The following is a 415,611-nucleotide window of genomic DNA, read 5'->3' on the forward strand; positions in this document are numbered from 1 at the left end:
AGGCCCCTTCTAGCGTCGACGACATGCAGAACGAGACGCACGAGACGGCCCGGACTCGCGAGACGCCCCAAACGCCCCAGACGCCCCGGACGCCCCAGACCCCGAGCCCCCGGCAGGCGTCGGCGGCTCGGCCCGAGACGCACGAGACCACCCACCGGGCCTCCGCGGCCCCCACGAAGATCGCCTTCCTCGGCCTCGGCTCCATGGGTCTCCCCATGGCCCGCCGACTCCTCGACGCCGGCCACCCGCTCACCGTCTGGAACCGCACCGCCGCCAAGGCCGACGAGCTCGTCGCGGCCGGAGCCGGGCGGGCCGCGACGCCCGCCGAGGCCGTCGCCGACGCCGAGGTCGTCGTCACCATGCTGGCCGACCCGGCCGCCGCGCTCGCCGTCGCCGACGCGATGGTCCCCGCGCTGCGCCCCGGCACCCACTGGATCGACACCTCCACCGTCGGCCCCGACACGGTCCGCGCCCTGGCCGCGCGGCTTCCTGCGGGCGTCACCCTCGTCGACGCGCCCGTCATGGGCAGCGTCGACCGGGCGGCCGCGGGCGAACTGATCGTGCTGGCCGGCGGCGACACCGCGCCCGTCGCCCATGTGCTGGACCGCTTCGGCGCCGTCACCGCGTGCGGTGCGCCCGGCGACGGCGCCGCCCTCAAGCTCGTCCTCATCAACGCCGTCATCGGCGGTGTCGCCCTGGTCGGCGAGACCCTGACCCTGGCCGAGTCCCTGGGCCTGCCCCGTGAACTCGCCCTGCGCACCCTCGCCGCCGGCCCCCTCGCGGGCGCCGTCGGCCGCGCCACCGCGACCGGCTCCCACTTCCCGGTCGCGCTCGCCGCGAAGGACGTGGCCCTGGCCACCGCGACCGCGAAGCTCCCCGTCCTGGAGGCCGTCCACGCCGCCCTCACCCGCGACCCGGCCCTGGCGGGCGCGGATCTCGCCGCCGTGGCGCGCTAGGTCCTGTCGTCGAACTCCCGTCGTTGCCCGGAGGGCGGGGCAGACGGTCGACGACGGGGCCTGGCGCGGTGGGCGGGGCGCCGAACGAGTGGACTCGCCGGAACGCGGCCCACGGGCGGCGGTCCGGCGCGGGGTCCGGTGGTGATCGTGGCGGTCCGACCCCGTGTCCGACCGCGTGAACCTGGAAGAGGCGCCCCCCGATGAGACGTACCTCCCCCCGCCGGCTGCTCGCCGCGACCCTGCTCGCGGCGTCCGTGCTGACGCCGATCGCGACGTCGCCGGCCACGCCGGTCCACGCCGCGCCCGCCCCGACCGCGGGCCCGCACCACGGCGAGGACTGCTCGCGGGACGGTCTCGGCCCCGAGCTGACCGCCAAGCTGGACCGGACCGTCGAGGACGCCCGCGAGCAGGCCCGCGTCCCCGGGCTCGTCGTCGGCCTGTGGATGCACGGGAAGGGCTGCTACGTCCGCGCGACCGGCGTCGCCGACAAGGCCACCGGGCAGCCGATGTTCGCGGACACCTACGTCCGGATCGGCAGCGAGACCAAGACCTTCACGGTCACCGCGCTGCTCGAACTCGTCGACGAGGGCCGGGTGAAGCTGGACGACCCCATCGACAGGTACATCCGCGGCGTACCGAACGGCCGGAACATCACCCTGCGCCACCTCGCCGAGATGCGCAGCGGCCTCTTCCCGTACACCTCCGACCCCGACTTCATCCACGACCTGTACAGCCGGCCGAAGCGGGCCTTCAATCCCTGGGAGGTCCTCTCCTACGGCTACCGGCACAAGAACATCGCCAAGCCGGGGGAGACGTTCCAGTACTGCAACTCCAACCTCGTCCTGCTCGGCCTGGTGATCGAGAAGGTGACCGGCCGGCCGCTCGCCGACGTCATCCACGACCGTGTGGTCCGCCCCGCCGGCCTGCGCCACACCTTCCTCCCGGAGGGCGCCGAGTTCCCGGAGCCGCACGCGCACGGCTACAGCGACCAGACGCTGACCGGGGCCACCGCGGACACCACGGACTGGAACCCCAGCTGGGCCTGGGCGGCCGGCGGAATGATCTCGAACCTCCGGGACCTGCGCCGCTGGGCCCCGGTCCTCGCCACCGGGGAACTGCTCAGCCCCGAGACCCAGGCCCAGCGGCTGAGGACGCTGCCGACCGGCTTCCCCGGCACCACCTACGGCCTCGGCATCCTCAAGACCAACGGCTGGATCGGCCACAACGGCTCCCTGCCCGGGTACGAGACGGTGACCGTCTACCTGCCCGAGCGCAAGGCGACCCTGGTCCTCATCCTGACCACGGACTCCCTCGTCGGGGGCCAGGAGCCGTCGACCCTCGTGGCCCGGGCGATCACCCGTCTCGTCACCCCGGACCACGTGTACGCCGGCGGGATCACCCCCCGCCAGGGCGCGTCCGGGAAGTAGCGTCGTCTGCCCGGAGGGCAGGGCTCGCGTGCGTGCCGGGCGTCGCGAGCCAGGCGAGACCTTACGGACGCGTCCCAGGACCCGAGGCCCCCGCGGCGACGGCCACGATCGCTCGCACCTGGGCGATGATGTCGAGCCGGTTCCGGACGAACTCGGGATCGGTGACCGTGCCCGTCGCCGGGTCCGTGTTCCCGGCGCCGAACTGCAGGACCGGGGTGTGCACATGACCGCCCGGCAGGTCCTTCAGGCCGAGGCGGTCGCGCAGCAGGGTCGCCCGGTAGGCGATCTCGTTGGACAGGTAGTTCCCGCCGCCGCCCGCCCGGGCGGCGGATCCGGGGGTCGGACCGTCGGGGCGGACCACCGGACTGTCGGCGCCGGCCGGGAGCTCGGTCACGGACGTGTTGTCGTACACGGGGAAGCGGCCGGTCGCCGCCGCCGTGATCACCCCGTACGGGAGGGTGGTCGACGTCCACTGCGGCTGGGTGGCCGGGTCGGCGACGGGCACGGTCTCCGTCCGGGAGAGGTTCTCGTTGTCGGGGAAGCCGCCGCGCCAGGCCCCGTTGGTGCGCTCGATGTCGAAACGGCCCGGCCGGCCCTGGCTCACCGTGGTGAAGAGGTCCAGCTCCGGCAGGTGCGGAGCCAGCGTCCGCTCGACCGTGCCGTCCGCGAAGTCCTGCCAGCGCACCGGGAAGACGGCCGTCTCGACCCGGGCGAGCGAGCCGTCGGCGGTGCGCAGCCAGGTGCCGTCCAGGGCGAGCGCGGTGGCGCCGGAGGGATTGCTGATCCGGGTGTCCCGGTCGAGCGTGAACGGGTCGAAGCCGGTCAGCAGGATCCGCTTCACGCCCTTGCCGGCCGGGAAGTGGAGGGTGTCCTGGCCGCGCGAGGACCGTTCGAGCCGGTCGAGCAATCGCGCCCGGCCCTCCTCGGTGACCCCGAACCCCGGTCGCCAGGAGCGCAGTTCACGGGTGAGTGCCAACCGCGACCAGTACAGCGGGCGGTCGTCGTCCCGGCTGATGTCGCCGCCCGCCGGGCCCCGCCCCTGTGCCCGGTCCACCGCCCGCCGCCAGAGCTGGGCGCCGTACCGCGCGACCGTCCGCTCGGCCTGCGGGAAGGTCCGGGCGTGACCGAGTGCGGCGGTGAACTCCGGTGTGAGCGCGTCGAATCCACTGCGCCGCAGGATCTCCTGGGGGGCCGCCCGGTCGAGCCGGGCCTCCTCGGCCGTGACGGCCGGGGCGTCGGTCGCCGAGGCCGGCGGGGCGCCCAGCGCGAGGGAGAGGGAGGCGGCGGCGAGCGCGAGGGCGAGCGTGCTGCGTATCGGGCGTATCGGGGGCACAGGGGTCCTTCCGTACGGCGGTGACGGGCCGTCGGAAGTATTCCGTCGCGTGGTCGGCCGCCGCTACGGTGCCCTTCGGGCCACCGGGGTCCCGCCGGCGCCGTGGCGTCGCTCCGCTCCGACGCCTCCGGGCGCTACGGCGCCCTGACCCGCCCCTCCTGGAGCAGCGCCAGGAAGTCCCGGAACGAGGCCGGCATGTCGACCGCCTCCGGGTCGAGCAGCCACTGGAACTGCAGGCCGTCCATCACGGCCGTGAGCAGCGGGGCCACCTGCTCCGGACCGAGGCCGCCGGGCAGTTCGTCGCCGAACTCGGCGCGCAGGACGTCGGCCATGTTCGTCCGCACCTGGGCGTAGCGCTCGGTGAAGAACGCGCGGGCCGGGTGGTCCTCCGTGACGCTCTCGCCGAGCAGGGCGGAGAAGGTCTGCACGATGCCCGGGCGCATCGCGTTGTACTCGACGAGCGACTCCATGAGGTCGAGCCGCCACTTGCCCGGGTCCCGGGCGCCGCTGGTGTCCCAGCGGTCGCGCTCCTCCAGCACCGCGACGAGCAGTGCCTCCTTGGTCGGGAAGTAGTGCAGCAGGCCCTGCTGGGTCAGGCCCACCCGTTCGGCCACGGCGCCGAGGGACGCGCCGCGGTAGCCGCGCTCGGCGATCACCTCCAGGGCGGCCCGGACGATCTCCGTGCGCCGCTCCTCGCTCCTGGCCCGTGCCATCGCCCCGTCCCCCTTCCGAAGGTCCCTGTCGAGAAGGACCGTACGCCATGATTTGATAACGAAATCCTAACGTAACCTACCGATCTACAGGTAGGGCCGTCACCATGGGCCGCACAAGCTCACTCCGAGGAGGTACGGCCGTGGCAGACGTGGCAGACGTGGCAGACGTGGTGGCAGACACGAACGCGGTGCGCGAACAGGCCGTCGAGGCGGCCCTGGCCAAGCTCGACCTGGACGCCAAGACCCGGCTGCTGGCCGGGCAGGACATGTGGTCCCTGCCGGCGCTGCCCGAGATCGGCCTGGCCTCGCTGGTCATGTCCGACGGGCCGATCGGGGTCCGCGGCGTCCGCTGGACCGCCGACGACCCGTCCGTCGCCCTGCCGTCCCCGACCGCGCTGGCCGCCGCCTGGGACCCGGCCCTGGCCCGCCGGGCCGGCCGGCTGCTCGCGCAGGAGGCCCGCCGCAAGGGCGTCCACGTCCTCCTCGCCCCCACCGTCAATCTGCACCGCACCCCGCTCGGAGGCCGCCACTTCGAGGCCTACAGCGAGGACCCGTACCTCACCGGCGCCATCGGCACCGGCTACGTGCGGGGCGTCCAGGACGGCGGCGTCGGCACCACGGTCAAGCACTTCGTCGGCAACGACGCCGAGACCGACCGCTTCACCGTCGACAACAGGATCGCCCCCCGCCCGCTCCGCGAGCTCTACCTCGCCCCCTTCGAGGCCATCGTCAAGAACGCCCACCCCTGGGGCATCATGACCGCCTACAACCAGGTCAACGGCACCACGATGACCGAGCACCGCCACCTCGTGAACGAGGTCCTGCGCGGGGAATGGGGCTTCGACGGCTACAACGTCTCCGACTGGATGGCCGCCCGCTCCACCAAGGGCGCCATCGAGGGCGGCCTCGACGTCGCCATGCCCGGCCCGCGGACCGTCTACGGCGAGGCCCTCGCCGCCGCCGTCCGGGCGGGCGAGGTCGACGAGACCGCCGTCGACGCCGCCGTGCGCAACGTGCTCCGGCTCGCCGCCCGCGTCGGCGCCCTCGAAGGCTCCCCGCCGGCCGTCGCCGCCGACGCCCCCTCCCACGCGGAGATCGACGGCGACGCCCTCGCCCGCGAGATCGCCCGCCGCGGCTTCGTCCTGGTACGCAACGAGGGCCGGGCGCTCCCCCTCAGGCCGGGGACCGTCGCCCTGTCCGGCGCCGCCGCCCGTGACGCCCGCGTCCTCGGCGGCGGATCCGCCCAGGTCTTCCCCGACCACACCGTCTCCCCGCTCGACGGCCTCACCGCGGCCCTCCCCGCCGGGGCCCTCACCTTCACCGTCGGCGCCGACCCCAGCGACGAACTGTCCCCCGCCGACCAGGGTTTCACCCTGCGGGCGGTGTGCCGCGACGCCGCCGGCCAGGTCCTCGGCGAGGGCAGCCTGCCGAACGGCCAGGTCCAGTGGATCGGCGACGACCTCCCGGCCGGTGTCACCCACGAGACCCTCGCCTCCGTCGAGGTGGTCGGCACCTTCACCCCGCGCGAGAGCGGTGAGCACGCCTTCGGCACCCGCGGCCTCGGCGCCTACACGCTGACCGTCGGGGGACGCGTCCTCTTCGAGGGCGTGCAGGCCATGGGCGCCGAGACCGACCCCTTCGAGGCCTTCTTCGGCTCGCCGGTCGAGCGCGGCAAGGTCGCCCTCACGGCCGGCGAGACCGTCGAGGTCTCCCTGCTCCACACCCTGGACAAGGAGTTCGCGGCCCCGCTGCCCGCCGTCATGTTCTCCTTCGTCCACCTCGGTCCGCGCCGGGACCCCGACGAACTGATCGCCGAAGCCGTCGAGGCCGCCCGAGCCGCCGACACCGCCGTCGTGGTGGTCGCCACCACCGAGCGCGTCGAGTCCGAGGGCTTCGACCGCAAGGACCTCACCCTGCCCGGCCGCCAGGACGACCTCGTCCGCGCCGTCGCCGCCGCCAACCCGAACACCGTGGTCGTCGTCAACGCCGGCTCCCCGGTCGAGCTGCCCTGGCGCGAGGACGTGGCCGCGATCCTGCTCACCTGGTTCCCCGGCCAGGAGGGCGGTGCCGCGCTCGCCGACGTCCTCACCGGTGCCGAGGAGCCCGGCGGCCGCCTCCCCACCACCTGGCCGGCCGCCCTCGCCGACGTCCCCGTCACCGAGGTCACCCCCACCGGGGGCGAACTCGACTACGCGGAGGGCGTGTTCATCGGCTACCGGGCCTGGGACAAGGCCGGCGCCGTCCCCGCGTACCCCTTCGGGCACGGCCTCGGCTACACCACCTGGGCGTACGAGTCCCTCGTGGTCACCGCGGAGGCCGCCACCGTCCGGCTCACCAACACCGGCGAGCGCCCCGGCCGCGAGGTCGTCCAGATCTATCTCGCGCCCGTCGCCGACGGTGTGGAGCGGCCGGCCCGCTGGCTGGCCGGCTTCGCGAGCGTCGGGGCCGGCGCGGGAGAGAACGTCGAGGTCACGGTCGAACTGCCGCGCCGCGCCTTCGAGATCTGGGACGAAGCCGCGAACGACTGGACCTTCGTGTCCGGCGGCTACGAGGTCCTCGCCGCCCACTCCCTCGCCGACGCCCGGCTGACCGCGCGCCTGGACGTCTGACATCCGGCGCACGCCCCCTGGAGACCGGCCCCGGGGCGGACCTGACGCCCGCTCCGGGGCCCCAGGGCGCCCGGCCCTACTCCCGGGTGACCTGGCGGTACGCGATCTCCGCGAGCCGCGCCTGGCCGTCCCTGCTCGGATGGAAGAAGTCCCACGGGCTCAGCTGGGCGCCCTCGAAGGCGAAGTCGAACACCGCCCCCTCGTCGTAACGGCAGCGCGGGTCCTTCCCGCACACCTCCCGCAGCACCCGGTTGTACGCGACCACCCGGTCCCGCACCCGCGCCCGGCGCTCCACGGCGGCGGGTCCCAGGTCCTCCGCGTCCGCCAGCATCGCCCCGCAGATGCCGAGCTTCCACACCTGACGGCTCATCGGACTGACCCGCCCGGTCTCCCACAGCCGTTGCAGATCCGGCAGGCTCGACACGTACACCTGCGCCTTCGGCGCCCCGGCCCGCAGGCGGCCGAGCGCCGCCGTGAAGGAGGAGCGGAACTCCTCGACCGGGGTCATCTGCTCCGGCCGGTCCCGGCAGGCGTCGTTCGCGCCCATCATGACCGTCACCAACTCCGGCCGCTCGGCCGCCGCCGCGGCCATCTGCGCGGGCAGCTCCGCCATCCGCGCCCCGCTGCGCGCCAGGTTCCAGCTCTTCCCGGCCACCCCCCCGGGGCCGAGCAGACGCAGCGCGAGGCTGTTGACCGTGGTGTCCGTGCCCGTCGCCCAGGAGACCTCCGGGCAGTCCGCCAGGACCGTACAGGCGTCGAAGGCGCGGGTGATGGAGTCCCCGACGGCGGCGACGGAGGCGGGGGCGGCGTTCCACACGGGCGTCGGCCGGGGCCGCGGGGCGGGGGCCGCCGCGTCGGGGCCGGCCGCGGAACACCCGGCCACCGCCGCCGCGCACAGCAGTGCCGTCGCGACGGCGGTGGTCCGGAAACGTCGTCGCCCGCGCATCCCTGGGGCCCCTCCTCGGCGTCCTCGCGAGTGAAAGCTTGGTATCCACCCGCCCCCGACCGACCGTACGTCACCCCGATGTGGGCGCGGCACGGTAGCTTTTCCCCCGTCGAACCTGAGGCGCCCCTTGCCGATCGGCTCCGGTAAATTACATCACGTCACATGCTGTCCCCTTTTTGGGGGTTTGCGAAGCTCATTCTTCGTGATGTTGTTTACTGAGGCCGCTGGGAAGGCGAACCTCGTCCCCACACTGGAGGTCCCGGTGACGACACGTGGAGTCCTGTACGTACACTCCGCACCGCGTGCGCTGTGCCCGCACGTCGAATGGGCGGTCGCGGGCGTCCTCGGTGCGAGGGTCCAGCTCGACTGGATCCGCCAGCCGGCGTCCCCCGGGACCTGGAGAGCCGAGTTCTCCTGGCAGGGGGAGACCGGCACCGCCTCCAAACTCGCCTCCGCCCTGCGCGGCTGGCAGATGCTCCGCTTCGAAGTCACCGCCGAGCCCTGTGCCACCGCCGAGGGCGAGCGCTACAGCGCCACCCCCGAGCTCGGCATCTTCCACGCGGTCACCGGCATCCACGGCGACATCCTGATCCCCGAGGACCGGCTGCGCGCCGCCCTGGCCCGCGCGGCCCAGGGCGAAACGGTCCTGGAGGCCGAGATCGCCAAGCTCCTCGGCAAGCCCTGGGACGACGAACTGGAGCCCTTCCGCTACGCGGGCGAGGGCGCCCCGGTGCGCTGGCTCCACCAGGTGGTCTGAGCCCCGCCCCTCGCGCGGCGTCACCGGCTTCGGGACGCCGGGCCGGACTCCGCCCGGCGGTTCGGCCGTTCCCCGGTCGGGTCGTCGGGAGATGCCGAAGGCCCCCTGCCGGGACGTTCCGGCAGGGGGCCTTCGGTGAGGTGTGACGGTGGATCAGACCGTGCGGAAGGCGAGCACCACGTTGTGGCCGCCGAAGCCGAACGAGTTGTTGATCGCGGCGATCGTGCCCTGCGGCAGCTCGCGCGGCTCGCCGCGGACGATGTCGGCGTCGACCTCCGGGTCCAGGTCGTCGACGTTGATGGTCGGCGGGGCCAGGCGGTTGTGGAGGGCGAGGACCGTCGCGACGGTCTCGATGCCGCCCGCGCCGCCCAGGAGGTGACCCGTCATCGACTTCGTCGCGGAGACCGCGACATGGTCCAGGTCGTCGCCCAGGATCTTGCGCAGCGCCTTGATCTCGGCGACGTCGCCCTGCGGCGTCGACGTGGCGTGGGCGTTGAGGTGGACGACCTCGGACGGCTTCAGGTCGGTCGCGTCGAGCAGGCTCTGCAGCGCCGCGGCGATGCCCCGGCCGGTCGGCTCGGGCTGCGCGATGTGGTGGCTGTCGGCCGACAGGCCCTGGCCCAGCACCTCGCAGTAGATCTTCGCGCCGCGCGCCTTCGCGTGCTCCTCGGACTCGATCACGATCACGCCCGCGCCCTCGCCCAGGACGAAGCCGTCACGGGCCTTGTCGTAGGGGCGCGAGGCCTTCTCGGGCTCGTCGTTGCTCTTGGACATCGCCATCATGTTGGCGAAGGCCGCGATCGGCAGCGGGTGGATCGCCGCCTCGGTGCCGCCCGCGACGACCACGTCGGCACGGCCGGTACGGATCATCTCGACGGCGTAGCCGATCGCCTCGGCACCCGACGCGCACGCGGAGACGGGGGTGTGCACGCCCGCCCGGGCGTTCACCTCCAGACCCACGTTGGCGGAGGGGCTGTTGGGCATCAGCATCGGAACGGTGTGCGGGGAGACGCGGCGGACGCCGGACTCCTTCAGCACGTCGTACTGGTCGAGCAGGGTGGTGACACCGCCGATGCCGGAGGCGATGACGGAGCCGAGCCGCTCGGGCACGACCTTCTCGTCCTCGCCGGCCGGGGCGGTGAAGCCCGCGTCGGCCCACGCCTCACGGGCCGCGATCAGCGCGAACTGCGCCGAGCGGTCCAGCTTGCGGGCCAGCGGACGGGGCAGCACCTCGGACGGGTCCACCGCGGCCCGCGCGGCGATGCGAACGGGCAGCTCAGCGAAACGCTCGCCCTCGAGGGGCTTGACGCCGGAGCGACCCGCGAGCAGGCCCTCCCACGTGGAAGCGGAGTCGCCACCCAGCGGAGTGGTTGCGCCGATACCGGTGACGACCACGGTGCGATTGGTCGAGCTCACAGGAAATCTTTCTCCATGTGTGTGAAGTTCGGAAAACGGCGCCACCGCTGGGTGGCGGACCGGGTCAGCAGAGGCCGAATCAGGCCTGGTGCTTCAGGATGTAGTCGGTCGCGTCACCGACGGTCTTGAGGTTCTTGACGTCCTCGTCCGGGATCTTGACGTCGAAGCGCTCTTCGGCGGCCACGACGACCTCGACCATGGACAGGGAGTCGACGTCCAGGTCGTCGGTGAAGGACTTGTCGAGCTCCACGTCCTCGACCGGAATGCCGGCGATCTCGTTCACGATCTCGGCGAGACCCTTGACGATCTCTTCCTGGGTGGCGGCCATGCTGGCGCTCCTTCTTGTGTGTGCTGAGGTAAGAGGCTTCCGGAAGATCCGGAGTGCCTAGGGGAGAGTAACGACCGTCGCGGCGAAGACGAGACCCGCCCCGAAGCCGATGATGAGCGCCGTGTCGCCACTCTTCGCCTTGCCGGTCGCCAGGAGCCGCTCCATAGCGAGCGGGATCGAGGCGGCCGAGGTGTTGCCGGTGGTCTCCACGTCACGGGCGACCGTCACGTGCTCCGGCAGCTTGAGCGTCTTCACCATCGAGTCGATGATCCGCATGTTGGCCTGGTGCGGGATGAAGACGTCGAGGTCGTCCGCCGAGATGCCGGCGGCGTCCAGTGCCTGCTGGGCGACCTTCGCCATCTCGAAGACGGCCCAGCGGAACACCGCCTGGCCCTCCTGCGTGATGGCCGGGAACTTGATCTCGCCCTTCTCGTTGAGGGGCAGCTTCGACACGTCGCCGACCTGGAACTCGTTCCACGGCACGGTCTGCTTGATCGTCTCGGACTTGTCGCCCTCCGAACCCCACACGGTGGGGCCGATGTGCGGCTCGTCCGAGGGGCCGACGACCACGGCGCCGGCGCCGTCGCCGAACAGGAAGGCCGTCGCGCGGTCCTCCAGATCCGTCAGGTCGCTGAGCCGCTCCACGCCGATGACGAGGACGTACTCGGCGGAACCCTCGACGATCATGCCCTTGGCGAGCGTCAGGCCGTAGCCGAAGCCCGCGCAGCCGGCGGAGATGTCGAACGCGGCCGGCTTGCCGGCGCCGATCTTGTCGGCGATCTCGGTGGCCACGGCCGGGGTCTGCTTGAAGTGCGACACCGTCGAGACGATGACCGCGCCGATCTGCTCGGGGTCGATGCCGGCGTCGGCGATCGCCTTGCCCGAGGCCTCCACCGACATCGCGGTGACGGTCTCCTCGGGGGACGCCCAGTGCCGGGTCGCGATGCCGGAGCGGGACCGGATCCACTCGTCGGACGAGTCGATCTTCTCCAGGATCACCTCGTTCGGCACCACGCGGGTCGGGCGGTAGCCGCCGACACCGATGATGCGCGCGTACGGGGCACCCTTGCTGGGCTTGATCTTGGCCATGCTTCTCGACACTCCTTGTCAGGCCGTGGCGGTCGTCTCGGCGACGAGCGTGCGGGCCGCGTCGAGGTCGTCGGGGGTCTTCAGGGCCACGGTGCGCACACCGGGCAGCGCCCGCTTGGCCAGACCGGTCAGGGTGCCGCCGGGGCACACCTCGATCAGGCCGGTCACGCCGAGCTCCTGGAAGGTCTCCATGCACAGGTCCCAGCGGACCGGGTTGGCGACCTGGCCGACGAGGCGGGAGATGACCTCCGCGCCGGTCGTCACGACCTGGCCGTCCTTGTTGGAGACGTACGCGGTGGCGGGGTCGGCCGGGGACAGCTCACGGGCCGCCTCCTCCAGCTTCGCGACCGCCGGGGCCATGTGGTGCGTGTGGAACGCGCCGGCGACCTTCAGCGCCACGACGCGGCGGACACCCTCGGGCTTGTCCGCCTCCAGGGCGGCCAGCTGCTCCGCGGTGCCGGCGGCCACGATCTGGCCGGCGCCGTTCACGTTCGCCGGGGTGAGCCCCAGCTTCTCCAGGTGCGGGACGACCACCTCGGGTTCGCCGCCGAGCAGCGCCGACATACCGGTCTGCGTGATCGCGGCGGCCTCGGCCATCGCCAGACCGCGGGTGCGTACGAGACGCAGCGCGGCGGTCGGGTCGAGGACGCCCGCGAACGCGGCCGCGGTGATCTCGCCGACGCTGTGACCGGCGACGGCGCCGGGGGAGACGTCGCCGAGGGCGGCGGCGGACAGCAGGCCGGCCGCGACGAGCAGCGGCTGGGCCACGGCGGTGTCGCGGATCTCTTCCGCGTCCGCCTTCGTGCCGTAGTGGGCAAGGTCGAGCCCGATGGCGTCGGACCAGGCCGCGACGCTGTCGGCGGCACCGGGGAGTTCGAGCCAGGGGGTCAGGAAGCCGGGCGTCTGGGCGCCTTGGCCGGGAGCGACGAGTACGAGCACCCTCACACTCTCTCTTGGGGACGGTCCCGCACGCCCGTGGGGACTAGGACGAAGAACCGCCGGGGGAATTGTTGGCGTTCGACAAAAGTCTAGGACTGCGTCTCCGCGTCGGCCAAGCGCCCGAGGATCAGCGCGATACGCAAGGTGAAGGCGGAGCGGACGTCGGAGGGTGACCAACCGGTGACGTCGGTCACACGTCGAAGCCGGTAGCGCACGGTGTTGGGGTGGACGAAGAGCATCCGGGCCGCGCCCTCCAGGCTGCTGGCCTGCTCCAGATAGACGCTCAGGGTCTCCAGCAGCGCCGAGCCCGCTTCCTCCAGCGGTCTGTAGATCTCCTCCACCAGCTGCTCACGCGCCGAAGGGTCGGAGGCGATGGCGCGCTCCGGGAGGAGATCGTCCGCCAGAACCGGGCGCGGGGCGTCCTGCCAGGCCGAGCAGGCCTTGAGGCCGGCCGCCGCCGCCTGCGCGGACCGGGTCGCCGCGAGCAAGTCGGGCACCACGGGCCCGGCGACGACGGGCCCGGCCGCGTACGGCCCGATCAGCGCCTTCGCGACGGCCAGCGGGTTGTCGTTGCCGCCGGCGATGACGACGAGCCGGTCGCCGAGGACGCCGGTCAGCACCTGCAGCTTGGCGTGCCGGGCGGCGCGCCGGATCGCCTCGACGGTCAGCTCGCTGTCCCCGTCGGGCGCGGTGCCCAGCACGACGCACACGTTGTCGGGCGAGTTCCAGCCGAGGGCGGCGGCCCGCGAGACGGCTCCCTCGTCGGCCTCCCCGGACAGCACCGCGTTGACGACGAGCGACTCCAGCCGGGCGTCCCAGGCGCCGCGGGCCTCGGCGGCCTGCGCGTACACCTGGGCGGTGGCGAAGGCGATCTCGCGCGCGTAGACGAGCAGCGCCTCGCGCAGCACGCTCTCGTCACCGGGCGCGGCGACCTCGTCGATCGCCGACTCCATGACCTCGATGGTGGTCCGCACCATCTCCACGGTCTGGCGCAGCGTGATCGCCCGGGTCAGCTCGCGGGGCGCCGTGCCGAAGACGTCCGTGGAGATCGCCTGCGGGGTCTCCGGGTGCCGGAACCACTCCGTGAACGCGGCGATACCGGCCTGCGCGACGAGACCGATCCACGACCGGTTCTCGGGCGGCATCGCCCGGTACCACGGCAGCGTCTCGTCCATGCGTGCGATGGCGCTGGCGGCGAGCCGCCCCGAGGACTGTTCGAGGCGCTTCAGGGTCGCGGCATGGCGGTGGGCGGCGTTCACGGGTTCAGACACGGGGACAAGACTGCCTTATCGGGACGGCGGCATGCGGGGTCGGGGCGGTTTCGCCGCCGTCGCGGCGGCGGCCCCGGCTACCGTGATTCCCGTGATACGCATCCAGCGCGGCGGCGAGCGGTACCCGGGCGGCGACCCGGGGACCGGCATCGACACCCGGCACGCCTTCTCCTTCGGCCGGTTCTACGACCCCGAGAACCTCCGCTTCGGCGCGCTGCTCGCCTGCAACGAGGAACGCCTGGCCCCCGGTGCCGGCTTCGACGAGCACCCGCACAGCCACACCGAGATCGTCACGTGGGTCGTCGAGGGTGAGCTCACCCACCGCGACTCGGCCGGCCACGCGACCGTCGTCCGCCCCGGCGACCTGCAGCACCTGAGCGCGGCGGCCGGCGTCCGCCACGTGGAGCGCAACGACGGCCCGGACCCCCTGGTCTTCGTGCAGATGTGGCTCGCCCCCCTGACCCCGGGCGGCGACCCCTCGTACGAGATCGTCCGCGGCATCGCCGACTCCACCCCGTACGCCCTCCCGGCGGCCGGCGCCATGCTCCACGTCCGCCGCCTGGAACTCGGCGAACGCAGCGCCGTCCCGGACGCGGACCTGCTGTACGTGCACGTGGCCCGCGGCACGGTCCGCCTCGCGGGCGAGGAACTGGCGGCGGGGGACGCGGCCCGGGTGGAGGCGGAGAGGGATCTGGCGCTGCTGGCCACCGCCGACGCGGAGGTGCTGGTGTGGGAGCTCCGGGGCACCTGACCGCCGCGGAGCTCCGGGGCGCCTGACCGCCGCCCGGCCCCGCCCCCGGTCAGCCCCGCCGGCGTCAGCGCAGGGCGCTCTTCGCCTGCCAGGCGGTCCAGCTCAGGTTCCACGCGCCGTAGCCGTTCCCCGGGGCGACGACGCCCTTCGTGTCCTCGCCCTTGATCTCGAACGGGTCGCCGGGGCGGACCAGGGCGTAGAAGGCGGCGGCCTGTTCGGTGCTCATGCCGATGCAGCCGGAGCTCTTGTTGGCGTTGCCGAAGTAGGCGGCGTTCCACGGGGCCGCGTGGGCGTACATGCCGGACCAGGTGAGGCGCATCGAGTAGTCGACGTCCTTGTTGTAGGCGTCGCCGAGGCCGACCGTCTCGGAGTTCATGTTGATCGTGCCCTCCTTCGCCATGAGGACGGCCGTGCCCCGCCAGGAACGCTTGTCGCCGCCGGGGGTGCCGCCGGAGACGGGGATCGTGCGGACCGCGCGGCCGTCCCGCAGCAGGGTGAGCTTCTTGCGGTCCAGGTCGACCTTCACGATCCGGGCCGCGGAGTCGACGGTGAAGCCGGTGCGGTAGTCGCGGACGAACCAGCCGCCGCCCGAGTCCGTGCCGTTCAGGGTCGCCTCCAGGGTGACCTTGGTGCCGGGCTTCCAGTACTCCTTGGGGCGCCAGTCGACGCGGTCCTTGCCCGAGTAGTCGGTCAGCCAGCCCCAGGAGCCCTCCGTGGGGTTGGAGGTCGTGACCTTCAACTGGCGCTCCACGTCGGCCTTGTTCGTCACCGGGCGGTCGAAGACGATCGACAGGGGCTGGGCGATGCCCACGGTCGTGTTCTTGCCGGGGGTCAGGGTCAGCTTGTTGACCTTGTCCGCCTCGGGCGTGGAGAAGGTCGACCTCGACGTCGTCTCCTTGCCGCCGGCCGTGCGGGAGGTCACCTCCACCGTGTACGAGGTGCCGGGCGCGGCCTTGCGGTCCGACACCCACGAGCCGCCGCCCGCGTCCGTGCGGCCGGCGAGCGCGGTGCCGTCCGCGTCGACCACCCGCACCCGGGCCAGCGTGCCGCCGGTCGCCTTCACGGTGACCTGCCGGCCCGCCGCCGGGGGCACCACGGTCACATTCGCCGGGGTGTCGTCCCCGCCGGCGGCCTTCGGTCCGGCCGGCTCGTTCGCCGTCGCCGCCGAACAGGCGGTGAGCGCCACCGCCGTGAGGAGGAACAGGGGTATGCGGATACGGGCGACAGGCAGCACGGGACGGACCTCCGCGGAAGCGTGAGAGGAGTGGAAGAGGTGGGATGTCCCGGACTCTAGGACGCCGCCGGCCGCCCACGCCGCCCACCGGGCCCATGTGACAGGCCCTGCAGAGAAACGGTCATCGTCCGGTCACATTCCTCGCGCGGAGTGGTCAAGACCGGCTGTGAGCCTGCTGTGCGCCCCACCACCGAACGGGGCGGAACAAGGAGGCTCCCGTTGTGTCAGCGCTGCTCGTGACGGCCGCACCCACCGACCGCCGCGCCCCGGCCGGTCCGCTGTGGCTCGGACCCGTGACCCCCGAGGCGTACCGCGCGTTCCTCGCCGCCCGCTCCACCGGCCCCGACGGACCCAGCTTCCTCCAACTTCCCGCCTGGGCCGAGGTGAAGGAGGGCTGGACCCATCAACTCGTCGGCTGGGGGCGCCGCTCCGGGGAGCTCGACGGTGTCGCGCTCGTCCTGCTGCGGGCCTTCCCCCGCACCCGGAAGTACCTCGCCTACCTTCCCGAAGGACCCGTCGCCGACTGGGCCGACCCCGATCTCGACGGCTGGCTCGAACCCCTGCTGCAGCATCTGCGCGGCCTCGGCGCCTTCGCCGTACGCATCGGCCCCGGGCCCGCGTACCGGCGCTGGAACGCCGCCACGCTCAAGGCGCACACCGGGACCGGGCGGCGCCTCTCCGACGTCCTCGCCACCGAGGTCGACCCGCTGGGGTCCGCCGTCGCCGAACGCCTGCGGGCGCGGGGCTGGCGCCGCTGCGGCGGGGACAGCGAGGACGGGGCCGACGCCCAGCCCCGGCACGTCTACCAGGTGCCGCTCACCGGCCGCAGCTCCGACGACCTGTGGCAGGGGCTCAACCAGGAATGGCGGCGCAACATACGCAAGGCCCGGAAGGCGGGCGTCGAGGTCGTCGTCGGCTCGGCCGCCGACCTCCCCGAGTTCTACCGGCTGCTGCGGATCACCGAGGAGCGCGACGGCTTCCGGCTGGGGCGCACGCTCGCGTACTACGAGCGCCAGTACGCCGTCCTCAACGCGGAGCACCCCGGCCGCATGAAGCTCTATCTCGCCCGCCACGAGGGCGAGGTGCTCGCCGCCCACACGATGATCACCGTCGGCCGCCGGGTCTGGTACCAGACCGGGGCGTCGGCGGACCACCGCCGCGAGGTCCGGCCCTCCAACGCGCTGCAGTGGCGCATGATGCTGGACGCGCACGCCGTCGGAGCCGATGTCTACGACCTGCGCGGGGTACCCTCCACCCTTGATCCGGACGACCGCGCCCACGGCCTGCTTCGTTGGAAGCTCGGCACCGGCGGACACGTCGTCGAGACCTTGGGGGAGTGGGAGATTCCGTTGCCCGGCACGACCAACCACACGCTGTACCGCGCCTTCCAGGCGTATCTGGCCCGGCGGTGACGGCCACCGTCACGGAGAGCAGGGCGGCGGCGCCGTCCGTCCTGCGCAGCGGCGCCCTCATGGCCGCCGGTTCGCTGGTCTCGCGCGCCACCGGGTTCGTCCGCTCCGCCGTCGTCGCCGCGGCCATCGGCACCGGGCTCGTCGCCGACGGCTACGCGGTGGGCAACTCCGTTCCCACGATCGTGTACATGCTGCTGCTCGGCGGCGCCCTCAACGCCGTCTTCGTGCCCGAACTCGTGAAGGCGGCCAAGGAGCACGAGGACGGCGGCGTCGCCTACACCGACCGGCTGCTCACCGTCTGCGTGCTCGCCCTCGCGGCGCTGACCGCCGTCGCCGTGCTGGCGGCCCCGGCGATCGTCGACGGCTACACCGACTACACCGGCGCGCAGCGGGACATGACCATCGCCTTCGCCCGCTACTGCCTGCCGCAGATCTTCTTCCTGGGCCTGTTCACGCTGCTCGGACAGGTGCTCAACGCCCGCGGCCGGTTCGGCGCGATGATGTGGACGCCGGTCCTCAACAACGTCGTCGTCATCGCGGTGTTCGGGCTCTTCCTCGCTGTGTCCGACGGCGGCCGGCTCACGGCCGGCGAGACCGCGCTCCTCGGCTGGGGCACCACCGGCGGCATCGCCCTCCAGGCCCTCGCCCTGCTGCCCTCCCTGCGGGCGGCCGGCTTCCGCTGGCGGCCCCGCTTCGACTGGCGCGGCAGCGGACTCACCGCGCCCCTGCGGGCGGCCGGCTGGCTGGTGCTGCTGGTCCTCACCAACCAGGCCGCGTACTGGGTCACGACGAAGGTCGCGACGGCGGCCGGCCAGCGGGCCGAGGGCGCCGGGCTCAGCGCGTACAACAACGCCTACCAGCTGTGGATGGTCCCGCACGGCATCATCACCGTCGCCCTCGTCACCGCCCTCATGCCGCGCATGAGCGGGGCCGCGGCCGAGGGCGACCTCGCGGGCGTGCGGCGCGACGTCGGCTACGCCCAGCGCACCAGCGCCGCGGCCGTCGTGCCCGCCGCCTGCGCCCTGTTCGCGCTCGCGGTGCCGGTGATGGGCACCGTCTACCAGTACGGCCGCACCGACGCGGACGCCGTACGGTCGATGGCCTGGATCCTGATGGCCCTCGCACCCGGACTCGTCGCCCTGTCCGGCCAGTACGTGTGCACGCGCGCCTTCTACGCACTGCGCGACACCCGCACCCCCTTCTTCCTCAACTTGGTCATCGCCGGGCTGAACGCGCTCCTCGCGGTCTGCGCGTACGCCGCGCTGCCGGCCCGGTGGGCGGTCGCGGGCATGGCCGCGGGCTACTCGCTGGCCCTGTGGGCGGGCTGGGGCCTCACGGCGTACGTGCTGGGGCGGCGGCTCAGGAACACCCGGGGCGCGGGTGCGCACCCGGGTGCCGGCGGCGCGGCGGGCGCCGCGGGCGTGGCCGGCGTGGGCCCGGGCGGCCCGGAGGGTGTGGCGGGCGCGGCGGGCGGTCAGGGCCCGGCCGGTGTCGAGGCCGCCGCGGGCCCGGCCGGCACCGGCGCGGGCGGTGCGCTGCTGCGGCTGCTCGCCGCCGCCGTTCCCGCCGCCGGGCTCGCCCTGCTCACCGCCGACCTGACCGCCCCGGCCGGCCCGGTGCCGTCCGGGCTCGCGGGCGCGGCCGTGATCCTCGCCGTCTTCGCCCTCCTGGCCGGTCCCCTCCGCCTCACGGAGGTGCGGGCCCTGCTGAAGGGCGCCACCGGCCGCCTCGTACGACGGGCCTGACCGGGCCCGCCGTCCGTCCACACCCCCCCCGCCGGGCCCCCTCCCCGGCGGGGCCCACCACCGAGTTGGGATACTCCGCAGATGCCACGCGTGCTGTTGATCGAAGACGACCCCTCCGTCCGCGAGGGCGTCGAGCTCGGGCTCCGGCGCCGCGGGCACGAGGTGCGGACCGCCGCCACCGGGGAGGCGGGGCTGGCCGCGCTCAAGGAGTTCCCGCCCGATCTGCTGCTGCTCGACCTGATGCTGCCGGGCATGAACGGCGTCCAGGTCTGCCGCAACGTGCGCGAGACCAGCCAGCTGCCGATCATCATGCTCACCGCCCGCGGTGACGACTTCGACGTGGTCGTCGGCCTGGAGGCCGGCGCCGACGACTACATCGTCAAGCCCGCCCGTACCGAGGTCATCGAGGCCCGCATCCGGGCCGTGCTCCGCCGCATCGAGGAGCCGGGCGGCGGCCGGCCCGCCGTCGAGTTCCACGGCGAGCTCGCCATCGACCGGGCCGGACTCACCGTCGCCAAGAACGGCGAGCGGCTCGCCCTCGCCCCCTCCGAGCTCAAGCTGCTGCTCCACCTGACCGCCGCCCCCGAGCAGGTCTTCAGCCGCCAGCAGCTCCTCGAACACGTCTGGGAGCACAGCTTCCACGGCGACGCCCGGCTCGTCGACGCCTGCGTCCGGCGCCTGCGCACCAAGATCGAGGACCCCGGAGAGCCCCGCTACATACAGACCCTGCGCGGCTTCGGCTACCGCTTCGGCCCGCTCCGGTGAAGGCCCACGTCCCCGGCGACGCCGACGCCGACCGGCCCCCGAGACGCCGCCGGCCGCGCCCCTTCGGCCTGCGCACCCGGCTCGTCCTCGCCTTCCTCCTGGTCGCCGCCGTCGGCTGCGGCACCACCGCCGCCCTGACCTACCGGGCCGCCCGCAACGCCATCCTGGAACAGACCCAGGACACCGCCGTCACCGCCTTCCGGCAGCAGGTGGAGAGCCTGAACACCATGCTGCCGGTCCGTGCCGACGGGCTGCGCAACGAGCTGCAGCGCATCGCCCGGCTGGGCAAGCCGCGGCCCTGGCGGGTCTACGCGGAGTACGGCACCCTGCGCCTGTCGTCCACCGACCGGCCCGAGTCGACCGTCCTCACCGCGGAACTGCGCCGCCGCGCCACCGCGCCCGGCGCCACCCACGGCAGCTTCCAGCGGGTCGTCAAGAACGGCACCCCCTACCTCACCGTCGCGGTCCCCGTCGTCTTCAGCGGCCGCGGCGGCTATCCGGCGGGCAGCCCCACCGGGCTCGTCCTGTACGCGGTGATGGACCTCGGCGAGGAGGAGGCCGACATCGAGGCGATGGTGCTGGCCGCCCGTGACGGCGCCCTGCCCGCGCTGCTCGTCGCCCTGATCCCCGCGCTGGTCGCCGCCCGGGGCGTGCTGCGCCCGGTGCGGGAGCTGCGCCGCGCCGCCCACAGCATGGGCCGGGGCCGCCTGGACACCCGTATCCACGCCAAGGGCAGCGACGAACTCGCCGACCTCGCCCGGACCTTCAACGAGTCCGCAGCCGAGCTGGAACGTTCCGTCGCCGAGCTGCGGCGGGCCGAGGCCCGCGCCCGGCGCTTCGCCTCCGACGTCTCGCACGAACTGCGCACCCCGCTCGCCGGGATGCTCGCGGTCACCGAGGTGCTCGACGAGGACGCCGCCGCCCTCGACTCCGACACCGCCCGCGCGGTCCGCCTGATCAGCGCCGAGACCGGCAAACTGGCCGTCCTCGTCGAGGACCTGATGGAGATCTCCCGTTTCGACGCCCGCGCCGCCGAACTCCACACCGACGAGGTCGACGCCGCCGAGACGGTCCGCAGGACCCTCCTCAGCCGGCACTGGACCGACCCCGCCCAGGTCGTCACCGACCTCACCGACGGCATCCGCGTCCGCATCGACCCCCGCCGCTTCGACGTCGTCGTCGCCAACCTGGTCGGCAACGCGCTGCGGCACGGCCGCCCGCCGGTCACGGTCCGGGTGTACGCGGACGGGGACCGGTGCGTGACGGAGGTCGCCGACCGGGGGCCGGGGATCCCCGACGACGTCCTGCCGCACGTCTTCGACCGCTTCTACAAGGCCGACGCGGCGCGCACCCGTTCGGCGGGCAGCGGCCTCGGCCTCGCCATCACCCTGGAGAACGTGCGGCTGCACGGCGGCACGGTCGTCGCCGCCAACCGCCCCGACGGCGGTGCCGTCTTCACCGTCAGGATCCCGCTGTGACCCGCACGCCGTGGCGGCGCCTGGCCGCCGCCCTGCTCAGTCTGGTCCCGCTCGTCGGCTGCGGCATCCAGGAGAGCGACGTCGTGGAGGCCGGCGGCGCGGCCACGGTCGCCGTGCACCCGACCGGCGGCGTGAAGCTGCTGCTCTTCCTCGTCGGTCCGAACGGCAACCTGATGCCGGTCGCCCGCGACCTCGGCCTGTCCTACGGCCCCGACGGGCAGGCCTCCGTCGTCGAGGGGTCCGATCCCGGCCGGATCATGCCCACCCGCCCCTCGCACGACGGTTACCGCGTCGCCACCGACAAGGTGCTCGGCCTCCTGCTGGAGGGGCCCGACGAGCGGGAACGCGCCGCCGGCCTCACGACCCGGCTCACCCTCCACGGCGCCGGCGCCCCGCACGCCGAGCCCCAGCCCGGCCAGGACGGCGGCCCCCCGGTCCTCGGTCTGCGCCTCGCGGCCCGCGTCCGGGACCTGGAGCCCGTGGCCGTACGCCAGTTGGTCTGCACGGCCGCCTTCGCCGAGGACCTCGGCAGCGCGGTCCCGGTCGTCATCAGCGGAACGGACGGCAGCCTGCCGGCCACGAGCTGCGAGCTCGACTAGCGGTACGCGCGTCCGGGGCGGCCGTACGACGGGGGAATTCCTGTCCGGTCCGGCGGTCGAGGGGCCGGTGGTCGAGGGGCCGGTGGGCCGAGGAGCCGGTGCGCCGAGGGGCTTGGCCGGCCGAGCGGGGGCTGTTGGTGTCTAGGGGCCGGTGGGGCCGGTGGGGCCGGAGAGGTCCGTGGCGCCGGCGGCGGCGGCCTCGGGGGTGCCGAGCAGCAGTGCCACCAGGCGTCGCATCGCGGGGCGGGGGTCGGGGGCGCCCGGCCAGGTGGTCATCAGCAGGTGGTGCGCGGTGCCGACGAGGGCGAGCGCCGCCGTGTCGGGGTCGACGCCGGACCCGACCCGGCCGAGTTCCCGCTCGGCCGCCAGATAGCCGGCCACGGAGTCCTGGATCGCGGCGAAGCCCTCCGCGCCGGCCTCCAGCGCCTCGCGGATGCGCAGCGCGGCAACCGGCCTGGTCAGGGCGAGGCCGGCGATCCCGGGGCCCACCGTGTCGAACAGGGCGAGGGCGACGGCGTCGAGGTGGTCCGCGACGGTGCCCTGCCCCGCGAGCCCGGCCAGCGCCCGCGCCTTCGTCGCCGTCCGCGCGAACCGGTCGAGGCAGAGCTCGGCCACGAACTCGTCGAGCCCCGCGAAGTGCGTGTGCAGCAGCCCCTTGGCGCAGCCCGCCTCGGTGGTGACGGCCCGGCTGGTGAGCGCGCCCGGCCCGTCCCTCTCGACGACGCGCTCGGCGGCCGCGAACAGCCGCTCGCGCACGTCCGGCGTCGCCACTCCACGCGGTGACATGGGCCTCGCTCCCTCTCGTCTCTCCGGCGGCGCGCCCGACGGCGCGCGACCCCTGGATGGTACGGGGATTGCAGGTATGGGCGCTTGCCCATACTGTTTGGGCGAACGCCCATTCTTTCTCGTACCGACGGAGGCAGCCGTGCCCGACATCGTCAACACGCAGCAGGCCCAGGCCTGGAACGGTTCCGAAGGCGCCCACTGGGCCCGCCACCAGGACCGCTGGAACGCCGTGAACGAGGGCTTCGACGAGCCGCTGCTCGACGCCGCCGGCGTCACCACGGCGCACCGCACCCTCGACATCGGCTGCGGTTCCGGCCAGACCACCCGCCGCGCCGCCCTCCGCGCCCCCGCGGGCGGCGCGCACGGCCTCGACCTGTCGGGCCCGATGCTCGCCGAGGCGCGCGCCCGCGCGGCGGACGAGGGGATCGCCAACGTCTCCTTCACCCAGGGCGACGCCCAGACCCACGCCTTCGAGCCGGGCGCCTTCGACGCGGCGATCAGCCGCTACGGCGTGATGTTCTTCGCCGACCCCGAGGCGGCCTTCGGCAACATCGGCCGCGCCCTGCGACCCGGCGGGCGCCTGGCCTTCGTGTGCCCGGCCGAGCCCTCCCTCAACGACTGGGTGGTGGCCATGACCTCACTGCGCGACCAACTGCCGGTGGGCGACTTCGGCACGCCGGGGCTGCCCGGCATGTTCTCCTTGTCCGACCTGGACCACGTCCGCGCCGTCCTCACCGCGGCCGGGTTCACCCGCGTCGCCGTCGACCGGGCCGACTTCCACGGGGCGTGGGGTCACGGGGCCGAGGACGCCGCCGCGTTCCTGCTCGCGACCGGCCCTGGCCGCCATGCGATGGACCAGGTCGACCCGGCCGCGCGGGACCGCGCCCGCCGCGCGCTCACGGACCGCCTGCGCGCCCATGAGACGGCGGACGGCACGGTACGGCTGCGCAGCGCGTCGTGGCTGGTCACGGCGGACCGCCCGTAGGGGACGGGCGCCTCGCCGACTCGGTGAAGCCGCGCCTCTGTGACCCCCGGCGCCGCTGTGACGCGCGCCTCGCCGACGTCCCGCCGCTGTGACTCGGCGCCTGGGTGGCGCGCCGCTTCGCTGACCCGCCGCCTCAGCGACGTGCCGCCTCAGCGACGTGCCGCCTCAGCGACGTGCCGCCTCAGCGACGTGCCGCCTCAGCGGTCGGCGCCGCCGGCGCGGAGCTCCGTGAGGACTCCGTCCGTGAACGGCGGCCACGCCTCGATCGCCCACGGCCCGAAGGGCCGGTCCGTCAGCGCCACGCACGCCGCGCGTGCGTCGGGGTCGATCCACAGGAACGTTCCGGCCTGGCCGAAGTGCCCGAAGGTGCGCGGCGAGGACGTCGCGCCGGTCCAGTGCGGCGCCTTGCCGTCGCGGATCTCGAAGCCCAGGCCCCAGTCGTTCGGCCGCTGATGCCCGTAACCGGGCAGGATGCCGGTGACACCGGGGTAGGTGACCGTCATCGCGTCCAGGACGGTCCGCGCGTCGAGCAGTCGCGGCGCCTGCACCTCGGCGGCGAAGCGCACCAGGTCGTCGACGGTCGACACGCCGTCCTTCGCGGGCGATCCCTCCAGGCTCGTCGAGGACATGCCGAGCGGCTCCAGGACGGCCTGGTGCAGATACTCGGCGAAGGGGATGTCGGTGGCCTTGGCGACATGGTCGCCGAGCACCTCGAAGCCCGTGTTGGAGTAGATCCGGCGGGTGCCGGGCGCGGCCATGACCCGGTTCTCGTCGAAGGCCAGCCCGGAGGTGTGGGCCAGCAGATGCCGCACGGTCGCGCCCTCGGGACCGGCCGGCTCGTCGAGGTCGATCGCCCCCTCCTCGTACGCGACGAGGACCGCGTACGCCGCGAGCGGCTTGGTCACGGAGGCCAGCGCGAAGCGCCGCCCCGTGGGGCCGTACGCTCCGGCCAGGGTGCCGTCCGCGCGGACGACGGCGGCGGCCGCGGTGGGGACGGGCCAGTTCTCGATCGACGCCAGGCTCTGCATGGAGCCGAGCCTACTTGCTTCGAGTGCACTCCAACTCTCTAGCGTGGGGGTCATGAGCGTGATCGAGAGCACGACCGGGCCTGTCGTCAAGGACCGCTACACCATCAGTGAGGTGGCCGCGCTGACCGGACTCAGCGCGCACACCCTGCGCTGGTACGAGCGGATCGGCCTCATGCCGCACGTCGACCGCTCGCACACCGGCCAGCGCCGCTTCACCGAGCGCGACCTGGGCTGGCTGGCGTTCGTCGGCAAGCTGCGGCTCACCGGCATGGCGGTGGCCGACATGGTCCGCTACGCCGAGCTGGTGCGGGAGGGCGAGCACACCCACGACGCGCGGCGGGCGATCCTCGAGGCCACCCGGACCGACGTCGTCGCCCGGATCGCCGAGCTGCAGGACGCCCTCTCCGTGCTCGACCGCAAGATCGATCACTACGCCACCGTCTGCGGAGGAACGACTTCATGAACAGGATCGACACCGTACGCCTCGGCGGCCCGGACGGCCCCGAGACCGGCGTCCAGGGCTTCGGCGCCATGGGCATCAGCGAGTTCTACGGCGACACCGACGAGGCCGCCGCCCGCGACACCCTCGCGGCGGCCCTGGAGGCCGGCGTCACCCTGATCGACACGGCCGACTCCTACGCCTTCGGCGCGAACGAGGAGTTCCTGGCCCCGTTCGTCGCGGCGCACCGGGACGAGATCGTCCTCGCCACCAAGTTCGGCATCGAGCGGCGGGCCGACGACCCCTCGTTCCGCGGCGTCAACAACGACCCCGCGTACATCCGGTCCTGCGTCGAGGCCAGCCTGCGCCGCCTCGGCGTGGAGACCATCGACCTCTACTACATGCACCGGGCCGACCCGGCCGTGCCGTTCGCGGAGTCGGTCGGCACCCTGGCCGAGCTCGTGAAGGAGGGCAAGATCCGGCAGATCGGGCTGAGCGAGGTCACCGGCCCCGAGCTGCGCGAGGCGTACGCGGTGCACCCGATCGCTGCCCTGCAGTCGGAGTGGTCGCTCTTCTCCCGCGACGTGGAGCGCAGCGCGGTCGGCGCGGCGGCCGAGCTCGGCGTGACCTTCGTGCCGTACTCGCCGCTCGGCCGCGGCTTCCTCACCGGCGCCTTCGCGGACGCCTCGAAGGAGTTCGGGGCGGACGACTTCCGCCGCCGCCAGCCGCGCTTCACCGGCGAGAACGCCGAGCGGAACGGGGCCCTCCTCGCACCGCTCCACGCGATCGCCGCCGAGCGCGGCGCGACCTCGGCGCAGATCGCCCTGGCCTGGGTCCAGCAGCGGGCCGCCGTGCACGGCCTGACGGTGATCCCCATCCCCGGCACGCGCAAGCGTTCCCGCCTCCTGGAGAACGCGGCGGCCACCCGGATCACCCTCACCGAGCCGGAGCTCGCCGCCCTGGAGCCGATCGCCGCCCAGGTCACCGGCGACCGCTACCCGGACATGACCTTCACCTCGGCGGCCCGCGAGGCGTAGCGGGGCCTGCCTCGCCGTGCCGGCCAGGCTCGCCTCGCCGGGGCGGCCTCCCTCCCCCGGATGGGCATCGCCCCCCAGGGCGGGACGGGTGGGCACACGGGACGTCAGCCCCAGCAGGGCCCGGGCTCCCCGCCCCGAACGCCGGCGATCACCGCGCTCCGCCGGACGTGGTTCCGGGCCTTCCGTCGGGGCCCTCACGCCAGCCCCAGCGCGAAGACCGCGAACCCCGCCGCCAGGACCCCCGCCAGTCCCCGCCGCACCGCGCCGGCCCGCGTCCACGGCGACTCGAACCCCCGCGCGTACCGTCCGATCAGGACGAGCAGCCCGGCGAACAGCGGCATCCAGGCGAGCCGCGCCAGGATCCAGCCGACCGAGTCCGGCGCCCCGACCAGGCCCGGAACCGCGCCGGAGGCCCCGCCCAGGTACGAGGCGGGGATCGCGGCGGCCAGCATGGCCGTCTGGTGCCAGCACAGGACGGTCATCGCGGACAGGTTGATCACGACCACCGGCGCCCACAGTGCCGGCCGCCTCAGCAGCCGCCCGAGCCGGTCCCGCAGCAGGATCGCGGCACCGCTCTGCGCGGCGGCGAGGGCCGGCACGAGCAGCGAGGGCGGGTGCGAGTTGGTACGGGTCTCACCGGGGACGCCGACCATGGACATCGGGTAGCCGCACCACACCAGCAGGGCGGCGAAGAGCGCGGCGCCGCCGATCAGCAGCCCCCAGGCGTGCCGGCGGTTCAGCCGGCCCTCGCCCCAGGAGACGCCCACCTGGTACGCGAAGAGCCAGCCGGGCAGGATGTTCAGGACGCTCAGCCAGGACGGCATCGCGTCGGCGTACGGCCCGTACCGCAGGAAGTCGACGACCGCGACCGAGCCGAGCAGCGGGGCCGCCGCCCACACCCCGAGCCGCCGGGCGGCGCGGACACAGAGCGGGGTGAGCGCGGTGACGACGGTGTAGACGCCGACGAACCAGAGCGGCTGGATCACCAGCGTCGACGCGGTCCGCAGCGTGTCGCCCGGCACCCCGAAGCCGTGGTGGAGCAGCGGCAGCAGCGCCGCCCACACGGCGGTCACCCCGAGCACCGGCCGGCCGAGCCGGGCCAGCCGGCCCTTGAGCCAGGCACCCGTCGAGCCCTCGTGGCGGCGGAAGGAGAGGACGGAGGCGTAGCCGCCGACCAGGAAGAAGATCCCCAGCATCTGGAGGAACCAGCTGACGGGCGCGAGACCGCCGAACGCGGACAGCGGGCTGGCGTTGTGGATCGCGCCGTCGGCGGAGCGGGTGAACCCGCCGAGCAGCCAGTGCCCGGTGGGCACCGCGAGCAGGGCGAGGGCGCGCAGCCCGTCGATCGCGCGGTCACGGTGGGCGGGGGTACGGGCCTCGATCCTCCGGACCAGCGCTCGCACCGGCGTCGAGGTCTTCATCGGACCTCCCCCTCCGCGATCGCCGCGAAGGCGCGCAGCGACTCGGTGCCGGGCGCGAAGTAGCCGTCGTGGCCCTGCGCGTCGGCGGCGGGCACGCGACGGGCGCCGAACTCCGGCGCGGCGGGGTCGGCGCCGTGGCCGAGGCCGGCGACCTCCACGTACGGGACCCGGTCGATCCAGTCGGTCCGGTTCTTCGCCGCCCACACGCGGGCGGAGGTGCCGAGGGCGGCCACGTCGTCGGCGCGCATCCCGGGGGAGGCGATGGCCACCAGGTCCTTGGCCTTGAGCCGGTGCGCGGCGAGCCCGCAGACCACCGACCCGTAGCTGTGGCAGAACAGCGAGGGCTCGGGGGCGCCGACGGCCCGCAGGCCCTCCGTGAAGCGGGTGAGCCGGGCCGCCCCGGCCTCGGCGAGATCGCCGGTGGCCGCGTCGAGGCCGACCCCCACGGGGGTGGTGTAGCCGGCCCAGGCCACGACGGCCGTCCGGTCGCCGGTGGCGGAGCGCAGGGCGGCGGCCTTACGGGCCAGCGGCGCGAAGTTCCCCGCGTCGACGTCGGATCCGGGCACGATCACCGCCACGTGCGCGGCCTTCGCGAGGTCCCCGTAGACGAGGACGGCCTGGCCGCGCCCCCGGGGGTCGTACGCGAGGACCTGCTGCCCGGCGAACCGGGCGCCCGCGGTACGGGCGTTGGCGGCGTAGCGCAGGGCGAGCGGCGCGCCGTCGAGGTTGCCGACGACGCTCGCGTGCTCGCGCAGCAGCCCCGCGCGCCGCTCCCCGCTCAACCCGCCGAAGTAGGCGGCCACCTGAACGGGCGTCATGCGCTCCGGGTCGGGCAGCCCGTCGGCCCGCCAGGCCGCCGTGCCGACCGGCGCCCCGGTCACGGCCTGCTGGGTCGTCCCGGACGCCCAACCGGCGGTCCCCGCCACCACGGTGGCGGTGAGCGCGGCGGCCACCAGGGTCCTCGTGAACCGGCGCATGCGGTCCTCCGTTCCTGTCTCTCTCGGGCGATCTCGTCGCTGGCGGGAGGAAGGTAGGAACGGAACGGGTGACGACACGTCACACCGGGGCGCCAACCGCGAGGTGATACCGGGGTAGGGGCCGGACGAGCAGCCACCCCGAGGGCGGGGGTGGGGTTTTCCCCAGGGGGGCGGCACCCGGGCGGACCTTGGCGGGGTGGTCCTGCCCGGCGGGGGTGGTCCTGCCCGGTGGGGGAGGGGTGGTCGCGCCCGGTGGGGGGCGGGGTGGTCGTGCCCGGCGGGGGCGGGGGTCGCGCCCGGCGGAGGCGGGGAGTCGTGCCTGGCGGGGGGCGAAAGGCCGTCGCCTCTGTCGCCGGGGACCGGGGCGCCTCCGGTGCTGAGCGGTGCGTGGGCTTCCCGGCGGGGTGGTGTTGCCGCTCGCCAGGCGGGGCCGGGGCGGGCCTGGCGGGGTGGCGTGGCCGCTCGCCAGGCGGGCCCGGCCGCCCGGTGCGGCTTCCGCCGCCCGGCGGAAGCAGTCGCCCCAGCCCGGGTGCCGGTGTGGGCCTCCGGTGTGACCGAGTGGCCCGGCCTCAGGTGCCGGCTTCGCCGCCCGGTGTGACCGAGCGGCCCGGCCACCCGGGGCTAGCGCCCGCCGCCCGGTGTGACCAGGCCCGACTCGTACGCGAAGACCACCGCCTGTGCCCGGTCGCGCAGGTCGAGCTTGGCGAGGACGCGGCCGATGTGGGTCTTCACGGTCTGCTCCGCCAGCACCAGGTGGTCGGCGATCTCCTGGTTCGACAGCCCCCGGGCGATCAGCTCCAGGACCTCCGTCTCGCGCGGGGTGAGGCCGTTGAGCCGCAGGGCCGCGCGGTCGGCGCGCGGCGCCGGCCGCGCGGCGGCGAAGTCGGCGATCAGACGCTTGGTCACGGAGGGCGCGAGCAGCGCCTCGCCGGCCGCCACCACCCGTACCGCGGCGATCAGATCGGCCGGCGGCGCGTCCTTCAGCAGGAAGCCCGAGGCCCCGGCGCGCAGCGCCTCGTACACGTAGTCGTCCACGTCGAAGGTGGTGAGCATCAGGACCTTCGGCCGGTGCACCACGCCCGGCGGCGGATCGAGGATCTCCCGCGCCGCCGCGAGCCCGTCCATCTCCGGCATCCGCACGTCCATGAGCACCACGTCCGGGTGCGCGGCGCGGGCCACGTCCACGCCCTGCCGCCCGTCCGGCGCCTCGCCCACCACGTCGATGTCGGGCTGCGCCGAGAGCAGGGCGGCGAAACCGGCCCGCACCATGGCCTGGTCGTCGACGATGATCACGCGGATGGTCACAGGGCGCCCTTCGTCAGGCTCTTGGACAGGTCAGGCCAGGCCAGGTCAGGCCAGGCCAGGTCAGGTCAGCGGCAGCCGGGCGGCGACCCTGAAGCCCCCGTCCGGCAGCGGCCCGGTGTCGAGCGAGCCACCGGTCAACCGTACGCGCTCACGCATGCCGACAAGCCCGTGCCCGGTGCCCGAGCCGCTCTCCAGCGGCGAAGTCCGCGCCTCGACGGGCCCGTTGACGACCAGCACGTTCAACCAGCCGTCCCCGTCACCCCGGACGGACACCCGGGTGGCGGCGCCGGGCGCGTGCCGTACGACGTTGGCCAGCGCCTCCTGCACGATCCGGTAGGCCGAGAGGTCCACCGCCTGCGGTACGTCGCCCAGGTCGGCCGCCATCGACAACTCGGCCGGGACGCCCGCCCGTACCGTCGCCTCGACCAGCTGCTGCAGCCGGTCCAGACCCGGCTGCGGCGCCCGCTCGCCCTCCGACCCGTCGCTGCGCAGCACCGCGAGCAGCCGCCGCATCTCGGCGAGCGACTCGCGCGCGCCGGACGCGATCGAGGTGAACTCCTCACGGGCCGCCTCCGGCAGGTCCGGGATCCGGTACGGGGCGGAGTCCGCCTGCACCGTGATCACCGACATGTGGTGGGCGACCACGTCGTGCAGCTCGCGGGCGATCCTGGCGCGCTCCTCCAGGAGCGTGCGGCGGGCCCGTTCGGCCTCGCTGATGGTCTCCTGCTCGACGAGCCGCCGCTCGGCCTCGCCGCGCCCGCGCAGGGTCGCGGTGAGCATCAGCACGACACCGCTGAGCACGAAGAGGAGCACGACGACCCCGTCACCGGGCCGGTTCGGCGCGGCCATCGAGAAGACGGCTCCCGCGGCACCGGTGACCAGCCACACCCCGAGCAGGGCGCGCCGGGACTCACGAAGGCCCAGGGCGAGCATGAGGAAGAGATAGCCGATCACGACCATGGGCGTCCACGGCCACGGCAGCTCGTCGGCCCGGCCGGCGGCGAGCACCACGACTCCGCCGACGACGTCCGCCGTGAAGACCATCCACCAGGCCTGGAGGGGCCGGGTGACGGCGAGCAGCAACGGCGCGGCCTGCGCGGTGCCGAGGGCGCCGGCGAGGGCGCCGTTGACGTGGTAGTCCTGCGTGAGCACGGTGATCGTGACGGGCAGCAGGGCCGCGACGAGGGCGAGGGCGACCCCGTAGGGCAGCAGCCGCACCCAGCGCGAGGACGCCCGCCCGAGCAGCGCCTCACCGGGGCCGGTGGGCGTGGCGAGCGCGGTCCCGATGCTTCGCACGAGCGCCTGCGCCCGTGCCCCGACCTGTGGCATACGCGGCAGCCGCCGCTGTTCGTCCTTCATGGCCCGCTCAGCGTAGGCAGGGCGGGGGCGACGGGACGTCATACCGGGGTTTCGGCCTGGGGGTCATACCGGGGTACGGGGTCGCCCCCGCGCGACGAGTCGGCGGCCCGACTGCCGGCGGCGCCTTGCCCGTCCCTCGCCCCCGTGGGTTCTGGCGACGCCTCGCCTGTCCCTTGCCCCGTGGGTTCCGGCGGCGCCTCGCCTGTCCCTCGCCCCGTGGGTTCCGGCGGCGCCTTGTCCGTCCCTTGCCCCGTGGGTTCCGGCGACGCCTCGCCTGTCCCTCGCCCCCGTGGGTCCCGGCGGCGCCTCGCCCGTCCCTTGCCCCCGCAGGTCCCGGCGGCGCCTCGCCCGTCCCTCGCCCCCGCGGGTCCCGGTGCCGCCTCGATCCCTCCCGCCTCCGGCGACCCCTCGCCGCTACAGCTCCGCGAGCAGTTCCGCCTTCTTCGTGGAGAACTCCTCGTCCGTCACGAGCCCGGCACTGTGCAGCTCGCCGAGGTGGCGGATCCTTTCTGCGACTCCTGCCGGGTCCTGGCGCGCCACCGACACCCCCGCGGCGGGGACGGCGGCGGGCACCCGTACGGACGCGCCGCGCACCGCCGCCAGGACCGCCGCGGCGAACGGCAGGGACTCGTGGACCAGTCCGTAGCCCAGGCCGAAGACGACCGACGCGGGGTCGTGGTCCGGCTGTTCGGGCCGGGTGGCGTGCCCGTCCCGCGGCACCAGTCGCAGATAGCCGTCCAGGATCTCCGGCGAGCGCCACTCGACGCCGCTCAGCTCGCCCACCCGGAAGGTCTGGTCGCCGGCCTTCCACTTCTCCGAGGACGCCCCCGTCCAGAACCAGCGGAAGGCCACCTCGCCCTTCCCGTCGAAGCTCGCCTTCCCGTCGTACGCCTTGAAGGACTGCGGCCCCTCGGGCGCCGCCACCAGGAAGCGGTCCGCGGGCTCGGAGGCCTCGTACGGCCTGAGGACCGAGCGCAGCTCGTCGCGGTAGTACTCGGCGAGCGTCTCGCGATCGGCGGGCAGCACGAGTCGGTACGGGTCGGACCCGTCCTTCAGCTGCCCGGCCGCCGCCTCCATCAGGGGATCGGCGCCCGCCCTCGGCTCGGCGTGCAGCACGACGGTGCCCCGCTTGCCCGGGGCGAGCGTCACCGACGCCAGCGCCTCGTACGGCACGCGTCGTTCGCGCAGCGCCTGGAACAGCCTCGGTGTGCGGATCCCCCGTTCGAAGCGGATGACGACGGCGTCGCTCTCGAACTCCCAGGTGGCATGAATTCCGGCCAGCACATCACCCATACGCCTCATCGTATGCGGCGTATGCCCCGACGTCGCCCCTCCGCGACCACCGTAAATTCGCCGTCGTCTACGCGCGTGGGACAGCTCACGCGCCGGAGATTCCACGGAGGCAAGCGCTGTCCGTGCTCGCACAGGTCAGATCGGCGTAGGCGCCGACCCCTATCGCGGCGAAGTTCTCCACGCTCATGGTGCCCGGCTCGAAATAGCCGGTATGTCCGACCGCGCCGGCCGCCGAGAGCAGTCGCGCCCCGAACTCCGGGGCCACCGGGTCGGTTCCGTGCCCGAGCCCGCCGACCTCCAGGTGGGGCACGTCCGCGATCCAGTCGTCGGCGTCCCGCATGGCCCAGATCCGGGCCGAGGTCCCCAGGTCGGCGGCGCTCTCGGCGCGCATGCCCGGGCTGCCGGCCACGACCACGTCGGTGACCCGCGCGGGCAGCCGCGGCGCCGCGACCCCGCACAGTACGGAGCCGTAGCTGTGGCAGAAGAGGCTCACGCGCGCGTCGCCGGGCAGGGCGGCGGTCAGGTCGACGAGCCGGACGGCGCCGCTCTCGGCCAGCCGCCCGATGGCCGCCTCGATGCCGACGCCGACGGGCGCGGTGTAGTCCGCCCAGGCGATGACGGCGGTACGGGCCCCGGGATCGGCCCGGTGCTGCGCGGCGTAGAGGGACGTGGCCATCCCGGCGGGCGCCGAATAACGGCGGGCCGTCTTCTGGAAGGTCAGCAGATTGGTGTCGACCCCCGGAACGATCACCGACACCCGCCGCGCCCGGTCCAGGTCGCCCAGGACCTCCGCCGTCCGGCCGGTGCCGTTGGGGTCGAAGGCCAGGATCTGGCGTTCGGGGCTCATCAGGCTGGTGAAGCGGTGCACCCGGCGCAGCGCCTCGTGGCGGCCGTCCGCGGTGAGCCGCGGGTCGTGCACCCGGCCGCGCTCGGCGGCGAGGGCGCGGGACAGGGATTCCCGGTTGGCGCGGTAGCGCAACGTCACCGGGACACCGTTGAGGTTGCCGACGACGAGCGGGTGGGCGTCGGCCAGCCGGGCGCCCTGCGCGGGCCCGATGGCGGCGAAGAAGGCGGCGACCTTGTCGGCCGGGGCCGTCGGGGCGGGCAGCGCGCGGCCGCCTGCCCGGTCGTGCGCCCAGGCGGCCAGCGCCTGCTCCCGCGTCTGCCCTGGCGTGCGCTGATGCCGGATCGTGGTCCACCCGGTGGTCGTGAGGAGGACGAACACCACGCCGAGGGCGAGCAGTATGCGCCAGGCGGAGAGGGTGGGGGAGGAGTCGATGGAAGGCATTGGCCGCCACCCTAGGGGGCGCCGCCGCACGCCCGGACCGCGAGTGACGCGGATCACTCAGGGGAGGAGGCGTGTGGTGACGGTGCGTACGCGCGGTCGTACGCGGAGCTCACGCCGTACCGCGCCGGCTCACCCGCAGCCACCGGCTCCCGCCCTGTCGGCAAGGGGAGTTCACTCGTACGCCGGTCCTCCTCGTACGGCTTCCGCCCTTGCAGCAAGGGGAGTTCACCCGTAGGCCGGTCCTGCTCGTACGGCTTCCGCCCTTTCGGCAAGGGGAGTTCACCCGTACGCCGGTCCCGCTCGTACGGCTCAGGCCCGCCAGTGCGGTTCCAGGGCCGGTGCCAAGTGGTCCAGGTAGTGCTCGGTGAGTGCGCGGATGGCCTCCAGGGTGGGGTCCTCGCTGCGGCCCCAGAGCTGCCCGGTCACCCGCATGACCCCGCTGAACGCGGCGACCGCGATCCGGGGCCGCGGGTCCTCGTCCACGTCGAGCCCCTCGCGGTCGGCGATCAGGCGGGCGATGGCCTCCTCCATCTCCGTGGAGCGGCGCAGGTGGACGGCGAGGAGGGCGGGCGTCGACTCGATGACCTGGAAGGTACGGACGTACAGCTCGACGGGCACGACCTCGGCGATCGCCTCGCCGATGGTGTCCCAGGCGCTGAGGACCGCGTTGCGCATCGCGGCGAGCGGGCCCTCCTCGGGCGGCCGTCCGGCCAGCGCGCGCACGAACCGTTCCTCCACCATCTGCTGGACGGCGAAGGCCACGTCCTCCTTGGTGGCGAAGTAGCGGAAGAAGGTGCGCTGGGAGACGTCGACGGCGTCGACGATCTCGTCGACGGTGGTCCGCTCGTACCCCTGGGTGGTGAAGAGCTCCAGGGCGACCCGGATCAGTGCGTCGCGGGTGCGCTGCTTCTTGCGCTCGCGCAGACCGGGAACGGTCACGTGTCGATCCCCATTTCCGCGATGTCCCGCCAGTTCTTCCGGGCCAGGCTACCTGTGAGGTACGTGACAGTTACCGCCGTGTGAAACGCTTTGTCAATTGTCAGTCGCTGTCATTAGCCTGCTCGCATGACTAGTCAGACCACCGTGGAAAAGGCCCCGCAGGGTCAGGGGGGTGACCGGGCGCCCGTGACGGCCCCGGCGAAGGGACTGCGCGGTCACCCGTGGCTGACGCTCTTCAGCGTTGCCGTGGGCGTCATGATGGTCGCGCTCGACGGCACGATCGTCGCCATCGCCAACCCCGCCATCAAGGACGACCTCGAGGCCTCGCTGGCCCAGGTCCAGTGGATAACCAACGGCTATCTCCTCGCCCTCGCCGTCGCGCTGATCACCGCCGGCAAGCTCGGTGACCGCTTCGGGCACCGGCAGACCTTCCTCATCGGCATCGCCGGCTTCGCCGCCGCGTCCGGCGCGATCGGCCTGTCGAACTCGATCGCCCTCGTCATCGCTTTCCGGGTGCTCCAGGGCCTCTTCGGCGCCCTGCTGATGCCGGCCGCCCTCGGCCTGCTGCGCGCCACCTTCCCGGCCGAGAAGCTCAACATGGCCATCGGCATCTGGGGCATGGTGATCGGCGCCTCGACCGCGGGCGGTCCCATCGTCGGCGGCCTGCTCGTCGAGAAGGTCAGCTGGCAGTCCGTCTTCTTCATCAACGTGCCGGTCGGCGTCCTCGCGCTCGTCCTCGGCCTGGTGATCCTCAAGGACCACCGCGCCGAGAACGCCCCGCGCTCCTTCGACGTCCTCGGCATCCTGCTGCTCTCCGCCGCGATGGCCTCCCTCATCTGGGGCATCATCAAGGCCGGCGAGTCCTGGGGCTGGGGCAGCGGGAAGACCTGGGGCTGCCTGATCGGCGCGGTGGTCCTCTTCGGCGTCTTCGCCCTGTGGGAGACGAAGGTCAAGGAACCGCTCATACCGCTGAAGATGTTCCGCTCCGTGCCGCTGTCGGCCGGTGTGGTCCTCATGGTCCTCATGGCCTTCGCCTTCATGGGCGGCCTGTTCTTCGTGACCTTCTACCTCCAGGGCGTGAAGGGCCTGAGCCCGGTCGACAGCGGTCTGGCGCTGCTGCCGCTGACCGGCATGATGATCGTCTCCTCGCCGCTGGCCGGCGCGCTGATCACCAAGTTCGGCCCGCGGGTGCCGCTGGTCGGCGGCATGGTCTGCACGGCCGCCGCCATGTTCGGCATGCTCTCGCTCACGCCCGACACGGGCGCGCTCGCGATGTCCCTCTGGTTCGCGCTCCTGGGTCTGGGCCTCGCCCCGGTCATGGTCGGTGCCACCGAGGTCATCGTCGGCAACGCGCCGCTCGAGCTCTCGGGCGTGGCCGGCGGTCTGCAGCAGGCCGCGATGCAGGTCGGCGGCGCGCTGGGTACGGCGGTGCTCGGCGCGGTCATGTCGTCCAAGGTGTCGAGCGCCTTCGCCGAGAACTGGAAGGACGCCGGCATCCCGGTGCCGGCCGACCCGCGCCTGGAGCAGGCGGCGGAGTTCGGCATGGTGCCGGAGGAGCTGGGCAAGGCGCCGGGCATGACCCCCGAGCTCACCGCGACGATCGGCAAGGTCATCCACGACACGTTCATGGAGGGCATGGGCCTGGCCTTCACCGTCGCCGGTGTCGTCGCCGTGGGCGCGGCCCTGGTCGCCACGCTCACCAAGCGCGGCGAGAACGCGGAGGCGGGCGCGGGCGCGGCCCACATCTAGGGGCGGGCAGGTTCGCCGTCCTCGCGGGCTCGCGGGGCCCGACCGACTCGGCGGGCCTCGCGGTGCGCTCAGGGTTCCCGTAGGGGGTCGTCACCCGTTCGCGTGAACGGGGGCGGCCCCCCTTCCGTTCGGCGGGTGACGTCCGCCATGCTCTCGATTACAGAGAGTGACGAAACGGGGGTTCACCAGCATGTATACGAAGACCGTCCTGGCCGTCGGAGCCGTCCTGACAGCCCTTCTCGCGGCGCCCGCGAGCGCCGCGCCCAGCGGCACCGCCCTCGGCGCCTGCGGGCCCGGGCAGCTGTGCCTGTGGCCCAAGGCCGACTTCAAGGGGCGCGCGCAGAACCAGGAGCTGGCCTCGGTGGACATCGAGAGCTGTATTGCCCTGCCGGCGGGCACGAGCGCTCAGTCCCTGGCCAACCGCACCGGACGCCCGGTCACCACGTACCAGTCGGCGGTGTGCGCGGAGACCGGCGAGTTCGAGACCTATCCGGGCAGAGGCGTGTGGGTACCCCAGACGCCCTACCAGGTCCGGGCCTTCAAGATCTGGGAGAGGTAGGGGAGGGGACCTCGGGTCCGTCCGGGGTGCCGGACGGCGGGGCCGAGAGGCGCGCGACCTCGGCCCGCAGCTCCCGCACCTCCAGGGTCAGCGCCTCCAGGAGCTCGGTCTGTCGGCGCTCGACCTCGTCGTCCCGCTCGAAACGGGAGATGAACCAGGCGGCGATATTCGCCGTGACCACACCCAGCAGGGCGATCCCGGACAGCATCAGACCCACCGCGAGCACCCGGCCCAGGCCCGTCGTCGGGGCGTGGTCGCCGTAACCGACGGTGGTCATCGTGGTGAAGGACCACCAGACCGCGTCACCCAGCGTCTTGATGTTGCCGTTCGGCGCGTCCCGCTCCACGTGCAGCACCGCGAGCGAGCCGAACATCATCAGCCCGATCACCGCGCCCCCCACGTACATGGTGAGCGTTATCTGCGGGGCCATCCGGGCCCGCCGGCCCACGAGGAGGAGAGTGGCGACCACCCTGAGCAGCCGCAGCGGCTGCACCATCGGCAGTATCACCGCGAGCAGATCCAGCGGATGCCCGCGCACGAAGGTCCAGCGGGACGGCGCGAGCCCCAGCCGTACGAGATAGTCCAGGGCGAACGCCGCCCACACCGCCCACTCCACATGGGTGCACAGCCGGTGCACCCAGGGGGCGGCGTCCGGTGCCACGATGGGCACGGCATAGGCGATCCCGAACGCCACCGCCAGCACCAGCAGCGGCGTCTGGGTGCGCTCTTCCCAGCGATCCTTCATGACCGCATCGTAGGGAACGCGGAAGGGCGGCAGGGCCACGGCCCCACCGCCCTCACCAGCGGATATGCGCTACGCGTCGCCGCCCGCGGCGCCCGGGTCGGCGGCCGAGACGTCGAGCAGCTGGTAGCGGTCCACGGCCTGCTTCAGGGCCGAGCGGTCCACCCTGCCCTCGCGGGCCAGCTCCGTGAGGACCGCGAGCACAATCGACTGCGCGTCGATGTGGAAGTAGCGACGGGCCGCACCCCGGGTGTCCGCGAAGCCGAAGCCGTCCGCGCCCAGCGAGGTGTAGGGACCCGGCACCCAGCGGGAGATCTGGTCCGGCACCGAGCGCATCCAGTCGGAGACCGCCACGAACGGGCCCTGGGCGCCCTGGAGCTTGCGGGTCACGTACGGCACGCGCTGCTCCTCGTCCGGGTGGAGCAGGTTGTGCTCCTCGACGGACACGGCCTCGCGGCGCAGCTCGTTCCAGGACGTGGCGGACCAGACGTCGGCGCGGACGTTCCACTCGTCGGCGAGGATCCGCTGGGCCTCCAGGGCCCACGGCACGCCGACGCCGGAGGCCATGATCTGCGCGGGGATCGCTCCGGCCTCGCCGCGCCGGTAGAGGTGGATGCCCTTGAGGATGCCTTCGACGTCCACGTTCTCCGGCTCGGCCGGGTGCTGGATCGGCTCGTTGTAGACCGTCAGGTAGTAGAAGACGTCCTCGGCCTCGGGGCCGTACATGCGGCGCAGACCGTCCTGGACGATGTGCGCGATCTCGAAGCCGAAGGCCGGGTCGTAGGCGACGCAGGCCGGGTTGGTCGAGGCGAGCAGGTGAGAGTGGCCGTCGGCGTGCTGGAGGCCCTCGCCGGTCAGGGTGGTGCGGCCGGCGGTGGCGCCGAGCACGAAGCCGCGGGCGAGCTGGTCCGCCATCTGCCAGAACTGGTCGCCGGTGCGCTGGAAACCGAACATCGAGTAGAAGACGTAGACCGGGATGAGCGGTTCGCCGTGCGTGGCGTACGCCGAGCCGGCGGCGATCAGCGAGGCGGTGCAGCCCGCCTCGGAGATGCCGTCGTGCAGCATCTGGCCGGTCGGGGACTCCTTGTAGGCGAGGAGCAGTTCGCGGTCCACCGCCTCGTACTGCTGGCCGAGCGGGTTGTAGATCTTGGCGCTCGGGAAGAACGAGTCCATGCCGAAGGTGCGGTACTCGTCGGGCGCGATCAGCACGAAGCGCTTGCCGATCTCCTTGTCCCGCATCAGGTCCTTCAGGAGCCGGACGAAGGCCATCGTCGTGGCGATCGACTGCTGGCCCGAGCCCTTCTTCACCGCGGCGTAGGTCTTGTCGTCGGGCAGGACCAGCGGCTTGGCGCGCACCACGCGGGTCGGCACGTACCCGCCGAGCGCCTTGCGGCGGTCGTGCATGTACTGGATCTCCTCGGAGTTCCGCCCCGGGTGGTAGTACGGCGGCAGGCCCTCCTCCAGCTGCTTGTCCGTGATCGGGATGTGCAGCCGGTCGCGGAAGCCCTTGAGGTCGTCGACCGTCAGCTTCTTCATCTGGTGGGTCGCGTTGCGGCCCTCGAAGTTGGGGCCGAGGGTCCAGCCCTTGACGGTCTTGGCGAGGATCACGGTCGGCTGGCCCTTGTGGGCCTTGGCCGCCGAGAACGCCGCGAAGATCTTCCTGTGGTCGTGACCGCCGCGGCCCAGGTGCAGGATCTGGTCGTCGGTCATGTTCTGCACCATGGCGCGCAGCCGCTGGTCGTCGCCGAAGAAGTGGTCCCGGATGTAGGCGCCGGTCTCCGTCGCGTACGTCTGGAACTGCCCGTCCGGCGTCGTGTTCATCTTGTTGACGAGGATGCCGTCGCGGTCCTGGGCGAGCAGCGGGTCCCAGGAGCGGTCCCAGATCAGCTTGATGACGTTCCAGCCGGCGCCGCGGAAGACCGACTCCAGCTCCTGGATGACCTTGCCGTTGCCGCGCACCGGGCCGTCGAGCCGCTGCAGGTTGCAGTTGACGACGAAGGTCAGGTTGTCGAGGTTCTCGCGGGCCGCGAGGGTCAGCTGGCCGAGCGACTCCGGCTCGTCCATCTCGCCGTCGCCGAGGAAGGCCCACACGTGCGACCGGGAGGTGTCGGCGATGCCGCGCGCCTCCATGTAGCGGTTCATCCGGGCCTGGTAGATCGCGCCGAGCGGGCCGAGGCCCATCGACACGGTCGGGAACTCCCAGAAGTCCGGCATGAGCCGCGGGTGCGGATAGGAGGACAGGCCGTCGGGGTACTTCGACTTCTCCTGGCGGAAGGCGTCGAGCTGCCTCTCGTTCAGCCGGTCCAGGAGGAAGGCGCGGGCGTAGATGCCGGGGGAGGCGTGCCCCTGGAAGAAGATCTGGTCGCCGCCGTCACCCTCGTCCTTGCCGCGGAAGAAGTGGTTGAAGCCGACGTCGTACAGAGAGGCGGAGGAGGCGAAGGTCGCGATGTGGCCGCCGACGCCGATCCCCGGGCGCTGGGCGCGCGAGACCATCACGGCCGCGTTCCAGCGGGTGGCGTTGAGGACCTTGCGCTCGATCTCCTCGTTGCCGGGGAAGAAGGGCTCGTCCCTGGTGGCGATGGTGTTCACGTAGTCCGTGCTGCGCATCTCGGGCACCGCGACGCGCTTCTCGCGGGCCCGCTCGATCAGCCGCAGCATGAGGTAGCGGGCGCGCTCCCGGCCCCGCTCGTCGACGGCGGCGTCGAGGGAGTCGAGCCATTCCCGGGTCTCTTCGGGATCGAAGTCCGGGACCTGGCTGGGAAGGCCGCCAATGATGATCGGGTTGCGATCGGATGCGGAAGCCACGCTGTTCCTTCGCTGGTCGGTGGAGCCCGCGGGGGACCGGAGCCCCGTTGAGGCCGGGATGTTCATCGTGTACCCCGCCGACGCCAAACGTCATCTTTACCGAGGGGTAACCCCCGCGGGGTGCCTTGTTCGGTCAAATCGCAACCTTACGCCCATCCCGCGCATGCGTTTCGGCAGCATGTTCGGCAGACTGAAGCCTCAGAGACCCACAATGTGGGGCGAAGAGTGCAGGATTGGTCACGGAGCGCGACGGGTCTTCGCCGGAAGTTGCGGCGAGACGGCCCCAAACGTCACCGTTTCGGCGGTCTCATCGGCCGGGTACTTGCGCGATCAGCCCCGGCACGTGTGGACTACGGCCAGCGCCGCGCGTACGCGCGCGGACCAAGCATTTTCCGATACATGATCAGGAGGCAAGCCGTGAGCGCGACCGCGGACCACGCGGAGGAGCGGACCAACCCGGCAGCGAGGCTGGGGTTCGAGCCCGGACAGGTGGTCCAGGAGATCGGCTACGACGACGACGTCGACCAGGATCTCCGTGAGGGCATCGAGTCCATCATTGGCCAGGATCTCGTGGACGAGGACTACGACGACGTCGCCGACGTCGTGCTGCTGTGGTTCCGTGACGAGGACGGTGACCTCACCGACGCCCTGGTGGACGCCATCGGTCTTCTGGAGGACGGCGGCAACATCTGGCTGCTGACGCCGAAGACCGGCCGCGACGGCTACATCGAGCCGAGCGACATCCAGGATGCCGCGCAGACCGCTGGTCTCTCCCAGACCAAGAGCATCAGCGTCGCCAAGGACTGGGTCGGCACCCGCCTGGCCGCTCCCAAGCGCTGATCCCCCAACGCCGCACGGAGCCCCCGCCGGTCACGCCGGCGGGGGCTCCGCTCTGCCCGCACACCGCGGGTCCCCTCGCCCCTTAGGGTGGGTTTCACCGATACGGCCCAAAGGCTGGGCCGTAGGCGAAGGGATGCGTACGCGATGGCGATCGAGATCGGCGCCGAGGCCCCGGACTTCGAGCTGAAGGACAACCACGGCCGCACCGTGCGGCTCTCCGCGTTCCGGGGCGCCAAGAACGTGGTGCTGTTCTTCTACCCCTTCGCCTTCACGAGTGTGTGCACGGGCGAACTGCGCGCACTGCGCGACCACCTCGACACCTTCGTGAACGACGACACCCAGCTGCTCGCCGTCTCCAACGACTCCATCCACACCCTGCGCGTCTTCGCCGAGCAGGAGGACCTGGAGTTCCCGCTGCTCTCCGACTTCTGGCCGCACGGCGAGGTCTCCCGCGCCTACGGCGTCCTCGACGAGGACAAGGGCTGCGCCGTGCGCGGCACCTTCGTCATCGACACGGCGGGCGTGGTCCGCTGGTCGGTCGTCAACGCCCTGCCGGACGCCCGTGACGTCGACGCGTACGCGAAGGCGCTGGCGGCGCTCTGAGAACCCGCGGGCCCCTTCCCGCGTCCTCCAGGGCGATCGCCCGCCAACACTCGGGCGAAACGTCTGTTTCGACTGGGAACCCGTCACTAGGATCCAGACGTTGATCCGATGCCAACGCACGACTGGGGGCGCTGCCCCTGGAAACCAATGGAGGGACTCGTGGGAGTCAGCCTCAGCAAGGGCGGCAACGTCTCGCTGACCAAGGAGGCCCCTGGCCTGACCGCCGTCACCGTCGGTCTGGGCTGGGACGTCCGCACCACCACCGGTACGGACTTCGACCTCGACGCCAGCGCCATCCTGGTGAACGCGGAGGGCAAGGTCCGCAGCGACGGGGACTTCGTCTTCTTCAACAACCTGAAGAGCGCCGACGGCTCCGTCGAGCACACCGGCGACAACCTGACGGGCGAGGGCGAGGGCGACGACGAGCAGGTCAAGGTCAACCTGGCCACCGTCCCCGCCGACGTCGCCAAGATCGTCTTCCCGGTGTCGATCTACGACGCCGACAACCGCCAGCAGTCCTTCGGCCAGGTCCGCAACGCGTTCATCCGCGTCGTGAACCAGGCCGGCGGCGCCGAGATCGCGCGGTACGACCTGTCCGAGGACGCCTCGACCGAGACCGCCATGGTCTTCGGCGAGCTGTACCGCAACGGCGCGGAGTGGAAGTTCCGCGCGGTCGGTCAGGGCTACGCCTCGGGCCTGCGCGGCATCGCGCAGGACTTCGGCGTCAACGTCTGAGCCGACACACCGCATCCCGTCCGGCGCCGCACCTCCGTGCGGCGCCGGACGTGCCTCGTCGCGCGATCGCCTCACCGAGCCGTCGCCGCGCCGCACATCCGCAGAACCCTCGGGGAGGAACCACCGTCATGGGCGTCACGCTCGCCAAGGGAGGCAATGTCTCCCTCTCCAAGGCCGCACCCAACCTCACCCAGGTGCTCGTGGGACTCGGCTGGGACGCGCGCTCCACCACCGGAGCCCCCTTCGACCTCGATGCCAGCGCCCTGCTGTGCCAGTCGGGCCGGGTGCTCGGCGACGAGTACTTCGTCTTCTACAACAACCTCACGAGCCCCGAGGGCTCCGTCGAACACACCGGGGACAACCTCACCGGTGAGGGTGACGGCGACGACGAGTCGCTCATCGTGGACCTCACCCGGGTGCCGGAGCGGTGCGACAAGATCATCTTCCCGGTCTCGATCCACGAGGCCGACAACCGCGGTCAGACCTTCGGCCAGGTCAGCAATGCCTTCATCCGCGTGGTGAACCAGGCGGACGGCCAGGAACTCGCCCGTTACGACCTCTCCGAGGACGCCTCCACCGAGACCGCCATGATCTTCGGTGAGCTCTATCGCTACAACGGCGAATGGAAGTTCCGGGCGGTGGGACAGGGGTACGCGTCCGGCCTTCGGGGCATCGCTCTAGACTTCGGGGTCAACGTTTCGTAAAGCCGCGTAAATATCACGATGGGGTAGACAGTGGTTCTGAAAACCTTCGGCTGGTCGTTCGCGATCACCGCCCTCGGCCTGGTCGCCGCGGTGCTCTACGGGGGGTGGGAGGCTTTCGGGGTCGTCGCCATCCTCTGCATCCTCGAGATCTCGCTCTCCTTCGACAACGCGGTGGTCAACGCCGGAATCCTGAAGAAGATGAATGCCTTCTGGCAGAAGATCTTCCTCACGGTCGGTGTGCTCATCGCGGTCTTCGGCATGCGGCTCGTCTTCCCCGTCGTGATCGTCGCGATCAGTGCCAAGATCGGCCCGATCGACGCCGTCGACCTGGCGTTCAACAACCCTGACAAGTACGAGGAACTGGTCACCGACGCGCACCCGTCGATCGCCGCCTTCGGTGGCATGTTCCTGCTGATGATCTTCCTCGACTTCATCTTCGAGGACCGTGACATCCAGTGGCTGCGCTGGATCGAGCGCCCGCTGGCCAAGCTCGGCAAGGTCGACATGCTGTCGGTCTGCATCGCGCTGGTCGTCCTGCTGATCACCGCGATGACCTTCGCGACCCACGCCCACCAGCACGGCGGCGTCCACGTCGACAAGGCGCAGACGGTGCTGATCTCCGGCATCGCCGGCCTCATCACGTACCTCGTCGTCGGCGGTCTCTCCGGCTACTTCGAGAACAAGCTGGAGGAGGAAGAGGAGCGCGAGCACGAGGCCGAGGAAGAGGCCAAGCGCACCGGCAAGAAGGTTTCGGCAGTCCAGCTCGCCGGCAAGGCCGCCTTCTTCATGTTCCTCTACCTCGAGGTCCTCGACGCCTCCTTCTCCTTCGACGGCGTCATCGGCGCCTTCGCCATCACCAACGACATCGTCCTGATGGCCCTCGGCCTCGGCGTCGGCGCCATGTACGTGCGGTCGCTGACCGTCTACCTGGTCCGCCAGGGCACCCTCGACGACTACGTCTACCTGGAGCACGGCGCCCACTACGCCATCGGCGCCCTGGCCGTGGTCCTCATGATCACCATCCAGTACGAGATCCCCGAGATCGTCACCGGCGGCATCGGCGTGGCCCTCATCGCCTGGTCCTTCTGGTCCTCCGTCCGCCGCAACAAGGCCCTCGCGGCGGCCGAGGGAAAAGCTGACGCCTCGGGCGACAAGGCCGAGGTCACGTCCGGAGTGTGATCCGGGGGTGTGACAGCACCGACAATGAGGAACGCTTCACTGCGGGGCGGCCGGAGCACCCGGCCGCCCCGCGGCGCGTGACAGGGGGAAGCGCCCGCGACGCGCGGTGACGGTGGGGACAAGTGGGGGGTGCGAAGCCATGGGCTTCCTGGACAATCTCTTTCCGGGCAGGGGAGAGCCGTTCGACTCGGGAAGTGCCGCGTCGAACTCGATCGACCTGACGAAACGCCGGCCCAGCGTCTCCCTGTCCAAACAGGGCGCCGCCACCGGAAACCTCCGGGTCAACCTCTCCTGGCGGATGCGGACCTCCGACATCGAGGGCCCCCGCCGGTCCACCAGCCTGCTGCGCCACCCCCTCAAGCTCTTCAAGCCCGAGGAGGTCCAGGCCCACACCCAGGGCGTGGTCAACGTCGACCTCGACCTCGGCTGCCTCTACGAGCTGGCCGACGGCAGCAAGGGCGTGGTGCAGCCGCTCGGCGGCTTCTTCGGCGAGCTGAACGAGCCCCCGTACGTACGCCTCAGCGGCGACGACCGGTTCGGCGCGCCCTCCGGCGAGACGATCTTCGTCAACCTGGACCACCGGGACGAGATCAAGCGCCTGCTGTTCTTCGTCTACATCTACGACCAGACCCCGGCCTTCGACCGCACGCACGCCAAGGTCACCCTCTACCCGAGCAACGGCCCGCGGATCGAGATCGAGCTGGACGAGCGCGCACCGCAGGCCCGCTCCTGCGCGGTCTTCACCGTCGAGAACGTCAGGAACGAGCTCGTCGTCCGCCGCGAGGTGCGCTTCGTGTACGGCTTCCAGGCCGAGCTGGACCGGCTGTACGGCTGGGGGCTGCAGTGGGGCCGCGGCTACAAGTCCAAGACCTGACCGGGCGCCGCGTCAGCGCCCGAGGAACTGCGGCCCCATCGGCGGCATCCGGAACTCGGGCGCCGCGTGCGGATAGCCGTACGCGGGAGCGCGCACGGGGGCCCCGGCCGGCTGCGGGTAGCCGTACGCCGGCGCGGGGGCGGACGTGGGCTGCGGCGGCACGTTCGGCGGCGGCGTGGCGGGCGCCGTGGGCACCCCGGAGGCCGGGGACGGCGTCGGCTCGGCCGACGGCGCGGGCGGCTGCGGATGGACCATCGTCGCGTCCGGGTCGTGCGCGGGCGCCGCGGAAGCCCCCTCGGAGCCGCCCTCCGCCGCCGCGTCGTCCACGGACACGCCGAAGTCGGTGGCGAGCCCGACCAGACCGGTCGGATAGCCCTGGCCCACCGCCCGGAACTTCCAGCCCTCCCCGCGCCGGTACAGCTCGCCGCAGATGATCGCCGTCTCCTCGCCGGTCTCCGCCGACACGTCGAAGACCGCCAGCGGCTCCCGGTCCGCCGCGCCCGCGGCCGCGTCGTACAGCAGGATTCGCAGGTCGGAGACGGAACGGAAGGTGCCGCCGTCCGAGGAGGCGGCGATCACCACCTGGTCGACCGCGGCGTCGAGCCGGCCCAGGTCGGCCTCGACCGTGTCCGTCAGACCCTCCGGGCCGCGCTGCTTCGCCAGATGGCGGACCAGCCCCGAGGGGTGCCGCGGCTGGTTGTAGAAGACGAAGTCCTCGTCGGACCGCACGCGCCCGTCCGGGCCGACCAGCAGGGCCGAGGCGTCCACGTCGGGCACCCCGGTTCCCGGCGTCCAGCGGAGCACGGCCCGTACGGCCGCGGTGTCGAGAGGGACGTTGGAGCCCTTCAGCATCGCGTGCGTCATGCCGGTCATCTTCCCTGCCCGGGCGCCTTCCGGACAACGCGGGGGGTCGGAAGCGGACGAGTTACCTGAACTTCACGTACGCGGGGAACTACGGACACCCTCACCTACGTACTATTACCGGCCACATGTCGTCAGGGTCGTCCAGGCCAGTCGGGGGAGATACATGCGTCATTTCGGGCACATCCCGTCCGCGGTGCGGAACGGGCTGTTCCACCAGGAGCCGGCCGCGTTCACGGCCGACTCCGACTCGCGCACGCTCGCCGTGGCCCTCGGGGCCACGCTCTACAGCCCGGCCACCCGGCCACGGCTCGCCGACGCCGTGCGCAAGCAGGCCGCGCGCGGAGTCGTCTCCATGGTGCTCTGCCTGGAGGACTCCATCAGCGACGCCGAGGTGGAGGCGGGCGAGGCCAACCTGGTCCATCAGTTCGCCGACCTCGCCGCGCAGGCGCCCGGCGACGCTGCCGCCGACCTGCCCCTGCTCTTCATCCGGGTCCGCGAACCGCACCAGATCACCGACCTTGTCGCCCGGCTCGGCGAAACGGTCCGGCTGCTGTCCGGATTCGTACTGCCGAAGTTCACCGAGACCCGCGGCCGCCCCTTCCTCGAAGCCCTGACGCTCGCCGAGCAGGCCTGCGGCCGCCGGCTCTTCGCCATGCCCGTCCTGGAGTCCCCCGAGCTGCTCCACCTGGAGAGCCGGGCCGAGACCCTGGCCGGCATCGCCTCCCTCACCGGCAAGTACCGCGAGCGCATCCTCGCCGTCCGCCTCGGCGTCACCGACTTCTGCTCCAACTACGGGCTGCGCCGCTCGCCCGACATGACCGCCTACGACGTCCAGATCGTCGCCGCCGTCATCGGCGACGTCGTCAACGTCCTCGGCCGCTCCGACGGCAGCGGCTTCACCATCACCGGACCCGTCTGGGAGTACTTCCGGCCCGGCGAGCGCATGTTCAAGCCCCAGCTGCGCCGCAGCCCCTTCCTGGAGGGCCGCGCCGAGGACCTGCGCACGGCCCTCATCGAGCACGACCTCGACGGGCTGCTCCGCGAGATCGAGCTCGACCGCGCCAACGGACTCCTCGGCAAGACCTGCATCCACCCCACCCACGTCCTGCCCGTGCACGCGCTCTCCGTGGTCAGCCACGAGGAGTTCAGCGACGCCCAGGACATCCTGCGGCCGGAACGCGGTGGTGGCGGCGTGCTCCGATCCGCCTATACGAACAAGATGAACGAGGTGAAGCCGCACCGCGCGTGGGCCGAACGAACCCTGCGGCGCGCCGAGGTCTTCGGCGTCGCCCGCGAGGACGTCGGCTTCGTGGAGCTGCTCACCACCGGCCTCGCCGCCCTCACGGCCGGCCGGCCCGACAGCTGACGAAGGGACGACAACGACGTGGTGTGGACCGGAACCTGGGTCGCGGAGCGACTGGGCGTCGAACTGATCGGCGACGAGGCGCTGCCCGACCTGCTGGGCCTCGCACTGCGTCGCAACCCCAAGCGCGCCCATCTGCTCGTCTCCAACGTGCTCGGCAAGCACGTGCCGCAGCGCCCCTCGGTGGTGCGGGACGCGGGCCACGACCTGGGGGCACGGGTACGGAAGCTGCTCGGCGACGAGGAGGCGGCCCGGGCCGTCGTCCTCGGCTACGCCGAGACCGCCACCGGGCTCGGCCACAGCGTCGCCGACGGCCTGGCGCTCGCCCCCTACCTCCACTCCACCCGGCGCCCGGTCGCCGGCGTCGCCGCCGCGGGCGGCTTCGAGGAGTCCCACTCCCACGCCACCTCCCACCTCCTGCTCCCCGAGGACCCGAAGCTGCTCGCCGGCGACGGCCCGCTCGTCCTCGTCGACGACGAGTTCTCCACCGGCAACACCGTCCTCAACACCATCCGCGACCTCCACGAACGCCACCCGCGCGAGCGGTACGTGGTCGTCGCCCTGGTCGACATGCGCGGCCCCGCCGACCGCGCCCGCCTCTCCGCCTTCGCCGCCGAGCTCGGCGCCCGCGTCGACCTCGTCACCCTGGCGGCCGGCACGGTCGGCCTGCCGGACGGCGTCCTCGCCAGGGGCCGGGAACTGGTCGCCCGACACGAGGCGGCCGCCGTCCCCGGCCCGCGCCCGCCGCGCCGGGCCCCCGTGCGCGTCGAGCTCCCGTGGCCGGCCGGTGTGCCCGACGGCGGGCGGCACGGCTTCACCCCCGACCACCGCGCCCGTCTGGAGGCAGCGCTCCCCACCCTGGGGAGGCGCCTCGCCGAGGCCCTCGGCCACCCTCACGCCCCGGCCCGCGAGACCGGTGCCGCGGCCCACCATCCCGCGCCGGCCCGTGACACCGGCGCCCTGGCCCCCCAGCCCGACGCTGCCGCATGCGCCACCGGGCAGCCCGCCCCGCGGACGCCCCGCCCCGCCGACGGGCCGGCCGCCGACGGGCCGGCCGCCGACGGGCCGGCCGCCGACGGGCCGGCCGCCGACGGGCCGGCCGCCGACGGGCCGGCCGCCGACGGCGTCGCCCGCCCCCGCCCCCGCGTCCTCGTCCTCGGCTTCGAGGAGCTCATGTACGCCCCGCTGCGGCTCGCCGAAGAGCTGGAGCGCGCCGGGGCCGACGTCCGGTACTCCACCACCACCCGCTCGCCCGTCCTCGCCGTCGACGACCCCGGCTACGCCATAAGGACCCGGCTCGTCTTCCCCGCCCACGACGCCCCCGCCGACGGCCCCGGCGAGCGGTACGCCTACAACGTCGCCGGCGGCGGCTTCGACGCGGTCGTCGCCGTCGTCGACTCCGTCGCCGACACCCCCGAGCTGCACGCGCCGGACGGACTGCTCGCCCAGCTCGCCGCGCACATACCGCACGTCGTGCTCGCCGTCGTCCCCTCGTACGTACCCCAGGCCCCCGGAGCTCCCGAAGCGCCCCAGGCCCCCGAAGCTCCCGAAAGGAGCTCCATGCTGCCCGAGCCCCTCCGCGGCCCCGCCTTCTCCTCGTACGCACCCGAGGAGGTCGGCTGGCTACTCCAGGACCTCTCGGACGTCGAGCTCGAAGCGCCGACCGAGGAGCGCGAAGAGGCCATCCAGAGCGGCGGCGCCCACTACGCCGAGTCGCTGCCGGTCGAGTACCAGCCCGACGCGCGCTACCAGGAGCTGTTCCACACCGCCCTGGACGCCTCCGCCGCCCGGATCGCCCGCGCCGTCGGCACCGTCACCGAGACCGTGCTCGCCGAGCGGTCCCCGCGGCCCGTCCTGGTGTCGCTGGCCCGCGCCGGCACCCCCGTCGGCGTGCTGATGCGCCGCTGGGCGCGGCACCGGCACGGCCTGGAGCTCCCGCACTACGCCGTCTCCATCGTCCGCGGCCGCGGCATCGACGCCAACGCGCTGCGCTGGCTCGCCGCGCACCACGACCCCGCCGACGTCGTCTTCGTCGACGGCTGGACCGGCAAGGGCGCCATCACCCGCGAGCTCACCGAGGCCCTCAGGGACTTCCCCGGCTTCCACCCGGAGATCGCCGTCCTCGCCGACCCCGGCTCCTGCGTCCGCACCTACGGCACCCGCGAGGACTTCCTCATCCCCTCCGCCTGCCTCAACTCCACCGTCTCGGGCCTGATCTCGCGCACCGTCCTGCGCTCCGACCTGGTCGGCCCGCACGACTTCCACGGCGCCAAGTTCTACCGGGAGCTGGCCGGCGCCGACGTGTCCGGCGCGTTCCTCGACGCCGTCGCCACCCGCTTCGACGAGGTCACCGGCGCCGTCGACGCCGACGTCAAGGAGCTCCTCGCCGCCGACCGCACCCCCACCTGGGAGGGCTGGGCGGCCGTCGAACGGATCAGCACCGCGTACGGCATCAACGACGTCAACCTGGTGAAGCCCGGCGTCGGCGAGACCACCCGGGTGCTGCTCCGCCGCGTGCCGTGGAAGATCCTGGCCCAGCGGGGCGCGGGCGCCGACCTGGCGCACGTACGGCTGCTCGCCGAGCAGCGCGGCGTACCGGTGGAGGAGGTCGACGACCTGCCGTACAGCTGCGTCGGGTTGATCCACCCCCAGTACACGCGCGGGGCGACCGGCGCCGACGGCCGGGCGGTGGTGTCCCGATGACCGCCGACCGCAGCGTCCTCGTCGCCAGCGACCTCGACCGCACCCTCATCTACTCCACCGCCGCGCTCGCGCTCGGCATGCCCGACCCGCAGGCACCCCGGCTGCTGTGCGTCGAGGTCCACGAGTCCAAGCCGCTCTCGTACCTGACCGAGGACGCTGCGGCCCAGCTGCGCGAACTCGCCGCCGAGACCGTCTTCGTGCCGACCACCACCCGCACCCGCAAGCAGTACCAGCGCATCCGGCTGCTCGGCGACACCACCCCCGCGTACGCGATCTGCGCCAACGGCGGGCACCTCCTCGTCGACGGCGTCACCGACCTCGACTGGCACGACGGCGTACGCCGCCGGGTCGCGGACGCGTGCGCCCCGCTCGCCGAGATCCGCGCCTACTTCACCGCCACCACCGACCTGTCCTGGGTGCGCAAGCACCGGGTCGCCGAGGACCTGTTCGCCTATCTCGTCATCGAGCGCGAGCGGATGCCGCGGGACTGGCTGGAGCGGTTCACCGAGTGGGCGGGGGAGCGCGGCTGGACGGTGTCGCTGCAGGGCCGCAAGGTGTACGCCGTGCCGAAGCCGCTCACCAAGAGCGCGGCCGTGCGCGAGGTCGCCCGCCGCACCGGCGCCACCCTCACCCTGGCCGCCGGCGACTCGCTCCTCGACGCCGACCTGCTGCTCGCCGCCGACCGGGGCTGGCGCCCGGGCCACGGCGAGCTCGCCGACACCGCCTGGACCGCGCCGCACGTCGAGGCGCTGACCGAGCGGGGCGTGGCCGCGGGCGAGGAGATCGTGCGCCGCTTCCGGGCGACGGCCGCGGCCCACACGGCACCGCGGATCAACGCCCCGCGGATCAACGGCGAGCCCGCCGCCCTCCCGGACCCCGCCTGACCGCCCGTACGAGCCGGAGGGCCACGAGACCCGCGGCCGCCGCGAGCGCTGTGACGAGCACCGCCTTCGAGTAGACCGACACGTAGTCGGTGACCTGCGCCCAGTTCTCGCCGAGCACATGGCCGGCGAGGACGAAGGCGGTGTTCCACAGCGCGCTGCCGAGGGTCGTCAGGGCGAGGAAGACCGGCAGCGGCATCCGCTCGACCCCGGCCGGCACCGAGATCAGGCTGCGGAAGATCGGCACCATCCGGCCGAACAGCACCGCCTTCGTGCCGTGCCGCGCGAACCACGCCTCCGTACGCTCGATGTCCGCCACCTTCACCAGCGGCAGCCGCGCGGCGATCGCCAGCACCCGCTCCCGCCCGAACAGCGCCCCCACCCCGTACAGGGCCAGCGCGCCGATCACCGACCCGGCGGTCGTCCACAGCAGCACGGCGAGCAGGTTCATCCGCCCCGTGGAGGCGGCGAAGCCCGCCAGCGGCAGGATCACCTCGCTCGGGATGGGCGGGAAGAGGTTCTCCAGGGCGACGGCGAGGCCCGCGCCGGGCGCGCCGAGGGTGTCCATGAGGCTGTTGATCCAGGTCTCCATGGCGTCGACGCTAGAAACCCACGGCTCGCGGGGGACTGCTGCCGGCCGTAGGGATGGGTGTGGAAATCCGCAGGGTGCGCGCGGCCGCGGCGGGCTAGCGTGGACGATCATGAAGCACTTCGCCCGGGCGACCCGTCCGGCCGGGACGGTGGCCGCCCTCGCCCTCGGCGCCGTCCTCGCGCTCCTGGAGGCGGTGGCCGGACTCCTGCTGCTCCCCCTCCTGGCGTGGCCGCGCGGCCGGCGCGCGGCCACCGGCGCCGCGGAGCGGCTGGTACGGCTGGAACGGTGGCGCCTCGACCGCCTGCTGGGCGTCCGGCTGCCCCCGTACGGGCAGCGGCGCACCCTCGCCTACCTGACGGCGCGCTGGCCGCTCGGCCTGCTGGGCGGGGTGGTGCTGAGCTGTGCGCTCATCGGCACCGGGTATCTGCTCTTCGCCCTCGCCGGCTGGCTGTTCGTCGACCTGCGGCAGCCGTTGACGGTGGTGCTGGGCGGCCTGGGCGGCCTGCTGCTCCTCTTCCTCTCCGCGCAAGGGACCGGCCAGGTCGCGCGGATGGAATCGGAACTGGCCACGCGCCTGCTGGGCCCCAGCCAGTCCGACGCGCTGGAGGCCCGGATCGCCGAACTCGCCGCGAGCCGCGCCGAGATCATGGACGTCGTCCACGAGGAACGCCGCCGCATCGAGCGCGACCTGCACGACGGCGTCCAGCAACGACTCGTCGCCCTCGGCATGCTGATCGGCCGCGCCCGCCGCGGCCAGGACCCCGGGCGCACCGCCGAACTGCTGCGCCAGGCCCACGAGGAGAGCCGCCGAGCCCTGGCCGAACTCCGCGAGGTGGCCTGGCGGGTGCACCCCGCGATCCTCGACCAGGCCGGCCTGCGCCCGGCCCTGGAGGCGGTGGCGGAGCGGAGTCCGCTACCGCTCCGCCTGACCTTCGCCGTACCCCGCCCCCTGCCCAGGTCGGTCGAGACGGCCGCCTACTTCCTCGTCGCGGAGGCCGTGACGAACGTCGTGAAGCACGCGGGGGCGAGCGGAGTGGACGTACAAGTGATCTGGGAGGACGGCGTGTTGGACGTACGGGTACGGGACGACGGCGCGGGCGGCGCGAACGCCGCGACGGGCAGCGGCCTGGCCGGACTGGCGAGCCGGGTGGCCGCGCTCGACGGACGGTTCGCGGTCGACAGCCCGGCGGGCGGCCCGACGGTGATCGGGGCGGAGCTGCCGTGCGTGTGATGCTCGCCGAGGACTCGACCCTGCTGCGCGAGGGACTCGTACGGCTGCTCGCCGAGGAGGGCCACGAGATACGGGCCGCCGTCGGCACGGCCGTCGAACTCCTCGCCGCCGTCGAGGCCGACCCGCCGGACGTGGTCGTCGCCGACGTCCGCATGCCGCCCACCCACACCGACGAGGGCCTGCGCGCCGCCCTGGACATCCGCGCCAGGCTGCCCCAGGTGGGCGTCCTGGTGCTCTCGCAGTACGTGGAGAAGCGCTACGCGACGGAGCTGCTGACCGACGGCACCGGGGGCGGCGTCGGCTACCTCCTGAAGGACCGCGTGGCCCAGGTCGACGACTTCCTGGACGCCCTGGACCGGGTCGGCCAGGGCCGCACCGCCTTCGACCCGGAGGTCGTCCGCCGCCTCCTGGCCCGCTCCACCCACACCGACCCCCTGGCCCGCCTGACCCCCCGCGAGACGGAGGTCCTCGCGGCGATGGCCCAGGGCCACACGAACGCGTCGGTGGCGGAACGGCTGCACGTGTCGCGGAGCGCGGTGGAGAAACACATCAACGCGATCTTCGACAAACTGCAACTGACGGGCAGCAGCGAGGGATACAGCAGGAGGGTCCTGGCGGTACTGAGATACCTGGACAGCTAGAGTCCCGTACCCGCTGCCCGCTGCCCGCTGCCCCCCCTGCCACCGGCCTGGCCGGGCGTGGCCGCCCGGAAGATCACGCGCTTGTCCTCAAGCGCACTTGAGGTCCTAGCGTCTCCGTAGGGCCCGCACGGGGTGCGGGTCCGGGTATCCGAAGCGCCAGGAGGGGACAACACATGCCGACCCAGCAGATCTCCGACGCCGGCCTCGCCGGACAGCCCGCCGCCTATTGGACGGGTCTCGCCTACGAGGCGCTCATCGCGTACACCCGGGCCCAGTTGGTCGAGAAGGGCTACTCACAGCCCCAGTTCTGGCTGCAACCTGTCGAAGAACGACATCTCGCCCGACGGCGAGGGGATGACCGTGCCCGAGCTGCGGGAGGCCATGGCCTCCTACATCCGACCGGAGGACGACCTGTCGGCGGAGGCGGAGGTGCTCCTGGAGCGCGGCTGGGTGACCAGGGACGCGGAGGACCGGCTGTGGCTCACCGCGGAGGGGGAACAGGCCCGCGTCGACATCGCACGCAACGCCCCCGCGATCCGCGCCGCCCTGCACGAGGGGATCGACGACAAGGACTACGTCACCACGCTGAAGGTGCTCCAGCGCCTGATCCGCAACGCGGGCGGAACGGCCCCGTGAGGGACGGCCGCCTCAGGGCCGAGCGCCCCTGACGGGACGGCTTCCTGGCGGCCCGAGTGCCCGAGCGGGGACGCCCGACGCCCGCGGGCACCGCAGTAGTGCCAAGCCCCGCCCTAGCCGCAGCAGCCCCCGCCGCAGCAACCCCCGCCACCGGCGGGCGGGCCGCTCTGCGCGGCGGTGCCGCCGACGGCGACGGCGGAGAGCATCTTGACGGTGTCGTCGTGCCCGGCGGGGCAGGAGGCGGGGTCGCCGGACTCGGCCATGGGCCGGCTGAGCTCGAAGGTGTCGTCGCAGGTCCGGCAGCGGTACTCGTAACGAGGCATGGGCACAGGTTACGGCTTGCCGCGCTCCTCACGAATCCGTTCGACGACCTGGCCGGCGGTCGCGCGGATGGCCTCCAGCTCGGTGAGGAAGGCCCAGTAGTCGGGGTGGCGGCCGCTGTCGAGGGTGCCGACGGCACGGTCGAGCCGGGCCACGGCCTCGTCGAGGGGGCGCGCGTGCCGGGGGTCGGGGGTGGTGCGGCCGGCCATCGCGAGCCGCTGGGCGTCGCGTACGACGAAGCGGGTGCGGTCGATCTCGGCCTGGGGGTCCTTGGCGACGGCATTGAGCCGGCGGAGCCGCTCGCCGGCGGCGGAGACGCCCTCGTCGGCGGTGTTGAGCAGGGCGCGGGTGGTGGCGAGCAGGGCGGTGGCGTCGGGCCAGCGCTGCTCGGCGCGCGCCTTCGCGGCCTCGGCGAGCCGCTCCTCGGCCTGGTGGGCGGCGGTGGCGGCCTGCTCGGGCACGTGCTGGAGGTCCTGCCAGCAGGCGGCCGAGAAGCGACGGCGCAGTTCGGAGAGGACGGGCTCGACGCCCTCGGCACGGGTGGCGAGGGCCTGGGCGCGGGTACGGAGGGAGACGAGGCGCTTGTCGATCTCGGCGGCCCGCTCGGGCAGCCGGGCGGCCTCGGCCCGCACGCCCTCGGCCTCCCGCACGACCGTGTCGGCGCGCTGCAGCGTCTCGCTCACGCCATGCCGCCCGGCCCCTTCGTTGAGCTTGGTCAGCTCGGGGCCGAGGGCGGCGAGGCGCCCGGCGAGATCGTCGGCGCGCAGGCCGGCCTCGCGGGTGGCGTCGAGAGCACCGCTCGCGGCTCGGAGCGCCTGTCGCGCCCGCTCGACGGCGGGGGCGAGCCGGGCCAGCTGGGTCTCGGCCCGGCCGAGCAGCGGCGCGAGCCCCTGCTCGAAACGGTCGAGCTCCCCCTTGACGCGTACGAGCTCGTCCTTGGCCCGCTCCAGCTCGGTACGGGCGCGGCCGGCGGTGGCGGCGTCCAGCTCGACGCGGTCGAGGTCGTGGGCGTCGACGGCGGTGATGTAGGTGTGGCTGACCTCGTCGATCCGCCGGCCGAGCGCCGCGAAGCCCTCGACGGCGCGGCGGGCGTCCGCGGAGTCGTCCACGGCGGTGATCGTCTCGATGGAGATGACCAGCCCGCGCTGGGCGGTGTCGAGCTCGTAGAACGCGGCCGCGGCGGCGTCCTTGGCGGCCTGCGCCTCGGCCCGCCGGCTCTCGTCCCGCCCCCCGAACCACCGCCGCGTCCCCCCGCTGGCGAAGGCCTGCGGCAACAGCGCGCCGACCAGCAGCGGCAAGGCGAGCGCCAACCGCAGCGTGCCGGTGATCCCGGGCGCCGTCCCACCCCTGTCCTCGGTCGCCGCCACGATCCCTCTCCCGTGCTGTGTCCGCCGCCGTGCCCGGTCCGCTTCATTCTCCCACCAGCTATGGACGAAGACACGGCCCGATCAGTTCACCCCGCACCCGACCCACTACACCCCGGTATCGGTTTGCGGGACCCACCCGTCGGCCATGTACGCTGTTGCCTTATTCCACGGGTGCGTAGCTCAGGGGTAGAGCGCTGCTCTTACAAAGCAGATGTCGGCGGTTCGAAACCGTCCGCGCCCACCAGGACAAAGGCCCCCGCAGCATCGCGCTGCGGGGGCCTTTGACGGTAACAACCGACGGCAGTAGCTCACTCAGGACTGCGCCGGGCCAGCGCCGCAGCGGCCGGTTCAGGTGCTCCATCGGCTCCCTCCGGTGATCGTCGGAGACGTGGGTGTGGTGTCGATGTTCACCGTGACGGCGATCTGCGAGTGGCCCAGGATCTCCGTCATGAGCCGCGCTGCACACCGGCGGCGGACAGGAGCGTGGTGCACCCGTGCCGGGCGGCTTGCGGGCGGATGCGGGGAGTCGCCCCCTCCGAGATGGGGGAGGACGAGCGGGTGAGGCTCGGCTGTACGGTCACCGTGTGGACGAAGAACCAGTGATCATCAAACTCACGCGTGACCAGGCATTCGTCCTGTCCGACTGGCTTTATGAAGTCATGATGCAGTCCGACAAGCTGGACGCCATCGTGTCGGACCGAGCGGTCTGGTCGGGGATCTACGCGATTTCCGGAACGTTGGAGACGACCCTGCCCGAGGTGTTCATGCCTGACTACGCCAGTCGCCTGGAGCGGGCGAGGCAGCGTTTGTTGGAGGCCGTAGGCAGCGACGATGACGGCGAAGCGGGGGCGGCGGTTACTCCGTGACAATGACACCGTGACGTTGACGATCTGGGTCGATGACTGGCAGATGCAGTGCTGCGGAGAGAGCTTCTCGCCAGGGGACGTCGTCTCGTGGACGCTGTTGGATGTCGATCCGGAGGACTACGCCGACGTCGTCGGTGGCGAACGTGCGGCCGAGATCGACTTTCGGGAAGAGCACCACGGCCAGGAGGAGGGGCACGTGCCCACCTCGGTGGAGGTGGTGTCGATCGTCGAGGTGCACTGCCGTTACGGGGTACCCCCGGGCGCCACGGACAAGGCGAACTACCCCGTTCCGGGCACGACCGTACAGGTTCCGGTCGAGAAGGCGGACGGGTGGGCGAAGGCCAGGCCGGACGTGAGCTTCGCGGGCTACCTGGTGACCGCCCGGCGTGTCGCCGACCTGCCGGAAGGTGCGGCTGCTCGCGGCCAATGAGGGAGCCGGCGGATGCGTGCCGGGCACGGGCCAGATCGGGATGCCGGCGGTTCGTAACCGTCCGCGCCCGCCGGTTGTCGAAGGCCTCCAGTTGATCAGGATTGGGGGGGCTTCGGCGTTCACGTGCGTTGGTGGGGGACGGGCAGGGGGGGGCGGGGTCGGGCGGGCTTGGGTAGTTCCGGGGATTACCGGGGTGGTGTGGGGGAGGGGCGGACGCCGAGCCATTGTTCTGCGTCGTATTCCTCGAAGCGTTCGACCTCGGTGAAGCCCAGCTTTGTCGCGAGGCGCATCGCGCGGGCGTTGGCGGTCTGGGTGGAGAGGATCACCGGCTCGTCGGGGAGCGCGGTGGTGAACCAGTCGAGGACCGCCGTGCACGCCTCCGCGGCGTAGCCGTGGCCCCAGGCCGCCGGCAGGAACATGTAGCCGAGCTCGGCCTCTCCGGCCTCCGGGCGGACGTGGCCCGGGCGCTCGGCGGCGCGGCGGTCGAGGGTGATCATGCCGATCATCGACCCGTCGAGAGTGACCACGAAAAGGCCGGGGCGCCGGCCGGGCACGTCGGGCATCGCGCGATCGAGCTCCTCGCGCGGGCGGGCGCCGCCGACGTAGGTGCCGACCTCCGGTGAGGCGAACAGCTCGATGAACGCCGTACGGTCCCGGGCCTCGGACGCGCGGAGCTCGAGCCGTTCGGTGCGTATCGGCGCGGGAGGCCAGGCGGCGGAGCCGAGTTCAGTCATGTCGGCAACCTATCGCATGGTCATGTGGGGTGAACTGGGGTGAAGTTGATTGCACGTCAGTAGTCGGTCACCTGGGACGTGTCTGCGTTCAAGCGGGGCGGATACGACTTCGGGGCGCTTTGGGATTGTTCCTGCGGGACGGTTGAGACGCGTTTTTGGTGTGATTTGAACGCGTTTTTGGGGTGTTTTGGGTCAGGTGATAGCGGTCGGTTCGGAAAGGCGGAGGTCGAGTTATCAGGGTGTCGTCAATTCGGCGTCAGGTGATCGGTATTTTCTCGGTCTCCGGGGCTTGGTCGGCCTAGCGTTCAGCTGCTCGTCACAACATCCTGGCGACGGCGGACAATTTCCGGCATTTTCGGGCCCTTCGTCGCCCTCAAGCGAAAGAGGGAACACATGGGCAGGTCCAGGTTCGCTCACATGGCCATGGTCGCCGCGGTCGCCGCCGCCGTCGTCGTCACTTCGGCGGGGCCGGCCTCCGCCGTGTCCGACAAGACCATCTATCTTCCCGACGGTCGTGGCTACATGAAGTTCATCGACGACGGTGACGTCTTCGAGATCTGTGACACCAAGGCCGACGGTCACGGCGTCAAGGGTGTGCTGAAGAAGCAGTACCTCACCGGGAACATCTCCACGATATTCACCGAGGAGGACGGCGGCGACGCGGGCTGCGACAAGCACCCTTACAACATCGGGAACGACGGCTGGTACCAGATGGAGCTCACGTGGAACGGCGGCGGCGGTCTCGTCGAGTCCGGGTGGTTCAACGAGTAGAGCGGAATTCCCCGCCGGCTCGTTTCTCCCGGGAGCCCCTCGCCGTGCGGCGAGGGGCTGCCGCGGTCGGCGTCAGTCCAGCCAGACGATCAGGGCGTCGCCTGCCGCAGCCGCCGCGCCCACGTACTCCCGCAGGTCCTCGAACCAGTCCCGGCCCCACTCCAACGACGCCCGGTCCTCCCAGCCGAGCGGATAGATCTCGGCCGCCGTCAGCTCCTCCGGCTCGACCCCGTCGAGGAGTCGGCTGTACGTCAGCCGGGTCAGCGCCTCCGCCGCGACGCCGACGCGGAAGGCGGGGATGTGGCGGGGCGGGCCGTAGCCCCAGTCGTCGGCTTCGCCGAGGGCCTCCTCGCCGTGGACGACGTCCACCGGGAAGTCCGCGCGCCGCAGCAGGAAGTCCAGCAGGTGCCACGACTGGTACGTCGAGAAGTGCCGGGCCTCGGCCGGTGACGGCTCGCGATCCGCCTCGGCGTCCTGCGTCTCCGCGATGTGGTCGAGTGCCCAGTTCGGATCCGCGATCGCGCGCTCCAGTTCCGCCGCCGTCACACGGAAGTACTCACCGATCATGCTCATGGGGGGATGGTAGGGAGCAGGTCTGACAGGTGGGTCTGACAGGCAAGGCTGACAGGCAGGGCTGACAGGCAGGGCTGACAGGTGGGAATGAGCAGGGCTGACAGGTGGGGATGAGCGTGGCGCCGGCCGTGGGCGTCGGCCGTCGAGTTCGGTGGGAGGGGCTGGTCGGGGGCCTGGTCTGGCCTCGGGCGGGGGTGCCGGCGCCCGGTTTCGGTTCTGGTGGTGGGTCGCCTTGACGTGCTCGCGTCGTGGGGGATGTACTCCAGCGCATGGAAGACCTGGGGGACGCGCCCGAAGTCGGGGCGAGCAAGGGGCGGATGACGCCCGAGACGTACATCGACGGGCGGCTCGCGCAGTACCAGGAGTGGTACGACCGCAAGGCCACCAAGATGAAGGCCATGCATCTGCGGATGCGGACCGTGTCGGTGGTCGGTGGTGCGCTCGTGCCCGTGCTCGTGAACCTCGACATGGGGTTCGCGCGGATCACCGCGACCGTGCTCAGTCTCGTCGTGGTCGCCTCCGTGTCGCTCGAGAGCGTCTACCGCTATCGCGAGCAGTGGAAGAACTACCGGTCCACCGAGCAGTTGCTCGGGCACGAGCGGGTCTACTTCGCCGCCCGCGTCGGGCCGTACCACGGTCTCTCCGACCGGGACTCGTTCACGACGCTCGTTGCGCGCGTGGAGAAGGCCATCGCCAGCGAGAACTCCGCGACGCTCAACGTCATGACCCTCGGCGGGCAGGTCAGCGCCGAACTGCAGCAGTACGGGCTGCCCTCGCAGCGGACGGGGGACGCCGACGCTGCCTCCCCCGGCGCGGCGGCGCAGGTGGCGGCGGCCGTGGACGTGGAGGTGACCGCGGACGTGGAGGGAGCGGCCCGGGGCAAGGCCGTGTCCTCCTAGACTCTCCGCATGGGCAGTTCGCTTCGCCTCACCGTGCTCGGCTCCGCCACCCCGTATCCCGCCGCCGGCAATCCCTGCTCCGGGTACCTCCTCGAGGGCGGAGGCGTCCGCGTGTGGATCGACGCCGGCAGCGGCACGCTCGGGGAGTTGCGGCGGTACGTGGGGCTCGGCGAGCTCGACGCCGTGTGGGTCTCGCATCTCCACGCGGATCATTCCGCCGATCTGCTCACCGCCTACTACGGGCTGCTCTACGCCGATGTCCGGCGCGACGCGCCGCTTCCGCTGTTCGGGCCGCCCGGGATCGCCGACCGGCTCGCCGGATTCCTCACCAACGGGGCCACGCGCAGTCCCGTCGAGCGCGCCTTCGAAATCGACGAGCTGCATGACGGGCACGTCGTGCGGCTCGGTGGGCTGACGCTCGTCAGCCGCCGTGTCGAGCACGGCGGGCTGGACGCGTTCGGGGTGCGGGTCGAGGGGTCCGACGGCGCCGTGCTCGCCTACTCCGGGGACAGTGAGCCGTGTCCTTCGCTCGTGGAACTCGCCCGGGACAGCGGGCTGTTCCTGTGTGAGGCCGATGGCGAGGGCGAGGGGCACCACTCGCCCGAGGAGGCCGGGCGCAGCGCCGCCGAGGCCGGGGTCGAGCGGCTGCTCGTGACCCACGTCGGGCCCTCGATCACTCCCGAGGCGGCCGTCCGCCGGGCCGCCGCGGAGTTCGGCGGGCCCGTCGAGTACGCGGGCCCCGGGCGGTCGTTCACGGTCACGCGTCGAAGCCGTACTCCAGGACGTACGACGACGAGTCCAGCGTCATCTCGTTGAGCTCGACCGGAACTCCGGCCTCTGTGAAGGCCGTTCGGGCGATCAGGATCACCGGTGTGCCGAACCCCAGGTCCAGGCGGGTGGACTCCTCCGCCGTCGGCATCCGGCAGCGGATCTCCTCGCGGAAGTGCACCGGCCGGTGGCCCAGCTCCGTGAGCCGGGCGTAGGTGCCGCCGGGGCCGGTGTCCGGCTCCGTGATGGCGGTGCCCTCGGCGAGCCGGGCCGGCAGGTACGAGACCGAGAGCAGCACCGGCTTCTCGTCCAGCACGAAGCGCCGGCTGCGGACGCAGACCGGGTCGTCCGCCGTCGCCAGGTCCAGCACCCGGGCCACCCGCGGCCCCGCCGGCGCGGCCGGGGTCACCTCGATCTGGTCCACCACGAGGGCACGGTCCTCGATGTCCGCCGACCAGACCGAGCGCCCGTTGCCCCAGTGGTCCCGGGCGAGCCTCGGGATGCCGCGACGGCGCAGCGGCCGGAACGAGCGGACGAAAACCCCGGCTCCCTTACGGGCCTCGGCGAGGCCCTCGTTGCGCAGGACGGACAGGGCCTGGCGGGCGGTCATCCTGGCCACGTCGTACGTGGACATCAGATCGTTCTCGCCGGGGAGCCGGTCCCCCGGCGCGAAGTCGCCCGCCTGGATCGCGGTTCTCAACTCGTCGGCGATGCGCTGGTACTTGGGCCGACGACCGCTTTCCTGGTCAGTCATGGGTGGACCACTCCCTTCCGTGTGCGGGACACCCTACGGCGCACTTCTCGGCCGCCGTGCACACGTGTGCGCCGTCCTGCGTCGCCGATCCGTCCTTCGGGGGACATCTCTAGAGATGCGTTGACAGAGGGGGGTCTCAGGGCTTCTCTGGGTGTATCTATCTGATCTCTGTGAAAACGGAACGGAGGGATACGTGCAGCCATTGCCCGAGGTCGGTGACCTCGTCCATGACGCCGCCACGGGGCGGGTCGGCTTCTACGTCGACAGCGTCGCCGGCCGCTTCCTGATCCGGCCCGTCCACGGCGGCCGCGAGTGGGAGGCCGATCCCGCCGACGTCCAGCTCGCCACGCCCATGCGGGAGCTGCGCGCCCGCGCCGCCGAGATCAACGCCCGGAGCCGGCGAAGTCTCGGGCCCTGAGGACCTCAGGGACGTCGCGTCTCCGCACGCCGGCGTTCGACAGTTGGCTGGGGCTGGGGCTGGGGCTGGGGCTGGGGCTGGGGCTGGGGCTGGGGCTGGGGGCTGGGTGGCTGTGGCTGGGTGGCTGTGGCCGGGGCTGCGACGGCTGAGGCGACGGCGGTGGCGTTGTCAGTGGGGCGCGTCACACTGGAGGCATGTGCCGCAGCATCAAGACACTCCGACCGCCCGCCCTGCCCCACGAGGCCACCGAGGACGACGTGCACGCCGCCGCGCTGCAGTTCGTCCGCAAGGTCTCCGGTTTCCGCGCGCCCGCCGCGCACAACCGGGAGGTGTTCGACCGGGCCGTGGAGGAGATCGCGGAGGCCACCGCCCGGCTCCTCGGAGGGCTCGAGATCCGCGGGGCCCATCCGGTCAGGACGCCGGAGCGGGAGCCGCAGCCGGACGCCGTATGACATAGGCCGCCAGTGTGCCCGCCAGGAAGAGCGCGAGGACGGGTACGCAGGCGCCGAGCCAGGTCGCGCCCAGCCAGCGGCCGCCGAGCCAGCCGAGGCCCACGCCGTACGTCGCCCAGATCACGGCCGCCAGGGCCGACCAGGGCAGGAAGTCGCGCAGCCGGCGCCCGGTCGCGCCCGCGCCCAGGGAGACCACCGAGCGGCCGGCGGGGGCGAAGCGGGCCAGCACGACGAGCAGGCCGCCGCCGCGCGCCAGGGTCTCGCCGAGACGTTCCTGCGCCGCCGTCAGGCGGCGGGAGCGGGCCACGAGCCGGGCGATCCGGCTGCCGCCGCGCCGGGCCACCCGGTACGCGGCGAGGTCGCCGAGCATCGAGGCCGTGGCCGCGCAGAGGAGGAGCGGGAGCAGGGAGGGGGCGTACGCGGCAGCCGTGCCGGCCGCGTCCGCCGAGGCCGCGGTCGTGGCAGAGGCCGTGCCCGCGGCCGAAAGGGAGGTGGTCGCCGCGGAGGCCGCCGTCGCGGCCGTGACGACCAGGATGCCGCTCGGCAGCACCGGCAGGAAGACGTCGAGAAGGATCGACGTCGTCACCGCCGCGTAGATCCACGGGCCCGCGGTCAGCGACTGCAGTGACCACCCCGTGCTGTCGAGCACGTTCACAGCGCCAGAGCCTACGCGGGGACCTGCGCCGGAACGCCGACCGGGGCCGGAAACCGCTGTTCGGCGGTTCCCGGCCCCGGCCCTGTTCCAGTCCTGTTCCTGACTCAGGGGGCGTGGTCAGGCGGTGACCGTCGAGGGCTTCTCGCCCGACCGCTCGCCGGAGCCGGAGGCCGCCGTGCCGCGCGTGCCGAAGAGGCCGTCGAGCCCGAGCGCGCCCGAACCGGTGAAGACCAGCAGCAGGAAGGCCCAGCAGAACATGGCCGCCGCCTCACCGCTGTTCTGGAGCGGGAAGAGGGCCTGCGGCTGGTGGACGTCGAAGTACGCGTACGCCATCGAGCCGGAGGCCACGAACGCCGCGCCGCGCGTGCCCAGGCCCACCAGGACCAGGCCGCCCGCGACGAGCTGGATGACCGCCGCGTACCAGCCGGGCCAGGTGCCGCTCGGGAGGGTGGCGCCGCTGCCACCGGCGCCGCCGAGTACTCCGAAGAGGGAGGCGGCGCCGTGGCAGAGGAAGAGCAGACCGATCACGATCCGGAAGAGGCCGAGCGCGTAGGGCTGGGCCTGGTTCAGGCGGCTCGTAAGCGAATTCATGAGGGGGAGGACTCCTTCGGTCTGGCCGGGCGGAACGCTCGACCGTGGGGACGGGAACCGACGAGGTCCACAGGTTAGGCATCCCTCACTAGTGCTTGCAAGTTCAACATTCGGCTCTTTCGTACCGCCGGTTTTCAGCCGCCTGTTTCCGGCTGGGCCGGCGACGCGCCTCAGCAGCCGTTGAGGATGGACTGGAGGGCGCTCTTCTCCGCCGAGTCGACGCTGAGGGCGTAGTAGTACTTGACCTGCACCCACATCCGGGCGTACGTGCAGCGGTACGAGGTGACCGAGGGCAGCCACTCCGCCGGGTCCTGGTCGCCCTTGGCCTGGTTTACGTTGTCGGTGACCGCTATGAGCTGTGGGCGGGTCAGGTCGTTGGCGAAGGCCTGGCGTCGGCTGGTCGTCCACGCGTTGGCGCCCGAGCGCCAGGCCTCGGCCAGCGGGACGACGTGGTCGATGTCCAGGTCGGAGGCGGCGGTCCAGGTGGCGCCGTCGTACGCCGAGTACCAACTGCCGCTCACCGAGGCGCAGCTGGAGTCGGTCACGACGTTCACGCCGTCGCGCTTGAGGACCACCTCGCGGGTGTTGCAGGTGCCGGACTGGGTGATCCAGTGGGGGAAGAGGTCGCGGCTGTAGCCGGTGGAGGAGCCTTCCGCCTTCACGGTCAGGGCGGCGAGGTACGTGCGGGCGGTGGCGGCGCTCACCGGGGTGGGCGGGGCGGCCTCCGCGGCCGGTGCCGTGGTGAGGAGGCCGGCGACGGTCAGGGCGACGGAGGCGGCGAGGGTGGCGGTTCGACGCGCGTAGACACCTGCGACGGACATCTGAACTCCCTTGATGTGGGGGGACCTTGACCGTTGCCGGCGCACGGGGGCGTGGCCCCGGGTGCCGGGCGGCCCGGCCATCGTGGTGGCGCCAGGTTTCTGTGGGGGGTGCGCCAGGTAACAGAGTGGCGACATGGACACGTCACATCAAGGGTGGGGAGGGGGAGGAGTCTGTGAAGGGTGAAGGGTGGAGGGTCGTGCGGAGGGGGGAGGAGTCCGTGAAGGGCGGAGGGGTCCGTGCGGAGGGGGACTCGGTGAGGGGGTGGCTCGGTGCGGAGGGGGGCTCCGTGAAGGGGGCGGCTCGGTGCGGAGGGGGCTCCGTGAAGGGCGCGCCTCGGTCCGGAGGAGCCCGAGCGGGGTGACGGTGCGGCAGGGACGGGGCCCCCGTGCGGCCTTGGGCCTCGCGCGAGGGGGCAGGACCTAGGGTTGGCGCGTGCTTCTGGACGTGAACGCGACCTTCGGGGCGGTGCTCGCCGTTCTGCTCGCCCTCGCGGCCGGAGTCGTCGCGCTCGCCCGTCTGGGCCGGGCGCGCGACACGCTGGTCGCCGGAGCCCGCGCGGCCGTCCAGCTCGTCGTCGTCTCCCTCGTCATCGGCTGGGTCGTCCGCGCGCTGCCGCTGCTGCTCTGCTTCCTGCTGCTGATGTACGCCGTGGCCGTACGGACCGCGGGCCGGCGGGTCGTCCCCGCGCCCGGTCGCGCCTGGCCCTGGGTCGCCGTCCCGATCGCCGCGGGGGTCGTCCCCGTCGTCGCGGCGCTGCTGCTCACCGGCCTCGTGCCGTTGCACGGCGTCACGCTCATCCCGGTCACCGGCATCCTCATCGGCGGCGCGCTCACCGCCACCGTCCTCGGTGGGCGGCGCGCGCTCGACGAGCTCGCGACCCGCAAGGGCGAGGTGGAGGCGGGGCTCGCCCTCGGCCTCCTCGAACGGGACGCGCGCCTGGAGGTGGCGCGCGAGGCCGCGTCCGACGCCCTGCTGCCCGGTATGGACCAGACCCGGACCGTGGGGCTCGTCACCCTCCCGGGCGCCTTCGTCGGCATGCTCCTCGGTGGCGCGTCACCTCTGCGCGCGGGTGCGGTCCAGCTCTTCGTGCTGGTCGCGCTGCTGCTCGTACAGGCGACGGCGGTCGCCGTCACCCTGGAGCTGGTCGCCCGCGGGCGTCTCGTCCGGGCGGAGCGGGGGGAGGGGCTGCGGGGTGAGGGTGTGCGGGGTGAGCGCGTACGTGGAGAGGGTGTACGCGGAGAGGGCGTACAGGGAGACGGGGCTACGCCTCCGAGGGGGCGGCGAACGTGGCTGCGGTGGCGGCGAAGGTCAGAGTGACCGTGCCGTCCGCGCCCGGCTCGACCCTCAGCCCCGTCAGGTCCCGCACATGGACGTCGGGGTCGAACGCGGCCGCCCGCGGACCCACGCCCACGACGCGCATGCCGGCCGCGCGGCCCGCCTGGATCCCGGCCTCGGAGTCCTCGAAGACGACGCAGTCGGCGGGCGCGAAGCCCAGTTCGGCCGCGCCCTTCAGGAAGCCCTCCGGGTCCGGCTTGCTCGCGCTCACGCCCTCCGCGGTGACGCGCGACTCAGGCACCGGAAGCCCCGCCGCCCCCATCCGCGCCTGCGCCAGGGCCTCGTCGGCCGAGGTCACCAGGGCGTGCGGCAGCCGCGCGAGCGAGGCGAGGAACGCGGGCGCGCCCGGCACCGGCACGACGCCGTCGAGGTCGGCGGTCTCCTCGGCGAGCATGACCCGGTTGTCGGCGTAGTTCTCCTCCATCGGGCGGTCCGGCAGGAGGACGGCCATCGTGGCGTACCCCTGGCGTCCGTGCACCACCTTCAGGACCTCGGCCGGGTCGAGACCCTGCCGCTCCGCCCAGCGGCGCCAGCAGCGCTCCACCACGGCGTCCGAGTTCACGAGGGTGCCGTCCATGTCGAGCAGGAGGGCGCGGGTGGTGAGCGACGCCGGGGTGGTGGCGGTCATCAGGGATCTCCAGGAGGGGTGTCGGAGATGAGGGAAGTGCCGGGGTGAGGGAGGGGGTGGTGACGGGTACGAAGCGGTCCCGCTCGCCGGTCAGGGGGTGCGAGCGGGGCCACTTTGTTCCTCCACGATACAAAACGATCGGCGCCCCGCCAAACCTGGTCCGCATCGCGGGCGCCGCCGTCACGTTCCCGCCGGTCAGGAGCCCTTCCCCCGAGTCCGCCTCCGCCCGTGCCCTTGCCCCTGTCTCAGCCCCTGCCCCTGCTGACGCTCTAGTTGCCGCCGTCGCCCGTGCCGTCCGTCTCCGCCTCCAGGGCCTGCCGCGTGTACGGGCCGTAGACGCCCTGCGGGTCGTCGTCGATGTACTTGTACGACTGGTAGACCTCCACGGCGTGCTCGACCTTCCGCGAGTACGAGCCGTTGATCGGGCCGTTGTAGAGCCAGAGCTCCCGCAGGCGGCGCTGCAGCTCCTCCACCTCCGGGCCCGACGAGCCGAGGCTCAGGGTCGGCCCCGCAGGGGGGCGCGTGCTTCCGGTCGACGCACTCGCCCCCGGTCTCGTCGTTCCGGTACCCGACCCGCGGGTGGGAGCCGGGGCGCTCGCCGAGGAGCGCGCGCGGGTGCCCGCCGGGGACGGCGAGGCGGATCTCGGGGTCTGCGACGGAGTCGCCGAGGTCGAAGGTGACGCGGAAGGGGTGGTGGTCGGCGCCTCGGAGACGGCGACGTTCTCGGAGGCACTGGTGGTGACCTCGGGGACGCCGGCCCGGTCCTCGGTGTCGTCGCCGCCGATCAGCGCGGCGGCGAGGGCCGCGGTGCCGATGACGGCCGCCGCGACGACGCCCGCGATCACGGCCCCGCGGCCACGGCCACGCCCGCGCTCCCGCCCCTCGGGGGCGTACGCGATCGTGTGCGCGAGTTCGTCGCCGTACGGTTCGCCGAGCCCGCCCGCGTAACCGTCCGCCTCGTACGCGGCCCCGGCCCCGTATCCGGCCCCCGCCCCGGCCCCGTATCCGGCCCCCGCCCCGTATCCGGCCCCCGCCCCGGCCCCGTATCCGGCCCCCGCCCCGGCCACGGCCCCGTATCCGGCCCCCGCCGCGTACGCGGCCCCAGCCCCGTACGCGGTGCCCGTTCCCGGCGCGTTTCCGGCTGCCCCGTACGCGCTTCCCTCCCCGTACGCCGTCGCCGGATCCGTGCCACGCGGCAGCAGCGGCGTCGTCGCCGGTCCCCCGTCCGGAGCAGCCGCCCAAGCGTCACCCGCCTGGGGGCCCGCCGCCTGACCCCCCGTCCGCGGATCCCCGGCCGGCGCCCCAGGCCCCGGCGCCTGCCCCTGCCCGACCGCATCCGGCACCCGCGTCGGCGCCTCGGGCGGCAGCGGCCCCGCGGGCGGCAGTGGCCCCGCGGGCGACAGCGGGCCCGCCGGCGGCCCCGCCACGGGCGGCAGCACGGCCGTCTCCTCCGCCGCGCCCGGCCCCGCGCCCGGCCCTGCGCCCAGTCCGGAGCCCGCGCCCGACCCCGCGCCCGGCCCGGAGGTCGCGCCCGGCCCCGCGCCCGGCCCGGAGGCCGCGCCCGGCTCCATGACCGTCCCCGCTCCCGCGTCCTCCGGCGCGTTCAGCGTCACGTACGGCCGGATGCGCAGCGGATCGAAGTCCTCGGCCGCGGCCTGCTGTGCGGCCTGCGCCGCCGCTCGCTCGCAGGCGCAGCCGGGTCTGTGTACGCCGCATTCAAGACAGACGTGTCCGGACATCGCTGGGTCCCCTCCCCATTTCAACTGCGAGCGATTATGCAGTCCGCTCGCGGCCGCAGGGTGAACAGCTGTGCCGGCTCCGCAGGCCAGAACGGGCCAAACACCCCAGGATGGACTCCAGAACGGACCCTGGTCGGAGGACGAGGAGGCCCTATGGCCCAGGAGACACGCGTGCCGCAGGCAGGCGGCGGCCCCGTGCCGGGGGAGGGGCAGAGCCACCGCACCGTCGTCGTCGCCATCGGCGCGCTGCTGCTCGGCATGCTCCTCGCGGCACTCGACCAGACCATCGTCTCCACCGCCCTGCCGACCATCGTCAGCGAACTCGGCGGCATGGAGCACCTGTCCTGGGTCGTCACCGCCTACATGCTGGCCTCGACCGCCGCCACGCCCCTCTGGGGCAAGCTCGGCGACCAGTACGGACGCAAGAAGCTGTTCCAGGGCGCCATCGTCCTGTTCCTCATCGGCTCCGCGCTCTGCGGCATCGCCCAGAACATGCCCCAGCTCATCGCCTTCCGGGCGGTCCAGGGCCTCGGCGGCGGCGGGCTGATCGTGCTGTCGATGGCGATCGTGGGCGACCTCGTGTCGCCCCGCGAACGCGGCCGTTACCAGGGCCTCTTCGGCGCCGTGTTCGGCACCACCAGCGTCCTCGGCCCGCTGCTCGGCGGTCTGTTCACCGAACACCTCTCCTGGCGCTGGGTCTTCTACATCAACCTGCCCATCGGCGTGGTCGCCCTCTTCGTCATCGCCGCCGTGCTGCACATCCCGGTCGGCACCAGACGGCACACCATCGACTACCTCGGCACCCTCCTCATCGCCTCGGTCGCCACCTGCCTCGTCCTGGTCGCCTCCCTCGGCGGCACCACCTGGGCGTGGGACTCGCCGCAGATCATCGGGCTCGCCGTCCTCGGAGCCGTCCTCCTCGTCTGGTTCGTCCAGGTCGAGCGGCGGGCGGCCGAACCGGTGCTCCCCCTCAAGCTGTTCCGGATCAGGACCTTCACCCTCGTCTCCGTCATCAGCTTCGTCGTCGGCTTCGCCATGTTCGGCGCGATGACCTACCTCCCGACCTTCCTGCAGATCGTGCAGGGCGTCAGCCCGACCATGTCCGGCGTGCACATGCTGCCGATGGTCGTGGGCATGTTCCTCATGTCGACCGCCTCCGGGCAGATCGTCTCCCGTACGGGCCGGTGGAAGGTCTTCCCGATGGCCGGCACCGCCGTCACCGCCATCGGTCTGCTGCTCCTGCACCGGCTGACCGAGACCAGCTCGACCTGGGAGATGAGCGTCTACTTCTTCGTCTTCGGCGCCGGGCTCGGGCTCGTCATCCAGGTCCTCGTCCTCGTCGTGCAGAACGCGGTCTCCTACCGTGACCTCGGCGTCGCCACCTCCGGGGCCACCTTCTTCCGTTCCATCGGCGCCTCCTTCGGTGTCGCCGTCTTCGGCACGATCTTCACCAACGGCCTCACCGAGAAACTGGCGGACGCCCTCGCCGGGGAGGCGCTGCCGCCGGGCGCCGGAGCCGCGGAGCTCGCCGCCGACCCGCGGGCCCTCGCCGACCTCCCGCCCGACCTGCGCCCCGCCGTCCTCCACGCCTACGCCACGTCCATCACCGACGTGTTCCTCTACGCGGCGCCCGTGGTGCTCGTCGCCTTCGTCGTCGCCTGCTTCCTCAAGGAGGACCGGCTGCGGGGCTCCGTCACGGCGCCCGACACCAGCCAGACCGTGGCCTCCAACCCCGTCCAGCGCTCCTCGTACGACGAATGCGCCCGTGCGCTGTCCGTCCTCGGCTCGCGCGAGGGCCGCAAGAGGATCTACGAGAAGATCACCGCCCGCGCCGGGCTCGACCTGCTGCCCGCCGCGAGCTGGCTGCTGCTGCGGGTCCGCCGCGACGGGGCCGTCGAGCCCGCGCGGCTCGCCGAGGCCACCCCCGTACCCCTACGGGCGATCACCGAGGGCGGCCGGCAGCTGGAGGAGCGGCGCCTCGTGGCCCGGGAAGGGGTCCAGCTGGTGCTCACCGAGGAGGGGGCCATGACGGCCGTACGGCTCGCCAAGGCGCGCGAGGACTCGCTGTCCGAGCTCCTCGGCGACTGGTGGGGACCGGACCGGCCCACCGACCTCGTCCGCCTCGTGGAGGAGCTCACCGCCGAACTCGGCGGCTCGGACGCGGAACGCCCCGGCTCCCCGGAACCGCCCCGCGACCACCACGCGTAGCCCCTCGGGGCCGGTGCGCACCCCGGCCGGCCCACACCCCCAGAGCTCCTACAGCTCCTTGCCGTACCAGATCTCCATGTACGGCCCCGAGCAGTACGCCGGGATCTCCGCGTAGCCGTGCCGCGTGTACAGCGCCCGTGCCTCCACCAGGTCCAGGCGGGTGTTCAGCACCATCCGGCGGGCGCCGAGCTCGCGGGCCGCGTCCTCCAGGTGTCCGAGCAGCGCGCCCGCGCCGCCCTTGCCGCGGAAGTCGTGGCGCAGGAACACCCGGGTCAGCTCGGCGCGCTCCCCGTCCAGCATCAGCACCCCGCCGCACCCGGCCGCCCGGCCGTCGTGGCGCGCCACGAAGAACTGTCCGGTCGGCGGCGTCAGGAGCTCGGCGCCGTCGTCCGTCAGACCCTCGTCTATCTCCGCCTCGGTCGCGGGGCGCTTCCAGTAGCGGCCGGCGACGTCGCCGTAGTAGTCGCGGCGGAGGGCGGTGGCGTCCGGGGTGTCGACGCGCTCGGGGGAGAAGATCCAGGTCATGGGCGCCATTCTCGGCGCGCGAGGGCCCGCGGCGCCCCCGAATTACCTCGGGGGCCGCCGGGTGGCGCCCGCTACTTGGGGGACGCCTGCTGGACGACCTCGAACGACCACAGCGTCGACCCCGTCGCGGCGGGCTTGGGCCGCTCTCCGCCCTCGCCGCCCTCGCCGCCGGAGGTGCCCTGGTGGGCGGCCTGCATGGAGCCCTTCATCCAGTTCTGGAAGTCCTCCTCGCTGCGCCAGCGGGTGTACACCAGGTACTGGTCGGTGCCCTCCAGCGGGCGCAGCAGCTCGAACCACTCGAAGCCGTCCGAACCCTCGACGGAGCCTGCGCGGGACGCGAAGCGCTGCTCCAGGACCTCCCGCTGCTCGGCCGGGACGGTCAGTACGTTGATCTTCACCACACTGGGCACATGACACCTCTCAGGAAGCACAGGCCGGGCACCGCACCTGGCCTTGATCACCTTGTGTGCAGTCTCCTACATCCGCCGGTCAAGGCGACGTGAGGACGACTCGCAGGCGTCGCCCGGGCGGGGCGGCCACGTGGCGGCTGCTGCCGACACCGTGGGGCTACCGCTGCGCCCACCACGTTCCCACGGCCCCGCCGGCGGTGGTGACCAGGGCGATGAGCCATCCAGGGATGCGCTGAATGGTCAAGTGAAGCCCGCCGGAGCGTAGTTCCAGAGCTGGGGGTGGTGTGGCGTCCGCGCTGTGGTTCATGTCGGCGTCCTCACGGGTGGATTTGCTCGGCTTGGGCTGCATGTCCTGTGGCTCCTGTCGCGCGCCGTTGCGTGACGTGGGTGAAGGAAGGAAGGGCACTGCGCCACGACGCGGGGTCACCGGTCGAGGCCGACGTCATGCGTGGATCAGAGATGTCCCGGCCGATGTCGGCCACTTCGCCGTCCCAGACGGCGGGTTCGACATGCGGATCAGTGGCGACACGGGCCTGGAGGTGCTCCGAGCGCAGGTCAGGGGCTTCGTCGTCCCCACGGCATATCGCGCTGTTCGCGGGTCCAGGCTATCTCCCCGTACCCCCGGCCCGTCACTGTCCGTATGTGTACAAAACAAGGGGTGCCACTTTGACACTCTGGACACCGACACGACGGAGTGGACTCTTGGCAGTCTCGATTCAGCGCGGTATCGGTGCGTCTGACGTGCGGTTGAAAGGTCGTCGCCGCCGCACGTCCGGCCCTGCCGGTGTGCAGGTCGTAGCGCTGGAGTCTGTGCAGGGTCAGGGGTGCGTACACGCGCATGCCGCGCGGCAGACGACGGTCGAACTCCGCGACGGGGCGGATGTGTCCGGTGGGCAAGGGGCTTCGGTGCCCCTCCGGACCATCGCGCTGATCACGTCGTCGCGGACGAGGACCTGCGGGTGGACCAGGAGGTGGATTCCGCGCCCGTGGCGCGACGGCTCGATCGTCACAGAGGTCACCAGGAACGGCATGTCGTCGGTGACCTCCTCGACGACGGAGTGGCTGGAGGTCCAGCCGTGTTCCCCTCCGGGAGAGGGGCCGGGCGGCAGCCGGCTACCGCTGTCGCGGTGCCGAGCGGGCCGCCCGGCCGTCTCGGGCTAGCTCACGACGCGCGCGATCAGCAGCCCGTCGTAGCCCTTCGTGCCGACGACCTGGAAGGCCGTGGCGTCCAACCGGGGCTCGCGGGCGACCAGTTCGAACATCTCGCGGGTGCCGGTGATCGACGGGTCGTCCGGGTGCTCCGTGGCCACCTTGCCCGCGCGTCCGACGTTGTCGACCACGATGAGGCTGCCGGGCCGGGAGAGCTTCAGCGCCCAGGAGACGTAGTGCGGGTTGTTGACCTTGTCCGCGTCGATGAAGACGAAGTCGAACGGGCCCGCCCCCTCCTGTTCCAGGAGCTGCAGGGTGTCCAGGGCCGCGCCCGTACGGACCTCGACGATCTTGTCGAGGCCGGCGCGCGCGATGTTGCCGCGCGCCACGTCCGCGTGCTTCGGGTCGTACTCCAGGGTGACGAGCCGGCCGTCGGCGGGCAGTGCGCGGGCCAGCCAGATGGTGCTGTAGCCGCCGAGGGTGCCGATCTCCAGGACGTTCTTCGCGCCCTGTGCCGCGACGAGCAGGTGGAGCAGCTTGCCCTGGTTGGGAGCGACGGCGATCTCGGGCAGTCCGGCCGCCGTGGAGTCGGCGAGCGCGGCGGCGAGCGCGTCGTCGGCCGGGACGAGCAGGTCGGTGAAGTAGCGGTCGACGGTGGTCCATTGGGCTTGGTCGTTGCTCATGGGGCCGAACGTACACCGGCCCGCGCGTGCCGTGTCCGAGCCGCGGCGAAGCCGCCCGCCGTCAGGAGCAGCAGTGCGCCGGCCACGGTGAGGAGCCAGACCGGGACCTCGCCGACCGTCCACAGGCGGTCGTGCCAGACGATCTCGCGGTACGGGGTGTCGGCGGACGCCCGGACGAGTTCGTGATCGCCGTCGATGCGGGACGGCTCGGGGAAGGACTGGTCGACGGCGGTGAGGAACACCGGGCCCGTGCCGGTGAGTTCGGCGAGGGCGCCCTCCGGCCTGTCGACGGTGCCCGCGAAGAGCACCTCGGGCCGGTCGCCGCCGATGCGGTCGCGCGGCTCCATCCGGTGTGCGGACAGCACGAAGAGCCCGAGGGACTGCGGGGTGGTGGCCAGTCGGGAGAGCCGCATCGGGTAGACGGGCCGGTCGTTGGCGAAGCTGATGCGCAGCGGGTCGAGGGCGCCGTACAGCTTCTCGCCGGACCGCTCGGGGGCGAGGCGGACGGCGACGTACTCCCACTTCCGCTCGACGTAGGGGCGCAGCGCGGTGGAGAGCCGGTCGGAGAGTTCGAAGCCGTTGCGGTGCAGCCAGGTGCTCAGGGCCGTCGGGTCGGTGGCGGTGAGGCGGGCCACGTCGAAGGGGCCGAGCCGTTCGCGGCCGACGACGCCGACGCCGGAGCCGGCCTTCCCGGGAGGCGCCGCGGCGCCGGCCGTGTCCCCGGTGGCGAAGGGCCAGTCGTCGCCGCGCGGCCAGAAGTAGTCGCGGTCCCGGTGCTCGGGCGCGGTGAGCCGGTCGAGTTCGTCGAAGAGCCCCGGGTCGCCGAGGGTGACGTCGGCCCGGTGCGGCACCGGCATGATCCAGGCGGCCCGGTCGGCGTCGCCGTGGACGGTGAAGCGCATGACGATCTGTTCGGTGCCGGTCCGCTCGTCCCAGCGCACGGCCGAGGTCTCCCGGTCGACGCCGATCCGCGCCATCTGGTTGGTGACCATGGCGCCGCAGCCGCAGGCGTAGGCCGGCGCGACGAGCGAGCCGAGCTGGAGCGCGAGCAGCGCGACGATCATCGTGAGAAGTCTGTGTGTCCCCCGCATGCCTGCTCCGACGCGTAAGGGGAGCGCCCGGTTCCACCCACCTGCCGGCGCCCGTGGTCCCCGCGGCGGGAGGCAGGGCGGGTGGCGCGGCGGGAGGCAGGGCGGGTGGCGCGGCGGGAGGCGGGGCGGGTGGCGCGGCGGGAGGCGGGGCGGTTGCCCGGAGGCAGGGGCGCCCCGCCCCCGGGTCAGGCCACTCTGACCTGGAGCTCCTTGATGCCGTTGAGCCAGGCCGCCCGCAGGCGTCGCGGGTCGCCGGCGAGGGTGAGGTCGGGCAGTTCGTCGGCGAGCGCCTCGAAGATCAGCTCGATCTCCTTGATGGCGAGGGACTTGCCGAGGCAGAAGTGCGGGCCGCCGCCCCCGAAGCCGAGGTGCGGGTTGGGGTCGCGGGTGATGTCGAAGGTCTCGGGGTTCTCGAAGACCTCGGGGTCGTTGTTGGCGGAGGAGTAGAAGAGGCCGATCCGGTCGCCCTTGCGGATCTTCTGGCCGCCGAGTTCGGTGTCCTGGGTGGCGGTCCGCTGGAAGGAGACCACGGGGGTGGCCCAGCGCACGATCTCCTCGGCGGCGGTCGCGGGGCGCTCCCGTTTGTAGAGCTCCCACTGGTCGGGGTGCGTCAGGAAGGCGTGCATGCCGTGGCTGATGGCGTTGCGGGTGGTCTCGTTGCCGGCGACGGCGAGCAGCAGGACGAAGAAGCCGAACTCGTCGGAGGACAGGTTGCCCTGGCCCTCGGCGGCGACCAGCTGGGACACGATGTCCTGGGCGGGGCACTCCTTGCGGGTGGCGGCGAGGTTCATGGAGTAGCCGATGAGCTCCATGGCGGCCTCGGCGCCGATCTCCTCGGTGATCGCGTACTCGGGGTCGTCGTACGCGACCATCTTGTTCGACCAGTCGAAGATGCGGGCGCGGTCCTGCTGGGGGACGCCGATGAGTTCGGCGATGGCCTGGAGGGGCAGTTCGACGGCGACCTTGGTGACGAAGTCGAAGGCGCCGTCCCGGCCCGCGGCCTCCTTGGCCTCCGCGACGATGGCGCGGGCGCGGTCGCGCAGCGCGGTCTCCAGGCCGCGGATCGCGCGCGGGGTGAAGCCGCGCTGCACGATCTGGCGGACCCGGCTGTGCTCGGGCGGGTCCATGTTGAGCATGATCAGCTTCTGGACCTCGATCTGGTCCCGGGTGATGTGCTCGTTGAAGCGGATGACGGCGGTGTTCTCGTTGGAGGAGAACAGCTCGGGGTGGGTGGAGACGTACTTGACGTCGGCGTGGCGGGTCACCGCCCAGTAGCCCTCGTCGGCGAAGCCGGTGACGCCGGGGGGCTGGGCGCACCACCAGACGGGTGCCGTCTGCCGCAGCCGCGTGAACTCCGGGTGGGGGACGCGGCTCTGCAGCAGATCGGGGTCGGTGGCGTCGAACCCTTCGGAGAGATGGGGGCAGCGCATCGGCAACACACTCCATATCTGATGGACCATCAGAAGTTGCCGGGAAAGGTAGTAACGAGTTCTACAAGTAGCAAGGCGCGCGGCGGGAACTGTTGCGTCCCGGACCCTTGCGTACCGGCGGTAGCAGTCATAAGACTGCACTCAGAACTAGAACGCGTACTAGTTCCACGTGACGTCGACCGGGAAGGGTGCCGGGACACCCCCGCCGGGCGAGGAGAGGACGAGCTCATGGCCGCGGAACCCGTCATCGTCGAAGCCGTACGCACGCCCATCGGCAGGCGCGGAGGCGCGCTCGCCAACCTCCACCCCGCCTACCTGCTCGGCGAGACCTACCGTGAACTCCTCGGCCGCACCGGCATCCACGCCGACTGCGTCGAGCAGATCGTCGGCGGCACCGTCACCCACGCCGGCGAGCAGTCCATGAACCCCGCCCGCACCGCCTGGCTCGCCATGGGGCTCCCCTACGAGACCGCCGCCACCACCGTCGACTGCCAGTGCGGATCCTCGCAGCAGGCGAGCCACATGGTGGCCAACATGGTCGCCGCCGGCGTCATCGACATCGGCATCTCCTGCGGCGTCGAGGCCATGTCCCGGGTGCCGCTCGGCTCGGGCTCGAAGCACGGCCCGGGCAAGCCGTTCCCCGACGAGTGGAACGTCGACCTGCCCAACCAGTTCGAGGCCGCCGAGCGCATCGCCCGCAACCGCGGCCTCACGCGTGAACGCGTCGACTCCCTCGGCCTGCTCTCCCAGGAACGCGCCGCCGCGGCCTGGTCCGAGGAGCGCTTCAAGCGCGAGACCTTCGCCGTCCAGGTCCCGACGACCGAGGAGGAGCAGCACGCCGGGCAGGGCATGTGGCGGCTCGTCGACCGCGACGAGGGACTGCGCGACACCAGCATGGAGGCCCTGGCAAGGCTCAAGCCGGTCATGCCGACCGCGATCCACACCGCCGGGAACTCCTCGCAGATCTCCGACGGCGCCTCCGCCCTCATGTGGGCCTCCAAGCGCATGGCCCGCGCCCTGAAGCTGCGGCCGAGGGCCCGGATCGTCGCCCAGGCCCTGGTCGGCGCCGACCCGCACTACCACCTCGACGGTCCCGTCGACGCGACCCGCGCGGTGCTCGGCAAGGCCGGCATGTCGCTCAAGGACATCGACCTCGTCGAGATCAACGAGGCCTTCGCGTCGGTGGTGCTGAGCTGGGCGCAGGTCTTCGACCAGGACCTGGAGAGGGTCAACGTCAACGGCGGCGCCATCGCCCTCGGCCACCCCGTCGGCGCCACCGGCGCCCGGCTGATCACCACCGCGCTGCACGAGCTCGAACGCACGGACAAGGAGTTCGCGCTGATCACGATGTGCGCGGGCGGCGCGCTGGCGACCGGGACGATCATCCAGCGGCTGTAGCCGGAGCCGGGCCGGCGGGGCCGGCGCCCCGCCCGTCCGCGTCCGCCGCGAGCGCCGCCAGGAACTCCGCCGCCGCCACGCCGGGCCGGCTGAGCCCCGCCGCCTGGCCGGCCCACAGGTTCAGGTACTCCGGGCGCTCCTGCTCCGCCGCGGCCCGCCGGATGGGCCGCATCAGCACGTTCTGCAGCGGATACGGCGGTACGTGCTCCTCGTGGGCCGCCATCTCCCGTACGAAGCGATTGGGGATGCCCCGCGCCGTGCGGCCGGAGAACAGCCTGGTCAACACCGTCGTACGGGCCTCCGGGGTGCCGAGCGCGCGGCGGTGCGCGGGGCTCGCGCCCGACTCGCGGGCGGCCAGGAAGCCGGTGCCGATCTGGACCGCGTCGGCACCGAGGGCGAGGGCGGCGGCGACCCCCCGCCCGTCGGCGATGCCGCCCGCCGCGACGACCGGCACCGCGACCGCGTCCACCACCTGCGGGACCAGCGAGAAGGTGCCGACCAGGGACTCCCGTACGGGTCGCAGGAACGCGCCCCGGTGGCCTCCGGCGTCACTGCCGGAGGCGACCACCGCGTCCACCCCGGCCGCTTCGAGGGCGACGGCCTCCGCCACCGTGGTCGCCGTACCGATCAGGACGATCCCGCGCCGCCGCGCCTCCGTCACCAGACGGACCGGCGGCAGCCCCATGACCAGGCTGACGGCGGGCGGGGCGGCGGCGAGGAGTGCGTCGAGCTGGGCGTCGAAGTCCGGCCACGCGGCGTGCTCGGCGGCGGTCGGCGCGGTGACGCCGAGCTCCGCGTAGTACGGGCGGAGCCGTTCGGTGTGAGCCGCGAGGTCGAGGGGGCCGGCGCCCTCGCCCTCCTGCGGCACCCACAGGTTCACCGCGAAGGGCCGGTCCGTGGCCGCCTTCAGCCGGGCGACCAGGGTGCTGATCCCCTCCGGCGCCAGGACATGGGCCCCGTACGAGCCGAGCCCGCCGCCCTCCGAGACCGCGACGGTCAGCTCCACCGAGGACAGTCCGCCGCCGAACGGGCCTTGCACGATCGGCAGGTCGAGGGGGAGCAGCTCGCCGAGCCGCCCGGGCCTCACGCCGCCACCTCCGCCGAAGCGATCGGCCCCGCCGCCCGCCGGGTGCCGCCGTCGCCGTCCGGGACGGCGACGGCGCGGATCGGGGCGGCGGCGCGGGTGGGGACAACGGCGCCGGTCGGGGCGGTGGCGCCGATCGGGGGGAACGCGGATGCAGCCATGGGACGGGCCTCCTGGTTCGCGGCGGGCTCGGGCGCCCGCCGACGAGCAGGAACACTAGACGACCGGTCAACTAAAATTCCACCCCGGCCGTCACGCATAGTTGACCGCTCGTATAGTGAGCGCATGGGACGCACCAGCACGGCGAAGGAACGGCTCGTCGACGTCACCGGCGAGCTCCTGCGCGGCCGCGGCTACGGCAGCCTCGGCGTCGCCGAGATCTGCGCCCGCGCCGACGTGAAGAAGGGCAGCTTCTACTACTTCTTCGAGTCGAAGCAGGCCCTGACCGTCGAGGTCCTGGACGCCTACTGGCGCGAGGAGCGGGCGGCCTGGACGGCCGGCCTGACCGCCTCCGCCCCCGCCCTGGACCGGCTGCGGACCCTGCTCGAACGGGCCTCCGCCCTGCAGCGGCGGGGCAAGGAGGAGACCGGCACCGTCGACGGCTGCCTCCTCGGCAACCTGGCCCTGGAGCTCAGCACTCAGGAGCCGGACGTGCGGGACCGCCTCGACGCGATCTTCGACGAGCAGATCGAGCTGATCGCCGGCGTGCTGGCGGAGGCGGCCGAGGAGGGCGCGATCCCGGCCGACCGCGCCGGGACGCCGCTCGCCCGGGCGATCGTCGCCCAGCTCGAAGGACTCGTGCTGCTCGCCAAGCTCAAGAACGACCCGGCGGTCCTCGACGGGCTGTGGCCGCAGGTCAGGATGCTGCTCGGCGCGTGAGAACGCCGCAGGCCCCGCCCCTCCGTGAGGAGGGCGGGGCCTTGCGACGTCTGCCTGTGCGCGGTGCGCGGTCCGGCCCGGCGGCCAGGTTCGGCTTAGTACCAGCCGTGGGTCTGCCAGAAGGCCCAGGCGGCGTTCGGGGAGCCGTAGCGCTCGTTCATGTACTTGAGACCCCACTTGATCTGCGTGGCGGGGTTCGTCTTCCAGTCGGCACCGGCCGAAGCCATCTTCGAGCCCGGGAGGGCCTGGACGAGGCCGTAGGCGCCGCTGGAGGAGTTGGTGGCGGTGTGGTTCCAGCCGGACTCGTGCTCGACGATCTTGCTGAAGGCCGCGAACTGCGACGGCGGGACGATCTGGCGGGCGATCTCCTGCTCCGTGGCGGCCGAGGCCGTACCCGTCGTGCCGAGCACCGCGCCGGACGCGCCGAGGAGGACGGCGGCGGAGACGGCGAAGGTCTTCTTGCGGGAGTTGACACGAGTGGCGATCGAGCGGAACAAAACGTCATACCTAACGTCGGGGACTGGGGTCGCGCCGGGCGTTTTCGGCATGCCGGAACCAGGGCCCGGGAGTCCCGGGAACTGGGGGGAACCGGCCTGCCGTGGTGCTTCGCTGAGCACCGGCTGCCTGGCGACGTCCACCAGAGAAACAGGCCCGGACCGGCGATGCAACGACCCCCTGTACGAGGAGGCTTCGGACACCGGCCGGAGGTCCCGGCCCCGGTCCCGCCCCCTTTTCCGCAGGTCAAGTCGGTGTATGGGGTGATTTGACCGGCTTGCCGGGTCTCCTATTTCCCTTCGTACGTGACGTGGGTCCTATGAGGGGCCTCACCCTGGAGGGCCCTCTCGGAGGCCTGGAATGTGACCTGGGCCTCGAAGTTCGCGCGTCGGGTGGCCCGCCGGAGCGCCTTCAGGAGGGCGCCGCCGACGGTCAGGGTGAGGACGACGGTGAGGACGGCGCGGCCCAGGTCCCAGCCGAGGGAGGTGGCGGCCACGAAGGCCAGGAAGCGGACCAGGTTCTCGTGCGCCGGCTCACCCGGCCGGAAGGAGATCCCCTGTCCGATGCCACCGACGGTGACCCAGCCGTAGAGGTTGGTGACCGTGCCGTACGCGAACGCCGCCACGAAGCCGTACGCGGACAGCATCAGCCGCTCGGCCCGGCCCCGGACGCCCGCCGGCAGGAGGCCGGCGCCCATCGCGAACCAGCCCATCGCCAGCATCTGCGTAGGCATCCACGGCCCCACCCCGCCGGTGAGCAGGGCGGACGCGAACATCGTCACCGCGCCGAGCACGAAGCCGAAGCCCGGTCCGAGCACCCGCCCGCTCAGCACCATCAGGAAGAACATCGGCTCCAGGCCGGCCGTCCCGGCCCCCAGCGGCCGCAGGGCCGCCCCCACGGCGGCCAGCACCCCCAGCATCGCGACCGCCTTCGCGTCCATGCCGCAGTCGGCGATCGTCGCCACGACGACGGCGATGAGGAGGGGCAGGAGGAGGGCGAAGAACCACGGCGCGTCGGCGGCGTGGTCGGTCAGCGCGGAACCGGCGTCGGCGAACAGCGGCCAGCCGATGGCGACCAGCCCGACGACGGAGACGAGGACGAGCGCGGCGACGGAGCGCGGCCCGAGCCGGATCGGCCTGCCGACCGCCGTCACGACGCACCCCCTTCCGCCGCCGTCTCCGCCGCCTTCCCCACTGCCTTCTCCACCTGCTCGACGGTGAGCCAGGGCTCCGGGGCGAGGACCTTCGCCACCTGAGGGGAGAACGCCGGGGAGGACACGACCACCTCGGCCGTCGGACCGTCCGCGACGACCTCACCCCCCGCGACGATCACCACACGGTGCGCGAGCTCCGCCGCCAGCTCCACGTCGTGCGTGGCGAGCACGACGGCGTGCCCGTCGGCGGCGAGCCCGCGCAGGTGGGCGACCAGGCGGGCCTTCGCCGCGTAGTCGAGACCGCGGGTCGGCTCGTCGAGCAGCAGCAGCGGCGGGCGGGCGGTCAGGACCACGGCGAGCGCGAGGGTGAGCCGCTGTCCCTCGGACAGGTCGCGGGGATGCGTCCCGTCCGCGACCCCCGGCAGCAGCTCCGACACCAGCGCCCGGCAGCTCCCCGGCTCGGCCCCGGCGTCCGCGTCCGCCGCGGCGCACTCGGCCGCCACGGTGTCCGCGTACAGCAGGTCCCGCGGCTCCTGCGGCACGAGCCCGACCTGCCGGATGAGCATCCGCGGATCCGTGTCGTGCGGGACCAGTCCCGCGACGCGCACGGTGCCGGCCGTCGGCGGGATCATGCCGACCAGCGTGCCGAGCAGCGTCGACTTGCCGGCCCCGTTCCGCCCCATGAGCGCGACCGTCTCCCCGGCCTCGACGCGCAGGTCGACGCCCCGCAGCGCCTCCACGCGGCCACGCCGGACGGCGAGACGGTCGGCGTGGACGAGGGGTGCGGTGGCGGACGAGGCCCTCTCGCCGCCACGCCGCCCCCGGAAGAGGAACCTCCCCTTGCCCCGCTCCTTCGGATCGGTCCGTCCGGCGTCGGAGGGGACGGCCGCGGGCGCCGTGGGCCGGTCGAGGTCAGAGGCGGAGTCCCCGCGCGGTGCCCGGCCGGCCGACCCCGCCAGTCGCTCCTTCAGCGGGCCCGCCGCGCGGCGGGCGTCGCGGACGGTCAGGGGAAGGGGGTGCCAGCCCGCCAGTCGGCCGAGGGCGACGACCGGGGGGTGCACGGGGGAGGCGGCCATCATGTCGGCGGGCGGGCCCATCGTCGCCTCCGGCAGGAGGAGGACCTGGTCCGCGTACTGGACCACCCGCTCCAGGCGGTGCTCCGCCATGAGGACCGTCGTGCCGAGGTCGTGGACCAGACGCTGCAGGACGGCCAGGACGTCCTCCGCGGCCGAGGGGTCGAGCGCCGACGTGGGCTCGTCCAGGACGAGGACCCTGGGGTGCGGCGTGAGCACCGAGCCGATCGCGACGCGCTGCTGCTGGCCGCCGGAGAGCGTCGCGATCGGACGGTCGCGCAGTTCGGCGAGGCCGAGGAGGTCCAGCGTCTCCTCGACCCGGCGGCGCATCACGGACGGCGCGAGCCCCAGCGACTCCATGCCGTAGGCGAGCTCGTCCTCGACCGTGTCCGTGACGAAGTGGGCCGCCGGGTCCTGGCCCACCGTGCCGACGACGTCGGCGAGTTCGCGCGGCGGGTGGCTGCGCGTGTCCCGCCCGTCGACCGTGACCCGGCCCCGCAGGGTGCCGCCGGTGAAGTGCGGGACCAGCCCGGACACGGCACCGAGCAGGGTCGACTTGCCGACCCCGGACGGCCCGACGAGCAGCACCAGCTCGCCCTCGGGCACGGTCAGGTCGACGTCCTTCAGCGTGGGCTCGGCCTCGCCGTCGTAGGTCACCGACACGTTCTCGAAGCGGATCACGGGCGCGGACTCTCCTCGGGTACGGGGGCCACGAAGGCCGGCAGCAGGCCCAGCAGCACGGACACCGCCGGCCACACCGGCAGCGCGGGCGCCTCCAGGGGGACGACTCCGGGGTGCATCACCCCCGGTACGGACGCGCCCGTCAGGATCACCAGGACGGCCACCGCGACACCCGAAGCGGCGACCAGCCAGGCCCGTACCCCCCACCGGTCGGGCCGGTAGCGGGTACGGACCGTGCGCCGGCCGCCGAGCCGCAGCCCGGCGACGGCCGCGAGAAGCCCGGCCGCCAGCAGCGGGAGCCCGTAGCCCGCGCCCTCCGCGGCGAGCAGCCCGTACGAGCCGGCGCACACACCGAGCAGCCCTCCGAGCGTCAGGACGTTCGTCGTCCGCCGTACCGCGGGCGGCACCTGTGCCGTGCGGCCGTAACCGCGCGCGTCCATCGACGCCGCCACCGCCACCGAACGCTCCAGCGCTCCCTCCAGCACCGGCAGGCCGATCTGCAGCAGCGCGCGCACCCCGCCCGTGGGACGCCCGCGGAGCCGGCGGGCGGTGCGCAGGCGCACCACGTCGGCGACCAGGTTCGGCGCGAAGGTCATCGCGACGACGACCGCCACCCCCGCCTCGTACAGCGCGCCCGGCAGCGACTTGAGCAGCCGGGCCGGGTTGGCGAGCGCGTTCGCCGCGCCCACGCAGATGAGGAGCGCGGCCAGCTTCAGTCCGTCGTAGAGGGCGAAGACCAGCTGCTCGGCGCTGACCCGGCCGCCGATCCGGACGCCCTGCATCCAGTCGGGCAGGGGCACTTCGGGCAGCGTGAAGAGCACGTGGAAGCCGGGGATCGGCGAGCCGAGGAGCAGGGAGAACACCATGCGCAGCGCGACGACGAACAGCCCGAGCTTCACGAAGGCGCCGTACGAGCGGGCCCAGGGCGCATCCGTCCGGCGGGCCGCGACGACGTAGCCCGCGACGCCCACGATCAGGCCGAGGAGCAGCGGATTGGTGGTCCGGGAAGCGGCCACGGCCAGGCCCAGCGCCCAGAGCCACCAGGCTCCCGGGTGCAGGGCGTTGGAACGGCTCGCTTCGGGCGCGCGAAGGCGGGAGAGGGGGCGAACGGGCCCCGGGGACACGGCGGGGCGAGCGGGGTCCGGGGACTCGCCGGGGCGACCGGCCCTCGGGGACGTGATGCGGCGGGACGGCTCCGGGGTCGGTCGGTCCTCCGGGGTAGCCCGGTGGTCCGTGGCCGACCGGTGTTCCGCGGTCGCTCGGTCCTCCGCGGCCGGTCGGTCCGGGGTCGGTCGGGCCTCCGGTGTCATCCGCGACGGCGGCGGGCCCGCACGACGCCCGCCGTGCCGAGGAGGAGCACCGCGGCGCCGCCCGCGACGAGGCCCACGGACGGGCCGCCCGAACCGGAGCCGGAGTTCGAGCCGGAGTCGGACGCGGTCCCGGCCACGGTTCCGGTTCCCTTGCCCGTCCCGGTCTCCGACCCCGTGGGCGTACCGGAAGCGGTCGCCGACGGCCGCGCCGTACCGCTCGGCTGCTCCGCCGGCAGGGCGACCTGCTCGCCGCAGCCCTTCGCCGGGTAGCCCGCGATCCCGCACAGCAGCGCGTTGCTGTCGTAGCGCAGCGGCTTGGCGACCGCCGCCAGGGCCTCCGCGGCGGTGGCGTCCTCGCGGACCTCGGGGCAGCCGACCTCGAGGACCGGCTTCGGCGGGGTCTCGCCGGGCGGGGCGTCGGCCGGGACGCCGAAGTCGACGACGACCGCGACCCGCTTCCGCCCGTCCTTCTTCGCCACGCCCGAGCAGACCGTCGCGAAGTCCGGTGCCGCGGACGGTTGGCTCGCGTCGCCGGAGTCCTTGCTGACCGAGAAGCGGAAGCCGATGACGTCGCCGTCGGCGGGCCGGGCGGTCGCCGGGCCCTGGGTGGCGTACCCCCACTCCTTGCCCTGGTTCTCCCAGAAGGACCAGTACCGATAGCCGGCTGCCTCGGCCGGCGCCGCCACGGCGAGCGTCAGGAACGCGGCGCCCACGCCCGCGACGAGCCTGCCCGGCGTGCGCCTGCCCTGAGCGCGCCCGCCCGGCGTGCGCCCGTCCGGACCGCGCCCGCCCGGCGCCGGCTTGCGCAGCGGGTTCACTTCTTGCGGCCGCTCAGGAGGAAGCCGATGCCGACGCCGACGACCATGCCGATGCCGATGATCCACCACACGTCGAAGCCGGACTCGTCGTCGGCGCCGGCGGAGGCCTGCGAGTTGTCGGGGGCCTTGGGGGCGGGGCCGGTGGCGTTCAGCTGCTCCAGGAGGTCGGCCTTGCCGAAGCTGCGGGGGTCGGTGTCCATGGCGTGCGCGGCGAACACCAGCTGCGCGTAGGCGGCCGGGCCGCTCGTCTTCGCCCAGGTGGCGGAGTTGTTCTCCAGCCAGGTGAGCGCCCCGGTGGCCTCCTTCTTCGCCCCGGCGGCGGCCAGCGCCACGACCGCGTCGGCGGTGTTGCCGTAGTCGGGCAGCTCGGCGGTCTCGGTGGAGCCCGGCATCGGGGGGACGTTCAGGTGACCGGTCCTGGCGAGCTGCGCCGCGAGGTAGGAGGCGCCGTTGAGGGCGGCCCGCTCGGCGGTCGGCCTGGGCAGGTCGGTGCAGACCGGCGGCTGCTCGGGCTGCGCGCCGCGGGCGGTGATGCCCTTGCCGAGCCCGGCGAGGGTCGCGGCGGCGGTGGCGTCGGCGTTCGCGAGGAGCTTGCCGGTCTTGTCGGGCTGGTAGGCGAAGGCGCCGGCGCCGCCGTCCTTGACGGTGGGTCCGGTGCAGGGCAGGGCGAAGGTGAGCAGGGCGTCGTACGGCGTCTTGCCGCCGGCGGACGTCACGGTGCCGGGCCGGACGCCGGCGGAGGCGAAGGAGCCGACCACGATCGAGGTGGAGTTCGCGTCGCTGGGGCCGCCGGGGACGTAGCTCCAGCCGCCGTCCTTGTTCTGGACGCTCTTCAGCCAGTCGGCGCCCGCCTTGGCGGCCTTCTCGGTCCGGGCCGGGTCGGCGGACTGGCGCTTCACCGCGATGAGCGCCTGCACGGCGACGGCGGTGGCGTTGCTGTCGAGCATCGTCCTGGCGTCACAGGCCTTGGCCGGGTCGGGGCGGTACGAGGCGAAGGCGCCGTTCGCGCACTGCTGACCGAGCAGCCAGTCGACGGCCTGGTCGGCGGGCTGGATGCCGGAGCCGCGCTGGGCGAGGAAGGCCATCGACTGGCGCCAGACGCCGTCGTACGTCGGGTCGGTGGTGCCGTAGAGCCCGGCCGGGATCTTGACGGGCGAGGGGGTCGGCGAGGGCGCGGCGGCGGCCACTCCGGCGGCGGTGGTGCTGAGCACGGCACCGGCCGCGAGTGCGGCGGCGGCGCGGCGAACGCTGATCATGGGTCCCTCTCCTGCGGGCACCGGACACCGGCACCCCGGGGGGCCAGCCTCCGGCGCCGTATTCCTCGACGGTGCCGGCGCTCACGTCCCGTACCGGGCATTCCGGCTCCATGCCCGCGGGCATGTCACGGCTGCGGGTCAGCGCCGGAATTCCACCGGCTTCCCCCTGTACGGGCATGACGACGACCGCCGAGTCTACCGGCCGGTCTTCCGCCGCTCCCGGAGCCGTACGTCACACCGCGAGGGCGTCGGCGCGGGGCGGTCCGGCGGGAGGCGGGGTCAGACCGCCACGTACGCCACCGGCTCCGTCCCCGCCACCGGCTCCGCGCGGCCCAGCTTCACCAGGCGGCGGACGTGCGCCTCCGCCTCGCTGACGGCGATGTTGCGGGAGCCGTGCGGGATGCGGTCCCAGGGGCGGTTCCACTCCATCCGTTCGGCGAGCTGCCACGGGGTGAGCGGGTTCGCGAGGAGCGCGAGGAGGCCGGCGAGGCGCTCCTCGTGGTGGGCCAGGAGCTCGCGGACCCGGCCGGCCGCGTCCGCGAAGGCGTGCTGGTGGGCGGGGAGGACCTCGGCGACGCCGAGCCGGCCGATGCGTTCGAGGGAGTCGAGGTAGTCGCCGAGCGGGTCGGCGGCGGATGGGGGTCCCCCCTGCTCGAACGGAGTGGAGAGCTCGGGGGAGTCGTCGGGGTCCTCGTACAGGCCGATGTGGGGGCTGATCCCGGGCAGCAGGTGGTCGCCGGAGAAGAGCCGGCCGTGGCCGGGCAGCCCGGCCGGGTGGGCCTCCTCCAGGTGGAGGCAGACGTGGCCGGGGGTGTGACCGGGGGTCCATACGGCGCGCAGGCGGCGGCCGGCCAGGTCGAGGAGCTCGCCGGGGACGATCTCGCGGTCGGGCAGCGCGGAGCGCAGTCCGGGCAGGGTCCGCATCCGCCCGCCGGCGGCGCGGGCGGCGAGCAGCGGGGCGGTGTGCTCCTCGGGGGCGCCGACGGCGGCGAGTTTGCGGGCCAGGTAGTCGAGCCAGGTGCCGGGCTCGGCGTCACGGGTGCGGCGGACGACGGCGATGTCGGCGGCGTGCATGGCGATCCAGGCGCCGGACTCCTCCCGGACCCGGCCGGAGAGACCGTGGTGGTCGGGGTGGTGGTGGGTGACGACGACGCCGTGGACGTCCCGTACGCCGATGCCCAACACGTCGAGCCCGCCCACGAGTTCCGTCCAGGACTCGGGATCGTCCCAGCCGGTGTCGACGAGCACGGGGCCGCGGTCGGTGTCGACGACGTGGACCAGGGTGTGGCCGAGGGGGTTGTCCGGGATGGGCACCCTCAGGGACCAGACGCCTCCGCCGTGGTCGGTCACCGTGTCGGTCAGCTGCGCCATGAGCGTCCTCATCCCTGCGTACCGGTACGGCCGTCGCCCACTATAACGAGAACTGACGATCCGTCAGAGAGTCTGGTCACCCGTCACCGGGAGTGATGCTCTCCGCGCCCGAATGTCGTAATTTGCGCATAATCGCTTACGTGGCGTGACATGAATGTCGTGCGGCCGCTCCCATCGGGTGCGTCGCCGCATCCCTGTCCGTTGCACCCGTTCACACCAGCGGAGATTTCATGCGTCGTGCTTTCGCCACCGCGCTCATGACGGCGGCGGTCACCGTCGCCGGCATGTCGACGGCCGTGGCTCAAAGCCCTCACTTCATCGGCGAGGTCACCTGTACCAAGTCCCTCACCGCCGGCCTCAGCTGCAGCGGCAAGGCGGCCGGCCTGGGCAACAGTCCGACCGGCGCCTTCCTCACGGCGGACTCGGTCGACGCCGAGTACGTGTGCGTCAACCGGGGTGGCAACGTCGCGCCCGGTCAGGGCACCGAGACCCAGAACGTGGTGGGTCCGACCAGGACGATCCAGCCCCGTAACGGCCAGATCACCTTCACCGGCGTGTCGCTCCCGCCGCCCGACACCCCGTCGGCCAGGGAGGTGTGCCCCAACGGCAACTGGCGGGTGCACCTGCTCCACCTGACGTACACCAACGTCGTCCTGCACATCCAGCAGAACGGCGAGGACATCCTGACCCGGGAGCTCGGCACCCTGGACCCGTGATCCTCCGGTGACGCGCCGGAAGGCCTCCCCGTTCGGGGAGGCCTTCCGGCCGTTCCGGCCCTGGCGCCCCGGAACTAGAACTGGTATCAGTTCTGTCAGTTCTGAAACACAGTCAGATGCTGCGTGGTTCCGGGAGGCAGTCGGTCATGACCGAGCTTGTGGAGCACGGAAAACTGTTCATCGGCGGCACGTTGACCGACCCGCTCGGCAGCGGCGTCATCGAGGTGGTCTCCCCGCACACCGAGGAGGTCATCGGCCGGGTCCCGCACGCCGCCGAGGGCGACGTCGACCGGGCCGTCGCCGCCGCCCGGCGGGCCTTCGACGAGGGTCCCTGGCCGCGCATGACGCTGGAGCAGCGGATCGAGGTCGTCGGCCGGATCAAGGACGCCGTCGCCGTCCGGCACGAGGAGATCGCCCGTTCCATCAGCTCCCAGAACGGCTCGCCCTACTCCTGGTCGGTCCTCGCCCAGGCGCTCGGCGCGATGATGGTCTGGGACGCGGCGATCACCGTCGCCCGGGAGTACGCGTACGAGGAGCGGCGCCAGGGCGTGCTCGGCCCGCTGCTCGTGCGGCGCGAGCCGGTCGGGGTCGTGGCGGCCGTCGTGCCGTGGAACGTGCCGCAGTTCACCGCCGCCGCCAAGCTCGGACCCGCGCTGCTGGCCGGCTGCACGGTGATCCTCAAGCCCTCGCCGGAGTCGCCGCTCGACTCGTACATCCTCGGCGAGATCGCGGCCGAGGCCGGGCTGCCGGAGGGTGTGCTGTCGATCCTGCCCGCCGACCGGGAGGTCAGCGAGTACCTGGTCGGGCACCCCGGGGTCGACAAGGTCTCCTTCACCGGCTCGGTCGGCGCCGGCAAGCGCGTCATGGAGGTCGCGTCCCGCAACCTCACCCGGGTCACCCTCGAACTCGGCGGCAAGTCCGCCGCCGTGATCCTGCCCGACGCCGACCTGGACGCGACCGTCGCCGGGATCGTCCCCGCCGCCTGGATGAACAACGGGCAGGCCTGCGTCGCCCAGACCCGCATCCTCGCGCCGCGCTCCCGTTACGAGGAGATCGCCGAGGCCTTCGCGGCGGCGGCCGGCGCGCTCGTGGTCGGCGACCCGCTCGACCCGGCCACCCAGGTCGGCCCGCTGGTCGCCCGGCGCCAGCAGCAGCGCTCCCTCGACTACATCGGCATCGGCCAGGCCGAGGGTGCCAAGGTCCTCACCGGCGGCGGCCGCCCGGCGGGCCTGGACCGCGGCTGGTACGTCGAGCCGACCCTCTTCGGCGGTGTCGACAACTCGATGCGGATAGCCCAGGAGGAGATCTTCGGCCCGGTCATCTGCCTCCTCCCGTACGGGGACGAGGCCGAGGCCCTGCGGATCGCCAACGACTCCGACTACGGCCTCTCCGGCAGCGTCTGGACCGGCGACGTCGAGCACGGCGTCGACTTCGCCCGCGGCGTGCGCACCGGCACCTTCAACGTCAACACCTTCAGTCTCGACATGCTCGGCCCCTTCGGCGGCTACAAGAACTCCGGCGTGGGACGGGAGTTCGGACCCGAGGGCCTCTCCGAGTACCTGGAGCACAAGATGATCCACCTGCCGGCCGGTTACGAGGGGCCGGGGGGCCGGTGATGGGGGACCGCTGGCACGTGGAGGTCGACCGGAGCGTCTGCATCGGCTCCGGCATGTGCGTGAACCACGCCCCCGACGGCTTCCGCCTGGACACGGCCCGTCAGTCCCATCCGCGCGAAGCCGAGTCGGACGCCAACGAGCGCGTCCTCGCGGCGGCGGAGGGCTGCCCGGTGGAGGCGATCTCGATCGCCCTGGCGGCGGGCGGCGAGCCGGTGTTTCCTCCCGAGGACCCGTGACGGGGTGAGACGGTCCTTCCTTGGTCACGGGGGGTGATCCGACTCCCCGTGCCAGGAGGGGGATCGCTGTGCGCGAGGCCGCCGCACCGAGCGGCCGTGTACGGAGGCTTCGTTCCCTTATGCAAAACTACTCCCTTGATCACGGGGGCAAGAGGCCTTCGTGCGCGCTGAATTGGGAGAGTTGTGCGCAAGGCGATGGGGCGGGTGGCCGTGGCCGCCGGTGTGGTGTTGCTGGTCGCGGGTTGTGGGAGCGACGGCGGTTCTGACAAGGGCGGTTCGGCCGCCACGACCGGCGGCTCGGCGTCGGCGGGCTCGGCCGGCGGCGCGGAGGCGGGCGGCGAGGACCTCACCGCCGACGCCGTGAAGACGGAGATCGAGACCGCGGCGACCGGCGCCGGCTTCGTCCAGGACGCCACCGGCGACCCGGTGCCGGCCGGCCTGGAGACCTGCATGGTCTCGTGGACCGCCGACGCCGAGAAGGCCGCCGACCCGAAGAAGTCCTACACGGACACGGTCGGCGCCCTCGGCAAGGGCGGCTGGAAGACCGGCCGGACCTTCTCGCAGAGCGGCTCGACGATCCAGACCCTCACCAAGGGCACCTGGCAGCTGAAGGCCAGCGACCACAGCATGGGCATGCTGAAGATGGTGATGTTCATCGCCAGCGACACCACGCCCGAGTGCGAGGCGCTGTTCAAGGCGGACCTGGAGAAGAACAAGAAGTCGTGACCTCAGCCGCGTCCGGCCCCCGCGCCGGGCGCGGCGGCCGGGGCGGTCAGCTCGATCAGCCGGCAGACCGTCTCGATGTCGATCTTCACCTGTGCGATCGAGGCCCGGCCGGACAGCCAGGTGATCAGCGCCGAGTGCCACGTGTGCTCGATCACCCGTACCGCCGACAGCTGCTCCGGCGTCGGATGCTCCGCCCCCATCGCGTCCAGGATGATCGCGGTGGTCAGCCGGGACACCGTGTCCACCTCGGGACTCACGCTGCGGTCCGCGAAGGTCAGCGCGCGCACCATCGCGTCCGCGAGCTGCGGCTCCCGCTGCAGCGCCCGGAAGGCCCGCATGAGCGTCTCCGCCACCCGCTCCGCCGGGTCCGCACCGGCCGGCGGGCGCTTGCGCAGCGTCGTGTGCATGTGCTGGAGCTGGTCCTGCATGGTGGCGACCAGCAGATGGATCTTGGACGGGAAATAGCGGTAGAGCGTGCCGAGCGCCACCCCGGCCGCCTCGGCGACCTCCCGCATCTGTACGGCGTCGAATCCGCCGCGCCCGGCGAGCTGCGCACTGGCGTGCAGGATGCGCCGGCGGCGCGCCTCCTGGCGCTCCGTCAGGGGCGGTGACGCAGGTCTGTCTTCCGCGGTCATGAGGTCCCGTTCCGTGCGGTGGCGGAGCGACAGTATGGCGGGGCCCCCGCCGTGGCGCGAATCACCTGTTCCGGATCTCGCGGCGGAGCTACCTGCCGGTAGATTCTGTGCTCCTCAAGGATCAAGAGCATGGTCAAGAAGATCATGAACGATCAAGTCTGTAACTTGTTCTAGATTAGCGCGGGCGGTTACGCTCGCGCGAAAAGCACGCTCGAAGGGGGTCGCAATTGACCGCGGAGGCCATAGAGGCAAGCCCCCGACAGGGTGCCGGCCCAGGCGGTGACCGTCCGTTGCGGATCGCTCTCCTCACGTACAAGGGGAACCCGTTCTGCGGCGGTCAGGGCGTCTATGTCCGCCACCTCTCGCGTGAGCTCGCGCGCCTCGGCCACACCGTCGAGGTCATCGGCTCCCAGCCGTACCCCGTCCTCGACGAGGTCGTCGACGGCACGGCCCTGGCGGGCCTCTCGCTCACCGAGATCGCCAGCCTCGACCTCTACCGGCAGCCCGACCCCTTCCGCACGCCGGGGCGTGAGGAGTACCGGGACTGGATCGACGCCCTCGAGGTCGCCACCATGTGGACCGGCGGCTTCCCCGAGCCGCTCACCTTCTCGCTCCGGGCCCGGCGCATGCTCGCCGCCCGCCGCGGCGACTTCGACGTCGTCCACGACAACCAGACCCTCGGCTACGGGCTCCTCGGCGGCCCCCGCGCGATCGGCGCCCCGCTGGTCACCACGATCCACCACCCCATCACCGTCGACCGGCAGCTCGAACTCGACGCCGCCACCGACTGGAAGCGCCGCGCGTCCGTCCGCCGCTGGTACGCCTTCACCCGGATGCAGAAGCGGGTCGCGCGCCGGCTGCCGTCCGTCCTCACCGTCTCCGGCACCTCCCGGGCGGAGATCGTCGAGCACCTCGGCGTCCGCGAGGACCGCATCCGGGTCGTCCACATCGGCGCCGACACCGACCTGTGGTCCCCGGACCCGTCCGTCGCCGAGGTCCCCGGCCGGATCGTCACCACCTCCAGCGCCGACGTCCCGCTCAAGGGCCTGGTCTTCCTGATCGAGGCGCTCGCCAAGCTCCGCACCGAGCACCCCGACGCGCACCTCGTCGTCGTCGGCAAGCGCGCCGAGGACGGGCCGGTCGCCCAGGCCATCGAGCGGTACGGGCTCGAGGGCGCCGTGCGGTTCGTCAAGGGCGTCTCGGACGCCGAGCTCGTCGACCTCTACCGGTCGGCCCAGGTCGCCTGCGTCCCCTCCCTGTACGAGGGGTTCTCGCTGCCCGCCGCCGAGGGAATGGCCACCGGCACGCCGCTGGTCGCCACCACCGGCGGGGCCATCCCGGAGGTCGCCGGGCCCGACGGCGAGACGTGTCTGGCGGTGCCCACGGGCGACGCGGGTGCGCTCGCCGTGGCCCTCGGCCGGGTCCTCGGGGACCCGGAGCTGCGCGCCCGGCTCGGCGCGGCCGGCCGTCAGCGGGTGCTGGCCAACTTCACCTGGGCGCGCGCCGCCCAGGGCACCGCCGAGCTCTACCGCGAGGCGCTCGCCAGGCAGGGCGCCGGGGTGCGCGGGGGCGCTCGGTGACACTTCGCCCGGTTCGCCCGGCGCGGCCCGGTGGGTGGGTTGTGCCCACCCGTTCCGCTTGGGGGCACCTCCCGGACGACGTCTGGGGGAGGAACGACTGCCCACGCCCCTTCCTCAACCCCGAAAGGCAGACCCCGTGCTGACCGTCGACTTCACCCGCTTCCCGCTCGCCCCCGGCGACCGCGTGCTCGATCTGGGCTGTGGCGGGGGCCGGCACGCCTTCGAGTGCTACCGGCGCGGCGCCCAGGTCGTCGCCCTCGACCAGAACGGCGAGGAGATCCGCGAGGTCGCCAAGTGGTTCGCCGCCATGAAGGAGGCCGGTGAGGCGCCGGCCGGCGCCACCGCCACCGCCATGGAGGGCGACGCGCTCAACCTGCCGTTCCCCGACGAGTCCTTCGACGTCGTGATCATCTCCGAGGTCATGGAGCACATCCCGGACGACAAGGGCGTGCTCGCCGAGATGGTCCGGGTCCTGAAGCCGGGCGGCCGCATCGCCGTCACCGTCCCGCGCTACGGCCCCGAGAAGATCTGCTGGGCGCTCTCCGACGAGTACCACGAGGTCGAGGGCGGCCACATCCGCATCTACAAGGCCGACGAGCTCCTCGCCAAGATGCGCGGGGCCGGCCTCAAGCCGTACGGCACCCACCACGCGCACGCGCTGCACGCCCCCTACTGGTGGCTCAAGTGCGCCTTCGGCGTGGACAACGACAAGGCGCTGCCGGTCCGCGCGTACCACAAGCTGCTGGTCTGGGACATCATGAAGAAGCCCGCCGTGACCCGGGTCGCCGAGCAGCTGCTCAACCCGGTCGTCGGCAAGAGCTTCGTCGCCTACGCGACCAAGCCCCACCTGCCGAAGGCCGACGCCCAGTGACCTCTCCCGAGCGGATGGCGGAACACCTCGTCCTGCCGGGGGTCCTGACCGCCGAGGAGGCCGCCGCCACCGTCGCAGGCATCCTCGCCGTCCAGCGCGAGGACGGCGCCATACCCTGGTTCCGCGGCCACCACCTCGACCCGTGGGACCACACCGAGGCCGCCATGGCGCTCGACACCGCGGGCGAGCACGAGGCCGCGGCCCGGGCGTACGCGTGGCTGGCCCGGCACCAGAACGGCGACGGCTCCTGGTACGCGGCCTACCACGACGGCGAGCCCGGGAACGTCACCGACCGCGGCCTGGAGTCCAACTTCGTCGCGTACATCGCCGTCGGGGTCTGGCACCACTACCTGTCCACCGGCGACGACGCCTTCCTCGACCGGATGTGGCCCGTCGTCTACGCGGCCGTCGAGTTCGTCCTCGGCCTCCAGGAGCCCGGCGGCCAGATCGGCTGGAAGCGCGAGGCCGACGGCACCCCTGTCCGCGACGCGCTGCTGACCGGCAGCTCCTCCATCCACCAGGCGCTGCGCTGCGCCCTCGCCATCGCCGAGGAACGCGAGGAGCCGCAGCCCGACTGGGAGCTGGCGGCCGGTGCGCTCGGCCACGCGATCCGCAGCCACCCCGAGCGCTTCCTCGACAAGTCCCGCTACTCCATGGACTGGTACTACCCGGTCCTCGGCGGCGCGGTCACCGGGGCCCAGGCCAAGGCCCGCATCGAGGAGAAGTGGGACGACTTCGTGGTCCCCGGCCTCGGCGTGCGCTGCGTGCTGCCCAACCCCTGGGTCACCGGCGGCGAGAGCTGCGAGCTCGCGCTCACCCTGTGGGCGATGGGCGAGTCGGACCGGGCCCTGGAGATCCTCACGTCCGTCCGGCACCTGCGGGCCGGGAACGGGAACTACTGGACCGGTTACGTCTTCGAGGGCAACAAGGCCGTCTGGCCCGAGGAGCAGACCACCTGGACCGCCGGCTCGCTGCTGCTCGCGGTGGCGGCGCTCGGCGGCGACGAGGCGACGGTCGCGGTCTTCGGCGGCGAACGTCTGCCGCGCGGCCTGGACCCGGACTGCTGCGGCTGAACGCCGTTCCGTCCGTGTCCCGGCCGGGCTCCGGCCGCCTCTCTGCGTGCCCCATGCACGTAAAAGCGGTTGATCAGCCCGCTCTAGGATGTGCACGTTCATGGCTGGCATGAGCATGCATGACAGGGAGTTCCGGTCACGATGGACCGTGCGGGGTCGGTCAGAGACCTGGCGAGCGAACTGCTCGCCCTCAAGAAGCAGTCCGGCGCGAGCTTCGCCCGGCTCAGTGAACAGACCCACTACGCCAAGTCGTCGTGGGAGCGGTGGGTGAACGGCAAACAGTTCCCGCCCCGCGACGCGGTCGAGAGCCTCGCGAAACTCTGCGAGACCGACCCGGCGCCCCTCCTCGCCCTCTGGGACGAGGAGGAGGCCCGGCGCATGGCACCGGAGCCGGATGCGCAGGGCGAGCCCGGCGAGCCGGGTACGACGGAAGAGGCGGAACCGGCGGAGAGCGCGGAAGGGCCCTCGGCCGGGCCCACGGGCCGCCGCCGGCGCACCCTGTGGGGCGCGCTGGTGCTCGCCGCCCTCCTGGTGGCGGGCGCGGTCACCTACGGCGTCGTCGCCCTCACCGGCTCCGACGAGCCGCCGGCCGCGCCGAAGCCGAAGCCCGTCGTGAAGGTCGCGGGACCGCCGACCGGCTGCACCCTCACCGGCTGCGAGGGCCGCGACCCGAAGAAGATGAACTGCGGCGCCGACGCGATCACCGTGCGCACCGGCTCCATCCCCAAGGACCTCGTCATCGAACTGCGCTACAGCCGGGCCTGCCAGGCCGCCTGGGGCCGGATCTCCTTCGCGCAGGTCGGCGCCACGGTCGTCGTCAACAACTCCGACGGCGCCGCCCAGGCCGACGTCGTCCACTACGACCGCGACGTCTACACCCCGCTGATCGCCGCCCCCGACGACGGCTCGGTGTGGGCCTGCGCCTCCCTCCCGAAGGGCGGCCGTCCGAGCTGCACGGGCCACTTCATCCCGAGCCTGGAGGAGGCCCAGCAGCCGTAGGGGCTGTCCACCGTGCAGGCGGGCTCAGGGGGGCAGGCGGGCTCAGGGGGCAGGCGGGCTCAGCGACAGGCCGGCCCAGGGGTGTCTCGTGCCCTAGGGGCGGGCAGCCCCCTGGCCCCCCGCCGCGAGCACCTCGCGCGCGGCCTTGTCCTGCCGGGCGAGCAGCGCCGTCCAGTCCTTGGCGACGGCCGGGTGACGGTCGAGCCAGGCCTGCTGGACGGCGGCGAGCCGGGTGTACGCGACGGTGAGATAGCCGGTCTCGCTCTTGCAGCGCAGATCGGCCCGCACGATGTCCTTCGGCAGGGCCCTCGGCAGCGCCAGCGGGTCGCGCAGCCCGGGGAAGCCCGCCCGCTCCATGCACTGCCGCCAGCGAGCGGTCGCGGCACCGAACGCGGGATCCTTCTCCACGTCGGCACGCGACTGCTCCTGGGCCTCGAAGAGCGTGATCCGCACCTGGAGCCAGCGCGTCCTGCCGTCGCCGAGGACGTGCTTCTCGGCGTCGGCGAGACAGCCGTTGCCGGGCCTGGACACCTTCATGCCCTTCTCGCCGTGGACGACGACGCGTTGCCCGTCATCGCCGAAGAGCGCCTTCGCGTACGCCGGGGAGGCCTCCGGGCTGCCGGGCTTCGGCGGCTTCTCCGCGGACGGCGCCGGCCCCGGCCGGCTCGCGGACGGCGGAAGCTCCAGGCCGAAGGGCCGCGGCCGCTCGTCCTCGCCCGAGCCGGCGGCCGGAGGGGCGGGCGGCGCGTAGCGGAAGCCGTGCCGGTCCATGCAGTCGATCGCGTACCGTCGCTGTGCCTCGGCGCTGCGGGCGTGGGCGTCGGTCCAGGCGAAGACGCGTTCGGTGACGGGCGGCAGCCTGTGCAGGCGCTCCAGTCCCTCCGGGGAGGCGAGGGTCCGCTCGGCCGGCGCCGACGCCGGTGCGGCTTCCGAGGAGGTCGTCAGCACCGTGCCGCCGACGACGGCGGCTCCGCCCGCCAGAACGGCGGTGAGGGCGAGCAGGACACGGCGGCTGGTCCCGGGCATGGCGGCGGCTGCCTTTCGTCGGTGCGAGGTCGGATGCGGGAGGGGGCGGGCGGGCCCCGGTGCACCCCTGTAGCACCGGGACCCGCCCCTCCCCACGGGGTGGGTCAGAAGCAGTGGATCGTCGTCGACGGTCGCATCTGCAGGGAGCTGGCCGAGTTCTTCTGCCAGGCCGCCAGATCGGAGGGCCACACCTGGCTTCCCGGGTTCACACAGAACAGCAGACCGCCCTGGTAGCCCGGGTCACGGTAGTAGTGGCTCTCGTAGCCGCCGGTGCTGGAATTCGCGGCCGACCACACGTTGTCGTTGACGCCGCTGCCGTAGCCGTCCTCGGGGTAGTTCGCGTTGAACGTGTCGTCGCGGAAGTCGAGGTCGCTGTTGAAGTAGTTGTGCGAGGCGCTGTCGCCCAGGTTGCCCCAGTAGACGCAGTGGTAGCCGGCGGGGCAGTACTGGCTGGCCGTGGCCGAGGTCGCGGTGGCGATGCCGCCGCCGACCAGCAGCGCGGTCGTGGCGGCGACGGCCGCCGCCTTCCTGCGGAGCCCCATGCTCATGTTCATTCCGTTCCTTGTCCGTTGACGTTGCGTACGCAATCGCACGCGTGCGCCAGACTCACATCCGGCGCACACCCGCGTATTGGAAAAAACCGCTGCGCTCCGCTGGGCCCTCAGCCCGCGATCCAGCTGCTCGCCGCCGCCTGGTCCGCCAGGAAGCGGGTCGGCGGCAGCCCCGTCATCGACGTGAACTCCCGGCTGAGGTGGGCCTGGTCGTACAGGCCGCACCGGGCGGCCGTCTCGGCCGGCCGGTGGCCCGCCGTGAGCAGCCGGATCGCCCGGTTCAGGCGCAGGATCCGGGCCAGCCGCTTCGGGGTGAGGCCGATCTGTTCGCGAAAGCGGGCCTCCAGGTGCCGCAGGCTCCAGCCGGTGGTGGCGGCGACCTCGCGGATCGGCAGGGTGCCGCCGGACCGCTCCAGGACGTGCCACGCCTCCAGGACGGGCGACGACGGGCTCGCGGTCTCCTCGGCGGTCCAGCGCAGCAGCGTCTCATCGAGGACCGCGAAGCGCTCGGGCCAGGTCGGGGCGGCCGCCAGACGCTCGGCCAGGTGCCGGGCGCGCGGACCCAGGACGTCGGCCGGGTCGGTCAGGGTGTCGGCGAGCTCGGCCAGCGAGGAGTCGGGGCCGAGGATCCGGTGGGCCGCCCAGGGCGCGAGGGTGAGCTCCACGCCCTGCACGTCACCGCCGTGCCCGAGCACCCGGGACCGGGTGTGCAGCCCCGACACCAGCGAGGTGTGCCGACCTGCGGCCCCGCGGACCCGCATCTCGCCGCCGAAGCCGATGAGCAGCGACACCCGCCCGCTCGGCACCACGAGCCGCTCCTGCGCCACCCCCGCCGTGGAGTGGAACCCCCGGTACGTGCCGATGCCCGGCCCCAGCCGGACGTCCGGCGTCCGGTAGAACCACTGACACCGACCGCCCCCCGTACACACGCGGCGTCTCACCATCGAACTCTCTGACCTCCCGCGCCCGGAGCCGTTCCGGGCCGGTGATCCACTGTCCGGCGGGCCCCGGGCCCGGACCAGAGGCGCCGCCGTCCCAGGGACACCGAGGGACGTCCCACGCCTCTGACCAGCGGAGATGTCAGGAAGAAGGGACGGAGGAACCCGTACGGACTCACTCGGCTGGCGGACTCCCGTGCCCCGGGCGAGGCTGGCGCCACAGTCCCCGGCGCACCCCGCCGGGGCCCAGGGAGGTCTCACCGTGCCCAGCTTCATACGCGCGCGCCGCGCCGTCGTCGCCCTCTTCCTGTCCGGCGCACTCCTCGCGACGACCGCGGCCTGCGGCGGCGACAGCGCGCAGAACGTGAGCACGAGCGTCGGCACCAGCCCGACGGCCTCGGCGAGCTTCGAGCGGCAGAAGCTGGCCAAGACCCGGTTCGTCGCGAACGCGGGACTGGCGGCGGGCGCCACGTACCAGTGGATCGTGAAGCCGTACCGCGCGGGCAAGTTCAAGAAGGGTGCGGACGGGCGGACCTTCGCGCTGGTCAAGGCGGGCCTGGCGGGCGCCTTCACCTACAACCGGCTCAAGGCGGCCGTGAACAACGCCCAGGGCGACCCGCTGCTCTCCAAGGCGGTGGCGCCGCTGTCCGCGGGCATCGAGGCCCTGAAGGACCTCGGTACGAAGCTCCGCAAGGGCGAGGCGACCGCCGGCGACGTCGGCGCCTTCGAAAGCGTCATCAACAGCGTCAAGAACGCGGGTAAGAGCGCGGGCGCCGAGGTCGTCGACCAGGTGCCGAGCACGGCGCAGCTGGGCGGCTGACGCGGCCGGGGAGGGCGGGCCGGCGGGCGGGCCGGCGGGCGGGGCCCCTCAGGAACGCAGGCGGCTCGGGCGTCCGAGAGCCCGAGAGCTCCGGAGCTCAGGAGCTCTCAGCGCTCAGGAGTTGAGCTCTGCCAGCGTGCGGAGGGTCTCGGGGTCCGGTGCCGTGACCAGGAGGTCGGTCACCGGGCCCTTCCGCCATGCCGCGAGGCGTTCGGCGATCCGCTCCCTGGGCCCGACGAGCGAGATCTCGTCGGCGAAGGCGTCCGGCACCGCGAGCACCGCCTCCTCGCGCCGCCCGGCGGCGAAGAGCTCCTGGATGTGCCGGGCCTCGGCCTCGTAGCCCATGCGCGCCATCAGGTCGGCGTGGAAGTTGCGGGCCGCGTGCCCCATGCCGCCGATGTAGAAGCCGAGCATCGCCTTGACGGGCAGCAGTCCCGCGGCGACGTCGTCGCACACCTGGGCGCGGACCATCGGCGCGACGAGGAAGCCCGCCGGCAGGGTGTCCGGGAGGGCGTAGACCTCGGCCCAGCGGGTCGGCGACCAGTAGAGCGGCAGCCAGCCGTCGGCGATGCGCAGGGTCTGCGCGATGTTCTTGGGGCCCTCGGCGCCCAGAAGGACGGGCAGGTCGGCGCGCAGCGGGTGGGTGATCGGCCGCAACGGCTTGCCGAGGCCGGTGCCGTCGGCGCCGGTGTACGGGTGGGGGTGGTGGCGCCCGTCGAGCGCGACCGGCCCCTCGCGCCGCAGCACCTGCCGGATCACGTCCACGTACTCGCGGGTCGCGGTGAGCGGCGAGCGCGGGAAGGGGCGCCCGTACCAGCCCTCGACGACCTGTGGCCCGGACAGCCCGAGCCCCAGCATCACGCGGCCGCCGGAGAGGTGGTCGAGGGTGAGCGCGTGCATGGCGGTGGCGGTCGGCGTGCGGGCGGCCATCTGCGCCACGGCCGTGCCGAGCCTGATGCGCGAGGTGTGGGCGGCGATCCAGGTGAGCGCGGTGAAGGCGTCGGAGCCCCAGGCCTCGGCGGTCCACACGGAGTGGTAGCCGAGTCGCTCGGCCTCGCGGGCGAGGTCGAGGTGGGCGGGGGAGGGGCCGCGGCCCCAGTAGCCGAGGGCGAGTCCGAGTCGCATGCCGCGCAGCCTTTCTGACGGTGTGTCAGTTACGACAGGCTGGGACTGTACGGCAACGGCCCCCCGCCCGGAAGGGATCCGGGCGGGGGGCCGTCGGGAAGAGCGGGTGTCCCGCCGATCAGCCGCGCTGGATGCCGGTGGTGTCCTGGAGGACACCGCGGCGGCCGTCCTGGGTCTGCGCGACCAGGGCCTGGCCGCGCTGCTCGACCGCCAGGTACCAGGTGCCGGGCGCCAGCTCGGCGATCGGCGCCGTGGAGCCGTCCTCGCCGTACAGCGGGCGGGCCACCGGAACGGCGAACCAGAACGGCGCGAAGTCCGTGGCCGGTCCCGCCTGGGCGGGCGCGGGCTGCGGCTGGACGTCGTGCGGGGCCTGCGGCTGGGCCTGCTGCGGCTGGCCGCCGAAGGGCTGGCCGGCGAGCGACGGGTCGGGCTGTGCGCCGTACGGCTGCTGCTGGGCGCCCGGGTAGCCGTAGCCGCCGGGGACGCCCGGCTGGCCCGGCTGCATGCCGTACGGCTGCGGGGTCTGCGGCTTCGGAGCGCCGAGCAGCGGGCCCTGCAGGGCGGGGACCAGCGGACCGGCCACCGCGCCGCCGGCCAGCACCAGGGAGGCGATCAGGCCGAGGATCAGGCCGGCGCCGGCGTTCGCCGACTCGAAGACCCACATCAGCAGGGTCCAGGCGGAGGCGACGGTGAACGCGGCGCCCACCTGGCCGAGGTCGAGACCGACGACCTTGCGCGGCTGCGGCAGGGCGCGCGAGGCGATCACCAGCGCGGCGCCGGCGATGCCCAGGAAGAAGGACCCCCAGCCGAGCGGCGACATCTCCCACGAGTACGCCGAGTCGACCTGGTCACAGATGTTGGCCGGCGCGTCGCAGCCGGAGATGCCGAGGAACGAGGCGATGAACAGCACCACCGCCGCGCCGATCAGCACGCCATCGCCTCGGGTGAGGGAGCGGATATTCACGTAAGAGTCCTTCGTCGGGTCGTCTCGTCGGGGTGGCGCGAAGCACGGGGGCGCCCCATCGTACGGAGCGAATCTATCGTTCGCCCCGTTGCCGCTCGGTCGTGCCCCTTGCCTACCCGTTGAGGTAGGCGCCGATGCCGTTCGCGATCCCCTGCGCCGCCTTCTGGCGCCACGCGGCGTCGGTCAGGAGCGCGGCATCCTTCGAGTCACGCATATTGCCGCATTCGATGAACACCTTGGGCACGGTTGAGAGATTGAGCCCCCCGAGGTCGTCGCGCACGTCCAATCCGGTGCCGGATCCGATGTAGTTGGCGGGTTTTGCGCCGGTGGCCCGCGCGAACTGTGTGACGAGGTTCTCGCCGAGGGTGCGGGAGGGCGCCACGATCTTAGCGGTGTCGGCCGTGCCGCCGCGCACCCGTGCGGGGAGGATCACGTGGAAGCCCCGGTGCCCGGACGCCGAGCCGTCCGCGTGCACGGACACGACGGCGTCGGCCTTCGCCGTGTTGCCGACCCGGGCCCGCTCGTCGATGCACGGGCCGTAGGGGCGCTCGGCGTCGTGGACGAGCACCACCTTCGCGCCCTGCTTCTTGAGGAGGTCGCGGAGACGGTGTGAAACATCGAGGGTGAACGAGGCCTCGGTGTAGCCCGCGTTCGTGGAGGTGCCAGTGGTGTCGCACTCCTTGCGGTTCGTACCGATATCGACCTTCTTGTTGATTTCGGCGGAATGCCGGAAGTTCCCGGGGCTGTGGCCGGGGTCGATGACGACCGTCCGCCCGGCGAGGGGGAGCGCCGGGCCTCCGGCGGCGGTACGGCCCGGGCTCGGCGTCGCGCGCGTGCCGGTGGCCGCGCTCGGGAGGGCGTTCGAGGCGGTGGCCTTGGCGTCGGCGGTACGGGAGGGCTGAGGGGCCGCCTCACCGGCGCACCCGGTCAGGGCGAGCGGCAGGGCGAGGGCGGCGAGGAGCTTCCGGTGGGCGTACGGCACCCCGCGACTGTAGGCGTTCCGCGCCCGGAATGCCCGCAGCGGAACCACGAACACGCAACGTGTGTGGAGGGACGGTGAAGGGTAAGTGGGGGGAACCGTCGCGACGACCAGAGGGGGAACGGTGGCGGGGGAACACGAGAACGGCACCAACGATCCACGCGATCCATCACCTTGGGAATGGACCGGCCCGGGGGCGCGGGGGAGCGGGGACCCGTCCCCGACCCCGGCCGACCCGCCCACGAGCCCGCCTCCGCCACCCTCGCACCCACCGGCGCACGACGCGGTGCCGGGCCCCGAGACGCCGGCGCCCGGGCCGGCGCCCGACTCCGCGCCGGCTCCTGGGTCCGGTCCCGTGCCGGGGGCCGACCCCGTGCCGGGGGCCGGTCCGGTGGCAGGGTCCGGGGCGCCCGGGTTCGGACCGCCGCCCGGGTTCGGGCCGCCGCCCGGGCCTGGGGCCGCCCCGCCGGGGCTCGTGCCTCCGCTCCCACCCGCACCCGGCCCCGCCCCCGCCCCGCCGCTCGGGCCCGCGAACCCCGCGCAGGCCGCCGTCGTGGGCCTGCTGAACCTCTCCTGCCTGGGGCTCGGTTACGTGCTGCTGAAGCACTGGAAGTCGGCGGCCTTGTGCTGGGCCGCCACCCTGGCGCTGCTCGTCGTCGCGCTGCCCGCCGATCCCGACGGCGTACCGCTGTGGGCGCTCGTCGCGTACGGGCTCCTCCTGCTCGCCGCCGCGGCCGACGGGGCGCGGCGCGGTCTGCGCGCCGCCCCGGAGAGCCTGGCGCTGCCGGGCCGGCGAGGCCTCGTGCTGCCGGCCGCGCTCGCGCTGCTGCTCGTCGTCCCCGGCGGCGGCACCTTCGCGTACGGCGCGGCGCGCGACGAGGCCGTCGAGCAGTCGCTGCTCGACCGGCTGGCCGCCGCCGACGCGCAGGTGAAGCAGAGCGAGGGCCAGTCCTTCACGAGCGTGGAGTCCACCTACCGGCAGGCCCTCGCGACCTATCAGGACCTCGGCACGAAGCACGCCGGCTCGCGGGCCGGCAAGCAGGTGCCGGACCGGCTGGCCACGTACTACAACACGGTCTCGGCGCCGTACGGGAAGAAGGACTACTGCTCGGCCGTGCCGGCCCTCAAGCACCTGCGCGCGCTGCCCGACACCGTCGACCGGAAGCTGCTCGGCAGCCTCGTCGGCAAGGCCGACCAGCCGCTGGCCGAGTCGTGGTTCGAGTGCGGGACCCGGACGATCGGCTCGGCGGGCCAGGAGACGACGGCGGCCGACCACCTCAACGCCCTGCTCGGCACCTTCCCGCAGTCGCCGTTCGCGCAGAAGGTCGAGCCGACCCTCCGCGAGGGCCTGCGCGAGCGCGACAAGAGGATGGGCATCTCGCCCTGCGACACGGCCACCGAACTGCGCCGCTTCGACACCACCGTCGGGATGCTGCCGAACACGACCTTCGCGGCGCTCGGCCAGGACACGAAGCGGACGATCCAGCGCGGGGACTTCGCCTGTGGGATCGACCACTTCAAGAAGAAGGAGTTCACCGAGGCCGTCTCGGCGATGGACGACTACGTCAAGGCGTACCCGTCGAGCCCGCAGACCGCCCAGGCCCGCAACGTCGCCATCGCCGCCGAGATCGCCGAGGAGAGCCCGGCCGCCGGGAACAAGGTCCCCTCGGGGGCGACGGCGGACGGCTCCGGGATGGTCATGGTCGTCAGCAACGACGGCCCGGGCGAGGTCGAACTCCTCTACACGGGCCCGGTGACCGGCCGCATCACGATCCCGTCCTGCGCCGGCTGCCGGACGTACTCGACGCTCATCGTCCCCAGGGGCGGCGGCCCCAAGCCCTGTTCCGGTCCGTCGTCGAAGTACCCGAAGCGGACCCTGACGCTGCCTCCGGGCAACTACCAGATGCTGCAGAAGCGGGTGGGGACGGGAACCTCGGCGGGCATGAAGAAGCCGAGCACGACCAAGATCGAGTCGGGCTACAGCTACACCAACTGCCTCTACGTGACCTCCGGCTTCTGACAAGTTGACTGGGCAACAGTTCCGGCGCTCCGCGTTTGCGCGGGGTGCCGGACCGGCCGATAGTGGAGAACAGCGGCCATCGGCCCGCCTACGCGTGGTCACTCGTACTCACTCGTACACACCCGGACTCAAGATGTGGAGTGCTCCTATGCGTCCACACAGGGAAACGCGGTCCCGTCGCCTCCTGACGACGTCGACGATCCTCCTGGCCGGAAGCGCTCTGCTCCTGCCGATCCCCGCGGTCGCCCACCCCGCGGCGGGCAGCACCACCGGTACGAGCGCCTCGCAGGCCCGGATCTCCGGCGCGGCCTTCCAGTTCCGCAACCTCGAAACCGGCAAGTGCATGACCTTCAACGGCGGCACCCTCGCCCAGAACAACCTCGAACTGCTGCAGTTCGACTGCGACACGCACCCGTCACGCCGATGGAGGATCACCAACTGGAACGGTGATTCGTACCAGCTGGTGAACGCCCAGAGCGGCAAGTGCGCGACCGTCGCCGGCGGCCGGTCCACCGAGAACAACGTGGAGCTCGTCCAGTTCACCTGCGACTCCGACCCCTCGCGCCGCTGGCGCCTGACCAACTGGGGCGGCACGTCGTATCAGGTGGTGAACGTCCAGACCGGCAAGTGCGCCACGGTCGCCGGCGGCCGGTCCACCGACAACAACGTGCACATGGTCCAGTTCACGTGCGACGACGACCGCTCCCGTCGCTGGGTCGTCCGCCTGGCCGGAACGCCGAACGGCTGACACCGGGGCCGGACCCGCGCCGGACAGGCTCGGCCGACCCGGCTGACCGGGCCCGCGCCGGACAGGCCCCGGCCGACCCGGCCGGCCCGATCCGGCTAGCCGATCCGGCGCAGGACCCGCATCGAGTCCGTGACCGAGATCTCCTCGAAGTCGCCGGACTCCAGCGCGCGCAGGTAGATGCGGTACGGGGCCTGGCCGCCGTCCGCCGGGTCCGGGAAGACGTCGTGGATGACGAGCACGCCGCCGGGGGCGACCTTGGGGGCCCAGCCCTCGTAGTCGTTGGTGGCGTGCTCGTCGGTGTGCCCGCCGTCGACGAAGACGAAGCCGAGCTGCCCGGCCCACACCTTCGCGACCTGCGGGGACCGCCCGACGACCGCGATCACGTGGTCCTCGAGCCCGGCCTTGCGGAGGGTGCGGCGGAACGTCGGCAGCGTGTCCATGACGCCGACCTCCGGGTCGACCACGGTCGGGTCGTGGTACTCCCACCCCGGCTGCTGCTCCTCGCTGCCCCGGTGGTGGTCCACGGTCACCGCGACCGTCCCCGCCTGCCGCGCGACGTCGGCCAGCAGGATCGTCGAGCGCCCGCAGTATGTGCCGACCTCGAGGAGCGGAAGGCCCAGCTTCGCGGCCTCGGCGGCGGCCGCGTACAGGGCCAGCCCCTCCTTGACGGGCATGAAGCCCTTGGCCGCCTCGAAGGCGGCGAGAATCTCCGGGCTGGGCTCCGTGGCGGTCATGGACCACTCCTACTGGTGGGTACGACGTGTGGGCGCCCATCGTGCCCCATGCCTCGCCCCGCGTCCCACCCGGAGCCCCCGGGGCCGTAGCATCGGGGCGTTTGCTTTGACGTGGACACTTCGCAGGGGGGAACGCGTGGACGACGAGAGGCGGAAACGGCGCCGAGGACTGCTCGTCACCGTGATCGCGGGCGCGATCATCGCATCGGCCGCGGGCATCGGACTGTGGGCCACGGACACCAAGCCGTTCCGGGACAGCTACTGCTGGGGCGCCTGGCAGGAGAACAGCGGCGCGGAATTCCTGGGCGAGGAGGTGCTCGCCGAGCCCGGCACCGGGCGATGGGCCACCGAGTCCGCGCCGCCCGCCCCCGACCGGCCGCACGCCACCTGCACCGTGGAGGTGGCCTCGACGTCCGCCGGCGGCGGTGGTGACGACGGCGACCACGGCAAGGTCACGCTGGAGTACGGGGCCGTGCCCGCCGGAGCCGAGGAACGCCGCCCGTGGATCTCCCGGAACCTCCACGGCTCCGCCTCCCCGCTGCCCGACGGCCTCCCGGGCCTCGTCGCGAGCGACCGGGGCATGCTCGTCCTGCCCACCGCGTGCGACGCGGACGGCAGGCCGGTGACGGTGACGGTCCGGAGCGAGGGCTTCACCATGGGGCCGCGGTCGACCGTCGGCCGCCTGCTCGTCGACGCGGCCAACCGGCTCATGAAGAAGGCGGGTTGCGCGCCGGAGGAAGAACTGCGCATCACCTCCCCGATGGCGAAGGTCGCGGAGCGGAGCTCCCCGGCCGATACGCCCTTGTGCCGGATTCCCGGGGTGACCTTCGCGTACGACAGGACGGTCCACTACGAGGAGCAGGTCGGCACGGTGGGGGACCGGCTCCAGACCTGCTCGGCGTGGTTCAGCGCCCGCCGGCTTCCCGACGAGCCCGCCGCCCAGTTCGTGATGGCGGGCGAGCCACGGCTGGCCGCGCTGTTCAGGGGGCTCCCCGAAGGCGCCGACAAGGGGCTGGTGCGCGCCACGTGCGACGGTCGGGAAACGGTCTTCTACGGAGACGTCCGGCCCGGCCTGCAGGGGCACGGACAGCCGGACGACCGGCGGGTGTTCCAGAACTTCGTCACGTCGGTGAGCAAGCGCATCGGATGCGCGACCGGGGGAGAGGCACGATGAACGAGAAGGCGAACAAGACGGCGAACGAGAAGGCGAACGAGACGGCGAATGAGACGGCGAATGAGACGGCGAACGACAACGGGAGGACACCCGACGCCACGGAGGAGACGCCCGCCGCCGCCCCGTCCTCCCGTCTGCGGCGTCTGCTGCGGAGTCGTACCGCCCGTACCGCGACCGTCGCCGCCGTCGTCGGCGCGCTGCTCGGCGCCGGGACCGTCGCCTGGCGCACCGACACGTTGCCCCTGGTGAGCGGTCACGCTCCCTGCTGGGACTCCTTCGACGAGGGAACGATGACGGCGCTGTTCGGCGACCGCGAGACCAGGGTCGAGGAGCAGGCCCTGGAGAGCGACGGCCGCGCCCGGGGCCTGACCTACGGCGAGTGCCGTGTCACCAGCTACAAGGGCGACAGGATCAGGCGCCGGCTGCATGTCGGCGTCCACCGCCTCGACGGCCTCTACGGGACCGACGCGCACCGGTGGCCCGGGGAGTTCCTCACCTCCCGGATGGTCCCGCTCGGCGAGGGCCTGCCCGGCATGACCTCGGCCGAACGGGCCTGGCTGGCCCTGCCGGAGAGCTGCACGGGCCCGGTCGGCGACAACGAGGCGGCGACCGTGGTCGACGTCTCGATGGGGGCCGCGCTGGAGATCGAGTGGGAGTACCAGGACGAGGACCGCGCCGCCCTGACCCGCGCGGTCGTCGCCGCGGCCAACGGCGTCATGCGCGACTTCGGCTGCTCCGGCACCTACCGCACCCCCGAGCGGCTGCCGGCCCTCCCCGAGCGGGGCCCCGTCTCGGCCACTTCCTTCTGCGGGATCAAGGGGCTGAAGATGCCGGCCCGTACCGGTGAGGAGCTGACGTGGTCCAGGTCGAGCGGCGACGGCGGCCCGGCGCGCGTGTGCGAGGCGGGTTACCGGAGCCTGGACGCCACGCTGCGGCTGACGACGGTGGTCGACCGCGGGCTGACCGACGTGTTCGGGAAGGACGTGCTTCGCGGCGGGACGGGAGTCAAGGGCACCAAGGGGTACGGGAGGGTGAGCGCGACCCGGGCGGTGTACCAGGCGGAGTGCCAGACCGGACGCGTGCTGTTCATGGTGGAGCAGGACCGTCCCCTTTACGACGACGCGACCCGGCTCACCCGCGAGCTGCTGCCCGCGTACGTCGCCGCCGAGGCGGAGCGCATCGGCTGCGGGCCGGAGAAGGTGGAGGCGAAACCCTCGCGCACCTGACCCGGCGCCGCTGATGACGACCCGGACATCCTCTCCACCGAGAATGACGAGGCGGGCCGAACGACCGCCAGTTCTCCAGCGATCAGGGAGCGGGCCGTCGGCTACGCTCGGCTGCAGGCCGCAGCCCCCTCCCGGGAGAATACGGCGGCGCTGATCGCACGCGTGATGGAGGAACGGTATGGGCACCGGCCAGGACCTGCTGTGGCGTAAGTCCTCGTACAGCGGGCGGCGCTGACCGCCGTGGCGACGCTCTTCGGGATGGCGGTCCTCGTCGTCGCCCTGACGGCCTGGGCGGGGGCCACGGTCGTCGGGGCGTTACGGGGCCGCCGGGCCGACCAGCCGGGGCGACGGCCCAGGCGGCGGCCTTCGCCCGCCAGGGTGGCCGTCGTCCTCGCCGTGCTCGCCTTCCTGGCGGGCGGGGCCGTCCACGCGTACGGCCTGTCGTACCTGCCGTTCCTGTTCCCTGAGGACGCGTGCTGGTTCAACGCGGGGTCGAAGGTCTCACCCGACTCCTCCGGCGCGCTGCCCGTCAGCCTGGTCTGCAACGGCGAGGAAATCGTCCCGGGCTGGGTCAACCCCTCGCTGCTCCTCCTCGGCGTCACGGGGATCGCGGCGACGGGCACGGCCGTCGTCCACGCGGTGCGCGCGCGGCGCGCGGCACGATGAAGGACATGACGCGCGGGCCGACGGACCGGCCGACGCCCTTCGATCCCGAAGTGGCCGCCGCTGTCGCCGCCTTGGGCACGGGTCGGCGCGAGCCGGTCACCCCGGGGAACCTGGCCGAGCGCCGGGCGCGGGACGCGGCCTCGCGGCCCCGGCCGACGGCCGTGGAGCTGCGGGCGGACGGGTGCTTCGAGGTGGAAGACCTACGCGTGGGAGACGTGACGCTGGTGAGCGCGCGGCCGGCGGGGCTGGACGGCCCGCTGCCGCTGCTCTACTACCTGCACGGCGGCGCGATGGTGATGGGCAACGCCTGGTCCGTACTCCCGACGGTGCTGCGCGAGTGGTCCGAGCCGCTGGGCATGGCCGTCCTCTCGGTCGAGTACCGGCTCGCGCCGGAGGCGCCGTACCCGGCCGCGCTGGAGGACGCGCACGCGGGCCTGGTCTGGGCGGCGGGGCACGCGGACGAACTGGACATCGACCCGGACCGCATCGTCATCGGCGGCAAGAGCGCGGGCGGCGGGCTCGCCGCGGCGCTCGCGCTGCTCGCGAGGGACCGCGGCGGCCCGGCCGCGCTGGGACAACTCCTCCTGTCGCCGATGCTGGACGACAGCCTGGCGACGTACTCCGCGCGCCAGATGTCGGGGGTGGACGTATGGGACCTGACGTCGCATGCGACGGTCTGGCAGGCGTATCTGGGTGATCTCCACGGGTCCGCCGAGCTGCCGCCGTACGCGGCACCGGCCCGCGCCACCGACCTGTCGGGGCTGCCTCCGGCGTACGTGGAGGTCGGCTCGGCGGAGATGTTCCGGGACGAGGGCGTGGCGTACGCGAACCGGATCTGGCAGTCCGGCGGCCAGGCCGAACTCCACGTCGTACCGGGCGCCTGCCACGGCTTCGACGGCCTGGCCCGCCACGCCACCCTCACCCAAGACGCCCGCGCGACCCGCACCCGCTGGCTTCGCCGGCTGCTCGCGCGGCCCGGTCGGCGCGCCGACCGGGCCGCGCGAGCCGCGCGGGCCGACTCCGCCGGATGGCGGCCGGGGCCTCCGCCGGTCGGCGGCACGTGTCACAAGCCGGGCCGGGCAGACGGGGGATCCTGAGGTGCGGGGGGCGTAGGGCCCGAACGAGAGCGATCCCGAGCGCCGTGCCCCGAACGAAGGGCCGGTCCCGCGTGCCACGGGAGAGGAAGCAGGGCGGTGGTCATGCTGACGGTGAAACCCACCCCGTGACTCTCGCCAAGGAGGCGGCTCACCGTGGCCGACAACACCCAAGCCACCGTAGAAGCAGCGGCCGTTCGCACTGCCGTCTACATGAACAGACGCTCCGTCATGCGCATCGACATCCCCATGGCGCACACCATGACGCCGCACAACAACGGATGGCGGATCACCTTCGACGCGGCGGGAAGACTTCGTGCCGTCATGAACGAAGGTCACAACGACTTCATCGACGTCAAGGCCGGAGACTTCCTGCTGTCCAGTGGGGAGGACTTCTTCATCTCGCTGCAGTCGACCAGCACCCTTCGTTCCGCTACCGAGGACGCGATGGCGGGAGAGGCACGCTGATGTCCACTCCCGTCACTCCCGTGAAAAACGTCCTCGACACGCTTGTGAGGTCGCTTCAGCCGGTCGCCACGGTGCGGCCGGGCGGCGTACTGGTGGATGCCACGATCGAGCCACTGCCCAGCACGGTCGAGATCACGGAGATGGTGAAGGGCGCCGTCGACATGACGTTCATCACGAAGGACGTCAGGTTCGCGGGTTCCGGGCCTGAGAAACCATCCCTCACTCCGGCCGATCTGGGCCCCCAAGTGATCACAGGCGGGCAGCCCCTGGGCGGCGTGGCCGTGCCACCCGGAGTCAACGGCCTGCTCGGCCAGCTCGCCGGCTCGATCCCCATGCTCAGCAAGACGCAGGTACCGGTACAGGTGGAGGTGGTGTGGAGCGTCGAGGACGAGAACGGCAACCCGCTCGCTGAGACCCAATGGGACATCGTCAAGGGAGTCCCGGACAACGAGGGCGGTACGCCCAAGATTAAAGGGACCGACATCACCGTCGCGTTCAAGCCGGTGGTGGAGGAACTCACCACGACCAATCCGGTGCCGGCACCGGCCCGTCGCCAGCTTCGCGCCAGAATCAAGCTCACCGTCCAGGGGACGCCGCCGGTGACGGCGGAGTCTCCGCCGGAGCTGCCGCCCGTCCCCGTGCTGATCCCCACGCTCCTCATCCCGAAGCTGATCGCGGCGTTCAGACACGACGAGTTCCAGCCCAAGGCAGGCGACGACGACGGGTTCGTGTTCCTCATGGTCCCCGGGCACTCGCCGCTGCGCAGCCTCGACCAGCTCAAGACGACTCTGGCGACGCTGCAGGAGACGTTGACCACGCTGAAGTCCTTCGCCGACCTGGCCGCGTTCCTGCTGAAACTCGACAGCCTGGTCAGCGGCGTCACCGCGAGCACGTACTTCGCGTTCGCCGGGGCGGACGGGGTGCCGGTGCTCAACGACATCACGGTGATCCAGAACGACCTGCTCACCAACGACATCGAGCTCGAGGACGAGATCAGTTCGATGATCTTCATCGGACCGCCGGGCAGGGTCGTCCACTGGTTCTGTGAGGACGACTACAGCACCGAGAACGGCGACTTCAGCCTGAAGGTCGGCGGTCAGATGTTCACCGTCATCCGCAACCTCGCCAGCGCCGGTACGCCCGTGACGGACCCGCCCGGCATGGCGACCGTCCATCACACGCCCGACTCGGGGGACGAGACCTTCAACGACTACGTGTCCTCGGTCAGGTTCGAGTGACGCAGACGCTCCACGTCGAGGTACCCGGACCGGCGTCCTGCTGGACTCTCTCCGTCGACAGGGTCCGCCACCCCGTCAACGAGAGCGTTCCAGTGGCGCCGGGCCGGCGGCACGTCGACCTTCGCTGCGACCTGCTCTGGCCCGCCGCACGGGCCGAAGGCCACGTCACCTGCACGGTCCATGTGCCGGCCGGCGGCAGGGTGCGCCTCACGACCCCCGGCGCGGACCTGATCGGAAGCCTCTCCAATCCCGGGGTGCCCGACCGCCTTCCGGCGTGAAGGCGCCTTACCCCGCGGCGTCTTCGGTGTCGCCCGTACGCCCGGCCGCGCCCGCGAGCACCGCGCGCAGCCGCAGCACGCCCGCCTTCCACGCGTCGCCGTCCGACTCCTCCCACAGCTCCAGGAGTTCGGAGTCCTTGCCGAGCACCCGGTCGAGGGCCGCGAGGGCCTCGGGGCGCAGGGCGGCGGGGAGGGGCGGTATCGGGGCCTCAGGGCCGTACGCCGTGGTGACCGGGTCGCCGCCGGGCAGCTGCGCGGCGACCAGGGCCGCCGCGGCGACGGCCTCGACCGCGATGTCGGAGTCCAGGTAGTCGTCCCCTGTCCCGGTCACCTCGCGGAAGGCGGCGAGCAGCACCTCCGCCTTCCTCTCCGCCGATGCCTCGTCGACCGTGTACGAGAAGTCCGCGGCGGTGTCGTTGTCGAAGGGGCCGATGTCCCAGGTGCCCATGGCGCGTGCGCCCTCTCTTTCCCGCATGCCTGCTGTCGCTCCGCATCGTGACAGGCGGCACTGACAACGCCGGCGCGGTCCGACTGGTCCCGGCGGCCGGCCCCGGCGACCCCGGCGGCCCCTCGGCCGCAGCCGCTCCCGCGGGATCCGCGACGAACCCTCTCATCTGACCTTCCGTCAGATTGAAACGTGTTCTAGTCTGCGGAGCCATGGGCATCGCCATCACGCACGAACAGCGGGAGCTCGCCCGATCCGTCCGCGGCTGGCTCACCCGCGCCGTACCGCCGGAGGCCGTACGCAAACTGCTCGACGCGCCCGACACCGGCCGCCCCGCGTACTGGGACGGGGCCGCCCGGCAGGGACTGCTCGGGATCCATCTGCCGGAGGAGTGCGGCGGCGGGGGCGGCGACCTGGTCGACCTGGCCGTCGTCCTGGAGGAGGCCGGGCGGGCGCTGCTGCCCGGGCCGTACCTGCCCAGCGTCCTCGCCGCCGAACTGCTGCACCGCGCCGGCCGGACCGAGGAGGCCGCCGCCGTCGCCGCGGGCGAGCGGATCGCGGCCGTCGCCCTCGGTGCCGGGACGCTCACCGCCCTCCGCACCGACGACGGGTACGTCCTCGACGGCACCGCCCCGCCGGTCCTCGGCGGCGCCGGCGCCGACCTGCTGATCCTCGCCGCCGCCACCGCCGACGGCACCGTCTGGCTCGCCGCGGACGCCGGGGCGGCGGACGGCACCGTCGCCGTACGCCCGCACGACAGCGCCGACCCCACCCGGCCCACCGCCGAGGTCACCGCGCGCGGCACCCGCGTTTCGGCTGACCGGGTGCTCGCCCTCGACTCCCTCCTCGTCCGCGACCTCGCCGCCGTCCTCCTCGCCGCCGACGCCTGCGGCACCGCCGCCCGCGCGGTCGACGTCGCCGCCGAACACGCCCGCACCCGGGTGCAGTTCGGCAAGCCCATCGGGCAGTTCCAGGGCGTCAAGCACCTGTGCGCCGACATGCTCGTGCGCCTCGAACAGGCCCGCGCCCTCACCTGGGACGCGGCCCGCGCCGCCCGCGAGGCCGACCCCGACGCACGGACCCTCACCGCGGCGCTCGCCGCCGCCACCGCCCTCGACACCGCGTACGGCTGCGCCAAGGACTGCGTCCAGATCCTCGGCGGCATCGGCTTCACCTGGGAGCACGACGCCCACCTCCACCTGCGCCGCGCGCTCGTCGCCCGCCAGCTCCTCGGCGGCGGCGACACCCACCGCGCCACCGCCGTACGCCACGCCGCCGCCGGCACCCGCCGCGTCCTGCGCCTCGAACTCCCCGAGGACGCCGAGCGGTTCCGTACGGCCGCCCGCGAGGCGCTCGCACCCGCCGCCGGACTCGACCCGCGCGCCGCCCGCCGCGCCCTCGCCGGCACCGGCTACGCCGCGCCGCACCTCCCGGAGCCGTACGGACTCGGCGCCGGCCCGCTGCAACAGCTCGCCGTGCAAAGGGAGATGGAGGCGCTGGGCATCACGCTCAGCCCGCTGTCCATCGCCACCTGGGTGATCCCCTCCCTCCTCGCGTACGGGACACCGGCGCAGCAGGAACGCCACCTCGGCCCCACCCTGCGCGGCGAACAGCAGTGGTGCCAGCTCTTCTCCGAACCCGAGGCCGGCTCGGACCTCGCCTCCCTCCGTACGAGAGCCGAGCGGACGGACGGCGGTGGCTGGCGGATCAACGGGCAGAAGGTGTGGACGAGCGCCGCCCAGTGGGCCGACTACGGGATCCTGCTCGCCCGCACGGACCCCGACGCGCCCAAGCACCGCGGCCTCACCTACTTCGTCGTCGACATGAAGACCACTCCCGGCGTCGACATCCGCCCGCTCAAGGAGATCACCGGCGAGTCCCTCTTCAACGAGGTGTGGTTCGACGACGCCGTCCTGCCCGCCGACGCGGTCGTCGGCGAGGTGAACGACGGCTGGCGCGTCGCCCGCAACACGCTGGGCAACGAACGCGTCCACATGGCCGACCAGGTCGCCTTCGACACCGGCCTCGAAGCGCTCGTCGCGGCCTCCGCGACGGCCGACACCTCCGTACGCGTCCGGATCGGCGCCCTCGTCGCCGAGGCGCACGCCCTCGCCTGCATCGGCCTGCGCACCACCCTCCTCCAGGTGTCGGGCCTCGAACCCGGCCCGGGCGCGAGCGTCCGCAAGCTCGTCCAGACCCTCCACCAGCAGAAGGTCGCCGAGCTCGCCCTCGAACTGCTCGGCCCGGCGGGCGCGGTGGCGGAGGGACCGGGGCGGCGGGCCGTGCACGGACTGCTGATGTCGCGCTGCCTGACGATCGCGGGCGGGACGACGCAAGTGCAGCTGAACGTCGTGGCCGAGCGCCTGCTCGGCCTCCCGAGGGACTGACCAGAGACAGACCAGAGACTGACCAGAGACTGACCAGAGACGGAGAGGCCTGCTGTGAAGTCGTACATCGTGGGCGTAGGCATGACGAAGTTCGAGAAGCCGGAGACCCGGGACTGGCAGTACTGGGACATGGCGAAGGAGGCCGGCACCGCCGCCCTGGCCGACGCCGGCATCCCGTACGGCCTGGTCGAACAGGTGCCGGTCGGCTACTGCTTCCAGCCCTCGACGGCCGGCCAGCGCGCCGCGTACGAACTCGGCCTGACCGGCGTCCCCGTCTACAACGTCAACAACAACTGCGCGACGGCGTCGACGGCGCTGATGATGGCGCGGCAGTTCGTGGAGGGCGGGATCGCGGACTGCGTGCTCGCCCTTGGCTTCGAGAAGATGGCGCGGGGCGCCCTGGGCGGCGGCTCGGACGGCGGAGACTTCAAGACGTCACCTGTCGCCCGGCACTACGGCATCATGGCGGCCGCCCACGGCTTCGAGATGAGCCCGCCCACCGCGCAGATCTTCGGCAACGCGGCCCGGGAGCACATGGACCGCTACGGCACGACGGAGGTCCAGCTGGCGGCGGTCGCGGCCAAGAACCACCGCCACTCGTCCCGTAACCCCCACGCGCAGTTCCAGGACGTCTACTCGGTCGAGGAGATCCTCGCGGCGAAGACCATCCACCGCCCGCTCACCAAGCTCCAGTGCTCGCCGACCTCGGACGGCGCGGCGGCCGCGGTCGTGGTGTCGGAGCGCTTCGTGGCCGAACACGGCCTGGCGGACCGGGCGGTGGAGATCGCGGGCCAGGCCATGACGACGGACACGGCGGAGTCCTTCGCCTCGGGCTCCTGCATCGACGTCGTGGGCCGCCCGATGTCGCGGGAGGCGGCGAGGAAGGCGTACGAGACCTCGGGCCTCGGCATCGAGGACGTGGACGTGGTCGAACTCCACGACTGCTTCTCGATCAACGAGCTGCTGACGTACGAGGCCTTGGGCATGTGCGAGGAGGGGGCGTCGGGCAAGCTTGTGGAGTCGGGCGCGACGACGTACGGCGGCCGCTGGGTCGTGAACCCCTCCGGCGGCCTGATCTCGAAGGGCCACCCGCTGGGCGCGACGGGCCTGGCACAGGCGGCGGAACTGGTCTGGCAGCTGCGCGGCGAGGCCGGCCCACGCCAGGTGCCGGGCGCGCGGGTGGGCCTGGCCCACAACATCGGGCTGGGCGGGGCGGCGGTGGTGACGATGCTGCGCAGGCCGTAGCGGCAAGGTACAGAGAACGGTGATGTACGGGTCGGGGCGGGTCTGCGACCATGACACCCATGCCGCGACCCGAGATCACCGGGAAGACTCCCGACCCCACCGCCCCGACCGACCCCGCCCTGTCCGGCCCCGCCCGGCCCTCCCCGCCCGGCCGTGTGTGGCCGGTGGTGCTGGTCGCCTGCGCGGGCCAGTTCCTCGTCATCCTCGACGTGTCCGTCGTGAACGTGGCGCTGCCGTCGATGCGGACGGAGCTCGGGCTCACGGCGACGGGCCTGCAGTGGGTGGTGAGCGTGTACTCGATCGCGTTCGCGGGCTTCATGCTGCTCGGCGGCCGGGCGGCGGACCTCTTCGGCCGCAAGCGCATGTTCGTGGCGGGCCTGAGCCTCTTCACCCTGGCCTCGGTGGCCGGCGGTCTGGCCCAGGAGGGCTGGCAGCTGCTCGCGGCCCGCGCGGTCCAGGGCCTGGGCGCGGCCGTGCTCTCCCCGTCGACCCTCACCCTGGTCACCGCCACGGTCCCGGACGGTCCGGCCCGCACCCGGGCCGTCGGCACCTGGACGGCGGTCGGCGCCGCCGGCGGCGCGGCGGGCGGCTTCATCGGCGGCGCGCTGGTGGACCTGCTCTCCTGGCGCTGGGTCCTGCTGATCAACGTCCCCATCGGCGTCGTGGTCCTGGCGGGCGCCCTGCTGTGGCTGACCGAGAGCCGCGTCGAGGGCGGCCGGCGCCTGGACCTGCCGGGCGCGATCCTGGTCACGGCGGGCCTGGCGACTTTGGCGTACGGCATCGTGCAGACGGAGGAGTCGGGCTGGACGTCCCCGTCGACCCTGGTCCCGCTGGCCGCGGGCGCTCTGCTCCTGACCGCCTTCGTCCTGGTCGAACGCCGAACCCCGGCCCCCCTGATGCCCCTGCGCATCTTCCGTACGCGGGCGGTGTCGGCGGCGAACGTGACGATGCTGCTGTGCGGCTCGTCGTCGTTCGGCATGTGGTTCTTCATGACGCTGTACGCCCAGAACGTCCTGGACTACCCGCCCCTGGAGGCCGGCCTGGCCCTGATCCCCAGCTCGGCGAGCGTCATCGCCGGCTCGAAACTGGCCCCCCGCCTCCTGCCCGCCTTCGGCGCCCGCACGGTCGCGGTGACGGGCGCCCTGGTCGCGGCGAGCGGATTCGCCTGGCAGTCCACGATGACGCCCGACGGCACCTACCTGACGGCGATCCTCTTCCCGGGCGTCCTGATGATGTTCGGCATCGGCGTCGCCTCCACCCCCCTCGCCGTCCTCGCCACCACCCAGGCACCCCCCTCCGAAGCCGGCCTCGCCTCCGGCCTCATTAACACCTCCCGCACCATGGGCGGCGCCCTCGGCCTCGCGACCCTCTCCACGGTCGCCGCCACGGTCACCGCCGGCGCCACCACCCCCGAAGCCCTCACCTCCGGCTACGCGGCGGCCTTCCGCACGGCGGCGTGCGTGCTGGTGGGGACGGCGGTGGTGATGGGGGTGTGGCTGCCGCGGCGGGAGAAGCGGAGCGACGACATGCGGTGATACAAATCAAGCTGTCGACAATTGACGTGACGTGCGTCACATCTCTGTCACGCCAGTCGGCATCACGCTATGCGCATTAATTGGAATCTCACATTCCGTTTGATGGTCCACTTGCGCCTGGAGGTCAAGGGAGTCCTTTCGAGTTCGTCGGCTCGGCCGATGATTGCGTACGGTGCTTGTCACGCTGTGTGGCTGAAAACCGTTCCCGAGCGGGCGTTAAATCGGCGCCGATGTATCGCCCTATGGGCCTATTTACCCGGTCGGACTGCGACTTCCGGACATGACAAATGTCTTTGACGTGACGGCAAGTCATGTCGTTGGGTGACCCACCTACTGTGAACTTTGCGCGATGCAGGGGTGGGGATTGTGAAGAGACAGTGGGTGCGTCGGCGTGCCCGAAGCACCGTGGTCGCGCTATCGGCAATGGCCATTAGCTTGATTGTTCCGGTCTCGTCGGCCCACGGGGTCACGCCGACCGCGGATTCGTCCGTGCTCGACGAAGCACACCAGGCGCTCGAACAGGCCAAGGAAACCGGCCGGCGCGTTGAGGTCCAGAGCGAGCGCGGGGAACGCACCACCGTGTTCGCGAACCCCGACGGTTTCACACGTGCCGACGGTACGGTCGGACCCAAGGCGGCATCGGCCGAGATGTCGTTCTCGGACGGCTCCGGCGACGGCCCCCTGGTCAAGATCTCCGACCAGGGCCGTTCGCTCGAACTCGGCTGGAAGGGCGACCTCCCGGGACACTTCCTGCCGTCGAGTGACAGCCTGGAAATCGGCAAGGAAGCGTTTGCGGCAGCGGGGGTTCACTTCTGATGAACAGCTTCGATGATCTGACGTCGCTCGACCTGCGATCTCTCGCCGAGGGCCTGGCCTCGCACGCTCCCGCCCAGGCTGAGCTGGTGCCTGGCCAGTGGCTAGGCGTTGTCGAGCTGCTCACGATGCGCCTGACTGACGGTTTCGGAGACCTGCCGACGGAGCTCTGGGGTGCGTGTTCGGAGGCATTCGGGTACGCCCTCGAAACCGCCGTCGCCTCTGGTGCAATCGATTACCGCGAGAGCGTGATTCGCCGCTTGAATCTTTCACTAACCCTGCTTCAGAAGGTCCCGCCGAACGCCGAATTCGATGTTCTCAATCCGGGCTACCTGATCGACCTCCTGCTTCAGGAGATTCCGATGTCGGCCGAAGAAGCTCGGACCCTATCGGCCGATTGGCGCAGTCTCGACATTTCGCAGATTCGACTTCTGCGAGCCGTCAAGAACATCGTATCGCCCGGTCTGGCGATCTCTAGCCTGGCTTCTGGAAAGGAATTTGATCCACGTTTGACGGCGTGGGAGGAAGTTCTTCCATCGCTCCCTTAAGTGAGTAACCAGGAAGCCCCACCGGATCAGAATTCCGGTGGGGCTTCCTGTGCTTTGACGGCAGAAGTTGACGGCAACGTCGGCGGCCGGGTGCTGCAACCAAGCGGCGGATCGTCGCCGTCGCGGGGCTCCGGACGACCGTCGGGCTGGGTGGCAGAGCGCGTTGCTGAGGGTGTCGATGGCCTGCCTCTGGAGGCGGAGCGGACGTGGGCATACACCGTCGCGATCACGCCGATGTGGGCATGGCCCAGCAGCTCCTTGAGCACGACGAGTTCGACGCCCTGTTCTAGGAGGAGGGTCGCCGCCGAGTGGCGGAGGTCGTGGAGCGGATGCGGCGGAGCCTCGCCCGGCGGAGTAGGGCGGTGAAGTGGCGGGTGAAGACGTAGCCGCCTTCCAGCTCCTACCCGCCACTTCGCGCTCCTGGTGCTGCCGGTCGCGGTGCTGCTCGAGTGAGCGCACGCACAGCGTCGGCAGGGCGATCCGCCGCTCGGAGCTCTGGGTTTTCGTCGGGAGAGCGGTCAGGCCAGCGGTTTTGGTGCGCTGGAGGGTGCGGCGCATGCTGGCGGTGCCGCTGGCCAGGTCGAGGTCTTCCCAGCGCAGGCCGAGGAGTTCGCCCTTGCGGAGCCCGGTCCGCAGAGCGAGGTCGAACAGGGCGTGCAGCCGGTGGCCGTGGGCGGCGGCGAGAGGGTGCGAGCCTCAGCCTCGTCGGCGGTGAGGGGCTCGAAACGGCGGGGCCGGGCTGTGCCCACGCGGATGTTGCGGGCGACGTTGCGCGGGATCTCCCTCGCGGACCGCGTGCTCCGAGGCGGACTTGAGCACGGAGTGGATGTAGGCGAGTCAGCGGGGGAGCCGCTTGCCGCAGCACGTGCCGGTCGCGCAGCAGCGGGGCTAAGTTTCCGTGCTGATTCTCAGAACGTAGCGAAGAGCCCCGCCGGACGTCCGGCGGGGCTCTCTTCGGGCTTACAACCACCCCTGCTGACGGGCCGCCCGGACCGCCTCCATCCTGTTCCGGGTGCCCGTCTTCCCGATCGCCGACGACAGGTAGTTGCGGACCGTCGACTCCGAGAGGTGGAGGGTGGCCGCGATGTCCGCGATCGTCGCGCCGTCCACCGAGGCGCCCAGGGCGTCGCGTTCGCGGGCCGTCAGGGGGTTCGGGCCGGCGCTGAGGGCGGCGGCCGCGAGGGCCGGGTCGATGACCGTTTCGCCGCGGAGGGCCTTGCGGACGGCCTCGGCCAGGTCCTCGACCGGGCCGTCCTTGACGAGGAAGCCCGCCGCGCCGGCCTCCATCGCGCGGCGGAGGTAGCCGGGGCGGCCGAAGGTCGTGAGGATGAGGACGCGGCAGTCGGGGACCTCGTCGCGCAGGTCCGCCGCCGCGTCGAGGCCCGAGCGGCCCGGCAGTTCGATGTCCAGCAGGGCCACGTCGGGGCGGACCGTCAGGGCGGTGGACACGATCTCGTCCCCCCGGCCGACCTGCGCGACGACCTCCAGGTCCGGTTCCATCCCGAGGAGCAGCGCGAGCGCGCCGCGCATCATGCCCTGGTCCTCGGCGAGGAGGACCCTGACGGACTTCGTGGGGCGGTGGTCCTGCGGCATCTCGTTCACGGGATCAGGGTAGGGCGGGGTGCGGTCGGGGCGCGCGTCGGAAGGTGTGCTTCCACTTGGCCGGCCGGAGGCGGCCGGCCGGCGCATCCCCGTGCCGGGGCGGGTCGTTGGGAGGGCATGAACGACATCAAGCGCACAGTCGCCGCCCTTCTTCTCGCCGGTGCCGCCCTCGGGTCGGCCGGTGCCCCGCAGGCCGCGGCCGAGGACGGACTCGGGCTCGTCGGGATGCTCGGGCTCCACGACGGCAGCAAGGGGGGTGACGGGACCTCCGTGACCATCAGCGGGAACGACTCCGTCTCCGACATCGGCTAGCCGGGGCGCGACCGCGGAGGCGGGAGCTCAGCCTCGCGCGAGCTCCTCCACCGGGAGCTCCGCCGTCACCCGGAAGCCGCCCCTCGGACCCGGGCCCGAGGTCAGGCTGCCGCCGGCCGCGGTGAGGCGTTCCGTCAGGCCCTTCAGGCCGCTGCCCGGCATGCCGGGGATGCCAGGGGTGCCTTCGGGCGGGACGCCGCGGCCGTTGTCCGTGACCGTGAGGCGGACGCGGTCCGGGGTGCCGCCCAGCTCGAACTCGCAGCGGGTCGCGCCGCTGTGGCGTACCGCGTTGGTCGCCGACTCGCGGACCACCCAGCTCAGCAGGGCCTCCGTCTGCGGCTCCAGGGGCGGGCCCGACTGGAGGACCACCGGTTCGATGCCGGCCGAGGAGAGGGCGTCGCGGGCGCGGTCGAGCTCCGTGGTGAGGCTGCCCTCGCGGTAGCCCGTCACCGCCTCGCGGATCTCGGTGAGGGCCTGGCGGCCCACCGACTCGATGTCCGCGATCTGCGTGAGTGCCGCCTCCAGGTCGCGAGGGGCAAGGCGGCGGGCGGCCTCGGCCTTCACCACGATCACCGAGAGCGTGTGGCCCAGCAGGTCGTGCAGGTCGCGGGAGAAGCGGAGGCGTTCCTTCTCCACCGCCGTGCGGGCGAGTTCCTCCTGGGTGGCCCGCAGCTCCTCCACCGTGCTGTTCAGGGTGAGGATCGCCGCCGTCACCATGACCGAGATGAACGTGCCGTACACGATCCCGAACGAGTCCCAGCCGTCCCGCCAGAGCGTCACCACCCCGACCGCCAGGACCAGGGGGAACACGAGCAGCCGCAGGCGCACCGCGCCCCGGACGATCGCCCCTACCGCGAGGCCCAGGAGCGGGAAGAGGAGCAGCCACTCCCTGCCGTAGCCGATGGCGAGCGCGAAGGTGAGCGCGCCCAGGGCGGCGAGGAGCCACCAGGTCGTCGCGTTCTCGCGGCGGCGCTCGTCGAAGGCGCGGAGGACGATCGCGATGTAGAGGGTGTTGAAGGCGAGCAGGCCCAGGCCCCCGAGCCAGGGGTTCGCGGCCTCGCCGCTGACGAGGTGGGACAGCGCGCCCAGGCCCATCAGCAGCCACGGCAGCAGGCTCAGTCCGCTCGGACCTTCCTTGTGCCGCCGCTCCGCCCGCTCCCGCAGCGCCGCGCGCCGGCACCGCCACCAGTCCCTCATCCCCGTTCCTTCCTTTCCGATCCGTTACGCCGTCCTCGCCGAACGACGGTAGGAGATCGCCGCGTACGCGCCGAACGCCACCGCCCAGACGGCCAGGATCGTCAGCGCCGCCGCGCTCGGCATCGTGCCCTCCGCGACCGCGCGGCCCAGCTCCGAGAAGCGGTTGGTCGGGGTGTACGAGGAGACCGTGGCCAGCCACTTCGGGAACAGTTCGACCGGGAACCACAGGCCGCCGACCACCGCGAGGCCCAGGTTGCAGGCGATGTTGACAACGCCCGTGGTCTGCGCCGACAGACGGTAGCCGTTGCCGAGGCCGAGCAGGGTGAAGGGGAGCGAACCGGCCCACAGGGCGACGGCCGTGACCGCCCACTGCCAGGCTTCGAGCCGTACGCCGTTGGCGAGGCCGCCCGCGAGCAGCACCGCGGTGATGGCGGGGAGCACCACGACCGTGCCGGTCAGGGCCCGGCCCGTGACCACCTGGCGCGGGGTCATCGGCGTGATCCGCAACTGGCGCAGCCAGCCGGAGGACTTGTCCTCGGCGACTCCCGTGCCGAGGGACAGGGCGGCGCCCAGCGCGCCGTACGCCGCCATGCCGACCATCGCCGCGGTCTTGAACTCGGCGCTGTTCTGTCCGCCGAGGTTGGTGAAGAGCAGGTACATCATGACCGGCATTCCGATCGACGAGATCGCGAAACCGACGTCGCGCAGGGTGCGGCGGACTTCGAGGCGGACGTAGGCGGTGATCATCGGGACATCTCCGGGGTCGTGTCGGAGGCGGCGGGGGCGGCAGAGGTTGCGGGAGCGGCGGCGTATGCGGCGGCGGGGGCCGGCTCGCGGGTGAGGGCGAGGAAGGCGTCGTTCAGGGAGACCGGGGTGACCTCCAGGTTCCGTACGGCGTGCATCGCGGCGAGCGCGAGGACGGTCGCGTCGGAGTCGTCGCTGCGCAGGTGGGCACGGTCACCGCGGATCTCCACGGCGGTTACCCCCGGCAGCAGCGCGAGCCTCTCGGTGGAGCGGCCGGCCAGGTCGAAGGAGACGCTGGTGCCGCCCACCGCCCGCTTCAGCTGCTCGGCGGTGCCGTCGGCGACGACCCGCCCGGAGTCCACCACGACGATCCGGTCGGCATGGGCGTCGGCCTCCTCCAGGTAGTGGGTGGAGAACAGGACGGTGTTGCCGCGCCGGGCGTAGCCGCGCATCGAGTCCCAGAAGGCCTCGCGGGCCTCGACGTCGAGGGCCGCGGTCGGCTCGTCCAGGACGATCAGCTCGGGGTTGCCGGCCAGGGCGACGGCGAACCGTACGCGCTGGGCCTGGCCCCCGGAGAGCCGGTCGACGCGCCGGTCGGCGAGTTCGGTGAGGCCGGCGAGCTGCAGGGCCTCGGCGACCGGCATCGGAGCGGGGTAGGTGCGGGCGACGAAGCCGACCAGCTCGCGGACGGTGACCCGGGGGACCGGGCGCACGTCCTGCAGCATGGCGCCGATCCGGCCGGCCTCGACCGCGCGGGCCGGCGCCCCGTCGAAGAGGCGGACCTGCCCGCTGTCGGGCTCGTCGAGGCCGAGGAGGAGGTTGACGGTCGTCGACTTGCCGGCGCCGTTGCGGCCGAGCAGGGCGACGGTCTCGCCGCGGCGGATGGCGAGGTCGATGCCGTCCACGGCACGGACCCGGCCGAAGGCGCGGGCGACGCGGGTGAACTCCACCGCGGTCCCCTCGGCGACCGCGCGCCCCGCGGCCCTTGCTGATGCTGCTGTCTTCATGCCCACGAAGCTACGGAGCGGGGCCGGGGGGCCGGCAGGCTCGGGAGTACGGACCTGGCGGTGACAAATGTCCTGGGTCCGGCCCGCACGCGCCCGCCCGAGAGGTGGGCCGGCGAGCACTTCTGACGTACCGTCAGGAGGGTTCACAAGCGTCGGGGCCTCCGCTATACATGGGGCACCGAACTGGAACGCGTTCTAGCTTCGCGCGGCGTTTCCCAGCTCGGTCCCGCACGGCCTCGGCGCGGTCGACGGTGCGGACGGCCGCGCCGAGGTCTTCACCTGCCAGGGCCACCCCGGCCACCAAGGAGCAGCAACGCGATGCCCATTGACGCCGCCAAGGCCGTCGCCGCCGAGCCCCGCAGCGCGGAGATCGGCTGGGACCACAAGGACGTCCAGCTCTACCACCTCGGCCTCGGCGCGGGCGTCCCCGCGACCGACCCCGACGAGCTGCGCTACACCCTCGAATCCCGGCTCCACGTCCTGCCCAGCTTCGCCACCGTCGCGGGCGCCGGCATGGGCGTCGTCGGCGGCCTGTCCGCCCCCGGCATCGACATCGACCTCGCCGCCGTCCTGCACGGCGGGCAGTCGATCACCCTGCACCGCCCCCTCCCGGTCGCCGGCAGGGCCGTCTCCACCTCCCGCGTCGCCGCCGTGTACGACAAGGGCAAGGCCGCCGTCCTGGTGCTCCGCTCCGAGGCGGCCGACGCCGACGGGCCGCTGTGGACCAGCGACGCCCAGATCTTCGTCCGAGGCGAGGGCGGCTGGGGCGGCGACCGCGGGCCCTCCGAGCGCCTCGAGGTCCCCGACCGGGCGCCCGACGCCACCGCCGAGCGGCCCATCCGCGAGGAGCAGGCGCTGCTCTACCGCCTCTCCGGTGACTGGAACCCGCTCCACGCCGACCCCGAGTTCGCCAAGCTGGCGGGCTTCGACCGGCCCATCCTGCACGGCCTGTGCTCGTACGGCATGACCCTCAAGGCGGTCGTCGACACCCTCCTCGACGGCGACGTCACCCGGGTCCGCTCCTACCGCACCCGCTTCGCCGGGATCGTCTTCCCCGGCGAGACCCTGCGGATCCGGATGTGGCGCCTGGCGGACGACCGGGCCGGCGGCGGCGCGGGCCGGATCCAGGTCACCGTCAGCGCCGTCGAGCGCGACGACGCCCCCGTACTCGCCGACACCGTCGTGGACCACTCTTGATCATCACGGGCTGATTGGAGCCGCACCATGCGCGCAGCCGTACTGCACGAGATCGGCCAGGACAAGCTCGAAGTCCTCGACGACGTCGAGGCGGTGGGCTTCGGCCCCGGCAAGGTGAAGATCCGGGTCCGGGCCACCGGACTGTGCCACTCCGACATCTCCGCCATGAGCGGCGTCCTGCCGCAGCCCGCACCCTTCGTCCCCGGACACGAGGGGGCCGGCGAGATCACCGACATCGGCGACGGCGTCACCGGGCTGAGCGAGGGGCAGCGGGTGCTGCTGTGCTGGCTGCCCGCCTGCGGCAGCTGTCCCTCCTGCAAGCGCGGCCAGACCCAGCTCTGCCTGGCCGGCTTCATGAACGCCGGCATCCCCAACTTCAAGCGCCCCGGCGGTGACGTCTTCGGCTTCGCCGGCACCGGCACCTTCGCCGAGGAGGTCGTCGTCGACGCCGGCTGCGCCGTCCCGATCCCCGACGACGTGCCCTTCGACATCGCCGCCCTGATCGGCTGCGGCGTGACCACCGGGCTCGGCGCCGCCATCAACACGGCCAAGGTGGAGGCCGGTTCGTCGGTCGCCGTCATCGGCTGCGGCGGCGTCGGCGTCTCCGCGATCCAGGGCGCCAAGCTCCAGGGCGCCGCCCAGATCGTCGCCGTCGATCCCGTCGAGTCCCGGCGCGAGGCCGCCCTCCGCTTCGGCGCCACCGAGGCCGTCGCCCCCGACGCGCTCGTCGACGCCAAACAGCGGATCACCGGCGGCGAGGGCTTCGACTACGTCTTCGAGGTCGTCGGCAGGTCCGCCACCGCGCGCACCGCGTACGAGACGACCCGGCGCGGCGGCACCCTCTGCGTGGTCGGCGCGGGCGCCCTCGACGACCACCTCCAGCTCAACATGTTCGAGCTGTTCTTCGACGAGAAGCGGATCCTGCCGTCGATGTACGGCGGCGGGGACGTGCTCCGCTCGTACGAACGGGCCATCGCGCTGTGGCGGGCCGGCCGCATCGACCTGGCGTCCCTCATCACCCACCGGGTGCCGCTCGCGGGGATCAACGAGGCGCTGGAGCAGATGCGCACGGGTGTGGCGCTGCGTACGTGCATCGAGATCTGACCCCGCAGACGTGCAACGACGGTGAGAGGACCTGATCTTCCATGTCACTCCCTCTTGAGGGCCTGAGCGCCATCGTCACCGGCGCCGGCCGCGGCCTCGGCCGGGCCGAGGCCCTGGAACTGGCCCGGCTCGGCGCGGCCGTGGTCGTCAACGACTACGGCCAGCCCGGGCGGGACGGCTCGGGCGAGGCGTCCGCGGCCCCCGCCGAGGAGGTCGCCGCGGAGATCCGCGCGGCCGGCGGCCGGGCCGTCGCCCACCTCGGCGACGTCGCCGACTTCGAGACGGCCCGCGGTCTGGTCGACCTGGCCGTGGCGGAGTTCGGGAAGCTGGACGTCCTGGTCAACAACGCGGGCATCCTGCGGGACCGGATGGTCTTCTCGATGAGCGAGGAGGACTGGGACTCGGTGATCCGGGTCCACCTCAAGGGCCACTTCAACACGACCCACTTCGCGGCCGCGCACTGGCGGGGCCGGGCCAAGGCGGGCGAGAGCGGTGTCTACGGCAGGATCGTCAACACCTCCTCCGAGGCCTTCCTCGCCGGATCGGCCGGACAGCCCAACTACGCGGCGGCCAAGGGCGGGATCGTCGGCCTCACGACGTCCACCGCGCTCGCCCTCGCCAAGTACGGGGTCACCGCCAACGCCATCTGTCCGCGGGCCCGCACCCGGATGACCGAGGACGTGTTCGCCGGCTTCGCGGAGCCGACCGCCGAGGACGAGCTCGACCCGCTGTCGCCGGAGCACGTGGCGCCGCTGGTGGGCTATCTCGCCTCCCCGGCGGCGGCCGGTGTCAACGGGCAGCTGCTCGTCGTCCACGGCGGCATGGTGGCGGTGGTGGACCGGCCGAAGGTGGCCGCCAAGTTCGACACCGCCAAGGACGTCTTCACGTACGAGGAGCTGGACGGGCTGCTCACCCCGCACTACGCGGCCCGGCCGGCGGGGGAGACCTTCGCGGCGGCCGAGGTCCTCGGCCTCAAGAAGGGCTGAGGGCGGGAGGCCGAGGGCAGGACGCTCAGGGGCAAGAGGCTCGCCGATCGGCCACACGGGGGTGTGGTGGGGAAGGCGAACGGCCCCCGGACCGCTGGTCCGGGGGCCGTTCGCCTGTTCGGCGGGTCCTACTGCGCTTCGGGCTCGCGCCGGTGGCGGCCGTGCGGGGAGGACGAGGAGTCCTCCGCCGGCGCGGCCTGTCCGCGGTGCTTGCCGGAGCCGTGCGACTCCTGAACATCCGTCCTGCTGTTCGACATGGCCGTCGTGGTCATGGTGGAACTCACCCCGTAGTCGCTCTTGCTTATGCGGCTCGGAGAGTTTAACCAGCGGGTTTACGGTCCGTCAGCGGAGCCTGTTGCAACGGCACGGGGCGGCACACCCGGGGCTCCTGAACGGCCGGTTCCGCCTCCGGCGGGGGCTCTTCGGCCGGCTCCTCCAGGGCGGCGAGCCCACAGGGCACGCCGGCCGTCGCGTACGGCAGCCGGAGCACCCCGGAGGCCGTCCACAGGCCCGCCCCGGCCAGCCAGCCCGTGGGGGCGGCCAGGTGGCGCATCCGGCGGGCGGACGGCCGCCACATGCCCACCCAGCTGCCGGCGGCCGCGTCGATCCGCAGCGCGACGGCGCAGCTCTCCGGCGTCAGGACCTGCGCCGGCTGCACCGCGAACGGCGTCACCGCCGCGTCGTCGAGCCGCAGACAGTCCGGGAACCGCACCGGGAGCAGGCTTCCGAGGATCCCCCAGCCGAGCCGGTCGTGTCCCGGCGAGGGCGCGTCGGAGCGGATGAGCAGCAGCCCGCTGTCGGGGTCCGCGAGGAGCAGCCGGTCGTTGCTCTCCTCCGTGATCTGGAGCAGGGGCGTGGCCTCGCCGCCGCGCTCCAGGTCGATGGCGACCGCCTTCACCGGGCCGTCGTCCACCCGGCGGTCCAGGGCCAGCATCCGTCCCGTACGGTCCAGCCAGACCCCGCCCGAGCAGCGGCCCCTGATCTCGGCCACCTGCTCCGGGCCGAAGGCACCGCCCGCCACCAGCCACAGCGTCGTCGTGTCCGCGCCGACGTACATCGCGTACGCGCAGATGCCGTCCGGCGAGGGCGGGAGCAGCACCAGCCGGCCCGGTCCCGGGGGCTCGACGGCGCCCAAAACGAGCTCACCGGTCTCCGGACCGGTCGGGTAGAGCAGCGAGAACGTGTACCGGCGCCCGTCCACCGCGCGGCCGATCAGCACCCGGCCGTCCGCCAGCGGGCTCAGCAGCGCGCCGGGCTCCTCGGGCTGGGCGAGGGGGAGCGGCACGGCGTACGGCTCGGGGCCGTCCAGGGTCCACCGCTCCACGTACAGGGCGTCCCCCGAACCGGCGAGCCGCGCCGCGTAGGCGCCGTTCGCGGTGATCGTGAATCCTCCCGGGCCGGCCGGTGTGGGCCAGAGGGCGTCGCCGTCCCCGGCGGCCGTCTCGATGGCACAGGCTGTCATCGACTCGTCACCTCCGGCAACGAAGCTAGTTTTCGCACTTCCAGCCGAACAACACGAGCCATCCCACTTCACCCCAAAGGGTGGCCGTCCGGCGGTTCTGCTGAGCGGTGGGGGCGGGTTGTGCTGGTGTGGCCAGGGGTAGGTAAGGTAAGGCGACCCTAAGTGGAAGCGGTGGCTCCGTAACGAGGGGCGCGAGCTGCCGTTTCCCGTCTCCGGCCGCGCCCGACGTCCGAGCGCTCGACGGGCCGCGCCCCTCCGCGTCCGTCCGACCGACCGCCTGTCCGATCGTCCGACCGTCCGATCACCCACCCCCGAACGCGTACAGGAGACCCGCCATGTCCCTCCGCCGTCGCGGCACCGCCGCCGCCCTCAGCCTCGCCGCCGCGCTCACCCTCGCGGCCTGCGGAGGCGGTGACGGCTCCCCGGACAGCGCCAAGAAGGACGAGGGCGGCAAGAAGAAGGACGTCGCCGTCGGCGGCAAGGACTTCGGCGACGCCGCCGCCAAGACGGCCGCCATGGGCACGGACGCGCAGCCCGGCCGGTTCCCGCGCACCCTCACGCACGCCCTCGGCCGGACGGAGATCCCGGCCGCCCCCAAGCGTGTGGTCGTCCTCGACGTCGGCGAGCTCGACAACGTCGTCTCCCTCGGCGTCAAGCCCGTCGGCTACGCCCCCTCCGAGGCCGACGACGGCATCCCCGGCTACCTGAAGAAGGACGCCGGTGACCCGAAGCCCGTCGGCACCATCAACAACCTCAACCTGGAGGCGATCGCCAACCTCCAGCCCGACCTCATCCTCGGCAGCCAGCTGCGGGCCGCCGACAAGTACGACGAGCTGTCGAAGATCGCCCCCACCGTGTTCTCCATCCGCCCGGGCTTCACCTGGAAGGAGAACTACCTCCTCAACGCCGCCGCTCTCGACCGGACGGCCGAGGCGAAGTCGAAGCTCGCCGCGTACGAGACGAAGGCCGAGCAGCTGGGCAAGGACATCGGACCGGACAAGCCGACCGTCTCGATGGTCCGCTACCTCCCGGGCAAGATCCGCCTCTACGCGAAGGCCTCCTTCATCGGCACCATCCTCGAGGACGCGGGCCTGCCGCGGCCCGCGAACCAGCGGGTCGACGACCTCGCCGTCGAGGTCAGCCCGGAGAAGATCGACCAGGCCGACGGCGACTGGATCTTCACCGGCGTGTACGGCGACCCCAAGGCCACCAAGCGCGACACGGCCCAGGCCAACCCGCTCTGGAAGAACCTCAGGGCGGTCAAGGCGGGCCGGGCGAAGGACGTCCCGGACGAGACCTGGTACCTGGGTCTCGGCGTCACGGCGGCGAACAGCGTGCTGGACGACCTGCGCGCGGATCTCGTGAAGAAGTGACCTCGTCCGGAACCGACCCCGTGAGGGAGTGACGTCGTGAGGGAGTGACGTCGTGCAGGAACGGCGTCGTGCAGGAGTGGCGTCGTGGAGGAGCGGGGAGCGGCAGGGCGCCGTCCGGCGGGTGCCGTCCGGTGGGTGTCCGGAGTTGTCCACAGGTCAGGACGGCGCGGTACGGAGGACAGGTAGCCTTTCCTCCGTGCCCCGTCTGTCTGAAGTCATCGCCGAGCTCGACGCCCTCTGGCCGCCCGAGCGGGCCGAGCAGTGGGACGCCGTCGGCACCGTCTGCGGCGACCCCGACGCCGAGATCCGCCGCGTGCTCTTCGCCGTCGACCCCGTCCAGGAGATCGCCGAGGAGGCGATCGCCCTCGGCGCCGACCTTCTCGTCACCCACCACCCGCTCTACCTCCGCGGGACGACGACCGTCGCCGCCTCGCACTTCAAGGGCCGCGTCGTACACACGCTGATCAAGCACGACATCGCCCTCCACGTGGCGCACACCAACGCCGACACCGCCGACCCGGGCGTCTCCGACGCCCTCGCCGGCGCCCTCGACCTCAGGGTCACCGGACCGCTCGTCCCCGAGAACAACCTCGGCCGGATCTGCGAGCTCGACCACCCGGAGACCCTGGCCGAGTTCGCCGCCCGCGCCGCCAAGCGGCTGCCCGCCACCGCGCAGGGCATCCGGGTGGCCGGTGACCCCGACATGGTGCTGCGCCGGGTCGCCGTCAGCGGCGGCTCCGGCGACAGCCTCTTCGACGCCGTCCGGGCGGCGGGCGTGGACGCCTTCCTCACCGCCGACCTGCGCCACCACCCGGTCTCCGAGGCCACCCAGGCCGCCCGCTCCTCCGCCGGCCCCCTCGGGCTCGTCGACGCCGCCCACTGGGCCACCGAATGGCCCTGGTGCGAGCAGGCCGCCGCGCAGCTCGACACGATCTCCGACCGTCACGGCTGGGACCTCCGCGTCCACGTCTCGAAGACGGTCACCGACCCCTGGTCCTCCCACCACACCTCTTCTGGAGCCCCCAACTGAACGCCGCGCCCGCCGACCAGATCCGACTCCTCGACGTCCAGGCCCTGGACGTGCGTCTCCAGCAGCTCGCGCACAAGCGCAGGTCGCTGCCGGAGCACGCCGAGATCGAGTCGCTGAACAAGGACCTCACCCAGCTGCGCGACCTGCTCGTCGCCGCGCAGACCGAGGAGAGCGACTGCGCCCGCGAGCAGACCAAGGCCGAGCAGGACGTCGACCAGGTGCGCCAGCGCGCCGCCCGCGACCAGCAGCGCCTCGACTCCGGCGCCGTCTCCTCCCCGAAGGACCTGGAGAACCTCCAGCACGAGATCACCTCCCTCGCCAAGCGCCAGGGTGACCTCGAGGAGATCGTCCTGGAGGTCATGGAGCGCCGCGAGTCCGCGCAGGAGCGCGTCGCCGAGCTCACCGAGCGGGTCTCCGCCGTCCAGGCCAAGGTCGACGACGCGACCGCCCGCCGGGACGCCGCGCAGGCCGAGCTGGACGCCGAGAGCGCGTCCGTCACCAAGGAGCGCGGGCTGGTGGCCGGCTCCGTCCCGGCCGATCTGATGAAGCTGTACGAGAAGCTGCGCGAGCAGCAGGGCGGGGTCGGCGCGGCGCGGCTGTACCAGCGCAAGTGCGAGGGCTGCCACATCGAGCTGAACATCACGGAGCTCAACGAGGTCCGGGCGGCGGCCGCCGACGCGATCGTGCGCTGCGAGAACTGCCGCCGGATCCTGGTCCGTACGTCCGAGTCCGGCCTGTAGGGACCGCTGTGACGACCACGCCGAGGAATCTGATCGTCGAGGCCGACGGCGGCTCCCGGGGCAACCCGGGGCCCGCCGGCTACGGCGCCGTGGTCCTGGACCCCGCGACGGGGGAGACCCTGGCGGAACGGGCCGAGTTCATCGGCGTGGCCACGAACAACGTGGCCGAGTACAAGGGCCTGGTGGCCGGTCTGCGGGCGGCCTTCGAGCTCTTCCCGGACGCCACGGTCCACGTCCGCATGGACTCCAAACTGGTCGTCGAGCAGATGTCCGGGCGCTGGAAGATCAAGCACCCCGACATGAAGCCGCTGGCCGCCGAGGCGGGCCGGGTCTTCCCGGCGGGCCGGGTGCGCTACGAGTGGATTCCGCGCGAGCGCAACAAGCACGCGGACCGGCTGGCCAACGAGGCGATGGACGCGGGGCGGCGGGGCGAGCAATGGTCCCCGTCGGCCTCCACGGCGGCCGTCGACCACACGGCGGCACTCGCGGCCGCCCGCGGTGCCGCCGGCGACGCGACGGCCGGCGCGGCCAGGGCCCGCGCGGCCCTCTCGGCCGCGGGGGCCGGCACGCCGCCGCACCAGGCCCCCTCGTCCGCCGCGCCGGACGACGCCCTGTTCACGCCCGACGAGACCCTCGGCGCACAGGCCCGCGCGTCCCTCGCCGCCGCGGCGACGGCCGAGCGCGAGGCCGCGACCGGCGACTTCGAGGCCGAAGCGGCCCGGAAGCTCGCCGCGCCCGCCCCCGTCACGGAGCCGCCGTCCCGGGCCGCGGGTGCCGCGCCCGCGCAGGGCTGGGCCGGGCCCGACATGGGGGCGCCGGCGACGTTCGTGCTGCTGCGGCACGGGGAGACGGCGCTGACGCCCGAGAAGCGCTTCTCGGGGAGCGGCGGCGCGGATCCCGAGCTGTCGCCGGCCGGCCGGCGACAGGCCGAGGCGGTGGCGGCGGCGCTCGCCGCGCGCGGGACGATCCAGGAGATCGTGAGCTCGCCGCTCACCCGCTGCCGTCAGACCGCCGAGGCCGTCGCCGTCCGCCTCGGCCTGGACGTGCGGATCGAGAACGGGCTCCGGGAGACCGACTTCGGCGCCTGGGAGGGGCTGACCTTCGGGGAGGTCCGCGAGCGGTACAAGGACGACCTCGACGCCTGGCTGGCCTCCCCGAAGGCCGAGCCGACCGGCGGCGGCGAGAGCTTTGCGACCGTCGCCCGCCGCGTCGCGGCCACCCGCGACCGCCTCGCCACGGCGTACGCGGGCCGCACCGTCCTCCTGGTCACCCACGTGACCCCGATCAAGACGCTGGTCCGCCTCGCCCTCGGCGCTCCTCCGGAGTCCCTCTTCCGCATGGAGCTCTCGGCGGCGTCCCTCTCGGCGGTGGCCTACTACGCGGACGGCAACGCCTCCGTACGTCTCCTCAACGACACCTCGCACCTGCGCTAGCCACGACGGCGCGGCGCCCCCGATCTCGGCTGGACGCGGCCTTCGGGGGCGTACCGGCCTCGGCGCACGGGGTGGCATCACTCCGCCGTCGGGTCCGACGGGCTCGGCGGCTAGGGAGCCTCCTTCGGACCACGCCCGGAAGAACCGCCCCGGCTCGCCGCCGCGCCGTCGCCGCCCCGGCTCGCCGCCGCGCCGTCGCCGCCCCGGCTCGCCGCCGCGCCCCCGGCGCCTCGGCGGGCGGCCAGCCCGGCCGCCTCCTCCGCCAGTGCCGTCACCCGCCGCCAGTCGCGGGTCGCGAGGGCGGTGGCGGGGAGCATCCAGGTGCCGCCGACGCAGGGGACGTTCGCGAGGGCGAGGTAGGCCGGGGCCGAGGTGAGCGTGATGCCGCCGGTGGGGCAGAAGCGGGCCTGGGGGAGCGGGCCGGAGAGGGACTTCAGGTACGGGACGCCGCCCGCGGCCTCGGCCGGGAAGAACTTCATGTCCGTCACCCCGCGTTCGAGCAGCGCCACGACCTCCGAGGTCGTCGACACGCCCGGCAGGAAGGGCAGGCCCGAGCCGCGCATCGCGTCCAGCAGCCCGTCCGTCCAGCCGGGACTCACGAGGAAGCGCGCCCCCGCGGCGACCGCGTCGGCGGCGCCGGCCGGCGAGACGACCGTGCCCGCCCCCACGACCGCCTCCGGGACCTCCTGGGCGATGGCCCGGATCGCGGCCGGGGCGGCCGGGGTACGCAGGGTCACCTCGATCGCGGTCAGCCCGCCGGCCACCAGGGCGCGGGCCAGCGGCACGGCGTCGGCGGCGTCCTCGATCACGACGACCGGGACGACGGGGGCGGCGGAGGCAAGGCCAAGCACGCTCGTCATGCGCCTCATCCTGCCGACGACGAACGAGGCATGCAACGAGCGTTGCGCATGTTGCAACGGCGGCTGACGCTTCGGTCCGCGACGGCGGCTGACGCTTCGGTCCGCGACGGCGGGTGACGCTTCGGTCCGCGACGGCCGGTGGTGCTTCGGTCCGCGACGGCGGGTGGTGCTCCGGTCCGCACCTCCGGCCTGCAGCGGACGGGTGTGCTCCGGTCCGCGACGGCGGGTGGTGCCGGGCCCGCGACGGCGGGCGGTGTCCCCGGCCGCGACGGCGTCCGGCCCGCAGCGGCGGGAGGTGTCCCCGGCCGCGCGCCCGCCTCAGTGGATCTCGTCCACCAGCACGTCCAGCACCCCCGCCTTCCCGCCTTCCTCGACCACGTAGCCCAGCTCCCGCAGTGCCTCCACCAGCTCCGCGCGGTCCGCCGGCTCCGCGCCCGACTCCAGGAGGCCGCGGACGATGCGGCCCTTCGTCGCCTTGTTGAAGTGGCTGACGACCTTCCGGGTCGGCGCGTGCAGGACCCGTACCGTCGCCGTCCGTTCCGCGAGCTCGCCCTTCGGCTTCCACGCCGCCGCGTACGCCGAGGAGCGCAGGTCCAGGACCAGGCCGGTGCCCGCCGCCTCCGGCAGCACCGAGGCCATGGCCGTGCGCCAGTGCGCGCCGAGCGCTCCGAGGCCGGGCAGCTTCACCCCCATCGAGCAGCGGTAGGAGGGGATCCGGTCCGTCACCCGGACGGCGCCCCACAGGCCGGAGAAGACGAGCAGCGAGCGGGCCGCGCGCTTCTTCGCGGCCGTGTCGAGGCCGGCCAGGCCGAGCGCGTCGTAGAGGACGCCGGTGTAGATCTCCCCGGCGGGCCGGGCCCCCGCCGTCCGCAGCTCGGCGTTCTTGGCGACCTCGCCGCGCAGGCCCTCGCTCAGGCCGAGCACCTCGCGCGCCTTCTCCTCGTCGGCGACGCACAGCTCGACCAGCTCGTCGAGGACCGCCGCCCGCGCCTCCGCGAGCCCGGGCAGCGACAGCGACTCCGGCTTGAGCGGCGCCCCACGCCCCGAGGAGGCCTTTCCTTCGGAGGGCGGCAACAGGACGAGCACGGCGGTTCTCCATTCGTACGTACGGGGTGGGGATGCGGCCCCGGAGAGCCAGCGTACGAGGTGCCGGGCACCCGGCCCCGCCCTACGCTCGGTCCATGCCCCGCCGCCACCTTCACGTGACCGCCGCAGCGGACACCCCGCTGCGGGCCGCCCTGCGCGCGCTCCGTACCGAGCTGGGGATCCCCGAGGCCTTCCCGCCCGCCGTCATCGTGGAGGCGGAGCGGGCGGCCAAGGAGCCCGACCTCCCGGGGCACGACGCCACCGACATCCCCTTCTTCACCATCGACCCGCCGACCTCGCGCGACCTCGACCAGGCCATGCACCTGACCCGCCGGGCCGGCGGCGGCTACCGCGTCCACTACGCCATCGCCGACGTCGCCGCCTTCGTCGCCCCCGGCGGCGCGATCGACGCCGAGGCGCACAGGCGGGCCACCACCCTGTACCTCCCGGACGGCAAGGTGCCGCTGCACCCCGCCGTCCTCTCCGAGGGCGCCGCGAGCCTGCTGCCCGGCAACACCGCGCCCGCCCTCCTCTGGCGCTTCGACCTTGACGCCGAGGGCCGCACGGTGGAGACCGACGTCCGCCGCGCCCTCGTCCGCAGCCGCGTCAAGCTCGACTACGCCGGCGCCCAGGCCCAGATCGACGGCGGCACCGCGGAGGAGCCGCTCGCCCTCCTCCGGGACGTCGGCCGGCTCCGCGAGGCGCTGGAGGTCGAACGCGGCGGAGTCTCCCTGAACGTGCCCGAGCAGGAGGTCGTCGAGAGCGACGGCAGCTACACCCTCGCGTATCGCGCCCCGCTCCCCGTCGACGGCTGGAACGCCCAGATCTCCCTGCTCACCGGCATGGCCGCGGCCGACCTGATGATCGCCGCCGGCACCGGCATCCTGCGCACCCTGCCGCCCGCGCCGGACGGGGCCGTCGCCCAGCTGCGGCTCTCCGCGAAGGCCCTCGGCATCGACTGGCCCCACCACGTCTCGTACGCGGCCCTCCTGCGCACGCTCGATCCGCACGACAGCCGGCACGCCGCGTTCCTCCAGGACGCGACGGCCCTGCTGAAGGGCTCCGACTACACCCCCTTCACCGACGGGCGCGTTCCCTCGCCCGCCGTCCACGCCGCCGTCGCCGACGAATACACCCACTGCACCGCCCCGCTGCGCCGCCTCGTCGACCGGTACGCGGGCGAACTGTGTCTGGCGGCCGCCGCCGGCACGGCGCCGCCCGAGTGGGTGCTGAGCGCGCTCGACGGGCTGCCCCGGGACATGGCGAAGGGCGTGAGGCTCGCCAACAAGGCCGAACGCGAGTGCGTCGACATCGTCGAGGAGGCGCTGCTCAGCGGCCGCGTCGGCGAGACCTTCGACTCCGTCGTCATCGACGTCAGGGAGCACGAACCGGACGTCGGCACCGTGCACCTGGAGGACCCCGCGGTGATCGGCCGGGTGCTGGCCGACGGGGCGCCGCTGCCGCTCGGCGACCGGCTGCGGGTCAGGCTGACGCAGGCGGATCCGGGACGGGCGAAGGTGCAGTTCGCGCCCGCGTGAGGGCTCCGGTCCGGGCGAGCGCCCGGTCAAGGGCCCGGTGCAGCGCCCTGGAGTCGTCGGCGTGCAGCCGTACGGTCCGCACGGGGCGCGGCGCGCCCAGCAGCCGCGGCGCGTCGACCGGTTCGGTGAGCTCCAGGGTGAGGGAGGTCTGCGAGCCGACGGCCAGGTTCAGCTCGCCGTCCTTCTTCTCGTGCGTGAAGAGCGACTCGTGCCGGACGGCGGCGATCCGGTCGAGCGGGATCCGTACGTCCACGTGGGCCGCCTGCCGCACCCGCAGCGCCTCCGGGGTCAGCACGTGCGGGCGGGTCACGGAGGCGGCGTGCAGGCCGAGCACGAAGAGGACGCTGTACACGTCGAGCACGAGCATGACCGCGTGGACGCCGGGCCAGTCGGCCAGCAGATACGACACGCCGACGGTCTCGACGCAGCAGACGAAGACGAAGCCGTACATGAGGGCGGCCTGGTCCCGGGCGTGCGGGAAGGCCTCGGCCCCCGGCGCGTCCACCCCGTGCGGCCGTCGCGCCACCCACCGCCCGAGGCCGCCCAGCAGCCGCAGCTCGTGGCGTACGAGCCGCCGGGCCGGCTCCGGCACGAGCGCGCGCAGGGCCTCCCGGGAGGACAGCCCCCGCCGCCGCAGCCTCATATAGGCGACGCCGTTGGCGAGCAGCAGCAGGCTCACGGCCGCCTCGGCGCCGGCGAGGACAGCGGGCGGTATCCGCACCCCGGCCACGAGACACACGGCGAGGACGAGCTCGACGGGCAGCAGGGCGTACGCGAGCCAGGTCGACGCCCGCCTCACCGGGCACGCTCCGCCACGAGACGCAGGGCGTGCCGCACGGCGGCGGTCTGCGCGGGCGCCAGCTCGCCGAAGAACACGTCGGCGAGACCGCCCTCGGGCAGCTCCGTCCCCACCTCGTCGGGCAGCACGGCGGCGAGCGCCGCGGCCGCCTCCGCGACCAGGGGATCCTCGGGCGCCAGTCCCTCCAGGGCGTCGAACCGCGCGTAGATCCCGGCCGCCTGCCCGGCCGCCCCGCGCATCAGCTCCATCAGGCGCTCCCGCTCCCCGTCCGCGACGACGGTGTCGAGCAGCGTCAGCATCGCCCGGTCCTTCGCGGCCGTCGGCGACGCGGCCGCCTCCCCGAGGTCGCCGAGCTCCGCGAACAGCCCGGCCAGCTCCGGCGACACCGGTCCGTCGGCCGCCAGCCGCCCGGCCCGGGCCTCCCCGATGAGCTCCGCGAGCCGGGCCCGCCGCTCCCGGATCACCCGCTCCTGCCGTTCCAGGTCCTGGTCCAGCTCTTCGAGCACCTCCACGAGCTCCCGCCCCTCGTCGTCCGCGATGACGTCCCCGACCTCGTCGAGCCCCAGCCCCAGCTCGGTCAGCCGCCGGATCCGGGCGAGCAGCACGGCGTCCCGGATCCCGTACTCCCGGTACCCGTTCGCCCGCCGCGCGGGCTCGGGCAGCAGCCCCGTCCGGTGGTAGTGCCGCACGGCCCGCGGCGTCACCCCGACGAGCGCGGCGATCTCACCGATCCGCATCCCCTTGGTCATGCCTTCAGTAGAAACCTTGACGCTGCGACAAGGTCAAGGGAGATCAGCGGACCGGCGCCGGGCATGTGCCACGATCGAGGGAACGACCCCGATTCACAGGGATGGCGGGTGCTTCGATGTCCGAGCCTGACGACATGACTGCCATGCTGCACGAACCACCCACGCGGGCCGACGTCCTGCTGGAGGGCTTTCTGGCGCTGGGCACGCCGGAGGGCTTTCGAGCCGAGTTGGTCGAGGGGGACATCATCGTGACGCCGCCGCCGGACGGGGACCACGAGAAGTACATCAGTCGGATGGTCAGGCAGGTGCTGAGGTCCGCGCGAACCGAAATGGACTTCTCCGGCAACAAGGGCCTGCTGCTGAGGAGCGCCCCGGACCTGCCGAGGAATCACTTCATCCCGGATGTCACGTTCGCCCCTGTCGAACGGGATCTGTTCGGGGGTGCGGCCCCCTGGATGCCCTGCGACGGCGTGGCGATGGTGCTTGAGGTCACCTCCACCCGCGCCGCGGCCGACCGCGAGACCAAGCTCCGTGCCTGTGCTCGCGGAGGCATCCCGCTCTACCTGCTCGTGGACCGGGACGCCTCGTCGCTGACTCTGTTCACGGATCCCGAGCAGGGTGGTTATCGGGAAGCGCACACCGTGCCCTTCGGCAAGGCCCTTCCCCTCCCCGAGCCCTTCGGCTTCGACCTGGAGACGGCCGAATTCCTCTGAGCGGGCCCGACCGGATCGGCAGGTAGCATGGTCGGCACGGCAGACGAGCCGGGCGGACGGCCGCGTGGGGATCTTCGGATCCTCCCGAGGAACGTCCGGGCTCCACAGGGCAAGGTGGTGGCTAACGGCCACCCGGGGTGACCCGCGGGACAGTGCCACAGAAAACAGACCGCCGGGGACCTCGGTCCTCGGTAAGGGTGAAACGGTGGTGTAAGAGACCACCAGCGCCTGAGGTGACTCAGGCGGCTCGGTAAACCCCACCAGGAGCAAGGTCAAAAGGGGACGCCTCGGCGTCCCTGCGCGGACGATCGAGGGCTGCCCGCCCGAGTCCGCGGGTAGACCGCACGAGGCCGGCGGCAACGCCGGTCCTAGATGGATGGCCGTCACCCCGACGACCGCGAGGTCCCGGGGTACAGAACCCGGCGTACAGCCCGACTCGTCTGCCCCTCGACGGTGAGGCCCCCGCCCCGGATCTCCGGGACGGGGGCTTCGGCGTCGTCGGCGGTCTCACCCGTCGGGCCGCTCCAGCGAGCGTTCCGCCACCCTCCTCAGGTGCCCCGCGAAGACCTCCGCCGCGTCCGGCGTCAGGGTCCGCAGGCGACACCGGGTCTGTCATGGGGGTCGAGCCTGTCGAGTCTCCCGCCGTCGGTAAGGTGCGCGGATGATATTCGGACGTGGGCGGTTCGAGGCCGCCGTGGCGGAGTTCGAGACCGCCGTGCACCAGAGGGACGCGGGCGTCGCCGAGAAGGCCTTCGACGCCTTGCAGCGGGCCTTCGGCCAGGCCGACGACGCCGGACTGCGGAAGGCGGCGCCCCGGCTCGCCGCCCTGCTGCCCGACGTGCCGCCCGGGCCGCGGGCCGTCGTCGCCGTGGTCGTCGGGGCGTGTGTGGAACGGGGCGCCGACCCGACGGCCTGCGCTCCGCACGTGTTCCGCTGTGCCCATGAGGCCTTCGCGGAGGCCGAGGAGTTCGCCCGGCGCTGGACGGCGGCGGGCAGGGGCGAGCTGCCCGACCACGACGGCGAGGGGCTGACGGAGGCCGACGTCGAGGAGTTCGGGTACCGGGAGGTCGTGGCCTGGCAGTCGCTGCGCGAGTTCGAGATGGCCGGTGTCGCGATGCTTAACTCGCCCGCGGTACGGCGGGATGCCCCGGGGCGCCCGGAGCTGCTTGCCGCCGTGCGCCGGGCCGCCGAGGCGGCGGAGGACCGGTTTCGGTTCAAGTGCCTGGAGTACGCGCTGGCCGTGCTGGACGACGAGCCGATCGTCGCGATCGACCGGGCCACCGGCGCCGGGTTCGCACTGCGTGCCTCCGGCATCGGCGACAACTTCCAGCTGCACACCCTGCTCGCCGGCGCCCTCGTCGGCGGCGGCCACCTGCCCGGCGAGGCGCCGTCCGCGGACGCCGTCGCCTGCTGCCGGGACCGTGCCGGCATGGTGCCGACCACCGGCTCCTTCAACCTGGTGGGCGCCGACGGCGAGTGGATCTGGAACGAGGGCAACCCGTCCGACATCCCCGTGGTCGACGGGGTCCGGCTGGTCGTCCTCGACCCGCCCCCGTACACCCGCAGCTGGGACGCCGGACGGTTCTTCCCCGGGATGACCGGCGACCTGGTCCTCGTGCGGGTCCTCGCGCCCGAGGAGTCGGCGGCGCTGCTCGCCCGGGTGGCCGAGCCCGGGCGCTGACGCGCGGCCCGGTTCCCCTGTCGGCGGGGCGGACCGGTGTACGGGTAGGGCATGACCATTCCCGTGGACCGGCTCAGCGACCCCGCCGTGCGGGCCTTCGTCGCCGCCCTCAACGACAACGACCGGCAGGCCTTCTTCGACGCCCTCACGCCGGACGCGACCATGTCCGACGACGGTTCCGAGCGCGACCTCCGCGACTGGACCGAGCGGGAGATCTTCTCCTCCAACGGGCGCATGGAGGTCGAGGACGAGACCGACGGCGGGCGCGGCCTCGTCGCCACGTACAGCAACGACACCTGGGGCGCGATGCGGACCGCGTGGCGCTTCACGGTGGAGGGCGGAAAGATCTCCCGCTTCGAGACGGGCCAGGCGCCCGCCGACTAGGGCGGCCCGCCGCCCGGTTGTCCGTTCCCGCCGCGCCGGGCGGGGCGCTCAGCCCCGCCCGATGTACGGCATCGTCGTCGCCATCACCGTCGCGAACTGCACGTTCGCCTCCAACGGCAGGCCCGCCATGTGCACCACCGTGGCCGCCACGTCCGCCGCGTCCATCACCGGCTCCACCGCCAGCTCGCCGTTGGCCTGGAGGATGCCGCTCTGCATGCGGGCCGTCATCTCCGTGGCCGCGTTGCCGATGTCGAGCTGACCGCAGGCGATCCGGTACGGGCGCCCGTCCAGGGACAGGGACTTCGTCAGGCCCGTCATCGCGTGCTTCGTCGCCGTGTACGCGATGGAGTGCGGGCGCGGCACGTGCGCCGAGATGGAGCCGTTGTTGATGATGCGGCCGCCCTGCGGGGACTGGTCCTTCATCGTGCGGAAGGCGGCCTGGGCGCACAGGAAGGCGCCCGTCAGGTTGACGTCCACGACCGCGCGCCAGGTCCCGGGGTCGAGGTCCTCGACCGGGACGCCGCCGCCGGCGAAGGTGCCGGCGTTGTTGAAGAGCAGGTCGACCCGGCCCCACCGGTCCCGTACCGCCTCGAAGAGGGCGGCGACCTGGTCGGCGGAGGTCACGTCCGTCGGGACGCACAGGGCCGCGTCCCGGTCGGGGAAGGCCGCGGCCGTCTCCTCCAGGGCCTCCGCGCGGCGGCCCGCGAGCGCCACGCGCCAGCCCGCCTCCGCGAGGGCCTTTGCCACGCTCCGGCCGATGCCCGATCCCGCTCCCGTCACCACTGCGATGCTCATGGGCGCGCAGCGTACGGCAGACGCGTGCCCCTTGAACGCATCCGTCCGACACGTGGATGGTCCGTATCCGACGGACAAGGTGAGGCGGCCGGGGGTCGGCCTGGTCACAGAGGCCGGAAGTCCTGGTCCCGCGCCCGCCTGACACGCGTAATCTAGGAAAGATTTCAACGAAACGGAGTAGTCGATGCCGATACCGGAGAGCGGCCGGGCCACCAGCACCGTCGAGCACACAGTCAGCGCACCGGCCGCCTCCGCACGGAGGACGGGACTGCTCGTCACCCTCGTCCTCGGCGGCCTCACCGCCCTCCCGCCGCTCTCCATGGACATGTACCTGCCGGCCCTGCCGGAGGTCACCCAGGCGCTGCGCTCACCCGCCGCCACCGTCCAGCTCACCCTGACCGCGTGCCTCGCCGGCATGGCCCTCGGTCAGCTGGTCGTCGGCCCCATGAGCGACAAGTGGGGCCGGCGGCGGCCGCTGCTCATCGGCATGGTCGTGTACGTCCTGGCCACCGCCGTCTGCGCGTTCGCGCCCTCCGCCGGACTCCTCGTCGGCTTCCGGCTGCTCCAGGGCCTCGCCGGGGCCGCCGGCATCGTCATCGCCCGCGCCGTCGTCCGCGACCTGTACGACGGCGTCGAGATGGCGCGGTTCTTCTCCACCCTCATGCTGATCTCCGGCGTCGCTCCGGTCGTCGCCCCGCTCATCGGCGGGCAGATCCTGCGGATCACCGACTGGCGGGGCGTCTTCCACGTCCTCACCGGCGTCGGCCTCGTCCTCACCCTCCTGGTCTGGCGCTTCCTGCACGAGACCCTGCCGCCCGAGCGGCGCCACGCGGGCGGCGTCGGCGAGGCCCTGCGCACCATGCGGAGCCTGCTCGCCGACCGCGTCTTCACCGGCTACATGCTGGCCGGCGGCCTCGCCTTCGCCGCCCTCTTCGCGTACATCTCCGCCTCGCCCTTCGTGGTGCAGGAGATCTACGGCGCCTCCCCGCAGACCTTCAGCCTGCTCTTCGGCGTCAACTCGATCGGACTCGTGGCCGTCGGCCAGATCAACGGCAAGCTGCTCGTCGGCCGGGTCAGCCTCGACAACGCGCTCGGCTTCGGCCTCGGCACCATCCTGCTCGCCGCCGCCGCACTGCTCGTCATGACCAGCGGCGTCTTCGGCGAACCCGGGCTCGCCCCCGTCGCCGCCGGGCTCTTCGTCCTGATGTCGGCGATGGGCCTCGCGCTGCCCAACACCAACGCCCAGGCCCTCATGCGCACTCCGCACGCCGCCGGCTCCGCCTCCGCGCTGCTCGGCACCTCCTCCTTCCTGGTCGGCGCCGTCGTCTCCCCGCTGGTCGGCATCGCGGGCGAGGCCACGGCCGTCCCGATGGCCGTCGTCCAGGTGAGCTGCGCGGCCGCCGCCCTCGCCTGCTTCCTGCTGCTCTGCCGGCCCTGGCGCAGGCCTGCCGAGCAGGCCCCGGAAGCCGCCTAAAATGGGCCGGTGAACGCCTCCCATCCCTCCGCAGACACCCTGCGCGGCGCACTCGGCGCGGTCCTCGACGGGCTGCCGCCGCGGCAGGCCGCACGGGCCGTCGAGCGGCTGATCGCCAACTACCGGGGGGCCACCCCGACCGACGCGCCCGTGCTGCGCGACCGGTCCGACGTCGCCGCCTACGCCGCCTACCGGATGCCCGCCACCTTCGAGGCGGTGAGCAGCGCCCTGTACGCCCTCGCGGACGCCGCGCCCGACTGGACCCCCGCCACGCACACGGACGTGGGCGGCGGCACCGGCGCGGCGAGCTGGGCGGTCGCGGAGACGTGGCAGGGCGCGGCCCGCACCACCGTCCTGGACTGGGCCGAGCCGGCCCTCGCGATCGGCGAGGAGCTCGCCCGGGGCGTCTTCGAGGCCGAGTGGCGCCGGGAGCGGATCGGCGGGGCGCTGAAGCTCGCCGACACCGACCTGGTGACCGTCTCGTACGTCCTCAACGAGCTCACCGAGGCCGACCGCACCGCGCTCGTCACCGAGGCCGCGCGCGCCGCCCGCGCCGTCGTCGTCGTCGAGCCGGGTACCCCCGACGGCTACGAGCGGATCATCGCCGCCCGCACCCTGCTCGTCGAGGCGGGCTTCACCGTGGCCGCGCCCTGCCCGCACAGCGGCGCCTGCCCGATCGTGCCGGGCACCGACTGGTGCCACTTCGCGGCCCGGGTCAGCCGCTCCTCCCTGCACCGGCGGGTGAAGGGCGGCTCGCTGCCGTACGAGGACGAGAAGTACAGCTACGTCGCCGCGACGCGGTTCCCCGTGCGCCCCGCCGCCGCCCGCATCACCCGCAAGCCCCAGATCCGCAAGGGCCAGGTCCTGCTCGACCTGTGCGGCCCCGAGGGCCTCGGCCGGGAGACCGTCACCAAGCGCCACGGGCCCCTGTACAAGCAGGCCCGCGACGCCGAGTGGGGAGACCCCTGGCCCACGGAGGAGGAGGGCCAGGGGTAGGGGGAGGCCCCGGGCCGAGGGACGGCCCGGGCGCCGGCGGGACCCTCCGGACCCGCCTCAGGGCCGGACCGTTCCGCGGGCCGACGGGACTTCACGGACCCGGTTCAGGGCCCGACCGCCCCGCGGGCCGACGGGACTTTACGGACCCGGTTCAGGGCCCGACCGCCCCGGGCGCCGGCGGGTCCTTCCGGACCCGGCTCAGGGCCGCAGCTCCTGGGTGCAGCACTTCACGCTGCCGCCGCCCTTGAGCAGTTCGCCCAGGTCCATCCCGATCGGCTCGAAGCCGCGCTCCCGCAGCGGGCCGAAGAGGCCCACCGCCGCCTGTGGGAGCAGCACGTGCCGCCCGTCGCTCACCGCGTTCAGGCCGAGCACGGCGGCGTCCTCGGCGGAGACGGTCAGGGCGTCCGGGAACAGCCGCTCCAGGACGGAGCGGCTGCCCGGCGAGAAGGCGTCCGGGAAGTACATGACCTCGTCGGCCGCGTCGTCCAGGACGCAGAGCGCCGTGTCCAGGTGGTAGTAGCGCGGGTCCACCAGCTCCAGGCCGATCACCGGCCGGCCGAAGAACTCCTGGGCCTCGTCGTGCGAGAGCGGACTGGAGCGGAAGCCGCGGCCGGCCAGGATCCAGGAGGCGGTCACGGCGAAGTCGCCCTCGCCCTCGTTGACGTGCTCCGGCACCCGTACGTCCGCGTCCGGGTAACCGTTCCTGCGGAACCATTCCAGGTGCGCCGCGGCCTCGGCCGAGCGCTCGGGGTGGGCGAACCTGGCGCCGAGGACCCGGCCGTCCACCACCGTGGCGCCGTTCGCGGCGTAGACCATGTCCGGCAGGCCCGGGGCCGGTTCGAGCAGTTCGACCGTGTGGCCGAGCGCGCGGTAGCGGTCGCGCAGGTCCTCCCACTGGGCGAGGGCGAGCGGCAGGTCGACCGGCTTCGTGGGGTCCATCCAGGGGTTGATGGAGTACGTCACCTCGAAGTGCGTGGGTGCGCACATCAGGTAACGGCGGGGCGAGGCCTCACGCGGAGTGTTGCGCAAAGAGGGCTCCTCTACGGTCGCTGATCGTCGATGCTGATCGGTGAGCCCATGGTCCGCTTTCCGGGGGCCGTGCGCAGTGGACCGTTCGGGTGGTTCGGATGAAGAACGGGTGGCGAGACGGAACGTCTCGTCGGCTGGTAGCGTGAGCCCATGTCCGACACCAAGGCGCCCGACTCCTCCCGCCGCAGCGAACGCTCCCGCCGCGCCATCTACGCCGCAGCGCTCGACCTCGTCTCCGAGGCCGGCTACGCGAAGACCACCGTGGAGGGCATCGCCGCCCGGGCCGGCGTCGGCAAGCAGACCATCTACCGCTGGTGGCCCGCCAACTCCAAGGCCACCGTGCTCCTGGAGGCCTTCCTCGACCTCGCCGAGCGGGCCGCCGAGGCTGCGGGCGGCGAGGCCGGAAGTGAGATCCCCGACACCGGCGACCTCGCCGCCGACCTCAGGTCCGTGCTGCGCGCCACCGTCGACGAGCTCAACGACCCCGCCTTCGACCGGCCCACCCGCGCCCTCGCCGCCGAGGGCATCGTCGACGCCGAGCTCGGCGCCGAGTTCACCGCCAAGCTGCTCGAACCCCGGCTCCAGGCCTTCGCGCGCCGCATCGAGGCCGCTCAGGCGGCCGGCGACATCGACCCGGCCGCCGACCCGTGGATCGCCCTCGAACTCCTCGTCGGCCCCCTGCACCACCGCTGGCTGCACCGCACCCGGCCGCTCACCCACGCCTACGCCGACGCCCTCGTCGACCACGCGCTGCGCGGTCTCTCCGTGCGGCCCTGAGCCGGGGAACGGACCCCGGTTCCCGAGTCCGGTCACCCGGGGCGCAGGATGGTGGGACCATGGAGTGCCCGTAGGACCGAACGGGCGAGCATGAGGTGAGGGGATAGATGGGCGACGGCATCGGCCGCTACCGCGGCACGGAGAGCAAACTCGCACAGTGGCTGCGCAGGCGCCCCAAGCGGAGCGCGGCCGACGTCGAGAACGACCGCGAGAAGACGCTCCTGGCCGTCGCCGCCGCGGGGATGCCCCTCGCCCCCGCCGCGTACCCCGTCGGCTACCGCTGTTCCTGTGAGCGGATCGGCTGTCCCACCCCCGCCCGGCACCCGGTCTCCTTCGCCTGGCAGACCCAGTCGACCACCGACCGCGCCCAGATCGAGCGCTGGGCCCGCAACGAGCCCGAGGCCAACTTCATCACCGCCACCGGCATGGTCCACGACGTCCTGGACGTGCCCCTCGCCGCCGGCCGGGCCGCTCTGGACCGGCTGCTCGCCGAGGGCGTCGAGGTCGGCCCGGTCGCCGTCTCCGGCGCGGCCGAGGACCGCGACGACGACGGCCGCATGCTGTTCTTCACCGCCACCCGCGGCACCCCCGAGGACGAGGACGAGTGGTGGCCGTGCGAACTGGACTGCCATCCCGAGACCATGGACGAGCATCCGGGCCTGCGCTGGCACTGCCGCGGCAGCTACGTGCTCGTGCCGCCGTCCCGGCTCCCCGGTGACGAGGGCGTGCAGCCGGTGCTCGGCTGGCTCCGCGGCCCCGAGCACCCGCTGCCCGAGCCGCTGAGCCTCCTGGAGGCCCTCACCGACGCCTGCGCCCGCCACGCGGCGGCGGAGGCCGCGCAGGACGGGTCCGCGGACCGCGAGGCCGCCTGGCCGCTCAGCCGCTGAGCCGCTGAGCGCGCCCCGGCGGCGGAAGAGGGGCACGACCCCTCTCGGGTCACGGCACTTCCAGGGGTCACGTCCAGCCAGGGGTCACGACCCTCCAGGGTCACGCCCCCGGCGTCACGACCCCTCCGCCGCCGTCACACCCTGGAGCCGGCCCACGACCACGACCCCGTCGGCCACCGTGCCCGCCGGCTTCACCAGGACCGCCTGGCTGGACACCCATCGCTTGGTGATCGTGCTGTTCAGCTCGCCGGTCATCAGGGCCTTCACGTCCGTGCCCACCTTCGGCCGGTAGCCCGGCGCGGCCGTCTGCCGCTCGAAGTAGCGGGTGGCGAAGAAGACCAGGGCGCCGCCGTCCTCGGTGGCCAGGCCCAGCGGCGCGAAGTCCCCGCGGCTCTCCGGCTGGTCGACGTACTGCGTGGCGAGTCCGGGGCGGTTGGCCGCCTTCTTGCGCTCGGCCCGCCACTCGGTGGTGTGCGGACCGGCCGCGAACGGCCCCTGCTGCCCGTCCTTGAGGAACGACACGTACCGCTCGCCCAGCGCCGCGGGCGCGACCGCGAGCTCCTTCGAGTCGGTGGCGACGGGCACCGCGTACCCGGCCTCGGTCCTGAAGGCGGGAACCTCGTCCGGGCTCAGGATCGACAGATAGGCGACCTGCCACGGCTGCGTGGCCCCGCCGCGCACGAAGACCAGGACCCAGCGGTTGTCGCCGGGGCCCTGGTCGGTGTCCCGGTTGGAGTCGGTGTCCGCGAGGAACCAGCGCGGCCAGCCGGCCTTCCGGGGTATGACGTACTTCGCGTCGGTGAGCTCCAGCGGCTGGTGGTCCTTGTTGCCGCCGGGGCTGGTGACCTGACGCGACCTCAGACCCGCCTGGTTGATCTCCCCGAGCGGACCGGTGACCCGGCCCGCGTCGAGGGACGGGTCATAGGCCTTGTCGGCCTTGTTGAAGGCGTCGGTGAAGTCCTTGAGGGCCTGCGCGGCCTCGGTCCGGTTCGTCGCGGGGATCAGCTCCCGCTCGCCGTGCACCGTCACGCAGCCGCTCGCGGTCAGCGCCAGGCCGGTGGCCGTCACCGCCGCGAGCAGCGTCTCAGCCGGCCGCTTCCGCCCGGTTCGCCTCAGCCTTCTCATCGGTCGCCTTCTGCTTCTCCACCCGCTTGGACGGACCCGACCCTACCGGGGCCAGGAAGATCGCGAGCGTGGGGATCAGATACAGCGCCCACACCGTGACCTGAAGGACCGTCGGGTCGGGCTGGAAGTTGAACACGCCCTTCAGGAGCGTGCCGAGCCAGCCGTCCGGCGCGATCGTCTCGGAGATGTCGAAGGCCTTGCTCTCCAGGCCGCCCAGGAAGCGCGCCTCCTGCAGGTCGTGCACGCCGTACGCGAGCACACCCGCGGCCACCACGACCAGCATGCCGCCGGTCCAGGTGAAGAACTTCGCCAGGTTGATCCTCAGCGCGCCCCGGTAGAACAGCCAGCCCAGGAACACCGCCGTCAGCAGGCCCAGGACCACGCCGACCAGCGGCGCGTACGTGCCGTCGGAGGAGGCCCGCACCGACGCCCACACGAACAGCGCCGTCTCCAGGCCCTCCCGGCCCACCGCCAGGAACGCCGTCGCGACCAGCGCGCCCGTGCCCATCTGCAGGGCCGCGTCCAGCTTGCCGTGCAGCTCCGCCTTGAGATGGCGGGCGGTCCGACGCATCCAGAAGACCATCCAGGTGACCAGGCCCACGGCCAGGATCGACAGCGAGCCGCCGAGCGCCTCCTGCGCCTCGAAGGTCAGCTCCTGCGAGCCGAACTCGAGGCCGGCGCCGAAGGCGAGCGCGAGCCCGACCGCGACACCGATGCCGATCCAGATCGGCCGCAGGGCGTCCCGGCGCCCCGTCTTCACCAGGTAGGCGATGAGGATGCAGACGACCAGACTGGCCTCCAGCCCCTCACGCAGGCCGATCAGATAGTTCCCGAACACGTCGGTTCCCTTCCTGAGTTACGAGAGTTCCGAGCTACGCGAACAGCGCCCGGCCCCACCAGTCGTCCTTGTCGCGGACGCCCGGCGGGATCGCGAAGATCGCCGAACCGACGTGCTGGGTGTACTCGTTGAGCGCGTCGTTGCGGGCCAGCGAGGTCTGCACCGGGATGAAGCCGGTGCGCACGTCCTTCTGGTACGCGAGGAAGAACAGGCCCGCGTCCAGCCGGCCGAGCCCGTCCGTGCCGTCGGTGAAGGAGTAGCCGCGGCGCAGGATGGTCGCCCCGCCGTTGGTGTCGGGGTGGGCCAGGCGGACGTGCGAGTCCGGCTTCATCGCCTTCAGGAACGGCTCGTCGTGCTCCTTGGCCTTGCCGACGGGCGCGCCTTCCTTCTTGTCGCGGCCGAAGATGTCCTCCTGCTCGGCGAGCGGGGTGCGGTCCCAGGTCTCGACGTTCATCCGGATGCGCCGGGCGACCAGGTAGGAGCCGCCCTCCAGCCACGCGGCCGGACCCTCGGCGTCCTTGCCGGACACCCACACGTGCTTGGCCAGGCGGGCGGTGTCGGTGCCCGCGATGTTGCGGGTGCCGTCCTTGAAGCCGAAGAGGTTGCGCGGGGTCTGGGCGTCCGGGGTCGTCGAGGACGTCTTGCCGAAGCCCAGCTGCGACCAGCGCACCGCGACCTTGCCGAAGCCGATCCGGGCCAGGTTGCGGATGGCGTGCACGGCGACCTGCGGGTCGTCCGCGCAGGCCTGGACGCACAGGTCGCCGCCGCTGCGGGCCGGGTCCAGGTTGTCGCCCGGGAACTTGGGCAGGTCCACCAGGGCCCCGGGCCGCTTGCCGGCGAGGCCGAAGCGCCCGTCGAACAGCGAGGGGCCGAAGCCGATGGTGAGGGTCAGCCGGGAGGGCTTGAGGCCGAGCGCCTCGCCCGTGTCGTCCGGCGGGGCCTCCGGCAGGCCGCCGTAGGCGCCCTCGCCGACCTCGTGACCGGCCGTCATGCGCTCGGCGGCCCGGGTCCAGTCCTTCAGGAGCTGGATCAGCTCCGCGCGGTCCTTGGTCTTCACGTCGAAGGCCGCGAAGTGCAGCCGGTCCTGGACGGCGGTGGCGATGCCGGCCTGGTGCTCGCCGTGGAAGGGGACGGCCGCGCCGCTCTCGGCCACGGGCACGGCGGTGTCGCCGCTCCGGGTCAGGGCGACGGCGCCGCCGGCCGCGGCGGCGCCGAGCGCGAGCCCGGCACCGCCCCAGCCGATCACGGAACGGCGGGAGGGAGCGGCGGCGGCCTGCTCCTCGGAGTTCTTGAGGTCCTCGGTCACTGTCGTGTCCCCCTTACTTCACAACCGCGGCGGCGAGCTTGGAGAGCGGCTCGGCCAGCGCGTTCACGCCGTCCGAGAGCTCCTTGCGCTGCTCCTTGGAGACCTTGTCGTACGAGGTGAAGACGTAGCTCGCCTTGTCCGCGCGGTACTTGTCGAGCAGGGCGTTCAGCGTGGCGAACTGCTTGTCGAGTTCGGCGACCAGCTGGGGGTCGTTCTTCTGCGCGACCGGCTTGAGCAGCTCGAAGGACTTCTGGGCGCCCTCGACGTTGGCCTTGAAGTCGACCAGGTCGGTGTGCGAGTAGCGCTCCTCCTCGCCGGTGACCTTGCCGGTGGCGACCTCGTCCAGGAGCTCCTTGGCGCCGTTGGCCATGGAGGTCGGGGTGATCTCCGCCTTGCCGACCCGCTTCTGCCAGTCGGCGAGGTCCTTGTCGAGGAGGTCGGCGAGCTGCTTCTCGCGGTCGCCGATCTTCTTGTCCTGCCACAGCGCCTTCTCCAGGCGGTGCCAGCCGGTCCAGTCGGTGGCCGGGTTCTGGCCGGCCTCCAGGCCGTCCTCGCGGACGTCGACCTTCGGGTCGATGTCGCCGAAGGACTCGGCGACCGGCTCGGTGCGCTCCCAGCCGATGCGGGAGTCGGCGTAGGCCTTCTTGGCGGCCTCGACGTCCCCGGCGCGGACGGCGTCGGTGAAGACCTTCACCTTCGGCAGGGTCTCGTCGGCCTGCGCCTGGACGTACTGGCGGTAGGCGGCGACGGCGGCGTCCATCTCGGGGGAGCGCTTGGCGGTGCCCGCGCCCGCGCCGGTGGCCTTGACCTGCTGGCGGATGCCGTCGCCCTTCATGCCGGGCTTGCAGGCGATCGCGTAGTCGCCGGCCTTGATCTCGGCGGTGATGGTGGCCTTGGTGCCGGGGCCGATGTTCTCGCGCTCGGTCACGATCCGGTCGTCCGGGAAGAGGACGTAGACCTCGGTGACCTTGCTGCCCCGGTTCTCCACGTTCAGCTTCACGTGGCCGGCCGGGAAGTCCTTCTTGGAGACCTCGCAGGAGTCGTCCTTCGCGATCACCTGGATCGCACCGTCGTCGGCCTTCGAGTCGCTTTTCTGGGTGCAGCCCGTGACGGCGGCCAGGGTCGCCGCGGTGGCGGCGGCGGTGACGACGGAGAGACGGACGGCTCGCATGAGTGCTCCACTCGGGGACGAACGGCGGGGACGGGGTGAGGCGGACCTAACTTAACCGAGGCTTACCTCAGCCATACCCGCCCGTCCAGTGATTCAGCTCTCAGGTCCGGCGGACCGGACACGGCCGGATCACAGTGAGCTCATGGGGTTTTCATGGTCGGGTCAAGGAAAGGTAAAGTCGGGTGGATTGCCCGGATTTGGGTAACGGACCGGTAGATTCCCGGCGCACCCGCGGAACGGGACGCCTGGATGGTTCAATTTCGACATGAACACGACTGACATCGACGTCCTTCGGGTCTTCTGTGCGGGCGACGGCCGCCACGGCAACGCGCTCGGGGTCGTGCGGGACGCCCGGGAATTTCCCGAGGAGGCGTCGCGTCAGGCGCTCGCCAAGGAACTCGGATTCAGTGAGACCGTGTTCGTGGACGACCCGGAGCGCGGGATCGTCGACATCTACACCCCCGGACTCCGGCTGCCCTTCGCCGGGCACCCGCTCGTGGGCGCGGCCTGGCTGCTCGACCTGGAGGTCGTCTGTCCGCCGGCCGGCGAGGTGTGGGTGCGCGGCGACGGGGAGTTCACCTGGATCGAGGCCCGCGCCGAGTGGGCGCCGCCGCGCACCCTGCGGCAGTACGCCTCCGCCGCCGAGGTCGAGGACCTGGAGGTGCCCGAACCGGGGGAATGGATCTACGCCTGGGCCTGGGAGGAGGAGGCCGCGGGGCGGATCAGGGCGCGCGCGTTCCCCGGGCGCGGCGACGGCATCGACGAGGACGAGGCCACGGGCGCGGCCGCGCTGCTGCTCACCGCCCAGCTGGGCCGGGCGCTCAACATCACCCAGGGCCGCGGCTCGCAACTGCTCACCGCCCCCGGCCCGGACGGCATCGTGGAACTCGGGGGCCGGGTCCGCCTGGAGCGGACCCTGACCGTCTGAGCGTCGGGGCGGAGACGGCCGTCGGGGCGCCGGGCCGGAGCGCGGCCGGGCGTTCGGGCGTCGGGCCGGGCTCCGGCCGTCCGGGCGTCGGCCGTCCGGGCATCGGACGGGCTCCGGCCTTCCGGCCGTTCTTGCGTCGGGTCGGAGCCCGGCCCTCCGGCCCTCCGGCCGTCAGGCCGTCACGCGGCGGTGAGCGGGAACTCGCCCGCCAGTTCCCGGAACACCGCGCCGTTGAAGTCGAAGGCGCGCTTGCACTCGTCGACGATCCGCTGCTTCTCCAGGTCGTCCGCGTTCACGTCGTCCAGCAGCTCCCGGTACGCCCGCTTGAAGGCGGCCGGGTTGGCGATCCCGTCGAAGACGTAGAACCGCACGCCGTCGCCCTTGCGTGCGAAGCCCCAGGTGCGCTCCGCCTTGTCGCGGATGATCTGACCGCCCGACAGGTCGCCCAGGTAGCGCGTGTAGTGGTGGGCGACGTAGCCGGCCGGCCAGTCGCGGGCGCACTCGGCGACCCGCGCCGCGTACGCCTCGGTGGCCGGCAGCGCCGTGAGCCCGGCGCGCCAGCCGGGGCCGCGCAGATGCGCGAGGTCCTGCTCCAGGGCGGCCGTGCGGAACAGCTCCGGCCGTATGAAGGGCCCGGCGACCGGGTCGGTCCGCAGCGCGTCCGCGCCGTCCTCCAGGGCGCGGTACACGAACCAGAGCTGCTCCGTGTATCGCGCGTAGGCGTCGACGGCCAGCCGCCCGCCGAGGAGGTCGCTCATGAACGTCGACGACTCCGCTTCCGTGTGCTGCTCGTGCGAGGCGGTGCGGATGAGCGTCGAGAAGGGGGTGTCCAAGGCATGCCTCCGGGACCGTCGGGACCGTAGGGGTCGGGAACCACTGCCGATCCTGCCGACTTAGGCTTACCTAAGTCAACTGGTTCCCGACGTCCTGTCGGTAAAGACGCTACCCCTCGGAGGCGTCAGGGCAACGTGAGAATCTCCGCGCCGGTCTCGGTCACCACGAGCGTGTGCTCGAACTGCGCCGTCCGCTTCCGGTCCTTGGTCACCACGGTCCAGCCGTCGTCCCACATGTCGTACTCGTGTGTGCCGAGCGTCAGCATCGGCTCGATCGTGAACGTCATGCCCGGCTGCATCACCGTGGTGTGGTGCGGGGAGTCGTAGTGCGGAATGATCAGTCCGGAGTGGAAGGACGAGTTGATGCCGTGCCCCGTGAAGTCCCGGACGACGCCGTAGCCGAAGCGCTTGGCGTACGACTCGATGACCCGGCCGATGATGTTGACCTGGCGGCCCGGCTTGACCGCCTTGATCGCCCGGTTGAGGGACTCCCGGGTCCGCTCCACGAGCAGCCGGGACTCGTCGTCCACGTCACCGCACAGGTAGGTGGCGTTGTTGTCGCCGTGGACGCCGTTGATGTACGCGGTGACGTCCAGGTTCACGATGTCGCCGTCCTTCAGGACGGTCGAGTCGGGGATGCCGTGGCAGATGACCTCGTTGATCGACGCGCACAGCGACTTCGGGAACCCGCGGTATCCGAGCGTGGACGGGTAGGCCCCGTGGTCGCACATGTACGTGTGGGCGACCCGGTCCAGCTCGTCCGTGGTGACGCCCGGCGCGATGTGCTTGGCGGCCTCCTCCATCGCCTGCGCGGCGATGCGGCCGGCGATCCGCATCCGCTCGATGGTGTCGGAGTCCTGCACCTCCGGACCGGAGTACGGGGTGGGAGCGGGCTTTCCGACGTACTCGGGGCGACGGATGGACCCCGGAACGGAACGGTGGGGGGACAGCTCCCCCGGTACGAGAAGCGACTGGCCAGACATGTCAGCGAGTCTATCGACCGCGTCTGGGGCAGCATGGTGACGGAGGAAGGAGCCGAGGATGGCCCTGTTCAAGAAGCGTACGGCCGGCAAGCCGGGCGAGTGGTACTACTGCCTGCAGCACAAGAAGGTCGAGGAGGGCCCCGAGTGCCCGGCGAAGGACCGCTTCGGTCCGTACACCAGCCGCGAGGAGGCCGCCCACGCCATGCAGACCGCGGAGGAGCGGAACCTGGAGTGGGACACCGACCCCCGCTGGCACGACAGGGCGGGCAAGGACGACTCCGAGGGCCAGGGCTGAGGACGGGCCGGCGGCCAGGGCCGAGGACGGACCGGGGAGCCTGGGGCGAGGTCGGCCAGGTGGTGTCCTTCGGACGCGGCTCCCTGATCCGGCCCGATCCGCCCTGTCTGCCCGATCCCAAAGACATCCCTAGACAGCCGGGGGCGCGGGCCGGAAGTCCAGGGCCCGGGCCGTGACCCCGCGGTCAGGCCCCGGGCCGGGCGCCGGGCCGGAGCCCGACCGGTCCTCGCCCGTCGGCGCCGGGAAGCGTGCCGTGGCCAGGACCGTGCCGTCCTCGGCCACCAGCCGGGCGCCGGTCACCGTGGCCGGATCGATCTCGGCCGGCGCTCCCCAGTACCCGTAGCCGCCCCTGAGCGGGAACGACCCCACCGGCACCGCCGAGCCGTCGGACCGTACGAGCAGACACCGCACCGGCCCCGGGCCCGCCCCCTCCAGCTCGACGGACATGTAGACCCAGCCGCCCGCACCCGAGCCCGCCCCCGGGTGGGCGTAGATCCGTCCGACCTGGTGCCCGTCCGAGACCAGCGCCGCCTCCACGAGCCCCGCCTGCCGCTCGACGACCGGCGGCGCGCTCTGCAGGCCGCCGCCGACGGCCCACCCCCCGAAGCCGCAGGCGAGCGCGGCCGCGACGGCCGCCACCGCGAGCCGCACCCTCCCGCGCCGCCGCGGCCGGACCGGCGGCGGGACCAGCGCCCGCGCCACCCGCGTCTCGAAGCCCACCGGAGGCTCGGCGTCCGGCAGCAGCCCGATCAGACCGTCGCCCACCACGGTCAACCGCTCGACGTACTCCCGGCAGTCCGGGCAGCGGTCCAGATGGGCGACCGCCTCGGCCCGCTCCTGGGCCGGGAGGGCACCGAGCGCCAGCTCGGCGCCGAGCTCGCGCAGCCGGGCACAGTCCACAGCGCTCACCGCCCCTCCCCGCTCCGGTCCGCCTCGTTCCCCAGGAGGGCCCGCACCTTGATCGTCGCCGTCCGGATCCGGGTCTTGGCCGTGCCCAGCGGGATGTCCTCGAGACCGGCGACCTCGCGCGCCGTCATCCCGTAGATCCCCGCCATCACCAGCGCCCGCGCCTGCTCGCGCGGCAGCGCGGCCACCGCACGCCGGACCCGCTCCGAGCCCTCCTCGGCGAGCGCCCACCGCTCGGGGGTCTCCGTCACGGCGCCGAGCAGCGCGTCCAGGTCCTCGGGCGCGACCGGGCTGGCCCGCCGGGCCCGTACGGCGTCGATCGCGAGGTGGTGCGCGATGGTCGTCAGCCAGGTCCGTACCGAGCCGCGCCGGGAGTCGTAGACCTGGGCGTGCCGCCAGGCCCGCTCGAAGGTCTGCTGGGCGATGTCCTCGGCGAGCTGGGGGTCGCCGACGACGGCGACGGCCACCCCGAAGACGGTGCGCTGGAAGCGGCGCACGAAGGCCACCGCGATCTCCGGATCGCCCGTGGTCAGACCGGAGAGCAGTGCCTCGTCGGACACCCCTCCGAGAGAGGGGCCCATGCGCCGCATACCCGTGGATACGTTCCGTCGCCCCGTAGGGATTGCCTCGGACCGCCTCCCCGAAGGGAGCGCCCGAGGCCATTGTCCGCCGCGATCGGTCGCAATCCGCCGCCGTGGCCCGGCCGTATCTCCTGCGGAGGACCGAACCATGACGTATCTACGAACGCGGAACCGCGTGGCGCTCGGTCTGGTGGCCGGCGCGCTGACCGCCCTGCTCGCCGCCTGCGGCGACAGCGGCGGAGACGGCGGAGGCACCGCCCCGCCCCCGAAGCCGACGACGACGGCGGGCGCGACCCAGGTGAACGCGGACCTGGCGGACTTCCGCATCACCCTCTCCCGGCAGAGCTTCGACCCCGGGCGGTACGCCTTCGTCGCCAAGAACACCGGGCAGCACCAACACGCCCTGGAGATCGAGGGACCCGGCGGCGAGAACAAGACGAGGACGCTTCAGCCGGGCGAGTCCACGACGCTCACCGTGACGCTCGCGTCCGGCACGTACACGGTCTACTGCCCGGTCGACGGCCACAAGGACAGGGGCATGAAGACGGAGATCACCGTGGCCGGCGCCCCCGGCTCGCCCGGCTCGCCGAGCTCGCCGAACAACGGCTACTAGCCCGCGGTGGCGACCGCCTCCTGCTGGGCCTTGCGGGCCAGCGCGTCCTCGTCCGTCCCGGCGTCGTACGCGAGCAGCTTCGGCAGCGCGAGGCACAGCAGGCCCACGGAGGCGACGCACGCGACACCGCCCGACCAGATCGCCGCCCGGGTGCCGGTCCAGCCGGCCATCGTGCCGGCGCGGAGCTGACCGAGCTGCGGTCCGACGCTGTACGAGAGGACCTCGATGCCCGCGAGCCGGCCGCGCAGCTCCTCGGGGATGGTCTGGTTCCAGATCGTCGCGCGCCCGAGGCCGCTCAGCATGTCGCCGGCGCCGGCGAAGGCCAGACAGAGCAGCACCAGCCACACGTTCCCGAACCAGCCCGCCGCCGCGATCGCGAGGCCCCAGCCGGTCGCCCCCGCCACCACGAGCAGGCCGTGCCGGCGGACCTTCGCCGTCCAGCCGCTGGTGAGCCCGAGCACGAGCGAGCCGACCGAACCCGCCGCGTACATCAGGCCGAGCGACCAGTCCGCGTCCAGCTCGTCGGCGAGGAACGGGAAGATCGTGTTCGGGAAGGCGAAGAACATCGCCGCCAGGTCGATCGCGTACGTGCCGAGCAGCACCGGCCTCGACCACGCGTACCGGGCGCCCTCCACGATCCCGCGCAGCGAGGGCTTGTCGGCGTCGTGCGCCGGCGGCGCGGGCGAGAGCCGGCGGCACAGCAGGACCGAGACGGCGAAGCCGCCGGCCGCCACCGCGTACGCCGGGGCGTGGCCCGCGTAGGCGACGACCAGGCCCGCGAGGGCGGGTCCGGCGATGGAACCCACCTGCCATCGCAGCGAGTTCAGCGCGGCCGCCGCCGTCTGCTGCTCGTGCGGCACGATCCGGGCCATGAGCGAGTCGAGCGCCGGCCGCTGCAGGCCGGCGAGGGCCGAGACGCCGGCCGCGACCACGTAGAGCGGCCACAGCATGGGCCGCGGCAGCAGGGCGTTGAGCAGCAGGACCAGGGCGAGGACGCCGAGCCCGGCCTCCGTCGCCACGATCACCTTCCGCCGGTCGGCGGCGTCGGCCAGCGCCCCGCCGTACAGCCCGAACACCACCAGCGGCACGAGCTCCACGGCGCCCATCGCGCCGACCGCGAACGGCGAGTCGGTCAGGTCCTTGATCTGCAGCGGCAGGGCGATCAGCGCCATGAAGCTCGCGAAGAAGGCGACGATGCCCTGGGCCCAGAGCAGGCGGAAGTCGGGGGAGGAGCGCCAGGGCGCGAGATCGGGGAACAGCCGGGCGAAGCGTTTCACGAGGCGCCATGCTCGACCGCCCCCCACCCGAAGGCAACCGATTTACCCCCCCGCCCTCCCGCGCCGGGAACACCCCGCCCCCGGCCCCACCCAAGCCCTCCACGCCCCGAAACCGTCCCCGCCTCGAGCCCACCCTCGCCCTCCGCAGCAGCGGGCCGTAGGGGTGGCCGCCTCGACCTTCGCGCGCGGGACGGGTCCCTCACCCTCGACGCGCCGCAACGGTCCCGGCGCCGGGTCCCCCGGCCGCCCCGCCGCCTCCGTGTGGGCAGTCGTTCCGCTGGGGCGGGACGGGTGGGCACACGGGACCGCGCCGGGCGGCGCGTCCGCCCCCTGTACCTCCCCGCACCACCACGGCGCCGCGCCCTCGGGGCCGGCGTCAAGGCGCGGAGAGCCTGGGCCCGGCAAGGGGCGACGTCCCGTGTGCCCACCCGTCCCGCCCTGCGGGACGATTGCCCACACGGCGGTGGGCGGGGGCCGCGAGCCGCGCCCCGTGCGGGGGCGGGCGGTGCCCGCAGGTCTGGGCATGTGGGTGCTGAGGGCGGCGCCCACACGGCGGCCGGCGGGGCCGCGGGGCGGCGCCCGTGGGAGGGGCGGCCGGGCGGTGCCCACGTGCGGGGGCGGCTGGGCGGTGGCGCCCGTGGCGGGGAAGGTGGGGCCGGGGGTTTACCAGCGGGCCGGGGGTGGGGCGGTCAGGTGGTCTGTCAGGCGGGACAGGCGGTCGCGGAAGCGCATCCGTCCCCGCGGCGCCGACGGCAGGTAGTTCTCGCCCGTCGCCGCGCTCACCAGGTGCTGCACGGTGTCCAGGTCCACCCCCGCGTCCGCCCCCACCGTCAGCGTCTCGTGCGCCAGCCCGACCACTTCCGTGTCGCCGCCGTCCAGCGACAGCACCGTCGCCCCGGCCCTGCGCGCGTCGTGGACCCGTTCGAGCAGGCCCTCGTCGGGCCGGGCCGGCGCGACCATCAGGAGCGTCGCCCCGCGTCCCGCCGACTCGATCCGCCCCAGCCCGACCGCCAGGTGCGCCGGATCGCCGGGGCGCACCCGGTGCCGGACCAGCGTCGGGGCCAGCTCGGGCCGCCCCGACCAGGCGGACTCGTCGACGAGATGCGCCGCCAGGTGCCACGGCTCGTACTCCGCCGTGCCGACCAGCAGCAGCCCGCCGCCGCGGGAGACGACGGAGGACCGGAGGGAGCCCGCGAAGCGGCGGGCGGCGGCCGGCCACTCGGTCCCGGCGAGCACCTCGCGCAGCAGTGCGACACGTACGGCGTCCATGGGCCGCATGGTGCACGACACCGGCCCCCGCGGGCGGGGGTTCGCAGCGGACTCACCCGGACGGGTCCGGGCCGGGCGACCGGCCAGTAATGTCGAGGCCATGACTTCCTCCACGACTGCACCCGCCCCCAAGGACCCCTGGGACCTCCCCGACGTCTCCGGTCTCGTCGTCGGCGTCCTCGGCGGCACCGGCGACCAGGGCCGCGGCCTCGCCTACCGCCTCGCCAAGGCCGGCCAGAAGGTGATCATCGGCTCGCGCGCCGCCGACCGCGCCCGGACCGCGGCCGACGAGCTGGGTCTCGGTGTCGAGGGCGCCGACAACGCCGAGTGCGCGCGGCGCAGCGACATCGTCATCGTGGCCGTGCCGTGGGACGGGCACGCCAAGACCCTGGAGGCGCTGCGCGAGGAGCTCGCGGGCAAGCTCGTGGTGGACTGCGTGAACCCGCTGGGCTTCGACAAGAAGGGCGCCTACGCGCTCAAGCCGGAGGAGGGCTCCGCCGCCGAGCAGGCGGCGGCGCTGCTGCCGGACTCGCGGGTCACCGCCGCCTTCCACCACCTGTCGGCGGTGCTCCTCCAGGACGCCTCGATCGACGAGATCGACACCGACGTGATGGTCCTGGGCGAGGTGCGCGCCGACGTGGAGCTCGTCCAGGCCCTCGCCGGCCGCATCCCCGGGATGCGCGGCGTCTTCGCCGGCCGGCTGCGCAACGCCCACCAGGTCGAGTCGCTCGTGGCGAACCTGATCTCGGTGAACCGGCGCTACAAGGCCCACGCGGGCCTGCGGGTCACGGACGTCTGAGCCGGTCCGGCCGGAGCCGGTCCCGTCGCGGACCGGGGCATGGGGGACACTGGACGGGCACCACCCGCCGTACCCGGACAGGAGCCGACCCCATGCCCCGCCTCGCCCTCTACGCCCTGGTCGTCTGCGCGCTCGCCGTCGTCGCGGCCGTGATCTCCTTCGCCCAGGGCAGCCTGATCGGCATCGTGTGGGTGCTGCTCGCCGGCCTGTCCTCGAACATGGCGTGGTTCTCCCTCAAGCGCGCCCGGATGACGGCCGAGCGTTAACCGACCTGGCAGAACTCCGGCGTCTCCTGCCAGAACCGGTACAGGGTCGAGCCGCAGTAGCGGGAGACCTCCGGCACGCCGAGCGCCCGCATCAGGGCGTCGATCGCGTCGAAGAAGGCCCCGTTGACCGCCGGCACGAAGAGCAGCGCGATCACCACGAAGAAGCCGTAGGGCGCGTACGGCTCGATCTGGCGCTTGACGCCGTACGACAGCCAGGGCTCGATCACGCCGTAGCCGTCCAGGCCCGGCACCGGCAGCAGGTTCAGGAGCGCGGCGGTCACCTGGAGGAACGCCAGGAACGCGAGCGCGTACCGGAAGGCGACCGGCACGCCGTCGAGGGCGCCCAGCCAGAACGGCGCGGTGCAGACGACGGCGAAGAGGACGTTCGCGAGCGGTCCCGCGGCCGAGATGAGGCTGTGCTTCCAGCGCCCGTGGATCCGGCCCCGCTCGACGAAGACGGCGCCGCCCGGCAGACCGATGCCGCCCATGATCACGAAGAGCACCGGCAGGATGACGCTCAGGACGGCGTGGGTGTACGCGAGCGGGTTCAGCGTCAGATAGCCCTTGGCCCCGATGGTGATGTCGCCGCCGTGCAGGGCCGTGCGGGCGTGCGCGTACTCGTGGAGACAGAGCGAGACGACCCACGCCGAGGTCACGAACAGGAACACCGCGAGGCCGGGCAGCGCGGCGAAGTCGCTCCACACGGCCCAGCCGGTGACGCCCATGACCGCGAGGATCGCCAGGAAGACGGGGCTGATCCGCCGTTCGTCGTGACGATGCGTGGTCGTGGCCATGGGTGGACTCCCGGGGAGGTGCGGATGCGGGTGGCACGGCCGTACACCGTGCCCCGGAAACGTACCGACCCCCACGGGAGGTTCCATCCCCGGGCCCCCACCCACCGCGGCGGGGCGCCTTGGCGGGGCGGTGCCCGCACGGGCGGAAAGGGGGGCGGAAGCGGGTCGGGAAGGCGCGTGGGGCCGTGGGGAGTGGCTCGCGGAGAATGGGGGCGTGCGCTATTCGGTCCTCGGCCCCACCCGGGCCCACACAGCAGAAGGCACCGTCGCCGTCGGCGGCCCCCGCGTCCGCGCCCTGCTCACCGTGCTCGCGGTGCGCGCCGGCCGCACGGTGCCCGTGGGGGTGCTGGTCGACGAGGTGTGGGGGGTCGAGCCGCCGGCCGACGCGGTGGCCGCGCTGCAGGCCCTCGTGGGCCGGCTGCGCCGGGCGCTCGGCCACGAGCGCGTGGTCTCCGTCGACGGCGGCTACCGCCTCGCCGCCGCGCCCGAGGACGTCGACGCCCACCGCTTCGTCCGTCTCGCGGCCGACGGCGTACGGGAGCTGGACGCCGGCCGCCCCCGCCGCGCCGCCGAGCTGCTCGACGAGGCCCTCGCCCTGTGGAAGGGGACCGCGCTCGCCGACCTGCCCGACCGCGCCGCCGAGGCCGCCCGCTGGGAGGCCCGTCGGCTGGACGCCCGCCGGGCCAGGCTGACCGCCGCGCTCGCCCTCGGCGAGGCCGCCGCGGCGCTGCCCGAACTCGCCGCCCTGTGCGCGGAGCACCCGCTCGACGAGCCCCTGCAGGCGCTGCGGATCCGCGCCCTGCGCGACACGGGCCGGCCGTCGGAGGCCCTCGCCGCGTACGAGACGGTCCGGCGCACCCTCGCCGAGCGGCTCGGCGCGGATCCGTCCCCGGAACTCCGCGCCCTGCATGCCGAGTTGCTCGACGCCCCGGCCCAGGCCCCGGCGCCCGCCGGCCGTCCCCTCACCGGCAATCTGCGGGCCCGCCTCACCAGCTTCGTCGGGCGCGAGGACGACATCTCCGCCCTCCAGGACGATCTGCGCACCGCGCGGCTGGTGACCCTGCTCGGTCCTGGCGGCGCCGGGAAGACCCGGCTGTCGCAGGAGGCCGCGGAGCGGGTCGGCGGCGGGTGGCGCGACGGCGTCTGGCTCGTCGAACTCGCGCCCGTCGCCGACCCGGAGGCCGTCACGGAGGCCGTGCTCGCCGGCGTCGGCGCCCGCGAGACGGTGCTGCGCGGCGCGGGCGCCGAGGAGCTGCGCCTCGGCGAGGATCCGACCGGCCGGCTCGTCGAGTACTGCGCGGACCGCTCCCTGCTGATCCTGCTGGACAACTGTGAGCATGTGGTGGGCGCGGCTGCGGAGTTGGTGGAGGTGTTGCTGGCGCGGTGTCCGGGGGTGACGGTGCTGGCGACGAGTCGTGAGCCGTTGGGGGTGCCGGGGGAGGTGCTGCGGCCGTTGGGTCCGCTGCCGCCGGCGACGGCGGTGCGGCTGTTCGGTGAGCGGGGTGCGGCGGTGCGGCCGGGTTTCGACGTGGCGGAGGACCTGGGGGCGGCCGAGGAGATCGTGCGGCGGCTGGACGGTCTGCCGTTGGCGATCGAGTTGGCGGCGGCCCGGCTGCGGATGTTGTCGGTGCGTCAGATCGCGGAGCGGCTGGACGACCGGTTCCGGTTGCTGACCTCGGGGGCGCGGACGGTTCTGCCGCGGCAGCAGACGCTGCGTGCGGTGGTCGACTGGTCCTGGGACCTGCTGGACGGGCCGGAGCGTGCGGTGCTGCGGCGGTTGGCGGTGTTCACCGGCGGCTGCGACCTGGAGGCGGCGGAGGCGGTGTGCGGGGGCGGCCCGGACGCGCCGGGTGACGCGGCGGGCGCCCTGCCGGAGGGTGCGCCGGGTGACGCGCCGGGCGGCCTGTGGGGTGGTGCGCCGGGTGATGTGCTGGGCGTGCTGGGGTCGTTGGTGGACAAGTCGCTGGTCGTGGCGGCCGAGACCGAGGCGGGGATGCGGTACCGGCTGCTGGAGACGGTGGCGGAGTACGCCGCCGAGCGGCTGGACGAGGCCGGCGACCGGGCGGCCGCCGAGCGCCGGCACCTCACGTACTACCGCGAGCTCGCCCGGCTCACCGACCCCGAACTCCGCACCGGACGCCAGCTCGCCGCCGTCGCCCGCTTCGGGGCCGAGTACGGGAACCTGCGGACCGCGCTGCGGCGGGCCGTGGCCGCGCGGGACGAGCACGAGGCGCTGGTCCTGGTGCACTCGCTGCTCTGGTACTGGAACATGCGGGACCTGCGCGTCGACGCCCTGCACTGGGCGGAGTCCGCCGCCGCGCTCGGACCCGATCCGTTCGGTCCCACGCCGGCCCCCGTCGTCCCGCTGGAGGAGCCGTGCACGGCCGCGCCCCCGCCGCTCTCGGAGGAGCAGCTGTGGGAGGCCCGGCGCGGGGTGCGGCTCATCGAGCTGATGAACATGGACCACGAGACGGGCCGCTGGACCACGCCCGAGGGGGTCGAGCGGCTGAAGCTGATCACCGCCGTCTACCCGCCGGGGCTGCCCCAGACCTGCCGCCTCCCCGGATCCTTCGCCGTCTTCGGGGTGCTCCTCATCGGCGAGCCCGGCCGCATGCAGGAGGCCCTCGACGCCCATGTCGACGCCTGCCGCCGCCACGGCTACGACTGGGAGCTGGCCAACGCGCTCCAGCTGCGCGCCAACCTCCTGGCCAACCGCGCCGACCTGGCCCAGAAGGCGGGCGCCGACGCGGAGGAGAGCCTGGAGATCTTCGTACGGCTCGGTGACGCGTGGGGCGCGGCGGAGGCGCTGTCCTCGCGCGCCGAGGCCCGCGAGCGGCGGCTGGAGTTCGAGGGCGCCGCCGAGGACTTCGCCGCCGCCATCGGCTACGCGGAGCGCGTCGGCGCCCAGGCGCAGATGGGGCTGCTGCGCGCCCGGTACGCGGACATGCTGATCGAGACCGGCCGTCAGGAGGAGGCCGAGGTGATCCTGCGGCAGGTGGTGGAGGGCGAGCACGGCCGTGGCCACGAGCCGATGCTGGCGGCCCGGATCTTCCTGGCGATCCTGCTCGGGCGCACCGGCCGCACGGCGGAGGCGCGCGAGCACCTGCTGCGGCTGCTCGCCGACTTCAAGGCGGAGACCTTCTCCATCTTCGAGGGCTTCACCCTCGGCAGCCTGGGCTGGGTGGACAACCTGGAGGGGCGGTACGCCTCGGGCTTCGAGCTGGCCCGGCGGGCGTTCGAGCGCTCGCTCGGCTCGCTGTCGATGATGGTGGCCCCGCAGATGCCGGCGATCCACCTGATCACCGCGGCCTGGGCCCTGGCCGGACGGGGCGGGGCGGCGGCACGGCTCGCCGCGACGCTGCTCGGCGCGTACGAGTCGCTGCTCCCGCCGGCCCATCTGCCCTCCCCGATGGAGCAGGAGAACCGGCGCCGGGCGACCGAGCTCACCCGGGCCGCCCTCGCCGACGACGCGGTCTTCGAGGCCGCCTACGCCGAGGGCGACGGCCTCTCCCTGGAGGAGGCCGCCGCCCTGCTCGAACGCGCCGACGCGATCTGAGGCGCGCCGAGTCCTGGGTCCCGGTCGGGGTGTCAGGTCTTCTTGCGGAACTTGGCGACCGCGAGGGGCGCGGTGATCACGGTGATGCCGACCGCCCAGGCGAGCGTCATCCACACGGAGTGGGCGACGGGGCCGCCGTTGATCAGGTTGCGGGCGGCGTCGGCGAGGTTGGACAGCGGGTTGTAGTCGGTGAAGGTCTGCAGCCAGCCGGGCATCGTGGTCGGCTTGGCGAAGATCGAGGAGCCGAACTGCAGCGGCATCAGCACGAGCATGGCCATTCCCTGGACGGCCTGGGCCGTCTTCATGGTGAGACCGAGCAGGATGAAGATCCACATGAGCGACGCCCCGAAGACCATCGACAGACCGATCGCGGCGAGCAGGTCGAGGAACGAGGTGTGGATCTGCAGGCCGAGCAGGAAGCCCATGCCCAGCAGGATCGCGGTGGCGACCAGCATGCGGCCGACCTCGACGACGATCTTCGCGACGAGCACCGAGGAGCGGGCGATCGGCATGGTCCGGAACCGGTCCATGACGCCCTTCTTGAAGTCGTCGTTGATGCCGGTGCCGACGGCCATCGCGATGTTCATGCCCATCATGGCCATCAGGCCGGGCACCAGGTAGTTCACGTACTCCTGCTGGTTGCCCTTGCCGGCCATGGCGCCGCCGAAGACGTACACGAACAGCAGGATGAAGATGATCGGCATCAGCACGGCGTCGAACATCGACTCCGGGTCCTGCTTGATCTGCAGGGCGTTGCGCCGGGCCAGGGCGCCGACGTGGCGCAGGTTGGCCCGGAGGCCGATGCGGCCGTCGGCGGCGCCGGCGGCGGCCCGCCGGGCGGGGGTGCCGCCGGGGGCGTCGACGGGGGACTGGGGGAGGGTGGTGGTGCTCATGCGGCGACCTCCTCGGTGATCGCGTCGGAAACGGCCGTCTTCTCGCCGGTGATGGCGAGGAACACCTCGTCGAGGCTGGGCAGATGGGTGCCGATGTGGGTGATGCCGAAGCCGCGGGCGCCGAACAGGCCCACGACGGCGGTCAGCTGCTCGTCGCTGAGGATCGGCACGTACAGCAGGCCCTCGTCGGGTACGACGGTGGCGCCGGCGACCCCGTCGAGGCCGGCCTCGCGGAGCGCGGCGGCCATGGCGGACAGGTCGGCCGGGTCGGCCGGGCGGACCTGGAGCGTGCGGCCGCCGACGCGGGCCTTGAGCTCGTCGACGCCGCCCTTGGCGATGACGCGGCCGCGGTCGATGACGGTGAGCTCGCTCGCCAGCTGCTCCGCCTCCTCCATGTACTGGGTGGTGAGGAGCACGGTCGCGCCCTCGGCGACCATCCGCTGCACCTCGTCCCAGACCTCGTTGCGGGTGCGCGGGTCGAGGCCGGTGGTGGGCTCGTCCAGGTAGAGCACGGCGGGCCGGCCGATCATGGAGGCGGCCAGGTCGAGGCGGCGCCGCATGCCGCCGGAGTAGTTCATCGCCGGGCGCTTGGCGGCCTCGGTGAGGGAGAAGCGCTCCAGCATCTCGTCGGCGCGGCGGCGGGCGTCCTTGCGGGAGAGGTCGAGCAGCCGCCCGATCATGTAGAGGTTCTCCCAGCCGGACAGCTTCTCGTCGACGGAGGCGTACTGGCCGGTGAGCCCGATGGTGCGGCGCAGCTGGCGGGGCTGGCGCACCACGTCGTAGCCGGCGACGGTGGCGGTCCCGGCGTCCGGGACGATCAGGGTGGACAGGCAGCGGACGAGGGTGGTCTTGCCGGCGCCGTTCGGGCCGAGGACGCCGAGGACGGTGCCCTCGCGGACGTCCAGGTCGATCCCGTCGACCGCTTTCGTCTCGCCGAAGTGCTTCACGAGGCCCCGGACCTCGACGGCGTTGGTGTGTGATCGCGTCATGTCCACCATGGAACCGGTGGCCACCGACAGCGCACCGACAGCCGACCGACAGCCCCGCCGACAGGCACCGACAGGCGCCCGCGGGCCTGTCGGTGCCTGTCGGTGTCTGTCGGCGCGGACCGTCCGTGCCGGTCGGTGTCTGTCGGCGGTTCCGGCGGTGCCGTGGCCGAATGCCGACAGCCCGCCGACGGGGGACGGTCGGCGGGCTGTCGTTGGTGCCGCAGGGGCTTGTGGGCGGGCAGGCCCCGACCGGGGGAGGGGCCTGCCCGGGGCGGTGACCTAGTGGAAGGTGTGCTCCTCGGCGGGGAACGCCCCGCCGGCGACGTCCTCCGCGAAGGCGCGGGCGGCGTCGCCGAGCGTCTCGCGCAGGTTGGCGTACTGCTTGGTGAAGCGCGGCACCTTGCCGCCGGTCAGACCGGCCATGTCGGTCCAGACGAGGACCTGGGCGTCCGTGTCGGGGCCGGCGCCGATGCCGATGGTGGGGATGTGCAGCGAGCGGGTGACCTCGGCGGCCAGCTCGGCCGGGACGAGCTCCAGGACCAGGGCGAAGGCGCCCGCGTCCTGGGCCGCCTTGGCGTCGCGCAGCAGCTTGTGGGCGGCCTCGTCGCTGCGGCCCTGCACCCGGTAGCCCATGGTGTTGACGGACTGCGGGGTCAGGCCGAGGTGGGACATGACCGGGATGCCGGACTGGACCAGCAGCTCGGTCTGGGGCAGCGAGCGCTCGCCGCCCTCCAGCTTGATCGCGCCGACGCCGGCGTCCTTGATCAGCCGGGTGGCGTTGCGCAGGGCCTGGACGGGCCCTTCCTGGTACGAGCCGAAGGGGAGGTCGCCGACGACGAGGGCGCGCCGGGTGCCCCGTACGACGGCGGCGGAGAGCAGCGTCATCTCGTCCATCGTGACGGGCACGGTGGTCTCGTAGCCGAGGTGACAGTTGCCCATGGAGTCGCCGACGAGGATCACCGGGATCCCGGCCTCGTCGAAGACGGAGGCGGTCATGGCGTCGTAGGCGGTGAGCATGGGCCACTTCTCGCCGCGGGCCTTGGCGGCGGCGATGTCGTGGACGGTGATGCGGCGGGTGCCCTTCCCCCCGTACAGCGCCTTGCTGCTGTCGGCGGGCGGTTTCTGGGCAGCCTGAAGCGTCATGGTGAACGGCTCCTCTGTCGTCATCTCGAGGCGCCCTGTGGCGTCCCCGGACCACATCCATGGTGGCACTTCGCCGGGCGGGCGGGGAAGTCGGCCGCAGGAGTGGGCTCGCGTGGCGCTGTTCACATCCCGGAAATGTAAAGAGTCCCTCTGTTTTTTCAATACGAGACGGTCTCGTATCGAAATGGGCCTAGGGTGAACCACATGTCACAGCCGTCCACTGTTTCCGCCGCCGTCCCCGGCCCGCGTCGCGTGCCCGAGGCCGTGCACCGCCGCCGCTGGGTGATCCTCGGCGTGCTCATGCTCAGCCTCCTCATCGTCGTCCTCGACAACTCGATCCTGAACGTGGCGGTCAAGACGATCGCCAGCCCCGCGCCCACCGGCATCGGCGCCACCCAGAGCGAGCTGGAGTGGGCCATCAACTCCTACACGCTCGTCTTCGCCGGACTGCTCTTCACCTCCGGCCTGCTCGGCGACCGCCTCGGCCGCAAGAAGGTGCTGCTCTTCGGCATCACCGTCTTCGGCATCGGTTCCGCGCTCGCCGCGATCTCCACCACCCCGGGCGAGCTCATCGCCTACCGGGCCGTGATGGGTCTCGGCGCCGCCTTCGTGATGCCGGCGACCCTCGCCGTCCTCATGAACGTCTTCGAGCGCGACGAGCAGCCCAAGGCCATCGGCATCTGGGCCGGCAGCGTCGGCCTCGCCATCGCCGTCGGCCCGATCACCGGCGGAGTGCTCCTGGAGCACTTCTGGTGGGGCTCGATCTTCCTCGTCAACGTGCCCGTCGTGCTGCTCGCCTTCGCGCTGATGGCCTGGCTCGTCCCCGACTCCCGGGACCCGAAGCCCGGCCGGATCGACCTGCCCGGCGTGTTGCTCTCCGTCCTCGGACTCGTGCTGCTCGTGTACGGCATCATCCGCGGCGGCGAGCTGGCGAGCTTCACCGACGCCGAGGTGCTGCTCCCGTCGCTCGGCGGCGTCGCGGTCCTCGTCGCGTTCGTGCTGTACGAGAAGCGCAGCGACCACCCGGCGCTCGACGTCTCGTACTTCCGCAAGCCCGCGTTCTCCGCCGCCGTCGGCGCCATCGCGCTGGTCTTCTTCGCCCTCATGGGCGTGACCTTCTTCTCCGCCTTCTACCTGCAGAGCGTGCGCGGCTACAGCGCGCTGGAGTCCGGTCTGCTGATCCTGCCGCTCGCCATCGCCCAGATGGTCTTCGCGCCGCGGGCCCGGCTCGTCGTCGAACGCTTCGGCGCCAAGGCCGTGTGCACCACCGGCATGCTGGCGGTCGCGGTCGGCCTCGCCGCCTTCGCCCTGTTCGACGCCGACACCCCGCTCTGGGTCCTCGAGGTCGTCTTCTTCCTCCAGGGCGCCGGCATGGCGCACATCATGCCGCCGGTCACCGTCTCCATCATGCAGTCGCTGCCCCGCGAGAAGGCCGGCTCCGGCTCCGCGATCAACAACACGTTCCGGCAGGTCGGCGGCGCGCTGGGCGTGGCCGTGCTCGGCTCCGTCCTGTCCACCACCTACCGCGGCGAGATCGAGGGCCACCTCGGCGCGCTCCCGCCGGGCCTGCGCGACACCGCCGGCGAGTCCATCGAGGCGACCCTCGCCGTCGCCGAGAAGCTCGGCCCGGCCGGCCACGGCCTGGTCGCCCCGGCGTACGACGCCTTCATCGACGCGATGCACGTCACCGCCGTCGGCTCGGCCGTCGTCGCCCTGCTCGGCGCGCTCGTCGTCGCCGTCTTCCTGCCCGGCCGCACCCCGGCCGCCCCGGCCGGCGGGGCGCCCGTCCCCGGCGCGCGCGCCGAAGCGGGAGAATCGGTTCCGAACTAGCCAGGAAGAGAGGCGCAACGAGCGTGTCGCAGCACACGGACACGGGTGTACCCGCCCCGGCCGCCGACTGCCCCGGTGGCGCGCGGCGCGGGCGGCCGCGGAGCGAGGCGGCGGAGCAGGCGATCTTCGACGCGGCGATCGGACTGCTGGAGAGCGGCCTCGCGCTGGCCGACGTGTCCATCGAGAAGATCGCCCGCACCGCCGGCGTCGGGAAGGCGACGATCTACCGCCGCTGGCCCGGCAAGGAGGAGCTGTTCGTCGACCTCCTGCGGTCGGTCGAGCCGCCGGACCCGGTGCTGCCCGGCACCTCGCTGCGCGACGACTTCGTGGCGCTCCTGGAGACGATGCGGCAGCGGGGGCTCGCCAAGCGGACCTCCGCGCTGCTGCACAACGTCTTCTCGCAGATGCAGCTGTACCCGAGGCTGTGGGACGCCTACCACAACACGGTCATCGAGCCGCGCCGCCGGATGGGTCTGGACGCCATCCGGCGCGGGATCGAGCGCGGCGAGATCCGCGCCGACCTCGACGTCGAGATGGTGAACGACCTGTTCGTCGGCCCCCTGTTGCTGCGCTCCGTCATCCGCCCCGGCGCCACCCTGGAGCCGGGTCTGCCCGAGGAGATCGTCGACACGGTCATGGACGGTCTGCGGCCGCGTGTCTGATCCGTACGAATGTGCGCGTTCTGTTACAGCCGTGCGCCCCGGGCCACCTGCAGGAACCCGCCACGCGCGGGTGTCGTCCCTCGAGGAGTACGACCGACCCGGTATCGCCTAGTGTCGAGACCGGGTCGCAGGGCAAGGCAGTGAGGACGACAGTGATGGCGCGGGTGGACATGACGGAGACCGGGCACGGCGGAACGCCGGACGACAAGGGCTCCGGCTCCCGGCCCGCCTCCCGCCCGGGAGACCGGTTCGCCCGGTTCGCCCGGCTCCGCGGCGACCGGGGCATCTGGCGCCGGGGCATCGTCCTCGCCCTCTGCGCCGTCCTGCTCGCCCTCCTGATGGGGTTTCATGCCGACGTCCCCAACCGGATCGGCAACCTCGGCAGCCTCTCCGAGACCTTCCTGCCCTGGCTCGGCCTCCTCGTGCCGGTGCTGCTCGTCCTCGGCCTGCTGCGCCGCTCCGCGACCGCGCTGGTCGCGCTGATCCTGCCGGTCGCGGTCTGGCTCAATCTCTTCGGCGGCCTCGTCGTCGACAAGTCCGAGCCCGGCGGCGACCTCGTCGTCGTCAGCCACAACGTGAACGCCGACAACCCCGACCCCGAGGGGACGGCCCGTCAGATCGCCGCCTCCGGCGCCGACGTGGTGGCCCTGGAGGAGCTCAAGGGCGACATGGTCCCGGTCTACGAGCGGGTGCTGGCCGACACCTACCGGCACCACTCGGTGCAGGGCACCGTCGGCCTGTGGAGCAAGTACCCGCTGCGCGACCCGGGGCCGGTCGACATCCGGATGGGCTGGACCCGCGCCATGCGCGCCACCGTCGCCGCCCCGAAGGGCGAGGTGGCCGTCTACGTCGCCCATCTCCCGTCCGTACGCGTCAGGATGAACGCCGGCTTCACCGCCAACCAGCGCGACAACAGCGCCAACGCCCTCGGCGAGGCCATCTCCCGCGACCCTCACCGGCGGATCGTCCTCCTCGGCGACCTCAACGGCACCATGAACGACCGTGCCCTCAACGGCGTCACCTCCCAGCTCCGCTCCACCCAGGGCGCGGCCGGCGACGGCTTCGGCTTCAGCTGGCCGGCGTCCTTCCCGATGGCCCGCATCGACCAGATCCTGGTCCGGGGCGTCGAGCCGGTCTCCTCCTGGACCCTGCCGCAGACGAAGAGCGACCACCTGCCGGTCGCCGCCCGTGTCAAGATGTGAACCGGGGGAAGGGTGTGATGAATCACACCGGCCGTGCGGTGTTTGAGGGGGCCACCGCCCCGCCGCCCCGCCGACACCTCCAAGTAACCTGATTCCGCCCTCGGCCGAGACGTCCCGGGGGGCTGTCCTCCCGGCGCCGGCATGTCCGGGGACAGTGGGGGGCTCCACGAGGGGGAATCGTTCATGCGCCGTGCTTTCGCGTTGCGCTGGTCGCACGGGTCGATAGCGCAGCTCTTCAGCGGCCGGGACAACAGCCTCGGACTCCTGCGCCTCGGCCTGGCCACGGCGGTGATCTTCTCCCACGCCAGCATCCTCGGCTACGGGGCGAAGGAGTACGGCCTCGAGTTCAGCGGTGGCCAGGTCACCGTCGGCAACCTGGCCGTCTACGGCTTCTTCGTGCTGTCCGGCATCCTCGTCACCCGCAGCGGCGCCCGGCTGCCCCTGGGACGGTTCCTGTGGCACCGGGCCCTGCGCATCCTGCCCGGCTTCTGGGTCTGCCTGCTGTTCACGGCCTTCGTGGTCGCCCCCGCCCTCTACTGGTACGTCCACGGCGACCTCGCCGGCCTCGGCGGCACCAAGGGCCCCCTCGGCTTCGCCGACGGCCCCCTCGGCTACCTCCGCGCCGACTGGGCCGTCGCGACCCGCCACTACGACATCGCCGGCCTCATGACGTACGCCCGGTCCGAAGGGTGGCTCCACAACGGCGCCTTCAACGGCTCCCTGTGGACGCTCCGTTACGAGGTCCTGTGCTACGTCGGCGTGGCCGTCCTCGCCGTCACCGGCATCCTCAAGCGGGCCCGCCGCGCGGTGCTCCTCGTCGCCGCGCTGTTCTACTGGCTGGTCGTGCGCCAGGCCTCGGCCGAGCCCTTCTGGGGCGGCGCCTCCCACGCGCGCTACCTGGAGGTCCAGCAGATCCCCCTGATGGGCGCCGTCACCCCGCAGTGGCTCATCTACCTGGGCCTCGCCTTCAGCCTCGGCACGATCATCGAGCTCTACCGCGACCGGATACCCGTCAGCGACCCGCTCGGCGTGGCCGCCCTCGCCGTCTTCGTCGGCAGCCTCCACTACGGCTGGTTCTTCCTCGTGGGCCTGCCGGCGCTCGCCTACCTGCTCGTCTGGCTCGCGATACGCCTGCCCCGCCCCTTCCGCCGCGTCGGAGCCCGCCACGACTACTCGTACGGGATCTACATCTACGGCTTCCTCGTCCAGCAGACCCTCGCCCTGATCGGCTGGACCCGCTGGGGCATGGCGGCCTACCTCGGGCTCACCCTCCTCTTCACGCTGCTCCTCGCCGTCGCCTCCTGGCACCTCGTCGAGCGCCCCGCGCTCCGGCTGAAGGACCTCGGGCGGAGTGCTCCTCCCACCGCTCCGGCGCGCCGGAGCGTCCCGAGGTCCGTCGAGCCCGACGCCCTCGTCAGCGCGGCGTCGTCTCCCGCCAGCGGTTCGTGATCGGCAGCCGGCGGTCCTTGCCGAAACCCTTCGCCGAGATCTTCGTGCCCGGCGGGTACTGACGGCGCTTGTACTCCGCCAGGTCCACCATCCGCAGCGTGCGGGTCACCAGCTCGTCGTCGAAACCGGCGGCCACCAGCTCCTCCTTGCCCCGGTCGCGGTCGACGTACAGCTCCAGGATCCGGTCCAGGATCTCGTAGTCGGGCAGGGAGTCCGTGTCGACCTGCCCGGGGCGCAGCTCGGCGCTGGGCGGCTTGGAGATGGAGTTCTCCGGGATCGGCGGGGTCTGGCCGCGTTCCTCCGCCGCCCGGTTGCGCCAGCGGGCCAGCCGGAAGACCCAGGTCTTGTAGACGTCCTTGATCGGGCCGAAGGCGCCCACCGCGTCCCCGTACAGCGTGGAGTAGCCCACCGCCAGCTCGGACTTGTTGCCCGGGGCGAGCACGAGGTGACCCTCCTGGTTGGAGAGCGCCATGAGCAGCGTGCCGCGCAGCCGCGCCTGCAGGTTCTCCTCGGCGAGACCGGTGAGTCCCAGCGCGCCCATGTAGGCGTCGAACATCGGCGCGATCGGGGCCGTGCGGAAGTTCAGTCCGGTGCGCCGCGCCAGTTCGGCGGCGTCCCCGCGCGAGTGCTCCGAGGAGTACCGGGACGGCATCGACACGCCGTACACGTTCGCCGGGCCGAGCGCGTCGCAGGCGATGGCGGCGACGAGGGCCGAGTCGATGCCGCCGGACAGACCGATGAGGACGGAACGGAAGCCGTTCTTGTTCACGTACGCCCGCAGGCCCACCACGAGCGCCGAGTACACCTCCTCGTCGTCCTCGAGCCGGTCCGCATAACCGCCCGTCACCTCCGGCTCGTAGGCCGGCAGCGGTTCCTCGGAGAGCACCACGCGGTCGACGCGCAGCCCGTCGTCGACGACCGCGCCGTTCTCCGGGGCCTCCGCGGCGAACCCCGGCAGCTCCAGGTCGAGGACCACACAGCCCTCGGAGAACTGCGGGGCGCGCGCGACGACCTCGCCGGCCGCGTCGACGACGATCGAGTCGCCGTCGAAGACCAGGTCGTCCTGGCCGCCGGTCATGGCGACGTACGCGGTCGTGCAGCCGGCCTCCTGGGCCCGCTTGCGGACCAGTTCGAGCCGGGTGTCGTCCTTGTTCCGCTCGTACGGGGAGGCGTTGACCGACACCAGCAGCCCGGCCCGGGCGCTCCGGGTGGCCGGGACCCGGCCACCGTCCTGCCACAGGTCCTCGCAGATCGCGAGGGCCACGTCGACGCCGTGGAGCCGGAGGACGGGCAGTGTGTCGCCCTGGACGAAGTAGCGGTACTCGTCGAAGACGCCGTAGTTGGGCAGGTGGTGCTTGGCGAACCGCAGCACCACCTCCCCCCGGTACAGGACCGCCGCCGCGTTCTCGGGGGAGCCGGCGGGCCGGCCGAGCCGGGGCTCGGCCCGCTCGGAGCGGTCGAGGTAGCCCACGACCACCGGGAGCTCGCCGAGTCCCTCGTCGGCGAGCCGCCGCCCGAGCGCCCGCAGGGCGTCTCGGGAGGCCTCGACGAACGAGGAGCGCAGCGCCAGGTCCTCGACGGGGTAGCCGGTCAGCACCATCTCGGGGAACGTGACGAGGTGCGCGCCCTGGTCGGCGGCGTGCCGGGTCCAGTGGACGACGGCCTCGGCGTTCCCGGCGAGATCGCCGACGACGGAGTCGATCTGATTCAGAGCGAGGCGAAGTTGAGGCACGCCCCCCAGTCTAATCGTCAATTCGACGCTATGTCCTGCGGGCGGGCCGATCCGTGTCGATCCACGGGCCCGAACTCGCCCTGGGCGGCTGCCGGTCCCGCGGGGAGTCGCCGACGCGTGCCCTTCCCCGGGCGGGGCGGTGGTGACGCGCGCCTTCCCGGGCGGGCGGTGGTGACGCGCGCGTTCCCGGGCGGGCGGTGGTGACGCGCGCGTTCCCGGGCGGGCGGTGGTGACGCGCGCGTTCCCGGGCGGGCGGTGGTGACGCGCGCCTTCCCGTCGGCGGAGCCGGCGCGTGTCTTCCCCCCGTGCTCCGCAGGCGGCCGACGAGTGCCCCTGCCCCACGCGGCGGCGCCGACGCGCGCCCTTCGCCTTCGCCCACAGGTGGCGCCGACGCGCGTCGGCCCGGCGGCTCGGTGCCCGCTACGGGGCGCCCGGGCCGCCGGGCCGTCCGGTCGTGCCGGACCGGCCGGACGTCGCCGCCCGGGCCGGGTCGCGCGTGACGTGCCGACGGGCGGTCAGCCCGCGTAGACGCTCTCGCAGAACGCCTTCAGCTGCTCGTCCGTCAGGTTCCTCGCCAGGTCCGCCTCGCTGATCATGCCGACCAGGCGCTTGTCCTCGTCGATGACGGGAAGCCGACGGATCTGGTGACTCTGCATCTCCTCCAGGATCGCGCCCACGTCCGCGTCGGACTCGATCCAGCGCGGGGTGCCCTTGGCCATCTCACCGCACGTGATCCTGGCGGGGTCGTGGCCCATGGCCACACAGCCGACCACGATGTCGCGGTCCGTGATGATGCCGCAGAGCCGCTCGTTCTCGTCGGCGATGGGAAGCGCGCCCACGTTGAGTTGCCGCATCATCTGCGCGGCGCGGTCGAGCGTCTCGTGTGCCGGGATCCACTGGGCCCCCGGGTGCATGATGTCCTTCGCCGTCTTCATTGGGTGCGTGCCTTTCGTAGAACGTCGTCGTGCCTACGTCCCCGAGCACCCTCAATTGTCCGTGCGCGACGCGGCCCCCGCGACCGCAGGGTCACGGGGGCCGTCGGGTCGGCGCCGCTGCGGCCGCCTACGCGCCGCGGGCCTTGAGCATGTCCGCCATCAGCCTGATCTCGGACTCCTGGGCGTCGACCATGCCCTGCGCGAGGTCGCGCTCCACCCCGGGCACGCACCTCTCGACACAGCCCTGGGCCATGTGGATGCCGCCCTTGTGGTGCTCGGTCATCAGCTTCAGGTAGAGCACCTCGGCCGCGCGGCCGGAGGCCGTGCGCAGCTGGTCGAGCTCGGCCCGGGTCGCCATGCCCGGCATGAGCTCGCCGTCCTCGCCTCCCATGTCCATGCCCATCCCCATCCAGGTCATGGGCGCGACACCGGACTGCACCTTGGGCAGCCCCCACATGTCCAGCCAGCCCAGCATCATGCCGCGCTGGTTGGCCTGGGTGTTGGCGATGTCGTACGCGAGGCGGCGCACGTCCTCGTCCTTCGTCCGGTCACGGACGATGAAAGACATCTCGACGGCCTGCTGGTGGTGGACCGCCATGTCACGGGCGAAACCGGCGTCCGCGGACTCCGCGGTCGGCGTCCTCGGCGCGTCGTCGTCGCGGTCCGCGGAGGCGACGGTGACCGCGCCCCCCGCGAAGAGCACGGCGAGGACCACGGCGGTGACCGACGCCCACTGCGTGCGGTTCAGCTTCACTGGCCCATCCCGGCGCCGCCCTGGCCCTCGGCGCCGACGCCGCCGGTGCAGGCGGCGCCCGGCTCCGGGGTCTGCGGGCCGGTGACGTACTTGGTGAAGAAGGCGTCGACCCGCGGGTCGTCCGCGCCGTCCACGGCCACCTGCTTGCCCCAGGCGCTCAGCACGATCGCGCCGGCCTGGTCCTCGTACGGGCTCATCAGCGAGTACGGGGTCTTCTTGACCTTGGCCTTCAGCTTCTCGACGTCACCGGAGGCGGCCTTCTTGGTGTACGTCACCCACACGGCCCCGTGCTCCAGCGAGTGCACGGCGTTGACGTCGTTGACCGGCTTGTCGTAGACGTCGCCGTTGCAGTTCTGCCAGACCGGGTTGTGGTCGCCGCCGACCGGCGGCTTCATGTCGTACTTCACCGGCGTGGTGACGTGGTTGCGGGTCAGCTTCTTGGCGTCCCAGGACTTCTCGTCCTTGATGGGGGCCTTGGCGGCGGCCTCCTGCTCCTCCTTCTTGTCGTTCTCCTTGGTGATCACCCAGCCGCCGAAGCCGACGAGGGCGAGCACGACGGCGCCGGAGACGCCGATCGTGATGATGCGGTTGCGGCGCTCGCGGGCCTGCTCGGCGCGGCGCATCTCCTCTATTCGGGCGCGGCGGTCGGCGGTGGCGGAGCGGTTCGCGGCCATGGTGATGTCGTCCTTCGTGAAGTCTGGAGGTGAGTGGGGGAAAGCGAACGGAGACGAACGTGACGAAGAGCCCGGCCGCTCACGTCCGCAGGACCTGAAGGACATGGAGGTCCGGCGCGCGCGGCCGTGCGTCGGAGCGGGGCGCCTGACCGGAGGAGCGCGGCGCGGCGAGGCGGGGGCCGCCGCCCGCCGCGTGCAGCGGGGGGTCGAGCGGCGGTGCGCTGAGCACCGCGGGGGAGAGGGCGGGGAAGAGCGAGCAGCCGCCCCGGTCGTACGGGCAGACGTACTGGCCGGGCTGGGCGGCGACCGGGCCGGTCGCCGACACGTGCCCGATCCGCTCGGCCGGATCACCGGCTCCCGGGTGGCCGACCCCCAGACAGAGGAACAGCGCGCCGAGGAGCGTCGCCACGGCACTCGCCAGTGCCAGGGGACGCGCGTGTCGCGGCGGGCCGTCGAGCCGGGAGGCTCCCATGGGCGCAGATCGTAGTGGCAGAAGGGGCGCCGTGGGCCGAACGGGGTACTCATCGGTATCGAGCCGGTACCGGCAAGCCGTCGCGCGAGCGCCGCTTTTCGGCCGCTCCCCCGTTACCTGTGTCACAGCGGACCAGGCAGTATGGGTGTGCAACGTGCACGAAACCATGTGGTGGGATGCTCAGGTGCCCCCCGAAGTGCCCGAGGCGGTGGGAGCAGGCGGCCTGACCAGCGAGGATGGGTGTGGAAATGGACAAGCAGCAGGAATTTGTGCTCCGTACGCTCGAGGAGCGCGACATCCGCTTCGTGCGTCTGTGGTTCACCGACGTGCTCGGCTTCCTGAAGTCGGTCGCCGTGGCACCCGCCGAGCTGGAGCAGGCCTTCGACGAGGGCATCGGCTTCGACGGCTCCGCGATCGAGGGCTTCGCCCGGGTCTACGAGTCCGACATGATCGCCAAGCCCGACCCGGGCACCTTCCAGATCCTGCCCTGGCGCGCGGAGGCCCCCGGCACGGCCCGGATGTTCTGCGACATCCTCATGCCCGACGGCTCGCCGTCCTTCGCGGACCCGCGCTATGTCCTGAAGCGCGCCCTTGCCAAGACCTCGGACCTGGGCTTCACCTTCTACACCCACCCCGAGATCGAGTTCTTCCTCCTGAAGGACAAGCCGCTGGACGGCAGCCGGCCCACCCCGGCCGACAACTCGGGCTACTTCGACCACACCCCGCAGAACGTGGGCATGGACTTCCGTCGTCAGGCCATCACGATGCTGGAGTCGATGGGCATCTCGGTGGAGTTCTCCCACCACGAGGGCGCCCCCGGCCAGCAGGAGATCGACCTCCGCTACGCCGACGCGCTGTCCACCGCCGACAACATCATGACCTTCCGCCTGGTCATGAAGCAGGTCGCGCTGGAGCAGGGCGTGCAGGCCACGTTCATGCCCAAGCCCTTCTCGGACTACCCGGGCTCGGGCATGCACACCCACCTCTCGCTCTTCGAGGGCGACCGCAACGCCTTCTACGAGTCGGGCGCGGAGTACCAGCTCTCCAAGGTGGGACGTTCCTTCATCGCCGGCCTGCTGAAGCACGCCGGGGAGATCTCCGCCGTCACCAACCAGTGGGTCAACTCCTACAAGCGCATCTGGGGCGGCTCGGGCCGCACCGCCGGCTCCGGCGGCGAGGCCCCCGCGTACATCTGCTGGGGCCACAACAACCGCTCCGCGCTGATCCGCGTCCCCATGTACAAGCCGGGCAAGATGGGCTCCTCGCGCGTCGAGGTCCGCTCCATCGACTCGGGCGCCAACCCCTACCTGACCTACGCCGTCCTGCTCGCCGCGGGCCTCAAGGGCATCGAGGAGGGCTACGAGCTCCCGGCCGGCGCCGACGACGACGTCTGGGCCCTCAGCGACGCCGAGCGCCGCGCGATGGGCATCGAGCCCCTCCCGCAGAACCTCGGCGAGGCCATCACCCTGATGGAGCGCAGCGAACTGGTCGCGGAGACCCTGGGCGAGCACGTCTTCGACTTCTTCCTGCGCAACAAGAAGCAGGAGTGGGAGGAGTACCGCTCCGAGGTCACGGCCTTCGAGCTGCGCAAGAACCTGCCGGTGCTGTAAGCCCAGGTCACAGCAGTACGCCCCGCACGCGAGGATCTGGGCCGGCGGCGGACTGCCGGCGGCCCGGCCCCGTTCCGGTCGCCCTCGGCCGGCGCCAGAATCGGCATGGACCGCTGGAGGCCCTGCCCTTAGCCTGACCCTCGTTCGAAGATCGACGTGTCGGGCGGGTCTCCGGAACGCCGCTCGCAGGGGGTGTGCCATGCACGGCAGGGGGAGCGCGTGATGTCAGGCAGAGCGGGGCTCGTGAAGGCGCTGGCGGGGCTCGGGCTCGTGCTGGGGGTGATCGGGTCCATCACCGCCTTCTTCCTGTCGAACGAGGGCTATCTGCCGGGCGACGCCATGGTGCGGACCTGGGCCACCGCGAAGGACCGGCCCGGCGACGGCGAGGCCAACGACAGCTGGGTCGTCGGGGACGTCGCCGTCCGCAGCCGGTTCGACGCGGTGACCGGCTTCGGCATCGCCGACGGGCAGGACGGGAAGAAGCTCTGGGAGTTCGTACCGCCCGGCCGCGCCCGGATCTGCGGGAGCGCGCCCCGTGCGGACGAGGGGGTCCTCCTGGTCGCGTACGGCACGGAGAGCAAAGCCGCCAGTGGCGGGAGCGGCGAGCCCGCCCCGCCGGGCAAGGGCTGCTCGACCGTCGTCGCCTTCGAGACGAAGGACGGGCGGGAACTGTGGAGCGTCCCGCGGACCGTCTCGGACGGCCGGTTCGCCGGGGACGGATTCCTGGAGGCGGGGGGCGGCCTGGCATTGATCGAGCACGAGCGGACCGAGCAGGAGAAGCGGAAGCCCGGTGGCAACCGTTCCCTGCGCGCCCTCGACCTCCGTACGGGCAAGGCCCGTTGGACGGCGGCCGTTCCCGGCACGTGCGGGGTGTGGGACACCTCGGTGGGCGAGGAACAGGTCCACGCCGTCCTGGCCTGCGGCGGGGACGACGAGGACGCCTCGGGCTCCGACGGCGGCGGGGACGTCGAGCTGATGGCGGCGGCCTTCGACCGTGGCACCGGCGCCCTGAAGTGGAACGTTCCCATCGACGCCCGCCGCCCCGTGTCGACGGACTCCAAGGTGTCCATCGAGTCGGCCGACCCCTTGGTGCTGAAGGTCGTGCGGTCCTCGAACGAGAACGCGGGCAGGGAGACGGGCACGTTCGTCCCCTTCGACCAGGACGGGCGTACCCGGCCGGGCATCGAGCTCAGCGGCGGCTACGGGCAGGTCGACGCGGCGGAGGTCGTCGGCGAGCGGATGTACGCGCTGGCGTGGACCTATTACAAGGGACGGCAGTACCGGCTGATCGCCTTCGACCTGAAGACCGGCGAAGAGGTGTGGAACGATGAGCTGGACGAGCCCGCCGCCGGGCTGGCCGTGCGGGGCGACCGGATCACCGTGCTGTGCGAGTGGTCGACCCAGGCCAGCGCCATCACCGAGCTGCTCGTGTACGACGCCGGCGACGGCGAGGAACTCGACGAGCGTCATTTCCGCGAGGAAGCGCCCAGCGGCCACTTCTTCGAGCACGACGGGCGGATCATCGTCGCCGGGGCGGCCGGCGACCATGCCTTCACCGCGTTCGAGCGCTGGTGAGCCGATGGCAGTGCTCTTGCCGCAAGGCCGGTCGCCGGTCCGGTCGCCGGTAGAGGTGCGGGTGGTCGACCTCGACGAGGACGACCACTGCACGGCCTTCGAGCTGTGCAAGAACCTGCCGGTGCTGTAGTCGTAGGGCATGGAGCTGCTGCCCACCCCCCTCAACCGGATCGCCCACACCGCCCTGGGCGGCGCGCCGGCCGTCGCCTTCGTGATGGCCGCGGTGGAGGGCACCCGCTGGGCCGGGGCAGCCGCCCTCCTGTTCCTGCCGGTCGCCGTGCGCGGCTGGTGGGTGGGGGTGCGCTGCGAGCGCGACCGGCTGGTCGTCCGGGGCTTCCTGTGGACCCGCCGGATCGAGCGCGCCCGGATCGGCGCGGTCACGGGCTTCCCCGCCGTGCGCTGGACGTCGCGGCGGGGCGGGCGGCGGTGGACGCCGGTTCTCGCCTTCATGGGGGACGAGAGCGAGCTCGGGGGGTCGTACGCCCGCAAGCGGGAGAACGTGGCGCGGCTGCGGCGGTGAGCGGCCGGGCGGGGGTGAGTCGTCGGGCCGCCGGTCGTCGGGCCGACCGTTTTCAGCCCGCCGCGAGGGCCGCAGCCGGCCGGGTCCTCGGCTGGGCGCGGAAGGAGAAGGCCTCCATCAGGGGGCGGTGCTTGGTCTTCTGGACGGCGGCGATGCGCCAGGTCCCGTCGGCGAGGCGGACCAGGGTGTAGGTGGCGAGCTTGCCGAGGCGGCGGGGGCGGGCGCCCTTGTGGACCTCGCCCCGGGTGACCGCGATCGCCGTGTCGGGGGTCGGGAAGCGGAGGTCGACGACCTCCAGGGTGAGCCGGGTGCCCTTGAGGAAGCTGTCGAAGAGGGCCTGGTGGGCCCGGCCGATCTCGGCCGCGCCGCGGTAGACGGTGCCGACGAAGGTGACGTCCGTGGCGTCCTCGGTGAAGTGTGCCCCGTACCCGGTGCCGTCGCCCCGCCCCCAGGCCTCGGCGCCGGACCGGAGGAGGGCGTGGATCGCGGTGGTGTCGGTGGCGTGCATGGTGGTGCTCCCTTCCGTGGTACCTTCCGCGGAGAAGTGACTGCTCGAGAGAAGTGTCTTCCTCAGAGAAGACTCTTCTCTGAGGAAGAGATTAGGGAGTGAGGCGTCCGGTGTCAACGTCCGCCATGCCGTCCGACGCGAGCGCGATCTACCGCCGCTACCTGAGCGCCGTCATGCTGCACGGGCACGCGGGCGCCCGTGCCGTCGGACTCGGCGCCACCGACCTGTACGCGCTCAACATCCTCGACCTGGCCGGGCCCATGACCCCGGGCGAGCTCGGCGAGCGCACCGGACTGACCACCGGGCCCACCACCCGGCTCGTCGACCGCCTGGAGAAGGCCGGCTACGTCCAGCGGGCCGCCGACCCCCACGACCGGCGCAAGGTCATCGTCGAACCCGTCGCCCGGCCCGATGACCTCGACCGGGCGCTGGCCCCGGCCCGCCGCCGCATCGCCGAGATCCTCGGCGGCTACCCGCCCGAGCAGCTCGCCGTCCTCTTCGACTACTTCGACCGCGCGGCCGAGGCCTACCGCGAGGCGGCCGAGGAGCTCTGACCCCGGGGCAAATCCGTTGCGACCGACCCGGGAGGCGCCAGAGACTGCGGTCGATGAACGACATGACCACGATCCAGACCGCGCGGCTCCGGCTGCGGCCGCTCTCCGTCGACGAGGCCCGGCGCATCGTCGACGCCCGTCCCGCCCCCGGCGACCGCTGGGCCGAGGACTACCCCGGCGTCGGTGACGCCGCCAGCGCGCGCGGTTTCCTCGCCGGGGTCGCCGAGCGCGGCGACCCGGGCGTCTACCGGCCGTACGCGATACTCCTGGCGGACGGGGGCACCACCGTCGGCGGCATCGGCTTCCACGGGCCGCCGGACACCGACGGCGTGGTCACCATCGGCTACGGCCTCGTCCCCGGCGCCCGCGGCCACGGCTACGCGAGCGAGTCCCTGCGCGCCCTGATCGCCCGCGCCCGCGAGGCCGGCGCCACGGCGGTCCGCGGCGACGCGAACCTCGACAACCTCCCCTCCCAGCGGGTCATGGAGGCGGCGGGGATGGCGTACGAGGGCGAGGACGAGCGGGTCCGGAACTACCGCGTGGTGTTCCCGGACGCGCCCTGAGCCGACCCGCCCCGGCGCAGGCGGGAGTTCGACGGCAGGACCCAGGGCGTGTCCGTGAAGTCTCGCCTGGCTCGTACGCCCGCGAGCCCTGCCCTCCGGGCAGACGACGCCACTTTCCGGACACGCCCTAGCGCTCCGACAGCTCCGACGGGGCCTCCTGCACCACCCAGCCGTTGCCGTCCGGGTCCTGGAACGACAGGAAGGAGTTCCAGGTGCCGCCCTTCCCCGCCTCCCAGCCGGTCGCGCCCACGTGCATCACCGGCGTCGCGTGCACGCCCGCCGCGATCAGCCGCTCGCGCGCCGCGTCGATGTCGGTGACGCACAGCTGGAGGCCGTGCAGGGCGCCCGGGGCGGTCGCACCGGTGCCCGGGAACGGCGGCATGCCCTGGAGCAGCGAGATCGAACAGCGCGAGCCGGGCGGGGTGAGCTGGATGATCCGGACGCCCGGGGCGACCTCCTGGTCCAGGTCCACCGTGAAGCCGCACTTCCCGCCGTAGAACTCCTTCGCCCGGTCCAGGTCGGTGACCGGCACGGTGATCACTTCCAGCGTCCAGTTCACGGTCGCGTCTCCTCGTTCCTGGTTCCTCGCTCGTCGGGTGTGCGCGAGGTGCTGTCACGGCGGACATCATGGTCCGTACCACCCTGGCCCACCAGCCCGCCACCGCGCACCCGGAGGGCTTCGCCGGATAGGCTCGGCCGGGGACTGGACCGAGCGGTATCGACCGGTGGAGGAGCGGCGGCATGACGGTGCCGGGACGCAGGAGCAGCACGTTCACCCGGCTGCTGCGGCACGGGTTCACCGATCCGTCCGCCGCCGAACAGCTGCTCGACCTGGACGACCTCGCCCCGCTGCGCGGCGACTCCGTGCTCCTGGACGCCCTCGGCGCCACCGCCGACCCCGACCTCGCCCTGCGCGGCCTGGTCCGGCTCGTCGAGGCCCAGCCGGAGCCCGAGCGGCCGGCCCTCACCACCACCCTGCTGTCCGCCAAGCCGTTCCGCGACCGGCTGCTCGGCGTCCTCGGCGCGTCCGAGGCGCTCGCCGACCACCTGGCCCGGCACCCCCGCGACTGGCAGACCCTCGTCACGTACGAGGCGGCCGACCTGCACCCGGGCGTCGCCGAGTTCGAGCGCGGGCTCGCCGAGGCCGCCGACCCGGTCTCGCTGCGGATCGCCTACCGCCGCTGCCTGCTCGCCATAGCCGCCCGCGACGTGTGCGGCACCATCGACGTGGCCCAGTCCGCCGCCGAGCTCGCCGACCTCGCCACCGCCACCCTGCGCGCCGCCCTCAGGATCGCCCGTGCCGCCGCGCCCGAGGACGCGGCGCAGTGCCGGCTCGCCGTCATCGCCATGGGCAAGTGCGGCGGCCACGAACTCAACTACGTCTCCGACGTGGACGTCATCTTCGTGGCGGAGGCCGTGGACGGCGTGGAGGAGGCCAGGGCGCTGCAGGCCGCGACCCGGCTCGCCTCCCACCTCATGCGGATCTGCTCCGAGACCACGGTCGAGGGCGCGATCTGGCCGGTCGACGCCAACCTGCGCCCCGAGGGCCGCAACGGCCCGCTCGTCCGCACCCTGTCCTCCCACCTCGCCTACTACCAGCGCTGGGCCAAGACCTGGGAGTTCCAGGCCCTGTTGAAGGCCCGGGCGGTGGCCGGCGACCCGGAGCTCGGCGCCGCGTACATCGACGCCGTCTCGCCGCTCGTCTGGCAGGCCGCCGAGCGCGAGAACTTCGTGACCGACGTGCAGAAGATGCGCCGCCGGGTCGTCGACAACATCCCGGCCGGCCAGGTCGACCGCGAGCTGAAGCTCGGTCCCGGCGGCCTGCGGGACGTCGAGTTCGCCGTCCAGCTCCTGCAGTTGGTGCACGGCCGCAGCGACGGCAGCCTGCACAGCGGCACCACCCTCGACGCGCTCGCCGCCCTCGCCGCCGGCGGCTACGTCGGCCGCGCCGACGCCGCCCAGCTCGACGAGGCCTACCGGTTCCTGCGCGCCATGGAGCACCGCATCCAGCTGCACCGGCTGCGCCGCACCCACCTCGTCCCCGAGGGCGAGGAGGACCTGCGCCGCCTCGGGCGCTCCCTCGGGCTGCGCACCGACCCGGTCGCCGAGCTCAACCGCGAGTGGCGCCGGCACGCGGCCGTGGTGCGCCGGCTGCACGAGAAGCTGTTCTACCGCCCGCTCCTCGACGCCGTCGCCCAGCTCGCCCCCGGCGAGATCCGGCTCAGCCCGAAGGCGGCCGGGCAGCGGCTCGAAGCACTCGGATACGCCGATCCCGCCGCCGCCCTGCGGCACCTGGAGGCGCTGTCCTCCGGCGTCACCCGCAAGGCCGCCATCCAGCGGACGCTGCTGCCGGTGCTGCTCGGCTGGTTCGCCGACTCCGCCGACCCGGACGCGGGCCTCCTCGGCTTCCGCAAGGTCTCCGACGCGCTCGGCAAGACGCCCTGGTACCTGCGGCTGCTGCGCGACGAGGGCGCCGCGGCCGAGAACCTCGCCCGGGTCCTGTCCGCCGGCCGGCTCGCCCCCGACCTGCTGCTGCGGGCCCCCGAGGCGGTCGCGATCCTCGGCGACCCCGAGGGCCTCGGGCCGCGCGGCCGGGAGCACCTGGAGCAGGAGATCCTGGCCGCGGTCGGCCGCGCCGACGGCGCCGAGCAGGGGGTGGCGGCGGCCCGCGGGGTACGCCGCCGGGAGCTGTTCCGTACCGCCGCGGCCGACCTCATCGGCTCCTACGGCACCGAGGACAACCCCCGCGAGTCCGACCCCGGCGCGCTCGTCGACCGGGTCGGGCAGGCGGTCACCGACCTCAACGCGGCCACGCTCGCGGGCGCGCTGCGGGCGGCCGTACGGGCCGAGTGGGGCGACCGGCTGCCGACCCGCTTCGCGGTGATCGGCATGGGCCGGTTCGGCGGCCACGAACTCGGTTACGGCTCCGACGCCGACGTGCTGTTCGTGCACGAGCCACGGGAGGGCGTCGACGAGCAGGAGGCCGCCCGGGCCGCCGGGCGGGTGGTCACCGAGATGCGCAGACTGCTCCAACTGCCGACCGCCGACCCGCCGTTGCTCATCGACGCCGACCTGCGCCCGGAGGGCAAGAACGGGCCGCTGGTGCGCACGCTCAAGTCGTACGAGGCCTACTACCGCCGTTGGTCGCTGGTCTGGGAGAGTCAGGCGCTGCTCCGTGCCGAACCGATGGCCGGCGACAAGGACCTGGGCGAGCGGTTCCTCGCGCTGATCGACCCGCTGCGTTATCCGGCGGAGGGGCTCGGCGAGGACGCGGTGCGCGAGATCCGCCGCCTGAAGGCCCGCATGGAGACCGAACGCCTGCCGCGCGGTGCCGACCCCACCCTCCACGCGAAACTGGGCCGCGGCGGTCTGAGTGACGTCGAGTGGACCGTCCAGCTGATCCAGATGCGGCACGGCTGGGCCGAGCCGGGCCTGCGGACCACCCGCACCCGGGAGGCCCTGGCGGCCGCCCGCGCGGCCGGGCTCATCGGCGCGGACGAGGCGCAGATCCTCGACGAGGCCTGGGTCCTCGCCTCCCGCGTCCGCAACGCGGTCATGCTGGTGCGCGGCCGGCCGGGGGACACCTTCCCGTCGGAGCCGCGCGAGCTGGCGGCGGTGGGTCGCTATCTGGGCTACGGCCCCGGGAAGGTCGGCGAGATGGTCGACGACTACCGCCGCATCACCCGCCGAGCCCGAGCAGTAGTGGACGACCTCTTCTACGCCCCCTGACCCCCGAGCGCGGCTTCGGCGCAGGTTGGGCCCGCCGCCCACCCCCGCCGCGGACTGCGCCCGCCGTGCCCACACGGAGGCGGGCGGCGCTCGGGTGGGGGCCGGGGTCAGCTGGGGTCGTCGCCGCGGTGGTGCGGGTTCGTGCGGGTCGAGCGCCCCGCCTCCCGCGCCAGTTCCCCCGCCACGAGCGTCGCCTTGGCCACACCGCGGGCCCAGCGCGGACCGCCCCGGGCCGCCCAGACCACGCAGACGCAGCCGGCGACGGCGAGCACGAGGACGCCGGAGAGGATGAGCAGGGTCATGGGGTTCCCCCTTCGCGGTGCCTGGCGAGACCGGTCTCGGCAGGCGGTCGGGTCATCGGGTGTACGGCATGGTCTCAGGCCGAGCCGGCGAGCAGGCGACGGCAGTGTTCCAGATGGCCCGCGAGGGCCAGTTCGAAGGCCGCGTCGGAGCGCCCCCCGGCCACCGCCGCCAGCGCGTCGGCGAGCCGCGGCGTCGCCGTCTCCTCGGCGAGCTCCCACATCATCTCGGGCGCGGCCATGTCGAGGGCGGAGCCGAGGACCAGGTTGTCCACGGCGATGACCAGCGGCATCACGTCCCCGAGCGCGAAGCCCGCGTCGAGCAGCCGGACGACGGCCTTCTCGTACTGCAGCAGCACCTTCGGCGCGCGGACCGGTGAGGCCGTGAGGAGCGGGATCGCCCGCGGGTGGGCGGCGAAGGCGGCCCGGTAGGAGCGGGCCCAGGCCGCCATGGCCGCGTCCCAGGGCTGGAGTTCGAAGGCGCGCTCGTCGATGGCGTCGCAGACCCGCTCCCGCAGCAGCTCGACGATGCCGTCCCGGCCGTCCACATGGTGATACACCGACGCCGTCTGCACCCCGAGCGCCCGCGCGATCTGCGGGACGCTGAAGTCCCCCTGCTCGTCGACGAGTTGGAGCGCCGTGGTGGTGATGCGCTCCCGGTCGAGGAGGGGCGTGCGCGGCCGGCCCATGAAGGTTTTCCCCCAGTTCAGGTCTTCCCGAATCGTCGGACCTGAGGCTACATTGCGCCAACCGAAAGCCTTTAGGTTTCCGCTCGTGTCCCAGCCTGCTCCTGTCGCGGAAGGGCCTCCCACCCCATGTCGTCCAGCACCTCCGACGAGCCACCCGGTCTCCGCACCGGCACCCTCACCACCGCCGACATCTCCTTCTTCGTCGTCTCCGCCGCGGCCCCGCTCACCGTGATGGCCGGCGTCGCCCCCATCGCCCTCGTCCTCGGCGGCATCGGCGCCCCCGCCGGCTACCTCCTGGCAGGGATCACCCTGGCGATCTTCGCCGTGGGGTTCACGACCATGAGCCGCCACGTCCGCAGCGCCGGCGCCTTCTACGCGTACATCGCCCAGGGCCTCGGCAAGCCCCTCGGCATCGCCGCCGCGCTCATCGCCATGGTCGGCTACAACGGCATGGAGATCGGCGTCTACGGACTCCTCGGCTCGGCCACCTCCGACACCGCCCACGCCCTGTGGGGCGTCGACCTGCCCTGGCTGCCGATCGCCCTCGCCGGTCTGCTGCTCATCTGGTACGGCGGCTACCGCTCCATCGACTTCGGCGCCAAGGTCCTCGGCGTCCTCCTGGTGGCCGAGACCGGGATACTCGTGCTCCTCGCCGGCGGGGTGCTCCTCAAGGGCGGCGCGCACGGGATCTCCCTCGCGTCCTTCGCCCCCGGCAACGTCCTCGTCCCCGGCACCGCCGCCGTGCTCGCCTTCGCGTTCTCGGCCTTCACCGGCTTCGAGTCGACCGTCATCTACCGCCGCGAGGCCCGCGACCCCGCCCGCACCATTCCTCGCGCCACCTACATCGCGGTCGGCTTCCTCGGACTGTTCTACGCCTTCGTCGTGTGGACCGTGATCCAGGCCTTCGGCGACGACAAGGTGGTCGAGGCCGCCGCGGGCGACACCGGCGGGCTGTTCTTCGCCGCCATCACCACGTACGTCGGCAGCTGGGCCGCCGACCTGATGCACGTGTTCATCGTGACCAGCATCATCGCCTCGCTGCTCGCCTTCCACAACGCGATCAACCGCTACGGCCTCGCCCTCGCCGAGGAGGGCGTGCTGCCCGCCGCGCTCGGCCGGGTCCACTCCCGCCACCGCTCCCCGTACGTCGCCGGCGCCGTCCAGACCGCGCTCGGCGCCGTCATCGTCCTCGGCTTCGCGGCCGCCGGCGCCGACCCGTACACCCAGCTGCTGCTCTGGGTGAACACCCCCGGCATGCTCGGCCTCATGGCGCTGATGCTGCTGGCCGCCGTCGCCGTCGTGCGCTACTTCCGCCGCGTCCCGCACCAGGAGGGCGTCCTGCGCACCCTGGTCGCCCCCGTCACCGCCGCGGTCCTGCTCGCGGTCGCGCTCTGGCTGGTCGCCTCCAAGGTCGCCCTCTTCACCGGCGCCTCCACCACCGTCAACGCGGTCCTCGTCGCCGTCGTCCCCGCCGTCCTCGTCCTCGGGCTGTTCCTCGCCCTCCGGCTGCGCCGCACCCGCCCCGAGGTCTACGCCCGGTTCGCCGCAGAGCCGCCCACCGAAGGAGCCGACCCGCAGTGTCCGCACCCGATCTCCTCCTCGTCGACGCCCGCCTCCGCACCCCCGGTCTCTCCCCCCACACCGCTGTCGCCGTCCGCGACGGACTGATCACCGCCGTCGGGGACGCCGCCGACGCCCGCGCCTGGCGCGGCCCCCGTACCGAGGTCGTCGACCTCGCCGGCGCCACTCTCACCCCCGGACTCACCGACGCGCACAGCCACCCCGTCTGGGGCCTGGAGATGGCCACCGGCACGGACCTCTCCGCCGTCACCGGCCTGGACGGACTGCGGGCCGCGCTCAGGAACGCCGGACGGCGCGAGGGCTGGGTCGTCGGCTTCGGCCTGGACCACAACGTCTTCGCCGGCCGTCCCATCCACCACGCGCTGATCGAGGACGCCCTCGACGGCGCCCCCGCCTTCCTGCGCCTCTACGACGGGCACTCCGCCCTGGCGAGCGCGACGGCCCTGAAGGCCGCCGGTATCGACGGCCCGCGCGCCTTCGGCCAGCGCTCCGAGATCGTCTGCGACGCCGAGGGTCGCCCCACCGGGCACCTGGTCGAGCACGCCGCCATGGACCTGATGACGCCCGTGCTGCCGGCCCGGCCGTACGCCGAGCGCCGCGACCGGCTCGTCGAGCTGCTCGGCGCCATGGCCGCCACGGGTCTGACCGGCGCCCACGTCATGGACCTCGGCGGCCACGACGTGCCCGGCCTGCTCGCCGCGATCGAGGCCGACGGCGAGCTGCCGCTACGGCTGCGGCTCGCGCCCTGGTGCATGCCCGGGGCGACCGAGGAGGAGCTCGACGAGCTCGTACGGCTCCAGGAGCGGGCCGGGCGCCACTGGCGGATCGGCGGGGTCAAGTTCTTCATGGACGGCACCGTCGAGGGCGGCACCGCGTGGCTGGAGCACGCCGACTGCCACGGCCAGGGCACCGACGCCTTCTGGCCGGACCCGGCCGCCTACTCCGCCGCCGTACGCCACCTGCACCGCGCGGGCGTCGGCACCGCCACCCACGCCATCGGCGACGCGGCGGTCCGCCATGTCCTCGACACCGTGGAATCCCTCGGTGCCGGGACCGGGGCCGACGCCGGCCCCCGGCACCGGATCGAGCACATCGAGACCGTCCCCGACGCCCAGCTCGCCCGCTTCGCCGCGCTCGGCGTCGTCGCCTCGATGCAGCCCCCGCACACCGCGTACACCCGCGCCGACCGCACCGACGAGTGGTCGAAGCGGCTCGGCGAGGAGCGGGCCGCCCGGGCCTGGCGCTGCCGGGACCTCAGGGACGCGGGCGCGACCCTGGCGCTCGGCTCGGACTGGCCCATCGCCCACCACGACGCCCGCCAGGTCCTCGCCACCGCCCAGGCCCCGCGCGGCGCGGCCTCGACCCGATCCGGCCTGACCGGCCTGATGGCCCTGGAGGGCATGACCACGCACGCGGCACTGGCAGCGGGGGAGGAGCGCGTCGCGGGCCGGATCGCCCCAGGCCACCGGGCGGACCTCACGGCCTTCGCCGTCGACCCGGCCGAGGCCCCGGCCGACGAGACGGCGACGGCCCCGATCCGGCTCACCGTGAGCGGCGGCCGGATCACGCACCGGGGCTGACGGCTTCCGGGGTCAGCGCCCGGAGGGGACCTTCTCCTGCGCCGGCGACTCCTGGTCCGCCCCCTCCACCGGGGGCGGACCGCCCGCCGTCACGCCCTGGGGCAGCGAGGCCGCCGGCTCGACGAGGCGGGGGAGCCTGTGCGGGCGGGAGCCGTACCAGCAGTACGAGACCGCGAAGCCGAAGGCCAGGCAGATCACGCCACCGACCGCGTCCATCCAGAAGTGGTTGGCGGTGGCCACGATGACCACCAGGGTGGCGACCGGGTAGAGCAGGCCGAGGATCCGGGCCCAGGGCGCCCGGGCGAGCAAGAAGATCGTCACGCCGCACCACAGCGACCAGCCGATGTGCATCGACGGCATCGCCGCGTACTGGTTCGACATGTGCTTGAGGTTGCCCGAGGCCATCGAGCCCCAGGTGTGGTGCACCAGGACCGTGTCGACGAAGCCGCCGCCGTTCATCAGGCGCGGCGGGGCCAGCGGATACAGGTAGTAGCCGACCAGGGCCACGGCCGTGGTGGCGAACAGGACCGTGCGGAACGCCGCGTAACGGCCCGGATGCCCCCGGTACAGCCAGACGAGCACACCGATGGTGATCACGAAGTGCAGCGTGGCGTAGTAGTAGTTCATGGACACGATCAGCCAGGTCACCGAGTTCACGGCCTGGTTGACGGTGTGCTCGAAGGCCAGGCCGAGCGAGTGCTCGGCCTGCCAGATCCAGTCGGCGTTCCTGAGCGCCTGGGCCTTCTGCTCGGGCACCGCGTTGCGGATGAGCGAGTAAAGCCAGTAGCTGACCGCGATGAGCAGGATCTCGAACCAGATGCGCGGGCGGCGCGGGGCGCGGACGCGCAGCGCGCGCGCGAACCTGCCGCCGTCCGCGGTGGGTGACGACGGGGTCGTCCGACTTTCCGAGGTCTTCACGGTCGTTTCACCCATAGGAGGAGAGTCTGCCAGATCCCGTTCCTCCGACCGATCATCCCTCGGTCGGGTGTGCGGCGCACCCTCTCAGCCTCAGGAAGGAGACGGAGCCGCCGCCGAGGGGGCGGGCGCGGAGGCCGTGGAGCCGCGGACCACCAGCTCGGGCATGAAGACGAACTCGCTGTGCGGGGCCGGCGTGCCGCCGACCTCCTCCAGGAGCGCCCGCACCGCCGCCTGCCCCATCGCCTGGACCGGCTGCCGGATCGTGGTCAGCGGCGGATCGGTGAAGGCTATGAGGGGGGAGTCGTCGAAGCCGACGACGGAGACGTCCTTCGGCACCTGCAGGCCCTGCTGCCGGGCGGCCCGGATCGCGCCGAGCGCCATCATGTCGCTCGCGCACACGATCGCGGTGCAGCCCTTGGCGATGAGCGCGGCGGCGGCGGCCTGGCCGCCCTCCAGGGTGTAGAGGGAGTGCTGGATCAGCTCCTCGGCCTCCTCGGGGGCGAGCCCGAACCGCTCCTGCATCCCCTTGCGGAAACCCTCGATCTTGCGCAGGACCGGGACGAAGCGCTTCGGTCCGACGGCGAGGCCGATCCGGGTGTGGCCGAGGGCGGCGAGGTGGGTCACCGCGAGGACCATGGCGGCCCGGTCGTCGGGGGAGACGAAGGGGGCCTGCACCTTGGGCGAGAAGCCGTTGATGAGGACGTACGGGACGCCCTTGCCGCGCAGCTGGTCGTAGCGGGTGGTGTCGGCCGTGGTGTCGGCGTGCAGCCCGGAGACGAAGATGATGCCGGAGACCCCGCGCTCGACCAGCATGTCGGTGAGCTCGTCCTCCGTGGACCCGCCGGGGGTCTGGGTGGCGAGCACCGGGGTGTATCCCTGCCGGGTGAGGGCCTGCCCGATGACCTGCGCGAGCGCGGGGAAGATCGGGTTGTCCAGTTCGGGGGTTATGAGTCCGACGAGGCCCGCGCTGCGCTGGCGCAGCCGTACCGGGCGCTCGTAGCCGAGCACGTCGAGTGCGGCAAGCACGGATTCACGGGTGGCCGCGGCCACACCGGGCTTGCCGTTGAGCACGCGGCTGACTGTGGCTTCACTGACCCCCGCCTGGGCTGCGATGTCGGCGAGCCGCGCGGTCATGGGAGTGGACTGTACCGGTCACGCGTCGTATTGCCCACCGAACGCGGATTTCGGCCTGCGCTGTCGGGCTTGTGCAAGTTCTTGCAAGGGGTGGCGGGTCCCAGGAGCTGTCAAGCGGCTCGTCGGCAACCTTAAAGACACGCGGATGTAACGATCCCCGGGTCTTGCAGAAATTTCACGCAAGCTCTTTCGGCTCGTTTTCATCCCTGTTACGTTCCTGGCAACCCGGCGCGCCGCGAGGGAGCGGTCGCAGAGGAAGGTTCCAGCCCCTCGTCATCCGGGACCATCTGAAGGAGTTCACATGCGGCGTGGCATAGCGGCCACCGCGCTGGTCGCGGCCCTGGGCGTGACCCTGGCGGCGTGCGGAAGCGACAACGGATCCACCGGCGGCGGCTCGAAGAGCTCGGGCGAGCTCTCCGGCACCGTCACCTGGTGGGACACCTCCACCGTCGGTTCCGAGGACAAGGTCTTCAAGAAGATCGCCGAGGACTTCACCAAGAAGCACCCCAAGGTCACGATCAAGTACGTCAACGTGCCCTTCGGCGACGCCCAGAACAAGTTCAAGAACGCCGCCCAGTCCGGCGCCGGCGCCCCCGACGTGATCCGCTCCGAGGTCGCCTGGACCCCGGACTTCGCGAACCTCGGCTACCTCGCCCCGCTGGACGGCACCGCCGCCCTGAAGAACCAGGACGACTTCCTCAAGCAGGCCGCCGCGTCCACCAAGTACAACGGCAAGACCTACGCGGTCCCGCAGGTCATCGACTCCATGGGCATCTTCTACAACAAGAAGATCTTCAAGGACGCCGGCGTCGAGGTCCCCAAGAGCATCGACGAGCTCAAGGCCGTCTCCGCCAAGATCAAGCAGAAGACCGGCAAGACCGGCCTCTACCTGCGCGGCGACGACGCCTACTGGTTCCTCTCCTTCCTGTACGGCGAGGGCGGCGACATGGTCAACGCCGACACCAAGACCGTCACCATCGACAACGCCGCCGGCGTCAAGGCCTTCAAGACCGTCAAGGACCTGGTCGACTCCAAGGCCGCGATCACCGACGCGACCAACGGCTGGGACAACATGCAGGCCGCCTTCAAGGACGGCAAGGTCGCGATGATGATCAACGGCCCGTGGGCCGTCGCCGACACCTACACCGGCAAGGAGTTCGCCGACAAGGCCAACCTGGGCATCGCCCCGGTCCCGGCCGGCTCGGCCGGCCAGGGCGCCCCGCAGGGCGGCCACAACCTCGCCGTCTACGCCGGCTCCAAGAACCTGGACGCCTCCTACGCCTTCGTCGAGTACATGAGCTCGACCGAGGTCCAGGCCCAGGTCGCCAAGGAGCTGAGCCTCCTCCCGACCCGTACCTCGGCGTACGGCAAGACGGAGGTGGCCACCAACGAGATGATCGCCTTCTTCAAGCCGGTCGTCGACAAGGCCGTCGAGCGTCCCTGGATCCCGGAGGGCGGCAGCCTCTTCGCCCCGCTCGTCACCGAGTACACCAAGGTCCTCACCAACCAGGCCACCCCGGAGCAGGGAGCGAAGACGGCGGGCGACTCCTACCGCAAGCTCCTGAAGGACTGGAAGTAACAAGGAAGCGGGAAGGAAGGCAGACCGGCTGATGGCTGTGGACACCAGCAGCCAGTCGGTGGCGAAGGCCGCGGGCGAGGACGTCGCCCGCGGCCGGAGCCGCGGAACTGGCAAGCACAAGGGCGGGGGCCGGGGCGCCGCGCGGCGTTCCCTCTCCACGCACTGGTACGCCTGGGCGATGGTCGCCCCGGTGGTGGTCGTGATCGGCGTGATCATCGGATACCCGCTGGTCCGCGGCATCTGGCTGTCGCTCACCGACGCCAACGAACGCAATGTCGAGCGTTCCATCGGCGTCAACCACATTCCCGCGACGTACGAGTTCAAGGGCCTGGCCAACTACGCCGACGCCATCACCGGCGGCCAGTTCCTCGGCACGCTCGGCTGGACGCTGGTGTGGACGGTCGCCTGTGTCTCGGTGACCTTCGCCCTCGGCCTCGCGCTCGCCAACATCCTCAACCGCAAGATGGCCGGCCGCTCCGTCTACCGGATGCTGCTGATCCTGCCCTGGGCGGTCCCCGGCTTCGTCTCCGTCTTCGCCTGGCGCTTCCTCTACGACGAGCGCCGCGGCATCCTCAACCAGCTGCTCGCGGGCGGCGGCATCGACGCCGTGCCGTGGCTGAACGACCCCACCTGGGCCAAGTTCTCGGTCATCGCCGTGAACGTCTGGCTCGGCGTGCCGTTCATGATGGTCGCCCTGCTCGGCGGTCTCCAGTCCATCCCCGGCGAGCTGTACGAGGCCGCCGAGATGGACGGCGCCGGCGCCTGGCAGCGCTTCCGGCACATCACCCTGCCGGGCCTGCGGTCCGTCAGCACCACGGTGATCCTGCTGAGCACCATCTGGACCTTCAACATGTTCCCGGTGATCTTCCTGCTCACCCGGGGCGGTCCCGGTGAGGCCACCCAGATCCTGGTGACCCAGGCCTACAAGTTCTCCTTCGAGATCAGCCCCCGCGACTACGCGCAGTCCTCCACGTGGGGCGTGCTGATCCTGGTCCTCCTGATGGTCTTCGCCGCGGTCTACCGGCGGGTCCTCCGCAAGCAGGGAGAAGTCTGGTGACCACCGCATCCGCCCCCGCGACCCGGCCGCAGGCGCCCGCCGCGCCCGCCCGGGTCCACGCCCCCCGCCGCGGCCGCCGCTCGCCGCTGGCCTCCGTCGGGCTGCACGCCACGCTGATCGTCGCCTCCGTGATCGCCGTCTTCCCGGTGCTCTGGGTGCTGCTGACCTCGCTCAAGCCGGCGAAGTTCGCGACCACCACGGACTTCGTCAAGGAGCCGACGCTCGAGAACTACACGAACCTGCTGAACGACACCCCGTTCCTGACCTGGTTCGGCAACTCGCTGCTCGTCGCCGGCCTCACCACCGTGATCGGCGTCTTCGTCGCCGCCACCACCGGCTACGCCGTCAGCCGCTTCAAGTTCCCCGGCAAGCGCGGTCTGATGTGGACCCTGCTCGTCACCCAGATGTTCCCGGTCGCCGTCCTCATCGTGCCGATCTACAACATCATGGCGTCGATGGGCCTGCTCAACACCTCGGCGGGCCTGGTCATCACGTACCTGACCATCGCCGTCCCGTTCTGCGCCTGGATGATGAAGGGCTTCTTCGACACCATCCCGAAGGAGATCGACGAGTCGGGCTACGTCGACGGCCTCACCCCGTTCGGCACCTTCTGGCGGCTGATCCTGCCGCTGGCCAAGCCGGGCATCGCGGTCACCGCCTTCTACTCCTTCATCACCGCCTGGGGCGAGGTGGCCTACGCCTCCGCCTTCATGGTCGGCGACGAGAACCTGACCCTCGCCGGCGGACTGCAGAAGTTCGTCAACCAGTACGGCGCCCAGTGGGGTCCGATGACCGCGGCCTCCGTGCTCATCGCCATCCCCGCCGCCCTGGTGTTCCTCTTCGCCCAGCGCCACCTGGTGACCGGCATGTCCGCCGGCGCCGTCAAGGGCTGAGCGCCGAAGAGCCGCCGTGTCCGCGCACCCCGTGTCCGCACCCTCCTTACGAATCAAGGAAGACATGACCCAGCACCTCGCCGCCCCCGCCGACGCCGCAACCGCCACCGGCACGCAGTCGGGCTGGTGGAGAGACGCGGTGATCTACCAGGTCTACCCGCGCAGCTTCGCCGACGGCAACGGCGACGGCATGGGCGACCTGCCGGGCATCCGCAGCCGGCTGCCGTACCTGAAGGAGCTCGGCGTCGACGCCGTCTGGCTCTCCCCCTTCTACGCCTCCCCGCAGGCCGACGCCGGCTACGACGTCGCCGACTACCGGGCCATCGACCCGATGTTCGGCACCCTCCACGACGCCGACGCCGTCATCCGCGAGGCCCACGACCTGGGCCTGCGGATCATCGTCGACCTGGTGCCCAACCACTCCTCCGACCAGCACGAGTGGTTCCAGCGCGCGCTGCGCGAGGGCCCCGGCTCCCCGCTGCGCGAGCGCTACCACTTCCGCCCCGGCCAGGGCGCGGCCGGCGAACTCCCGCCCAACGACTGGGAGTCCATCTTCGGCGGCCCCGCCTGGACCCGTACGGAGAACCCGGACGGCACGCCCGGCGAGTGGTACCTGCACCTGTTCGCGCCGGAGCAGCCCGACTTCAACTGGGAACACCCCGCCGTCCGCGACGAGTTCCGCTCGATCCTGCGCTTCTGGCTGGACATGGGCGTCGACGGCTTCCGCGTCGACGTCGCCCACGGCCTGGTCAAGGCCGAGGGCCTGCCCGACATCGGCGCGCACGACCAGCTGAAGCTGCTCGGCAACGACGTCATGCCCTTCTTCGACCAGGACGGCGTCCACGAGATCTACCGCTCGTGGCGCCAGGTGCTCTCCGAGTACGACGGGGAGCGCGTCCTCGTCGCCGAGGCCTGGACCCCGACCGTCGAGCGCACCGCGAACTACGTGCGCCCTGACGAGATGCACCAGGCCTTCAACTTCCAGTACCTGGGCACCCACTGGGACGCGGCCGAGCTGCGCGAGGTGATCGACGCCTCGCTCGCCGCGATGCGTCCGGTCGGCGCCCCCACCACCTGGGTGCTGTCCAACCACGACGTCACCCGGCACGCCACCCGGTTCGCCAACCCGGCGGGCCTCGGCACCCAGCTGCGCACCCCCGGCGACCGTGAGCTCGGTCTGCGCCGGGCCCGTGCCGCGACCCTGCTGATGCTGGCGCTGCCCGGCTCCGCCTACGTCTACCAGGGCGAGGAGCTCGGCCTGCCCGACGTCACCGACCTGCCCGACGAGGTGCGCCAGGACCCGTCGTTCTTCCGGGCCTCCGGCCAGGACGGCTTCCGCGACGGCTGCCGGGTGCCGCTGCCGTGGACCGTCGAGGGCTCCTCGTACGGCTTCGGGGCCGGCGGCTCCTGGCTGCCGCAGCCCGCCGCCTGGGCCGGGCTGAGCGTCGAGGCGCAGACCGGCGACCCCACCTCCACCCTGGAGCTGTACCGCAGCGCGCTCGCCCTGCGCCGTGCGCAGCCGGGGCTCGGCGCGGGCGAGTCCCTCGAGTGGCTGGACGCCCCCGAGGGCGTGCTCGCCTTCCGGCGCGACGGTTTCGTCTGCGTCGCCAACACCACCGGCCGGGCCATCACCGTCCCGCTGCCCGGCCGGTTGCTCCTCTCCAACACGGAGATCCGGATCGTCGGCACCGACGTCGACGGGACAGCCGAGCTGCCCGCCGACACCACCGCCTGGTGGGCGGTGTGACGATCCCCCTGCCGCGGGGCGCCGGAGGGGGCGCCCCGCGGCTCGCGGACATCGCCGCCCAGTCAGGGGTGAGCGAGGCCACCGTCAGCCGGGTCCTCAACGGCAAGGCGGGGGTGGCCGGCGCGACCCGGCACAAGGTGCTGGCCGCGCTCGACGTGCTCGGCTACGAGCGGCCCGTACGCCTCAAACGGCGCAGCGCGGGCCTCGTCGGCCTGGTCGTGCCCGAGCTGACGAACCCGATCTTCCCGGCCTTCGCGCAGGTGGTCGAGCAGGTGCTGGCCGGGCACGGCTACACCCCCGTGCTGTGCACCCAGATGCCGGGCGGCGCGACCGAGGACGAGCTGGTCGAGCAGCTCGTGGAGCGCGGGGTGGCCGGCATCGTCTTCCTGTCCGGTCTGCACGCGGACGCGAGCGCCGACCCGGCCCGCTACACCCGGCTCGCCGCGCGCGGGGTGCCGTTCGTCCTCATCAACGGCTTCAACGAACACGTCGACGCCAACTTCGTGTCGCCCGACGACCGGGCCGCGGCCCGGATGGCCGTACGGCACCTGGTCGAACTCGGCCACGAGCGGATCGGGCTCGCCATCGGGCCGACCCGTTACGTGCCCTCGCGCCGCAAGGCGGAGGGCTTCTGCGCCGAGCTGCGCGAACAGCTGGGCATCGAGCGGGCCGAGGCCGAACGCTTCGTGCGGCCCACCCTGTTCGGCGTGGAGGGCGGCCATGCCGCCGCCGACCTGCTGCTGGCCGAGGGCTGCACCGGCATCGTGTGCGGCTCGGACCTGATGGCCCTCGGGGTGGTCAGGGCGGCCCGTGCCCGGGGCCTCGACGTGCCCCGTGACGTGTCGGTGGTCGGCTTCGACGACTCCCCGCTGATCGCGTTCACCGATCCGCCGCTGACCACCGTGCGCCAGCCGGTGCAGGCCATGGCGACGGCGGCGGTCGGCGCGCTCCTGGAGGAGATCGAGGGAAACCCGGTCCAGCGCACGGAGTTCGTCTTCCAGCCGGAGCTGGTCGTGCGCGGCTCCACCGCGCAGCCGCCGCAACTCCTTGCGTAATCGCTTCCATCGGTTTGTGCGAAGGGTTGACCGCACGCCTGTGCGCCCCTACGGTCGCGGCTGAAAACAGTTGCTGTCATTTTCGGCAACTTCTTGCGAACTGGCTCTCCCGAGCCGAGAGCCGCTCTTGCGACAGGGACGTCGTACAGGAGGAAGCATGGCAAGAAAGACCGTGGCCGCTGCACTTGCCCTCGTGGCCGGAGCCGCCGTGGCCGTCACGGGAACCCCCACCGCGCAGGCCTCGCCCCCCGGCGAGAAGGACGTCACCGCCGTGATGTTCGAGTGGAACTTCGCCTCGGTGGCCAAGGCCTGCACCGACCAGCTGGGCCCCGCCGGCTACGGCTACGTGCAGGTCTCACCGCCCCAGGAACGCGTCCAGGGCCCCCAGTGGTGGACCGCCTACCAGCCCGTCAGTTACCGGATCGCCGGCCCGCTCGGCGACCGCACCGCCTTCAAGAGCATGATCGACACCTGCCACGCGGCAGGGGTGAAGGTCGTCGCCGACTCCGTCGTCAACCACATGGCCGGACCGGCGGACCCCAACGCCACCTTCACCGGCACCGGCGGATCCACGTACAGCAAGTACAACTACCCGGGCGTCTACTCCGGCGCCGACATGGACGACTGCCGCGCCACCATCTCCAACTACCAGGACAAGGCGAACGTCCAGAACTGCGAGCTCGTGCAGCTCGCCGACCTGGACACCGGCGAGGAGTACGTCCGCGGCCGCATAGCCGCCTACCTCAACGACCTGCTGTCGCTGGGCGTCGACGGCTTCCGCGTCGACGCCGCCAAGCACATGCCGGCCGCCGACCTCGCCAACATCAAGTCCCGGCTGACGAATCCTTCCGTCTACTGGAAGCAGGAGGCCATCCACGGCGCCGGCGAGGCCGTCTCCCCGAGCGAGTACCTCGGCAACGGCGACGTCCAGGAGTTCCGCTACGCCCGCGACCTCAAGCGGGTCCTCCAGAACGAGAAGCTCGCCTACCTGAAGAACTTCGGCGAGGCCTGGGGCTACATGCCGAGCGGCCAGTCCGCCGTCTTCGTCGACAACCACGACACCGAGCGGGGCGGCGACACCCTCAACTACAAGTCGGGCGCTCAGTACACCCTGGCCTCCGTCTTCATGCTGGCCTGGCCCTACGGCTCCCCGGACGTCCACTCCGGCTACGAGTGGACCGACAAGGACGCCGGCGCCCCCAACGGGCACCAGGTGAACGCCTGCTACAGCGACGGCTGGAAGTGCCAGCACGCCTGGCGCGAGATCTCCTCCATGGTCGCCTTCCGCAACACCGCCCGCGGGCAGGCCGTCAGCGACTGGTGGGACAACGGCAACAACGCGATCGCGTTCGGCCGCGGCAGCAAGGCGTACGTGGCCATCAACCACGAGAGCTCGCCGCTCACCCGCACCTTCCAGACCTCCCTGCCCTCCGGCACCTACTGCGACGTGCAGAGCGGCCACTCCGTGACGGTGAACACCGCCGGCCAGTTCACCGCCACCCTCGGCGCCGACACCGCCCTGGCGCTGCACGCGAACGCCCGGAGTTGCGCGGCCCAGGCGGTCACCGCCGGCGCCTCCTTCAACGTCGACGCCACGACCGTGGTGGGCCAGAACATCTACGTCACCGGCAACCGCGCCGAGCTCGGCACCTGGTCCCCGGCCGCGGCCCTCAAGCTCGACCCCGCCGCGTACCCGGTCTGGAAGCTCGCCGTGACGCTGCCCGCCGGAACGGCCTTCGAGTACAAGTACCTCCGCAAGGACGCGGCCGGAAACGTGACCTGGGAGTCCGGCGCCAACCGCACCGCGACCGTCCCCGCCTCGGGCCAGGTCGTCCTGAACGACACCTTCCGCAACTGACGTTCCCCGCGTCTCCGGGCCGCCCCGACCGGGGCGGCCCCCCTTCCCGTCCTCCTGGGAGCACCCCCGTGACACGCAAGAGAACGGCGGTCACCGTGGCCGCCGCCCTGTGCGCCGCCCTCGTGCCCGCCATCCCCGCCACGGCCACCCCGCGGCCCCCCGCCCCGCCCTCCGACCGGGCCCTCGCCGCCGCCCCGGCCCGCCACGACCTGACCCGCGAGCAGTTCTACTTCGTGCTGCCCGACCGCTTCGCCAACGGCGACCCCTCCAACGACCGCGGCGGCCTCACCGGCAGCCGCACGGCGACCGGCTTCGACCCGACCGACAAGGGCTTCTACCAGGGCGGCGACCTCAAGGGCCTCACCCGGCGGCTCGACTACATCAAGGGCCTCGGCACCACCGCCATCTGGATGGCGCCGATCTTCAAGAACCAGCCCGTCCAGGGCGAGGGCAAGGACGCCAGCGCCGGCTACCACGGCTACTGGATCACCGACTTCACCCAGGTCGACCCGCACTTCGGCACCAACGACGACCTCAGGCGGCTGATCGCCGCCGCCCACGCCAAGGGCATGAAGGTCTTCTTCGACGTCATCACCAACCACACCGCCGACGTCGTGGACTACGAGGAGAAGTCCTACGGCTACCTCTCCAAGGGCGCCTTCCCCTACCTGACCAAGGACGGCGTGCCCTTCGACGACGCCGACTACGCCGACGGCGGCCGCCCCTTCCCCGCCGTCGACCGCGACTCCTTCCCGCGCACCCCCGTCGTCGCACCGGACTGGAAGAACGCCAAGGTCCCCGCCTGGCTCAACGACCCGACGATGTACCACAACCGCGGCGACTCCACCTTCGCCGGCGAGTCCTCCACGAACGGCGACTTCGTCGGCCTGGACGACCTGTGGACCGAGCGTCCCGAGGTCGTCCAGGGCATGGAGCGGATCTACCAGCGCTGGGTGCGCGACTTCGACATCGACGGCTTCCGCATCGACACCGTCAAGCACGTCAACACCGAGTTCTGGACCCAGTGGGCCACCGCGCTCGACGAGTACGCCGCCCGGCGGGGCCGCGAGGACTTCTTCATGTTCGGCGAGGTCTACTCCGCCGACCCGGCGATCACCGCCCCGTACGTGACCGAGGGACGCCTCGACGCCACCCTCGACTTCCCCTTCCAGGACGCCGCCCGCACCTTCGCCTCGCAGAGCGGCCCGGCGGACAAGCTGGCGAACCTCTTCGCGCAGGACTACCGCTACACCACCGACAAGGCCAACGCCTACGAGTCGGTCCCCTTCCTCGGCAACCACGACATGGGCCGCTTCGGCACCTTCCTCAAGCAGGACAACCCCGGGGCCGACGAAGCCGAACTCCTCCAGCGCTACCGCCTCGCCAACGAGCTGATGTTCCTCAGCCGCGGCAACCCCGTCGTCTACTACGGCGACGAGCAGGGCTTCACCGGCGCCGGCGGCGACAAGGACGCCCGGCAGAGCCTGTTCACCTCCCGGACCGCCGACTACCTCGACGACGACCAGCTCGGCACCGACCGCACCCACGCGAGCGACGCGTACGACACCACCCACCCGCTCTACCGCCAGATCGCCGCCCTCTCCGCGCTCACCCGCCGGCACCCGGCGCTGCGCGACGGCATCCAGCAGGAGCGCTGGTCCCAGGGCTCCGTCTACGCCTTCTCCCGCACGGACGCCCGGCAGCGCACCGAGTACCTCGTCGCCGCCAACAGCGCCACCACGCCGCGCACCGTGACCGTGCCCGTCGACTCGGCCGCCTTCCAGGTCCTGTACGGCGGTGAGGGCGCCGTCACCGCGAAGGACGGCAAGGTCACCCTGACCGTCCCCGCCCTGTCCTCCCTCGTCCTCCGGGCCGACGCCCCGCTCCCGGCCCCGGCCACCGCGCCGGGCCTCACCCTGAAGGCACCGGCGGCCGGCGCCACCGGCACCGTGGAGCTCGGCGCCGACGTCACGGGCGGCGGCCTGAACCGCGTCGTCTTCGCCGCCCAGACCGGCGACGGGCCGTGGCAGGTCCTCGGCTCCGCCGACCACGCCCCCTACAAGGTCACCCAGAAGGTCACGGCCCCCGCCGGAACCGTCCTGCGCTACAAGGCCGTCGTCGTCGACAGCGCGGGCCGCACCGCGAGCGCGACCGCCGCGACCACCAGCGGCGCCCCGGCCGTCGAGCAGCCCCCGACCGCCGTCCAGCGCGACTACGCGGTCGTCCACTACAAGCGGGCCGACGGCGACTACGCCGACTGGGGCCTCTACACCTGGGGCGACATCGCCGACGGCGAGGGCACCAGCTGGCCCGCCGGCAAGCCCTTCACCGGCCGCGACGCCTACGGGGCCTTCGCCTACGTCAGGCTCAAGCCCGGCGCCTCCTCGGTCGGCTTCATCGCCGTGAACAAGGACGGCGTGAAGGACACCGACGCCGACCGCAGCATCGACCTGTCGAAGACCGGCGAGGTCTGGATCGAGCAGGGCCGCCCCGAGGTCCGCACCTCCGCCCCCGACGGCGCCTACCCGCCCCAGGACACCACCAAGGCCGTCCTGCACTACAAGCGCGCCGACGGCGACTACACGGGCTGGGGCCTGCACACCTGGACCGGTGCCGCGAACCCCACCGACTGGAGCAGGCCGCTGCAGCCGGTCCGCACCGACGCGTACGGAGCCGTCTTCGAGGTCCCCCTCGCGGCCGGCGCGACCTCGCTCAGCTACATCCTGCACAAGGGCGACGAGAAGGACCTGCCGACCGACCAGTCCCTCGACCTCAAGGCCGCCGGCCACGAGGTGTGGCTGCTCGGCGGGCAGGAGAAGTACCTGCTGCCGCAGCCCAAGGGCAGCGGCGCGGCGCTGGACCTCACCAAGGCCCAGGCCGTCTGGATCGACGCGGACACCCTCGCCTGGAACGGCAGCGACGCCGCCGCCTCCACCGTGCTCCTCGCCTCCCGCGGGGGATCGGTCACCGTGCGGGACGGGGTCCTCACCGGCGACCGCACGGTGCTCCGCCTGAACCGGACCCGGCTCACCGACGCGCAGAAGGCCGCCTTCCCGCACCTGAAGGCCTACGGGGCCTACACCGTCGACCCGCGGGACCGCGACCGCGTCCGGGCGGCCCTCAGGGGCCAGCTCGTCGCCGCCCAGTACGCGGCGAACGGCGCCGTCCTCGCCGCCACCGGCGTCCAGACGGCCGGCGTCCTCGACGACCTCTACGCGGCGAAGGCCACCGGCGCCTCCCTCGGCCCCGTCTTCCGGGCCGGCCGCCCCACCCTGTCGCTCTGGGCCCCGACCGCGCAGTCCGTCGCCCTCGAACTCGACGGCAGGACCGTGCCCATGCGCCGCGACGACGCCTCCGGCGTCTGGTCCGTCACCGGCTCCAGGAGCTGGGCGGGCAAGCCGTACCGGTACGTCGTCAGGGTGTGGGCGCCCAGCGTCCGCAAGATCGTCGAGAACCGGGTCACCGACCCCTACTCCACCGCCCTCACCACCGACTCCCGGCGCAGCCTCGTCGTCGACCTCGCCGACCCGGCCCTGGCGCCGGCCGGCTGGCGGACCCTGAAGAAGCCCGCCGCCGTGCCGCTGCGCGACGCACAGATCCAGGAACTCCACATCCGCGACTTCTCCGTCGCCGACCCCACGGCCGAGGCCGACCACCGGGGCACCTACCTCGCCTTCACCGACGCGGACAGCAAGGGCTCCCGGCACCTCAAGGCCCTCGCCGCCGCCGGCACCTCGTACGTGCACCTGCTGCCCGCCTTCGACATCGGCACCATCCCCGAGAAGAAGGACGAGCGGACCACCCCCGCCTGCGACCTGAAGGTCTACGCCCCCGACTCCGAGGAGCAGCAGGCCTGCGTCACCGCCGCCGCGGCCGAGGACGCGTACAACTGGGGCTACGACCCGCTGCACTACACCGTGCCGGAGGGCTCGTACGCCACCGACCCCGAAGGCACCCGCCGCACCGTCGAGTTCCGGCGCATGGTCCAGGCCCTCAACGGCGACGGCCTGCGCACCGTCATGGACGTGGTCTACAACCACACCGTCGCCGCCGGACAGTCCGACCGGTCCGTCCTCGACAGGATCGTCCCCGGCTACTACCAGCGCCTCCAGGCCGACGGCTCCGTCGCCACCTCCACCTGCTGCGCCAACACGGCCCCCGAGAACGCGATGATGGGCAAGCTCGTCGTCGACTCGGTGGTCACCTGGGCGAAGGAGTACAAGGTCGACGGCTTCCGCTTCGACCTCATGGGCCACCACCCCAAGGCCAACATCCTGGCCGTCCGGGCCGCCCTGGACGCGCTGACCGTCGAGAAGGACGGCGTCGACGGCAAGGCGATCATCCTGTACGGCGAGGGCTGGAACTTCGGCGAGGTCGCCGACGACGCCCGCTTCGTCCAGGCCACCCAGAAGAACATGGCGGGAACCGGCGTCGCCACCTTCTCCGACCGGGCCCGCGACGCCGTCCGCGGCGGCGGCCCCTTCGACGAGGACCCCGGTGTCCAGGGCTTCGCCTCCGGCCTCTACACCGACCCCAACGGCTCCGCCGCCAACGGGACCCCCGAACAGCAGAAGGCCCGGCTGCTCCACTACCAGGACCTGATCAAGGTCGGGCTCTCCGGCAACCTCGCCTCCTACACCTTCACCGACACCTCCGGGCGCACGGTGAAGGGCGCCGAGGTCGACTACAACGGCGCCCCGGCCGGCTACGCCGCCGCCCCCGGCGACGCGCTCGCCTACGCCGACGCCCACGACAACGAGAGCCTCTACGACGCCCTCGCCTTCAAGCTGCCGGCCGGCACGCCGGCGGCCGACCGGGCCCGCATGCAGGTCCTCGCCATGGCCACGGCCACCCTCTCCCAGGGCCCGGCGCTCTCCCAGGCGGGCTCCGACCTGCTCCGCTCCAAGTCCCTCGACCGCAACTCCTTCGACAGCGGCGACTGGTTCAACGCGATCCACTGGGACTGCCGCGACGGCAACGGCTTCGGGCGGGGCCTCCCTCCGGCCGCCGACAACCGGTCCAAGTGGCCCTACGCGAAGCCGCTGCTCACCGGCCCGGCCCTGACGCCCGGCTGCGCCGAGATCGACGGCGCCTCCGCCGCCTACCGCGACCTGCTGAGGATCCGCGGCGGCGAGCCCGTCTTCTCCCTCGACACCGCCGCCCGGGTCCAGGAGGCGCTGTCCTTCCCGCTGTCGGGCCGCGACGAGACCCCGGGCGTGATCACCATGCGCCTCGGCGACCTGGTCGTCGTCCTCAACGCCACCCCGCAGACGCAGCGGCAGACCGTCGGCGCCCTGGCCGGGAAGGGCTACCGCCTCCACCCGGTCCAGGCCGGCGGCGCCGACCCGGTGGTGAAGACCGCCGCGTACGAGTCCGGCTCCGGCACCTTCACGGTCCCGGCCCGCACGGTGGCCGTCTTCACCGCGCGCTAGGAGCCAGGGGCACGTAGGGCGGCCCAGGGGCACGCAAGGCGGCCCAGGGGCACGTACACCAGGGGACCGTCCTCCCCCAGACTTCGTCCGGGGGCACCCCCAGCGGACGGTCCCTTGTGCGCGGGGCGGGGCCCGGTCAAGCTGGGCCCGACATCCGCATCACCAGGAGCGACTCCCATGCCGCACATCACCGTCGACTACTCCGCGCCCCTCGACCGGCGCGGCTTCGCCCGCGCGCTGCACCCGGTCGTCGTCGAGACGGTCGACGCCCGCCTCGCCGGCTGTGTCACCAGCTTCCGCGAGATCGAGGAGACCGTGGTCGGCGACGGAGCGGCCGAGACCGCCCTCGTCCACGTCGACATCGCCCTGCTGCCGGGCCGCAGCGCCGAGGCCAAGGCACGTCTGTCCGCGGCGGTCCTCGCGCTGCTGCCGGAGTACCTCAAGGACACCGAGGGCGTCACCCTCACCGCCGAGGTGCGCGACCTCGACCCCTCCTACGCCAAGCGCTGACCCGGGACCTCCACCAGCGCCACGAGCCGGCCCACCAGGTCGCCGAACGGCCCGTCGGCCGGCTCGTCGGCGAGGATCCGGACCAGGATCTCCGCCATCTCCGCGTCGTAGGCGGCGCTGACCGCCGCCAGCGCGGCGAAGTCGTGCACGAGCTGCAGCTCCAGCTCCGCCCGCGGCACCCGGCGCCCGTCCAGCCACAGCAGCGCGGTCGACTCGGCGAGCGACACCCAGGAGCGGACGACGAGTTCGAGCCGCGGCGAGGGCCGGTCGACCTCCAGATGGGCCAGGATCTGCTCGTACGCGGCCTGCCGCACCTCGTCGATCATGGCGTTCGTGGTCGAGGAGCCGACCGCCGGACCGCCCCGCATCAGCGCGGCGAAGCCCGGGCCGTGGTCGTCCACGAAGTCGAAGAACCGGCCCATCACGCGCAGCAGCCGCGCCCCGAGCGGGCCCTGCGGCGGCTCCACGAAGCGGGCCGCCAGCTCGTCGGCGGCGCGGCGCAGGGCCGCCTCGTACAGGGACTGCTTGCCGGGGAAGTAGTGGTAGACGAGCGGCCGCGAGATGCCCGCGGCGGCCGCGATCTCGTCGATGGAGACCTCGTCGGGGGAGCGGTGGCTGAACAGCTCGAGGGCCACCCCGATCAGTTGCTGCTTGCGCTCCTCGACGCCCATCCTGCGGCGCACCCCGGTCGTCATGCGAACAGCCTAACGGGAGTCCTATACGCTCCCGGCACATGAGTGCTTCTGAGCAGGCCCCCGAGCAGGACGCCCCGGACACGCCGGACGCTCCCGACGCGCCGGACGCGCCGGACGCGCCGGACGCGCCGGACGCGCCGACCGGCCTCACCCCCAGGCAGGCGCGGCTGCTGCGCGTGGTGGCCGGATCGGTCCTGCTCGTCGTGACGGCCGCGGTGCTGGTGGCCCGGCTGGCCAGCCACACCTCGGTCCTCGTCGTCGGCGTGTACGGGCTTGCCATGATCCTGTGCGGAGTGGTGATCGAACTCTCCCGCAACGGGCGTACGCGGCTTGCCACCTGGCTCCTCGTGGGTGGTCTGGCCACCGCGTTCGCCCTGGACTGGCTGGTCCTGCCCTGACGCCCCGGGGCCGCCCTCCGGGCGACGACGGGAGTGCGACGACAGGACCTAGAGGTCGAGGACGAGTCGCTTCCCGGCGCAGCGCGAGACGCAGATCAGCATGGACTCGGCCCGCTCGGCATCGGTGAGCAGCTCGTCGCGGTGGTCGATCTCGCCCTCCAGGACCCGCTGTCGGCAGGTTCCGCAGAAGCCCTGCCGGCAGGAGTAGAGCAGGTCCGGCACGGCCTCGCGCACCGCGGACAGCACCGACTGGTCGGCGGCCACCGTCAACGTCCGCCCGGTGCGCCGCAGTTCGACCTCGAAGGCCTCGCCGCCCTCGGCCCGCGCGGCGGAGAAGCGCTCCAGGCGCGCCGTCCGGCCCTCGGGCAGGGCGGCGCCGACCGCGTCCATGAGGCCTTCGGGGCCGCAGCAGTAGACATCGGTCCCCGCGGGGAGGTCGCCGAGGAAGGAGAGGTCGGGGAGGCCGCTCTCGTGCTCGGTGACCACGGTCGTCCGGCCGCGGCCCAGCTTCTCGGCCTCGTACACGTACGGCATGGTGGCGCGGTGGCGCCCGCAGTACAGCAGCCGCCAGTCGGCCCCGGCGGCCTCGGCGGCGAGCACCATCGGCAGGATCGGGGTGATCCCGATGCCGCCGGCCACGAAGACGTAGGCGGGGGCGGGGGCCAGCGGGAAGCGGTTGCGCGGCCCGCGGATCTCCAGCTCGGTGCCGACGTGCAGCTGTTCGTGCACCTCGGCCGAACCGCCGCGGCCGCCCTGCTCGGCCTCGATGAGGCGGACGGCCACGGTGTAGGCGTCGCGGTCGGCCGGGTCGCCGCAGAGAGAGTACTGGCGGACGGTGCCGGAGGGCAGGACGAGGTCGATGTGCGCGCCGGGCTGCCAGGCGGGCAGCCCGGCGCCCTCCAGCCGCAGCTGGACCACCCCGGCCGCCGGCGAGTGGCGCTGGGCGACGAGCACCCGCCGGGTGACGGTGGCCTGCCGGCCGCGCCCGGATATCGGCTCCTCCAGGGCGGGCAGCGGCCACAGCGGCGAGGTGGTGATCCGGCGCCGGAGCGCCCGCTTGACGAGCAGGGCGCCCCCGGCGACGAGGACGACGGTACGGATGCGGGGCACGGGTCAGCGACCTCCGTTGGCGCCGGGGGAGTTCGCCAAATAGGCGACGGCCTGGGCGGTGGAGCCCTCCTGGGTGGGGTGGTAACTCCGGCTCAGGTAGCGGGGGATGGAGCGCAGCATGTCGGGCGTCGACGGCAGCACGCCCTCGCGGCCCTTGCGCACGAACTGGCCTACGGACGGCTTGGCGCCGAGGAGCGTGGGGTCGTGCTCCATGAAGAACCGCACGCCGCGCTGCCAGAGGAAGACGAGCGCGGAGAACGCGGTCGCCCAGGTCCGGGCGCGCCGCCGGTAGCTGCCGTCGAGATGCAGGAACAGCTCGAAGGCGACCGAGCGGTGCTCGACCTCCTCGGCCCCGTGCCAGCGCAGCAGGTCCAGCATGACGGGGTCGGCGCCGACCCGGTCCAGCTCCTCGGCGTTGAGCACCCAGTTGCCGAGGAAGGCCGTGTAGTGCTCGATGGCGGCGATCAGCGCGACCCGCTCCATCAGCCACCAGCGCCGGGCCCGGCCCGGCGGCAGCGTCCGGTCCCCGAGCAGCTTCTCGAAGAACCAGTCGACCTGGGCGGTGTACGGCGTGGGGTCGAGACCCAGCCGCTTGAGGTGCGGCAGCACGTCGTCGTGCGCCTGGGAGTGCACGGCCTCCTGCCCGATGAAGCCGATGACGTCCGCGCGCAGCCGTTCGTCGGTGATGAAGGGCAGCACCTGCTGATACACGTGCACGAACCAGCGTTCGCCGGCCGGGAGCAGCAGGTGGAGCACGTTGATCGTGTGGGTGGTGAACGGGTCGTCGGGCACCCAGTGCAGCGGGGTGTCCGCCCAGTCGAAGGACACCTTGCGAGCCTTGAGCTCGATGTGCTCGGACGCCACCGGTGCAGGCTGCGTATTAGACATGGCGTCAATGTACTGAGCGGTAAGCCAACCGGCCAGAGGTCACGCACCGCCTTTTTCGGAGCGCCGCCCACCACGCCGCCCACCGCGCCGCCCACCCGGCCGGAGAGGGCACCGGGTCAGCGGAGGGCGTTCAGGCGGGTGCCGTCGGGCAGTGTGCCCGTCAGGTCCGCGCGGCTGCCCGGCGCCGCCTTCACCGCCAGCAGGTTCCCCTCGGCCTGGCCCTTCACGCCGCCGGACAGCGCCAGGGACGCGAAGTCCTCCGACCCCGCCGCCAGCACGTACCACTGCCCGCTCTTCGCCTGCCACACCACCCCCGCCAGCACCCGCGGCTCCCGCGCCCCGCAGGCCGGCGACCCCTCGGAGCGGGCGGCGAGCGCCGCCGCGCCCGCGGCGCCGGGCGCCCGGAAGAGGGCGAGGCTCCGGCTCCCGGTGCCGCGCCACGTCTCCGCCCGCGCGCACAGCCACTCCGCGTCCCCCGCCCCCTCGGGCAGCCGCTGCGTCGCGTACGCCCAGGCGTTCACGGACCGCACCCCGTGCGAGCGCACCACGAGGAGCCGGCAGGCGGCCCGCGCCCACTCCTCCCGCGCCGCCGCGCCCGTGACGTCCGCCGGCCGCCCGGGCGGACCCGAGGTCAGCCGGGCCGGGGCCAGTTCGCCCAGGTCGGTCAGGAGCCGCGTCCCGGTCGCGTCACGCAGCTGGAGCGCGCTCCAGCGCGTACAGTCCCGCGCCGTCACCGGACTCGGGATCGGCTCGGTCACCCCGTACCGGTCCCGTACCAGGACCCGCGCCGCCTTCTCCGGCAGCAGCAGGTCCCGCACCGCCGCCTCCGACACCCACGGCGCCGTCAGATAGCGCACGTTCCCCGCCGCGCGCGACACCACCAGCGCCGCCGCGCCCACCGCGTCCGCCCCGTCCGTACGCGCGAAGTCCAGCGCCGCCCCGCCGGTGCTCCCGGCCGTCTCCGCGTACCGCACGACCCGCAGCCCGTCGAAGAGGAGCACCACGCGCACCGCGTCGACCTGCCCCGCGAACAGCAGTTGGGGCGGCCCCATCGGCGGCCCCACCGGCGTCGCGGGCGTGGACGAGGTGTGCACGGCCGGCCCCGGCCGGGCCCAGACCGCCAGTGCTCGGCGCAGCAGTGCCGTGTCGCCGGTGAGCTCGCCGCGCGCCGGCCACACGGAGAAGTCCGTCCGCGAGGAGTACCGCGCGTCGGCCGGGCCGATCCGCTTCAGGCCGGCCGGGTCCAGCGCCGCCTCCGCGGCCGGATTGCGCGCGTAGGAAGGCGCCGCAGCACCGTTTCTGCCCCACCCGTCGCCCGGCAGCCCGAGCAGCGTCCCGCACACCAGCAGGGCGGCGGCCGCCGCGGCCGCCGCCCTGCCGTGCTGGCGCCGTCGCATCAGGTCCGTCGGCCGCGCCTGGAGCGAGCACGGGTCGAACTCCGCGGACTCCAGGAGCACGTACTGCGCCTCGACCCCGTCCGCCTCGGCGAGCGCCGCCTCCGGGTCCTCGACCCCGGCGGCGGTCAGGACCCGCAGCACCTCCGGGTCGCCCTGCCGCTCCAGGCCGCGCAGCACGTACGCCGCCCGCGCCGGCCCGGACAGCGCGGACAGGCGCTGGTCCAGGGCGAGTTCGTCGGCGCCGCCCGCCCGCGGGAACACCCGCAGCCCCCACACCTGCGGCAGCAGCGGCGGGAACTGTGCCCGGCGCGGCAGCGCCCGGCGCCGCAGCGGCAGCCCGGCGACCAGCGCCTGCCGCAGCACCTCGCCCCGCACGTACGCGTATCCCGGGTCGACCGCGTCCTCCGTCGCCTGCCGTGCTCCGGGCACCGCCCCGGCGGCCCCGGAGGTGCGGCGCCGCGGCAGCGAACGCTGCACCAGCGCGTGCGCGGTCAGCACCCGGCGATTGCGCCCGAGGGAGGGCGGGAGGACCAGATAGGCGATCCGGACGAGCCGCGGATAGTGCTCGACGAGCGCGGCCTCGGCCTGCTCGACGTCGACCGGGCCGGGGGAGTCGGGGACGGGGGAGGAGGGGGCGAGTTCCTGGGTGCTCACGTTCAGCAGAACGAGCGAATCTTGCGATGGTCACCCCGGCCCTCAGGCCGCGTACACCGTCAGCCGCTCCCGGATCACCGCGACGATGTCGTCCGGCACCCCGAGCCCCTCACGCACGTACTTCTCCATCGACCCGTGCCGCACCGCGACCTCGTCCAGGGCCGCCTCCAGGTACTCCGGCACGACCCCGAGCAGCGCGAGCGCCAGCTCCGGGTCGCCGCCCTGCAGCGTGAAGCCCTCGATGAGCGGCGCGAAGGCCTCCCGTACCCCCGGATTGACCGCCAGGTACTCCTCCCGCACCGTCCGCTCGTCCGCGCCGAGCAGCGAGAGCACCACGGTCGCCGCCCAGCCGGTGCGGTCCTTGCCCGCCGTGCAGTGGAAGAGCAGCGGACCGGAGGACGGGTCGCCCAGCTCGGTGAGGAGCGCCCGGTAGGAGGCGCGCGCCGAGTCGCTGCTCACGAAGGCCCGGTACGTCCGGGTGAACGCGGCCTGCGCCCGGCCCCCGCCCAGGTGCTCCTCGGCCAGCGCCGGATCGGACAGCAGAGTCTTCAGGCGGGCGGCCGGCGGCAGGCCGCTGGTCGCCAGGTAGTCGGCGAGCACGTCCGCGACGAGCAGCCGCCCGCCCGGCGGCACGCGGTCGGGCCGTTCGGCGCGCTCGGCGGCGGTGCGGAAGTCGACGACGGTACGGATGCCGAGTCCGGCCACCACCGGCTCGTGCGGTTCGAGCCGGTCGAGCTGCCCGGAGCGGAAGACCAGGCCCGCGCGGACGCTGCGGCCCGCACCGAGCGGGAGGGTGCCGAGGTCGCGGAGGTTGGCGACGGTGGTGGCGGGGATGGCGGGCATGCGTCGAATCCTCCGATACCGGTGCGAATCGCACTTTTCCTACGAACGGTAACCGATGGGCGGGGGAGGTGGTCTCCCGTGCGGGACGGCGGGATGACAGCATGGGCGCACCATGACGCACACCCGGTCGCCCCTGCGCGCCCTCCGGGCCGCACTGTTCGCGGCGGTGTGCGTGACGCTGGCGGCCATGGGGCATTCGTCCATGTCTGCCCATGTGATCCCGCCGGGCCCCCTCCTCGCCGCCTTCGCCGCGACGGGCGCCCTCGCGTGGGCGGCCGCGGGCCGGCGCCGGGGTCCGGTCGCCCTCGCGACCGGCCTGACGGCGGTACAGGGCGCCCTGCACCTGCTCTTCGGCCTGGGGGAGAACCCCGGCCCGGCCGGCACCGCGCCGGGCACGGCGGGGATGCCGGGCATGGCCGGGCCGGCAGGGGCGGCAGGGATGCCGGGCATGACGGAGGCGGCCCACGCCGCCCACGCGGCCCACGCCCACGCCGCCCACCTGACCTCCGGGGGGCACCTGACCCACGGCCAGACCATGGGCGGCGGCGCGGGCTCCGGCGCCGGCATGGTCGCCGCCCACCTGCTCGCCGCCCTGGTCTGCGCGCTGTGGCTGGCCCGGGGCGAGGCCGCCCTGTTCGCGCTGGCCCGCACGGTCGGCGCCTGCGCCTTCATCCCGCTGCGCCTCGCGCTCGCCGCCGTACGCGCCCTCGCCCCCGTACCCCCCTCCCTGCGTCCCGTACGCGTCAGCCCGTACACCCGCCGCCTGCACGGCGTCGTCCTCGCGCACACGGTCTCCCGGCGCGGCCCGCCCGGCCGGCCCGCACCCCGCGCCACGGCCCTCGGAGCACACGTCTGACCTGACCGACCGGGGGTCGCTTCCCCATGTCGGCACCCGCATGTCGCCCTGACCTGCCGGCTCCCGACTCCCGCGTCACGACTCCAAGGACCGTCATGACCCTCGACGACCTCGCACGCCCCGGCACCCCCGGGGCGGCGGACCGATCCCGAAGCGACGGCAGGGCGAGCGGCTGGGCCGCGCTGCGCCCGCTCGTCCTCCGGCTGCACTTCTACGCGGGCGTCCTCGTCGCCCCGTTCCTCCTCGTCGCCGCCGTCAGCGGACTGCTGTACGCGCTCTCCTACCCGGCCGAGAAGGTGATCTACGCGCACGAGCTCGAGGTCCCCGTACCGGACGGCGCGACCGCCCTGCCGCTCGCCCGCCAGGTCGAGGCCGCCCGCGCCGCGCACGCGGACGGCACCGTCACCGCCGTCTGGCCGGGCGCCGAGCCCGGCGCCACCAGCCGGGTCCTCATGGCCGACCCGCACGCCCCCGAGGGCACGTCGCTCGCCGTCTTCGTCGACCCGTACACCGGCGACATACGCGGACAGCTGCCCAGCTACGGCAGCTCCGGCGCACTGCCGCTGCGCACCTGGATCTCGCGCCTCCACGTCGACCTGCACCTCGGCGAGTTCGGCCGCAACTACAGCGAACTGGCCGCCAGCTGGCTGTGGGTGGTCGCCCTCGGCGGCCTGCTGCTCTGGCTGGGCCGCCGCCGCGCCAACCGCCGCGCCCTCTTCCTGCCCGAGCGCGGCCCCAGGTCCCGCCGCCGCACCCTCTCCTGGCACGGCACGGTCGGCCTGTGGGCCGTGGCCGGGCTTGTCGCCCTGTCGGCCACCGGACTGACCTGGTCGCGGTACGCCGGTGAGCACATCGGCTCCGTCCAGGACCGCCTCGGCGGCGCGACCCCGACGCTCTCCGCGGACCTCGCCGGCGGCGCCGGCGCGGGCGGCGAGCACGCGGGCCACGGCGCCGGCCACCACCCCGCGCCCGCCGCCCAGGGCGCGGACATCGGCATCGACAGGGCCGTCGAGGCGGCCCGCGCCGCCGGGATCGACAGCCCGTCGATCTCCGTCGTGCTGCCCGCCGAGGGCAGCGGTTACGTGGTGAAGGAGACCGACAAGCAGTTCCCGGCGCAGCTGGACTCCGCGGCGGTGAACCCGGCCGACGGCACGGTCCTCGACACGCTCCGCTTCGCCGACTACCCGCTGCTCGCACAGCTCACCCGGATCGGCATCGACGCCCACATGGGCGTCTACCTGGGCCTGTTCAACCAGCTGGCGCTCGCCGCCCTCGCGCTCGCCCTGATCCTGCTGATCTTCTGGGGCTACCGCATGTGGTGGCTGCGCCGCCCGGGACGCCCGGTCGCCCGCGGAGCCTGGCGCAGGATCCCGCCGACGATGCTCCTTCCGCTGCTCGCGGTGACGGCGCTGACCGGCTGGTTCGTGCCGCTGCTCGGCCTCAGCCTGGCGGGCTTCCTGGCCGTCGACCTCGCCCTCGCGCTCGTCGCGCGGGCGAGGTCGCGGCGAACCGCCTGATCAGGGCGTGTACTTGTAGCCGACCCGCCGCACGGTCTGGATCGTGCGGCGGTGCTCGACGCCCAGCTTGCGGCGCAGCCGGGCCACATGGACGTCCACGGTCCGGCCGTCGCCCACGTGCCCGTACCCCCACACCGTCGTGACCAGCTGGTCCCGGGTGTGCACCCGGTGCGGGTGGGCGACGAGATGGGCGAGGAGCTCGAACTCCAGATACGTCAGGTCGAGCTCCCGCCCGTCGACCCGGGCGATGCGCTGCACGCTGTCGATGATCACCGGCCCCTGCACGGCTTCCGGCCCCGCGGCCCCCCGCTGCGCCGGGGACTGCTGATCGGCCGGCAGCAGGACGAGATAGCCGACCATCGGCGGCCGCCCCGGCAGCGTGGGCAGCGCGTGCGGCGGTGCGGGCAGGAGCGTGGCGCCGGGCGGCAGGAAGTCGGCGACCTGGGCGAGTCCGGCGACCTCGTCGGGGGCGACGGCGCGCAGACGGGGACGGACGGCGGTCAGGGGGGCGGCGGCAGCCTGGGTGTGGGCCATGGAAGTCTCAGCTCTTTCGCGCGAGTTACGAACGGACGGGGCGTCGTACGTCTTGCGCGTCGGCCGAAGGCCGCGGGACCGGCATCGGATCCGGTCGTGGCTTTAGAGGGCCGACGCGTTCCTCACGCGCCGACAGCACCGGTCGAAGTCGTGGTGCTGCCGGGAAGGCCAGAACGGCTCGAGGTCGTGGCGACCCGTCGCGGTGTCGTTCTGCATGCTGGCCATATCCCTATTAAACCAGGAGGGAAACGAGCTGAGCACCCCTCGGTCGGACACGAACACGACACATCGTGGAGAGACGCCCGGCACGACGACACGAGGAGGGCGTCCCCGCCGTCGTCACGACGGCGGGGACGCCCTCCTCAAGTGAGCGGATCCAACCCGGGTCCGGGAACCGGACTCAGACCTGGCCGGCCTTCTCCAGGGCCTCGCAGCAGGTGTCCACCAGGAGGCGGGTCACCGTGTACGGGTCCACGTTGGCGTTCGGGCGGCGGTCCTCGATGTAGCCCTTCCGGTCCTGCTCGACCTGCCACGGGATGCGGACCGAGGCACCGCGGTCGGAGACGCCGTAGGAGTACTGGTCCCACGGGGCGGTCTCGTGCAGACCGGTCAGACGGTCGTCGATGCCGGCGCCGTAGTTCTTGACGTGGTCGAGCGGCTTCGAGCCCTCGCCGAGCGACTCGCACGCGGTGATGATCGCGTCGTAGCCCTCGCGCATCGCCTTGGTGGAGAAGTTGGTGTGCGCGCCGGCGCCGTTCCAGTCACCCTTCACCGGCTTCGGGTCCAGGGTCGCGGAGACGTTGAAGTCCTCGGCCGTGCGGTAGAGCAGCCAGCGGGCCACCCACAGCTGGTCGGCGACCTCCAGCGGCGCGAGCGGGCCGACCTGGAACTCCCACTGGCCCGGCATGACCTCGGCGTTGATGCCGGAGATGCCCAGACCGGCCTTGAGGCAGTTCTCCAGGTGCGCCTCGACGATCGGACGGCCGAAGATCTCGTCCGCGCCGACACCGCAGTAGTAGCCGCCCTGCGGGGCCGGGAAGCCGCCGACCGGGAAGCCGAGCGGACGCTCGCCGTCGAAGAAGGTGTACTCCTGCTCGATGCCGAAGATCGGCTCCTGGGCGGCGTACTTCGCGTACACCTCGGCCAGCGCGGCACGCGTGTTGGTCTCGTGCGGCGTCATGTCCGTGTTGAGGACCTCGCACAGCACCAGCACGTCGTTGCCGCCGCGGATCGGGTCCGGGCAGGAGAAGACCGGCTTGAGGACGCGGTCCGAGGCGTGACCCTTGGCCTGGTTCGTGCTGGAGCCGTCGAAGCCCCAGATCGGCAGCTCCTCCAGCGGCAGGCCCTCGCCCGCGATGATCTTCGTCTTGGAGCGAAGCTTCGCGGTCGGCTCGGTGCCGTCGATCCAGATGTACTCAGCCTTGAAGGTCACGGGGCCTCATCCTTTGCCATGCGGGTGCTCCGCGTCGGGCGGCGGCTCGCGACATTGCGAGAGCTGCGGTGGCGGTGTCTGCGTCGTGCGCAGCTTCGCAACACCGGATTTCCCGTCGGTTGCCCGATTGTGAACCCCGTGTTACTCAGCCTTCCTCCTTCTCGCGCAGCCGCCGTGCGACGACGTGCGCGTTCAGCAGCGAGTCGAAGCCGGCCCGCCGGATCCGCGCCACCAGCTCGGCGTACGAGGTGCCGAGCGCCTCCGCCGTCCGCTCCAGGTGCCAGTCGCAGTCCGCGAGCCGGCGCAGCAGATGACCCCGCCGGATCTGCTTCTCCGACAGCCGGAACGTCTTCAGGTACAGCGTCCGCCCCTTGTGGTCGCAGATCAGCTCGCCGATGTGCTGCTCCTGCCCGGAGCGCAGGAACGGCGGCAGGAAGCGGTAGAGCCGGAAGCCTCCCATCCGGTGCACCCGCTCGAAGGCGTACGGGGTCTCCAGGAGGTCCCGCGCCATCAGCCCGTCGTGCGCCTCGGCCCAGGCGCGCTCCTGCGCGCGGGCGGCACGGCGCAGATCCGCCAGGGAACGGACGGCGCCGGTGTCCAGGGACGCGGCGAAGTCCGGGACGGGAGAGCCGTAGAGCGCGTACTGGTGCACCAGCTCCCCGAACAGGTCCTCCACGAGCGTCGGGTGCAGCAGCCGGTAGTCGTCCGGGTGCGGGACCACGAAGGCGGCGGCCAGTGCGTCGGCCACGTACAGCATCATCCCGCACTGCCCCGGGTGGATCTCGAAGACCCGCAGGGCCTCCGCGAGCCCGGGCACCTGCCGGCCCGCGTAGGCCGCCTCCGCGCGCGGCGACAGCCCGCGGCGCACCGCCTCGCGGGACCACTCGTCCCACACCACGGACGGTCCGCCGAAGTGGAGCGCCAGATAGCCCTCCAGGGCGAGGTGGAGCGGCAGGAACCGCAGCCGGGACTCGCCCCGCCGGCGTCGCGCGAGCCGCCGCACCGGGACCGCGACCGGCGGCTCGGTCCCGAGCCGGGTGCCGTAGGAGGCGGCCTCCGCCCCGGTCCCGGACCAGTCGGCCACGAAGCCGTGCGGGATGTACGAGGTGTACGCGGTGCCGTCGCCCACGTCCACCGTGTCGCCCCACGGCCCGCTGTCGTAGACCTCCCGGCGCAGCCGCAGGCCGGTCACCGGCTCGTCCCGCACCAGCGGCACGAGCCGGACCCCGCCCCACACCTGGGCGGGCCGGACGGTGAGCCCGGTCAGATCGATCCGTGTCACGCCCGTGCCTCCTCCCGTGCCGTCCCGAGGAACAGCTCCACCCGGCGGTCCAGATACGCCCGCAGCGCCGGCAGCCCCTCGCGGCCCTCCGCGAACCGCGCGATCTCCACCAGCGCCGGCAGGTCCTCCGCGTCCCGGATGCCCGCCGTCGGCACCCCCGGCGCCAGCCGGCGCACATCGAAGACCTCCGCGTCGTATACGGGGTTCAGATGCACCGTGGTCGTCCGCCGCTCCGGATCGAGCCGCGCCCGCCACACCCGCAGCACCTCGCCCGCGAGCCCGGGCGGCGCGTTGTCCCAGCCGTCCGAGACCACCACCAGCCGCTCCGGCGCGTCCTCCAGGGCGTCGAGGATCCGCGCCCCGAGCGGGGTCGGCCCCCACGGGCGGACCAGCAGCGGATCACGACCGCCCGAGGTCCAGTGCGCCGCGTACGCGCCCGGCGCGGCCAGCGCCTCCAGCAGGAAGTGGCAGCCGAGCGCCACGGCCAGCGGCCGACGCCGCTTCACCGCCGAACCCGAGGCCGACCAGCTGTCGTCGAGCACCGCCGCCACCCGCCCCCAGCGCCCGGCGTGCGGCCCCGCCACGCGCCGCGCCGCCGCCCGCAGGGCCCCGGTCAGCTCGGCGCGCCGCTCCCGCCGCTCCCCGAAGGGAAGCGACAGCACGTACAGCGCGAGCCGGGTCAGCGGCATCACGGACAGGTCGGTACCCGGCTCGGCGGCGCGGGTGCGCAGCCGCTCCAGACGGGTCATCCGCGGGGCCATCCGCTCCAGGAACACCTCGCGGGGCACCCCGTGCCGGGCGGCGAACCCCTCGGCCACCGTGAACGGCAGCTCGTACAGCGCCCCCTGCTCGTGGCGCGCCCTGCGGAACGCCTCCAGAGCGGGGTGCGTGTAGCGGGCGCGCCGGCCGGGCGCGAAGAGGAAGTCGCCGAGCTCCGCCCCGTCCTGCGCGGACCGGGCGAACGGGAGATGGGCGTGGCGCGCGGCGGCCCTGAGCCCGGACCGGTACTTCACGGCGTCGTGCGCCAGGTCGCGGCCGGCCAGCCAGTCGCGCACGACGGCCCGGGTGCGCCGGTTGTTGACCCCGGCGGCCCGCAGGACGCCGAACAGGCGGTAGACGCGCTGCGGCGGCAGCTTCGCGAGCCGTGCGGCGATCAGCCGCCCCTCGGCCGGACCCGCCTCGCGCGGGGTGCGGAGCAGCTGCTCGACGATCAGGGCCGCGTTGTGGTCGTTGATGTCCAGCGCGAGCGTGGCGGCGTACAGCGGGCGGTAGTTGACCCGGACGTACTCGTGGACGAAGCCGAGGGAGAGGCGCTGCTCCTCGGCGGAGGAGCGGAACTCGCGCTGGCCGGTCGCCGTGACGGCCGCGTTGACGAAGAGCAGGACGTCCTCGGCGGCGATGAGGTCGGACATCGTCGCTCCTTACGCAGGGTGCCGGCCGGGGAATGGGGGCGCGAACAGCGAATACGTTGCTTCAGAGGCAGGTCCCGGAAGTCGCACCGGAGTCCCGCGGCCGGCGGGCACACGCTAACACCGGGGGCGGGGAGGGCCTCCACCGGATTTCGGGCGGTGCGGCGGACCGGCAGACTGGGGGCATGACGAAGCTTCCCGGCGCCACGCCCCGCATCGGTCTCCTCGGCACCGGCCCCTGGGCCGAGCGCACCCACGGACCGGCCCTCGCGGCCCATCCGGGCGTGGAGTTCAGCGGGGTGTGGGGGAGACGTCCCGAGGCCGCCGCCGAGCTGGCCGCCGCGTGCGGCACCCGGGCGTACGAGGACGTGGACGCCCTGTTCGCCGCCAGCGACGCCGTGGCCCTCGCCCTGCCGCCGGACGTCCAGGCACCGCTCGCCGTGCGGGCCGCCGCGGCCGGCTGCCATGTGATCCTCGACAAGCCGGTGGCGACGACCGTCGCGACGGCCCGCGAGCTGTCCGAGGCGGTGACGGCGGCCGGCGTCGCGTCCGTCGTCTTCTGCACCCTGCGCTTCGCGGAGCCCACCGCCCGCTGGATCGACGAACAGGCCGCGGCGGGCGGCTGGTTCCTCGGCGAGGCGCACTGGCTGGGCTCGCTCTTCGCGCCCGGCTCGGACAGCGCGTACGCGGCCTCGCCGTGGCGGCGCGAGAAGGGCGGCCTGTGGGACGTGGGCCCGCACGTCCTCTCCGTCTACCTGCCGGTCCTGGGCGACGTCACCTCGGTGACCTGCGCCGCCGGCCCGGGCGACACCCGCCATCTGGTGCTCCGTCACACCTCCGGGGCGAGCAGCACGGCCACGCTCACCCTGAGCGCCCCGCCCGGCGCCTCGGAGGCCGCGCTCTCCCTGTACGGCGAGCGGGGCCGGGCGACGATGCCCTCCTGGGACGGCGCCCTCGGCGCCTTCGCGGGCGCGGTGGACGCCCTCCTGGGCGCGATGCGGACCGGTGAGCCGCACCCCTGCGACGTCCGCTTCGGCGCCCGGCTCACCGAGATCCTGGCGGAGGCGGACGCGCGGGCGGGGGCGGAGGCGGAGGCGGGGTCTTCGGCCTGAGACCGGGGGCCGGCGGCCCGAGGCCGGGGTCGCCCGTCCGGGACGGGGCCGCCGGTCCGTGACCGGGGCGCCTGGCGCCCTCGCCCGCCCCCCTCGCCGGACCGATCCGCCCGACCTGCCGGACCGATCCACCCGACCTGCCGGACCGATCCGCCCGACCTGCCGGACCGATCCGCCCGACCTGCCGGACCGATCCGCCCGACCTGCCGGACCGATCCGCCCGACCTGCCGGACCGGTCCAGCCGCCCGCCCTACCGGACCGGTCCACCCGCCCGCCCTACCGGACCGATCCGCCCGGCCACCCCACCACCCGGCTCAGCGTGACATGGCGTCCCGCACCGCCTCCTCGGAGCGGCCCACCACGGCCGTGCCGTCCTCGGCGGTGATGATCGGGCGCTGGATCAGCTTCGGGTGCTCCGCGAGGGCCTTCACCCAGCGGTCGCGGTGCGCCTCGTCCCGGGGCCAGTCCTTGAGCCCGAGCTCCTTCGCGTCCGCCTCCTGCGTCCGGGTGATGTCCCACGGCTCCAGGCCGAGCCGCTCCAGGACCGCCCGGATCTCGTCCGGCGAGGGCACGTCCTCCAGGTAGCGGCGCACGGTGTAGTCCGCGCCCTCGGCGTCCAGCAGGGTCAGCGCGCTGCGGCACTTGGAACAGGCGGGGTTGATCCAGATCTCCATGCCCGACAACCTACCTCGCCCTCCGTCAAAGCCGTTCTGGCCAGGGACGATTGTCAGTGGTGGGCACTAAAATCGGGGGTGAAGGTGAGGGTCCCGGGGAGGGCCCTCGCCCACCGTTCGCCAGGAGGTCGCCCATGGCTGTCGCCATGATCCGGACACCGTCCCTCGAACCCTGGAAGCCCCTCCAGAAGAAGCCGCTCCCCGCGGGTCGCCCCCGCGAGTGGTACGTCACGCACAACCGCCGGCTGAAGGCCATGCGTCTCGCGATCGCGATGCTCGACGCGGGCGTCTATCTGCCGTCCCGGGCCACGAACGCCACGATACGCACGACCGCCGCCCAGCTCGGCATCCACCCGCCCTCCGACACCACCTGCCACATGGTGCGCGCCCTGATCCGCTACGGGCGCTGAGCCGCCGACCCGACCCCGACGGCGCTGCCCGGCACCGGCCTTCGCGGCCGGGCCGGGCAGCGCTCCACGTGCCGCCGTGCGTGCCTACCAGGCGACGGGGAGCCGCTCGGGCAGCCGCTTCATGAAGTTGGTGCGCCAGACCAGCTGTTCGACCGGCACCGCCAGCCGCAGTTCGGGCAGCCGGTCGAGGACCGTCTCCAGGGCGATCTCGGCGTGCCGCTTGCCGAGTGCCGTCGCCGGGCAGTAGTGCCGGCCGCCGCCGAAGGACAGGTGCTCCGAGGCGTTCTCCCGGTCCGGCCGGAAGTCCAGCGGCTCGGGGAACTGCTCGGGGTCGTGGTTGGCCGCCTCGACGAGCACGAGCACCAGTTCGCCCGCCCGCACCAGCGTGTCACCGAGCCGGACGTCCTCCAGGGCGAGCCGGGGCAGGCCGTCGCCGATCGACAGATTGACCCGCAGCAGCTCGTCCATCGCCCCGACGACCCCGCCGCCGGCCAGCGCCTCCCGCACGTCCTGCCGGGTCAGCACCGACACGAGTGCCATCGTCAGGAAGCCCGCCGTGGAGATCACGCCGGCCCCGAAGAGCGTCACCCCGACCGTCGCCAGCATCTCGTCCGGCACGTGCGCGTACTCGGGATCGGCGCGCAGCGCCGCGAGCTCCGCCATCAGCCCGCCGGTCGTCGGGTCGTCGAGCCGCTCGGTCATGTACGCGATGTCCCGGTCCCAGTTGAGCCGGGCGGCCTCGATCTCGCGCGGCGCGTTCATGAACGCCACGTCGAGGCTGCGCAGCAGCCGCGGCGCGTCCTCCTCCGGGATCCCCAGGAGCCGGCAGTGCAGCCCGGCCGAGTACGGATCGGCGAAGCCGCTCCGCAGCTCCGCGGGCGCTCCCTCGGCGAGCATGGCGTCCACGAGGGACCCGGCCTTGGCGCGCAGCCACTCCTCCAGGCCGGGCGCCTTCGGGTTGATCGCCTTCATCACGGCCTTGCGGAGTCCCGCGCCGGTGATGTTGCCCATGTTGTTCACCACGTGCGGCGGGATCGTCAGCGCGTACTGGCGCGGCGCGCCCGGCGCCGAGGTGTCCTTCAGGCTGAACCGCGGGTCCTCCAGGACCTGCTTGCACAGCGCGTACGAGGAGACCAGCCAGGCCTCGGCGCCGGCGATGGTCCGCACCTTCCGCACCGGCTCGGCGCGCAGCGCGTCGACCTCGGCGGGCAGCCGGGTGCCGTTCCAGTCGAAGGGGAAGTCGGGCAGGGTCTCGACGGCGAGGGTCATCGCGCATCTCCTTCGGCGGACTCGGCGGACTCGGCGGGGGTGAGAATGCCGTGCCCCTGGTTGCGCGACGCGCGCAGCCCGGACCCCCGGGCGTAGAGCAGATCGGCGAGCGGCAGGGCCTGGTGGTAGACGTTCAGCGAGGACGGCACCCCGAGGATCGCCGGGGTGTCGAGGAACAGCGGCACCTCGGCGCAGATGTACTCCCGGCAGACCTCCTTCTGCCGCTCGGTGATCTCCTGTCCGGGCGTCAGCTTCCCGGCCAGGAAGATCCCGGCCAGCGCGTCGCAGGTCGCCCGCACCACCGGGTCCCCGGCGACGGCGTCCACGACCTCGCGGTGCAGGGCGTCGTACGCCGGCACGCCGCGGAACTCGGACATCCCGCGGCCCCGGAGCCGCCCGCCGGCCTCCGCCTCAGCGACGGCACCCTGGACCTTCGCCCGGACCCCCCGCAGGTTCTTGACGGCCTTCCGCCGCGCCTCGTCGGGCCCGTAGCCGAGCGCCTCGTACATGTCGGCCACGTGCAGATCGGTGTAGACGAAGTCGACCCGTTCGTAGTGGTCGAGTCCCCAGCGCGCGAGTTCGCGCATGCGCTGAGCGGTGAAATAGCTGTTCCCCGGTGAGACGCCGATGACCACGTGTGCGCCTTCGTCGGCGATGACGCGGCAGTGGTCGGTGTACGGCTGGAGTCGGAGCGTCTCGGCAGGGGCGAAAGCCGCCTGAGTCACGTTTGGGTAATCCTCATCGCGCCAGCTAGTCCCAGCGGAGCCCTGTGCTCCGGGTGTGGCGGCAGCGACGACCACACGCTATCGATCAGTCGCGGAGAGTGAACCCCTTACTCATAGGTATGTACGAAAGTTTGTCAGCTGTTCGCATTTCTGTAAGAAACGCGGCGAGGGCCGTCACCCCGCCGGAACGGGATGACGGCCCTCGCGGGACAGCCTGCGGCTTAGAGGTCGAAGTAGAGCTCGAACTCGTGCGGGTGCGGGCGCAGCTGGATCGGGGCGATCTCGTGGGTGCGCTTGTAGTCGATCCAGGTCTCGATCAGGTCGGGGGTGAAGACACCGCCGGCCTGCAGGTACTCGTTGTCCTCCTCCAGGGCCGTGAGGACGGCCTCGAGGTTGGTCGGCACCTGGGCGACGCCCGCGTGCTCCTCGGGGGCGAGCTCGTAGAGGTCCTTGTCGATCGGCTCGGCCGGCTCGATCTTGTTCTTGACGCCGTCGAGGCCCGCGAGGAGGAGGGCGGAGAAGGCGAGGTACGGGTTCGAGGACGGGTCCGGCGCGCGGAACTCGACGCGCTTGGCCTTCGGGTTCGAGCCCGTGATCGGGATGCGCATGGCGGCGGAGCGGTTGCGCTGCGAGTAGACCAGGTTGATCGGGGCCTCGAAGCCCGGCACCAGGCGGTGGTAGGAGTTCACCGTCGGGTTGGTGAAGGCGAGCAGCGACGGGGCGTGCTTCAGGATGCCGCCGATGTAGTAGCGGGCGGTGTCCGACAGGCCCGCGTAGCCGGCCTCGTCGTAGAACAGCGGGTCGCCGTTCGACCACAGCGACTGGTGGACGTGCATGCCCGAGCCGTTGTCACCGAAGATCGGCTTCGGCATGAAGGTCGCGGTCTTGCCGTTGCGCCAGGCGACGTTCTTGATGATGTACTTGAACAGCATCAGGTCGTCGGCCGCGGCGAGCAGCGTGTTGAACTTGTAGTTGATCTCGGCCTGGCCGGCGGTGCCGACCTCGTGGTGCTGGCGCTCGACCTGCAGGCCGACCTTCTCCAGCTCCAGGGACATCTCCGCGCGCAGGTCGGCGAAGTGGTCGACCGGCGGGGCCGGGAAGTAGCCGCCCTTGTAGCGGACCTTGTAGCCCCGGTTGTCCTCCTCCTTGCCGGTGTTCCAGGCGCCGGCCTCGGAGTCGATGTGGTAGAAGCCCTGGTTCGCCGAGGTCTCGAAGCGGACCGAGTCGAACACGTAGAACTCGGCCTCGGGGCCGAAGTACGCGGTGTCGGCGATGCCGGTGGAGGCCAGGTAGGCCTCCGCCTTCTTCGCGATGTTGCGCGGGTCACGGCTGTACTGCTCGCCCGTGATCGGGTCGTGGATGAAGAAGTTGATGTTCAGCGTCTTGTCGCGGCGGAAGGGGTCCAGGCGGGCCGTCGACAGGTCGGCGCGCAGGGCCATGTCCGACTCGTGGATGGCCTGGAAGCCACGGATCGACGAACCGTCGAAGGCCAGCTCGTCGGACGGGTCGAACGCCGTCGCCGGGATCGTGAAGTGCTGCATCACGCCAGGAAGGTCGCAGAACCGGACGTCGACCATCTTGACGTCATTGTCCTGAATGAACTTCTTGGCCTCGTCGGCGTTCTGGAACATCCAACTCCTCCTACTCCCGGCCCGGGGAGGGGCGGGGTTGCAGCTCGGTCGTGCGGCCAGTGCGGTGGCTCACGCTGGACCCGACCATAGGCAGACGGGATTTCTCAAGCATGACCCATTTGTTTCGTCGAAGTTAACCGGGGCGGGTGCGTTCTCCGGACCGGTGACAGGCCGCCGGGATCTCGGCCACCCAGGCCGAAGTGATCGAAAACGGGCCCAGTACCGTGGTCGGGTGGACAACAGGCAAGCACTCGGATCATGGCTCTCCGGCCCGCGCGCCGCGGCCGAAGAAGCAGGCGTGGACTTCGGTTACCGGGGGCAGCAGCTCGGTCTGCCGGAGGAGGGGCCGGGTTCGATCGCCCGCCCCGGCCGCCGCCTCGGCGCCCTCGCCGTCGACTGGGCCCTCTGCATGCTGATCGCATACGGCCTCCTCACGCACGGCTACAACCAGGCCACCGGCAACTGGGCCCTGCTCATCCTGCTGGTCATGAGCGTGCTCACGGTGGGCACCGTCGGCTCCACCCCCGGCAAGCGCCTCTTCGGGCTCCGGGTCGTTTCCGTGAACGGCGGCCGCCTCGGGCTCCTCCGGGTCGTCCTGCGCAGCCTCCTGGTCTGCCTCGCCATCCCGGCCCTCATCTGGGACCGTGACGGCCGCGGCCTGCACGACCGGTTCTCCGGCGCCGTCCAGGTCCGGATCTGACACCGGGCGTACGCCGCGGCCGGAGCTGACACCAGGCGCACGGCGCGGCGGGAGCCGGGGCGACGTACCCGGCGGCGGTAGCCGGGACGACGTACGCCGCGACGGGAGCCGAGAAGACGAGAAGGGGCGCTCCGGACCGACCAGGTCCGGGGCGCCCCTCTTGTCACTCGTCCGCGGGTCTCCGCGCTCAGCGCGTCTTCCCGCCGCGCGGCATCCGCATGCCCTTCGGCATCGGACCCTTGGGCAGCGGCATGTTGCTCATCAGGTCGCCCATCGCCCGCAGCCGGTCGTTGGCGGCCGTCACCTGCGGGCCGGACAGCAGCCGGGGCAGCTTCAGCATCTTGGTGCGGACCTTCTTCAGCGGCACCTGGCCGGCGTCCTCGTCGTTGCCGACGACGATGTCGGTCACCGGCACGTCCACCGCGATGCGGGCCATCTTCTTCTTCTCGGCCGCGAGCAGCGTCTTCAGCCGGTTCGGGTTGCCCTCGCCGACCAGCACGATGCCCTGGCGGCCGACCGCCCGGTGCACGACGTCCTGGTTGCGGTTCATCGCCACCGCGGGGGTCACGGTCCAGCCGCGCCCGATGTTCTGCAGCACCGCCGCCGCGGCACCCGGCTGGCCCTCCATCTGCCCGAAGGCGGCCTTCTCCGCGCGCCGTCCGAAGACGATCGCCATCGCCAGGAAGGCGAGGACGAAGCCGAGAATGCCCAGGTAGACCGGGTGACCGATCAGGAAGCCGATCGCGAGGAGGACACCGAGTACGACGATGCCCACGCCCGCGACGACGAGACCGACCTTCGGGTCGGCCTTCCGGGTCATCTTGTACGTGAGGGCGATCTGCTTCAGTCGCCCGGGGTTCGCGGCGTCAGCGCCGCCCGTGTTTGCCTTCCTCGCCATGTCCTGAAGTTTACGTGGCCCGGGAGGCCCGACCGGCCACGGCCTCCATCACGTTTTGGGCTTCCACGCGGTCCTTCGCGCGGCGGCGGTCCTCCAGGACGGACGTCCAGGCGTTACGCCGGGCGGTGCGCTGCCCGCGGGCGAGCAGCAGGGTCTCCACCGCCCGCAGGGCGTCGGTGACGGACGGGAACGCGGTGGCTCGGATGTGCGCGGCCTGCATGGGCGAGGGCCTCCGTGAACGTTCGGTGGCGGTGAGTGAGAACAGGCTCACAGATTGGTGTTACCAGGGCGTGACCCGTCGGTCAAACACTGATGAAAGCCTGATGCGGCCCTCCGTACCCACGGAAGGCCGCATCAGGTCATGCCTGGAACGGCGGCTCAGACGGCCTGGGTGGCGTTGTCGACCGCGCCGCGCCGCTCGATCGCCTGCTGGTAGAGGCGACCCGCCCGGTACGACGAACGGACCAGCGGGCCGGACATCACACCGGAGAAGCCGATCTCGTCGGCCTCCTCCTTCAGCTCCACGAACTCCTGCGGCTTCACCCAGCGCTCCACGGGGTGGTGCCGCACGGAGGGGCGCAGGTACTGGGTGATGGTGATCAGCTCGCAGCCCGCGTCGTGCAGGTGCCGGAGGGCCTCGCTGATCTCCTCGCGGGTCTCGCCCATGCCGAGGATCAGGTTCGACTTCGTGACCAGACCGTAGTCCCGGGCCTTGGTGATGACCTCGAGCGAGCGCTCGTAGCGGAAGCCGGGGCGGATCCGCTTGAAGATCCGCGGCACGGTCTCGACGTTGTGCGCGAAGACCTCGGGGCGGGAGGCGAAGACCTCGTCGAGGAGCTCCGGCACCGCGTTGAAGTCGGGGGCGAGCAGCTCGACCTTGGTGCGGCCGGCGGCCCGCTCGGCGGTCTGCTGGTGGATCTGGCGCACGGTCTCGGCGTACAGCCAGGCGCCGCCGTCCTCCAGGTCGTCGCGGGCGACGCCGGTGATGGTGGCGTAGTTCAGGTCCATCGTGACGACCGACTCGCCCACGCGGCGGGGCTCGTCACGGTCGAGGGCCTGCGGCTTGCCGGTGTCGATCTGGCAGAAGTCGCAGCGCCGGGTGCACTGGTCGCCACCGATGAGGAAGGTCGCCTCGCGGTCCTCCCAGCATTCGAAGATGTTGGGACAGCCCGCCTCCTGGCAGACCGTGTGCAGGCCCTCGCTCTTCACCAGGCCCTGCAGCTTGTTGTACTCGGGCCCCATCTTCGCCCGGGTCTTGATCCACTCGGGCTTGCGCTCGATGGGGGTCTGGCTGTTCCGGACCTCCAGGCGCAGCATCTTGCGTCCGTCGGGTGCGACTGCGGACACATCGGCTCCTGTAGCTTCGATTCTTCGGCGCACACCAGGGTACGCCCGTTGCTTCCCATGCCCTTCACCGATGGCCAACCCGTGGCCATGGGTGGGCATTCCTCAGGCCGAGGCCCGCTCCGTCTCCCGCTCGCCCTGGACCGCGCTCTCGCGCTCGACGGGGCGCGGCTTCAGGTCCGCGTTCTCCAGCACGTCCTTCAGGTGCTTCTCCACGACCGGGAGCACCTCCTCGATCGTGACGTCCCGGCCGAGCTCGGTGGCGAGCGAGGCCACGCCCGCGTCACGGATGCCGCACGGGATGATCCGGTCGAACCAGGTGTTGTCCGGGTTCACGTTCAGGGCGAAGCCGTGCATGGTGACGCCCTTGGCGACCCGGATGCCGATGGCCGCCAGCTTGCGGTCCTCGCGGCGCTGGCCGGCGTTGGACGGGGCGTACTCCGGGCCGTTGAGCCGCGGGTCGAACTCCTCGTCGGTCAGCCGCGGGTCGAAGTCCAGGGAGAGTCCGCCCAGCGCCGGACGCCGCTCGACCGGGTCGCCCAGCACCCACACGCCGCTGCGGCCCTCGACCCGGCTGGTCTCCACGCCGAACTCGGCGGCGGTGCGGATGAGCGCCTCCTCCAGGCGGCGGACGTGGGCGACCACGTCGACCGGGCGGGGCAGCTTCATGATCGGGTAGCCCACCAGCTGACCGGGCCCGTGCCAGGTGATCTTGCCGCCGCGGTCCACGTCCACGACCGGCGTCCCGTCCAGCGGGCGCTCGCTGTCCAGGGTGCGGCGGCCCGCGGTGTACACCGGCGGGTGCTCCAGCAGCAGACAGGTGTCCTCGACCTCGTCGGCGAACCGGGCGGCGTGCACCTCGCGCTGCTTGTCCCAGGCCACCTGGTAGTCGACGGCGTCCGCGCCGAAGCCCATCCGGACGAATCGCAGCTCACTCACGGCCTTGCCTCCTCCTGGGTGCCGCGAGCCGGGTTCCGGGGATCGTCCCGGGGCGGGAGCCGGCACGGCACCATGCGTCATTCGCGCCCATGCCACTGTACGGCGACGAACCGAACGGGCCTTCGGCAGGTGCGCCGGCGGACGGGACACCGCCGCTGGTCATCGGGCTGCGGCAACCCCCACTCCGGTTCCTCACACGATCGGATGAATGTGGGGCGAAGGTGGCGGTCAGGGCGGTAGGTGCCGCTAAATTCACGCCGTTCCATGAGGGCCATGAGCGTCCATACGGGCTGTCATCCGGCCCGGAAGGCAGGAGACCGCACAGCTGATGACGGAACGACCCCCGCAGCGCATCCCGAACCGCCAGCTCGCCGCGCTCATCGCCGAAGCAGGTTTCTCCAACGCGGGTCTCGCCAGACGGGTGGACCAGCTCGGCCTGGAGCACGGCCTCGACCTGCGCTACGACAAGACCTCGGTGACCCGCTGGCTGCGCGGACAGCAGCCGCGCGGTACCACCCCGGCCCTGATCGCCGAGGTCTTCACCCGGCGGCTCGGCCGCCGGCTCTCGGCGCAGGACCTCGGGCTCGACGCCTGCGCGCCGGTCTACGCGGGGCTGGAGTTCGCGGCGACCCCGGAGGAGGCCGTCGACATCGTCAGCGGGCTGTGGCGCAAGGACTCCGGCAGCCACGCGGAGCTGCGGAAGATCGCCTTCACCCCGGCCGGGCTGGTCGTGCCCAGCCGCGACTGGCTGATCGGCCGGGCCGACGAGCGGGTGGCGCGCGGGGAACCCTCCGGCGGCGTGCCCATGGGACCCGGCCCCAAGGCCCCCGCCCTCGACCCGCGGGTCCCGCTCCAGGGCCGGTTCTCGGTGCCCCGTCAGCGCGGCACCGACCGGGGGCCGGGGCAGCGGGTCTCCAGCGGCGACATCGCCGCGCTGCGCTCCGTCGGCGAGCTGTTCCGCACCCTCGACCACGCCTACGGCGGCGGCCACGCCCGCCAGGCCCTGGTGCGCTACCTGGAGCACGAGGCGGAGCCGATGCTGCGCGGCACGTACGGGGAGAGCGTCGGGCGGCGGCTCTTCGCCGCGGCCGCCGACCTCACCCGGCTCGCCGGCTGGACCTCGTACGACATCGCCGCGCACGGCCTCGCCCAGCGCTACTTCGTCCAGGCGCTGCGACTCGCCCAGGCGGCCGGGGACCGGGCCTACGGCTCCTACGTCCTCGTCACCATGAGCCACCAGGCCGTCTACCTGGGCCACGGCCGTGAGGCCGTGCAGCTCGCCCGGGTCGCCCAGCAGGGGGTCGGCTCCGCCGCCCCGCCCGTCGTCCAGGCCCTGCTGCACTCCGTCGAGGCGCGCGGGCACGGCGTGCTCGGCGAGTCCCGGGCCTGCGGCGCCTCGCTGGCCCGGGCCGAACGCGCCCTGGAGGCGGCCCGGCCCGGCGACGAGGTGCCGTACTGGGCCCGGTCCTTCGACGAGGCCCAGCTCGCCGACGAGTTCGGGCACTGCCACCGCGACCTCCAGCAGTACCGGGCCGCCGCCCAGCACGCCGAGCGCGCCCTCCAGCTCCGTGCCCCCGGCTACGCCCGCAGCCGGCTCTTCTGCCGGGTCGTCCTCGCCTCCGCCCGGCTCGCGCTGGGCGAGCTCGACCAGGCCTGCGCGCTCGGCGCCGAGGCCGCCCAGCAGGCCTCCGAGATGCGCTCGGCCCGCGCGGTCGAGTACGTCCGCGACTTCGAGCGCCGCCTGGAGCCCTACCGCGACGCCCCCGCCGTCCGCAGCTACCGCGACCGCGTGGCCGCCCTCGGCTAGGGCCCGTGCGGGGAGGACCGGCCGCCGGGCCTGGCGTCGGACTCCCGCCTGCCCCGCGACGCCCGCCCGGGGTGCCGGGCGCGATGCCTGGTACTGGGCGTACGGGAGCTTGTGCCCGGTGCGGCGAGAGCGCGTGTGTACGCACCTGACGCCGCCGGTCCGCCCTCCGGCGACGACGGGAGCCGACGACAGCACACCTAGGCCGCCTTCGCGGACCCCGGCGCCGTCCTGGGCAGCGGCAGGCCCAGGTCGGTCAGCAGGGCGGTGGTGACGCGGCGGGCCGAGGACAGGGCGCCGACGGGGGTGCCGGTGGCGCGGTGGTCGCCGCAGACGTAGAGGCCCGCCAGGACGCGCACCGGGCGCTCCGGGTCGAACGGCGGCCGCATCGACGGGAAGGCGTGCGGGGTGTGGTGCAGGCCCAGCAGCTCCCACTCGTCCGTCGACACCCCGTACAGCGTCGCCAGGTGCTTGCGGACCCGGCGTTCGGTGTCGTCGGGCGGTGTGCCGAGGACCGTCGAGGTGATCAGGGTCCGGCCGGCCGGTGCCCGGGTCGGGTCCACCGTGCTCATCACCGCCGTGTGGGCCACCGGGCCGCCCGGATCGGACTCCAGGAGCAGCACCGGGTCGGTCCCGGGGGCGGCCGGCGCCGTGTGGTGGAGCACCGTCGCCGCCTGGTACTCCGGCACGCGCAGCCCCGGCAGCAGCTCGGCCGCGGACCGCCCGCCCGTGGCCACGACCACCGAGCGGCAGTGCAGCACCCCGTGCTCGGCCGTCGTCACCCGCGAGATCGACGCCTCCGTGACCCGTACGCCGGTGTGGACCGTCCCCGGCGGCAGCGCCGCCACGAGCCGCTCCGCGAGCGTGCCCGAGCCGCCCTCCGGCACCCCGAGCCGCCCCCGCGCGAAGGACCGCAGCGCGAGGTCGGCCCGCCGGCTGGAGGTCGCCAGGTCCGGGTCCCCGAGCAGCGCGGCGAGCAGCGGGCGCAGCACCCCCTGCACCGTCCGCCCCGGCAGCCGGGCCGACAGCGCCTCGCGGGCGGTCCGCTCCGTGCGGGTGAGCAGCCGCTGCGGCGGCGTCGTGGCCAGCCGCACCAGGGAGGCGCCGAGCCGCGCCTGGTCGAGCGAGGCGGCCGGACTGCGCGGCGCGCCCGCGAGGGCCCGCGCCACTCCCCGGGCCCCCGCGACGCCCCGCGAGCCCCCTGCGCCCCGTGTGCTCCACGGGGTGTGCGGCGCGCCCCACCGCCCGTACCGTCCGTCGCTGTGCACGAGCACGCCCGGGGCGAACGGGCGCAGCGGGACGCCCTCGACCTCCGGGACGGTGAACAGCGGTCCGACGCGGTCGAGCCGGAAGCCGTCGACGGTGTCGGTCGCCATCCGGCCGCCCACCCGCGGCGCGGCCTCCAGGAGCGTGACCGACAGCCCCGCTCCGGTCAGCTGATGAGCCGTCGCGAGTCCCGCGAGACCGGCTCCCACGACGACGACGTCCGATTCCTTGCGCACGTGCCCCTCCCCAGGTCGGCGCGGCTGGTTTGAGGCCTATGCCCCCGACGCGCCCCCGGAATGCCCGAGTTCGCAAGAGAGTAGGCAGCGCGCCCCGTGCCGGGCGCCGCGCGTAAGGGGGGTGCACGCAGCACGGGGAGCGCACGCGCCCGGGACGGGAGGTGGCGGGCCGTCAGCGGGCGGCGGACCGCACCGAGTCGTCGATGGTGGGGAAGGCGAAGTCGAAACCGGTCTCCAACAGGCGCCCGGGAAGCACCCGTTGGCTGCCCAGCACGTCCTGCGCGAACTCGCCCAGCACGACCCGCAGGGCGGGCGCCGGGACGTGGAGGACGGCCGGCCGGCGCAGCACGCGCCCCATCGCCGCCGTCACCTCCCGGTTGGTGACCGGTTCGGGCGCGGTGAGGTTGACCGGGCCCGCCAGTCCCGGAGTGTCCATCAGGTGCCGCAGCGCGGCGACCTCGTCGTGCAGCGAGATGAAGCTCCAGTACTGGCCGCCGTCGCCCATCCGCCCGCCGAGCCCGGCCCGGAACAGCGGGAAGAGCCGCCCCCAGGCACCGCCCTCGCGGGCCACCACCAGGCCGGTACGGGCGTACGCCACGCGGATGCCGGCCGCCTCGGCGGGCGCCGCCGCGGCCTCCCACTCCACGCACACCGACGGCAGGAACCCCTCGCCCGCGGGCGCGCTCTCGTCCACGGCGCGGCTGCCCGTGTCGCCGTAGTAGCCCAGGGCCGTCCCGCACACCAGCACCTCGGGCGGGGTGGCCAGCGAGGCCAGCGCCTCGGCGATCGCCCGCGTGCCGAGCACCCGGCTGTCGCGGATCTCCTTCTTGAAGTCCTCGCTCCAGCGCCGCTCGCCGACGCCGGCGCCCGCCAGGTGCACGACCGCGTCGACCCCGACGAGCCCGGCGGCGTCCACGTACAGCCGGGCCGGGTCCCACTCCACCTCGTCGGCCGCTGCGGCCGGCCGCCGGACCAGCCGCAGCACGTCGTGGCCGTCGGCGCGCAGGGAGCGCACGAGGGCGGAGCCGATGAGTCCGGACGCGCCGGTGACGGCCACGCGCCTGCGGGACGGCCGGGCCGGGTGCGACGAGTGCTGCGAGGAGGGCTGCATGCCGCCATCCTGCCCCTTCCGGGGCCCGCCATGGCACAGTGACCGGCATGACCGTGCCGGAGATACGGATCCGCGGGGCCGTGCGCGACGACGAGCGCGCCCTCGCCGCGCTCGACCTGGCCACCTGGTCGCGCCTCCACGCCGTGCTGCCCGCCCCCGAGCCGGGGCGGCCCTTCTACGACGAGCGGCATCTGCCCGAGCAGTACCTGGTCGCGGAGACGGGGGCCGGGGAGCTCGTCGGCTACCTCCGGCTCGTCCCGCCCACCCCGCTGGCCTGCCACGCCCACGTGCGGCAGATCCAGGGCCTCGCCGTCGCCGAGGCCGCCCGGGGCCGGGGCGTGGCCCGCGCGCTGCTGCGCGCCGCGATGGACCGCGCCCGCGGCGAGGGCGCCACCCGGATCACCCTCCGGGTCCTCGGCCGCAACGCACCGGCCCGCGCCCTCTACGCCGCCGAGGGCTTCGCGGTCGAGGGCGTGCTGCCGGGCGAGCTCCTGCTCGACGGGGAGTACGTGGACGACGTCCTGATGGGCCGGTCACTGCTCGACTGACGCCACCTCGGAAGCGACCGGGGGCCGCTTCCGAAGCGCTCAGCCTCCGGCGCCGTCGGTCCGGCTTCCGGGGCCGCCGGTTCGGTCAGGGTCCCGACGGCTCGACTCCGGGCGCCCGCGGCCCGGCTTCGGCGCTGACGGCCCCGCCGGTCCGGCCTCCGGTGCCACCGGCCCGGCCTCCGACGTCGCCGTTCCGGCCTCCGGCCCCGCCGTTCCGGCCTCCGGCCCCGCCGTTCCGGCCTCCGGCCCCGCCGGTCCGGCCTCCGACGTCGCCGGCTCCGTCGCCGTGGGCGAGAGGAGTCGCATGCCGCCCATGAGTTCGCGCAGGCAGCGCACCGCGAGCTCGGCCGGCGCGCCCTCGCCCCGTACCGGCGCGTCCGTCTCCGCCCAGGTCTCCAGGGCGAGCCGGATCGCGTCGGTGGCCGCCGCGGCGGCGAGCCGGATCTCCAGGGGGTCGGCGCCGGGGCCCGCGAGGCCGGCGAGGACCTCGCGCAGGCGGTCCTCCGACTCCTGGTTGACCCGGTACCAGACGGCCCGCAGCGCCGGGTCCCGCTCCGCCGCGCGCAGCAGCCCGCGGGTCCGGCGCAGGCCCTCCGCCGCCTCCTCGCCGTCCGCCGCCAGGGAGCCGGCGATCGACCGCTCCAGGGCCGCCGGCAGCGCCGTGCCCGGCTCGGTGGCGGCGAGCTCGGCGCGCCAGCGGTCGGCGCCGCCCGCGAGGAGCGGGGCGACGGCGTCCTGCTTGGAGCGGAAGTAGCGGTAGAACGTGCGCAGCGCGACGCCGGCCGCCTGGGCGATGTCCTCGGCGGTGGTGTCGTCGGGGCCGCGTTCGGTGAACAGCTCCGCGGCCGCGCGGGCGATGTCGAGCTGGGTGGCGGCCTTGCGGCGCTCGGTCAGCGTCAGGGGCCGGGGCGGTCGGGGCGATCGAGGCGGCGTGCTCACCCACCCAGCGTACGCGCTCGCCTGCCATGCATGCATGTCATGCAGCTATGGCAAAACGTGCCACTAAGGCGTACGGTGGCATCGCCCCGGAAAACTCGACATCGAGAGGTTGTCGTCATGAACCAGCTGACCCGCTACGCAGGACGCCGCGCACTCGTCACCGGCGGCGGCTCCGGCATCGGCCAGGCCACCGTGCTGCGCTTGCTGGCGGAGGGCGGCACCGTGGTCGCCGCCGACATCAGCGAGGACGGCCTCAAGGACACCGTCGCGAAGGCCGGCGACGCCGCCGACCGGCTGAGCACCGTCGTGGTGGACATCGCCGACGAGGCCTCCGTGCGCGAGGGCGTCGCCGCCGCCGTGTCCGCCCTCGGCGGCCTGGACGTGCTGGTCAACGCGGCCGGCATCCTGCGCTCCTCGCACACCCACGAGACCAGCCTCGACGCCTTCGAGCAGGTCGTCCGGGTCAACCTCACCGGCACCTTCCTGATGATCCGCGAGGCCATACCGGCGCTCCTGGAGGGCAACGGCTCCGCCGTCGTGAACTTCTCCTCCACGTCCGCGATGTTCGCCCACCCGTACATGGCGGCCTACGCGGCCAGCAAGGGCGGCATCCAGTCCATGACCCACGCGCTCGCCGCCGAGTACGCCAAGCAGGGCATCCGCTTCACCGCCGTGCAGCCCGGGTCCATCTCCTCCGGCATGACCGACGGCTCCGGCGCCAGCAGGCAGTCCGTCGGCCCCGGCCTGCCCGAGGACACCGACTGGTCCCTCTTCACCAAGCTCGCCCCCGCCCTCGGCCAGGGCTTCGCCGGCCCCGAGACCGTGGCCGGCGTCGTCGCGATGCTCGCCTCCGAGGACGGCGCGTTCATCACCGGCACCGAGGTCCGCATCGACGGCGGCACCCACTTCTGACCGGCGCCCCGGACACCCCGGGCGCCGACAGACCCCGGTTCGGTCCCGGGGCCCGAACCCCCGTTATCCGGGACCGAACCGGGCCCACAGCCGCGGGAAGCGGGCCGCGAGCACCCCGTCGTCGTCGAGGTCGAACGGGGTGCCCTCCGGCTCCGCGCCCGGCGGCGGGATCCCCAGGTCCGGCGTCTCGGCGCCGGTCAGGCGCTCGTACGCCTCGTCCGCGGCGAAGCCCAGCTCCTCGCCGTCCCCGTCGATCTCCTCGTCGAAGTCGACGAGCAGCTCCGCCAGCGCGTCCGGATCGTGCACCGCGCCCTCGAAGACCTCCCGGCCCTGGGCGATGAGCCAGCAGCGGAAGTAGTCGAAGGCCTCGACCGCCGCCCCGTCCAGCAGCACCGCAGCCGCGCCCCACACGTCCCACGTGTACGCGCGGTTGTAGCGGGCCTCGAAATGGCGGGCGAAGTCCACGACGGAATCCGGGTCGAGCAGCGTCAGCCGCTCCACGAGCAGATCGGCGTGCTCGTCCGGATCGCCCTCCGCCCGCTCCCGGGTGGAGTCGATGATCTCCCAGAACTCCGTCTCGTCCATCACGGGACAAGCATCGTGGCTCGCGGGGGGCGACGCACCCGGAAACGGCCGAAAACAATCCGGACAGAAGATGTCGGATTTCCCTGTCAGGCTGCCCGCATGACCAAGGAAGCCAAGCCCCTCGCGGGCCGTGTCACCCTCGTCGCCGGCGCCACCCGCGGAGCCGGCCGCGCCATCGCCGTCCAGCTCGGCGCCGCCGGAGCCGCCGTCTACGTCACCGGACGCACCACCCGCGACAAGCTCAGCGAGGTCGGCCGCGCCGACGAGACCATCGAGGAGACCGCCGAGCTCGTCACCGCCGCGGGCGGCGAGGGCGTCGCCGTCCCCACCGACCACCTGGAGGCCGACCAGGTCCGTGCCCTGGCCGAGCGGATCGACCGCGACCACGGCCGGCTCGACGTCCTCGTCAACGACGTCTGGGGCGGCGAGCACCTCATCGGCTCGTCCTTCGGCAGGAAGACCTGGGAGATCGACCTGGACCGCGGCCTCAGGATGCTCGAACTCGGCGTGAAGACGCACGCCGTCACCTCCCACACCCTGCTGCCGCTGCTGATCCGCCGGCCGGGCGGACTCGTCGTCGAGGTCACCGACGGCACCGCCGCGTACAACGGCACCCGGTACCGCGAGAACCTCTTCTACGACCTCGCCAAGAACGCACCCATCCGGATGGCCTTCGGCCTCGCGAAGGAACTGGAGGAGTACGGCGGCACCGCCGTCTCCGTCACCCCCGGCTGGCTCCGGTCCGAGCAGATGCTCGCCGGGTTCGGCGTCACCGAGGAGAACTGGCGCGACGCCACCGAGGACGTCCCCGACTTCGCCGTCGCCGAGTCGCCCGTGTACGTGGGCCGGGCCGTCGCCGCGCTCGCCGCCGACCCCGACCGGGCCCGCTGGACCGGGCAGTCCCTGTCCAGCGGACAGCTGGCGAGGGAGTACGGCTTCACCGACGCGGACGGCTCGCGGCCGGACGCGTGGGGCTTCCTGGTCGCCCGGGAGACGGACCCGGACGTCTCCGTCGACGCCTACCGGTAGAGCGCGGCCAGGCCGAGGGCGGCCTCCGCGAACCGCTCGCGGAGCGCCGCCGGGGCCAGCACCTCGGCCTCCGGGCCCAGCCCGAGCAGCTGGCCGAACGCCACGTCCTCGCTCTCCACCCGCAGCACCACCCGGACCCGGCCGTCCGCCCCGGCGGTCCCCGAGGCCAGCGCCTCCTCGGCCGCCGCACGGTCCGTCACGTAAGGCAGCCGCCGCGCGCCGGCCGCCGTGAGCCGCAGCACCACCTCGGACCGCAGCAGCGACCGCGCGAACGCGGCCGAGCGCTCGGTCCAGAACGCCGCCAGATCGAAGTCGGGATCCCGCTCGAAACGCCCCTCGCCGAGCGTCACCTCGGCGAACCGGTCCACCCGGTAGGTGCGGTACGAGGAGCCGGCCCGCGCGCACACGTACCAGACCCCCGCCTTCAGGACGAGCCCGTACGGCTGCAGCTCCCGTGCCACCTCGCCGTCGCCCCGCCGGTAGCGGGCCCGCACCGGCCGGTCGTCCCAGACCGCCTCCGCGAGCGGCGCGAGCGCCTCGGGCGTCTCCGGCTCCTGGTACCAGGCCGGGGCGTCCAGATGGAAGCGCCGCCCCGCCGCCTCCGGCGCGTCCCGCAGCGAGGGCAGCAGCGCCGCCGAGACCTTCAGCCGCGCCGCCGAGGCCGCGTCGGCGAGCCCCATGTCCCGCAGCGCCCCCGGCAGCCCGGACAGGAACAGCGCCTCCGCCTCCCCGCGCGCGAGCCCCGTCAGCCGCGTCCGGTACCCGCCGATCAGCCGGTACCCGCCCGCCCGCCCCCGGTCCGCGTACACCGGCACGCCGGCCTCGGAGAGGGCGAGCGCGTCCCGGGTGATGGTGCGTTCCGACACCTCCAGCTCGGCGGCGAGCTCGGCGGCGGTCATCGAGGGCCGGGACTGGAGCAGGAGCACCAACTTGATGAGGCGGGCGGCACGCATGAACCCATCATCATGCGTGCCGCCCGCCTCGGGGAACGAGGGGCCTCTTACAGGCCGTAGCGCTCCCGCGCCTCCTTCACGGCCGTCGCCTGGACCTCGCCGCGGCGGGCGAGCTGGGCGAGGGCGGCCACGACGATCGACTGGGCGTCGACGCCGAAGTGGCGGCGGGCGGCCTCACGGGTGTCCGACAGACCGAAGCCGTCGGCGCCCAGCGAGGTGTAGTCCTGCTCGACCCACTGCGCGATCTGGTCCGGGACCTGGCGCATGTAGTCCGAGACGGCGAGGACCGGGGAGTCCACGCCCTCCAGGGCCTGGCGGATGTACGGGACGCGCTCCTCGCCGCGCAGGAGGGCCGCGTCGGCCTCCAGCGCGTCACGGCGCAGCTCGGTCCAGGAGGTCGCGGACCACACGTCGGCGGCCACGCCCCACTCGGCGGCGAGCAGCTTCTGCGCCTCCAGGGCCCAGTGGATGGCCGTGCCGGAGGAGAGCAGCTGGATGCGGGGGGCGTTCGCCGGGAGCTCCAGGCCGGCCGACTCGGCCGTGTTGAAGCGGTAGAGGCCCTTGACGATGCCCTCGTCGACCCCGGCCGGCTTGGCCGGCTGCGGCATGGGCTCGTTGTAGACGGTGAGGTAGTAGAAGACGTTCTGGTCCTCGCCCTCGGCCACCTCGCCGTACATGCGGCGCAGGCCCTCCTTGACGATGGCCGCGACCTCGTAGGCGAAGGCCGGGTCGTAGGTCAGCGCCGCCGGGTTGGTGGCCGCGATGACGGGGGAGTGGCCGTCGGCGTGCTGCAGGCCCTCACCGGTCAGGGTGGTGCGGCCGGCGGTGGCGCCGACGAGGAAGCCGCGGCCGAGCTGGTCGCCGAGCTGCCACATCTGGTCGGCGGTCCGCTGCCAGCCGAACATCGAGTAGAAGATGTAGAACGGGATCATCGCCTCGCCGTGCGTCGCGTACGCGGTGGACGCGGCGATGAAGTCGGCCATCGAGCCGGCCTCGGTGATGCCCTCGTTCAGGATCTGGCCGTTGACGGCCTCCTTGTAGTACATCAGCTGGTCGCGGTCGACCGGCTCGTACGTCTGCCCCTTCGGCGAGTAGATGCCGAGCGAGGGGAAGAGGGACTCCATGCCGAAGGTGCGGGCCTCGTCGGGGACGATCGGGACCCAGCGCTTGCCGGTCTCCTTGTCGCGGACCAGGTCCTTCACCAGACGCACGAAGGCCATCGTGGTGGCGACGGACTGCGAGCCGGAGCCCTTGTCGAAGGCGGCGAAGGCCTTCTCGGCCGGGGCCGGCAGCGGCGCGAGCGCGTGCGTGCGGCGGGCCGGGGCCGGGCCGCCGAGGGCGGCGCGGCGCTCCTGGAGGTAGCGCACCTCGGGGGAGTCGGCGCCCGGGTGGCCGTAGGGGACCACGCCGTCGACGAACTGGGAGTCCGAGATCGGCAGGTCCAGCAGGTCCCGCATGGTCTTGAACTCGTCCGTCGTCAGCTTCTTCATCTGGTGGTTCGCGTTCTTCGACGCGAAGCCCTCGCCCAGGGTGAAGCCCTTGACGGTCTGCGCCAGGATCACCGTCGGCGCGCCCTTGAACTCCAGGGCGGCCTTGTACGCGGCGTACACCTTGCGCGGCTCGTGGCCACCACGGGAGAGGTGGAAGCACTCGAGGATCTTGTCGTCGGACAGCAGCTTCGCCATCTCGACGAGCGCCGGGTCCTTGCCGAAGAAGTCCTCGCGGATGTAGGCGGCGTCGCGGGTCTGGTACGTCTGGACCTGCGCGTCCGGCACCTCGCGGAGGCGGCGGACCAGGGCGCCGGTGGTGTCGAGCGCGAACAGCTCGTCCCAGGCGTTGCCCCACAGGGACTTGACCACGTTCCAGCCGGCGCCGCGGAACTGGGCCTCCAGCTCCTGCACGATCTTGAAGTTGGCGCGGACCGGGCCGTCGAGGCGCTGCAGGTTGCAGTTGATGACGAAGGTCAGGTTGTCCAGACCCTCGCGGGCGGCCAGCGCGAGGGCCGCCGTCGACTCGGGCTCGTCCATCTCGCCGTCGCCCAGGAAGGCCCAGACGTGCGAGGCGGAGACGTCCTTGATGCCGCGGTTCGTCAGGTAGCGGTTGAAGCGCGCCTGGTAGATCGCGGAGAGCGGGCCGAGACCCATGGAGACGGTGGGGAACTCCCACAGCCAGGGGAGGCGCCGCGGGTGCGGGTAGGAGGGCAGGCCGTTGCCGCCCGACTCCTGCCGGAAGTTGTCGAGGTGCGTCTCGTCGAGGCGGCCGTCGAGGAAGGCACGGGCGTAGATGCCGGGGGAGGCGTGGCCCTGGATGTAGAGCTGGTCGCCGGAGCCGTCCCCCTCCTTGCCCTTGAAGAAGTGGTTGAAGCCGGTCTCGTAGAGCCAGGCGGCGGAGGCGAAGGTGGCGATGTGGCCGCCGACGCCGTGCTTGGCACCGCGGGTGACCATCGCGGCCGCGTTCCAGCGGTTCCACGCGGTGATCTTCCGCTCCATCTCCTCGTCGCCGTCGATGACCGGCTCGGCGGAGGTGGGGATGGAGTTGACGTAGTCCGTCTCCAGCAGCTTGGGCAGGGCCAGGCCCGCGCCCTCGGCGTGCTGGAGCGTGCGGCGCATCAGGTAGGCGGCCCGGTGCGGGCCGGCGGCCTTGGTGACGGCGTCGAGGGAGGCCGCCCACTCGGCGGTCTCCTCGGTGTCACGGTCCGGGAGCTGGTCGAGCTCGCTCGGAATCTTGCCTACGGGATCGGTCATGATCGCCGCCTTCCGGACAGGTGGGGGTGGAGATAAAGGGGCCTTGTCTGGCAGGACAGGGCGAAGGGCCGGGGTGCGGCCCGCCGAAGACTGTAAGCCGCCGATCGATGATCGATCAAAGCGTTGAAGCGAAAAACTTCCCCGGAACGAGAAAGTCGGCACAGGGTGCCGCGAAACTGGGCACCCGGTGCCTTGTTTTCGAAGGATCGGCGCAGGTCGGAGAGCGGTTGAGAGCCCTGACGCACGAATGAGCGGGCCTGTTCGACACAGACCCGCTCAGGACTCCGGTGGCCGGAATCAGGCCCTCGGCGCGCACCCCAGCACATGCGCCTTCACCAGCGCGCCGATGTTCGGGTCGCCCCGGCGGAAGGCCTCCACCAGCTCCTCGTGCTCCTCCGCGTACGACTTCTGCACCGTGCCCAGCCAGCGGATCGACAGCGCCGTGAAGACCTCGATGCCCAGGCCCTCCCAGGTGTGCAGGAGCACGCTGTTCCCGGCCGCCTTCACCAGCTCCCGGTGGAAGGCCACCGTGTGCCGCACCTGCGCCGTGCCGTCCGAGGCCGCGTCCGCCTCGTACAGGGCGGCCACGTGCGGCTCCAGCGCCGAGCAGTCCGCCGCGAGCCGGCCCGCCGCCAGCTCCGCCGCGATCTGCTCCAGACCCGCCCGGACGGGATAGCTCTCCTCCAGGTCCGCGGCCGTCAGATTGCGCACCCGGACACCCTTGTTGGGCGCCGACTCGATCAGCCGCAGCGACTCCAGCTCGCGCAGCGCCTCCCGGACCGGGGTCTGCGAGACCTCCAGCTCCGTCGCGATCCGTCGCTCCACGATGCGCTCGCCCGGCTTCCAGCGGCCGCTGACGATGCCCTCCACGATGTGCTCGCGGATCTGCTCGCGCAGCGAATGGACGACGGGCATGGTCATGGGGGCCGCTCCTTAGGAGTCACTGGACACTTAGACAATACGGCGGCGCCCCCACCCGGAAACACATCCGGGCGGGGGCGCCGCAGGTGAGGCTTGTTACGTTGCCTTTCGGCCGCGTGCCTTACAGACCCAGGTCGACCTCGAACTCGCCGGCCTCCAGGATCGCCTTGACGGCGGTCAGGTAGCGGGCAGCGTCGGCGCCGTCCACGAGACGGTGGTCGTACGACAGCGTCAGGTAGGTCATGTCGCGGACGCCGATGACGGTGCCCTCGGCGGTCTCGATGACGGCCGGACGCTTGACCGTGGCACCGATGCCCAGGATGGCGACCTGGTTCGGGGGCACGATGATCGTGTCGAAGAGCGCACCGCGCGAGCCGGTGTTGCTGATGGTGAAGGTCGCACCGGACAGCTCGTCCGGCGTGATCTTGCTGGCGCGGACCTTGCCGGCCAGCTCGGCCGTGGCCTTGGAGATGCCGGCGATGTTCAGGTCGCCCGCACCCTTGATGACCGGCGTCATCAGACCCTTCTCGGAGTCCACGGCGATGCCGATGTTCTCCGAGTCGAAGTACGTGATGGTGCCCTCGTCCTCGTTGATCCGGGCGTTGATGACCGGGTGGGCCTTCAGCGCCTGGGCCGCCGCCTTCACGAAGAACGGCATCGGGGAGAGCTTGACGCCCTCACGGGCGGCGAACGCGTCCTTGGCGCGGGCGCGCAGCTTCATCAGCTTGGTGATGTCGACCTCGACGACCGAGGACAGCTGGGCCTGGCCGTGCAGCGCCTTCATCATGTTGTCGCCGATGACCTTGCGCATGCGGGTCATCTTGACCGTCTGGCCACGCAGCGGGGAGACCTCCAGGGCGGGGGCCTTCGGAGCGGCGGCGGCCGGGGCGGCGGCGGGAGCGGCAGCGGCGGCCTTCTTGGCCTCGGCGGCCGCGAGGACGTCCTGCTTGCGGATGCGGCCGCCGACGCCGGAGCCCTTGACGGTCGCCAGGTCGACACCGTTCTCGGTGGCGAGCTTGCGGACCAGCGGGGTCACGTAGGCGCCGTCCTCCGCCGGCTGTGCGGCGGCGGGGGCGGCCGGAGCCGGGGTGACCGGGGCCGGAGCGGCGACCGGGGCGGCCGGGGCCGGGGCGGCCGGAGCCACCGGCGCGGGCGCCGGAGCCGGAGCCGGAGCGGCGGGGGCGGCCGGAGCCGGAGCGGCGGCGGGGGCCGGAGCCGGGGCCGGGGCCGGAGCGGCGGCGGGGGCCGGAGCGGCCGGGGCCGGGGCGGCGGCCGGAGCGGCACCCGCGGCACCGATGACGGCCAGCTTGGCGCCGACCTCGGCGGTCTCGTCCTCGCCGACGACGATCTCGAGCAGCACACCGGAGGCCGGGGCCGGGATCTCGGTGTCGACCTTGTCCGTGGAGACCTCGAGCAGCGGCTCGTCCGCCTCGACGGTCTCGCCGACCGACTTCAGCCAGCGGGTGACGGTGCCCTCGGTGACGGACTCGCCCAGCGCGGGCAGCACGACGTCCGTACCGGTGGCGCCACCGGCCGGGGCGGCGGCCGGAGCCTCGGCCGCGGGGGCCGGGGCGGCGGCGGGGGCCTCGGCGGCCGGAGCCGGGGCGGCGGCCGGAGCCGGAGCCGGAGCGGCGGCGGGCTCGGCGGCCGGGGCCGGAGCCGCGGCCGGGGCGCCGGTGCCGTCGTCGATGATGGCCAGCTCGGCGCCGACCTCGACCGTCTCGTCCTCGGCGACCTTGATGGAGGCCAGGATGCCCGAGGCGGGGGCGGGGATCTCGGTGTCGACCTTGTCGGTCGAGACCTCGAGCAGCGGCTCGTCGGCCTCGACACGCTCACCCTCGGCCTTGAGCCAGCGGGTGACGGTGCCCTCGGTGACGCTCTCGCCGAGCGCCGGCAGGGTTACGGAAACCGACATGGTTTCAGTTGCTCCTAACGAATTGCGGAAAGTGGTCGTCGCGCCCTATGACGTGAGCGTCAGTCGTGGGAGTGCAGAGGCTTGCCGGCCAGGGCCAGGTGGGCCTCGCCGAGCGCCTCGTTCTGCGTCGGGTGGGCGTGGATGAGCTGCGCGACCTCGGCCGGCAGCGCCTCCCAGTTGTAGATCAGCTGCGCCTCGCCGACCTGCTCGCCCATGCGGTCACCGACCATGTGGACGCCGACCACGGCACCGTCCTTCACCTGCACGAGCTTGATCTCGCCCGCGGTCTTCAGGATCTTGCTCTTGCCGTTGCCCGCGAGGTTGTACTTCAGGGCGACGACCTTGTCCGCGCCGTAGATCTCCTTGGCCTTGGCCTCGGTGATGCCGACGGAGGCGACCTCCGGGTGGCAGTACGTCACCCGCGGCACGCCGTCGTAGTCGATCGGCACCGGCTTCAGACCGGCCAGCCGCTCCGCCACCAGGATGCCCTCGGCGAAGCCGACGTGCGCGAGCTGGAGCGTCGGGACCAGGTCGCCGACCGCGGAGATCGTGGGCACGTTGGTGCGCATGTACTCGTCGACGAGGACGTAGCCGCGGTCCATCGCGACGCCCTGCTCCTCGTAGCCGAGACCGGCCGAGACCGGGCCACGGCCGATGGCGACGAGCAGCACCTCGGCCTCGAAGGTCTTGCCGTCGGCCAGGGTGACCTTGACTCCGTTGTCGGTGTACTCGGCCGACTGGAAGAAGGTGCCCAGGTTGAACTTGATGCCGCGCTTGCGGAAGGCGCGCTCCAGCAGCTTGGAGCTGTTCTCGTCCTCGACCGGCACGAGGTGCTTGAGGCCCTCGATGACGGTGACGTCGGTGCCGAAGGACTTCCACGCCGAGGCGAACTCGACGCCGATGACGCCGCCGCCGAGGATGATCGCGGACTCCGGGACCCGGTCCAGGGTGAGGGCGTGGTCCGAGGAGATGATCCGGTTGCCGTCGATCTCCAGGCCGGGCAGCGACTTCGGCACGGAACCGGTGGCGAGGAGGACGTGACGGCCCTCGACGCGGCGGCCGTCCACGTCGACGGTGGTGGGGGAGGACAGGTGGCCGGTGCCCTCGATGTACGTCACCTTGCGGGAGGCGACCAGACCCTGCAGACCCTTGTAGAGGCCCGAGATCACGTCGTCCTTGTACTTGTGCACGGCCTTGATGTCGATGCCCTCGAAGGAGGCCTTGACACCGAACTGCTCCGCCTCGCGCGCCTGGTCGGCGACCTCGCCGGCGTGGAGCAGGGCCTTCGTCGGGATGCAGCCGTTGTGCAGGCAGGTGCCGCCGAGCTTGTTCTTCTCGATCAGTGCGACGTCCAGGCCCAGCTGCGCTCCGCGCAGCGCCGCGGCGTAACCGCCGCTACCGCCGCCGAGGATCACTAGGTCGAAAACGGTGCTGGCGTCGTTCGCCACGTCACGTCCTCCATGCATGTGCGCTCGTCGCCCGTCTGCGGTGACGGGGCGGCGGCTGGTTCCGGCCGCATTTTCTTCGGCCCTGTGGTGGGGGCCCTGTCCTGCCGAGAACCCATCTTCGCACTTGTTGCCGGACGGCGGGACGCGGGGCCGGTGGATGAGACCGGCTGATCGTCCGTACGGACGGGTAACGCGGGCGTACGAAGCTACGGATTTCGTCGCGGGCGAACGGGCAAGGCCCCGGGCTCGGTGCCCGGGGCCTTGCACGATGCTGCGACGGAGGGGTTCCCGACCGGGGATCCGCTCAGATCTCGCCGTCGGCGGTCAGCTCCGCCAGGCGCACCAGGGTGCGCACCGAGGAGCCGGTGCCGCCCTTGGGGGTGTAGCCGTACGGGGCGCCCTCGTGGAAGGCCGGACCCGCGATGTCCAGGTGGGCCCAGGTGATGCCCTCGCCCACGAACTCCTTCAGGAACAGACCGGCGACCAGGCCGCCGCCCATCCGCTCGCCCATGTTGGCCAGGTCGGCCGTCGGGGAGTCCATGCCCTTGCGCAGGTCCGCCGGGAGCGGCATGGGCCAGGCCTGCTCGCCGACCTCCTCGGCGATCTCGTGGAGCGCGGTCCGGTAGGCGTCGTCGTTGGCCATGATGCCGAAGGTGCGGTTGCCGAGCGCCAGCACCATGGCACCGGTCAGGGTGGCCACGTCGACGATCGCGTCCGGGTGCTCCTCGGAGGCCTTGGTCAGCGCGTCCGCGAGGACCAGCCGGCCCTCGGCGTCCGTGTTGAGGACCTCGACGGTCTTGCCGCTGTACATGCGCAGCACGTCGCCGGGGCGCAGCGCGTTGCCGGACGGCATGTTCTCGGCCAGGGCGAGCCAGCCGGTGACGTTGACGGCGAGGCCCAGGCGGGCGGCGGCCACGACGGTGGCGAACACGGCGGCGGCACCGCTCATGTCGCACTTCATCGTCTCGTTGTGGCCGGCCGGCTTCAGGGAGATGCCGCCCGAGTCGTAGGTGATGCCCTTGCCGACCAGGGCCAGGGTCTTCTCCGCCTTCGGGTGGGTGTAGGCGATGCGGACCAGGCGCGGCTGGTTGGCCGCGCCCATGCCCACGCCCATGATGCCGCCGAAGCCGCCCTTGGTGAGCGCCTTCTCGTCGAGGACCTGGACCTTGAGGCCGTGCTCCTTGCCGGCGGCCTGCACGGTCGCGGCGAAGGTGGCCGGGTACAGGTCGTTCGGCGGCATGTTGATCAGGTCGCGGGCGCGGTTGATCTCCTCCGCGACGGCGAGCGCGCGCTCCGCGGCGGCCTTGTGGGCCTTGTCGCGCGGCTTGGCGCCGAGCAGGGCGACCTCGGCCAGCGGCTTCTTCCCGCCCTGGCCGTTCTCCTGGTACGCGGTGTAGGCGTAGGCGCCGAGCAGCGCGCCCTCGGCGACGGCGCCGGCGGCCTCGGCGGAGGCGATGGGGAGGGCGAAGGCGGCCTTCTTCGAGCCGGTCAGGGCACGGGCGGCGGTGCCCGCGGCGCGGCGCAGCGACTCGGTGCCGTACGCCTCGCCGTCCTCGGGGGCGGAGCCCAGGCCGACGGCCACGACGACGGGGGCCTTGAGGCCGGCGGGGGAAGGCAGCTTGGTCGCCTCACCCTCGGCGCCGGAGGCGCCCAGCGTCTCCAGGACGGCGGCCAGCCCGCCGTCGAAGGCCTGGTCGACGGCCTCCGCGCCCGGGGCGACGACGAGCGTCTTGCCGGCCTTCGCGACGCCGACGACGAGGGCGTCGGCGCGCAGCGTCGCCGCTCCGGCGGTGCTGAGAGTGAGAGCAGTCACGGTGGTGATTTCTCGCTTCCATTGAGTTCTGTGGCGGTCGAGGGATGGGCCGACCGTGCCCGCCGCATCGTATTTCGGCCCGATGAGCGCCGGTAACGAGCCTACGCTCGCTCATCGCTCTCGCTCACGGCGGCGGCGATTCACTCGTCCGTGGAGTCTCTGCCGGGTTTACCGCGCGGGTCCGGCGGGGTCGTTTCACACTCGCCTCAACCGTGCGAGGACGGCTCATCCGTCCTCCGCCCCAGCTGCGACATTCACAGGTCCCGCCGGTCCGGCGGACCTGCCGAGGGGGACACCCACCGATGGATTCCGGCCGCTTCCGCACGCCCAGAACCGCCGCTCGCCCGTCCACGTCCGACACCGCGCCCGGACCCGCCCGGCGCCACCGGGCCGCCCGCGCGCCCCGCACCACCCGCGCGCCGCGGGCCGCCCGGCTCGCCGCCCTGGCCGCCGCCGGGCTGCTCGCCACCGTCGTCCCCTCCGCGCAGGCGGGCGCCGCCGAGCCGGCCCCGCGGGTCGACCTGACCGTGCTCGTCGTCGACGACGGCGGAAGCGCCGTCCAGGCGATCACCGCCGAGCTGACCGGCTCCGGCATCCCGTACCGCACCCTCGACCTGAACGACCCGGGCCGCCCGGTGCTCACCGCCGCCTTCCTCAGCGACCCCTCCGACAGCGCCACCGGCCGGCCCCGCGCCCGGTACCAGGGCGTCGTCCTGCCGCACGAGGCGGTCTTCGGCCCCGACTCCGCCGAGCAGAGCGCCCTCGTCGCGTACGAGAAGACCTTCGGCATCCCGCAGGTCGACGCCTACACCTGGGCGCACCCCGGGGTCGGCCTCGACTACACCTCCGACGGCGGCTGGTCGGGCGTCCTCGACGGGGCCCGCGCCTACGTCACGCCCGCCGGCCAGGCCGGGCCGTTCCGCGACCTCAAGGGCCCGGTGACCTTCGAGGACAACGCCCCGGACGTCTCCGAGAGCTACGGCTACGCGGGCCGCCCCCGGGCCGGCTACACCAGCTACCTCGACATGCCCGGCGCCGACGGCGGCCGGGTCAGCCTCATCGGCGAGTACGCCCACGACGGGCGCCGCGAACTCGTCGTCACCTTCGCCTACAACCCGTACCAGCGCCAGTTCCGGGCGCTCGCCCGCGGCATCGTCGAGTGGCTCACCCAGGGCGTCCACCTCGGCCGGAGCCGCAACTACCTCTCCGTGCACGTCGACGACGTCTTCGCCCCCGACGCCCGCTGGGACACGGTCCGCAACTGCACCCCCGGCGACCTCGACTGCCCCGGCGGGGACGGCGCGCCCGACAACCCGGTCCGGATGACCGCCGCCGACGCCGTCTACGCCGCCGCCTGGCAGAAGTCCTCCGGCTTCGTCCTCGACATGGTCTACAACGGCGGCCAGGGCGAGCAGTGGAAGACCGAGCACGGCGGCACCGACCCGCTCGCCACCCGGCTGATCGCCGACCGCGCCCAGTACCGGTGGGTCAACCACACCTACACCCACCCCTTCCTCGGCTGCGTCCAGGACACCACCACCGTCCCCTGGAGCTGCGCCAAGAACACCGCCGGGGCCACCCAGTGGGTGAGCCGGTCCGAGATCTCCGCCGAGATCCGCGACAACCTCGACTGGGCGATCGGCAAGGGCATCTCCGTCGACCGCAGCGAGCTCGTCACCGGCGAGCACTCCGGCCTGAAGACCCTCCCGCAGCAGCCCACCGACAACCCCAACCTCGCCGGCGCCCTCGCCGACAACGGCGTCAAGTGGACCGCGAGCGACAACTCCCGCGAACCGGCCCAGCGTTCCGTCGGCACCGGATACGGAGCCGCGCAGACCGTGCCCCGGCACCCCATGAACGTGTACTACAACGTGGGCACCGCCGCCGAGATGGCCGACGAGTACAACTGGATCTACACCTCACGCGCCGACGGCGGCAGCGGCATCTGCGAGAACAACCCGGTCTCCACCTGCCTGCCCGCCCCCCTCGACACCGCCACCGGCTACGCCGCGTACATCGCCCCGCGCGAGGCCCGCACCGCCCTCACCCACGTGATGGGCAACGACCCGCGGCCGCACTACGTCCACCAGTCCAACCTCGCCGAGGAACGCATCCTCTACCCCGTCCTCGACAAGGTCCTCGCCGACTACCGGGAGCTCTTCGCGGACAACACCCCACTGGTGAACCCCCGTCAGAAGGACGTCGGCACCGAACTGGACCGCCGCGCGGCCTGGGACCGGGCGCTGGCCGCCGGCCAGGTCACCGCGTACCGCGTCGGCACCACCGTCACCGTCAAGGCCCCGTCCGGCGTCGCCGTCCCGCTCACCGCCCCCGAGGGCACCCGCAGGCAACTCCTGCTCGGCACCGCGGCCTTCGGCACCCCGTACGCGGGCACCCGCTCGGCCTGGACCACACCCGAACTGCTGCAGAGCGGGATCACGCTCAAGCTCCCGACCACCTGACCAGCACGTTCCGTCCGGGGGGAACGCACATGCCGAGCAGTGGCCGCCATGTCACCATGCTCACCGAAGGCACCTATCCGCACGTCCACGGGGGCGTCAGCACCTGGTGCGACCAGCTGATCCGGGGCATGCCCGAGGTCGACTTCCACGTCCTCGCCCTCACCGGCAGCGGCCGGGAACCCGTCACCTGGGAACTGCCGCCGAACCTCACCGCGCACGTCTCCTACCCGCTCTGGGGCGCCGCCCCCGAGCGGGCCAGGACGGCCCCGCGCGGCCGGGCCCGGCGCCGCTTCCTCGACACCTACGAGCGCTTCCTGCTCGCGATCCTCGACCCCTCGGCCGGCTGCGACTTCGGCGAGAGCCTCTACGAACTCGCCGAACTCGCCCGCGCCGGACGGCTCACCGCCGCCCTGCGCAGCGAGCGGGTGCTCCGCTCGCTGATGTGGATCTGGACCATGCCGCACCTGCCGACGGCCGCGGCCCGGCCCACCGTCCACGACGCCCTCACCGCCACCGACCTGCTCGAACACGCGCTGCGCCCGCTCGCCGCCCGCATATCCGGCGACCGCGTCGCGCACGCCGTGTCCAGCGGACTCGCCACCCTGCCGGCGCTCGCCGCCCAGCACTTCGAAGGGGTGCCCTTCCTGCTCACCGAACACGGCATCTACCTGCGCGAGCGCTACCTCGGCTACCGCACCGAGGCGCAGCGCTTCCCGGTGAAGGCCCTGCTGCTGGGCTTCTACCGGGAGCTCAACTCCCTCGGCTACCGCAAGGCCGACCTCATCACCCCGTGCAACCAGTACAACCGCCGCTGGGAGGAGCGCGGCGGCGCCCCCGTCGACCGCATCCGCACCGTCTACAACGGCGTCGACCCCGCCGCCTTCCCCTGGGCCGGACCCGAGCCGGAGACACCCACCCTCAGCTGGGTCGGCCGGGTCGACCCCATCAAGGACCTGGAGACCCTCGTCCGGGCCTACGCGATCTGCCGGGCCGAGCTTCCCGAGCTGCGCCTGCGGCTCTTCGGCCCGGTCCCGGCGGGCAACGAGGACTACCGCACCCGCCTGGAGAAGCTCGCCGCCGAACTCGGCGTCCACGACGGCGTCACCTTCGAGGGCCGCACCTCCGACGTCGCCGGCGCCTACGCCTCCGGCAACGTCGTCATGCTCTCCTCCATCAGCGAGGGCTTCCCCTTCTCCCTGATCGAGTCCATGTCCTGCGGCCGGGCCACCGTCTCCACCGACGTCGGCGGCGTCCGCGAGGCCGTCGGCGACACCGGCCTCGTCGTCCCGCCCCGCGAACCGGCCGTCATGGCCGCCGCCGCCACCGAGCTCCTCCGCCACCACGAGCGCCGCGCCGACCTCGCCCGCCGCGCCCGCCAGCGGGTCGTCGACCGCTTCACCCTGCACCGCTCGGTCGACGGCTTCCGCCGCATCTACCTGGAACTCGCCGGCCGCCCGGTCGCCGAGCGCCCCGAACCGGACCACTGGACGGTCCGCCTGACCGACCCCTGGCGCATGGAACCGGCCGGAGGCGCCTGGACATGAGCGGCTCCCTCTGGCTGAGACCCGGCAGAACGGGCGACTCCCTCCCGGCGATCCCCCGCCGACGAACAACCCGCCGCACACCCCCGCCGCCGGGCACGCCACCCCTCCCGCCCGGTCTGCCCGCGCGCCCCGGCCCGCCCGGCCGCCCCGCGGCGCCGACTCGGGTGCCGACTCCGGCGGCGCCCGCCGGGCAGCCGTCCGCCCACGCGCCCGCCGGGCAGCGTCCCGCCCACGCCCCCGTCGGTCCGGCCGCCTCCGTCGGTCCGTCCGCCCCCGTCGGTCCGTCCGCCCCCGTCGGTCCGGCCGCCCCCGACGGCCCGGCTGCCTCCGTCGGTCCGTCCGCCCCCGCCGGTCCCGTCGCGTCCGTCGGTCCGGTCGTTCTCGCGCCCGACCCCCTCGACGAGCTCGCCGACCGGCTCGACGCGCTCGTCGCGGTCGCCGTGCATCCCGACGAGATAGCGGCGATCCTCGAGTCCGACGGCATGACGGACGATCACATCCGGCTCACCTACGGCCGCGTCGACTCCTTCGCCCTGGCCGAGGAGCTCTACGCCCGGACCGAGCGCCGGCACCCGGACCCCGAGGCACCGGTCGCCGGGCCCTGGCACACCGGGCTCGCCGGATGTCTGCTGCGGGGGCTGGTGTTCGCCCTGCCCGGGCTCGCCTACGTGCTCGGGGCGCCGCTGCTGGCGGGCGGGCCGGGCCGGTACGGGCTGCCGCCGGGGAGCGTGCCGCTGTTCGCCGGGGCGGTCACGGGCTGGGTGTGGAACCAGTCGCTCGCCCACCGCGCGTACACCTGGCTGGGGCTCGGCGACCGCCGGGCCGCCCTCCGCGCCCTGCTCACCGGTGCTCCGTCCGGCGCGCTCGCCGGGGCGGCCGTGGCGGTCGCCGCCGCGGGCCCGGGGGAGGGCGCGGCCGCGCTGTTCGGCGCGGGGCAGGCGCTGTACCTGGCCGCGGCCACCGTCCTGCTGGTCCTCGGCCGGGAACGGGCGCTGCTGGTCGGCCTGTCGCCGCTCGCCGGGGTGGTGCCCGCCCTGGGTTACGACCTGCCGGGGGGCCTGCGCGTCGCGCTGCTGCTCCTCTCGCTCACGGCCAGCACCCTCTTCGCGGCGCTCGTCCTGCGTCCCGGACCTGGCCGGCAGGGCCGGGGCCGCGGCGGGCCGCCGTTCGCGCACTCCTTCCCGTACGGCCTGTTCGGCCTCGGCAGCGGGCTCCTCGTGCTGTACGCGGGGGCCGACGCGGTCATCGCGCTGAGCCTCTCCATGGGCCCGGCCGAGTGGCTGCTGCACCGCTTCCGCGGCGCCGGCCTGACCCGGCTGCGGCTGCTGACGACGGCGTACGAGTTCCGGCGCGCCGTCACCGCCGTGCTCGCCCGGTGCCTCGGCGGCTATCTCGCCGTGCTGTCCGTCCTCACGGTGACCGCCGCGCTCCTGTGGCCCGGCGCCGCCGCCGTGTCCGCCGCACGGGTCGGATCGGTGCTGCTCGTCGGCGCCGTGCTGTGGCTGGGGCTGCTGCTCCAGGCCTTCGGCGCGGTGTCGAGCGCGGCCGCGGTGTGCCTGCTGGCCGCCGTCGCCCAGGCGCTCGCCCCGGCCGCGGGGCCGTTCGCGGCGGGCGCGGCGGCGGCGGTGCTGTGCGTGCTGACCTGTGTTCTGCTGGTACGACCGACCGCCCACCGCTGCTAGGGGCCGGACCGTGGACTCCTTCCTGAACGCCTCCCCGAGCCCCTCACCGAACCCGTCCCTCCTGGTGCCGTTCTACGAGCACCCCGCGGACCGCCCCGAGGACTGGGCCGCCGTCGTGGCGGCGGCCCCCGTCCTCTACGGCGTCGTCCTCAACCCGGCGAGCGGCGCGGGCCCGGCCGCGGACCCGGCGTTCGCCGAGGTCGCCGCGCGGCTGCGGGACGCCGGGGTGCGGGTCCTCGGCTACGCGGACACCGACTACGGGCGCCGCCCGCACGCCGAGGTCGTCGCCGACCTGGTCCGGCACCGCGACTGGTACGGGGCGGACGGCGCGTTCCTCGACCAGGTGCCGACCGAACCGTCCGCCCTGCCGCACTACCGCCGGCTCGCCGTGGCCGCGCGGGCCGCCGGCGCGCGCACCCTCGTCCTCAACCACGGCGCGCACCCGGCGCCCGGCTACGAGGCCCTCGCCGACCTCCTGGTCACCTTCGAGGGCCCCTGGGACTCCTACCGGGCCCTGGACCTGCCGGTCGCCGACCACTACTGCCACCTGGTCTACGCGGCCCCCGCCGACGCCCGCCCGGCCACTTCGGTGCACTGCGCGGTCCCCGGCACCGGGGCGCACCCCTGGGGCACCCTTCCGCACACCCTGGAGCCCGCCCGGTGAGACGACGCCTCCTGCCCCTGCTGGCCGGCCTGCTGCTGGCCGCGGCCTGTACGACGGCCCGGCCCCCGACCGCGCCGTCCGAGGCCAAGGCACCTCCCGCGGCCCGCTGGCAGCCCCGGCCGGGCCTGGCCTGGCAATGGCAGCTCAGTGGCCGCCTGGACCCCGCGGTGGACGTCCCGGTCTACGACATCGACGGCTTCGACCACACGGCGGCCACGGTGGCCGACCTGCACCGGCGGGGCCGCAAGGTCGTCTGCTACGTCTCCACCGGCGCCTGGGAGGACTTCCGCCCGGACGCCGCGAAGTTCCCCAAGTCCCTTCTCGGCAAGGGCAACGGCTGGCCCGGCGAACGCTGGCTCGACATCCGGCGCACCGATCTCCTCACCCCCCTGATGGCCGCCCGCCTCGACATGTGCCGGGCCAAGGGCTTCGACGCGGTCGAACCCGACAACATGGACGGCCACCAGAACACCACCGGCTTCCCCCTCACCCCCGCCGACCAGCTCCGCTACAACCGCCTGATCGCCCGCCTGGCCCACGACCGGGGCCTCGCGGTCGCCCTGAAGAACGACCTCGACCAGATCCCCCAGCTCCTCCCCGACTTCGACTTCGCGGTCAACGAGCAGTGCGCGCAGTACGAGGAGTGCGACCTCCTGACCCCCTTCGTGAAGGCGGGCAAGGCGGTCTTCCACGTCGAGTACGAGCTGGACCCCCGGGACTTCTGCCCGGCGTCCCGCGCGCTCGGCCTCAGCTCGATGCGCAAGAACTACGAACTGGGCGCCTGGCGGCGGGCCTGCTAGGACGTCCCCGGGCGATTGAGGTCACCCCAGCGTGAGTGCGATCAGGGCCGCCGTCGCCGCCGTCTCCTCGACCGCGCCGAAGACGTCGCCCGTCACCCCGCCGAAGCGGCGGACGCAGCGGCGGAGCAGGAGTTCGGCCGCGGCGAGGGCGGCGAGGGCCGCGAGGAGGTGGCGGAGGGCGTCGTACCAGGAGAAGAGGGCCCCGGACGCGGTGCACAGGAGGAGGACCGCGGTGGCCGTCAGGGCGGCGGCGCGCGGCGGGACGGTGGCCGCGACGACGGCGCCGAGGCCCTCGGGGCGGGCGGCCGGGACGCCGTGGCGGGAGGCGTGGGTGAGGGCGAGGCGGGCGACCGTGGCCGCGAGGGCGGCGGCGACCGCGCCCTGCGCCCAGCCCTCGCCGTAGAGGCGGTGGAGGGCGGCGATCTGCGCGAGGAGGACGAAGAGCAGGGCGATCACGCCGAAGGGGCCGATGTCGGACCGCTTCATGATGCGCAGCGCCTCCTCGGCCGGCTTCGCGCTGCCGAGGCCGTCGGCGGTGTCGGCGAGGCCGTCGAGGTGGAGGCCGCGGGTCAGCAGGGCGGGGACGGCGACCGTGAGGACGGCGGCGAGCAGCGGGCCCGAGCCGAGCAGCAGGAACACCCCGCCGACCGCCGCCGCGAACAGGCCGACGACGAGGCCCGCGAGCGGGGCGCAGAGCATCCCGGCGCGTGCCGCGTCGCGGTCCCAGCGGGTGATGCGGGCGGGGATCACGGTGAGGGTCCCGAAGGCGAAACGCAGGCCGTCCATCCGCGGAAGGGTAGTGCCCCGTCAGGAACGCTAGATTGGCGATAACGTCTGGTAACCGATCAAAACAGACCGATCGTCAGAGGGTGGCATGGGTCACTGGTTCTCGCGCAACATCGTCGAGCCCGGGAAGCTCCCGATGCTCCTCGCCCTGACCTCGTTCGTGCTGACCTTCGTGGTCACCCGCACCGTCACGCGCCTCATCCGGGCCGGCAAGGGCCCGTTCCGGAACGTCTCCTCCGGCGGGGTGCACATCCACCACGTGGTGCCGGGGGTGGTGCTGACCGTCCTCGGCGGGTTCGGCGCGGTCGGCAGCGGACGCCACGGCCTCGGGGCGGCCGTCTTCGCGATCGTCTTCGGGATCGGCGCCGGGCTGGTGCTCGACGAGTTCGCGCTGATCCTGCATCTCGACGACGTCTACTGGTCGGAGGACGGCCGCAAGAGCGTCGAGGTCGTCGTCCTGACCGCCGCCCTGGTGCTGCTGGCGCTCGGCGGCTTCTCGCCGCTCGGCGTCAACGACATGACGGCCGGGGAGCGGCAGGACCGGGCGACCTTCGTCCTCACCCTCGTGATCAACTTCGTCCTCGTGCTCGTCACTCTGGTGAAGGGGAAGTTCCGGATGGCCGTGCTGGGCACCCTGATCCCCTTCGTCGCGATCGTCGGCGCCGTCCGCCTGGCCCGCCCCGGCTCCTGGTGGTCCCGGCACCTCTACGCCCGCCGGCACCGTGCGCGGGCCCGCTCCCGGATCCGCACCTACCGGCACGACAAGCGCTGGGTCCGGGTCCGCCGACGGGCCCAGGACCTCATCGGCGGGTTCCAGGAGCGCGTCCCCGGGCGCGGCTCCCCGCCGCAGTGACGGCGTCCGCGCCGCGCCGGCCGCGGTCGTGCCGCGCCCGCCGCGCCCGCCACTCCTGTACGGCGACGACCACCAGGATCGCGGCGATGGCGGCCAGGTGCTCCTTGCCCGCCAGGTTGTTCTTGACCAGCACCTCCACGCCCATGGCCACGATCACCAGCGCCGCGGTCCAGCGGGCCCGGTAGCGCCAGCACACGTAGACGGCCAGGCCGACCACGGCCGCCGACGGGCCGGTGTCGACGACCTGGGCGTCGGTGCCCGGCAGCCCCAGCGGGTGGTCGGGGCCGAGCGCGATGCCGACCCGGGCGTACAGCGTGCCCGCGAGCGTCGCCACGTACGCGAGGGCCAGTGTCCGCCACCGCCCCAGGCAGATCTCGGCGATCCCGAAGACCAGCAGGATCTGCGCGAGGGCGCCCCACACCGGCAGGTCGAGCGCGGGGACGAAGAGGGACAGCGGGGTACGGAGCAGGGCGAGCACCAGCGGGTCCTGGGCCCGTACGGAGCCGATGTCCTGCACCGGCTGATAGCCCCAGTCCTGGTTCTGCACGATCTGGAACACCGCGGTGAGGCAGACCGCGGCCAGCGTCATCGGGATCGCCCGCCACCGGCGGGTGACCAGCGCCGTCCGCACCGTCCCGAACAGCGGACCCCACTCGCGCCGCGCGAAGCCCTTCGGGGAAGGGCTCAACGCCTGCCCTCCAGGTGTCTGCGGTGCATCCACTTCGGCAGCCCCGGGGCTTCCAGGAAGCCCTCGGCGCGGCCCGCGGCGAGGCCGATGCGCAGCAGGTCGGCGCTCTTCTCGAAGAGCATGAATCGTGGCTCCCAGATCGGTCGGTACTTGGCGTTGGCGCGGTACAGCGACTCGATCTGCCACCAGCGGGAGAAGAAACTGAGCAGTGAACGCCACATGCGCAGCACGGGTCCCGCCCCGAGCTTCGAGCCGCGTTCGAAGACGGAGCGGAACATCGCGAAGTTCAGTGAGACCTGCGTGATCCCGATCTCGCTCGCGCGCTGCAGCAGCTCGATGACCATGAACTCCATCAGTCCGTTCTCGGAGTCCCGGTCCCGGCGCATCAGGTCGAGCGAGAGGCCCTTCGGACCCCACGGCACGAAGGACAGCAGCGCCCGCAGCTCACCCTGGTCGTCGGTGCACTCCAGCATCACGCAGCGCCCGTCCCTGGGGTCGCCGAGCCGGCCGAGCGCCATCGAGAAGCCGCGTTCGGTGGCACCGTCGCGCCAGTCGTCCGCCTTGCGGAGCAGCTCGTCCATCTCGTCGGCGGGGATGTCCTCGTGGCGCCGGATGCGGACCTCGTAACCGGCCCGCCTGACCCGGTTGAAGGCCTGCCGGACGGTGCGCATGGCCCGCCCGTCGAGGGTGAACTCGTCGGTCTCCACGATCGCCTCGTCGCCGAGCTCCAGGGCGTCGAGCCCGTGCCTGGCGTAGATCTGGCCCGCCTCCTCGCTCGCGCCCATCACCGCCGGGATCCAGCCGTGCTCCCGTGCCTCGACCAGCCACGGCTCGATCGCCCCGGGCCATGCCTCCGGGTCGCCGATCGGGTCGCCCGAGGCCAGCGAGACGCCGCCGACCACCCGGTAGGCGATCGCCGCCTTCTCGCTGGGGGACCAGATGACGCTCTTCTCGCGGCGCAGCGCGAAGTAGCCGAGCGAGTCCCGGTCGCCCTGCTTGTCCAGGAGCGCCCGCAGCTTGTCCTCGTCCTCCTCGGTGAACGCGTCGACGGCCCGCCGCGAGCGGAAGGCGGCGAAGAGCACCGCGAACAGCAGCAGCGTCGACATGACGTTGATGACGACGTCGACCCAGCCGGGGGTGCTGATGGCGGGGAACCGCGCGTCGTCGGTGGCGAGCGTGATCAGCCGCATCACGCCGTACCGCCAGCGTTCCAGGAAGGTCGAGTGCGCGGTCGCCGTGTTGGTGACGGTGACCAGCGCGGCGGCGAGCAGCGAGGTGACGAGCAGCCCGCCGATCGCGACCACGGTCGCGGCCTGCGGGTTGGACCGGTCGCCCTTCGCGTAGAACTCCTTGCGGCCGGACAGCAGCGCCACGAAGAAGGCGATCGTCAGGACCAGCGAGATCCAGTTCTGGGCGTGCTGCCGGACCTCCGGGAAGAGCATGCCCACCAGGAAGAGCAGCAGGAAGAGCCCGCTGAGCACGAAGTTCAGGATCCACGCGGCCCGCTTGCGCCGCCGCATGGTGATCGCCAGGAAGAGGGTGAAGACACCGGACGCGAAGCCGGCGGTGAGCATGTACGGGGTGAAGTAGTTGTCCTCGTTGTGCCGGCGCAGGTCGTTGCCGAACGAGACCCAGACGGCGCTCAGGAAATTGATGAACGTGACGACCCGCAGATACCAGACGGCGAACGCGGCGCCGCGCCGCGAACGCACCGTGCCCCGGGACGCTGCTTCGGTGGACAAGCGGACCTCTCCCATGAAAAGCGATCATATGGGGCACCGTTCCGCATGGCCGTGCGGGATGCGCCCGCGCCCGCGTGGCGGGTCGGGCACATCCCGGCGAACGCCGGCTCAGTCCTCGGCGTCGGCCGCCACCGTGTCCGGAGCCTTCGGCTCCGGCAGCTCCGGCAGTTCCGCCGCCAGGGCGGCGGCGGCGCGGACGAGCGGCAGCGCGAGCAGCGCCCCGGTTCCCTCGCCCACACTGACGCCGTGGTCCAGCAGAGGGTTGAGCGCCATCCGGTCCAGTGCCTTCGCCTGCGCCGGCTCCCCGCTCACCTGACCCGCCAGCCACCAGTCCGGCGCCCGGAACGCCGCCCGCTGCGCCACCAGCGCACAGGCCGCGCCCACCACACCGTCCAGGATCACCGGCATCCGCCGCACCGAGGACTGCAGCAGGAAGCCGGTCATCGCCGCGAGGTCCGCGCCGCCGACCGCCGCCAGCAGCTCCAGCTGGTCGCCCAGCACCGGCCGGGCCCGGCGCAGCGCGTCCCGGATCGCCGCGCACTTGCGCATCCACGCCAGGTCGTCGATCCCGGCCCCGCCCCGGCCGGTCACCACCGAGGCGTCCGTCCCGCACAGCGCGGCGATCAGCGTGGACGCGGGGGTGGTGCCGCCCACGCTCACGTCCCCGAGCACCACGAGATCGGTCCCCGAGTCGGCCTCCTCGTCGGCGACCGCGATGCCCAGCTCCAGGGCCGCCCGGGCCTCGTCCGCGGTCAGCGCGTCCTCGACGTCGATCCGCCCCGTGCCGCGCCGCACCCGACGCCGCGTCACCTCGGCGGGCAGCAGCTCCGGATCGCAGTCCAGACCCGCGTCCACCACCCGCACCGGCACCTGCTGGGCCCGGGCGAGCACCGCGACCGGGCTCGCGCCGTCGAGGACGCCGCGCACCAGCTCGTACGTGCCGCCCGCGGGCCGTCCGGACACCCCGAGCGAGGCCACCCCGTGGTCGCCCGCGAACAGCACCACCTTCGGCTGCTCGACCGGCCGCACCGGGACCTGTCCCTGGGCCGCCGACAGCCACTCGCCCAGCTCGTCGAGCCGTCCGAGCGCGCCGGGGCGCACGGCGAGCCGCTCCCTGCGCTCCTCGGCGTCACGCCGTATCCCCCCGTCGGGGCGCTCGATCAGATCGGAGAAGTCGTCGAGGTTCAAGGTTCGTTCCGCCTAGGACGTCATCGGTCGTGGGGCATGTGTTCGCACCCTACCCGCGCAGCACCAGCGCCTGACCCGCCACCACGAGCAGCACCTGCTCGCACTCGTCGCCGAAGGCCGCGTTCAGCCGGCCGAGCTCGTCCCGGTAGCGCCGTCCCGAGGCCGTGGCGGGCACGACGCCCGAGCCCACCTCGTTGGTCACCGCCACGACCGTACGGCTCGTCTCCCGCACCGCGGCGACCAGTTCGGCGACCCGCTCCGCCAGCGCCTCCCGGCCCCCGCCCGACCAGGTCGCGTCGTCCCACGCGCCGACCCGGTCCATGGCGTCCGTCAGCCACAGCGACAGACAGTCGATCAGCAGCGCGGGCCCGTCCTGCCGCAGCAGCGGCACGAGGTCACAGGTCTCCTCGGTCCGCCACGACCCCGGCCGCCGGTCCCGGTGCAGGCTCACCCGCCGCGCCCACTCCGGGTCGCCCTCGCGCGTTCCGCCCGTCGCCACGTACACGATCTCGGGGAAGGTCTCCAGCCGCCGCTCGGCCTCCACCGACTTCCCCGACCGGGCCCCACCCGTCACCAGCGTCCGCCGCGGCACCTCCGGCACCGCGTGGTACTCGCCCACGTACAGCGTCGTCCCGTCCCGCACCGCCCGCGCCCCCGCCGCCGCGAGCCGCCGGTCCAGCTCGGCCCCCGCCGGAGCGTCGTGGTCCAGATGCACCGCGATCACATCGGTGCTCGCCCCCACCGCCCCCGTGGCCCGCAGCCGGGCCAGCCCGTCCGGCCGCCCCGTCACATCGGCCACGACCATGTCGTACGGCTCCGCCGCCCGGTGGTTCTCCGTCAGGCCGGCGGGCGCACCGCCCGGCGGCAGGTACAGCAGCCGCTCACCGTCCGCCGAGGTCACCTCGTAGCCGGTCCCCGGCGAGTCCATCGCCACCGCCCGCACCCGGTGCCCGCTGATCAGCGTCAACTCCCGTCCGTCCGGCACCCGTCCGGCCGTGGGCAGCCCCGCCGGCACCTCCACGGCCGGCCCGTCGTGCGGGTGCGTGAGCAGCACCTGCCGTACGCCGACCAGCGAGTGCCCGGAACGGGCGGCGGCCAGCGCGGCCCCCGGGGTCAGATCGAGCAGCAGGGCCCCGTCCACGAGCAGCGAGGTCGCGGCCCGCGCCCGCTCCCCACGGGACAGCGAGCACACGGCGCAGGGGCAGCCGGGGCGGGGGAGTCCGAGAGGTGCGCCGGTGCCGAGCAGAGTCAGTTCCACCCCTAGATCCTCCCGCGTCACCGCAAGGGGTGCGCGCCCGGCTACGCTGCGGGCAGGAAACCGATCATCCGGAGGCTGACATGGCATGGACGTGGCGGTTCGAGAAGTCCGACGGCACCGAGGTCACGCCGTCGGTGACCCCGGAGGAGTTCAGCACCCAGGGCGACGCGGAGTCCTGGATCGGCGAGCACTGGCGCGACCTCCTCGACGGCGGCGCGGACCAGGTGACCCTGTCGGAGGACGGCACCAAGATCTACGGCCCGATGCCGCTGGACGCGGAGGGCTAGACCTCCGCCGGAGGCGGTGCGTGCGGGCCCGCGCGAACGGGCCCGCACCCGGCGGCCTCCGCTCAGGCCGTCGCCAGGAACTGGGTCGCCGCCAGTTCCCCGTACAGCGCGTCGCCCTCCACCAGCTCCGCGTGCGTCCCCACCGCCCGCACCCGGCCCGCCTCCATCACGACGATCCGGTCCGCGAGCGTCACCGTCGACAGCCGGTGCGCCACCACGAGGACCGTCGTCTCCCGGGCCACCTCCGCCACCACGTCCCGCAGCGCCAGCTCGTTCACGGCGTCCAGCTGCGAGGTCGCCTCGTCGAGCAGCAGCAGCCGCGGCCTGCGGAGCAGCGCCCGCGCGATGGCGACCCGCTGCCGCTCGCCGCCCGACAGCTTGGAGCCGCGGTGGCCGACCACGGTCTCCAGGCCCTCCGGAAGCCGCTCCACGAGCGCGTCCAGCCGGGCCCGGACGAGCACCCGCCGGATCTCCTCCTCGCTCGCGTCCGGCGCGGCGAAGGTCAGGTTCTCGCGCAGGGTGCCGGACAGGACGGGCGCGTCCTGCTCCACGTACCCGATGGAGGCCCGCAGCTCGGCCAGTGACCAGTCCCGGACGTCGCGGCCGTCGACCAGGACCCGGCCGCCGGTCGTCTCGTAGAAGCGCTCGATCAGCCCGAAGAGGGTCGTCTTGCCGGCCCCCGACGGCCCCACGAAGGCCGTCATGCCCCGCCCGGGCACCTCGAAGGACACGCCCCGGTGCACGGCCGGGAGGTCGTCCCGGTAGCGGAAGGAGACGTCGTCGAAGACGACGGACGCCGGCCCGGCCCCTTCGGCCGAGGCCGTTCCCGCCCCGCCGTCCGGTTCCTCGACCTCCAGCGCCTCCGCCTCCAGGACCCGCGCGACCGCTGCCGAGCCCACCTGGAACTGGGTCGCCGCCTCCACCAGCTTGGAGATCGGCTCGATCAGGTAGAAGAGGAAGAGGAGGAAGGCGATCAGGGACGAGATCGTCGTCGCCCCGGACGCCACCCGCGCGCCGCCGATGCCGAGCACGGCCAGGAACGACACCTGCACGGCGAGCCCGATCGAGGAGCCCGCGAGCGACTGCCACATGGCCGACTTCACGCCGTGCCGCCAGGCCTCCCGCGCCGCCGCGTCGACGACGCCCGTCTCCCGCGCCTCCGCGCCCGATGCCTTGATCGTCCGGAACGCCCCGAAGGCCCGTTCCAGGACGGTGGAGATCTCGGCGACCGCCTCCTGGGAGCGTCGGGTCGCCGCCGCGATCCGCGGCATGAGGACGGCGACGGCCCCGCCGATCACCAGGATCACGCCGACCGTGACCCCGAGCAGCACGGGGTCCATGAAGCCCATGAGGACGAGCGTCGCCACGAACGAGAGCCCACCGGTCGCCGCCGACACCACGGACTGGGTGGTGACCGCCCGGAGCAGCGTCGTGTCGGAGGTGATCCGCGACATCAGGTCGCCGGGCTGGGTCTTCTCCACCTCCGGCAGCCGCAGCCTCAGCAGCCGCCCGATCAGCGAACGCCGGGCCGCGAGCACCACCGACTCGGCGGTCCGCTCCAGCACGTACGAGCCGAGCGCGTCGACGGCCGTGCCGAGGACGACGAGCGCCGTCAGAACCAGCAGGACCCCGGTGATCGGCTCGTTGTGGCCGAGCCGGTCCACCAGCGCCTTCGCGGCGAGCGGCTGCGCGAGCCCGCTCGCCGCGCCGGTCAGGGCGAGCACCGCCCCGAGCGCGACGGCGGCCCGGTGCGGCCGGAAGTGGGCGTAGAGGGCGCGCCGGACCTGACCGGCGGCTACGGCGGTGGTGGCGGTGGAGCCGGCCGGGCCGGCTGCTTCGAGGGTGGTCACACCGGTCAGGACGCGAAGGACGCGTGATCACCTGACCGGCGGAGGGATCAGCCCCGGACCCCGCACAGGTGCAGCAGTCCCGCGATCCGCCGGTACGGATCCGTCCGGCCCGCGCGGTCCTCCGCGGCCAGCAGGCGGTCCAGCTCGTCCGCGGCCGGCAGGCCCACGTCGCCCGGGATGCCGTCGGTGAAGACCCGCACCCCGTACCAGGCGTGCAGCGGCGCCGCGATCCCCGCGAGGGTGGTGGTCAGGGCGTCGAGCCGGTCGGCCCGCACCTTGGTGCCATTCCGGTCGGTGTACACGTCCGAGTCGAAGCCCGCGAGCGCGCCGGCCCAGTCCCCGGCGAGGCCCGGTCGCATCGCGAGGGCCTCCGCGTTCCGTACCACCAGGGACAGCAGGCCGCCGGGGGCCAGCATCCGGGCCAGGCCGGCGAGCAGCGCGTCGGGCTCGTCGGCGTACATGAGCACGCCGTGGCAGAGGACGACGTCGAAGCTGCCCGGCAGGAAGTGCACACCGGTCTCGCGTCCGTCGCCCTGGAGAAGCCGGACCCGCTCCCGGATGCCGGCCGGTTCGGTCGCCAGCGACTCGCGGGCGGCCTTCAGGAGCTCGGGGTCGGCCTCCAGGCCGGTCACGGTGTGGCCCGCCCGGGCGAGGCGCAGGGCCTGGGTGCCCTGCCCCATCCCCGCGTCGAGGATCCGCAGCCGCTGCCCCACGGGGTAGCGGCCGGCTATCTGCTCGTCGAGCTGGCGGGCGATCAGCTCCTGGCGGACGGTGTCACGCAGTCCGCCGGGCACGGCCGGCCAGTGGCCGACGACCGGAAGTCCGCCCGTACCCGACAGCACCCCGTCCACACCCGGAAGGTCCGCGCTCAGGGTCGCTCTCCGCGCTTGACCTGCGGCTTCGGCAGCCGCAGCCGGCGCATCTGGAGCGTGCGCATCAGGCCGTACGCGACCGCGCCGCGCTTGGACTCGTTCGGGAAGCGCTGGTTCAGCTGCTTGCGCAGGCGGATCGTGATGCCGATCGAGTCGATCACGATCATCACGATGACACCGGCCCACAGCAGCAGCGAGATGTTCTGCAGACTGCGGTTGGTGTTGCCGAACAGCGACAGCACGAGGATCACCACGGCCATCGGCAGGAAGAACTCGGCGACCGCGAAGCGCGAGTCGACGAAGTCGCGGACGAAGCGCCGGACCGGGCCCTTGTCGCGGGCCGGCAGGTAGCGCTCGTCACCGCTCGCCAGCGCCTCACGCTGACGGGCGAGGTCCGTGCGGCGCGCCTCGCGCTGGCGCTTCATCGCCTCCTTGCGGTCCAGCGGCGCGGTCTGCGCGCGGCGACGCTGGGACTGCGCGTCGCTCCGCTTGGGGGTCGGTCGGCCCTTGGGGGCCTCGGGGTCGCGGGGCTGCTTGGAGAGGTCCGCCGTCACCTTCTCGGTGGGGGCCTTCTCATCCTTCGAACGGCTACGGAACACAAGGCCAAGGGTACGTGGTGCCAGGCATGGACCCCAGCGTCGGCGGGAACGATCCGCTAACGGCCTGCGTCTCCGCCGGTAGGACCTGGGGGGGTTCCCTACTCCTCGGGCCGGAGGGGCCGTGATCTCCGCTCGTCCTTGGGGAGGAGCACATCGGGCCCCGAACAGTGCGGTAATGGAGTCAGGAACCGTACTGTGGTTCATGTTGGGTGCTGGAGCCGAGTCCGTCAGAAGGGGGCGCGCGAAGCCCATGAGCGGTGTGATGAAGCGTATGGGGATGATCTTCCGCGCGAAGGCAAACAAGGCCCTGGACCGGGCCGAGGATCCGCGCGAGACCCTCGATTACTCCTACCAGAAGCAGCTGGAGCTGCTGCAGAAGGTGCGCCGGGGCGTCGCCGACGTGGCGACCTCGCGCAAGCGCCTCGAACTGCAGCTGAACCAGCTCCAGGGCCAGTCCGCGAAGCTGGAGGACCAGGGCCGCAAGGCGCTGGCGCTCGGCCGCGAGGATCTGGCGCGCGAGGCGCTGTCCCGCAGGGCCGCGCTGCAGCAGCAGGTCAGCGACCTGGAGGTGCAGCACCAGACCCTGCAGGGCGAGGAGGAGAAGCTCACCCTCGCGGCGCAGCGGCTGCAGGCCAAGGTCGACGCCTTCCGTACCAAGAAGGAGACGATCAAGGCCACGTACACGGCGGCCCAGGCGCAGACCCGGATCGCCGAGTCCTTCTCCGGCATCTCGGAGGAGATGAGCGACGTCGGCCTGGCGATCCAGCGGGCCGAGGACAAGACCGCCCAGCTCCAGGCGCGGGCCGGCGCGATCGACGAGCTGCTCGCCTCGGGCGCGCTCGACGACCAGTCGGGCCTCGCCAAGGACGACATCCAGGCCGAGCTGGACCGGCTGTCCGGCGGTACGGACGTGGAGCTGGAGCTCCAGCGGATGAAGGCGGAGCTGGCCGGCGGCCTGTCGGCGCAGCAGCAGGCGATCGAGGGCGGCAACGGCAGCGCCCAGAACCAGAACCAGCAGCAGTCCCAGCCCCGCTTCGACAAGCAGTAGGCGACCGGAAGAGGACGCGTCATGATCGTACGGATCATGGGGGAGGGCCAGCTGACGCTGGCCGACAGCCACTTCGCCGAGCTGAACAAGCTCGACGACGAGCTGCTCGCGGAGATGGAGTCGGGGGACGAGGCCGGTTTCCGGCGCACGCTGGGCGCGCTGCTGGACGCCGTACGGCGGCTCGGTGAGCCGCTCCCCGACGACGCCCTCGAACCTTCCGAACTGATCCTTCCGGCTCCTGACGCGACCCTCGACGAGGTCCGCGAGATGCTGTCCGACGGCGGTCTGATCCCGGGCTGAGCCCCCGGCCGACGGGCTCGTCCCCCTCCGTCGCGGGCAGTCGTCCCTTCCCGGGTGAGATCCGGGGGAGGAACGACTGCCCACGACGGAGGCGGGCCGGCCGGCCCCCGCACCCCGTACCGTTCTCCGCGTGACGACCGACGGCACCCTTCTCTCCCGGAGCCGGGACCGGCTGCGGGACCATCCCCTCGCCTTCGACACGGGGCTCGCCTTCCTCGTGCTGGTGGCGATGGTCATCGCGTCCTTCACCGACCCGCACGGGAGCCCCGACGGGCCGACCTTCGGTGACCGCTCGCCCAGCGGCACCGCCGTGGTGGTGATGCTGGTCGGCGCCGTCGCCCTGGTGTTCCGGCGGCGGCAGCCGATTCCGGTGCTCGTGTTCACCGCGATCGTGTCCCTGCTCGCGCTGATCGGCGCCGAGCGGCCCGCCCCCGTGGCCATGAGCGCCGTCGTGGCGCTGTACACCGTCGCCTCCCGTACCGACCGGCCCACCACCTGGCGGCTCGGGCTCGCCACCATGGCCGTGCTGACCTGCGCCGCCATGCTGTTCGGCCCCACCCCCTGGTACGCGCAGGAGAACCTCGGCGTCTTCGCCTGGACCGGGATGGCCGCGGCCGCCGGGGACGCGGTGCGCAGCCGCCGGGCCTTCGTGGACGCCATACGGGAGCGGGCCGAGCGCGCCGAGCGGACCCGCGAGGAGGAGGCCCGGCGGCGGGTGGCGGAGGAGCGGCTGCGGATCGCCCGCGACCTGCACGACGTCGTCGCCCACCACATCGCCCTGGTCAACGTGCAGGCCGGGGTCGCCGCCCATGTCATGGACAAGCGGCCCGACCAGGCCAAGGAGGCCCTCGCGCACGTCCGTACCGCCTCCCGTTCGGCGCTGGACGAGCTGCGCGCCACGGTCGGGCTGCTGCGCCAGTCGGGCGATCCCGAGGCGCCGACCGAGCCGGTGTCCGGCCTCGCCGTCCTGGACGACCTGCTGGGCACGTTCCGCAACGCCGGACTCCCGGTCCAGCTGGCCCGCACCGACGGCGGCGCCCCGCTGCCCGCGGCCGTCGACCTCGCCGCGTACCGGATCATCCAGGAGGCGCTCACCAACGTGCGCAAGCACGCGGGCCCGGACGCCCGGGCCGAGGTGAGCGTCCTGCGGGTGGGCCGCACCGTCGAGATCACGGTCCTCGACGACGGGCCGCCCCAGCCGGCGCAGGGGAAGGCCGACAGCGGCGGCCACGGCCTGATCGGGATGCGCGAGCGGGTGACGGCGCTCGGCGGCACGCTCACCGCCGCCCCCCGCTACGGGGGCGGCTTCCGCGTGCAGGCGATACTGCCGGTGACCGGCTGCACGGGGGAGGACGAGAGATGACGCGGACCGACGGCGCACCGGGGGAGCGGCGGCCCATCCGGGTGCTGCTCGCCGACGACCAGGCCCTGCTGCGCAGCGCCTTCAAGGTGCTGGTGGACTCCGAGCCCGACATGGAGGTCGTCGCCGAGGCCGCCGACGGCGCCGAGGCGGTGGCACAGGCCCGCGCCACCCAGGCCGACGTGGTCCTGATGGACATCCGCATGCCGGGCACGGACGGGCTCGCCGCGACCCGCATGATCACGGCGGACCCGGAGCTGTCCGACGTGCGGATCGTGATGCTGACGACCTTCGAGGTCGACGAGTACGTGGTGCAGTCGCTGCGCGCGGGGGCCTCCGGCTTCCTCGGCAAGGGCGCGGAGCCGGAGGAGCTGCTCGGCGCCATCCGGGTCGCCCACGCGGGCGAGGCCCTGCTCTCCCCGGCCGCGACCAAGGGCCTGATCGCCAGCTTCCTCGCCCAGGGCGGCGGCACCGGTCCGGAGGACGGGACGGGACCGGCGTACTCGGAGCGGCTCGCGGCGCTGACCGCCCGCGAGCGCGAGGTCCTGGTCCTCGTGGCCGGGGGCCACTCCAACGACGGCATCGCCGAGCGGCTCGACGTCAGCCCGCTCACGGTGAAGACCCATGTGAACCGGACGATGGCCAAGCTGGGCGCCCGGGACCGGGCCCAACTGGTGGTGACGGCCTACGAGTCGGGGCTGGTACGTCCAAGGGTGGAGTGACCCGGGGGTCCGGCGTACTCCAGACGCGGTATGCGCGGCATAAGGATTTGGACCCGGGGGCCGAGGATCGGGCCCTTCGCGTGGCTGATCGTATAAGCGGACACCCCTGGGGGCCCCTGAGGGTGTCCGGCCGCCGAGTACGCCACAGAAGAGAGTCCCCATGTCCTGGCTGTCCAGATTCAGCCTCGCGCAACGGGCCCTGATCGGGCTGATGTCCCTCGTCGCGCTCCTCTTCGGAGCGATCGCGATCCCTCAGTTGAAGCAGCAGCTGTTCCCCTCGATCGAGCTCCCGATGGTCTCGATCCTCGCCCCGTACCAGGGCGCCTCGCCCGACGTGGTCGAGAAGCAGGTCGTGCAGCCGCTGGAGAACAACCTCAAGGCCGTCGACGGCATCAAGGGCATCACGTCCACCGCCTCCGAGGGCAGCGCCGTCATCATGGCCAGCTTCGACTACGGGGACGAGGGGACCAAGCAGCTCGTCGCCGACGTCCAGCAGGCCGTCAACCGGGCCCGGGCCTCGCTGCCCGACTCGGTCGACCCGCAGGTGGTGGCCGGCTCGACCGACGACATCCCGACCGTCGTCCTCGCCGTCACCTCGGACAAGGACCAGCAGGCCCTCGCCGACCAGCTGGAGCGCACCGTCGTCCCGGTCCTGGAGGACATCGACGGCGTCGCCCAGGTCACCGTCGACGGCGTGCAGGACCTCCAGGTCTCCGTCACCCCGGACGACCGCAAGCTCGCGGCGGCCGGCCTGACCCCGGCGAAGCTCGCCGAGGCGCTCAAGAACGGCGGCGGCACCATGCCCGCCGGCGCCTTCTCCGAGGCCGGCAAGAGCCGTACCGTCCAGGTCGGCGGCGGCTACACCTCGCTGCGGCAGATCCAGGACCTGCGGATCAAGCCCGAGCGGGGCAGGGCGGTCCGCCTCGGCGACGTCGCCACCGTGCGGCAGGAGGAGTCGCGGCGCGTCGCCATCACCCGCACCGACGGCCGGCCGAGCCTCGCCGTCATGGCCACCATGGACAAGGACGGCAGCGCCGTCGCCATCTCCGACGCGGTCAAGGACAAGCTGCCCCGGCTGCGCGAGGACCTCGGCGCGGGCGCCCGGCTGACCGTGGTCTCCGACCAGGGCCCGGCCGTGGCCAAGTCGATCTCCGGTCTCACCACGGAGGGCGCGCTCGGTCTCGTCATGGCCGTCCTCGTCATCCTGGTCTTCCTCGCGTCGCTGCGCTCCACGCTGGTCACCGCTGTCTCCATCCCGCTCTCGGTCGTCCTCGCCCTGATCGTGCTGTGGACCCGTGACCTGTCGCTGAACGTGCTGACCCTCGGCGCGCTCACCATCGCCATCGGCCGGGTCGTCGACGACTCGATCGTGGTCCTGGAGAACATCAAGCGGCACCTCGGCTACGGCGAGGAGCGCGAGACCGCGATCGTCACGGCGGTGAAGGAGGTCGCCGGCGCGGTCACCTCCTCGACCCTCACGACCGTGGCCGTCTTCCTGCCGATCGGCCTGGTCGGCGGCATGATCGGCGAGCTGTTCGGCTCCTTCAGCCTGACCGTCACGGCGGCGCTGCTCGCCTCCCTGCTGGTCTCGCTGACGGTCGTCCCGGTCCTCTCGTACTGGTTCCTGCGCGCCCCCAAGGGCACCTCGCAGGACCCGGAGGAGGCCCGCAGGCTGGCCGAGGAGAAGGAGAACCGCAGCCGGCTGCAGCGCGCGTACGTGCCGGTGCTGCGCTTCGCGACCCGGCGGCGCCTCACCAGCCTGGCCATCGCCCTCGTGGTCCTGGTCGTCACCTTCGGCATGGCCCCGCTGCTGAAGACCAACTTCTTCGACCAGGGCGAGCAGCAGGTCCTGACGGTCAAGCAGAAGCTGGCGCCCGGCACCAGCCTCGCCGCCTCGGACGAGGCCGCGAAGAAGGTCGAGAAGGTCCTCGCCGGCACCAAGGGCGTCAAGGACTACCAGGTCACCGTCGGCTCGTCCGGCTTCATGGCGGCCTTCGGCGGCGGCACCGGCTCGAACCAGGCCTCCTTCCAGGTGACCCTGGAGGACTCCGCCTCGTACGAGGAGACCCGCGACGCGATCGACGCGGCGCTGGGCAGGCTCGACGGCATCGGCGACACCACCATCGCGGCCGGTGACGGCTTCGGCAACCAGGACCTGAGCGTGGTCGTCAAGGCCGGCGACCCGGCGGTCCTGAAGAAGGCCTCGGAGCAGGTCAGGAGCGCGGTGGCGGAGCTGAAGAACGTCACCGACGTGCAGAGCGACCTGTCGCAGTCGGTGCCCCGGATCTCGGTGAAGGCCAACGCGAAGGCCGCCGACGCGGGCTTCGACGACGCCACCCTCGGTCTGATCGTCTCCCAGGCGGTACGCGGCATCCCGGCCGCCAAGGCGACCCTCGACGACACCGAGCGGGACGTCCTGATCACCTCGGCCAAGCCGGCCACCACCCTGGCCGAGCTGAAGGCGCTGCCGATCGGCCCGGTCACGCTGGGCGACATCGCGGCCGTCGAGCTGGTGCCCGGCCCGGTCTCCATGACCCGGATCGACGGCGCCCGCGCGGCGACGATCACGGCCAAGCCGACCACCGACAACACCGGCGAGGTCAGCGCCGCGCTCCAGACCAAGCTCAACGGCCTCGACCTCCCGGAGGGCGCCACCGCCACCGTGGGCGGCGTCTCCGAGGACCAGGCCGAGGCGGCGAGCAGCATGGCCCTGGCGATGCTCGCGGCCGTGGCGATCGTCTTCATGCTCCTGGTCGCTACCTTCCGGTCGCTGGTCCAGCCGCTGATCCTGCTGGTCTCCATCCCGTTCGCGGCGACCGGCGCGATCGGCCTGCTGGTCGCGACGGGCACCGCGATGGGCGTCCCGGCGATGATCGGCATGCTGATGCTGATCGGCATCGTGGTCACCAACGCGATCGTCCTGATCGACCTGATCAACCAGTACCGGGCCCAGGGCCTGGGCGTGGTCGAAGCGGTGATCGAGGGCGGCCGGCACCGGCTGCGGCCGATCCTCATGACCGCCCTGGCGACGATCTTCGCGCTGCTCCCGATGGCGCTCGGCGTCACCGGCGAGGGCGGCTTCATCGCCAAGCCGCTGGCCGTGGTGGTGATCGGCGGTCTGATCACCTCGACACTGCTGACCCTCCTGCTCGTCCCGACGCTCTACGCGATGGTGGAGCTCCGCAAGGAGCGCCGCGCGAAGAAGAAGGCGGCGAGGAAGAAGGGGAAGAAGGGCGACGGGACGATCAACCCGGAGCAGCCGGACGTCACCCCGGCGGACGCGACGCTGCTGGACGTCCTGGACCTCTGACCCCCAGGGCATGACGAAAGGGGCGCCCCGCGCGTGCGGGGCGCCCCTTTCGTGCGTCCGTACCGAGGAATCGTTACGGCAGAGCCAGCATCCGCTCCAGGGCGAGCTTGGCGAAGGACTCGGTCTCCTTGTCGACCTGGATCTGGTTCACCAGGTTGCCCTCCGCCAGGGACTCCAGGGTCCACACCAGGTGCGGCAGGTCGATCCGGTTCATGGTCGAGCAGAAGCAGACCGTCTTGTCGAGGAAGACGATCTCCTTGCCCTCGTCGGCGAACCGGTTCGCCAGGCGGCGGACCAGGTTCAGCTCGGTGCCGATCGCCCACTTCGAGCCGGCCGGGGCCGCCTCCAGGGTCTTGATGATGTACTCCGTGGAGCCCACGTAGTCGGCCGCGGCCACGACCTCGTGCTTGCACTCGGGGTGGACCAGCACGTTCACGCCCGGGATGCGCTCGCGCACGTCGTTGACCGAGTCCAGGCTGAAGCGCCCGTGCACCGAGCAGTGGCCCCGCCACAGGATCATCTTCGCGCCGCGCAGCTCCTCGGCGGTCAGACCGCCGTTCGGCTTGTGCGGGTTGTAGACCACGCAGTCGTCCAGGGACATGCCCATGTCGCGGACGGCGGTGTTGCGGCCCAGGTGCTGGTCCGGCAGGAAGAGCACCTTCTCGCCCTGCTCGAAGGCCCAGTCCAGGGCCTTCTTCGCGTTCGACGAGGTGCAGATGGTGCCGCCGTGCTTGCCGGTGAAGGCCTTGATGTCGGCGGAGGAGTTCATGTACGAGACGGGCACGACCTGCTCGGCGATGCCGGCCTCGGTCAGCACCTCCCAGCACTCCGCGACCTGCTCGGCGGTGGCCATGTCGGCCATCGAGCAGCCGGCGGCGAGGTCGGGCAGGACCACCTTCTGGTCGTCGGTGGTCAGGATGTCCGCCGACTCGGCCATGAAGTGCACACCGCAGAAGACGATGTACTCGGCCTCCGGCTTGGCGGCGGCGTCGCGGGCGAGCTTGAAGGAGTCACCGGTGACGTCGGCGAACTGGATGACCTCGTCACGCTGGTAGTGGTGCCCGAGGACGAAGACCTTGTCCCCGAGCTTCTCCTTGGCGGCGCGGGCGCGCTCCACCAGGTCGGGGTCGGAGGGCGACGGGAGGTCGCCGGGGCACTCCACGCCGCGCTCGCTCTTGGGGTCGGCCTCCCGGCCGAGCAGGAGAAGGGCGAGCGGCGTCGGCTGGACGTCCAGGGGCTGGGCGGTGGTCACGTCACGCACCCTTTCTACGGTGAGCTCGACAAGCCTTTTCGTCTAAATGACGCTATCTATCATAACCGGTTCACGTCACTTTGACGATGTCCATAGTGTCGATGTGACGAATTCGCCTTCCGCGTCTCTGGACACGGTGTGCGAGCATGAAAGGGAGAAGACACGCCTCGGCCCGGAATGAATCCGCGGCCCCGCCGGTTGCAACCGTCGGCAAGCAGTCTCCGTACCAACCCGGGAGAGAAGCAGATGTCCGTATCGGACGAGAAGACCACTGTCAGCGACGGCATCCTCCTGTCCGACGCCGCCGCGGCCAAGGTCAAGGCCCTGCTCGACCAGGAGGGCCGTGACGACCTGGCGCTGCGCGTCGCCGTTCAGCCCGGTGGCTGCTCCGGCCTGCGTTACCAGCTGTTCTTCGACGAGCGCTCGCTCGACGGCGACGTCGTGAAGGACTTCGGCGGCGTGAAGGTCGTCACCGACCGCATGAGCGCTCCGTACCTCGGCGGCGCCTCGATCGACTTCGTCGACACCATCGAGAAGCAGGGCTTCACCATCGACAACCCGAACGCCACCGGCTCCTGCGCCTGCGGCGACAGCTTCAGCTAAGCCTGAGGCCCTCAGAGCCTGACGCACGCGCGTGAGGGCGGCACCCGGACTTCCGGGTGCCGCCCTCACGCGCTTCTCACCGCGTCTCATGCGGCGACGGACTCACGGCCGGGGCACGGGCTGTCCGCTCGCCCCGTCCACGACCGGCCGGTCGCCCAGCGGCGCCCGCAGCGTCACCGTCCGGGTGAACTCCGCTGCCATCGCGATGCACGCCCGGTCCGGGTCGATCGCCTTCTCGCTGATCCGCACCACGACCTTCTGCGGGGTCTCCTCGGCCGTCGCCGTGTAGGTGCTGCACACCCCGCCCCAGAAGGTCACCGACAGCTTCCGGCCGTCCGGGGCCGTCGTGAACGAGGAGATCTGCCGCTCGGGCGCGGTCCCCTCCGTCGGCGTCGGCGTGGGGGAGGTCCCGGCCGGCGGCGCCAGATAGCGGGCGTCCACCGCCGTCCGCACCACCGTGTACGGCGCGCTGCCGGGCACGTCGTCCCGCGCCGCGAACAGCCAGGCCGGTACGAGCGCCTGCTCACCGTCCACGTACTGCGCGGCCAGACCGAAGACCGCTCCGGTGACCGCCACCTCGTGCGGCGGCCCGGCGTCCTCGGCGACCCGACACGGGACCCGCGGCTTCGCCTCCGGCTTTCCACCGGACTGGTCGGTGCCCGCCGGCGGATCCGTGGCGCAGCCGCCGATCCCGATCGGACCGGTCCCCTTCGCGTCCTCGTTCAGCTCGGCCAGTGCCTTCTTCGCGCTGATCACCGGATACGTGTCGCCCTTCGCGGGCTCCTTCAGCCGACCGCTGCCGGCCACCAGGGAGCCGTCGGGGCCCACGTGGATCCCGGTGGACCAGCCGTACGTGGGCAGGCCGCCCACCACCGGATCGGCGTTGACCACCCGCTCCGAACCGTTCATGACCTGGTGCGCGTCCAGCTTCGCGTCGTCCTGGCCGATCGCCTTGAGGACCGGTGCGACCGCCGCCTTCGCCGCGGCCTCGCTCACCGGGGAGCCGCCGCGCGAGGGCTTCGCCTCGCCGGGCGGCGGACAGGCCTTGCCCTTCAGGCAGGTGTCGCCCACCGGCCCGCCCTCGTACCGGCTGAAGGTCCAGCTGCCCGGAGCCTTCGCCGAGACGTCCAGCCGCAGCCCCGAGCCGTCCTTCTCCGGCGTCAGCTGCCACACCTCGCCCACCAGCCGCGGGGTGCCCGCGAGGCCGAGCGCCGCCGCCAGCCGGGTCACCTCCGCCGAGGTGACCCGGCCCTCGGGCCGGTGGACCGCGGCCGAGGAGGGCCCAGGGGGGAGGGGGCCCTTGGCCTTGTAGACGGTCCCGGCGGGATCGCCGCCCGGGTCGGGCTCGCCCGGTGCGATCCCGGCACCGCCACTCCGCTCGCCCAGGCGCAGCGGCGGGGGAGCGGCGGGCGCGTCCTTCGCCGCGCTCTCGCCGCCACCGCCGTCACCCGAGGCCGTGGCGGCGTAGTAGACGCCCCCACCGCCCACGAGAAGCACTCCCGCCGCCACCGAGGCGACCAGGAGCGGACCACGCTTCCTGGGCCGGTTCTCCGTACTGCTGCTCACCGCGCGCTCCTCCAGACCGTGGCATCCCTTGCGGAAGACACCTCTGGGACGGGAACGACGCCCGAGCGGTTCCGGTTGTCCTCAGATCCCGTACTCGGAGGTGGCCGCGATCAGCCGGGCCGAATCGGCCGGCACGTCCACTCCGTGGATCAGGGCGGGGGAGACGGGGGCGGCCGCGGGCTCGGACGGGATCACCCAGTGCGGGGCCATCCGCGCGCTGTCCCCGCACAGCTCGGCGAGGCTGAACTCGGACTCCTGGGGCTCACGAGGAGCGGTGTGCTGGGTCATGGGCGCACCGTACGCACGCTCCACCTTCGGGCAAAAGCCCTACTCTGGGGTAGTTTCCCCTGTTCGGATTCCGGGCCCGCAGCCGGTAGCGTGAACTGTCATTACCGTCCTCTCCGCAGGAGCGTCCAGCCGTGCGAATCGCAGTCACCGGCTCCATCGCCACCGACCACCTCATGACCTTCCCGGGCCGGTTCGCCGACCAGCTCGTGGCGGACCAGCTCCACACGGTCTCGCTGTCGTTCCTGGTCGACAACCTCGACGTCCGCCGGGGCGGCGTCGCGGCGAACATCTCCTTCGGCATGGGACAGCTTGGCGGCAGGCCGATCCTGGTGGGCGCGGCCGGCTTCGACTTCGACGAGTACCGCGCCTGGCTCGACCGGCACGGCGTGGACACCGGCTCCGTCCGCATCTCCGAGGTCCTGCACACCGCCCGCTTCGTGTGCACCACCGACAAGGACCACAACCAGATCGGCTCCTTCTACACCGGCGCCATGAGCGAGGCCCGGCAGATCGAGCTGAAGGCCGTCGCGGACCGCGTGGGCGGGCTCGACCTGGTCCTCATCGGCGCCGACGACCCGGAGGCCATGCTGCGCCACACCGAGGAGTGCCGGACCCGCGAGATCCCCTTCGCGGCCGACTTCTCGCAGCAGATCGCGCGGATGGGCGGCGAGGAGATCCGCACGCTGCTCGACGGTGCGACCTACCTCTTCTCGAACGAGTACGAGAAGGGCCTGATCGAGTCCAAGACCGGCTGGACCGACGAGGAGATCCTGGGCCGCGTCGGCCACCGGGTCACCACCCTCGGCTCGCGCGGCGTGCGCATCGAGCGGGTCGGCGAGGACCCGATCGAGGTCGGCTGCCCGGAGGAGGAGGCCAAGGTGGACCCGACCGGTGTCGGCGACGCCTTCCGGGCCGGCTTCCTGACCGGTCTGTCCTGGGGCGTCGGCCACGAGCGTGCCGCCCAGGTCGGCTGCATGCTCGCCACGCTGGTGATCGAGACGCTGGGCACCCAGGAGTACACCCTGCGCCGCGCGAACTTCATGGAGCGCTTCACCAAGGCGTACGGCGACGAGGCCGCCACCGAAGTCCAGTCCCACCTCTCCTGACCCCCCGCGCAGCCGCCCCCACGAGCGGCTGCGCCCCCTCACCCCCCACGACCGGTCCCGCCGCGGGGCCACACCACCGTCTGCGCCCGCCCCACTGGGGCTGCGCCGCCGGCTGTGGCCGCCCCGCTGGGGGCTGCGCCGCCGGCTGCGCTCGCCCCTCGGGCTGCGCCGCCGGTCCACCCGCCGCCGCGGGGCTGCGCCGCCGGCTGCGCTCGCCCCGCTCGGGCTGCGCCCAGCCGTTGCGGGGCTGCGCCCGGCCGTCCCCGTTGTGGGCAGTCGTTCCGCTGGGGCGGAACGGGTGGGCACAACGGAACATCGCGCCTTGCCGCGCCTAGGCTTCCGCGCCTTGACGCCCGCTTGGAGGGCGCGGCGTCGTGAGGGGTGGGCGTAGGTACAGGGAGCGGGGCGCGCCGCCAGGCGCGGTCCCGTGTGCCCACCCGTCCCGCCCCGGCGGGACGATTGCCCACACGGAGGGCGGCGAGGCGGGCGCCCCACGCGACGGTGGGGCGGGCGCGCCGCCCGGCGCGGTCCCGTGTGCCCACCCCTCCCGCCGCAGCGGGACGGCGCGCGCCGGCGTTGCGCGGGCCGGGCCGGCGGGGCGAGCGCGCCGCATGGGCGCGTTCGGGGTCAGGTGCGGCGGCGCCGGGCGTTGCGCGGGCAGGCCGGCGGGGCGAGCGCGCCGTACGGGCGTGGGCCGGGCCGGCGGGCGCGCGCCGTACGGGCGCGGGCCCGGCGGGGTCAGGTGCGGCGGCGGACCTCGTAGGCCGTGCCGCCGGACGGCGACGGATGCTCACCCATGTATTCCTGGCCCCGCATCTCGCACCACGCCGGAATGTCCAACCGAGCCGCCTCGTCGTCCGACAGCACCGTCACCAGTCCCCCCACCGGCACCTCGCCGATCACCTTGGCGAGCTCGATCACCGGGATCGGGCAGCGCTTCCCGAGGGCGTCGACCACGAGCGTGTCGGACGCGCCGCCGGTCACGGCGGCCGGGCGCGGGGCGCCGAGCCGGTCGCGCACGGCGCCGACGACATCCGGCAGCAGAGCGAGGAAGCCGTCCACGTCCTCCTCCGAGGTCCCCGCCGGGAGCGACACGCGGACATTGCCCTCGCTCAGCACCCCCATCGCGCGCAGCACATGGCTGGGCGTCAGCGTCGAACTCGTACAGGACGAACCGGATGAAACGGAGAAACCCCTCCGGTCCAGCTCGGCGAGCAGCGTCTCCCCGTCGACGTACAGACAGGAGAAGGTGACGAGGTGGGGGAGCCGGCGCACCGGATCGCCCACCACCTCCACGTCCGGCACCAGCTCCGGCACCCGCGCCCGGATCCGGTCCACCAGCCCCCGCAGCCGCGCCGCCTCCGCCGCCGCCTCCGCCCGCACCGCCCGCAGCGAGGCCGCCGCCGCCACGATCGCCGGCAGGTTCTCGAAGCCGGGCGCCCGCCCCGACTCCCGCTCGTCCGAGGGACCTTGCGGGGCGAACCGGACACCCTTGCGCACCGCGAGCAGCCCCACCCCCGCCGGGCCGCCCCACTTGTGCGCGCTCGCCGCGAGCAGCGACCAGCCCTCCGGCACCGGCCCCCAGCCCAGCGACTGCGCCGCGTCCACCAGGAGCGGCACCCCGGCCGCCCGGCAGGCCGCCGCGACCTCGGCCACCGGCTGCTCGGTGCCCACCTCGTGGTTGGCCGACTGCAGACAGGCGAGCGCGGTACGGGAGTCGAGGGCGGCCGCGAAGACCGCCGGGTCCACCGCCCCGGTCCGCCCCACCGGCACCTCGGTCACCGTCCCGCCCGCCGCCGCGAACGCCTCGCCGGCGTGCAGCACGGAGGAGTGTTCGACCGCCGACACCACGAGCCGGTCCCCGGCCCGCCGGCGCCCCGCGAGCGCCCCGGCGATGCCGGCGTGAACCGCGCGCGTCCCCGAAGGGGTGAAGACGAGCTCGTCCGGGCGACACCCCACCGCCTCCGCCGCGGCCTCCCGCGCCGCGTCCAGCAGCATCCGGGCCCGCCGCCCCTCCCGGTAGAGCCGGGCGGGATCGGCCCAGCCCTCGTCCAGGGAGGCGAGCAGCGCCTGGCGGGCGACGGGGTGCAGCGGAGCCGCGCTGGCGGCGTCGAAGTACGGCATCCGACCACCGTAGAGCCTGCCTGGTAAGGGGCCGTCAGAAGCCCCGTCCGCGCCGCCGATCGGGCCCCTGGAACCCGCCCGCGGAAGGAAGGAGTCCACCCCTTCGGGGGCCCGGACGGCGCGTTGGGCACCCTCCCCGCGCGACCCCAAATAGCGTCCAGTAGGGTTTGGTCCGCATAAACATCCAAACCCCTGCCCGCGGCCGGGGCGGCGACCGACCAGCGAGACGGACGGCCGTGGCCGACCAACGCGGGCCGAGACTCTCGGGAAGGCGCTACGTGAGTCCCAACGGCTCCGACCGCTCGTCGCGGCGCCCGATGCGGCGGAAGCTGCCGCAGGTGCTGACTGCGGGCCTGATCCTGGCGACAGCCACTGGCTGCTCGTACAACTGGGAAGACTTCCCCCGCCTTGGCATGCCCACCCCGGTGACGGAGGAGGCTCCGCGGATCCTCTCCCTCTGGCAGGGCTCGTGGGCGGCTGCGCTCGCCACCGGCGTCCTGGTGTGGGGCCTGATCCTGTGGGCCACCATCTTCCACCGGCGCAGCCGCACCAAGGTCGAGGTACCTCCGCAGACCCGTTACAACATGCCCATCGAGGCGCTGTACACGGTCACCCCGCTCATCATCGTCTCGGTGCTCTTCTACTTCACCGCGCGAGACGAGTCGAAGCTCCTCGAGCTCACCCCGAAGCCGGCGCACACGGTCAACGTGGTCGGCTACCAGTGGAGCTGGGGCTTCAACTACATCGAGAACGTGCCCGGTGTCCCCGGCGACGCCAAGAAGGCTCCGAACCTCGCGACGCTTCCGGACCGGTACAAGGACGCGCTGCCGGACAACGCCGGCGGCGTCTACGACTACGGCATCCCGGGCACCCGGAACCCGCAGAACGGCGACCCGGGCCCGACCCTGTGGCTGCCCAAGGGCGAGAAGGTCCGGTTCATCCTGACCTCCCGTGACGTCATCCACTCCTTCTGGGTGGTCCCCTTCCTCATGAAGCAGGACGTCATCCCGGGTCACCCGAACGCCTTCGAGGTCACCCCGACCCGTGAGGGCACGTTCCGCGGCAAGTGCGCCGAGCTCTGCGGCGTCGACCACTCCCGGATGCTCTTCAACGTCAAGGTGGTCTCCCCGGAGCGCTACCAGCAGCACCTGAAGGAGCTGGCGGAGAAGGGGCAGACCGGCTACATCCCGTCGGGCATTGCGCAGACGGACCCGGCCAGGAACGCGGAGAAGAAGCAACTGTGAGCATCCTCAACGAACCCCACGGGGCGGCCGCGGCTGAGGACTCGTACGAGAACGAGCTCCCGGTACGCCGCAAGCAGCCCGGCAACGTCGTGGTGAAGTGGCTGACGACCACCGACCACAAGACCATCGGCACGATGTACCTGGTCACGTCGTTCGCCTTCTTCTGCATCGGCGGCCTGATGGCGCTCTTCATGCGCGCCGAGCTGGCCCGTCCGGGTACGCAGATCATGTCGAACGAGCAGTTCAACCAGGCGTTCACGATGCACGGCACGATCATGCTGCTGATGTTCGCGACGCCGCTGTTCGCCGGTTTCGCGAACTGGATCATGCCGCTGCAGATCGGCGCGCCCGACGTGGCGTTCCCGCGGCTGAACATGTTCGCCTACTGGCTGTACCTCTTCGGCTCGATCATCGCCGTGGCCGGCTTCCTCACCCCGCAGGGTGCGGCCGACTTCGGCTGGTTCGCCTACTCCCCGCTGTCGGACGCGGTCCGCTCGCCGGGTGTCGGCGCCGACATGTGGATCATGGGTCTGGCCTTCTCCGGCTTCGGCACGATCCTCGGTTCGGTCAACTTCATCACCACGATCATCTGCATGCGCGCTCCGGGCATGACGATGTTCCGCATGCCGATCTTCACCTGGAACGTGCTGCTGACCGGTGTCCTGGTCCTGCTCGCCTTCCCGGTCCTGGCGGCCGCGCTGTTCGCCCTGGAGGCGGACCGCAAGTTCGGTGCCCACGTCTTCGACGCGGCCAACGGCGGACCACTGCTGTGGCAGCACCTCTTCTGGTTCTTCGGACACCCAGAGGTGTACATCATCGCGCTGCCGTTCTTCGGCATCATCTCCGAGGTCATCCCGGTCTTCAGCCGTAAGCCGATGTTCGGCTACATCGGTCTGGTGGCCGCGACCATCGCGATCGCCGGTCTGTCCGTGACCGTGTGGGCGCACCACATGTACGTCACCGGTGGCGTGCTGCTCCCGTTCTTCTCCTTCATGACGTTCCTCATCGCCGTACCGACCGGCGTGAAGTTCTTCAACTGGATCGGAACGATGTGGAAGGGCTCGTTGTCCTTCGAGACCCCGATGCTCTGGGCCGTCGGCTTCCTGATCACCTTCACCTTCGGTGGTCTGACCGGCGTCATCCTGGCCTCGCCCCCGATGGACTTCCACATCTCCGACTCGTACTTCGTGGTGGCGCACTTCCACTACGTCGTCTTCGGAACCGTGGTCTTCGCGATGTTCTCCGGCTTCCACTTCTGGTGGCCGAAGTTCACCGGCAAGATGCTCGACGAGCGCCTCGGCAAGATCACCTTCTGGACGCTGTTCGTGGGCTTCCACGGCACGTTCCTGGTGCAGCACTGGCTGGGTGCCGAGGGCATGCCGCGTCGTTACGCGGACTACCTCGACGCCGACGGCTTCACCACGCTGAACACGATCTCGACGATCTCGTCGTTCCTGCTCGGCATGTCGATCCTGCCGTTCCTCTACAACGTCTGGAAGACCGCCAAGTACGGCAAGAAGATCGAGGTCGACGACCCGTGGGGCTACGGCCGTTCGCTCGAGTGGGCGACGTCCTGCCCGCCGCCGCGGCACAACTTCCTCACCCTGCCGCGGATCCGTTCCGAATCCCCGGCGTTCGACCTGCACCACCCCGAGATCGCGGCTCTCGACCAGCTCGAGAACAAGCCTCACGAGGTGGCGGCCCTCACCGGCGGCAAGGAGACCGGCAAGTGAAGATCCAGGGCAAGATGTTCATCTGGCTGAGCGTCTTCGTCCTCGCCATGGCGGTCGTCTATGGCGTGTGGTCGAAGGAGCCGGTCGGTACGACGGCGCTGTTCCTGGCGTTCGGCCTGTGCATCATGATCGGCTACTACCTGGCCTTCACGGCCAAGCGGGTCGACGCGATGGCGCAGGACGACAAGGAGGCCGACGTCGCGGACGAGGCCGGCGAGGTGGGCTTCTTCGCCCCCCACAGCTGGCAGCCGCTCTCGCTGGCCGTCGGCGGTGCGCTCGCCTTCCTCGCCATCGCGATGGGCTGGTGGATCCTGTACTTCTCGGCCCCGCTGATCCTGGTCGGCATCTTCGGCTGGGTGTTCGAGTTCTACCGCGGTGAGAACCAGAACCAGTAGCAGTACCCGGTAACACCCCCGAGGGGCCCGGTCACTTCGACTCGAAGCGACCGGGCCCCTCGTTTGCACGCACTCGGCGCGCCGGGCGTGAGGAAAGTTCTTAGCGTGAAGTCATGAACGACACGCCGCGCATTCGGACTGTTCCGATCTGCACTCTTCTGGCCCTGACCGTCACCGCGGGCGCCGCCGCGTGTGCCGGCTCCGGGGACCATCCGCTGTCGGCGAGGCCCTACGACGCGGCGGACGAGGTCTCCTTCAACGCCCCCGCCGACGGGCGGAAGGCCGACCCCGAGAAGCCGCTGGAGATCAGCGCCAAGGGCGAGGACGGGCGCATCACCGACGTCACCGCCACCGACGAGTCGGGCCACCACCTGGCCGGCGAGCTCACCGCGGACGGGCACAAGTGGCGCTCCACGGCCGCGCTGGCGGCCGGCGTGCGTTACACCGTCCGGGTGTCCACCGAGGACGCGGACGGCGCCCCAGGGGCCCGTACGTTCACCTTCGAGACGGCACCGGCCAAACGGGCCCTCACCGCCACCTTCGGCCCGCAGGCGGGCAAGTACGGCGTCGGACAGCCCATCACCGCCGAGCTCAGCCTCCCGGTGAAGGACCGGGCGGCCCGCGCGGTCGTCGAACGGGCCCTCAAGGTCCGCTCCGTACCGGCCGTCGAGGGCTCCTGGTACTGGGTGGACGACAAGAAGCTGCACTTCCGTCCGAAGGAGTACTGGCCCGCCGGCGCGACCGTCAGCGTCACCGGCACGCTGGACGGCCTCAAGGTCGGCGACAAGCTCTACGGCGGCGCGTCCAAGCCGCTCAAGCTCACCATCGGCGACCGTATAGAAGCTGTCGCGGACGCCGGGTCGCACTACATGACCGTGCGCAGGAACGGAGAAGTGATCAACACCATTCCGGTGACCACCGGAAAACCGGGCTTCTCCACCCGTAACGGGATCAAAGTGGTGCTGGGCAAGGAGTACTTCGTCCGGATGCGCAGCACCACCGTCGGCATCGCGGAGGGCAGCTCCGAGTCGTACGACCTGCCCGTCTACTACGCGACCCGGGTCACCTGGAGCGGTGAGTACGTGCACGCCGCCCCCTGGTCCGTCGGCTCCCAGGGCGTGGACAACGTCAGCCACGGCTGTGTCGGCATGTCGACCGACAACGCGGCCTGGTTCTTCAAGACCGTCAGCCCGGGCGACATCGTCCGCGTCGTCAACAGCTTCGGCGCCACGATGGACACCTTCGGCAACGGCTTCGGCGACTGGAACCTGGACTGGGACAAGTGGCGCCAGGGCAGCGCCCTGGTGACGGACGGCGGACACCCGACCGTCACCGAGGACGCCAAGGCCCGGCTGCGGCCCTCCATCTAGGCCGAGCGGCCCCCGGGGCCGCCCCCGGAGGGGCCCCTAGGAGGCGACCGACAGGCGCGAACGCAGCAGCGACGCCAGGGACGCCGCGAAATCCACCGGTTCCACCGGAAGGGTGATCGCGGCGTCCGCACGGCTCCACGTGGCCAGCCAGGCGTCCTGCGGGCGGCCGATCAGCAGCAGGACCGGGGGGCACCGGAAGATCTCGTCCTTGATCTGCCGGCAGACGCCCATGCCGCCGGCCGGCACCGCCTCGCCGTCGAGCACGCACACGTCGATGCCGCCCTCGTCCAGCGCCGCCAGGACCGCGGGCAGCGTCGCGCACTCGACGAACTCGACCGGGGGAACATCGGCGGCGGGCCTGCGCCCGGCCGCGAGACGGACCTGCGCACGCGTGTTCGCGTCGTCGCTGTAGACCAGGACCGTGGCGCTCGACTGCATCGTTCCTCCGTGAAGGTGGTCGGTCGTTGCGCGGATGCTACTCCGGTCCACACCCCGTCAACACCCGTTCAACACCTGTTCGAAGGGTGCCGAGGGGGCCCACGGATGGGCCGTTCGGGCAGGACACGCGCCCCGGACACTCCGAACGGCACCCCCCGGAGTGAGGGCGGGATAAGCGACCGACATAATGTCGGTCGTGGCGACAGTAACGACAGTAGATACCGGGCACGCGCACCCGTCGGTCAATCGACCGAACCTCACCAGCGTCGGAACCATCATCTGGTTGAGCTCCGAGCTGATGTTCTTCGCGGCCCTCTTCGCGATGTACTTCACCCTGCGATCCGTGATGGGCGCGGAGTTCTGGGCGGAAAAGGCCGAGGCCTTGAACCTTCCGTTCTCCGCGACGAACACCACGATCCTGGTGCTCTCCTCCCTCACCTGCCAGCTCGGCGTCTTCGCCGCCGAGCGGGGCGACGTGAAGAAGCTCCGGACGTGGTTCGTCATCACCTTCGTGATGGGCGCGATCTTCATCGGCGGCCAGGTCTTCGAGTACACCGAGCTGGTCAAGAAGGACGGCCTCTCGCTGTCCTCCGACCCGTACGGCACGGTGTTCTACCTGACCACCGGCTTCCACGGCCTGCACGTGACGGGCGGTCTCATCGCCTTCCTGCTGGTCCTCGGCCGGACGTACGCCGCCAAGAGGTTCACTCACGAGCAGGCAACCGCCGCCATCGTCGTGTCCTACTACTGGCACTTCGTCGATGTCGTCTGGATCGGCCTCTTCGCCACGATCTACTTGATCAAGTAATCGGGCTCCGCCTCCGGGCGGAGACACATCCAGCAAGCATCGACGCAGAAGATCCTGACACCGGGGTAATCCGTGAAAAAGCTCTCCGCACGACGACGCCATCCGCTGGCGGCGGTCGTCGTCCTACTTCTCGCGCTGGCGGCAACTGGGGGGCTGTACGCCGCGTTCGCGCCCGCGGGCACGGCGAAGGCCGATGAAACCGCCCAGTCCCTCGCCATCGAGGAGGGCAAGAAGCTCTACTCCGTCGGCTGCGCCAGCTGCCACGGAACCGGCGGTCAGGGCACCTCTGACGGCCCGTCCCTGGTCGGCGTGGGCTCGGCGGCCGTGGACTTCCAGGTCGGCACCGGCCGTATGCCGGCGCAGCAGCCGGGCGCCCAGATCCCGAGGAAGAAGGTCATCTACTCGCAGGCTGAGATCGATCAGCTCGCGGCGTACGTCGCCTCCCTCGGTGCCGGCCCGATCACGCCGAAGGCCGGCCAGTACAGCCCTGAGGGCGCCGACATCGCCAAGGGCGGCGAGCTGTTCCGCTCCAACTGCGCCCAGTGCCACAACTTCACCGGTGAGGGCGGCGCGCTGACCTACGGCAAGTACGCCCCGTCCCTCGAGGACGTGGACCCGAAGCACCTCTACGAGGCCATGCAGACGGGCCCGCAGAACATGCCCTCCTTCCCCGACACGACGATGCCGGAGAAGCAGAAGAAGGACATCATCGCCTACGTCCAGGCCGTGAACAGCGACAAGTCCGACAGCCCGGGTGGTCTCAAGCTCGGTGGCCTCGGCCCCGTCAGCGAGGGTCTGTTCGCGTGGGTCTTCGGTCTCGGCGCGCTGATCGCAGTTGCCGTCTGGGTCGCCGCCCACACCGCTAAGGCCAAGAAGTCATGAGTACCCAAGAGAATCCAGAAGAGAACCTGCCGACCGAGCAGGCCACCGCGCACGGCGCGGTGAAGGTCGCCGACGACCCGTTCGCCGACCCGGGCCTCCCGCCCCACAAGCCGCGCATCCAGGACATCGACGAGCGGGCCGCTCGCCGGTCCGAGCGCGCGGTCGCGTTCATGTTCACGCTGTCGATGCTGGCCACGATCGGCTTCATCGCCTCGTACGTGATCTTCCCGGTCGACAAGATCGTGTACATCTGGCCCTTCGGCCGGGTGTCCGCGCTCAACTTCGCCCTGGGTCTGACGCTGGGCGCGGCCCTGTTCTTCATCGGCGCCGGCGCGGTCCACTGGGCCCGCACCCTGATGTCCGATGTCGAGGTCGCCGACGAGCGTCACCCGATGGAGGCCTCTCCCGAGGTCAAGGCGAAGGTCATGGCGGACTTCGCGGCGGGTGCCGCCGAGTCCGGCTTCGGCCGCCGCAAGCTGATCCGCAACACGATGTTCGGCGCGCTGGCCCTGGTGCCGCTCTCCGGCGTGATGCTGCTGCGTGACATGGGTCCGCTGCCCGAGAAGAAGCTGCGCTCCACCCTGTGGGCCAAGGGCAAGCTGCTCATCAACATGAACACCAACGAGCCGCTGCGTCCCGAGGACGTCGCGGTCGGTTCGCTGACCTTCGCCAAGCCCGAGGGCCTGGAGGAGCACGACCACCACTTCCAGACCGAGATCGCCAAGGCCGCCCTGATGATCGTCCGGATCCAGCCGGAGGACATCAAGGACAAGCGCGAGCTCGAGTGGTCGCACGACGGCATCGTCGCCTTCTCGAAGATCTGCACCCACGTCGGCTGCCCGATCTCCCTGTACGAGCAGCAGACGCACCACGTGCTCTGCCCGTGCCACCAGTCCACCTTCGACCTGTCCGACGGCGCCCGCGTCATCTTCGGCCCGGCCGGCCACGCCCTCCCGCAGCTGCGGATCGGCGTGAACGACAAGGGCTTCCTGGAGGCGCACGGCGACTTCGAAGAGCCCGTCGGTCCTGCTTTCTGGGAGCGCGGATGAGCACTGTGACCAATACGCAGAAGAAGGCGCCCGCCGGTGAGCGGATCGCCGACTGGGCCGACGGTCGCCTGGGGATCTACACGCTGGCCAAGGCCAACATGCGGAAGATCTTCCCGGACCACTGGTCCTTCATGCTGGGCGAGGTCTGCCTCTACAGCTTCCTCATCATCATCCTGACGGGCGTCTACCTGACGTTGTTCTTCCACCCGTCGATGAACGAGGTGGAGTACGCCGGACCGTACGTCCCGCTCCAGGGACAGCTGATGTCCGAGGCGTTCAACTCGACCATGCACATCTCCTTCGAGGTGCGCGGTGGTCTGCTCATCCGGCAGATCCACCACTGGGCGGCGCTGATCTTCCTCGCCGGCATGTTCGTGCACATGATGCGCGTGTTCTTCACCGGCGCGTTCCGCAAGCCGCGTGAGATCAACTGGCTGTTCGGCTTCCTGCTGTTCTTCCTGGGCATGTTCACCGGCTTCACCGGTTACTCGCTCCCGGACGACCTGCTCTCCGGCACCGGTGTGCGCTTCATGCAGGGCGCGATCCTGTCCGTCCCGATCGTCGGCACCTACCTGTCGATGTTCCTGTTCGGCGGGGAGTTCCCCGGCGGCGACTTCGTCGCCCGGTTCTACTCGGCGCACGTGCTGCTGCTCCCGGGCATCATGCTCGGCCTCGTGGTCGCGCACCTCATCCTGGTGTTCGTCCACAAGCACACGCACTTCGAGGGCCCCGGCCGTACGAACAAGAACGTCGTCGGCATGCCGCTGCTGCCGGTGTACATGGCCAAGGCAGGAGGCTTCTTCTTCCTGGTCTTCGGTCTCATCGCGATCATCGCGGCCCTCGCCTCGATCAACCCGATCTGGGCGATCGGCCCGTACCGCCCGGACCAGGTGTCCACCGGCGCCCAGCCCGACTGGTACATGGGCTTCGCCGAGGGTCTGATCCGTGTCATGCCGGGCTGGGAGATCAACCTGTGGGGCCACACGCTGGTCCTCGGCGTGATGATCCCGCTGGCGATCTTCCCGGCGGTCCTCGCGGCCATCGCGGTCTACCCGTTCATCGAGTCCTGGATCACGGGCGACAAGCGCGAGCACCACATCGCGCAGCGCCCGCGCAACGCTCCGACGCGCACCGCCTTCGGTGTCGCCTGGATCACCGCGTACATGATCATGCTCGTGGGTGGTGGAAACGACCTCTGGGCGACGCACTTCCACCTGTCGCTGAACTCGATCACCTGGTTCGTCCGGATCTTCTTCTTCGTCGGACCGGTCATCGCGTTCATCGTCACCAAGCGGATCTGCCTCGGCCTGCAGCGCCGGGACAAGGACAAGGTGCTGCACGGGCGCGAGTCCGGCATCATCAAGCGCCTGCCGCACGGTGAGTTCGTCGAGGTGCACCAGCCGCTCAGCCAGGGCGAGCGGCACCGGCTCACGGCGCACGAGCAGTACGAGCCGGCCGAGCTGCCGCCGGCCGTCGACGAGAACGGCGTGGAGCGCAAGATCGGCCGTATGGAGAAGCTCCGGGTCAAGCTCAACAAGGGCTACTACGGCGCGGACAACCAGATCGCCAAGCCCACGGTCGAGGAGTACAAGGAGATCCAGAGCGGCCACGGCCACCACTGATCACCTGCTGACCTCCTGACACAGGTCGCCACGGCGAGAGCCCCGTCCATTCGATGGACGGGGCTCTTTGCCGTTCCCGGAGATCGATAGGGTGGGAGGCAACCCTTGAGGTCCGTGTCTACACATCTGGAGCGACCATGAGCGCTGTGAACCCCGCTGGAGGCGACACCGCGGCGGGCCGCTCCTGGCCCGTCCTCCTGAACGGGCTGCTCGACGGCCGGAACCTGTCCGCCGACGACACGGCCTGGGCGATGGACCTGATCATGCGCGGCGAGGCGACCGACGCGCAGATCGCCGGCTTCATGGTGGCCCTGCGGGCCAAGGGCGAGACGGTGGAGGAGATCACCGGTCTCGTCCGGACCATGTACGAGCACGCCAACGTGATCGAGGTGCCCGGCCCGGCCGTCGACATCGTCGGTACCGGCGGCGACGGCGCCAAGACGGTGAACATCTCCACGATGGCGTCCATCGTGGTGGCCGGCACCGGGGTGAAGGTCGTCAAGCACGGCAACCGGGCCGCGTCCTCCGCCTCCGGCTCCTCCGACGTCCTGGAGAAGCTCGGCATCAACCTGCAGCTGACCCCGCAGCGGGTCGCCGAGGTCGCCGAGGAGGCGGGCATCACGATCTGCTTCGCGGTCAAGTTCCACCCGTCGCTGCGGCACGTCGCCGCGGCGCGCGGCCAGCTCGGCATCCGCACCACCTTCAACGTGCTGGGCCCGCTCACCAACCCGGCCAAGGTGCGGGCCCAGGCCGTCGGCGTCGCCGACCCGCGCATGGCGCCGATCGTGGCCGGGGTGCTCGCCGAGCGCGGCAACTCCGCCCTGGTCTTCCGCGGCGACGACGGACTGGACGAGCTGACGACCACCTCGACCTCCCGCGTGTGGGTGGTCCGCGGCGGCACGGTGACCGAGGAGCGCTTCGACCCGCGCGACGTCGGCCTCGAGCTCGTCACCCTGGAGGACCTGCGCGGCGCCGACGCCTCCTACAACGCGGACGTGGCCCGGCGCCTGCTGGCCGGCGAGACCGGACCCGTACGGGACGCGGTGCTGCTCAACGCGGCGGCGGCGCTGACCGCCCTGGAGCCGGGGGAGGGCACCCTGGCGGAGCAGCTGCGCGCGGGCATGGCGAAGGCCGCCGAGTCCATCGACTCGGGCGCCGCCCTGCGGGCCCTGGAGCGGTGGGTGGCCGCCAGCAACGCCTGAGCGTGCCCGCGGGCACAGATGAACGCCGTGTGTCGACCCCGTCCCGGATGCCGGGACGGGGTTGCGGCGTCGTGATCGACTGACATAGGTTCTGTGCCAGGTCATGAGTGACAGCGACAAAGCCCCGGCTGGCTGTCCGGCAACCCTCCGTCCGTGGCGGGGTGCCCCGGGTGAAGACCAGGCCGCATGTGCAGAAGCCTGCGGCAAGCGCGGACCCCTGCGCACAACCCTGGGGTCCTTGGTCCTCTAGGGAGCAGTGTCTCGTGAGCAAGCGAATGCGCTAGGGCCTCCGGCCCCTTTCTCCACCACCACCCGTCCGCGGCGCCCTCTTCGCGCTGCCGCCGCGCGGGCCCCTTCACGCCATTTCGCGCCCCTTTTATGCCGGGAGATACCGTCATGTCCGCACGCCCGAACGCCTCCTCGTCCGTCGCCACCGCCACCGCCGGCTCCGCCGCCGCCGGGACCGCGACCGCCGCCCCCGCCGTCTCCACGACCGCGACCGCGGCCCCCGCCGCCTGCGCCGACTCCGACCCCTGCTGCGACGCCCCGCTGCCGGTCCTCGGCCGGGACGTCACGGTCCCGCTGGTCACCGGCGGCGAGGTCAGCTACGCGGCGCTCGACTACGCGGCCAGCGCCCCGGCGCTCCAGCGCGTGTGGGACGACGTCGCCGCGTACGCCCCGTACTACGGCAGCGTCCACCGCGGCGCCGGGTACCTCTCCCAGCTCTCCACCGACCTCTTCGAGAACAGCCGGACCGCCGTCGCCGAGTTCCTCGACTGCCGCCCCGGCGACCAGGTCGTCTTCACCCGCTCCACCACCGACTCGCTCAACCTGCTCGCCCAGGTGATCCCCGCCGAGTGCCAGGTCTTCGTCTTCGAGACCGAGCACCACGCCTCGCTGCTGCCCTGGCGCGACGCCCGGGTCACCTACCTCGACGCGCCGCGCACCCCGCGCCAGGCCGTCGAGACCCTGGAGCGCGCGCTCGCCGACCGCGACCCCCACGGGCCCGCGCTGGTCTGCGTGACCGGCGCCTCCAACGTCACCGGCGAGCTGTGGCCGGTGCGCGAACTCGCCGCCGCCGCCCATGCGCACGGCGCGCGGATCGTCCTGGACGCCGCCCAGCTGGCGCCCCACCACCCCGTCTCGGTACGGGAGTCGGACGTCGACTGGGTCGCCTTCTCGGGGCACAAGCTGTACGCCCCGTTCGGCTCCGGCGTCCTCGCGGGCCGGGCCGACTGGCTCCAGGACGCGGAGCCTTACCTCGCGGGCGGCGGAGCCTCCCGCAAGGTGGCCCGCCGGGCCGACGGTGGTGTGGACGTGGAGTGGCACACCACCGCGGCCCGGCACGAGGCCGGCTCGCCCAACGTCATCGGCGTCTACGCCATCGCCTCCGCCTGCAGGGCGCTCACCGAGGCCGGCTTCGACCGGCTCGTCGCCCGCGAGCGGCACCTGATCGCGAAGGTCCGGGAGGGTCTGGCCGAGGTCCCGGAGGTGCGGGTGCTCTCGCTCTTCGGCGACGACGCCGAGCGCGTGGGCGTCCTCTCCTTCGTCGTGGCGGGCTGGAACAGCTCCCACTTCGCGGCCGCGCTCTCGGCGGAGTACGGCATCGGCGTCCGCGACGGCCTGTTCTGCGCCCACCCGCTGGTGCGCACCCTGCTCGGCAGCGACCCGCAGGACCAGGGCGAGTGCGGCGCCCCCGAGGCGGCCCCCGGCGAGGGGTCGCTCAACGCCATCCGGGTGAGCTTCGGCGCGGGCACGCCCGACGAGCACGTGGAGCGGTTCGTCGGCGCGGTGAAGGAGCTGGTGCGCGACGGCGCCCGGTGGAAGTACCGCACCGAGGACGGCCGCTGCGTCCCGGACCGCGGCTGATCTGTCCCTCGTACGGGTGAAGCCGGCCTCCCGCGGGGGAGAGGCCGGCTTCGTCGTTCGGTGCGCGGGGCTACGACTCCAGGCCGATGGCGAAGGCCGCGTCCAGGTCGTGCTGGGAATAGGCGCGGAAGGCGACGTGCGTGTCGGTGCCCTCGACGCCCGGGATCTTGGAGATCTGGCCGGGGATGATGTCGGCCAGGTCGTCGTGGCGCCCCACCCGCACCATGGCGATCAGGTCGTAGGTGCCGGTGACCGAGAAGACCTCGCTGACCGAGTCGATCGCGGCGATGGCCTCGGCGATCTCGGGGATCCGGTCCACGCTGGTCTTGATGAGCACGATCGCGGTGATCACGGCTGGCTTTCTCCCTCGGTGGCCGCGGCTGGTGGCTTCACTCTAGCCCGCCCGTCACCCGCCACCACCCTGCCGGCGCATCGCTTCGCGAGCCCCTCCCTTCGCCCGGTAGCGCGCCCAGGCGTAGAGGAACCCGATCCCGAACCCCACGACGTGCGCCAGGTACGCCACCCCCGGTCCCGGCCCCGCCGAGCGCGCGGCCAGCCACTGCAGCACGAACCAGAAGATCAGCACGATCCAGGCCGGGAAGCGCAGAGGCAGGAAGAAGAGGAACGGGAACAGGCTGGTCACCCGGGAGCGCGGGAAGAGGTAGAGGAAGGCGCCGAGCATCCCGGAGATCGCCCCCGAGGCCCCGACCAGGGTCTGTCCGCTGTCGGCGTGGGCCGCCGCGTACCCGAGCAGCGCCAGACAGCCGCAGCCCAGGTAGAACAGGCCGAACGCGGCCGCCCCCATCCGCTCCTCGGCCATCGCGCCGAAGACGTACAGGAACAGCATGTTCCCGAGCAGGTGCAGCCAGCTGCCGTGCACGAAGAGGGCGGTCAGCGGGGTGAGCAGGGTGCGCGGATCGCCCCGCAGGAGGTCCGCCGGGATCACCCCCCAGCGGTGGAAGTACGCGCTCTGCGCCGCGAGCAGGGTGTCGCCCGTGCCGTATCCGGGATTGAGGCCCGACACCGGGCCGGCGGCGAACAGCAGCACGCAGGCGGCGATGAGTCCGTACGTCACGGTCGGCCCGTTCCGGGCGCCCCGCCAGGCGCCGAGGGCCGCGCCCCGCCAGTCGATCATGGACAGATCATGGCGTACCGGGGCCCACCTGGACAGAGTGCCTCGCCGTGACACGGGAGACCCGGGAGGCCGTAGGGTTACGGGCAGTACTCCCGCAGTTCGACGGCGCACCGCGGGCCCGTAAAGCCTCGTACGGAAAGAGGACGGCACGATGACGACGGTTCCCCTGCCGACCGCCGAAACCCGCTGGCGCTGCACTCTCTGCGGCAACCTGACCCGCTTCGACGTGACCCGCTCGTCCAAGGTCGTGGAGTACGTCCATCTGGACCTCGCCGGAGAACCGAAGGTGGAGGAGCGCGAGGTGGTCAGTGAGACCATCGAGTCCGTGCGCTGCCGCTGGTGCAACGCGGTGGACCAGATCGAATTGGTGGACAGGCCCGGCGCCGCTTCCTGAGAAGCGGCCCGGCGAGGGCGACGACAGGGAGAGGGGTGACGGATCGTGGAGCAGCCCGCGCACGGTGATGAGCCGGCGGGCTCGGCAGACGGCGCTGCCGAGGCGCTCGACCGCCCCCTGCCCGAGGCCGTACGACGGAAGGTCGTCGCGCTCGTCGCGGACGCCTTCGGCGGTCTGACGGTCTCCGAGCTGCCCGCCCCGCTGCGGCAGTACGCCCGCTTCACCGCCTCCCGGCGGGCCAAGTTCGCCGGGAACGCGATGGCGGCCGCCCTGGAGAGCGATCCGCTGTTCCGGCAGCGGATCGGGGAACGGGTCAAGGAGGCCCAGCCCGAGCTGGCCGGCGCCGTCGAGTCCGGCGCCCCGCCCGCCGCCGCCGACCCCGTCGACGTCGCCGCGGCCGCTTATGTGCTGCGCCCGGCCGGCTGGGGCAAGCTGGTGGCCGCCGCCGGCGAGGAGGCCGAGCGCGCCGACGCCGAGCGCGCCGACGAGGCGAGCCGCCGCGAGCTGGAGCGGCTGCGCGAGGAGGTCGCGGGCGCGAAGGAGCGCACCCGGGCCGAGACCGAGCAGCTCCGGCACGACCTGGAGGCCGCCCGCAAGGAAGCGGAATCGCTTCACCGGAAGCTGCGCAGCGCCCAGAGCGACGTGAAGCGCGGCGAGGCCGCGCTGCGGCGCGTCCAGGCCGAGATCGACGCCGCGAAGGCCGAGGCCGCCGCCCAGGTGTCGGCCGCCGAGAGCGAGAGCCGGCGGCTCAAGGCCCGGCTCGGCGAGGTGGAGGCCGCCCTGGAGGCGAGCCGGCGGGCCGCCCGTGAGGGCCGCTCGGTGGAGGACATGCGGCTGCGGCTGCTCCTGGACACGGTGCTCGACGCCGCGCAGGGGCTGCGCCGTGAACTCGCCCTGCCCCCCGTGTCGATGCATCCGGCGGACACCGTGGACGCGGTCGAGCCCGGCCGGATGTCCCCGAAGGACATCGCGGCCCGCGCCCTGTCCGAGACCGACCCCGCGCTCCTGGACCAGCTGCTCGAACTGCCCCAGGCGCATCTGGTGGTCGACGGCTACAACGTCACCAAGACCGGCTACCCGACCATGCCGTTGGAGAAGCAGCGGCTGCGGCTGCTCGGCGGCCTCTCCGCGCTCGCGGCCCGCTCCGGCGCGGAGATCACCTGTGTCTTCGACGGGGCCGAGCTGGCGGCGCCGGTGCTGCTCGCGCCGCCCCGCGGGGTGCGCGTGCTGTTCTCCAAGCCCGGGGTCACCGCCGACGAGTTGATCCGGCAGCTGGTGCGGGCGGAGCCGCCGGGGCGCCCGGTGGTGGTGGTCTCCACCGACCGCGAGGTGGCCGACGGGGTCGCCAAGTCCGGTGCGCGGCCGGTCGCGTCCGCCTTGTTGCTGAAGCGCCTTTCGCGTCTCTCGTGACCTCTCGTCACCTGTGTCCCGATTGCCCGTTTTTTGATCCGCAGAGGGTCAAGTGGCCGCTACTACCCGTGGGATGCGCGTAAATAATGTGTTGAGCGGGCGAGAATTTACCCCTTGGGATTTGAACTGATCACAAGATGGTCACTAGGGTCGGGGCTCGAACCTTCGCGCGGTTGATCATCCATCGGGGATATCAGCGTGGGTCCCGCCTGCCGCAGCCCGGTTGGCGGCTCGAGGAAGAAGGAGCTCGCCCCCGTGGCGTCCCACCGTCGACCCAAGCAGCCGAGCCGCACCCGTGTGACCGTGCTCACCGCGACCGCCGCAGCCGCCGTCGCGCTCTCCGCCCAGACCGGAGCCCAGGCGGCCCCCAAGCCCAAGATCGACGAGGTCAAGTCGAAGGTCGACAAGCTCAACCACGAGGCCGAAGAGGCCACCGAGCAGTACAACCTCGCCGAGGAGCGCCGCGAGAAGCTCCAGAAGGAGATCAGCGCCCTTCAGGACAAGGTCGCCCGCGGCCAGCAGGAGCTCAACACCCTGCGCGGACAGATCGGTTCGGTCGCCACCGCGCAGTACCGCTCCGGCGGGATCGACCCCGCGCTCCAGCTCTTCCTCTCCTCGGACCCGGACACCTACCTCGACAAGGCGTCCGCGATCGACCAGCTCGGCGCCAAGCAGGCCGACGTCCTCCAGTCCATCCAGTCCAAGCAGCGCACGCTCGCCCAGGAGCGGGCCGAGGCGACGACGAAGCTGGCCGACCTGGAAGACGTCCGCAAGACGCTCGCCGAGAAGAAGAAGAAGTTCCAGGGCAAGCTCGCCGAGGCCCAGAAGCTGCTCAACACCCTGACGGCCGCCGAGCGCGCCAAGATGCAGGAGGACGAGCAGCGCGCCAGCCGCGCCGCCGGCGACCGCGTCGACCTCGGCAACGAGGTGCCCGCCTCGCAGCGTGGCGCCGCCGCCCTCAACGCCGCCGCCACCCGGCTCGGCATGCCGTACGTCTCCGGCGCCGAGGGCCCCAACTCCTTCGACTGCTCCGGTCTTACGCAGTGGTCGTACCGCCAGGCCGGCGTCACCATCAGCCGCACCACCTACACCCAGCAGGCCGACGGCGTGAAGATCGGCCGCAGCCAGCTCAAGCCGGGCGACCTCGTCTTCTTCAACAACCTGGCGCACGTGGGTCTCTACGCGGGCAACAACACCATCCTGCACGCGCCGAAGCCGGGCGCGGTCGTCCGCTACGAGTCCATGGACTACATGGGCAGCTTCATGTACGGCGTGCGCATCTGACCCGACGCGAACCGTCCGGCACCCGTCGGACACCCCGCCGACCGCCCTCCGAACGGGTGGTTCGCCGGATCCCCGACTGACCTGACGCCCCGCCGGTGACCTTGTGGTCTCCGGCGGGGCGTCACTTTGCGTGCCGGGCACCTTCGTTGGACGGGGGGTGTTCAGCGGCTACTGTCTGCCGCGCCAGTCCGTCGAGCCGAACGGAGCGCGATTCGTGGCGTCCCACCGACGACCCGCCAGGGTCACCGTCCTCACCGCAGCCGCGGCCACCGCGGCCACGGCCTTCGGTGCCGTTCCCGCGCACGCCGACCCCGGCGCCTCGGCCGAGACCACCCGGGCTGCCGTGGACCGCCTCTTCGAGGAGGCCGAGCGGGCCACCGAGGGCTACAACCGGGCCGACGAGAAGGCCGACCAGTTGCGCCGGACGGTCTCCCAGGCGCAGGACAGCCTCGCCCGCGGGCAGGAGCGGATCAACCGGATGCGCGGCGCGCTCGGTTCGGTGGCCGGCGCCCAGTACCGCTCCGGCGGCATCGATCCGGCGCTCGCCCTGCTGCTCTCCTCCGACCCGGACAGCTACCTGGACAAGGCCTCCGTCCTCGACCGGATCACCGCACGCCAGGGCGCCGCCCTCGGTGAACTCCGGCACGAGCTGCGCGAACTGGCCCAGGAACGCGCCGAGGCGGGCCGGGCGCTCGCCGAACTCGAGCGCAGCCGGGCCGAGGTGTCCCGCCACAAGCGCACCGTCGAGCGCAAGCTCGCCGAGGCCCGCCGGCTGCTCGCCTCGCTCACCGCCGACGAGCGGGCCGGCTTCGAGCGCGCCTCCCGCTCCGGCCGCGAAGCCCTCGACGAGGAGCTGCCGCCGCTCGGCGACCTCGGCCCCTCGCGCGCCGCCGCCGCGGTGATCGCCGCGCGCAGCGCCATCGGCAGGCCGTACGTGTGGGGCGCCACCGGGCCGTCCGCCTTCGACTGCTCGGGCCTGATGGTCTGGTCGTACCGCCAGGCCGGCATCGCGCTGCCCCGCACCTCGCAGGCCCAGCGCAACGCGGGCCGCCGGATCCCGCTCTCCCAGGCGCAGCCGGGCGACCTCGTCACCTATCGCGGCGACGCCAGCCACGTGGCGATCTACGCCGGCAACGGGCAGGTCATCCACGCCCCCTACCCGGGCGCGCGGGTCCGCTACGACCCGGTGAACATGATGTCCCACGTCACCGTGACCCGGGTCTGAGGCCGCCCCTCCCGGATCCCCCGTACGGTCTGAGGCCGCCCTTCCCGGATCCCCCGTACGGTCTGAGGCCGCCCTTCCCGGATCCCCCGTACGATCGGGGCGTGGCAGGTCAGGGGAGCGGAGCGGCGCGCGGCGCCCTCGTGTGCCTGCTGACCGGTCTCCTCGCCCTCGCCGGGTGCGCCGCCCCCGACCCGGGCCGCCCGCCCGCCGCCGAGGTCCAGCGGCTGCTCGACCGGCACGCCGAGGCGCTGCTCGACCGCGACGAGGCCGCGTATCTCGCCGATCTCGACCCCGCCCTCGCCCCCGCGGCCCGGACCGAGTTCGGCCGGCTCGCGAAGATCCCGCTCGGCGGCTGGACCTACCGGGTCACCGACGTCGACCCGGCCGGCCCGGGAAGGGCCACCGCCGAGGCCGAGCTCGGCTACCGCATCAAGGGCTACGACTCCGGTCCCGCCACCACCCGGCGCGTCCTGGAGCTCGCCGAGCGGAACGGGCGCTGGTACGTCACCGGTGACCGGGCCGCCGCCGGCGCCCCGCAGCAGCTGTGGCAGCAGGGCGAGGTCACGGCCGTGACCGGAAGCCGCAGCCTGGTCCTGGGCGTGGGCCAGCGCCGGGAGCGGCTGAAGGAGATCGCGGACGCGGCGGACCGGGCGGTGCCCGCCGTAGGCGACGCCTGGCCGTCGCCCTGGGCGGGCCGGATCGTGGTCCTGGTGCCCGCCTCCGTGGAGGCCATGGGCCAGCTGCTCGGCGCGCCCGCGGCCTCGTACCGCGGGATCGCCGCGGTCACCACGGGCGAGGTCGGCGGCGGCCCGAAGGCGCCCGCGGACCGGGTGATCGTCAACCCGGAGGCGTACGGCGTGCTCGGCGCGTTCGGCCGGGGATTCGTGCTCACCCACGAGACCACCCATGTCGCCACCCGCACCCAGACCACCGAGGCCACCCCGCTCTGGCTGTCCGAGGGCTTCGCCGACTGGGCCGCCTACCGCGGCACCGGCCGCACCGCCGTCCAGGCCGCCCCCGAACTGGCCCGCGCGGTCCGGGCCGGCGCGGGGCCGGTGGCGCTGCCGGACGACAAGGAGTTCGCGTTCGGCGGCGACGCGGAGGCGATGGCCCGGGCCTACGAGAGCGGCTGGCTGGCCTGCGCGCTGATCGCCGATCGATGGGGCGAGGCGAAGCTGACCGCGTTCTACCGCGCCGTCGGCGCCCATCCGGCGCGCGCGGGCGCGGTGGAGAAGGCCCTCGCGGACGTGCTGGGCACCACGCCGGAGGAGTTCACCGCGCGCTGGCGGGCCTATCTGGCCGACCGGCTCGGCCAGGGCCCCCTGCCCGGCTAGCGCCGCCGCCCGGGCCGGCCCCCGCTGCCGTGTCCGGCCTGCCCACCCCCGCCCGCCGGTCCAGGTCCGCCAGGGTCTCGGCGAGCCAGGCCTTCTCCTCCGTGCCCGTGGCCCGGGCGATCCGGAGCATCCCGCGCCGGAACGGGTCCGGCTCGTCCTCGGCGCGGACCGGCGCCCCGTCCGCGTAGAAGAAGCTGGCGGGGGCCTCCAGGAAGGCCTGGCGGCGGCGGAGCACCGCCGCCTGGTCGGCCGGGTCGGGCAGCAGGCCCAGGAAGGCGAGCAGCGTGAAGAAGCGCTGGCCGTCGGTGATCTCGGCGTCCTTGGGGGAGCGCAGCCGGGCGAGCAGCTCCGCCCGGCCGGCGTCGGTCAGCGAGAGGGTGCGGCGCGGTGCCGCACTCGCGCCGGGCTCCGTCCGGCTGTCGACCAGGCCGTTCTTCACCAGCCGGGTGATCGCCGGGTAGAGCGCGCCGTCGCTGACCGGGCGGACATGGCCGCTGAGGCCCTGGATGCGCTCCTTGAGCTCGTAGCCGTGCAGCGGCCTCTCGTAGAGGAACCCGAGGATCGACAGCTCCAGCACCGTTCCGCTCCTTCGCACTTGTCGGGGACGCCCGCATGATGCTAACTCTTTTCGAGGTGCCTCGAATCGAGGTACAGCGAATCGAGGGGGATGTCTTTGATGAGTGCCGACCGCACCGCCGTCACCGAGGCCACCGCAGCCACGACCACCACGGCCCCCGCAGCGGCGACCACCGCAGCGGCGACCGCCACGCCTGGCGCCGCCGCGACCACGGCAGCAGCGACCACCACGCCTGCCGCCGCCGCGACCACCACCCCCGTCACCGCCGCCGCGCACCGCCGCACGCTCGTCCGGCTCGCCGGGCCCGTCTACCTCGAACTCCTCGCCGGGGTCGCCGCCGGCATCATCAACATGGTCTGGGTCGCCCGGCTCGGCGGAGACGCCGTCGCCGCCGTGGCCGTCGCCACCAACGTCGAGAACCTGCTCCTCGGCGTCGTCCTCATGGCCGCCTCCGGCACCACCGTGCTCGTCGCCCGGGCCAGGGGCGCCGACGACCCCTGCGCGCTGCGCTCCGCCGTACGCGGCGGCGCCGCCCTCTGCGCCCTGCTCGTCCCGCCCGTCGCGCTCGGCGGCTACCTGCTCCGCGACCCGCTCGCCGCCCTGCTCCTCGGCGGCTCCGGACACCCCGCGCACGCCCTCGCCACCGCCTACTTCGCGATCTCGCTCCCGGGCACCGCCGTCTTCTTCGCCACCACGGTCCTCGACGGCGTCCTCAAGGGCACCGGCGACACCCGCACCCCCATGCGGCTCGCCTTCCTCGCCAACGGGCTGATCCTCGTCCTCGACCCGTTCCTCGTCCACGCCCACGGCGTGGAGGGCGCCGCCGTCTCCACCGTCGTCGGACGCACCGCGGCCCTCGCCGCCGGACTGCTCGCGCTGCGCCGCAACGCCCACCTGAAGGCCGCCCGCGCGGCCCGCCCGGCCGGCGGCACCGCTTCCGCGCTGTGCCGCACCGCCGCCCTCGGCCTGCCCATGTCCGTCGACTTCGTCGTGCGCATGGCCGGAGCGCTCGCCCTGGTCTCCGTCGTCGCCCGGCTCGGCGTCACCGAGATCGCCGCCTACGGCATCGCCACCAAGGCCATGTACGTCGCCACCATGGCCTTCTACGCCGTCCGCCAGGCCGCCGCCATCCACACCGCGCACCTGCTGGGCGGCGGAGACGACCAGCGCCGGGCCGTCGGCCGGCAGGCCCTGGTCCTCGGCGGACTGCTCGGGGCGGGCGCGGCCGTCCTGCTGCTGCTCGCCGCGGGACCGGTGATGCGCGGCTTCGGAGCCGAGCCGGCCGTCGCCGCGGCCGGCGCCCTGTTCCTGCGCTGCCTCGGCCCCTACCTGCTGCTCATGGCCGGGTTCATCGCCCTCGCGGGGGTCTTCGAGGGCAGCGGCGACTCACCGAAGCTCGCGCGGGTCACCGTCGCCGGCGTCCTGCTCCAGCTGCCGCTCGCGTACGTGCTCTCGGCCGCCCTCGGCCTCGCCGGGATCTGCCTGGCCATGGCGGTCGCCATGGCGGCCCAGTGCACGGCCCTCGGCGTGCTGCGCCGCCGGACCGCACGGAACGCGGCTCAGGAGGAGACCGGGACCCGGTCCTTCTCCCTCTCCGCCTGAGCGGGGATCCGCACCGGGCCGGCCGCCTCCAGGCGCGGCTCGGTGACCGTCTGCCGCCACAGGATCCGGCAGGCGGAGACCGTGGCCGCGACGAGCAGCCCGTTCCGTACCAGCAGCAGCGCGATGCCCAGCGGGTCGCTGTCCCCGACGTGCGAGAACCACACCGGGAACTCGAACTGGGTCACCGCCGTCGCCCAGAGCACCAGATACGCGGGCCGGCGCATCCGGCTCGCCCGGTACACCAGGCACACCGCGGCGAGCCCCACCAGCCAGATCATGTACTGCGGGCTGATCACCCGGCTCGTCGTCGTGAACAGCAGTACCGCCACGAAGGCCGCGTCCGCCGTGGTCGTCGTGGTGTGGCGGCGGGCCCGCAGCCGCCACACGAGCAGCCAGCCGAAGGCGGCGACCGTCAGCAGCATCGCCGCCGTGGACACCGCCCCGACGCCCGGACCGAGGAACTCGATCGAGCCGTAGTTCATCCGCGCCTCGCCCGGCCAGCCGAAGTGCCGGGCCACGTGGAAGACCAGCGCGCCGAGCGACTCGACCTCGGTGCCCCGGTCCCGCTGGAAGCCCAGGAAGGCCAGCGCCCCGGGCGCCGCGAGCACGCACAGCGTCAGCACGCCGGCCGCCGCGCCCACGGCCGTGCTCCAGGAACGGAAGGTGGCCCGGCCGCGCGCGGTGCCGGCGAGCAGGAGCACCGGCCAGACCTTCAGCGTCGCGCCGAACCCGGCGAGCGCGCCGAGCACGGCAGGGCTGCGCAGCGCCGCGAGCAGGCCCGCCACCGCCACCGCGGTCACCATCAGGTCGTAACGGCAGTAGGCGGTCGGGCCGAGCAGCGGCACACCCGCCAGCCACAGCCACGCACCGCGCATCGAGCGGCTGGGACGCCGCCCCGTGTACACCAGCAGCCCGAAGACGAACGCGTCGCAGACCAGCGCGAGCAGGAAGAAGGCCGAGGAGTAGCCGAGGAACGGCAGCAGGAGGGGGGAGAGGATCGCCAGCGCGGCGGCCGGCGGGTACTGCCAGGTGACGTCGTCCAGCGGATAGGTGCCGGTCCTCAGGACCTCGAACCAGCCCTGGTATATCTCCTCGACGTCGCTGGTCACGTCGGGGCCCGGGATCACCACGACCTTGAAGACGCAGAGCAGGATCAGGGCCCGGGTCAGTGCCCACAGTGCTATCGGCTTGCGCAGACCGTCGTACGACACCGTCCCCACCGCGCCCGTCATACCTGTCCTGCTTCCTGTCCTGTCGGTCCGCCGGGGCGGAGGGTGGTGGTGCCGGGCTGGAGGCGCGACCACGGTACTGTCGGCCACGATGCACAAGACCCTGATCGTAACGAACGACTTTCCGCCACGTCCCGGCGGAATCCAGGCCTTCCTGCACAACATGGCGCTGCGCCTGGATCCCGAGCGGATCGTGGTCTACGCCTCCACGTGGAAGCGCAGCCGCGAAGGGATCGAGGCGACCGCCGCGTTCGACGCGGAACAGCCTTTCACGGTCGTCCGCGACCGCACCACCATGCTGCTGCCGACTCCTCGGGTCACCGCCCGGGCGACCGCGCTGCTGCGCGAGCACGGCTGCGAGGCGGTGTGGTTCGGCGCGGCGGCCCCGCTCGGCCTGATGGCCCCCGCGCTGCGCCGGGCCGGCGCCCGGCGCGTCGTCGCCACCACGCACGGGCACGAGGCGGGCTGGGCCCAGCTGCCCGCCGCCCGGCAGCTGCTGCGGCGGATCGGCGAGGGCACCGACACCCTCACCTACCTCGGCGAGTACACCCGCTCCCGGATCGCGAGCGCCCTCACCCCGGCCGCGGCCGCGCGCATGACGCAGCTCCCGCCGGGCGTGGACGAGAAGACCTTCCACCCCGACTCGGGCGGCGCCGAGGTGCGCGAGCGGCTCGGGCTGAGCGACCGCCCGGTGGTCGTGTGCGTCTCCCGGCTGGTGCCGCGCAAGGGCCAGGACACCCTGATCCTCGCCATGCCGGAGATCCTGCGCCGGGTGCCCGACGCGGTGCTGCTGATCGTCGGCGGCGGCCCGTACGAGGAGGACCTGCGCAAGCTCGCGGTCTCGACCGGTGTGGCCGGATCCGTACGGTTCACCGGCGCGGTGCCGTGGTCGGAGCTGCCCGCGCACTACGGGGCGGGAGACGTCTTCGCCATGCCCTGCCGCACCCGTCGCGGCGGCCTGGACGTGGAGGGCCTCGGCATCGTCTACCTGGAGGCCTCCGCGACCGGCCTCCCGGTCGTCGCGGGCGACTCGGGCGGCGCGCCCGACGCCGTCCTCGACGGCGAGACCGGCTGGGTGGTCCGCGGCGGGGTCCCCGAGGACACCGCCGACCGCGTCGCCACGCTGCTCCTCGACCCGGAGCTGCGCGCCCGCATGGGCGAGCGCGGCCGGCGCTGGGTCGAGGAGCGCTGGCGCTGGGACCTGCTGGCCGAGCGCCTCAGGGAACTGCTCTAGGGCGCGTCCGGAACGTCCTGTCCGGCTGCGAGGCCCGCGAGCCCTGCCCGCCGGGCGGACGACGCTGCTTCCGGACGCCCCGGACGCCCCGGACGCCCCGGGCGCCCGTCCGGCTCGCGACGCCGCGAGCCCTGCCCTCCGGGCGGACACGGCCCGGGCGGCCCGGCCCGGGAGTGTCCGGAAAGGAGCGCCGGGCGGACCTTCCGGCCGCGCGCTAGCTCGCCGGCAGGTAGTCGGTCAGCGCGCAGCCGTCGACGAGGAGCTTCTCGCTGCGGTAGCCGTCGGGCACCTTGAAGCCCTTCTCGCAGGTGAAGAGCAGCACGTCCGACTTCAGCAGGGCCCGTGAGGTGGACTCGTCGCCCGCGACGAGCGCGAAGTCCTGGCCCAGCAGGAAGCGGGTGCCGTGGCCCGCCGCCGCGGCCTTCTTGGCGGTCTGCTGGAACTTCTCCATGTCCGAGACGGACAGCAGCGTGACGGTGTCGCGGGCGTCGTCGCCGCACGTCCCGCGCTCCTTGATCGCCCAGGCCGGGTCCTTCGCCTCGGTGCCCATGGTGCCGACGTCGCCCGTGCCGGTGCGCAGGTCGCTGCACATGGTGTGCGAGGCGACCAGCTTCTCGATCGCCGCCATGTCGCCGGCCGCGGGCAATCCGGCGTCCTCTCCCCAGGAGCTGCTGCACCCGGTCAGGACGACCAGGGAGGTGAGGGCCGCGCCCAGGGCGGCGGCGGTGCGCTGGAGCCGCATGACTGCCTTTCGTGTCGTGTGTGCCGTGTGTGGTCGTCTGCACGGAATTGACCATTCCGGCCCCGACGCGCGCGAACGCCCCCGGCCGGCCCGTGAGACGGGCCCGCCAGGGGCGTTCCGAAGAGCCGTCAGGCCCGGTAGATCGCCTCGATCTCGTCGGCGAAGTCCTTCGCCACGACGTTGCGCTTCAGCTTCAGGGACGGGGTGATGTGCCCCGCCTCCTCCGTGAACTGCGCCGACAGGATACGGAACTTCCGCACCGACTCCGCCTTCGAGACCGCCGCGTTGCCGTCGTCGATGGCGCGCTGGACCTCCGCGACCAGGTCCGCGTCCTCGCGCAGGGAGGCGGCCGTCGAGCCGGCCGGCTTGCCGTGCTCCGCCGCCCAGCGGCCCAGGAACTCCTCGTCGAGGGTGACGAGCGCGCCCACGAACGGGCGTCCGTCGCCGACCACCATGCACTCGGCGACCAGCGCGTGGGCCCGGATCCGGTCCTCGATGACCGCCGGGGCGACGTTCTTGCCGCCCGCCGTCACCAGGATCTCCTTCTTGCGGCCCGTGATCGCGAGGTAGCCGTCCTCGTCCAGGGTGCCGATGTCACCGGTGTGGAACCAGCCGTCCGCCAGCGCCTCGGCCGTCGCGGCCTCGTTGTTCCAGTAGCCGGAGAAGATGTGCTCGCCGTGCAGCAGCACCTCGCCGTCGTCGGCGATCCGCACCACCGAGCCCGGCAGCGGCTGGCCGACCGTGCCGATCTTCTGCCGGTCCCACGGGTTGAACGCGGTCGCCGCGCACGACTCCGTCAGGCCGTAGCCCTCCAGGACCGTGAAGCCGATGCCGCGGAAGAAGTGCCCGAGCCGCTCGCCCAGCGGCGCGCCGCCGGAGATCGCGTACTCGCCGCGCCCGCCGAGCACCGCCCGCAGCTTGCTGAACACCAGCTTGTCGAAGACCTTGTGCTTCAGCTTCAGGCCGAAGGACGGGCCCTGCGGGGTGCTCAGCGCGCGGCTGTACGCGATGGCCGTGTGCGCGGCCCTGTCGAAGATCTTGCCCTTGCCGTCGGCCTGCGCCTTGGCCCGGGCCGAGTTGTAGACCTTCTCGAAGACCCGCGGCACGCCGAGGATCAGCGTCGGCCGGAAGGAGGCGAGTTCGTCGGTGAGGTTCTTGATGTCGGGCACGCAGCCCAGCTTGATCGGCGCCATCACGGAGGCGACCTCGACCAGCCGGCCGAAGACGTGCGCCGCCGGCAGGAACAGCAGCACCGAGCACTCGCCGGTACGGAACAGCGGCTTCAGGCGCTCGACCACGTTGCCGCACTCGGCGAAGAAGGCGCGGTGGGTCAGCACGCAGCCCTTGGGGCGGCCGGTGGTGCCCGAGGTGTAGACGATCGTCGCCGGGTCGTCCGCGTGGGCGATCGACATCCGGCGGTCGAGCTCCTCGTCGGAGATCTCCGCGCCCTCGGCGGTCAGCCGGGCCACGGCGTCCGCGTCGATCTGCCGCACGCCCTTGAGGGCGGGCAGGTTCGCCCGCACCGACTCCACCGAGGCCTCGTGAGCCGGGGTCTCGACGAGCGCGAGGGAGGCGCCCGAGTCGCCGAGGATCCACTGGATCTGCTCCGGCGAGCTGGTCTCGTACACCGGCACGGTCACCGCGCCCGCGCTCCAGATCGCGAAGTCGAGCAGCACCCACTCGTAGCGGGTACGGGACAGCAGCGCGACCCGGTCGCCCGGCTCCACGCCGGCCGCGACGAGGCCCTTCGCCGCCCCCCGGACCTCGGCGAGGAACTGCTTGGCGGTGACGTCCGCCCAGGCCCCGGCCACCTTGCGCCCCATCACGGCGACATCTGGGTGCTGGGAGGCGTTGCGGCGGATGAGATCCGTCAGGTTGCCGTCCGTGGGGACCTCGTACAGGGCCGGAAGGCTGAACTCGCGCAAGACTGCTGCTCCTCATCGGGCGCCGGCGCCACGACTCTGTGTGACGCGCCGGTGCGGTCCATGATCGGGCAGGGTGCTCTGTGTGGGGGTGAGCACGACTGTGGACTGCCCGGACGTTACCCATCAGTACGCGGTTCCCGATAGGGGGTGCAGGTCAGATGTTCCGTGCGTCACACACGGCTGGTCCTGCTCGCCGCACAGTAATCCACCGCTTTCCCGACTCCCAAGTAACCGCAGGTCGTACCCCCTAGGCTGAGCTCATGCGGATCAACGTGGTGAGCGACGTGCACGGCAACACGGGAGCCCTCGCCAAGGCCGGGGAGGGCGCCGACGCCCTCATATGCCTCGGCGACCTGGTGCTCTTCCTCGACTACGCCGACCACAGCCGCGGCATCTTCCCCGACCTCTTCGGCGTCGAGAACGCCGACCTGATCGTCGAGCTGCGCACCGCCCGCCGCTTCGAGGAGGCCCGTGACCTGGGCCGCCGCCTGTGGGGCGACCTCGGCATCGACCGCGCGTCGGCCATCGAGTCGGCCGTCCGCCGGCAGTACGCCGAGATGTTCGCCGCCTTCCCCACCCCGACCTATGCCACCTACGGCAACGTCGACATCCCCGGCCTGTGGCCCGAGTACGCCCGGCCCGGCACCACCGTCCTCGACGGCGACCGGATCGAGCTCGACGGCCTCGTCTTCGGCTTCGTGGGCGGCGGCCTGCGCACCCCGATGCGGACCCCGTACGAGATCTCCGACGAGGAGTACGCCGCCAAGGTCGAGGCGCTCGGCGAGGTCGACGTGCTCTGCTCCCACATCCCGCCGGACGTCCCCGAGCTCACGTACGACACCGTCGCCCGCCGCTTCGAACGCGGCAGCCGCGCCCTGCTCGACGCCATCCGCCGCGTACGGCCCCGGTACGCGCTCTTCGGCCACGTCCACCAGCCGCTGGCCCGCCGGATGCGGGTCGGCGCGACCGAGTGCGTCAACGTCGGCCACTTCGCCGCGACCGGGCGGCCGTGGACCCTGGAGTGGTGACGGGCCCGTGACGACGGCGCGATAGCCTGCACGCAGACACGGATCGCGTCCATACGAGGAGCCCCCGCGATGGCGGAACACACCAGCTCGAGCATCACCATCGAGGCGGCCCCGGCCGAGGTCATGAGCGTCATCGCCGACTTCGCCCGCTACCCCGAGTGGACGGGTGAGGTGAAGGAGGCCGAGGTCCTGGAGACCGACGCGGCCGGGCGCGCGGAGAAGGTCCGGCTGCTTCTCGACGCGGGCGCGATCAAGGACGACCACACCCTCGCCTACACCTGGACCGGCGACGACGAGGTCTCCTGGACCCTGGTGAAGTCCCAGATGCTGCGCGCCCTCGACGGCTCCTACCGCCTCGCGCCCGCGGCGGGCGGCTCGCGGACCGAGGTGACCTACCAGCTCACGGTCGACGTCAAGATCCCCATGCTCGGCATGATCAAGCGCAAGGCGGAGAAGGTCATCATCGACCGCGCCCTGGCAGGCCTGAAGAAGCGCGTCGAATCCCCGAAGTAACCCCCCGGCCCCGCGCCCTCCGCCGCGGGTCCCGGCAGGGTTGCGCCCGCCCAGCTCGGGCCGCGACGCCCGTTGTGGGCTGCGCCCGGCGCCGCGCGCCTGCGCCCCGCCCGGCGCCGCGGGCCTGCGCCCCGCCCGGCGCCGCGGGCCTGCGCCCCGCCCGGCGCCGCGGGCCTGCGCCCCGCCCGGCGCCGCGGGCCTGCGCCCCGCTCGGGCCTGCGCCCGCCCCACTCGGCCTGCGCCCGCCCGTTGCGGGGCTGCGCCCGGCGGTCCTCGTTGTGGGCAGTCGTTCCTCCCCCAGACTTCGTCCGGGGGGACCCCCAGGGCGGAACGGGTGGGCACAACGGAACGCAGCGCCTTGCCGCTTTGACGCCCGCCGAGACGGTGCGGCGCCGTAAGGGGTGGGCGTAGGTGCAGGGAGCGGGGCGCGCCGCCAAGCGCGGTCCCGTGTGCCCACCCGTCCCGCCCCAGCGGGACGACTGCCCACACGGAGGCGGCGAGCGTGGTCGGGTGCCAAGCGCGGGCGGAACGCCCACACGGCGTGGGCGGGCGGTGGGCCACACAGAGGCGGGCGAGCGCCGGGTCCGCGCGGGGGGGCGGGCGTGAGGGCCGCGCCCTGTGGGCGGAGCCCGCACGGAGGCGGGCGGGTGGGTCCGCAGGGAGGTGCCGGTACCGTCGGGGGATGCGGATCATTCTTGTGACCGGGACCGGCGGGGCCGGACGAAGCGCCGTGGCCGCCGGAACCGCGCTCGCCGCGGCCCAGGCCGGCCGTCGCGTCCTGCTCGTCCCGGAGGACGCCGGCGAACTGGACGGCCCGACGGTCGCCCCGCCCGACCCCGCCGCGGACTTCCGCCGCGAGTTCCTCGCCCTGCAGGCCCGCTCCGGAGTCGCCTTCGACCTGCTCGGGGCCGCGCCCTTCGAGGAGGCCGAGCTCACCGAGCTGCCCGGCAGCGGCCACTTCGCCCTGCTGCGGGCCCTGCGCGACGCCGCCGCCGGCGCCTGGGACCTCGTCGTCGTCGAGCTGCCCCCCGTCCGCGAGGCGCTCGCGCTGCTCGCCCTGCCCGAGCAGCTCCGCCGCTACCTGCGCCGCCTCCTGCCGCCCGAGCGCCAGGCTGCCCGCGCGCTGCGCCCGATGCTCGCCCAGCTCGCCGGCGTACCCCTGCCCGCGCAGTGGCTGTACGAGACCGCCGCCCGCTGGGAGGCCGAGCTGGCCGCCGTCCAGGAAGTGATCGACGCACCGGGCACCAGCGTGCGGCTCGTCGTCGAACCGGGCCCCGCCGCCGCGGAGGCGCTGCGCACCGCCCGGCTCGGGCTGGCCCTGCAGGGCCTCGCCCTCGACACCGTCGTCGCCAACCGCGTCCTGCCCGCCGACTCGTCCGACCCCTGGTTCGCCGGCCTCGCCGCCGAACAGCGCCGCCACCTCGCCGCGCTCCGCGAGGCCCACCCCGAGCTGCACGAGCTGCCGCACCTGGGCCGCGCCCCGCGCGGGCCCGAGGACCTGGTCCTGCTCGCCGTACCGGAGCCGGCCGCGCCCCCCGCCGCGCCCGCCTGGACCGTCGAGGACCGCCGCGCCGAGGACGGCATCCTCGTGTGGCACGTCCCGCTGCCCGGCGCCGTCAAGGACGGGCTCTCCCTCGTCCGCCGCGGGGACGAACTCCTCCTCTCCGTCGGCCCGTTCCGCCGCGCCGTCCCGCTGCCCGCCGTCCTGCGCCGCTGCACCGTCACCGGCGCCGGCCTCATCGACGGCGACCTGCGCATCCGCTTCACCCCGGACCCCGGACTCTGGCCGAGGAGTACTCCCTGACCCGCGCGCGAGGCGTGTACCGTCGACCGTAGAAGCATGGAGGAGTACGCCATGAGCGATTCGGACGCCTGGGCCAAGGCCTGCGCAGAGGACCTGGAGGCCGAGAAGGCCCGCCGCCGCGCGCACCGCGGAGAGGAGCCCGGCACCCCGGCCGAGGAGTTCCGCAAGCTGTTCGAGGCCGTCGCCGACAAGCTCGGCGGCACGTTCGGCGGCTCGCTCGCCGGTGGCCAGGCGGCCGCCACCGTCCAGCAGGTCGTCAACCAGGCGAAGGCGCTCGTCGAGCCCGTCATCGAGCGCAATCCGCAGGTCTTCGACCACCTCGCCGCCGCCGGCAACGAGCTCCTCGCCGCCTACCGCTCCGCCGTCCAGGGGCAGGAGGCCCGCTGGACCCGCGGCGACAGCCGGCAGGCCACCGGCGCGGACGCCGACGAGGCGGGCACCGGGGAGCACAAGGACCACCAGCACACCGAGGGCGAGGGACGGGACGACCGCCCGGACGACGGGCCCGCGACCGGGCAGCACATCGACCTGGACTGATCAGGAGGGGCGCCCTCCTCGGGTACGGTGGGCCCTAGCGGGGCTCGACCGAAAACTGAGGGACACATGGGACTCACCATCGGCGTCGACATCGGCGGCACCAAGATCGCGGCCGGCGTGGTCGACGAGGAGGGCAACATCCTCGACACGCACACCGTGCCCACCCCGCCGACCCCCGAGGGCATCGTCGACGCCATCTGCGCCGCGGTCTCCGAGGCCGGCAAGGGGTACCAGATCGAGGCCGTCGGCATCGGAGCCGCGGGCTACGTCGACGACAAGCGCGCCACCGTCCTCTTCGCGCCGAACATCGACTGGCGGCACGAGCCGCTGAAGGACAAGGTCGAGCAGCGGGTCGGCCTCCCGGTCGTCGTCGAGAACGACGCCAACGCGGCCGCCTGGGGCGAGTACCGCTTCGGCGCCGGCCAGGGCCACGAGGACGTCATCTGCATCACGCTCGGCACCGGCCTCGGCGGCGGCATCATCATCGGCAACAAGCTGCGCCGCGGCCGCTTCGGCGTGGCCGCCGAGTTCGGCCACATCCGGGTCGTCCCGGACGGCCTGCTCTGCGGCTGCGGCAGCCAGGGCTGCTGGGAGCAGTACGCCTCCGGCCGCGCCCTCGTCCGGTACGCCAAGCAGCGCGCCGCCGCCACCCCCGAGAACGCGAAGACGCTCCTCGCGCTCGGCGACGGCACCCCCGAGGGCATCCAGGGCAAGCACGTCAGCGAGGCCGCCCGGGCCGGCGACCCGGTCGCCAGGGACTCCTTCCGCGAGCTCGCCCGCTGGGCCGGCGCGGGCCTCGCGGACCTGGCGTCGCTCTTCGACCCGTCGGCCTTCATCGTCGGCGGCGGCGTCTCCGACGAGGGCGAGCTGGTCCTCGAGCCGATCCGCAAGTCCTTCCGGCGCTGGCTGATCGGCGGCCAGTGGCGCCCGCACGCCCAGGTGCTCGCCGCGCAGCTCGGCAACAAGGCCGGACTGGTCGGCGCGGCCGACCTCGCCCGTCAGGGCTGAGCGGACGCTCTCGGAGCGACGGTGCCCGTCGTGCCCTCTGGGGCGCGGCGGGCACCGCGCCTATCGTGGGCCTCATGGCGATCAGTGCGAACAGTACGATCGGCGAGTTGCCCGACTCCCGTACCGAGCCCGACGGTTCGGCCGTCGTCCGGATCCTCTCCTACAACGTGCGCTCGATGCGCGACGACGAGGACGCCCTCGCCCGGGTGATCCGGGCCTGCGCCCCGGACCTCGTCCTCGTCCAGGAGGCGCCGCGCTTCTTCCGCTGGCGCAAGCACGCGGCCCGGCTCGCCGCCAAGAGCGAGCTCGTCGTCCTGGGCGGTGGGGCCACCGCCGCCGGTCCGCTGCTGATGTGCTCGCTGCGGGCCACCGTGGAACGGACCGAGGACGTCCTCCTGCCGCTCGTCCCGGGCCGGCACCGGCGCGGCCTGGCCACCGCCGTCGTCCGCCTCGGCGGCGCGCGGATCGGCCTGGTCAGCTGCCACCTGAGCCTCTACGAGGAGGAGCGCCACCACCAGGCGGGCCTGCTCCTCGACCGGGTGGCGGCCCTCGGCACAACGCACACGATCGTGGCCGGCGACCTGAACGAGCGCCCCGGCGGCCGGAGCTGGACCCGTCTGACGAAGGAGCTCCAGGACGGCTGGGCGACCGCTCCCTGGGGCACGGAGTACACCTGGCCCGCCACCGCGCCGGACCGCCGTATCGACGCGATCCTGGCCACGCCGGACGTCGAGTTCCTCTCCTGCGGCGTCCCGACGGACCTGGACCCCACCGACCTCGGAACGGCGACGGACCACCTGCCCGTACTGGCGGTGGTCCGTGTGCCGGCGGACGCGGCGGCGACTCCTGCGGCGGCCGCCGGTCCGGCGGCTGCCGGGTAGCTTCCGGTCGGAGGGTGCCTTCGGATCCCCGGATCCCTCCCATCAAAGGTGCCTTCGGATCCCCGGATCCGTCCGATCGGAGGGGCCCACCAGATTCCCCCGGATCCGAGGGAATCACCGGATCCCCCGCATCCACGGGACCCCCGGAGCACCACGGGACCCACGGGGTCCCCCGATCTACACCACCGCGCCCCGGCCCGGGTCGTCGAAGCCGTCGTCGTCCTCGTCGTCGTGCTTCATCCGGGCCACCAGGGTGATGAAGCCGCCCAGGAAGCCGCCCACGCACAGCGTGGTCAGCCACCAGGTCATGTCCCACTGGAGCAGCACCGCGAGCAGCATCAGGACCGGTCCGCCGACCACCGCGAGCCAGGCGAACCTGGTCGTGGTGTCGGCCTCCGGCAGCGGCGGGGGCTCCGGCGGCACGAAGTGGCCCTCGTCGGCGTCCCTGGCGGGCTCGTCCGGCTCGGACAGCGAGTAGTCGCGCGGGCCCCCGCCCAGGCCCACGCCCGGGGCGAAGACAACGGACGAGCCCAGGGCCGGCCTGTCCGGCTCGCCGGGGGCCTCGGGCTTGCGGAACTTGTCCGGCTTCTCCGCGGCGTCCGGGGTGTCCACGGCGTCCGAGGTGCCCCGGGTGCCCGGGGTGTCCACGGCGTCCGGGGTGCCCGGGGCGTCCGGGGCCTCTCGGGTGTCGCGGTCGCGGGTGGCGCGGGCCTCGGGGGCCGGCCCCTCGTCGTCCTCCGGCATGTCGGGGAGCGCCAGGTTCTCCACCGGGCGGAAGGGGCGCGCACCCGGAGGGTCCGCGGGCTCCTCGCCGTACCCGGCGACGATCGCGGCCCAGGCCGCGGCCTCGTCGATGGGCTGCGGCTCGCGCTCCCCGTCCTGCTGTTCAGCCACCGCTCGCGCTTCCCTTCTCGCTGTTCCCGACGTGCTCGCCGACGACCTCCGGAGCGAGCCGGGACACGAACGCCCAGCTCTCCTCGAAAATCCGCTCCGCGTCGTGGTCCAACGTCGCCACGTGGTAGCTCTGTTCCAGCAGGATCTCCTTGACGTCCGTCGACGAGATCCGGCTCAGGATCCGGGCCGAGTCGGCCGGCGGCACCACGTGGTCCTGCGGGCTGTGCAGCAGCACCACCGGCTGGGTGACCTGCGGCAGCTCGGCGTCGACGGTCTGGAAGAAACGCCGCAGCGAGTGGGCGGCGTGCAGCGGAACCCGGTCGTAGCCGAGCTCCGCCACGCCCGGCTTCGCGATGTCGCTGGCGATGCCCTTGGTGGACGGGACGAAGTGGCGGACGACCGGCAGCGCGCGTGCCGCGACCCCGTGCACCTTGTTGCCCGGGTTGACGAGCACGATGCCGCTGACCGCGTCACCGTGCTTCGCCGCGAGCCGCAGGGTCAGCGCGCCGCCCATGGACAGGCCCATGACGAAGACCCGCTCGCAGCGCGCGATGAGCTCGCGCAGCTCGCGGTCGACCTCCGCGTACCAGTCGTGCCACGTGGTGAGCTGCATGTCCTGCCAGCGGGTGCCGTGTCCGGGCAGCAGGGGCAGCGACACCGTCAGTCCGCGCTCGGCCAGGTACTCGGCCCAGGGGCGCATCGACTGCGGGGAACCGGTGAATCCGTGACAGATGAGGACGCCGACCTCGCCGCCCTCGTGGCGGTACGGCTCGGCTCCAGGGAGGACCGGCACGGGGTCTCCTGTTCGGGTTCGACTCCGGACCGCGCTCTCGCGGGCGACCCGAAGCGGCTTCGGTAGGGGAAGGCTTTCACCGTACGCGACCGGACCGACACCGACCAGGGCCGTTCGCACCAAGGAAAGCCGAAGCCGCGCTCCCCACGGCGGTCCGGCCGGTCCCGCACGGGATAAGGTCGTCGTGACGGCACGCGCACAGGTGTGGCGGCACACGGAAGGCTTGACGAGTTGATCTACGGCGCAATGAAGTTCTCCCTCGGAGGGTCCCTGAAGCTCGCCTTCAGGCCCTGGGTGGAGGGCCTCGAGAACGTCCCCGCCGAGGGGCCGGCGATCCTCGCGAGCAACCACCTCTCCTTCTCGGACTCCTTCTTCCTGCCGGCGGTCCTCGACCGCAAGGTCACCTTCATCGCGAAGGCGGAGTACTTCACCACCCCCGGCGTCAAGGGCAAGCTGACGGCCGCCTTCTTCAAGGGCGTCGGCCAGCTCCCGGTCGACCGCTCCGGCGCCCGCGGCGCGGGCGAGGCGGCGATCAAGGCCGGCATCGAGGTCATCGAGAGCGGCGGCCTGTTCGGCATCTACCCCGAGGGCACCCGCTCGCCCGACGGGCGGCTCTACCGCGGCAAGCCCGGCGGTCTGGCGCGCGTGGCGCTGGCCACCGGCGCGCCGGTGATCCCGGTCGCCATGATCGACACCGAGAAGATCCAGCCGCCCGGCAAGATCGTGCCCAAGCTGATGCGCCCGGGCATCCGGATCGGCAAGCCGCTCGACTTCAGCCGCTACCAGGGCATGGAGGGCGACCGCTTCATCCTGCGCTCGGTGACCGACGAGGTCATGTACGAGATCATGAAGCTGTCCGGCCAGGAGTACGTCGACATCTACGCGACGGCCGCGAAGCGTCAGATCGCGGATGCCGAGAAGGCCGCCAAGGAAGCCGTCAAGGCCGAGATCGCGGCACGGGAAGAGTCCGGCGCCTGACCCCTGAGGGGGCGCCCGGGGGTGGGGGAGATGGCCAGGCGCGAACGTGTCGTGCGCATGTCGGTCGAGCAGCCGCTGTGGCGCGCCCTGACCGCGTACCGCGTCCTCACGATGGTGTACGCGGTGCTGATCGGCGTCTTCGGGCGGCACAACTACGAGCGCCCGTGGGTCGAGGTCGCCTTCCTCTCCGTGATGTGCGTGTGGACCCTCGCCACCCTTCCCAACGTGGCGAACGCCCGCAGCTGCACCCGGCGTTTCCTCGTCGCCGACCTCACCGTCGCCCTCACCGGCATCCTGCTCACCCCGGTCGCCGACCTGGACGCCCGGTCGGTGGACGGCCCCACCCTGCCGACCATATGGACCGCCGGCGCCGTCCTCGCGTACGCGATCAAGGGCGGCTGGCGCTGGGCCGGCTTCGCGTCCTCCCTGGTCGCCGTCGCCAACATCATCGAACGCGGCGAACCCAGCCGGGACACCCTGCACAACGTGCTGCTGGTCTGGGTCGCCTCCATCGCCATCGGCTACGTCGTCGAGGTCGCCCGGGCCTCCGAGCGCACCCTCGCCCGGGCCCTGGAGATCGAGGCCGCCACCCGTGAACGGGAGCGGCTCGCCCGCGACATCCACGACAGCGTGCTCCAGGTCCTCGCCATGGTGCAGCGGCGCGGCAACGCCCTCGGCGGCGAGGCCGCCGAGCTCGGCCGGATGGCCGGCGAGCAGGAGGTCGCCCTGCGCACCCTGGTCGCCGGCGGCCTGACCCGTACCTCGTACGTCTCCGAGGACGAGTCCGAGGGCGCGGTCGTCCGGATTGTGGAGGAGCCCGACGAGGACACCGCCGCCGGCGACGGCGACGTCGACCTGCGCACCCTCCTCGCCCCGCGCGCCGGGTCGCGGGTCACCCTCTCCGACCCCGGCACCCCGGTCGTCCTGCCGGTCCGCGCCGCCCGCGAACTGGCCGCCGCCGTCGGCGCCGCCCTGGACAACGTGCGGGTGCACGCGGGGGAGCGGGCCCAGGCGTGGATCCTGGTCGAGGACTGGGGCGACGAGGTGATCGTGACGGTCCGGGACGACGGCCCCGGCATCCCCGAGGGCCGGCTCGACCAGGCCGAGGGCGAGGGCCGGATGGGCGTCGCCCTGTCCATCCGGGGCAGACTGCGGGACCTCGGCGGCAGCGCCGAACTGATCTCGGTCCCGGGACAGGGCACCGAAGTGGAACTGAAGGTCCCGCGCGCACCGCGGGAACGGCGGGGGAAGGCAGGAGCAGCGAAGTGAGCGAGCAGCGGACGGACCAGCAGCCGATCAAGGTCATGGTCGTCGACGACCACCCGATGTGGCGGGACGCGGTCGCCCGTGACCTGGCCGAGGCGGGCCTCGCCGTGGTCGCCACGGCCGGGGACGGCGAGCAGGCCGTGCGCCGCGCGGCCGCCGCCGGCCCCGACGTGCTCGTCCTCGACCTCAACCTGCCCCTCAAGCCGGGCGTCCAGGTCTGCAAGGAGCTCGTCGGCGCCAACCCGGCGCTGCGGGTGCTGGTGCTCTCGGCCAGCGGCGAGCACGCGGACGTCCTGGAGGCCGTGAAGTCCGGCGCCACCGGCTATCTGCTGAAGTCGGCCAGCACCGAGGAGCTCATCGACGCGGTGCGCCGCACCGCCGTCGGCGACCCCGTCTTCACCCCCGGCCTGGCCGGTCTGGTGCTCGGCGAGTACCGGCGGCTCGCCTCCGAGCCCGGCCCGGCGCCCGGCGCCGACGAGCCGAAGGCGCCCCAGCTCACCGACCGCGAGACCGAGGTGCTGCGCCTGGTCGCCAAGGGACTGAGCTACAAGCAGATCGCCGAACGGCTGGTCATCTCGCACCGCACCGTGCAGAACCACGTGCAGAACACCCTCGGCAAGCTCCAGCTGCACAACCGCGTCGAGCTCGTCCGCTACGCCATCGAGCGCGGTCTCGACGACGCCTGATCCCCCTTACGGGGGTGCTCGATTCACTCTCTTCGCCGTGTCAGGGTGACCCACGTCACCACTAGCGTGGGCCGCATTCCCCCCACGTACGGCGAAGGAGTGCCCATGCGCGTCGGTGTGCTGACCGGCGGAGGAGACTGTCCCGGACTCAACGCGGTGATCCGCGCCGTGGTCCGCAAGGGCGTCCAGGAGTACGGCTGGAGCTTCACCGGCTTCCGCGACGGCTGGCGCGGGGTCGTCGACGGCGACACCGCCCCGCTCGACGTCCGGGCCGTCCGCGGCCTCCTGCCGCGCGGCGGCACCGTGCTCGGCTCCTCCCGCACCGATCCGTTCGCGGTCCCCGTCGGCGTCCGCCGGATCCGCGAGCACCTGGCCAAGCACCGGGTCGACGCGCTGATCGCCATCGGCGGCCGCAACACCCTGGGGACCGCCGCCCGGCTGCACGCCGAGCACGGACTGCCGGTCGTGGGCGTCCCCAAGACCATCGACAACGACCTCGCCGCCACCGACTGGACCTTCGGCTTCGACACCGCCGTCGGCATCGCCACCGAGGCCATCGACCGCCTCCACACCACCGCCGACTCGCACCGGCGGGTCCTCGTCGTCGAGGTGATGGGCCGGCACACCGGCTGGATCGCGCTGCACGCCGGACTGGCCGGCGGCGCCAACATCATCCTCGTCCCCGAGCAGCGCTTCGACCTGGACCAGGTCTGCGCCTGGGTCGCCTCCCGCTTCCGGGCCACCTACGCCCCCATCCTGGTCGTCGCCGAGGGCGCCCGGCCCCGCGACGGGGGACCGGCCGAGGGGCCCGCGGGCTCGGTGGGTGCCTGGCTGGCCGCGGCGATCGAGCGCCGCACCGGCAAGGAGGCCCGCACCACCGTCCTCGGGCACGTCCAGCGGGGCGGCAGCCCCAGCGCCTTCGACCGCTGGCTGGCCACCCGCTTCGGGCTGCACGCCGTGGACGCGGTACGGGACGGGGCCCTCGGCACGATGGTCGCGCTCCGCGGTACGGAGGTGGTCCGCGCACCGCTGTCCGCCGCGACCGCCCGCCTCAAGACGGTCGACCCGGGCTTGTACGCGGAAGCCGGGGTGTTCTTCGGATGAGCGTTATATTCACCTCGTCAGCGGAGGAATGGGACACACCCCGGAGGGGCTCGTGGAGATCCTGGCATTCGGCGTACAGGCGGACGAGAAGCCGCTGATCGAGAAGGCCTTCGCGGGACACCACGAGGTGCGCTGCGTGGACGTCTTCCTCAACCAGGACACCGCGCCCATCGCCACCGGCCACGAGATCGTGTCCACCAGCGTCAACGCCGACCTGAACGAGCGGGTGCTGCGGGCCCTCGCGTCCGGCGGCACCCGGATGATCGCCCAGCGCTCCACCGGCTTCAACAACATCGACCTCGAGGTGGCCGAGCGGCTCGGCCTCACCGTCGCCCGCGTCTCGTCCTACTCGCCGTACTCCGTCGCCGAGTTCGCCTGGACGCTGGCCATGGCCGTCAACCGGCGGATCGTCCGCGCCTCCAACCGGACCCGCGACTTCGACTTCCGGCTCGACGGACTCATGGGGCGCGACTTCCGCGGCCGCACCGTCGGTGTCCTCGGCACCGGCAGGATCGGCGAGGCGTTCACCCGGATCGCCCACGGCTTCGGCATGGGTCTGTTGGGGTGGGACATCGCCGAGAACCCCGCCTGCCGTGCGCTCGGCATGAAGTACGTCGACAAGGAACGGCTCTTCGCCGAGGCCGACCTCATCAGCCTGCACGTGCCGCTGCTCCCCGCCACGCACCACCTCGTCGACGCCGCCGCCCTGCGCGCCATGAAGGACGACGCCATCCTGGTGAACTCCAGCCGCGGCGGCCTCGTCGACACCGAGGCCCTGGTCGGCGAACTGCGCGCCGGCCGCTTCACCGGCGTCGGGCTGGACGTGTACGAGGCGGAGGCCGGGCTCTTCTACGTCGACAAGTCCCTGGCGGGCGTCGAGGACGACACCCTGGCCCGCCTGGTGACCTTCCCCAACGTCGTGGTCACCTCCCACCAGGCGTACTACACCACCGACGCGGTCGGCCAGATCATCGACACCACGGTCCGGAACGTCCTCGACTACACCGCCGGGCGGCGCGGCGAGAACGTCCTGGTCCCGCGGTCCTGACCCTCAGACCAGCACGCCCGCCAGCAGCGAGGCGGTGACCGCCGCCCCGTCCGTCGTGAGCACCGACTCCGGGTGGAACTGCACCCCGGCGAAGCCCGGGCCGCGCAGCGCGTGCACCTCGTCCGTCGCCGCGTCCCGGCTCACCTCGATCCGGTGCAGGGCCAGTTCGGTCGCCGTCCGGTCGTCGCAGCGCGCGGTGAAGCTGTTGTAGAAGCCGACCGTCCGCTCCTGTCCGAACAGGTCGATCCGCACCTGCGCGCCCTGGAACGGGGTCCGCTTGCGAACGAGCTCCAGGCCCAGCTCGGCCGCGATCAGCTCGTGACCGAGGCACACCCCGAGCAGGCCGTGCCGGTGCTCGCGCAGCAGCTCGGACGTCAGGTCGCGCAGGAAGCGCATCTTCGGATCGGCCGCGTCCTGCGGGTCGCCGGGTCCGGGGCCGAGCACCACCGGGCCCTCGTGCGCGAGCGCCAGCTCCCGCAGGCCCGGCTCGTCGTAGCGCAGGACCGAGACCTCCAGGCCCGAGGAGCGCAGCAGGTGCGCGAGCATCGCGGTGAAGGTGTCCTCCGCGTCGACCACCAGCGCGTGCCCGGACAGCTCCGCGGACCGGGCCTGCATCTTCAGCCAGAACGGCGCCAGGTCCGCCCGCCGGGCGTCGAGCGCCGCCCGTACCCGGGGGTCGTCGGCGAGGCGCGGCGGCACCGGGGCCGACGCCTGGACCGGCCGGCCCTCCCGTACGCCCAGCGCGGTCAGCACGCCCGCCGCCTTGGCATGGGTCTCGGCGACCTCGCCCGCAGGGTCGGAGTGCCGGACCAGGGTGGCGCCGACCGGCACCCGCAGCGTCCCGTCCGCCGCGATGTCGGCGGTCCGGATGAGGATGGGGGAGTCCAGGGTCTGCGCCCCGCTCTCGTCGGTGCCGAGCAGCGCGAGCGCGCCCGCGTAGTAGCCGCGGCCGCCGACCTCGTGCCGCTCGATGACCCGGCAGGCGTTCTGCAGCGGGGACCCGGTGACGGTCGCCGCGAACATCGTCTCGCGCAGCACCTCGCGCACGTCGAGCGAGGACCGGCCGCGCAGCTCGTACTCCGTGTGGGCGAGATGCGCCATCTCCTTCAGGCGCGGACCGATCACCACCCCGCCCTGGTCGCCGACCGTGCACATCATCTTGAGCTCCTCGTCGACCACCATCGACAGCTCCTCGGTCTCCTTGCGGTCGGCCAGGAACGCGAGCAGGTCCTCCGGGGTCGGTGCGGCACCGGCCGGGTAGCGGTAGGTGCCGCTGATCGGGTTCATCACGACCGTCCCTCCGGTCATGCGCACGTGCACCTCGGGGCTGGCGCCGACCAGCGTGCGGTCGCCGGTGTGCACCACGAAGGTCCAGTAGGCGCCCCGCTCGCCCGCGAGCAGCCGCCGGAACAGGGCCAGCGCGTCGGCCCGGCCGAAGCCCGGGATCCCACCCGTGTAGGTGCGCCGGACGACGAAGTTGGCGCCCTCGCCGCCGCCGATCTCCTCGTCGATCACGCGCCGCACGATCCGCGCGTACTCCTCGTCGGAGACGTCGAAGCCACCGCCCTCGACCCGCACGTCGTGGACCGGCAGCAGGTCGAGGGCCTCGGCGAGCGGCAGCTCGTACGCCTCCTCGGCGACCAGGACGGAGAGCGGGGTGCCGTCGTCGCGGACGTCGAAGCCGCGCTCGCGGATCTGCCGGAACGGCACCAGCGCCAGCGTCGGCCGCGGGCCGACCGGCAGCTCGGCCAGCCGCTCGGCCTCGTGCACCGGGCCGATCAGGACCTCGACGGTGTCGTGGTCCCGGCCAGGGGTGCGCCGGCGCAGCAGGGCGAACGGCGGGGCGGAGTCGTCGAGGAGACGGGAGAGGTCCATGGGGCGTCGTTCCTTCCGGGGATCGTGGAGATCGGGGAGAGGAACGGCCTCGCGGGTACGAGAAAGGCCGCCCCTCGGGCGGCCTTCGCGTGTGTCGGTGTACGCGCAGTCAGTGGGCCGCCGGATGAGCGGTCCACCACCAGTTCTGGGTCGAAGGACGGGTGCGCGTGAACATGGGGGCACTGTAGCGCGCCTCCGGTCCGCCGCGCGCCCTCGTCCACGGTGTGGACCAGGGGGCGGCGGTCACCTCCACCGGTCGTCCGCCCGTACCGGAGCGGCGCCGCTCACCGTGGTGACCTCGTCCGCCCGCACCCAGGCCAGCCGGTGGTTGTAGCGGATCGGGAGGTACGTGACGGTGCCGACGACGTTCTCCTGCGCGGAGCCGAACCAGTCGTCGCCCCTCACCGGGGCCCCGGCCGTCGCGTACGCCTGGCCCGCCGGGAGGGCGTACCGGGTCAGGTGGTCGGGGTCGTCCGTCGGGGCCGTCAGGTCCGCCGCCTGGTAGGCGGCGGTCTCCGGGAAGGCGCGTCCGTAGAGCCGGACGGTGACCCCGGCCCTGGCCTTCACCACGGTCGGGGAGCCGGACACCGGCACGGTGTACCGGCCGCCGGGATTGTGGAACCAGACCTTCCGGCCGGCGTACCAGATCGCCGTCCAGTCGGTACGGGCCTCCGCGACCACGTAGGCGCCGCCCGCGCGGACCTTGTTCGCCCAGTTCGAGCCCTCGGACCACAGGGCCGAGAAGTACGGGTCGGCCGGCGTCGACGCGCTCGTCGACGGCTGGGTGCGGAGGTAGCCGAAGTTGGCGGGGCGCGGCGCGACGGGCGTGCCGCCCTGGTACGTGAGCGTGGGCCGGTTGGCCGTGGTGAACGGCGGCACCACACGCACCACCTGCCCGGCCCTCGGCAGGCCGCCGGCGGCGCCCGCCGGCGCGCCCAGCAGGGACATGAAGTGGTTCCAGTCCCAGAACGGACCCGGGTCCCAGTGCGTCCTGCCGATCGAGCCGTCGAGCTGCACCGGCACCTCGTCGTGGCCGATGACGTGCTCGCGGTCGAGCGGAATGCCGTACACGTCGGCCAGATACGCCACGAGCGCCGCGGTCGACTCGTACTGCGGCTCGGTGTACCAGCTGCTCTCGCGGATCGCGTAGCCCTCGTGCTCCACGCCGATGGCGTGCATGTTGAGCGACCAGTTGCCGGCGTGCCAGGCCAGGTTCCTGTTCTGCACCATCTGGGTGACGAGACCGTCCGAGGCGCGTACCAGGTAGTGGGCGCTGGCCTTGACCGCCGGGTCGGTCAGGGCGGCGAGGGAGCCCGCGTAGCCGCCCTCGGTGTCGTGGATGACGATCTGCCGGATGGCCATGCCCTGGGCCGGCCGGTCGGCGACGGTGTAGTTCCGCTCGCCGTCGGGGCCGGTCCGGGACGGGACGACGTCACAGTTCAGCGTCGCCGGGCAGGCGGGGGTCGGGGCCTGCGCGGTGCTCGCGGGGGTCGCGAGCGGCACCCGGGCCGGCTTCGCCGGCCGCACCGACGGGTCGGCCGGCAGCACGACCAGCTCGCCGTCCGGCGTCCGCTGCCGCTCCCCGGTCCTGATCGACTCGAAGACCCGCCGGGCGAACAGCTCGGCGCCCTTCCGGTCCGGCGACTGGCTGTACCGCGCCACGGCCGGGTACCAGGCGCCCGGGTCGTCCGGCAGGGCGCCGGTGGCCTCGCGCTGGTAGGCGGCGAGCAGCGCCGCGCCCGCCCGGACGCTCTGCACCGGGTCGCGCATCAGCTCCCCGGGCGAGCTGCCGGTCAGCTCGGCCGCCCGGTCGAGGGTGTGCAGGCGGGGGTCGTCGGTGTCGACCGTCTCCCGCGACAGGATCCGCAGCACGCGGGCCGGCCGGAAGGTCCGCTCGATCTCCGGCCGCCCGCTCTCGTTGAGATGGGCGAGCCGCTCGGCGTCGTCCGGCCGCTCGACGTCCTCCGGGTCGACCTTGGTCAGCCCCATGACGCCGTACGCGCCGGTCGTGCTCGGCTCGCCGTCGTGCCCGTTCCACCGGGTCTGCCGGTAGGAGACGGCCATCAGCACGCTGCGCGGCACGCCGAACTCGCGCGCCGCGTCGGCGAACGCCGCCCCGAGCGGGCCACGGGCGGCGTGGTCGCCGTTCGTGCCTCTGCCGTTCCTGCCGTCCGCACCGCCGAACGTGCCCGGGGACGCCACCGCGAGGGTGCCGATCGCGGCGGTGGCGACGAGCGCCGCCACCGAGCCCAGGAGCAGTCGCTTCTTCGTGCGGTCCTTGCGGTGTCCGTGACGCACACCCACCTCTGAGTTTCTGTCGTCCGCGGTCGATCGACCGCGCGAAGGGCCGGATCGTGACGGGAAGGGTTAACGTGCGGCTCCCCGGAAGGTGTCGCGCGCGTGGCCGTCCGGGGGGCAGGCGAGACCTCTCGTCTCAGCCAATGGGCACAGGGACGAGACGGGGCGAAGACCCCGTACTGTGGTGCACGTGACCGTGAACGCTGATAACCACGCCGTCGCCAAGGCGACCTGGCGAGACCTGCCCGCGGCGCAGCAGCCCGAGTACCCCGATGCCGAGGCTCTGCGCGATGTGATCGCGGACCTCGAGTCGTATCCTCCGCTCGTCTTCGCCGGCGAGTGCGACCAGCTGCGCGCCCGGATGGGAGCCGTCGCCCGTGGCGAGGCGTTCCTCCTTCAGGGTGGCGACTGCGCCGAGGCCTTCGACGCCGTGTCCGCCGACCACATCCGGGCCAAGCTGAAGACCCTGCTCCAGATGAGCGCCGTCCTCACCTACGCGGCCTCCGTGCCCGTCGTGAAGGTCGGCCGCATCGCCGGGCAGTACTCCAAGCCCCGCTCGAAGGGGACCGAGACCCGTGACGGCGTGACGCTGCCGACCTACCGCGGCGACTCCGTCAACGGCTTCGACTTCAACGAGAAGGCCCGCGTCCCGGACCCCGAGCGCCTGAAGCGGATGTACCACGCCTCCGCGTCGACGCTGAACCTGGTCCGTGCCTTCACCACCGGTGGCTACGCCGACCTGCGCCAGGTGCACGCCTGGAACCAGGACTTCGTGAAGTCCTCCCCGTCGGGCCAGCGCTACGAGCAGCTCGCCCGGGAGATCGACAACGCGCTGAACTTCATGAAGGCCTGTGGCACCGACCCGGCCGAGTTCAAGGCGGTGGAGTTCTACGCCTCGCACGAGGCGCTGCTGCTCGACTACGAGGGCGCCCTGACCCGGACGGACTCGCGGACCGGCAAGCTGTACGACACCTCCGGCCACATGGTCTGGATCGGTGAGCGCACCCGTCAGCTGGACCACGCGCACATCGAGTTCTGCTCGCAGATCGCCAACCCGATCGGCATCAAGCTCGGCCCGACCACCACGGTCGACGAGGCGCTGACGTACATCGACCGTCTGGACCCCGAGCGCGAGCCGGGCCGGCTGACCTTCATCGTCCGCATGGGCGCCGACAAGGTCCGCGACAAGCTCCCCGAGCTGGTCGAGAAGGTCACCGCCTCGGGCGCGACGGTCGCCTGGGTGACCGACCCGATGCACGGCAACACCTTCGAGGCCGCCTCCGGCCACAAGACCCGCCGCTTCGACGACGTCCTCGACGAGGTCAAGGGCTTCTTCGAGGTCCACAAGGCGCTGGGCACCCACCCCGGCGGCATCCACGTCGAGCTCACCGGTGACGACGTCACCGAGTGCGTGGGCGGCGGCGACGAGATCTTCGTCGACGACCTGCACCAGCGCTACGAGACGGCCTGCGACCCGCGGCTCAACCGCAGCCAGTCGCTGGACCTGGCGTTCCTGGTCGCGGAGATGTACCGCGATCAGTAAGTAGGTTGCTACGACGACGGGGCGCGGATCCATGTGATCCGCGCCCCATCGTCGTAGGAAGGGCTTTTGCGCCATCCACCCGCCGGGTAAGGTTAGGTTAGCCTTATCGATCTAGGCGGGAGGTGAACCGCGTGTACGTCTGCTCATGCTTCGCAGTCACGGAGAAGCAGGTCAAGGAGCATGCGGAGGCCGGCGCCTGCACGCCCCGCCAGATCGCCTCGGCCTGCAAGGCGGGCACCGACTGCGGTTCGTGTGTACGGCGCATTCAGGCCATCCTCGGGCGCGGCAACTGCCCCCGACGTGAGCTCGTGGACCAGGGCATGCCGGCCCTGACGGCGGGGGTCGGCGAACTCGCCGAGGTCACCGAGCTCGCCGAGCTCGCCGAGGCGCCCGGGCTGCGGGAAGCCGCTTAGCCCGTCCGGGTGCCGCCGGCTCCGACCCGGATCAGCTCGGCTGCTCGATCAGCGTCGAGCAGTACAGCGCCTCACCCAGCTGCTCGATCAGCTCCAGCTGCGTGTCCAGGTAGTCGATGTGGTGCTCCTCGTCCGCCAGGATCTCCTCGAAGAGATTGGCCGAGGTGATGTCGCCCTTGGCCCGCATGACCTCGATCCCGCGCTTCAGCCGGTCGATCGCCTCCACCTCGACCTGGCGGTCGGCCTCGAACATCTCCTTGACCGTCTGGCCCACGCGGACATGGAAGAGGCGCTGGTAGTTGGGGAGGCCGTCCAGCATGAGGATGCGCTCGGTCAGCTTGTCCGCGTGCTTCATCTCGTCGATGGACTCTTCGCGGGTGTACTTGGCGAGCTTCGTCCAGCCCTTGTTGTCCTGGATGCGGTAGTGCAGCCAGTACTGGTTGATCGCCGTCAGCTCGCCGGTCAGCTGCTCGTTGAGGAACTCGAGGACCTCGGGGTCGCCCTGCATCGCTTCAGGATCCTTCCACGCATGTCGGTGCCGCCACTGGGCAGGATGGCCGCATCCTTGCAGCGCTCCCGGGCGGCGTCCAGTAAGTACAGGCTTACTGTGGGTTGCCTCGATTGTGGGAATATCGGCAGGTTGTCGAGGCATGGCTGGTCATGACCACCCCTCGCGGTCTGTCACCATGGATGACATGGGTCAGCCGGAGGGCGGAGCACGCCGGGAAGAAGCAGCGGCGGTGTCGGATCTTCCGCCGGGCCAGCGCCTCCAGCGCGGCTGGCCGGTGACCCACTACGGTCCCGTCCCGCGTTTCAAGCCGGACCGCTGGGAGTTCCGGGTCTTCGGGGCGACCGCCGACGGCGACAAGCGCTGCTGGAACCACGAGGAGTTCTCGGCGCTGCCCTTCGCGACCGTCGTGGCCGATCTGCACTGCGTCACGAAGTTCAGCATGCTCGGGGCCGAATGGGGCGGCGTGCCCGCCCGGACGCTCCTGGAGCTCGCCCCGCCCGCCCCGGGGGTCACGCACGTCATGGTCTGGGCGGAGTACGGCTACAGCGCCAACATGCGGCTCGCCGACTTCGCGTCCGAGCGCACCATCTTCGCCACCCACAAGGACGGCGAGCTGCTCACCGCCGAGCACGGCTTCCCGCTGCGGCTCGTGGTGCCGCACCTGTACGCGTGGAAGGGCCCCAAGTGGGTCCGGGGCGTGGAGTACATGGCCGCCGACCGGCGTGGCTTCTGGGAGGAGCGCGGGTACCACAACATCGGTGACCCGTGGACGGAGCAGCGCTACTCGTACCAGGAGGAGCCGGGCGACGGCCCTGAGCTCTGACGGACCGGGCGTCCGTCAGGGGCGCCTCAGTGGTGGTACTGGTGGACGACGGCGTGGCCCTTGCCGCGCCCGATCATCCACTTGTTGACCGGCGTGGTCAGGACGAAGGCGACGGCGAGCGAGATCGCCAGGACGATCCAGAACAGCGCCTCCGACAGATGGGCGTCCATGGCGCCCGGCCAGAGGGCGATCACGCCGTTGTCGATGATCTCCATGACCGCGATGGAGAGGGTGTCGGCGGCGAGCGCCACCTTGAAGGCCGTCTTGAAGTCGACGCCGGCCTTCAGGATGCCACGCAGGGTGAGCGCGTAGCCGAAGAAGAAGGCCAGGATGACGGCGAGCACCATCGTCGGCAGGTTCCCCCAGCCGAAGGCGGTGCCGACTATCATCCCCAGCACCTCGCCGATGGCGCAGCCGGTGAGGCAGTGCAGCGTGGCCTGGGCGGCCATGCTCCAGGAGACCTCGCCGTGGCCCTGGTGGTGGCCGTGGTGGTGCTGCCCGTCGTGGCTCCCGTGCGCCTCGTGTTCCTGGTGGCCTTCGTGCGCCGAATGAGTCTCGTGCCCCTGGTGGTGGGTGTGGTGGTCGTGATCCGCGTGCGTCTGGTGGTGCTCGGGGTGACCTTCGTGGGCGGCTTCGTGAGGCTGCTGATGAGCGTGAGCGTCGTGCTGCATGGTTGCCCCCAGGATCAGGTACCGGTTCCGCGTACTCACGGAACCGTATACCCCCCTGGGGTATTCCTCAACGAAGTTTCTTCAGCAGCTCCACGTCCGCCCGGTGCCCCTGCGGCCCGCCCGGGGTCTCGATGATCAAGGGTATGCCGACGGTCGCGGGATGGCTCAATAGATTGCGGAACCCGTCCTGACCGATGTGGCCCGCCCCGATGTTGGCGTGCCGGTCCTTGTGCGCGCCGACGACGTCCTTGGAGTCGTTGGCGTGGATCAGTTTCAGCCGTCCTTCGCCGATCACCGACACCAGCTCGTCCAGTGTGCGGGCCGCGCCGTCCGGGCCCGTCAGGTCGTGGCCCGCCGCGAAGATGTGACAGGTGTCGAGGCAGATCCCCAGCTTGGGGTGGCGCTCGAGCGCGTCGAAGTACGGCCCGAAGTCCTCGGCCCGCGAGCACAGCGAGAAGCCCTGCCCGGCCGTGGACTCGATGAGCAGGTCGGGGTCGTCCTCGTGGGTCAGCTCGTCGAGCAGCGGCAGCAGCCGCTCCCGCACCTGCGCGAGCGCCTCGGCGCGCGGGCGGCCGCCGGTCGCGGAGCCGGTGTGCACGACGACGCCCTGGGCGCCGATCTCCCGGCCGCGGCGCAGCGAATGCCGCAGCGAGTCCACCGACCTCTCGACGGTGGCCTCGGTGTGCGAGCCGAAGTTGATCAGGTACGGGGCGTGCACCCACGCCGACAGGCCCTCGTCCGCACAGCCGGCCCGGAAGAGCTCGTCCTGGGCCGGGTTGCCGGTCGGGGTCGCCCAGCCGCGCGGGTTGGCGACGAAGACCTGCACGGTCTCGGCGCCGAGCTCGCGCGCGTAGCCGAGACCGACGGTGGCGAGACCGCCGGCCACCGGGACATGCCCGCCGACGGGATTGCGCACGGGTTCACGCATGAGTGCCTACAGTCCCTTGATCGTGAGGGTGACGGTGGAGCCCTCGGCGGCGGTCGAGCCGCCGTCGACGGACTGGCCGGAGACGGTGTCGCCGAGGAACGGGAAGGTCTTCTCGATCTTCACCTCGAACCCGGCGCCCTCCAGCTCGGCCTTGGCCTCGCTCGTCGACAGGCCCACGACGTCGGGCACCTCGACCATCCGCGGGCCCTTGGAGACGGTCAGGGTGATCGTGTCGCCCTTGGCGGCGCGGCTGCCCTCGGCGAGGGACTGCGCGGCGACGGAGCCGGCGTCCTCGGGCGAGTTGATCCGCTCCGGCGCGACGGTGACCTTCAGCCCGGCCTCCTGGAGCGCGGCGGTGGCGTCGGCCACCGTCTCGCCCGTCACACCCGGCACCTCGACCGGCACGCCCTTGCTGACGACGAGCGCGACGGCCGAGTCGGGACCGCGCTCGGTGCCGGGCTCCGGGTCGGAGGAGATCACCGCGCCCTGGGCGACGGACTCGCTGAAGGCGTACGTGACGACCCCGGGCGCCAGGCCCTCGTCCGCGAGCCGCTTCCTCGCCTCCGCGAGCGGGACGCCCTTGAGGTTCGGGACCTTCACGATCCGCGGGCCACGGGACAGGGTGAGCGTCACCGAGCCGTTGCCGCGGATCCGCTCGCCGGGCGCCGGGTCGACCGCCATCACCGTGCCGCGCTCGTACACGTCGCTGAACGCGCGCCTGGTCGTGCCGACGTCGAGCCCGGCGTCGGCCAGCCGCTGCGTGGCCTGCGCCTCGGTCTGGCCGAGGACGGCGGGGACCCGGGTGAACTGGCCGGAGTTGATGTACCAGACCCCGCTTCCGATCCCGAGCGCGAGCAGCACGGCCGCGACGATCAGCAGCGGCCCGCGGGGCCGCCGCCGGGCCGCGGACGGGGCGGCGGGCGCGGGCGGGGGCAGCAGGCTGGTGTGCTCGACGGGCAGCGGCTGGACGCGCGGGATGACGGACGTCCGGTCCTCGGCCCCGTCGGTCTCCTGGGCCCGGGCCTGCGGGGGCGCGGCGTCGAGCTGCTCGTCGCCGAGCGCGGCGCGGGCCTCCCGGGCCTCGGCGAGCAGGGCGACGGCGTCGTACGGACGGAGCTCCGGGTCGCGGGCGGTGGCGCTCGCCACCAGCCGGTCCAGCTCCGGGGCGAGGCCGGGGACGGCGGCGGAAGGGGCGGGCACGTCGGTGTTCAGGTGCTGGTAGAGCACCTGGGCCGGGGTGTCGCCGGAGTGCGGCTTGGCGCCGGTGAGCATCTCGTAGAGCACGACGCCGCACGCGTACACGTCGGCGCGGGTGTCGGCGGTGCCGTGCTCGATCTGCTCCGGCGCGAGGTACGAGACGGTGCCGAGGACGGCGCCGGTGGAGTCGGTGGCCGAGCCGACGGCCCGGACCAGCCCGAAGTCGGCGACCTTGACCCGGCCGTCGTCCCCTATCAGCACGTTCTCGGGCTTCATGTCCCGGTGCACGAACCCGGCCCGGTGCGCGGCGCCCAGCGCGGCGAGCACCGGCTCCAGGATGTCGAGCGCCGCCCGCGGCCGCAGCGCCCCGCGCTCGCGCAGCACGTCACGCAGGGTGCACCCGGCGACGTACTCCATAGCGAGGTACACGTACGCCCCGTCCGCGCCCTGGTCGAAGACCCCGACGACATTGGGGTGGGCCAGGCGGGCGACGGACTTGGCCTCGCGCATGAAGCGCTCCACGAACGCCGCGTCCGTGGCGAGGTCCGGGTGCATCACCTTGAGCGCGAGCTCCCGGTCGAGCCGGGTGTCCACGGCCCGGTAGACCGTGGCCATCCCGCCGACGGCGATACGCGCGTCGACGCGGTAGCGGCCGTCGAGCAGCCGCCCGACGAGGGGGTCCTGAAGGGTCGTGTCCACGGCGTCGAGTCTACGAGTGCCCGCACCCGGCCCCCGCCCGTCGCCCCGGGACTGCAGCCCAGCTGTGACGCGGGTCGCGGTCCCGGGAGGCGCGGGGCGCTCAGAACGCCGGGCGCTCCGGATCCAGACGGGCGCGGCCCTCCCGGGGCGAGGAGGCCTCCGCGAAATGGCGGCGCGGGATGCGGCCCGCGCGGTGGGCGAGGCGGCCCGCCTCGACCGCGTGGCGCATGGCCTCCGCCATGAGGACCGGTTCCTGGGCGCGGGTCACCGCGGAGGCGAGCATCACCGCCGCGCAGCCCAGCTCCATGGCCAGCGCCGCGTCCGAGGCCGTCCCGGCCCCGGCGTCCAGGATCACCGGCACCCCGGCCCGCTCCACGATCAGCTGGAAGTTGTGCGGGTTGCGGATGCCGAGGCCGGAGCCGATCGGCGAGCCCAGCGGCATGATCGCCGCGCAGCCGACGTCCTCCAGCTTCTGGGCGACGACCGGGTCGTCGTTCGTGTACGGGAGGACGACGAAGCCCTCGTCGACGAGGGTCTCCGCCGCGTCGAGCAGCTCCACCGGATCCGGCAGCAGCGTCCGCTCGTCGGCGATGACCTCCAGCTTGATCCAGTTCGTGCCCAGGGCCTCCCGGGCCAGCCGGGCCGTGAGCACCGCCTCGCCGGCCGTGAAGCAGCCCGCGGTGTTCGGCAGCACGCGGATGCCGAGCCGCTCCAGGACCGACAGGACCGAGCCGCGCACCCCGGGGTCCAGCCGGCGCATGGCGACCGTGGTCAGCTCCGTACCGCTCGCGACGAGGGAGCGTTCGAGCACGTCGAGGCTGGGCGCCCCGCCCGTGCCCATGATCAGGCGGGACGAGAACTCGGTGCCGCCGAGCAGCAGGACGTCGTCGGACATCGCGCTCAGCCTCCCTGCACCGCGGTCAGGACCTCGACCCGGTCGCCCTCGCCGAGCACGGTCGTCGCCCACTCGCCCCGTGGCACCACGGTCTCGTTGAGCGCGGCGGCCACGCCGGAGGGCGCCTGGGTGAGGGTCGCCACGAGGTCGGCGAGCGAGACGGGGCCGGTCAGCGTCCGGGCCTCGCCGTTCACGGAGACGTTGACGGAGACGTTGACGGAGGCGCCGGCGGAGACGTGGGCGGAGGCGTGCGCGGAGGCGTGCGCGGAGTCGGGGTCGGCGGAGTCGGTCGCGGACCCGCTGCCGGGGGCGTTCGGGGGCTGGTTCAGGGGGGCGTTCATGCGTGCTCCAGGTGCGCGGGGGAGAAGCGGCGGGCGGTGAAGGCGCGGGCCTCCTCCGGCAGCGTGCCGGTGGTCAGCGCGTCCGCCATGACGTCGCCGGTGACGGGGGTCAGCAGGACCCCGTTGCGGTAGTGGCCGGTGGCCAGGTGCAGCCCGGGCAGGGCGCTGGGGCCGAGCAGCGGCGCGTTGTCGGGGGATCCGGGCCGCAGCCCGGCGCGGGTCTCGGTGAGCGGCAGCTCGGTGATGCCGGGCACCAGCTCGTGCGCGTCGCGCAGCAGCTCGTACACCCCGCCGGCGGTGACGGTGGTGTCCCAGCCGAGCTCCTCGCTGGTGGCGCCCACGACCAGCTCGCCGTTCTCGCGCGGCACGAGGTAGACGTGACTGCCGCGGACGACCGCGCGGACGGTCCGGGAGAGGAACGGGGCGTACGCGGGCGGCACCCGCAGCCGCAGCACCTGCCCCTTCACCGGCCGCACCGGCGGCAGCACCTCCGCCGGCACGCCGTCGAGCCGGCCGCTCAGGCTGCCCGCGGCCAGCACCACCTGGTCGGCGGCCAGTTCGATGCCGTCGGCGAGGGACGCGCCGCGGGCCCGGTCCCGTACCACCGTCAGGCGCTCCGCCAAGGCCCGGTGGAAGACCACCCCGGCCCGCTCGCAGGCCGTCACCAGGGCGTCGGCGAGCCGGCGCGGGTCGACCTGGTGGTCGCCGTCCACGCGCAGTCCGCCGCGCACGCCCGGCGCCAGCATGGGCTCCAGGCGGCGGCACTCGCGGCCGTTCAGCCACTCCGAGGCAAGCCCGCAGCGGGTCTGCAGGGCGTGCAGTTCCCGCAGGTGGGCCCGGTCGTCGGCGTCGAGCGCCACGGCGAGGGTGCCGCAGGCGCGGTAGCCCACGTCGTGACCGGCGGCCTCGGTGAGCTCGGCGACGAAGCCGGGATAGCGGCGGGCGGACTCGAGGTTGAGCCCGAGCAGGGTCTCCTCGCCGTAGTGGAGTTCGGTGACGGCGGCGAGCATGCCCGCCGCCACCCGGGCGGCCCCGCCGCCCGGTTCGGGGTCGGCCACGGCGGTGCGCAGTCCGCGCTGCGCGGCCCGCCAGGCCGTGACCAGGCCGATGATGCCGCCCCCGATGACGAGAACGTCGGATGTGCGTGTACGCGACATGGGCGTCCAGCCCCTCCCTTCGCCGGCATGACCCGGATCAGGTTCGTACGGTCGGAGGCCGGACAGCCTCCCTCTCAGCCCGGTCGTCCGGGCTCCCGCGAGTGCTTTACGGCGGCCAGACTAACCGCCGCGGGGGGAGCGCCACAGACCCCACCCTTCCTGACGATCCGTCAGATGCGTAAGGTGGTCCGGTGAGCGAGCGGAGGCGGACACAGGTGAGCGAGCAGCAGCAGGCACCGGCGGACGAGCGGCGGACACCCGGCCCGGCCGGAGGACACGTCGTGATCGTGGGCGCCGGGATGGCGGGCGTCCAGACCGCCGTCGCCCTCCGCGAACAGGGCTTCACCGGACCCGTCACCCTCATCGGCGCCGAGCCCCACCAGCCCTACGACCGCCCGCCGCTCTCCAAGGCGGTCCTCCTCGGCAAGGCCGAGGACTCCGCCTTCGACGTCGACTTCGCGGCCCTCGACGTCGAGCTCCGCCTCGGCGTCGAGGTCACCGGCCTGCGCGCCGCCGACCACGAGATCGACACCGAGGCCGGCCCCGTCCCGTACGGCACCCTCGTCGTCGCCACCGGCGCCCACCCGCTCACCCTGCCCGGCAGCGAGGGCGTCCCCGGCGTCCACCTGCTGCGCACCCTCGACGACGCCGCCCGCCTCAAGCCCGTCCTGGAGAGCCGCCACGACATCGTCGTCGTCGGCGCCGGCTGGATCGGCGCCGAGTTCGCCACCGCCGCGCGCCAGGCCGGCTGCGCCGTCACGGTCGTCGAGGCCGCCGACCGCCCGCTCGCCGGCGCCCTGCCCGCCGAGGTCACCGCCCCCATGGGCGCCTGGTACGCGGAGAGCGGCGCCGAACTCCGGCTCCACGCGCGCGTGGAGCACGTCGAGGAGGGCCGGGTGGTCCTCACCGCCGACTCCACGGACTTCGGCGCCACCGGCGCGCCGCGCGAACTGCCCGCCGACGCCGTCGTCGTCGGCATCGGCGCCCGCCCCGCCACCGGCTGGCTGGAGGACTCCGGCGTCGCCCTCGACCCGAGCGGCGCGCTCACCGCCGACGACCACCTGCGCACCTCGCTGCCCGACGTCTACGCCGTCGGCGACTGCGCCTCCTTCCCCTCCGCCCGCTACGGCGAGCGGCTCCTCGTGCACCACTGGGACAACGCCCTCCAGGGGCCCCGCACCGTCGCGGCCGACATCCTCGGCGCGCCCGGCACGCCCTACGACCCGGTGCCCTACTTCTGGTCCGAGCAGTTCGGCCGCTTCGTGCAGTACGCCGGTCACCACGGCGTCGCCGACACCCTGCTCTGGCGCGGCGACCCCGCCGACGAGGCCTGGAGCGTGCTGTGGCTGCGCGAGGACGCGCTCGTCGCGCTGCTCGCCGTCGGCCGGCCCCGCGACCTCGCCCAGGGGCGCAGGCTGATCGAGCAGGCGGCGCCCCTCGACCCGGCGAAGGCCGCCGACCCCTCCGTACCCCTGAAGGCGGCAGTCCGGTAGGGCCCGACTACCGACTGTCAGTCCGGGATGGCACGCTTGTCCCGTGACCGAGATTGACGCAAAGATCGATGCTCTCGTCCCCGCCTGGCTCTACCTCCCCGACGTCGCGGAAATGCTCGACGTCGAGGTGACCCGCGTGCGGCAGCTGGTCAAGGAGGGCCAGCTCATCGCCGTCCGCCGTGAAGTGCGCCCCGGCGAGAAGATCCTCCAGGTGCCGGCCGCCTTCATCCAGGACGGCAAGGTGGTCAAGGGCCTCACCGGGACCCTGACCCTTCTGCGGGACGACGGCTTCAGCGACGAAGAGATGCTGGAGTGGCTCTTCACTCCCGACCCGACCCTGCCCGGCACCCCCGCGCAGGCCCTCGGCGAGAATCGCGGCACGGAGGTGAAGCGCCGCGCCCAGGCGCTCGCCGTCTGACGCACGCCCGCCGAGCAGTCCCACAGCACCCAAGGGTGCCGGGCCGGTCCCTCGTGGCCGGCCCGGCACCGGCACCACCCACCAGGGGGGAACGATCATGTCCACGCCTCGCGCACAGCTCGCCGACGCCCGGCTCTACCTGTGCACCGACGCCCGGAAGCGCCAGGGCGACCTGCCCGCGTTCCTCGACGCCGTCCTCTCCTCAGGCGTGGACATCGTGCAGCTCCGCGACAAGGGCATGGAGGCCGGCGAGGAGCTGGAGCACCTGGCCGTCCTCGCCGACGCCTGCCGCCGCCACGGCAAGCTCCTCGCGGTGAACGACCGGGCCGACGTCGCCCACGCCATCGGCTCCGACGTGCTCCACCTCGGCCAGGGCGACCTCCCCGTGCCGGCCGCCCGGGCGATCCTCGGCGACGAGGTGCTCATCGGGCGTTCCTGCCACGCCGAGGAGGAGGTGGCCGCGGCCGCCGCCGAGCCGGGTGTGGACTACTTCTGCACCGGCCCCTGCTGGCCCACCCCGACCAAGCCGGGGCGGTACGCGCCGGGCCTCGACCTCGTGCGGTACGCGGCGGGCCTGGCCCAGGACCGGCCCTGGTTCGCCATCGGCGGCATCGACGAGACCAATCTGGACGAGGTCCTGGACGCCGGCGCCCGGCGGATCGTCGTCGTCCGCGCGATCACCGAGGCGGAGGACCCGGCCGCCGCCGCTGCCTCCCTCGCCAAGCGGGTGCGCGAGCGCCTCGCCTGAGCCGCGGCACCGCGCGAGCGCCTCGTCTGAGCTGCAGCACCTCGCGAGCGCCTCGCCTGAGCCGCGGCACCTCGCGAGCGCCTCGCCCGAGCCGCACCGCGACACGCCGGCCCCTCGCCCGAGCCGCATCGCGACACGCCCGGCAAAGAGCGTCCGGGCGCGTCGGAAGACCGGCCCGGCCGCCCGGGCCGGCGGTCCCTCCCGGCCGGGGTGGAAGATCGTCCGGGCCGGGCGTCTCGGTGTCCGGAAAGGTGTCCATTTCGCGGACACGGCTTCACCCAGTCCTTGGACGCCGTCTAACCTGCCCGTATGGCTCTTGGTACCGCTTCCGTCCGCTCGGACCGTGCGCGCACGGTCCGCGACATCCTCGCCGCAGGTGGCACCTCGTACTCCTTCGAGTTCTTCGCCCCCCGGACCGAGAAGAGCGAGCAGAGCCTCTGGAACGCCATGCGGCGCATCGAGGCGGTCGCGCCCAGCTTCGTCTCCGTGACCTACGGCGCCGGCGGTTCCACCCGCGGCGGCACCGTCAAGGCCACCCAGAAGATCGCCTCCGACACCACCCTCACCCCGGTCGCGCACCTCACCGCCGTCGACCACTCGATCGCCGAACTCCGCAACATCCTGGGCCAGTACGCGGACGCCGGGATCCGGAACATGCTCGCCGTCCGCGGCGACCCGCCGGGCGACCCGCTCGGCGAGTGGGTCGCCCACCCCGAAGGCGTGCGCTACGCCGCCGACCTGGTCCAGCTGATCAAGGAGTCGGGCGACTTCTGCGTGGGCGTGGCGGCCTTCCCCGAGATGCACCCGCGGTCCACGGACTGGGACACGGACGTCCGCCACTTCGTGGACAAGTGCCGGGCCGGCGCCGACTACGCGATCACCCAGATGTTCTTCGACCCGGAGGCCTATCTGCGGCTGCGGGACAGCGTCCAGGCGGCCGGCTGCGAGACCCCGATCATCCCCGAGGTCATGCCGGTGGTGAGCGTGCGGACCCTGGAACGACTGCCCCAGCTGAGCAACGCCCTCTTCCCCGAGAACGTGAAAGAGCGCATCCTCGCCGTCAAGGACGATCCGGCCGCTGTACGCTCCATCGGTATCGAGTTCGCGACGGAGTTCTGCGCGCGTCTGCTCTCCGAGGGTGTCCCCGGACTGCACTTCATCACGCTGAACAACTCCGGGGCGACGCTCGAGATCTACGAGAATCTCGGACTGCACCAGCAGTCGTGACCGGCCACACCCGCCCCGACCCGCGGCGGTGGCCGCAGGAGAGGGGCGGGCATGGGGTGGACGGTCCTCTACGTCGCGTTCGGCGTCGTGGCGCTGTGGCTGCTCGGTGAGGTGCTGCTGCAGTACAAGGCGCGACTCCGCTGGCGGCTGCTCGCCTTCGGAGGCTTCCTCGGCGTGGTCGTCGGCGTGCTGCTGCCGTCGGTCCTCGTCATCGTGATCGGTGCCGTCGCCTTCGCGGTCGGCCAGACCTACGTGACCCTCTCCTTCCGGCGCGGCTTCTCCACCGGCTGGGCCCTGGGCGGCAGCCCGGGCGCCAGCCGCCGCCGCAGGTCCGGCAACGCCGAGGCCAGGAGCGCCGGCCCCACCCTGGAGGTCAGCGACCTCGCGTACGAGCCGGTGGAGCACGCCGACGAGGACGCCGTGGCCGCCGCCGAGAGCACGGCCGTGTACGAGCCCCAGCCGATCCCCGAGGACACCGGCCAGTACGCCGTCTACGGCACCACGTACGAGCAGCAGCCGCAGTACGCCGACCCCTACGCCGGGTACGAGCAGCAGCAGCCCGCGTACGACTACGGCATGGGCGCCCAGCCGCAGTACGCCGCCTACTCGGACCCGTACATCGGGCAGCAGTACGCCGACGCGGGCCAGCCGTACGCCGACGCCGGCCAGCAGTACGGCTACCCGCAGCAGCCGTACGCCGACCCGTACGCGCCCTCGTACACCTACGACACGCCGCCCGGCGGCGTCTGGGTGCCGCAGCAGCGGGACACCGACCAGCAGCACGAGCACCAGCAGCAGTACGGGTACGGCGAGGACCAGCAGTACCGCTACTGAGGGCCGGGAGTGTCGCCACTCGGGTCTGCCCGGCGGATCACGGCCGGCCGGACCCGAGTGGCGGCGCCGGCTACTGCGAGCCGCGGAAGTCCGCGCCCTCCACGATCAGACCGGCGGCCAGAGCCCCCGACATCCCGGCGTGCGCGAGCCCGCCGCCGGGATGGGCCCAGCCGCCGGCGAAGAAGAGGCCGGGCAGCAGCGAGACACCGGCGGACGGGAGGAAACGGCCGTCGGCGCCCGCGAGGGCGGGTCCGGGCACCTCCGGGACGCCGGTCTCCTCGCGCGTGTCCTCCGGGGTGCGGACCTCCTGCCAGAGCTGGCGCTCCCGGAGCCCGGGGACGGCGGCCTCCGCTTGGGTCAGCATCTCCTCGGCGACCGCCTTCCAGTCCTCCGCACCGCCCGTGCGGACGGTCGTGGTGACGGTCGCCGACTCGTGGGCGTCGTCCGGCCGGAGGGCCGGGTCGTCCGGCCGCAGCACGGTCACCGTCGGCAGGTCGCCCGAGGCGTGCACGACCGTCCGGTGCACGGCGTCCGCCTCCCGGGCCCCGCGCAGGGCCAGACAGACCGTCACACGACCGGTCCCGTCGGGCCGGCCGGCGTGCAGCTCCGTGCCGCGCGGCGCCAGCCGGCGGTCCCCCTCGTGATGCGAGGGCACCGGCGCACCCGACACCACGAGGTCCGCCTCGACGACCTCGCCGCCCTCCAGCTCGATCCCGCACGCCCGGCCGTCCTTCTCCAGGACCCGGTCGACGGACGCGTCGAAGACGAACTCCACCCGCCGCTGCCGGCACCGCTCGTACACCGCGTCCGCGAGCGCCCGGATGCCGCCGGCCACGTACCAGCTGCCGAAGGTCTGCTCCATGTACGGCAGCACCGCGGCCGCGGCCGGGGCGCCGGACGAGGGGAAGCCGTAGCTCCACGCGTACGAGTCCAGGAGCGCGACGAGCCGCGGGTCGCGCAGCTCGCGGGCGCCGACCTGGGCGAGCGTGGTCGTCGGGCGGCGCAGCAGGCCCGCCTTCAGGGCCGGGTACGGCTCGCGGCCGAGCGGGCTCACGTCCGCGGGCCGCGGCTCCTCCAGGAGCGGGCGGCGCGTGCGGTCCCAGGCCTCCCGGGCCCGCACCATGAAGTCGCCCCAGCGCTCGCCGGTGCCCGCGCCGAGCGCCGCGTCCAGCGCGGCGACCGTACCCGCGCGCGAGGCGTTCGGCAGGTCGACGCGGGTGCCGTCGGCGAAGACATGACGGCTCGCGGGATCGACCTGGGTGAGCGTCACGCACTCTTCCAACGGCTGCCTGCCGGTCTTCACGAACAGGTCGCGGTAGACGGCGGGCAGATGCAGCAGACCGGGACCGGTGTCGAAGCCGAACCCGTCCCGCTCCAGGCGGCGGACCGCACCTCCGTACGTCCCGCTCCGCTCGTACACCGTCACGCGGTGGCCCGCCACGGCCAGCCGGGCGGCTGCCGCCATGGCGCCGAGCCCCGCGCCGATCACCACAATCCGTGCCATGCAGCGACCCTATCCGGCCGCTCAGAAATGCTCCGAACCGTCCGTCGGCGCCGGGCGCCGCCCCCTGACGCCCATCTGCCGCCGCTCCTCGCGGCGCTGGGCCCGGCGCCGCCAGAAGCGCCGGATCCGCTGGGCCAGGAAGGCCACCACGGCCAGACCGAGCGCGAGCAGCGTCGCCGCGATCACGGCGGCGGCGACCGGATGGAAGAGGGCGAAGATGACGACGGCGGCGACGCCGAGGTCCTCCGCCGTCGACAGGGCGATGTTGGAGAAGGGCTCGGGCGAGGTGTTGACCGCCATCCGCGTCCCGGCCTTGACGAAGTGACTCATCAGGGCCGTGGTGCCGCCGACCGCGCCCGCCGCCAGCTCGGGCAGCGAGCCGGACTGCCCGGCGAGCAGCGCGGCCACCACCGCCCCGCTGATCGGCCGGATCACCGTGTGGACGGAGTCCCACACGGAGTCGACGTACGGGATCTTGTCCGCGACCGCCTCGCACAGGAACAGCACCGCGGCGGCGATCAGGACGTCGGGCCGTTGCAGCGCCTCGGGCACCTCGTCGGTGAGACCGGTCGCGCCGAAGACGCCGAGCAGCAGGACCACCGCGTACGCGTTGATCCCGCTCGCCCAGCCGCTTGTGAAGACCAGGGGGAGTACGGACACGTCCGCGATCGTAGCCAGCTCTGAGTATCCGTACCTAGGGGACGAGATGAGTAGGTACGCGGATGGGCCGTGACCTGCGCGGAAGGGAGAGTGGAGGCACGGGAGGGGCGCGGCTCCGGAACCGCCGGCACGGGGCGGCGGAGCGGGGTCGCGCACCTGCCGGTACGGGGGAACGGGGGTGTCCCGGGGGACGCACCGACAGGTGTGAGGGGCACGGACACAAGCGCCGGTCCGGCGAGGCTCGGGGGGATCGAGCCTCGCCGGACCGGCGTCTTTCCGTAGGGGTGAGCCGCCTGCCTCAGCAGCCGCTCACGCGCCCGTGCAGCAGCCGCGAGAGCGCCGCGTGCACGTCGTCCAGGGAGCGCTCGCTCTGGAAGGCCTGCCAGTCGAGCGCGGCCACCAGCACCATGCCGACCAGGGCGGACGCCGTCAGCGGCACGTCGATCCCGTCGTCGAACTCACCGGCCGTCACGCCTTCGCGCAGCACGTTCTCGACGACCGCCACGGCCTCCTGACGGACCACCAGGAGGGTCGAGTTCCAGGCCCGGCCGGTGCGCCAGAGCTCGGCCACGTACAACTGCGTGAAGGCCGGGTAGCGCTGGATGAAGACCAGACCCGCCTTGATCATCGCGTCCAGCGCCTCGATCCGGGTGCCGCCGCGCTCGGCGGTCTCCTCGGCCGCCGCCCTCAGGGAGGCGGCGAGGAGCGAGACGCCGTGCCGCAGCAGCTCCTCGAAGAGCTCGGTCTTGCTCTTGAAGTTGTAGTAGACCGTGCCCTTGGCCACTCCCGCCCGCTCGGCGATCTCGTCGACCGTCGTCGCCGAGAAGCCCTGCTCCGCGATGAGGGTGACGGCCGCTTCGTAGAGCTTGGCGCGGGTGGCCTGCCGTCTGGTGCTGCTGCTGTCCATGGGCTCGATTCTCACAGAGACAGTTCGGGGTGGAGCCGGTCCAGCGTCCACACCTGCTTCTTGCGGGCGGAGAGGGCGGTCAGGGCCAACGCCCCCGCCGTGAAGGCGCCGAGGACCGCGACGGCCTGCCAGACCGGTCCGGCCCCGCCGCCCGTGATGAGCCGGCGCAGCGCCTCGACGACATAGGTCATCGGCAGGTACGGGTGGATGGCGTTGAAGAAGCCCGGGCTGGTCTCCACGGGGTACGTGCCGCCCGCCGAGGTCAGCTGGAGCATCAGCACCGCGAGCACCAGGATCCGTCCTGCCGCGCCGAACCGGGCGTTGAGCCACTGGATGATGGCGGCGAAGCAGCAGGTCACCAGGACGAGGAAGCCGACCGTGCCGGCGGCCCTGGCCATCTGCAGGCCGAGGCCCCAGTGGAGCACGGACATCAGCGCGCCGACCTGGAGGACGCCGATCGCGGCGACCGGCAGCCAGCCCGCGAGCGCGATCCGCCAGGCGGAGGCGCCGGCGGCGAGAGCGCGCCGGTTCAGCGGCTGGATGATCATGTACGCGACCATCGCGCCGACCCAGAGGGAGAGCGGGATGAAGTACGGGGCGAAGCCGGTGCCGTAGTTGGGCGCCTTGTGCATCGACTGGGCGGCGAGCTTGACCGGGTCGGCCATCACCTCGGTGCGGCGGTCACGGTCCTGCTTGTCGTAGTCCGGGATCTTCTTCACGCCGTCGCTGAGACCGGTGGCCAGCTCGCCCGAGCCGTCGGCCAGCTTGAACAGGCCGCCGTCGAGCTGACCCGCGCCCTTCTTCAGCTTGCCGACACCGGTGTCGAGGCTGCCCGCGCCGGTGCGGGCGCTGGTCAGGCCGGTGTGCAGCCGGTCGGCGCCGTCGGCGACCTGGTGGGCGCCCTTGTTGAGCTCGTTGATCTTCCTGATCGCGCCCTCGACGTCCTCGTCGAGGTGGGGCGCGCGCCGGGCCAGCTCGTCGGCGTCCTTCTTCAGCTTGGCGAGCCGGGCGTCCAGGGTCTTCAGGTCGCCCTTGCTGTCCTTGGTCAGCTCGTTCAGGTCGTCGGCGATCTTCGCGACGTCGTGCGCGCTCACCGAGGCCTTCCTGAGGATCTCGCAGCCCTTGGTGTCGGGGAGCAGGTTGTTCACGCACTGCTTGCGGTAGTACGCGGACAGCTCGTCGTCGGCCACGTGGGCGGCGCTGCGGGCGATCGGCGCGCGGCGCACCAGGTCGTCCAGGTTGTGCCGGACGGCGGTGGCCGAGTCGGAGACGAGCCGGGCGGAGTCACGGATCGACTTGCCGTTGTTCGCCAGGTACGGGCGGACCTTGTCGGCGGTGCCGTTCACCTTGTCGGCGAGCTGCTGGGTGCCGTTGGCGACCTTGCGGGAGCCGGCCTCCAGGTCCTTGGCGCCCTTGTCGAGCTTCTTCATGCCCGAGGACAGCTCGCCGCTGCCCTTCTTGGCGTCCTTCAGACCGTCGGCCAGGCTCTTGGAGCCCGCCTTCGCCTTGTCGACGCCCTCCTTGAGGTCACCGGCGCCCTTCGCCGCCTCGGCGGTGGCGTCGTGCAGGTCGGAGAAGGAGATGAAGATCTTGTCGAGGAAGGTGCGCGCGGACTTCGTGGAGGCGGCGGTGCGCACCTCGGAGAAGACCGAACGGGAGATCTGCCCGACGATGTAGTTGTTGGCGTCGTTGGTCCGCACCTTCAGGGCGCCGGTCTCCGGGGAGGCGCCCGAGCTGGAGGCGATCCGCTCGCTGAAGTCGGACGGCATGGTCAGGGACAGGTAGTACGTCCCGTCCTCGACGCCCTGGCGCGCCTTCTCGTCGCTCACCTCGTGCCACTCGAAGACGGCGCTCTCGCGCAGCTTCTCGGTGATGTCGGCGCCCGCGGTGATCTTCTGCCCGCCGGCGGTGGCGCCCTTGTCCTCGTTGACCAGGGCGACGGGGATCTTGTCGAGCCTGCCGTACGGGTCCCAGAAGGAGCACAGGTACAGCGCGCCGTAGAGGAGCGGCAGCAGCAGGATCGCGACCATGGCGGCCGCCGGGAGCTTCCCCCTGCCGAACCGCTTCAGCTCAAGCGCGGCCAGCTTCGGCGAGCGCATCGTCCTCCCCCTTCTCGGTCTTCGCGGTCTTCGCGGTGTCCGTGGTGGTGTCCGCGGTCTTCGCGGTGTCGCCGGTGGTGGCGGTGTCCGCGGCCTGCGCGGTGTCGCTGGTGTCCCCGGTGGCCGCGGTCTTGCCGGTGGTGCCGGTGTCCGCGGGCTTGCCGGAGGTGCCGTCCTCGTTCGTGGCGTCTTCGGTGGGGGCTGCCGCCTCGGCGTCGTCGGCGTCCCCGGCCGGGTTCTCCTGCGCGGCGGCTCCGGTGGCCGGGGTGCCCTCGGCCGTACGGGCCGTCCTCGTCGCGGTGGAGACGCGCAGGGCGCCCTCCGGGGCCTCGCTGCACACGGCGAGGACGGTGACGCCGGACGCGGCGACGGAGCGCAGCAGGGCCCAGGCCTCGGCGCGGTCGGCGTCGGAGAGCTTGAGGTCGGTGTCGTCCAGGGCGAGCAGCCGGGGTCGCGCGACGAGGGCCAGCGCGACCGACAGACGCAGCGCCTCCAGGCGCTCCAGGTCACGTACGGAGGTCCGGTCGCCCTTCGGCAGCGTGGCGAGGTCGAGCCCGGCGGCCGTCAGGGCCTCGTCGATCCGGGCCCGCGAGGCGGCGGAGCGCTCCGCCGGGCCGCGCAGCAGGGCCTTGAGGGAGCCGTCGAAGCGGCGCTGCAGCAGGGCCCGCTCGCGCAGGTGCTCGGCGACGGTGAGCGCCGGGTCGAGGTCGCTGACGCCCGGCACGGGGCCGAGGGCGCTGATCCGGCGTACGGCCGCCATCTTGCGGGGCAGCGGGAGGCCGGCCACCTCGGCGTGACCCTCCGTGGTCTTCATGCGGCCGGTGAGCGCGAGCAGCAGACAGGTCCGGCCGGAGCCGGAGGGGCCCTCGATCGCGACGAGGCTGCCGGGCCCGGCCTGGAGGCCGATCCCGCGGAACACCCACCCTCGCGGGCCCTTCAGGCCCAATCCGTCCGCGACGACGGCGGCGCCGTGCGGCTCGTCCGGGTTCGCTTCCACGATCCCCCCTGGGAACTCTTCGGAACTTTTTGAACTGACCAGTCAGTTCAAAAAGTTACCCCTCAGTTCTCCTGAGCGCAAAACACCAGCTCAAACGGGATTGTCAGTGGGGGCGTGCACGATGAACACATACGGCCACAGCGCCGTCACCCGACGACAGGAGGCTCGTCATGGCCGGCCACTCCGCCGCAGCCACGCCCCGGCGCCGCACCGGCGCGCGCCCCGCCCCCGCCCAGCTCGGACCCGCGTCCGACATCCACCCGGTCCTGCGCCGCACCTCGGCACCGCCCGCCGCCCTCGACCTGCTCGCCAAGGCCCGGGCCGGACTCGACGAGGCCGCCGCGCTCGACGTGCCCAACGAGGCGTACGCCACCGCCCACCTCGCCGCCCTGCGCACCGCCGCCGCCGTGCTCGCCGCCCGCGGGCGGCCCGAGCGGGACCCGCGCAAGCGGGCCCGGATCCGCAGCACCTGGGAGGTGCTGCCCGAGATAGCCCCCGAGCTCACGGAATGGAGCGCCCTGTTCGCCGCCGGCGCCGAGCGCCGGGCCCGCGCCGAGGCCGGGATCGCCGGGGCCGCGAGCCGTCGGGACGCCGACGACCTGCGGCGGGCCGCCGGGGTGTTCCTGCGCCTGGTCGAGCGGCTGCTCGTCCTCCAGCCGGTGCTGCCCCGGCAGCCGGGCGGGCGGGAAGCCACGGGATGACCAGGGGATTCCGTCCGAGGCCATAGGGTGGGGGCCGGACGTTCGTTACCCGTCACCGAGGAGTCAGCAGCCGTGTCGGACCCTTCTCCCGTCTCCGGTCGAGAGGCGACCTCGCGCCCGTCGCGCGCCTCCCTGCGTACCGCCGTCGTCTGGGACGTCCTCCAAGACGCCCTGGACCGCCGGGCCGAGGCCACGGGGAAGAAGAGCCTCGACGTCCTCGACACGGGCGGCGGCGCCGGGAACTTCGCGGTGCCGGTGGCCCGTCTGGGCCACCGGGTCACCGTCGTCGACCCCAGCCCCAACGCGCTGTTCGCCCTGGAGCGGCGGGCCGCCGAGGCCGGCGTCGCCGACCTGGTCCAGGGCGTCCAGGGCGACATCCACGGCCTGTTCGACGTCGTCGACCGCGAGGGCTTCGACGCCGTGCTGTGCCACGGAGTCCTGGAGTACGTGGACGACCCGGCCGAGGGCGTGCGCAACGCGGCCGCCGCGCTGCGCTCCGGCGGCAGCCTCAGCGTGCTCGCCGCCGGGCTCGGCGGCGCCGTGCTGGCCCGGGCCCTCGCCGGCCACTTCACCGAGGCGCGGCACGCGCTGAGCGACCCGTCGGGCCGCTGGGGCGAGGGCGACCCCGTGCCCCGGCGCTTCACCGCCGAGCAGCTCACCGAGCTCGCCGGGGCCGCCGGCCTCGACGTCGGCGCCGTCCACGGCGTCCGGGTCTTCGCCGACCTGGTGCCCGGCGTCCTCGTCGACACCGAGCCCGGTGCGGCCGACGCCCTGCTGCGCCTGGAAGCCGCGGCGGCCGAGCTGCCGTCCTTCCACGCGATCGCGACCCAGCTGCACGTCCTGGGCGAGAAGCGGGCCTGACCGGTCGTCGTCCGACCACGCGTGCGGCCGTGCCCCGGGGTCTTCGCCCCGGGCACGGCCGTATGCGCTGAGCAGCGGCGCAGCCGCAGATGGAGTACGCCACAGACGGCCCGGACGGAGACTTGTCCCCGTATGATCGGGAGACACGATCCGGCATGACGGGCAGGGGGCTGGGGAATCAAGGCCTCAGCATCCGAACCGCATGGCGGCCCGGATTGGCGATTTGGCATTGAGGGCGGGTTTCACGGGGGCGATTCCCTGCCTATCCTGAAAGGGCCGCAAACCGGTCGCCCCCGCGACCGACGACTAGGAGGACTCCGTGCCGCTCTCGGAGCACGAGCAGCGAATGCTCGAGCAGATGGAGCGAGCGCTGTACGCCGAAGATCCCAAGTTCGCGACAGCGCTCGAGGGAAGCGGACTGCGTACGTACACCCGGCGACGGGTCTACCAGGCAGTCGCCGGCTTCCTGGTGGGTATCGCGCTCCTCATGGCCGGAATGGTCGCTCAGCAGATCTGGATCAGCGTGGTGGGGTTCCTCGTCATGCTGGGCTGCGCGGTCCTGGCGGTCACCGGCTGGCGCAAGGCGCCCAAGCCGGGCGAGCACGTGCGGGGGGCCGCCGGAGGCGGCCGGCAGACCCGACAGCGACGCTCGATGATGAACCGCATCGAAGAGCGGTGGCAGCGCCGCCGCGACGAACAGCAGGGCGGCCCCCACTGACGGCCCCCGTTCGGACGACGACCTGAGATTCGTGGGCCCGCGCCATCGGCGCGGGCCCACGAATGTTTTCCACGACGTTCTTCCCGAGGGCTCCACCGCGCCCTCGTCCTGGGCCCGCCGCGCGGCGGGCCCAGGACGAGGGGCTGGGGACGCGACCTGAGGAACGGGGCCGCCCCGTGCGTCAGCTCGCGTCGCGGGACGGGCGGCGGGAGACCGTTGCGAGCAGCGCGCGGGTCCTCGCGGACCAGGCGTTCCTGAACGCCGTCGTGCGCTCCCGCGTCGCCCAGACCACCCGTGCGGCCGAACGCGGCGCGAGCAGCGCGCGCAGCCGGGTGCGGCGGGAGGACACGCTGTGGAAGCCGCGGCGGACGACGGCGGCCTGCTCCGTCAGACCGGTGGCCGGACGGGGCCGCGGGGCGTAGAGGGCTTCCTCGACGGCCCGGGCCACCCGGTGCACCGCGTCCGCGGCGTCCTGCGGCAGCTCGGCCTCGCGGATGAGCCGCGCCGCCGTCCGCCGCGGCGTCCGCGACTCGTCCGGGGCCACGCCGTGGTCCCAGGCCAGGTCGTTGATCTCCTGCCACACCGCCAGGACCCGCGTGACCGGGTCGGGCGCCGGGCCGAGGCGCCTGGCCCGTACCCGTGTGCGCCACAGCAGGGGCAACAGCGGGAGGCCGAGGAGCAGCAGGATCCCGGCGCAGATCAGGGCGATCTCGTACGGCGGCAGGCCGCCGTCGTCCGAGGCCGCACCACCCGCGGCCTGGTCCGGCCCGCACTCGCCCAGCCGCTTCATCTGCGGCGGGCAGCTCTCCGAGCTGCTGGGCATCGCCGACGGCTGGGCCGAGGCACTGGTGGAGGGCTGCGCCGACGGGGTCGACGCGCCGCCCGAGGACTGCTCACGGGCGTAGTCCGGGACCGTTCCGCGCGAGGGCGTCGGCTCGAAGCGGGTCCAGCCGGCCCCCTCGAAGTACAGCTCGGGCCACGCGTGCGCGTCCCGGATGCCGACCGAGACGGAGCCGTCGGACTGCGGGGTGCCCGGCATGAAGCCGACCGCGACCCGGGCGGGGATGCCCAGGGAGCGGGCCATCGCCGCCATCGAGAAGGAGAAGTGGACGCAGAAGCCCTCCTTGTCCTTCAGGAAGCGGGAGATCGCCTGGACCCCGGTGCCGGAGGTGACCTCGACGTCGTAGCGGAAGCCGCCGTCCTCGGCGAACCAGTCCTGGAGCTTCACCGCCCGCTCGTAGTCGTTGCGCGCGCCCCGGGTGACCTCCAGGGCCGTCGAGCGGACGTCGGCGGGCAGGGAGGCCGGGACCCGGGTGTACTCGCGGCGCAGCTCGTCCGGTGCGGCCGGGGCCGCCGCCAGCTGCTCCGCCGTGGGCCGCACGTCGAGACTGGTCACCGTGTAGCGGGCGCCGCGGGTGTTCTGCCCGTTGTCGCCGACGAGCATCCGGCCCGCCGGCTCGTAGCGCCAGCTGCCGCCGATGGAGACCTTCGCCGCCGGGTACGGCATGGGCAGCCACTTCTGGTCGTATCCCGAGGAGGCGACGAGGTTGGTGGTGATCCGCGTGGTCGGGACCTCCTGGGAGAGGCCGGCCGGCCAGGGCAGGTCCTCGGGCACGTCCTCGATCGGCCGGACCGAGGACTTCCAGGCGGTGCCGTCGAACTGGTCGAGCGCGACCAGCCGCAGATACAGGTTCCTCGTGCCGGTGGCGTTGGTGCGATAGCGCAGGACCTCGTGGTCCTCGGGCTGGCGCAGGTTGTTCTGCAGCGACACCAGCGGGTTGACCGCCGAGATCGTGCCGCCCTTGCCGCCGCTGCCCTCGCCCTCTCCCTTGCCGCCGCCGAAGACGCCCCCGCTGAGCCCGGGCAGCGCGAACGGCACCACGAGGGCGATGCCCATCGCGACCACGCCGATCCGGCGCCCGGTGCGCGCCGGCGCGAACGCCGGACCGCCGTCGCCGGGTGCGGAACCGGGCCGGCCGGAGCGCTGGGCGCCGCCGAAGACCCGGCCCCACTGGGAGAGCCGGTCCCGGCCCTCCGCCAGGAGCAGCAGCAGATAACCGGCCGCGGCGAGGAGGAAGTACAGCCCGCCCGCGCCGCCGCCGGACAGTCCCGCGGCCACCGAGTACAGGGCGAGCAGCGGGAGTCCCGCCGGGGCCGCGCTGCGGAAGGTCACCGCGAGCGCGTCCACGAGGAGCCCGATCGCCGCCACGCCGGTGACGAGGAGCAGCCGGATGCCGGGTGTGTTCGGCGCCGGGATCGCGTACGTGCCGACGTCGTTCACGCCGGCCTGGAAGAGCGTCCCGAAGGCGGCGAAGACGTCGGGCCCCGGCAGCACCAGCAGGATCGCCTGCTCGCGCGCGAAGACCAGGGTCAGCACGAGCAGCGTGACGACGGCCTGCGCGGCGATCGTCAGGGGGCGGGCCAGCGGCACCCGTCGGGTCACCGTGCCCACCGCGCTCTGCAGACCCAGCAGGAGCGCCGCGGTGAAGATCCAGGTCGCCGGCTTCACCAGCGGCAGCAGTGCCGTCGACGCGGCCAGGGTCGCGCCGAAGGCCGCGAGCGTCAGCCGCGTGCGCCCGCTCATGACCAACCTCCGTACGTGTCGGCCGCGGGGGCCTGCGCGGCCGCCCCGCCGGCCTGCTGCCACAGATCGGCGAGCCGGACGCCCGGGGTCACGGCGTACGCCTGCCACCCGGCCTCCCGGAGCCGCCGCAGCCGGTCCTCCACCGCACCGGCGACGGCGCCGCCGGTCAGCCAGGTCCCGGAGTCCAGCACGAAGGCGATCGCCGCCCCGCCCCGCTGCCGCATCCGGGCCGCGAGCGCCGCCTGTTCCTCGTCGAGGTCGCCGAGGAAGGCGACGAGCAGGCCCTCGTGACCGCCGCGCAGCACGTCGAACGCGCGGGACAGCCCGGCCCCGTCGGAGTGGTCGACGACCGCGAGGGTGTCCATCATCAGTCCGGCGGCGTCCCCCGAGTCGTGGCCGGAGCCGGCGAAGCCCTCGGCGCCCTCGCCGGGCACGCTGCTGCCGGTGTCGGTGAGCAGCCGCACCGCGTAGCCGCGCTCCAGAACGTGGGTGAGCACGGAGGCGGCGCCGGAGACGGCCCATTCGAAGGCGGAGTCCGGCCCGGCGCCCTCGTAGGCGATGGCCCGGGTGTCCAGGAGCACCGTGCAGCGGGCGCGCTGCGGCTGCTCCTCACGGCGCACCATGAGCTCGCCGTAGCGCGCGGTGGAGCGCCAGTGGACCCGGCGCAGGTCGTCGCCGTGCCGGTAGGCGCGCGGGATGATGTCGTCGTCCCCGGCCAGCGCGAGGGACCGCTGCTGCCCGTCCCCGTATCCGGCGGACTCGCCGGCCAGCTTCACCTGCGGCAGCGGTTCGGTGCGGGGGATGACGGTCAGCATGTCGTAGGCGCGGAAGGAGCGGGTCAGCTCGCACATCCCGAAGGGGTCGTTGAGCCGGAGCTGGAGCGGGCCGAGCGGGAAGCGTCCGCGCAGGTCGGAGCGGACCCGGTAGGACACCTCGCGGCGGCCGCCCGCCTCGACGCGGTCGAGCACGAAGCGCGGGCGCGCGCCCAGCATGTACGGCACGTGGTCCTGGAGCATCAGCAGGCCGGTGGGCATCCGCGAGACGTTGTCCACGCGCAGGTGGACCCGGGTCTCCGCGCCGGTCTCGACCCGCTGCGGGGCGAGCCGGCGGCTGCCCGCGACCCGGTACCGGGTGCGGTGCAGCACGACGACGCAGATCAGCGGCAGCACGGCGAGCAGCAGCCCGACGCGCAGCAGATCGGCCTGGCCGAGCACGTAGGCGCAGAGCGCGGCCGCGACCCCGGCGGCGAGGAAGGACCGGCCGCGGGTGGTGAGCCCGCCCAGGGCGGCCCGCAGACTGCCCCGGTCGCCGTCGTCCGGACCCCCCTGATGAGGAGCGGCGGCGGTGCCCATCACAGCCGCCGGGCGCCGGGCTGCTGCTGGCCGTAGAGCGGTCCGGGCTGCTGCACCGGGGGAGCGGTGGCCGGGACGGGCGTGCGCTGCAGGATGTCGTTGACGACCTGCTCGGCCGTGCGGCGGCCCAGCTGGGCCTGCGCGGTGGGCAGCAGCCGGTGGGCGAGCACCGGGGCGGCGAGCGCCTGGACGTCGTCCGGCAGCACGTACTCCCGGCCGCTCAGCGCGGCGGAGGCCTTGGCGGCCCGCAGCAGGTGGAGCGTGGCGCGCGGGGAGGCGCCCAGCCGCAGGTCGGGGTGGGCGCGGGTGGCGGCGACGAGGTCCACCGCGTACCGCTTGACGGCGTCGGCGACGTGCACCGCGCGCACGGCCTCGATCAGCTTGAGGACGTCATGGGCGTGGGCGACCGGCCGGAGGTCGTCCAGCGGGGAGACCGAGCCGTGGACGTCGAGCATCTTGAGCTCGGCCTCGGCGTTCGGGTACCCGATGGAGACCCGGGCCATGAAGCGGTCCCGCTGCGCCTCGGGCAGCGGATAGGTGCCCTCCATCTCCACCGGGTTCTGGGTGGCGACCACCATGAAGGGGCTGGGCAGCTCGTAGGTCTGGCCGTCGACCGTGACCTGGCGCTCCTCCATGGACTCCAGGAGCGCGGACTGGGTCTTCGGCGAGGCCCGGTTGATCTCGTCGCCGATGACGATCTGGGCGAAGATCGCGCCCGGCTTGAACTCGAACTCGCGCCGCTGCTGGTCGAAGATCGACACACCGGTGACGTCCGACGGCAGCAGGTCGGGCGTGAACTGGATACGGCGCACCGAGCAGTCGATGGACCGCGCCAGCGTCTTGGCCAGCATCGTCTTGCCCACGCCCGGGACGTCCTCGATGAGGAGATGTCCCTCGGCGAGCAGCACGGTCAGCGCAAGCCGTACGACCTCGGGCTTGCCCTCGATCACACCCTCCACCGACCTGCGGACCCGCTCCGCTGTGGTGGTCAGATCTGTGAGGCTCGCTCGATCGTCATAGGTCGTCACCCGGCCCTCCTCGGCCCTTTCCGCAGCACAGACACCTGCCCCCGGCGGATGGGCCGGGGGGTGTCACCCGTGCATTCTTGTTGGCGTGACCGGGTCGTGTCACTTGCCTGCGGTGCGCCTGTGGATAACTCCGGGCGAATTGCCGGGGTTTGTGGCCTTGTGCCGAGCCCGGTCCGGACCGTATCGGCGGCCCGGACCGGGATTGACGGCGGATTATTCGGCCGCGTCGGCCGGATCGATCTCGCGCAGCAGACCCGTCGTCACATCGAAGACGAAGCCCCGCACGTCGTCGGTGTGCAGCAGGAACGGGGAGGTGCGCACCCGCTGCATCGACTGCCGGACGTCCTGGTCGACGTCCCGGAAGGCCTCGACGGCCCAGGGCGGCCGCTGGCCGACCTCGTCCTCCAGCTCGTGCCGGAAGTCCTCCGTGAGCGACTCCAGACCGCAGCCCGTGTGGTGCACCAGCATCACGCTGCGGGTGCCCAGCGCGCGCTGGCTGATCGTGAGCGACCGGATCACGTCGTCCGTGACCACACCGCCCGCGTTGCGGATGGTGTGGCAGTCGCCGAGCTGGAGGCCGAGCGCGGCGTGCAGGTCGAGGCGGGCGTCCATACACGCGACCACGGCGACGTGCAGCACGGGGCGCGCGTCCATTCCGGGGTCGGTGAAGTCGGCGGCGTAACGCCGGTTGGCCTGGACGAGACGGTCGGTGACCGCGCTCTCCGTACGTATCGAGTCGGCTGAGGTGTGCGCAGAGGTCGACATGTCTCCGACGGTAATGGTCTCGGGCTGCCCAAGCCTGCTGTGAGAGCGGACAAAGAGCGTCAATGAACCTTGTTGTGAGGCAACCCACAGGCCGTAGACAACGGGGCCGACCGGGTGAACGGCGCGAATCGTGCGGTCGTTCCCGGCGGGGCGCGCGACGCGCCAGCCGGTTGGTTGACCGGCCCCTGCGGTGGACTAAAGTGGCGCGAAGTTCACGGAGACATCGCGCGATTTCTGCCGTTTCTCCCCGTAAGTGCGGCGGTACCCACGGCTCGGCCCTTCCGCTCGCCGGTGGTGCCTGTCCCCGCCGGATCTGAGAGGGCGCATTGAGCAACGACCGACACGTCCCGGTGATGCTCCAGCGGTGCCTGGACATGTTGGCGCCCGCCCTCGAGCAGCCCGGCGCCGTCGTCGTCGACTGCACCCTGGGCCTCGGCGGACACAGCGAGGCGCTGCTCCGCCGCTTCCCCGAGGCGCGGCTCGTCGCCCTCGACCGGGACAAGGAGGCCCTGCGCCTCTCCGGCGAGCGGCTCGCCCCGTACGGAGAGCGCGCCACCCTCGTGCACGCGGTCTACGACGAGCTGCCCGAGGTCCTGGACCGGCTCGGCATCCCGCGCGTCGACGGCGTCCTCTTCGACCTGGGCGTCTCCTCCATGCAGCTGGACGAGGCCGACCGCGGCTTCGCCTACGCCCAGGACGCCCCGCTCGACATGCGCATGGACCAGACGACCGGCATCAGCGCCGCCGAGGTCCTCAACACCTACCCGGCCGGCGAGCTCGTCCGCATCCTGCGCGCGTACGGCGAGGAGAAGCAGGCCAAGCGGATCGTCTCGGCGATCGTGCGCGAGCGCGAGAAGGAGCCGTTCAGCAACAGCGCCCGCCTGGTCGAGCTGATCCGCGACTCCCTGCCGCAGGCCGCCAAGCGCACCGGCGGCAACCCGGCCAAGCGCACCTTCCAGGCGCTGCGCATCGAGGTCAACGGGGAGCTCTCGGTCCTGGAGCGGGCCATCCCCGCGGCCGTGAAGGCCCTCGCCGTCGGCGGCCGGATCGCCGTCCTCTCGTACCACTCCCTGGAAGACCGGCTGGTCAAGCAGGTGTTCGCGGCCGGCGCCGCCAACACCGCCCCGCCCGGCCTCCCGGTCGTCCCGGAGCGCTACCAGCCCCGCCTGAAGCTGCTCACCCGCGGCGCCGAACTCCCCACCGAGGAGGAGGTGGCCGAGAACCGCCGGGCGGCCCCCGCGCGTCTCAGGGGAGCACAGCGGATCAGGGAGGACGAGGCCGAGTGACGAAACAGGGGCCCCTCAAAGGGCGGGCCGCACGGCTCGGCCGGCTCATGCCGTCCGGACCCAGCACCGCGGCCCGCACCCCCTTCGTCCTGCTCGTCGTGCTCCTCCTCGGCGGCGGTCTGATCACCCTGCTGCTGCTCAACTCCGCCCTCAACCAGGGCTCCTTCAAGCTCAGCGAGCTGAAGAGGAAGACCACCGAGCTCACCGACGAGGAGCAGGCCCTCCAGCGGGACGTGGACGACAGCTCCGCCCCCGACGCCCTGGAGCGGCGCGCCCGCGAGCTCGGCATGGTGCCCGGCGGCAGCCCCGCCTTCCTCGACCCCGACGGCACGGTCCGCGGCGTGCCCTCCGAGGCGGTCTCCCCGAAGCCCTCGCCCCGGCCCACCCCGGCCGCCGACCGCACGCCCGCGGCGCCGGGCGGCCCGACGAAGGCCGCGGAGGCGCCGAGGCCGCCGGCGTCGAAGCCGTCGGCCGGCCCCGACACACCGAACACCACCGCGCCCGCCCCGACGATCTCCGGCAGGTGATCCGTGCCCCCCAAGGAGCCCCCGCGCCGCCGTGTCCCCGGCCCCGCGCGCCCCGCACGCCCCCGCCCCGCCGCCCCCACCGGCCGGCCCGCGCCGCGTCCCGACCGGCCCCGGCGGCCCGCCCCGCGGCCCGTCCCCAGGCCCCGCACGATCCGGCTCGGCAAACCGAAGCCCCGGCTCCGCCTGGTCTCCCTCGGGCTGACCCTCGTCATGCTGGCCTTCGTCGTCCGGCTCCTCCAGGTCCAGGCCGTCGACGCCAGCGCGTACGCCGCCAAGGCCGAGAAGCACCGCTACCAGGAGTACACGCTCTCCGCCGACCGGGGTGAGATCACCGACCGCTCGGGGGTCGCCCTGGCCGCCAGCGTCGACGCGTACGACATCACCGCCGACCCCAAGCTCTTCACGCCCGAGGAGTCCGGGCTCCGGGACGCCCCGGAGCAGGCGGCCGCGCTGCTCGCCCCGATCCTCGGCAAGCAGCCCGCCGAGCTCGCCAGGAAGCTGCGCACCCCCAAGTCCCGCTACACCATGCTCGCCCGCAAGCAGACCCCGCAGGTCTGGAACCAGATCAAGGACCTCAAGAAGGTCTACGAGCAGAAGGCCAAGCCCGCCAACGGCGGCAACGGCGTCAACCTGCTCGGCGGCGTCCTCAGCGAGCCCAGCAAGAAGCGCGTGTACCCCAACGGGGAGCTCGCCGCCGGGATACTGGGCTACGTCAACGCCGAGGGCCGCGGCGCCGGCGGCGTGGAGTCCATGCTCGACACCGAGCTGGCCGGCAAGGACGGGAAGATCCGCTTCGCCCAGTCCGGCGGCCGGCGGGTGCCCACCGCCGGCTCCCAGGGCACCCCGGCCGTGCCCGGCTCCGACATCGAGCTGACCATCGACCGGGACATCCAGTGGGCCGCCCAGCAGGCCATCACCGAGCAGGTCCGCAAGTCGAAGGCCGACCGCGGCTACGTCGTCGTCCAGGACACCCGGACCGGCGAGGTCCTCGCCATGGCCAACGCCCCCGGCTTCGACCCCAACGACCTCTCCCAGGCCAACTCCACCGCCATGGGCAACGCGGCCCTCCAGGACGCCTACGAGCCCGGCTCCACCGCCAAGGTCATGTCCATGGCCGCGGTCCTGGAGGAGGGCAAGGCGGCCGCGGACACCCACGTCACCGTTCCCAACCGGCTCCACCGCGGCGACCGGCTCTTCAAGGACGACGTGGACCACAAGACCTGGTACCTGACCCTCAACGGCGTCCTCGCCAGGTCCAGCAACATCGGCACCATCCTCGCCACCGGCCAGCTCGGCGCCACCCAGGCGGAGTCCAACCGGATCCTCCACTCCTACCTGCGCAGGTTCGGCATCGGCAGCCCCACCGGCCTGGACTACCCGGGGGAGACCCCCGGAATCCTCGCCAAGCCGCAGGACTGGTCGACCTCGCAGCAGTACACGATCCCCTTCGGCCAGGGCCTCTCGGTCAGCGCCATGCAGGCCGCCTCCGTCTACTCGACGATCGCCAACGGCGGCGTCCGGATCGAGCCGACCCTGGTGCGCGGCACCAAGGGCCCCGACGGGCGCTTCACCGCGGCGCCCGCGCCCAAGGAGTCACGGGTGATCAGCGAGAAGACCGCCAAGACCCTCGCCCAGATGCTGGAGTCGGTCGTGGACGACGAGGAGGGCACCGGCACCAGGGCCGCCATCCCCGGTTACCGGGTCGCCGGCAAGACCGGCACCGCCAACCGCGTCGACCCCGAACTCGGCCGCTACAAGGGCTACACCGCCTCCTTCGCCGGCTTCGCCCCCGCCGACCAGCCCCGCGTGACGGTCTACTGCGCCATCCAGAACCCCACCAAGGGCAGCTACTTCGGCGGCCAGATCTGCGGACCCATCTACAAGAAGGTGATGGAGTTCGCCCTCAAGACCCTGCACGTCCCGCCGACCGGCAGCGGGCCCGCCCGGCTGCCGGTGGACTTCCAGCCGTGATCCCCCCCAAAGCCGTACGACCGTGCCACCCCGTGACCCTCCGGGAGCTCCAGTGACAACGATCACCCCTCGTTCCGGGAACCGGAAATCGAACTCCGGCGACGCAGCGGCCCGATTTAGCCCCCCGGCGGGTGCGCCCGGTACGCTCACCGCCGTGCCACACGCTGATCAGTACCGAACCACCCCGCCCCGCCCGGAGCGGCTCCGCCCGACACCCCTGGGCGAGCTCGCCGCACGGCTGGGCGTCGAGACCACCGGCGCCGGATCCGACGCCGAGGTCTCGGGCATTACGCACGACTCGCGCGCGGTCCGCCCCGGCGACCTGTACGCGGCGCTGCCCGGCGCCCGCGCGCACGGTGCAGACTTCGTCGCCCAGGCCGCCGGCCTCGGCGCCGCCGCCGTCCTGACCGACCCGGCCGGGGCCGAGCGCGCCGCCGGGACGGGCCTGCCGGTCCTCGTCGTCGACGACCCGCGCGGCCGGATGGGCGAGCTCGCCGCCGAGATCTACGGGCGGCCCGGCGCGGACCTCCTGCAGATCGGCATCACCGGCACCTCGGGCAAGACCACCACCGCCTACCTCGTCGAGGGCGGACTGCGCGGCGCGGGCAAGGCCACCGGCCTGGTCGGCACCGTCGAGATGCGCATCGGCGACGAGCGCATCAAGTCCGAGCGCACCACCCCCGAGGCCACCGACCTCCAGGCCCTGTTCGCCGTGATGCGCGAACGCGGCGTGGAGGCCGTCGCCATGGAGGTCTCCAGCCACGCCCTCGTGCTCGGCCGGGTCGACGGCTGCGTCTTCGACGTCGCCGTCTTCAACAACCTGAGCCCGGAGCACATGGAGTTCCACTCCGACATGGAGGACTACTTCCAGGCCAAGGCGCGGCTGTTCACCCCCGAGCGCAGCAGGCGCGGCGTGGTGAACCTCGACGACGAGTACGGCCGCCGGCTCGCGAAGGAGGCCACCGTCCCGGTCGTCACCTTCTCCGCCGGCGGGGACCCGAACGCCGACTGGCGCGCCGAGGACGTGGTCACCGGGGCCGCCGACTCCACCTTCACGGTGGTCGGCCCGGACGGCGTGCGGATCTCCGCCACCGCCCCGCTGCCCGGTCCGTTCAACGTGGCCAACACCCTCGCCGCGATCGTCACCCTCGCCACCGCCGGGATCGACCCGCAGACCGCCGCCGACGGCATCGCCGCCGTCCCCGGCGTCCCGGGCCGCCTGGAGCGGGTCGACGCCGGCCAGCCGTACCTCGCGGTCGTCGACTACGCGCACAAGACGGACGCCGTCGAATCGGTCCTGCGCTCGCTGCGCGAGGTGACCCGCGGAAAGCTGCACGTCGTCATCGGCTGCGGCGGCGACCGCGACACCACCAAGCGCGGCCCGATGGGCGCCGCCGCGGCCCGGCTCGCCGACACCGCCGTCCTCACCTCGGACAACCCGCGCTCCGAGGACCCGCTCGCGATCCTCACCGCGATGCTGGCCGGAGCCTCCGAGGTGCCGGCCTACCAGCGCGGCGAGGTCCTGGTCGACGCCGACCGGGCCGCCGCCATCGCCGCGGCCGTGGCCCGCGCGCAGCCGGGCGACACCGTCCTGGTCGCGGGCAAGGGCCACGAGCAGGGCCAGGAGGCCGCCGGCGTGGTCCGCCCCTTCGACGACCGTCAGGTCCTGCGCGAGGCGATTCTCAGTCAGCAGAGCCAGCAGGACGCACACCGTCACCAGAACAGTCAGGGATGAAGCAGTGATCGCCCTCTCCCTCGCCGAGATCGCCGAAATCGTCGGCGGGCAGCCGCACGACATACCGGATCCGGCCGTCCGGGTCACCGGCCCCGTCGTGATCGACTCCCGCGAGGTGCTGCCCGGCAGCCTCTTCGCCGCCTTCGCGGGCGAGCGCGTCGACGGCCACGACTACGCGGAGCGGGCCGTCGCGGCGGGCGCCGTCGCCGTGCTCGCGGCCCGCCCCCTCGGCGTGCCCGCGCTCGTCGTGCCGGACGTCCAGGCGGCGCTCGGGGCCCTCGCCCGAGCCGTCGTCGAACGCCTCGGCACCGATGTCGTCGCGCTCACCGGCTCGGCCGGCAAGACCTCCACCAAGGACCTGATCGCCCAGGTCCTGAGCAGCCACGCGCCCACCGTGTGGACGCCCGGCTCCCTCAACAACGAGATCGGCCTGCCGCTGACCGCGCTGACGGCCACCGCCGAGACCCGGCACCTCGTCCTGGAGATGGGAGCGCGCGGAATCGGCCACATCCGCTACCTCACCGGTCTCACCCCGCCGCGCATCGGCCTCGTCCTCAACGTGGGCAGCGCGCACATCGGCGAGTTCGGCGGCCGCGAGCAGATCGCCGTGGCCAAGGGCGAGCTCGTGGAGTCCCTGCCGGCCGCCGAGGACGGCGGCATCGCCGTGCTCAACGCCGACGACCCCCTCGTACGTGCCATGGCCGGGCGGACCAAGGCGCGCGTCGTCCTGTTCGGAGAGGCGGACGAAGCGGCCGTACGTGCCGAGAATGTCCGGCTCACAGAGAACGGACAGCCCTCTTTCAGGCTTCACACACCCACCGGGTGCAGCGACGTGACCTTGCGCCTGTACGGTGAGCACCACGTGTCGAACGCGCTCGCCGCGGCCGCCGTCGCCCATGAGCTGGGCATGCCCGTGGAGGAGATCGCCACCGCGCTCTCCGAGGCGGGCACCCTGTCGCGCTGGCGCATGGAGGTCACCGAGCGTCCGGACGGCGTGACGATCGTCAACGACGCCTACAACGCGAACCCCGAGTCCATGCGAGCCGCCCTGCGCGCGCTCGCGGCCATGGGCAGGCCCGCACAGGCCAGGGGTGGCCGTACGTGGGCGGTGCTCGGCAAGATGGCCGAGCTCGGAGACGAGTCGCTCGCCGAGCACGACGCGGTCGGACGGCTCGCCGTCCGGCTCAACGTCAGCAAGCTCGTCGCGGTCGGGGACAGGGAAGCGTCCTGGCTGCAACTGGGCGCCTATAACGAGGGTTCGTGGGGTGAGGAGTCGGTGCACGTGTCCGACGCGCAGGCGGCGGTCGACCTGTTGCGCAGTGAGCTGCGCCCGGGGGACATCGTCCTGGTGAAGGCTTCCAGGTCGGTCGGTCTGGAGCGGGTCGCCCTGGCACTGCTCGAGGGCTCCGAGGGTGAGGTCGCCGGCCGATGAGGCAGATCCTCTTCGCGGGGGCCATCGGGCTCTTCCTGACCCTGATCGGCACCCCGCTGCTCATCAAGCTGCTCGCCCGCAAGGGATACGGACAGTTCATCCGCGACGACGGCCCGCGCGGCCACGCCGGCAAGAAGGGCACGCCCACCATGGGCGGCATCTCCTTCATCCTGGCCACCCTCATCGCGTACGCCCTGGCCAAGGTCATCACCGGCGAGGACCCGACGTACTCGGGCGTCCTGGTGCTGTTCCTGATGGCGGGCATGGGCCTGGTCGGCTTCCTCGACGACTACATCAAGATCGTCAAGCAGCGTTCGCTCGGTCTGCGGGCCAAGGCGAAGATGGCCGGCCAGCTGATCGTCGGCATCGCCTTCGCCGTGCTCTCGCTGCAGTTCGCCGACCTGCGGGGCAACACCCCGGCCTCCACGAAGCTCTCCTTCATCACCGACTTCGGCTGGGCCATCGGCCCGGTGCTGTTCGTGGTCTGGGCGCTCTTCATGATCCTGGCCATGTCGAACGGCGTGAACCTGACGGACGGTCTGGACGGCCTGGCCACCGGCGCGTCGGTGATGGTCTTCGGCGCGTACACCTTCATCGGGCTCTGGCAGTTCCAGGAGTCGTGCGCCAACGCCCTGACCCTCACCAACCCGAACGCCTGCTTCGAGGTGCGCGACCCGCTCGACCTCGCGGTCGTCGCCTCCGCGCTGATGGGCGCCTGCTTCGGCTTCCTGTGGTGGAACACCTCGCCCGCCAAGATCTTCATGGGTGACACCGGCTCGCTGGCCCTCGGCGGCGCGCTCGCCGGTCTCGCCATCTGCTCCCGTACGGAGCTGCTGCTCGCCCTCCTCGGCGGCCTCTTCGTGATGATCACCATGTCCGTGGTCATCCAGGTCGGCTCCTTCAAGATGACGGGCAAGCGGGTCTTCCGGATGGCGCCCCTCCAGCACCACTTCGAACTCAAGGGGTGGTCCGAGGTCCTGGTCGTCGTCCGGTTCTGGATCATCCAGGGCATCTACGTGATCGTGGGCCTGGGCATCTTCTACGCCGGATGGGCATCCGAAAAGTGAGCGAACAGCTGGACTGGCAGGGCAAGCACGTCACCGTCGCCGGACTCGGCGTGAGCGGCATCCCCGCCGCCCGCGTCCTGCACGGTCTCGGCGCGGTCGTCACGGTCGTCAACGACGGCGACGACGAGCGCTCCCGGGCCCAGGCGGCCGAGCTGGAGGCGGCGGGGATCACCGTCCGCCTCGGCGACGGGGCCACCCTGCCGCCCGGCACCGAACTCGTCGTCACCACGCCGGGCTGGCAGCCCGACAAGCCGCTCTTCCAGGCCGCGCGGGCGGCCGGGGTGGAGATCTGGGGCGACGTCGAGCTGGCGTGGCGCCTGCGCGGCCCGGACGCGGCCCCCTGGCTCGCGGTCACGGGCACCAACGGCAAGACCACCACCGTGCGGATGCTCGCCTCCATCCTGGAGGCGGCCGGCCTGAGGACCGCCGCCGTCGGCAACATCGGCGTCTCGCTCCTCGACGCCGTCCTCGGCGAGGAGCGCTACGACGTGCTCGCCGTCGAGCTCTCCAGCTACCAGCTGCACTGGGCGCCCTCGCTGCGCGCCCACTCGGCCGTCGTGCTCAACCTGGCGCCCGACCACCTCGACTGGCACGGCTCCATGGAGGCGTACGCCGCCGACAAGGGCCGGATCTACGAGGGCAACCAGGTCGCCTGCGTGTTCAACGTGGCCGACCGGACCACCGAGGACCTGGTGCGCGAGGCCGACGTCGAGGAGGGCTGCCGCGCCATCGGCTTCACCCTCGGCACCCCCGGCCCCTCGGAGCTCGGCGTCGTCGAAAACATCCTCGTCGACCGGGCCTTCGTCGAGAACCGGCAGAAGAACGCCCAGGAGCTGGCCGAGGTCTCCGACGTCCAGCCCCCGGCCCCGCACAACATCGCCAACGCGCTTGCAGCGGCCGCCCTCGCCCGCGCCTTCGGCGTCGAGCCGAAGGCCGTACGGGACGGACTGCGGGCCTTCCGGCCCGACCCGCACCGCATCGAACTGGTCGAGGAGATCCAGGGCGTCGTCTACGTCGACGACTCCAAGGCCACCAACACCCACGCCGCGGAAGCCTCGTTGGCGGCCTACGACCCGATCGTCTGGATCGCCGGCGGCCTCGCCAAGGGCGCGACCTTCGACGAGCTCGTGGCGAAGTCCGCGAAGCGGCTCCGCGGCGTCGTCCTGATCGGCCAGGACCGGGAGCTGATCCGCGAAGCCCTGGTGCGACACGCCCCCGAGGTCCCGGTGGTGGACCTCGACCGGACCGACACTGGGGCGATGTCCGCGGCGGTCCAGGAGGCGGCCGCGCTCGCCCGGCCCGGGGACACGGTCCTCCTTGCCCCCGCCTGTGCGTCGATGGACATGTTCGCCAATTACAACAAGCGGGGCGAGGCCTTCGCGGACGCCGTCCGCGCCCTCGCCGCCACCGGGCGCGCCTGACCTGACCAGCCAACAGGTCCGGCCCCGCCGGGCACGACTGGAGGGGACAGCGACCATGCCGAGCAGAACCGCAGGGACGCGGAAGGCCCCCGCCGTACGCGGCGGCGGCCGCGCCCCCGCGGCGCCGAGGACCCGGCGCGCGGGGGGAGTGCGGGGGCTCTACGAACGGGCCCGCCGGGCCTGGGACCGGCCGCTCACCGCGTACTACGTGATCGTCGGCGCCGGACTGCTCATCACCGCGCTCGGCCTGGTGATGGTGTACTCGGCCTCGATGATCACGGCGCTCCGCTACGACCTGGTGCCCTCGTACTTCTTCCGCAAGCAGTTCTTCGCGGCGCTGCTGGGCGCCGGGCTGCTCTTCGTGGCCTCGCGGATGCCGGTGAAGCTGCACCGGGCGCTCGCCTACCCGATCCTGGTCGGGGCGATCTTCCTGATGGTCCTCGTCCAGATCCCCGGGATAGGGGTCTCGGTCGGCGGCAACCAGAACTGGATCTCACTGGGCGGACCGTTCATGCTCCAGCCCAGCGAGTTCGGCAAGCTGGCGCTGATCCTGTGGGGGGCCGATCTGCTGGCCCGCAAACAGGACATGAAGCTGCTGACGCAGTGGAAGCACATGCTGGTGCCGCTGGTGCCCGGAACGTTTCTGCTGCTCGGGCTGATCATGCTGGGCGGGGACATGGGCACGGCGATCATCCTCACCGCGATCCTGTTCGGCCTGCTGTGGACCGCCGGTGCGCCCACCCGGCTCTTCGTCGGCGTGCTCGGTGTCGCGGCCGTGATCGGCGTCCTGCTGATCAGGACCAGCCCGCACCGGATGGAGCGGCTCGGCTGCATCGGCGCCAGCGACCCGGGCGGCGCCGGCGACCCCTGCTGGCAGGCGGCACACGGAATCTACGCCCTGGCCTCCGGGGGTTGGTTCGGTTCCGGACTCGGGGCAAGTGTGGAAAAATGGGGTCAACTCCCCGAAGCGCACACCGACTTCATCTTCGCCGTCACCGGGGAGGAACTGGGCCTGGCGGGGACGCTGTCGGTGCTGGCCCTGTTCGCGGCTCTAGGCTATGCGGGTATCCGCGTGGCCGGAGGCACGGAGGACCCCTTCGTCAGGTATGCCGCGGGAGGCGTGACCACCTGGATCACGGCGCAGGCCGTGATCAACATCGGTGCGGTGCTCGGTCTGCTGCCGATCGCCGGAGTCCCGCTCCCGCTGTTCTCCTACGGGGGATCGGCCCTGCTGCCGACCATGTTCGCCGTCGGGCTGCTGATCGCCTTCGCGCGACAGGAACCCGCCGCGAAAGCGGCCCTGGCCATGCGCCGCCCCGGCTGGGGCAAGCGGGCCGGGGGGAGATGGAAGTCGATGCGACGGCGCGTCAAGAAGCGACCGTCCGGAGAGCGGTGAATTTCGGTGCATGTCGTACTCGCCGGCGGAGGTACCGCCGGTCACATCGAGCCCGCGCTCGCCCTCGCGGACGCCCTGCGCAGGCAGGACCCTTCCGTGGGGATCACGGCGCTGGGCACGGAGAAGGGCCTGGAGACCCGGCTGGTCCCCGAGCGGGGCTACGAGCTGGCGCTCATCCCGGCCGTGCCGCTGCCCCGTAAGCCCACCCCCGAGCTGATCACCGTCCCCGGGCGGCTGCGCGGCACCATCAAGGCCGCCGAGCAGGTCCTGGAGCGCACGAAGGCGGACTGCGTGGTCGGCTTCGGCGGCTACGTGGCGCTGCCCGGCTACCTGGCCGCCAAGCGGCTCGGCGTGCCGATCGTGGTGCACGAGGCCAACGCCCGGCCCGGACTCGCCAACAAGATCGGCTCGCGCTACGCGGCCGGGGTCGCCGTCGCCACCCCGGACTCCAAGCTGCGCAACGCCCGTTACATCGGCATCCCGCTGCGGCACACCATCGCGACCCTCGACCGGGCCCGCATGCGCCCCGAGGCGCGCGCCGCGTTCGGCCTCGACCCGAACCTGCCGACCCTGCTGGTCTCCGGCGGCTCCCAGGGCGCGCGCCGGCTCAACGAGGTGATCCAGCAGATCGCCCCGGTGCTCCAGCGCTCCGGCATCCAGATCCTGCACGCGGTCGGCCCGAAGAACGAACTGCCGCGTGTCGACAACATGCCCGGAATGCCGCCGTACGTGCCGGTACCGTACGTGGACCGGATGGATCTCGCGTACGCCGCCGCCGACATGATGCTCTGCCGCGCGGGCGCGATGACCGTCGCCGAGCTGTCCGCCGTCGGACTCCCGGCCGCCTACGTCCCGCTGCCGATCGGCAACGGCGAACAGCGGCTCAACGCCCAGCCGGTGGTCAAGGCCGGCGGTGGGCTCCTCGTCGACGACGCGGAACTGTCGCCGCAGTGGGTGCAGGCCAACGTCCTGCCCGTACTGGCCGATCCGCACCGGCTGTACGAGATGTCCCGCGCCGCCGCCGAGTTCGGCCGCCGGGACGCCGACGACCTGCTCGTCGGCATGGTGTACGAGGCGATCGCCGCCCGCCGTCAGGCGTAGCGGCGCCGACGGTCAGGAGCGCGCGGTGGCAGCGAAGAACCCGAGCGACGGATCCCCGGGAAGCTCGCGGCGGCCGTCCCGACCGGGCACCCGGAGGCTCCGGGTGCCCGCCCCGCGGGTGCTCCTGACCGCCCTCGCCGCCCTCGCCCTCGCCGTCGGCACCGTCTGGGCGCTCTACGGCTCCGGCTGGTTCCGGGTCGAGAAGGTGAGCACCTCGGGGACGCGGGTGCTCACCCCGGGCGAGGTCGAGCGGATCGCCGCCGTACCGGTCGGCGCGCCGCTCGTCTCCGTCGACACGGACGCCATCGAGGCCCGGCTGCGGAAGGAGCTGCCGCGGATCGCGAAGGTGGACGTCGTGCGGTCCTGGCCGCACGGAATCGGTCTGAAAGTGACGGAACGACAGCCCGTCCTTCTGCTGGAAAAGGGCGGAAAGTTCACCGAAGTGGACTCCACCGGTGTGCGGTTCGCCACCGTGCCCACGGCCCCCCGCGGCGTCCCCCGCCTGGTCCTCGACGTGGCCGCCTCCCCGAGCCTGCGTCGCTTCGACGCCGAGCGGCTGCTGCGGGTGGCGGTAGGCGTGACGGGCGAACTCCCGGAGAAAATCGCCCAGGACGTCCGTGTCGTCCGGATCACGTCGTTCGACTCCATCACTCTGGAGCTCGGCAGGGGCGGCACCGTCTTCTGGGGCAGTGGCGAGGACGGGCCCGTGAAGGCCCGGGTGCTCACCGCGCTCATGAAGGCGACTCCCAAAGCGGGGCACTTCGATGTAAGTGCCCCCACCGCGCCCGCTTCGTCGGGAAGTTGACGCCCATCAGCGCTGGCCAGCACCCTGGTTGGCCAGCGCTACGGGTGATCACATAGGGTGAAAAGAAAAACGGGAGGTTCGGCGTGTTCGTTGAACGTGCGCCACTTGTCGACTTAGTGTCCTGTTCGGAAGAGTCCAGCGAACAGAGACACTGGTAACCCTAAACTTCAACGTTAGGGTTTGGGTCGGCGTTCGGACCGTCCCAATCGGCATCCGTCGTCGCGGCGCGCTTACCACCGCGAAGCGGCGACACGTAACTCGAGGCGAGAGGCCTTCGACGTGGCAGCACCGCAGAACTACCTCGCAGTCATCAAGGTCATCGGTGTCGGCGGCGGTGGTGTCAATGCCATCAACCGAATGATCGAGGTCGGTCTCAAGGGCGTCGAGTTCATCGCCATCAACACCGACGCGCAGGCGCTGTTGATGAGCGACGCCGACGTCAAGCTCGACGTCGGCCGTGAACTCACCCGTGGCCTCGGGGCCGGGGCGAACCCGGCAGTCGGTCGCAAGGCGGCAGAGGACCACCGTGAGGAGATCGAGGAGGTCCTCAAGGGGGCCGACATGGTCTTCGTCACCGCCGGCGAAGGTGGCGGCACCGGCACCGGCGGCGCGCCCGTCGTCGCCAACATCGCGCGCTCGCTCGGCGCCCTCACGATCGGTGTGGTCACCCGGCCGTTCACCTTCGAGGGCCGCCGTCGCGCCAACCAGGCGGAGGACGGCATCGCCGAGCTCCGCGAAGAGGTCGACACCCTCATCGTCATCCCGAACGACCGCCTGCTCTCGATCTCGGACCGCCAGGTCTCCGTGCTCGACGCCTTCAAGTCGGCCGACCAGGTGCTCCTCAGCGGTGTCCAGGGCATCACCGACCTCATCACCACCCCGGGTCTGATCAACCTCGACTTCGCCGACGTCAAGTCGGTCATGTCCGAGGCCGGTTCGGCCCTCATGGGCATCGGCTCGGCCCGCGGCGACGACCGCGCCGTGGCCGCCGCCGAGATGGCGATCTCCTCGCCGCTCCTGGAGGCGTCCATCGACGGCGCCCGTGGCGTGCTGCTGTCCATCTCCGGCGGCAGCGACCTCGGTCTCTTCGAGATCAACGAGGCCGCCCAGCTGGTGAGCGAGGCCGCCCACCCCGAGGCGAACATCATCTTCGGCGCCGTCATCGACGACGCCCTCGGCGACGAGGTCCGGGTCACCGTCATCGCGGCCGGCTTCGACGGCGGCCAGCCGCCGGCCCGCCGGGACAACATCATCGGCTCGGTCTCCGCCAAGCGCGAGGAGCCCGCCCCGGCCCCCCGTGCCACCGAGACCTCCCGCCCGCTGGGCGGACTCGGCACGGTGACCCCGCGCGAGGAGCCCCCGGCCCCCGCCGAGCCCGCGCCGGCCGTCAGCGAGAGCGCGCTGCCGCCGGTCGCCCCGCCGGTGGTCCCGCCGGCCCGCCCGTACCCGGACACCCAGGCCGAAGAGCTGGATGTCCCGGACTTCTTGAAGTGATAGGGCAGCGTTACGAGACGAGCGGCGCGCACTTCGCCTTCACCGACCGGTGGGGCGGAGTGAGCGCCGTTCCGTACGAGGAGCTCAACCTCGGCGGAGCGGTCGGCGACGAGCCCGGGGCCGTACGGGCCAACCGGGGGCGTGCCGCCGAGGCGCTCGGGCTCGACCCGGCGCGGGTGGTCTGGATGAACCAGGTGCACGGCGCCGACGTCGCCGAGGTCGACGGGCCCTGGGAGACCGGGGAGATCCCGTCCGTCGACGCGATCGTCACCGCCCGCCGGGGCCTCGCCCTCGCCGTGCTCACCGCGGACTGCGTACCGGTCCTGCTGGCCGACCCCGTCGCCGGGGTCGTCGGCGCCGCCCACGCCGGGCGGCCCGGGATGGTCGCCGGGGTGGTCCCGGCGGCGGTGAAGCGGATGACCGAACTCGGCGCCCGGCCCGAGCGGATCGTCGCCCGCACCGGCCCCGCCGTCTGCGGGCGCTGTTACGAGGTGCCGGAGGCGATGCGCGCCGAGGTGGCCGCGGTCGAACCGGCCGCGTACGCCGAGACCTCGTGGGGCACCCCCGCCGTGGACGTCACCGCGGGCGTGCTCGCCCAGCTCTCCCGACTCGGCGTCACCGACATCGGGGCGAGCGGGGTCTGCACCCTGGAGTCCCGCGACCACTACTCGTACCGCCGCGATCGCACCACAGGGCGACTCGCGGGATATGTCTGGTTGATCTGAGAAGAGATATGACGGACCGCAAGTCGGAACTCGCCGCGAACCTCGGCCGGGTGGAGGAGCGAATCGCCGCCGCGTGCGCCGCCGCCGGGCGTGCGCGGGAGGACGTGACCCTCGTCGTGGTCACCAAGACCTACCCGGCGAGCGACGTGCGACTCCTGCACGAACTCGGGGTGCGCCATGTGGCGGAGAACCGGGACCAGGACGCCGCGCCCAAGGCCGCGGCCTGTGCGGACCTTGACCTGACCTGGCACTTCGTGGGCCAGTTGCAGACCAACAAGGTCCGTTCCGTGGTGGGTTATGCCGATGTGGTGCAGTCCGTCGACCGTTTGAAGCTCGTTTCCTCTCTCTCCGCGGCCGCGGAGAGAGAGGGGCGCGAGCTCGGCTGTCTGATCCAGGTCGCGCTCGACGCCGAGTCCGGGCACCGGGGCGAGCGCGGCGGGGTGGCTCCGGACGGGATCGAGGAGTTGGCGGCGGCGGTGGACGCCGCACCCGGACTGCGGCTCGACGGACTGATGACCGTCGCACCGCTGGCCGGTCCGTACGCGGGCCGGCAACAGGCGGCCTTCGAGCGCCTGATGGATTTGTCGACTGCCCTGCGCGCGACCCGTCCGGCTGCGAACATGGTGTCAGCAGGGATGAGCGCGGACCTCGAGGAGGCCGTCGCGGCCGGAGCGACACACGTGCGCATCGGTACGGCGGTACTCGGAGTCCGCCCCAAGCTCGGGTAACGTCGCGAAGCAAGTCGGACCACAGCAGAAAATATGGTCATTCCGCCGAGGGGCGGACGGACCCGTGGATCGCGGGCACTTGGTGACACTGCGACATTCGGTAAGGGCGATCCACCACAGAGCGGAGGATGCAGAGAATGGCCGGCGCGATGCGCAAGATGGCGGTCTACCTCGGCCTCGTGGAGGACGATGGCTACGACGGCCGGGGATTCGATCCCGACGACGACTTCGAACCCGAGCTGGAGCCGGAGCCCGAGCGGGACCGGCGCCACCAGCCTCCTCGCCAGATCGAACGGGAGGAGCCGGTGCGCGTCGTGCAGCCGCCCGCACCGCGCGAACCCGTCGCTCAGTCTGTGCCGGTACACGCGGAAAGTGGGCGTCCTGCCCGAATTGCCCCCGTGTCATCCATCACACCCGAACGTCCCAGCCTGGAGAAGAACGCACCCGTGATCATGCCCAAGGTCGTGTCCGAGCGGGAGCCGTACCGCATCACCACGCTGCACCCGCGGACCTACAACGAGGCCCGTACCATCGGGGAACACTTCCGTGAGGGCACCCCGGTGATCATGAACCTCACGGAGATGGACGACACCGATGCGAAGCGACTTGTCGACTTTGCCGCCGGACTCGTCTTCGGGCTCCATGGCAGCATTGAGCGCGTGACGCAGAAGGTGTTCCTGTTGTCGCCTGCTAACGTCGATGTCACGGCGGAGGACAAGGCCCGCATCGCAGAGGGCGGATTCTTCAACCAGAGCTGAGAACACGAGACCGAGAACGGCCCGGCCGCAGAGGGCGGCCGGACAAGTGAGAGCACGAAAGCCAGGGGAGAGGGAAGCGCGGGATGGGCGTCGCACTGCAGGTGGTCTACATCGCGCTGATGTGCTTCCTCGTCCTCCTGATCTTCCGGCTGGTCATGGACTACGTCTTCCAGTTCGCCCGGTCATGGGCACCCGGTAAGGCGATGGTGGTCGTCCTCGAGGCCACCTACACTGTCACCGATCCACCGCTCAAGCTTCTGCGGCGGCTCATCCCGCCGCTGCGTCTCGGGGGCGTGGCACTCGACCTGTCCTTCTTCGTTCTGATGATCATCGTTTACATCCTGATCTCCATCGTGAGCAGCTTCGCGAGGTGATGGTGGAGGTGAATGTGGACGATACGGTCTTGCCGACTGCCGACGACTACGTAGAGGTGAAGAAGAGATGCCGCTGACCCCCGAGGACGTGCGGAACAAGCAGTTCACGACCGTCCGCCTTCGAGAAGGCTATGACGAGGACGAGGTCGATGCCTTCCTCGATGAGGTCGAAGCCGAACTGACCCGACTGCTCCGCGAGAACGAGGACCTGCGCGCCAAGCTGGCCGCGGCCACCCGTGCCGCCGCGCAGAACCAGCAGCAGCAGGGCATGCGCAAGCCCCCGGAGCAGCAGGATCGTCCCGTCGGTCCCGGCGCTCCCGTGCCCGCCGCCATATCCGGACCGCCGGCCCAGCAGCAGCCCCCGCAGATGGGCCCGCCGCAGCTGCCGTCCGGTGCGCCCGCGCTGCCCGCCGGCCCGATGCAGGGCGGCCCGATGCAGGGCGGCCCCATGGGCCCCGGCCCGATGCAGGGCGGCCCGATGGGTCCCGGCCCGATGCAGGGCGGCCCCATGGGTCACCCGCAGCAGCAGCCGATGCAGCAGATGCAGCCGGCCCAGGGCCCCGGTGGCGACAGCGCCGCGCGCGTCCTCTCGCTGGCCCAGCAGACCGCGGACCAGGCGATCGCGGAGGCCCGTTCCGAGGCCAACAAGATCGTCGGCGAGGCGCGTTCGCGCGCCGAGGGCCTGGAGCGGGACGCCCGCGCCAAGGCCGACGCCCTGGAGCGGGACGCCCAGGAGAAGCACCGCGTCGCGATGGGCTCCCTGGAGTCCGCCCGCGCGACCCTCGAGCGCAAGGTCGAGGACCTGCGGGGCTTCGAGCGTGAGTACCGGACCCGGCTGAAGTCGTACCTGGAGTCGCAGCTGCGTCAGCTGGAGACCCAGGCCGACGACTCGCTGGCCCCGCCGCGCACCCCGGCCACCGCGTCCCTGCCGCCGTCCCCCTCGATGGCCTCGGCGGGCGCGAGCGCGCCGTCGTTCGGCGGCAACGGCCCGATGGGCGGCGCCCCGTCCTACGGCGGCCAGCAGCAGATGTCCCCGGCGATGACCCAGCCCATGGCTCCGGTCCGGCCGCAGGCTCCGCAGCCGATGCAGCAGGCGCCGGCGCCGATGCGTGGGTTCCTGATCGACGAGGACGACAACTGAGGCCGGCGGGTCGACGCGTGTCGAACGCGTAGCCGTCGTCGGCAGTCAAGGGCCGGGCCCTGGGGTTTCCCCAGGGCCCGGCCCTTTGCCATCCCTCTTGCCCCGCACCCCCCGCCGGCGCCACCGCGTCCCAGCCCCGGCGCTGCACCCGCCCCCGCCGCGCGGCTTCGCCCCTGCCGTGCGGCTGCGCCCCCGCCGTGCGGCTGCGCCCCCGCCGTGCGGCTGCGCCCCCGCCTGCGCCGCGGGGCTGCGCCCGTCCCCACCGCGGGGGCTGCGCCCGCCCGTCCTCGTTGTGGGCTGCGCCCGGCTGTCCCCGTTGTGGGCAGTCGTTCCGCTGGGGCGGAACGGGTGGGCACAACGGAACGCAGCGCCTTGCCGCGCCCAGGCCCCTACCGCCTTGACGCCCGCCGAGACGGCGCGGCGCCATAGGGGCGGGCGTAGGTACAAGGAGCGGACGCGCCGCCAAGCGCGGTCCCGTGTGCCCACCCGTCCCGCCCTGGGGGTCCCCCCGGACGAAGTCTGGGGGAGGGACGACTGCCCACACGGTGGCGGGCGACTGCCCACACGGCGGTGGGCGAGGGCTGGCACGGAGTGGGGCCGGGGCCCGCAGGGAGGTGGGGTCGGGCGCGTGCGGAGTGGGGCTGGGGCCTGCGAGGAGCGGGATGAGGCGCGCGAGAGGGCGGGGCGCAGGTGGCCGCGAGAAGGCGGCGTGGCGAGGGCACGTGCGGAAGGGGCGGGGCGCGCCGCCCGGCGCGGTCCCGTGTGCCCACCCGTCCCGCCCCAGCGGGACGACTGCCCACACGGAGGCGGGCGGGGGCCCGCACGGCGGTGGGTGAGGGCCCGCATGGGGGTGGGCGAGGGCCCGCACGGGGGCCGGAGGGGGCTCTAGGGAGCGGGGCGAGGGCGCACGCGGAGGGTGGGCGCCCTCGGGGAGGGGGCGTTGGGGAGGGTGAGTGCCCGGGAGGGGGGTGGAGGGGAGGGGGCTCGGAGGGGGTTGGGGTATGGGGGATGCCGAAGGGCCCGGGGACCTTGGGGGTCGCCGGGCCCTTCGGGAGGGGTCAGGCCTTGCGGAGGCGGAAGGTGAGGGAGAGGGACTCGTCCTCGAAGCGGGCGCCGTACGTGGCGTCGGCCTCACCCTCCGAGTAGTCCGTGCACAGCACCTCGTCCGCGATCAGCGCCGCGTGACCCGTCAGCGCCTCCGTCGTCTCCGGCGACGTGGACGTCCACCGCAGCGCGATGCGGTCCGCGACGTCCAGGCCGCTGTTCTTGCGCGCCTCCTGGATCAGACGGATCGCGTCCCGCGCCAGGCCCGCCTTGCGCAGCTCCGGCGTGATCTCCAGGTCGAGGGCGACCGTCGCGCCCGAGTCGGAGGCGACCGACCAGCCCTCGCGCGGGGTCTCCGTGATGATGACCTCCTCCGGGGTGAGGGTCACCTGCTCGCCGTTGACCTCGACGCTCGCCTCGCCGCCGCGGAGGGCGAGCGACAGGGCCGCCGCGTCCGCCGCCGCCACCGCCTTCGCCACGTCCTGGACGCCCTTGCCGAAGCGCTTGCCCAGGGCCCGGAAGTTGGCCTTGGCCGTGGTGTCGACCAGGCTGCCGCCCACCTCGGAGAGGGAGGCGACGGTCGAGACGTTCAGCTCCTCCGTGATCTGGGCCCGGAGCTCCGCCGACAGGTCCGCGAAGCCCGTCGCCGCCACCAGCGCCCGCGAGAGCGGCTGGCGGGTCTTGACGCCCGACTCCGCGCGCGTGGCGCGGCCCAGCTCGACCAGGCGCCGGACCAGCTGCATCCGCTCGGAGAGCACCGGGTCGATCAGGGCGGCGTCCGGCTCCGGCCAGGTCGACAGGTGGACAGACTCCGGGGCGTCCGGGGTCACCGGCGTCACGAGGTCCTGCCACACCCGCTCCGTGATGAACGGGGTCAGCGGGGCCATCAGGCGCGTGACCGTCTCCACGACCTCGTGCAGGGTGCGCAGGGCCGCCTTGTCGCCCTGCCAGAACCGGCGGCGCGAGCGGCGCACGTACCAGTTCGACAGGTCGTCGACGAACGCCGACAGCAGCTTGCCGGTGCGCTGGGTGTCGTACGACTCCATCGCCTCGGTGGCCTCGGCCACCAGCCGGTTCAGCTCGGACAGCAGCCAGCGGTCCAGGACCGGGCGGTCCGCCGGGGCCGGGTCCGCCGCGGACGGGGACCAGCCGGCCGTGCGGGCGTACAGGGCCTGGAAGGCGACGGTGTTCCAGTACGTGAGGAGCGTCTTGCGGACGACCTCCTGGATCGTGCCGTGGCCCACCCGGCGCGCCGCCCACGGCGAGCCGCCGGCCGCCATGAACCAGCGGACCGCGTCGGCGCCGTGCTGGTCCATCAGCGGGATCGGCTGCAGGATGTTGCCCAGGTGCTTGGACATCTTGCGGCCGTCCTCGGCGAGGATGTGGCCCAGGCAGACCACGTTCTCGTACGACGACTTGTCGAAGACGAGCGTGCCGACCGCCATCAGCGTGTAGAACCAGCCGCGGGTCTGGTCGATGGCCTCGGAGATGAACTGCGCCGGGTAGCGGCTCTCGAACAGCTCCTTGTTCCGGTACGGGTAGCCGTACTGCGCGAACGGCATCGAGCCCGAGTCGTACCAGGCGTCGATGACCTCGGGGACGCGCGTCGCCGTCTTCCCGCAGCCCTCCGCCGGGCACGCGAAGGTCACGTCGTCGATGTACGGGCGGTGCGGGTCGAGGTCCGACTGGTCGGCGCCCGTCAGCTCGGACAGCTCGGCGCGCGAGCCCACGCAGGTCAGGTGGTCGTCCTCGCAGCGCCAGATCGGCAGCGGGGTGCCCCAGTAGCGGTTGCGGGAGAGCGCCCAGTCGATGTTGTTGTTCAGCCAGTCGCCGAAGCGCCCGTGCTTGACCGAGTCCGGGAACCAGTTGGTGTTCTCGTTCTCTTCGAGCAGGCGGTCCTTGACCGCGGTCGTGCGGATGTACCAGGACGGCTGCGCGTAGTACAGCAGCGCCGTGTGGCAGCGCCAGCAGTGCGGGTAGCTGTGCTCGTACGCGATGTGCTTGAAGAGCCGGCCGCGCGCGTCCAGGTCGGCGGTGAGCGCCTCGTCGGCCTTCTTGAAGAAGACGCCGCCGACGAGCGGCACGTCCTCCTCGAAGGTGCCGTCGGGGCGGACCGGGTTCACGACCGGAAGGCCGTAGGAGCGGCAGACCTTGAGGTCGTCCTCACCGAAGGCGGGGGACTGGTGGACCAGACCCGTGCCGTCCTCGGTCGTCACGTACTCGGCGTTGACCACGTAGTGGGCCGGGGCCGGGAACTCGATCAGCTCGAAGGGGCGCTCGTACGTCCAGCGCTCCATGTCCTTGCCCGTGAAGCTCTCGCCCGTGGTCACCCAGCCCTCGCCGAGCGCCTTGTCGAGCAGCGGCTCGGCGACGACCAGCCTCTCGTCGCCGTCCGTGGCGACCACGTACGTCACCTCGGGGTGCGCGGCGACGGCCGTGTTGGACACCAGGGTCCACGGGGTCGTCGTCCAGACGAGGAGCGCCGCCCGGCCGGCGAGCGGGCCGGAGGTCAGCGGGAAGCGCACGTAGACCGAGGGGTCGACGACCGTCTCGTAGCCCTGCGCGAGCTCGTGGTCCGAGAGGCCGGTGCCGCAGCGCGGGCACCAGGGGGCGACGCGGTGGTCCTGCACGAGCAGGCCCTTGTCGAAGATCTGCTTCAGCGACCACCAGACCGACTCGATGTACGAGGGGTCCATGGTGCGGTAGGCGTCGTCGAGGTCGACCCAGTAGCCCATCCGGGTGGTCAGCTCGGCGAAGGCGTCGGTGTGGCGGGTCACGGACTCGCGGCACTTTGCGTTGAACTCGGCGATGCCGTACGCCTCGATGTCCTTCTTGCCGGAGAAGCCGAGCTCCTTCTCGACGGCGAGCTCGACCGGCAGGCCGTGGCAGTCCCAGCCGGCCTTGCGGGCGACGTGGTAGCCGCGCATGGTGCGGAAGCGGGGGAAGACGTCCTTGAAGACGCGGGCCTCGATGTGGTGGGCGCCGGGCATGCCGTTGGCGGTCGGGGGGCCCTCGTAGAAGACCCACTCCGGGCGTCCCTCGGACTGCTCCAGGGTCTTGGCGAAGACCTTGTTCTCGCGCCAGAAATCGAGCACGGCGTGCTCGAGCGCGGGCAGGTCTACCTGGGCGGGCACCTGGCGGTACTGCGAAGACATCGATCTTCCTCCGGCGGATGTTCCTCGTTCCGTCCGGAGGGACGAGAGCACGGCTCCCGCGGTACCACCCTCCTTGGCCCCGGGCGGGAACGCCCTGAGCCCCCTCATTGGGGTCGCGACGCCGGTTCTAGTCGCCGCGGCCGACCGCGGCTTTCTTCCGGCAGCTCCGGGGTGATGCTTCACATCGGGCTCGCCCCCGGGCTCTCACCGTCCCCGGGTCGCTCATGGCTGCGTACGACGCTACTCGTCCCCATCCAAGCCTTTCGCTGTGCCCAGTGTAAGGGCCCGCCACGGGGTCGGCCGACCGATTTCCGGTGACCCGAATGGCCACACGGGTCCGCATGGACTTCCGCTGCGGCCAAGTGGGGGAAGGGCGGCACGGATAACCGGCCGGTGAGCTGGGCACAACCGAGGCAGGTCCGCCCCGCAGGGCGCCGGGGCGGGCGGAACGGGCGGCGTGCCCCGTTGCCGTGGGCCTTGGGCCGATTTATCGTCCCAGCACGATTCGCGAGCAAGATCACAAAATGTGAAGGGGCCGCGACATGGTGGCGAAGAAGACCGCCGCGAAGAGGACGACGGCCACGAAGACGACGGCCGGCAAGGCACCGGCCGCGAAGAAGTCCGCGCCCGCGAAGAAGTCGGCGGCCACGAAGGCGCCGGCGAAGAAGTCGGCGGCCACGAAGGCGCCCGCGAAGAAGACGGCGGCCGAGAAGGCGCCGGCGAAGAAGACGGCGGCCCCGCAGGCCTCCGCCGAGAAGACGGCCACGAAGAAGGCGGCGGCGAGGAAAGTGGCGACGAAGAGCACGGCCGCGGGGAAGACGGCGGTCGCCGACGCGCCGGCCCCCGCGGTGGCGGACGGCACCCCGGTGACGAAGGCGACGGCCGGTACGGCCGGGAAGGCCCCCGCGAAGAAGGCCGCCAAGGCGACCGGGACCGACGGGGCCGCACGGGCGACCAAGGCCGCCGGACCCGCCAGGGCCGCGCAGGACGCGCGGCCCACGAAGGCGACGAAGACCACGAAGACGGCGAAGACCGCGACAGAGAAGAAGACAGGAGCCAGGACGGTGGCAGCGAAGAAGACCGCGGGTGGCGTCACGACGGCCGAGAACGACGCCGCGGTGCCCCCGGCCCGTGCCGGTGAACTCGCCGTACGCCCCGGCGAGGACCCGTGGACCCCGGAGGAGGTCACCGAGGCCCGCAGCGAGCTCCAGGCGGAGGTGCTGCGGCTGCGCAGCGAGCTGGTCCACTCGCAGGAGGAGCTGACCGGCCTGATGCGCGACTCCGGGGACGGCGCCGGCGACGACCAGGCCGACACCGGCACCAAGAACATCACGCGCGAGCACGAGCTGGCCCTGGCCGCGAACGCCCGCGAGATGCTGGAGCAGACCGAGCACGCCCTGGAGCGGCTCGACGCGGGCACGTACGGCCTGTGCGAGGTCTGCGGCAAGCCCATCGGCAAGGCCAGGATGCAGGCCTTCCCGCGGGCCACGCTCTGTGTGGAGGACAAGCAGAAGCAGGAACGCCGGGGCTGACGTCGCCGGACGGCTGTGCCGTACCCTCGGGGCACAGGCAGGCACCTAGGTTGAGGGACTCACGTGGCAGAGGCGGAGCGCGTCATCGGTACGCCGGATTCAGCAGGGGCCGACGAGGCAGGGGCCGACGAGACGCCCGTCCTCGAGGAGCGGCCCAGGGGCAGGCGGAAGATCGTCGCGCTGTTCGTGGTCGCCGTGCTCGCCTACCTGCTGGACCTCGGCAGCAAGATGCTCGTGGTGGCGCGGCTGGAGGGCCACGAGCCGATCAAGGTGATCGGTGACCTGCTGCGCTTCGAGGCCGTCCGCAACCCGGGTGCCGCGTTCGGCATGGGCGAGGCCTTCACGATCATCTTCACGGTGATCGCGGTCGCGGTCATCGCGGTGATCATCCGGCTGGCGCGCAAGCTCTACAGCCTGCCCTGGGCCATCGCGCTGGGCCTGCTGCTCGGCGGCGCGCTGGGCAACCTGACCGACCGGATCTTCCGTTCGCCGGGCGTGTTCGAGGGCGCGGTGGTCGACTTCATCGCGCCCGCGCACTTCGCCGTCTTCAACCTGGCCGACTCGGCGATCGTCTGCGGCGGCATCCTGATCGTCCTCCTGTCGTTCCGGGGCCTGGACCCGGACGGAACCGTTCACAAGGACTGAAACCCGTCCGGCGGCGGCCCCGCGCGCTCTCGGCGGGGACCGGGAGCACCGCGCGGCAAGGCATACTCGTACGGGTGAGCACGAGTCCCGAGATCCGCACGCTGCCCGTTCCCGACGGCCTGGAGGGCGAGCGCGTCGACGCCGCCATCTCCCGCATGTTCGGGTTCTCCCGTACGAAGGCGGCCGAGCTTGCCGCCGCAGGCAAGGTCCTGGTCGACGGTTCCGTCGTCGGCAAGTCCGAGCGGGTCAGCGGCGGCGCGTGGCTCGAGGTCGAGATGCCGGGCGCCCCCGCCCCGGTGCAGGTCGTGGCCGAGCCCGTGGAGGGCATGGAGATCGTGCACGACGACGACGACATCGTCGTGATCATGAAGCCGATCGGGGTGGCCGCCCACCCGAGCCCCGGCTGGACCGGCACCACCGTGATCGGCGGCCTCGCCGCCGCCGGCTACCGGATCTCCACCTCCGGCGCCGCCGAGCGCCAGGGCATCGTGCACCGCCTCGACGTCGGCACCTCCGGCCTCATGGTGGTCGCGAAGTCCGAGTACGCGTACACCTCGCTGAAGCGCCAGTTCAAGGAGCGCACGGTCGACAAGCGCTACCACGCCCTGGTCCAGGGCCACCCGGACCCGCTCAGCGGCACCATCGACGCGCCCATCGGCCGGCACCCGAACCACGACTACAAGTGGGCCGTGACCGCCGACGGCAAGGCGTCCGTGACGCACTACGACCTGATCGAGGCCTACCGGGCGGCCTCGCTGCTCGACATCAAGCTGGAGACGGGCCGCACCCACCAGATCCGGGTACACATGTCCGCCCACCGCCACCCGTGCGTCGGCGACCTCACCTACGGCGCCGACCCGACCCTGGCCAAGCGCCTCGGCCTGACCCGGCAGTGGCTGCACGCCGTCCGGCTCGGCTTCGAGCACCCCGGCGACGGGCAGTGGGTCGAGTTCGCGAGCACCTACCCGGCGGACCTGCAGACGGCCCTGGACCGGATCGCCTCGGAGAGCCGGTGACCGCCTACGCGGTCCGGGAGGCCGTGGGCCACGACGACCGGGACGCCTGCTTCGAGGTGCGCCGCGAGGTCTTCGTCGCCGAGCAGGGCGTGCCGCGGGAGCTGGAGTACGACACGTACGACGAGACCGCCGTGCACGTGCTCGCGATCCGCGCGGACGGCGTCCCGCTGGGCACCGGGCGGCTCCTGCACGGGGCGGACGCGACCGGCAAGACCGGCGCCGACGCCTCGGTGGGCTCTCTCGGGCGGCTCGCGGTGACCAGGGCCGCCCGCGGCCTGGGCGTCGGCGCGGCGCTGGTGCGGGCCATCGAGGACGCGGCCCGCGCCCGTGGGCTGGCCGCGGTCGACCTGCACGCCCAGACCCACGCCCTGGGCTTCTACGAGCGGCTCGGGTACGTCGCGTACGGCCCCGAGTTCCCGGACGCGGGGATGCCGCACCGGGCGATGCGCCGGGCGCTGTAGTCGCTGGTACACCCGCTCGGAGGGCATGGAGTAGGGCCTGTACGGGTACAGGCCCTGATGGGAAGCCCGGGGCTGGTGACGAGCCCGGGGCTACTTGAAGGTGTGGCAACCGTGCGGACGCTCGTCCGCGGGGCCCGTGCACTGGCCGCTCTGGCCTCCGCCGTTTCCGCCGTTGGTGGGCGGGTGCGGAGTCGCGAGGGCGGCCGATCCGGCACCGAGCACACCGGTGACGGCCAGCACGAGGGCGGCGGTACCGCGCCCTATGCGCCTCATCTGCATGACATCCTCCTGACGAGTTGGCGGAATGTCCCTTTTATGCTATGTCTCTCCGGTGCGCGTGGCAGGCTGAGCGGGTGATCACCGACCTGCCGTGAGGCCGAAGGGGACCTTGTGGATCAGCTCGCCCTGTTGTTCCTGCTGCTGCTCGGCGCCTTGCTCACCGTCCCCCTCGGGGACCGGCTCGGGCTGCCGGCCCCGGTCCTGATGACGCTCATCGGCATCGTGCTGGCCTATCTGCCCTTCGTGCCGAACGTGGACATCCCGCCCGAGTTCATCCTCCCGCTGGTGCTGCCGCCGCTCCTCTACGCGTCGGTGCAGCGCACATCCTGGCGGCAGTTCGCCGCCAACAGGCGCCCGATCCTCCTGCTCGCGGTGGCCCTGGTCTTCGTCACCACGGCCGCCGTCGGCGCCGTCGCGGACGCCCTCGTGCCCGGCATCCCGCTGGCCGCGGCGGTCGCCCTCGGCGCGCTGGTCGCGCCGCCCGACCCGGTCGCGGCGACCGCCGTGGCCGGCTCGCTCGGACTGCCGCGGCGGCTCGTGTCGATCCTGGAGGGCGAGGGGCTCTTCAACGACGTCACCGCGATCGTGCTGTACCACGTGGCGATCACCGCCGTGGTCAGCGGCAGGTTCTCCTGGCCCGAGGCGCTCGGCGAGCTCGTCCTGTCGGCGGTCGTCGCGGTCGTGGTCGGCTTCGTGCTCGGCTGGGTGACCAACAAGCTGATGGGCTTCCTCGGCGACGCCACCCTGCAGACCGGCCTCACCCTCCTCGTGCCCTTCGTCTCGTACGTCATCGCCGAGGAGCTGCACGGCTCCGGCGTGCTCGCGGTCCTGATCACGGCGCTCTTCCTCGCCGAGCACGCGGTCGACGCCGACGACGTGATGGGGCGGCTCGCCGGGCAGACCTTCTGGGAGGTCGTCGACACCCTCGTCACCGGCATCGCCTTCGGCCTCATCGGTCTGGAGCTCGTCCATGTCTTCGGGGTCGCCGAGGGGCGCGGCGGGCAGATGCTCGGCTGGGGCGCGGCGGTCCTCGGGGTCGTGGTCGTGGTCCGGCTGCTGTGGCTGCTGCCGGCCACCTGGCTGGCGAAGCGGCTGCACGACCGGCGTGACGTGGCCGAGGAGATCCCGGTGAGCTGGCGGGAGACCGTCGTGATGTGGTGGTCCGGGATGCGCGGGGTGGCCTCGGTGGCGCTGGCGCTCGCCATCCCGCTCCGTACGGACGACGGTTCGCCCTTCCCGGGCCGGGACGAGCTGATCTTCATCGCCTTCTGTGTGATCCTCGCGACGCTCGTGGTGCAGGGCCTCACCCTGCCCTGGCTGGTGAAGCGGCTGGGCGTGCAGGCCGACACGGACGCCGAGCGGGCCTTCGAGCGGGACCTCGCGATCCGGGCGGCGAAGGCGGCCAAGCACCGCCTGAAGGAGATCGAGGAGATGGAGGAGCTGCCCGAGGAGGTCGCCGAGCGGCTGCAGCGGGGAGCCTTCGACATCGGGGCACGGATCAGCCCGGACATGGTGGACGAGGAGCGGCGGGCCGCGTTCCGGCAGCGGGTGGACCGGGTGCGGAAGGTCCAGCAGATCCAGCGGGAGATGATGTCGGCGGCCCGGCACGCGGTCCTCTCGGCGCGCAGCGAGCCAGGGGCCGACCCGGAGGTGGTGGACCGGGTGCTGCGCCACCTGGACGTGCGCAGCATGCGCTGAGGCCGGGCCCCGCCGCCCTGCGCGCCGAGCCGGGCCCCGCCGCCCACGCGCCGAGGCCGGGCCCCGGCGGCCGGGTGGGAGGATGGGCCGCATGGACATCATGCTTTTCCACTCGGCCTACGGGCTGACCCCTTCCGTCGAGGCGGCCGCCGAGCGGCTCCGGGAGGCCGGCCACCGGGTCTGGACCCCGGACCTCTTCGACGGGCGGACGGTCGGGACCGTCGAGGAGGGCGTGGCGCTCCGGGACGAGATCGGCAAGGACGAGCTGCTCAAGCGCGCGGTGCTGGCCGCCGCGCCCTACTCGGAGCGGGGACTGGTCTACATGGGCCTCTCGTTCGGGGCCTCGATCGCGCAGACGCTGGCGCTCGGTGACGAGAAGGCGCGCGGACTGCTGCTGTTCCACGGCACCTCGGACATCGCGGAGTCGGCCGTGGTGGACGACCTGCCGGTCCAGCTGCACGTGGCCGAGCCGGACCCGTTCGAGACGGACGACTGGCTGTCGTCCTGGTACCTGCAGATGCGCAAGGCCGGTGCGGACGTGGAGGTGTACCGCTACCGCGGTGCCGGGCACCTCTACACGGATCAGCGGCTGCCGGACTGGGACGCGGAGGCGGCGGAGCGCACCTGGGCGGTGGCCCTGTCGTTCCTCGACAGCCTGTAGGACGTACGGGAAAGGGGCGTGGCCCCCGGGGAGTCCCCGGGGGCCACGTCGCTGTGTCTTCCGGACGGTGCGTCAGGCGCGGTACGCGGTCCAGGAGTCGTTCATGCGGGTCACCTGGCCCGACGTGAACTGGTACATGCAGGAGTCGTACGTGTAGTCCATGAAGTTGTGGATCGGGTCCACGCCGGCCTTGGAGGCGCAGGAGTCACGGCCGGTCGGGCACTGGTAGGCCGGGCTCTTCTCGGCCGGGGTGTCGGCGACGTAGTCGCCGTTGCCCGTGCAGCCGCCCTGGAAGGTGTGGTAGAGGCCCATCCAGTGGCCGACCTCGTGGGTGGCGGTGTCGCCCTCGTTGTAGTTGGCCGCGGAGCCGCCGGGCAGGGAGGTGTCGAGGATGACGACGCCGTCCATGTTCGGGCTGGACTTGTACGAGGACGGGAAGGTCGCCCAGCCGAGCAGGCCGCCGCCGAGGTTGGCGGTGTAGATGTTCAGCGCGTTGGCGCCGCCCTTGCGCAGGGTGGTCTTCATGTCCTTCTCGGCCTGCGAGCCGGAGGACAGGTTGTACCAGGTGGCGTTGTCCGTGTAGTCGGTCGCGGCCAGCGAGAACTGGAAGCCCGAGTCCACGTTGCCGGTGCCCTGGCCGGCGTACGCGGCGTTGAGGACGGCGATCTGGTTGCTGACGGCCGTGGCGCTGAGCTTGCCGGTCGTGCCGCTGTGGATGACGTGGAAGTACACGGGGATGGTGACCGTGGCGGCGGCACCCGCGGCGGCGGTCGCGCGGCCGGCGGCCCGCGCCTCGGACACTCTCTTCTTCAGGTCCGCGTCCATCGCCAGGGCCTGGGCGGCCGTGACCTCGTTCGGCTCGGCCTTGGTGGCGTTGCCCTTGGCCTTGCGGGCGCCGGAGAGGGCGGAGGCGTCGTCCGCGCACTTCTCGGCGGAGGCCAGGGTGGTGGTGGCGGGGGTGGCCGCCGGGGCGGACAGCGGGGCCAGGGCCAGGGTTCCGGCCATGACGGCGGTGCCGAGAATACGACGCGACATACGCGGTGATATACGGACAAGAGCACGCACGGGTGACTCCTCGCGGGGGGTGGTGGAGAGGTACTTCCTCGCCACTGGCGGGGAGATTACGCGTCCATGTCAGATGTCGTTGAGGATTGATCAAGCCCAATCATTCAGCGGGCAAATCGGTGCATCGGGAAGAAAAACTTGTGCTGATTCCGGAGTTTGAGACGTGGACGTAACAGGAGAGACGCCAAAGGCGGGTGGTGTGTCCGGTTTCGAACTGCCGAACTCGCCACCCGCCGTAGCCGTGTGATCTCCCGTTAACAAAGAAGATCATGGCTGAAAATCGTCGTCCAGATGTCCGATCGGCCGCGTCAGCGCACCGGCTGGTACACCCGCTCGACACGCTGCGTTCCGCTGAGCGTGCGGTACGAGCGCGCCCAGGCCGCCGACGCGTCGGGGTCCGCCCGGTCGGAGACCGTGTAGTAGTCCATCTGCGAACGCTCGGCCGTCACGTCCAGCACGCCGTAGCCGTGGTGGTCCATGTCCACCCACTTCACATGGCGGTTGGCGGCCCTGATCGCACCCGCCGCCACCACCGAGAGGGTGCCCGGTGCCACGTGCAGCATGTCGTCCAGGTTGTCCGAGGTCACCGAGGTCACCACGAACTCCGTCGCGGCCGAGGCGGACACCGGGTACGTCGCCGCCTTCACCGGCACGTCGTTGGCCCAGGCCATGTGGATGTCGCCGGTCAGGAAGACCGTGTTGCGGATGCCCCGGTCCGTCAGGTGCTTCAGCAGCTCCTTGCGGTCGTCCGTGTAGCCGTCCCACTGGTCGACGTTCACGGCGAGGCCGCCCTCCGGCAGGCCCAGCAGCTCGGTCAGCGGTCCGAGCAGATCGGCCGGCAGCGCGCCGAAGGCCACCGGCGAGATCATCACCGACGTGCCGACCAGCTGCCAGGTCGCGTCCGAGGCGGCGAGCCCCGACTTCAGCCAGTCCAGCTGTGCCCGCCCCGTGATGCTGCGCTCCGGGTCGTCCACCTTGCCGCTGCCCACGCCCGCCTGCTGGGAGCGGAAGGAGCGCAGGTCCAGCAGATGCAGGTCGGCCAGGCGGCCGAATCGCAGCCGTCGGTAGACCGTGCCCTCGGTGGACGCGCGCACCGGCATCCACTCGAAGTACGCCTGCTTGGCCGCCGCCACGCGCTCCGCCCAGACGCCCTCGGTGCCCGGCGTGTGGTTCTTGGCCCCGCCCGACCAGGCGTCGTCGGCGAACTCGTGGTCGTCCCAGATGGCGACGACCGGATGGACCGCGTGCAGCGCCTGGAGGTCGGCGTCGGTCTTGTACGTGGCGTGCCGCAGGCGGTAGTCGGCGAGCGCGACGATCTCGTGCGCCGGCTGGTGCTGCCGGACCGTGTACTTCGCCTCCGGGTAGGCGCCGGCCGCGTACTCGTAGACGTAGTCGCCGAGGTGGAGGATCGCGTCCAGGTCCGTACGGGCCGCCAGGTGGCGGTACGCGGAGAAGTAGCCGGCCTCCCAGTTGGCGCAGGAGACCACGCCGAAGCGGACCCCGGGGGCGGTCGAGTCGGCGGCGGGCGCGGTGCGGGTGCGGCCGGCCGGGGAGACGGTGCCGCCCGAGGTGAAGCGGTACCAGTAGGACGTGGCCGGGCGCAGGCCCCGCACGTCCACCTTCACGGTGTGGTCGGAGGCGGCGGAGGCGACGACCGTGCCGCTCGCCACGGTCCGGGTGAAGGAGCGGTCCTCGGCCAGCTCCCAGTCGACCGGGGCTTCGGCGCCCCTGCCGGAGCCGGGCGTGGCGTCGGGCGTGGGGGTGACGCGCGTCCAGAGCAGGACGCCGTCGGGCAGCGGGTCGCCGGAGGCGACGCCGTGGAGGAACGCGGGTGCCCCGGCGTCCGCGAGCGCGGGCGAGGCGATGGCCACCAGGGCCGGCGCGGCGACGGCGGTCACGGCGGCGGCCTTCACGACGGTGCGGCGGCTGGGGGTGGATATCAGATCACGACTGGTCACGGCCCGTCAGATTACCGACTGGTAAGGCGAATCGGCAGAGGAGCGCCCAAAGTTCGCCGACTCTTCGCGGGCCGTTCCGGCCGGCGGCGAGGACCGGGGCGGAACGCGGCCGGGCGACTGCCGGCCGGAGCGTCCTTCGCTCCCCGACCGGGGGCCGGGGAGCGAAGGAGCCGGAGCGGCTCAGCCCTTGAGGACCTTCGCCAGCGCGGTGTTGAACTCGTCCACCGTCAGCGGCGGGTTGTCGTTGCCCTCGGCGGTCAGCGTCTTGCCGTCCATCTTCAGCGTCGGCGTGCCCGTGACCCCGCTCTTGTCGAAGGTCTTCGACATCTTCATCGCCCAGGCGTCGAAGGTGCCGTTCTCGACGTTCTTCCTGAACTCCGCGTTGCCCTTCAGCGCGGGCACCGTGTCCGCGATCTCCAGGAGGTAGGAGTCCTTGGCGAACTTGTCCTGCTTCTCGTCCGGGTGGAACTTCGTCGAGTAGAGCGCCGCCTTGTACTTCAGGAAGGCCTCCGGGCTCACGTCGAGCGCCGCGCCCAGCGCCGACAGCGCGTTCTTCGAGCCCTCGCCCTGGTCGGCGTTGTCGATGAAGGTGGCGCCCACGTACCTGAGCTTGTACTTGCCGTCGGTGACGTCCTTGTCGACCGTGGCGCCCACGTTCTGCTCGAAGTTCGCGCAGACCGGGCAGCGCGAGTCCTCGTAGATCTCCAGGGTCTTCTTCGCCTCGGGCTTGCCGACGACGACGGTGGTGCCGTCCTGGCCCTCGGTGTTCTTCGGGGCGGCCACGGTCTTCGCGTCCGCCGCGGCCTCCCACCGGGAGGGCTTGCCGGCCTGGACGACGGCGTAGCCGACGCCGCCGGCGACCGCGAGGACGGCGACCGCCGTGCCGGCGACGACCAGCTGCCGGCGGGCCTTCTCCTTCTTGGCCTGCCGCTCCCGCTCGATCCGCAGCCGCTCGCGGGCGGCTGCCTTGTTGGCCTGGCTGTTGCGCTTGCTCATGGGTGTGAACTCCGTGACTCAGGAGGAAAGGGGGATACGCGTGCTGCTCAGACGAGGGCGAGCGCGGGCGCGCCGGCCGGAGCCGAGCGCCACGGGCTCGCGCAGCACGGCGGTCCCCGCCGTCCCACGGAGTGCACGAGCAGCCGGGCACGCGACCGGCGCGGCCGGTCGGCACGGTGCCCGGCGCGCCGCGGGAGGGACCCCACCCCGCGGAAGAACGCCGTCACGAGCAGCAGCGGCCGGAACGCGCAGGCGACGGCCGCCCGCAGCAGCCGGGCCAGCGCCCGCTCCCCGCCGCGCAGCCAGGAGGCCGCCGAGAGCCCGACCGCCACATGGGCGGCGAGCAGCAGCCAGGGCACGGCCGGGTCGGGGGACGACAGCAGGGCCGCGGCGGTGCCGCTCCCGGGAGTCGCCACACCCGGCAGCGGGCCGCCGACGGCGCCGCCGCACAGCGCGTCCACCGGGAGGCCCACCGCGCGCAGCGACCCGGCGACCGGACCGCCGGCGGGGCCGTAACAGGCCGCCTGACCGCTGGTGAAGAGCGTGTCGGCGGCCAGTTCCAGCGGGACGAGGAGCCCGGCGATCGGGCCGAAGCCGCGCTCGCGGCCGGCCAGCGCGTACGCCACGGCGAAGACGGCCGCCGCGACCGGGACGACCGTCCCGAGCGGCAGCGGCACGCCCGACAGCAGGACGTGCGAGGCCACGGACAGCGTCACGACCAGTGCCGTGAAGAACGCCGCCCGGAGGGCTCTCAGCTGGGTGCCTGCCATGTCCATCGCCGTGGAAGTCTCCCATGCCCGGCCGTAAGGCGTCCTTAAGGCCGAGCTGTGAGCCCCCGACGGCTTTCCCTACAGGCCCGGGATGCGCCCGTTGCGGAACAGGTCCACGAAGATCTGGTGGTCGGCACGCGCGCGTGCGCCGTACGCGTGCGCGAAGTCCACCAGGAGCTCGGCGAAGCCCGCCTCGTCCGCCGCTATCGCCGCGTCGATGGCGCGCTCGGTGGAGAACGGCACCAGGGAGTGCCCGCTGGAGTCGTCCGCCGCCGCGTGCATGGCCGCCGTCGCCCGGCCGAGGTCGGCGACGGTCGCCGCGATCTCCGCCGGGTCGTCGATGTCCGACCAGTCCAGGTCCACCGCGTACGGCGAGACCTCGGCGACCAGCTGCCCGGCACCGTCGAGCTCCGTCCAGCCGAGCCACGGGTCGGCGTGCGCCTGCAGCGCCCGCTGCGAGATCACGGTCCGGTGGCCCTCGTGCCGGAAGTAGCCCCGCACCGCCGCGTCCGTGACGTGACGCGACACCGCCGGGGTCTGCGCCTGCTTCATGTAGATGACGACGTCGTTCTCCAGGGCGTCGCTGTTGCCCTCCAGGAGGATGTTGTACGAGGGGAGGCCGGCCGAGCCGATGCCGATCCCGCGCCGGCCGACGACGTCCTTCACCCGGTACGAGTCCGGGCGGGCGAGGCTCGACTCCGGCAGCGTCTCCAGGTAGCCGTCGAAGGCGGCGAGCACCTTGTAGCGGGCGGCCGCGTCCAGCTCGATCGCACCGCCGCCGGCGGTGAAGCGGCGCTCGAACTCGCGGATCTCGGTCATCGACTCCAGCAGCCCGAAGCGGGTCAGCGAGCGGGCCTCGCGCAGGGCGTCCAGCAGCGGGCCCTCGGCCGTGTCCAGCGTGAAGGGCGGGATCTCGTCGTTCTTCGCGCCGGTCGCGAGCGCGTGGATCCGCTCCCGGTAGGCGGCCGCGTACACCGTCACGAGCTCGGTGATCTGCTCGTCGCTGAGCGCCTTCGCGTAGCCGATCAGGGCGAGCGAGGCGGCGAGCCGCTTGAGGTCCCAGGTGAAGGGGCCGACGTACGCCTCGTCGAAGTCGTTGACGTTGAAGATCAGCCGGCCGTTGGCGTCCATGTACGTGCCGAAGTTCTCGGCGTGCAGATCGCCGTGGATCCACACCCGGCCGGTCCGCTCGTCCAGGAACGGACCGCCGTGCGCCTCGCGCTCCAGGTCCTTGTAGAAGAGGCAGGCGGTGCCCCGGTAGAAGGCGAAGGCGGAGCCGGCCATCTTGCGGAACTTGACCTTGAAGGCGGCGGGGTCGGCGGCGAGCAGCTCGCCGAAGGCGGTGTCGAAGACGGCGAGGATCTGCTCACCGCGCTCGGCGGCGGTGGGCTGGGGGACCGACATCGAAGGTGCCTCCTGGTGGGCGGTCCGGCACGAAGGGTGGCCGAAAATGGTGCGTGACAAATGGGGACAGGTGTTCCCTGTCTCCCAACGCGTGACCGTACCGCCGAGTGCCCGGCCGGTGTCGGTCGGCCGACGTAGACTTCCACGCTGACCCCCCGGAAATTCGTATGGAGGCATCCCCACCGTGACCAGGCCGCCCTTCACGCACCTCCACGTCCACACCCAGTACTCCCTGCTGGACGGTGCCGCGCGGCTGAAGGACATGTTCAACGCGTGCAACGAGATGGGCATGACCCATATCGCCATGTCCGACCACGGCAACCTGCACGGCGCCTACGACTTCTTCCATTCGGCCAAGAAGGCCGGCGTGACCCCGATCATCGGCATCGAGGCGTACGTGGCGCCCGAGTCCCGCCGCAACAAGCGCAAGATCCAGTGGGGCCAGCCGCACCAGAAGAAGGACGACGTCTCCGGCTCCGGCGGTTACACCCACAAGACCATCTGGGCGGCGAACGCCACCGGCCTGCACAACCTCTTCCGGCTCTCCTCCGACGCCTACGCCGAGGGCTGGCTGCAGAAGTGGCCGCGCATGGACAAGGAGACCATCTCCCAGTGGTCGGAGGGCCTGATCGCCTCCACCGGCTGCCCCTCCGGCGAGCTCCAGACCCGGCTGCGGCTCGGCCAGTTCGACGAGGCCCTGAAGTCCGCCTCCGAGTACCAGGACATCTTCGGCAAGGACCGCTACTTCCTGGAGCTGATGGACCACGGCATCGAGATCGAGCGCCGGGTCCGCGACGGCCTCCTGGAGATCGGCAAGAAGCTCGGCATCCCGCCGCTGGTCACCAACGACTCGCACTACACCTACGCGCACGAGGCCGCCGCCCACGACGCCCTGCTGTGCATCCAGACCGGCAAGAACCTCTCGGACCCCGACCGCTTCAAGTTCGACGGCACCGGCTACTACCTGAAGTCCACGGACGAGATGTACGCCATCGACGCCTCGGACGCCTGGCAGGAGGGCTGCGCCAACACCCTCCTGGTCGCCGAGCAGATCGACACCACCGGCATGTTCGAGGCCAAGAACCTCATGCCGAAGTTCGACATCCCGGAGGGCTACACCGAGGTCAGCTGGTTCCGCGAGGAGACCATGCGGGGCATGCACCGCCGTTTCCCGAACGGCATCCCCGAGGACCGCATGAAGCAGGTCGAGTACGAGATGGACACCATCATCTCGATGGGCTTCCCGGGCTACTTCCTCGTCGTCGCCGACTTCATCATGTGGGCGAAGAAGCAGGGCATCGCCGTGGGTCCCGGCCGAGGCTCCGCGGCCGGCTCGATCGTCGCGTACGCCATGGGCATCACCGACCTCGACCCCATCCCGCACGGCCTGATCTTCGAGCGCTTCCTCAACCCCGAGCGCATCTCGATGCCCGATGTCGACATCGACTTCGACGAGCGCCGGCGCGTCGAGGTGATCCGGTACGTGACCGAGAAGTACGGCGCTGACAAGGTCGCCATGATCGGCACGTACGGCAAGATCAAGGCCAAGAACGCGATCAAGGACTCCGCCCGCGTCCTCGGCTACCCGTACGCGATGGGCGACCGGCTCACCAAGGCCATGCCCGCCGACGTCCTCGGCAAGGGCATCGACCTGGACGGCATCACCAACCCCGCCCACCCGCGCTACAGCGAGGCGGGCGAGATCCGGGCGATGTACGAGAACGAGCCGGATGTGAAGAAGGTCATCGACACCGCCAAGGGCGTCGAGGGCCTGGTCCGGCAGATGGGCGTGCACGCCGCCGGCGTCATCATGTCCAGCGAGCCCATCGTCGACCACGCCCCGATCTGGGTGCGCCACACCGACGGCGTCACCATCACGCAGTGGGACTACCCCCAGTGCGAGTCGCTCGGCCTGCTCAAGATGGACTTCCTGGGCCTGCGCAACCTGACCATCATGGACGACGCCGTCAAGATGGTGAAGGCCAACAAGGGCATCGACCTCGACCTCCTGGCCCTGCCGCTGGACGACCCGAAGACCTTCGAACTGCTCCAGCGCGGCGACACCCTCGGCGTCTTCCAGTTCGACGGCGGCCCCATGCGGTCCCTGCTCCGGCTGATGAAGCCCGACAACTTCGAAGACATCTCCGCCGTGTCCGCGCTCTACCGCCCGGGCCCGATGGGCATGAACTCGCACACGAACTACGCCCTGCGCAAGAACAAGCAGCAGGAGATCACCCCGATCCACCCGGAGCTCGAGGAACCCCTCAAGGAGGTCCTCGACGTCACCTACGGCCTGATCGTCTACCAGGAGCAGGTGCAGAAGGCCGCCCAGATCATCGCCGGGTACTCGCTCGGCGAGGCCGACATCCTCCGCCGCGTCATGGGCAAGAAGAAGCCCGACGAGCTGGCGAAGAACTTCACCATCTTCCAGGCCGGCGCCCAGAAGAACGGCTACAGCGACGAGGCCATCCAGGCCCTCTGGGACGTCCTGGTCCCCTTCGCCGGCTACGCCTTCAACAAGGCGCACTCCGCCGCGTACGGCCTGGTCTCCTACTGGACCGCGTACCTCAAGGCGAACTACCCGGCCGAGTACATGGCGGGACTGCTGACCTCGGTCAAGGACGACAAGGACAAGTCCGCGGTCTACCTCAACGAGTGCCGCCGCATGGGCATCAAGGTGCTCCCGCCGAACGTCAACGAGTCCGAGGCGAACTTCGCCGCCCAGGGCGACGACGTGATCCTCTTCGGCCTCACCGCCGTCCGCAACGTCGGCTCCAACGTCGTCGAGTCGATCATCAAGACCCGCAAGAGCAAGGGGAAGTACAGCTCCTTCCCCGACTTCCTCGACAAGGTCGAGGCCGTGGTCTGCAACAAGCGGACCGTCGAGTCGCTGATCAAGGCCGGCGCCTTCGACACCATGGGCCACACCCGCAAGGGCCTGGTCGCCCAGCACGAGCCCATGATCGACACCGTGGTGGCGGTCAAGCGCAAGGAGGCCGAGGGCCAGTTCGACCTCTTCGGCGGCATGGGCGACGAGGGCGGCGACGAGCCGGGCTTCGGCCTCGACGTCGAGTTCTCCGACGTCGAGTGGGAGAAGTCCTATCTGCTCGCCCAGGAGCGGGAGATGCTCGGCCTCTACGTCTCCGACCACCCGCTCTTCGGTCTGGAGCACGTGCTCTCCGACAAGACCGACGCCGGCATCTCCCAGCTCACCGGCGGTGAGCACGCGGACGGCGCGGTCGTCACCATCGGCGGCATCATCTCCGGCCTCCAGCGGAAGATGACCAAGCAGGGCAACGCCTGGGCCATCGCCACCGTCGAGGACCTGGCCGGCTCCATCGAGTGCATGTTCTTCCCGGCCACCTACCAGCTGGTCTCCACCCAGCTGGTCGAGGACGCGGTCGTCTTCGTCAAGGGCCGGCTCGACAAGCGCGAGGACATCCCGCGGCTCGTCGCCATGGAGCTGATGGTCCCCGACCTGTCCAACGCGGGCACCAACGCCCCGGTCGTCCTCACCATCCCGACGGTCAAGGTGACCCCGCCGATGATCAGCCGGCTCGGCGAGATCCTCCAGCACCACAAGGGCAACACCGAGGTGCGGATCAAGCTCCAGGGCCCCCGCTCGACCACCGTGCTGCGGCTCGACCGGCACCGGGTGCAGCCCGACCCGGCGCTCTTCGGCGACCTGAAGGTGCTGCTCGGACCCTCCTGCCTGGCCGGCTGAGCCGCCACGCACGCGCAAGGGGCGCGCCCGTCGTCACGGGCGCGCCCCTTTGCCGTCGGCTCAGTTGTGGCCGAAACGCTTCTGCCGGCCCTTGCGGGCCATGTCGCCGGGGGTGACGTGGCTCATGCGCTGCTCGGACTGGGCTTCCATCGACGAGCGCTCGGCCTGCTGCTGCCCGCGCTCGGCCTGCGAGGTGCGCGGCTGCTGACTGCGATCCTGCTTGCGGTTCTTGGCCATGGTGATGATGCCTCCTCAAGGGGGTGTGGGGCCAGGGCCGCTGTCAGACTCACACACCCCAAGAAGCGCCGCATTTTGGATCATTACGGACGGTAGGCGTCACCTTCGCGTGAGATCCGCCACGCCGATGATCCAGTTCCGGACGTCAACCCCACCCCGGTCGGGCAGACTCGGAGGAACCCGGAGCACTTCCGATCCCGAGGTTCCCGAAGAGCGACCCGAAAGAGGGTGGAACACGTGGACCGATGCGTCGTCCTGGTGGATGCCGGCTATCTGCTGGGCGCCGCCGCCAGCCTTCTCGCCGGGGAACCGGCCCGCTCGCGGATCACCGTCGACCACGCCGCGCTCATCCAGCAGCTGCGCGAACGCGCCGAGGCCGACACCCAGCAGCCACTGCTGCGGATCTACTGGTTCGACGGCGCACCCGACCGGGTGCCCCAGCCCGAACACCGCCGGCTGCGCGTCATGCCCCGGGTCACCGTCCGGCTCGGCGCCCTGACCCGCAGCGACGGACGCTGGGCCCAGAAGGGCGTCGACGCGGCCATGCACACCGAGCTCACCGAGCTCGCCCGGAACCGCGCCTGCTCCGACATCGTGCTCGTCACCGGCGACGGCGACCTGCTGCCCGGTCTCATGTCCGCCAAGGAACACGGCGTCGCCGTGCACCTCTGGGCCGTCCAGGCCGCCGACGGCGACTACAACCAGTCCGAGGACCTCGTCGCCGAGGCCGACGAACGCCGCGTCCTCGACCGGACCTGGATCACCCGCGCCGTCCGCGCCAAGGACCTCAACGGACTCTGCGCCCCGCCGCCCGCGCCGCGCCCCGAGATCGCCGCCATCCTCTCCGCCCCGCTGCCCGAGTCCGCGCTCGCGGCCTCCGCCGAACGCGCCGCGGCCGCGGCGGCGGCCGCTGCGCACAACAGCGCCACCGCCCCCGCCGCCGTACCGGCCGCCGACCCGTCCGGCCCGGCCGAGGCCGCCGGAGAGCCCGTCCACGGCGGCGGCGTCCCCGCGCCCGCCGGCGGCCGTACCGTCCCCACCCCCAAGGACCTCGCCGGACTGCGCGGCCCCGCCGCCCCGGCCCCCGCCGGGGCCACCCTGCGCTGGTCGTCCGACAAGGGCTGGATCGACCGCCCGCCCGCCGCGCTCGGCGAGCCCGCCGAGACCGCCTCGCTGCCCACCCTCGCCCAGCTCACCAGCGCCGAGCAGCGCTGGGCCGACCGCGAGGAGGACATCACCACCGTCGGCGGCGACCCCTACGAGGTCGGCCAGGTCTTCGCCCGCCGCTGGCTCGACCGGCTGCCCGAGGCCGGCCACGTCCCCAAGCTCGCCACCATGTACCCGCGCATCCCGCACCGCATCGACGGCGAACTCCTCCGCTACGCGGCCCGCTTCGGCCTGCTCGCCCACAAGGACGACCAGATCGACGAGCACGACCGCTACGCGATCCGGGCCGGCTTCTGGCGCGAGATCGACGTCCACGCCGCCGCGCAACACGCCCCCGCGCCCGAGGAGGCCCGCGGGACCCCGTAGGCTCATCCCTCGTGAGTACGGTGTGCGTGGTGCGGGATCTGGTCAAGACGTACCCCGCCACACGCGGCAGACGCGGAGCGCCCGCGACCCCCGAGGTGCGGGCCACCGACGGGATCAGCCTCGATGTGCGCGGCGGCGAGATCTTCGGCCTGCTCGGGCCCAACGGCGCCGGCAAGTCCACCCTCGTCCGCCAGCTCACCGGACTCATGCGCCCCGACTCCGGCACCGTCCGGATGCTCGGCCACGACCTGGTGCGCCACCCCGAGCGCGCCGCCCGTCTCCTCGCCTACCTCGGCCAGGAGTCCACCGCCCTCGACGAGCTGACCGTGGCACTCGCCGCCGAGACCACCGGCCGGCTGCGCGGCCTCGGCATCCGGGAGGCCCGCGCCGCGCGCGACGCCGTCCTCGACGAACTCGGCCTCGGCGAGATCGCGGGCCGGCCCCTGAAGAAGCTCTCCGGCGGACAGCGCCGGCTCGCCTGTGTCGCCGCCGCCCTCGTCGGCGAGCGGCCCGTGCTCGTCCTCGACGAGCCCACCACCGGCATGGACCCCGTCGCCCGCCGCGCCGTCTGGGCGGCCGTCGACCGCCGGCGCGCCGAGCGCGGCACCACCGTGCTGCTCGTCACCCACAACGTCATCGAGGCCGAGACCGTGCTCGACCGGGTCGCCGTCATCGACCGCGGCCGGGTCATCGCCTGCGACACCCCCGCCGGACTCAAGGAACGGGTCGCGGGGGAGGTGCGGGTCGAGCTCGTCTGGCGCGAGCGGGCCCCGCTGGAGGTCCCCGAGGTGGCCGCGCTGCGCACCTCCGCCCAGGAGGCGGGCCGCCGCTGGGTGCTCCGGCTCGCCCCGGACGAGGCCCGGGCGGCCGTCGCCGCGGTGACCGGCGGGGCCGCCTTCGCCGCCTTGGACGACTTCACCCTGGCGACGCCCAGCCTGGAGGACGTCTACCTGGCGCTCGGCGGCGAGACGCGGGGGCTGGTGAAGGCATGACGTACCGGGAGCCGTGCGACGTGACGTACGACGTGAGCGACGAGTCGACCGTCAGGAGCTGGACGAGTTGAGCACCCTGCCCGCCGAGGCCCTGACGGCCCGCGCTCCCGTCGGCCTGGACGAGGACGCCGAGGACGCGGTCGGCGACGCCGCGCCGCTCGCCCCGCGCGCCCGGCTGCTGCCCGCGTTGGGGGCGGTCTACAAGGCGCAGCTCAGCCGTGCCCGGGTCGCCCGCATCCCGCTGCTCTTCGTCGCGACCTTCCAGTCGATCGGGATCATGGTCCTGATGCGGGGGGTCGTGGACGGCGGCTCGGAGGCCCGGGCCGTGGTGGCCGGCTCCGCCGTGCTCGTCGTCGCCTTCGTCGCGCTCAACCTGCTCGCCCAGTACTTCGGGCAGCTGCGGGCGGGCGGCGGCCTCGACCACTACGCGACGTTGCCGGTCCCGCCGGCCGCGGTGGTGCTCGGCGCGGCCGGCGCGTACGCCTCCTTCACCGTGCCCGGGACCCTGGTGACCGCGGTCGTCGGCTCCGTGCTGTTCGGGCTGCCGCTCGGGCACCTGTGGATCCTGGCGGCGGTCGTACCGCTCTCCGGGGCCGCCCTCGCCGGGCTCGGCGCCGCCCTCGGGCTGCTCGCGCCGCGCCAGGAGCTGGCCACCCTGCTCGGGCAGCTGGGCATGTCGGCGGCGCTGCTGCTCGGGGTGCTGCCGGCCGACCGGCTGCCCGGCCCCGTCGGCTGGGCGCGGGACCTGCTGCCTTCCACGTACGGGGTGGAGGCCCTGGCCGGTACCTTCGACGCGCACCCGGACTGGACGGCGGTCGCGCTCGACCTCGCCGTCTGCGGTGCGGTGGGCGTCGCGTCGCTCGCGGTGGCGACCTGGGCCTACCGGAGGGCAGCGGTCCGCTGAGGCCCGCCCGGCCGGGACTGCGGGGCGGCTCCCTCAGCCGACAGGCCGCCGGCCCTGCTCGGCCCAAGCCCTTCCGGTCCCGGTCCGCTGAGGCGGTGCACAGCAGCACCTGGCACGATGGCGTCGTGACCGCACCTCTGACTCCGCCGCATCAGCCGCACCCGCACCACGCCGCCTGGCCCGCCCCCGATCCGGCGGGTCCCGAGCCGGACGGCGTGCCCGGCACGGCCACCGAGCTGCGGCAGGCCGCCGTGGTGTCCGTCGTCTCCCTGGTCGCGGGGGCCCTGCTCGGACTGCTGTGGCTGTGGCTCGCGCCGCGGGTCCAGCTGGTCTCGGACGGCAAGGCGGTCTTCCTGAAGGACGGCGAGGGGGAGTCGGCGATCGGCACGGACGGAACGTTCGTCCTGCTCGCCCTCGGCTTCGGCGCGGTGGCCGCCGCCCTGGTCTTCCTGATCCACCGGCACGGCGGCATCGCCCTCGTCCTCGGCCTCGCCCTCGGCGGAGTGCTCGGCTCGCTGCTCGCCTGGGGAGTGGGCGTCTGGTTCGGACCCGAGCGCGACGTCGTGGCCCACGCCAAGCGCGTCGGCCCCAACGTCTTCTTCGAGGCGCCCCTCGAACTCAATCTGGCGGCCGCGGCGATGCTGGCCTGGCCGATCGCGGCGATGATCGTGCACCTCGCCCTGACCGCGCTGTTCGGTCCCCGCGACCCGGAGCCGGAGGACGGCCCCTGGCCGCCGGTGCCGGGCGCCACTCAGGGCTGAGGGCGCCCCGCCCGGAGCCCCACGGCCCCGAGCCTTTCCCGGCCGAGTCCCCTCGGCAGCGGCCGTCCCCGCCCTGAGACCCGGCGGAGTCCCCTCGGCAGCAGGCCCGGGCCCGAGCCCCTTCCGGCCGAGTCCCCGGGGCAGTGGTTGCCCGGGCCGTCGCTCAGGCGCGCCCGATCGGGGCCACGACCGCCGCGGTGAGGGTCGCCAGGTCCTCGGGGGACAGCTCGACCTCCAGGCCCCGGCGGCCCGCCGAGATGCAGATCGTGGGGTGCCCGGAGGCCGAGGAGTCCAGGACCGTGCGCAGCCGCTTGCGCTGGCCCAGCGGCGAGATGCCGCCGCGGACGTAGCCGGTGGTGCGCTCGGCCGCCGCCGGGTCCGCCATGGCCGCCTTCTTGCCGCCGACCGCCGAGGCGAGGGCCTTCAGGTCGAGCTGGCCGGCGACCGGCACCACGGCGACCGTCAGCTCGCCGTCCACGTCCGCGACCAGCGTCTTGAACACCCGGTCGGGGGAGACGCCCAGGGCCTCCGCCGCCTCCTCGCCGTAGGACGGGGTCGCCGGGTCGTGCTCGTACGCGTGCAGGGTGTAGGGCGTGCCCGCCGCCGTCAGGGCGACCGTCGCCGGGGTGCCGCCGCCGCTCCCGCCGTTCTTCTTCTGCTTCTTCGCCACGGAGGGCCCTCCTCGGTCGGTGCTTCGCTCAGTTCGGGCTGGTCGGCGCGCGCGTCAGATCCACCGCCGGAAGGGAGGGCAGGTGGCGCAGGACCGCGGTCTCCGCGCGGAGCAGCGTCAGCTCCTCGCGCAGCCGGGTCGCCGTGTCCGGCGCCTGCAGCAGCCGCTGCTTGGCCGGGGTGTCGAGGACCGCGGCGGCGGCGACCAGATACGACACGACCGACGGGTCGTCCGGCAGCTCACTGGTGGTCAGCGAGCGCTCGCGGGCCCCGGCGAGCCGCTTCTGGTACGCACGGAAGGCCCGCAGCACGCCCTCGGCGAGCGTCCCCGCCTCGTCGCCCTGCTCCTCCGGGATCTCCTCGGTCTCGGCGGTCAGGAACGGGCCGCTCGCGTCCACCGAGAGCAGCTTCACCCGGGTCGTCCCGGTGGCCATCACCTCGAAGCCGCCGTCCGCGCGCTCCCGGATCGACGCCGCGTCGGCCACACAGCCGACCCGGTGGAAGGCCTGGATCGGGTCGGGGCCGAAACCGGCGGCGGGGCCCTTCTCCGGCAGCGCCGTCTGGTCCGGCAGGCCGGGCGCCGTGGGCGCGACCTCGCGGCCGTCGCGGATCGCCACGACGGCGAAGCGCCGCGGCTCGGAGTCGTCCGTCTTGAGCAGCTCGCGCATCATGGCGCGATAACGCTCCTCGAAGACGTTCAGGGGCAGCACGAGGCCCGGGAACAGCACCGTGTTGAGCGGGAAGAGAGGCAGGCGGGCGGTGGTCACAGCGGTCAAGCGTAATGGCCGCCGGGAGCGCCCCGACCGGGCCGTCCCCCGTCGTCCGTGCGGACCGTTCCGGAGGCGTTCGCCGGGCCCTGCCCGACACCGCGCAGCGGAGTGCGCCGGGCCACCTCGTGCACGGCCGCGGCCCGGGCCTCCAGGAAGCCGCTCAGCGGGTCCTCGCCGACCAGCGCCCAGGGGAAGCTGGTCGCCTGCGGACCGATCCGCCCGAACTCCGCGAGCGCGTCGGACCAGCGGCCCCGCTCCACCAGGACGTGCACGAGCAGGTTCCGCACCTCGGCCGGCCACAGGTCGCCCACCGGGAGCTCCAGCGACAGCGCGAGCGCCCGGTCGAGCGCCGCGTCGATCCGGTCGGCGTCCACCCCGTGCCCCGGCTCGGGCCCGGCGAGCAGCTGCGCGAAGGCCGCCCGCACCGGCAGGGCCTGCACCAGCGAGCCGGGCAGCGCGTCCTCGGCGGCCTGCTCGGCGAAGTCGAAGCACTCGCGGTGCGAGCCGTACCACTGCGCCGACAGGTACTTGAGGGCGGCCACATGGCTGCCGTAGTGGTGCGGGGCCCGGCGCACGGCCTGCTCCCACAGCGCCTCGAAGACCGTGTGCCCGGCGTGGGTGCCGCGCGCGTGGTCCAGGGCGAGCCGCCACGGCACCGGGTCGCGCGGCGCGGCCTCGGCCGCCGCCTCGATCAGCGGGCCCAGCTCGCGCAGCCGCTCGGCCCTGGCCGGCGACTCCCAGGCCCGGCGGACCGCGAGCTGCGCCTTCACGAGCAGGGCGTCCGGGTCGCGCGGCGCGACCGCGAGCCAGTGCTCCAGCCAGTCGTCCCGGTTGTACGCGAAGGCGCTCAGCCGGCCCACGTAGCGGTCGCGGTCCTCCCACTCGGCGGCGTCCCGGGTGGTGGCCAGCAGCTTGGCGGCCGGCTCCGGGTCGGCGAGCGCGGCGGCGACCAGGGCCGGCGCCATCCGCGCGTCCGGCGCGTCGAGCAGCACGTCGTCGTCCGGCGCGAGCCCGGAGGTGAGCCGGGGGGTGTGCCGGACCATGCGGGTGGCGCCGATCAGGCCGCGGAGCAGTGACATGGTGCGAAACATTGAAAACCGCAGGTGAGGGCCGCGCCAGTGGGGGACTGTGAAGCTTTGGTAGCGGCGGGAAGGTTGTGCTGACAGGAGTCAAGACAGCGTAAAGAAAGGGGCGGAGCGGTGCGTACACGCCCCCGTCCCTTCACCTCCTCCGCCCCTCGGCGCGCCCCTCCCGGCCCGCCACCGTCACCCCCGGCGCGCCACCGTCCACCGCCCCCCCGGCCCGCCACCGTCAGCCCCGGCGCGCCCCCGTCCCCCCGGCGCGTCACCGTCAGCCCCGGCGCAACGTCCGCGAGGCCCCCGCCGCCACCGTCGTCGCGAGGACCCAGCCGAGCAGGATCAGGGCCGTCGACGCCCACTGCCAGAACCCTTCGAGGCGCCAGAAGCCGACCTGGCCCAGGTCGATCACCGGCAGCAGCAGGTCGAGCGCGTACAGCGTGGCGTTCCAGTGCGGCGCCTCGTCCGGCTTCAGCGGCACCGGGTCGTAGCGCGAGAACGCCAGCGTGCCCGCCGCCCACAGGACCGCCATCCACAGCGCCGCCCGGCCCGGCCGGTATCCGTAGGCCACGGTCCAGTCCTGGAGGTAGCCCCACAGCTTCCCAGCCACCGGAAGGGTCTCCCGGCGCCGCCGCTGCTTGGCCAGCAGCACCTCCCGGGCGTCCGCGTCCTCCCCGCTGCTGCGCAGCACCGTCGCCAGCCGCTCGTACGGCTCCGGCGCGTACTCCGGGGTGGCCGCCGCGACCCACTCCAGACGCCGGGCCAGCGGGAAGTGCCCGTACGGCACCAGGGTCTCGTACACGAAGCCGCCCATCGCCAGGCCGCCCGGACCCGGCCAGCTGCTCGACAGGTCGATCAGCGTCACCACCTTGGCCCCGTTGAGCACCACCCGGCCCTCCTCGGGGCGCTCCCCGTTGAACCGCAGCTCCGGGGTGACGATCCGGCGCAGCGACAGCTCCTCGCGGCGCGAGCCGTCGAGCAGGAAGCGCGCGTAGTGCAGGTCCACCGAGTCGCCGAAACGCCCGTCGTCCAGCCGCACCCCGCCATGGCACTCGACCGGCTTCCGCCGCGCGCCCTGGGCCGGCGTCACCCCGTACGGCGGGGTCGCGGTGGAGCGCCCCGAGGTCTCGTACACCCACGCCGCGTTCAGGTAGAGCGTGCGCTCCACGGTCAGCTGCGGCGCGTTCAGCGCGCGGCGCTGCTGGGCGCCGCGCAGCACACTGCCCCGCAGACTGAGCGACACGCCGATCTTCGCGCCGCGCAGGCTCAGCTCCCCGTACGTCTCGATCAGCTCGGCCTGGAGGTCCTGCGCCACCACCAGTCCGTCCGCGGTGATCGCCCGGCCCCGCCGGTCCGGCCACACCCGGATCTGGTTGATCAGCAGGTCCGTGCCGATCTGCGCGTCCGTCAGCCGGATGCCCCGCTCGACCCGGCAGCGCGGCAGGTGCAGATCGCCCTCCGTGTGCAGCCGCGCCGCCTCCAGCCGGGGTATCGCGCACTCGACCATCCGCAGCGTGCCGAAGTGGGCCTCGGGCAGCACCACCTCGCCGTCGAAACGGCAGCCGTTCAGCTCCACGTACGGCCCTATCGTGCCGCCCGCGAGATTGAGCACCCCGGTGATCCGCGCCCCGCGCAGCTTCAGCGCCGCGACCCGCCCGGCCCGGGCCGCCGGCCCGGCGAGCAGCAGCAGCGCGACCACCTCCGCCCGCACACTGCGCTCCGCGCCCCACGGCACGTGCACCGCGAACGGATCGTCCCGCTCGGCGACCCCCTCCCTCAGATCACAGCTCCGGCCGACCCGGAACGCCCGCCACATCGCCCGCTCCGGCCCGGTCAGGCCCTCCGGCATCCCGTCGTCCTCGTGCGGCTCGGTCACTGCCGCCCCCTCGCTTCCCACGATTCCGTTCCCGGATTCGTACAGCCGTTCTTCCCGCTGAGTGACGGACTGAACGCTAACGGTCAGGAGTGGCGACAAGACGCCAGAGTGGCCCGTATCAGCCAGTGATACAGGCGACGGACGTTTCTCGGCCGTCTGCGAGAATTGACCCGTGATCTCTCGAATCGATCTGCGCGGCGAGGCCCTCCCCGAGGGTTCCGCCCTGCGTGACCTGCTGCCCCGTGCCGAGTTCGACGTGGAAGCCGCCCTGGAGAAGGTGCGGCCGATCTGCGAGGACGTCCGGCATCATGGCGCCGCAGCGGTGATCGACTACGGGGAGAGGTTCGACGGCGTGCGGCCGGCGAGCCTGCGCGTCCCGGCCGAGGCGATCACCCGCGCCCTCGAAGAGCTCGACCCGGCCGTCCGTGCCGCGCTCGAGGAGTCCATCCGGCGCGCCCGCCTCGTGCACCGCGAGCAGCGCCGCACCACCCACACCACCCAGGTCGTGCCCGGCGGCACGGTCACCGAGAAGTGGATCCCCGTCGAGCGCGTCGGTCTGTACGTGCCGGGCGGGCGCTCGGTCTACCCGTCCTCCGTCGTGATGAACGTCGTCCCGGCCCAGGAGGCCGGCGTCGAGGGCGTCGCCATCGCCTCGCCGCCGCAGAAGGAGTTCGACGGCCTGCCGCACCCCACCATCCTCGCCGCCTGCGCCCTGCTCGGCGTCGACGAGGTCTACGCCGCCGGCGGCGCCCAGGCCATCGCCATGTTCGCGTACGGCACCGAGGGCCCCGAGGGCTGCGCCCCCGTCAACCTGGTCACGGGCCCCGGCAACATCTACGTCGCCGCCGCCAAGCGCCTCCTCAAGGGCCGCATCGGCATCGACGCCGAGGCCGGACCGACCGAGATCGCGATCCTCGCGGACTCCACCGCCGACCCGGTGCACGTCGCCGCCGACCTGATCAGCCAGGCCGAGCACGACCCGATGGCCGCCTCCGTGCTCGTCACCGACTCCGCGGAGCTCGCCGCCGCCACCGAGGCCGAGCTGAAGACCCAGGTCGCCGCCTCCAAGCACGTCGACGACCGGATCGTCCCGGCCCTGGCCGGGAAGCAGTCCGCGATCGTCCTCGTCGACAGCCTCGACGAGGGCCTCAAGGTCGTCGACGCCTACGGCGCCGAGCACCTGGAGATCCAGACCGCGGACGCCGCCGCCGTCGCCGACCGGGTCCGCAACGCGGGCGCGATCTTCGTCGGCCCCTTCGCCCCGGTCTCCCTCGGCGACTACTGCGCCGGTTCCAACCACGTGCTGCCCACCGGTGGCTGCGCCTGCCACTCCTCGGGCCTGTCCGTGCAGTCCTTCCTGCGCGGCGTGCACATCGTCGACTACACCCGCGACGCGCTCGCCGAGGTCGCCCACCACGTGGTCACCCTCGCCGAGGCGGAGGACCTGCCCGCGCACGGCGCGGCGATCAAGGCGAGGTTCGGCTGGAAGGTGCCCGAGAGCAAGTGAGCGAGAAGAACGACACCATCGGGATCGACGACCTTCCGATCCGTGACGAGCTGAAGGGCAAGTCCCCCTACGGCGCGCCCCAGCTCGACGTGCCCGTCCAGCTGAACACCAACGAGAACCCGTACCCGCTGCCCGAGCCCCTGGTGGCGCGGATCGCGGAGCGGGTCGCCGAGGCGGCCCGCGGGCTCAACCGCTACCCCGACCGGGACGCGGTCGAGCTGCGCACCGAGCTCGCCCGCTATCTGACCCGGACAGGCGGGCACCCGGTCGCCCTGGAGAACGTGTGGGCCGCCAACGGCTCCAACGAGGTGCTCCAGCAGCTGCTGCAGACCTTCGGCGGACCCGGCCGCACCGCGATCGGCTTCGAGCCCTCGTACTCGATGCACGCGCTGATCGCCCGCGGCACCGGCACCGGCTGGATCTCCGGTCCGCGCAACGAGGACTTCACCATCGACCTCGCGGCGGCCGGTCAGGCCATCGCCGAGAACGCGCCGGACGTCGTCTTCGTCACCTCGCCCAACAACCCCACGGGGACGGCGGTCGAGGCGGAGACCGTCCTCGCGCTGTACGAGGCGGCCCAGGCCGCCAAGCCCTCGCTGGTGGTCGTGGACGAGGCGTACGTGGAGTTCAGCCACCGGGCCTCGCTGCTGCCGCTCATCGAGGGCCGCCCGAACCTGGTGGTCTCCCGGACCATGTCCAAGGCCTTCGGCGCCGCCGGACTGCGCCTGGGCTACCTGGCCGCCCACCCGGCCGTGGTCGACGCCGTCCAGCTGGTGAGACTGCCGTACCACCTTTCGGCCGTCACCCAGGCCACCGCGCTGGCCGCCCTGGAGCACACCGACACCCTCCTCGGGTACGTCGAGCAGCTCAAGGCCGAGCGCGACCGCCTGGTCGCCGAGCTGCGGGCCATCGGCTACCAGGTCACCGAGTCCGACGCCAACTTCGTCCAGTTCGGGCACTTCGACGGAGCCGAGGGCTCCCACGAGGCCTGGCGGAAGATCCTCGACCGGGGCGTCCTGGTCCGGGACAACGGCGTACCGGGCTGGCTGCGGGTCACCGCCGGCACCCCCGAAGAGAACGACGCGTTCCTCGACGCGGTTCGTGAGTTGAAGAAGGAGCAGAACGCATGAGCCGCGTAGGCCGCGTTGAGCGCACCACCAAGGAGACCTCCGTCGTCGTCGAGATCGACCTCGACGGCACCGGAAAGGTCGACGTGTCGACCGGGGTCGGCTTCTACGACCACATGCTCGACCAGCTCGGCCGGCACGGTCTGTTCGACCTGACCGTGAAGACCGACGGCGACCTCCACATCGACTCGCACCACACCATCGAGGACACCGCCCTCGCCCTCGGCGCCGCCTTCAAGCAGGCCCTCGGCGACAAGGTCGGCATCTACCGCTTCGGCAACTGCACCGTCCCGCTGGACGAGTCGCTCGCCCAGGTCACCGTCGACCTCTCCGGCCGCCCCTACCTGGTGCACACCGAGCCCGAGAACATGGCGCCGATGATCGGCTCCTACGACACCACGATGACCCGGCACATCCTGGAGTCCTTCGTGGCCCAGGCGCAGATCGCGCTGCACGTCCACGTCCCGTACGGGCGCAACGCGCACCACATCGTCGAGTGCCAGTTCAAGGCGCTCGCCCGGGCCCTGCGCTACGCCTCCGAGCGCGACCCCCGCGCCGCCGGCATCCTCCCCTCCACGAAGGGCGCCCTCTGACCGTGAACGGCCTCTCCACCGTCCTCATCGTCGTCGGTCTCTTCCTCCTCGGCGGCATCTACTCCTTCGTCAAGCAGCAGATGCCCAAGGGTCTGGTCGTGCTGCTCTCCATCGGCGCCGCGATGTGCCTCTCGGCCGGTGTCCTGCGTCTGGACGTGTGGTCATGACGACAGCCGCCGCCAAGAAGGTCGTCGTCTTCGACTACGGCTTCGGCAACGTGCGCTCCGCCGAGCGCGCCCTCGCCCGGGTCGGTGCCGACGTCGAGATCACCCGCGACTACGACAGGGCGATGAACGCCGACGGACTCCTCGTCCCCGGCGTCGGCGCCTTCTCCGCCTGCATGAAGGGCCTCAAGGAGGCCCGCGGCGACTGGATCGTCGGCCGCCGGCTCTCCGGCGGGCGGCCCGTCATGGGCATCTGCGTCGGCATGCAGATCCTTTTCGCCCGCGGCATCGAGCACGGCGTCGAGACCGACGGCCTCGACGAGTGGCCCGGCACGGTCGAGCCGCTCGACGCGCCGGTCGTGCCCCACATGGGCTGGAACACCGTCGACGCGCCCGCCGACAGCGAGCTGTTCGCGGGCCTGGACGCCGACGCCCGGTTCTACTTCGTGCACTCCTACGCGGTGCGCGAGTGGGGCCTGGAGATCGGCAACCCCCACCTCCGCGCCCCGAAGGTCACCTGGGCCACCCACGGCGAGCCCTTCGTCGCCGCCGTCGAGAACGGCGCCCTCTGGGCGACCCAGTTCCACCCCGAGAAGTCCGGCGACGCCGGCGCGCAGCTCCTCACCAACTGGATCGGAACCCTGTGAGCACTCTCGAACTCCTCCCCGCCGTCGACGTCCGCGACGGCCAGGCCGTCCGCCTCGTCCATGGCGAGTCCGGCACCGAGACCTCCTACGGCTCCCCTCTGGAGGCGGCCCTCGCGTGGCAGCGCTCGGGCGCCGAGTGGCTGCACCTGGTCGACCTGGACGCCGCCTTCGGCACCGGTGACAACCGCGCCCTGGTCGCCGAGGTGACCCGGGCCATGGACATCAAGGTCGAGCTGTCCGGCGGCATCCGCGACGACGCCACCCTCGCCGCCGCCCTCGCCACCGGCTGCACCCGGGTCAACCTGGGCACCGCCGCCCTGGAGACCCCCGAGTGGGTGGCCAAGGTCATCGCCGAGCACGGCGACAAGATCGCCGTCGGCCTGGACGTCCGAGGCACCACCCTGCGCGGCCGCGGCTGGACCCGCGACGGCGGCGACCTGTACGAGACGCTGGCGCGCCTCGACGCCGAGGGCTGCGCCCGCTACGTCGTCACCGACATCGCCAAGGACGGCACCCTGCAGGGCCCCAACCTGGAGCTCCTGCGGAACGTCTGCGCGGCCACCGACAGGCCGGTCGTCGCCTCCGGCGGCGTGTCCTCCCTGGACGACCTGCGGGCCCTGGCCGGTCTCGTCCCGCTGGGCGTCGAGGGCGCGATCGTCGGCAAGGCGCTGTACGCGAAGGCCTTCACGCTGGAGGAGGCCCTGGAGGCGGTGGCGTCCGCATGACCGGATCCGTGCGCAAGATCGTGACGGGCGCGCCCTGGGAGGAGCAGTTCGGCTACTCCCGCGCGGTCGAGCTGCCGAACGGCACCGTCCTGGTCTCCGGCTGCACGTCGGTGGTCGGCGGCGCGATCGCGGACGGCGGCCCGTACGAGCAGGCGGTCAACTCCTTCAACGTGGCCTTCGACGCCCTGAAGCAGCTGGGTCTGGGGGCCGAGCATGTCGTGCGGACCCGGATGTACATCACCCACGCACGGGACGTGGAGGAGGTCGGCCGGGCCCACAAGGAGCTGTTCGACGCCGTCCGTCCCGCCGCGTCCATGATCATCGTCTCCGGCTTCGTCGACCCGCGCCTGGTCGTCGAGGTCGAGGTGGAAGCTTTCCGAGGTGACGCCGCATGAGTCTCGCCGTACGGGTGATCCCCTGCCTGGACGTGGACAACGGCCGGGTCGTCAAGGGCGTGAACTTCCAGAACCTGCGCGACGCGGGCGACCCCGTCGAGATGGCCAAGCTGTACGACGCCGAGGGCGCCGACGAGCTGACCTTCCTCGACATCACCGCCTCGTCCGGCAACCGGGAGACGACCTACGACGTGGTGCGCCGCACCGCCGAGCAGGTCTTCATCCCGCTGACCGTCGGCGGCGGCGTCCGCTCGGCGGAGGACGTCGACAAGCTGCTGCGGGCCGGCGCCGACAAGGTGGGCGTGAACACGGCCGCCATCGCCCGCCCCGAGCTGATCCAGGAGATCGCCGAGCGCTTCGGGCGCCAGGTGCTGGTCCTGTCGGTGGACGCCCGGCGCACCGCGTCCGGCTCCTTCGAGGTGACCACGCACGGCGGCCGCAAGGGCACCGGGATCGACGCCGTCGAGTGGGCGCACCGGGCCGCGGAGCTGGGCGCGGGAGAGATCCTGCTCAACTCGATGGACGCCGACGGCACCAAGGACGGCTACGACACCGAGATGATCGCGGCCGTGCGCAAGCACGTGACGGTGCCGGTGATCGCCTCCGGCGGCGCCGGCAGGCTGTCCGACTTCCCGCCGGCCGTGGCGGCGGGCGCGGACGCGGTGCTCGCGGCCTCCGTCTTCCACTTCGGCGATCTGCGGATCGGCGAGGTCAAGCAGACGCTGCGGGAGGCGGGCCACGAGGTCCGCTGAGCGAGCGGCACGCGCCGGCACTCTCACGAGAAGGCCTCCACCGAGCCACGGGCTCCGGCGGGGGCCTTCTCGCCGCCCAGATGCACTGGATTATTTGTGCAAATCCTGTTGCGCAAGATCTCTTTCGTATCTACCGTTCCTGGCATGACCTCGCAGGAGAATCGCCGGATCACCGACCTCGGCACCCTCAAGGCCCTCTCGCACCCGCTGCGGATGCGCCTCTACCGCGCCCTCTTCGTGGCCCGTACCGCCACCGCCTCCCAGCTCGCCGAGCAGGTCGACGAGGCCGTCTCCCTCGTCAGCTACCACCTGCGCAAGCTCGCCGAGCACGGCATGATCGAGGAGGCCGAGACCCGGTCCACCGACGGCCGGGAGCGCTGGTGGCAGCCCAGCTCGTACGGCTTCACCATCCGCGAGGAGGACATCAGGGACGCCCCCGAACTCGTCGCCGCGAGCGACGCCCTCGGGCGCACCCTCGACGAGCAGCGCGCCGCCCTGCACCGGCGCTTCCTCGACGAGCGGCTCACCTGGTCGGACGCCTGGCGCTCCGCCGTCATCAGCGCCGAGTGGCTGCCCCGCCTCACCCCGGCCGAACTCGCCGCGCTGGGCGAGGAGCTCGACGCCGTCCTCCGGAAGCACGACGGGAAGGCCCGGGCCGCCGAGGCCGCCGGCGACACCGAGGGCCGCGAGAACGTCGCCGTCCACCTCCACGGCTTCCCCTACCGGGGCTGACCCGATGACCACGACCACGACGGCGGCCGTCACCGCCGCCCCCGCCCGCCCCGCCCACCGCGACCCCAACGTGCTGCGCTGGGTCGGCGCCTACACCGCCTCCACCCTCGGCGACAGCGTCTACTACCTCGCCCTGTCCTGGGCCGCCGTCAGCACCGGCACCCCCGCCCAGGCCGGCCTCGTGATGGCGGTCAGCGCCGTGCCCCGCGCCCTGCTCCTGCTCGGCGGGGGAGTGGTCGCCGACCGGCTGGGCCCGCGCCGGGTCGTCATCGGCTCCGACGCCGCGCGCGCCCTCGTCGTCCTCGGCCTCGCCGCGACCCTGTTCCTCGCCTCGCCCGGCCTCTGGGTGCTCGCCGCCGTCGGCGTGGTCTTCGGCATCGTGGACGCCCTGTTCCTGCCCGCCGTCGGCGCCCTGCCGCCCCGGATCGCCGCGCCCGACCAGCTCGCCCGGATCCAGGGGCTGCGCGGCCTCGCGCACCGCTGCGGCGCCGTCCTCGGCGCCCCGCTCGGCGGACTCGCGGTCGCCCTCGGCGGCCCCACCGCCGCCTTCGGGGCCGCGGGCCTGCTCTTCGCCCTCTCCGTCCCGCTGCTCGGCACGCTGCGGCTCCGCCCGCTCCCCGCCACCGACGAGGCCCGCGGCGGCACCGCCCTGAGCGACCTCGCCGACGGACTGCGCTATCTGCGCGGCCACCGCGTCCTCGGCCCGCTGATGATCGTCGTGCTGCTCAGCGACCTCGGCTTCGTCGGCCCGCTCAACGTCGGCCTCGCCGTCCTGGCCGAGCGGCGCGAGTGGGGCGCCTCCGGCATCGGCTGGATCCTCGCCGGCTTCGGTACGGGCGCCGGCGCCGCCTCGCTGCTGCTGACGGTCCGGGGCCGCGTCCCGCGCGCCGGAGTCGTCAGCGGCTGGACCATGGTGCTCGGCGCCGTCTCGATCGGCGCCCTCGCGTACACGCCGAGCCTGCCCGTCGCGGTCGCCGTCGGCCTCTCCGTCGGCCTGCTCGCCGGGCTCTCCGGCGCGCTGTGCAACGCCCTCCTCCAGACCGCGTGCGACCCCGCGTACCTCGGCCGGGTCTCCGCCGTGGCCGGCCTCTGCTCGCTCGGCCTCGCGCCGCTCAGCTACCCGGTCACCGGCGCCGCGATCGGGCTGTGGGGCGTCGGCCCGGTGTACGTGGTGAGCGCGGCCGTCTGTGCCCTCTCGGGCGGCTACGGACTGCTCGTCCCCGCCGTCCGCAAGGCCGAGCTGCCCCGCTAGGGCCGGCGGGCCCGGCACCGCCGGCCCGGCGGGCGACCGGGCGACCGCGGCCGGTCCTGGATCCGCTGCCGCCGGTCCTGGATCCGCTGCCGCCGGTCCTGGACCCGCCGCGGCCGGTCCTGGACCCGCCGCGGCCGGCGCCGGCTAGATGCCCAGCTGCTTCGTGCGGTGCAACCGCTCCACGGCCTCCGGCTCGCCGTCCACGTCCACCTTGGCGGCGTCCTGCCGCCCGAACAGGAACATCGTCAGCTCGCCCGGCTCCCCGGACACCGTCACCACCGGGGTGCCGCGGTGCGCCACCACCGTCTGCCCGTTCGGCCGGCGCAGCACCAGGCCCACCGGCGCCTTCCGGCCGAGCAGCCGGGCCGACTTCTCCAGCCGCGCCCACAGGGCGTCGGCGAACACCGGGTCCAGCTCGCGCGGCGACCAGTCGGACTGGGCCCGCCGCACGTCCTCGGCGTGCACGTAGAACTCGACGATGTTCGCGCCCTCGTCCACCTGCTTGATCGTGAACGGGGACAGCTTCGGCGGCCCCGTGCGGATCAGCTGGACCAGCTCCTCGTACGGCTTGTCGGCGAACTCCGCCTGCACCCGTTCGAGCCGCGCCTTCAGCGCCGGCACCGGCACGACGGCACCCGCCGCCGCGTCCGGGCGGCGCTCCCGCACCACCACATGAGCGGCCAGGTCCCGGGCCCGCCAGCCCTCGCAGAGCGTCGGAGCGTCCGGACCGGCCGCCTCCAACAGGTCGGCGAGCAGAAGGCGTTCACGCTTCGCATGGGTCGACATGACCGCCAGCGTAAGGCCGCGACCGCCGCTCCGCCCAGGAGACGCACCGCCCGCCGTCCGCCGGTCGGTCCCACCGGTCCGCCCAGTGGACGCACGGCCGGGCGACACCGCCCGTCACGGCACAATGGCGCCATGAGCAGCACGCCCCGGACCCCCAGCGACCTCGACCCGGCCATCGCCGCCCGCCTCAAGCGCAGCGAAGACGGCCTGGTCCCCGCCATCGCCCAGCAGTACGACACCGGCGAGGTGCTCATGCTCGGCTGGATGGACGACGAGGCGCTCCACCGCACCCTCACCACCGGCCGCTGCACCTACTGGTCCCGCAGCCGCCAGGAGTACTGGGTCAAGGGCGACACCTCCGGGCACGTCCAGCACGTCAAGTCCGTCGCGCTCGACTGCGACGCCGACACGCTGCTCGTGAAGGTGGACCAGATCGGCGCCGCCTGCCACACCGGCGCCCGGACCTGCTTCGACGCCGACGTCCTCCTCGCGGCCGAGTAGGGTCAGGCGCCATGGATCTCGAGACCTTCCGCAAGCTGGCGGCCGACCGCCGCGTCATCCCCGTCAGCCGCAGGCTCCTCGCGGACGGCGACACCCCGGTCGGGCTCTATCGCAAGCTCGCCGCCGAACGCCCCGGCACCTTCCTGCTCGAATCCGCCGAGAACGGCCGCAGCTGGTCCCGCTACTCCTTCGTCGGCGTGCGCAGCGACGCGACCCTCACGGTGAAGGACGGCCAGGCCCACTGGCTCGGCACCCCGCCGGTCGGCGTCCCCGTCGACGGCGACCCGCTGGCCGCGCTGCGCGCCACCGTCGAGACCCTGCACACCCCGCGCGACCTCGCCTCCGGGATGCCTCCGTTCACCGGCGGCATGGTCGGCTACCTCGGCTACGACATCGTCCGGCGCCTGGAGCGCATCGGCGACCACGGCGGCGACGACCTGAAGCTGCCCGAGCTCACCATGCTGCTCACCAGCGACCTCGCCGTCCTCGACCACTGGGACGGCTCGGTCCTCCTGATCGCCAACGCGATCAACCACAACGACCTGGAGACCGGCGTCGACGAGGCCTACGCGGACGCCGTGGCCCGCCTCGACGCGATGGAGGCCGACCTGGCCCGCGCCGTCGAGACCGTGCCCGTCGCCCTGCCGGCCTCCGAGCTGCCCGAGTTCTCCGCCCTGTGGGGCGGCCCGGCCTACCAGGACGCCGTCGAGGACATCAAGGAGCGCATCAGGGCCGGCGAGGCCTTCCAGGTGGTGCCCTCGCAGCGCTTCGAGACCCCCTGCACCGCCTCCGCCCTCGACGTCTACCGGGTGCTGCGGGCCACCAACCCGTCCCCGTACATGTACCTCTTCCGCTTCGAGAACGGCTTCGACGTCGTCGGCTCCTCGCCCGAGGCCCTCGTCAAGGTCGAGGACGGGCACGCGATGCTGCACCCCATCGCCGGCACCCGGCACCGGGGCGCCACCCCGCAGGAGGACCACGACCTCGCCGAGGAGCTGCTCGCCGACCCCAAGGAGCGCGCCGAGCACCTCATGCTCGTCGACCTGGGCCGCAACGACCTCGGCCGGGTCTGCGCCCCGGGCTCCGTCGAGGTCGTCGACTTCATGTCGATCGAGCGCTACTCGCACGTCATGCACATCGTCTCCACGGTGACCGGCAAGGTCGCCGAGGGGAAGACGGCCTTCGACGTCCTCACCGCCTGCTTCCCCGCCGGCACCCTGTCCGGCGCGCCGAAGCCGCGCGCCATGCAGATCATCGAGGAGCTGGAGCCCACCCGCCGCGGCCTGTACGGCGGCTGCGTCGGCTACCTGGACTTCGCCGGCGACTCCGACACCGCCATCGCCATCCGCACCGCCCTGCTGCGCGACGGCACGGCGTACGTCCAGGCCGGAGCGGGTGTCGTCGCCGACTCCGACCCGGTCGCCGAGGACAACGAGTGCCGCAACAAGGCCGCGGCCGTCCTCCGGGCCGTGCACACCGCCAACCGGATGACCCCCGCGAGCGGGCGCTGACCACGCCGGTGTGACCGACCGCATGACACGACCGGATGAACGGTTCATGGGCCGGTAGGGGATAGTGGGGTACGTGAGTGCTGTACCCGTACCCCAGCCCCGAGCCGCCCGCACGGGCGGCGCCGCCTCTACCGGTGCCCGCCGCAGCCTCGCCGCGGCGCTGCTGCTCGGCGCCCTCGGAGCCACCGTCGTACTGCTCTCCGCGGGCCAGATCTGGGCCGAGGGCACCGCGTCCGTCGGCGGCGGCACCGTGCCCGTCGAGGCCGACGGCGGCGCCGTCACCGGCGTGCCCACCGCCCTCGCGATCGTCGGCCTCGCCGCGCTCGTCGCCGTCTTCGCCGTCCGCCGCACCGGCCGCACCATGGTCTCCGCGCTGCTCGCCCTGAGCGGCGCGGGAGCGGCCCTCGCCGCCGTCCTCGGCGCCTCCGACAGCGCCGCCCTGGACGCCGAGGCCGCCCGCATCAGCGGCAACACCGCCGCGGCCGTCGGCGGCCTCAGCCACACCGTCTGGCCGTACGTCACCGCCGCCGGCGCCGTCCTCATCCTGGCCGCCGGACTCTTCGCGCTCCGCTTCGGCAAGTCCTGGCCGGCCATGGGCGGACGCTACGAGCGCTCCGGCGCGCCCCGCGCCGCCCGGCGCCCCGCCACCACCGACCCCGACCGCCCCGAGGACCTCTGGAAGGCGCTCGACCGCGGCGAGGACCCGACCCGCGGCGACTGAGCCCGGCGCGGTGGACGCGACGCGTGATCGTTCGGGCACCCCGATGCATCACGGCGCCCGCATGTACGGAAGAATGAGGCGTCACCACCGAGCAACACCAACGAGGAGCAACTCATGGCGGGCAGCGCCCACGGACACACCCCGGCCGCCTGGACCGGTGTCATCATCTCCTTCATCGGCTTCTGCATCGCCGGAATCTTCATGGTGGCGGCCAACGTGCCCGGTTTCTGGGCCGGCATCGGCGTCATCCTCCTCGGCGGTGTCATCGGCGGCGCGATGAAGATCGCCGGCATGGGCATGCCGAAGGAGTCGGCCGACGTCGCCCGCGCCCGCGAGGCCGCCACGGCCAGCGCCCTCGAGAAGGCCCGCGCCTGACCCTCCGCTTCACCCCGAAGGCGCAGCCCGGCACGACCGGGCTGCGCCTTCGCGCGTGAACGGTGACAATCACGACGTGGACGACGAGGCGACGGCGGGAGCCATGAGGGAATCGGGCGGGGCGGGGCGGCCGGACGCGCGGGGCGCGCAGGGCGCGCCGGAGGCGCGGGCGGACGTCGGAGGACACGGGCCGGGTGCGCCGGGCGGGGCGGAGGCCGGGTCCGCGGCCGGGTTGGCGCCCGCGCCCACGTTCGCGTCCGGGTCCGGGTCCGGGGCCGGGTCCGGGCACGGGGCGGTGGGCTGGGGGACGGCGCCCATGGCCGTGGCGCCGACGCCGCGTGGGGTGGGGAGGCGGTTGCTCACCCCGCTCGGTGCGCTCGCCGGGGTCGTCGCCGCCTTCGGGTACGTCGGGAGCGTCGATCCCAACGAACCCGGCCACTATCCCGTCTGCCCGCTCCTCCGCTTCACCGGCGTCTACTGCCCCGGCTGCGGCGGACTGCGCAGCGCCCACGCCTTCGCGCACGGCGACCTGGCCGCCGCCCTCGGCTTCAACGCGCTCGCCGTCGTCGGCTACCTGGTCTTCGCCGTCGTCATGGTCGTGTGGCTGGTTCGCGCCGTCCGCGGCCTGCCCCTGCGGATCGTGATCTCCCCGGCCTGGTGGTGGGGAATCGGCGGCGTTCTCGCCCTTTTCACCCTCGTACGGAACCTCCCGTTCGGCTCCGTACTGGCCCCCTGAAGTCCCACGAAGTGGGACGCGACTCCAACCGATGCGATTCCGAGGGCCACCTGCGGATACCATCGACGTGGCTGAACAAGACCGTCACCGTCCCGGAAGGGGGCCTCTCGCGTGAGTGTGCTCGACGAGATCATCGAAGGCGTGCGCGCCGACCTCGCAGAGCGGCAGGCGCGGGTCTCCCTCGACGAGCTCAAGGAGCGCGCCGCCAAGGCACCGCAGGCCAAGGACGGGGTCGCCGCACTGCGCGGTGACGGCGTCAAGGTGATCTGCGAGGTCAAGCGCTCCAGCCCGTCCAAGGGCGCGCTCGCCGCCATCGCCGACCCGGCCGGCCTCGCCGCCGACTACGAGGCGGGCGGCGCCGCCGTCATCTCCGTCCTGACCGAGCAGCGCCGCTTCGGCGGATCGCTCGCCGACCTGGAGGCCGTGCGCGCCCGGGTCGACATCCCGGTCCTGCGCAAGGACTTCATCGTCACGGCGTACCAGCTGTGGGAGGCCCGGGCGTACGGCGCGGACCTCGCGCTGCTCATCGTCGCCGCGCTCGAGCAGGAGGCCCTGGTCTCCCTCATCGAGCGGGCCGAGTCGATCGGCCTGACCCCGCTGGTCGAGGTCCACGACGAGGAAGAGGTCGAGCGGGCCGTCGACGCGGGCGCCCGCATCATCGGCGTCAACGCGCGCAACCTGAAGACCCTCAAGGTCGACCGCTCCACCTTCGAGCGCGTCGCCCCCGAGATCCCGGCCGGCATCGTCAAGGTCGCCGAGTCCGGCATCCGCGGGCCGCACGACCTGATCGCGTACGCCAACGCCGGCGCCGACGCGGTCCTGGTCGGCGAGTCCCTGGTCACCGGCCGCGACCCGAAGGCGGCCGTGGCCGACCTCGTCGCCGCCGGCGCCCACCCGGCGCTCCGGCACGGCAGGAGCTGAGCCGGGTCATGACCCTCCGCCACGACGCGCCGCCGTACGTCCCGGGCCTCGCCGCCCGGGGCGCGGTCGGCGCGCCGTCGGCGGTCGGGGCGGCGCCGGGGCGCCGCACCCTGCTCCGTACCGCTTCCGTGCCCGCCCACGCCCCGCTGGCCCGCGGCTGCCGCCCTCGTGGCTGCCGTGCGCCGGCGCGCCGTGTGCACGGGCGGCGGGTCCGTTACGTGATCGGCGACGAGCCGGGGCAGGTCAACGGGATGCGATGGCGCCCGCGCCTCGCGCGCACCTCCACACACTGACCAACCCCCGGCGGGCCCCTAGGGCCCCCACCGGCCCCTGCCGGCCAACGCCTCTCCGCCAGCCCCTGCGGCCCACGCCGACGGCGCGGGCCGCACCCACGCCTCTCCGCGCGGGCGTTGCCCACCGCCGTGTGGGCGTTCGCCCACCGCCGTGTGGGCAGTCGTCCCGCTGGGGCGGGACGGGTGGGCACACGGGACCGCGCCTGGCGGCGCGTCCGCTCCTTGTACCTACGCCCGCCCCTTACGGCGCCGCGCCCTCGTGGCGGGCGTCCAAGCGGTAGGGCCTAGGCGCGGCAAGGCGCGGCGTTCCGTTGTGCCCACCCGTTCCGCCCTGGGGGTCCCCCCGGACGAAGTCTGGGGGAGGAACGACTGCCCACAACGGGGGCGGGCGTGGCCGTCAACGGGGCAGGTCTGGTGGGTGTGATGGGGTTTGCGTGCAAGACGTGATTCATGACCGCACGTTTTCGGGGCACCGCCCCGCGAGGAGCAACCGCATGTCCAGCGAGTTCTTCATTCCCGACCCGGAGGGTCAGGTCCCGTCCGCCGAGGGCTACTTCGGCGCCTACGGCGGCAAGTTCATCCCGGAGGCCCTCGTCGCCGCCGTCGACGAGGTCGCCGTCGAGTACGAGAAGGCCAAGAACGACCCCGAGTTCGCCCGCGAGCTCAACGACCTCATGGTCAACTACACCGGCCGGCCCAGCGCCCTCACCGAGGTCCCGCGGTTCGCCGAGCACGCCGGCGGCGCCCGCGTCTTCCTCAAGCGGGAGGACCTCAACCACACCGGCTCGCACAAGATCAACAACGTGCTCGGCCAGGCCCTGCTCACCAAGCGCATGGGCAAGACCCGCGTCATCGCGGAGACCGGCGCCGGCCAGCACGGCGTCGCGACGGCGACGGCCTGCGCCCTGTTCGGGCTCGACTGCACCATCTACATGGGGGAGATCGACACCCAGCGGCAGGCCCTCAACGTCGCCCGGATGCGCATGCTCGGCGCCGAGGTCATCGCCGTGAAGTCCGGCAGCCGCACCCTCAAGGACGCCATCAACGAGGCGTTCCGCGACTGGGTCGCCAACGTCGACCGGACGCACTACCTCTTCGGCACCGTCGCCGGCCCGCACCCCTTCCCGGCCATGGTCCGCGACTTCCACCGGGTCATCGGCGTCGAGGCGCGCCGCCAGATCCTGGAGCGCGCGGGCCGCCTGCCCGACGCGGCCGTCGCCTGCGTCGGCGGCGGTTCCAACGCCATCGGTCTCTTCCACGCCTTCATTCCGGACGTCGACGTCCGCCTGATCGGCTGCGAGCCGGCCGGCCACGGCGTCGAGACCGGCGAGCACGCCGCCACCCTCACCGCCGGCGAGCCCGGCATCCTCCACGGCTCCCGCTCCTACGTCCTCCAGGACGAGGAGGGCCAGATCACCGAGCCGTACTCGATCTCGGCCGGTCTCGACTACCCCGGCATCGGCCCCGAGCACGCCTTCCTCAAGGACAGCGGCCGCGGCGAGTACCGGGCCGTCACCGACGACGCCGCCATGCAGGCGCTGCGCCTGCTGTCCCGCACCGAGGGCATCATCCCGGCCATCGAGTCGGCGCACGCCCTCGCCGGGGCCCTGGAGGTCGGCAAGGAGCTCGGCAGGGACGGGCTGATCGTCGTCAACCTCTCCGGGCGCGGCGACAAGGACATGGACACCGCCGCCCGTTACTTCGGGCTGTACGACACCGACGCCGAGGTGGCGGCCGACGCCGCCGACGTCGCGGAGATCGAGGGGGACGCCAAGTGACCGGGAACATCCAGCTGCTCGGCGAGACCCTCGCCAAGGCGAAGGCGGAGAACCGGGCCGCGCTCATCGCGTACCTCCCGGCCGGCTTCCCGACCGTGGACGGCGGCATCGCGGCGATCAAGGCCGTCTTCGACGGCGGCGCCGACGTCGTCGAGGTCGGTCTGCCGCACAGCGACCCGGTCCTCGACGGCCCGGTCATCCAGACCGCCGACGACATCGCCCTGCGCGGCGGCGTCAAGATCGCCGACGTGATGCGCACGGTGAAGGAGGCGCACGAGGCCACCGGCAAGCCGGTCCTCGTGATGACGTACTGGAACCCCATCGACCGGTACGGCATCGAGCGCTTCACCGAGGAGCTCGCCGCCGCCGGCGGCGCCGGCTGCATCCTGCCCGACCTGCCGGTCCAGGAGTCGGCGGTGTGGCGGGAGCACGCCACCAAGCACGGCCTCGCCACCGTCTTCGTGGTCGCTCCCAGCAGCAAGGACGAGCGCCTGGCCACCATCACCGCGGCCGGCTCCGGCTTCGTCTACGCCGCCTCCCTCATGGGCGTCACCGGCACCCGTGAGTCGGTCGGCGAGCAGGCCGCCGACCTCGTCCGCCGCACCCGCGCCACCGGCGACCTGCCGGTGTGCGTCGGCCTCGGCGTCTCCAACGCCGCACAGGCCAAGGAGGTCGCCGGCTTCGCCGACGGGGTGATCGTGGGCTCCGCCTTCGTCAAGCGGATCCTCGACGCCGACGGCGACGAGCAGGCCGGGCTCAAGGCCGTAAGGGAACTGGCGGCCGAACTCGCCGAGGGCGTGCGCCGCAGCTCGTAACCCATACGGGTGGATTCGTCACCGGGGAGGCACGCGCGTGCCTCCCCGGTTCGTTGCTGTGGGCGTGAGCGAGAAGAACCGTGACGGTAGTAACAGGAGCGCGCGGGAGCGCCTCCAGCAGCAGCGCGAGCGCGAGAAGGCCCGCGAGAAGCAGCGGCGCGTCCTGATCGTGTCGGCCGCGGTCGTCGGTGTCCTGGGCCTGGCGGCGGTCGTCGGCGTGATCGCCGCCAACAGCGGCGGCAAGGACAGTTCCGACAAGGCGGGCCCGGTCGTCGAGCCGGCCCGTTCCATCGGGGGCGACAAGCCCGCGATCCCACAGGGCAAGCCGGACGCCCCGTCCACGCTCACGATCTGGGAGGACTTCCGCTGCCCCGCGTGCGCCCAGTTCGAGACGTACTTCCGGGACACGATCCACGAGCTGGAGGCCGCGGGCGCCGTCAAGGCCGAGTACCACCTCGCCACCCTCATCGACGGCAACATGGGCGGCAGCGGCTCCCTGCGCGCCGCGAACGCGGCCGCGTGCGCCCAGGACGCCGGGAAGTTCACGGCGTACCACGACACGCTCTACACCAACCAGCCGCAGGAGACCGACGACGCGTACGCCAAGAACGCCAAGCTCATCGAGCTCGCCGCGAAGGTCCCCGGCCTCGACACGCCCACCTTCCGCGGCTGCGTCGAGGACGGCACGCACGACAGCTGGGTGAAGAAGTCGCAGGACGCGTTCCGCGCCAGCGAGTTCCGCGGCACCCCGTCCGTCCTGCTCAACGGAGAACCGATCTTCCCCTCGAAGGGGGACGAGCAGATCTCCCCGGAGAACCTGAAGAAGTGGGTCGCCGAGGCCAACAAGGGCAAGAAGGCGGGCACCGCCTCCCCGGCCGCGGGGTCCCCGTCCGGCCACTGAGACGGGGTGGCGTTACGGAGAAGTTGCCGGGCTGGCTGCCGTACGGCCCGCCCGGCAGGGTAGCGTCGGTCCTGCCATGGACCTTGCCTACATTCCCAGCCCGTCGACCGGCGTGATCCACCTCGGACCGATCCCGCTGCGCGGCTATGCCTTCTGCATCATCATCGGTGTCTTCGTCGCCGTCTGGCTCGGCAACAAGCGCTGGATCGCCCGGGGCGGCACCGCCGGCACCGTGGCCGACATCGCCGTCTGGGCGGTGCCCTTCGGCCTCGTCGGCGGCCGGCTCTACCACGTGATCACCGACTACCAGCTGTACTTCAGCGAGGGTGAGAACTGGGTCGACGCCTTCAAGATCTGGGAGGGCGGCCTCGGTATCTGGGGCGCCATCGCGCTCGGCGCCGTCGGCGCCTGGATCGGCTGCCGCCGCCGCGGCATCCCGCTCCCGGCCTACGCGGACGCCATCGCGCCCGGCATCGCCCTCGCCCAGGCCGTCGGCCGCTGGGGCAACTGGTTCAACCAGGAGCTCTACGGCAAGCCGACCGACCTGCCGTGGGCCCTGAAGATCACCGCCGGTGCCAACCGCGAGGCCGGCCTCTACCACCCGACCTTCCTCTACGAGTCGCTGTGGTGCGTCGCCGTCGCGCTCGTGGTCATCTGGGCCGACCGCCGCTTCAAGCTGGGCCACGGCCGCGCCTTCGCGCTGTACGTCGCCGCCTACTGCGCCGGTCGTGTCTGGACCGAGTACCTGCGCGTCGACGAGGCGCACCACATCCTCGGCCTGCGCCTGAACGTGTGGACCGCGATCATCGTCGGCCTGCTGGCCGTCACCTACATGGTGATCTCGGCGAAGGTCCGCCCCGGCCGCGAGGAGATCGTGGAGCCGAGGAAGGACGCCGGTGAGAAGGCCGAGGGCGACAAGGCCGCGGAGAACACCGACGACGCGGACGACCAGGCGGACAGGTCCGAGGGCAAGACCGAGGACAAGACGGGGGGCAAGACCGGGGGCAAGGCCACGGACGAGGCCTCCGCGGCTCCGGCCGCTTCGGGTGGCGAGACGGACGCCGCCGAGGATGCGGCTCCGGCGGACGACGTCCCCGCCCCCGCCAAGGACGCCGCCGACAACGGCGCCGGAGCGGGCGGGCGCTGATCCCGTAGGACACACGGCGGAGGGGGCCCCCGCCCCCGCGGGCCCGGCCGGGCCCCCGCGCGAACCCCCGCCCCGGGGCCCGCGGGGGGGGCCCGCCCAGG

Annotated in this window: 384 protein-coding genes, 1 tRNA gene, 1 other RNA gene, 5 pseudogenes and 3 riboswitches; of the genes and pseudogenes, 216 read left to right on the forward strand and 175 right to left on the reverse strand. The window is 72.8% G+C overall.

Features of this window, described 5'->3' with window-relative positions; all coding sequences use genetic code 11:
- Positions 1 to 23: 23 nt before the first annotated feature.
- Entirely contained in the window at positions 24 to 956 is a 933-nt protein-coding gene (locus ACIGXE_RS02615; protein WP_399741886.1) for an NAD(P)-dependent oxidoreductase, read from the forward strand.
- Between the two features lie 200 nt (positions 957 to 1,156).
- On the forward strand, positions 1,157 to 2,383 hold the full coding sequence (locus ACIGXE_RS02620; protein WP_399741889.1) for a serine hydrolase domain-containing protein: 1,227 nt from the start codon (positions 1,157 to 1,159) through the stop codon (positions 2,381 to 2,383).
- Positions 2,384 to 2,444: 61 nt separating this feature from the next.
- Here the strand turns inward: ACIGXE_RS02620 and ACIGXE_RS02625 are convergent, their stop codons facing one another.
- Both ACIGXE_RS02625 and ACIGXE_RS02630 read right to left on the reverse strand, forming a co-directional pair.
- Positions 2,445 to 3,707, reverse strand: coding sequence for a pyroglutamyl peptidase (locus tag ACIGXE_RS02625; protein WP_399743700.1), 1,263 nt, complete (start codon positions 3,705 to 3,707; stop codon positions 2,445 to 2,447).
- Between the two features lie 143 nt (positions 3,708 to 3,850).
- Entirely contained in the window at positions 3,851 to 4,429 is a 579-nt protein-coding gene (locus ACIGXE_RS02630) for a TetR/AcrR family transcriptional regulator (RefSeq protein WP_399741891.1), read from the reverse strand.
- 170 nt (positions 4,430 to 4,599) lie between these two features.
- On the opposite strand from ACIGXE_RS02630, the gene ACIGXE_RS02635 reads away from it, so the two are divergent.
- Complete coding sequence (locus ACIGXE_RS02635; protein ID WP_399743703.1) at positions 4,600 to 7,038, forward strand: glycoside hydrolase family 3 protein; 2,439 nt, start codon at positions 4,600 to 4,602, stop codon at positions 7,036 to 7,038.
- 76 nt (positions 7,039 to 7,114) lie between these two features.
- On the opposite strand, the gene ACIGXE_RS02640 is transcribed toward ACIGXE_RS02635, so the two are convergent.
- The gene (locus tag ACIGXE_RS02640; RefSeq protein ID WP_399741894.1) at positions 7,115 to 7,984 is read right to left on the reverse strand and encodes an SGNH/GDSL hydrolase family protein; all 870 of its coding nucleotides are present in this window, start codon (positions 7,982 to 7,984) and stop codon (positions 7,115 to 7,117) included.
- A gap of 262 nt (positions 7,985 to 8,246) precedes the next feature.
- Between ACIGXE_RS02640 and ACIGXE_RS02645 the strand changes: the two genes are divergently transcribed.
- On the forward strand, positions 8,247 to 8,741 hold the full coding sequence (locus ACIGXE_RS02645; protein WP_399741897.1) for a DUF3145 domain-containing protein: 495 nt from the start codon (positions 8,247 to 8,249) through the stop codon (positions 8,739 to 8,741).
- A gap of 153 nt (positions 8,742 to 8,894) precedes the next feature.
- Here ACIGXE_RS02645 and fabF read toward each other — a convergent pair whose 3' ends face one another.
- From fabF to fasR, 5 genes are all read right to left on the reverse strand, one after another.
- The gene (gene fabF, locus ACIGXE_RS02650) at positions 8,895 to 10,157 is read right to left on the reverse strand and encodes a beta-ketoacyl-ACP synthase II (RefSeq protein WP_399741900.1); all 1,263 of its coding nucleotides are present in this window, start codon (positions 10,155 to 10,157) and stop codon (positions 8,895 to 8,897) included.
- A 79-nt stretch (positions 10,158 to 10,236) separates the two neighbouring features.
- Complete coding sequence (locus ACIGXE_RS02655; RefSeq protein ID WP_384417396.1) at positions 10,237 to 10,485, reverse strand: acyl carrier protein; 249 nt, start codon at positions 10,483 to 10,485, stop codon at positions 10,237 to 10,239.
- A gap of 57 nt (positions 10,486 to 10,542) precedes the next feature.
- Positions 10,543 to 11,574 carry a ketoacyl-ACP synthase III gene (locus ACIGXE_RS02660; RefSeq protein ID WP_399741903.1) on the reverse strand — a complete coding sequence of 344 codons (1,032 nt, stop codon included), beginning with the start codon at positions 11,572 to 11,574 and terminating at the stop codon, positions 10,543 to 10,545.
- Positions 11,575 to 11,592: 18 nt separating this feature from the next.
- A complete protein-coding gene (locus ACIGXE_RS02665; RefSeq protein WP_399741906.1) occupies positions 11,593 to 12,513 on the reverse strand; it encodes an ACP S-malonyltransferase in 921 nt (306 codons plus the stop codon).
- An 89-nt stretch (positions 12,514 to 12,602) separates the two neighbouring features.
- Positions 12,603 to 13,784: a fatty acid biosynthesis transcriptional regulator FasR gene (gene fasR, locus ACIGXE_RS02670; protein WP_399741909.1), complete on the reverse strand. Its 1,182-nt coding sequence runs from the start codon at positions 13,782 to 13,784 to the stop codon at positions 12,603 to 12,605.
- A 94-nt stretch (positions 13,785 to 13,878) separates the two neighbouring features.
- On the opposite strand from fasR, the gene ACIGXE_RS02675 reads away from it, so the two are divergent.
- Positions 13,879 to 14,535 (forward strand): pirin family protein, encoded by a 657-nt coding sequence (locus ACIGXE_RS02675; protein WP_399743706.1) that lies wholly within the window; start codon positions 13,879 to 13,881, stop codon positions 14,533 to 14,535.
- Positions 14,536 to 14,599: 64 nt separating this feature from the next.
- Here the strand turns inward: ACIGXE_RS02675 and ACIGXE_RS02680 are convergent, their stop codons facing one another.
- Complete coding sequence (locus ACIGXE_RS02680) at positions 14,600 to 15,769, reverse strand: Ig-like domain-containing protein (RefSeq protein ID WP_399741912.1); 1,170 nt, start codon at positions 15,767 to 15,769, stop codon at positions 14,600 to 14,602.
- A 221-nt stretch (positions 15,770 to 15,990) separates the two neighbouring features.
- Here ACIGXE_RS02680 and ACIGXE_RS02685 point away from each other — a divergent pair, with 221 nt between their 5' ends.
- From ACIGXE_RS02685 to ACIGXE_RS02705, 5 genes are all read left to right on the forward strand, one after another.
- On the forward strand, positions 15,991 to 17,181 hold the full coding sequence (locus ACIGXE_RS02685; RefSeq protein ID WP_399741915.1) for a lipid II:glycine glycyltransferase FemX: 1,191 nt from the start codon (positions 15,991 to 15,993) through the stop codon (positions 17,179 to 17,181).
- Positions 17,178 to 18,926 carry a murein biosynthesis integral membrane protein MurJ gene (gene murJ / locus ACIGXE_RS02690; RefSeq protein WP_399741918.1) on the forward strand — a complete coding sequence of 583 codons (1,749 nt, stop codon included), beginning with the start codon at positions 17,178 to 17,180 and terminating at the stop codon, positions 18,924 to 18,926. The genes ACIGXE_RS02685 and murJ overlap by 4 nt, the downstream gene beginning before the upstream one ends.
- A gap of 81 nt (positions 18,927 to 19,007) precedes the next feature.
- Positions 19,008 to 19,691: a response regulator gene (locus ACIGXE_RS02695; protein ID WP_399741921.1), complete on the forward strand. Its 684-nt coding sequence runs from the start codon at positions 19,008 to 19,010 to the stop codon at positions 19,689 to 19,691.
- On the forward strand, positions 19,688 to 21,169 hold the full coding sequence (locus tag ACIGXE_RS02700; RefSeq protein WP_399741924.1) for an ATP-binding protein: 1,482 nt from the start codon (positions 19,688 to 19,690) through the stop codon (positions 21,167 to 21,169). Before ACIGXE_RS02695 ends, ACIGXE_RS02700 begins: the two co-directional genes overlap by 4 nt.
- Complete coding sequence (locus ACIGXE_RS02705) at positions 21,166 to 21,768, forward strand: hypothetical protein (protein WP_399741926.1); 603 nt, start codon at positions 21,166 to 21,168, stop codon at positions 21,766 to 21,768. The genes ACIGXE_RS02700 and ACIGXE_RS02705 overlap by 4 nt, the downstream gene beginning before the upstream one ends.
- 141 nt (positions 21,769 to 21,909) lie before the next feature.
- Here ACIGXE_RS02705 and ACIGXE_RS02710 read toward each other — a convergent pair whose 3' ends face one another.
- Entirely contained in the window at positions 21,910 to 22,554 is a 645-nt protein-coding gene (locus ACIGXE_RS02710; protein WP_399741928.1) for a TetR/AcrR family transcriptional regulator, read from the reverse strand.
- Positions 22,555 to 22,693: 139 nt separating this feature from the next.
- Between ACIGXE_RS02710 and ACIGXE_RS02715 the strand changes: the two genes are divergently transcribed.
- Positions 22,694 to 23,539: a class I SAM-dependent methyltransferase gene (locus ACIGXE_RS02715; RefSeq protein WP_399741931.1), complete on the forward strand. Its 846-nt coding sequence runs from the start codon at positions 22,694 to 22,696 to the stop codon at positions 23,537 to 23,539.
- A gap of 197 nt (positions 23,540 to 23,736) precedes the next feature.
- On the opposite strand, the gene ACIGXE_RS02720 is transcribed toward ACIGXE_RS02715, so the two are convergent.
- Positions 23,737 to 24,567 carry a serine hydrolase domain-containing protein gene (locus tag ACIGXE_RS02720; RefSeq protein WP_399741933.1) on the reverse strand — a complete coding sequence of 277 codons (831 nt, stop codon included), beginning with the start codon at positions 24,565 to 24,567 and terminating at the stop codon, positions 23,737 to 23,739.
- Between the two features lie 52 nt (positions 24,568 to 24,619).
- Here ACIGXE_RS02720 and ACIGXE_RS02725 point away from each other — a divergent pair, with 52 nt between their 5' ends.
- Both ACIGXE_RS02725 and ACIGXE_RS02730 read left to right on the forward strand, forming a co-directional pair.
- Positions 24,620 to 25,030, forward strand: coding sequence for a MerR family transcriptional regulator (locus ACIGXE_RS02725; RefSeq protein WP_399741935.1), 411 nt, complete (start codon positions 24,620 to 24,622; stop codon positions 25,028 to 25,030).
- Entirely contained in the window at positions 25,027 to 26,043 is a 1,017-nt protein-coding gene (locus ACIGXE_RS02730) for an aldo/keto reductase (protein WP_399741936.1), read from the forward strand. Before ACIGXE_RS02725 ends, ACIGXE_RS02730 begins: the two co-directional genes overlap by 4 nt.
- 194 nt (positions 26,044 to 26,237) lie before the next feature.
- Here ACIGXE_RS02730 and ACIGXE_RS02735 read toward each other — a convergent pair whose 3' ends face one another.
- The 7 genes from ACIGXE_RS02735 to ACIGXE_RS02765 all read right to left on the reverse strand — a co-directional run bounded on the left by ACIGXE_RS02735 (position 26,238) and on the right by ACIGXE_RS02765 (position 34,625).
- Complete coding sequence (locus ACIGXE_RS02735; RefSeq protein WP_399741938.1) at positions 26,238 to 27,464, reverse strand: acyltransferase; 1,227 nt, start codon at positions 27,462 to 27,464, stop codon at positions 26,238 to 26,240.
- A complete protein-coding gene (locus tag ACIGXE_RS02740; protein ID WP_399741940.1) occupies positions 27,461 to 28,441 on the reverse strand; it encodes an alpha/beta hydrolase in 981 nt (326 codons plus the stop codon). Before ACIGXE_RS02740 ends, ACIGXE_RS02735 begins: the two co-directional genes overlap by 4 nt.
- A 621-nt stretch (positions 28,442 to 29,062) precedes the next feature.
- Positions 29,063 to 29,746, reverse strand: coding sequence for a response regulator (locus ACIGXE_RS02745; RefSeq protein ID WP_399741943.1), 684 nt, complete (start codon positions 29,744 to 29,746; stop codon positions 29,063 to 29,065).
- 60 nt (positions 29,747 to 29,806) lie between these two features.
- Entirely contained in the window at positions 29,807 to 31,105 is a 1,299-nt protein-coding gene (locus tag ACIGXE_RS02750) for a sensor histidine kinase (protein ID WP_399741946.1), read from the reverse strand.
- A gap of 414 nt (positions 31,106 to 31,519) precedes the next feature.
- A complete protein-coding gene (locus tag ACIGXE_RS02755) occupies positions 31,520 to 32,398 on the reverse strand; it encodes a DUF4429 domain-containing protein (protein ID WP_399741949.1) in 879 nt (292 codons plus the stop codon).
- Positions 32,399 to 32,483: 85 nt separating this feature from the next.
- Positions 32,484 to 33,686, reverse strand: coding sequence for an alpha/beta hydrolase (locus ACIGXE_RS02760; protein ID WP_399741952.1), 1,203 nt, complete (start codon positions 33,684 to 33,686; stop codon positions 32,484 to 32,486).
- Between the two features lie 309 nt (positions 33,687 to 33,995).
- A complete protein-coding gene (locus ACIGXE_RS02765) occupies positions 33,996 to 34,625 on the reverse strand; it encodes a TetR family transcriptional regulator (protein ID WP_399741955.1) in 630 nt (209 codons plus the stop codon).
- A 126-nt stretch (positions 34,626 to 34,751) separates the two neighbouring features.
- Here ACIGXE_RS02765 and ACIGXE_RS02770 point away from each other — a divergent pair, with 126 nt between their 5' ends.
- Positions 34,752 to 36,374 carry an MFS transporter gene (locus tag ACIGXE_RS02770; protein WP_399741958.1) on the forward strand — a complete coding sequence of 541 codons (1,623 nt, stop codon included), beginning with the start codon at positions 34,752 to 34,754 and terminating at the stop codon, positions 36,372 to 36,374.
- 190 nt (positions 36,375 to 36,564) lie between these two features.
- The gene (locus ACIGXE_RS02775) at positions 36,565 to 36,933 is read left to right on the forward strand and encodes a peptidase inhibitor family I36 protein (protein WP_399741961.1); all 369 of its coding nucleotides are present in this window, start codon (positions 36,565 to 36,567) and stop codon (positions 36,931 to 36,933) included.
- Here ACIGXE_RS02775 and ACIGXE_RS02780 read toward each other — a convergent pair.
- Both ACIGXE_RS02780 and aceE (ACIGXE_RS02785) read right to left on the reverse strand, forming a co-directional pair.
- On the reverse strand, positions 36,914 to 37,678 hold the full coding sequence (locus ACIGXE_RS02780; protein WP_399741964.1) for a potassium channel family protein: 765 nt from the start codon (positions 37,676 to 37,678) through the stop codon (positions 36,914 to 36,916). The two genes, ACIGXE_RS02775 and ACIGXE_RS02780, sit on opposite strands and share 20 nt — an antisense overlap.
- A gap of 69 nt (positions 37,679 to 37,747) precedes the next feature.
- Positions 37,748 to 40,480: a pyruvate dehydrogenase (acetyl-transferring), homodimeric type gene (gene aceE / locus ACIGXE_RS02785; RefSeq protein WP_399741967.1), complete on the reverse strand. Its 2,733-nt coding sequence runs from the start codon at positions 40,478 to 40,480 to the stop codon at positions 37,748 to 37,750.
- A 417-nt stretch (positions 40,481 to 40,897) separates the two neighbouring features.
- Between aceE (ACIGXE_RS02785) and ACIGXE_RS02790 the strand changes: the two genes are divergently transcribed.
- From ACIGXE_RS02790 to ACIGXE_RS02815, 6 genes are all read left to right on the forward strand, one after another.
- Positions 40,898 to 41,320 carry a DUF3052 domain-containing protein gene (locus tag ACIGXE_RS02790; protein WP_399741970.1) on the forward strand — a complete coding sequence of 141 codons (423 nt, stop codon included), beginning with the start codon at positions 40,898 to 40,900 and terminating at the stop codon, positions 41,318 to 41,320.
- Between the two features lie 144 nt (positions 41,321 to 41,464).
- The gene (locus ACIGXE_RS02795) at positions 41,465 to 41,923 is read left to right on the forward strand and encodes a peroxiredoxin (RefSeq protein ID WP_399741973.1); all 459 of its coding nucleotides are present in this window, start codon (positions 41,465 to 41,467) and stop codon (positions 41,921 to 41,923) included.
- Positions 41,924 to 42,082: 159 nt separating this feature from the next.
- The gene (locus ACIGXE_RS02800; RefSeq protein WP_399741976.1) at positions 42,083 to 42,658 is read left to right on the forward strand and encodes a TerD family protein; all 576 of its coding nucleotides are present in this window, start codon (positions 42,083 to 42,085) and stop codon (positions 42,656 to 42,658) included.
- 128 nt (positions 42,659 to 42,786) lie between these two features.
- Positions 42,787 to 43,362 (forward strand): TerD family protein, encoded by a 576-nt coding sequence (locus ACIGXE_RS02805; RefSeq protein ID WP_399741978.1) that lies wholly within the window; start codon positions 42,787 to 42,789, stop codon positions 43,360 to 43,362.
- A 30-nt stretch (positions 43,363 to 43,392) separates the two neighbouring features.
- Positions 43,393 to 44,541: a DUF475 domain-containing protein gene (locus ACIGXE_RS02810; RefSeq protein ID WP_399741981.1), complete on the forward strand. Its 1,149-nt coding sequence runs from the start codon at positions 43,393 to 43,395 to the stop codon at positions 44,539 to 44,541.
- A 139-nt stretch (positions 44,542 to 44,680) separates the two neighbouring features.
- Positions 44,681 to 45,415, forward strand: coding sequence for a Tellurium resistance (locus ACIGXE_RS02815; RefSeq protein ID WP_399741983.1), 735 nt, complete (start codon positions 44,681 to 44,683; stop codon positions 45,413 to 45,415).
- A 12-nt stretch (positions 45,416 to 45,427) separates the two neighbouring features.
- On the opposite strand, the gene ACIGXE_RS02820 is transcribed toward ACIGXE_RS02815, so the two are convergent.
- The gene (locus ACIGXE_RS02820; RefSeq protein WP_399741986.1) at positions 45,428 to 46,288 is read right to left on the reverse strand and encodes a TerD family protein; all 861 of its coding nucleotides are present in this window, start codon (positions 46,286 to 46,288) and stop codon (positions 45,428 to 45,430) included.
- A 154-nt stretch (positions 46,289 to 46,442) separates the two neighbouring features.
- Here ACIGXE_RS02820 and ACIGXE_RS02825 point away from each other — a divergent pair, with 154 nt between their 5' ends.
- From ACIGXE_RS02825 to ACIGXE_RS02835, 3 genes are read left to right on the forward strand one after another with little or no spacing between them, the layout of a single operon-like run.
- Positions 46,443 to 47,645: an HpcH/HpaI aldolase/citrate lyase family protein gene (locus ACIGXE_RS02825; protein WP_399741989.1), complete on the forward strand. Its 1,203-nt coding sequence runs from the start codon at positions 46,443 to 46,445 to the stop codon at positions 47,643 to 47,645.
- An 18-nt stretch (positions 47,646 to 47,663) separates the two neighbouring features.
- Positions 47,664 to 50,345, forward strand: coding sequence for a phosphoribosyltransferase domain-containing protein (locus tag ACIGXE_RS02830; RefSeq protein WP_399741992.1), 2,682 nt, complete (start codon positions 47,664 to 47,666; stop codon positions 50,343 to 50,345).
- A complete protein-coding gene (locus ACIGXE_RS02835; protein WP_399741994.1) occupies positions 50,342 to 51,229 on the forward strand; it encodes an HAD family hydrolase in 888 nt (295 codons plus the stop codon). Before ACIGXE_RS02830 ends, ACIGXE_RS02835 begins: the two co-directional genes overlap by 4 nt.
- On the opposite strand, the gene ACIGXE_RS02840 is transcribed toward ACIGXE_RS02835, so the two are convergent.
- Positions 51,192 to 51,818: a DedA family protein gene (locus tag ACIGXE_RS02840; protein WP_399741997.1), complete on the reverse strand. Its 627-nt coding sequence runs from the start codon at positions 51,816 to 51,818 to the stop codon at positions 51,192 to 51,194. The genes ACIGXE_RS02835 and ACIGXE_RS02840 overlap by 38 nt on opposite strands.
- 109 nt (positions 51,819 to 51,927) lie before the next feature.
- On the opposite strand from ACIGXE_RS02840, the gene ACIGXE_RS02845 reads away from it, so the two are divergent.
- The 3 genes and pseudogenes from ACIGXE_RS02845 (at position 51,928) to ACIGXE_RS02855 (ending at position 54,326) form a co-directional block, all read left to right on the forward strand.
- Complete coding sequence (locus tag ACIGXE_RS02845; protein ID WP_399742000.1) at positions 51,928 to 53,049, forward strand: sensor histidine kinase; 1,122 nt, start codon at positions 51,928 to 51,930, stop codon at positions 53,047 to 53,049.
- Positions 53,040 to 53,690: a response regulator gene (locus ACIGXE_RS02850; RefSeq protein ID WP_399742003.1), complete on the forward strand. Its 651-nt coding sequence runs from the start codon at positions 53,040 to 53,042 to the stop codon at positions 53,688 to 53,690. Before ACIGXE_RS02845 ends, ACIGXE_RS02850 begins: the two co-directional genes overlap by 10 nt.
- Before the next feature lie 173 nt (positions 53,691 to 53,863).
- Positions 53,864 to 54,326 (forward strand): annotated as a pseudogene (locus ACIGXE_RS02855) (MarR family transcriptional regulator).
- 113 nt (positions 54,327 to 54,439) lie between these two features.
- On the opposite strand, the gene ACIGXE_RS02860 reads toward ACIGXE_RS02855, so the two are convergent.
- Positions 54,440 to 54,649 (reverse strand): zinc ribbon domain-containing protein, encoded by a 210-nt coding sequence (locus tag ACIGXE_RS02860; RefSeq protein ID WP_399742005.1) that lies wholly within the window; start codon positions 54,647 to 54,649, stop codon positions 54,440 to 54,442.
- Positions 54,650 to 54,658: 9 nt separating this feature from the next.
- Positions 54,659 to 55,963: a hypothetical protein gene (locus ACIGXE_RS02865; RefSeq protein ID WP_399743709.1), complete on the reverse strand. Its 1,305-nt coding sequence runs from the start codon at positions 55,961 to 55,963 to the stop codon at positions 54,659 to 54,661.
- Positions 55,964 to 56,183: 220 nt separating this feature from the next.
- Between ACIGXE_RS02865 and ACIGXE_RS02870 the strand changes: the two genes are divergently transcribed.
- The 3 genes from ACIGXE_RS02870 (at position 56,184) to ACIGXE_RS02880 (ending at position 57,310) form a co-directional block, all read left to right on the forward strand.
- Positions 56,184 to 56,258, forward strand: a tRNA-Val gene (locus ACIGXE_RS02870).
- Between the two features lie 340 nt (positions 56,259 to 56,598).
- Positions 56,599 to 56,880 carry a hypothetical protein gene (locus ACIGXE_RS02875; protein WP_399742007.1) on the forward strand — a complete coding sequence of 94 codons (282 nt, stop codon included), beginning with the start codon at positions 56,599 to 56,601 and terminating at the stop codon, positions 56,878 to 56,880.
- 10 nt (positions 56,881 to 56,890) lie between these two features.
- Positions 56,891 to 57,310 carry a DUF6578 domain-containing protein gene (locus ACIGXE_RS02880; RefSeq protein ID WP_399742010.1) on the forward strand — a complete coding sequence of 140 codons (420 nt, stop codon included), beginning with the start codon at positions 56,891 to 56,893 and terminating at the stop codon, positions 57,308 to 57,310.
- A 185-nt stretch (positions 57,311 to 57,495) separates the two neighbouring features.
- On the opposite strand, the gene ACIGXE_RS02885 is transcribed toward ACIGXE_RS02880, so the two are convergent.
- Positions 57,496 to 58,044 (reverse strand): GNAT family N-acetyltransferase, encoded by a 549-nt coding sequence (locus ACIGXE_RS02885; RefSeq protein WP_399742012.1) that lies wholly within the window; start codon positions 58,042 to 58,044, stop codon positions 57,496 to 57,498.
- Positions 58,045 to 58,437: 393 nt separating this feature from the next.
- Here ACIGXE_RS02885 and ACIGXE_RS02890 point away from each other — a divergent pair, with 393 nt between their 5' ends.
- Positions 58,438 to 58,815 (forward strand): hypothetical protein, encoded by a 378-nt coding sequence (locus ACIGXE_RS02890; protein WP_399742015.1) that lies wholly within the window; start codon positions 58,438 to 58,440, stop codon positions 58,813 to 58,815.
- Between the two features lie 72 nt (positions 58,816 to 58,887).
- Here ACIGXE_RS02890 and ACIGXE_RS02895 read toward each other — a convergent pair whose 3' ends face one another.
- On the reverse strand, positions 58,888 to 59,388 hold the full coding sequence (locus ACIGXE_RS02895; RefSeq protein WP_399742019.1) for a YfbM family protein: 501 nt from the start codon (positions 59,386 to 59,388) through the stop codon (positions 58,888 to 58,890).
- A gap of 269 nt (positions 59,389 to 59,657) precedes the next feature.
- Here ACIGXE_RS02895 and ACIGXE_RS02900 point away from each other — a divergent pair, with 269 nt between their 5' ends.
- Both ACIGXE_RS02900 and ACIGXE_RS02905 read left to right on the forward strand, forming a co-directional pair.
- Positions 59,658 to 60,287 carry a DUF4231 domain-containing protein gene (locus ACIGXE_RS02900; RefSeq protein ID WP_399742022.1) on the forward strand — a complete coding sequence of 210 codons (630 nt, stop codon included), beginning with the start codon at positions 59,658 to 59,660 and terminating at the stop codon, positions 60,285 to 60,287.
- Positions 60,288 to 60,296: 9 nt separating this feature from the next.
- Entirely contained in the window at positions 60,297 to 61,103 is an 807-nt protein-coding gene (locus ACIGXE_RS02905; RefSeq protein ID WP_399742025.1) for an MBL fold metallo-hydrolase, read from the forward strand.
- Here the strand turns inward: ACIGXE_RS02905 and ACIGXE_RS02910 are convergent.
- Positions 61,045 to 61,809: a GntR family transcriptional regulator gene (locus ACIGXE_RS02910; protein WP_399742028.1), complete on the reverse strand. Its 765-nt coding sequence runs from the start codon at positions 61,807 to 61,809 to the stop codon at positions 61,045 to 61,047. The genes ACIGXE_RS02905 and ACIGXE_RS02910 overlap by 59 nt on opposite strands.
- A gap of 193 nt (positions 61,810 to 62,002) precedes the next feature.
- Between ACIGXE_RS02910 and ACIGXE_RS02915 the strand changes: the two genes are divergently transcribed.
- Complete coding sequence (locus tag ACIGXE_RS02915) at positions 62,003 to 62,227, forward strand: hypothetical protein (RefSeq protein ID WP_399742030.1); 225 nt, start codon at positions 62,003 to 62,005, stop codon at positions 62,225 to 62,227.
- Between the two features lie 194 nt (positions 62,228 to 62,421).
- Positions 62,422 to 62,679, forward strand: coding sequence for a DUF2277 domain-containing protein (locus ACIGXE_RS02920; protein WP_399742033.1), 258 nt, complete (start codon positions 62,422 to 62,424; stop codon positions 62,677 to 62,679).
- Here the strand turns inward: ACIGXE_RS02920 and ACIGXE_RS02925 are convergent.
- The 3 genes from ACIGXE_RS02925 to ACIGXE_RS02935 all read right to left on the reverse strand — a co-directional run bounded on the left by ACIGXE_RS02925 (position 62,639) and on the right by ACIGXE_RS02935 (position 64,746).
- Complete coding sequence (locus ACIGXE_RS02925) at positions 62,639 to 63,328, reverse strand: DedA family protein (protein ID WP_399743712.1); 690 nt, start codon at positions 63,326 to 63,328, stop codon at positions 62,639 to 62,641. The genes ACIGXE_RS02920 and ACIGXE_RS02925 overlap by 41 nt on opposite strands.
- A gap of 123 nt (positions 63,329 to 63,451) precedes the next feature.
- Entirely contained in the window at positions 63,452 to 63,925 is a 474-nt protein-coding gene (locus tag ACIGXE_RS02930) for a DoxX family protein (RefSeq protein WP_399742036.1), read from the reverse strand.
- A gap of 170 nt (positions 63,926 to 64,095) precedes the next feature.
- A complete protein-coding gene (locus tag ACIGXE_RS02935; protein ID WP_399742039.1) occupies positions 64,096 to 64,746 on the reverse strand; it encodes an HNH endonuclease family protein in 651 nt (216 codons plus the stop codon).
- A gap of 433 nt (positions 64,747 to 65,179) precedes the next feature.
- On the opposite strand from ACIGXE_RS02935, the gene ACIGXE_RS02940 reads away from it, so the two are divergent.
- Positions 65,180 to 66,064: an ABC transporter permease gene (locus ACIGXE_RS02940; protein ID WP_399742042.1), complete on the forward strand. Its 885-nt coding sequence runs from the start codon at positions 65,180 to 65,182 to the stop codon at positions 66,062 to 66,064.
- On the opposite strand, the gene ACIGXE_RS02945 is transcribed toward ACIGXE_RS02940, so the two are convergent.
- Complete coding sequence (locus ACIGXE_RS02945; RefSeq protein ID WP_399742046.1) at positions 66,009 to 66,710, reverse strand: HAD-IA family hydrolase; 702 nt, start codon at positions 66,708 to 66,710, stop codon at positions 66,009 to 66,011. The genes ACIGXE_RS02940 and ACIGXE_RS02945 overlap by 56 nt on opposite strands.
- A gap of 269 nt (positions 66,711 to 66,979) precedes the next feature.
- Positions 66,980 to 68,449 carry a peptidoglycan-binding protein gene (locus ACIGXE_RS02950; RefSeq protein WP_399742049.1) on the reverse strand — a complete coding sequence of 490 codons (1,470 nt, stop codon included), beginning with the start codon at positions 68,447 to 68,449 and terminating at the stop codon, positions 66,980 to 66,982.
- Between the two features lie 153 nt (positions 68,450 to 68,602).
- Here ACIGXE_RS02950 and ACIGXE_RS02955 point away from each other — a divergent pair, with 153 nt between their 5' ends.
- A complete protein-coding gene (locus ACIGXE_RS02955; protein ID WP_399742052.1) occupies positions 68,603 to 70,657 on the forward strand; it encodes a DHA2 family efflux MFS transporter permease subunit in 2,055 nt (684 codons plus the stop codon).
- Between the two features lie 48 nt (positions 70,658 to 70,705).
- Here ACIGXE_RS02955 and ACIGXE_RS02960 read toward each other — a convergent pair whose 3' ends face one another.
- The 6 genes and pseudogenes from ACIGXE_RS02960 to ACIGXE_RS02985 form a co-directional block, all read right to left on the reverse strand.
- Positions 70,706 to 71,191, reverse strand: coding sequence for a GNAT family N-acetyltransferase (locus ACIGXE_RS02960; RefSeq protein WP_399742055.1), 486 nt, complete (start codon positions 71,189 to 71,191; stop codon positions 70,706 to 70,708).
- A gap of 62 nt (positions 71,192 to 71,253) precedes the next feature.
- Positions 71,254 to 71,592 carry an antibiotic biosynthesis monooxygenase family protein gene (locus tag ACIGXE_RS02965; protein ID WP_399742058.1) on the reverse strand — a complete coding sequence of 113 codons (339 nt, stop codon included), beginning with the start codon at positions 71,590 to 71,592 and terminating at the stop codon, positions 71,254 to 71,256.
- 917 nt (positions 71,593 to 72,509) lie between these two features.
- Positions 72,510 to 72,674, reverse strand: a pseudogene (locus ACIGXE_RS02970) (hypothetical protein); the annotation flags it as partial.
- Between the two features lie 75 nt (positions 72,675 to 72,749).
- A complete protein-coding gene (locus tag ACIGXE_RS02975) occupies positions 72,750 to 73,424 on the reverse strand; it encodes an O-methyltransferase (protein ID WP_399742061.1) in 675 nt (224 codons plus the stop codon).
- Positions 73,421 to 74,488: a DUF2330 domain-containing protein gene (locus tag ACIGXE_RS02980; protein WP_399742065.1), complete on the reverse strand. Its 1,068-nt coding sequence runs from the start codon at positions 74,486 to 74,488 to the stop codon at positions 73,421 to 73,423. The genes ACIGXE_RS02975 and ACIGXE_RS02980 overlap by 4 nt, the downstream gene beginning before the upstream one ends.
- A 212-nt stretch (positions 74,489 to 74,700) precedes the next feature.
- Complete coding sequence (locus tag ACIGXE_RS02985; protein ID WP_399742067.1) at positions 74,701 to 75,945, reverse strand: cytochrome P450; 1,245 nt, start codon at positions 75,943 to 75,945, stop codon at positions 74,701 to 74,703.
- A 228-nt stretch (positions 75,946 to 76,173) separates the two neighbouring features.
- Between ACIGXE_RS02985 and ACIGXE_RS02990 the strand changes: the two genes are divergently transcribed.
- The gene (locus ACIGXE_RS02990) at positions 76,174 to 77,343 is read left to right on the forward strand and encodes a steroid 3-ketoacyl-CoA thiolase (protein WP_399742071.1); all 1,170 of its coding nucleotides are present in this window, start codon (positions 76,174 to 76,176) and stop codon (positions 77,341 to 77,343) included.
- On the opposite strand, the gene ACIGXE_RS02995 is transcribed toward ACIGXE_RS02990, so the two are convergent.
- Together ACIGXE_RS02995 and ACIGXE_RS03000 are read right to left on the reverse strand one after the other, a co-directional pair.
- Positions 77,327 to 78,430, reverse strand: a complete 1,104-nt coding sequence (locus tag ACIGXE_RS02995; RefSeq protein WP_399742075.1) for an NAD(P)H-dependent flavin oxidoreductase — start codon at positions 78,428 to 78,430, stop codon at positions 77,327 to 77,329. The genes ACIGXE_RS02990 and ACIGXE_RS02995 overlap by 17 nt on opposite strands.
- Positions 78,427 to 78,588 carry a hypothetical protein gene (locus ACIGXE_RS03000; RefSeq protein ID WP_399742078.1) on the reverse strand — a complete coding sequence of 54 codons (162 nt, stop codon included), beginning with the start codon at positions 78,586 to 78,588 and terminating at the stop codon, positions 78,427 to 78,429. Before ACIGXE_RS03000 ends, ACIGXE_RS02995 begins: the two co-directional genes overlap by 4 nt.
- 124 nt (positions 78,589 to 78,712) lie before the next feature.
- Between ACIGXE_RS03000 and ACIGXE_RS03005 the strand changes: the two genes are divergently transcribed.
- The gene (locus ACIGXE_RS03005) at positions 78,713 to 79,306 is read left to right on the forward strand and encodes a TetR/AcrR family transcriptional regulator (protein WP_399742081.1); all 594 of its coding nucleotides are present in this window, start codon (positions 78,713 to 78,715) and stop codon (positions 79,304 to 79,306) included.
- A gap of 95 nt (positions 79,307 to 79,401) precedes the next feature.
- Here the strand turns inward: ACIGXE_RS03005 and ACIGXE_RS03010 are convergent, their stop codons facing one another.
- The 7 genes from ACIGXE_RS03010 to ACIGXE_RS03040 all read right to left on the reverse strand — a co-directional run bounded on the left by ACIGXE_RS03010 (position 79,402) and on the right by ACIGXE_RS03040 (position 87,463).
- The gene (locus ACIGXE_RS03010; RefSeq protein WP_399742084.1) at positions 79,402 to 79,803 is read right to left on the reverse strand and encodes a transglycosylase SLT domain-containing protein; all 402 of its coding nucleotides are present in this window, start codon (positions 79,801 to 79,803) and stop codon (positions 79,402 to 79,404) included.
- Positions 79,804 to 80,090: 287 nt separating this feature from the next.
- Positions 80,091 to 80,954, reverse strand: coding sequence for an ECF transporter S component (locus ACIGXE_RS03015; RefSeq protein ID WP_399742087.1), 864 nt, complete (start codon positions 80,952 to 80,954; stop codon positions 80,091 to 80,093).
- Complete coding sequence (locus tag ACIGXE_RS03020) at positions 80,951 to 82,708, reverse strand: ABC transporter ATP-binding protein (protein ID WP_399742089.1); 1,758 nt, start codon at positions 82,706 to 82,708, stop codon at positions 80,951 to 80,953. The genes ACIGXE_RS03015 and ACIGXE_RS03020 overlap by 4 nt, the downstream gene beginning before the upstream one ends.
- Entirely contained in the window at positions 82,705 to 83,832 is a 1,128-nt protein-coding gene (locus ACIGXE_RS03025) for an energy-coupling factor transporter transmembrane component T (protein ID WP_399742092.1), read from the reverse strand. Before ACIGXE_RS03025 ends, ACIGXE_RS03020 begins: the two co-directional genes overlap by 4 nt.
- Before the next feature lie 182 nt (positions 83,833 to 84,014).
- Complete coding sequence (locus tag ACIGXE_RS03030) at positions 84,015 to 84,731, reverse strand: SCO2322 family protein (protein ID WP_399742095.1); 717 nt, start codon at positions 84,729 to 84,731, stop codon at positions 84,015 to 84,017.
- Between the two features lie 101 nt (positions 84,732 to 84,832).
- Positions 84,833 to 86,089: a prenyltransferase/squalene oxidase repeat-containing protein gene (locus ACIGXE_RS03035; RefSeq protein ID WP_399743715.1), complete on the reverse strand. Its 1,257-nt coding sequence runs from the start codon at positions 86,087 to 86,089 to the stop codon at positions 84,833 to 84,835.
- 98 nt (positions 86,090 to 86,187) lie between these two features.
- A riboswitch (cobalamin riboswitch) is annotated at positions 86,188 to 86,260 on the reverse strand.
- A gap of 111 nt (positions 86,261 to 86,371) precedes the next feature.
- Positions 86,372 to 87,463, reverse strand: coding sequence for an MBL fold metallo-hydrolase (locus tag ACIGXE_RS03040; protein ID WP_399742097.1), 1,092 nt, complete (start codon positions 87,461 to 87,463; stop codon positions 86,372 to 86,374).
- 230 nt (positions 87,464 to 87,693) lie between these two features.
- Here ACIGXE_RS03040 and ACIGXE_RS03045 point away from each other — a divergent pair, with 230 nt between their 5' ends.
- The 4 genes from ACIGXE_RS03045 (at position 87,694) to ACIGXE_RS03060 (ending at position 90,757) form a co-directional block, all read left to right on the forward strand.
- Entirely contained in the window at positions 87,694 to 88,179 is a 486-nt protein-coding gene (locus ACIGXE_RS03045; protein WP_399742100.1) for a hypothetical protein, read from the forward strand.
- Positions 88,180 to 88,325: 146 nt separating this feature from the next.
- A complete protein-coding gene (locus tag ACIGXE_RS03050; RefSeq protein WP_399742103.1) occupies positions 88,326 to 89,795 on the forward strand; it encodes an aldehyde dehydrogenase in 1,470 nt (489 codons plus the stop codon).
- Positions 89,795 to 90,031, forward strand: a complete 237-nt coding sequence (locus ACIGXE_RS03055) for a ferredoxin (protein ID WP_399742106.1) — start codon at positions 89,795 to 89,797, stop codon at positions 90,029 to 90,031. The genes ACIGXE_RS03050 and ACIGXE_RS03055 overlap by 1 nt, the downstream gene beginning before the upstream one ends.
- A gap of 183 nt (positions 90,032 to 90,214) precedes the next feature.
- Positions 90,215 to 90,757 (forward strand): hypothetical protein, encoded by a 543-nt coding sequence (locus ACIGXE_RS03060; RefSeq protein ID WP_399742109.1) that lies wholly within the window; start codon positions 90,215 to 90,217, stop codon positions 90,755 to 90,757.
- A gap of 2 nt (positions 90,758 to 90,759) precedes the next feature.
- Here ACIGXE_RS03060 and ACIGXE_RS03065 read toward each other — a convergent pair whose 3' ends face one another.
- Entirely contained in the window at positions 90,760 to 91,392 is a 633-nt protein-coding gene (locus ACIGXE_RS03065) for a TetR family transcriptional regulator (RefSeq protein ID WP_399742112.1), read from the reverse strand.
- A gap of 227 nt (positions 91,393 to 91,619) precedes the next feature.
- Here ACIGXE_RS03065 and ACIGXE_RS03070 point away from each other — a divergent pair, with 227 nt between their 5' ends.
- From ACIGXE_RS03070 to ACIGXE_RS03085, 4 genes are all read left to right on the forward strand, one after another.
- Entirely contained in the window at positions 91,620 to 92,972 is a 1,353-nt protein-coding gene (locus tag ACIGXE_RS03070) for a glycosyltransferase family 4 protein (protein WP_399742114.1), read from the forward strand.
- Positions 92,973 to 93,108: 136 nt separating this feature from the next.
- A complete protein-coding gene (locus ACIGXE_RS03075) occupies positions 93,109 to 93,843 on the forward strand; it encodes a class I SAM-dependent methyltransferase (RefSeq protein ID WP_399742117.1) in 735 nt (244 codons plus the stop codon).
- A 14-nt stretch (positions 93,844 to 93,857) separates the two neighbouring features.
- A complete protein-coding gene (locus tag ACIGXE_RS03080; protein WP_399743717.1) occupies positions 93,858 to 94,916 on the forward strand; it encodes a prenyltransferase in 1,059 nt (352 codons plus the stop codon).
- A 141-nt stretch (positions 94,917 to 95,057) separates the two neighbouring features.
- Positions 95,058 to 95,915 carry a DUF2690 domain-containing protein gene (locus ACIGXE_RS03085; protein WP_399742120.1) on the forward strand — a complete coding sequence of 286 codons (858 nt, stop codon included), beginning with the start codon at positions 95,058 to 95,060 and terminating at the stop codon, positions 95,913 to 95,915.
- 93 nt (positions 95,916 to 96,008) lie between these two features.
- Here the strand turns inward: ACIGXE_RS03085 and ACIGXE_RS03090 are convergent, their stop codons facing one another.
- The 3 genes from ACIGXE_RS03090 to ACIGXE_RS03100 all read right to left on the reverse strand — a co-directional run bounded on the left by ACIGXE_RS03090 (position 96,009) and on the right by ACIGXE_RS03100 (position 98,436).
- The gene (locus tag ACIGXE_RS03090) at positions 96,009 to 96,941 is read right to left on the reverse strand and encodes a hypothetical protein (RefSeq protein WP_399742123.1); all 933 of its coding nucleotides are present in this window, start codon (positions 96,939 to 96,941) and stop codon (positions 96,009 to 96,011) included.
- Positions 96,942 to 97,045: 104 nt separating this feature from the next.
- Positions 97,046 to 97,489, reverse strand: coding sequence for a hypothetical protein (locus tag ACIGXE_RS03095; protein WP_399742126.1), 444 nt, complete (start codon positions 97,487 to 97,489; stop codon positions 97,046 to 97,048).
- A gap of 113 nt (positions 97,490 to 97,602) precedes the next feature.
- Positions 97,603 to 98,436 (reverse strand): helix-turn-helix domain-containing protein, encoded by an 834-nt coding sequence (locus ACIGXE_RS03100; RefSeq protein WP_399742129.1) that lies wholly within the window; start codon positions 98,434 to 98,436, stop codon positions 97,603 to 97,605.
- A gap of 256 nt (positions 98,437 to 98,692) precedes the next feature.
- On the opposite strand from ACIGXE_RS03100, the gene ACIGXE_RS03105 reads away from it, so the two are divergent.
- Entirely contained in the window at positions 98,693 to 99,250 is a 558-nt protein-coding gene (locus tag ACIGXE_RS03105) for a hypothetical protein (protein WP_399742131.1), read from the forward strand.
- A gap of 114 nt (positions 99,251 to 99,364) precedes the next feature.
- Here the strand turns inward: ACIGXE_RS03105 and ACIGXE_RS03110 are convergent, their stop codons facing one another.
- From ACIGXE_RS03110 to ACIGXE_RS03120, 3 genes are all read right to left on the reverse strand, one after another.
- Positions 99,365 to 100,375 carry an LLM class F420-dependent oxidoreductase gene (locus ACIGXE_RS03110; protein ID WP_399742134.1) on the reverse strand — a complete coding sequence of 337 codons (1,011 nt, stop codon included), beginning with the start codon at positions 100,373 to 100,375 and terminating at the stop codon, positions 99,365 to 99,367.
- A gap of 118 nt (positions 100,376 to 100,493) precedes the next feature.
- Entirely contained in the window at positions 100,494 to 101,339 is an 846-nt protein-coding gene (locus tag ACIGXE_RS03115; RefSeq protein ID WP_399742136.1) for a DUF5336 domain-containing protein, read from the reverse strand.
- Positions 101,340 to 101,451: 112 nt separating this feature from the next.
- Positions 101,452 to 102,321, reverse strand: coding sequence for an N-acetylmuramoyl-L-alanine amidase (locus tag ACIGXE_RS03120; protein ID WP_399742139.1), 870 nt, complete (start codon positions 102,319 to 102,321; stop codon positions 101,452 to 101,454).
- 550 nt (positions 102,322 to 102,871) lie between these two features.
- Between ACIGXE_RS03120 and ACIGXE_RS03125 the strand changes: the two genes are divergently transcribed.
- Both ACIGXE_RS03125 and ACIGXE_RS03130 read left to right on the forward strand, forming a co-directional pair.
- The gene (locus tag ACIGXE_RS03125) at positions 102,872 to 104,338 is read left to right on the forward strand and encodes a hypothetical protein (RefSeq protein ID WP_399742141.1); all 1,467 of its coding nucleotides are present in this window, start codon (positions 102,872 to 102,874) and stop codon (positions 104,336 to 104,338) included.
- Positions 104,339 to 104,486: 148 nt separating this feature from the next.
- Entirely contained in the window at positions 104,487 to 105,086 is a 600-nt protein-coding gene (locus tag ACIGXE_RS03130) for an RICIN domain-containing protein (RefSeq protein WP_399742144.1), read from the forward strand.
- A gap of 95 nt (positions 105,087 to 105,181) precedes the next feature.
- Here the strand turns inward: ACIGXE_RS03130 and ACIGXE_RS03135 are convergent, their stop codons facing one another.
- Complete coding sequence (locus tag ACIGXE_RS03135; RefSeq protein ID WP_399742147.1) at positions 105,182 to 105,820, reverse strand: class I SAM-dependent methyltransferase; 639 nt, start codon at positions 105,818 to 105,820, stop codon at positions 105,182 to 105,184.
- A 136-nt stretch (positions 105,821 to 105,956) separates the two neighbouring features.
- On the opposite strand from ACIGXE_RS03135, the gene ACIGXE_RS03140 reads away from it, so the two are divergent.
- The 6 genes from ACIGXE_RS03140 (at position 105,957) to ACIGXE_RS03165 (ending at position 111,686) form a co-directional block, all read left to right on the forward strand.
- The gene (locus ACIGXE_RS03140) at positions 105,957 to 106,994 is read left to right on the forward strand and encodes a hypothetical protein (protein WP_399742150.1); all 1,038 of its coding nucleotides are present in this window, start codon (positions 105,957 to 105,959) and stop codon (positions 106,992 to 106,994) included.
- Positions 106,991 to 108,220 carry a hypothetical protein gene (locus ACIGXE_RS03145; RefSeq protein ID WP_399742152.1) on the forward strand — a complete coding sequence of 410 codons (1,230 nt, stop codon included), beginning with the start codon at positions 106,991 to 106,993 and terminating at the stop codon, positions 108,218 to 108,220. The genes ACIGXE_RS03140 and ACIGXE_RS03145 overlap by 4 nt, the downstream gene beginning before the upstream one ends.
- 240 nt (positions 108,221 to 108,460) lie before the next feature.
- Positions 108,461 to 108,886, forward strand: a complete 426-nt coding sequence (locus ACIGXE_RS03150) for a hypothetical protein (protein WP_399742155.1) — start codon at positions 108,461 to 108,463, stop codon at positions 108,884 to 108,886.
- A 5-nt stretch (positions 108,887 to 108,891) separates the two neighbouring features.
- Entirely contained in the window at positions 108,892 to 109,983 is a 1,092-nt protein-coding gene (locus ACIGXE_RS03155; RefSeq protein ID WP_399742158.1) for an alpha/beta hydrolase, read from the forward strand.
- Positions 109,984 to 110,136: 153 nt separating this feature from the next.
- Positions 110,137 to 110,448 carry a hypothetical protein gene (locus ACIGXE_RS03160; protein ID WP_399742161.1) on the forward strand — a complete coding sequence of 104 codons (312 nt, stop codon included), beginning with the start codon at positions 110,137 to 110,139 and terminating at the stop codon, positions 110,446 to 110,448.
- Entirely contained in the window at positions 110,448 to 111,686 is a 1,239-nt protein-coding gene (locus ACIGXE_RS03165) for a hypothetical protein (RefSeq protein ID WP_399742164.1), read from the forward strand. The genes ACIGXE_RS03160 and ACIGXE_RS03165 overlap by 1 nt, the downstream gene beginning before the upstream one ends.
- Before the next feature lie 285 nt (positions 111,687 to 111,971).
- Here ACIGXE_RS03165 and ACIGXE_RS03170 read toward each other — a convergent pair whose 3' ends face one another.
- Positions 111,972 to 112,412, reverse strand: coding sequence for a DUF4259 domain-containing protein (locus tag ACIGXE_RS03170; protein ID WP_399743720.1), 441 nt, complete (start codon positions 112,410 to 112,412; stop codon positions 111,972 to 111,974).
- A 209-nt stretch (positions 112,413 to 112,621) separates the two neighbouring features.
- Between ACIGXE_RS03170 and ACIGXE_RS03175 the strand changes: the two genes are divergently transcribed.
- The 5 genes from ACIGXE_RS03175 to ACIGXE_RS03195 all read left to right on the forward strand — a co-directional run bounded on the left by ACIGXE_RS03175 (position 112,622) and on the right by ACIGXE_RS03195 (position 118,937).
- Entirely contained in the window at positions 112,622 to 114,796 is a 2,175-nt protein-coding gene (locus ACIGXE_RS03175) for an acyl-CoA dehydrogenase (protein ID WP_399742166.1), read from the forward strand.
- A gap of 54 nt (positions 114,797 to 114,850) precedes the next feature.
- Positions 114,851 to 116,041 carry a lipid-transfer protein gene (locus ACIGXE_RS03180; protein WP_399742169.1) on the forward strand — a complete coding sequence of 397 codons (1,191 nt, stop codon included), beginning with the start codon at positions 114,851 to 114,853 and terminating at the stop codon, positions 116,039 to 116,041.
- A gap of 59 nt (positions 116,042 to 116,100) precedes the next feature.
- Entirely contained in the window at positions 116,101 to 117,576 is a 1,476-nt protein-coding gene (locus ACIGXE_RS03185) for an MFS transporter (RefSeq protein WP_399742172.1), read from the forward strand.
- Between the two features lie 489 nt (positions 117,577 to 118,065).
- Positions 118,066 to 118,392 (forward strand): hypothetical protein, encoded by a 327-nt coding sequence (locus ACIGXE_RS03190; protein ID WP_399742175.1) that lies wholly within the window; start codon positions 118,066 to 118,068, stop codon positions 118,390 to 118,392.
- Positions 118,392 to 118,937: a hypothetical protein gene (locus ACIGXE_RS03195; RefSeq protein ID WP_399742178.1), complete on the forward strand. Its 546-nt coding sequence runs from the start codon at positions 118,392 to 118,394 to the stop codon at positions 118,935 to 118,937. The genes ACIGXE_RS03190 and ACIGXE_RS03195 overlap by 1 nt, the downstream gene beginning before the upstream one ends.
- 156 nt (positions 118,938 to 119,093) lie before the next feature.
- Here the strand turns inward: ACIGXE_RS03195 and ACIGXE_RS03200 are convergent.
- Together ACIGXE_RS03200 and ACIGXE_RS03205 are read right to left on the reverse strand one after the other, a co-directional pair.
- Positions 119,094 to 119,819, reverse strand: a pseudogene (locus ACIGXE_RS03200) (site-specific integrase); the annotation flags it as partial.
- A 78-nt stretch (positions 119,820 to 119,897) separates the two neighbouring features.
- Complete coding sequence (locus tag ACIGXE_RS03205) at positions 119,898 to 120,530, reverse strand: response regulator (RefSeq protein ID WP_399743723.1); 633 nt, start codon at positions 120,528 to 120,530, stop codon at positions 119,898 to 119,900.
- A 126-nt stretch (positions 120,531 to 120,656) separates the two neighbouring features.
- Here ACIGXE_RS03205 and ACIGXE_RS03210 point away from each other — a divergent pair, with 126 nt between their 5' ends.
- Positions 120,657 to 120,851, forward strand: a complete 195-nt coding sequence (locus ACIGXE_RS03210; RefSeq protein WP_399742181.1) for a hypothetical protein — start codon at positions 120,657 to 120,659, stop codon at positions 120,849 to 120,851.
- 27 nt (positions 120,852 to 120,878) lie between these two features.
- Here the strand turns inward: ACIGXE_RS03210 and ACIGXE_RS03215 are convergent, their stop codons facing one another.
- From ACIGXE_RS03215 to ACIGXE_RS03225, 3 genes are read right to left on the reverse strand one after another with little or no spacing between them, the layout of a single operon-like run.
- On the reverse strand, positions 120,879 to 122,048 hold the full coding sequence (locus ACIGXE_RS03215; RefSeq protein WP_399742182.1) for a histidine kinase: 1,170 nt from the start codon (positions 122,046 to 122,048) through the stop codon (positions 120,879 to 120,881).
- A 24-nt stretch (positions 122,049 to 122,072) separates the two neighbouring features.
- On the reverse strand, positions 122,073 to 122,795 hold the full coding sequence (locus ACIGXE_RS03220) for an ABC transporter permease (protein ID WP_399742186.1): 723 nt from the start codon (positions 122,793 to 122,795) through the stop codon (positions 122,073 to 122,075).
- Positions 122,792 to 123,799 carry an ABC transporter ATP-binding protein gene (locus ACIGXE_RS03225; RefSeq protein WP_399742189.1) on the reverse strand — a complete coding sequence of 336 codons (1,008 nt, stop codon included), beginning with the start codon at positions 123,797 to 123,799 and terminating at the stop codon, positions 122,792 to 122,794. Before ACIGXE_RS03225 ends, ACIGXE_RS03220 begins: the two co-directional genes overlap by 4 nt.
- Before the next feature lie 318 nt (positions 123,800 to 124,117).
- Between ACIGXE_RS03225 and ACIGXE_RS03230 the strand changes: the two genes are divergently transcribed.
- The 3 genes from ACIGXE_RS03230 to ACIGXE_RS03240 are packed head-to-tail and all read left to right on the forward strand — an operon-like array spanning position 124,118 to position 127,086.
- Entirely contained in the window at positions 124,118 to 124,996 is an 879-nt protein-coding gene (locus ACIGXE_RS03230; protein WP_399742192.1) for a MaoC/PaaZ C-terminal domain-containing protein, read from the forward strand.
- Between the two features lie 27 nt (positions 124,997 to 125,023).
- Positions 125,024 to 126,100 (forward strand): Zn-dependent alcohol dehydrogenase, encoded by a 1,077-nt coding sequence (locus ACIGXE_RS03235; protein ID WP_399742195.1) that lies wholly within the window; start codon positions 125,024 to 125,026, stop codon positions 126,098 to 126,100.
- 41 nt (positions 126,101 to 126,141) lie between these two features.
- A complete protein-coding gene (locus tag ACIGXE_RS03240) occupies positions 126,142 to 127,086 on the forward strand; it encodes a 3-oxoacyl-ACP reductase (protein ID WP_399742198.1) in 945 nt (314 codons plus the stop codon).
- A 128-nt stretch (positions 127,087 to 127,214) separates the two neighbouring features.
- On the opposite strand, the gene ACIGXE_RS03245 is transcribed toward ACIGXE_RS03240, so the two are convergent.
- Together ACIGXE_RS03245 and ACIGXE_RS03250 are read right to left on the reverse strand one after the other, a co-directional pair.
- Entirely contained in the window at positions 127,215 to 127,358 is a 144-nt protein-coding gene (locus ACIGXE_RS03245; RefSeq protein ID WP_399742201.1) for a hypothetical protein, read from the reverse strand.
- A gap of 47 nt (positions 127,359 to 127,405) precedes the next feature.
- Entirely contained in the window at positions 127,406 to 128,548 is a 1,143-nt protein-coding gene (locus tag ACIGXE_RS03250) for a hypothetical protein (RefSeq protein ID WP_399742204.1), read from the reverse strand.
- A 335-nt stretch (positions 128,549 to 128,883) separates the two neighbouring features.
- On the opposite strand from ACIGXE_RS03250, the gene ACIGXE_RS03255 reads away from it, so the two are divergent.
- The 4 genes from ACIGXE_RS03255 to ACIGXE_RS03270 all read left to right on the forward strand — a co-directional run bounded on the left by ACIGXE_RS03255 (position 128,884) and on the right by ACIGXE_RS03270 (position 133,124).
- A complete protein-coding gene (locus tag ACIGXE_RS03255) occupies positions 128,884 to 129,921 on the forward strand; it encodes an ABC transporter substrate-binding protein (RefSeq protein WP_399742206.1) in 1,038 nt (345 codons plus the stop codon).
- Between the two features lie 196 nt (positions 129,922 to 130,117).
- Positions 130,118 to 130,951 carry a Nif3-like dinuclear metal center hexameric protein gene (locus ACIGXE_RS03260; RefSeq protein WP_399742208.1) on the forward strand — a complete coding sequence of 278 codons (834 nt, stop codon included), beginning with the start codon at positions 130,118 to 130,120 and terminating at the stop codon, positions 130,949 to 130,951.
- Complete coding sequence (locus tag ACIGXE_RS03265; protein WP_399743726.1) at positions 130,948 to 131,691, forward strand: zinc ribbon domain-containing protein; 744 nt, start codon at positions 130,948 to 130,950, stop codon at positions 131,689 to 131,691. Before ACIGXE_RS03260 ends, ACIGXE_RS03265 begins: the two co-directional genes overlap by 4 nt.
- 8 nt (positions 131,692 to 131,699) lie before the next feature.
- Entirely contained in the window at positions 131,700 to 133,124 is a 1,425-nt protein-coding gene (locus ACIGXE_RS03270) for a bifunctional RNase H/acid phosphatase (RefSeq protein ID WP_399742211.1), read from the forward strand.
- Between the two features lie 236 nt (positions 133,125 to 133,360).
- Here the strand turns inward: ACIGXE_RS03270 and eda are convergent.
- Together eda and yaaA are read right to left on the reverse strand one after the other, a co-directional pair.
- Positions 133,361 to 133,984 (reverse strand): annotated as a pseudogene (gene eda / locus ACIGXE_RS03275) (bifunctional 4-hydroxy-2-oxoglutarate aldolase/2-dehydro-3-deoxy-phosphogluconate aldolase); the annotation flags it as partial.
- 318 nt (positions 133,985 to 134,302) lie between these two features.
- Positions 134,303 to 135,070 carry a peroxide stress protein YaaA gene (gene yaaA / locus ACIGXE_RS03280; RefSeq protein ID WP_399742214.1) on the reverse strand — a complete coding sequence of 256 codons (768 nt, stop codon included), beginning with the start codon at positions 135,068 to 135,070 and terminating at the stop codon, positions 134,303 to 134,305.
- Positions 135,071 to 135,165: 95 nt separating this feature from the next.
- Between yaaA and ACIGXE_RS03285 the strand changes: the two genes are divergently transcribed.
- Positions 135,166 to 136,608, forward strand: coding sequence for an RNB domain-containing ribonuclease (locus ACIGXE_RS03285; protein ID WP_399742216.1), 1,443 nt, complete (start codon positions 135,166 to 135,168; stop codon positions 136,606 to 136,608).
- On the opposite strand, the gene ACIGXE_RS03290 is transcribed toward ACIGXE_RS03285, so the two are convergent.
- Entirely contained in the window at positions 136,553 to 137,407 is an 855-nt protein-coding gene (locus tag ACIGXE_RS03290) for a hypothetical protein (protein ID WP_399742217.1), read from the reverse strand. The two genes, ACIGXE_RS03285 and ACIGXE_RS03290, sit on opposite strands and share 56 nt — an antisense overlap.
- Entirely contained in the window at positions 137,404 to 138,144 is a 741-nt protein-coding gene (locus tag ACIGXE_RS03295) for a MerR family transcriptional regulator (RefSeq protein ID WP_399743729.1), read from the reverse strand. The genes ACIGXE_RS03290 and ACIGXE_RS03295 overlap by 4 nt, the downstream gene beginning before the upstream one ends.
- 146 nt (positions 138,145 to 138,290) lie before the next feature.
- On the opposite strand from ACIGXE_RS03295, the gene ACIGXE_RS03300 reads away from it, so the two are divergent.
- The 4 genes from ACIGXE_RS03300 (at position 138,291) to ACIGXE_RS03315 (ending at position 140,934) form a co-directional block, all read left to right on the forward strand.
- Complete coding sequence (locus ACIGXE_RS03300) at positions 138,291 to 138,869, forward strand: Uma2 family endonuclease (protein ID WP_399742220.1); 579 nt, start codon at positions 138,291 to 138,293, stop codon at positions 138,867 to 138,869.
- 44 nt (positions 138,870 to 138,913) lie between these two features.
- Positions 138,914 to 139,312: RNase P RNA component class A (gene rnpB, locus ACIGXE_RS03305), an RNA gene on the forward strand.
- Between the two features lie 218 nt (positions 139,313 to 139,530).
- Complete coding sequence (locus ACIGXE_RS03310; RefSeq protein ID WP_399742222.1) at positions 139,531 to 140,550, forward strand: hypothetical protein; 1,020 nt, start codon at positions 139,531 to 139,533, stop codon at positions 140,548 to 140,550.
- 51 nt (positions 140,551 to 140,601) lie between these two features.
- Positions 140,602 to 140,934 carry a nuclear transport factor 2 family protein gene (locus tag ACIGXE_RS03315; RefSeq protein ID WP_399742225.1) on the forward strand — a complete coding sequence of 111 codons (333 nt, stop codon included), beginning with the start codon at positions 140,602 to 140,604 and terminating at the stop codon, positions 140,932 to 140,934.
- A gap of 48 nt (positions 140,935 to 140,982) precedes the next feature.
- On the opposite strand, the gene ACIGXE_RS03320 is transcribed toward ACIGXE_RS03315, so the two are convergent.
- Positions 140,983 to 141,729: an SDR family oxidoreductase gene (locus ACIGXE_RS03320; protein ID WP_399742228.1), complete on the reverse strand. Its 747-nt coding sequence runs from the start codon at positions 141,727 to 141,729 to the stop codon at positions 140,983 to 140,985.
- A 184-nt stretch (positions 141,730 to 141,913) separates the two neighbouring features.
- On the opposite strand from ACIGXE_RS03320, the gene ACIGXE_RS03325 reads away from it, so the two are divergent.
- The gene (locus ACIGXE_RS03325; RefSeq protein WP_399742231.1) at positions 141,914 to 143,203 is read left to right on the forward strand and encodes a Bcr/CflA family multidrug efflux MFS transporter; all 1,290 of its coding nucleotides are present in this window, start codon (positions 141,914 to 141,916) and stop codon (positions 143,201 to 143,203) included.
- A 9-nt stretch (positions 143,204 to 143,212) separates the two neighbouring features.
- On the forward strand, positions 143,213 to 144,199 hold the full coding sequence (locus ACIGXE_RS03330) for a small ribosomal subunit Rsm22 family protein (RefSeq protein WP_399742234.1): 987 nt from the start codon (positions 143,213 to 143,215) through the stop codon (positions 144,197 to 144,199).
- A 198-nt stretch (positions 144,200 to 144,397) separates the two neighbouring features.
- Here the strand turns inward: ACIGXE_RS03330 and ddaH are convergent, their stop codons facing one another.
- Complete coding sequence (gene ddaH, locus ACIGXE_RS03335) at positions 144,398 to 145,228, reverse strand: dimethylargininase (protein WP_399742237.1); 831 nt, start codon at positions 145,226 to 145,228, stop codon at positions 144,398 to 144,400.
- 150 nt (positions 145,229 to 145,378) lie between these two features.
- Here ddaH and ACIGXE_RS03340 point away from each other — a divergent pair, with 150 nt between their 5' ends.
- On the forward strand, positions 145,379 to 146,005 hold the full coding sequence (locus tag ACIGXE_RS03340) for a TetR/AcrR family transcriptional regulator (protein WP_399742239.1): 627 nt from the start codon (positions 145,379 to 145,381) through the stop codon (positions 146,003 to 146,005).
- A gap of 107 nt (positions 146,006 to 146,112) precedes the next feature.
- The gene (locus ACIGXE_RS03345) at positions 146,113 to 146,892 is read left to right on the forward strand and encodes a bifunctional DNA primase/polymerase (RefSeq protein WP_399742242.1); all 780 of its coding nucleotides are present in this window, start codon (positions 146,113 to 146,115) and stop codon (positions 146,890 to 146,892) included.
- Between the two features lie 114 nt (positions 146,893 to 147,006).
- On the opposite strand, the gene ACIGXE_RS03350 is transcribed toward ACIGXE_RS03345, so the two are convergent.
- From ACIGXE_RS03350 to efeO, 4 genes are read right to left on the reverse strand one after another with little or no spacing between them, the layout of a single operon-like run.
- On the reverse strand, positions 147,007 to 148,017 hold the full coding sequence (locus tag ACIGXE_RS03350; protein ID WP_399742245.1) for a hypothetical protein: 1,011 nt from the start codon (positions 148,015 to 148,017) through the stop codon (positions 147,007 to 147,009).
- Positions 147,977 to 148,855, reverse strand: coding sequence for an iron uptake transporter permease EfeU (gene efeU / locus ACIGXE_RS03355; RefSeq protein WP_399742249.1), 879 nt, complete (start codon positions 148,853 to 148,855; stop codon positions 147,977 to 147,979). The genes ACIGXE_RS03350 and efeU overlap by 41 nt, the downstream gene beginning before the upstream one ends.
- A gap of 34 nt (positions 148,856 to 148,889) precedes the next feature.
- A complete protein-coding gene (gene efeB, locus ACIGXE_RS03360; protein WP_399742252.1) occupies positions 148,890 to 150,161 on the reverse strand; it encodes an iron uptake transporter deferrochelatase/peroxidase subunit in 1,272 nt (423 codons plus the stop codon).
- Positions 150,162 to 150,174: 13 nt separating this feature from the next.
- Complete coding sequence (gene efeO, locus ACIGXE_RS03365; protein WP_399742255.1) at positions 150,175 to 151,332, reverse strand: iron uptake system protein EfeO; 1,158 nt, start codon at positions 151,330 to 151,332, stop codon at positions 150,175 to 150,177.
- Positions 151,333 to 151,597: 265 nt separating this feature from the next.
- Between efeO and ACIGXE_RS03370 the strand changes: the two genes are divergently transcribed.
- Entirely contained in the window at positions 151,598 to 152,260 is a 663-nt protein-coding gene (locus ACIGXE_RS03370) for a PhzF family phenazine biosynthesis protein (RefSeq protein ID WP_399742258.1), read from the forward strand.
- A gap of 179 nt (positions 152,261 to 152,439) precedes the next feature.
- Here the strand turns inward: ACIGXE_RS03370 and ACIGXE_RS03375 are convergent, their stop codons facing one another.
- The gene (locus ACIGXE_RS03375; RefSeq protein ID WP_399742261.1) at positions 152,440 to 153,093 is read right to left on the reverse strand and encodes a heme oxygenase (biliverdin-producing); all 654 of its coding nucleotides are present in this window, start codon (positions 153,091 to 153,093) and stop codon (positions 152,440 to 152,442) included.
- A gap of 125 nt (positions 153,094 to 153,218) precedes the next feature.
- Positions 153,219 to 154,076 carry a type I methionyl aminopeptidase gene (gene map / locus ACIGXE_RS03380; RefSeq protein WP_399742264.1) on the reverse strand — a complete coding sequence of 286 codons (858 nt, stop codon included), beginning with the start codon at positions 154,074 to 154,076 and terminating at the stop codon, positions 153,219 to 153,221.
- A 58-nt stretch (positions 154,077 to 154,134) separates the two neighbouring features.
- Here map and ACIGXE_RS03385 point away from each other — a divergent pair, with 58 nt between their 5' ends.
- Entirely contained in the window at positions 154,135 to 154,371 is a 237-nt protein-coding gene (locus ACIGXE_RS03385) for a hypothetical protein (protein ID WP_399742267.1), read from the forward strand.
- Between the two features lie 129 nt (positions 154,372 to 154,500).
- Here ACIGXE_RS03385 and ACIGXE_RS03390 read toward each other — a convergent pair whose 3' ends face one another.
- A complete protein-coding gene (locus ACIGXE_RS03390) occupies positions 154,501 to 155,280 on the reverse strand; it encodes a hypothetical protein (RefSeq protein ID WP_399742270.1) in 780 nt (259 codons plus the stop codon).
- On the reverse strand, positions 155,277 to 155,867 hold the full coding sequence (locus ACIGXE_RS03395) for an RNA polymerase sigma factor (RefSeq protein ID WP_399742273.1): 591 nt from the start codon (positions 155,865 to 155,867) through the stop codon (positions 155,277 to 155,279). The genes ACIGXE_RS03390 and ACIGXE_RS03395 overlap by 4 nt, the downstream gene beginning before the upstream one ends.
- Before the next feature lie 139 nt (positions 155,868 to 156,006).
- On the opposite strand from ACIGXE_RS03395, the gene ACIGXE_RS03400 reads away from it, so the two are divergent.
- On the forward strand, positions 156,007 to 156,471 hold the full coding sequence (locus ACIGXE_RS03400) for a plastocyanin/azurin family copper-binding protein (protein ID WP_399742276.1): 465 nt from the start codon (positions 156,007 to 156,009) through the stop codon (positions 156,469 to 156,471).
- Here the strand turns inward: ACIGXE_RS03400 and ACIGXE_RS03405 are convergent.
- On the reverse strand, positions 156,468 to 157,748 hold the full coding sequence (locus ACIGXE_RS03405) for an MFS transporter (RefSeq protein WP_399742279.1): 1,281 nt from the start codon (positions 157,746 to 157,748) through the stop codon (positions 156,468 to 156,470). The two genes, ACIGXE_RS03400 and ACIGXE_RS03405, sit on opposite strands and share 4 nt — an antisense overlap.
- Positions 157,749 to 158,411: 663 nt before the next feature.
- The gene (locus tag ACIGXE_RS03410) at positions 158,412 to 159,017 is read right to left on the reverse strand and encodes a hypothetical protein (RefSeq protein WP_399742282.1); all 606 of its coding nucleotides are present in this window, start codon (positions 159,015 to 159,017) and stop codon (positions 158,412 to 158,414) included.
- A gap of 100 nt (positions 159,018 to 159,117) precedes the next feature.
- Between ACIGXE_RS03410 and npdG the strand changes: the two genes are divergently transcribed.
- Together npdG and ACIGXE_RS03420 are read left to right on the forward strand one after the other, a co-directional pair.
- Positions 159,118 to 159,816: an NADPH-dependent F420 reductase gene (gene npdG / locus ACIGXE_RS03415; RefSeq protein WP_399742285.1), complete on the forward strand. Its 699-nt coding sequence runs from the start codon at positions 159,118 to 159,120 to the stop codon at positions 159,814 to 159,816.
- 92 nt (positions 159,817 to 159,908) lie between these two features.
- Positions 159,909 to 160,082: a hypothetical protein gene (locus tag ACIGXE_RS03420; RefSeq protein WP_399742288.1), complete on the forward strand. Its 174-nt coding sequence runs from the start codon at positions 159,909 to 159,911 to the stop codon at positions 160,080 to 160,082.
- On the opposite strand, the gene ACIGXE_RS03425 is transcribed toward ACIGXE_RS03420, so the two are convergent.
- On the reverse strand, positions 160,079 to 160,876 hold the full coding sequence (locus tag ACIGXE_RS03425; protein WP_399742291.1) for a site-2 protease family protein: 798 nt from the start codon (positions 160,874 to 160,876) through the stop codon (positions 160,079 to 160,081). The two genes, ACIGXE_RS03420 and ACIGXE_RS03425, sit on opposite strands and share 4 nt — an antisense overlap.
- A gap of 214 nt (positions 160,877 to 161,090) precedes the next feature.
- On the opposite strand from ACIGXE_RS03425, the gene ACIGXE_RS03430 reads away from it, so the two are divergent.
- On the forward strand, positions 161,091 to 164,432 hold the full coding sequence (locus ACIGXE_RS03430) for a BTAD domain-containing putative transcriptional regulator (RefSeq protein ID WP_399742293.1): 3,342 nt from the start codon (positions 161,091 to 161,093) through the stop codon (positions 164,430 to 164,432).
- Between the two features lie 32 nt (positions 164,433 to 164,464).
- Here the strand turns inward: ACIGXE_RS03430 and ACIGXE_RS03435 are convergent, their stop codons facing one another.
- The 3 genes from ACIGXE_RS03435 to panB all read right to left on the reverse strand — a co-directional run bounded on the left by ACIGXE_RS03435 (position 164,465) and on the right by panB (position 167,457).
- Positions 164,465 to 165,325 carry an ABC transporter permease gene (locus tag ACIGXE_RS03435; RefSeq protein ID WP_399742296.1) on the reverse strand — a complete coding sequence of 287 codons (861 nt, stop codon included), beginning with the start codon at positions 165,323 to 165,325 and terminating at the stop codon, positions 164,465 to 164,467.
- Positions 165,322 to 166,323, reverse strand: a complete 1,002-nt coding sequence (locus ACIGXE_RS03440; RefSeq protein WP_399743732.1) for an ATP-binding cassette domain-containing protein — start codon at positions 166,321 to 166,323, stop codon at positions 165,322 to 165,324. The genes ACIGXE_RS03435 and ACIGXE_RS03440 overlap by 4 nt, the downstream gene beginning before the upstream one ends.
- A gap of 270 nt (positions 166,324 to 166,593) precedes the next feature.
- A complete protein-coding gene (gene panB, locus ACIGXE_RS03445) occupies positions 166,594 to 167,457 on the reverse strand; it encodes a 3-methyl-2-oxobutanoate hydroxymethyltransferase (RefSeq protein WP_399742299.1) in 864 nt (287 codons plus the stop codon).
- 204 nt (positions 167,458 to 167,661) lie between these two features.
- Between panB and ACIGXE_RS03450 the strand changes: the two genes are divergently transcribed.
- From ACIGXE_RS03450 to ACIGXE_RS03465, 4 genes are all read left to right on the forward strand, one after another.
- Entirely contained in the window at positions 167,662 to 169,287 is a 1,626-nt protein-coding gene (locus ACIGXE_RS03450; protein ID WP_399742303.1) for an MFS transporter, read from the forward strand.
- A gap of 23 nt (positions 169,288 to 169,310) precedes the next feature.
- Positions 169,311 to 169,949 carry a TetR/AcrR family transcriptional regulator gene (locus tag ACIGXE_RS03455; RefSeq protein ID WP_399742306.1) on the forward strand — a complete coding sequence of 213 codons (639 nt, stop codon included), beginning with the start codon at positions 169,311 to 169,313 and terminating at the stop codon, positions 169,947 to 169,949.
- 155 nt (positions 169,950 to 170,104) lie between these two features.
- Positions 170,105 to 171,151, forward strand: coding sequence for an endonuclease/exonuclease/phosphatase family protein (locus tag ACIGXE_RS03460; protein WP_399742309.1), 1,047 nt, complete (start codon positions 170,105 to 170,107; stop codon positions 171,149 to 171,151).
- A gap of 183 nt (positions 171,152 to 171,334) precedes the next feature.
- Positions 171,335 to 172,600: an acyltransferase family protein gene (locus ACIGXE_RS03465; RefSeq protein ID WP_399742312.1), complete on the forward strand. Its 1,266-nt coding sequence runs from the start codon at positions 171,335 to 171,337 to the stop codon at positions 172,598 to 172,600.
- Here ACIGXE_RS03465 and ACIGXE_RS03470 read toward each other — a convergent pair.
- The 5 genes from ACIGXE_RS03470 to ACIGXE_RS03490 form a co-directional block, all read right to left on the reverse strand.
- A complete protein-coding gene (locus ACIGXE_RS03470) occupies positions 172,566 to 174,332 on the reverse strand; it encodes an NAD+ synthase (protein WP_399742315.1) in 1,767 nt (588 codons plus the stop codon). The two genes, ACIGXE_RS03465 and ACIGXE_RS03470, sit on opposite strands and share 35 nt — an antisense overlap.
- Positions 174,333 to 174,847: 515 nt before the next feature.
- Positions 174,848 to 175,267, reverse strand: a complete 420-nt coding sequence (locus tag ACIGXE_RS03475) for a CBS domain-containing protein (RefSeq protein WP_399742318.1) — start codon at positions 175,265 to 175,267, stop codon at positions 174,848 to 174,850.
- A 127-nt stretch (positions 175,268 to 175,394) separates the two neighbouring features.
- Positions 175,395 to 176,021 (reverse strand): DUF305 domain-containing protein, encoded by a 627-nt coding sequence (locus tag ACIGXE_RS03480; RefSeq protein ID WP_399742321.1) that lies wholly within the window; start codon positions 176,019 to 176,021, stop codon positions 175,395 to 175,397.
- Positions 176,018 to 176,695 carry a DUF3105 domain-containing protein gene (locus ACIGXE_RS03485; protein ID WP_399742324.1) on the reverse strand — a complete coding sequence of 226 codons (678 nt, stop codon included), beginning with the start codon at positions 176,693 to 176,695 and terminating at the stop codon, positions 176,018 to 176,020. Before ACIGXE_RS03485 ends, ACIGXE_RS03480 begins: the two co-directional genes overlap by 4 nt.
- A gap of 79 nt (positions 176,696 to 176,774) precedes the next feature.
- The gene (locus ACIGXE_RS03490) at positions 176,775 to 177,167 is read right to left on the reverse strand and encodes a hypothetical protein (RefSeq protein WP_399742327.1); all 393 of its coding nucleotides are present in this window, start codon (positions 177,165 to 177,167) and stop codon (positions 176,775 to 176,777) included.
- A gap of 248 nt (positions 177,168 to 177,415) precedes the next feature.
- Between ACIGXE_RS03490 and ACIGXE_RS03495 the strand changes: the two genes are divergently transcribed.
- The 4 genes from ACIGXE_RS03495 to ACIGXE_RS03510 all read left to right on the forward strand — a co-directional run bounded on the left by ACIGXE_RS03495 (position 177,416) and on the right by ACIGXE_RS03510 (position 180,872).
- The gene (locus tag ACIGXE_RS03495; protein WP_356070572.1) at positions 177,416 to 178,777 is read left to right on the forward strand and encodes a glutamine synthetase family protein; all 1,362 of its coding nucleotides are present in this window, start codon (positions 177,416 to 177,418) and stop codon (positions 178,775 to 178,777) included.
- Positions 178,778 to 178,999: 222 nt separating this feature from the next.
- A complete protein-coding gene (locus tag ACIGXE_RS03500; protein ID WP_399742330.1) occupies positions 179,000 to 180,352 on the forward strand; it encodes a PQQ-binding-like beta-propeller repeat protein in 1,353 nt (450 codons plus the stop codon).
- A gap of 4 nt (positions 180,353 to 180,356) precedes the next feature.
- A complete protein-coding gene (locus ACIGXE_RS03505) occupies positions 180,357 to 180,482 on the forward strand; it encodes a hypothetical protein (RefSeq protein WP_399742333.1) in 126 nt (41 codons plus the stop codon).
- 9 nt (positions 180,483 to 180,491) lie between these two features.
- Complete coding sequence (locus ACIGXE_RS03510) at positions 180,492 to 180,872, forward strand: hypothetical protein (RefSeq protein ID WP_399742336.1); 381 nt, start codon at positions 180,492 to 180,494, stop codon at positions 180,870 to 180,872.
- Positions 180,873 to 180,924: 52 nt separating this feature from the next.
- Here ACIGXE_RS03510 and ACIGXE_RS03515 read toward each other — a convergent pair whose 3' ends face one another.
- The gene (locus tag ACIGXE_RS03515; RefSeq protein ID WP_399742339.1) at positions 180,925 to 181,380 is read right to left on the reverse strand and encodes an SgcJ/EcaC family oxidoreductase; all 456 of its coding nucleotides are present in this window, start codon (positions 181,378 to 181,380) and stop codon (positions 180,925 to 180,927) included.
- A 110-nt stretch (positions 181,381 to 181,490) separates the two neighbouring features.
- On the opposite strand from ACIGXE_RS03515, the gene ACIGXE_RS03520 reads away from it, so the two are divergent.
- The gene (locus ACIGXE_RS03520) at positions 181,491 to 181,934 is read left to right on the forward strand and encodes a MarR family winged helix-turn-helix transcriptional regulator (protein ID WP_399742342.1); all 444 of its coding nucleotides are present in this window, start codon (positions 181,491 to 181,493) and stop codon (positions 181,932 to 181,934) included.
- A 53-nt stretch (positions 181,935 to 181,987) separates the two neighbouring features.
- Positions 181,988 to 182,497: a GNAT family N-acetyltransferase gene (locus ACIGXE_RS03525; RefSeq protein ID WP_399742345.1), complete on the forward strand. Its 510-nt coding sequence runs from the start codon at positions 181,988 to 181,990 to the stop codon at positions 182,495 to 182,497.
- A gap of 127 nt (positions 182,498 to 182,624) precedes the next feature.
- Here the strand turns inward: ACIGXE_RS03525 and ACIGXE_RS03530 are convergent, their stop codons facing one another.
- Entirely contained in the window at positions 182,625 to 183,056 is a 432-nt protein-coding gene (locus ACIGXE_RS03530) for a VOC family protein (RefSeq protein ID WP_399742348.1), read from the reverse strand.
- 182 nt (positions 183,057 to 183,238) lie between these two features.
- Between ACIGXE_RS03530 and ACIGXE_RS03535 the strand changes: the two genes are divergently transcribed.
- On the forward strand, positions 183,239 to 186,226 hold the full coding sequence (locus tag ACIGXE_RS03535; protein ID WP_399742351.1) for a bifunctional [glutamine synthetase] adenylyltransferase/[glutamine synthetase]-adenylyl-L-tyrosine phosphorylase: 2,988 nt from the start codon (positions 183,239 to 183,241) through the stop codon (positions 186,224 to 186,226).
- Positions 186,227 to 186,333: 107 nt separating this feature from the next.
- On the opposite strand, the gene ACIGXE_RS03540 is transcribed toward ACIGXE_RS03535, so the two are convergent.
- Entirely contained in the window at positions 186,334 to 186,528 is a 195-nt protein-coding gene (locus ACIGXE_RS03540; protein ID WP_399742353.1) for a hypothetical protein, read from the reverse strand.
- A 74-nt stretch (positions 186,529 to 186,602) separates the two neighbouring features.
- Positions 186,603 to 187,214 (reverse strand): TetR/AcrR family transcriptional regulator, encoded by a 612-nt coding sequence (locus ACIGXE_RS03545; protein WP_399742356.1) that lies wholly within the window; start codon positions 187,212 to 187,214, stop codon positions 186,603 to 186,605.
- 126 nt (positions 187,215 to 187,340) lie between these two features.
- Here ACIGXE_RS03545 and ACIGXE_RS03550 point away from each other — a divergent pair, with 126 nt between their 5' ends.
- A complete protein-coding gene (locus ACIGXE_RS03550; protein WP_399742359.1) occupies positions 187,341 to 188,882 on the forward strand; it encodes an APC family permease in 1,542 nt (513 codons plus the stop codon).
- Positions 188,792 to 190,375, forward strand: a complete 1,584-nt coding sequence (locus tag ACIGXE_RS03555) for an amidohydrolase (RefSeq protein ID WP_399742362.1) — start codon at positions 188,792 to 188,794, stop codon at positions 190,373 to 190,375. Before ACIGXE_RS03550 ends, ACIGXE_RS03555 begins: the two co-directional genes overlap by 91 nt.
- A gap of 12 nt (positions 190,376 to 190,387) precedes the next feature.
- Here ACIGXE_RS03555 and ACIGXE_RS03560 read toward each other — a convergent pair whose 3' ends face one another.
- Both ACIGXE_RS03560 and ACIGXE_RS03565 read right to left on the reverse strand, forming a co-directional pair.
- The gene (locus tag ACIGXE_RS03560; protein ID WP_399742365.1) at positions 190,388 to 191,308 is read right to left on the reverse strand and encodes a phosphatase PAP2 family protein; all 921 of its coding nucleotides are present in this window, start codon (positions 191,306 to 191,308) and stop codon (positions 190,388 to 190,390) included.
- 75 nt (positions 191,309 to 191,383) lie between these two features.
- Positions 191,384 to 192,427: a LacI family DNA-binding transcriptional regulator gene (locus ACIGXE_RS03565; RefSeq protein WP_399742368.1), complete on the reverse strand. Its 1,044-nt coding sequence runs from the start codon at positions 192,425 to 192,427 to the stop codon at positions 191,384 to 191,386.
- Positions 192,428 to 192,728: 301 nt separating this feature from the next.
- Here ACIGXE_RS03565 and ACIGXE_RS03570 point away from each other — a divergent pair, with 301 nt between their 5' ends.
- The 8 genes from ACIGXE_RS03570 (at position 192,729) to ACIGXE_RS03605 (ending at position 206,558) form a co-directional block, all read left to right on the forward strand.
- On the forward strand, positions 192,729 to 194,006 hold the full coding sequence (locus ACIGXE_RS03570; RefSeq protein WP_399742371.1) for an extracellular solute-binding protein: 1,278 nt from the start codon (positions 192,729 to 192,731) through the stop codon (positions 194,004 to 194,006).
- A gap of 31 nt (positions 194,007 to 194,037) precedes the next feature.
- Positions 194,038 to 195,063 (forward strand): carbohydrate ABC transporter permease, encoded by a 1,026-nt coding sequence (locus ACIGXE_RS03575; RefSeq protein WP_399742375.1) that lies wholly within the window; start codon positions 194,038 to 194,040, stop codon positions 195,061 to 195,063.
- Positions 195,057 to 195,956, forward strand: a complete 900-nt coding sequence (locus tag ACIGXE_RS03580; RefSeq protein ID WP_399743735.1) for a sugar ABC transporter permease — start codon at positions 195,057 to 195,059, stop codon at positions 195,954 to 195,956. Before ACIGXE_RS03575 ends, ACIGXE_RS03580 begins: the two co-directional genes overlap by 7 nt.
- A 64-nt stretch (positions 195,957 to 196,020) precedes the next feature.
- The gene (locus ACIGXE_RS03585) at positions 196,021 to 197,703 is read left to right on the forward strand and encodes a glycoside hydrolase family 13 protein (protein ID WP_399742379.1); all 1,683 of its coding nucleotides are present in this window, start codon (positions 196,021 to 196,023) and stop codon (positions 197,701 to 197,703) included.
- A complete protein-coding gene (locus ACIGXE_RS03590; RefSeq protein ID WP_399742383.1) occupies positions 197,691 to 198,758 on the forward strand; it encodes a LacI family DNA-binding transcriptional regulator in 1,068 nt (355 codons plus the stop codon). The genes ACIGXE_RS03585 and ACIGXE_RS03590 overlap by 13 nt, the downstream gene beginning before the upstream one ends.
- A gap of 157 nt (positions 198,759 to 198,915) precedes the next feature.
- On the forward strand, positions 198,916 to 200,616 hold the full coding sequence (locus ACIGXE_RS03595) for a carbohydrate-binding module family 20 domain-containing protein (protein ID WP_399742387.1): 1,701 nt from the start codon (positions 198,916 to 198,918) through the stop codon (positions 200,614 to 200,616).
- 68 nt (positions 200,617 to 200,684) lie between these two features.
- Positions 200,685 to 206,048, forward strand: coding sequence for a pullulanase-type alpha-1,6-glucosidase (gene pulA / locus ACIGXE_RS03600; protein ID WP_399742390.1), 5,364 nt, complete (start codon positions 200,685 to 200,687; stop codon positions 206,046 to 206,048).
- Positions 206,049 to 206,225: 177 nt separating this feature from the next.
- Positions 206,226 to 206,558: a 5-carboxymethyl-2-hydroxymuconate Delta-isomerase gene (locus tag ACIGXE_RS03605; protein ID WP_399742393.1), complete on the forward strand. Its 333-nt coding sequence runs from the start codon at positions 206,226 to 206,228 to the stop codon at positions 206,556 to 206,558.
- On the opposite strand, the gene ACIGXE_RS03610 is transcribed toward ACIGXE_RS03605, so the two are convergent.
- Positions 206,543 to 207,253, reverse strand: coding sequence for a TetR/AcrR family transcriptional regulator (locus ACIGXE_RS03610; protein ID WP_399742396.1), 711 nt, complete (start codon positions 207,251 to 207,253; stop codon positions 206,543 to 206,545). The two genes, ACIGXE_RS03605 and ACIGXE_RS03610, sit on opposite strands and share 16 nt — an antisense overlap.
- A 38-nt stretch (positions 207,254 to 207,291) precedes the next feature.
- Between ACIGXE_RS03610 and ACIGXE_RS03615 the strand changes: the two genes are divergently transcribed.
- Complete coding sequence (locus ACIGXE_RS03615; protein WP_399742400.1) at positions 207,292 to 207,651, forward strand: hypothetical protein; 360 nt, start codon at positions 207,292 to 207,294, stop codon at positions 207,649 to 207,651.
- A 48-nt stretch (positions 207,652 to 207,699) separates the two neighbouring features.
- Here ACIGXE_RS03615 and ACIGXE_RS03620 read toward each other — a convergent pair whose 3' ends face one another.
- From ACIGXE_RS03620 to ACIGXE_RS03635, 4 genes are all read right to left on the reverse strand, one after another.
- Positions 207,700 to 208,761: a PDR/VanB family oxidoreductase gene (locus tag ACIGXE_RS03620; RefSeq protein WP_399742404.1), complete on the reverse strand. Its 1,062-nt coding sequence runs from the start codon at positions 208,759 to 208,761 to the stop codon at positions 207,700 to 207,702.
- 3 nt (positions 208,762 to 208,764) lie between these two features.
- Positions 208,765 to 209,649 carry a metal-dependent hydrolase gene (locus ACIGXE_RS03625; protein WP_399742407.1) on the reverse strand — a complete coding sequence of 295 codons (885 nt, stop codon included), beginning with the start codon at positions 209,647 to 209,649 and terminating at the stop codon, positions 208,765 to 208,767.
- 116 nt (positions 209,650 to 209,765) lie between these two features.
- Positions 209,766 to 211,700, reverse strand: a complete 1,935-nt coding sequence (locus ACIGXE_RS03630) for a hypothetical protein (RefSeq protein WP_399742410.1) — start codon at positions 211,698 to 211,700, stop codon at positions 209,766 to 209,768.
- Between the two features lie 42 nt (positions 211,701 to 211,742).
- The gene (locus ACIGXE_RS03635) at positions 211,743 to 212,543 is read right to left on the reverse strand and encodes a tyrosine-protein phosphatase (protein WP_399742413.1); all 801 of its coding nucleotides are present in this window, start codon (positions 212,541 to 212,543) and stop codon (positions 211,743 to 211,745) included.
- A gap of 112 nt (positions 212,544 to 212,655) precedes the next feature.
- Between ACIGXE_RS03635 and ACIGXE_RS03640 the strand changes: the two genes are divergently transcribed.
- Together ACIGXE_RS03640 and ACIGXE_RS03645 are read left to right on the forward strand one after the other, a co-directional pair.
- Positions 212,656 to 213,399, forward strand: coding sequence for a hypothetical protein (locus tag ACIGXE_RS03640; protein WP_399742416.1), 744 nt, complete (start codon positions 212,656 to 212,658; stop codon positions 213,397 to 213,399).
- A 95-nt stretch (positions 213,400 to 213,494) separates the two neighbouring features.
- Entirely contained in the window at positions 213,495 to 214,916 is a 1,422-nt protein-coding gene (locus tag ACIGXE_RS03645; protein WP_399742419.1) for a PepSY-associated TM helix domain-containing protein, read from the forward strand.
- On the opposite strand, the gene ACIGXE_RS03650 is transcribed toward ACIGXE_RS03645, so the two are convergent.
- The 4 genes from ACIGXE_RS03650 to ACIGXE_RS03665 form a co-directional block, all read right to left on the reverse strand.
- The gene (locus ACIGXE_RS03650) at positions 214,917 to 215,450 is read right to left on the reverse strand and encodes a winged helix-turn-helix domain-containing protein (protein ID WP_399742422.1); all 534 of its coding nucleotides are present in this window, start codon (positions 215,448 to 215,450) and stop codon (positions 214,917 to 214,919) included.
- Positions 215,451 to 215,850: 400 nt separating this feature from the next.
- On the reverse strand, positions 215,851 to 216,882 hold the full coding sequence (gene glnII / locus ACIGXE_RS03655) for a glutamine synthetase (protein WP_399742425.1): 1,032 nt from the start codon (positions 216,880 to 216,882) through the stop codon (positions 215,851 to 215,853).
- A 145-nt stretch (positions 216,883 to 217,027) separates the two neighbouring features.
- The gene (locus tag ACIGXE_RS03660; RefSeq protein ID WP_399742428.1) at positions 217,028 to 218,164 is read right to left on the reverse strand and encodes an ARPP-2 domain-containing protein; all 1,137 of its coding nucleotides are present in this window, start codon (positions 218,162 to 218,164) and stop codon (positions 217,028 to 217,030) included.
- A complete protein-coding gene (locus ACIGXE_RS03665) occupies positions 218,161 to 219,576 on the reverse strand; it encodes a hypothetical protein (RefSeq protein WP_399742431.1) in 1,416 nt (471 codons plus the stop codon). The genes ACIGXE_RS03660 and ACIGXE_RS03665 overlap by 4 nt, the downstream gene beginning before the upstream one ends.
- Positions 219,577 to 219,758: 182 nt before the next feature.
- Here ACIGXE_RS03665 and ACIGXE_RS03670 point away from each other — a divergent pair, with 182 nt between their 5' ends.
- Positions 219,759 to 220,685 (forward strand): Gfo/Idh/MocA family protein, encoded by a 927-nt coding sequence (locus tag ACIGXE_RS03670; protein ID WP_399742434.1) that lies wholly within the window; start codon positions 219,759 to 219,761, stop codon positions 220,683 to 220,685.
- A 315-nt stretch (positions 220,686 to 221,000) separates the two neighbouring features.
- On the opposite strand, the gene ACIGXE_RS03675 is transcribed toward ACIGXE_RS03670, so the two are convergent.
- A complete protein-coding gene (locus ACIGXE_RS03675; protein WP_399742436.1) occupies positions 221,001 to 221,360 on the reverse strand; it encodes an arsenate reductase family protein in 360 nt (119 codons plus the stop codon).
- 134 nt (positions 221,361 to 221,494) lie between these two features.
- Here ACIGXE_RS03675 and ACIGXE_RS03680 point away from each other — a divergent pair, with 134 nt between their 5' ends.
- A complete protein-coding gene (locus ACIGXE_RS03680; RefSeq protein WP_399742438.1) occupies positions 221,495 to 221,770 on the forward strand; it encodes a hypothetical protein in 276 nt (91 codons plus the stop codon).
- A gap of 84 nt (positions 221,771 to 221,854) precedes the next feature.
- Here the strand turns inward: ACIGXE_RS03680 and ACIGXE_RS03685 are convergent, their stop codons facing one another.
- From ACIGXE_RS03685 to glnA, 3 genes are all read right to left on the reverse strand, one after another.
- Entirely contained in the window at positions 221,855 to 223,039 is a 1,185-nt protein-coding gene (locus ACIGXE_RS03685) for a cytochrome P450 (protein ID WP_399742441.1), read from the reverse strand.
- Positions 223,036 to 223,764, reverse strand: a complete 729-nt coding sequence (locus ACIGXE_RS03690) for a tRNA-dependent cyclodipeptide synthase (protein ID WP_399742443.1) — start codon at positions 223,762 to 223,764, stop codon at positions 223,036 to 223,038. The genes ACIGXE_RS03685 and ACIGXE_RS03690 overlap by 4 nt, the downstream gene beginning before the upstream one ends.
- A 221-nt stretch (positions 223,765 to 223,985) precedes the next feature.
- Positions 223,986 to 225,395 (reverse strand): type I glutamate--ammonia ligase, encoded by a 1,410-nt coding sequence (gene glnA / locus ACIGXE_RS03695; RefSeq protein WP_399742446.1) that lies wholly within the window; start codon positions 225,393 to 225,395, stop codon positions 223,986 to 223,988.
- Between the two features lie 232 nt (positions 225,396 to 225,627).
- Here glnA and ACIGXE_RS03700 point away from each other — a divergent pair, with 232 nt between their 5' ends.
- The gene (locus tag ACIGXE_RS03700) at positions 225,628 to 226,095 is read left to right on the forward strand and encodes an RDD family protein (protein WP_399742448.1); all 468 of its coding nucleotides are present in this window, start codon (positions 225,628 to 225,630) and stop codon (positions 226,093 to 226,095) included.
- Positions 226,096 to 226,282: 187 nt separating this feature from the next.
- On the opposite strand, the gene ACIGXE_RS03705 is transcribed toward ACIGXE_RS03700, so the two are convergent.
- From ACIGXE_RS03705 to lipB, 4 genes are all read right to left on the reverse strand, one after another.
- Positions 226,283 to 226,993 (reverse strand): DUF4191 domain-containing protein, encoded by a 711-nt coding sequence (locus ACIGXE_RS03705; RefSeq protein WP_399742451.1) that lies wholly within the window; start codon positions 226,991 to 226,993, stop codon positions 226,283 to 226,285.
- Positions 226,994 to 227,003: 10 nt separating this feature from the next.
- Positions 227,004 to 227,213, reverse strand: a complete 210-nt coding sequence (locus ACIGXE_RS03710) for a hypothetical protein (protein ID WP_399742454.1) — start codon at positions 227,211 to 227,213, stop codon at positions 227,004 to 227,006.
- A 158-nt stretch (positions 227,214 to 227,371) separates the two neighbouring features.
- A complete protein-coding gene (gene lipA, locus ACIGXE_RS03715; RefSeq protein WP_399742457.1) occupies positions 227,372 to 228,340 on the reverse strand; it encodes a lipoyl synthase in 969 nt (322 codons plus the stop codon).
- A gap of 102 nt (positions 228,341 to 228,442) precedes the next feature.
- Positions 228,443 to 229,276 (reverse strand): lipoyl(octanoyl) transferase LipB, encoded by an 834-nt coding sequence (lipB, locus tag ACIGXE_RS03720; protein WP_399742460.1) that lies wholly within the window; start codon positions 229,274 to 229,276, stop codon positions 228,443 to 228,445.
- Between the two features lie 328 nt (positions 229,277 to 229,604).
- Here lipB and ACIGXE_RS03725 point away from each other — a divergent pair, with 328 nt between their 5' ends.
- Complete coding sequence (locus ACIGXE_RS03725) at positions 229,605 to 231,083, forward strand: regulator (RefSeq protein ID WP_399742462.1); 1,479 nt, start codon at positions 229,605 to 229,607, stop codon at positions 231,081 to 231,083.
- 197 nt (positions 231,084 to 231,280) lie between these two features.
- Here ACIGXE_RS03725 and ACIGXE_RS03730 read toward each other — a convergent pair whose 3' ends face one another.
- Both ACIGXE_RS03730 and ACIGXE_RS03735 read right to left on the reverse strand, forming a co-directional pair.
- The gene (locus ACIGXE_RS03730; RefSeq protein WP_399742465.1) at positions 231,281 to 232,582 is read right to left on the reverse strand and encodes an NAD(P)/FAD-dependent oxidoreductase; all 1,302 of its coding nucleotides are present in this window, start codon (positions 232,580 to 232,582) and stop codon (positions 231,281 to 231,283) included.
- Between the two features lie 172 nt (positions 232,583 to 232,754).
- Positions 232,755 to 233,693 (reverse strand): TIGR01777 family oxidoreductase, encoded by a 939-nt coding sequence (locus ACIGXE_RS03735; protein WP_399742468.1) that lies wholly within the window; start codon positions 233,691 to 233,693, stop codon positions 232,755 to 232,757.
- 47 nt (positions 233,694 to 233,740) lie between these two features.
- On the opposite strand from ACIGXE_RS03735, the gene ACIGXE_RS03740 reads away from it, so the two are divergent.
- Entirely contained in the window at positions 233,741 to 234,241 is a 501-nt protein-coding gene (locus ACIGXE_RS03740) for a GNAT family N-acetyltransferase (protein WP_399742471.1), read from the forward strand.
- A gap of 288 nt (positions 234,242 to 234,529) precedes the next feature.
- Here ACIGXE_RS03740 and ACIGXE_RS03745 read toward each other — a convergent pair.
- A pseudogene (locus tag ACIGXE_RS03745) lies at positions 234,530 to 235,212 on the reverse strand (TetR family transcriptional regulator); the annotation flags it as partial.
- Between the two features lie 85 nt (positions 235,213 to 235,297).
- On the opposite strand from ACIGXE_RS03745, the gene ACIGXE_RS03750 reads away from it, so the two are divergent.
- Complete coding sequence (locus ACIGXE_RS03750) at positions 235,298 to 236,092, forward strand: SDR family NAD(P)-dependent oxidoreductase (RefSeq protein ID WP_399742474.1); 795 nt, start codon at positions 235,298 to 235,300, stop codon at positions 236,090 to 236,092.
- Positions 236,093 to 236,155: 63 nt separating this feature from the next.
- Here ACIGXE_RS03750 and ACIGXE_RS03755 read toward each other — a convergent pair whose 3' ends face one another.
- Complete coding sequence (locus ACIGXE_RS03755) at positions 236,156 to 236,677, reverse strand: DUF4240 domain-containing protein (protein WP_399743738.1); 522 nt, start codon at positions 236,675 to 236,677, stop codon at positions 236,156 to 236,158.
- Between the two features lie 99 nt (positions 236,678 to 236,776).
- Here ACIGXE_RS03755 and ACIGXE_RS03760 point away from each other — a divergent pair, with 99 nt between their 5' ends.
- Positions 236,777 to 237,706: an SDR family oxidoreductase gene (locus ACIGXE_RS03760; RefSeq protein WP_399742477.1), complete on the forward strand. Its 930-nt coding sequence runs from the start codon at positions 236,777 to 236,779 to the stop codon at positions 237,704 to 237,706.
- On the opposite strand, the gene ACIGXE_RS03765 is transcribed toward ACIGXE_RS03760, so the two are convergent.
- The 6 genes from ACIGXE_RS03765 to ACIGXE_RS03790 form a co-directional block, all read right to left on the reverse strand.
- Positions 237,697 to 238,659: a helix-turn-helix transcriptional regulator gene (locus ACIGXE_RS03765; RefSeq protein WP_399742480.1), complete on the reverse strand. Its 963-nt coding sequence runs from the start codon at positions 238,657 to 238,659 to the stop codon at positions 237,697 to 237,699. The two genes, ACIGXE_RS03760 and ACIGXE_RS03765, sit on opposite strands and share 10 nt — an antisense overlap.
- 47 nt (positions 238,660 to 238,706) lie before the next feature.
- Entirely contained in the window at positions 238,707 to 241,403 is a 2,697-nt protein-coding gene (gene aceE / locus ACIGXE_RS03770; RefSeq protein ID WP_399742483.1) for a pyruvate dehydrogenase (acetyl-transferring), homodimeric type, read from the reverse strand.
- Positions 241,404 to 241,700: 297 nt separating this feature from the next.
- The gene (locus tag ACIGXE_RS03775) at positions 241,701 to 242,324 is read right to left on the reverse strand and encodes a GntR family transcriptional regulator (RefSeq protein ID WP_365347387.1); all 624 of its coding nucleotides are present in this window, start codon (positions 242,322 to 242,324) and stop codon (positions 241,701 to 241,703) included.
- Positions 242,325 to 242,445: 121 nt separating this feature from the next.
- Positions 242,446 to 244,239 (reverse strand): 2-oxoglutarate dehydrogenase, E2 component, dihydrolipoamide succinyltransferase, encoded by a 1,794-nt coding sequence (gene sucB / locus ACIGXE_RS03780; RefSeq protein WP_399742488.1) that lies wholly within the window; start codon positions 244,237 to 244,239, stop codon positions 242,446 to 242,448.
- A 59-nt stretch (positions 244,240 to 244,298) separates the two neighbouring features.
- Positions 244,299 to 245,687, reverse strand: a complete 1,389-nt coding sequence (gene lpdA, locus ACIGXE_RS03785) for a dihydrolipoyl dehydrogenase (protein ID WP_399742491.1) — start codon at positions 245,685 to 245,687, stop codon at positions 244,299 to 244,301.
- Between the two features lie 304 nt (positions 245,688 to 245,991).
- A complete protein-coding gene (locus ACIGXE_RS03790) occupies positions 245,992 to 247,500 on the reverse strand; it encodes a leucyl aminopeptidase (RefSeq protein WP_399742494.1) in 1,509 nt (502 codons plus the stop codon).
- Between the two features lie 302 nt (positions 247,501 to 247,802).
- Between ACIGXE_RS03790 and ACIGXE_RS03795 the strand changes: the two genes are divergently transcribed.
- The 5 genes from ACIGXE_RS03795 to ACIGXE_RS03815 all read left to right on the forward strand — a co-directional run bounded on the left by ACIGXE_RS03795 (position 247,803) and on the right by ACIGXE_RS03815 (position 254,652).
- Positions 247,803 to 249,962 carry a hypothetical protein gene (locus ACIGXE_RS03795; RefSeq protein ID WP_399742497.1) on the forward strand — a complete coding sequence of 720 codons (2,160 nt, stop codon included), beginning with the start codon at positions 247,803 to 247,805 and terminating at the stop codon, positions 249,960 to 249,962.
- Between the two features lie 29 nt (positions 249,963 to 249,991).
- Positions 249,992 to 251,506, forward strand: a complete 1,515-nt coding sequence (pelF, locus tag ACIGXE_RS03800) for a GT4 family glycosyltransferase PelF (protein WP_399742500.1) — start codon at positions 249,992 to 249,994, stop codon at positions 251,504 to 251,506.
- A 164-nt stretch (positions 251,507 to 251,670) separates the two neighbouring features.
- A complete protein-coding gene (locus ACIGXE_RS03805) occupies positions 251,671 to 253,188 on the forward strand; it encodes a hypothetical protein (protein WP_399742503.1) in 1,518 nt (505 codons plus the stop codon).
- Positions 253,189 to 253,198: 10 nt separating this feature from the next.
- Positions 253,199 to 253,852, forward strand: coding sequence for a spherulation-specific family 4 protein (locus tag ACIGXE_RS03810; protein WP_399742506.1), 654 nt, complete (start codon positions 253,199 to 253,201; stop codon positions 253,850 to 253,852).
- A complete protein-coding gene (locus ACIGXE_RS03815) occupies positions 253,849 to 254,652 on the forward strand; it encodes an endo alpha-1,4 polygalactosaminidase (protein WP_399742509.1) in 804 nt (267 codons plus the stop codon). The genes ACIGXE_RS03810 and ACIGXE_RS03815 overlap by 4 nt, the downstream gene beginning before the upstream one ends.
- Before the next feature lie 21 nt (positions 254,653 to 254,673).
- On the opposite strand, the gene cobS is transcribed toward ACIGXE_RS03815, so the two are convergent.
- Positions 254,674 to 255,438 carry an adenosylcobinamide-GDP ribazoletransferase gene (gene cobS / locus ACIGXE_RS03820; RefSeq protein WP_399742512.1) on the reverse strand — a complete coding sequence of 255 codons (765 nt, stop codon included), beginning with the start codon at positions 255,436 to 255,438 and terminating at the stop codon, positions 254,674 to 254,676.
- A gap of 88 nt (positions 255,439 to 255,526) precedes the next feature.
- On the opposite strand from cobS, the gene ACIGXE_RS03825 reads away from it, so the two are divergent.
- A complete protein-coding gene (locus ACIGXE_RS03825) occupies positions 255,527 to 256,291 on the forward strand; it encodes a hypothetical protein (protein WP_399742516.1) in 765 nt (254 codons plus the stop codon).
- On the opposite strand, the gene ACIGXE_RS03830 is transcribed toward ACIGXE_RS03825, so the two are convergent.
- From ACIGXE_RS03830 to ACIGXE_RS03845, 4 genes are all read right to left on the reverse strand, one after another.
- A complete protein-coding gene (locus tag ACIGXE_RS03830) occupies positions 256,239 to 256,979 on the reverse strand; it encodes a hypothetical protein (protein ID WP_399742518.1) in 741 nt (246 codons plus the stop codon). The two genes, ACIGXE_RS03825 and ACIGXE_RS03830, sit on opposite strands and share 53 nt — an antisense overlap.
- The gene (locus ACIGXE_RS03835; RefSeq protein WP_399742521.1) at positions 256,976 to 258,736 is read right to left on the reverse strand and encodes a phosphatidylglycerol lysyltransferase domain-containing protein; all 1,761 of its coding nucleotides are present in this window, start codon (positions 258,734 to 258,736) and stop codon (positions 256,976 to 256,978) included. The genes ACIGXE_RS03830 and ACIGXE_RS03835 overlap by 4 nt, the downstream gene beginning before the upstream one ends.
- A 93-nt stretch (positions 258,737 to 258,829) precedes the next feature.
- The gene (gene cobT / locus ACIGXE_RS03840) at positions 258,830 to 259,909 is read right to left on the reverse strand and encodes a nicotinate-nucleotide--dimethylbenzimidazole phosphoribosyltransferase (protein ID WP_399742524.1); all 1,080 of its coding nucleotides are present in this window, start codon (positions 259,907 to 259,909) and stop codon (positions 258,830 to 258,832) included.
- 49 nt (positions 259,910 to 259,958) lie between these two features.
- Entirely contained in the window at positions 259,959 to 261,167 is a 1,209-nt protein-coding gene (locus ACIGXE_RS03845; RefSeq protein ID WP_399742527.1) for a bifunctional adenosylcobinamide kinase/adenosylcobinamide-phosphate guanylyltransferase, read from the reverse strand.
- Between the two features lie 80 nt (positions 261,168 to 261,247).
- Between ACIGXE_RS03845 and ACIGXE_RS03850 the strand changes: the two genes are divergently transcribed.
- Positions 261,248 to 261,454 carry a hypothetical protein gene (locus ACIGXE_RS03850; protein ID WP_399742529.1) on the forward strand — a complete coding sequence of 69 codons (207 nt, stop codon included), beginning with the start codon at positions 261,248 to 261,250 and terminating at the stop codon, positions 261,452 to 261,454.
- Between the two features lie 62 nt (positions 261,455 to 261,516).
- Here the strand turns inward: ACIGXE_RS03850 and ACIGXE_RS03855 are convergent, their stop codons facing one another.
- From ACIGXE_RS03855 to ACIGXE_RS03865, 3 genes are all read right to left on the reverse strand, one after another.
- Complete coding sequence (locus tag ACIGXE_RS03855; protein ID WP_399742532.1) at positions 261,517 to 263,304, reverse strand: ABC transporter ATP-binding protein; 1,788 nt, start codon at positions 263,302 to 263,304, stop codon at positions 261,517 to 261,519.
- Positions 263,305 to 263,351: 47 nt separating this feature from the next.
- Positions 263,352 to 264,086 (reverse strand): class I SAM-dependent methyltransferase, encoded by a 735-nt coding sequence (locus tag ACIGXE_RS03860; protein ID WP_399743741.1) that lies wholly within the window; start codon positions 264,084 to 264,086, stop codon positions 263,352 to 263,354.
- A gap of 86 nt (positions 264,087 to 264,172) precedes the next feature.
- Positions 264,173 to 264,775, reverse strand: coding sequence for a DUF3043 domain-containing protein (locus ACIGXE_RS03865; protein ID WP_399742535.1), 603 nt, complete (start codon positions 264,773 to 264,775; stop codon positions 264,173 to 264,175).
- Positions 264,776 to 265,025: 250 nt separating this feature from the next.
- On the opposite strand from ACIGXE_RS03865, the gene ACIGXE_RS03870 reads away from it, so the two are divergent.
- From ACIGXE_RS03870 to ACIGXE_RS03890, 5 genes are all read left to right on the forward strand, one after another.
- Positions 265,026 to 265,823, forward strand: coding sequence for a PspA/IM30 family protein (locus ACIGXE_RS03870; protein WP_399742538.1), 798 nt, complete (start codon positions 265,026 to 265,028; stop codon positions 265,821 to 265,823).
- A 21-nt stretch (positions 265,824 to 265,844) separates the two neighbouring features.
- Positions 265,845 to 266,123, forward strand: a complete 279-nt coding sequence (locus tag ACIGXE_RS03875; RefSeq protein WP_399742542.1) for a hypothetical protein — start codon at positions 265,845 to 265,847, stop codon at positions 266,121 to 266,123.
- Positions 266,124 to 266,253: 130 nt separating this feature from the next.
- Complete coding sequence (locus ACIGXE_RS03880) at positions 266,254 to 267,486, forward strand: sensor histidine kinase (RefSeq protein ID WP_399742544.1); 1,233 nt, start codon at positions 266,254 to 266,256, stop codon at positions 267,484 to 267,486.
- A complete protein-coding gene (locus ACIGXE_RS03885) occupies positions 267,483 to 268,205 on the forward strand; it encodes a response regulator (protein ID WP_399742547.1) in 723 nt (240 codons plus the stop codon). The genes ACIGXE_RS03880 and ACIGXE_RS03885 overlap by 4 nt, the downstream gene beginning before the upstream one ends.
- A 160-nt stretch (positions 268,206 to 268,365) precedes the next feature.
- Positions 268,366 to 271,515 (forward strand): efflux RND transporter permease subunit, encoded by a 3,150-nt coding sequence (locus ACIGXE_RS03890; protein ID WP_399742550.1) that lies wholly within the window; start codon positions 268,366 to 268,368, stop codon positions 271,513 to 271,515.
- 73 nt (positions 271,516 to 271,588) lie between these two features.
- On the opposite strand, the gene nadA is transcribed toward ACIGXE_RS03890, so the two are convergent.
- Complete coding sequence (gene nadA, locus ACIGXE_RS03895; protein ID WP_399742552.1) at positions 271,589 to 272,776, reverse strand: quinolinate synthase NadA; 1,188 nt, start codon at positions 272,774 to 272,776, stop codon at positions 271,589 to 271,591.
- A gap of 237 nt (positions 272,777 to 273,013) precedes the next feature.
- Here nadA and ACIGXE_RS03900 point away from each other — a divergent pair, with 237 nt between their 5' ends.
- Positions 273,014 to 273,370, forward strand: coding sequence for an iron-sulfur cluster assembly accessory protein (locus tag ACIGXE_RS03900; protein ID WP_019885637.1), 357 nt, complete (start codon positions 273,014 to 273,016; stop codon positions 273,368 to 273,370).
- A 102-nt stretch (positions 273,371 to 273,472) separates the two neighbouring features.
- On the opposite strand, the gene ACIGXE_RS03905 is transcribed toward ACIGXE_RS03900, so the two are convergent.
- Entirely contained in the window at positions 273,473 to 274,936 is a 1,464-nt protein-coding gene (locus ACIGXE_RS03905; protein ID WP_399742555.1) for a hypothetical protein, read from the reverse strand.
- Positions 274,937 to 275,017: 81 nt separating this feature from the next.
- A complete protein-coding gene (locus ACIGXE_RS03910; protein WP_399742558.1) occupies positions 275,018 to 275,224 on the reverse strand; it encodes a hypothetical protein in 207 nt (68 codons plus the stop codon).
- Between the two features lie 131 nt (positions 275,225 to 275,355).
- Between ACIGXE_RS03910 and ACIGXE_RS03915 the strand changes: the two genes are divergently transcribed.
- A complete protein-coding gene (locus tag ACIGXE_RS03915) occupies positions 275,356 to 276,330 on the forward strand; it encodes a carbohydrate kinase family protein (RefSeq protein ID WP_399742561.1) in 975 nt (324 codons plus the stop codon).
- A gap of 738 nt (positions 276,331 to 277,068) precedes the next feature.
- Here ACIGXE_RS03915 and ACIGXE_RS03920 read toward each other — a convergent pair.
- Positions 277,069 to 278,454 (reverse strand): cysteine desulfurase/sulfurtransferase TusA family protein, encoded by a 1,386-nt coding sequence (locus ACIGXE_RS03920; protein WP_399742564.1) that lies wholly within the window; start codon positions 278,452 to 278,454, stop codon positions 277,069 to 277,071.
- A 278-nt stretch (positions 278,455 to 278,732) separates the two neighbouring features.
- Here ACIGXE_RS03920 and coxB point away from each other — a divergent pair, with 278 nt between their 5' ends.
- From coxB to ACIGXE_RS03940, 4 genes are all read left to right on the forward strand, one after another.
- Positions 278,733 to 279,698, forward strand: a complete 966-nt coding sequence (gene coxB / locus ACIGXE_RS03925; protein ID WP_399742567.1) for a cytochrome c oxidase subunit II — start codon at positions 278,733 to 278,735, stop codon at positions 279,696 to 279,698.
- Positions 279,695 to 281,431, forward strand: coding sequence for a cytochrome c oxidase subunit I (gene ctaD, locus ACIGXE_RS03930; protein WP_399742570.1), 1,737 nt, complete (start codon positions 279,695 to 279,697; stop codon positions 281,429 to 281,431). Before coxB ends, ctaD begins: the two co-directional genes overlap by 4 nt.
- Entirely contained in the window at positions 281,428 to 281,826 is a 399-nt protein-coding gene (locus tag ACIGXE_RS03935) for a cytochrome c oxidase subunit 4 (protein ID WP_399742573.1), read from the forward strand. Before ctaD ends, ACIGXE_RS03935 begins: the two co-directional genes overlap by 4 nt.
- A 113-nt stretch (positions 281,827 to 281,939) precedes the next feature.
- Positions 281,940 to 283,196 (forward strand): Ig-like domain-containing protein, encoded by a 1,257-nt coding sequence (locus tag ACIGXE_RS03940; RefSeq protein ID WP_399742576.1) that lies wholly within the window; start codon positions 281,940 to 281,942, stop codon positions 283,194 to 283,196.
- Between the two features lie 36 nt (positions 283,197 to 283,232).
- Here the strand turns inward: ACIGXE_RS03940 and ACIGXE_RS03945 are convergent, their stop codons facing one another.
- Positions 283,233 to 283,634 (reverse strand): hypothetical protein, encoded by a 402-nt coding sequence (locus ACIGXE_RS03945; protein WP_399742579.1) that lies wholly within the window; start codon positions 283,632 to 283,634, stop codon positions 283,233 to 283,235.
- Between the two features lie 187 nt (positions 283,635 to 283,821).
- On the opposite strand from ACIGXE_RS03945, the gene ACIGXE_RS03950 reads away from it, so the two are divergent.
- The 6 genes from ACIGXE_RS03950 (at position 283,822) to ACIGXE_RS03975 (ending at position 291,066) form a co-directional block, all read left to right on the forward strand.
- Positions 283,822 to 284,442 (forward strand): heme-copper oxidase subunit III, encoded by a 621-nt coding sequence (locus ACIGXE_RS03950; RefSeq protein ID WP_399737802.1) that lies wholly within the window; start codon positions 283,822 to 283,824, stop codon positions 284,440 to 284,442.
- A 72-nt stretch (positions 284,443 to 284,514) separates the two neighbouring features.
- Positions 284,515 to 285,324, forward strand: a complete 810-nt coding sequence (locus ACIGXE_RS03955; protein ID WP_399742582.1) for a c-type cytochrome — start codon at positions 284,515 to 284,517, stop codon at positions 285,322 to 285,324.
- Positions 285,321 to 286,373 (forward strand): Rieske 2Fe-2S domain-containing protein, encoded by a 1,053-nt coding sequence (locus ACIGXE_RS03960; RefSeq protein ID WP_399742585.1) that lies wholly within the window; start codon positions 285,321 to 285,323, stop codon positions 286,371 to 286,373. The genes ACIGXE_RS03955 and ACIGXE_RS03960 overlap by 4 nt, the downstream gene beginning before the upstream one ends.
- Complete coding sequence (locus tag ACIGXE_RS03965; protein WP_399742589.1) at positions 286,370 to 287,995, forward strand: cytochrome bc complex cytochrome b subunit; 1,626 nt, start codon at positions 286,370 to 286,372, stop codon at positions 287,993 to 287,995. The genes ACIGXE_RS03960 and ACIGXE_RS03965 overlap by 4 nt, the downstream gene beginning before the upstream one ends.
- Positions 287,996 to 288,132: 137 nt before the next feature.
- On the forward strand, positions 288,133 to 289,197 hold the full coding sequence (trpD, locus tag ACIGXE_RS03970) for an anthranilate phosphoribosyltransferase (protein WP_399742592.1): 1,065 nt from the start codon (positions 288,133 to 288,135) through the stop codon (positions 289,195 to 289,197).
- Positions 289,198 to 289,296: 99 nt separating this feature from the next.
- A riboswitch (SAM riboswitch) is annotated at positions 289,297 to 289,413 on the forward strand.
- Between the two features lie 180 nt (positions 289,414 to 289,593).
- Positions 289,594 to 291,066: an aminotransferase class V-fold PLP-dependent enzyme gene (locus tag ACIGXE_RS03975; protein WP_399742595.1), complete on the forward strand. Its 1,473-nt coding sequence runs from the start codon at positions 289,594 to 289,596 to the stop codon at positions 291,064 to 291,066.
- 70 nt (positions 291,067 to 291,136) lie between these two features.
- Here ACIGXE_RS03975 and ACIGXE_RS03980 read toward each other — a convergent pair whose 3' ends face one another.
- Both ACIGXE_RS03980 and ACIGXE_RS03985 read right to left on the reverse strand, forming a co-directional pair.
- Positions 291,137 to 291,418, reverse strand: a complete 282-nt coding sequence (locus ACIGXE_RS03980; RefSeq protein WP_365347309.1) for an Lrp/AsnC ligand binding domain-containing protein — start codon at positions 291,416 to 291,418, stop codon at positions 291,137 to 291,139.
- Positions 291,419 to 291,472: 54 nt separating this feature from the next.
- Positions 291,473 to 292,201: a rhomboid family intramembrane serine protease gene (locus ACIGXE_RS03985; RefSeq protein WP_399742598.1), complete on the reverse strand. Its 729-nt coding sequence runs from the start codon at positions 292,199 to 292,201 to the stop codon at positions 291,473 to 291,475.
- A 151-nt stretch (positions 292,202 to 292,352) separates the two neighbouring features.
- On the opposite strand from ACIGXE_RS03985, the gene ACIGXE_RS03990 reads away from it, so the two are divergent.
- From ACIGXE_RS03990 to ACIGXE_RS04010, 5 genes are all read left to right on the forward strand, one after another.
- Entirely contained in the window at positions 292,353 to 292,595 is a 243-nt protein-coding gene (locus ACIGXE_RS03990; protein ID WP_128976779.1) for a hypothetical protein, read from the forward strand.
- Positions 292,596 to 292,640: 45 nt separating this feature from the next.
- Positions 292,641 to 294,005 (forward strand): NYN domain-containing protein, encoded by a 1,365-nt coding sequence (locus tag ACIGXE_RS03995; protein ID WP_399742602.1) that lies wholly within the window; start codon positions 292,641 to 292,643, stop codon positions 294,003 to 294,005.
- Between the two features lie 255 nt (positions 294,006 to 294,260).
- Positions 294,261 to 295,289, forward strand: a complete 1,029-nt coding sequence (locus tag ACIGXE_RS04000; RefSeq protein ID WP_399742605.1) for an NlpC/P60 family protein — start codon at positions 294,261 to 294,263, stop codon at positions 295,287 to 295,289.
- 214 nt (positions 295,290 to 295,503) lie between these two features.
- The gene (locus ACIGXE_RS04005; protein WP_399742608.1) at positions 295,504 to 296,514 is read left to right on the forward strand and encodes an NlpC/P60 family protein; all 1,011 of its coding nucleotides are present in this window, start codon (positions 295,504 to 295,506) and stop codon (positions 296,512 to 296,514) included.
- Between the two features lie 101 nt (positions 296,515 to 296,615).
- The gene (locus tag ACIGXE_RS04010; protein WP_399742612.1) at positions 296,616 to 297,848 is read left to right on the forward strand and encodes a hypothetical protein; all 1,233 of its coding nucleotides are present in this window, start codon (positions 296,616 to 296,618) and stop codon (positions 297,846 to 297,848) included.
- Here ACIGXE_RS04010 and ACIGXE_RS04015 read toward each other — a convergent pair.
- Complete coding sequence (locus ACIGXE_RS04015) at positions 297,787 to 298,425, reverse strand: PadR family transcriptional regulator (RefSeq protein ID WP_399742615.1); 639 nt, start codon at positions 298,423 to 298,425, stop codon at positions 297,787 to 297,789. The genes ACIGXE_RS04010 and ACIGXE_RS04015 overlap by 62 nt on opposite strands.
- A 99-nt stretch (positions 298,426 to 298,524) precedes the next feature.
- Here ACIGXE_RS04015 and ACIGXE_RS04020 point away from each other — a divergent pair, with 99 nt between their 5' ends.
- The gene (locus ACIGXE_RS04020; protein ID WP_399742618.1) at positions 298,525 to 300,027 is read left to right on the forward strand and encodes an MATE family efflux transporter; all 1,503 of its coding nucleotides are present in this window, start codon (positions 298,525 to 298,527) and stop codon (positions 300,025 to 300,027) included.
- Here the strand turns inward: ACIGXE_RS04020 and ACIGXE_RS04025 are convergent.
- The gene (locus ACIGXE_RS04025) at positions 299,985 to 301,259 is read right to left on the reverse strand and encodes a glycosyltransferase 87 family protein (RefSeq protein ID WP_399742622.1); all 1,275 of its coding nucleotides are present in this window, start codon (positions 301,257 to 301,259) and stop codon (positions 299,985 to 299,987) included. The two genes, ACIGXE_RS04020 and ACIGXE_RS04025, sit on opposite strands and share 43 nt — an antisense overlap.
- Before the next feature lie 88 nt (positions 301,260 to 301,347).
- On the opposite strand from ACIGXE_RS04025, the gene ACIGXE_RS04030 reads away from it, so the two are divergent.
- Entirely contained in the window at positions 301,348 to 302,490 is a 1,143-nt protein-coding gene (locus ACIGXE_RS04030) for a glycosyltransferase family 4 protein (protein ID WP_399742625.1), read from the forward strand.
- A 214-nt stretch (positions 302,491 to 302,704) separates the two neighbouring features.
- On the opposite strand, the gene ACIGXE_RS04035 is transcribed toward ACIGXE_RS04030, so the two are convergent.
- On the reverse strand, positions 302,705 to 303,232 hold the full coding sequence (locus ACIGXE_RS04035; RefSeq protein ID WP_399742628.1) for a hypothetical protein: 528 nt from the start codon (positions 303,230 to 303,232) through the stop codon (positions 302,705 to 302,707).
- A 128-nt stretch (positions 303,233 to 303,360) separates the two neighbouring features.
- Positions 303,361 to 305,157: an AMP-dependent synthetase/ligase gene (locus tag ACIGXE_RS04040; RefSeq protein WP_399742630.1), complete on the reverse strand. Its 1,797-nt coding sequence runs from the start codon at positions 305,155 to 305,157 to the stop codon at positions 303,361 to 303,363.
- 272 nt (positions 305,158 to 305,429) lie between these two features.
- On the opposite strand from ACIGXE_RS04040, the gene ACIGXE_RS04045 reads away from it, so the two are divergent.
- The 6 genes from ACIGXE_RS04045 (at position 305,430) to ACIGXE_RS04070 (ending at position 310,928) form a co-directional block, all read left to right on the forward strand.
- Complete coding sequence (locus ACIGXE_RS04045; protein WP_399743744.1) at positions 305,430 to 306,185, forward strand: metallophosphoesterase; 756 nt, start codon at positions 305,430 to 305,432, stop codon at positions 306,183 to 306,185.
- A gap of 69 nt (positions 306,186 to 306,254) precedes the next feature.
- Positions 306,255 to 306,698, forward strand: coding sequence for an SRPBCC family protein (locus tag ACIGXE_RS04050; protein ID WP_399742633.1), 444 nt, complete (start codon positions 306,255 to 306,257; stop codon positions 306,696 to 306,698).
- A gap of 682 nt (positions 306,699 to 307,380) precedes the next feature.
- Positions 307,381 to 308,502, forward strand: coding sequence for an ArsA family ATPase (locus tag ACIGXE_RS04055; protein WP_399742636.1), 1,122 nt, complete (start codon positions 307,381 to 307,383; stop codon positions 308,500 to 308,502).
- Between the two features lie 51 nt (positions 308,503 to 308,553).
- The gene (locus tag ACIGXE_RS04060; protein WP_399742639.1) at positions 308,554 to 309,039 is read left to right on the forward strand and encodes a DUF5304 domain-containing protein; all 486 of its coding nucleotides are present in this window, start codon (positions 308,554 to 308,556) and stop codon (positions 309,037 to 309,039) included.
- A gap of 66 nt (positions 309,040 to 309,105) precedes the next feature.
- Positions 309,106 to 310,047 (forward strand): ROK family glucokinase, encoded by a 942-nt coding sequence (locus ACIGXE_RS04065; RefSeq protein WP_399742642.1) that lies wholly within the window; start codon positions 309,106 to 309,108, stop codon positions 310,045 to 310,047.
- Between the two features lie 74 nt (positions 310,048 to 310,121).
- Entirely contained in the window at positions 310,122 to 310,928 is an 807-nt protein-coding gene (locus ACIGXE_RS04070; protein ID WP_399742644.1) for an endonuclease/exonuclease/phosphatase family protein, read from the forward strand.
- Positions 310,929 to 311,105: 177 nt separating this feature from the next.
- Here the strand turns inward: ACIGXE_RS04070 and ACIGXE_RS04075 are convergent, their stop codons facing one another.
- A complete protein-coding gene (locus tag ACIGXE_RS04075; RefSeq protein WP_399742647.1) occupies positions 311,106 to 311,822 on the reverse strand; it encodes a hypothetical protein in 717 nt (238 codons plus the stop codon).
- Complete coding sequence (locus tag ACIGXE_RS04080) at positions 311,815 to 312,615, reverse strand: alpha/beta hydrolase (RefSeq protein WP_399742649.1); 801 nt, start codon at positions 312,613 to 312,615, stop codon at positions 311,815 to 311,817. Before ACIGXE_RS04080 ends, ACIGXE_RS04075 begins: the two co-directional genes overlap by 8 nt.
- 231 nt (positions 312,616 to 312,846) lie before the next feature.
- On the opposite strand from ACIGXE_RS04080, the gene ACIGXE_RS04085 reads away from it, so the two are divergent.
- The 5 genes from ACIGXE_RS04085 (at position 312,847) to ACIGXE_RS04105 (ending at position 317,697) form a co-directional block, all read left to right on the forward strand.
- On the forward strand, positions 312,847 to 313,593 hold the full coding sequence (locus tag ACIGXE_RS04085) for a lysophospholipid acyltransferase family protein (RefSeq protein ID WP_399742651.1): 747 nt from the start codon (positions 312,847 to 312,849) through the stop codon (positions 313,591 to 313,593).
- 30 nt (positions 313,594 to 313,623) lie between these two features.
- Entirely contained in the window at positions 313,624 to 314,862 is a 1,239-nt protein-coding gene (gene macS, locus ACIGXE_RS04090; RefSeq protein WP_399742654.1) for a MacS family sensor histidine kinase, read from the forward strand.
- A 35-nt stretch (positions 314,863 to 314,897) separates the two neighbouring features.
- The gene (locus tag ACIGXE_RS04095) at positions 314,898 to 315,545 is read left to right on the forward strand and encodes a response regulator (protein WP_399743748.1); all 648 of its coding nucleotides are present in this window, start codon (positions 314,898 to 314,900) and stop codon (positions 315,543 to 315,545) included.
- A gap of 105 nt (positions 315,546 to 315,650) precedes the next feature.
- Positions 315,651 to 316,649, forward strand: a complete 999-nt coding sequence (locus ACIGXE_RS04100; RefSeq protein ID WP_399742657.1) for an ATP-dependent 6-phosphofructokinase — start codon at positions 315,651 to 315,653, stop codon at positions 316,647 to 316,649.
- Positions 316,650 to 316,701: 52 nt separating this feature from the next.
- Positions 316,702 to 317,697: a 2-hydroxyacid dehydrogenase gene (locus ACIGXE_RS04105; protein ID WP_399743751.1), complete on the forward strand. Its 996-nt coding sequence runs from the start codon at positions 316,702 to 316,704 to the stop codon at positions 317,695 to 317,697.
- Positions 317,698 to 317,700: 3 nt separating this feature from the next.
- On the opposite strand, the gene ACIGXE_RS04110 is transcribed toward ACIGXE_RS04105, so the two are convergent.
- The 3 genes from ACIGXE_RS04110 to ACIGXE_RS04120 form a co-directional block, all read right to left on the reverse strand.
- Positions 317,701 to 319,572, reverse strand: coding sequence for an anthranilate synthase family protein (locus tag ACIGXE_RS04110; RefSeq protein ID WP_399742660.1), 1,872 nt, complete (start codon positions 319,570 to 319,572; stop codon positions 317,701 to 317,703).
- A gap of 109 nt (positions 319,573 to 319,681) precedes the next feature.
- Positions 319,682 to 319,747: a trp operon leader peptide gene (locus ACIGXE_RS04115; RefSeq protein WP_399743754.1), complete on the reverse strand. Its 66-nt coding sequence runs from the start codon at positions 319,745 to 319,747 to the stop codon at positions 319,682 to 319,684.
- Positions 319,748 to 319,815: 68 nt separating this feature from the next.
- On the reverse strand, positions 319,816 to 321,870 hold the full coding sequence (locus tag ACIGXE_RS04120) for an N-acetylmuramoyl-L-alanine amidase (RefSeq protein ID WP_399742663.1): 2,055 nt from the start codon (positions 321,868 to 321,870) through the stop codon (positions 319,816 to 319,818).
- Positions 321,871 to 322,060: 190 nt separating this feature from the next.
- Between ACIGXE_RS04120 and ACIGXE_RS04125 the strand changes: the two genes are divergently transcribed.
- On the forward strand, positions 322,061 to 323,413 hold the full coding sequence (locus ACIGXE_RS04125) for a class II 3-deoxy-7-phosphoheptulonate synthase (RefSeq protein WP_399742666.1): 1,353 nt from the start codon (positions 322,061 to 322,063) through the stop codon (positions 323,411 to 323,413).
- A 122-nt stretch (positions 323,414 to 323,535) separates the two neighbouring features.
- Positions 323,536 to 323,826 carry a bacterioferritin-associated ferredoxin gene (locus tag ACIGXE_RS04130; RefSeq protein WP_399742669.1) on the forward strand — a complete coding sequence of 97 codons (291 nt, stop codon included), beginning with the start codon at positions 323,536 to 323,538 and terminating at the stop codon, positions 323,824 to 323,826.
- A 31-nt stretch (positions 323,827 to 323,857) separates the two neighbouring features.
- Here ACIGXE_RS04130 and bfr read toward each other — a convergent pair whose 3' ends face one another.
- Entirely contained in the window at positions 323,858 to 324,334 is a 477-nt protein-coding gene (gene bfr / locus ACIGXE_RS04135; RefSeq protein ID WP_309549481.1) for a bacterioferritin, read from the reverse strand.
- A gap of 187 nt (positions 324,335 to 324,521) precedes the next feature.
- Between bfr and ACIGXE_RS04140 the strand changes: the two genes are divergently transcribed.
- Positions 324,522 to 325,160, forward strand: a complete 639-nt coding sequence (locus tag ACIGXE_RS04140; RefSeq protein ID WP_399742672.1) for a sulfite oxidase-like oxidoreductase — start codon at positions 324,522 to 324,524, stop codon at positions 325,158 to 325,160.
- 26 nt (positions 325,161 to 325,186) lie between these two features.
- Here ACIGXE_RS04140 and ACIGXE_RS04145 read toward each other — a convergent pair whose 3' ends face one another.
- The 6 genes from ACIGXE_RS04145 to thiO all read right to left on the reverse strand — a co-directional run bounded on the left by ACIGXE_RS04145 (position 325,187) and on the right by thiO (position 331,048).
- Entirely contained in the window at positions 325,187 to 325,831 is a 645-nt protein-coding gene (locus ACIGXE_RS04145) for a DUF4396 domain-containing protein (protein ID WP_399742675.1), read from the reverse strand.
- 67 nt (positions 325,832 to 325,898) lie between these two features.
- On the reverse strand, positions 325,899 to 326,759 hold the full coding sequence (locus ACIGXE_RS04150) for a deoxyribonuclease IV (RefSeq protein WP_399742678.1): 861 nt from the start codon (positions 326,757 to 326,759) through the stop codon (positions 325,899 to 325,901).
- A gap of 6 nt (positions 326,760 to 326,765) precedes the next feature.
- A complete protein-coding gene (gene pknB, locus ACIGXE_RS04155; protein WP_399742681.1) occupies positions 326,766 to 328,655 on the reverse strand; it encodes a Stk1 family PASTA domain-containing Ser/Thr kinase in 1,890 nt (629 codons plus the stop codon).
- Between the two features lie 100 nt (positions 328,656 to 328,755).
- Entirely contained in the window at positions 328,756 to 329,550 is a 795-nt protein-coding gene (locus ACIGXE_RS04160) for a thiazole synthase (RefSeq protein WP_399742684.1), read from the reverse strand.
- Between the two features lie 5 nt (positions 329,551 to 329,555).
- Entirely contained in the window at positions 329,556 to 329,891 is a 336-nt protein-coding gene (thiS, locus tag ACIGXE_RS04165; RefSeq protein WP_399742687.1) for a sulfur carrier protein ThiS, read from the reverse strand.
- Positions 329,888 to 331,048 carry a glycine oxidase ThiO gene (gene thiO / locus ACIGXE_RS04170; protein WP_399742690.1) on the reverse strand — a complete coding sequence of 387 codons (1,161 nt, stop codon included), beginning with the start codon at positions 331,046 to 331,048 and terminating at the stop codon, positions 329,888 to 329,890. Before thiO ends, thiS begins: the two co-directional genes overlap by 4 nt.
- Positions 331,046 to 331,157: riboswitch (TPP riboswitch) on the reverse strand. Its footprint overlaps the gene before it by 3 nt.
- 106 nt (positions 331,158 to 331,263) lie before the next feature.
- Between thiO and ACIGXE_RS04175 the strand changes: the two genes are divergently transcribed.
- From ACIGXE_RS04175 to ACIGXE_RS04195, 5 genes are all read left to right on the forward strand, one after another.
- Positions 331,264 to 332,541, forward strand: a complete 1,278-nt coding sequence (locus ACIGXE_RS04175) for an NAD(P)/FAD-dependent oxidoreductase (RefSeq protein WP_399743757.1) — start codon at positions 331,264 to 331,266, stop codon at positions 332,539 to 332,541.
- Between the two features lie 43 nt (positions 332,542 to 332,584).
- A complete protein-coding gene (locus ACIGXE_RS04180; RefSeq protein WP_399742693.1) occupies positions 332,585 to 332,959 on the forward strand; it encodes an Rv2175c family DNA-binding protein in 375 nt (124 codons plus the stop codon).
- A 97-nt stretch (positions 332,960 to 333,056) separates the two neighbouring features.
- Positions 333,057 to 333,707 (forward strand): thiamine phosphate synthase, encoded by a 651-nt coding sequence (thiE, locus tag ACIGXE_RS04185; RefSeq protein WP_399742696.1) that lies wholly within the window; start codon positions 333,057 to 333,059, stop codon positions 333,705 to 333,707.
- Between the two features lie 309 nt (positions 333,708 to 334,016).
- Positions 334,017 to 334,934 (forward strand): methylenetetrahydrofolate reductase [NAD(P)H], encoded by a 918-nt coding sequence (gene metF / locus ACIGXE_RS04190; RefSeq protein ID WP_399742699.1) that lies wholly within the window; start codon positions 334,017 to 334,019, stop codon positions 334,932 to 334,934.
- A gap of 51 nt (positions 334,935 to 334,985) precedes the next feature.
- A complete protein-coding gene (locus tag ACIGXE_RS04195; protein WP_399742702.1) occupies positions 334,986 to 335,768 on the forward strand; it encodes a hypothetical protein in 783 nt (260 codons plus the stop codon).
- A 70-nt stretch (positions 335,769 to 335,838) separates the two neighbouring features.
- On the opposite strand, the gene ACIGXE_RS04200 is transcribed toward ACIGXE_RS04195, so the two are convergent.
- The 5 genes from ACIGXE_RS04200 to ACIGXE_RS04220 form a co-directional block, all read right to left on the reverse strand.
- A complete protein-coding gene (locus tag ACIGXE_RS04200; protein WP_399742705.1) occupies positions 335,839 to 337,272 on the reverse strand; it encodes a phytoene desaturase family protein in 1,434 nt (477 codons plus the stop codon).
- Positions 337,273 to 337,293: 21 nt separating this feature from the next.
- Positions 337,294 to 337,932 (reverse strand): DUF4126 domain-containing protein, encoded by a 639-nt coding sequence (locus tag ACIGXE_RS04205; RefSeq protein ID WP_399742708.1) that lies wholly within the window; start codon positions 337,930 to 337,932, stop codon positions 337,294 to 337,296.
- 298 nt (positions 337,933 to 338,230) lie between these two features.
- The gene (locus tag ACIGXE_RS04210) at positions 338,231 to 338,839 is read right to left on the reverse strand and encodes a TetR/AcrR family transcriptional regulator (protein ID WP_399742711.1); all 609 of its coding nucleotides are present in this window, start codon (positions 338,837 to 338,839) and stop codon (positions 338,231 to 338,233) included.
- 11 nt (positions 338,840 to 338,850) lie between these two features.
- Complete coding sequence (locus tag ACIGXE_RS04215) at positions 338,851 to 340,938, reverse strand: YhgE/Pip family protein (protein WP_399742714.1); 2,088 nt, start codon at positions 340,936 to 340,938, stop codon at positions 338,851 to 338,853.
- Positions 340,910 to 341,935, reverse strand: coding sequence for an ATP-binding cassette domain-containing protein (locus ACIGXE_RS04220; protein WP_399742717.1), 1,026 nt, complete (start codon positions 341,933 to 341,935; stop codon positions 340,910 to 340,912). Before ACIGXE_RS04220 ends, ACIGXE_RS04215 begins: the two co-directional genes overlap by 29 nt.
- Before the next feature lie 170 nt (positions 341,936 to 342,105).
- Between ACIGXE_RS04220 and ACIGXE_RS04225 the strand changes: the two genes are divergently transcribed.
- The 3 genes from ACIGXE_RS04225 (at position 342,106) to ACIGXE_RS04235 (ending at position 344,215) form a co-directional block, all read left to right on the forward strand.
- Positions 342,106 to 342,636 (forward strand): SAV_6107 family HEPN domain-containing protein, encoded by a 531-nt coding sequence (locus ACIGXE_RS04225; protein ID WP_399742720.1) that lies wholly within the window; start codon positions 342,106 to 342,108, stop codon positions 342,634 to 342,636.
- A 72-nt stretch (positions 342,637 to 342,708) separates the two neighbouring features.
- Complete coding sequence (locus ACIGXE_RS04230; RefSeq protein WP_399742723.1) at positions 342,709 to 343,497, forward strand: methyltransferase; 789 nt, start codon at positions 342,709 to 342,711, stop codon at positions 343,495 to 343,497.
- Between the two features lie 319 nt (positions 343,498 to 343,816).
- On the forward strand, positions 343,817 to 344,215 hold the full coding sequence (locus ACIGXE_RS04235) for a DUF3040 domain-containing protein (protein WP_376629355.1): 399 nt from the start codon (positions 343,817 to 343,819) through the stop codon (positions 344,213 to 344,215).
- 181 nt (positions 344,216 to 344,396) lie between these two features.
- Here the strand turns inward: ACIGXE_RS04235 and ACIGXE_RS04240 are convergent, their stop codons facing one another.
- The 4 genes from ACIGXE_RS04240 to ACIGXE_RS04255 form a co-directional block, all read right to left on the reverse strand.
- On the reverse strand, positions 344,397 to 346,799 hold the full coding sequence (locus tag ACIGXE_RS04240; protein ID WP_399742726.1) for a DUF3488 and DUF4129 domain-containing transglutaminase family protein: 2,403 nt from the start codon (positions 346,797 to 346,799) through the stop codon (positions 344,397 to 344,399).
- Positions 346,796 to 348,151, reverse strand: coding sequence for a DUF58 domain-containing protein (locus ACIGXE_RS04245; protein WP_399742728.1), 1,356 nt, complete (start codon positions 348,149 to 348,151; stop codon positions 346,796 to 346,798). The genes ACIGXE_RS04240 and ACIGXE_RS04245 overlap by 4 nt, the downstream gene beginning before the upstream one ends.
- Entirely contained in the window at positions 348,151 to 349,179 is a 1,029-nt protein-coding gene (locus ACIGXE_RS04250; RefSeq protein WP_399742731.1) for an AAA family ATPase, read from the reverse strand. The genes ACIGXE_RS04245 and ACIGXE_RS04250 overlap by 1 nt, the downstream gene beginning before the upstream one ends.
- Positions 349,180 to 349,392: 213 nt before the next feature.
- The gene (locus ACIGXE_RS04255; RefSeq protein WP_399742734.1) at positions 349,393 to 349,944 is read right to left on the reverse strand and encodes a beta-class carbonic anhydrase; all 552 of its coding nucleotides are present in this window, start codon (positions 349,942 to 349,944) and stop codon (positions 349,393 to 349,395) included.
- A gap of 326 nt (positions 349,945 to 350,270) precedes the next feature.
- Between ACIGXE_RS04255 and rsmH the strand changes: the two genes are divergently transcribed.
- The 16 genes from rsmH (at position 350,271) to ACIGXE_RS04335 (ending at position 367,905) form a co-directional block, all read left to right on the forward strand.
- Positions 350,271 to 351,230: a 16S rRNA (cytosine(1402)-N(4))-methyltransferase RsmH gene (gene rsmH / locus ACIGXE_RS04260; RefSeq protein ID WP_399742737.1), complete on the forward strand. Its 960-nt coding sequence runs from the start codon at positions 350,271 to 350,273 to the stop codon at positions 351,228 to 351,230.
- A 47-nt stretch (positions 351,231 to 351,277) separates the two neighbouring features.
- Positions 351,278 to 351,757 carry a septum formation initiator family protein gene (locus ACIGXE_RS04265; RefSeq protein ID WP_399743760.1) on the forward strand — a complete coding sequence of 160 codons (480 nt, stop codon included), beginning with the start codon at positions 351,278 to 351,280 and terminating at the stop codon, positions 351,755 to 351,757.
- 3 nt (positions 351,758 to 351,760) lie between these two features.
- Positions 351,761 to 353,728: a peptidoglycan D,D-transpeptidase FtsI family protein gene (locus ACIGXE_RS04270; RefSeq protein ID WP_399742740.1), complete on the forward strand. Its 1,968-nt coding sequence runs from the start codon at positions 351,761 to 351,763 to the stop codon at positions 353,726 to 353,728.
- Between the two features lie 52 nt (positions 353,729 to 353,780).
- On the forward strand, positions 353,781 to 355,463 hold the full coding sequence (locus ACIGXE_RS04275; RefSeq protein ID WP_399742743.1) for a UDP-N-acetylmuramoyl-L-alanyl-D-glutamate--2,6-diaminopimelate ligase: 1,683 nt from the start codon (positions 353,781 to 353,783) through the stop codon (positions 355,461 to 355,463).
- A 4-nt stretch (positions 355,464 to 355,467) separates the two neighbouring features.
- Complete coding sequence (gene murF / locus ACIGXE_RS04280) at positions 355,468 to 356,895, forward strand: UDP-N-acetylmuramoyl-tripeptide--D-alanyl-D-alanine ligase (RefSeq protein WP_399742746.1); 1,428 nt, start codon at positions 355,468 to 355,470, stop codon at positions 356,893 to 356,895.
- Positions 356,892 to 357,962 carry a phospho-N-acetylmuramoyl-pentapeptide-transferase gene (mraY, locus tag ACIGXE_RS04285; protein WP_399742749.1) on the forward strand — a complete coding sequence of 357 codons (1,071 nt, stop codon included), beginning with the start codon at positions 356,892 to 356,894 and terminating at the stop codon, positions 357,960 to 357,962. Before murF ends, mraY begins: the two co-directional genes overlap by 4 nt.
- Complete coding sequence (gene murD, locus ACIGXE_RS04290) at positions 357,944 to 359,383, forward strand: UDP-N-acetylmuramoyl-L-alanine--D-glutamate ligase (RefSeq protein WP_399742753.1); 1,440 nt, start codon at positions 357,944 to 357,946, stop codon at positions 359,381 to 359,383. Before mraY ends, murD begins: the two co-directional genes overlap by 19 nt.
- Before the next feature lie 55 nt (positions 359,384 to 359,438).
- The gene (gene ftsW, locus ACIGXE_RS04295; protein WP_399742757.1) at positions 359,439 to 360,779 is read left to right on the forward strand and encodes a putative lipid II flippase FtsW; all 1,341 of its coding nucleotides are present in this window, start codon (positions 359,439 to 359,441) and stop codon (positions 360,777 to 360,779) included.
- A 6-nt stretch (positions 360,780 to 360,785) separates the two neighbouring features.
- A complete protein-coding gene (murG, locus tag ACIGXE_RS04300; protein WP_399742760.1) occupies positions 360,786 to 361,880 on the forward strand; it encodes an undecaprenyldiphospho-muramoylpentapeptide beta-N-acetylglucosaminyltransferase in 1,095 nt (364 codons plus the stop codon).
- A gap of 25 nt (positions 361,881 to 361,905) precedes the next feature.
- Entirely contained in the window at positions 361,906 to 362,685 is a 780-nt protein-coding gene (locus tag ACIGXE_RS04305; protein ID WP_399742763.1) for a cell division protein FtsQ/DivIB, read from the forward strand.
- Between the two features lie 279 nt (positions 362,686 to 362,964).
- Positions 362,965 to 364,179, forward strand: coding sequence for a cell division protein FtsZ (gene ftsZ, locus ACIGXE_RS04310; protein ID WP_399742767.1), 1,215 nt, complete (start codon positions 362,965 to 362,967; stop codon positions 364,177 to 364,179).
- A complete protein-coding gene (pgeF, locus tag ACIGXE_RS04315) occupies positions 364,176 to 364,904 on the forward strand; it encodes a peptidoglycan editing factor PgeF (RefSeq protein ID WP_399742770.1) in 729 nt (242 codons plus the stop codon). The genes ftsZ and pgeF overlap by 4 nt, the downstream gene beginning before the upstream one ends.
- Positions 364,905 to 364,912: 8 nt before the next feature.
- Positions 364,913 to 365,632 (forward strand): YggS family pyridoxal phosphate-dependent enzyme, encoded by a 720-nt coding sequence (locus tag ACIGXE_RS04320; RefSeq protein WP_399742773.1) that lies wholly within the window; start codon positions 364,913 to 364,915, stop codon positions 365,630 to 365,632.
- 137 nt (positions 365,633 to 365,769) lie between these two features.
- Positions 365,770 to 366,390 (forward strand): cell division protein SepF, encoded by a 621-nt coding sequence (locus ACIGXE_RS04325; RefSeq protein ID WP_399742776.1) that lies wholly within the window; start codon positions 365,770 to 365,772, stop codon positions 366,388 to 366,390.
- Positions 366,391 to 366,473: 83 nt separating this feature from the next.
- Complete coding sequence (locus ACIGXE_RS04330) at positions 366,474 to 366,764, forward strand: YggT family protein (RefSeq protein WP_399742778.1); 291 nt, start codon at positions 366,474 to 366,476, stop codon at positions 366,762 to 366,764.
- Between the two features lie 67 nt (positions 366,765 to 366,831).
- Positions 366,832 to 367,905: a DivIVA domain-containing protein gene (locus ACIGXE_RS04335; protein WP_399742781.1), complete on the forward strand. Its 1,074-nt coding sequence runs from the start codon at positions 366,832 to 366,834 to the stop codon at positions 367,903 to 367,905.
- A 1,058-nt stretch (positions 367,906 to 368,963) separates the two neighbouring features.
- Here ACIGXE_RS04335 and ileS read toward each other — a convergent pair.
- Together ileS and ACIGXE_RS04345 are read right to left on the reverse strand one after the other, a co-directional pair.
- Positions 368,964 to 372,104 carry an isoleucine--tRNA ligase gene (gene ileS, locus ACIGXE_RS04340; protein ID WP_399742784.1) on the reverse strand — a complete coding sequence of 1,047 codons (3,141 nt, stop codon included), beginning with the start codon at positions 372,102 to 372,104 and terminating at the stop codon, positions 368,964 to 368,966.
- 517 nt (positions 372,105 to 372,621) lie between these two features.
- Entirely contained in the window at positions 372,622 to 373,200 is a 579-nt protein-coding gene (locus ACIGXE_RS04345; protein ID WP_399742787.1) for a hypothetical protein, read from the reverse strand.
- On the opposite strand from ACIGXE_RS04345, the gene ACIGXE_RS04350 reads away from it, so the two are divergent.
- The 4 genes from ACIGXE_RS04350 to ACIGXE_RS04365 all read left to right on the forward strand — a co-directional run bounded on the left by ACIGXE_RS04350 (position 373,169) and on the right by ACIGXE_RS04365 (position 375,758).
- Positions 373,169 to 373,636, forward strand: coding sequence for a TraR/DksA family transcriptional regulator (locus tag ACIGXE_RS04350; RefSeq protein ID WP_399742789.1), 468 nt, complete (start codon positions 373,169 to 373,171; stop codon positions 373,634 to 373,636). The genes ACIGXE_RS04345 and ACIGXE_RS04350 overlap by 32 nt on opposite strands.
- A 63-nt stretch (positions 373,637 to 373,699) precedes the next feature.
- A complete protein-coding gene (lspA, locus tag ACIGXE_RS04355; RefSeq protein ID WP_399742792.1) occupies positions 373,700 to 374,281 on the forward strand; it encodes a signal peptidase II in 582 nt (193 codons plus the stop codon).
- A gap of 74 nt (positions 374,282 to 374,355) precedes the next feature.
- Entirely contained in the window at positions 374,356 to 375,297 is a 942-nt protein-coding gene (locus ACIGXE_RS04360; protein ID WP_399742793.1) for an RluA family pseudouridine synthase, read from the forward strand.
- Entirely contained in the window at positions 375,294 to 375,758 is a 465-nt protein-coding gene (locus ACIGXE_RS04365; RefSeq protein WP_399742796.1) for a GNAT family N-acetyltransferase, read from the forward strand. Before ACIGXE_RS04360 ends, ACIGXE_RS04365 begins: the two co-directional genes overlap by 4 nt.
- Positions 375,759 to 375,848: 90 nt before the next feature.
- Here ACIGXE_RS04365 and ACIGXE_RS04370 read toward each other — a convergent pair whose 3' ends face one another.
- Positions 375,849 to 376,037, reverse strand: coding sequence for a hypothetical protein (locus tag ACIGXE_RS04370; protein WP_399742799.1), 189 nt, complete (start codon positions 376,035 to 376,037; stop codon positions 375,849 to 375,851).
- 111 nt (positions 376,038 to 376,148) lie between these two features.
- Between ACIGXE_RS04370 and ACIGXE_RS04375 the strand changes: the two genes are divergently transcribed.
- Positions 376,149 to 377,735 (forward strand): Na+/H+ antiporter, encoded by a 1,587-nt coding sequence (locus ACIGXE_RS04375; protein ID WP_399742802.1) that lies wholly within the window; start codon positions 376,149 to 376,151, stop codon positions 377,733 to 377,735.
- A 91-nt stretch (positions 377,736 to 377,826) separates the two neighbouring features.
- A complete protein-coding gene (locus ACIGXE_RS04380; RefSeq protein WP_399742804.1) occupies positions 377,827 to 378,396 on the forward strand; it encodes a dienelactone hydrolase family protein in 570 nt (189 codons plus the stop codon).
- A 72-nt stretch (positions 378,397 to 378,468) separates the two neighbouring features.
- Here ACIGXE_RS04380 and ACIGXE_RS04385 read toward each other — a convergent pair whose 3' ends face one another.
- The 5 genes from ACIGXE_RS04385 to ACIGXE_RS04405 all read right to left on the reverse strand — a co-directional run bounded on the left by ACIGXE_RS04385 (position 378,469) and on the right by ACIGXE_RS04405 (position 384,589).
- Positions 378,469 to 379,431, reverse strand: a complete 963-nt coding sequence (locus tag ACIGXE_RS04385) for a zinc metalloprotease (protein WP_399742807.1) — start codon at positions 379,429 to 379,431, stop codon at positions 378,469 to 378,471.
- 338 nt (positions 379,432 to 379,769) lie between these two features.
- Complete coding sequence (locus ACIGXE_RS04390; RefSeq protein ID WP_399742810.1) at positions 379,770 to 381,419, reverse strand: alkaline phosphatase D family protein; 1,650 nt, start codon at positions 381,417 to 381,419, stop codon at positions 379,770 to 379,772.
- Between the two features lie 180 nt (positions 381,420 to 381,599).
- A complete protein-coding gene (locus tag ACIGXE_RS04395) occupies positions 381,600 to 382,415 on the reverse strand; it encodes a DsbA family protein (RefSeq protein ID WP_399742813.1) in 816 nt (271 codons plus the stop codon).
- A gap of 47 nt (positions 382,416 to 382,462) precedes the next feature.
- Positions 382,463 to 383,191, reverse strand: coding sequence for a hypothetical protein (locus tag ACIGXE_RS04400; RefSeq protein ID WP_399742816.1), 729 nt, complete (start codon positions 383,189 to 383,191; stop codon positions 382,463 to 382,465).
- 72 nt (positions 383,192 to 383,263) lie between these two features.
- Positions 383,264 to 384,589 (reverse strand): DUF2252 domain-containing protein, encoded by a 1,326-nt coding sequence (locus tag ACIGXE_RS04405; protein WP_399742818.1) that lies wholly within the window; start codon positions 384,587 to 384,589, stop codon positions 383,264 to 383,266.
- Between the two features lie 184 nt (positions 384,590 to 384,773).
- Here ACIGXE_RS04405 and dnaE point away from each other — a divergent pair, with 184 nt between their 5' ends.
- Positions 384,774 to 388,313 carry a DNA polymerase III subunit alpha gene (gene dnaE / locus ACIGXE_RS04410; RefSeq protein ID WP_399742821.1) on the forward strand — a complete coding sequence of 1,180 codons (3,540 nt, stop codon included), beginning with the start codon at positions 384,774 to 384,776 and terminating at the stop codon, positions 388,311 to 388,313.
- Between the two features lie 60 nt (positions 388,314 to 388,373).
- Here the strand turns inward: dnaE and ACIGXE_RS04415 are convergent, their stop codons facing one another.
- The gene (locus ACIGXE_RS04415; protein ID WP_399742824.1) at positions 388,374 to 388,550 is read right to left on the reverse strand and encodes a hypothetical protein; all 177 of its coding nucleotides are present in this window, start codon (positions 388,548 to 388,550) and stop codon (positions 388,374 to 388,376) included.
- A 228-nt stretch (positions 388,551 to 388,778) separates the two neighbouring features.
- Between ACIGXE_RS04415 and ACIGXE_RS04420 the strand changes: the two genes are divergently transcribed.
- From ACIGXE_RS04420 to ACIGXE_RS04435, 4 genes are all read left to right on the forward strand, one after another.
- A complete protein-coding gene (locus tag ACIGXE_RS04420; RefSeq protein WP_399742826.1) occupies positions 388,779 to 390,083 on the forward strand; it encodes an NYN domain-containing protein in 1,305 nt (434 codons plus the stop codon).
- Positions 390,084 to 390,103: 20 nt separating this feature from the next.
- On the forward strand, positions 390,104 to 391,075 hold the full coding sequence (locus tag ACIGXE_RS04425; protein WP_399743763.1) for an ABC transporter ATP-binding protein: 972 nt from the start codon (positions 390,104 to 390,106) through the stop codon (positions 391,073 to 391,075).
- 91 nt (positions 391,076 to 391,166) lie between these two features.
- A complete protein-coding gene (locus tag ACIGXE_RS04430; RefSeq protein WP_399743766.1) occupies positions 391,167 to 391,979 on the forward strand; it encodes an ABC transporter permease in 813 nt (270 codons plus the stop codon).
- 125 nt (positions 391,980 to 392,104) lie between these two features.
- Positions 392,105 to 392,740: a DUF2567 domain-containing protein gene (locus ACIGXE_RS04435; protein ID WP_399742829.1), complete on the forward strand. Its 636-nt coding sequence runs from the start codon at positions 392,105 to 392,107 to the stop codon at positions 392,738 to 392,740.
- 163 nt (positions 392,741 to 392,903) lie between these two features.
- Here ACIGXE_RS04435 and ybaK read toward each other — a convergent pair whose 3' ends face one another.
- From ybaK to ACIGXE_RS04455, 4 genes are all read right to left on the reverse strand, one after another.
- Positions 392,904 to 393,410 (reverse strand): Cys-tRNA(Pro) deacylase, encoded by a 507-nt coding sequence (ybaK, locus tag ACIGXE_RS04440; protein ID WP_399742831.1) that lies wholly within the window; start codon positions 393,408 to 393,410, stop codon positions 392,904 to 392,906.
- Between the two features lie 28 nt (positions 393,411 to 393,438).
- Complete coding sequence (locus ACIGXE_RS04445) at positions 393,439 to 394,176, reverse strand: LON peptidase substrate-binding domain-containing protein (protein ID WP_399742834.1); 738 nt, start codon at positions 394,174 to 394,176, stop codon at positions 393,439 to 393,441.
- Positions 394,177 to 394,181: 5 nt separating this feature from the next.
- A complete protein-coding gene (locus tag ACIGXE_RS04450; RefSeq protein WP_399742836.1) occupies positions 394,182 to 395,270 on the reverse strand; it encodes a hypothetical protein in 1,089 nt (362 codons plus the stop codon).
- A gap of 259 nt (positions 395,271 to 395,529) precedes the next feature.
- Positions 395,530 to 397,131, reverse strand: coding sequence for an oxidoreductase (locus ACIGXE_RS04455; protein WP_399742838.1), 1,602 nt, complete (start codon positions 397,129 to 397,131; stop codon positions 395,530 to 395,532).
- Positions 397,132 to 397,303: 172 nt separating this feature from the next.
- Here ACIGXE_RS04455 and hisD point away from each other — a divergent pair, with 172 nt between their 5' ends.
- The 10 genes from hisD to ACIGXE_RS04505 all read left to right on the forward strand — a co-directional run bounded on the left by hisD (position 397,304) and on the right by ACIGXE_RS04505 (position 405,025).
- Positions 397,304 to 398,638, forward strand: coding sequence for a histidinol dehydrogenase (hisD, locus tag ACIGXE_RS04460; RefSeq protein ID WP_399742841.1), 1,335 nt, complete (start codon positions 397,304 to 397,306; stop codon positions 398,636 to 398,638).
- Entirely contained in the window at positions 398,635 to 399,768 is a 1,134-nt protein-coding gene (locus ACIGXE_RS04465; protein WP_399742844.1) for a histidinol-phosphate transaminase, read from the forward strand. Before hisD ends, ACIGXE_RS04465 begins: the two co-directional genes overlap by 4 nt.
- A complete protein-coding gene (hisB, locus tag ACIGXE_RS04470) occupies positions 399,765 to 400,358 on the forward strand; it encodes an imidazoleglycerol-phosphate dehydratase HisB (protein WP_030492957.1) in 594 nt (197 codons plus the stop codon). Before ACIGXE_RS04465 ends, hisB begins: the two co-directional genes overlap by 4 nt.
- A gap of 2 nt (positions 400,359 to 400,360) precedes the next feature.
- Positions 400,361 to 400,525: a hypothetical protein gene (locus tag ACIGXE_RS04475; RefSeq protein ID WP_399742847.1), complete on the forward strand. Its 165-nt coding sequence runs from the start codon at positions 400,361 to 400,363 to the stop codon at positions 400,523 to 400,525.
- Positions 400,522 to 401,169, forward strand: coding sequence for an imidazole glycerol phosphate synthase subunit HisH (gene hisH, locus ACIGXE_RS04480; protein WP_399742850.1), 648 nt, complete (start codon positions 400,522 to 400,524; stop codon positions 401,167 to 401,169). Before ACIGXE_RS04475 ends, hisH begins: the two co-directional genes overlap by 4 nt.
- Positions 401,166 to 401,894: a bifunctional 1-(5-phosphoribosyl)-5-((5-phosphoribosylamino)methylideneamino)imidazole-4-carboxamide isomerase/phosphoribosylanthranilate isomerase PriA gene (priA, locus tag ACIGXE_RS04485; RefSeq protein ID WP_399742852.1), complete on the forward strand. Its 729-nt coding sequence runs from the start codon at positions 401,166 to 401,168 to the stop codon at positions 401,892 to 401,894. Before hisH ends, priA begins: the two co-directional genes overlap by 4 nt.
- Positions 401,891 to 402,289 (forward strand): RidA family protein, encoded by a 399-nt coding sequence (locus ACIGXE_RS04490; protein ID WP_399742856.1) that lies wholly within the window; start codon positions 401,891 to 401,893, stop codon positions 402,287 to 402,289. Before priA ends, ACIGXE_RS04490 begins: the two co-directional genes overlap by 4 nt.
- Positions 402,286 to 403,041: an imidazole glycerol phosphate synthase subunit HisF gene (hisF, locus tag ACIGXE_RS04495; RefSeq protein ID WP_399742859.1), complete on the forward strand. Its 756-nt coding sequence runs from the start codon at positions 402,286 to 402,288 to the stop codon at positions 403,039 to 403,041. The genes ACIGXE_RS04490 and hisF overlap by 4 nt, the downstream gene beginning before the upstream one ends.
- 144 nt (positions 403,042 to 403,185) lie before the next feature.
- On the forward strand, positions 403,186 to 403,773 hold the full coding sequence (locus ACIGXE_RS04500) for an ArsR/SmtB family transcription factor (protein WP_399742863.1): 588 nt from the start codon (positions 403,186 to 403,188) through the stop codon (positions 403,771 to 403,773).
- A gap of 4 nt (positions 403,774 to 403,777) precedes the next feature.
- Positions 403,778 to 405,025, forward strand: coding sequence for an MFS transporter (locus tag ACIGXE_RS04505; protein WP_399742866.1), 1,248 nt, complete (start codon positions 403,778 to 403,780; stop codon positions 405,023 to 405,025).
- A 144-nt stretch (positions 405,026 to 405,169) separates the two neighbouring features.
- On the opposite strand, the gene ACIGXE_RS04510 is transcribed toward ACIGXE_RS04505, so the two are convergent.
- A complete protein-coding gene (locus ACIGXE_RS04510; RefSeq protein WP_399742869.1) occupies positions 405,170 to 405,811 on the reverse strand; it encodes a TIGR03085 family metal-binding protein in 642 nt (213 codons plus the stop codon).
- 132 nt (positions 405,812 to 405,943) lie between these two features.
- Between ACIGXE_RS04510 and hisI the strand changes: the two genes are divergently transcribed.
- From hisI to lgt, 11 genes are all read left to right on the forward strand, one after another.
- Complete coding sequence (gene hisI / locus ACIGXE_RS04515; protein WP_399742871.1) at positions 405,944 to 406,312, forward strand: phosphoribosyl-AMP cyclohydrolase; 369 nt, start codon at positions 405,944 to 405,946, stop codon at positions 406,310 to 406,312.
- An 11-nt stretch (positions 406,313 to 406,323) separates the two neighbouring features.
- Entirely contained in the window at positions 406,324 to 407,823 is a 1,500-nt protein-coding gene (locus ACIGXE_RS04520) for an anthranilate synthase component I (RefSeq protein WP_399742875.1), read from the forward strand.
- A gap of 64 nt (positions 407,824 to 407,887) precedes the next feature.
- Positions 407,888 to 408,544, forward strand: a complete 657-nt coding sequence (locus ACIGXE_RS04525) for a TIGR02234 family membrane protein (RefSeq protein WP_399742878.1) — start codon at positions 407,888 to 407,890, stop codon at positions 408,542 to 408,544.
- A gap of 114 nt (positions 408,545 to 408,658) precedes the next feature.
- Complete coding sequence (locus ACIGXE_RS04530) at positions 408,659 to 408,919, forward strand: HGxxPAAW family protein (protein WP_399742880.1); 261 nt, start codon at positions 408,659 to 408,661, stop codon at positions 408,917 to 408,919.
- 76 nt (positions 408,920 to 408,995) lie between these two features.
- The gene (locus ACIGXE_RS04535) at positions 408,996 to 409,655 is read left to right on the forward strand and encodes a DUF2752 domain-containing protein (protein WP_399742883.1); all 660 of its coding nucleotides are present in this window, start codon (positions 408,996 to 408,998) and stop codon (positions 409,653 to 409,655) included.
- A 111-nt stretch (positions 409,656 to 409,766) separates the two neighbouring features.
- Positions 409,767 to 410,576, forward strand: coding sequence for an indole-3-glycerol phosphate synthase TrpC (trpC, locus tag ACIGXE_RS04540; RefSeq protein ID WP_399742886.1), 810 nt, complete (start codon positions 409,767 to 409,769; stop codon positions 410,574 to 410,576).
- An 8-nt stretch (positions 410,577 to 410,584) separates the two neighbouring features.
- Complete coding sequence (gene trpM, locus ACIGXE_RS04545; protein ID WP_399742889.1) at positions 410,585 to 410,869, forward strand: tryptophan biosynthesis modulator TrpM; 285 nt, start codon at positions 410,585 to 410,587, stop codon at positions 410,867 to 410,869.
- A 494-nt stretch (positions 410,870 to 411,363) separates the two neighbouring features.
- Positions 411,364 to 412,647 carry a tryptophan synthase subunit beta gene (gene trpB, locus ACIGXE_RS04550; protein ID WP_399742892.1) on the forward strand — a complete coding sequence of 428 codons (1,284 nt, stop codon included), beginning with the start codon at positions 411,364 to 411,366 and terminating at the stop codon, positions 412,645 to 412,647.
- Positions 412,644 to 413,462, forward strand: a complete 819-nt coding sequence (gene trpA / locus ACIGXE_RS04555) for a tryptophan synthase subunit alpha (RefSeq protein WP_399742896.1) — start codon at positions 412,644 to 412,646, stop codon at positions 413,460 to 413,462. The genes trpB and trpA overlap by 4 nt, the downstream gene beginning before the upstream one ends.
- Positions 413,463 to 413,526: 64 nt before the next feature.
- A complete protein-coding gene (locus ACIGXE_RS04560) occupies positions 413,527 to 414,363 on the forward strand; it encodes a DsbA family protein (protein WP_399742898.1) in 837 nt (278 codons plus the stop codon).
- Between the two features lie 76 nt (positions 414,364 to 414,439).
- Positions 414,440 to 415,510, forward strand: coding sequence for a prolipoprotein diacylglyceryl transferase (gene lgt, locus ACIGXE_RS04565; RefSeq protein WP_399742901.1), 1,071 nt, complete (start codon positions 414,440 to 414,442; stop codon positions 415,508 to 415,510).
- The last annotated feature ends 101 nt before the right edge of the window (positions 415,511 to 415,611 follow it).

This window comes from Streptomyces sp. NPDC053431 (genome assembly GCF_044544925.1).
Taxonomy (GTDB): Bacteria; Actinomycetota; Actinomycetes; order Streptomycetales; family Streptomycetaceae; genus Streptomyces.

Excerpts from the sequence above, each read along its gene's own strand:
- ACIGXE_RS03345 (WP_399742242.1), top strand. The coding sequence starts at position 146,113 with ATGGGCGACGGCATCGGCCGCTACCGCGGCACGGAGAGCAAACTCGCA.
- ACIGXE_RS02695 (WP_399741921.1), top strand. The coding sequence starts at position 19,008 with ATGCCACGCGTGCTGTTGATCGAAGACGACCCCTCCGTCCGCGAGGGC.
- ACIGXE_RS02825 (WP_399741989.1), top strand. The coding sequence starts at position 46,443 with ATGCGTCATTTCGGGCACATCCCGTCCGCGGTGCGGAACGGGCTGTTC.
- ACIGXE_RS03500 (WP_399742330.1), top strand. The coding sequence starts at position 179,000 with ATGTCAGGCAGAGCGGGGCTCGTGAAGGCGCTGGCGGGGCTCGGGCTC.
- ACIGXE_RS03495 (WP_356070572.1), top strand. The coding sequence starts at position 177,416 with ATGGACAAGCAGCAGGAATTTGTGCTCCGTACGCTCGAGGAGCGCGAC.
- ACIGXE_RS03090 (WP_399742123.1), bottom strand. The coding sequence starts at position 96,941 with ATGCCCGGGACCAGCCGCCGTGTCCTGCTCGCCCTCACCGCCGTTCTG.
- ACIGXE_RS03095 (WP_399742126.1), bottom strand. The coding sequence starts at position 97,489 with ATGAGCATGGGGCTCCGCAGGAAGGCGGCGGCCGTCGCCGCCACGACC.
- ACIGXE_RS03220 (WP_399742186.1), bottom strand. The coding sequence starts at position 122,795 with ATGATCACCGCCTACGTCCGCCTCGAAGTCCGCCGCACCCTGCGCGAC.
- ACIGXE_RS03920 (WP_399742564.1), bottom strand. The coding sequence starts at position 278,454 with ATGCCGTACTTCGACGCCGCCAGCGCGGCTCCGCTGCACCCCGTCGCC.
- ACIGXE_RS04520 (WP_399742875.1), top strand. The coding sequence starts at position 406,324 with ATGGATCTCGAGACCTTCCGCAAGCTGGCGGCCGACCGCCGCGTCATC.
- ACIGXE_RS02985 (WP_399742067.1), bottom strand. The coding sequence starts at position 75,945 with ATGCGCTGCCCCCATCTCTCCGAAGGGTTCGACGCCACCGACCCCGAT.
- ACIGXE_RS03645 (WP_399742419.1), top strand. The coding sequence starts at position 213,495 with ATGACCCTCGACGACCTCGCACGCCCCGGCACCCCCGGGGCGGCGGAC.
- ACIGXE_RS03710 (WP_399742454.1), bottom strand. The coding sequence starts at position 227,213 with ATGCAGGCCGCGCACATCCGAGCCACCGCGTTCCCGTCCGTCACCGAC.
- ACIGXE_RS02760 (WP_399741952.1), bottom strand. The coding sequence starts at position 33,686 with ATGCCTTCCATCGACTCCTCCCCCACCCTCTCCGCCTGGCGCATACTG.
- mraY (WP_399742749.1), top strand. The coding sequence starts at position 356,892 with ATGAGGCAGATCCTCTTCGCGGGGGCCATCGGGCTCTTCCTGACCCTG.
- ACIGXE_RS03165 (WP_399742164.1), top strand. The coding sequence starts at position 110,448 with ATGTCCACTCCCGTCACTCCCGTGAAAAACGTCCTCGACACGCTTGTG.
- ACIGXE_RS04145 (WP_399742675.1), bottom strand. The coding sequence starts at position 325,831 with ATGCAGCACGACGCTCACGCTCATCAGCAGCCTCACGAAGCCGCCCAC.
- ACIGXE_RS03215 (WP_399742182.1), bottom strand. The coding sequence starts at position 122,048 with ATGAGGGACTGGTGGCGGTGCCGGCGCGCGGCGCTGCGGGAGCGGGCG.
- ACIGXE_RS04060 (WP_399742639.1), top strand. The coding sequence starts at position 308,554 with ATGAGCGATTCGGACGCCTGGGCCAAGGCCTGCGCAGAGGACCTGGAG.
- ACIGXE_RS03050 (WP_399742103.1), top strand. The coding sequence starts at position 88,326 with ATGACCGAGCTTGTGGAGCACGGAAAACTGTTCATCGGCGGCACGTTG.
- ACIGXE_RS03890 (WP_399742550.1), top strand. The coding sequence starts at position 268,366 with ATGTCCTGGCTGTCCAGATTCAGCCTCGCGCAACGGGCCCTGATCGGG.
- ACIGXE_RS03985 (WP_399742598.1), bottom strand. The coding sequence starts at position 292,201 with ATGATCGACTGGCGGGGCGCGGCCCTCGGCGCCTGGCGGGGCGCCCGG.
- ACIGXE_RS03910 (WP_399742558.1), bottom strand. The coding sequence starts at position 275,224 with ATGACCCAGCACACCGCTCCTCGTGAGCCCCAGGAGTCCGAGTTCAGC.
- ACIGXE_RS04095 (WP_399743748.1), top strand. The coding sequence starts at position 314,898 with ATGGTCGTCGACGACCACCCGATGTGGCGGGACGCGGTCGCCCGTGAC.
- ACIGXE_RS03685 (WP_399742441.1), bottom strand. The coding sequence starts at position 223,039 with ATGACCCTCGCCGTCGAGACCCTGCCCGACTTCCCCTTCGACTGGAAC.
- ACIGXE_RS03055 (WP_399742106.1), top strand. The coding sequence starts at position 89,795 with ATGGGGGACCGCTGGCACGTGGAGGTCGACCGGAGCGTCTGCATCGGC.
- ACIGXE_RS04255 (WP_399742734.1), bottom strand. The coding sequence starts at position 349,944 with ATGTCGACCTCTGCGCACACCTCAGCCGACTCGATACGTACGGAGAGC.
- trpM (WP_399742889.1), top strand. The coding sequence starts at position 410,585 with ATGACCCTCCGCCACGACGCGCCGCCGTACGTCCCGGGCCTCGCCGCC.
- ACIGXE_RS03825 (WP_399742516.1), top strand. The coding sequence starts at position 255,527 with ATGGGTCACTGGTTCTCGCGCAACATCGTCGAGCCCGGGAAGCTCCCG.
- ACIGXE_RS03610 (WP_399742396.1), bottom strand. The coding sequence starts at position 207,253 with ATGACGACCGGGGTGCGCCGCAGGATGGGCGTCGAGGAGCGCAAGCAG.
- ACIGXE_RS02975 (WP_399742061.1), bottom strand. The coding sequence starts at position 73,424 with ATGAGCAACGACCAAGCCCAATGGACCACCGTCGACCGCTACTTCACC.
- ACIGXE_RS03705 (WP_399742451.1), bottom strand. The coding sequence starts at position 226,993 with ATGGCGAGGAAGGCAAACACGGGCGGCGCTGACGCCGCGAACCCCGGG.
- efeO (WP_399742255.1), bottom strand. The coding sequence starts at position 151,332 with ATGCGAGCCGTCCGTCTCTCCGTCGTCACCGCCGCCGCCACCGCGGCG.
- ACIGXE_RS02835 (WP_399741994.1), top strand. The coding sequence starts at position 50,342 with ATGACCGCCGACCGCAGCGTCCTCGTCGCCAGCGACCTCGACCGCACC.
- ACIGXE_RS04200 (WP_399742705.1), bottom strand. The coding sequence starts at position 337,272 with ATGGCACGGATTGTGGTGATCGGCGCGGGGCTCGGCGCCATGGCGGCA.
- ileS (WP_399742784.1), bottom strand. The coding sequence starts at position 372,104 with ATGTCTTCGCAGTACCGCCAGGTGCCCGCCCAGGTAGACCTGCCCGCG.
- ACIGXE_RS04395 (WP_399742813.1), bottom strand. The coding sequence starts at position 382,415 with ATGAGCAAGCGCAACAGCCAGGCCAACAAGGCAGCCGCCCGCGAGCGG.
- ACIGXE_RS03760 (WP_399742477.1), top strand. The coding sequence starts at position 236,777 with ATGACCAAGGAAGCCAAGCCCCTCGCGGGCCGTGTCACCCTCGTCGCC.
- ACIGXE_RS03885 (WP_399742547.1), top strand. The coding sequence starts at position 267,483 with ATGACGCGGACCGACGGCGCACCGGGGGAGCGGCGGCCCATCCGGGTG.
- ACIGXE_RS03595 (WP_399742387.1), top strand. The coding sequence starts at position 198,916 with ATGGCAAGAAAGACCGTGGCCGCTGCACTTGCCCTCGTGGCCGGAGCC.
- murD (WP_399742753.1), top strand. The coding sequence starts at position 357,944 with ATGGGCATCCGAAAAGTGAGCGAACAGCTGGACTGGCAGGGCAAGCAC.
- ACIGXE_RS03575 (WP_399742375.1), top strand. The coding sequence starts at position 194,038 with ATGGCTGTGGACACCAGCAGCCAGTCGGTGGCGAAGGCCGCGGGCGAG.
- ACIGXE_RS02945 (WP_399742046.1), bottom strand. The coding sequence starts at position 66,710 with ATGACCGCCACCACCCCGGCGTCGCTCACCACCCGCGCCCTCCTGCTC.
- ACIGXE_RS04110 (WP_399742660.1), bottom strand. The coding sequence starts at position 319,572 with ATGGACCTCTCCCGTCTCCTCGACGACTCCGCCCCGCCGTTCGCCCTG.
- trpB (WP_399742892.1), top strand. The coding sequence starts at position 411,364 with ATGTCCAGCGAGTTCTTCATTCCCGACCCGGAGGGTCAGGTCCCGTCC.
- ACIGXE_RS03475 (WP_399742318.1), bottom strand. The coding sequence starts at position 175,267 with ATGAAGACGGCGAAGGACATCATGCACCCGGGGGCCCAGTGGATCCCG.
- ACIGXE_RS03485 (WP_399742324.1), bottom strand. The coding sequence starts at position 176,695 with ATGGCCGCGAACCGCTCCGCCACCGCCGACCGCCGCGCCCGAATAGAG.
- ftsW (WP_399742757.1), top strand. The coding sequence starts at position 359,439 with ATGCCGAGCAGAACCGCAGGGACGCGGAAGGCCCCCGCCGTACGCGGC.
- ACIGXE_RS03370 (WP_399742258.1), top strand. The coding sequence starts at position 151,598 with ATGAACACGACTGACATCGACGTCCTTCGGGTCTTCTGTGCGGGCGAC.
- ACIGXE_RS03410 (WP_399742282.1), bottom strand. The coding sequence starts at position 159,017 with ATGGACGCCGTACGTGTCGCACTGCTGCGCGAGGTGCTCGCCGGGACC.
- metF (WP_399742699.1), top strand. The coding sequence starts at position 334,017 with ATGGCTCTTGGTACCGCTTCCGTCCGCTCGGACCGTGCGCGCACGGTC.
- ACIGXE_RS02780 (WP_399741964.1), bottom strand. The coding sequence starts at position 37,678 with ATGAAGGATCGCTGGGAAGAGCGCACCCAGACGCCGCTGCTGGTGCTG.
- ACIGXE_RS04385 (WP_399742807.1), bottom strand. The coding sequence starts at position 379,431 with ATGTCGCGTCGTATTCTCGGCACCGCCGTCATGGCCGGAACCCTGGCC.
- ACIGXE_RS03100 (WP_399742129.1), bottom strand. The coding sequence starts at position 98,436 with ATGGTGAGACGCCGCGTGTGTACGGGGGGCGGTCGGTGTCAGTGGTTC.
- ACIGXE_RS03420 (WP_399742288.1), top strand. The coding sequence starts at position 159,909 with ATGCCCCGCCTCGCCCTCTACGCCCTGGTCGTCTGCGCGCTCGCCGTC.
- ACIGXE_RS03510 (WP_399742336.1), top strand. The coding sequence starts at position 180,492 with ATGGAGCTGCTGCCCACCCCCCTCAACCGGATCGCCCACACCGCCCTG.
- ACIGXE_RS03735 (WP_399742468.1), bottom strand. The coding sequence starts at position 233,693 with ATGCAGCCCTCCTCGCAGCACTCGTCGCACCCGGCCCGGCCGTCCCGC.
- ACIGXE_RS03870 (WP_399742538.1), top strand. The coding sequence starts at position 265,026 with ATGAGCGGTGTGATGAAGCGTATGGGGATGATCTTCCGCGCGAAGGCA.
- ACIGXE_RS03320 (WP_399742228.1), bottom strand. The coding sequence starts at position 141,729 with ATGAGCATCGCAGTGGTGACGGGAGCGGGATCGGGCATCGGCCGGAGC.
- ACIGXE_RS02895 (WP_399742019.1), bottom strand. The coding sequence starts at position 59,388 with ATGAGCATGATCGGTGAGTACTTCCGTGTGACGGCGGCGGAACTGGAG.
- ACIGXE_RS02755 (WP_399741949.1), bottom strand. The coding sequence starts at position 32,398 with ATGGGTGATGTGCTGGCCGGAATTCATGCCACCTGGGAGTTCGAGAGC.
- ACIGXE_RS03080 (WP_399743717.1), top strand. The coding sequence starts at position 93,858 with ATGGCGGAACACCTCGTCCTGCCGGGGGTCCTGACCGCCGAGGAGGCC.
- ACIGXE_RS03425 (WP_399742291.1), bottom strand. The coding sequence starts at position 160,876 with ATGGCCACGACCACGCATCGTCACGACGAACGGCGGATCAGCCCCGTC.
- ACIGXE_RS04035 (WP_399742628.1), bottom strand. The coding sequence starts at position 303,232 with ATGCGGCTCCAGCGCACCGCCGCCGCCCTGGGCGCGGCCCTCACCTCC.
- glnA (WP_399742446.1), bottom strand. The coding sequence starts at position 225,395 with ATGTTCCAGAACGCCGACGAGGCCAAGAAGTTCATTCAGGACAATGAC.
- ACIGXE_RS03535 (WP_399742351.1), top strand. The coding sequence starts at position 183,239 with ATGACGGTGCCGGGACGCAGGAGCAGCACGTTCACCCGGCTGCTGCGG.
- ACIGXE_RS04055 (WP_399742636.1), top strand. The coding sequence starts at position 307,381 with ATGCGGATCATTCTTGTGACCGGGACCGGCGGGGCCGGACGAAGCGCC.
- ACIGXE_RS03635 (WP_399742413.1), bottom strand. The coding sequence starts at position 212,543 with ATGCCCGCCATCCCCGCCACCACCGTCGCCAACCTCCGCGACCTCGGC.
- ACIGXE_RS02840 (WP_399741997.1), bottom strand. The coding sequence starts at position 51,818 with ATGGAGACCTGGATCAACAGCCTCATGGACACCCTCGGCGCGCCCGGC.
- ACIGXE_RS02730 (WP_399741936.1), top strand. The coding sequence starts at position 25,027 with ATGAACAGGATCGACACCGTACGCCTCGGCGGCCCGGACGGCCCCGAG.
- ACIGXE_RS02725 (WP_399741935.1), top strand. The coding sequence starts at position 24,620 with ATGAGCGTGATCGAGAGCACGACCGGGCCTGTCGTCAAGGACCGCTAC.
- ACIGXE_RS03975 (WP_399742595.1), top strand. The coding sequence starts at position 289,594 with ATGTCCGCACGCCCGAACGCCTCCTCGTCCGTCGCCACCGCCACCGCC.
- ACIGXE_RS04330 (WP_399742778.1), top strand. The coding sequence starts at position 366,474 with ATGGGCGTCGCACTGCAGGTGGTCTACATCGCGCTGATGTGCTTCCTC.
- ACIGXE_RS04405 (WP_399742818.1), bottom strand. The coding sequence starts at position 384,589 with ATGTCGGTCCCCCAGCCCACCGCCGCCGAGCGCGGTGAGCAGATCCTC.
- ACIGXE_RS03990 (WP_128976779.1), top strand. The coding sequence starts at position 292,353 with ATGACGACGGTTCCCCTGCCGACCGCCGAAACCCGCTGGCGCTGCACT.
- ACIGXE_RS04020 (WP_399742618.1), top strand. The coding sequence starts at position 298,525 with ATGAGTGCCGACCGCACCGCCGTCACCGAGGCCACCGCAGCCACGACC.
- ACIGXE_RS03950 (WP_399737802.1), top strand. The coding sequence starts at position 283,822 with ATGTCGGTCGTGGCGACAGTAACGACAGTAGATACCGGGCACGCGCAC.
- ACIGXE_RS03300 (WP_399742220.1), top strand. The coding sequence starts at position 138,291 with ATGACTGCCATGCTGCACGAACCACCCACGCGGGCCGACGTCCTGCTG.
- ACIGXE_RS02620 (WP_399741889.1), top strand. The coding sequence starts at position 1,157 with ATGAGACGTACCTCCCCCCGCCGGCTGCTCGCCGCGACCCTGCTCGCG.
- ACIGXE_RS02660 (WP_399741903.1), bottom strand. The coding sequence starts at position 11,574 with ATGGCCAAGATCAAGCCCAGCAAGGGTGCCCCGTACGCGCGCATCATC.
- thiE (WP_399742696.1), top strand. The coding sequence starts at position 333,057 with ATGTCCACGCCTCGCGCACAGCTCGCCGACGCCCGGCTCTACCTGTGC.
- ACIGXE_RS03350 (WP_399742245.1), bottom strand. The coding sequence starts at position 148,017 with ATGAGAAGGCTGAGGCGAACCGGGCGGAAGCGGCCGGCTGAGACGCTG.
- ACIGXE_RS03435 (WP_399742296.1), bottom strand. The coding sequence starts at position 165,325 with ATGAGCACCACCACCCTCCCCCAGTCCCCCGTCGACGCCCCCGGCGGC.
- ACIGXE_RS03400 (WP_399742276.1), top strand. The coding sequence starts at position 156,007 with ATGACGTATCTACGAACGCGGAACCGCGTGGCGCTCGGTCTGGTGGCC.
- ACIGXE_RS03640 (WP_399742416.1), top strand. The coding sequence starts at position 212,656 with ATGACGCACACCCGGTCGCCCCTGCGCGCCCTCCGGGCCGCACTGTTC.
- thiS (WP_399742687.1), bottom strand. The coding sequence starts at position 329,891 with ATGAACGCCCCCCTGAACCAGCCCCCGAACGCCCCCGGCAGCGGGTCC.
- ACIGXE_RS02740 (WP_399741940.1), bottom strand. The coding sequence starts at position 28,441 with ATGCGCCGGTTCACGAGGACCCTGGTGGCCGCCGCGCTCACCGCCACC.
- ACIGXE_RS04370 (WP_399742799.1), bottom strand. The coding sequence starts at position 376,037 with ATGCAGATGAGGCGCATAGGGCGCGGTACCGCCGCCCTCGTGCTGGCC.
- ACIGXE_RS04450 (WP_399742836.1), bottom strand. The coding sequence starts at position 395,270 with ATGTTTCGCACCATGTCACTGCTCCGCGGCCTGATCGGCGCCACCCGC.
- ACIGXE_RS03340 (WP_399742239.1), top strand. The coding sequence starts at position 145,379 with ATGTCCGACACCAAGGCGCCCGACTCCTCCCGCCGCAGCGAACGCTCC.
- ACIGXE_RS03960 (WP_399742585.1), top strand. The coding sequence starts at position 285,321 with ATGAGTACCCAAGAGAATCCAGAAGAGAACCTGCCGACCGAGCAGGCC.
- ACIGXE_RS03505 (WP_399742333.1), top strand. The coding sequence starts at position 180,357 with ATGGCAGTGCTCTTGCCGCAAGGCCGGTCGCCGGTCCGGTCGCCGGTA.
- ACIGXE_RS04225 (WP_399742720.1), top strand. The coding sequence starts at position 342,106 with ATGGCCGGCCACTCCGCCGCAGCCACGCCCCGGCGCCGCACCGGCGCG.
- ACIGXE_RS03065 (WP_399742112.1), bottom strand. The coding sequence starts at position 91,392 with ATGACCGCGGAAGACAGACCTGCGTCACCGCCCCTGACGGAGCGCCAG.
- ACIGXE_RS03585 (WP_399742379.1), top strand. The coding sequence starts at position 196,021 with ATGACCCAGCACCTCGCCGCCCCCGCCGACGCCGCAACCGCCACCGGC.
- ACIGXE_RS04050 (WP_399742633.1), top strand. The coding sequence starts at position 306,255 with ATGGCGGAACACACCAGCTCGAGCATCACCATCGAGGCGGCCCCGGCC.
- thiO (WP_399742690.1), bottom strand. The coding sequence starts at position 331,048 with ATGTCGCGTACACGCACATCCGACGTTCTCGTCATCGGGGGCGGCATC.
- ACIGXE_RS03680 (WP_399742438.1), top strand. The coding sequence starts at position 221,495 with ATGGCTGTCGCCATGATCCGGACACCGTCCCTCGAACCCTGGAAGCCC.
- ACIGXE_RS02820 (WP_399741986.1), bottom strand. The coding sequence starts at position 46,288 with ATGACCGGCATGACGCACGCGATGCTGAAGGGCTCCAACGTCCCTCTC.
- ACIGXE_RS02735 (WP_399741938.1), bottom strand. The coding sequence starts at position 27,464 with ATGAAGACCTCGACGCCGGTGCGAGCGCTGGTCCGGAGGATCGAGGCC.
- aceE (WP_399742483.1), bottom strand. The coding sequence starts at position 241,403 with ATGACCGATCCCGTAGGCAAGATTCCGAGCGAGCTCGACCAGCTCCCG.
- ACIGXE_RS03740 (WP_399742471.1), top strand. The coding sequence starts at position 233,741 with ATGACCGTGCCGGAGATACGGATCCGCGGGGCCGTGCGCGACGACGAG.
- ACIGXE_RS03515 (WP_399742339.1), bottom strand. The coding sequence starts at position 181,380 with ATGCACGCCACCGACACCACCGCGATCCACGCCCTCCTCCGGTCCGGC.
- ACIGXE_RS02950 (WP_399742049.1), bottom strand. The coding sequence starts at position 68,449 with ATGTCCGGACACGTCTGTCTTGAATGCGGCGTACACAGACCCGGCTGC.
- ACIGXE_RS03325 (WP_399742231.1), top strand. The coding sequence starts at position 141,914 with ATGCCGATACCGGAGAGCGGCCGGGCCACCAGCACCGTCGAGCACACA.
- ACIGXE_RS03465 (WP_399742312.1), top strand. The coding sequence starts at position 171,335 with ATGCGCCGTGCTTTCGCGTTGCGCTGGTCGCACGGGTCGATAGCGCAG.
- ACIGXE_RS03110 (WP_399742134.1), bottom strand. The coding sequence starts at position 100,375 with ATGCGACTCGGACTCGCCCTCGGCTACTGGGGCCGCGGCCCCTCCCCC.
- ACIGXE_RS03545 (WP_399742356.1), bottom strand. The coding sequence starts at position 187,214 with ATGGGCCGGCCGCGCACGCCCCTCCTCGACCGGGAGCGCATCACCACC.
- ACIGXE_RS03440 (WP_399743732.1), bottom strand. The coding sequence starts at position 166,323 with ATGGTGGACATGACGCGATCACACACCAACGCCGTCGAGGTCCGGGGC.
- ACIGXE_RS03615 (WP_399742400.1), top strand. The coding sequence starts at position 207,292 with ATGAGTGCTTCTGAGCAGGCCCCCGAGCAGGACGCCCCGGACACGCCG.
- ACIGXE_RS04500 (WP_399742863.1), top strand. The coding sequence starts at position 403,186 with ATGACCTCGCAGGAGAATCGCCGGATCACCGACCTCGGCACCCTCAAG.
- ACIGXE_RS03540 (WP_399742353.1), bottom strand. The coding sequence starts at position 186,528 with ATGACCCTGCTCATCCTCTCCGGCGTCCTCGTGCTCGCCGTCGCCGGC.
- ACIGXE_RS02890 (WP_399742015.1), top strand. The coding sequence starts at position 58,438 with ATGGGCAGGTCCAGGTTCGCTCACATGGCCATGGTCGCCGCGGTCGCC.
- hisF (WP_399742859.1), top strand. The coding sequence starts at position 402,286 with ATGAGTCTCGCCGTACGGGTGATCCCCTGCCTGGACGTGGACAACGGC.
- ACIGXE_RS04215 (WP_399742714.1), bottom strand. The coding sequence starts at position 340,938 with ATGCGCTCGCCGAAGCTGGCCGCGCTTGAGCTGAAGCGGTTCGGCAGG.
- ACIGXE_RS03490 (WP_399742327.1), bottom strand. The coding sequence starts at position 177,167 with ATGGGAGCCTCCCGGCTCGACGGCCCGCCGCGACACGCGCGTCCCCTG.
- ACIGXE_RS02805 (WP_399741978.1), top strand. The coding sequence starts at position 42,787 with ATGGGCGTCACGCTCGCCAAGGGAGGCAATGTCTCCCTCTCCAAGGCC.
- ACIGXE_RS03170 (WP_399743720.1), bottom strand. The coding sequence starts at position 112,412 with ATGGGCACCTGGGACATCGGCCCCTTCGACAACGACACCGCCGCGGAC.
- ACIGXE_RS04400 (WP_399742816.1), bottom strand. The coding sequence starts at position 383,191 with ATGGACATGGCAGGCACCCAGCTGAGAGCCCTCCGGGCGGCGTTCTTC.
- ACIGXE_RS03285 (WP_399742216.1), top strand. The coding sequence starts at position 135,166 with ATGCCCCGCCGCCACCTTCACGTGACCGCCGCAGCGGACACCCCGCTG.
- ACIGXE_RS02640 (WP_399741894.1), bottom strand. The coding sequence starts at position 7,984 with ATGCGCGGGCGACGACGTTTCCGGACCACCGCCGTCGCGACGGCACTG.
- ACIGXE_RS02720 (WP_399741933.1), bottom strand. The coding sequence starts at position 24,567 with ATGCAGAGCCTGGCGTCGATCGAGAACTGGCCCGTCCCCACCGCGGCC.
- ACIGXE_RS03725 (WP_399742462.1), top strand. The coding sequence starts at position 229,605 with ATGACGGAACGACCCCCGCAGCGCATCCCGAACCGCCAGCTCGCCGCG.
- ACIGXE_RS02770 (WP_399741958.1), top strand. The coding sequence starts at position 34,752 with ATGACTAGTCAGACCACCGTGGAAAAGGCCCCGCAGGGTCAGGGGGGT.
- ACIGXE_RS04335 (WP_399742781.1), top strand. The coding sequence starts at position 366,832 with ATGCCGCTGACCCCCGAGGACGTGCGGAACAAGCAGTTCACGACCGTC.
- ACIGXE_RS04195 (WP_399742702.1), top strand. The coding sequence starts at position 334,986 with ATGGGGTGGACGGTCCTCTACGTCGCGTTCGGCGTCGTGGCGCTGTGG.
- ACIGXE_RS02900 (WP_399742022.1), top strand. The coding sequence starts at position 59,658 with ATGGAAGACCTGGGGGACGCGCCCGAAGTCGGGGCGAGCAAGGGGCGG.
- ACIGXE_RS02615 (WP_399741886.1), top strand. The coding sequence starts at position 24 with ATGCAGAACGAGACGCACGAGACGGCCCGGACTCGCGAGACGCCCCAA.
- ACIGXE_RS03210 (WP_399742181.1), top strand. The coding sequence starts at position 120,657 with ATGAACGACATCAAGCGCACAGTCGCCGCCCTTCTTCTCGCCGGTGCC.
- ACIGXE_RS03040 (WP_399742097.1), bottom strand. The coding sequence starts at position 87,463 with ATGGCGCAGCTGACCGACACGGTGACCGACCACGGCGGAGGCGTCTGG.
- ACIGXE_RS03650 (WP_399742422.1), bottom strand. The coding sequence starts at position 215,450 with ATGGCCCACACCCAGGCTGCCGCCGCCCCCCTGACCGCCGTCCGTCCC.
- ACIGXE_RS02630 (WP_399741891.1), bottom strand. The coding sequence starts at position 4,429 with ATGGCACGGGCCAGGAGCGAGGAGCGGCGCACGGAGATCGTCCGGGCC.
- ACIGXE_RS03965 (WP_399742589.1), top strand. The coding sequence starts at position 286,370 with ATGAGCACTGTGACCAATACGCAGAAGAAGGCGCCCGCCGGTGAGCGG.
- ACIGXE_RS02910 (WP_399742028.1), bottom strand. The coding sequence starts at position 61,809 with ATGACTGACCAGGAAAGCGGTCGTCGGCCCAAGTACCAGCGCATCGCC.
- ACIGXE_RS04160 (WP_399742684.1), bottom strand. The coding sequence starts at position 329,550 with ATGTCCGACGACGTCCTGCTGCTCGGCGGCACCGAGTTCTCGTCCCGC.
- bfr (WP_309549481.1), bottom strand. The coding sequence starts at position 324,334 with ATGCAGGGCGACCCCGAGGTCCTCGAGTTCCTCAACGAGCAGCTGACC.
- ACIGXE_RS02750 (WP_399741946.1), bottom strand. The coding sequence starts at position 31,105 with ATGAAGGACGAACAGCGGCGGCTGCCGCGTATGCCACAGGTCGGGGCA.
- ACIGXE_RS03135 (WP_399742147.1), bottom strand. The coding sequence starts at position 105,820 with ATGACCGCCACGGAGCCCAGCCCGGAGATTCTCGCCGCCTTCGAGGCG.
- ACIGXE_RS02920 (WP_399742033.1), top strand. The coding sequence starts at position 62,422 with ATGTGCCGCAGCATCAAGACACTCCGACCGCCCGCCCTGCCCCACGAG.
- ACIGXE_RS04320 (WP_399742773.1), top strand. The coding sequence starts at position 364,913 with ATGACGGACCGCAAGTCGGAACTCGCCGCGAACCTCGGCCGGGTGGAG.
- map (WP_399742264.1), bottom strand. The coding sequence starts at position 154,076 with ATGTCTGGCCAGTCGCTTCTCGTACCGGGGGAGCTGTCCCCCCACCGT.
- lgt (WP_399742901.1), top strand. The coding sequence starts at position 414,440 with ATGGACCTTGCCTACATTCCCAGCCCGTCGACCGGCGTGATCCACCTC.
- ACIGXE_RS04530 (WP_399742880.1), top strand. The coding sequence starts at position 408,659 with ATGGCGGGCAGCGCCCACGGACACACCCCGGCCGCCTGGACCGGTGTC.
- cobS (WP_399742512.1), bottom strand. The coding sequence starts at position 255,438 with ATGGACGGCCTGCGTTTCGCCTTCGGGACCCTCACCGTGATCCCCGCC.
- ACIGXE_RS04380 (WP_399742804.1), top strand. The coding sequence starts at position 377,827 with ATGGACATCATGCTTTTCCACTCGGCCTACGGGCTGACCCCTTCCGTC.
- macS (WP_399742654.1), top strand. The coding sequence starts at position 313,624 with ATGGCCAGGCGCGAACGTGTCGTGCGCATGTCGGTCGAGCAGCCGCTG.
- hisH (WP_399742850.1), top strand. The coding sequence starts at position 400,522 with ATGACGACAGCCGCCGCCAAGAAGGTCGTCGTCTTCGACTACGGCTTC.
- ACIGXE_RS03900 (WP_019885637.1), top strand. The coding sequence starts at position 273,014 with ATGTCCGTATCGGACGAGAAGACCACTGTCAGCGACGGCATCCTCCTG.
- ACIGXE_RS04100 (WP_399742657.1), top strand. The coding sequence starts at position 315,651 with ATGCGCGTCGGTGTGCTGACCGGCGGAGGAGACTGTCCCGGACTCAAC.
- ACIGXE_RS04510 (WP_399742869.1), bottom strand. The coding sequence starts at position 405,811 with ATGTCGACCCATGCGAAGCGTGAACGCCTTCTGCTCGCCGACCTGTTG.
- ACIGXE_RS03235 (WP_399742195.1), top strand. The coding sequence starts at position 125,024 with ATGCGCGCAGCCGTACTGCACGAGATCGGCCAGGACAAGCTCGAAGTC.
- ACIGXE_RS03155 (WP_399742158.1), top strand. The coding sequence starts at position 108,892 with ATGACGCGCGGGCCGACGGACCGGCCGACGCCCTTCGATCCCGAAGTG.
- ACIGXE_RS03240 (WP_399742198.1), top strand. The coding sequence starts at position 126,142 with ATGTCACTCCCTCTTGAGGGCCTGAGCGCCATCGTCACCGGCGCCGGC.
- ACIGXE_RS03835 (WP_399742521.1), bottom strand. The coding sequence starts at position 258,736 with ATGGGAGAGGTCCGCTTGTCCACCGAAGCAGCGTCCCGGGGCACGGTG.
- ACIGXE_RS03130 (WP_399742144.1), top strand. The coding sequence starts at position 104,487 with ATGCGTCCACACAGGGAAACGCGGTCCCGTCGCCTCCTGACGACGTCG.
- ACIGXE_RS03755 (WP_399743738.1), bottom strand. The coding sequence starts at position 236,677 with ATGGACGAGACGGAGTTCTGGGAGATCATCGACTCCACCCGGGAGCGG.
- ACIGXE_RS03670 (WP_399742434.1), top strand. The coding sequence starts at position 219,759 with ATGACGAAGCTTCCCGGCGCCACGCCCCGCATCGGTCTCCTCGGCACC.
- ACIGXE_RS03230 (WP_399742192.1), top strand. The coding sequence starts at position 124,118 with ATGCCCATTGACGCCGCCAAGGCCGTCGCCGCCGAGCCCCGCAGCGCG.
- ACIGXE_RS04025 (WP_399742622.1), bottom strand. The coding sequence starts at position 301,259 with ATGACGGGCGCGGTGGGGACGGTGTCGTACGACGGTCTGCGCAAGCCG.
- trpD (WP_399742592.1), top strand. The coding sequence starts at position 288,133 with ATGAGCGCTGTGAACCCCGCTGGAGGCGACACCGCGGCGGGCCGCTCC.
- ACIGXE_RS03295 (WP_399743729.1), bottom strand. The coding sequence starts at position 138,144 with ATGCGGATCGGTGAGATCGCCGCGCTCGTCGGGGTGACGCCGCGGGCC.
- ACIGXE_RS04265 (WP_399743760.1), top strand. The coding sequence starts at position 351,278 with ATGCCGTCCGGACCCAGCACCGCGGCCCGCACCCCCTTCGTCCTGCTC.
- ACIGXE_RS03385 (WP_399742267.1), top strand. The coding sequence starts at position 154,135 with ATGGCCCTGTTCAAGAAGCGTACGGCCGGCAAGCCGGGCGAGTGGTAC.
- ACIGXE_RS03750 (WP_399742474.1), top strand. The coding sequence starts at position 235,298 with ATGAACCAGCTGACCCGCTACGCAGGACGCCGCGCACTCGTCACCGGC.
- ACIGXE_RS03000 (WP_399742078.1), bottom strand. The coding sequence starts at position 78,588 with ATGGCTGCATCCGCGTTCCCCCCGATCGGCGCCACCGCCCCGACCGGC.
- ACIGXE_RS03255 (WP_399742206.1), top strand. The coding sequence starts at position 128,884 with ATGTCCCTCCGCCGTCGCGGCACCGCCGCCGCCCTCAGCCTCGCCGCC.
- ACIGXE_RS03460 (WP_399742309.1), top strand. The coding sequence starts at position 170,105 with ATGGCGCGGGTGGACATGACGGAGACCGGGCACGGCGGAACGCCGGAC.
- ACIGXE_RS02795 (WP_399741973.1), top strand. The coding sequence starts at position 41,465 with ATGGCGATCGAGATCGGCGCCGAGGCCCCGGACTTCGAGCTGAAGGAC.
- ACIGXE_RS04245 (WP_399742728.1), bottom strand. The coding sequence starts at position 348,151 with ATGGGCACCGCCGCCGCTCCTCATCAGGGGGGTCCGGACGACGGCGAC.
- hisI (WP_399742871.1), top strand. The coding sequence starts at position 405,944 with ATGAGCAGCACGCCCCGGACCCCCAGCGACCTCGACCCGGCCATCGCC.
- ACIGXE_RS02935 (WP_399742039.1), bottom strand. The coding sequence starts at position 64,746 with ATGTCCGTCGCAGGTGTCTACGCGCGTCGAACCGCCACCCTCGCCGCC.
- ACIGXE_RS02710 (WP_399741928.1), bottom strand. The coding sequence starts at position 22,554 with ATGTCACCGCGTGGAGTGGCGACGCCGGACGTGCGCGAGCGGCTGTTC.
- ACIGXE_RS03795 (WP_399742497.1), top strand. The coding sequence starts at position 247,803 with ATGGATTCCGGCCGCTTCCGCACGCCCAGAACCGCCGCTCGCCCGTCC.
- ACIGXE_RS02860 (WP_399742005.1), bottom strand. The coding sequence starts at position 54,649 with ATGCCTCGTTACGAGTACCGCTGCCGGACCTGCGACGACACCTTCGAG.
- sucB (WP_399742488.1), bottom strand. The coding sequence starts at position 244,239 with ATGTCGGTTTCCGTAACCCTGCCGGCGCTCGGCGAGAGCGTCACCGAG.
- ACIGXE_RS03940 (WP_399742576.1), top strand. The coding sequence starts at position 281,940 with ATGAACGACACGCCGCGCATTCGGACTGTTCCGATCTGCACTCTTCTG.
- ACIGXE_RS03775 (WP_365347387.1), bottom strand. The coding sequence starts at position 242,324 with ATGACCATGCCCGTCGTCCATTCGCTGCGCGAGCAGATCCGCGAGCAC.
- ACIGXE_RS02885 (WP_399742012.1), bottom strand. The coding sequence starts at position 58,044 with ATGACTGAACTCGGCTCCGCCGCCTGGCCTCCCGCGCCGATACGCACC.
- ACIGXE_RS03085 (WP_399742120.1), top strand. The coding sequence starts at position 95,058 with ATGGACCGTGCGGGGTCGGTCAGAGACCTGGCGAGCGAACTGCTCGCC.
- ACIGXE_RS04150 (WP_399742678.1), bottom strand. The coding sequence starts at position 326,759 with ATGCGTGAACCCGTGCGCAATCCCGTCGGCGGGCATGTCCCGGTGGCC.
- ACIGXE_RS02775 (WP_399741961.1), top strand. The coding sequence starts at position 36,565 with ATGTATACGAAGACCGTCCTGGCCGTCGGAGCCGTCCTGACAGCCCTT.
- ACIGXE_RS04065 (WP_399742642.1), top strand. The coding sequence starts at position 309,106 with ATGGGACTCACCATCGGCGTCGACATCGGCGGCACCAAGATCGCGGCC.
- ACIGXE_RS03045 (WP_399742100.1), top strand. The coding sequence starts at position 87,694 with ATGCGTCGTGCTTTCGCCACCGCGCTCATGACGGCGGCGGTCACCGTC.
- ACIGXE_RS03175 (WP_399742166.1), top strand. The coding sequence starts at position 112,622 with ATGGGCATCGCCATCACGCACGAACAGCGGGAGCTCGCCCGATCCGTC.
- ACIGXE_RS03250 (WP_399742204.1), bottom strand. The coding sequence starts at position 128,548 with ATGACAGCCTGTGCCATCGAGACGGCCGCCGGGGACGGCGACGCCCTC.
- hisB (WP_030492957.1), top strand. The coding sequence starts at position 399,765 with ATGAGCCGCGTAGGCCGCGTTGAGCGCACCACCAAGGAGACCTCCGTC.
- ACIGXE_RS03245 (WP_399742201.1), bottom strand. The coding sequence starts at position 127,358 with ATGACCACGACGGCCATGTCGAACAGCAGGACGGATGTTCAGGAGTCG.
- ACIGXE_RS02815 (WP_399741983.1), top strand. The coding sequence starts at position 44,681 with ATGGGCTTCCTGGACAATCTCTTTCCGGGCAGGGGAGAGCCGTTCGAC.
- ACIGXE_RS03195 (WP_399742178.1), top strand. The coding sequence starts at position 118,392 with ATGAACAGCTTCGATGATCTGACGTCGCTCGACCTGCGATCTCTCGCC.
- ACIGXE_RS02990 (WP_399742071.1), top strand. The coding sequence starts at position 76,174 with ATGGCCGCGGAACCCGTCATCGTCGAAGCCGTACGCACGCCCATCGGC.
- ACIGXE_RS03315 (WP_399742225.1), top strand. The coding sequence starts at position 140,602 with ATGACCATTCCCGTGGACCGGCTCAGCGACCCCGCCGTGCGGGCCTTC.
- ACIGXE_RS03675 (WP_399742436.1), bottom strand. The coding sequence starts at position 221,360 with ATGGAGATCTGGATCAACCCCGCCTGTTCCAAGTGCCGCAGCGCGCTG.
- ACIGXE_RS04415 (WP_399742824.1), bottom strand. The coding sequence starts at position 388,550 with ATGGCCAAGAACCGCAAGCAGGATCGCAGTCAGCAGCCGCGCACCTCG.
- ACIGXE_RS03605 (WP_399742393.1), top strand. The coding sequence starts at position 206,226 with ATGCCGCACATCACCGTCGACTACTCCGCGCCCCTCGACCGGCGCGGC.
- ACIGXE_RS02955 (WP_399742052.1), top strand. The coding sequence starts at position 68,603 with ATGGCCCAGGAGACACGCGTGCCGCAGGCAGGCGGCGGCCCCGTGCCG.
- ACIGXE_RS03450 (WP_399742303.1), top strand. The coding sequence starts at position 167,662 with ATGTCACAGCCGTCCACTGTTTCCGCCGCCGTCCCCGGCCCGCGTCGC.
- ACIGXE_RS04070 (WP_399742644.1), top strand. The coding sequence starts at position 310,122 with ATGGCGATCAGTGCGAACAGTACGATCGGCGAGTTGCCCGACTCCCGT.
- panB (WP_399742299.1), bottom strand. The coding sequence starts at position 167,457 with ATGACGCTTCAGGCTGCCCAGAAACCGCCCGCCGACAGCAGCAAGGCG.
- ACIGXE_RS03570 (WP_399742371.1), top strand. The coding sequence starts at position 192,729 with ATGCGGCGTGGCATAGCGGCCACCGCGCTGGTCGCGGCCCTGGGCGTG.
- ACIGXE_RS02980 (WP_399742065.1), bottom strand. The coding sequence starts at position 74,488 with ATGATCGTCGCGCTGCTCGCGCTCCAGCTCGGCTCGCTCGTCGCGCCG.
- ACIGXE_RS03395 (WP_399742273.1), bottom strand. The coding sequence starts at position 155,867 with ATGCGGCGCATGGGCCCCTCTCTCGGAGGGGTGTCCGACGAGGCACTG.
- npdG (WP_399742285.1), top strand. The coding sequence starts at position 159,118 with ATGACTTCCTCCACGACTGCACCCGCCCCCAAGGACCCCTGGGACCTC.
- ACIGXE_RS03185 (WP_399742172.1), top strand. The coding sequence starts at position 116,101 with ATGCCGCGACCCGAGATCACCGGGAAGACTCCCGACCCCACCGCCCCG.
- ACIGXE_RS03850 (WP_399742529.1), top strand. The coding sequence starts at position 261,248 with ATGGCATGGACGTGGCGGTTCGAGAAGTCCGACGGCACCGAGGTCACG.
- ACIGXE_RS04210 (WP_399742711.1), bottom strand. The coding sequence starts at position 338,839 with ATGGACAGCAGCAGCACCAGACGGCAGGCCACCCGCGCCAAGCTCTAC.
- ACIGXE_RS03625 (WP_399742407.1), bottom strand. The coding sequence starts at position 209,649 with ATGTCTAATACGCAGCCTGCACCGGTGGCGTCCGAGCACATCGAGCTC.
- ACIGXE_RS03765 (WP_399742480.1), bottom strand. The coding sequence starts at position 238,659 with ATGCGTGCCGCCCGCCTCATCAAGTTGGTGCTCCTGCTCCAGTCCCGG.
- ACIGXE_RS02960 (WP_399742055.1), bottom strand. The coding sequence starts at position 71,191 with ATGGCGCCCATGACCTGGATCTTCTCCCCCGAGCGCGTCGACACCCCG.
- ACIGXE_RS04505 (WP_399742866.1), top strand. The coding sequence starts at position 403,778 with ATGACCACGACCACGACGGCGGCCGTCACCGCCGCCCCCGCCCGCCCC.
- ACIGXE_RS03005 (WP_399742081.1), top strand. The coding sequence starts at position 78,713 with ATGGGACGCACCAGCACGGCGAAGGAACGGCTCGTCGACGTCACCGGC.
- ACIGXE_RS03525 (WP_399742345.1), top strand. The coding sequence starts at position 181,988 with ATGAACGACATGACCACGATCCAGACCGCGCGGCTCCGGCTGCGGCCG.
- ACIGXE_RS03145 (WP_399742152.1), top strand. The coding sequence starts at position 106,991 with ATGAACGAGAAGGCGAACAAGACGGCGAACGAGAAGGCGAACGAGACG.
- ACIGXE_RS03560 (WP_399742365.1), bottom strand. The coding sequence starts at position 191,308 with ATGGGTGAAACGACCGTGAAGACCTCGGAAAGTCGGACGACCCCGTCG.
- ACIGXE_RS03945 (WP_399742579.1), bottom strand. The coding sequence starts at position 283,634 with ATGCAGTCGAGCGCCACGGTCCTGGTCTACAGCGACGACGCGAACACG.
- ACIGXE_RS04325 (WP_399742776.1), top strand. The coding sequence starts at position 365,770 with ATGGCCGGCGCGATGCGCAAGATGGCGGTCTACCTCGGCCTCGTGGAG.
- ACIGXE_RS03875 (WP_399742542.1), top strand. The coding sequence starts at position 265,845 with ATGATCGTACGGATCATGGGGGAGGGCCAGCTGACGCTGGCCGACAGC.
- ACIGXE_RS02845 (WP_399742000.1), top strand. The coding sequence starts at position 51,928 with ATGAAGCACTTCGCCCGGGCGACCCGTCCGGCCGGGACGGTGGCCGCC.
- ACIGXE_RS02655 (WP_384417396.1), bottom strand. The coding sequence starts at position 10,485 with ATGGCCGCCACCCAGGAAGAGATCGTCAAGGGTCTCGCCGAGATCGTG.
- ACIGXE_RS03665 (WP_399742431.1), bottom strand. The coding sequence starts at position 219,576 with ATGTCCGACCTCATCGCCGCCGAGGACGTCCTGCTCTTCGTCAACGCG.
- ACIGXE_RS04490 (WP_399742856.1), top strand. The coding sequence starts at position 401,891 with ATGACCGGATCCGTGCGCAAGATCGTGACGGGCGCGCCCTGGGAGGAG.
- ACIGXE_RS03225 (WP_399742189.1), bottom strand. The coding sequence starts at position 123,799 with ATGAAGACAGCAGCATCAGCAAGGGCCGCGGGGCGCGCGGTCGCCGAG.
- ACIGXE_RS03310 (WP_399742222.1), top strand. The coding sequence starts at position 139,531 with ATGATATTCGGACGTGGGCGGTTCGAGGCCGCCGTGGCGGAGTTCGAG.
- ACIGXE_RS02905 (WP_399742025.1), top strand. The coding sequence starts at position 60,297 with ATGGGCAGTTCGCTTCGCCTCACCGTGCTCGGCTCCGCCACCCCGTAT.
- ACIGXE_RS04140 (WP_399742672.1), top strand. The coding sequence starts at position 324,522 with ATGGGTCAGCCGGAGGGCGGAGCACGCCGGGAAGAAGCAGCGGCGGTG.
- pelF (WP_399742500.1), top strand. The coding sequence starts at position 249,992 with ATGCCGAGCAGTGGCCGCCATGTCACCATGCTCACCGAAGGCACCTAT.
- ACIGXE_RS02930 (WP_399742036.1), bottom strand. The coding sequence starts at position 63,925 with ATGAATTCGCTTACGAGCCGCCTGAACCAGGCCCAGCCCTACGCGCTC.
- ACIGXE_RS03565 (WP_399742368.1), bottom strand. The coding sequence starts at position 192,427 with ATGACCGCGCGGCTCGCCGACATCGCAGCCCAGGCGGGGGTCAGTGAA.
- ACIGXE_RS03205 (WP_399743723.1), bottom strand. The coding sequence starts at position 120,530 with ATGCCGCAGGACCACCGCCCCACGAAGTCCGTCAGGGTCCTCCTCGCC.
- ACIGXE_RS04240 (WP_399742726.1), bottom strand. The coding sequence starts at position 346,799 with ATGAGCGGGCGCACGCGGCTGACGCTCGCGGCCTTCGGCGCGACCCTG.
- ACIGXE_RS03550 (WP_399742359.1), top strand. The coding sequence starts at position 187,341 with ATGTCGTCCAGCACCTCCGACGAGCCACCCGGTCTCCGCACCGGCACC.
- ACIGXE_RS04030 (WP_399742625.1), top strand. The coding sequence starts at position 301,348 with ATGCACAAGACCCTGATCGTAACGAACGACTTTCCGCCACGTCCCGGC.